Origin of the sequence: Streptomyces venetus (assembly GCF_039540295.1) — a bacterium.
GTDB classification, from domain to species: domain Bacteria; phylum Actinomycetota; class Actinomycetes; order Streptomycetales; family Streptomycetaceae; genus Streptomyces; species Streptomyces venetus.
Genome location: NZ_BAABET010000006.1, coordinates 170,035 through 631,407, shown reverse-complemented (window position 1 = coordinate 631,407; position 461,373 = coordinate 170,035). Strand labels below are relative to the sequence as shown.

Genomic DNA, 461,373 nt, shown 5'->3' with positions numbered 1-461,373 from the left:
GGCCGCGTCCCCTTCCGTCCGTGTACCGCTCCGTCAGCCGAACTGCTGCTCCAGGTCCTTGAGCTTGCGCTCCAGGGAGTCCAGACGCGGCAGCGCCATGGTGTCGTCCTCCGCGGTCAGGTCGACGGTCACGGGGTCAGTCCCTTTGCGGACCGGCTGAAGGGAGGGACGCGAGCGTACGGGCAGCTGTTCCGGCCCGGATATGGCAGGCTCCGCTGAGACCTGCGAGGAGCCGCGCTCCACCTGCACCTCCAGCTGCCGGCCACCGCCGCCACCGCGGCCGAGGTAGCCGCGGTGACCCCGGCTGATCGCCTTCAGCTGGGCCCGCTCCACGCGCTGCTGGTCCCGGCGCCGCTGCCGGGCCTCGTCCTTCTTGCGCTTGTCGTCGCGCACCTCGTCGACCGCCTCGTCCAGGCTGCGCACACCCTCGAGGAGCATCAGCGACCAGGCCCTGTACGTCTCCCGGGGAGCCCGCAGCCAGCGCACGATACGGATCTGCGGCAGCGGGCGCGGCACCAGGCCCTGCTCCCGCAGGGCGGCGCGGCGGGTCTGCTTCAGCGCGCGGTCGAAGAGCACCGCCGCCGACAGCGACATGCCCGCGAAGAAGTGGGGTGCGCCCGCGTGGCCGAGCCCCCTGGGCGCGTGCACCCAGTTGAACCAGGCCGCGGCGAGCGCGAACGTCCAGACCAGTATCCGGGAGCCGAGCGCCGCGTCACCGTGACTGGCCTCGCGCACCGCGAGCACGGAGCAGAACATCGCCGCGCCGTCCAGGCCGAACGGGACGAGGTACTGCCAGCCGTCGGACAGCCCGAGGTTCTGCTCGCCGAAGCCGACCAGGCCGTGGAAGGAGAGCGCGGCGGCGACGGCCGCGCAGCAGAACAGCAGAACATAGGAGACGGTGCCGTAGAGGGCTTCCTTGCGTCTGCGGCGTTCCTCGCTGCGCTCCCAGGAGTCGTCCGCGCTCGTGTCCTTGACCGAGGAGCGCTTGCCGCGCGCGAGCACCGCCACCGCCGCCAGCATGCCCAGGAAAAGCACGGCGCCCGGAAGCAGCCAGTTCAGCGATATGTCGGTCAGTTTCATCTGGGTGGTCCCTTGCATTGGGATAGGGCGTAACGCCCGCCATAGTGGCCCAATCCCATCGGCCCTCAGGGGGTTTCGGGGCAAGAGGCCGCCAAGGAAGTGCAAGGGGATGCCCACGGCGGCGTTCCGCTCGAACTGCCGCGTGAGGGACGGGAGTTGAGTTCGAGAAAGAATACCCGTACGGGTGGTTCCCCGGAAAGTTTCCGTGACCCATGAGGGTGGTGTGAATCGACTGAGGGCGATGTGGATCGACCGCGGGCGAGTGGGCGCCCGGTGCGGTGACGATCCTACGGGGTGTAGAGGGGTCGCTCGGTCCGAGCGGGGCTCAACTGGCCGTCGCCAGCAGCTTGTTGACCCGGTCCGCGTCGCAGGTGCGTGGGCAGGTGGCGCAGGTGTCCTCGGGGCGCAGCGTGTAGAACATGCAGCAGCTTGCCCGGTCCCGCGTGCGCAGGGGCTCGCCGCCGGGGCCGTTCAGCTCGCGGAACGCCGCCGTGCCCACGTACGGCTTCGTCGCGCCCGGCAGGAGCAGCTCCAGTTCGCGCATCGCGCGCCGTTCCTCGATCTCACCGAACAGCTGGGCGACGTACCAGAGGCCCTCGACGATCTCGTCCGTCGCCATGCCCCACAGGGCCCGTCCGCGACGCCGCATCCGGGGGCCGAAGCCGGTCAGTACCGGCTCCATGTGCTCGGCGACCGCCGACCGCACCTCGGCCCGCAGTGCCTCCTCGTCCGGGACGACCCGGGCGCCCGGCAGCGCGGCGGCGTCGTCGTCGGGCAGGCAGGCGAAACCGGTCGGGCGGACGGCCATGCGGCCGATGACGTGCTCCGGGTCCGTGCGGTCGTACGAGACGTGCGTCACGGGGTAGCGGGGGACGCGGCGGTTCAGGAACCAGGGGACGGTGATCAGGAGGCAGGCGGGCCAGGCGTACCGGTGCAGGCCGAAACTGGCGATGACGTCGGGGCGGGCCTGCTGGTCGTAGTCCCGGCGGATCTGGGTGTCGTCCCAGGCCAGGAAGGCGTCGAGGTCGGGGCCGGCGGCCGCGAGAGCGGTGGCGGGGGTCCAGCCGCCGCCGTGCGGGGTGTCGTCCTCGGGGCTCAGTTCGGTGACGGCGAGCCCCGGGAGGACCTCGGCCAGGCGGGCGTAGGCGCCGGAGACGGCCGAACGGGGCACGGGCATGCGATCACCGATCCACGTCGTAGGAGTGGTGGTTGGGAGGTAAGCCTAACCTAACCCAAGATCGCTGGGATTTGAACTGGCGGCCGGTGCGCTTATGGTGCTTGACGGACGAGTAACAACCCGCCGTAATGACCCCAAGTACCGATACGTCCGGAGGAGGACCCGTGGAGCAGGGTGCGCAGGGCGCCATCGGGGCGGGGGGTCCACGGGTTCGGGCGGATGTGGGGGTTTCTGCTGGGGAGGCCGGGCGGGGCGGGCAGGCCGGGCAGGCCGGGCAGGTACGGGTGCCGCAGCAGGGTGGGGCTGTGCGGGGGGAGCACACGCACTGTGAGCCCGCGCCTTTGGGGCACCGGGCCGTCGTGCAGCGGGCCTCGGTGCGGGGGCAGATCGTCGACGCGTTGCGGGCCGCGCTGGTGGCGGGGGACCTCAAGCCCGGGGAGGTGTACTCCGCGCCGGTGCTGGGCGAGCGGTTCGGGGTCTCGGCGACGCCGGTTCGGGAGGCCATGCAGCAGCTGGCGCTCGAGGGCGCGGTCGAGGTCGTGCCGAACCGGGGGTTTCGGGTGGTGCGGCGGGGGGTGCGGGAGCTGGCGGAGCTGGCTGAGGTGCGGGCGCTGATCGAGGTGCCGGTGATGCTGCGGCTGGCCCGGACTGTGCCGGCCGAGCGGTGGGCCGAGCTGCGTCCTCTCGCCGAGGCGACAGTTCGCGCGGCGTCCTCCGGGTGCCGCGCGACGTACGCGGACTCCGACCGGGTGTTCCATCGGGCCGTGCTGTCCCTGTCCGGCAACGAGCAGTTGGTCCAGATCGCGGAGGACCTGCACCGGCGGGCGCAGTGGCCGCTGGTGGGGGGACGGCCGGACGCCCGGGGGCGGGCCGCACTGGTGGCGGACGCCCATGAACACACGGCGCTGCTGGACGCGTTGATCGCCCGGGATCTGGATGTGGTGCGGGCGCTGGTGGGGGAGCACTTCAGCAGCGGGGCGGCTGGGGTCGGCTGAGCGGCGGGGTGGGGGGTGGGTCGGGGCCGCGCCGGGGGGTGTCCGTCCTCGGAACGGCGCGACCAAGTCGCCTACCGGCTAACTGGCGTCACACGCGCCGCCCACTGCGGGCGGACACCCCCCGACACGGCCCCTTGCGCACGTCGGCCGCTGCGGGCGCATCCGCCCCAGCTGCGGGCATGCGTGCCGCTAGGGGCGGCACGGGTGGGCGCAGCGGCACCTCGCGCCGCCGAGTTGCGCAACGCCCCGTCCCGGGCACCAACGCCGGGTACTCGTATCAGGCCGTCGCGGCCGGCGGCACCGGCGCCAACTGTCGCGCCAACCAGGTCGGCACACCCCCGAGCAACCGGAACAGCCGCCGAGCCTCCTCCCGCAGCCGCGACGCCTCCGGCTCGGTCTCGGTATCGGCCAGCGACACCAGCGCCGGGGCGGTGCCCACGAGATAGCCCAGTTCCTCACGGATCCGCAGCGACTCCGCGAATCCGTGCCTCGCCTCCGCCAACTCCCCGTCCCGCAAGGCGAGTCCGGCCAGGTGACGCCACGTGAAGGACAGCAGCAACGGATCGGGACGCGCCGTCGCCCCGGCGTGCGCGCGGCGATACGCGGCCCGCGCCGCCTGCGGGGCCAGGGTCAGGTTCTCCGCGAGCAACCCCCGGCGGAAGTCCAGCAGGGCCCGCTGCGGAGCCCCCGGAGGGATCAGCGCCGCCGCCCTCCCCAGCGCCGCCCGCGCCTCGTCGGCCCGGTCCCGGACCGCGAGCAGCGTCGCCGCGTAGGCCAAGTACCCGCGTTCACAAGCGGCCGCGCCCCGCTCCTCGTCGCTGTGGGCCAGCGCCTCGGCCGTACGCAGGGCGTCCTCGGCCTCCTCCCAGCCCTGCTCGGTGTACAGACACCGCTCCACCAGCAGCGAGGCCCGTTGCAGCGCCGCCGCGGGGGTGGCCGGTACCAGCAGGGCGGCGGCGTCTGCCCAGCACGCGCGCGAGCGCAGCCGCCATACCGCGGTCTGGAGGGGATCGTCACCTGCGGTCGTTCCGTTACCAGACATGGCGGTATGCGCCACGTTGCCCTCCCCGAGCACGCCATCGAGCTGTTGAGTGGTGGCGGCATCTCAGCACGAATCCCGGTGCCGGGCCAAGGGGGTGGGTGAAGGATTTCACAAAGTCGTGGGACACACGGCGTGATCGGTTGCCGGGTCGGGTCAGCTCATCCGCAGTGCCAGGAAGAAGTCCAGCTTGTCCTCCAGCCGTGACAGGTCACGGCCCGTCAGCTGCTCGATGCGGCCGACCCGGTAGCGCAGGGTGTTGACGTGCAGGTGGAGGCGGGAGGCGCAGCGGGTCCAGGAACCGTCGCTGTCCAGGAAGGCCTCCAGGGTGGGGATCAGTTCGGCCCGGTGGCGGCGGTCGTAGTCGCGCAGGGGGTCCAGGAGGCGGGCCGTGAAGGCGCGGCGGACGTCGTCGGGGACGAAGGGCAGAAGCAGGACGTGGGAGGCCAGCTCCTGGTGGCCCGCCGCGCAGACCCGGCCGGGGCGGGCGGCGGCGACGCGCCTCGCGTGGCGGGCCTCCTCCAGCGCGCCGCGCAGGCCCTCGGCGGAGTGCACGGCCGCGCTGACCCCGAGGGTGAGGTGCCCGTCGTCGTCCAGGCCCGCCGTGAGAGCGTCTCGTACGGACTCCAGGAGGGCGTCCGCGAGGACGCCGGCCTCCGAGCCGTCGTGTTCGGTGGAGACGGCGGGCAGCGGGACGAGGGCGATGGCCTCCTCGCCCGTGTGGGCCACGGCGATGCGGTCCGAGTGCTCGGGGCCCGCCGACCGGGGGTCGACGAGGATCTCCTCCAGCAGGGCCTGCGCCACCGGTCCGCCCTCGACGTCCCCGCCGTCCCAGTCGACGCGGGCCACGACCACCTGCCAGTGCGGTGCCGCGCCGAGACCGGGCAGCAGCACCGGGGCGGCCACGCGCAGGCGGGCGGCGATCTCGGCGGGGGCCGCGCCCGTCTGGACCAGTTCCAGGACCTCCTGGGCGAGGCGGCGGCGGACCGTGCGGGCCGCGTCCCTCCGGTCCCGCTCGACCGCGATCAGCTGCGTGACGCCGTGCAGCAGGTCCAGTCGCTCCTCCGCCCAGTCCCCGGCGTCCGCCTCGACGGCCAGCAGCCAGTCGGACAGCACGGTCTCCCGGACGTCGCGGGCGGTCTGCGCGGAGCGGCCCGTCGAGCGGATCGGGAACAGGGAGTAGGTGCTGCCGCCCAGGAGCACGCGGTGCGGGGCGCGGCGGCCGGTGCGGGTGGCGGTCAGGTGTTCCGCCGCCAGCCGTCCGCAGGTCTCGGCGGGCAGGGCGGGGCCCGCGGCCTTCGAGCCCGCGATCAGCCGGCCGGTGGGGGCGAGGACCCAGGCCCGCAGGTCCAGGTCCGAGCCGAGCAGGTCCAGGACCACGTCGGGGCCGCCGCCGGCCGGGCCCGAGGTCATCATCCGCCGGTGCCGGTCGACCACCGCCGCGAGGTCGCCGGCGCGCTCCCCGGAGACCTGCCGTACGACGTGCTCGGTGATGGTCGCGAAGGCCACCGACTCGTGCACCGCGAAGAGCGGGAGGCGGTGGCGTGCGCAGGCGGCGACCAGGTCCTCCGGCACATCGCCCAGCTCGGCCTCGCCGGCCGCCAGCGCGGCCACGCCCTCCTGCACCAGGATCCGGACGAACGGCTCCGAGTCCGCGGCGTCCCGGCGCCAGGCCAGGCCGGTGAGCACCAGTTCGCCGCCCGACAGGTAGCGGCTGGGGTCCCGGAGGTCGGTGGTCATCACGCCGCGCACGGTGCGGTCCAGCTCGTCCTCGCCGCCGAGCAGCTTGAGGCCCAGCGCGTCCGTGTCCAGCAGTGCGCGCAGCCGCATTCTCGTCGCCGCCGTTCTTTGTCTCGAAATCTATGGTGGATCTTGGTGGGGTGCGGAGGGAACGCCTGTTCGTCGGGCCGACCTCCGGGCGGGGCCCGGCTGTGCGAGGTCGCGCGCCTGTGTCGCGCGTTTCCACAGGAGAACACGGAGGTTTCCGAGGGCCTCCGTTCATACGAATCTACAAGATGCCCGCCCTGGCCAGCCAACTCCTTCATGGTTTCCGTGACTGACCCCGTCGGAGTACCGCGCTGTGTACTGAGGCCACTACGCGTCAACAGCACATGAACGAGCCGGGACCGCCGCACACGGATTGGCTCAATCTGAACGCCCCACGAGAAGACGAAGAAGAGAGCCGGTCATGGACTTCCTTCGCCCCGCCAGCTGGGAGGAGGCGCTCGCCGCGAAAGCCGAGCACCCCACCGCTGTGCCGATTGCGGGTGGCACCGACGTGATGGTCGAGATCAACTTCGACCACCGCCGGCCCGAGTACCTCATGGACCTGAACCGCGTCGGTGACCTCTCCGAGTGGGAGGTCGGCGAGGAGAGCGTACGGCTGGGTGCTTCGGTGCCCTACACGCAGATCATGGAGAACCTGCGCGCCGAACTGCCGGGTCTCGCCCTCGCCTCGCACACGGTCGCCTCCCCGCAGATCCGCAACCGCGGCGGCGTCGGCGGCAACCTCGGCACCGCCTCCCCGGCCGGCGACGCCCACCCCGCCCTGCTCGCCGCGGGCGCCGAGGTGGAGGTCGAGTCGGTGCGCGGATCGCGGCGCATCCCGATCGACGCGTTCTACAAGGGAGTGAAGCGCAACGCGCTGGCGGCCGACGAGCTGATCCGCGCCGTGCACGTGAAGAAGGCCGACGGGCCGCAGCAGTTCTCCAAGGTGGGAACCCGCAACGCGATGGTCATCGCCGTGTGCGCGTTCGGGCTCGCGCTGCATCCCGAGACGCGGACCGTGCGGACGGGCATCGGTTCGGCCGCCCCTACGCCCATTCGGGCCAAGGCCGCCGAGGAGTTCCTGAACGCCGCTCTGGAGGAGGGCGGCTTCTGGGACAACGGGAAGATCGTCACTCCCTCGGTCGCCAAGCAGTTCGCCGACCTGTGCTCCGCCGCCTGCAACCCCATCGACGACGTCCGGGGCACGGCGAGCTACCGCCGGCACGCGGTCGGCGTCATGGCCCGCCGCACGCTGACCTGGACCTGGGAGTCCTACCGCGGGGCCCGCCGCACCATCGAGGGAGCTGCCTGATGCGCGTCAACTTCACGGTCAACGGCCGTCCGCAGGAAGCCGACGACGTGTGGGAGGGCGAGTCCCTGCTGTACGTACTGAGGGAGCGGCTGGGCCTTCCGGGGTCGAAGAACGCCTGCGAGCAGGGCGAGTGCGGTTCGTGCACGGTCCGGCTCGACGGGGTGCCGGTGTGCTCGTGCCTGGTGGCAGCCGGGCAGGTTCAGGGCCGCGAGGTCGTCACCGTCGAGGGTCTCGCCGACTACGCCAGGCAGCGGTCCTGCGGGACCGGTGGCTGCGGTACGTCGCTCGAGGACTCGCGGCAGTGGCAGGCCAAGGGCACCGACTCGCAGACCGGCGAGGGCACCGAGCTCGCCCCGATCCAGCAGGCGTTCATCGACGCCGGCGCGGTCCAGTGCGGCTTCTGCACGCCGGGACTGCTGGTCGCCGCCGACGAGATGCTGGAGCGCAACCCCGACCCGACCGACGCGGACATCCGCGAGGCCCTGTCAGGCAATCTGTGCCGCTGCACCGGCTACGAGAAGATCATGGACGCGGTCCGCCTCGCGGCCGCCCGGCAGGGAGGGGCGGTCTGATGCCGGCCAACGGCGCTCCGACGAAGCTCACCCAGGGGTCGCAGACCAAGGGCGGCATCGGCGAGTCGACCCTCCGCCCGGACGGCACCCTCAAGGTCACCGGCGAGTTCGCGTACTCCTCGGACATGTGGCACGAGGACATGCTCTGGGGCCAGATCCTCCGGTCGACGGTCGCGCACGCCGAGATCGTGTCCATCGACACGAGCGAGGCCCTGGCGCTGCCGGGCGTGTACGCCGTGCTGACGTACGACGACCTGCCGACGGCCGTGAAGAACTACGGGCTGGAGATCCAGGACACCCCGGTCCTCGCCCACGGCAAGGTCCGCCACCACGGCGAGCCGGTCGCGGTCGTCGCCGCCGACCACCCGGAGACCGCCCGCCGCGCCGCCGCGAAGATCAGGGTCGACTACCGCGAACTGCCCGTCATCACCGACGAGGCCTCCGCCACCGCGCCGGACGCGATCCTCGTCCACGAGCACCGCGACGACCACCACGCCGGCCACGTCCCGCACCCGAACATCGTGCACCGTCAGCCGATCGTCCGCGGCGACGTCGCGGCCGCCCGGCGGCGGGCCGACGTCATCGTCGAGGGCGAGTACACCTTCGGCATGCAGGACCAGGCCTTCCTCGGACCCGAGTCCGGTCTCGCCGTACCCGAGGAGGACGGCGGCGTCCACCTCTACATCGCCACCCAGTGGCTGCACAGCGACCTGCGGCAGATCGCGCCCGTGCTCGGGCTGCCCGAGGACAAGGTACGCATGACGCTGTCCGGCGTCGGCGGCGCGTTCGGCGGCCGTGAGGACCTGTCGATGCAGATCCACGCCTGCCTGCTGGCGCTGCGCACGGGCAAGCCCGTCAAGATCGTCTACAACCGGTTCGAGTCCTTCTTCGGGCACGTCCACCGCCACCCGGCGAAGCTCCACTACGAGCACGGGGCCACGCGCGACGGCAAGCTCACCCACATGAAGTGCCGGATCGTCCTGGACGGCGGCGCCTACGCCTCCGCCTCCCCGGCGGTCGTCGGCAACGCCTCCTCGCTGTCCGTCGGCCCGTACGTGATCGACGACGTGGACATCGAGGCCATCGCCCTCTACACCAACAACCCGCCCTGCGGCGCCATGCGCGGCTTCGGCGCGGTCCAGGCGTGCTTCGCCTACGAGGCGCAGATGGACAAGCTGGCCGCGAAGCTCGGCATGGACCCGGTGGAGTTCCGCCGGCTCAACGCCATGGAGCAGGGCACCCTCCTGCCGACCGGGCAACGGGTCGACTCCCCGGCCCCGGTCGCCGAACTCCTGCGCCGCGTCAAGGCGATGCCGATGCCGCCGGAGCGTCAGTGGGAGTCCAGCGAGGGCGCCGACGTACGGCAGCTGCCGGGCGGCCTGTCCAACACCACGCACGGCGAGGGCGTCGTACGCGGGGTCGGCTACGCGGTCGGCATCAAGAACGTCGGCTTCTCCGAGGGCTTCGACGACTACTCGACCGCGAAGGTGCGGATGGAGGTCGTGGCCGGTGAGCCCGTCGTCACCGTCCACACGGCCATGGCCGAGGTCGGGCAGGGCGGTGTCACCGTCCACGCGCAGATCGCCCGCACCGAGCTGGGCGTCGCGCAGGTGACCATCAATCCGGCCGACACCCGGGTGGGCAGCGCCGGTTCGACCTCCGCCTCCCGGCAGACGTACGTCACCGGCGGCGCGGTGAAGAACGCCTGCGAGCTGGTGCGCGAGAAGGTGCTGGAGCTCGGGCGCCGCAGGTTCGGCTCCTCCCACCCGGCCTGGGCGACGGCCGAACTGCTGCTGGAGGGCGGCAAGGTCGTCACGGACGGCGGCGAGGTCCTCGCCGACCTGGTCGACGTCCTGGAGGGCGAGACTGTGGAGGTCGAGGAGGAGTGGCGGCACCGGCCGACCGAGCCCTTCGACCTGCGCACCGGGCAGGGCAACGGGCACGTCCAGTACTCCTTCGCCGCGCACCGCGCCGTCGTCGAGGTCGACACCGAGCTCGGCCTGGTGAAGGTCATCGAGCTGGCCTGCGCCCAGGACGTCGGCAAGGCGCTCAACCCGCTGTCCGTGCTCGGCCAGATCCAGGGCGGCACGACGCAGGGCCTGGGCGTGGCGGTCATGGAGGAGATCGTCGTCGACCCGAAGACGGCGAAGGTCAAGAACCCGTCCTTCACCGACTACCTGATCCCGACCATCCTCGACACGCCGACCATCCCGGTCGACGTCCTCGAACTCGCCGACGAGCACGCCCCGTACGGGCTGCGCGGCATCGGCGAGGCCCCCACGCTGTCGTCGACTCCGGCGGTGCTCGCGGCGATCCGCGCGGCGACCGGCCTGGAGCTGAACAGGACGCCGGTCCGCCCCGAGCACCTGACCGGCACCGCGTAAGAGCTCTCCGGGCGGCGCGAAGGAACGTCACACACTCCGCGCCGCCCGGAGTACCGGGATCCGCACCGCTCGCGGCCCCCGGAATCCGACCGAATCGTTCGTCTCGGGCCGTCCCCCGGGTCGTGCGGCCGCAGCACCTTCCCAAATCCCGCGGAGCGCCGAGGCAGGACGCGGGTGCCCCTTTGAACCTTGGGAGCAGGCCCACATGACCCAGCCGTCAGTAGAGCCGAGGACCACAGCCGAAGACGCGGGCGAAGGCACCCGCGTCCCGGCCGGCCGGTCCTGGCTCGACCGGTACTTCCACATATCCCTCAGAGGATCCACGGTCGCGCGAGAGGTGCGCGGCGGCGTCACGACCTTCATGGCGATGGCGTACATCCTCCTGCTCAACCCCCTGATCCTGTCCGGCAGGGACGCGGCCGGGGACACCCTCGCGCAGCAGGCCCTGATCACCGCCACCGCGTTCGCGGCGGCCCTCACCACGTTGCTGATGGGCTTCGTCGGCAAGGTGCCCCTCGCCCTCGCCGCGGGGCTGTCCGTGTCCGGGGTGCTGTCCTCCCAGGTGGCGCCCGAGATGACCTGGCCGCAGGCGATGGGCATGTGCGTGGTCTACGGCGTGGTCATCATGCTGCTGGTCGTCACCGGCCTGCGCGAGATGATCATGAACGCGATCCCGCTCGCGCTCAAGCACGGCATCACCATGGGCATCGGCCTGTTCATCGCCCTCATCGGCTTCTACAAGTCCGGCTTCGTGCACCAGGGCAAGGCCACTCCCGTCACGCTCGGCCCGGCGGGCGAACTGGCCGGCTGGCCCGTGCTGCTCTTCGCCGGCACCCTGCTGCTGATCTTCATGCTCCAGGCCCGGAACCTCCCGGGCGCCATCCTCATCGGCATCGTCAGCGGCACGGTCGTGGCCGCGATGCTGAACGCCGCCGGTGTCGTCGACCCGAAGCAGTGGGCGGCCGGCGCACCCGAGCTGCACGGCAGCGCGGTGTCCATGCCCGACTTCTCGCTCTTCGGGCACGTGGAGTTCGGCGGCTGGGGCGAGGTCGGCGCGATGACCGTCGGCATGATCGTCTTCACCCTGGTGCTGGCCGGGTTCTTCGACGCGATGGCGACCATCATCGGCGTCGGCACCGAGGCGAAGCTCGCCGACGACAAGGGCCGGATGCCGGGCCTGTCCAAGGCGCTGTTCATCGACGGCGCCGGCGGCGCGATCGGAGGCGTGTCCGGCGGCTCCGGCCAGACGGTGTTCATCGAGTCGGCGACCGGTGTCGGCGAAGGCGCCCGCACGGGCCTCGCCTCGGTCGTCACCGGGCTGTTCTTCGCGGCCTGCCTGTTCTTCACGCCGCTCACGGCGATCGTGCCGCAGGAGGTCGCGTCCGCCGCCCTCGTCGTCATCGGCGCGATGATGCTGATGAACGCCCGGCACGTGGACTGGGCCGACCGGGCCACCGCCGTCCCGGTGTTCCTGACGGTCGTGCTGATGCCGTTCACGTACACCATCACCACCGGTGTCGCGGCGGGCGTCGTCTCCTACGTGGCCATCAAGACCGCCCAGGGCAAGGGGCGCGAGATCGGCGCCTTCATGTGGGTACTGACGGCGGTGTTCCTCGTCTACTTCGCCCTCAACCCGATCGAGAGCTGGCTGGGCGTCCACTGACGCCCCTCGCCACGACCTCTCGTCGCGACCTCAAGGAGACCGAGAAAGATGCTGGACATCGCCGAAGAGCTGAACCGGTGGGTCGAGCAGGGCCGTGACTTCGCCGTGGCCACCGTGGTGGCCGTCGGCGGCAGCGCGCCCCGGCAGCCCGGCGCCGCGCTCGCGGTGGACGCCGAGGGCACGGTGATCGGCTCGGTCTCCGGGGGCTGCGTCGAGGGCGCGGTCTACGAACTGTGCGAACAGGCGCTGCGGGACGGCGAGAGCGTCCTGGAGCGCTTCGGCTACAGCGACGACGACGCCTTCGCCGTGGGGCTGACCTGCGGCGGCGTCATCGACATCCTGGTCACCCCGGTACGGGCCGCCGATCCGGTCCGCCCGGTGGTCGCCTCCGCGCTCGCCGCCGCCGCCGAAGGGGAGGCGGCGGCGGTGGCGCGGATCGTGTCGGGCCCGCGCGAACTGACCGGCCGGGCCCTCCTCGTCCGTCCCGACGGGTCCTGCGAGGGCGGCTTCGGCACCCATCCGGAACTGGACCGCACGGTCGCCGCCGAGGCGGGTGCCTTCCTGGACGCCGGCCGCACCGGCACCCTGGAGATCGGCGAGCAGGGCTCGCGTTGCGGCGCACCGCTCACACTCCTGGTCGAGTCCTCGGTCCCGCCGCCCCGCATGATCGTCTTCGGCGCGATCGACTTCGCCTCCGCGCTGGTCCGCATCGGCAAGTTCCTCGGCCACCACGTCACGGTGTGCGACGCACGCCCCGTCTTCGCGACCCGGACGCGCTTCCCCGACGCCGACGAGATCGTCGTCGAGTGGCCCCACCGCTACCTGGAGCGCACCGACGTCGACGCCCGCACGGTCCTGTGCGTCCTGACCCACGACGCCAAGTTCGACGTGCCTCTGCTGCAACTGGCGCTGCGCCTGCCGGTGGCGTACGTCGGCGCCATGGGCTCCCGGCGCACCCACCTGGACCGCAACGCCCGCCTGCGCGAAGTCGGCGTCACCGAGCTGGAGTTGAGCCGACTGCACTCCCCGATCGGCCTGGATCTCGGGGCCCGCACACCGGAGGAGACGGCACTGTCGATCGCGTCGGAGATCGTCGCGGCCCGGCGCGGCGGCAGCGGGGCCTCACTGACCGGCGCCCACACCCCGATCCACCACGAGCCGGAGCCGAGGGCGGTGGGGCGGATCGGGTCGGTGGCCTGACGCGCCCTCATCGACCGGTGCGCAGCACGCAACAGCGCAGACCGTCGTCGCGGGCCCGTTCGACGGTCGTCACGGTGACCTGAGCAGGCGGTTCAGCGCCCGTCCGAACACATACCGCGAGGAGCGCCGCACCACGCCGTCGAAGAGGGACGGCAGCAGCCGGAGGCGGAGCTCCTCCCGCCAGACCACGCGGCTGCGGCCCCCGGGCCCCGGCCGCACTTCCAGCTCCGCCCAGCCCAGCACCACCCGGCCCCGCTTCTCCAGTCGGCACCGTCCCGGCGCCCCGTCCTCCGGGGGCTGCCACACCGTGACTTCCATCGGGTCGTCGAAGGACAGCGGGCCGAGGCCCGAGCGTGCCACGACGAGGGTGCCGCGGCGGGTCGGTTCGGGCGGGATCACTCTGACCGCGGTCAACGGCACCACCTCACCGTGCCGCCGCCACCGGGTGATCCGCCGCCACGCCTCGTCGAGGGGCAGCGGGACCGTACGCTCGAGCAGGAAGTTCACCACGTCACGATCGTAGGAAATCCCCGCTGTTCAAGGCCGGGTCCGTGCATGCCTCACCCAGTTGGCCCAGGCCGGACGGTGCCGGCCCCCCGGCCTACCGGTAGACCTTCCCCGGCTCCGCAGTCCCGGGGGCGAGCAGCTGTGGGACCGTCACGAACACGTACCCGCGTTCCTTGAGCGCGTCGATGATGCCCGGCACGGCCGGAACGGTGCCGTCGTAGATGTCGTGCAGCAGGATGATCCCGTCCCGGGAGGCCTGGGCGAGGACACGGCGGGTGATGAGGTCCGAGTCGGTCGTCGTGTAGTCCTTCGCGGTCACGCTCCACAGCACCTCGGAGAGGCCGAGTTCGCGGCAGATCTCGTGCACGGTGGCGTCGGTGCGGCCCTGCGGCGGACGCATCAGGGTCGGGCGACGGCCGGTGAGGCGTGCTATCTCCCGGTTGGGGCGTTCCAGCTCCTCGCGTATCTCCTCGGGTCTCAGCCGGGTCAGGATTCTGTGGTCCCAGGTGTGGCTGGCCACCTCGTGGCCCTCGTCGGCCATCCGCCGCACCAGCTCCGGGTACTTCTCGATGTGGCGTTTGCCGAGGAGGAAGAAGGTCGCCGGGACCTGTTTCTCCTGGAGGATGTCCAGCAGGCGCGCGGAGTGCTCGCTCGGCCCGGCGTCGAAGGTCAGCGCGATGCACTTGACCTCACGGCAGTCGACGGTGCCGAAACGGGCTGCTGGGAGGTCCGCCGCCGCCCGGGCCCGTACGGCGCTGGGAGCCGTGGCCTCGGGCCCGGCGCAACCGCTCAGGGCCAGGGTCAGGGCGGCGGTCGCCGCGAGCGTTCCGGCCGTTCGGAACGCGGTCCCCGTTTTCTTCATCTTCTTGGTCAGAGAAGGCATGCCGGGACTATACACAGCGTGTATACGTCCAGTGCATAGTGTTTTCGGCTCTTCTGCGGGTTACTCGCGCCGGGGATGCGGGGGGCCCGAGTGGGAGGAGAGTCCCGTGAACGGACAGGTCTGGAGCCGGGCCCTGATCACCGGCGGTGCCGGGTTCGTCGGGTCCCATCTGTGCGCACGGCTGCTGGACGCCGGCACGGCTGTGGTGTGCCTGGACAACCTCGCCACCGGCTCCCGCGCCAACGTGGCCGATCTGGAGCCGCGGCCCGGCTTCCGCTTCGTGCGAGGTGACGCCACCGACCCGGAGGCCCTCGCCGGCCTGCCCGGCCGGTTCGACCTCATCCTGCACTTCGCGTGCCCGGCCTCGCCGGTGGACTACCTGCGGCTGCCGCTGGAGACCCTCGACGTCGGCAGTACCGGCACCCGCCTGGCCCTGGAGCGCGCCCACGCCGACGGTGCCCGGTTCGTCCTCGCCTCCACCTCCGAGGTCTACGGCGACCCACTGGAGCACCCGCAGCGCGAGGGCTATTGGGGCAACGTCAACCCGGTCGGCCCGCGCAGCGTGTACGACGAGTCCAAGCGCTTCGCGGAGGCCCTGGTCACCGCCCACCGCGGCGCGCGCGGCACCGACACCGCCATCGTCCGCATCTTCAACACCTACGGCCCGCGCATGCGCACCGGCGACGGCCGCGCCGTTCCCACCTTCGTCACGCAGGCCCTGGACGGCATGCCCCTGACGGTCGCCGGTGACGGCGGCCAGACCCGCTCGCTGTGCTACGTCGACGACACCGTGGACGGCGTGCTGGCCCTGGCCGCCTCCGCCGAGACCGGGCCCGTGAACATCGGCGGCGACGACGAGATCACCATGCTGGAGCTGGCCCGCAGGATCATCGAGCTCACCGGCTCCGCCTCCCGCGTCCGCCACGTGGGCCGCCCCGTGGACGACCCCGCCCGGCGCCGTCCCGACACCCGGCTGGCCCGGGAACGGCTCGGCTGGAGGCCTCGCGTCGGATGGAGCGAGGGGCTGGAGCGGACCGTTGGCTGGTTCTCGAGGTCCGCGGCTGCCTGAGCCGGTCGCCCTGCGGGCTGGGTGTGCGACAGAAAGTGATAATTCGGTTTATTTCCTGAAGTTGGCTCCAATTGTTTGAGACAGCTGCACCGCGGCACTCGGCGCACCGTAGTCCCCACGACCACCGGGACGGAGCACACCCCCATGCGCATTCTCGGTATCAACGCCCTGTTCCATGACCCCGCCGCCGCCCTCGTGGTCGACGGGCGGACGGTGGCGGCCGCCGAGGAAGAGCGCTTCAGCCGCCGCAAGCACGGCAAGCGCCCGCTGCCGTTCTCCGCGTGGGAGCTGCCCGAGCTGTCCGCCCGCTGGTGCCTGGAACAGGCCGGCATACGACCGGGCGAGCTGGACGCCGTCACCTACTCCTTCGACCCGAAGCTCGCCCGGCCCGCCCGCGAGATGGGCCTGGACGACCCCTGGGACCCACTGCGCCTGGAGTACGCCCGTCGCGCCCCCGGCTTCCTCGCCGAGGCCCTGCCCGGACTCGACCCAGACCGGGTCGTCTTCGTCCCCCACCACGTCGCCCACGCCGCCTCCGCCGGGCCCGCCTCCCCACACCCCGACAGTGCCGTGCTCGTCCTCGACGGCCGCGGCGAGGCAGCCTCGCACCTGGCCGGCCGCTACCGAGAGGGCAAGCTCGACACCCTCGCCACACAGGCGCTGCCCGACTCGCTCGGCCTGGTCTACGAGGAGCTCACCGAGCACCTGGGGTTCCTGCGCAGCAGCGACGAGTACAAGGTGATGGCCCTCGCCTCCTACGGCACCCCGCGCTTCCTCCCCCAGCTGCGGCAGTACGTCCACCCCACCGGCCACGGCGGCTTCCGCGCCCACGGCGTCGACTGGGCCCTCTTCACCCCGCCCCGCACCCCGGGCGAACCCTGGAACCAGGACCACGCCGACCTCGCCGCCAGCACCCAGGCCGTCCTCGAGGAAGTCCTGCTGGAGCTCGTCGACTGGCTGCACCGCGAGGCCGGCGGCGAGGCACTGACGATGGCCGGCGGCGTCGCCCTCAACTGCGTCGCCAACTCGAAGATCGCGGCGAAGGGCCCGTACCGGGACGTGTGGGTGCAGCCCGCCGCCGGTGACGCCGGCACCGCCCTCGGCGGGGCGCTGCACCTCGCCGAACAGCCCGAGCCCCTGTCCGGGGCCGACCTCGGCCGCGGCTGGAGCGACGAGGAACTGCGCGCCCGGCTGGACACGGCCGCCATCCCGTACGAGAAGCCGGACGACATCGCCGAGACCGTCGCCGAGGTCCTCGCGCAGGACGGAGTCGTCGCCTGGTTCCAGGGCCGCGGCGAGTACGGGCCGCGCGCCCTCGGGCACCGCTCCCTGCTCGCCCACCCCGGCCGCGCCGAGAACCTCGAACGCCTCAACCACGTCAAGGGCCGCGAGGAGTTCCGGCCCGTCGCCCCCATGGTGCTCGCCGACCGCGCCGCCGACCTGTTCTCCGGGGGCCCGCTGCCCAGCCCTTACATGCTGTTCGTGCACGACGTCGCCCAGCAGTGGCGGGACCGCATCCCCGCCGTCGTGCACGTCGACGGCACCGCCCGCATCCAGACCGTCGAGGAGCGGCGGGAACCACTGGTGGCACGGATGCTGAAGGCCTTCGAGCGGCGCACCGGACTGCCCGTGGTCGTCAACACCAGCCTCAACACCGCCGGCCGGCCCATGGTCGACGACCCGCGCGACGCCCTGGAGTGCTTCGGCTCCGCGCCCGTCGACCTGCTGGCCATCGGGCCGTACGCGGTCCGCCGGGGGCGGGCGTTCGCCGGAGGGAGGAGCGCCGCATGACCTCGTACGCCGTCGTGATCCCCACCCTCGTCCGGGACACCCTCGCCGACTGTCTCGCGTCGCTGGCCGCCGCGACCGGGCCGCGCCCGGAGCAGATCGTCCTCGTCGACGACCGGCCCGACCCCGAACCGGACAGGCTGGAGCACCCGTTGAGCGTCCTCGGCGACCTGCGGGAGCGCACCACAGTGCTGGGCGGCGGCGGTCGTGGGCCCGCCGCCGCCCGCAACACCGGGCTGCGCGCCGTCACCGCGCCGTGGACCGTCTTCCTCGACGACGACGTCCAGGTAGGGCCCCACTGGTGCGGGCAACTGGCCGAGGACCTCGCCGAGGCGTCCCCCGACATCGCGGGCGTCCAGGGTGTCATCGCCGTACCCCTGCCCGGCGAACGCCGCCCCACCGACTGGGAGCGCGGCACCGCCGGACTCGCCCGGGCCCACTGGATCACCGCCGACATGGCCTACCGCACGGAAGCGCTCAAGCAGGTCGGCGGCTTCGACGAACGGTTCCGGCGCGCCTTCCGCGAGGACGCCGACCTCGCGCTGCGCGTCCTCGACGCGGGCTGGCGCATCCGGCAGGGCCGCCGCACCACCCGCCACCCCGTGCGCCCCGCCTCCCGCTGGGCGTCCGTGGGCCAGCAGCGCGGCAACGCCGACGACGCCCTCATGCGGCAGCTGCACGGACCCGACTGGTGGGACAAGGCGGTCGCGCCGCGCGGCCGGATCCGCAGTCACGCGGTGATCACCACCGCGGGCGTCGCCGCCTGCGCCCTCGCCGCCACCGGGCACGGCCGGGCCGCCACGGCCTGCGCGCTCGGCTGGGCGGCCGGCACGGCCGAGTTCGCCCGCGCCCGCATCACCCCAGGTCCCCGCACCCGCCACGAGGTGACGACCATGCTCGCGACCAGCGTGCTCATCCCACCCGCCGCGACCTGGCACCGGCTGGCCGGCGCACTGCGCCACCGCCATGCCCCCGCCTGGCAGGAGGTGGCGCGATGAGCCCGGTCAAGGCCGTGCTGTTCGACCGCGACGGCACGCTCGTCGAGGACGTCCCCTACAACGCCGACCCCGACCGCGTACACCCCCTCGCAGGCGCCCGGGAAGCGCTCGCCCTGCTCCGCGTCCGCGGCATCCGCACCGGCGTCGTCACCAACCAGTCCGGCGTCGCACGCGGACTGCTCACCGAGGCCGACGTGCGCCGCGTCAACCACCGCGTCGACGAACTCCTCGGCCCCTTCGACGTGTTCGCCATGTGCCCGCACGGCCCCGACGAGGGCTGCCACTGCCGCAAACCCCGGCCCGGCATGGTGCTGTGGGCGGCCGGCCGGATCTGCGCCCGCCCCGCCGACCTCGTCGTCATCGGCGACATCGGCTCCGACGTGGAGGCGGCCCGCCGGGCCGGCGCCCGCGGCATCCTCGTCCCCACCGCGCGGACCCGCCCCGAGGAGACCATGAGCGCGGACCACGTGGCACCGGACCTGCTGACCGCTGTCCGCGCCGTCCTGGACGGACCGCCGAAGGGCCGCGTCCTCGCCGACGAACGCCCCATCCAGGAGGCCTACGCGACCGGCCCGGCCCCGGGCAGGGTCACGTGAAGGCCCTCGTCACCCGGCTCGACAGCTTCGGCGACGTCCTGCTCGCCGGGCCCGCCGTCCGCGCGGTCGCCGCCCGCGCCGACACCGTCACCCTGCTGTGCGGGCCGCGCGGCGCGCCCGCCGCCGGGCTGCTGCCCGGCGTCGACGACGTCCTCGTGTGGGACGCGCCCTGGGTGGGCTTCACACCCCCGCCCGTCGGCCGCGGCGAGGTCGACCAGCTCATCGACATGATCGACGCCGACACCGCGCTGATCCTCACCTCCTACCACCAGTCGCCGCTGCCCGCCGCCCTGCTGCTGCGCCTGGCCGGCGTCGGCTTCATCGCCGCCGACAGCGAGGACTACCCGGGCTCCCTCCTCGACGTACGCCACCACCGCGCCCCGCACGCCCACGAGGCCGAGGCCGCGCTGGCCCTCGCCAAGGCCGCGGGGTTCCCGCCGGCCGACGACGGCCGGCTGCGGGTGCTCCCGCCGCCCGCCACCACCGGTCTCACCGGCCCGGGCCCCTACGTCGTCCTGCACCCCGGCGCCAGCGTCCCCGCCCGCGCCTGGAGCCCCGGGCGCTGTGCCGAGGCGGCGCGTGAACTGGCCGCGGCCGGTCACCGGGTGGTGGTCACCGGCGGCGCGGGGGAGAGCGACCTGACCGCGTACGTGGCGGGCTCGCACGCCCTCGACCTCGGCGGCCGCACCGGGGCCGCGGAACTGGGCGGGGTCCTCGCGGGCGCCGCCGTCGTCGTCACCGGCAACACCGGCCCGGCCCACCTCGCCGCCGCCGTCGGCACCCCGGTCGTGTCCCTGTTCGCACCGGTCGTCCCGGCCGAGCGCTGGCGCCCGTACGGCGTCCCGTACGTGCTGCTCGGCGACCAGGACGCGCCGTGCGCGGACAGCAGGGCGAGGGAGTGCCCCGTGCCCGGCCATCCGTGCCTGGACACCGTCACCGCGCAGGACGTGGTGACGGCCGTCGAGAAACTGCTGGGGGAGACATGAGGATCCTCATCTGGCACGTGCACGGATCGTGGACCACCGCCTTCGTCCAGGGCCCGCACACCTACGTCGTCCCCGTCACCCCCGACCGGGGGCCCGACGGACTCGGCCGCGCCCGCACCTGGGACTGGCCCGACTCCGTCGTCGAGGTACCGCCGGAGCGGCTCCGGGACGAGGAGATCGACGTCGTCGTCCTGCAACGCCCGCACGAACTCGCCCTGGTCGACCGGTGGCTGGGCCGCCGTCCGCCGCTGGTGTACCTGGAGCACAACGCCCCGCACGGCTCCTCGCCCGGGGTGCCCGACACCCGCCACCCCGCCGCGGACCTCCCCGGCGTCACCCTCGTCCACGTCACCCACTTCAACCGCCTGATGTGGGACGCCGGCCCGACTCCGAGCACCGTCATCGAGCACGGCATCATCGACCCGGGGCAGCAGTGGACCGGAGAGCTGGAACGCGCCGCCGTCGCCGTCAACGAGCCGCTGCGGCGCGGCCGTACCACCGGCACCGACCTGCTGCCCGCGTTCGCCGAGGCGGCCCCGCTGGACGTCTTCGGCATGGGCACCCACGGGCTCGCCGAACGGCTCGGCATCCCAGCCGACCGCTGCCGCTCCCACGAACTCACCCAGGCCGCACTCCACACGGCGATGGCCCGGCGACGCGTCTACGTCCACCCCGTCCGCTGGACCTCCCTCGGCCTGTCCCTGCTGGAGGCGATGCACCTGGGCATGCCCGTCGTCGCGCTCGCCACCACCGAGGTCACCGAGGCCGTACCGCCCGGCGCCGGAGTGGTCTCCAACCGGATCGAGGAACTGACCGACGCCGTACGGAACTTCGTCGCCGACCCGCAGCGTGCCCGCGTGGTCGGCGGGGGAGCGAGGGCGGCTGCCCTCGCCCGCTACGGGCTCACCCGCTTCCTGGACGACTGGGAACGGCTGCTGAAGGAGGTGGCCCGATGAGGATCGCCATGGTCTCCGAGCACGCCAGCCCGCTCGCCGCGCTCGGCGGCGTCGACGCGGGCGGCCAGAACGTGTACGTGGCCCGCCTGAGCGAGGAACTGGCGCGGCGCGCCCACGACGTCACGGTCTACACCCGCCGTGACGCGGCCGACTTGCCCGACCGGGTGACGCTGCCCGGCGGCGTCGTCGTGGAACACGTACCCGCCGGGCCCGCCTGCCCCGTCCCCAAGGACGAACTGTTCCCGTACATGCCCGCCTTCGGAGCCTGGCTGGCACGCGCCTGGGCCCGGGAACGGCCCGACGTGGTACACGCCCACTTCTGGATGTCCGGCATGGCCTCCCGGATCGGCGCCCACCCGCACGACGTGCCCGTCGTGCAGACCTTCCACGCCCTCGGCACCGTCAAGCGCCGCCACCAGGGCCGGCTCGACACCAGCCCGCCCGAACGGGTCGGCATCGAGCGGCAGATCGGCCGCGGCTGCGCCCGGGTCCTGGCCACCTGTACGGACGAGGTGCACGAGCTCGCCGAGATGGGTGTGCCGCGCCGGCAGGTGTCCGTGGTGCCGTGCGGAGTGGACGCCGGGCACTTCCGCCCCGGGGCGGCACCCGACGGCGTTCCCGCACGCCGCGAGCGGCACCGGCTGCTCGCCTGCGGCCGACTCGTCCCGCGCAAGGGCTACGACCAGGCCGTCCGGGCACTCGCCCAGATCCCGGACACCGAACTCCTCATCGCCGGCGGGCCCCCCGCCGGTCTGCTCGACGACGACCCCGAGGCACAGCGGCTGCGGCGGCTCGCGCGGAGCATCGGCGTGGCCGACCGGGTCCGGATGCTCGGCGCGGTCGACCCGGCCGGCATGCCCGCCCTGATCGGCAGCGCGGACCTGGTGCTGTGCACCCCGGTCTACGAGCCGTTCGGCATCGTGCCGCTGGAGGCGATGGCCTGCGGCGTGCCCGTCGTCGCCACCGACGTCGGCGGCCACCGCGACAGCGTCGCCGACGGCGTCACGGGCCGGCTCGTCCCATCGCAGGACCTCGGTTCGGTCGCCGCGGCCGTACGCGAACTCCTCGACCACGACGCGCTGCGCCGCCGCCACGGCACGGCCGGGCGGGAACGCGTCCTCACCCACTACACCTGGCGGCGTGTCGGCGACGGCGTGGAGCAGGTCCACCGCCAGGTCCTCGCCGGACACGCACAGCAGAAGGAGGTGGCGTGATGACCGTGCACCCGCCCGTCACCGGGCACTGCGACGAACTCCAGGACGCCCTGACCGCGTTCCGTGCCTCGGCGCACCTCACGCAGCGGTGGGGCGAGCGCCTGGCGACCGTGCTCACCGGCGGCGGCCGGCTGCTGGCCGCGGGCAACGGCGGCAGCGCCGCCCAGGCCCAGCATCTGACCGCCGAACTCGTCGGCCGCTACCGCGACGACCGGCCGCCGTTCTCCGCGCTCGCCCTGCACGCCGACACCTCCAGCACCACCGCCATCGCCAACGACTACGGCGTGGACGAGGTGTTCGCCCGCCAGGTGCGCGCCCATGGCCGCCCCGGCGACATCCTGATCCTGCTGTCCACCAGCGGCGCCAGCGCCAACCTGCTGTCCGCCGCGGACGCCGCCCGGGCGGCCGGGGTACGCGTGTGGGCCCTCACCGGCTGCGCACCCAACCCGCTGATGGCGGGCAGCGACGAGTACCTGTGCGTCGAGGCACCGACGGCGGCGACCGTGCAGGAACTGCACCTGGTGGCGGTGCACATGGTGTGTGCGGCGTTCGACGCGGCGGTGGAACGCGGCACCTGGCGCGACGGCGACGGCCGGAGGTGACATGAACGGCAAGGCACCCCTGGTCGTGGTCGGTGACGCGCTGCTGGACCGGGATCTGCGCGGCCGGGCGGAGCGGCTCGCGCCGGACGCGCCCGTGCCCGTCGTCGACGACTGCGCGGAACGGACCCGGCCCGGCGGCGCCGCGCTGGCGGCCTACCTGGCGGCCCGTGACGGCCGGGACGTCACGCTGGTCGCGGGGGTGGGCGACGACCCGGCCAGCCGCGCCCTGCGCCGCCTTCTGGAACCCTGGCTCACCCTGGTCCCGCTGCCGCTGACCGGCTCCCTGTCCGAGAAGACCCGGATCCTCGCGCAGGACCGCCCCGTGGTCCGCCTGGACCGCGGGGCCGGCCGCACGCGCGAGGCAACCGAGGCCGCCCGCGAGGTCGTCCGCTCCGCGCCCGCCGTCCTGGTCTCCGACTACGGCCGCGGTACGGCCGACGCCCTCCGGGACGTCCTCGCCGCCCGCCCGCCGCTGGTCTGGGACCCGCACCCACGCGGCGGTCCGCCCGTGCCCGGCACCCGGCTGGTGACCCCGGCGGAGAAGGAGGCCCACGGCCTCGCCCCGCGGGACGGCACCCCGCGCCGGGACCTGCGTGCCGCCGCCCACAGCGCCGCCGCCCTCGTCCGGCACTGGCGGGCCGCGGCCGTCGCGGTCACCCTCGGCGCCCGCGGCGCCCTGCTGTCCTACGGCGAGCACCCGCTGCTCGTCCCCGCGCCCGCAGCGCACCACGGCGACAGCTGCGGGGCGGGGGACCGGTTCGCCGCGACGGCGGCCGGGCTGCTCGCCGACGGAGTCCTGGTGGCCGAGGCCGTCGAGGGCGCCGTGGCCGCCGCCAGCGGGTTCGTCGCCGCGGGCGGGGCGGCGGCGCTCCCGCGCGCGGACGCCGAACCGGCACCGCCGCCCGACGAGGACGACCCGTACGCCGTGGCGGCCAGGGTCCGTACCGCGCACGGCACGGTCGTCGCCGCCGGCGGCTGCTTCGACCTCCTCCACGCCGGCCACGTCGGCCTGCTCCAGGCCGCCCGGCGGCTCGGCGACTGCCTGGTCGTCTGCGTCAACTCGGACGCCTCGGTGCGGCGCCGCAAGGGGGCGGGCCGACCGGTCACCCCGCTCGCCGATCGCGTCCGGGTGCTGCACGCCCTGGCCTGCGTCGACGCCGTCGCCGTCTTCGACGAGGACACCCCCGAACGCCTCCTGGCCGACCTGCGCCCCGACGTCTGGGTCAAGGGCGGCGACTACGCGGCGGCCGACCTGCCGGAAGCCGCCCTCCTCCAGAAATGGGGCGGCCAGGCGGTCCTCCTGCCCTACCTCGACGGACGCTCCTCGACGGCCCTCATGGAACGGGCGGCGGAAGGAGCACGATGACCCTGCCACCGCGTCTCCTCGTGCTGCGCGCCCTGGGACTCGGCGACCTCCTCGCCGGCGTCCCCGCCCTGCGCGCCCTGCGGCGGGCCCACCCCGGGCACGAGACCGTGCTGGCCGCGCCCGCCGAGCTCGAACCGGTCGCGGCGGTGACGGGGGCCGTGGACCGGCTGCTGCCCGCCTCCGCGCCGGGGCGCAAGGTGCCGGTGTCGCTCGACTGGAGCGGCCCGCCGCCGGACGTCGCCGTCGACCTGCACGGCAACGGACCACCGAGCCACCGGCTGCTCATGGGGCTGCGGCCACGGAAACTGCTCGCCTTCGCGCACCCGGACCTGCCCGAGATCGACGGCCCGCCCTGGTACGCGGAGGAACACGAACGCGACCGCTGGTGCCGGCTGCTCCGGGCGTACGGCATCGACGCCGACCCCGCCGACCTGCGCCTGCCCCGGCCGTCCACCGCCTCCCCGGCGCCCGGCGCGGTCGTGCTGCATCCCGGCGCCGGGTCACCCGCCCGCTGCTGGCCCGTCGAGCGGTACGCGGCCGTCGCCACCGAACTGCGGGCGCGGGGCCTGCGGGTCGTCGTCACCGGCGGCGCGGACGAGGGCGACCTCGTGGCTCAGCTCGCCAAACAGGCCGGCCTGCCCGACACCGACGTGTTCGGCGGCGGCCTGCCCTTCAACCGGCTGGCCGCCCTCGTCGCCGACGCGCACGTCGTGATCAGCGGCGACACCGGCATCGCCCACCTCGCGGTCGCCCACGCCACACGCTCCGTCACCCTCTTCGGCCCCGTCCCGCCGAGCCGCTGGGGCCCGCCGCCCGGCCCGTGCCACCGCGCGCTGTGGTACGGGCCCGAGGGCGACCCGCACGGCCGCCGGCCCGACCCGGCGCTGCTGCGCATCACGCCGGAGGACGTCCTGCGTGCCGTCACCGAACCGCCCGGCATCCGACACCCGTGAGGGGGCCACCCCGATGACCACAGCGCACCCGAACCCGAGCCCCGTGGGCGTCGTCATCGCCACCCGCAACCGTTCGGCCACCCTCACCGACACCCTGCGCCGGCTTCTCGCCCTCCCCGAACGGCCCGAGATCCTCGTCGCGGACAACGCGTCCACCGACGACACGCGCGCCCTGCTCGCCCGCGACTTCCCCCGGGTCCGGGTGCTGTCCCTGCCGTTCAATCACGGCGCCCTCGCCCGCACCTACGGCGCCCGCGTCCTGAACACCCCGTACGTGGCGTTCAGCGACGACGACTCCTGGTGGGCACCCGGCGCACTGGACAGGGCGGCCCGGCTCTTCGATGCCCATCCGCGGCTCGGCCTCATCGCCGCCCGCACCCTCGTCGGCCCCACCGCCGATCCCGACCCGCTCAACGACGTGCTCGCGGAATCACCTCTCGGCCCGGTCGCCGACCTCCCCGGCACCCAGGTCCTGGGCTTCCTCGCCTGCGCCTCGGTGGTGCGCCGCCGTGCCTACCTCGACGCGGGCGGCTTCCACAGGCTGCTGTTCTTCGGCGGCGAGGAGACCCTCCTCGCCTACGACCTGGCCGCGCGCGGCTGGGGTGTCAGCCACTGCCCGGACGTCGTCGCCCACCACGATCCGGCGCCCGGTCCCCGCACCGGCCGTCCGGTCGTCCAGCGGCGCAACGAACTCCTCACCGCCTGGCTGCGCCGTCCCGTGCCGTACGCACTCGCCCGAACCCGTGCCCTGGCCGCCGAGGCCCGCCACGACGCCCGCGCCCGGCTCGCACTGCGCGGGACGCTGGCCCGGCTGCCCGCCGCCCTGCGGGCGCGCCGGCCCCTGCCGCCGCACGTGGAGCGGGCCGCGCGCCTGGCCGAGGGAGATGCCGCATGACCGACAGCCGGACGACCGTCGTCGTCATCACCCACAACCGGCGCCGGGAACTGCTGCGCACCCTCGACCGTCTCGCCGAACTGCCGGAGAACCCGCCGGTGATCGTCACCGACAACGGCTCCACGGACGGCACCGCCGACGCCGTCTCCCGCCACCACCCGCGGGTCCGGCTGCTGCGGCCCGGCCGCAACCTCGGCGCCGTGGGCCGCAACCTCGCCGTCCGGCAGGCCGGTACGCCCTACATCGCGTTCTGCGACGACGACTCCTGGTGGGCGCCCGGATCGCTGGCGGGCGCCGGAGACCTCCTCGACCGGCATCCGGCGCTGGGCTCCGTCACGGCCCGCATCGTCGTCGAACCGGACGGCACCGACGACCCGATCGTCGAGGAGCTGCGCGACTCTCCCGTGCCCGGGCCCGCCTGGCTGCCCGGACCGGCCCTCGCATCCTTCCTGGCCGCCGCGACCGTACTGCGCGCCGACGCCTTCCGGACCGCGGGCGGCTTCCACCCGCGGCTGTGGCTGGGCGGCGAGGAGGAGCTGCTCGCCGCGGACCTGGCGGCCGACGGATGGTGGCTGACGTACGCCGGTCACCTGACGGTGCACCACCAGCCGTCCCGGGCCCGGGACGCCACCCTGCGCCGCACCCACGGCATCCGCAACACCCTGTGGTTCACGTGGCTGCGCCGCCCGGTCGGCCCCGCCCTGCGCCGGACGGTCGGCCTGGCCCGTACGGTCCCGCGGGACACCGCGTCCCTGCGTGCCTTCGCCGAAGCCGCCGCCGCCCTGCCGTGGGTCCTGCGCGAACGCCGCGTCCTGCCGCACGAGGTCGAGTCGCGGCTTCGCCTGCTGGAACCGTCCCAGCGCGGCTCGAAGGCCCGCCGCTACACGGGCTGACGCCCGACCCCCCGGTCGGGCCCGGAAACGCTCAGCTCCCGCACCACCGGCACATCAGCCGGAACCCGGCGAACAGCGTCAGGGGCCACAGCGCCGCGAACGCCCAGATCACACCCGGTTCGGAGGTGGCGATGCCGGTGACCAGCAGGGCGACCGACACCGCGAGCAGGACCACCACGGTCCAGACGCGGGGGCGGTAGGAGGCCAGTCGGACGAAGGCCCTGGCGGGGTCGGGCAGGCGGCTCAGCCGCAGGGTACGCAGCCGGCGGTCGAGGCGGCGGTCGCGGCGCAGGGCGCGTTCCATCTCGTCGAGGATGCGCTGCTCGTGATCGGGGAGTCGGCCGATGGACACGCGGTTCTCCTTCCGGGCGGCCCGACCGTCTCCTCCCGGGGGGACGTGCGGCGGGACAGGAAGCGGGGACTGACAAAGCGGGTGCCCCGTGAGGTCCCGGAGCTAACCGGGCACGGCCCGTGCCAGGGCCTCGACGAGCCGGTCGGCGCTGTCCGGCACGGTGCCCTCCCGGAAGCCGTCGCGGATCTGCCGGGCGGTCACCCGGCCGCCGGTCAGGCACCAGTCCCACCAGCGGTCCAACTGCCGCACGTCCAGCCGCTCGGCGGGCAGCAGCGCGGGCCAGCCGCAGGCCCGGGCCTGCGCGGTCACCTTCGCCCCGCCGGTGACCGGGTCGACGGCCAGGACGGGAGTGCCGACCCGCAGCGCGATGACCAGCCCGTGCAGCCGGTCGGTCACCACGAGGTCCAGCCGGGCCAGCACCGACTGGAGCTGTGCGGGGGTGGCGCTCAGATGCCAGTCGTGGGTGTCGAGCCGGGTCTCCAGCTCCAGGCGTGCGCAGTCCTTCCCGGCCAGCCAGCGCGTCACCTCCTCGGCGACCTGGCCGTGCCGCCGCTGCTGCCCGTACTCCTGCTGGCCGTGCGTGAGGATCACCCCGACGACCGGCCGGGCGGGCACGTCCGGGGCGCGGGCCGCCAGGTCCTCCACCGGCTCGCTGTCCGGAGCGTCCCGCGGCAGCACCCGGTGGAAGCCGGTCACGGCCGCGCTGCCGGGGTCGATCACCGAGGTGCCGACGGCGATCCGCACCGAGTGCGCGAACCGCCGGTGCAGTTCCTCGACCTGCGACCCGTGCAGCGGGCCGCACACGAACACCAGGTGGGAGTAGTCCTCCGGCCACAGCCGGTCCAGGTGCAGGGCCTCCGGACGGAAGCCGGGGCTCCAGGCGACGTCGTAGGGAATGCCTGTGCCGAGCAGGACGTCCTCCACCCGGCGCAGGGCCAGCACGTCCCCGGCGGTCGCCTCCCCGTCCCGGAAGCTGAACCACCCGGTCAGCAGGACTCGGCGCGGTCGCATGCCGTCTTGTGTGTGCACATGCCCTGAGTGCCCGCCTCACAGGCACGGCAATCAGGGCATTACGCGCATATGTCCTGCGGCCACGGGGAGTGGAAGGCGGTTCGGGAAGGGGATGCGGTCCCGCCGCGCCTCGGACGGGTGCTGCTCACGCAACTCAGTCCGCGCCGCACCACGACGCCTCGCATCACAAGCCGATCAGCGCCCCGCAGGCCCCGGCAGCCACAGAGGACTACACCGCCGAAAGACGTCGCCATACCCGCGAACGAGCTCACCCGCAACCCCTCGCAGCTGTGAGGCAGGACTCTTCAGCCGTGTGAAGACGACCGCCCGCGGATCCGGCGTCGAGAGTGCAAGATTCGGGCACCGATGGATGGACGAGCACTCGGCGGGTGTCAGACGGCGAGCGACAGATGAGGAGAGAGGCAGACGATGGTCCCAGCGGAACCGGAACCCCAGCGGATCGGCATACCCGCCGAGTCCACTGCGGGCGAGACCAGGGTGGCGGCCACGCCGGCCACCGTGGGGAGACTTGTCGCACTCGGATACGACGTGGTGGTCGAACCGGGGGCGGGAGCCTCGTCCCGCTTCTCGGACGCGGCCTACGAGGAGGCGGGCGCCCGGCTCGGCGACCCATGGGCGGCGCAGATCGTACTCAAGGTCAACGGCCCCTCCAGCGAGGAGATCGCCCGGCTGCGGGACGGAGCGACGCTGATCGCGCTGATCAGCCCCGCCCTGAACCCCGAGCTGGTCGAGGAGCTCGCACGGCGGCCGATCACCGTCCTCGCCATGGACGCCGTACCGCGCATCTCGCGCGCCCAGTCCCTGGACGTGCTCAGCTCGATGGCGAACATCGCCGGATACCGGGCCGTGGTCGAGGCGGCGCACGCCTTCGGCCGTTTCTTCACCGGCCAGGTGACCGCCGCGGGCAAGGTGCCGCCCGCCAAGGTGCTGGTCGCCGGTGCGGGTGTCGCCGGACTCGCGGCGATCGGAGCGGCCCGCAGCCTCGGCGCCGTGGTCCGCGCCACCGACCCCCGGCCCGAAGTCGCCGAGCAGGTGCGCTCACTGGGCGGGGAGTTCCTGACGGTCACCGCCGAGCAGGAGGTGAGCACCGACGGCTACGCCAAGGCCACCTCGGAGGACTACAACCGGCTCGCCGCGCAGCTGTACGCCGAGCAGGCCGCCGACGTCGACATCATCGTCACCACCGCGCTCATCCCCGGCCGGCCCGCACCGCGGCTGATCACCGCCGAGGACGTCGCGCGGATGAAGCCCGGCAGCGTGATCGTCGACATGGCCGCCGCCCAGGGCGGCAACGTCGAGGGCACGGTCGCCGGCAAGGCGGTCGTCACCGACAACGACGTGACGATCATCGGCTACACCGACCTGCCCGGCCGGCTCCCCGCCCAGGCCTCGCAGCTGTACGGCACCAACATCGTCAACCTGATGAAGCTGCTCACCCCGGGCAAGGACGGCCGCCTCGTCCTCGACTTCGACGACGTCGTGCAGCGCTCGATGACCGTGGTCCGCGACGGCGAGAAGACCTGGCCCCCGCCCCCGGTCCAGGTGTCCGCCGCGCCCGCGCCCGCCCCCACGGCGACCCCGGAAGCCGCCCCGGCCGCGGCCACCCCGGCGAAGCCGGCCCGCCCCGCGTGGTCCTCCTACGCCCTGGTCGGCGCCGGAGCGCTCGCGCTGTTCCTGGTGACCGCCTTCTCGCCGAGCGAACTCATCGGCCACTTCACGGTCTTCGTCCTGGCGATCGTCATCGGCTTCTACGTCATCGGCAACGTGCACCACGCGCTGCACACCCCGCTGATGTCGGTCACCAACGCCATCTCCGGGATCGTCGTGGTCGGCGCGCTGTTGCAGATCGGGCACGGGAACACCGCCGTCACCGTGCTGTCGTTCGCCGCGATCCTGCTGGCGAGCATCAACATCTTCGGCGGATTCGCCGTCACCCGCCGCATGCTCGGCATGTTCTCGAAGGGCTGATCACGGATGAGCACAGTCACGGCCTCAGAAGCCGCCTACGTCGTCGCCGCGTTGCTGTTCATCCTCAGCCTCGCCGGGCTCTCGCAGCACCGGACGTCCCGCTCGGGAGTCGTCTGGGGCATCGCGGGCATGGTCATCGCCCTGGCCGCCACCGTCGGGCTCGCCTCCCGGAGCCTCACCGCCACCGGTCTCGTACTGATCGTCCTCGCCACCGCCGTCGGCGGCGGCATCGGACTGTGGCGGGCCCGGGTCGTCGAGATGACCGGCATGCCCGAGCTGATCGCCATCATGCACAGCCTCGTCGGCCTCGCCGCCGCGTTCGTCGGCTGGAACGGCTACCTCGACGTCGACGCCGAGCTCAGCGGTTCGCTGCTGGGCATCCACCACGCCGAGGTGTTCATCGGGGTGTTCATCGGCGCCGTCACCTTCACCGGGTCCGTCATCGCGTACCTGAAGCTCTCGGCGCGCATCAACTCCCGCCCGCTCACACTGCCCGGCAAGCACGTCCTCAACGTGGGCGCCCTGGTCGCCTTCGTCGCGCTCACCGTCGCCTTCGTGGCCCGCCCGAACATGGGGCTGCTCATCGCGGTCACCGTGATCGCGCTCGCCCTCGGCGCACACCTGGTCGCCTCCATCGGCGGCGGTGACATGCCGGTGGTCGTCTCCATGCTCAACAGCTACTCCGGCTGGGCCGCGGCGGCCTCGGGCTTCCTGCTCGCCAACAACCTGCTCATCGTCACCGGCGCGCTGGTCGGCTCCTCCGGTGCCTACCTGTCGTACATCATGTGCAAGGCGATGAACCGCTCCTTCATCTCGGTGATCGCGGGCGGCTTCGGCACCCCCGCCGCGGCGGCCGACGAGGGCGAGCAGGGGGAGCACCGCGAGATCAGCGCGGAGGACACCGCGGAGCTGCTCCGCGAGGCCTCCTCGGTGATCATCACGCCGGGCTACGGCATGGCGGTCGCCCAGGCCCAGTACCCGGTCGCCGAACTGGCGCGGAAGCTGCGCGAGCGGGGCGTGGAGGTGCGCTTCGGCATCCACCCCGTCGCCGGCCGGCTGCCCGGGCACATGAACGTGCTGCTCGCCGAGGCGAACGTGCCGTACGACATCGTCCTCGAGATGGACGAGATCAACGACGACTTCGCCGCCACCTCGGTCGTCCTCGTCATCGGCGCCAACGACACCGTCAACCCGGCCGCCACCGACAACCCGGCCAGCCCCATCGCCGGCATGCCCGTGCTGCACGTGTGGGAGGCCGCCAACGTGGTCGTCTTCAAGCGGTCCATGGCCGCCGGCTACGCCGGTGTGCAGAACCCGCTGTTCTTCCGGGACAACAGCCAGATGCTCTTCGGCGACGCCAAGCAGCGTGTCGAGGACATCCTGCGCGCCCTCGACTCCCTGGACGCACCGGTCCCGGAGATGGCGGGCACGTCGCGCTGAACTGCCGGTGGCATACGAGAGAGGCCGGCTCGGCACCCACGGTGCCGAGCCGGCCTCTCGCGTGAGACCAGGGTGCCGGTCAGTCCGTGCCGGACTCCATCGCGGCGCGGTCCAGCCACGCGTCCTCGTCCGAGACCTCGCCGCGGGAGGCGATGACCTCGGCGCCGCCCTGCGGCAGCTCCGGCATGGTGCCGATCAGCCCGGTCGCGGCCGCCTGCGAGGCGCCGACGGTGGGGCTGCCGGTGCCGATCAGGCCGATGCCGGCGTACTGCTCCAGCTTGGCGCGGGAGTCGGCGATGTCGAGGTTGCGCATGGTGAGCTGGCCGATCCGGTCCACCGGGCCGAACGCGGAGTCCTCGGTGCGCTCCATGGACAGCTTGTCCGGGTGGTAGCTGAAGGCCGGGCCGGTGGTGTCGAGGATCGAGTAGTCCTCACCGCGCCGCAGCCGCAGCGTCACCTCGCCGGTGACGGCGGCGCCGACCCAGCGCTGGAGCGACTCGCGGATCATCAGCGCCTGCGGGTCCAGCCAGCGGCCCTCGTACATCAGCCGGCCGAGCCGCCGTCCCTCGCTGTGGTACTGGGCGAGGGTGTCCTCGTTGTGGATCGCGTTGACCAGCCGCTCGTACGCGGCGTGCAGCAGGGCCATGCCCGGCGCCTCGTAGATGCCGCGGCTCTTGGCCTCGATGATCCGGTTCTCGATCTGGTCGGACATGCCGAGGCCGTGCCGCCCGCCGATGGCGTTGGCCTCCATGACCAGGTCGACGGGGGAGGCGAACTCCTTGCCGTTGACGGACACCGGGCGGCCCTCGGCGAAGCCGATCGTCACGTCCTCGGTGGCGATCTCGACCTCGGGGTCCCAGAACCGCACGCCCATGATCGGCTCGACGGTCTCGACGCCGGTGTCCAGGTGCTCCAGCGTCTTGGCCTCGTGTGTGGCGCCCCAGATATTGGCGTCGGTGGAGTACGCCTTCTCCGTGCTGTCGCGGTAGGGCAGCCCGTGCGCGACCAGCCACTCGGACATCTCCTTGCGGCCGCCGAGCTCGGTGACGAAGGCCGCGTCGAGCCAGGGCTTGTAGATCCTGAGGTGCGGGTTGGCGAGCAGGCCGTAGCGGTAGAACCGCTCGATGTCGTTGCCCTTGAAGGTCGAGCCGTCGCCCCAGATCTGGACGTCGTCCTCGAGCATCGCCCGGACCAGCAGCGTGCCCGTGACGGCACGGCCGAGCGGCGTGGTGTTGAAGTACGCCCGCCCGCCCGAGCGGATGTGGAACGCGCCGCAGGTCAGCGCGGCCAGGCCCTCCTCGACCAGCGCGGCACGGCAGTCGACCAGACGCGCGATCTCGGCACCGTAGGTCTTCGCACGGCCGGGCACCGAGGCGATGTCGGGCTCGTCGTACTGGCCGATGTCGGCGGTGTAGGTGCACGGGACGGCACCCTTGTCGCGCATCCACGCGACCGCGACGGACGTGTCGAGACCGCCCGAGAAGGCGATGCCGACGCGCTCGCCGGCGGGCAGGGAGGTGAGGACCTTGGACATAGGAAGAGTATGTATCGCCACGCATAATCATGCAAGTCGCTTGCATGGATCCCGTTCGGTGAGCTCCAGGAGCCCGCGTACGGAGCCGTGGTCAGGCAGTGTCGGGCTCGGAACCTCCGAGCGCCCCCAGGATCCGCTCGGCCGCCAGGGTCGGCGTCAACCCGCCCTCCCTGACCCGCTGTTCGAGCACCGGCGCGAGAGCCCGTACCGCCGGGTCGGCCTGGAGCCGGCCGAGGAGTTCGTCGCGGACCATGGTCCAGGTCCAGTCGACCTGCTGGTCGCGGCGCTTGGCGCTGAGGCGGCCGGTGGAGTCCAGCAGGGTGCGGTGCTGCTCCAGGCGCTCCCACACGGTGTCCAGACCGGCCGACTCCCGGGCGCTGCAACTGAGCACGGGCGGTGTCCAGAACGCGTCCTTGCCGTGCATCAGCCGCAGCGCGCCCGCCAGTTCGCGGGCGGCGGCGCGGGCGTCGCGCTCGTGCGGGCCGTCCGCCTTGTTCACGGCGATCACGTCCGCCAGCTCCAGGACGCCCTTCTTGATGCCCTGCAACTGGTCGCCGGTGCGGGCGAGGGTGAGCAGCAGGAAGGAGTCGACCATGTTCGCCACGGCCGTCTCGGACTGGCCGACACCGACCGTCTCCACCAGGACCACGTCGTAGCCGGCCGCCTCCATCACCACGATCGACTCGCGGGTCGCCTTGGCGACCCCGCCCAGCGTCCCCGCGGTGGGGGAGGGCCGGACGAAGGCCGCCGGATCGACGGCCAGCCGCTCCATCCGCGTCTTGTCGCCGAGGATCGAGCCACCGGTACGGCTGGAGGACGGGTCGACGGCGAGCACCGCCACCCGGTGCCCGAGCCCCGTCAGCATCGAGCCGAACGCGTCGATGAACGTCGACTTGCCCACGCCCGGCACCCCGCTGACGCCGATCCGCCGCGCCCGCCCGCTGTGCGGCAGCAGCTCGGTCAGCAGCCGCTGGGCCAGCTCCCGGTGCTGGGGTCGGGTGGACTCGACGAGTGTGATGGCGCGGGCGACGATCGCCCGCTTCCCGTCGAGGACACCCTTCACATACGCGTCGACATCGATCACAGGTCGTGCCCGAGGCCGTCCGACAGCCGCTTCACCAGGTCGTACGCCGCGTCCGGGATCACCGTCCCGGGCGGGAAGACCGCCGCCGCGCCCATCTGAAGCAGAGTCGGCACGTCCTGCGGCGGGATCACCCCGCCGACCACGATCATGATGTCCTCGCGCCCCTCCTCGGCCAGCTGCTCCTTGAGCGCCGGCACGAGGGTGAGGTGACCGGCCGCCAGCGACGAGACGCCGACGATGTGCACGTCCGCCTCGACGGCCTGCCGGGCCACCTCGGCCGGGGTCTGGAACAGCGGGCCGACGTCCACGTCGAAGCCGAGGTCGGCGAAGGCGGTGGCGATCACCTTCTGGCCGCGGTCGTGGCCGTCCTGGCCCATCTTCGCGACCAGGATGCGCGGGCGGCGGCCCTCGGCCTCCTCGAAGTCGGAGACCAGGGCTCGGGTGCGGTCCACGGACGGGGACTCCCCTGCTTCGTTGCGGTACACGCCGGAGATCGTACGGATCTGGCTCGCGTGCCGGCCGTACGCCTTCTCCAGGGCGTCGGAGATCTCCCCGACGGTGGCCTTCGCACGGGCCGCGTGCACCGCCAGCTCCAGCAGGTTGCCCTCGCCGCCGGCGGCCCGGGTCAGCGCGTCCAGCGCGTCCTGGCAGGCCCGCTCGTCCCGCTCCGCCCGCAGCCGCCGCAGCTTCTCGATCTGCTGCGCCCGCACGGAGGAGTTGTCGACCTTGAGGACCTCGATCTGCTCGTCGCTGTCCACCCGGTACTTGTTCACGCCGATCACCGGCTGCCGGCCCGAGTCGATCCGGGCCTGGGTGCGGGCCGCGGCCTCCTCGATGCGCAGCTTGGGGATGCCCGCGTCGATGGCCTTGGCCATACCGCCCGCGGCCTCGACCTCCTCGATGTGCTGCCAGGCCCGCCGGGCCAGGTCGTACGTCAGCTTCTCCACGTACGCGCTGCCGCCCCACGGGTCGATCACCCGGGTCGTGCCGGACTCCTGCTGGAGCAGCAGCTGCGTGTTGCGGGCGATGCGCGCCGAGAAGTCGGTCGGCAGGGCCAGCGCCTCGTCCAGGGCGTTGGTGTGCAGCGACTGCGTGTGCCCCTGCGTCGCCGCCATGGCCTCGACACAGGTGCGCGTCACGTTGTTGAACACGTCCTGCGCGGTCAGCGACCAGCCGGAGGTCTGCGAATGGGTGCGCAGGGAGAGCGACTTGGCGTTCTTCGGGTCGAACTGCCGCACCAGCTTCGCCCACAGCAGGCGCGCGGCGCGCAGCTTGGCGACCTCCATGAAGAAGTTCATGCCGATCGCCCAGAAGAACGACAGCCGGGGCGCGAACGCGTCCACGTCCAGGCCCGCCTCCCGGCCCGCGCGGATGTACTCGACACCGTCGGCCAGCGTGTACGCCAGCTCCAGATCGGCCGTCGCACCGGCCTCCTGAATGTGGTAGCCGGAGATGGAGATCGAGTTGTAGCGCGGCATCCGCTGCGAGGTGTACGCGAAGATGTCGGAGATGATCCGCATCGAGGGCTTCGGCGGATAGATGTAGGTGTTGCGGACCATGAACTCCTTGAGGATGTCGTTCTGGATGGTCCCCGCCAGCTTCTCCGGCGGTACGCCCTGTTCCTCCGCCGCCACGATGTACAGCGCCAGCACCGGCAGCACGGCACCGTTCATCGTCATCGACACGGTCATCCTGTCCAGCGGGATCCCGTCGAACAGCTGCCGCATGTCGTAGATCGAGTCGATCGCCACGCCCGCCATGCCGACGTCACCCGTCACCCGCGGGTGGTCGCTGTCGTAACCCCGGTGCGTGGGCAGGTCGAAGGCGACCGACAGGCCCTTCTGCCCGGCCGCGAGGTTGCGCCGGTAGAAGGCGTTCGACTCCTCGGCCGTGGAGAAACCGGCGTACTGGCGGATCGTCCAGGGCTGGTTGACGTACATCGTCGGGTACGGGCCGCGCAGATACGGGGCGGCGCCCGGGTACGTCTCCAGGAAGTCCAGGCCCTCCAGGTCCCGGCCGGTGTACAGCGGCTTGACCGTGATGCCCTCCGGGGTCTCCCAGAGCAGGTCGTCCCCGCCGGACGCGTTCTTGACGGCCGTACGCCACTCGTCGGGGCCGCCGCCGGAGGCCGGGGTCCCCAGCTCGATCCCGGAGAAGTCGGGGATTCCCATCAGGACACTCCCATGCGGTCGAGGGTGGCGGACAGCACGGCGACGGCGTCACAGCCCGCGAAGACGTACGAGTCGACACCGGCGTGGTCACCGGGCCGCCCGGCGAGGAACACGTGCGAGGCGCCGGCGGCCTTCAGGGCACCCGCGGTGGCCTCGGCCTGCTCCTCGTACACCGCGTCGCTGGAGCACAGCACGGCCTCCGCCGCGCCGCTCTCCTCGAAGGTGCCCTCCGTGACGGGCTCGATGCCGCCCGCCTGGAAGAGGTTCGACGCGAAGGTGAGGCGTGCGGTGTGGGCGGCGGCCGGGCCGAGCGCGGCCAGGAAGATCCGGGGCCGGGAGCCGGTCGCGGCGAGATGGGCGTCGGAGCGGGCGCGCAGCTCCTCGTACGCCTCGTCGCGGCGCACCCGCGGCAGCCCGCCGGACGGCGGTTCGGGTGCCGGGTCGCGGACGACCGGCTTCTCCGCGAGGTGGGGGAACTCGCTGACACCGGTGACCGGTTCGCGCCTCTTGGCCAGCCTGCCGCTGCGGGCCTGCCAGGTGTCGGCCAGGTCCTGCGCGAGGTCACCCGAGCGCAGGGCGGCGGCCATGCCGCCGAGCCGCTCGATCCGCTGGAAGAACTCCCAGCCCGCGTGGGCGAGTTCGTCGGTGAGCCGCTCCACGTACCAGGAGCCGCCCGCCGGGTCGATGACCCGGGACAGGTGCGACTCCTCGATGAGGATCGTGGAGGTGTTGCGGGCGATCCGCCGCGCGAACGCGTCCGGCAGGCCGAGGGCGTGGTCGAAGGGCAGCACGGTGACCGCGTCGGCCCCGCCCGCCCCGGCGGCCAGCGTGGCGATGGTCGTCCGCAGCATGTTCACCCACGGGTCCCGGCGCGTCATCATCACCGGAGACGTCACGACGTGCTGGAGCTGCGCCCCCGCGCGCGGCGCACCGCACACCTCGGCCACCCGCGCCCACAGCCGGCGCGCGGCCCGCAGCTTGGCGATCGTCAGGAACTGGTCGGCGGTCGCCGCGTACCGGAACTCCAGTTGCGCACAGGCCTGTTCGACGCTCAGCCCGGCCCCGGTCAGCTCCCGCAGATACGCCACCGCCGTGGCCAGCGAGCAGCCCAGCTCCTGGGCGGCCGAACCACCGGCCTCGTGGTACGGCAGCGCGTCCACGGTCAGCGCCCGCAGGCCCGGGTACTCCTCGGCGCACTGCCGCGCGAGACCGGCCGCCGGCGCGAAGTCGCCCCGCTGCCCGCTCCGGGCCTGATGACCCAGCGGGTCCGCGCCCAGGTTGCCGCGTGCCGCGTCCCGGGCGACACCGCGCTCCTGGTACAGCCGCAGCAACTCGCGTGCGGCGGGCTCGGTGTCGGATCCGGCGTCCAGGACGACGGACACGAGGTCGAGATAGACGCCGTCCAGGACCCGGCCGAGCTCCGGCACGGGGATGCCGGAGTCGCCGACGCCCAGCCACAGGGAGGTGACGCCGTTCTCCAGATCCGCCAGCACCGGTTCGCCGTCGGCCACCGTGTGCCGCTGCCGTACGTCCCAGCCGCCGAGGGTGTTCCCCTCGGGGCGGCCGCCGCGCACAAAGGGCGCGAACCCGGGCAGGCCCGGCTCGGGCGCGGAGTCGTGGGCGGTGTAGAGAGGGCGGGTGCGCAGCCCGTCCTCCAACGCGGTGGACAGGGCTTCCTCGGCTTCGGCGCCCTCCACGTCCTTGCCCGACTTGCGCAGCACACCCGCCACAAGGCGCTGCCACTGCTCGTGGGGCACATCAGGGAACTCGCCGGCCAGCTCAAGCCCGTCGTCAGGCAGGACCGTCATGCTCGGATGCTAGGCCAGGACTCGAAGGAGCAGCAGTGGGCAACGCTGTGACCTTGCCCTCGCCGTGGCTGTGGTCTGCCTCATCCGCCGGACGCGCTGGGCGCGAAGTCGGTTTCCTTCGCCGTGACGATCCGGGCGCCCATGTTGCGCTCCATCATCTCCAGGGCGGCGGACGCCAGATGGGGATGGATCGAGGCGACGGCGTCCTTCGGCACCGTGACGCCCAGATGCCGGATGTGCGCGTCGAGAGCGGAGTAGAGGACGCACTGCTCGGTGACCTGGCCGGTCAGCACCACGTGTCCGACGCCCAGGCTCCACAGGAGGTAGGACAGGGGCGTCTCGAAGAAGACCGAATGGCGTGCCTTCAGTACGAAGAGCGACTGGTCGTCGGGCCGTATCGGCTCGATCAGGTCGGCGTGCGGGCGGCTCAGCGCCGCGTCCAGCAACTCTCCGTGGTGCGATCGCCACAGCCCGAAGTTGTCGTTCACGTAGATCACGGGAGCGTCCGCCTCACGGGCGCGGCCGATCAGCTCCGCCAGCACGGGCACGACCTCCTCGACGGACGGCACGAGGAGTTCGGCGTCCTCGTGGTCGTAGGTGTTGATCATGTCGATCACGATCAGAGCCGACCGTGTCGGGTCCGGCTGCCGTTCCATGACCTCCGCCGTCCGTCCGGTGCTGTCACGCATGTGGTGCGGCGGGTTCTCGGGGTGGGGGAAGTCGCAGCATGAGGTCTCCCGAGTGGAGCGCGTGGAGCGTGTGGTGTGGGTTCCGGGACGCACCGCCGAGTACCCGGTGGCGCGGTGGGCCTAACGAGGGGGCGTCCACGGCCGCAGCTTTTCCGGATTGCGGACCACCCAGATCCGGGTGACGCGCCCGTCGGAGACGTCGAACGAGGCCACGGTCATGACGACGCCGGCACGCTGCGCCACGAGGCCCGGCACGCCGTTGACCGACCGTTCCAGGAGTGCGAGCCCCGGGGTCTTGCCGGCGATGGCGGCCATGTACTGGGCGATGCGCGCGCCGCCCTCGACCGGGCGCAGGGCGGCGCCGACCATGCCGCCGCCGTCGGCGGTCATCACGGCGGCCGGGTCGAGGAGACCGACCAGGGCCGCGATGTCCTGGGTCTCCCAAGCCTCCTTGACCTGCCTCACCACGTCGGCCCGGCTGGTCGCGGTCGCGGTCGCGGTCGCGGTCGCGGTTGCCGTGGCCGTCGGTGGTGTCGTCGCCGTCTCGGGAGCGCGCGCGGCGCTCACCCGCCGCCGGGCGGAGGCGGCCAGTTGCTTGGAGGCCGCCGGGGTCCGGCCGAGCACGTCGGCGATCTCGGCGAACGGATACCGGAAGACGTCGTGCAGCACGAACGCCACCCGCTCCGCGGGCGTCATCGACTCCAGGACGACGAGGAAGGCCATGGTCACCGACTCGTCCAGCACGATCTGGTCGGCGGGGTCCGCAGGGCCGGCGGGGCCGGCCCCTCCCGCGTGGTCCCACTCCGTGCGGTCGGGCAGCGGCTCGGGCAGCCACGCGCCGACGTAGCGTTCACGGCGGGCCCGCGCCGAGCCGAGCAGGTCCAGGCAGATGCGGCTGGTCACCGTCGTCAGCCAGGCGCCGGGGGACAGGATCTCCTCCCGCCGGCTGCGTGACAGCCCGTACCAGCGCGCGTAGGCATCCTGCACGGCGTCCTCGGCCTCGGTCACCGAACCGAGCAACCGGTAAGCGACGTTGATCAGTTGGCGTCGCTCGCCGGCTACGCCGTCCGTGCCCGCCCCGACCGTCCCCATGCTTCCGGCAGCCCCCTCGCCTTACCTTTCGCAGACCCGTGTCGTCGGGCTGGTGAGACCTTATCGATCTGCTGCCCGAGGGCGGAAAAGGGGACTGTGACATGGCCACTCAGGTGACGACGACGGCGAACACGCGGCGCGGCTCCTCCTTCCTGCGGATCGCGATCGCCGTGCAGACCCTGACCATCTTCCTCCAGGCGGTCTCCGCCGGACTGCTGCTGACCTCGTCCTACGGGGAGACGCTGCACAGCGCCGGGGCCCGTGTGATGTACGGGGCGTCGATGCTGTACCTGCTCGCGGCGGTGCTGGCGTGGAAGCCGGGCGGCGGCTCGCTCCGGCCCGTCCGGCACGCGTCGGGTTTCCTCGTGCTCGCCTCGGCCCAGGTGGTGCTGGGTATCGCGCACGTCCCGTCGGTCCATCTCCCCCTCGGTGTCCTGATGTTCGGCCTGAGCGTGCTGGCGCTGGCCCGGCGCTGAGGTGTTGCCTTCGCATTCGTCCATTGCAACGAAGCGTTGCGTTTAAATCTCACTCATTGCATCAATTTACCGCGCTTCAGCAGGTGTTATAGCTTCTCCGGGATTGCCTGGATCGTGAATGCAACGTAGCTTTCCGTCGAAGTGAACATGTGGTCGCGAGATGAGGAACGGTCATGAGTGAGTCCCTGCACACCGTCACGACGCTGCCGACGACCCGTCAGGCCGGCTGCCCCTTCGACCCGCCGGCGGAGCTGCTCGAAGCCCGCGGGCACGGCCCCATCAGCCGCTACACCCACCCCGGCGGCAGACCCGGCTGGCTGATCACCGGGTACGACCTGGTCCGGTCGGTCCTCGCCGACTCCCGGTTCAGCTCGCGCAAAGAGCTCCTGAACGTGGGCGACTTCGAGGTCCCTCCGGCGCCGCCCGGCGAGTTCCTCCTCATGGACGACCCGCAGCACCGCCGCTACCGCAAGCCGCTGGCGGGGAAGTTCACCGTGCGGCGGATGCGGCTGCTCTCGATGCGCATCGAACAGATCACCGCCGACTGCCTGGACGCCATGGAGAGGACCGGGCCGCCGGCCGACCTGGTGACCGCGTTCGCCAAGCCCATCCCGACCATGGTCATCTGCGAGCTGCTGGGCGTGCCCTACGAGGACCGGGGCTCCTTCCAGGAGCAGATCGACACGTTCATGGGCGGGGAGGTGAGCGACGAGGAGCTGATCGCGGCCTACACCGCGACCCAGGAGTACCTCGCGGAACTGGTCGCCGCCAAACGCGCGCACCCCACCGACGACGTGCTCAGCGAACTCACCGACAGCGATCTGAACGACGAGGAACTGAAGGGGATCAGCCTCATTCTGCTGGCCGCCGGCTTCGACACCACCGCGAACATGCTGTCCCTCGGCACCTTCGCGCTGCTGCGGAACCCGGCTCAACTGGCCGCGCTGCGCGCCGACCCCGCCCTCACCGACCAGGCCGTCGAAGAGCTGCTGCGTTACCTGAGCGTCGCCAAGACGTTCATGCGGACGGCGCTCGAGGACATCGAGCTGGGCGGCACGACCATCGAGGCCGGCACGACGGTCGTCCTGTCGTACCACACCGCCAACCGCGACCCCGAGCGCTTCACCGACCCCCATGTGCTCGACCTGCGGAGGCAGGACGCGGGCGGGCACCTCGCCTTCAGCCACGGCATCCACCAGTGCCTGGGGCAGCAGCTGGCCCGCGTCGAGATGCGGGTCGCCTTCCGCGCGCTGATCGACCGGTTCCCCACGCTGCGCCTGGCCGTACCGGCCGAGGAAGTCGTCCTGCGCCCGGAGACCGCGGACATCTACGGCGTGAAGAGCCTCCCGGTCACCTGGGACGCCACGTCATAGCGAGTCGAGGCAGTCGTCCGCGCCGGCGAGGGCACGGGCGGCGTACGTGATGCGGATGACGCCGTCGGCATGCCGTTCGGTGCGTGCGCGGACGCCGAAGACGTCCCCGAGTATCCGCGGGGTCAGTACGTCCAGGACCGGTCCTGCCGCCACCACGGTTCCCCCGTGCAGGACGACCAGGTGGTCGCAGAGCCGGGCCGCCAGGTCGAGGTCGTGCAGGACCGCCAGCGTGGTGATGCCGGTGGCGCGGATGAGGTCCAGCAGTTCGAAGCGGGCGCGGATGTCGAGGTGGTTGGTGAGTTCGTCCAGCACCAGGAGCCGGGGGGCCTGGGCCAACGCGCGGGCCAGCAGGACACGTTGGCGTTCTCCACCGGACAGGGAGGCGTAGTCCCGGTCCGCGAACGGGCGTAGGCCGCAGCGGTCGACGGCGTCGGCCACGGCCCGGTGGTCCTCGGCTCCGTCGCGTCCCAGCAGACCGTGGTGGGGGGCGCGGCCGAGAGCGACGATCTCGGTGACGGTCAGTCCGGTGGTGTTGCCGCCGCCGTCCTGGAGGACGGCGGCGGTGCGGCGGGCCGCGGTGCGGGGGGACAGCGCCCACACGTCGTCCTCACCGACCCTGACCACACCGTCCGCCGGTCGCAGCGAGCGGTAGACGGTGCGCAGCAGGGTGGACTTGCCGCTGCCGTTGGGGCCGACGAGACCGACGATGTCGCCCTTGCCGGCCACAAGGCTGACATCGCGGAGGATCGGGTTGCGGTCGAGCGTGACGTGGAGCCGGTCGACGGTCAGTTTCATGGTTCTAGTCCAGGCCCTTGTTGCGGCGCAGCAGCCACAGGAAGAAGGGAGCTCCGAGCAGAGCGGTGAGGATGCCCAGGGGCATTTCGTTGGGGCGGTCGAGGGTGCGGGAGAGCAGGTCGACGAGGACCAGATAGACGGCTCCCAGCAGGGCGGTCAGGGGGAGCAGCCGCCGGTGGTCGGCGCCGGTGGTCAGGCGCACCAGATGCGGGACCATCAGGCCGACGAATCCGATGCCGCCGGCGACGGCGATGACGGTTCCCGTCAGCAGCGCGGTGAGCACCAGGAGTGCGGCGCGCAGCCGGCCCACGTCGACGCCGAGCGCGGTGGCGGACTCGTCACCCGCCAGCAGCGCGTTGAGCCGTCGGCCGAAGAGAGTGAGCAGGGTGGTGATGACGAGCACCACGACGGTGACTGTGGGGAGTTGGTCCCACCGGGCGCCGGAGACGCTGCCCAGCATCCAGAACATGACCGTCCGCAACTCGGTCGGCGTCGCCTGGAGTTGCACGTAGCTCGTGGCCGAGAGGAAGACGTAGCCGACGGCGACGCCGGCCAGTACCAGCCGGGTCGGCGCCAGGCGGCCCCGCCGCTGTCCGAGGGCGAAGACCAGCGCCCCCGCGGCGACTGCGCCGAGGAAGGCGGCCGCCGGCACCCCGAGCCCGGCGAGCACCGCGCCACCGCCGAGGGTGATGACGAGGACCGCGCCGAGCGTGGCACCGTAGGAGAAGCCCAGCACGACGGGGTCGGCCAGCGGGTTGGACACGACGGTCTGCAGCACGGCGCCGGTCACGGCCAGGCCCGCGCCGACCAGAGCGGCCAGCACCACCCGGGGGGTGCGGAAGTTCCAGACGATCTGGTCCAGCGCCGGGTCGGTGGGACCCGCGCCCGCGCCGGTGACATGGTGGAGGACGATCCCCCACACGTCACCGAGCGGGACGTTGACCGCGCCGACGCTGATCGCCACGATCATGGTGACGATCAGTACGACGGGCAGGAGCGTGAACGCCAGCGGAGTCCTGAGCCCGGTCAGAACGCCTCGGGGTGCAGCATCCTCGCGATCTCCTCCACGGCCCGGTCGTTGCTGGGGCCCAGGTACATCGAGTCGGACAGCGTCACGTACGTGTTGTTCTCGGCGGCCGGCCACTGGGGGAACTCCTCGAGCAGTTTCTCGGCGTACGCCGCCGGGTCGGGGTCGTTGTAGCCGATGACGACGAGGGCGTCGACGTCGGTGGCGGCCACCTTCTCCTTGCTCAGGTCCGCGAAGGTGGTCCTGGAGGCGTCCTCGAAGGCGTTGGAGCCGCCGGCCTTGGCGAGGATGTCGTTGACGATGCCCTTGCTGAGGACCGAGCTGAAGTCGTTGCCGCCCATGGCCATGTTGGAGAAGAGCACCATGACCTTCGGCTTCTTCTTGCCCCGGACCTTTTCGGAGACCGCCGCGATGTTCTCCTCCGAGGCGGCGATCAGCTTCTCCGCCTTGTCACCGACCTGGAAGATCTTTCCCATGTCGCGCAGCAACCGGTAGCTGTCGGCGACGGTCATCCTGGAGGGGTCGTCGTCGCAGCCCTGCGGGGAGACGTAGCTGTTGGCTCCCACCTGCTCCAGCTGCTCGCGGGTGGCGAAGCCGTTCTTCTCGTCGAAGCCGTACGTGGTGACGGACAGGACGAGGTCGGGGCGCAGGCCGATCATGGCCTCGCGGGGGATGTCGTAGGCCTCGTTGAGTTCGATGTCGCCGGTGGGCAGGGCCTTGATGGCGGCGGCCCGGCCGGAGACCTCGGACATGCCGTAGCTCTGCTGGTTGGCGACGATCCTGTCCTGAAGGCCGAGAGCGAGGAGGGTGGAGACCTCGGCGACCGAGGCGCCGTTCATGACGACGACCCGGCTGGGGTCCTTCCTGAACGTCTCGCTCCGGCCGCAGTTGTCCAGGGTCACCGGGTATCCGCTCTTCGAGTCCCCGGTCGCCGTCGTGCTCGTCCTGTCGTCGTCGGAGGAACCGCCGCATGCCGCTGTGAGCAGACAGAGGGCCGCGGCCAGAGCGGTGGTGACGGGCCGGGTCATCGGCATCCGGGCCCGGGCTCCCCGACATGCGCCGGCGATCAAGAGCTCCGCCAGACGACGCCGCGCTGCTCGTACTCCATGACGGACTCGACGCCTACGGCGACCGATGCCCCGCATTCGCGGGTGATCATCCAGAGCGCCAGGTCGATTCCACTGGTGACACCGCCCGCGGTCACCAGGTTCCCGTCGTCCACGACCCGTGCGTCGATCACCCTGCCTCCCTGGGCGGCCAGTTCGGCCTTGGCCAGGTGGTGTGTCGTGCACGGACGGCCCTTGGTCAGGCCTGCCGCGGACAGCACCATGACTCCCGTACAGACACCGGCGACGACGACTCCCGCCTCCTGTGCCCGTACGAGGTTGCGCAGGACATCCGGATCGTGGATCAGCCGGTCACCGCCGCCCGGCACGATCAGAAGGTCGGTGTCGGTGGGCTCCCACGCGGTCGGCACCCGGACCTGCGTGCCGAAGAAGCATGTCACCTCGCCAGGGGCCGACGGCCGCACCAGTGTCGTCTCCACCTGGCCGCCCGCCCGCACGGCGTGCCCGAACACGTCACGCGGCCCGATGGCGTCCTGCTCCTCCACCCCGTCGTACATGAGGATCTGCACACGTAAAGGCATCGTCTGTGTCTCCTTGGCCGGTGAAGCGCTCATCGCTCTTCGGGAGCAGAGCTGACTCGCCCCAGGAGTCGGTCGCGCCGGCCACTTGGTTCCCGCGACATACGGGCTGAGTCGCGGCCAGAACCTGTCCGCAAGCCCCGCTAGCGTGCCTGCCATGACGAACACCAAGCGGAGCGTCACCGGCACCGCGCCCCACCTCGGCGCCCGTGCCCTGGGCCGCGCCACCCTCGACCGGCAGCTGCTCCTGCGCCCCGCACGGCTCTCCGCCGCCGCGGCCGTCGAGCACCTGGTCGGCCTCCAGGCGCAGAACGTCAGGCCTCCGTACCTCGCGCTCGCCGCCCGTCTCGACGGTTTCGCCCCTGAGGCGCTGTCCCGGCTGATGGCCGAGCGCGAGGCGGTCCGGATCGTCACGATGCGCTCCACCATCCACACCCACACCGCGCACGACTGCCTCACCCTGCGGCCGCTGATGCAGCCCGTCATGGAGCGGGGACTGGCGAACTTCCGCAAGGGTCTCGCCGGTGTCGACACGGACCGGCTCGCCGTCCTGGCCCGCGAGCTCGTCGAGGCCGAGCCCCGCACCATGAAAGAGCTGCGCGAGGCCCTGCTGCGGGAGTGGCCCGACGCAGATCCGCAGGCGCTGGCCATCGCCGCCCGGTGCCTCCTTCCGCTCGTGCAGGTGACCCCACGCGGGCTGTGGGGGAGGAGCGGTCAGGTCCGTCTGACCACCGCCGAGCACTGGCTCGGCCGTCCCGGCGCACCGGCCGCCACCATCGACGCGGTCGTCCTGCGCTACCTCGCCGCGTTCGGCCCGGCCTCCGTGCGGGACATGCAGACCTGGGCCGGGCTGACCCGCCTGGGCGACGCCTTCGAGCGTCTCCGCCCGCGGCTCGTCACCTTCCGCGACGACAAGGGCGCCGAACTCTTCGACCTCCCCGACGCCCCCCGCCCCGACCCGGACACCCCGGCCCCGCCGCGTTTCCTGCCCGAGTTCGACAACCTCCTGCTCTCCCACGCCGACCGCACCCGCGTCGTCCCGCCCGAGCACCGCGGCCGCTCCTGGCAGGGCAACATCGCCTACTGCACGCTCCTCGTCGACGGCTTCCTCGCCGGCCTGTGGCGACTGGCGGACGACGCACTCGTGATCGAGCCCTTCGACCGGCTGAGCAGGACCCAGCGGGACGAGGTCACCGCCGAGGGGGAGCGGATGCTGCGCGTGCTGTACCCGGGGGCCGCGTACGACATCCGGTTCGGCGTCGTACGGAGATGACCGCGACAGGCGGCATCGAACCCGCCCGCGGACATGGAGAGGGGGCGTTGCGGGCCGCTCGTGGAGGCCCGCAACGCCCCCTGGTATGTCACCTGAGGGTTGCTCAGGAGCTATCGAACGGTCACGAGTTGACCTGCGTGGTGACCAGGTTCGAGAAGGTGGTCAGCCGGGTGTAGACCCCCGGGTAACCGGCCTGGGCGCAGCCTTCGCCCCAGGAGGTGATACCTGCCAGGACGCCCCCGATGAGCAGGGGACCGCCGCTGTCGCCCTGGCAGGTGTCCACACCGCCGGAGGTCTTTCCGGCGCACACCATGTCGCTCTGCACGTAGTCGGAGCCGTAGGAGCTCGCGCAGCTGGAGTCGGACACGGTCGGTACGGTCGCGGTGCGCAGCTGGTTGGAGGAGCTGCCGCCAGCGGAGGTGGTGCCCCAGCCGAGGATGCGGGCGGTGGTGCCGGCCGCGTACACCGAGGTCTGCGAGGAGGAGACGTACGTCGCCGGGGTGTACGGCATCGACGTCGACAGCGTCAGCACGGCCACGTCGTCGCCGTTGGTGGCGTCGGTGTAGCTCGGGTGGACCCAGATCTTGCTGACCCTGCTGACCGTGCCGTTGGTGCCGTTGAGGTAGGTGCGGCCACCGACCACGCGCACGCTGCTGGTCGTCTCGCCGACCATGCAGTGCGCGGCGGTGACGACCTTCGTCGGGGAGACCAGCGTGCCGCCGCAGAACTGGTTCTGCGAGGCGTCCGTGATCTGCATGACGAACGGGTACGCGGACGTGGTGGTCGTCGTACCGCCGACGATCGGCTGGGGCGCGGCGACGGCCGTGGGGGCGGCGAGCAGCGCGGTCGTGGCGGCGGCAGCGGTCGCCGCGGCTACGGCGGCGGCCTTCTTGGCAGCGTTGAGCCCGAACATGGGTCTCCTTGGGGAGTTGCCGGTGGGGGGTCGCGCGGGTGGTGGTGCACGGGGACCCTGACGCCGTTGTTCGGATCTCCGTGTGCCCGGCGAGCGGCACGCCCCCAAGCTAGAACCCGGACGGGAGGTCTCCCAATGAGGGAAGCCCCTAAGGGAGTTGGGCAGGGAAAACCCTCGGTCGGGCCCGATCGAACCAGGTCGGGTCAGGTGCTGCGGCGGCCCGCGGCCAGCCTGACGATGTCCACCCGCGAGCGGATCCCCAGCTTCCGGTAGACCCGGGTGAGGGTCGCCTCGACCGTCTTGACGCTGATGAACAGGCGGGCCGCGATCTCCCGGTTGGTCGCGCCCTCCATCACCAGCGAGGCGACCTGACGCTCCATCGAGGCGAGCCCCTCCAGCGCGTCGAGCGCCACGGGCGGCGCCACGGAGGCGGGCTCCACCGCGGCCGGACCGGCCGCGACCGCCGCGTCGACCTGCCGCAGCCAGGGCAGTGCACGGCAGCGCCGGAACAGCCGGGCGGCCTCGTCGTACGACGCCGACGCCGGCAGGGGAGCGCCCCCGGCGCGAGGGAAGGCGGCGGCCCGGTCCCGCAGCCGGGCCAGGGCGAAGGCGGCACGGGCCTCCTCCAGGCCGTAGCCGAGCCTGCCGAGCCGGTCCCGCACGGACGTCAACCGGGCGACGGCGGCGTCGTGTTCGCCGCGTGCCGCCCGCACCAGCGCCTCGGCCCGGTCGAGCACGGCCAGCACGCTCTGCCGGCCCAGCCGCAGCGCGTGCGCCCGCGCCGTGTCGATGACGTCCTGCGCCTCGGCGGGTTCACCGATCCGGACGAGGGCCTCGGCGAGGTCGCCGTGCCAGCGGCCGCGCGCCGGGTCGTTGATGCCGAGGCCGTGCTCCAGCTCCCGCACCCGGCGCAGCGAACGGACCGCGGCCGCCGGGTCCCCGGCCACCAACTGGGCGTAGCCCAGCGCCGCGAGGGCCCGGGACAGGTACATCTGGTCGCCGTCGACCTCGGCGTGGTCGGCCGCCTCACGGGCGAGGGCCAGTGCCCGGTCGACGTCCCCGGCGGAGGCCTCCGCGAGGGAGGTGAGCATCGCCGAGGCGCCCTCGCCGATCCCGGAGTCCCGGGCGAGCCGCAGGCTCTCGCGGGCCAGGTCCAGGGCCCGCCCGCAGTGCCCGGTGCGCAGTTCCGTCTCGGCGAGGAAGCGCAGGAAGTGCACCTCGCTCTCGACCATGCCGCGCCGCCGCACCTCGCGCAGCAGCGCGGTGATCGTCGTCCGCGCCTCGGGCAGCTGGTCGCTCATGATCAGCCAGCGGAACCGGGCCGAGCCGGCGCCGTTGTGATGGCAGGCCACGTAGGGGTCCTGGGGTTCCTTCAGGGCCCGTTTGACCGTCGCGGGCGCGTCGGGGTGACCCATCAGGGTCTCGGTGGAGGCCTGGAAGGACAGCGCCATCAGTTCGGTGCGCCGGTCCGCGCCCCGGGCGGCCAGCTCCGCCGCGTGCGCGGCCTCCTGCCGGGCCTCGGCGAAGTCGCCCTCGACGACCAGGCCGCGCCAGGCCAGCTGGTAGTGGACCAGGGCGAGCAGCCCCGGGTCGTCGCCCGCGTCGGCGAGGACCTGCGGGAACACGGCGTCGACCTCGCCGAGGGCCTGGCCTGCCGCCTCGATGACCACCATCCAGGCGCGGACCCGCTCGGCGGGCACGGTGGCACGCGTCAGTACGTCGCGTGCGATGTCCCGGGCCAGATCGGCCTCGCCGGCGGTGATCGCGTCCTCGGCCGCCTGGAGACGCCGCTCGTCCGGGCCGGGCGTGCTGTCCGCCGGGGTGTGCCGGGCCGCGAGCAGCCCGAGCGAGGCGGCCACGGACGGTGCCCCGCGGTCCCGGGCCAGCGCCCCGGCCTCGGCGAGCCGGGCCGCCACCTCCGGGTCGGTGCCGGTGGTCGCCAGGGCCAGGTGCCGGGCCCGCTCGATCGGGTCGGAGGCGGCCGTGGACAGCGCGGCGTGCACGGCCCGCCGCTCCTGCGCCGGGGCCTCCGCGTACAGCGCGGCCGAGATCAGCGGATGCGCGAACCGTACGGCGGGGCCCTCCGTCTCGGTCGCCAGCAGCCCCAGGGCCGCCGCCTGGGCCGTCTCGGCCTCGGCGTGCTCCCGGCCGGCGGCGTGCAGCAGCGCCAGCGTGGGGCGGGCACCGGCACTGGCGACGAGGAGGGTGCGGCGCGCCTCGCCGGACAGCATCTCCAGCCGGCTCAGCACCAGGGCCCGCAGCGAGGTCGGCACGGGCAGCGGTTCGCCCGGCCGGGGCCGGGTGGGGCTCTCGGCGAGGGCGCGGCCCAGCTCCAGGGCGAAGAGCGGGTTGCCGCCGCTGGTGCGGTGGATGTCGCGGATCGTGGAGCGGGACAGCGGGGTGTAGCCGCGGTGGTCGAGCAGCGCCGAGACCTGGGTACGGGTGAGCGGGCCCAGCCGGACGGCGAGCGTGTCGGGCGGGGACGCGCGTAGATGACGGTCGTACTCCTGGCCCTCGGTCCGCACCGCGCACAGCATCTGCACGGGCGTGTCGCCCAGCCGGCGGGCCGCGAACCCGAGCAGCTCGGCACTGGCCGCGTCCAGCCACTGGAGGTCGTCGGCCACGACCAGCACCGGCCCTTTGGCGGCCAGCGTGCGCAGCGCCGACAGCACGGCGAGGCGCAGCGCGAGCCCGTCGCTCTGGAGGGTCGACTCGCCGCGGCCGGTCAGCGCCGATTCCAGGGCGGTGCGCTGGGCGGCGGGCAGCCCGCCGGAGACCTCGTCCAGCACGAGGCCGAACAGGTCGGCCAGCGCCAGGAAGGGCAGATGGGATTCGGACTCGGTGGCCGAGCAGCGCAACACGGTCCGGGCCGCCCCGCCGTAATCCGCGGCCAGCGCCCGCAGAACCGTCGACTTTCCAATTCCGGCAGGGCCGTGGAGCAGCACACTCCCGCCCCGGCCGAGCTGCTCACGCGCCGACGTGAACAGATCCTCCCGGCCGATGACCAGGTCGGGGCGGCTCCTGGAAGGCTCCTGGAAGTCCCGTCGCACGGTCACCGCCGCCCTCCCTGTGTCGTGTCCTGGCCAATATTAGGCAACAGCTCTTTGAATTTCGGACGGACGGTGTGGTGAGAGAAACGACAACGGGCCTCGGCGGACGAATTCTCCGGTCTCCCGAATGCGGCGGAACACCACGGTGACGCCCGGTCGGGACCCCGTCGGCATGTCGAACGGGCAGGCACGGCGGAAACCACCACAAACCTACGGCAACCATCCCGCCCGGCGCGCGGCGACCACGGCCTCGCCACGCGTCCTGGCCCGCAGCTTCCGCATGGCCGATCGCAGATACGCCTTGACGGTCTCGGACGTCACCCCCAGCCGCTCCGCCGCCACCGCGTTCGTCGCCCCGGCGGCGACACAGGCCAGCACGTCCACCTCGCGCGGCGTGAGCCGCACCCGGGAGGAAGGCGTGCTCCCGGGGGCCGTCAGCAGCGCACACGCCCCGAGCAGCTCGGCCCGCAATCGCTCGTCCGCGATCTTCGGTGCCAGCGCCCGCAGGGCCGCGTGCGCCTCCCGCACCTGCTCCCACCCGCCGCCCGCCGCTCCCGCCTCGGCGGCGAGCGTACGGGCCTCGTCCCGTACGACCAGGGCCCGCTCCACGTCCCGGGCCGCCTCCACGGCCGCGTCCAGCGTGCGTCCGCCCAGTGGCCGGGCCGTGCGCAGCGCGCCGTACAGCACCCCGCGCACCCGGTGCCGCACCACCACCGGCACGGCCAGCACCGAGCGCAGCCCCTCCAGGGCCACCGGGGCGTCGTACTCGTGGCTGATCCGCCGGGACGCCGAGTAGTCCGTCACGACGCACGGCCGGGAGAGCGCCACCGTCTTCCCGCCCAGTCCGTTACCGGACGTCACCACGAGCGAGCGCAGCGCGTGCGTCGCCGTCCCGCTCAATTCACTGATGCGCATCTGCTGCCCGGCTTCCATCAGGCCGCCGAAGGCGACCGGGAGTCCGGTGGCGCGCCGCAGGCGGAGCAGCGCGTTCCGTATGTCGACCGCGTCGGACGCGTCCGATGTCACCTGTTCGCCCCTTCACTACGGCTGCTGTGCGGGCGCACCCCCCGTTCGGGGGTAGTGAGACCTGCATCACGGATTACACGATGGTCGGGAGCCGCCCGGCAATGGTCCGGCACCCAGGAGGACAGATGACATCGGCGACGGAGCTGTTCCGCGACGCGCGGGACTTCCTGCTGGAACACCGCGAGGACTACACGACGGCCTACGAGGGCTTCCGCTGGCCGCGTCCCGAGTACTTCAACTGGGCGCTCGACTGGTTCGACGAGATCGCCGACGGCAATGCCCGCACCGCCCTGCACATCGTCGAGGAGGACGGCCACGAGACGCGCCTGTCCTTCGAGGAGATGTCCGTGCTGTCCGACCGGTTCGCGAACTGGCTGCGCGCCCGGGGCGTGCGGGCGGAGGACCGGATCCTCGTCATGCTCGGCAACCAGGCCGAACTGTGGATCGTCGCGCTCGCGGCGATGAAGCTGCGCGCGGTGGTCATCCCGGCCACCCCGCTGCTCGGCCCGGCCGACCTGCGCGACCGCGTCGACCGCGGCCGGGTCCGGCACGTCATCGTGCGCCCGGCGGACACCGGCAAGTTCGCCGAGGTCCCCGGCGACTACACGCGCATCGCCGCCGGAGCCGCCGATGCGGTGCCCGGGGGCTGGCTGCCGCTGGAGGACGCCCACGGCGCCCCGGCCGACTTCACGCCCGACGGCCCGACCCGTGCCGACGACCCGCTGATGCTGTACTTCACGTCGGGCACCACCGCCCGGCCCAAGCTCGTCGAGCACACCCACACGTCGTACCCGATCGGGCACCTGTCGACCATGTACTGGATCGGCCTGAAGCCCGGCGACGTCCATCTGAACATCTCCTCGCCGGGCTGGGCCAAGCACGCCTGGTCCAACCTGTTCGCCCCCTGGAACGCCGAGGCGACCGTCTTCCTCCACAACTACACGCGCTTCGACGCCGCCCGTCTGATGGCCGAGATGGACCGCGCCGGGGTGACCACCTTCTGCGCCCCGCCCACCGTCTGGCGCATGCTCATCCAGGCCGACCTGACCCAGCTGCGCACCCCGCCGCGGGAGGTCGTCGCCGCCGGAGAGCCGCTCAACCCGGAGGTCATCGAGCAGGTCCGCCGCTCCTGGGGCGTCGCCGTCCGGGACGGCTTCGGCCAGACCGAGACGGCCGTGCAGGTCGCCAACAGCCCCGGCCAGCCGCTCAAGACCGGCTCGATGGGCCGGCCGAGCCCCGGCTACCGCGTCGAGCTGCTGGACCCCGTCTCCGGGGCGCCGGGCGCGGCCGAGGGCGAGATCGCGCTCGACCTGTCGGCCCGCCCCGTCGGCCTGATGACCGGCTACCACGGCGACGCGGACCGCACGGCGGAGGCGATGGCGGGCGGCTACTACCGCACGGGCGACATCGGAGCGCGCGACGAGGACGGCTACATCACCTACGTCGGCCGCGCGGACGACGTGTTCAAGGCGTCCGACTACAAGATCAGCCCCTTCGAGCTGGAGAGCGCGCTGCTGGAGCACGAGGCGGTGGCCGAGGCGGCGGTCGTGCCCGCCCCGGACGCACTGCGCCTCGCGGTGCCGAAGGCGTACGTCGTGCTGGCGGAGGGCTGGGAGCCGGGGCCCGACACCGCGAAGGTGCTGTTCGAGCACTCCAGGGAGGTCCTGGCCCCCTACAAGCGCGTCCGCCGCCTGGAGTTCGGCGACCTGCCCAAGACCGTCTCCGGCAAGATCCGCCGCATCGAGCTGCGCGAGGCCACGGCGGCCGGGTCGGACGCCGAGTACCGCGAGGAGGACTTCCGGTGACCTCCTACACCCACGGGACCGGCCCCACACCGCTGCTCGGCGACACGATCGGCGCCAACCTCGACCGGGCCGTCGCGGCCTGGCCGGACCGGGAGGCGCTGGTCGACGTGCCGTCCGGACGGCGCTGGACCTACGCCCGGTTCGCGGCGGACGTCGACGAGCTGGCGTACGCGCTGCTGGCGAGCGGCGTCACCAAGGGCGACCGGGTGGGCATCTGGGCGGTCAACTGCCCCGAGTGGGTGCTGGTCCAGTACGCCACCGCCCGCATCGGCGCGATCATGGTGAACATCAACCCGGCCTACCGCACCCACGAGGTCGAGTACGTCCTCAAGCAGGCGGGGGTCTCGCTGCTGTTCGCCTCGTCCAGTCACAGGACCAGCGACTACCGGGCGATGGTCGAGCAGGTGCGGGGCCGGTGCCCGCAGTTGCGGGAGACCGTGTTCATCGGCGACCCGAGCTGGGAGGAGCTGATCGCGCGGGCGACGCCCGCTCCGTTCGAGGAGCTGTCCTGCGACGACCCGATCAACATCCAGTACACCTCGGGCACGACCGGCTTCCCGAAAGGTGCCACGCTCTCCCACCACAACATCCTCAACAACGGCTACTTCGTCGGGGAGTTGATCGCGTACAGCGAGCAGGACCGGATCTGCGTCCCGGTGCCCTTCTACCACTGCTTCGGCATGGTGATGGGCAATCTGGCCGCCACGTCGCACGGCGCCTGCATCGTCATCCCCGCCCCGTCCTTCGACCCGAAGGCCACGCTGGACGCGGTCCAGCGGGAGCGCTGCACCTCCCTCTACGGCGTTCCGACCATGTTCATCGCGGAGCTCAACCTCCCCGGCTTCGCCTCCTACGACCTCTCCTCCCTGCGCACCGGCATCATGGCGGGCTCGCCCTGCCCGGTCGAGGTGATGAAGCGGGTCGTCGCCGAGATGCACATGGCGGAGGTCTCCATCTGCTACGGCATGACCGAGACCTCCCCGGTCTCCCTCCAGACCCGGAGGGACGACGACCTGGAACACCGCACCGGTACGGTCGGCCGCGTGCTGCCGCACATCGAGGTGAAGGTCGTCGACCCGGCGACGGGCGTCACACAACCGCGCGGCACGGCGGGCGAGTTGTGCACCCGGGGCTACAGCGTGATGCTCGGCTACTGGAACGAGCCCGAGAAGACCGCCGAGGCCGTCGACGCGGGCCGCTGGATGCACACCGGCGACCTCGCGACGATGCGCGAGGACGGCTACGTCGAGATCGTCGGCCGCATCAAGGACATGATCATCCGGGGCGGCGAGAACATCTACCCGCGAGAGATCGAGGAGTTCCTGTACGCCCACCCCGGGATCCAGGACGTCCAGGTCGTGGGCGTCCCGCACGAGCACTACGGCGAGGAGGTCCTGGCCTGCGTCATCGCCCGCGACCCGGCCGACCCGCCGACCCTGGAAGGACTCCGGGCCTTCTGCGAGGGACGGCTGGCCCACTACAAGATCCCGAGCCGGCTCCAGCTCCTCGACACCTTCCCGATGACGGTGTCCGGGAAGGTGCGCAAGGTGGAGCTGCGGGAGAGGTTCGCCGGCGGGCAGCGGTAGCCGGATCGGTGCGGGCCGGTCACAGCGGGGCCCGCATGCACACCCGGGGCCAACGGTCCAGGCCGTGCGCGGCCTCCGTCGCGCGGACGGCGCGCAGGCCGGGGGTGAGGTCCGGCTCGGGCAGGACGCGGAAGCCGAGGCGGGCGTAGTAGGGGGCGTTCCACGGCACGTCCGCGAAGGTCGTCAGCGTCAGGGCGGCCAGGCCCTCCTCGCGGGCCCGCTCGGCCGCGTACGACAGCAGGGCCCGGCCCACGCCCCGGCGGCCGGCGCGCGGGTGGACGGAGACCTGCTCGACGTGCAGGGCGCCGTCCACCGGCTCGCCGATCAGATACGCGACCGGATCGTCCCGCCCGTCCACCGCGACCCAGCAGCGCCCCGCCTCTCGGTAACGCTCCAGTACGTCCAGTCCCGGCGGCTCGTCGTCGGCGATCTCCGGCATGCCGAACTCGCGGAACGGCGCGCCGGCGGCACGTTCGACGTCCTGGAGGACGGGGAGTTCGGCGGGCGCCGCGGGGCGGATGCGCATGCGGTGAGTATGCGCGTCGCCGGAGGGTCAGGGCGCCCGGTTTTCGGTGCCGGCCAGCGCCCCGGCCGGCTCGTTCACCGGGCGCGGCGTGCCGGTCAGGTCGAGGACGAACAGGGGGATGCCGAGGGCGTCGGCGCGGGAGCGGGCTTCGGCCGTGTAGCCGGTGAGGGAGAAGTAGAGGCACTCCGACGACTCCGTCATCGCCGTCAGCCACAGGCACTCCACGTCCCGCAGGGTCGCCGGGTGTACGGCCGGGTCCACCTGTGCGACGACGCCGCGGGCGGCGAGACCGATACCGGACGGCGGTCGCTGGTCCGCCCGCCGGACCCCCTGGTAGCCGAGCCAGCGCAGGTACAGAGCGGTGGCGGTGACGGCGTCGAGCGCGGTGCGGATCGTGACCGAGTGGAAGGGGGGCCGGGCGGCAGGGGTGGCAGGGGCGGCGGCGGTGTCGCGTCGGCCGGTCCTGGTTCCGGTTCCGGTCTCGGTGTCCAGGTCCGGTGCGGCGTCCTGACCGGTCGCGTCGTCCTGCTCGGCGACGCTCTGCGCGTCCATCACCGGAACCCGCATCACCACCCCGCACGAGCAGCCCACTTCGGGGCGCGGCCACTCCCCGCCCCGCCCGCAGGACCGGCAGCGCACCGTCACCCACTCGTCCTGCCAGACCCGATGGGAGACAGGCGTCGCCACCCCGTGCCGGTCGAGCCGCGGAGCGACCGGCGCGCCGCACGCGCACGGGTACGCCGGAGCCGTGTAGCGGTGCTCGCGGTGGCAGGCCGGGCAGCGCACGGGGACGGTCTCGGCCATGGCCCCTCCAGAACCGTGTCGCATCGGGACAGCGCGTCCATCGTGCGCCGCCGGGCCCCCGTCTGTCCGCCGCTTGCCGACTCTTGACCGCCTTCGGCCGCCCCACTTACATTCATTCCAGATAGTAGAAAAGAGTTTCCATAATACGGAAGAGCTCACCGCGGGGCGCGACGGGAGTGCGAATCCGACAGCCGAAGCAGGAGTACTCGATGGCTCGAATGACCGCTGCCCGAGCGGCAGTTGAGATCCTCAAGCGTGAGGGCGTCACCGACGCGTTCGGTGTCCCGGGCGCGGCGATCAACCCCTTCTACGCGGCACTCAACGCCTCCGGCGGCATCACCCACACCCTCGCCCGGCACGTCGAGGGCGCCTCGCACATGGCCGAGGGCTACACCCGCACCCACGCCGGCAACATCGGCGTCTGCATCGGCACCTCCGGCCCGGCCGGCACCGACATGATCACGGGCCTGTACTCCGCGACCGGCGACTCCATCCCGATCCTCTGCATCACCGGCCAGGCCCCGACCGCCGTGATCCACAAGGAGGACTTCCAGGCCGTCGACATCGCCTCGATCGCCAAGCCGGTCACCAAGATGGCCGTGACCGTCCTGGAGGCCGCGCAGGTCCCCGGCGTCTTCCAGCAGGCCTTCCACCTGATGCGCTCCGGCCGCCCCGGGCCCGTCCTCATCGACCTGCCGATCGACGTCCAGCTCACGGAGATAGAGTTCGACCCGGACACGTACGAGCCGCTCCAGGCCTACAAGCCCGCCGCGACCCGTGCCCAGATCGAGAAGGCGCTCGGCATGCTGAACGCCGCCGAGCGGCCGCTGATCGTCGCCGGTGGCGGGGTCATCAACGCCGACGCCGCCGAACTGCTCGTCGAGTTCGCCGAGTTGACGGGCACCCCGGTCGTCCCCACCCTCATGGGCTGGGGCGTCCTCCCCGACGACCACGAGCTGAACGCCGGCATGGTCGGCCTCCAGACCTCGCACCGCTACGGCAACGCGACCTTCCTGGAATCCGACTTCGTCCTCGGCATCGGCAACCGCTGGGCCAACCGCCACACCGGCACACTCGACGTCTACACCTCGGGCCGGACCTTCGTCCACGTCGACATCGAGCCCACCCAGCTCGGCAGGATCTTCGCCCCCGACTACGGCATCGCCTCCGACGCCCGGGCCGCGCTGGAACTGTTCGTCGAGGTGGCGAAGGAGCTGAAGCCGGCCGGCAGGCTGCCCGACCGCTCCGGCTGGGCCGCCGCCGCGCAGGAGAAGAAGGCGACCCTCCAGCGCCGTACGCACTTCGACGACATCCCGATCAAGCCGCAGCGCGTCTACGAGGAGATGAACAAAGCATTCGGCCCGGACACCCGGTACGTCTCCACCATCGGTCTCTCACAGATCGCCGGCGCCCAGATGCTGCACGTCTACCGGCCCCGGCACTGGATCAACTGCGGTCAGGCCGGCCCGCTCGGCTGGACCGTTCCGGCGGCGCTCGGCGTCGCCAAGGCCGACCCGGAGGCATCCGTCGTCGCGCTCTCCGGCGACTACGACTTCCAGTTCATGATCGAGGAACTGGCCGTCGGCGCGCAGCACCGCATCCCGTACGTCCACGTCCTCGTGAACAACTCCTACCTGGGCCTGATCCGGCAGGCGCAGCGGGCCTTCGACATCGACTTCCAGGTCAAGCTGGAGTTCGAGAACATCAACGCGCCGGAACTCGGCGTGTACGGCGTCGACCACGTCAAGGTCGCCGAGGGCCTCGGCTGCAAGGCGATCCGCGTGACCGACCCCGCCGAGCTGGGCGCCGCCTTCGAGCAGGCCAAGAAGCTCGCCGCGGAGCACCAGGTGCCGGTGGTCGTCGAGGCGATCCTGGAGCGTGTCACCAACATCTCCATGTCGACGACCAACGACATCGGCAATGTCGTGGAGTTCGAGGAGATCGCCACCGAGCCCGGCCACGCGCCGACCTCGATCAGGACGCTGAAGGTCTGACGCACGGGAAGAACAGGGGCGGCCCGTCCATGAGGACGGGCCGCCCCTCAGCCGTCACGGGACGCGTTCAGTCCCCGCCGCCCCCGCCCCCACCGCAGGAGAAGTACCCCCCACCGCCTCCGTTCGCGCCGCGCGACGAGGGCTTGAGGAGACTCTTGCCGCCCACCTCGGCACGGCGGACCAGCCCCGCCCGCAGGGCGAAGCGCGGTACCAGCAACCGCAACGCCGCCTCGCCGTGCAGCGCGACGGCGAGCAGCCGCTCGTCGTCCGTCAGGCCGCGCCGGTCCGCCGGCAGCGGGTGCTGCCGCCGCAGGTCCCGTACGTGGCGGCGGGCGGCGCGTGTCGCGCCGAGCAGCGGATAGCGCAGCAGGCCCGCCTCCGCGAGGGGTACGCGCATGAGGGCCACCGCGAGCCGGACCTCCGGATCCTTCACCAACGTCCGCAGGCCCGCGGGCTCGTGGAGGCGGGCATGCACCGCCTGAGCCAGTGGAGACGCAGGGCGCCGCGCGCTGACGGCGTCCGCGACGCCCGCCCGGACCGTCCCCGGTCGGTCGGCCTCGGCCAGGCCGCGCAGATACAGGTCCACCACGGCGACGGTGACGGCGGCCCGTGGGCCTTCCCCCAGCAGTGCGATCTCGTGCGGCTCCAGCCGGACCGCCGTACCGTCGACCATGGCTTCACCCCCGTACCGGGACCCGCCGCCCCCGTGCCGGCGGGCCCCGTGTGTAGTCGAGAATGTGCCCGGCCCCGGGGGCGGTTGAAGCCCCCGGGGCCGGGTTCAGAGGTTGATTTGAGGGTTCCGTAGGGCGCGTACGACCGCTGCCGTAGGCCTGCCTACACGGCGTGGTGCTCCGACAGCCCCGGCCAGTCGTCCGGGCCGCCGCCCTGCCACTCGACGAGGTCGCTCTCCGCGACGTCGGTGACGTACAGATCGGCCAGCCGCAGGATCTCGGCGACGTCGTCCGTGTGGGTGGCGACGCCCAGCGGCTCGTCGCCCAGGGTGACCCGGCGGGAGCCGTCCAGGGCGGGGGCGTGGACCACGACGTGCGGGTGCTCGGTTGGATGTGCCATGCCTTCAGGCTGCTGCGGACCGGACGGTTCCGCACGCTGAACGGGCTGGGCCGTCCGACGGCGCGAGGCTGGGCGCGACAGGACGTTCGCGCCGCCGGACGGGGTCTTCAAGGGGGGTGCGATCGGGACCGCGGCGGGTGCGACGGGTCCGGGACGTCTTCCCTCAGGTCGAGAAGCCGGCCCGGCGCCCTTCACCACCGCACTGGCTCGCAGCCGCCGCGGTCCATGCCCTGCCCGCGCCCGCGCCCGGGGCGACCACCCCTCATCCGGGTCGCCCCGGGCGGTCGGACACGGTCAGGGAGTTTCGGGGGGGGGCCTCGCACGGGCGCGACCGCCTCCTCCACGCGCGGCTCGCGACGGGCCGGGCGGAAGAGGTGGGCACGGATGGGCCGGGCGGCGCCGCCCCTTTGGGCGCGACAGGACAGATGTCAGCGGCGGCGCCGCCCGGAGCACGAGGGACCCCGGGGGTGAGCGAGGGTCAGACCTGGGTGCCGGAGAGCCGTTCCACGGCTCGCAGCAGCGCCGAGTGGTCGAGGCCCCCGTCGCCCTGCGCGCGCAGGCTCGCGACCAGCTGGGCGACCACGGCACCGACGGGCAGGGAGGCGCCGACGTTGCGGGCGGCGTCCGTGACGATGCCCATGTCCTTGTGGTGCAGGTCGATCCGGAAGCCCGGCTTGAAGTCGCGGTTCAGGAAGTTGTCCTTCTTGCGCGTCAGCACGGTCGAGCCGGCCAGTCCGCCGCCCAGGACGTCCAGTGCCGCCTTCAGGTCCACGCCGGACTTCTCCAGGAAGACCACGGCCTCGGCGCACGCCTGGATGTTCACGGCGACGATCAGCTGGTTGGCGGCCTTCACGGTCTGGCCGGAGCCGTGCGGACCGCACAGCACGACGGTCCTGCCGAGCGCCTCGAAGAGCGGCTTCGCCTGGTCGAAGTCGGCCTGCTCGCCGCCGACCATGATGGACAGCACAGCCTCGATCGCGCCCGCCTCGCCGCCGGACACGGGGGCGTCCAGCACCCGGATGCCCTTGTCCCCGGCGGCCTCGGACAGGTCGACGGAGGTCTGCGGGGTGATCGACGACATGTCGATCAGCAGCGCGCCGGGCCGCGCGTTCTCCAGGATGCCGTCGGGGCCGTAGGCGATGGCCTCGACCTGCGGGGACGCGGGCACCATCGTGACGATCACGTCGGCGTCCCGCACCGCCTCGGCGACCGAACCCGCCGCGGTGCCGCCGGCGGCGGCGAGGCGGTCCAGCTTGTCCTGCTCCAGCGTGAAGCCGGTGACGTCGTAGCCCGCCTTGATCAGGTTCTCGGACATGGGGGAGCCCATGATGCCGAGGCCTATCCAGGCGATCTTGGGGAGTGCGTCGCTCATGAGGGTGTGCCTTTCGGTGCGGGGGTCAGCGGGGCAGCCAGTCGAAGGCCCGGGCGCTCGGGCGGTCGCCCGGCTTGTACTCGAGGCCGACCCAGCCGTCGTAACCCGCCTTCCTCAGCTGGTCGAGGAGGTCTTCGAGGGGCAGCGAGCCCGTGCCCGGCGCGCCTCGCCCGGGGGTGTCGGCGATCTGCACATGGCCGGTCTTCGCGGCGTACCGCTCGATCACCAGGGGCAGGTCCTCGCCGTTCATGGACAGGTGGTACAGATCCATGAGGAACCGGGCGTTGCCCAGCCCTGTCGCGTCGTTGACCCTGTCGACGACGTCGACGGCGGCCGGGGCCGACACCAGCGGGTACAGCGGGGACTCGGGGGCGTTCAGCGCCTCGATCAGCAGGATCGCGCCGATCCGGTCGGCGGCTTCGGCGGCCAGGACCAGGTTCTCCAGGGCGAGCGCGTCCTGCTCGGCCGGATCCACGCCCTCGACGCGGTTGCCGTACAGGGCGTTGAGGGCCTCGCAGCCCAGCGACTGTGCGAAGCCGGCCACCACATCGACGTTGGCGCGGAACCGCTCCGACTCCTCGCCGGGGATCGACAGGGCGCCGCGATCGGGGCCCGGGAGCTGCCCGGCGTAGAAGTTCAGGCCGGTGAGCCGGACGCCCGCGTCCTCGATCGCCCGCTTCAGGGCGTCGAGTTCGGACCGCTCGGGGACCGGTGAGTCGATCCAGGGCCACCACAGCTCGACCGCGGAGAAGCCGGCCGCTGCGGCGGCCGCAGGGCGCTCCAGGAGGGGGAGTTCCGTGAAGAGGATCGACAGGTTGACGTTGAAGCGCTGGTCTGCGAATCCCATCGAGGCGGCGCTCCCTTCCTTATATTCCGTATCGTGGAATCTTGTTTCTGCTTAACGGAAGACTGCCGTCGGCTGGCGAAGGTTGTCAAGGGGGGTGACGGCTGTCGCCCGACGCTCGCAGGAGGGCGGTGGGACCCGCCGCCGCCGCGTGCCGGGGCGGCGCGTGGCCGAATTCCGTCTTCTCCGGGAAATCGTTTCAGCCATGGAGCGGACCGATTTTGTTGGCTCGAAATCTCCTTATGGTGGCAAGAACTGCTTCAGTTAGCGTGTCGGCTGTTTGCATACGCTGACGGGGGCTGCACATGAAACCGCGGTTGGGTATAACTGCGCGATTCCGTTCCGGGTTGGAGAGCCATTCGATCCATCGGGGCTACGTCGAACACGTCGCCCGATCGGGCGGCATTCCCCTGGTCGTTCCCTGCGTCGACGAGGCGCTCTGCGAGCCCTATCTCGCGAGCCTCGACGGCCTCCTGCTCACCGGCGGCGAGGATATCGACCCGGACCACTGCACGGGCACGACGCGGCAGCCGGGATATACCTACCAGCCCGCGCGTGACGTCTTCGAATTCCGCCTCGCACACGCCGCGCTGGCGGCGGGACTGCCCGTTCTCGGTATCTGCCGCGGCTGTCAGGTCCTCTACGCCGCCACGGGAAATCCGCTCATCTCCCACATCCCCGATGTCAACGGCGGCCGCGTCGCCCACCGCACCTCCCTGACGGAGACGTCTCTGCACGACGTGACGCTCGCGGAGGGCAGCACCGTCGCCCGGGCGTACGGCCGGCCGACCGTCACCGTCACCTCGTACCACCACCAGGGCCTGGGCCCCGCGGCGGCGCACAGCCCGTGGCGGGTGACGGCCCGCTCCGACGACGACCTGCCCGAGGCGATCGAGCACGTCGGCGCGGGCTGGGCGGTGGGCGTCCTGTGGCACCCCGAGCTGCCCACCGGGCCGGACGTCCCCGACCCGCTGATCTCGCTGTTCGTGGCGGTGGCGGCGGAGCACGCGGCGGCCGGGGAACCCTCCTACGCCCTCGGGGGACGCTGATGTTCGACGTCCGCCGCCTCGGTCCACAGGATCTCGGACTGATCCTGGACCTCCAGGAACGCATCCGGGCGTCGCTCGCCGACCCGGACGTCTTCCAGGCCAGCACGGCCGAGTTCGTCGCGTACTGCCTCGCCGACGGCGGGCTCTGCTACGGCGTGTCCCAGGGCACCGGGACGGTCGCCTACCGGATGGTCTACTTTCCGCGCGACCGGGACTTCAACCTGGCGAAGGACCTGCCCCTGCCGCCCGCCGAGTACGGCCGGGTCGCGCACTGGGACACCATCGCCGTCCTGCCCGAATGGCGTGGCCACGGACTCGCCCGGCTCATGAACGGCAGAGCGCTCGACGACGTGGCCGGACTCGGCATCCGGCACCTCTGTGCGACCAGTTCACCGCGGAATCCCGCAGGTGTCGGATCGCTGATGCGCGCGGGATTCCGACCCGTCCGACTGGTCCGGAAGTTCGGCGGAAAGCTTCGCTTTCTGTTCTACCGGCCCACTCCGGAGCCATGGCCCGTGAAAGAAACCACCGCGACGGAGCCGCCGCAGCGCTCTCTCCCCTTTTCCGACACGGCAGGACTGGACCAGGCATTCCGGGAAGGCTGGATCGGTGTCGATATCGACACCACCCGGACCGGGCCCCGCCTTCGTCTGAGACGCCACCCCCTCCCGTTCACCGGCCAGCGGATCTGAGCTATTTCCGGTGGCAATCCCGCCCCTCGTACGGAAAACGGTGCCGTGAAGACGATCATCACCACACCCAGCCCCGACCTGCCCCGATCGGACGTCCTGCGCGACGGCACGATCGACCACGCCCCGGACCTCGACGCGGCCCCCGCCGACCGGCTCCTCACCCATGTGACGGCCCGGGGCGCGCGGGGCCTCATCCTGTCCAGGCGCCCCGCCGACACCTTCCTGAGGCACTGGTCCGCCACCGTGCCCGGCCCCAAGTTCCTCTCCTACGTCACCGGCGTTCCCCGCAGATCCGCCCCGGCGGACGTCACCGAGTTCACGCGGGCCGACTCCACGCTCACCTCGCTCGCCACGGCCCTCGGCTGCTTCGAGCGGCGGTTCGCCCTCCAGCGACCCCTCCCCGCGCACCCCGGCGCCGACGGCCGGGACGTGGTGCTGATCGGCGCCGGCATCGTCAACCTGGTGACGGCCCTGTACCTGTGGCGGGACGGCCACCGGGTCACGGTCGTCGACCGGTCACCCGCCCCCGGCGGCGCCGACTGGCTCCGCTACGGCTGCACCCACGCCGGTGACGACGCCCGCATGGTCACCTTCACCGAGATGGACAGCTACAACAACCAGGACCTCCACGGCACCCCGCCGCAGTACTTCCGGCGCCCCGTCGACCGGCAGGGCTGGCTCGCCACCGGCAGCCGGCCGCTGACCGGGCGGGAGCAGGCCTGGATCGAGGAGTTCGAACGGGTGCCGTCTTGGCTGGCCCGCGCCTACAACCAGGACATCTTCGCCTTCACCGCCGAGGCGTTCGACGAGTGGACCGCGCTGCGCCGCGAGTTACCCGGCCTCTTCGAGCGTGTCGTCCTCACCGACGGCATCCTGCGCCTCTACGCGGACGCAGCCCATCACCGGGCCGCACTCGCCCGGCACCGCGCCGTCGGCGCCCTCGCCCGGGAACTCTCCCCGGTGGAGCTCACCGCACGGTTCCCGGGCCTCGCCCAGGCCTTCGAGTCGGGCGCGCTGGCGGGCGGCTTCCTCGTGCCCGGCTTCACCGTGGGCGTCCACCGCTTCGCGCACGGCCTCGTCTCCTTCCTCCGGGAGCGCGGCGTCACGTTCCACTGGAACGCTCCCGTGCGGCGGGTCCGGCGCGACGCCTCGGGCACGGTGACCGGCTTCGACAGCGCCGTCCCGATCCCCGGCGACGCCCACGTCGTCGCCTCGCCCGGCGCCCACGGCCACGCCCTGCTCGAGGGATCGCCCTGCGAGGGCAGGATCCAGGGCGTGCTGGGCGGCTGGATGCGGCTCAGCAACGAACGCGCCCGGCTGCCCTGTTCGCTGAAGGTCGGCCGCCGCGGGCACGTCACCGAGGACGCCAACGTGACCGTCGCGGTGGACGGCGACGGACGGTCCACGCTGATCGTCGGCTCCGGGTACGGCTACGTCGGGTTGGCCGGCCACGCCGACGAGGCACAGCTCGACGCCGTCCGCCTCGGCATCCTGGACACCGTCGAGCGGCTCTTCCCGGACCAGGCCCACCGCTCGGCCTCGTCCCGCGCCTCGGACAACTACGACTTCAAGTACTGCGTCCGGCCCTGGACCGCGACCTCCCTCGGACTCCACCACACGGAACCCACCGCGCGCGGCGGACTGTTCGTCGTCAACGGCGGTCACAACACGGGCGGCTTCGCCCAGGCCCCCGCCGTCGCCCGGGCCGTTCTGGCCTCCCTCACCGGACGGCCGCACCCGATGCACGCCCTCTACCACCCCGAGCGCCTCACCGCCTTCCTGGCGGACGAGGCCCCGGCCGCCGCCGCGCCGATGGCCCCCGCGGCTTACCCCGTCTGACCACCGCCGATACAGCCGATACCGCCAGGAGGCAGGCACGGTGTCCCCGCACGAAGAGTCCGTCCCGCTCGATCCGTCCGACTGGGAGGAGTTCAAGGCGCTGGGCAGGCGCATGGTCGACGACATGGCCGACCACCTCGCGGGCATCCGCGACCGCCCCGTGTGGCAGCCGGTCCCCGACGAGATCCGCACCCGCCTCGACACCCCCCTGCCCCGGACCCCCACCCCGGCCGAGGACGTCTACGAGGAGTTCCGCACGACCGTCCTGCCGTACCCACGGGGCAACATCCACCCCCGGTTCTGGGGCTGGGCGAACGGCTCCGGCGTGCCGGTCGCCGCCTACGCCGACCTGCTGGCGTCCCTCGTCAACTGCACGCTCGGGTCGGGCGAGAACGCCGCGATGATGGTCGAGCACCAGGTGCTGGAGTGGCTGAAGGAGGCCATGGACTGGCCCTGCACCGGGTCGGGCCTGCTCACCAGCGGTGCCTCGATGGGGCAGATCGTCGCCCTCGCCGCCGCCCGGCAGGCCGCGGCCGGGGCCGAGGACATCCGCGGCGGGGGCGCCGTCGCCGACGGCCGCCAGTTCACCGTCTACGGCTCCACCCAGACCCACCACTCCATCGAGAAGGCCGTCGAACTGCTCGGGATCGGCGGCCGGTACTTCCGGCAGATCCCGGTCGACACCGACTTCCGGATCGACACGGAGGTACTGCGCACCGCGATCCGCCGGGACCGCGAGGCCGGACACGTCCCGCTCTGCCTCGTCGGAAACGCCGGCACGGTCAACACCGGAGCCGTCGACCCCCTCGAAGAACTCCTCGCCGTCGCCCGAGAGGAGGGCCTCTGGTTCCACGTCGACGGCGCCTTCGGGGCCTTCGCCCAGCTGCTGCCGACCCACCGGCCCCTGCTGGCGGGGATGGCCGAGGCCGACTCGCTCGTCTTCGACCTGCACAAATGGCTGTACATGCCGTTCGACGTGAGCTGCGTGCTCGTCCGTGACCCCGGCGCGCTGGAGAGCACCTTCAGCTCCAGCGCGGACTACATCAGCAGCACGGCGCAGGGCCCCGCCGCGTACTCCCTCGCCTTCTCCGACCGGGGCATCGAGCAGTCCCGGCGGTTCCGGGCGCTGAAGGTGTGGTTCGCCCTCAAGGCGCACGGCATCGAGTCCTACGCCGCCTCGATAGCGGCCAACATCGACCAGTGCGCCCACCTCGCCAAGCTGGTCGACGGCTCGGACCGGCTGGAGCTCGTGTCCCGCAGCGACCTCAACGTCGTGTGCTTCCGCTACACCTGGCCCGGTGCCGGGCCAGACGAGCTGAACCGCGTCAACAGGGACGTGCTGTCGCGCCTCCAGACGGCGGGTGAGGCCGTGCCGTCCCATACGGTGATCGACGGCAGGTTCGTGCTCCGGGTCGCCAACAACAACCACCGGACGGTCCACTCCGACTTCGACTTCCTCGTCGCCCGGGTCGTGGAACTCGGCGACGAACTCGTCGCGGCGTCACGATGACCCGGCACGGACCACCGGCGGACCGCGGAGCAGCCCGACGAGAGGAGACCCCCATGGACCCCGCCGGGCGGCGGCACTCCGTCCCCGCACTGGTCGGCCTGGCGGCCGCACTCGTCGCGACAGCGCTGTGGGGCTTCACCTTCCTGGGCCCCGCCGCCGTCGATCCCGTGAACGTCTACTACCTGGTCCTGGGCCGGTACGCGGTGTTCGGGCTGATGTCGGCCGTCGTGCTGGCCGCCCGGTGGGACCGGCTGCGCGCGCTCGGCCGGCGTGACGTGCTGAAGGCGCTGCACCTCGGCGTCGTGGGATACATCGGCTTCTACCTGCTGCTGTCGATGGCCGCGTCCGTCGGCGGCGGTGTGCTGGCCTCGGCCATGACCGGGCTGATCCCCGTCATGGTCTCGCTGATCTCCAACGCCCTCGAGAAGGTCTTCCCCTGGCGCAGCGGCCTGCTGCCCATCGCGGTCATCGCCTGCGGACTGTTCCTCGTCAACGGCGGCACCGCCTCCCTCGGCACGGCCGGCGACGGACGGGACCGGCTCCTCGGCGCCGCGCTCGGGTTCGCCTCGTGCGTCGCGTGGTCCTACTTCGTGATCGCCAACCGGATGATCCTGCGGCGTACGGTCCCGGCCCCCGACAACGCCGTGTGGACCGCCTGCATCGGCATCGGCGCGTTCGGCGGCTCGCTCGTCCTGCTCCCGCCGGCCGCGTCCGCCGACGGCACCTCCCCGTTCGCGGACGCTGGCACGCTGCTGCCGTTCCTGGCCTGGTGCGCGGCGCTGGCCGTACTGGGCTCCTGGTGCGCGACCTGGTTCTGGAACATCGCCTCCAAACGTCTGCCGGCCACGGTCATGGGACCGGTGATCGGAATGGAGGCCGTGTTCGGGGCGTTGTTCTATCTGCTCTGGGAACAGCGCATGCCCACCGCCCAGGAGTTCTGGGGCGGCCTGCTGGTCATCGGCGGGGTGTTCTTCAGCTTCTACGTCTTCGACCGCGGCAGGCTGCCCCGGGAGGCCGAGGAGCGGCGGGGCCGGGGCGCCCGCGTCGGCTAGGGTCGCCTCGTGGCGGACGCGGCACGTCCGTACGGCCGCCCCGACGCGCCCTGTGGCGGGTGATCCGGGCGCAGGTCACGATGGCGTTTGGGGGCAGCATGCGATTGAGAGTGGAATTCACCACGGAGCCCTTCGACCTCGACGAGGCGCCCGCGCACGCGGTGGTGGCGCGCGAGGTCGTGGAGGCCGCCGAGCTCGACGCCGTGGACGTCGGCCCGTTCGGCAACACCGCGGAGGGCGGTGCCGACACGGTGCTCACGGCCGTCGACGCCCTGCTCCGCAAGGCCCTGGAGGCGGGCGCCACGCGGATCTCGCTCCAGGTCAACGTGCTCGAGGAGGACGGGGCATGAGCGGCGCGGGCGACGAGCCGTTCATCGCGGCCGTCAAGCCCCTGGTCGACGCCATGGGCGGCGAGCTGGTCCCGCCGGACGAGGCCGGCCCCGACGACGTCGTCCTGTCCTGGGCGGGAGCCGAGGTCGTCGCCGTACGGCTGCCGCAGCTCGCCGACTCCCTCGACCACATCCTCGCCGCCATGGAGCGCCGCAAGGGCGTGCCGCTGGCCGACCTGGACCGCAAGGCCAAGCAGGAGGTCGTACGGATACTCGAGGCGCGCGGCGCCTTCTCCGTACGGCACGGGGTGGAGACCGTGGCGAGCGCCCTCGGCGTCAGCCGCTTCACCGTCTACAACTATCTCAACCGCGAGAAGGGGTCCTGACCGGCCCGGCGCCCGGCGGTCTCCTGGCAGCGCCCGGTTTTCTCCGCGAATTTTCAACAAACTGTTGACGCGCTGTCGCGGGAAGGCGTTAGCTGTCGGCACGCCCGTTCAGCACGAAGGCCGCATCCGGCCACGGAGGCTCCCGTGACCCCCACTTCCACGCCGGGCCTGACCCGGTTCAACGCCCTCGAGGAGCACGCGGCCCGCACCGCGCTCCACGAGGCGTGCGCCTCCACGGCGTGGGCGGAGCGGCTGCTGGCCGCCCGCCCCTACGCCACGGCCGAGGACCTGTACACCGCGAGCGACGCCGCCATGGCGGAGCTGGCGGCCGAGGACCTCGCGGAGGCGATGGCCGGCCACCCGCCCATCGGCCGTCCGAAGCCCGGCGACCCCACCTCGGCCCGGGAACAGCGCGGCATGGCCGGCGCCTCCGACGCGCTCAAGGCGGAGATGCTGGAGCTGAACCTCGCCTACCAGGAGAGGTTCGGCCATGTCTTCTTGATCTGCGCCACCGGCCTGACCGGCGAGCAGATGCGCGACGCGGTCCGGGAGCGGCTCGGCAACACACCGGAGCGGGAGCGGGAGATCGTCCGCACCGAGCTGGGCAAGATCAACCGCATCCGACTGGCCCGACTCGTCGCGGAGGAAGCCTGACATGAGCACCAGCACCACCGCCTCGGTGTCCACGCACATCCTGGACACCAGCATCGGCCGCCCCGCCGGAGGCGTCGCCGTCCAGCTCTCCGCCCGCTCGGGCCGGAGGGCTGACTGGCAGGCGCTCGGCGGCTCCGCGACCGACGCGGACGGCCGGTGCAAGGACCTGCCGGCCCTGCCGCAGGGGACCACCCACGTACGGCTCGACTTCGCGGTGGAGCCGTACTTCGAGGAATCCGCGAAGAAGCAAGCCGATGCGCAGCAGGACGCCCCCGCGAATCGGGACAGCGGTGCCGGTGCGTTCTTCCCGGAGGTGGCGATCACGTTCGCCGTCGTGCCGGGCGAGCACTACCACGTACCGCTGCTGCTCAACCCGTTCGGCTACTCCGTTTACCGAGGGAGCTAGCTATGCCCACCTTTCTGGGACAGAACCAGTACGGCAAGGCCGAGAACCGAGTCGTCAAGATCACGCGGGACGGCGCCACCCATCACATCAAGGACCTGAACGTCTCCGTGTCGCTGAGCGGTGACATGGACGAGGTCCACTACTCCGGCTCGAACGCCAACGTCCTGCCGACCGACACCACCAAGAACACGGTGTACGCGTTCGCCAAGGAGCACGGCATCGAGTCCGCCGAGCAGTTCGGCATCCACCTCGCCCGCCACTTCGTGACGAGCCAGGAGCCGATCAGGACGGCCCGCATACGCATCGAGGAGTACGCCTGGGAGCGGATCGCGGCGTCCGGCGAGGCCGAGCACTCCTTCGTCCGCAAGGGCCAGGAGGTCCGGCTGACCCAGATCACCTACGACGGCACGTCGTGGGAGGTCGTCTCCGGCCTCAAGGACCTCGTCGTGATGAACTCGACCGACTCCGAGTTCTGGGGATACGTCAAGGACAAGTACACGACGCTGAAGGAGGCCCACGACCGCATCCTGGCCACCGAGGTCTCCGGCCGCTGGCGCTTCAACTGGACCGACGACGAGCAGCCCGCGCCCGACTGGGAGACGTCCTACGACCAGGTCAGGAAGCACATGCTCCAGGCCTTCGCCGAGACGTACTCCCTCTCGCTCCAGCAGACGCTGTACCAGATGGGCGCGCGGATCATCGACAACCGCGGCGAGATCGACGAGGTGCGCTTCTCCCTCCCCAACAAGCACCACTTCCTGGTCGACCTGGAGCCGTTCGGGCTCAAGAACGACAACGAGGTCTACTTCGCCGCCGACCGCCCCTACGGCCTGATCGAGGCGACGATCCTCAGGGACGGCTGCGAGGCGAGGATCCCCGTGGACCTCACCAACCTCTGAGGTTCCCTCTTTCGGCACCCGTGGCCGGGGAACCCTTCTCCCGGCCACGGCACTCAAATCTCCCGGGGTCCTGCCGTGCCCTCGCCAATGCAGCACACTTCGTGAAAAGGGACGAACCATGGCAGCAGACCGGCGCATCGTCATCGAGAACTGCGCGATCGCGACCGTCGACGCGAACGACACCGAGTACGCCTCCGGGCACGTCGTCCTGGCCGGCCACCGCATCGAGTCCCTCGGCGCGGGCAGGGCCCCCGAGGGCCTGGAGAACGTCGTACGCCGGATCGACGCCTCCGGACACCTCGTGACCCCCGGGCTGATCAACACCCACCACCACTTCTACCAGTGGATCACCCGGGGCCTCGCCACGGACCACAACCTCTTCGACTGGCTGGTCGCGCTGTACCCGGTCTGGGCGCGCATCGACGAGCCGATGGTGCGCGCGGCGGCCCAGGGCTCGCTCGCGATGATGGCCCGCGGCGGTGTCACCACCGCCATGGACCACCACTACGTCTTCCCGCACGGCTCCGGCGACCTGTCCGGCGCGATCATCGGCGCCGCCCGTGACATGGGCGTCCGCTTCACCCTGGCCCGCGGCTCCATGGACCGCGGCGAGAAGGACGGCGGTCTGCCCCCGGACTTCGCCGTCGAGACCCTGGACGGTGCGCTGGCGGCCACCGAGGAGACCGTCCGGAAGCACCACGACTCCTCCTTCGACGCCATGACCCAGGTGGCCGTCGCGCCCTGCTCGCCGTTCTCCGTCTCCACCGAACTGCTCCGGGACGGCGCCCAGCTGGCCCGCCGCCTCGGCGTCCGGCTGCACACCCACGGCTCGGAGACCGTGGAGGAGGAGAAGTTCTGCCACGAGTCGTTCGGCATGGGCCCGACCGACTACTTCGAGTCCACCGGCTGGCTCGGCGAGGACGTGTGGATGGCGCACTGCGTCCACATGAACGACTCCGACATCGCCGCCTTCGCCCGCAGCAGGACCGGCGTCGCGCACTGCCCCTCCTCCAACGCCCGCCTCGCGGCCGGTATCGCCCGCGTCCCCGACATGCTCGCGGCCGGCGTCCCGGTCGGCCTCGGCGTCGACGGCACCGCGTCGAACGAGTCCGGCGAACTCCACACCGAACTGCGCAACGCCCTGCTCATCAACCGCCTCGGCGCGCACAAGGAACGAGCGCTGAACGCCCGGCAGGCGCTGCGGCTCGGGACGTACGGCGGCGCCCAGGTCCTCGGCCGGGCGAGCGAGACCGGCTCCCTGGAACCCGGCAAGCTCGCCGACCTCGTCCTGTGGAAGCTGGACACGCTCGCCCACGCCTCCATCGCCGACCCGGTGACCGCCCTGGTCTTCGGCGCGGCGGCCCCGGTCACCGCCTCCTTCGTGAACGGCCGGCAGATCGTCGAGGACGGGCGGCTGCTCACGGCCGACGAGGACGCCATCGCCCGCGCCACGCGGGACGAGGCCCAGCGGCTGGCGCGGATCGCCGCCCAGGGCTGAACACCCGGATGACTCCGGACGGGAGGGACGGCTCCCGGCCGGTGGCCGTGGACCCGAGCGGGGTCCACGGCGGCCGTCTCCGGGGCGCGTGGGACACACGCGCCCCGGAACGGTCACCCCACCGTCCCCCCCCCCCGCACGATCACCCGCACGTCCGGTCCCGCACGACCACCCGCACCACCTCCCTGACACCCACGGCAGCCCTGTGAGCGGCCGTGCAACCGACCGGAGGGAAGCCGCCGTGGCCGACCACCCCGTTGACGAGAAACTCCCCGCGCTCAAGATGGCAACGACCGGCCTCCAGCACGTGGCCGCCATGTACGCGGGAGTCGTCGCCCCACCCCTGATCGTCGGCGCGGCCATCGGCCTGAGCGCCACCGACCTGACCTTCCTCACCGGCGCCTGCCTCTTCACCGCGGGCCTCGCCACCGTCCTCCAGACGCTCGGCATCTGGAAGATCGGCGCCCGGCTGCCGTTCGTCAACGGTGTCACCTTCGCCGGTGTCGCCCCGATGACCGCGATCGTCGCCTCCACCGAGGACAAGTCCGACGCCCTGCCCGTCATTTTCGGCGCGGTCATCGTCGCCGGACTCCTCGGCTTCCTGGCGGCCCCCGTCTTCTGCAAGGCGATCCGCTTCTTCCCGCCGGTCGTCACCGGCTCCGTGATCACCCTCATCGGGATCTCGCTCCTGCCGGTCGCCTTCGGCTGGGCGCAGGGCCCCGACCCCGCGGCACACGACTACGGTTCGGCGACCAACCTGGGCCTGGCGGCCGGCACCCTCGTCCTCGTGCTGCTGCTGCGCCGCTTCACCCGCGGCTTCGTCAAGCAGATCGCGGTACTGCTCGGACTCGTCGCGGGCACGCTGATCGCGATTCCCTTCGGCGCCACGGACTTCGGCCCGGTCGCGGACGCGGCGGTCGTCGGCTTCCCCACCCCCTTCCACTTCGGCGCACCGCAGTTCCAGCTCACGGCGATCCTCTCGCTGTGCGTGGTGATGGTGGTGTCGATGACCGAGTCGACGGCCGACATGCTGGCGTTGGGCGAGATCGTCGACCGCCCCGCGGACGAGAAGACCATCGCGGCCGGCCTGCGCGCCGACACCCTCGGCTCGGCGATCAGCCCGCTCTTCAACGGCTTCATGTGCAGCGCCTTCGCGCAGAACATCGGCCTGGTCGCGATGACGAGGATCCGCAGCCGCTACGTCGTGGCGGCCGGCGGCGGCTTCCTGGTGCTGATGGGCCTGTGCCCGATGGCCGCCTCACTGATCGCCGTCGTACCGCGCCCGGTGCTCGGCGGCGCAGGGGTGGTGCTGTTCGGGTCGGTCGCGGCCAGCGGTATCCAGACCCTGGTCCGGGCCGGTCTGGAGAAGGACAACAACGTCCTGGTCGTGGCCGTCTCCCTGGCCGTCGGCATCATCCCCATCACGGCGCCGGGGTTCTACCACGCCTTCCCCGAGACGGCCCGGATCGTCCTGGACTCCGGCATCTCGACGGGCTGTGTGGCGGCGGTCCTGCTGAACCTGGTCTTCAACCACCTGGGCAGGAGCGGCCGGGACGCCCATGACGTGACCCATCCGATGGAGGCCGGTGAGGAGATCAAGGCCGCGCCCACGGCCCCGGCCGCGCCCTGAGGCCGGGGCCGGTCCGTGGCTACAGCCCGAACAAGCCCGGGTCGGCCGCCAGTTTCCCGAAGTACTCCTGGGGGTTCGCGACCAGCTTGCGGGCCTTCAGGTCCATCAGCCCGCCGACCGCCGTGATCTCGGCCGCCACCGTGCCGTCGGCCTTGCGGACGGTCTGCTCGATACGGAAGGTCTTGCCCTCGCCCCAGTCGAAGGCGCAGGTCACCTCCACCTCGTCGCCCGCGAGCAGCTCCCGTTTGTAGCGGATGGTCGTCTCCAGGGCGACCGGGCCCACCCCGCTGCCGATGAGCGCGGACTGGGTGATCCCCGCGGCCCGCAGTAACGACCAGCGGGCGTGTTCCGCGTAGTTCAGGTACACGCTCTGGTTGAGGTGACCCTGCACATCGGTCTCGTAACCGCGGACGGTCACGGGGACGGAAAACGGCTCGCTCATGGGTTCCCCTTCTCGCACCGGACTCTCGTGGTGTGCACAACGATCGTGTGCGGAACGATCGTGTGGGCAACGATCGTGGCGCGACGATCGTGTGCGCGACGATCCACCGATCTTGGCATGTTCATCACGCTCGGCGCGGAGAAGCCAGGAGATACCGCGCTCCGGTGCGCGGCTCGCGGTGCTCGCTCACCTGCCAGCCTGCCGCCTCCAGGGTGGCCGCGCAGGTCCGCAGCGCCTCGCCGTCCGGCTCGTGCACGGCGACGGCCTCCGGCTGCGGGGTCTCCCGGACCCGGTAGCCCCCGTCGTCCGCTCCGGCCGGGCGGTGTCCGGCCGCCTCCAGCGTGAGCGCGGCGGCCCGCACCAGATGCGTACGCTCCCAGCCGCAGGGACGGTCGACGGCGCCGTCCGGGTTGGTCATCCGGCGGAGCTCCAGCAGCCCTTGCCAGGCGCTGTGCACCTCACGGCGCCGGGCGGGCCCGCTCTCCGGCGCCGTCTCCTCGCCGCCGACGCGCGCGGTGAACACACCGGCGCCGGCGGGGGCCTCGGCGGCGGGCGCGGGCGCCTCCATGACGCCCTGCCGCACCCGATGGCCCTCCGGTGTCAGGAAGTGGTCGTGCGGCGGCCTCGGATGCCGGAAGGCGAGCCCCCGCTTCACCAGCGCCGCCAGTTGCGCCTCCGTACCCCGCAACCGCCCCGTCACCGGGTCGGCGGCGTCGATGACCCGCCGCTGGGCGGCGGTCGGCGGTCGGGTCACGGCACGCTCCCCTCCGGTCTCGGGCGGCCCGGGGCACTCGCCCCACCTGCTGGAAGGCTACGACCCGCCACTGACAACGGCGCCTACTGGCGGTACCCGCCGAGGAACCGCCCGATCCGCCCGATCGCCGCCTCCAGGTCCTCGGCGTGCGGCAGGGTCAGGATGCGGAAGTGGTCCGGGGTCGGCCAGTTGAAGCCGGTGCCCTGGACCACCTGGATCTTCTCCCGCAGCAGCAGGTCCAGCACGAACCGCTCGTCGTCATGGATCCTGTGCACCTTGGGGTCCAGGCGCGGGAAGGCGTACAGCGCGCCCTTCGGCTTCACGCACGTCACGCCGGGGATCTCGTTGAGCTTCTGCCAGGCCACGTCCCGCTGTTCCCGCAGCCGCCCGCCCGGCCTGGTCAGCTCGTCGATGGACTGCCGGCCGCCGAGCGCGGCCTGGATGGCGTACTGGGCGGGCGCGTTGGCGCACAGCCGCATGGAGGCCAGCATCGTGAGGCCCTCCAGGTAGTCCTTGGCGTGCTGCCTGGGGCCCGTGACCACCATCCAGCCGGAGCGGAAGCCCGCCACACGGTACGTCTTCGACAGGCCGCAGAAGGTGAGGACCACCAGGTCGGGGGCGAGGGCCGCGGCCGAGTGGTGCACCGCGTCGTCGTAGAGGATCTGGTCGTAGATCTCGTCGGCGAACACCATCAGGCCGTGCCGCCGGGCGAGGTCGAGGATGCCCTCGACGATCTCCTTCGGGTAGACCGCGCCCGTGGGGTTGTTGGGGTTGATGATCACGACCGCCTTCGTACGGTCGGTGATCTTCGACGCCATGTCGTCCAGGTCCGGGTACCAGTCGGCCTGCTCGTCGCACAGGTAGTGGACCGCCTTGCCGCCCGCGAGGGTCGTGACCGCCGTCCAGAGGGGGAAGTCGGGGGCGGGGATCAGGATCTCGTCGCCGTCCTCGATCAGCGCCTGGACGGCCATCGAGACCAGCTCGGACACGCCGTTGCCGAGGAAGACGTCGTCGACGTCCACCTCCAGGCCGAGCGTCTGGTAGCGCTGGGCGACCGCCCGGCGGGCGGAGAGGACGCCGCGCGAGTCGGTGTAACCGTGCGCCCGGGGCAGCATCCGGATCATGTCCTGGATGATCTCCTCCGGCGCCTCGAACCCGAAGAGCGCCGGATTGCCGGTGTTCAGGCGCAGCACGCTGTGACCCGCCTCCTCCAGCGCGTCGGCGTGTTCGATGACCGGGCCGCGGATCTCGTAACAGACCTCGCTCAGCTTGCTCGACTGCCGGAACTCCATGCGCGCTTCCCCTCCGGAATCTGGTGTTGCTTGGTTTTACCAAGTACGCGCTTGGAAAGTCCAACAACTTGTCTAGACTGCGTCGCATGCCACCTCGCCGAAGCTACGACCAGTACTGTTCCGTCGCCCGCGCCCTCGACCTCGTCGGCGACCGCTGGACCCTGCTGATCGTCCGGGAGCTCCTCGCCGGTCCCCGCCGCTACACCGACCTGCACGCCGATCTGCCCGGCGTCAGCACGGACGTACTCGCCTCGCGGCTGAAGGACATGGAGCGCGACGGCCTCGCGACCCGCCGCAGGCTGCCCCCGCCCGGCGCGGCCTACGTGTACGAAGTCACCCCTCGGGGACGGGAGTTGCTGCCCGTGCTCCAGGCGCTGGGCGCGTGGGGGCAGGCGGAACTCGGGGAACGGCGCCCCACGGACGCGGTACGGGCCCACTGGTTCGCCCTGCCGCTGCTGCGCCTGCTAGACGGCGAGGGGCTCGTCGAAGTCCGTCTGGAGGAGGGGCAGTTCCATCTCCATGCCGGCGCCGAGGACGGGCCCGTCTACGGTGACGGGCCCGCGCCCGGGGAGCCGGACGCCCGGCTGGTCCTGGACACCGGCACCTGCACGGCCCTCGGGCGGGGGGAGCTGAGCCTGGCACAGGCCGTGCGGGACGGGCGGATCGAGGTGACCGGCGAGGGCACTCTCGCCAAGGCGCTGAAGGAGGCCTGAACAGGAAGAAGGCCCGCACAGGGCGGGCCTTCCGAGTCATCGGGTCAGCGCGTCATCGGGCCATCGAGACGCCGCCTCACCGAGCCATCGCCTCACCGTCAGGCCGCGGGCGGCACACGGGACGGCCGTCCCGCGCCGCGCGTCAACCTGTACCCGGCGACGCCCGCCAGCGCCGCCAGCATTCCGCCCACCACGGTCCACACCCACCGGTCCGACCACCAGCCGGACGCCCAGCCGTCCTCGGGTTCAAGGCCGAACAGCACGGCCCGGTCCTCCTTCTCACCCTCGGACTTCACCGCGATGCCCGGCACCAGCGGCTCCGACAGCGAGCCGTCCACCGCCGCCGAGCCGCCGATCTCCTTGGATTCCACGCGCATGTCGGTGTCGACCCGGAGCCCCAGATCGGAGGTGGGCACGCCGGTGACCGTCAGCCGGACGTAGTACGTGCCCGGCAGCGGGTCGTTCGCCCACGGCTCCGACCAGGCGCGGACCGTGCGCAGCACACAGGCCAGCTCCACGGAGGCCGAGTCCGCCGCCGCGGTGCGCGTCTGTGCCCCGTACTGGCAGGCCTGACGCCGGCGCAGACCGTCGTACACGTCGATCTGCCAGGTCTGCGCGGCATGGGTGTCCGGCAGCTTCACCGTCGCCCGGACCGTCGGGCGCTGTCCGGTGTCGGCGGGGAACGACCAGTACAGGTAGTCGCCCGTGGAGCCGCTCGCCGTGGCCCGCTGCCCCTGCTCGATCTCGGTCGCCGTGCGGAAGGAGGTGCCCGCCTGCGTGGGTGCCGACGAGGTGTCCTGCGAGGGACTCGGCGAGGAGTCGGCCGCGGCCGGACCGGCCGCCAGTCCGAGGGCCAGCAACGCGGCGCTCACCACGCGTACCGCCCCGACACGTACCGTCCCAACACGTACCGTTCGCATCAGTTGGTCCTCCAGACCGCGACCCGCCAGCGCGACAGCCAGCCCCAGACGAGACCGGCGAGGAAGCCGGTGAGAATCAGCACGCCCAGCAGCCACCAGCCGCGCCCCAGGCCGAAGGAGGCCACGTCGCTCGCGTGCGACGGACCGTCCACCACGTCCACCGTCAGCTCCAGCGGCAGACCGGGCGTGGTCTTCACCCCGGAGGCGGCCGAGTAGGAGTTGGTGACCGCGAGGCACACCGCCTCCGCCGCCGGCTTGTCGCTGTCGGAGTCCTCGCGCTCGGGCTTCGGATAGCGCAGACCGGTCGAGATCACGTCGGTCCGCCCGCCGCCCGCCGCCTCACCGCGCACGATCTCCCGGCCGTGCACCGTGACGGCCCGCAGCAGCACCCCGTAATCCGGGTTCACCGCCCGGTCCGCCGCCACGCTCACCGAGGCACGCAGCTCCTGGCCCGGCAGGACGTCGACGCGGTACCAGCGCTGCTGCCCGAACTCCTCCCGGTCGGTGTACAGGCCGGACTTCAGCGTCGGCGCCTTCGCGCACTCGGTCGCGCCCTCGGTGGCCACCGGCGTCACCACCGGATCGGCCGCCCGGTCGACCAACTGGTTGACACGGTCGGTCAGTTCGTCCTGGTGCTCGACGGACGTGTACGTGCCGCCGGTCGCCTCGGCGATGCAGCTGAGCTGCCTGCTCAGCTTGGCGGTCGGCACCAGGCCCAGGGTGTCGATGGTCAGGCCGATGCCCTTGGCGGCGATCTCGCGAGCCACCTCGCACGGGTCGAGCGGGGCGCAGGTGTCCTCGCCGTCGCTGATCAGCACGATGCGCTTGGAGCCGTCCCCGCCGTCCCCGCCGTCCAGGTCGCCGGCCGCCTTCAGCAGCGCCGGGCCGATCGGAGTCCAGCCCGTCGGGGTGAGCGTGGCGACGGCCGTCTTGGCCTCGGTGCGGTCCAGGGGGCCGACCGGGTAGAGCTGTGCGGTGTCCTTGCAGCCCGTCTTCCGGTCGTCCCCCGGGTAGTCGGCCCCGAGGGTGCGGATGCCGAGCTCGACCTCCTCCGGCGTCGCGTCGAGCACCTCGTTGAACGCCTTCTTCGCGGCGGCCATCCGCGACTGCCCGTCGATGTCCCGGGCCCGCATCGAACCGCTGACGTCGAGGACGAGGTCGACCTTGGGGGCGTCCTGGCCCGTGGGTTCACCGGCGGCCGCTCCGGCCGGGAAGGCCAACCCGGCCGTCAACACGGCGAGCAGGGCACAGACCACTGCCGCCGGCCGTTTTCTTGTGATCATCGGCGGATCCTATTGATCCCCGGTGGCTTGCTCCAAAACGAGCCTCAGACAAGAGGATTGGGGAGCTCCGCCCACTGGTCCCCGGCCGGCCGCGGGGAGAGCCGCATCAGCGTCAGCGCCTTCGCGGGCAGCGGGTCGACGCGCAGCGCCGCGAGGTCCGGGGTGTCCGGCAGATCCCGCAGGGCCGTCCGGAGCGCCTGAGCGAGCACCGCCCCCGATCCGGCCGTGCCCGCCAGCGCGCCCGCCACGAGCGAGCCGAACAGCTTGCGCCGGAGCGCGCGTTCGTCGTCCGTGACCATGCGGGCGGGCAGGTCCGGCACCGTGATGCCGTGCCGGGCGAGGCGGGCCGGGCTGACCCGGATGTCGGCCAGGTCCCGGTAGACCAGCCGCAGCGGATCGCCCGCCGGCGAGAGGACCACCAGGAGGTTCTGGCCGTGCGCCTCCAGCGCCACGCCCAGCTCCAGCAGCCGCAGGCCGACGCCGAGAGCGAGCCGCGCGAAGCCGGCCAGCCACCCGGGGGAGCGGGGGAGCGCGGTGGTGGCGAGCGCCGCCACCGGCAGGACGCGCTCGCCGCTCGCCGCGTACGCCTGCGGCGACTCCCGCAGCACGGCCGCGAAGTCGGGGGAGCCGGCCGCCGCCGCGCCCAGCGTCCGGGTCATGTGCAGCAGGCCGTCCGTGTGCGCCGCCGGAGTCTCGGCGAAGCCGGACAGCATCGCTGACGCGGCGACCGAGGGCAGCGAGATGTCCCGCACCGACGACGTCAGCCGGGCGCTGAGCGAGGTCTTGACGTGCGGCCCGCCGGCCAGGGCGAGGGTCCGCAGGGACATCAGCGGATGGGCGGGGCGCCGCTCCTCGCACCCCCGCTTCAGCACATGCGCCGCCTGCCAGGGATGCACCGGCAGCACCACACGCTCCCCGTCCCGCAGCTCCCGCGGCCACACGCCGGTCACCAGGCACTCCTCCGCCCGCACCGGCACCAGCCCGAGTTCCACGACCGGCCGGTGCTCGGGCCCGTAGGCGAGCTGCTCGGCCACCGAGAAACCGGGCCGGGACCGGCAGGTGGGGTGGAACGGGTGCCCGTCGACGATCCGCTGCTCCCACGCCCAGTCGCTCTCCGGCCACGCCTCCGTTCCGTGCCCCTCCTGCGCCGCCCTCGACAGCGCCAACGAGGCCACGCTGTGCCCGACTTCGGCGGCGAAGGACGCGGAGCGCGGCACGGCGAGGTCCGCCACCAGCCGGGCCGGATCGTCGTACTCCGCCTCGTCGAGCAGTACGACGGAGACGTACGCGCCGGTCGCGTACGGATCCGGCCGGGGGCCGTGCAGCCGGCGGCCGTCGGACAGCCACAGGGTCAGGCCGTCCCCGCCCCGCTCCCTGCGGACGACCCAGGGCAGCGGATCGTGGGCGAGACCGCGCCACAACCGGGACAGCACGGCCGCCCGGGCGCCGGGCAGTTCTGCCTCGTACCGCGGCACGAGACCGGGCCGCACGACGGCCAGTTCGTCGGCGACCTCGGCCTCGGCGGTGGGGGAACGGTGCACGGGCGGGCTCCTCGGGTACGAATAGGGCGTCACGACGGGGTGACGACGTCACACATACTGATCATCTCCGCCCGGAAGTCCGAAGATCCGGAAGGACCACAGGGAACGAGTGGAACGCGTGGACCTCATGCCCCCGCCCGACGGCGGCGACTCCGCCCCCGGCGACCGCGCCCAGGACGATCCGGTCACCGGCGGCCTCGCCGGGCGCGCCGACGCCCACGCCGCCGTGCCGCTGCTGAACTGCCTGCTGCGGGAGGTGGCCCGGCCGGTGCGCCGGACGACCGAGCACCGGGTCTACCACCTGCCCGGCGGGGACCGCCTGCTGCGGGTGCGCGACACGCGGCGGCCCACCGACCCCGAGGTGCGCAACGCCGACGGCTGGCACCCCCTCGGCCACACCGAGCTGGTCAAACTCGTCGCCGAGGAGCTGCGCCGGCACACCGCGCTGTCCAACGACGAACTGCCCGCCGAGATGATCGACAGCCGGGACGCCGTGGCCGTGCTGCTCGCCGCCCGTGCCGGGACCCCCCAGCCCGACGACCCCTACCGGCGCTCCGAGCAGTCCCTCCTGACCGGCCACACCCACCACCCCGCCCCCAAGGCGCGCGGGGGCGGCCCCGCCGCCGGCTGGCTGCCCTACGCGCCGGAGGCGTACACCCGATTCCCGCTGACCCTGCTCGGGCTGCGCGAGGACACCGTCGTCGAGGAGGGCGACACCTCCGCCCTCGACGCCCTCGGCACGGCCCCGCCCGGCTACCGGCTGCTGCCCGCCCACCCCTGGCAGCTCGATCTGGCCGCTTCAGAGCTCGCCGCCCCCTTCGCGGACGGCAGACTCGTCCGGCTCGGCACCACCGCCCCCGGTACCTGGCCGACGGCCGCCGTCCGCACGCTCTACGCGCCCGAGCGGGACCTCTTCCTCAAGTTCAGCCTGGACGTGCGCATCACCAACGACATCCGCCGCCTGTGGCGCCACGACCTGCTCGCCCTGCGCCGGACCGACGCGGCCGTGTGCGCCGCCTTCGAGACCTTCGAAGGCCCCCCGGCCTGGCTGAGCGACCGCGGCTACCGCACCGCCGACTTCGCCTTCGAGGCCCTGGCCTGCCTCGTCCGCGACGGCTTCCGCGACCACCTGCTGCCGGGTGCCACCCCGCTGCTCGCCGCCGGGCTGGTCGAAGGCTTCGACGGCAGCCCGCTCGACCGTGCCGCCGACCCCGGGGCCTGGTGGGCGGCGTATCTCGCGCAGGTGGTGCCGCCGGCGCTGGCCGCCTTCGCCCGGCACGGCGTCGTCATCGAGGCGCATCTGCAGAACACCCTGGTCGCCGTGGACGCCGCGGGCATGCCCGTGCAGGCGCTGTACCGGGACGCCGAGGGCGTGAAACTGCTGCCGGAGGTGTCGCGCGAAGCCGGCTGGGAGCGGCTCGTGTACTGCCTGGTCGTCAACCACCTCGCCGAGATCGCCGGCGCCCTGGCCGAACGCCACCCCGGTTTCGACCCCTGGCCCGCCGCCCGCCGCGAACTCGCCCGCCACGACCTCCCCGAGATCCCCGCGCTGCTCGCCTCACCCACCCTCCCGGCCAAGACGAACCTCCTCCTGCGCTGGACCAACGCGAACGGCGCGGACGCGCGCTACCTGCCGCTGCCCAACCCGCTGCGCGGTGCCTGAAAGCCGCTCACCCGTCCGGACCCTCCGGCGGGGCACGGACGGCGGCCGGCGGTCAGGGTGGTGGTGGCTGTCCGTGCCGCGCCCCATCCGCGAGGAGAGGTATGACCGAGACCGACAGGGCCAGCGCCCTCGCCGCGCAGCCCGCGGGGCACCGTGACCCGGATCCCGCCAAGGCCGATCTCCGGCGGGTCGGGCTGCACCCCGACCACTGGTATCCGGTCGCCCTGTCCCGGCGCCTGCGCCGCGAGCGGGTGCTGGCCACCGCGTTCGCGGGTGAGCGCATCGCCCTCTTCCGCACCCGGAGCGGTGAGGTCCACGCGCTGGAGGACCGCTGCGCCCATCGGCAGGTGCCGCTGAGCATGGGAGTCGTGGAGGGCGAGACACTCCGCTGCCGCTACCACGCCTGGGCCTACCGCGGCGACGGCCGCGTCTCACAGATCCCGTACCTGGCCAAGGGCGACCGCCGGCCGCCCCGCGGTGTGCGCGGCTACCCCGTCCGCGAGGCGTACGGCCTGGTGTTCGTCTTCCCGGGCGACCCGCAGCGGGCCGCGGCCACGCCGCTGCCCGAGCTGCCGGCCTTCGGCTCACCGCGGTACCGGACCATGACGTACTCCAAGACCGTGCGCTGCCACTACTCGTTCATGCACGAGAACCTCCTCGACATGAACCACCAGTTCCTGCACCGGGGCGTGGTCGGCAGACTCCACCCCGAACTGCTGGGCTACCGGAGCGACGAGCGCTCGGTGGAGGCCGGCTACCTGTTCACCCACACCGGGGGAAGACGCAGCCGCAGCGCCGGCCTGCTGGCCTCCGAGGGGGTCGGGGGCGGCACCGCCGATGTCATGACGATCCGCACCGAGTACCCGTACCAGACCCTCGAACTGGTGCCGGAGAACGCCGACCGCCCGGCCTTCCGCCTCTGGGCGGCCTACGTCCCCGAGGACGCCGAGCAGCGCAGGTGTCACGCCTACGGCCTGCTCATGATCGAGAAACCCCGGATCCCCGGCCTCCTCCACCTGGCCTGGCCGTTCGTCCGGCGCTTCACCGAGCGCGTGTTCGCCGAGGACCGCATGGCGGTGGAAGCGGAGCAACGGGCCTGGGACGAGCAGGGGGAGGACCGCAACCACGAGGTGTTCCCGCTGATCCTCGACGTCCGCGAGGTGCTGCGCGCGAACGGCGTCCCCATCGAGGCCCGGCCCGCGGGGTGCGGCGGCGCCTCGCTGTGCGGGGGCGCGCGGCTCTCCGCCGGTGCCCAGGGTCAGGAGTGACCTGACGCCGTGGCCGTGGCGTCCGGCTCAGCGGCTTCCGGTGTGTCCGGGGTGTCCGGCGCGTTGTCGTCCAGGCCACCGCGGAGAGCGGCGATCGCGAAGGCCGTCATGGACGCCAGGCCGAGCAGCGCGAGCGGCCCCCAGATCGCCGGGATCGACCAGAGCGGCCAGTCGTTGGCGGACTGCGCCCACAGCGTCAGGACGGCCGCGCCGGCCATGCCGACGCCGTGCCCCCGTACCACCGAGGCCGCCTTCGCATGACGTCGGTCGCCCCGCGCGAACAGGGGCCACCCCCCGCCGACGACGGCGGGCAGCCCGAACGAGAAGCAGATCAGGGCGCCGCCGAGACGGTCCTCGGGCCACCCGACCGGTGAATCGGACGTCCGCTGCCGCCGATCGCCGTCGTCCCGCACCTCGACGACATCCCCGTGCCAGATCAGGCCCACGACCTTGTCGCCCGGCTCCAGCTCCGACACCACCGGATCGGCGTGCGGGAACGTCACCTCCCAGGGCTTGCCGGAGGGCAGCACCAACTCCGCCTCGGGTGAGGCGTTCCGCTCCCCGCGGTGCGTGTCGGCCCTGCGGACGGTGAACTCCTGCTCCCACCGGCACCCCGACGCCTTCAGCTGGACCGAGGCGCACGCCGGCGCGGCACGGAACTCCCGCTCCCGGTCCAGCGCTCCGCGCACCTCCAGGGCACTGGCCACCCCGAAGACGAGAGCCAGAACCCCCATCAGCAGCCACGCCACGCTCCCCGCCGTACGCCGCTTCCCCGCCCCCACCGAGCCTCCCCGTTCCTCACACAACCCCCTCGAACCGTACCCGAACCCGCCGGCGGGGCCCTGCCCGTGACCGCCGGGCGAAGCCGTAAAGCCGGTCGGCAACTGCCGTCCTGCCCCGGCCCCATGGCAAGATGACCGGCGAACAAGGCGACGGCGGAACGAGGAAGCCGGTGTGAATCCGGCGCGGTCCCGCCACTGTGATCGGTGAGCCGTTCCCGACAGGCCACTGCCCGCGAGGGTGGGAAGGCCGGGACCGGCGTCGACCCGAGAGCCAGGAGACTCACGCGGTCGCCTCCTCGACGAACCACCGGGGCGGATCTCCCCGGGAGAGAGGGAAGGTGCGGCATGTCCGCAACGCCGGCCGGAGGGCTTCCGTGCCGCATCGTCGTGTGCCGGGACTGCTGCTGCGGCAGCGGCAAGGTGACCGGTGTCGACCACACCGCCCAGACCGAGCGGCTGCGCGCTGCCGCGCCGGTCCGGATCTCCGACTGCCTCGACGTCTGCGACCAGGCCAACGTCATCGTCGTCCAGCCCTCCGCCGCGGGCCGGGCGGCCGGCGGGCGGCCGGTGTGGCTCGGGCTGGTCAACGACCCCGCCGCGACCGAGGACATCGTCTACTGGGTCCGGGAGGGCGGTCCCGGTGTCGCCCCCCGGCCCGAGATCCTCGACCTGTACGCCTTCAGCCCGCTCGCGAAACGGCGCCCGGGCCGCTCATGAGGACCACCGGCAGCTTCAGGACTCCTTTCCGTGCATCAGGGCGGGGTCGACCGTGCTGGGGCGTTCCGACCAGAACGCGGGGGCCGTCAGTCGCCACACGACCATCAGGACCACGCCCGTGAGGGCGATGCCGATGCCGATGACGAGCGGTGGGCCGATCCCGAACCACGAGACGCCGCTGTAGGAGTTGGCGGGGTCGGCCATGTCCGACACGGACTCCACCAGCAGCCATGCCAGCAGCCCGGCACCGACCAGCGGGCCGAGGCCGATCAGCAGGAAGTCGCGGACGCTGCGGGTCAGTTCGCGGCGGTAGTAGACCGCGCACGCCAGACCCGTGAGCGCGTAGTAGAACGCGATCAGCAGGGACAGGGCGGTCAGGGAGTCGAAGAGCGCGTTCTCGCTGATGTGGAAGAGGACGAGGTACCAGACGATGGCGATGCCCGCGACCCACCAGGTGCTCACGTCGGGGGTGCGGTACCGCGGGTGGATGCGGCCGAAGTGCGCGGGCAGGGCGTGCCGGCGTGCCATGGACAGCCCGGTGCGCGAGGCCGGGATGATCGTCGTCTGCGTGGAGGCGAGCGCGGACGTCGACACCGCCAGCAGCACCACCCAGTCCCAGCCGCCCATCGCCTCCTCGGCGAGCAGCGCGAAGATGAACTCCTCCTCCGCCGCGTTCTCGGCGAGGTAGGCCGTCCCGGCGTAGGCCACGACCGCGAAGGCGACCGCGACGTAGGTCACCAGCAGCAGCACCGTCGACCACACGGCCGCCTTGCCGGGCGCGATCGCCGAGTCCTCGACCTCCTCGGTGAGGTTGACCGCCGACTCCCAGCCCCAGTAGATGAACACGCCCAGCAGCAGGGACGAGGTGAGCGGCGCCCCGCCGGCTCCGAACGGGTTCAGCCAGCTGATCTTCGGCTCGACGGAGTCCAGGGTGCCGGTGTCGGCGTAGACGCGGTACAGGGCCACCACGGCGAAGGCGAGCAGGCAGGCGACCTGCGCCAGGATGAGGACGTTCTGCACCTTGGCCGACACGTCGATGCCGATGACGCAGACGGCCGTCATCACCAGGATGAGCAGCACGGTGAGCACCTGGCGCACGACGTCGTTGTCGGCCCAGCTGTCCAGGCCGACGGCGAGCAGGAAGAAGGTCACGGCGACGTCCGCGAGCGACCCGACCACCAGCACACCCGTCATCGTGATGGCCCAGCCGCCGAGCCATCCCGCCCACGGTCCCATGGCCCGGGTGACCCACGAGAAGGTCGTGCCGCAGTCCTGGTCCACCTTGTTGAGGTAGTAGAACGCGGACGCGATCAGCAGCATGGGCACGAACGACGCGACCATCACCCCGGGGGCGTAGATGCCGACCAGCGCCACGACCGGGCCGATGACCGCTGCCACGGAGTAGGCCGGGGAGGTCGCGTTGAGCCCGATGACCAGCGCGTCGAGGAACCCGATCGCGTCGGGCTTCAGACTCGCGGACGGTGGCGGCCCCGCGCCCGTGATCTCGTCGGCCATGCGCTTCACTCCCGTTGTGCGTGGACGGCTCCATACAACAGGCAGGGGTGAGGCATTTTTGCCATTGATGGCGCTTTCGTGGTTTATGTCGGGCTCCGGTCGGCATCAGGAATCGCTTCCGCGTACGAGGTGCCCGGTACGGTTGAGGGATGCTGCCCGAGGTCACCGCCACCCGCTACATCGCGCCCCTGCGTTCCGGCGGCTCCGTCCCCGGCATCGTGGAGGCCGACGACCTGGGTACCTACGTCGTGAAGTTCACCGGCTCCGCACAGGGCCGCAAGGCACTGGTCGCCGAGGTCGTCGTGGGTGAACTGGCCCGGGCTCTCGGGCTGCGGTTCCCCGAGCTGGTCCTGGTGCGCTTCGACCCGGGAATCGCCGACAACGAGCCGCACCAGGAGGTGCGGGAGCTGCACGCGGCCAGCGCGGGTGTGAACCTCGGCATGGACTACCTGCCGGGCGCCCGGGACCTCACGCCCGAGGTCGCGCGGGTCTTCCCCGTCGATCCCCTGGAGGCGGGGCGGATCGTCTGGCTCGACGCGCTGACCGTGAACGTCGACCGCACCGTCCACAGCTCCAACCTGATGGTCTGGCCCACCCTGGGCGTCGCACCCCCGCGCCTGTGGCTCATCGACCACGGCGCCGCCCTCGTCTTCCACCACCGTTGGGACGGCTCCGACCCCGCCAAGGCCTACGACTTCCGGCACCACGCCCTCGGCCACTACGGCCCCGACGTCCGGGCGGCCGACGCCGAGCTCGCGCCCAGGGTGACCGAGGAGCTGCTGCGCCGGATCCTCGGCCAGGTCCCGGACGCCTGGCTGGCGGACGAGCCGGGCTTCGCCACGCCGGACGCGGCGCGCGAGGCGTACGTGGCGTACCTCCACGCGCGCGTGCGGTCCTCGAAGGCCTGGCTGCCCACCGGCTTCCCCTCCCGGGAGGAGCTCGCCGCCGAGGAGGCCCTGCGCGCGGCGAGGAACCAGCAAGGACGCCCCGCGTGGCTGAAGCAGGTGCCCGACCTGCACGGCAAGCCCGCGGCCCGACAGGATTGGTCGGTACATCTCGGATGACGGACGTTGAGCGCGTCGAGATCGAGTACTGCACCCAGTGCCGCTGGCTGCCCCGCGCGGCATGGCTGGCGCAGGAGTTGCTCACGACCTTCGAGGCCGAACTGACGGAGCTGGCGCTGAAGCCCGGCAAGGGCGGGGTGTTCGTCGTCCGCGTCGGCGACGAGGTGGTATGGGACCGCCGCGAGCAGGGCTTCCCCGAGCCGACGGCCGTGAAGAAGGCCGTACGCGACCGAGTGGCCCCGGGCAAGTCCCTGGGCCACTCGGAGCGGTAGCGGCCGTTCAGCCCTTGAGCTGCTCGTACGCCGGCAGGGTCAGGAAGTCGGCGTAGTCCTCGTCGAGGGAGACCTTCAGCAGCAGGTCGTGCGCCTGCTGCCAGTTGCCGGCCGCGAAGGCCTCGTCACCGATCTCGGCGCGGACGTTCGCCAGTTCCTCGGCGGCGACCTTGCGGGCCAGCTCGGCGGTGACCTGCTCGCCGTTGTCGAGGACGACGCCCGCGTTGATCCACTGCCAGATCTGGGAGCGGGAGATCTCGGCGGTGGCCGCGTCCTCCATCAGGTTGAAGATCGCGACCGCGCCGAGGCCGCGCAGCCAGGCCTCGATGTAACGGATGCCGACCTGCACGGCGTTGACCAGTCCCGCGTAGGTGGGCTTGGCGTCGAGGGAGTCGATGGCGATCAGGTCGGCCGCCTTGACGTCGACGTCCTCGCGCAGCCGGTCCTTCTGGTGGGGCTTCTCGCCGAGCACCTTGTCGAAGGACTCCATGGCGATCGGCACCAGGTCGGGGTGGGCGACCCAGGAGCCGTCGAAACCGTCGTTCGCCTCGCGGTCCTTGTCGGCCCGCACCTTCTCGAAGGCGACCTTGTTGACCTCGGCGTCCCGGCGGGACGGGATGAACGCGGCCATGCCGCCGATCGCGTGAGCTCCGCGCTTGTGGCAGGTGCGGACGAGGAGTTCGGTGTAGGCGCGCATGAACGGGGCGGTCATCGTCACCGCGTTGCGGTCCGGCAGGACGAACTTGGCGCCGCCGTCCCGGAAGTTCTTGACGATGGAGAACAGGTAGTCCCAGCGACCCGCGTTCAGCCCGGAGGCGTGGTCGCGCAGCTCGTAGAGGATCTCCTCCATCTCGTACGCGGCCGTGATCGTCTCGATCAGGACGGTCGCCCGGACGGTGCCCTGCGGGATGCCGACGTACTCCTGCGCGAAGACGAAGACCTCGTTCCAGAGGCGGGCCTCCAGGTGCGACTCCGTCTTGGGGAGGTAGAAGTACGGGCCCTTGCCCAGGCCCAGCAGGCGCTTGGCGTTGTGGAAGAAGTACAGCCCGAAGTCGACGAGCGCGCCGGGCACCGGGGTGCCGTCCGCGTCGACGAGGTGACGCTCGTTCAGGTGCCAGCCGCGCGGGCGCATCACGACCGTGGCGAGTTCCTCGTTCGCCTTCAGCGCGTACGACTTGCCGGACTTCGGGTCCGTGAAGTCGATGTTCCGGGTGTAGGCGTCGATCAGGTTGAGCTGGCCGAGGACCACGTTCTCCCAGGTGGGCGCGGAGGCGTCCTCGAAGTCCGCGAGCCACACCCTGGCGCCCGAGTTGAGGGCGTTGATGGTCATCTTGCGGTCGGTGGGGCCGGTGATCTCGACCCGGCGGTCGTTCAGGGCCTCGGGGGCCGGGCCCACCTTCCAGGAGTCGTCGGCGCGGATCGCGGCCGTCTCCGGGAGGAAGTCGAGGGTGGAGGTGCGCGCGATCTCGGCGCGGCGCTCGGCGCGGCGGGCGAGGAGCTCGTCACGCCGGGGCGTGAACCGCCGGTGCAGCTCGGCCACGAAGGCGAGCGCCGCCTCGGTGAGCACTTCCTCCTGCCGGGGCAGGAGCTCGGCGTCGACGATGGCCAGCGGGGACGGCGCTGGTGCGGACATGGACTGTCACTTCCTTCAGCGAGCTACGAAGACGAGCCGGCGGTTCGGCACCGGGTGCCAGTCTTCCCGGATACGGCGTTTCGCACCCTCAGAGCCCTCGGGCGCTTCTGAACAGTGGATACTAGTTTCCTCATAGTGGAAGTTCAATCGTGTGTTGATGTCGAGATTCTCCGAGTCGAGGCAAGATGGCTCTGCGTGCCACGCCGTTCACTCAAGGTGCGCCAGATCGGCCTCGGTGTCGATGTCGAAGGGCCGGGCGACGTCGCCGCACTCGACGAGCGTGATCTGCGGCGCGTGCTCCTTCAGATAGGCGCGTGCCCCCCGGTCCCCGGTCGCGGACGCGGCGATACCCGCCCAGTGGGCGGCGCCGAACAGCACGGGATGGCCGCGCACTCCCCGGTAGGCGGCCGACACCAGTGACTCCTGGCCCGTGTGGGCCTGAAGGACCCGGGCCACCGCCTCGGGCCCGATGCCGGGCTGGTCGACGAGCGAGACCAGGGCGGCGCCGGCCCCCGTGCCGGCGAGCGAGTCCAGCCCGGCCCGCAAGGACGATCCCATGCCCTGCTCCCAGCCGGGGTTGTCGACGAGAACGCAGTCCGGCAGGAAGGCCCGGGCGCGCACCTCGTCCGACCGGGCGCCCAGCACCACGTGGACGCGCGTGCAGCCACCCTCGCGCAGCACCCGCACCGCGTGCTCCACGAGCGGCCGGCCACGGTGGGTCAGCAGGGCCTTCGGGCGCCCGCCGAGTCGCCGCCCGCCGCCGGCGGCCAGCAGCAACCCGGCAACCTCGGACCCCTCGTCCGTCGTCTTCCTTGTCGTCATGCGTCCTGCATACCGCACCGGGAAGTGACTCAGCGGAGCAAGCCGATGACGCAATGGACTGGCGCCTGGTGGGTCGTGTCGTTTACTGTCCCCGCACCGACCGGCCGGGTGTCCTCGGGCCGGAAGGGCAGGCGCACGGCGTGGTGCGAGGGGGAGGACTGTGTTGCGGAGCGTGGAGCAGAAGCGGCAGGGGGCTGTGACCGGCGGCGACGGGGATCCGCGTGTGACGGAGCTGCGCTCCGCCGTGGCGCGGCTGCGCCGCCGGCTCGCCGCCCATCCCGGCGAGTTCGCCGACCGGAGCATCGCCGAGGAGGAGCTGGCCGCGCTGGACGCGATGGCCGCGGGCGGCACCCCCGAGATCCCGCGGCTGCGCCGCTCCCTGCTGCTGATCGCCGGCGCGATCGGCTCGGTGAGCGCGCTGTCCCCGGATCTGAGGGAGGTCCGCCGGGCCGTGGACCTCTTCGGAGGGCCGGTGCGCGGACAGGGCTAGGTGTCCTGGCCGGGGGAGGGGAAACCGGTCGGCCGGTGCGGGGCGGGTGCGTCTCCGGCGGTACCGAGGTCCCCTTTCCTTAGAAGGCCGCTCCGGCTTCGGACCCGCTGGACGGGACGGATCCCGTGGGCGTGCGGTCCCGGTCCCGGGGCTGCCGGAGTCGTGAGTCGCTCGCGTCGTCAGCCCGTCACGCGGGGTTCTGGCTCGCGAGGGCCTCGGAGAGTTCGGCGGCGATCTGCTGCAGTACCGGCACGATCTTCTCCGTCGCCGCCTCCGTGACCCGGCCCGCCGGGCCGGAGATGGAGATGGCCGCGGCGGTGGGGGAGTCGGGTACCTGGACGGCGAGGCAACGGACCCCGATCTCCTGCTCGTTGTCGTCGATCGCGTACCCCTGGCCGCGTACGTCCTCCAGTGCCGCGAGGAACCCCTCGGGAGTCGTGATCGTCTTCTCCGTCGCGGCGGGCATGCCCGTGCGGGCGAGCAGCGCGCGCACCTCCTCCGGCGGGAAACCGGCGAGCAGTGCCTTGCCCACGCCCGTGGAGTGCGGGAGCACCCGCCGGCCGACCTCCGTGAACATGCGCATCGAGTGCTTCGACGGCACCTGCGCCACGTAGACGATCTCGTCCCCGTCCAGCAGCGCCATGTTCGCCGTCTCGCCGGTCTCCTCGACCAGCCGGGCGAGATAGGGCCGTGCCCAGGTGCCCAGCAGCCGGGAAGCGGACTCGCCGAGGCGGATCAGGCGCGGGCCGAGCGCGTACCGCCGGTTGGGCTGCTGCCGTACGTACCCGCAGGCCACCAGCGTGCGCATCAGGCGGTGGATGGTCGGCAGGGGGAGACCGCTGCTCGCGGACAGCTCGCTCAGACCGACCTCGCCCCCCGCGTCCGCCATCCGTTCGAGCAGATCGAAGGCGCGCTCCAGGGACTGGACGCCGCCGTTGGCGGAGGACCGGGCGGAGTCGGTGGTGCTGGCGCTGGACGTCGGCACGGCGCGTTCCTTTCGGGACTGGCGGAAGAGCTGAAGCCTACCCGGCAGTCGGTTGACTCCCTGGTCGTACGTAGCTACGTTCTGCTTGCTGGAAGTTTAATTCCGCTTTGTGGAAACGTCCAGTGTGCTTGCGTGGGAGGAGTCAGTCCAGTGTGCCCTTGACGGGGCCGGAGTGGGAGTGAAGACTCCTTCAACAGAAAGTTGAATTCCGTTACGCGGAAGTAAAGGGGTTCGGGTGTCCGACACTGAACTGGTGCTGCGCTCGACGCGTGTCATCACTCCCGAGGGGACACGCGCCGCTTCGGTCGCCGTCGCCGCCGGCACGATCCAGTCCGTCCTCCCGTACGACGCCCCCGTCCCGGAGGGCGCCCGCCTGGAAGACCTCGGCGACCACGTACTGCTGCCCGGCCTGGTCGACACCCACGTGCACGTGAACGACCCCGGCCGCACCGAGTGGGAGGGCTTCTGGACGGCCACCCGCGCCGCGGCGGCCGGCGGCATCACCACCCTCGTCGACATGCCCCTCAACTCCCTCCCGCCGACCACGACCGTCGCGCACCTGCGCACCAAGCAGCAGGTCGCCGCCGACAAGGCGCACATCGACGTCGGTTTCTGGGGCGGCGCCCTGCCGGACAACGTCAAGGACCTGCGCCCGCTGCACGAGGCCGGTGTCTTCGGCTTCAAGGCGTTCCTCTCGCCGTCCGGCGTGGACGAGTTCCCGCACCTCGAGCGGGACCCGCTGGCCCGCTCCATGGCGGAGATCGCCGCCTTCGACGGGCTGCTCATCGTGCACGCCGAGGACCCGCACCTGCTCTCCTCGGCCCCGCAGCGGGGCGGTCCCCGGTACGCCGACTTCCTCGCCTCCCGCCCCCGGGACGCCGAGGACACCGCCATCGCCCAGCTCATCACCGAGGCGAAGGCCCTCCACGCGCGCGTGCACGTCCTGCACCTCTCCTCCAGCGACGCCCTGCCCCTGATCGCCGAGGCGAAGGCGGAGGGCGTACGGCTCACCGTGGAGACCTGCCCCCACTACCTGACCCTCACCGCCGAGGAAGTCCCCGACGGGGCCAGCGAGTTCAAGTGCTGCCCGCCGATCCGCGAGTCCGCCAACCAGGACCTGCTCTGGCAGGCACTCGCCGACGGCACCATCGACTGCGTCGTCACCGACCACTCCCCGTCCACCGCCGACCTGAAGACGGACGACTTCGCGACGGCCTGGGGCGGTATCTCCGGCCTTCAGCTGAGCCTGGCCGCGGTGTGGACGGAGGCCCGCAAGCGGGGCCACGGGCTGGAGGACGTGGTCCGCTGGATGTCGACGCGCACGGCCGCACTGGTGGGTCTCGACACCCGCAAGGGCGCCATCGCGGCGGGCCACGACGCCGACTTCGCCGTCCTCGCGCCCGACGAGACCTTCACCGTCGACCCGGCGGGCCTCCAGCACCGCAACCACGTCACGGCGTACGCGGGCAGGACCCTCCAGGGGGTCGTGAAGTCCACCTGGCTGCGCGGGCAGCGCATCGTGGCGGACGGCGAGTTCACCGAGCCGAAGGGCCGACTCCTCACCCGGCACCCCTAGCCATCCCCGCATCCGCATCCGCACCGGGTCCACCACCGGCCGACTCCCGAAAGGCACAGCACGTGACGGCGATTCCCAGCTTCACCGGCGACGCGAACCCCTACGGAGGCGGCGACCCGTACGCGGACTACCGCACCGCCGACTTCCCCTTCACCCGGTACGCCAACCTCGCCGACCGGCGCCTCGGCGCCGGAGTCATCGCCGCCAACGACGAGTTCTTCGCCCAGCGCGAGAACCTGCTGGTGCCCGAGCGCGCCGAGTTCGACCCCGAGCACTTCGGGCACAAGGGCAAGATCATGGACGGCTGGGAGACGCGCCGTCGCCGGGGCGCGTCCGCCGAGCACCCGTGGCCGACCGCCGAGGACCACGACTGGGCGCTGGTCCGCCTCGGCGCGCCGGGCGTGATCCGGGGGATCGTCGTCGACACGGCCCACTTCCGCGGCAACTACCCGCAGGCGGTGTCGGTCGAGGGCACCTCGGTGCCGGGCTCGCCGTCCCCGGAGGAACTCCTCGGTGGCGACGTGAAGTGGACGGCCCTCGTCCCGCGCACCCCGGTCGGCGGCCACGCGGCGAACGGCTTCGAGGTCTCCGTGGAGCAGCGTTTCACACACCTGCGCGTCAACCAGCACCCCGACGGCGGCATCGCGCGCCTGCGGGTGTACGGCGAGGTCGTCCCGGACCCCGAGTGGCTGGAGGTCCTCGGCACCTTCGACGTCGTCGCCCTGGAGAACGGCGGCCGGGCCGAGGACGCCTCCAACCTCTTCTACTCCCCGGCGAGCAACACCATCCAGCCCGGCCGCTCGCGCAAGATGGACGACGGCTGGGAGACCCGCCGCCGGCGCGACCAGGGACACGACTGGATCCGCTACCGGCTCGCCGCCCAGGCCCAGATCCGCGCCCTGGAGATCGACACCGCCTACCTCAAGGGCAACAGCGCCGGCTGGGCGTCGGTGTCGGTCAAGGACGGTGAGGACGGCGAGTGGCACGAGATCCTGCCCCGCACCCGCCTCCAGCCCGACACCAACCACCGCTTCGTCCTGCCGGACCCGGCCGTCGGCACACACGCGCGCGTGGACATCTTCCCGGACGGCGGCATCTCCCGGCTGCGCCTGTTCGGCTCCCTGACCCAGGAGGGCACAAGCCACCTCACGGCACGCCACCAGGAACTGGGCGGCTAGACGGCCACTTCACCCTGCGGGGCGGGTGGGCCTGACGACATGGCCCGCCCGCTAGTCGGCTCGGGCGGCTGGGTGGTCGCCCTGGCTTGCGGGGCGGGTGGGCCTGACGGCATTGATCGGGCCGGCTGTTGCCTTGCGGGGCTGGGCGGTTGCCGGGCTTGTGGGGCGGCTCCGCCTGGAAGCGCGGGTGGGGCCCGTTTGCCGCTTCGGGTGGCTGGGCGGTTGCCCCGCCCGTAGGGCACACCGGCCCGACAGCACCGGTGTGCCCCGCGTGTGTGTCACGCCGCGTGTCCGCCGTCCACCGCGAACTCCGCGCCGGTCACATACGTCGCCCCCGCCAGGTACGCCACCGTCGACGCCACCTCGTCCGCCGTCCCGAATCGGCCCAGCGCGGTCATCGCCGCCTGGCCGGACGCGAACGGTCCGTCCGCCGGGTTCATGTCGGTGTCGGTCGGGCCCGGGAGGACGAGATTCGCGGTGATCCCGCGCCCGCCCAGCTCCCGCGCCAGGGCCTTCGTCAGACCGGCGAGCGCCGCCTTGCTCATCGCGTAGAGGGTCCCGCCGGGGCCCGGCACCCGCTGGGCCATGCAGCTGCCGATCGTGATGATCCGTCCGCCCTCCGCCATCCGCGCCGCGGCGGCCTGCGAGGTCAGGAAGACACCCCGCACGTTGATGTCGAGCACCCGGTCCACATCCGCCAGCGACAAGGTCTCCAGCGGCCCGAGCACGCCGACGCCCGCGTTGTTGACCAGGATGTCGAGGCCGCCCAGCGCGTCGGCCGTCGCGGTCACGGCACCGGCCGCGTCGTCGGCGTCCGCCGCGTCCGCGCGCACCGCCACCGCCCGGCGCCCCAGCGCTTCCACGGCCCGTACGACGTCCTCGGCCGCCTCCTTGCCGTTCACATAGCCGACGGCCACGTCCGCGCCCTCCCGGGCCAGCCGCAGTGCCGTCGCCGCGCCGATGCCCCGGCTGCCGCCGGTCACGAGAGCCACCTTGCCGTCAAGAGTTCCTTGGGTTGTCATGCGTCCATCCCAGCGTCGGCGCGTCCGGAACGCTGGCGGGGAACGGACATGGAGGTCCCGGAGGCCGGCGGCGAGCCGCGCGGACGGCGAACGGCCCAGCGATGAGTTGCGGGTGCCGGCCGGGTCTGTACCGATGACAACAGACCCGATGACATCAGACCCAACGACATCAGACCCGGTGACAGCAGACCGACCCACCCGTTCCGGAAGGAAGGCACCCGCCATGGGCAAGCTCGTCTCCACCCTCTTCGTCACCCTCGACGGCGTCTACCAGGCCCCCGGCGGCCCGAACGAGGACACCCGCGGGGGCTTCACCCACGGCGGCTGGAGCTTCCCGTACGCCGACGAGGACTTCGGCCGGTTCATGGGCGAGGTCTTCGTGAAGCCGGGCGCCTTCCTGCTCGGGCGTCGCACGTACGACATCTTCAGCACGTACTGGCCGAAGGTGACCGACCCCGCCGACCCCGTCGCCTCGAAGCTCAACTCACTGCCGAAGTACGTCCCCTCCTCGACCCTGACGGATCCCGGTTGGGCGGGCACCACCGTGCTCTCCGGAGACCTCGCCAAGGAGGTCGCCGCCCTGAAGGAGCGCACCGACGGCGAGGTCCAGGTGCACGGCAGCGGCGCCCTGGTCCGGTCCCTGCTGGCGCTCGACCTCGTCGACACGCTCCACCTGCTGACCTTCCCGGTCGTGCTCGGCGCCGGATTCCGGCTGTTCCCGGAGGGCGCCGTGCCGACCGCGTTCCGCCATGCCGGAGGCAGCGTCACCGGCGCGGGCGTCTCGATCCAGACGTACGACCTGGCGGGCCGTCCGGAGTACGGCGAGTTCGGTCTGCCGGAGAACGCCTAGCCCCTGCGCCGGCGTCCGCGTCGCCCCTGGTGAAGCGGGCGCGAGGACGCCGGTTGTCAGATGAACTGCCCGCGAACGCACGGGACTTCACAGCAAATTCTTCCCGCTTGTCATTGACATGCCACTGTCTACGCGCGTCATCATGAGCGCATGAATTTCCCCCCACGCGCCTCGCGGCTCGGCGCAGCAGCCGCCCTCCTGTCCGCCCTCCTCGTCGGCGGCACCGTCTCCGCGACCACGGCCGACGCGGCCCCCACCGCCGTCGGCGACATCTGCTACAGCAAGCTGCCGTCCCAGGCCCACGACACGCTCGACCTGATCGAGCGGGGCGGCCCCTACCCGTTCGAGCAGGACGGCACCGTCTTCCAGAACCGGGAGCGCATCCTGCCCAGCCAGTCGTCCGGCTACTACCACGAGTACACGGTCATCACCCCCGGCTCCGACACGCGCGGTGCACGGCGCATCGTCACCGGACAGAAGAACCAGGAGGACTACTACACCGCCGACCACTACGCGTCGTTCGACCTGGTCGACTACGGCTGCTGACGACGTCCGTCCGGCGGCTCAGACGGACTTCCGGCTCCCGGCGGCCGCGAACAGCGCGATGCCCAGCACCAGCAGGGCGACGCTCGCGTAGACCTCGTGGCCGTCGAGGAAGCCCACTCGCTGCACGAGGCCCCAGTCCCAGTCGGTGAACTCGTGCACCAGGCCCGCCACGCCCTGCACCAGGGCGAGGAAGCCGAGAATCTCCAGTACCTGCTTCATGGCGGAAAGCCTCGCCCCGCGGACCCCCCACGCACATCGGCCGCGGGGCGAGCACACCGGGACGGAAGTCCCTGTTCCGGGTTCACCGGCCGCACCGAAAGTCTCCGCCGCCGCGACTTCGGTCGACGGTCCGGCCCGGGACGAGGTGAAAGGGGCCCGCCCTGCGTAGATTTGCCGACCGTGAGTGGTGACGACGCGGGGCAGGCCTCCCCGGTGCCGACGGCACAGACGCCCGCGCTCTTCACCGGGCCCAGATGGTTCATCCCGTCGGCGCTGCTCCACGAACTCGACCCGGACGCCGGACGCCCCGGAAGACGGCCCCGGCGCACCGCCCGCGACTGGGTCGTGGACTTCGCCTGCTTCTTCGTCGCCGTGCTGCTGGGAGCGGTCGCCATAGAGGCCCTCAGCAGGAACCCCCAGGTCCCGGACGGGCTGGCCGTCGTCGACCAGGTGATGGGCGCGCTCGCCTGCGCGGCGGTCTGGCTGCGCCGCCGCTGGCCGCTCGGGCTGGCCGTGGCGCTGACTCCCGTCAGCTTCGTCTCGGACACCGCGGGCGGTGCGGGCGTCATCGCCCTCTTCACCCTCGCCGTGCACCGCCCCTTCCGGTACGTGGCCTGGGTGGGCGGCGTCAACGCGGCGCTGGTCCCGCTGTTCTACTGGCTGCGCCCCGACGTCGACATGCCCTACCTCGTGAGCGTGGTCTTCGCCGTGCTGCTGACGGTGGCGATCGTCGGCTGGGGCATGTTCGTGCGGGCCAAGCGGCAGCTGATGCTGAGCCTCAGGGACCGTGCCCGGCGTGCCGAGACCGAGGCGCGGCTGCGGGCCGAGCAGGCGCAGCGGCTCGCCCGCGAGGCCATCGCGCGCGAGATGCACGACGTGCTCGCCCACCGGCTGACCCTGCTGAGCGTGCACGCGGGCGCCCTGGAGTTCCGGCCCGACGCGCCCCCGGCCGAGACGGCACGGGCAGCGGGCGTGATCCGGGAGAGCGCGCACGAGGCCCTCCAGGACCTGCGGGAGATCATCGGCGTCCTGCGGGCGGGAGAGCCCGACGACGCCGGCCGGCCGCAGCCGACCCTCGCGGCGCTGGACACGCTGGTCACCGAGTCCCGGGCAGCCGGCATGAAGGTCCTTCTCCAGCACCACGTCACCGACCCCGCCGCCGTCCCGTCCTCCGTCGGCCGCACCGCCTACCGGATCGCCCAGGAGTGCCTGACCAACGCCCGCAAGCACGCCCCGGGCACGGAGGTCACGGTGTCCGTCACCGGCGCACCGGGTGACGGCCTCACCGTCTGCGTACGCAACCCGCCCCCCGAGGGCGAGGTGCCACCCGTGCCCGGCTCCGGGCAGGGCCTGATCGGCCTCATGGAGCGGGCGACCCTCGCGGGTGGCCGCCTTGAGCACGGCCCCACCCCGGACGGCGGGTTCGAGGTGCGGGCGTGGCTGCCGTGGAGCTGAACGCCCGGGGCCTGGCCGGCATGACCCGGCCGGTGCCGGACCGGCTGGGGTGACGGCTTGGGAGGGTTTCACCCGTCTGGGCTGGTGACGGCCCGTCACACCTGGGTGCGCACCACCACCTGTGCCGTTCCCCACCGGCCCGCCCCGTAGGCAGGCGGGCCGCCCGTGTCCCGCCCGCCTGTGACACCCGCAGCGACCAGCCGCAGCAGGCCGCTGCCGGCCGCCGGTCCCGGGCTGAGTCGTGCGCCGGACGGGGCGGCGGTGGACCAGGCGGGCAGCCGGAACAGGTGCGGGGACGAGGCGTATCCGTCCGTCAGATCGAGCAGGACGGCCCACAGGTCACGTCCGGAGGAGTTGTGGATCCCGACCCGCACCTGCGGTTCGCGTCCGTCGGCCGTGCAGGCGCAGACGTTCTCACCGTCCGCGGCGTGCCGCAGACCGCCCACCGGCGTCTCCTCGACGGTGACCCGCACCAGCGAGGACAGCAGGTACGGGCGCCCGCGCGCAACCCCATGACCTCACGCCGTGAAGCGAGTTGACTCGACTGCGGTGTCGGCTGATGTCCGTGCCGTCCCCGGCGCACATCCTCGCCCGCCGCCCGCCCCGGCCGTGATTACGTAAGGCCATGACTGCGATCAGACTGCTCCTCGTCGACGACGATCCGCTGGTGCGGGCCGGGCTGTCCTTCATGATGGGCGGGGCCGACGACATCGAGATCGTCGGCGAGGCGGCCGACGGCGGTGAGGTGGAGGCGCTCGTCGACCGTACCCGCCCGGACGTGGTGCTGATGGACCTGCGGATGCCGACGGTGGACGGTCTCACGGCGACGGAGCGGCTGCGCGCCCGGAAGGACGCCCCCCAGGTGATCGTCCTCACCACCTTCCACGCCGACGAACAGGTGCTGCGGGCGCTGCGCGCGGGCGCCGCCGGATTCGTCCTCAAGGACACGCCACCGGCCGAGATCCTCGCGGCGGTGCGCCGCGTCGCGGCCGGTGACCCGGTCCTGTCGCCCACGGTGATCCGCCAGTTGATGCGGCACGCGGTCGGCACCACCGCCGACACCCGCCGCACCCGCGCGCGGGAGCGCATGGCGGTCCTCAACGACCGCGAGCGCGAGGTCGCCGTCGCGGTCGGCCGGGGCCTCGCCAACGCCGAGATCGCCGCCGGACTCTTCATGAGCGTCGCCACCGTCAAGACGCACGTCTCCCGGGTCCTGGCCAAGCTCGACCTCAACAACCGCGTGCAGATCGCGCTGCTCGCCTACGACGCGGGCCTCCTGGAGGAGGACCGCCTCGAAGCGGACCAGGAGGGCCACTGACCGCCGCGCGGGCACGCCGTCAGGCGAACGCGGCGGCGGACCCACCGGGGATCTCCGCGAGACGCACGGCCCTGCGCTCCCGGCGGGACAGCTCGCACGCCTCCGCGATCCGCAGCGCCTGAAGGGCCTCGCGCCCGTCGCAGGGATTGGGCCGCTCGCCCCGCACGACCTCGACGAACGCGTTCAGCTCCGACGCGTAGGCGGGGCCGAAGCGCTCCAGGAAGCCGGTCCAGGGCTTGTCCGCGGCCGGCGGCCCGGTCGGCTCGGTGGACGCGATCGGCGTACGGTCGTCCAGGCCGACCACGATCTGGTCGGCCTCCCCGGCCAGCTCCATGCGCACGTCGTAGCCGGCCCCGTTCAGCCGGGCGCCCGTGACCGTCGCCAGTGTGCCGTCGTCGAGGGTGAGCAGCGCCGCGCCGGTGTCGACGTCGCCGGCCGCCCGGAACATCGCCGGCCCGGCGTCGGACCCGGCCGCGTACACGTCCGCCACCTCGCGGCCCGTCACCCAGCGCAGGATGTCGAAGTCGTGGATCAGCGTGTCCCGGTACAGCCCGCCCGACAGCGGCAGCCACGCGGCGGGCGGCGGGGTCTGGTCACTGGTCAGCGCGCGCACGGTGTGCAGCCGCCCCAGCCTCCCGGACCGCACGGCCTCCCGCGCGCCCAGGTAACCCGTGTCGAAGCGCCGCTGGAAGCCCATCTGGAGCACCGTCCCGGCCGTCTCGACCTCGGCGATCGCGCTCATGCTGCCCGGCAGGTCCAGCGCGATGGGTTTCTCGCAGAACACCGGCAGGCCCGAGCGTGCTGCCCGACCGATCAGTTCGGCGTGGGCCGACGTGTTCGTCGTGATCACCACGGCGTCGACCCCCCACCGGAAGATCTCCTCCACCCCGGGCGCCGCCGTCTCGCCCAGCCGGTGTGCCAGTTCCTGGGCCCGTGCGGCGTCCGCGTCCGTGAGGATCAGGGAACCGACGTCCCGGTTCCGGCTGAGCGTCTTCGCGTGGATGGTGCCGATGCGGCCCGTACCGATGACCCCGATGCGCATGGAAACAAAGTGCGTGCCGAGGCCGCCGCTGTCAATCTGTATGTCCGGACAATCTGACTACACGACTTCCCGTCAACAACGCACGGAGCTACGCTCGGCCCGTGCCGAAACCAGAAGTGGACCCGACCGTGCAGCTCGAGCTGAGCGTGGACCGCAGCTCTCCCGTGCCGTTGTACTTCCAGCTGTCCCAGCAGCTGGAGGCCGCGATCGAGCACGGCACGCTGACCCCCGGCAGCCTGCTGGGCAACGAGATCGAACTCGCCGCCCGGCTCGGCCTGTCCCGGCCGACCGTCCGCCAGGCCATCCAGTCGCTCGTCGACAAGGGTCTCCTGGTGCGCCGCCGTGGGGTGGGCACGCAGGTCGTGCACAGCCAGGTCAAGCGCCCGCTGGAGCTCAGCAGCCTCTACGACGACCTGGAGGCGGCGGGCCAGCGCCCGGCCACCAAGGTCCTGGTCAACACGGTCGTCCCCGCGTCCGCCGAGGTCGCCGCCGCGCTCGGCGTCGCCGAGGACAGTGACGTCCACCGCGTGGAACGCCTCCGCCTCGCCCACGGCGAGCCCATGGCCCACCTCTGCAACTTCCTGCCCCCCGGCCTCATCGACCTCGACACGGACCAGCTGGAGACGACCGGCCTCTACCGCCTGATGCGGGCGGCGGGCATCACCCTGCACAGCGCCCGCCAGTCGATCGGCGCCCGAGCGGCGACGCAGGAGGAGGCGGAACGCCTCGCGGAGGAGGCCGGGGCGCCGCTGCTGACCATGCAACGCGTCACGTTCGACGACACGGGCCGCGCGGTCGAGTACGGCACACACACCTACCGCCCGACGCGCTACTCCTTCGAGTTCCAGTTGCTGGTGCGCACTTAAGGGGCGCGGGGAACTGCGCGACAAGCCCCCACCTGCCCGCAGCCGGCAATGATCCGCACCACCCCTCTGCTCCGCACCCTGCCGCCCGGTGAGGCAGAATCGGCGGCGATGAGCACCTACCGCGACTTCACCGCCCCCATCGGCTCCCGCCGAGCCACCGCGCTCCGCACGGTCGGCACCCGGGAGCGCCGCTCACTCCTGACGGCGCCCCGCGTGCCGACGGTCGGCATCGACATCGGCGGTACGAAGGTCATGGCGGGCGTCGTCGACGCCGACGGCAACATCCTGGAGAAGGTCCGCACGGAGACCCCGGACAAGTCCAAGAGCCCGAAGGTCGTCGAGGACACGATCGCGGAGCTGGTCCTGGACCTGTCCGACCGGCACGACGTGCACGCGGTGGGCATCGGCGCGGCCGGCTGGGTCGACGCCGACCGCAACCGTGTGCTGTTCGCCCCCCACCTGTCCTGGCGCAACGAACCGCTCCGCGACCGGCTCTCGGGCCGGCTCTCCGTACCGGTCCTCGTGGACAACGACGCCAACACCGCCGCCTGGGCGGAGTGGCGCTTCGGCGCGGGCCGTGGCGAGGACCACCTCGTCATGATCACCCTGGGCACCGGCATCGGCGGCGCCATCCTGGAGGACGGCCAGGTCAAACGCGGCAAGTACGGCGTCGCCGGCGAGTTCGGCCACATGCAGGTCGTGCCCGGCGGCCACCGCTGCCCGTGCGGCAACCGCGGCTGCTGGGAGCAGTACAGCTCCGGGAACGCCCTGGTCCGCGAGGCGCGCGAGCTGGCCGCGGCCGACTCGCCGGTGGCGTACGGGATCATCGAGCACGTCAAGGGCAACGTCTCCGACATCACCGGCCCGATGATCACCGAGCTGGCCCGCGAGGGCGACGCCATGTGCATCGAGCTGCTCCAGGACATCGGCCAGTGGCTCGGCGTCGGCATCGCCAACCTCGCGGCCGCCCTCGACCCCTCCTGCTTCGTGATCGGCGGCGGTGTCTCGGCCGCCGACGACCTGCTGATCGGCCCCGCCAGGGACGCCTTCCGCAGGCATCTGACGGGCCGCGGCTACCGCCCCGAGGCCCGTATCACCCGGGCCCAGCTCGGCCCCGAGGCCGGCATGGTCGGCGCCGCCGACCTGGCCCGGCTGGTCGCCCGCCGCTTCCGGCGCGCCAAGCGCCGCCGGGTGGAGCGGTACGAGCGCTACGAGCGGTACGCCCAGTCCCGCCGCAGTACCCAGGAGACGCTGTGACCGCCTCCCTGCCGCACCAGGGGTCCTGGCCGGACGGCGAGGAGCGGCCGGCCGAGGACCGCCGCCACATGATCCGCCGCCGGGCGCTGACCCTGCTGATCATCGTGCTGCTCATCGGCGTCCCGGCCGGCTACCTGGTGATCTCCGCGAACCAGAGCCGGGACAGCGGCAAGGACAAGGAGGCCAAGTACTCGGCGACCGGCCTGACCGCGGGCTGGCCGTCCAAGCTCCAGCGCCGGATCTACCAGGTGCCCGTACCGCACCCGGCCTGGCACGTGGCCTACTACGAGACCAACAACTGGAAGACCAGCCGCCTGTACACCCAGTTCGAGACCAACTCGGCAGGTCTCGACGCCTATCTGACGGGCCTGGGGATGACCCGGGACGACCTGGAGAAGGGCCACGTCACCATCGGCGCCCGCGACCGGAGGATCACCGGCTGGAAGTTCGCCGAGAACGGCGAGTGGTCCGGCTTCGTCCACCGGCAGAAGAACCCGGCACCCACGCACGACGTGGTCGTGGACCTCTCGAACCCGGCGTATCCGTGGGTGTACGTGGTGTCCCGGACGGTGCCCTGACCTCGCTCGGAGCCGATTGTCAGACCCCGCCCGTAGAGTCGGAGACAACTGATCCGGAAAGCGGGCGGGAGGTGGCAGGACGTATGGGCGACACGGCTGTGGTGGCCGGGCGGGCGGGGGCCCCGGCGGCGAGCGGGCCGGCGGTCCCGGTCAGGCTCCCGGCCGTCTTCCTGCCCGCCCCCCTGCCGCGCGAGGGGCGCATCGCCTTCTGGGACCCGGACGGCGAGCCCCTGCCCGCCGAGGCCGGCGAACCGGCCGGGGCCACCGAGCTGACGGTGGTACGACGGCACGGCAGCGGAGCCCGGCGGCGGACCACCCCGGCGCTCTCCCTCCCGCTGGACGAGGCCCTGCCGCTCCTGGTGCGCGCCCGGCACGACCCGGCGGCCCACCCCGCCACCGCCTGCTGGGGCGCGGCCGCCCTGCACGCCCTGCGGCTGACCGCGCGCGGCCGCCTCCTGCCCGGCCTGACCGCCACGGGACACGACGCCTGGCGCGCCGGCCCCCTCGACCCGGACGACATCGCCCACCTGCGCGCGGTCGCCGCCGCCCTGCCGTACGAGGGGCACGCCGTCCCGCTGTCCGGACCGGGCCCGATCCGGCTGCCCGAACCGGAAGCCCTGGTGCGCGCCTTCCTGGACGCGGTCGCCGACACCCTGCCCCGCACCCCGGCCGCGCCCCACAGCACCGGCAAGCCCTTCGCGGCCCGCGAGGCCCAGCGACTGCCCGCCGCCCACGACTGGGCCGCCGAGGTGGCCGCCGGCATGGACGCCGGCGTGCGGATCTCGCTCCGCCTGGACCTCTCGGCGTACGACCTGTTCGACGCCGCCTCCGACGGCGGTGTGCGCAGCGCGGGCGCCGCGGTCGTCCAGGTGCACAGCCTCGCCGACCCCACCCTCGTCGCCGACGCCGCGGCGCTGTGGGCGGGCGGGGCCGACCACGCCTTCGGGCCCCGCGCGCGGGTGGACGCCGCCCTCGCCGTCCGCCGCGCGGCCCGGGTCTGGCCCCCGCTCGACCGCCTCTCCGACCAGGACGTGCCCGATGTGCTCGCCCTGACCGAGGAGGAGCTGAGCGACCTGCTCGGCGTCGCGGCCACCCGGCTCGCCGCGGCCGGGGTCGCCGTGCACTGGCCGAGGGACCTCGCCCAGGACCTGTCCGCCACGGCGGTGGTCCGGCCGGCCCCCGGCTCGGCGACCGACGGCACGGGCTTCTTCGAGAGCGAGGACCTGCTCCAGTTCCGCTGGCAGCTGGCGCTCGGCGGCGAGCAGCTCACCGAGAGCGAGATGGACGCCCTCGCCGAGTCCCACCGCCCGGTCGTCCGGCTGCGCGACCGGTGGGTGCTGGTCGACCCGGCCCTCGTCCGCAAGGCCCGCAAACGCGACCTGGGCCTGCTTGACCCGGTCGACGCGCTGTCCGTCGCCCTCACCGGCACCGCCGACGTGGACGGCGACACGGTCGAGGCCGTACCGGCCGGTGCGCTCGCGACCCTGCGCGACCGCCTGACCGCGGGGGTACGCCCGGCCGAGCCGCCGCCCGGCCTGCACGCCACCCTGCGCGACTACCAGCTCCGGGGCCTGGCCTGGCTCGACCTGATGACCTCCCTCGGCCTCGGCGGCTGCCTCGCCGACGACATGGGCCTCGGCAAGACCGTCACCGTCATCGCCCTGCACCTGAAGCGGGCCCGCCGCGAGCCGACCCTGGTGGTGTGCCCGGCCTCGCTGCTGGGCAACTGGCAGCGGGAGATCACCCGGTTCGCGCCCGGCGTGCCCGTCCGCCGCTTCCACGGCCCGGACCGCAGCCTGGACGACCTGGACGGCGGTTTCGTCCTCACCACCTACGGCACGATGCGCTCGGCGGCACCCACCCTGGCCGGGCAGCCGTGGGGCATGGTCGTGGCCGACGAGGCGCAGCACGTCAAGAACCCCTACTCGGCCACGGCGAAGGCCCTGCGCACCATCCCGACCCCCGCGCGCGTCGCCCTGACCGGCACGCCCGTCGAGAACAACCTGTCGGAGCTGTGGGCGCTGCTCGACTGGACCACCCCGGGTCTCCTCGGCCCGCTGAAGTCCTTCCGCGCCCGGCACGCCCGCGCGGTGGAGAACGGCGAGGACGAGGAGGCGGTGGAGCGGCTGGCCCGCCTGGTCCGCCCGTTCCTGCTGCGCCGCAGGAAGTCCGACCCGGGCATCGTGCCCGAGCTGCCGCCCAAGACGGAGACCGACCGTCCCGTGCCGCTCACCCGCGAACAGGCCGCGCTGTACGAGGCGGTGGTCCGCGAGTCGATGCTCGCCATCGAGACCGCCGAGGGCATCGCCCGCCGGGGCATGGTGCTGAAGCTGCTGACCTCGCTGAAGCAGATCTGCGACCACCCGGCGCTGTTCCTGAAGGAGGAGCACGCGCGGTCCGGTGACCGGCTGGCGGCGCGGTCGGGAAAACTCGCCCTGCTGGACGAGCTGCTGGACACACTGCTCGCCGAGGACGGCTCCGCCCTCGTCTTCACCCAGTACGTGGGGATGGCGCGTCTCATCACCTCCCACCTGGCGACCCGGGCGGTCCCGGTCGACCTCCTCCACGGCGGCACGCCGGTGCCGGAGCGCGAGCGCATGGTGGACCGCTTCCAGGCCGGCGCGACCCCCGTGCTGGTCCTCTCCCTCAAGGCGGCCGGCACCGGCCTCAACCTCACCCGCGCGGGCCACGTCGTCCACTTCGACCGCTGGTGGAACCCGGCCGTCGAGGAACAGGCCACCGACCGTGCCTACCGCATCGGCCAGACCCAGCCCGTCCAGGTCCACCGCCTCATCACCGAGGGCACGGTCGAGGACCGCATCGCCGAGATGCTGGAGTCCAAGCGGGCCCTGGCCGACGCGATCCTCGGCTCCGGGGAGTCGGCCCTCACGGAACTGACGGACCGCGAGCTGTCCGACCTGGTGTCCCTGCGGAGGTCGTCATGACGCCCCGGCCCGCCGACGAGGCCCGCCGGGCGCTGCGGGAGGCCCGCGAGCGGGCGGCCCAGGAGCCGGACGCGTCGCCGACGGACCGCCCGGCACCCTCCCCGCCACGGGCAGCCACCGACCAGGAGACCCGCCGGCCGGGCGACGTGGCCCGCGAGGCACTGCGGAGATCGGTGTCCGAGCACCGGGGGACCGGCCGCGGTGACGAGGACCCGGCGGGCGACGCGGTCACGGTTGAGGCAGCGGACGAGGACGAGGCGGGCACGGCGGAGCCCGACGCGTCCGGCGGACAGCGGGTCAGCGAGGCCGCCGCGCCCGCCGACGAGCCGGAGGACGCCCCGGCCGCCGGGCGGGTGGAGCCGGACGGCCCCGGTGATCCGCAGGGGAGCGCCGCGGCCCCTCGTGAGGGCGCCCGGTCCGGGTCACGCGCCGCGGACATCGCGCGTGAGGCCCTTCGCGCGTCCCGGGACGACGCGCGGCGGGCGAGGGAGGAGACCGAGAGCGAAGGCGCCCGGCGACGGCGCAGGGGCGCCCGGCAGCGAGCTGTGGACGAGAGGGCGGCGGCCGCCCGGCGGGCGGGCGAACCCGACACCAGGGGTGGAGCACAGGACGTAGCGCAGCTGACGGCCGACATGTTCCGGATGCCGACGGCGGAGCCCCCGGAGACTCCCGCCCCCACCCGCTCCCGCCCCACCCCGGCCACGCCCGAGATCCCCCGAACCCCCGAGACTCCAGGAGCTCCCAGGTCCCCGCGCTCCATGGCCGCCCCCGACCGCGACAGCGAACTCCGGCGTACCTTCCCGCCCTTCCCGCCCCGGGAGGGCGAGGACTTCGCCGAGAGCTGGTGGGGAAACGCCTGGGTGGCCGCCCTGGAACAGGGCGCGCTGGATTCCGGGCGGCTGGAGCGCGGACGCGGGTACGCGGGGCAGGGGCACGTCGACGCCATCACCGTGACACCCGGACGGGTCCTGGCGTACGTGCGGGGCAGCCGTCCGCGCCCGTACCGCGTGCAGGTACGGCTGCGCACGCTGGACCCGTCCGACTGGGAGCGGTTCCTGGACACCGCCGCCGACCGGCCCGGGCACATCGCGGCCCTGCTCGACAAGGAGCTGCCGCAGTCCCTCGCGGACTGCGGCGTACCCCTGCTGCCGGGGCCGGGGGACCTGGACCCGCGGTGCAGCTGCCCGGACCGGGGCCACCCCTGCAAGCACGCCGCCGCCCTCTGCTACCAGACCGCGCGGCTGCTCGACGCCGACCCCTTCGTGCTGCTCCTGCTGCGTGGCCGGAGCGAGCGGGAGCTGCTCGACGCGCTCTCCCGGCTGAGCGCCACCCGGGCGGCGCGCGCCGCCCAGGACAAGGAGCCGGCGCCCCTCCCCGGCGTGCGGGCCGCCGACGCCCTGGCGGCGCGCGCCCTCCCGCCCCTCCCCGCGCCGTTGCCCCCACCCCCGCACCCGGAACAGCCCCCGGCCTACCCGGCGGCCCCCGGCGGCCCCGACCCCTTCGCGCTGGACCAGCTGGCCACCGACGCCGCCGCCCGCGCTCACGCCCTGCTCACCACCGGCCGCGATCCGGTCGGGCAGCTCACCCTCTGGGAGGACGCGGTCCGCCTCGCCGCGGCCCGCCCCGGTTCGGGGCTCACCGCAGGCACCCGGGCGCTCTACTCCTCCCTCGCCGCCGCGGCCGGCCGTACCACGTCCGACCTGGCCCGCGCGGTCGCCGCCTGGCGGCAGGGCGGGCCGGAGGGCCTCGCCGTACTGGAGGAACCGTGGGACCCGCCGGCCGGCCGGTTCGACCGCGCCCGTCCGCTGCTCCTCGCCGCCGACCTGCCCGCCTTCCGCCCCTGGCGCAACCACCTCACCCACCCCCACGGCCATGTCCAGCTCCGCCTCGGCCGCGACCACCTCTGGTACGCCTACGAGTCCGAGCCGGGCCGCGACGACTGGTGGCCGCGCGGCACCCCGGACCTGGACCCGGTCGGCGCGCTGACGGGCCTCGGCATACCGGGCGACCTCTGAGGTCCCTCACACAGCCGGCTGGGCAATGCCGGCCCGTGCCGCGGCCGTCCGCGCCGGTCGGCTTGTATATCCGGCTATTTCCTGGTTGCGGTCATGCCCGAAATCCGTAGCCGCCTGAAGTGGAATGGCTGAAAAGCTATTGCCCAGCTGGGGAAGGGCATCTTGTGAGCGTTCAACCACGCAGATACTTTTGCTTCCGCGCTGGATGGCCATGAGTCGGGTGGCGGCCGTGTGAACCACCTCGCAGGGCACCATTCATCAGGGACAGGAGATCCGCATGAACGTCAACCACGAGACCGCGCAGGACTTCGACATCGACTCCCTTCTCTCTCTCGCCGAGGCGGACGAGGCGCTCTCCGTCGAGGCCGTCGCCCCGAACCGTCTCAACAGCAAATACGCCCTCCTCCAGGAGTCCGGCAACAACTGAGCCACAGGGGTTTGCTTCGGTCTGACCGGCTGAAGCACGTCCCGTCCGCGCGTTGACGGCCACACCCGACTCCCCACCCAGCATCGAACCTTGGCGAGAGTTCACATGCGGAAGCCCCGGATACTCCTCATCAATCCGCCCACTTGGAACGTCTACGCGCCGCACCTCGCGGTCCCCCTGCTGGCCGCGGTCATGCGCCGGCACGGCTGGCACGTTTCATCCCTCGACCTGAGCATCGAACAGACGGACTGGCTGCTTTCGGCCGAAGGGCTGGAAGCATTACTTCCGCTTGCTGAGGGTCGTATGGGCGATATGGCCTCCGAGGAGCGTCGAGCGCAGGAGGAGATCCTCGCCGTTTTCGGTGACACGGTTTCGCGCATCGACGGTGCCAGAGCCGTACTCAAGTCCCGTGACGTTCTCACGGACCCGCTCTCCTTTGCGGATGCGGCTACGGTCGTCCGTAATGGTCTCGCTTGCGTTTCCGCCTCTTTTCCCGGACTGAACTTCGACCTTCGGGGGAACTTCTCATGTTTCTCCCACCGGCGCTCCGAATCCGTCCTGGAAGCAGCCAGGTCGGCGGACCGCAACGTGTACGGATGGGCACTGGAGCGTCGCCCGATCCCCGATCTCGAAAACAGTGACCTGGCGGTGGTCGGTATCTCGGTGTCCGCCGACACACAGCTGATCGCGGCTCTCACCACGGCCCGCCACGTGAAACGCCGGCGGCCCGACGTGCACGTGGTCATGGGCGGCAACCTCACGACACGCATGGTGAGCCGCTGGAAGGAAGAACATCCCTTCTTCGAGTACGTGGACTCCTTCGTGTCCTACGAAGGCGAGGACGCGCTGCCCGCGCTGTGCGACCGGGTCACCGGTGCCGATGACAGGGCCGTGCCGGGGCTGCTGGAGCGCGACGGCCGCGGCGGGCTGCTGCGTACCCCCGCAGCCATGGTCGACGTCAGCGATCTGCCCACACCGGACTTCGACGGTCTGCCGCTCGACGCGTACTTCGCGCCCGGGCCCGTCCTGCCGCTTCAAGCCTCACGGAGCTGCGCCTGGGACTGCGCCTTCTGCTCGATCCCGTTCGCCAGCAACAAATTCCGCATCCGGCGCGCCGAGCAGGTCGTCCACGACATGACCGCTCTCGCGGCCAAGCACGGCAGCGACACCTTCATGTTCGTCGACGAGATCATGACGCTCACGTCGTTGCGCGGGGTGTCACGGCATCTGATCGACGGAGGGCACAGTCTCTTCTGGTACGGGGAGACCCGGTTCAGCAAGGGTCTCGACGCGGAACTGGCGAAGGCACTGCGAGACTCCGGGTGCCGGCGTCTCGACCTCGGCCTCGAGTCGTACAACCAGCGCGTCCTGGACCTGATGCGCAAGGGCACCAAAGTCGCCGACATCGAGCCGTCGCTCCAGTCCCTCCTGGGGAACAAGGTGCCCGTCCACCTCTTCTGCATGACCGGGTTCCCGGGCGAGACGGAGGAAGAGGCCCTGCGGACCCAGGAGTTCGCCGCGCAGACGCTGCACCGCTCCACGGAGGAGTTCGGCGTGCCGTACTCGACGGCCGCCAACGGGCCCTTCATCCTCGACGTGCTCTCGCCGGTCGGCGAGCGTCCCGATCTGTTCGGCGTCGAGTTGCTGCCACCCGGCGAGGGGGAGGACCTGGCGTTCGACGTCGACTACACGGTCGCCGAGGGACTCACCCAGGAGGAAGTCGTCCGGCTCACCTCCTCCGGGCCGGGTGCGGGCGCGGGAGCAGCGTTCCACCAGGGGACCTGGATCGGGGATGCCGAGGAGTGGTCGTTCCTGTGGGCGATGGCCGAGGCGGAGCTGCCGGCCCGGCGGGTGACCGCGCCCGCCGCCCCGTGCCACGATGTGGACCCCGAGACAATGGTGCGGCTCGCGGACGGTGTGCGGTCCCGGACGTCGGTCACCGGGCGGGGCCGCCTGCTGCACGTACCGTCGAGTGACGCCCTGCTGTCGGTACCGCAGGAGTGGCACCCGTTGCTCGACGGGCGGTTCCACGCCGTGGCCGACCTGTGGGAGAACTCCGCCTCCCCCGGATCGGCCGCGACCACGCTGCTGCGGCTCGTCGCCCATGGTGCCGTCACGCTGGAACCGGCCGGGGCCCCCGGTGTGCGGCGCCACCTCTGGTACGCCGCTCACCTTCACGAGGTGACGGACAGCCGAGCCGACGGCAGCTGCCTGCTCACCTCTCCCGAGACGGGGAACCGAGTCAGGGTCTCCGCGGCGGGCCGACTCCTGTGGTTGCTCGCGGCCGGCGGTACGACGGCTTCGGAACTGGCCACCCGATCACGGCTGCGGGAAGAGCAACTGCACGCCCTGCTACGCGATCTGATCAGGCATCATGTGATCGCCGCGGCTGCTCTCGACCCGGAGCTTCTCGGGCTGCCCCGCCCGACCGCTGTGGCGCAGCGCGTTCCCTGACGGGCCGACCCGAGTCCACCGTCGACCTGCCGCACCTCGCGGCCCGAGTACAGGAGTTCCCCCGTGCCTCACCCGGCCACTCTCGCAGGCGCCGAAACGGACGGCTTCTGGAGGGAGTTCGCCTCCCGTCACTGGGAGAAGCAGCCGCTCTCCCTTCCCGCCGCTCCCGTGCAACTGGACATCGGCGACGACGAACTGCTGCGAGCCCTGGTTCTCGCCGCCGACAAAGCCAACCGTCCCAAGGGGTCCGGACTGCCCCGCGTCGTGGTGACGGTGGACGGCCGGACACAGCCGATCGACACCCGGCCCTTCCTCCCGCTGCCCGAGGACCGTTCGCTGGACGACTACACCGCCCGGGTCGACGAACGCATGCGGGACCACGAATGGAGCGTCGCCGTGTCCGGCCTGCACGCGGTCCACGCGCCGCTGTGGGACCGGGCCAAGCGACTCTCCGACGACGTCTACCGGTACACGGGCACACGGGTCGCCGGCCGGGTGGACATCGACACGTTCATCGGCCGGTACACCTCCACCAACGTCGGCGTGCACGTCGACCACGCGGGGAACTTCGGCTTCACCTTGCGCGGGCGCAAGCTCCTCCTCACCTGGCCGCCGGCGTACGCCGGGCAGGTCCCGCAGCACACCTCCGACTACGCCTCGGCTCGTGATCTTGCCGAGGTGCTGGTCGGTGTGCCCGGCGCGCTGACGTACTTCCCCTCCGAGCAACTGCATGTGGGCGAGTCCCCCGACGCCGTGGCCGTCAACGTCAACATCGCCTTCTTCACCCGGAGCGATCCGGCCGCTCTCGTCATCGACGCGGTCGCAGGCCTGCTCGCCCGGACCCCCGCCGACGAGGCCGCTACCGGCGCGCACGCCCCGGACGGCATTCCGGCCGCGGCGGCGGCCACACTCACGGCACTGGCGGACCTGTCCGGTGGCGAGGTCGAGGACGCCGTGTGGGAGCACCACATGCGTTCGGTGACGTCCGGCGGACTGGGCGTGGGCCGGCCGGCCGGATCGCCCGTCGCCATCGCACGCGACGCCCGAGTCCGGACACACGAGGACACCGTGCTGCGGCAGCGGCAGCTCACCGACGGTCGCCGCGCCGTCGCCACGCAGGGGCACACCCTGAAAGTCGCCGACCATCCGCAGGTCGAGGCAGCGGTGACCGCCCTGATCGCGGGAGACACGATCGACCTCGCGGACTGGGAGCGCCGGGCGGACAGCGCGGCCGTCCCCCTCCTCCACGCCGTGCTGTTGCGGCTGTGGACCTGGCGGGCCATCGACGTCGAAGCGGCCGTGCCCGCTCCCGCACAGCAGATGGAGTCCCTCCGGTGACACATGCGCGTCAGGGCAGGGCGGCGACACTCCTGGTGATCGCCGCCCTGCTGGTCAGTACGGTGGGTGACGAGGTCGCCATGGTGGCGCTGGCCCTGCGAGGCGCCGACCGTACAGGGCTGACCTCGGTGGTGTCGGCCCAGATGCTCGCCGGCCTGGTTCCCGGCATCGCCCTGGGCGGCCCCATCGGACGGATCGTCGACCGTTTCCGCGCGGACGCGGTCCTGGGCGTCACCCTGGCCCTGGAGTGCCTCGTCGCGGCGGCCGCCGCCGCGGTCGCGGACGGCGCGGTGCTGCTGATCGCCACGATGCTGCTGCTGGGTGCCTGGGGAGCGGTTGCCCAGACCTGCGTGATGGCACTGGTGCCGCGGCTGTTCCCCGCCGCGGACGTCCAGCTCCGGGTGAACAGCCTCATGGAGTCGGTGAGGAACGCGGGCTACATCATCGGCCCGCTGCTGGTCGGCCTGCTGACGGCACACGGCGGTACCGGTCTGGCACTGGCGGTGGACGCGGGTACCTTCGCCTTCGCCCTGCTGGCCGTGCCGGTGATCAGCCGCTGGCTGGTCATGGCCGCCCGGGAACGCGCGGGGGCGGCCGGCCGGGCCGAGGCCCCAGCCGCGGAGACGGCCGAAGCGGTCACCGAGGGCACGGAGCCCGCCGGGAAGACCGAGGGAGGCCTGCGGGTCGGGCTGGCCCTCCTCTGGGCGGGGGCACAGCGTCGTGCCACGCTCGCCACGATCGTGGTCACCGTCGCGGCGACCTCGGTCGTCAATGTGCTGCTGCCCTTCTTCGCGGACGACATCCCGGGGGGCACCGCTGCCTACGGCGTGCTGCTGGCCACCTGGAGCGTGGGTCTGGTACTGGGGCCCTTCACTCTGCGGGGCGGGCTCAGCCGTCAGCCCACCGCCGTCGTCGCCGTCGGAGCCGCGGCGATCATCGGTCTCAGCTATCTGGTGACCGGCGCCTACCCGGTGGTACCGCTGATGCTGGCCGCCTTCCTGTGCGGTGGCATGGCCAACGCCGTGCAGAACGTGGCGCTCCGCACCCATGTCATGGCCGACTGCCCGCCGGACGTGCGGGGCCGTGTCGGCGCCGCGTACGGGGCCACGTTGCAGACCTCGGTGGCCGTCGGCTTCGCCCTCGCGGGACTCGCTCCTGCCGACTGGGCTCGTTGGGGCATCCTCACCGGAGGCGGGGTCGCCTTCCTGGCCGGCTCGATCGGATGGTTCCGTATCCGTGCGGTGGCCCCTTCTCCGGCGCCGGCCGAGGGCGCGTCGGTGGCCGCCGGGCAGGTGCCGGAGGGCGGCACGCCGTGAGCAGCCGACGCATCGAGCTCGATCCGGTCATCCCCCGGTTCTGCGCCCAGACAGGGGCCCCGCTGCCCCTCGCCTGGGAACTCGCCTGGTCGGAGCAGCAGGACGACACCGTGGTCAGACTGACCCCACCGCCGGGCCCCCGGACGGTCGACCGTGCCACGTGGCCCCGCCGGCTGCCTCCCGAGACCGGGCTCCGCCTGCCGTCCGGGGTGCGGCTCCAGAAGACGCCCGTCCCGTTCCTGGACGGCGAAGGGCCCGTAGCGGTGCTGTTCCGTAAGGACCCGCCGGCCTTCGCCGAGGTACCCGAGCCGGTCGGCGATCTCCTGCTGCACGGCGCTTCGGTGGCCGACGTCCGCCAGGCGTGGGGGGAGGCGGAGGAAGTCGCCGACCACCACGTGGTGGGCATGATGCGCTGCGGCCTGGTGAGCGGCGACACCGTGCACGCGGCCCGGCAGGAACCGGAGGGTGCGCGGGCGCTGGTCCAGGAAGCGTGGGTGCGGGCGGTGGAGCGGGAATCCGGTGCGCACGTCCTCGCCCACACCGCGACGGGCAACTTCCTCAAGGTCGGCACGGCCGCTCTGCAGTTGTGGCGGTGGGCGGGGCACGGGGACGGAATCCCCGTCGACCGGCTTCCCGCGAAACTGCACGACGTGGCGGACCGGTTGCTGTCCGCCGGCATGCTCCGGTCCGTCCGTACCTGATGCACCGACAGCATGACGGCTGACGAGAACACAGCCGACGAGAGCACAGCCGACGAAGCACAGCCGAAGAGAGAACAGCCGAAATGAGAGGGCGATCCATGCACGATCCGGCCGGCGAGGTGCTCAGCACTCTCGCACGTCCCGGCATGGGAACCGAGAACGCCGGCCCCGCACTGCGCGTGCTGGCCAGGATGCTGCGTCCGCGTACCGTGGTCGAAGTGGGGGCCGGTTCCTCGACACTGCACCTGCTCCTCGGGCTGCGCGACGCGCTGACGGAGGCCGACGAGGACCGGCGGATCGTCCGCGGAGAGATCACGGCGGACGAACGGGCATCGGTCCTGCACCCACGCTCCGCAGTCGACGACTACGCGCCGAGGCTCCTCGTCGTCGACGACTTCTCCGTACCCGGCACATCCGCGCACCAGGTGCGGGAGGCAGCCTGTTCGCTCGGCCTCGACGGCATGCTCACCTTCATCGAGCGGGACTTCTTCGACCTGGCGGACCACGAGCTGGACGCCTGGGGCCCGTTGGACCTGGTCTGGCTCGACGCGGGCACACAGGCCGACGACGCCGGGTTCCTCACCTCGCTGTGGCCTCGCGTGGCGCCTGGTGGCACAGTCGTGCTGCACGAGCCGTACCTGGCCACGACGGTCGAAACGGACTCCGGGCAGGGCCGCGGCCGGGTCGCGTCCCGGGTCGTCCCCACCCCGCTGTTGCAGGAGCTGCGCCGCCAGGCCGCCGTGCCGGCCGCTGACTTCGACGTGCTCGCGCTGAGGGAACCCCACAAGCACCGTCAGACGGGCCTGCTGCTGTTGCGCAAACACGGCAGGGAGGAACGTGACCGGGGCGTTCCGTTCCACGAGGAACTCCGGGCCCTCGGCGAGACCGACTCCGCCACTGCTCCCCGGCTGGCCTCCGCTCCCGCGCGGGCCGCGGACAATACGACAGACGCCGCGGGCGGGATCCTCGCCGCACTGGCTGACGACACCCGGCGTACCGTCTACAGCGCCGTCGTCCTCCAAGCCGACACCACCCAGGGGATCGCGGAGCGTCTGGGGATGGCGCCCGCGCGCTGTGCGAAGTCCCTCGCCGCGCTGGAACAGGCGGGACTCCTCGCGCGCGACGAAAAGCTCTGGTCCGCCGTCGACGACGTCTGGAGGCAGGCGGCCCCCCGCCGCGCGCGACCACGGCCACCGGCCTCCATCCCCTCGAAGCAGAGCAAGCGCAGAGTGTTCCTGGAGGGGCTGGTACCGCTCTTCGAACCACAGCGGCGTTACCCGGAAGCCGAAGTCAACGACGTCCTGCGCGAAATCCATCCGGATGTGGCCGCGCTGCGCCGGTACCTGGTGGAGGAGCATCTGCTCATGCGGGCTGCGGGCCAGTACTGGCGGCCGCCCAGTTGAGCCGAGGATGGTGTCCCCTCCGGGACCCGATGTGCCGGGCGTCCCGCTGATCTTCATCTGACGCCCCCAACCGGGATTCGAGCATGTCGGCGACGTCTCCGAGGCAGGTGACGGCGTGTCTTGGTCGTCGGAGGAGCAGTCATGGGTTTTCCCGTCCTCCACAGCGCGGCCGATGAGTTTGTGGCTCCCGGCCGGTCCAAACTCGTGACACCCAGGAAAGGACACCGTCATGTCGGAGCTTCTTGTCGACTTCATCACCACCCTCGACGGCTACGCATCGGGAGAGGGATGGCCCGGGTTCTGGGGCCTCGAGGGACCGGAGTACCTCGCATGGCTCGGCGAGCAGCCCGAGGCCACCTACCTGATGGGAGCGAACACCTACCGCCTGATGTCGGGCTTCGCCGCAGGTGAGGTCCCGAAGGGCCAAGACGAGTTCAGGCCCGAGGAAGAGGCGGCCGTCGACGAGCTCACGCGAGCGTCCAAGGTGGTGTTCTCCTCCTCACTCGAGGAGCCACTGACGTGGGCCAACTCCACGCTCGTCCGCGACGACGCCATCGAGGCGGTCCGCGCCATGAAGTCGAACGGCTCGGGGCTCCTCAGCACGATCGGCAGCCTCAGCCTGTGCCGGTCCCTGCTACGTGCCGGACTCGTCGACCGCTTCCGGGTCGTGATGTTCCCGGTGATCACCGGGGCCACGGGCGATGAACGCATCTACGACGGCTATCCGGACGTTGCCCTCGAGATGCTCGGGCACCGTACTTTCGACGGCCGCACCCAGCTGGTCGAGTACAAGCCCCGCGTGCTCGAGCACCCGCCGCTCGGCGCCCCTGCATGACATCGCCCCGTCCGCCGGTCCGGACGGCCGCCAGGCCGGCGGCGGGCGCGCAGCAAGACCGAATCCGGGGGCCAACGGCCAACGTCAGGACGCCCGGTCCCTGGAGCCGAGCTGTCGAAGGCGGCTAGTACCCTGCACTCATTCGACGATCGAAAGATCGGACGATCACGGGTACGGGCATACGGGCATACGGGCACGAGGCCTGGGCGTCCAGGGGCGGGAGCACGGGGATTTCGATGAGTGACGCACGTCCGTTACGAAGCCGCAGACCGGGCCTCTCGGCCGGTGCGATCATCATCGCCGGGGTCGTCCTCGCCGCGATCGGGGCCATCGGCGCCTGGCTCCAGCACGACGCTCCCGGCCGGAGTGCGGAACCGCGTACGGAGTTCACCGCGGACAACCCACCCGCCGGTCTGCCCACCGCGCTCACCACCGGCCAGCACCTCCGCTGGTCCCGCTGCACCTCGCCGCCCACCGCGCGCACGGGCTACGACTGCGCCACCATGAAGGCCCCCCTCGACTACCGCAAACCGGACGGCAGGACGATCGACGTCGCCCTGATCCGCCGCAAGGCCACCGGCCCGAACGCCCGGCGCATCGGCTCGCTCGTCCTCAACTTCGGCGGCCCCGGCGTGTCCGGCGTGAGCGGACTGCCCGAACTCCTCAGCCAGTACCAGCCGCTCCTCGACCGCTACGACCTGGTCTCCTTCGACCCGCGCGGCGTCGGCGCGACCGTCCCCGTGCGCTGCGGGAAGACCGCGGACGACACCGGCTACGACGGGGCCGACGCCTGCGCCAAGCACTCCGGGGCGCTCCTCCCGTACATCGGCACCTCGCACACCGCGCGCGACCTCGACCTGATGCGCTACCTCCTCGGCGACGAGCGGCTGCACTACTTCGGCGTCTCGTACGGAACGGCGCTCGGCGCGGTCTACGCCCACCTGTACCCGTCGCACGTCGGACGGCTCGTCCTCGAAGCGTCCGTCGATCCGACCGAGGACCTCGACGAGAAGCAGGTGTCGCAGGTCAAGGCGGTCCAGGCGGCGTTCGACCGGTTCGCTGCGCACTGCGCGGCCCGTATCCGCCACTGCCCGACCGGCGACGGACCCGAGGAGGCCGCGCGACGCATGGCGCGCCTGTCCGAGCGCCTGGAGAAGAAGCCCGCGCCGGCCGGCGGCGGAAGGAACCTCGACGCCGACGACCTCGCGTACGCCGTCAGCGAGCATCTCGACCTCGGCACAGACGGCTGGTCGCCGCTCGCCAAGGCCCTCACCGCGCTGATCGACCACAACGACGGCCGTCTGCTGAGCAAGGGGGACGACATCGGCTCCGCCGACCGCGCGGAGACCCCGCGCGACAGCAGCCGCGCCGCCCTGACCGCGATCACCTGCGCGGACTCCAGCCTGCGCCCCGGCTTCGAACGCCTCGACCGGGACGAGGCCCGCATCAAAGCCGCCTCACCCGTCTTCGGCGCGGCCTGGTCCACCCGCGTCTACCTCTGTTACAACTGGCCGTTCGACGGCGAGCGCGCCACCCCTCAGGTGAACGCCGACGGCGCGGCCCCCGTCCTGGTGGTCGGCGGCACCGGCGACCCGACTACCCCATACTCCGGCGCCCGCCACATGGCCCGCGCCCTGGGCGACGGTGTCGGCGTGCTCCTGACGGCCGAGGAGGAGGGCCACGGCACATACCCGCAGAACCGCTGCGTCACGGAGACGGTCAACCAATACCTCCGCACGGGCCGCACCCCGGCCCCGGGGACGGTGTGCCGGGGCAGCATGTCCTGAGGCCCGTCCGTTGCCGTCCTGGGATCGCAACCGGGCCGGGTGCCGGCGGCCACGCTCCTGTGTTTTCGGATCAGCGTGGGTGGCGAGGAAATGGACGAGGCTGTCGGCGCGCTAGGGCAGTTGGATCGGTCCGTACCGCGCGTGCGGCTCCTGCCGCATCAGCGCGTCGTACCGGTCGGCTACCGAGAAGTGCCAGAACTCCGTCCCGTAGTTGGTAAAACCTGCGTTCTCCATGGCGTTGAGCAGCAGCGTGCGGTGGTGGCGCGCGCGATCGCTGAGGTTCGGGGCGTGAGTGAAGCAGGCCCCGTCGCTCTCCTCGGGGGAGGCATTGACGCGGGTGCCGAGGTCGAGTTCGTGGCCGTCCTGGTCGGCGAGGGTCACGTCCACGGCAGCGCCCGCGGAGTGGGGCGCGATCTCCGGTGGTGACACGTACCGGCTCGCGGCCTGGTGCAGTTGCTCACCTGTCCAGCCGGGGTGAGCGGCGGCCAGCTCGTCCCGGTATTCGGTGAAGTAGCGCTGCTGGAGGGCCAGCGGCCGGTAGCCCTCGATGAACAGGAGGTCGGTGCCGGCGGGCAGGAGCGAGCGGGCGTGCTCCAAGCGGGCGAGGACGCCCTCGCGGACGTGGGCGAAAGCGCCCAGCGGATCTTGCTTGCGGGGATCGACGCGGAAACTGTGGTCACGCACGTCGACGAGCGGCTCCCCGCACTCGCGCACCGGGATCGCGGCGACCCGCGGATCGGACATCAACACCAGAGGGTCCATCGAGTCTCCCTGTGACGGCTTGCACTGCGGTGGCGGGACGGGGGAGGCAGAGGCCAGGTCGGTTTCGCGCAGGATTCGCGCGATGGTGTCCGGCAGCGTGCTGGCGGCCGGGATCACGGTCTCCAGACTGCCGGGCAGCAGATCCCGTTCGCGGTACCAGGAGGCGAGGTGGTCGTCGGTGACTTGCGCCAGGTACGCGGCATCCGCCTTCGACGCGTGTCGGACGAACGTCGTTTCCAGCGGCACGTCCAGGTAGTAGCAGTGGGAGACGCCGCGGTGGTCCCGTACCAGAGACGTGATCATATGGCTGTAGCGGTCGGCGTACAGGATCCCTTCGAGCACCACGTGAAAGCCGGCGTTCAGTGCTTCGCGTGCGATCCTGCCCAGCAGGGCGATGTTGGCACCGCGCGCGGTGTCGTGTTCCCTGAGCACGTTCCGGCGGATCACGTCCTGGCCCACGATCGCGATACCGCGGCCGTAGTGATCTCGCAGGCCCTGGGCCACGCTCGACTTGCCTGACGCCGAGTTGCCGCGGATCACCACCAGACGGGTGTTCTCACGGCCGACCGCAGTCGCAGTGGACAGACGACGGTGTGCGCCGCTCGGCGCGCCGGTCATGCGGGCCAGCCCGTCTCGCTGTACAGCTCCCCGTTCTGAATCTTTTCGATGGCCACCCGGGTGTAGGCAACGATGTCGTCGGGGAGGGCGGCGGGGTCCCAGAATTTCCACTGGGTGCACTTGTCCGGCTCGCGCAGTTCCGGTTCGCCGCTCCAGGTGCGAGCGCGGAAGAACAGGCCCAGGCGGGGCCGGTCCCCGGCCTTGTCGATGTGGTGGATGACGTGGACGAGTTCGACGTCCTGGCGCTCGATGCGCAGGCCGGCTTCCTCCCGTGCCTCCCTGATCAGGCAGGTGATGGCGTTCTCCTGCTCGCAGTGGCCGGCCAGGACGTGCCAGGTGGACGGCGCGAAGGCGGAGTTGGGGTGGCGCAGCCCGAGCAGCACCGTTCCGTCGGGGCGCTCCAGGTAAAGGTGGACGCCGATGACGTTGAGGACCGTGCCGTGTGGCGAAGCTTGGCGGCACGCCCCGTGCGATGCGAGGCCGCTCTGCGGCGCGGTGCCGGCCGGGCGGCTGGCGGCGTGGCGCCGTACGAGGTCGCTGGTGGTGGGCGCGATGCGCAGGCGGTGGAGGTCGTCGGGGGTGAACCAGGCCAGCATCACCCCTTCCGTCAGACGGAGGTCGCGGGGATCACCGTTCCAGCGGCCGGCGTAGATGCCGATGGGCACGGTCGCGCCGGTGTCGTCGGAGGCGTACTCGGTGCCGAACGGGGTCAGGTCGGCGAGGTCGAGGCCGGCTTCCTCGGTCAGTTCGCGCCGCACGGTGTGTTCCAGGGTGGCGTCCCGGGGCTCTCGGCCGCCGCCCAGCAGGGACCACATGCCCGGTTCCCAGATCCGGCCGGGGAAGTAGTCGCGCAGGTGGAGCAGGTACTCGCCGCGGTCGTTGTAGATCAGGGCGGAGGCGTTGGCGGTCTGCGGTTCGGTCTCCGGCGTGAGCCTGAGCAGCTTCGCGCGCAGGGAGGGGCAGGTCACCCTGTCCACGGGCCGCCACTCGATGCCGCCGACCTCTTCTTCCCGCAGCACCACCGGCGCCTCGGCCGCGGTGCGCAGGCTGAAGAGGAACCGGAGGTCGAAGTGCTGGTGGCCGGGTTCCCCTTTGCCCGGGTGGGCCTCGATGTCGTGGATGTCGATGTCGAACGGCACAGTCTCGTAGCCGGGCCACAGTGCCACGGCCTGCGGCGTGATGCCGGTCTCCTCGTGCAGCTCCCGCAGCGCCGCTGCTGCCAGGGACTCGTCGGCGGGCTCGGTGTGTCCGCCGGGGGCGAGGACCTTCCCGCTCGCCAGGTGCAGCACGTGCAGGACGCGGCTGAGTGGGTCGAGGACGATCGCGCCGCAGGTGACGTGTCCGGTGAAGGTGAAGCGGCTGGCGATGTCGGTGGGACGGTCGAGGGCGTCCAGGAGGCCGCCGAGCTGCGTGCGCTCGTGAGGGTGGCGAGCGAGGTAGGTCTCGACGGTGGTGCGGATGTGATCGTGCGACAACGGCATGGGGCTACCTCAGAGGCGCGTGGAGCGGGACGAGTCGAGGCGGGGGTGGTCGTTCGGGTCAGCTCAGCCGCATCCCCTCCGCAGGGACCTCCTCGATGGCGGCGGGGCGAGCCAGGGGCAGGCCCCACCGCTCGCCTGCCGTCTCCGCCGCGAGCTGTGCTTGCCGCGCACCGGGCGGGCCCCATCCCAGCAGGGCGGCTGCCTGGGCGGGGGTGGCGAGCAGGCGGGCGAAGGGGTGGCCGGTGGCAGGGTCGACGGCACCCGGCCCGATGGCGGTGACCCGGGCGGCCAGGCGGAGCCGGGCGTTGGGCCCCACACCGCCGTAGACCTCTCCGGTCTCGTCCAGCACCCAGCCCAGTCGCACCGGATCGGCCAGGGTGAGCTGGGCCTCCTCCGCGGCTTCTCGGCGCAGGGTGTCCTCGGGCGTCGCATCGGTCGTCTCTACGGTGCCGCCGGGCAGCATCGGCAGCGCGCCCCGAGGGCCGGGCTCGGCCACCAGGACGACCCGGCCGTCGGGGACGAAGCACCACGCCCAGGCTTGCTGCACGGCCAACTGCCCGGGGACGGGGCCGCGGTGGAGAGGGCTGTCCCACAGAGGCCGGTAACGGACGTGGACGTCATGGCGGTCCAGCGCCGGGACGTCGAGGATGTGCCGGCCGTCGGCGAGGTGGGCGGTGGCGGTGTTTCCGAGCCGGGCGCGGTAGGCGGCGAGCATGATCTGCCCGTCCACGGGGCGCAGCCGCTGCACCGCGTCCCGGGTCTCCAGGAAGGCGTACTCGGACAGTTCCTCTCGCGGCAGGCGGATCGCCTCCACCTGGTCGGGGGTGAGGGTTCCCCCGTCGAAGACGAACCGGACCTCGCCGGGGCAGTGCGTGCCGGGCTGAAGGTCCGGGTGGCGCGGGGAGAAGGAGTGGACGGCGAGCACGGCCGGCAGGGGCAGATCCAGGCCCAGTTCTTCGGAGATCTCGCGCCGGCAGGTGACGTGCGGGTGCTCGCCGGGTTCGACGACGCCTCCGGGGAGCAGCCACGAGTCGTCCTCGCGGTAGGTGGGGTGCACCAGCAGGACCCGGCCGACCTCGTCGGTGATGATCGCGGCGGCGCCGAGCCACGCCGCATGCCGGGATGCGGCGTACTGCGCAGCGGGCAGAGCAGCACGCGGTGAGACGTGATCCGAAGGGGAGACGGGAGAGGTCACGTATCTCTGCCTTCCGAGACGGTGGACGGGCGAGTGGGCAGCGCGGAACGGCGAGGAGTGATCAGGGGGTGGTGCCGCTCATTCGGCGCTGCAGCTCCCACAGGGTGCGGAAGAGACCTGGTTCCTGGGTGAGTTGGGCGTAGGTGCCCTCCTGGACGATCCGCCCTTCGTCCAGGACCACGATCCGGTCGGCGACGGCCACGTTGGTGAGCCGGTGCGTGATCAGCAGGATGGCGCGGTCTTTGGCCAGTTCGCGCAGGCCGGCGAAGATCCGGTGCTCCGCGCGGGCGTCGAGGGCGGCCGTGGGTTCGTCCATCACCAGCAGTGCCGCCTGCCGGTGGAACGCGCGGGTGAGGACCAGGCGCTGCCACTGCCCGCCGGAGAGCTGCTGTCCGCCGAACCACTCGCTGGTCAGCAGGGTGTTCAGGCCGGAGCGGAGGCCCGGCAGCATCTCCGCGGCGCCGGACGCCTCGCACGCGGCGAGCAGGGCCGCGTCGCTCGTGTCGCCCTGCCCGAACGTGATGTTGTCGCGCATCGTCAGCGGCAGGTACGTGAACTTCTGCGGCACCAGCGCGACGTGCTCCCACGACCCCCACGGGTCCAGGTCCGCGGTGGAGGCGTGGTCCCAGGCCACGTCGCCCTCGGTGGGCAGCAAGAGCCCGCACAGCAGGCGGGAGAGGGTCGTCTTGCCGGAGCCGTTCTCCCCGACCAGCGCCACGATCTCCCCGCGCCGCACGTGCAGGGAGACGTTGCTCAGGCTGTCCTTCGGGGCGCCGTCGTAGCGGTAGGTGACGTCGCGGACCTCGAAACGCTCCGGGGCCGCGGTCACGGGCGCGGTGCCGCGGGAGTCGGTCATGGCCTGGCCGTGGGCGTTGTCGAGGAAGTTCTGCCAGTCCTGCACGTACCAGCCGGTGCGCACCAGACGGGCCCCGCCGTTGATGATGCCGCGCACCGAGCCGGTGGCGGTCTGAAGCGCGAAGACGGCGCCGCCGCCGGCCGCCAGGCTCATCCGGCCGGAGGCCAGCAGCCACAGCAGTGCCGCCCACACGGCGGTCGAGGCGATCCCGCCGGCGATCGCGCCGGCCAGTCCCATCCAGGCGCCGGTGTTCGCGGCCGTGCGTTCGGCCTCGTTGACCGAGGCGGCCAGCTTCCGGTACCGGCCGATGAGGAAGGGGCCGGCCAGGCAGGCCCGCATCTCCTCGCTCGACTCCTGGTAGGCCATGTGCCAGCGCAGTTTGCCCAGCATCCGGCGCCGCCCGGAGGTCTCCAGCGCGGCGAGGTAGAGCACGCGCGCGGAGCGGACGTAGGCGGCGGCCTGCGGCAGGCAGGCGAGGAAGAGGAGAGGAAGGAGCAGAGGGTGCAGGACGGTCAGGACGGTGGCGCCGGCCGCGAGCGTCGCGGTCGCCGCGAGGACGTCCTGTGCTTCTTCGACGAGGTCGGGGGTGACCTGGGCGCCGCGGTCGGCGATGTCGTAGGCGTCGTTGTAGCCGGGCTTGTTGTTGGCGGCCAGTTCCGCGCCGAGCGCGGCCTCGATCATCGTCAGCTCCGCTGCCCGGCCGAGCACCGGTCGCAGACGGCCGGTCAGCCAGACGACGGTGATGCCCAGCAGCGCGCGCAGGCCGGTGGCGGCGGCGATGATGGCCAGCTGCGGGGCGGCGTCCCACAGCCGCTCGGTGATGTCGCCCGAGGAGATCAGCGCGGTGATGGTGCCCGTGACGGCCAGGAGGCCGAGGGCGGCGAGGACGCCGGTCCCGATCTGGCACACCAGCAGGCCGATGGTCGCGCCGCGGTCCACGCGCCAGGCCATCCGCACCGAGCGCCGTACGAGCGAGGGCAGGCGCCGCGCCATGGAGCGGGAGGTCAGCAGGGAGCCGGCCTGGAGCCTCGACTCGTCGCGGTAGAGGTACTCCTCCTCTCGAACACCGGCCTCCTGCGGTTCGTCGTCCGGCGTGGTCCCCTTCGGCGGTTGCGGCGGCTGGTCCTGCGTAATGGCCGAGGTCATTCGTTCCCCCTAGGACGGTCGCTGCGGCAGAGTCGTGAGGTCCAACGACACGGCCGCGATATCGAACACACGTCTTTCGGTCGGGCTGGGGAGCCCGCTGTTTCCTGGGGGAAGGAAGCCTGCCGGCGCGGGATCCCTGGTCCGGCTTGGAGCGGCTGCGGGCAGGAAATGGCCGAAACGGGGTGGTGGGCGGACAGGACGCCGGATCCCGGTCCGGCCCTGGCGATCACCGGATCGAGCGCGTCCGTCGCTCCGTCGTCCAGGGCGGACGGCACCACACGCTTCGCCGCGACCTCGACACAGCCGGCGGCTGTGCTGATGAAGGAAGCAGCGCGTCGATGTGAGGACCGGGTGAGAGGGCGGCCGACAGGACGCGCCGCGTCAGGGGCGCGCGTGCAAACTGAGAGGCTCAGACTCGATCGATGAGGCCGTCGGCAGTGCCCGGCGAGTCGAGCCGCGGACGCATCGGGTCACTGGTTTCCCCCGGCTGTGTGAGATTTTGCGAGACGTGAGAGGGTCTGGGACGTGAGTGAGACGCCGTCGAACACCCTGCAATACCGCTTTGACGGGCCAGAAGAGGCCCCGGTGCTGATCCTCGGTCCCTCACTGGGTACCACCTGGCACATGTGGGACCGGCAGATCCCCGAGCTGACCAAGCAGTGGCGCGTGTTCCGGTTCGATCTGCCGGGGCACGGCGGCGCGCCGGCGTACCCGGCGGGCTCGGTCACCGACCTCACCACCCGGCTGCTGGCCACCCTCGAAGGACTCGGCGTGCAGCGCTTCGGCTACGCGGGCTGCGCGCTCGGCGGTGCCGTCGGCATCCAGTTGGCCCTGCGCCACCCCGAGCGGCTCGCCTCCCTCGCGCTGATCGCCGCCTCGCCCCGCTTCGGCACGGCGGACGAGTTCCGGCAGCGGGGCGTGATCGTCCGGACCAACGGCCTCGACCCCATCGCCCGCACCGCGCCCGAGCGCTGGTTCACCGGCGGGTTCGCCGCCGCGCAGCCCGCGATCACCGAGTGGGCCGTGCAGATGGTGCGTACCACCGACCCCGGCTGCTACATCGCCGCCTGCGAGGCGCTCGCCTCGTTCGACGTCCGGGCCGAACTCGGTCGGGTCGGCGCGCCGACCCTGGTCCTCGTCGGCTCGGACGACCAGGTCACCGGCCCCGCCGAGGCCCGCACCCTGGTCGCCGGCATCCCGGACGCCCGCCTCGCCGTCGTCCCCGGCGCCTCCCACCTGGTGCCGGTGGAGCAGCCCGCGGCGGTCACCGACCTCCTGGTCCGGCACTTCTCGACCGCCTGGCAGCCCGCCTTCGACACCTCCACCGGCCACACGGCCCTGCCGGCGGCCGCCGTCAAGCCGGTCCTGGCGCCCGCTCCGCAGCAGCCCTTGCAGACCGGTCCCGTCGCCGAGATCGCCCCGCTCGCCGTGCCGCCTCAGGCCCAGGGGCGGCCCGACCCCTACGACGCAGGGCTCAAGGTCCGCCGCGAGGTCCTCGGCGACGCGCACGTCGACCGGGCGCTCGCCCAGGCCGACGACTTCTCGGGGGACTTCCAGGAGTTCATCACCCGCTACGCCTGGGGCGAGATCTGGGACCGCCCCGGCCTCGACCGGCGCACCCGCAGCGCCGTGACCCTCACCGCCCTGGTCGCCCGCGGTCACCTGGACGAACTGGTCTTCCACACCAGAGCCGCCCTGCGCAACGGCCTCACCCCGGCGGAGATCAAGGAGGTCCTGCTCCAGGGGGCCGTCTACTGCGGCGTTCCGGCGGCGAACAGCGCGTTCAAGGTCGCCCAGCAGGTCATCCGCGAGGAGACCACCCCCCAGGAGTGAGGCCGCGGGGGAGGGCGGGGGCAGGATGGACGTATGAAGCTCACGAAGATGTCGCACGCCTGCGTCCGCCTGGAGAAGGACGGCCGGACCCTCGTCCTCGACCCCGGCGGGTTCACCGAGGAGGACGCCGCGCTCGGCGCGGACGCGATCCTCGTCACCCATGAGCACCCCGACCACTTCGACGAGTCCCGGCTGCGCGCCGCGATGGAGCACAACCCGGCCGCGGAGATCTGGACCCTCGGGTCCGTCGCGGAGAAGATCTCCCCGGCGTTCCCCGGCCGCGTGCACACCGTCGGCCACGGGGACACCTTCACCGCCGCCGGGTTCGACGTCCAGGTCCACGGCGAACTCCACGCGGTGATCCACCCCGACATCCCGCGCATCACCAACGTCGGCTACCTCGTCGACGGCGGCAAGGTCTTCCACCCCGGTGACGCCCTCACCGTCCCCGACCAGCCGGTGGAGACGCTGATGCTGCCCGTCATGGCCCCCTGGAGCAAGATCTCCGAGGTCATCGACTACGTCCGCGAGCTGAAACCGCAGCGCGCCTACGACATCCACGACGCCCTGCTCACCGACCTGGCCCGCCCGATCTACGACCGCCAGATCGGGCAGCTCGGCGGCGCGGAGCACCTGCGGCTCACCCCCGGGACGTCGGCCGACCTCTGAGGCCGGGACGGCGTTGTCAGACCCGCCGGGTAGGTTGTGGGGCATGCGCATCGCGACCTGGAACGTGAACTCGATCACCGCGCGCCTGCCGAGGCTCCTGGCCTGGCTGGAGAGCAGCGGCACGGACGTGCTGTGCCTCCAGGAGGCCAAGGTCGCCGAGGAGCAGTTCCCCTCGGAGCAACTGCGCGAGCTGGGCTACGAGTCGGCGGTCCACGCGACCGGCCGGTGGAACGGCGTGGCGGTGCTGTCCCGCGTCGGCATCGAGGACGTCGTCAAGGGCCTGCCCGGCGACCCCGGCTTCGACGGCTCGGTCGAGCCCCGCGCCATCTCGGCGACCTGCGGCCCGCTGCGCGTCTGGTCGGTCTACGTGCCGAACGGCCGTGAGGTGGACCACCCGCACTACGCCTACAAGCTCCAGTGGTTCGAGGCCCTGAAGGCGGCCGTCGCCGGTGACGCGGCGGGCAGCCGCCCCTTCGCGGTGATGGGCGACTACAACGTGGCGCCGACGGACGACGACGTCTTCGACCCGGCCGCCTACGTGGGCTCCACGCACGTCACCCCGGCCGAGCGCGCCGCCCTCGCCTCCCTGCGCGAGGCGGGCCTGTCGGACGTGGTCCCGCGGCCCCTGAAGTACGAGCACCCGTTCACGTACTGGGACTACCGCCAGCTCTGCTTCCCGAAGAACCGCGGCATGCGCATCGACCTGGTCTACGCGAACGAACCGTTCACCAAGGCGGTCGAGGACGCGTACGTGGACCGTGAGGAGCGCAAGGGCAAGGGCGCCTCCGACCACGCGCCGGTGGTCGTCGACCTGGACGTATAGGCCGGTTCCCCGGTCACGGCACGAGCAGCGACAGGTCGACCGACTCGGCCATGGCCGCGAGCCCCGCGTCACCCGGGTGCAGATGGTCCCCGCTGTCGTACGCGGCGAGGATGCGCGACGGGTGGTCGGGGTCGCGCACGACGGCGTCGAAATCGAGCACGCCGTCGAAGACCCCGCCACCCCGGATCCACTCGTTGACCGCCGCCCGCTCGGCGTCGACGGCGGCCGTGCACCGCGCCTCGCCCTCGCAGGGCAGGATCGTGGTCGCGAGCATCCTGAGGCCCCGGGCGTGCCCGCGCGCCGCCAGCTCCGACAGCCCCGCGATCACCTGCTCCGCCGAGGTGTCCCACCGCAGGTCGTTGACGCCCTCGAAGACGACCGCCGTACGCGCCGACGTCTGGGCGAGCACGTCCCGGTCGAACCGGTGCAGGGCGCTCACCCCCGCCCCGTCCGTGGACACCCCGTCGCCGGGATACCGGTCGGTGACCACGCGGTTGCCCGAGATGCCCTGGTTCAGCACCCCGTAGGGCGGGACCGCGCCCTGCCGGCGCAGCCGGTCGGCCAGCACGTCCGGCCATCGCCGGTTCGCGTCCACCGTGGACTTGTCGCCGTCGGTGATCGAGTCACCGAGCAGCACCACGGACCCGGGCCCGCCGCTCACGTCGACCCCGGTGAGCAGCGGCCAGCTCGTGATCACCGACGTGTAGGCCGCCGCCGTACCGTCCGCCGCGTGGTCGCCCGGCCCGCTGACGTAGGACCGCTGCTGAGCGAGCCGGTGCACGGGCGCCGCCGGCACCGTGCCGGGCAGATGGAAGCTCACCAGCAGATCGGCGTCCGCCGGCACCGCGAAGCCCAGCGGGTCGCTGAAGGCCTGCGCGCCGGCCGGGACCTCCACCCCGGCCGCGCCACCGAAGGCGAGCGGCACCGGCGCTCCCCGCGCCGCGGCGCCCGATGCCCGCACGGCGACCGTCGCGCTCCCGATCCGCACCGGCGCCGCCGCGAAGGTGTTCTCGAACCGCACCCGCACCCGGGGCCCGCCGGCCGACGTGTGCACGACCAGCCGCAGCGTCCGGTCGGTCCAGGGCCCCACGGCGCCGTAGCCGCCGGTCGACGTCGTCCAGCTGCCCGTCCACCCCTGCGTGGCGGCCCGTACCGTCACCGCGAAGACGTGCAGCCCGGCCGCGCGCGGCAACCGGACCGAGGTGACGGCCCGCCCCGGCACCAGCGGCACCGTCACGACGTACAGGCGCGCCTGTTCGGCGAGTTGCCCACCCGGCGTGTTGATGTGCGGCAGCGCCACCGCCTTCGTGGCGAGCGGCCCGGTACGCCAGTCCGGGGCGGCGAGCCGGTACCCGGAGCGGGTGCCGTTCGCGTAGGCGACCGTGCCCGTGCCGCCCGTCTCCGTGCCCGAGGTGCCCGCCACCAGGAAGGCGAGGGCGTCCCCGCGCCCCGTCACGCGTACCTCCTGCCCTGCCGCGCGGACGTTGTCCGGCTCGCCGGGCTGCCGCCGCGGCCAGGTCAGCCGGGCCCCCTGGACGGTGAGGGCGCGGCCCGGCGTCCAGCCCGCGGCCGTGAGGTCGCGTGCGGACAGCGAGGCGCCGGCCCCGTCGAAGTCGGCCCGGCCGGGGAGGTCGTCGTCGCTGACCGCGATGTTGTCGAACAACTTCTCCAGCGGCACCGGCGCGGCCCGCCGCTCCTCGGCGGCCCGAGCCGCCGGCGCCGTCGGCAGCACGGACCCGCACAGGGCCCCGCACAGGGCCAGGACGGACAGGATCCCCCGGACACATCGGCCCACGGCCGACTCCTCCCGTTCGACCGACACACGACGCACGGTGAAACTGACGCACGGTGAAGCTAGGGAGACATCAGGGACTCGTCAACGAACCGTGCGCGAACTCGGCGAGAACTCGACCGCAAAGGCCGGTCCGCGTGCCCTGTGGTGCGCACGCCGGTACGAATGACACGCTGGGCGTATGAACATCCCTTTCCTGGGCAACCGGCGCCAGAAGCTCGGGTTCCCCGACCCGTCGGGCATCGCGGAGCTCCTCGCCGAGTGCGAACTGCTCCGCTCCCAGGCGTCCCGGGCGGGCGTCCGGCTGGACGACACGGTGGCCTCGCTGGAGGCGCTGGACCAGCTGGTGCCGCGCTGGCGGGACGACGAGGAGATCCTGCACTGGCTCGGCAACGACGCCGGGCTCTACCTGGGCACCGTCCTGGTGCGCACCGTGCCGGGGGCCGGCTGGGAGATCAGATCGGACGGGCAGCCCGTCGTGCGGCTCGCCTCCGGCCGGGAGTTCGACGTCGTGGACTCCGGCCACGAGTGGGCGGCGAACGGGGTGCCCGAGCTGTCCCAGCTGTACGCGGAAGTGGCGGAGGCGTGAGCCCGGCCCCTCAAAAGCTCTGGCCCAAAGTCCGCCGTAAATACGGCTAATGATCGAAAGGTGCGTGTCGCCCCCGCACGTTCGATCTTGCCTGGATACGTTGCGGCAACCACCACACAGCTGAGAGTGAGTAGGGCTGAGTATGGCCGTGGATCCGCTGATCGAGCTGCGTGAAGTCAACAAGCACTTCGGGGAGCTGCATGTCCTTCAGGACATCGACCTCACCGTCGGCAGGGGAGAGGTGGTCGTCGTCATCGGCCCGTCGGGGTCGGGCAAGTCGACCCTGTGCCGTGCGATCAACCGCCTGGAGACGATCGAGTCCGGGGAGATCGTCCTGGACGGCCGGCCGCTGCCGGAGGAAGGCAAGCCCCTGGCCAGGCTGCGCGCCGACGTCGGCATGGTCTTCCAGTCGTTCAACCTCTTCGCTCACAAGACCGTCCTGCAGAACGTCTCCCTGGGACAGACCAAGGTCCGCGGGCGCCGGAAGGAGGACGCCGACCGGCGCTCGCGTGAACTCCTCGACCGGGTCGGTGTCGCCGACCAGGCGGACAAGTACCCGGCGCAGCTCTCCGGCGGACAGCAGCAGCGCGTGGCCATCGCCCGCGCTCTCGCCATGGAGCCCAAGGCGATGCTCTTCGACGAGCCGACCTCCGCCCTCGACCCGGAGATGATCAACGAGGTGCTGGAGGTCATGAAGCAACTGGCCCGCGACGGCATGACCATGATCGTCATCACGCACGAGATGGGCTTCGCCCGCTCGGCCGCCAACCGGGTCGTCTTCATGGCCGACGGCCGTATCGTCGAGGACCGCGTCCCCGACGAGTTCTTCACCAACCCCACCAGCGACCGCGCCAAGGACTTCCTCTCCAAGATCCTCAAGCACTGAACGGGCAGGAGCCGGACAGCTCATCGTGCCGGACCTCGACTACGATGTGTCCTTCATCCCTGTCGGAGAGGGGGACTTCGCCGAAATCCGCCGATCCCGCCGGGGACGAGCAGACCGCCCGTCCGGTCCGCGGGGCATTGCCCGCCGGGCGCGGCCCCCACGGCCCTAGGGCCACGGGGGCGGCGGTTCACATCGGCCAGACCCGTCCGGCGGCAGCCGGAGATCACTGCTCGCGCAGCGGAACCGACACGTACGACGGGTCGTCCGGCGGCGAGGAGAAGGTCAGCTGCCCGCCGGACGGGTTGTGCTCGATGTAGAGCGGGTCGACCGTGTCGACGACCAGGGCGAGGCGATGCCCGGCCGGGACGTCGTAGGCCGTGGAGTACAGCTCCAGGTCGACGCCGAACGGCTTCCCGGGGGTGCGCCCGTGGAAGGTGTACGGCGCGTTGGTGACCAGCTTGCCGAGGCCGAGCGGCCCCACGTCGTAGAGGTAGGCGACGAGGGTGCCGCTCTCCTTGGTCGGGGTGAGGGTCGTGTGCAACTTCGCCGTTCCGCGCACCTGTTGGGCCGTGCCGTACTTCTCCGACTGCCACACGGCGGCCCAGCGGCGGGGGAGCAGGGGGATGGAGGCCATCGGCGGCAGCTGGGCCACCTGGTCGAGGATGCTGGACAGGAAGACGATCCCGCCGTCGGCGCCCGAGTTCACGTTCGTGCGGATCGTGGTGGTGCCCGCGAGGTCGATCTTCCGTTCCGTCGCGGCGACCGACTTCCAGTCCGGGTAGCCCTCGTAGTCGCCGGCGGAGCGGGACTTGAGCTGGACGGGCTGTTCACGGTCGATACCGTTGTCCTCGCCCCTGAGATAGTGGTCGAACCAGCGCTCGGTGTCCTTCCACACGTCGTTGGGCAGCCCGAACAGGCCGGTCAGCTCGGCGGTGGCGTGGTCACCGGGACGCATCTCCAGGCGCTTCGGGCCGGTGAGCTTTTCGTAGAAGTCGGCGTACTGGTTGGGCGGGAAGACGGTGTCGCCCCAGGCGTTGGCGAGCATGACCGCCGCGCCGTTGCTGTTGATCTGGTCGACGTAGGTCACAGCGGAACGTTTCTTTCCCCAGGCGACGAGTTCCGGCTCCTTCGCCAGGTTGGAGGCGTAGAAGTCGTCGAAGACCTGCCGGAGTTCGGCGCTCTGCCGTCCCGTGACCAGGCTCGCGCCGTCCAGCAGGGCGGACGCCTGGACGTGCTGCGTGCGCCCGGAGTAGATCGAGCCGATCAGGTCGGCCCAGCCGCTCAGTGAGGCGACGGCTTTCACCCGTTTGTCCCGGGCGGCCGTGAGCAGGCTGATGCCGGCCCCGTAGGAGACGCCCGCCATGCCGATGTGCCCGGCGTCCGAGGGGGTGTTGGCGAGCGCCCAGTCGATGACCTTCGAGGCGTCGGCGGTGTCGGGTGGGCCCGCTACTTCTATCTCGCCGCCCGACTGCCAGAAGCCGCGCACGTTGTACGTGACCACGACGTACCCGGAGTCGGCGAGTTTCTGTGCCTGCGCCAGGTACTCGACCTGGGGGAGCCCCCAGCTCGTGGGCATGACGAGCAGTGGGTAGCGGCGCGTGCCGTCGGAGCCGGCCGGGGTGACGACGTTGGCCTTGAGGACGGTGCCGCCGTCGCCGGTGATGTCGACGAACCGGACCGGGTTCGGCGCCGCCTGTGCGGTGGGGGCGAGTCCGAGGGCCGTGCCGGCGACCAGGGTCGCCGAGACCGCGCCTACGGTGGTGGTGCGCAGGGCCTTGCGGCGGAGTCCCACGGGTCACTCCTCACTCGTGTAAGTGCAAAGTGACCAGACGGTAACCTCGCCCCCTTACCACTGGTAACCCGTCGGTAAGTTACGTGCCAGTAACGATTGTTGAGGCGTGGAGGATCTCAGGAGGCCCGGTGGCTGCTGCGCGAAGTCTCGGCCGCGGGCAGAGGGGCCTGCGCCGCCCGGGTCACGTCGTCCGCCAGCTCGACGACGTCCGGGCCGTACGCCTGCGAGTTGATCACCTTGAGCAGCAGCACGAAGGAGCCGTTGCCGTACTTGCGGGCCAGCCGTTCGTGGTTGCGGGCGAGGTAGCGGGTGGCGGCCTGGTTGGTGATCGACGTCTGACCGCAGAAGAGGAAGACGGGGCGGATGTTCTGGCTCCGGTCCGCGGTGAGCCGGGCGAGCAGCGCGTACTCCTCCCTGCCGTTCTCCACGCGGTAGCGCTCGGAACCGACCTGGAACGAGCCCCGGTCCGGCCCCGGTTCGGCGTCGACGTTCACCCGCACCCCGGGCAGCAGGGAGGACAGGTGGGCGGCCATACGGCGGTTGGACGCCGGCCCGCCGACGCAGAACTCGGTGCGCTCGCCGAAGCCCTGACGCGCCGTGTCGTGCGGGAGTATCTGGGCGTGGGCGTTGCAGTCCTTGATCAGCGCGGCGAGTTCGAGGAGCGCGAACACGTCGTAGCGCATCACCGCGAACTCGGGTCCCGCGGCACCCCGGTTCACCACCAGCAGCGATTCGGAGTTGTCGGGCAGCCCGAAGAAGACCTGCTTCCGGCGGAGCCTGCGCTTCCACAGGTAGGTGCGGGCCACCCAGCCGATCGCGGCACTGACACCCGCCGCGACCACGCCCAGGACGATGTTGCGCACGTCGTCATTCATGGGCGCGCATGGTAGCGGGCCCGACGCACCGGTGTTCGACGTGTGCCTGACGCGACCATGGACATGAATTAAGCTGCGCGGACGGCCTTTGACTGGAGGTGCGGATGCGTCGCCCTGTCGCACGGAATCTGACGGTCCTGGCGGTTTCGGCCGCCGTGGTGGTGTCGGTGGGAGCGGCGGCGCCGCCGACCGCGCAGCGCACCGCCGAGGAGAAATCCCCCCTGGCCGTCGGCTACGGCGGCGCCGTCTCCAGCGTCGACCCCGACGCCTCGGCCGCCGGCGTCGAGGTCCTGCGCAAGGGGGGCAATGCCGTCGACGCGGCCGTCGCCACCGCCGCCGCGCTCGGCGTCACCGAGCCCTACTCCGCCGGCATCGGCGGAGGCGGCTACTTCGTCTACTACGACGCCAAGTCCCGTACGGTGCGCACCATCGACGGCCGCGAGACCGCGCCGCGGAGCGCCGACAAGAACCTGTTCGTCGAGAACGGCAAGCCCATCCCGTTCGCAGAGGCCGTCAGCAGCGGCCTGAGTGTCGGCACGCCCGGCACGCCCGGCACCTGGCAGACGGCCCTCGACCAGTGGGGCAGCAAGGGGCTCGCGAGCGTCCTGAAGCCGGCCGAGCGGCTCGCCCGCGACGGCTTCACGGTCGACGACACCTTCCGCTCGCAGACCGCGTCCAACGAGACGCGCTTCCGCTACTTCCCGGACACCGCCGAGCTGTTCCTGCCGGGCGGGCAGCTCCCGGTCGTCGGTTCCACCTTCAAGAACCCCGATCTCGCGCGTACCTACGCGGAGTTGGGGCGCAAGGGGGTCGGGGCGCTCTACCGCGGCCCGCTCGGGCGCGAGATCGTCGACACGGTCAACAAGCCGCCGGTGGACCCCGGCTCGGGCTGGAACGCCCGGCCGGGCGACCTCTCCGCGAAGGACCTCGCGGCGTACCGCACCAAGCTCCAGGCGCCGACCAGGACCTCGTACCACGGCCTCGGCGTCTACTCCATGGCACCGTCCTCCTCAGGCGGGACGACGGTCGGCGAGGCGCTCAACATCCTGGAGCGGACCGACCTGTCGAAGGCGAGCCAGGCGAAGTACCTGCACCGCTTCATCGAGGCGAGCCGGATCGCCTTCGCCGACCGGGGGCGCTGGGTGGGCGACCCCGCCTTCGAGGACGTGCCGACGAAGGAACTCCTGTCCCAAAGGTTCGCCGACTCACGGGCCTGCCTCATCAAGGACGACGCCGTGCTCACCAGCCCGGTGGCGCCCGGCGACCCGCGTCACCCCGAGCGGTGTGGCTCCGGCGGCACGGCCGCTCCCACGACGTACGAGGGCGACAGCACCACGCATCTGACCGTGGCCGACAAGTGGGGGAACGTCGTCGCCTACACGCTCACCATCGAGCAGACGGGCGGCAGCGGCATCACCGTCCCGGGGCGCGGGTTCATCCTCAACAACGAGCTGACGGACTTCTCCTTCACCCCGGCGAACCCCGCCGTGCACGACCCGAACCTGCCGGGGCCGGGGAAGCGGCCCCGTTCCTCGATCTCGCCGACGATCGTGCTCGACCGGCACGACAAGCCCGTGGTGGCGCTGGGGTCGCCGGGCGGGGCGACCATCATCACGACCGTTCTCCAGACGCTCGTCGGGTTCCTCGACCGGGGGCTGCCTCTCGTGGACGCCATCGCGGCGCCTCGGGCCAGCCAGCGCAATGCCGCGCAGACCGAGCTGGAACCGGGGCTGTACGGCGACGCCGGGCTGAGGAAGCAGCTCGAGGCGATCGGGCACTCCTTCAAGGCCAACCCGGAGATCGGCGCGGCGACCGGTGTTCAGCGGCTGCCCGGGGGGAAGTGGCTGGCAGCCGCTGAGACGGTACGGCGAGGTGGGGGATCGGCGATGGTCGTGCAACCTGTGCGTTGAGTGCCGGGTGCGGGTGTGGGGGGCTGGTCGCGCCCACGCGGCGGAGCAGCCGCGCATCGATACAGCCCCGCGCCCCTAAGAGGACGATGCCGAGCTCTGCGTCCGGAAGGCCAAGTGGCCGTCCTCCACGTCGACCGTGACCCTGCCGCCTTCCTCGACCCTGCCGTCCAGCATCAGCCGGGAGAGTTCGTTCTCCACCTCGCGCTGGATCGTGCGGCGCAGCGGGCGGGCGCCGTACTCCGGCTGGTAGCCGTGGTCGGCCAGCCATTCCACCGCCTGGTCCGTGAAGGTCACCGTGATGCCCTGGGCCCGGACGAGGGAACGGGTGCGGTCCAGCAGCAGATCGGTGATCTGACGCAGCTGGTCCGTGGTGAGCTGGCGGAAGACGACGATCTCGTCGATGCGGTTGAGGAACTCCGGGCGGAAGTGCTCGCGCAGGGGGCGCAGGATCTGCTCCCGCCGGGCCTCCTCGTCCGCGTCGGCGCCGCCGGCCGCGAACCCCGTGGTGGCGCCGCGGCGGGTGATCGCCTCGGAGCCGAGGTTGCTGGTCATCACGATGACGGTGTTGGTGAAGTCGACCGTACGGCCCTGGGAGTCGGTGAGGCGTCCGTCGTCGAGGACCTGGAGCAGGATGTTGAAGACGTCCGGGTGGGCCTTCTCGACCTCGTCCAGCAGCAGGAGTGAGTACGGGTGGCGGCGGACCACCTCGGTCAGCTGTCCCGCCTCCTCGTGGCCGACGTAGCCGGGCGGGGCGCCGATCAGACGGCTCACCGTGTGCCGCTCCTGGTACTCGCTCATGTCGAGGCGGACCATGCGGTCCTCGCTGCCGAACAGCGCCTCGGCGAGCGCCCGGGCCAGTTCGGTCTTGCCGACGCCGGTCGGGCCGAGGAACAGGAAGCTGCCGATCGGCCGGTCGGGGCTGGCCAGACCGGCGCGGGAGCGCAGCACCGCGTCCGAGACGACCCGCACGGCCTCGTCCTGGCCGACGACCCGCTGGTGCAGGTGCTCCTCCAGGCCCAGCAGCCGGTCCTTCTCCTCCTGGGTGAGGCTGCTGACCGGGATGCCGGTCTGCCGGGACACCACCTCGGCGATCGCCTCGGCCCCGACCACCAGGTCCTGGCCCTCGTCGATCTCACCCTCGCCGCCGGCCTGGGTGATCCGCTGCTTCAGATCCACGATCCGGTCGCGCAACTGGGTGGCCTGCTCGTACCGCTCGTCCGCGACCGCCTGGTCCTTGTCCCGGGTCAGCTCCTCCAGCTCGCGCTCCATGGCGCGGACGTCCGTGCCCTTGGTCCGGGCCCGCAGCCGCACCCGGGCGCCGGCCTGGTCGATCAGGTCGATGGCCTTGTCGGGCAGCCGGCGGTCGGTGAGGTAGCGGTCCGAGAGCTCCACGGCCGCCAGCAGGGCCTCGTCGGTGTAGCGGACCTGGTGGTGGGCCTCGTAGCGGTCGCGGAGACCGCGCAGGATCTCGATCGCGTCCGCGGCGGTGGGCTCCGGCACCATGATCGGCTGGAAGCGGCGGGCCAGCGCCGCGTCCTTCTCGATCCGGCGGTACTCCTCCAGCGTGGTGGCGCCCACGATGTGCAGCTCGCCACGGGCGAGGGCCGGCTTGAGGATGTTGCCGGCGTCCATGGAACTGCCGTCACCGCCACCCGAACCGGCGCCGACGACCGTGTGCAGCTCGTCGATGAAGATGATCAACTCTTCGGAGTGGGCGCGGATCTCGCCCACGATGTTGTTCATCCGCTCCTCGAAGTCGCCCCGGTAGCGGGTGCCCGCGACCACGCCGGTCAGGTCCAGCGCGACGACACGGCGTCCGATCAGCACGTCGGGCACATCCCCCTCGGAGATGCGCTGCGCCAGCCCCTCGACGATGGCGGTCTTGCCGACGCCCGCGTCACCGATCAGCACCGGGTTGTTCTTGCCGCGCCGGGAGAGGACCTCGACGGTCTGCTCGATCTCCTGGTCCCGGCCGATCACCGGGTCGATACGGCCCTGCCGGGCCAGTTCGGTGAGGTCGCGGCCGTACTTGTCGAGGGTCGGCGTGTTCGTCACGCGCGGCCGTTCGGCCTGGGGTGCCTCCGGTGCCTCGGGCGGGCCGGAGGGGGCGAAGCGGGCCGCGTTCAGTATGTGCCCGGCGGCCGAGTCGGGGTTCGAGGCCAGGGCACTGAGCACGTGCTCGGGGCCGATGTAGCCGTAGCCGCGGGCCCGGGCCATCTCGTGCGCGTCCAGCAGGGCCCGCTTGGCCGCGGGGGTGAGGGAGAGCGCGGTCGGCGGCGGGGTGTCGTCCGGGCCGTGCTGGGCCGGACCCGACCGCTCGTCGATCTGGGAGGCCATCGAGTCCGGATTCGCACCGGCCTTGCTGAGCAGGGTCCGGGTGGGCTCGGTGGCGAGCGCCGCCCGCAGCAGATGCTGAGTGTCCAGGTCCCGGCTGCCGTGCTCGGCGGCGTACTGGGCGGCGCCGCGGACGAGCTCCCGGGCCGGCTGGCTGAGCAGCCGGCCGAGGTCGATCTGCCGGGGACTAGGGCGCGGTCCGCCGAAGAAGCGTGCGAGGAATTCTCCGAAGGGGTCCGAGCCGTAGCCCTCCGGGCTGCTGAAGCCGCTGCTCATGGGCCTTCCGTTCCCGGCGTCCCCGGCGCCCGGGCGGGGGACGCCCTCGCTGGTCGACGTGCCGGGGTCGGGTAACCCGGGTGGCAGCCCGTTACACCTGGGACGCGCTCGTAGAACACCTTCGCACGATCGCCGGTGACGGGCACCTTCGGGGCATTTCGGGAGGATACGGGCCGCCGGGCGTGGTCAGTGCGTGGTCAGCGCGCGGTCAGGATCCTCGGTCCGGAGTCCGTGATCGCCACCGTGTGCTCAGCGTGGGCCGCGCGGGAGCCGTCGTCGGTCTTCAGCGTCCAGCCGTCGGGGGCCGCGTGGAAGCCGTCCGTGCCGCCGGCGATGACCATGGGCTCGATCGCCAGCGCCATGCCGTGCCGCAGCCGCATCCCGCGCCCCGGACGGCCCTCGTTCGGCACGGACGGGTCCTCGTGCATACGGCGGCCGATGCCGTGGCCGCCGAAACCGTCCGGGATGCCGTAGCCCGCGGCGCGGCACACGGTGCCGATCGCGTGGGCGATGTCGCCGATGCGGTTGCCCACCACGGCCGCCTCGATGCCCGCGGCGAGGGCCCGCTCGACGGTCTCGATCAGGCGCAGGTCGGCCTCCCGCGGCGTGCCCACGACGAAGCTGAGCGCGGAGTCGCCCACCCAGCCGCCCAGTTCGGCACCGAAGTCGAGCGACACGAGGTCGCCGTCGCGCAGCCGGTAGCGGCCCGGGACGCCGTGCACGATCGCGTCGTTGACCGAGGCGCAGAGGACGGCGGGGAAAGGGGTCGGGGCGAAGGAGGGCCGGTATCCCAGGAACGGCGATTTCGCGCCCGCCTCGCGCAGCACGTCGTGCGCCACCTCGTCCAGTTCCAGCAAGGAGACGCCCACGCGCGCGGCCTGCCGTGCGGCCGTCAGGGCGCGGGCGACGACCTGGCCCGCTTCGTACATGGCATCGATCGATGTGTCGGTCTTCAGCTCCACCATGCCAATTACTATACCGGTATTAGAATGGGGGCATGGTGCGCACCCCTCTCACCCCCGAAGAGCGCGAACGCGGCGAGCGGCTGGGCAGGCTGCTGCGAGCGGCGCGCGGCGACCGGAGCATGACGGAGGTCGCCGCGCGCGCGGGCATCTCCGCCGAGACCCTCCGGAAGATCGAGACCGGGCGGGCCCCGACCCCGGCCTTCTTCACCGTGGCCGCGCTGGCCGGTGTGCTCGGGCTGTCCATGGACGAGCTGGCGGTGCGGTGCGTGATGGTGCCGGTCTGACACGCGCGGCGCTGAGGCTCCCGCGCCGCGCGCGAAAACTCCCCGTAGCACGCCTGTAACACGACTGGTGTTGCCTACTGGGCGGAGCCCTCCGGTCCTGACGCGGGAGTCGAGCGATGGCAGCGGAACAACTCCCGTCCGCAGTACGGGAGTTCGCGCACTACCTGGACGGTCTGCTGGCACGCCTCGACCCTTCCGGCGGCTGGTGCGCGGTGTTCTGGCAGCGCGACCCCGAGGGCATGCGGGCCTGCCTCGACGGGCGCGAGCTGCCGCCCTGGGACGTGGTGGAGGCGCTGCTGCACGACCTCGCCGGGCAGTACGGCCCCGGCGGCGCCGGTCCGGAGGCGGAACGCGCCCGGGCCCTGCACGCGTCCGCGCTCACCGCGCACGACGCCCGGCCGGGCGCCCGCGACGCCCTCGGGGACCGGCTCGACGTCATGCTCCGCGAGCAGAGGTACGCCGCCGACCGCCAGGCGGAACTGACCCGCCTCCTCGCCTCGGCCACCACCCGCGACGAGGCCGACGCCCTCCGCCTCGACCTGGCCTGGGCCCACGACGACCACGAGCGCGCGACGGCGCGGTGCGCGGAACTCCGCGCCCGGATGGCCGGCCTGGACCGCCGTGAGCGCGAGGCCGTGACCGTCCGTCGCATCCCCGGTGAACCCGTTCCCGCGGCGCGGGGCGACGGGAGCGGACCGGGCGGCGCCGGCCCGGGGCCCGCACCGGGCCCCCACGGCGCCGGGGAGGGGACGGCCGACGGGTACGGAGCGCGGCGCCACCCTTCAAACGGCCTCTCCGCCACGCCGGACGAGCACACCCACCCGTCCCCCCGCGACCCGTCGGCCACGACAACACCCGCCCCACCACGACACCGCACCGAGCAGACCGCGGACGGGTCGGGCCACGGCGGCCCGGAGGGCACCCGGCGCGCGGGCTCGGAACCTGGGCAGGGCGGTCGTTCGTTCGGGCAGGCGCCGGAGGGGGCGGGCTCCGGCTCGGAGGGCGCCCGGAGTGCGGGCTCGGGGCCTGGGCATGGGGGTCGTCCGTACAGGCAGGCGCCGGATGGGTCGGAGTACGGCGGCCCGGAGGGCACGCGGTATGCGGGCTCGGGCTCTGGGCCGGGGGATCGTTCGTTCGGGCAGGCGTCGGAGGGGGCGGGCTATGTCGGCCCGGAGGACAGTCGGCGGGCGGGCTCGGGCCCCGGGTACGAGGGTCGTCCGTACAGGCAGACGCCGGGCGGGTCGGGTTATGGCGGACCCGGCGACACCCGGGGCGCGGGGTCGCGTCCCGGGTCGGAGGGTCAGTTGGGCGAGCAGGCGGGCGGTTGGGCCGTCTCCGGGGAAGCCGCCGATGACGCCAGGTCACAGCCGGACGCGGCCTCGCTGTCCGACACCCCCGGGGCTTCGGCCTCCCGGCCGTTCGACACACCGGAACCTCCAGCCCCCAGCCCGGCCGTCCCCAAGCAGCGCAAACGCCGGCGCGGCGGCGCACGGTTCGCGGGGATGGTCGAGGAGGAGGCCGCGCCCGAGGTCGTACCGCCCGCTGTCGTGCCGACGCTTCCCGAAGCCGCCCCCGTCACCGGCCGCAGCCCGCGCGGCGCGCGGTTCGCCTGGGCCGACGTGGACAGGGGAGCGGAGCCCGCGGAGCCGCCGGGCGAAGCCATGGGCGTGGGGGACCGCAGCGATGTCGCACGCACCGTCGAGGCACTCGCGCGGCTGCGGGGCGAGGGGCGCAGCGGAGAGGCCCACGCGCTGCTGGTCGAGGCCGCGGACCGCGCCCCGGCCACGTTCCCGCTGCTCGCGGACGAGCTGGAGCGGGCCGGGCTGGGCGCCGACTGGCAGACCCTGTTGTGGGAGGCCGCCTCGCTGCCCGCCGGCCGGCTGGTCGCCGCGGCGGACGCGCTGCGCGCGGCCGGGCGCCCGGGCGACGGCCGGCAGATCCTGCGGCAGGGTGTCGCCCGGCCTCCGGGCGAGGTCGGGCACGCCGTGCTCGGGCTCGTCGCCGAGGGGCGCCGCCGTGAGGTGCGCGCGCTGCTCGACGCCTACGTCAGGGCCCGTACCCCGGAGGAGGCGGCCCGCAGCGCCGAACCCGACCCCCGGCGCCTGGTACCACTCCTGCTGGAGGCCGCCCAGGGGGTGTCGGAGGAGCGCCGGTGGGATCTCCTGCACGCCCTGCGGGTGGCAGGGTTCCCCGCCTGACCGGCACCGCGGCGGCCCGGCCGACTCACCCACAGGAGTGCGAATCCCGCCCGGCCCAGCGGGTTGGGGACGATGGTCTTGGCAAGCCCTCGCCGGAGGCTTACGTTCGTGGCTCTATGGCCCGTTTCTACGGGCGTAGAGGCGCTGACGTCGCGTCGAAGGAGCAGCTCATGGCCAACGTCGTACGTGCCGCTCTGGTCCAGGCCACCTGGACCGGCGACACCGAGTCCATGGTGGCGAAACACGAGGAGCACGCCCGCGAGGCGGCCCGCCGGGGCGCGAGGATCATCGGTTTCCAGGAAGTCTTCAACAGCCCCTACTTCTGCCAGGTCCAGGAGGCCGAGCACTACCGCTGGGCCGAGCCCGTCCCCGACGGCCCCACCGTGCGCCGGATGCGGGACCTCGCCCGCGAGACCGGCATGGTGATCGTCGCGCCGGTCTTCGAGATCGAGCAGTCCGGCTTCTACTACAACACCGCGGCCGTGATCGACTCCGACGGCGGCTACCTCGGCAAGTACCGCAAGCACCACATCCCGCAGGTCAAGGGCTTCTGGGAGAAGTACTACTTCAAACCCGGCAACCTCGGCTGGCCCGTCTTCGCGACATCCGTCGGCCGGGTCGGCGTCTGCATCTGCTACGACCGCCACTTCCCGGAGGGCTGGCGGCAGCTCGGCCTGGCCGGGGCCCAGCTGGTCTACAACCCCTCCGCCACGCACCGCGGCCTCTCCTCCCACCTGTGGCAGCTGGAGCAGCCCGCCGCGGCCGTCGCCAACGAGTACTTCGTCGCCGCGATCAACCGTGTCGGCCAGGAGGAGTACGGCGACAACGACTTCTACGGCACGAGCTACTTCGTCGACCCGCGCGGGCAGTTCGTGGGGGACGTCGCCAGCGACAGCAAGGAGGAGCTCGTGGTCCGCGACCTCGATCTCGACCTCATCGAAGAAGTGCGGCAGCAGTGGGCCTTCTACCGCGACCGCCGCCCCGACGCCTACGAAGGGCTGGTGAAGCCGTGACCGACGACCTGCTGGGCCGCCACCGGGCCGTGCTCCCCGACTGGCTCGCCCTCTACTACGAGGAGCCCATCGAGATCACCCACGGCGAGGGCCGCCACGTCTGGGACGCCCAGGGCAACCGGTACCTCGACTTCTTCGGCGGCATCCTCACCACCATGACCGCGCACGCGCTGCCCGAGGTGACGAAGGCGGTGAGTGAGCAGGCCGGGCGGATCATCCACTCCTCGACCCTGTACCTCAACCGCCCCATGGTCGAACTCGCCGAGCGCATCGCCCAGCTGAGCGGCATCCCGAACGCCCGGGTCTTCTTCACCACGTCCGGCACCGAGGCCAACGACACGGCCCTGCTGCTGGCCACGGCGTACCGGCGCAGCAACACCGTCCTCGCGATGCGCAACAGCTACCACGGCCGTTCCTTCAGCTCCGTCGGCATCACCGGCAACCGCGGCTGGTCCCCGACCTCCCTGTCGCCGCTCCAGGCCCTGTACGTCCACGGCGGTGTGCGCACCCGCGGCCCCTACGCCCATCTCGGCGACGCCGACTTCATCGCGGCCTGCGTCGAGGACCTGGTCGACCTGCTCGGGCACACCCGCGCCCCGGCCGCGCTGATCGCCGAACCCATCCAGGGCGTCGGCGGCTTCACCTCACCGCCGGACGGGCTGTACGCCGCGTTCCGCGAGGTGCTGCGCGAGCGCGGCATCCTGTGGATCGCCGACGAGGTGCAGACCGGCTGGGGCCGCACCGGCGAGCACTTCTGGGGCTGGCAGGCCCACGGCCGGAACGGGCCGCCGGACATCATGACCTTCGCCAAGGGCATCGGCAACGGCATGTCCATCGGCGGTGTCGTCGCCCGCTCCGAGATCATGAACTGCCTGGACTCCAACAGCATCTCCACGTTCGGCGGCACCCAGATCACCATGGCGGCGGGCCTCGCCAACCTCAACTACCTGCTGGAACACGACCTGCAAGGCAACGCACGACGCGTCGGCGGCCTGCTCATCGAGCGGCTGCGGGCCGCCGCCGCACAGGTGCCGGCCGTGCGGGAGGTACGCGGACGCGGCCTGATGATCGGCATCGAGATCACCGAACCGGGGACCGACACGGCCGACCCGAAGGCCGCCGCGGCCGTCCTGGAGGCGGCCCGTGAGGGCGGCCTGCTGATCGGCAAGGGCGGCGGCCACAACACCAGTTCGCTGCGCGTCGCCCCGCCGCTGTCCCTCAACGTCGCGGAGGCCGAGGAAGGCGCCGCGATCCTCGAGAACGCTCTGAGGAGCATCCAGTAGCAGTGGACTGAACGACCAGAGCAAGGGGTACGGCGCCATGACCATCACCTTGGATTCCCTGGAACCCGCGCTGTCGGTCCGGCAGGTCCTCACCCTGGAGCGGGTGCTCGCCGGGGAGCCCGAGGTGGTGGCCGGTGCGAGCCAGCTCGACCGGCCGGTGCGCTGGGTGCACGTCGCCGAGGCCGCCGACGTCGGTGTGATGCTGAGCGGCGGCGAGATGGTCCTCACCACCGGCGTGCTGCTGGCCGGCGACGAGGACAAGCAGGCCGAGTACGTCCGCTCGCTGTACCGCGCGGAGGCCGCCGCCGTCGTCCTCGGACTCGGCCGCGCCTTCCCGGCCCCGCCGGACGTGATGCGCCGGGCCGCCGAACGGTGCGGACTGCCGATGGTCGTCCTGCACCGGCCCTTCCCCTTCGCCGAGCTCACCGAGGAGGTCCAGTCACGGCTCGTACGGCGCAAGTTCGCCGCCGTCAGCCTCTCCGAGGCCGTCCGCACCGAACTCACCGCCCTCATCACCGCGGGCGCCCCGCTGCAACGCCTGCTCGACGAGGTCGCCCGGCACAGCGCCTGCCCCGTCGTCGTCACCAACCTCGCCCACCGCGTCCTCGGCACGGCGGGGGAGCGGTCGGCCGTGGACGACGTGCTGCGCGACTGGGAACGCATCGCCCGCCAGGCATGGGGGTACCACCCAGGCCTTTCAGGCACTGGGGGAGGCACCGAGGGCGACGGCTGGATCCGGGCCGAACTGGGCGGCCGCGGGGAGCGGTGGGGCCGGATCGTGCTCTGCGGCTACCGCGGCGACACCGCCACCGGACGGCTGCTCGCCGACCGCGCCGCCGAGGCCCTCGTCCTGCACCGCATGCTCGGCGGTGGCGCCGCCTGCTCGTGGGAGGAGCAGTCCGCGCAGAGCCTGCTCACCGACCTGGTCAGCGGAGTCGTACCGGCGCGTCAGCTGCTGCCCCGGGCCCGCGCGGCCGGACTGCCGGTCAACCTGCGGACGTTCGTGCCGCTGGTCGTCCGCGACGGCGACACCGGCCGGCTGGAACGGCTGCTGCGGCTGCTGGGCCTGCCCGGCCTGGTCGCCGAACTGGCCGACGGGGCCACCGCCGTGCTGCTCAGCCTCGCCCGCGACCAGGACGCGGACGCTCTCGCCGAGCACTTCGCGACCCGGCTGCGCACCGAGTCCGGCACCGCCGGCACGGTCGTCGCCGCGGCCGACCCCCGGACCGTCTGGGACGACGTACCCGCCGGACTGCGCGAGGCCCAGCACGTCGCGGACGCCGTCGCCGACTCCGCCACGGCCCTCGAACTGCCACCGGTCGTCCGCCTCAGGGACGTCCACCTGCGGGGCCTGATCCGCTTGCTGCGCGACGACCCGCACGTGCAGTCCTTCGCGGAACGGGAGCTGGACGGGCTGCTGCGCGAGGGCGACGAGGGCCTGCTGTCCGTCCTGCGCACCTACCTCGCCACCGGCCGCAACAAGTCCCGCACGGCCCTGCTCCACCACGTCTCCCGGCCCGCCCTCTACCGCCGGCTGGAGTCCATACAGGTCCGCCTCGGCGTGGACCTCGACGACTTCGAGCAGGCCGCCTCGGTGCACATCGCGCTTCTCGCGCACGACGCGCAACAGCAGTGAAACACCCGACCACCTGGGAAAACGGCGGTGAAACATGGGCCCACGGCAGAGTGACACGGTGGCACGCCGCAGGCCCCCGGACGTGACACGGTGCACCTCAAAGACTCCTTCGCGACTTCCTAGGCTCACGGCACACCGAGCGACCGGAGGTCCCGATGAGCCGAGTGATCCGTGCCGCCGTCTTCCAGACCGCCTGGACCGGCGACAAGGAGTCGATGATCCAGGTCCACGAGCAGGCGGCCCGCGACGCGGCCGCGCAGGGCGCCCAGGTCCTGTGCTTCCAGGAGCTGTTCTACGGGCCGTACTTCTGCCAGGTACAGGACCCGGCCTTCTACGAGTACGCCGAGCAGATCCCCGAGGGCCCGATCGTCCGCCGCTTCCAGGCACTCGCGAAGGAACTGGGCATCGTCCTGGTGCTGCCGATGTACGAGGAGGAGCAGCCCGGGGTCCTCTACAACACCGCCGCCGTGATCGACGCGGACGGCTCCTACCTCGGCAAGTACCGCAAGACCCACATCCCCCAGGTCAGGGGCTTCTGGGAGAAGTTCTACTTCCGCCCCGGCAACTCCGGCTGGCCCGTCTTCGACACCAAGGTCGGCCGTGTCGGCGTCTACATCTGCTACGACCGCCACTTCCCCGAGGGCTGGCGGGCGCTCGGCCTCGCGGGCGCGGAGATCGTCTTCAACCCCTCGGCCACCTCCCGCGGCCTCTCCGGCTACCTCTGGCAGCTGGAACAGCCGGCGGCGGCCGTGGCCAACGAGTACTTCGTCGGCGCGATCAACCGGGTGGGCGTCGAGGAGTACGGCGACAACGACTTCTACGGCACCTCGTACTTCGTCGACCCGGAGGCCCAGTTCGTCGGCGAGGTGGCGAGCGACAAGGAGAGCGAACTCGTCGTCCGGGACCTGGACATGGCCAAACTCCGCGAGGTCCGCGACCGGTGGCAGTTCTACCGGGACCGGGCGCCTGGAGCCTACGGTCCGCTGACGGCCCCCTAGGGGCGCGGGGAACTGCGCGACCAGCCACATGCAACCGTCACGTTCACACGGCGAGGAGCGACACAGCATGAGCACCCGAACCGTCATCCGCGGCGGCCTCGTCATCACCGCATCCGACGAGATCCACGCCGACGTCCTGATCGAGGACGGCCGAATCGCCGCCCTCGCGGCCTCCAGCACCCCCGCCGCACAGACCTTCACCGCCGACCGGGTCATCGACGCCACCGGAAAGTACGTCATCCCCGGCGGCGTCGACGCCCACACCCACATGGAACTCCCCTTCGGCGGCACCTTCGCCTCCGACACCTTCGAGACCGGCACCCGCGCCGCCGCCTGGGGCGGCACGACCACGATCGTCGACTTCGCCGTGCAGAGCGTCGGCCACACCCTGCGCGAGGGCCTCGACACCTGGCACGCCAAAGCCGAGGGCAACTGCGCGATCGACTACGGCTTCCACATGATCGTCTCCGACGTGAACCACGAGACGCTCAAGGAGATGGACATGCTGATCGAGGAGGGCGTGTCCTCGTTCAAGCAGTTCATGGCCTACCCGGGCGTCTTCTATAGCGACGACGGACAGATCCTGCGCGCCATGCAGCGCTCCGCCGAGAACGGCGGCCTGATCATGATGCACGCCGAGAACGGCATCGCCATCGACGTCCTGGTGGAGCAGGCGCTGGCCCGCGGCGAGACCGACCCGCGCTACCACGGCGAGGTCCGCAAGGCCCTGCTGGAGGCCGAAGCCACCCACCGCGCCATCAAGCTCGCCCAGGTCGCCGGCGCCCCCCTGTACGTCGTGCACGTCTCGGCGACGGAGGCGGTCGCCGAGCTGGCCCGGGCCCGCGACGAGGGGCTCAACGTCTTCGGCGAGACGTGCCCGCAGTACCTGTTCCTCTCCACGGACAACCTCGCCGAACCGGAGTTCGAGGGCGCCAAGTACGTGTGCAGCACCCCGCTGAGGCCGAAGGAACACCAGGCCGCCCTGTGGCGGGGGCTCCGGACGAACGACCTCCAGGTCGTCTCCACCGACCACTGCCCCTTCTGCTTCGTCGGCCAGAAGGAGCTCGGCCGCGGCGACTTCTCCAAGATCCCCAACGGACTCCCGGGTGTCGAGAACCGGATGGACCTGCTCCACCAGGCGGTCCTAGACGGGCACATCTCGCGCCGCCGCTGGATCGAGATCGCCTGCGCCACCCCGGCCCGGATGTTCGGCCTGTACCCGAAGAAGGGCACCATCGCGCCGGGCGCGGACGCCGACGTCGTCATCTACGACCCGCACGCCGAGCAGATCATCTCGGCCGACACGCACCACATGAACGTCGACTACTCGGCGTACGAGGGCAGGCACGTCACCGGCCGGGTCGAGACGGTCCTCTCGCGGGGCGTGCCCGTCATCACCGAGCGGGAGTACACCGGTCACGCCGGACACGGCGTCTTCACCCCGCGATCCACCTGTCAGTACCTCAACTAGGAGTGGCGCAGATGGACTTCGGACTCGTCCTGCAGACCGACCCGCCGGCCTCGCGGGTGATCAGCCTGATGAAGCGCGCGGAACGGAACGGTTTCTCGTACGGCTGGACCTTCGACTCCGCCGTGCTGTGGCAGGAGCCGTTCGTGATCTACAGCCAGATCCTGGCCAACACCACGAAGCTGAAGGTCGGGCCGATGGTGACCAACCCGGGCACCCGCACCTGGGAGGTCACCGCCTCCACCTTCGCCACCCTCAACGACATGTTCGGCAACCGCACGGTCTGCGGCATCGGCCGCGGTGACTCCGCCATGCGCGTGGCCGGCCGCAAGCCCAACACACTGGCCCGGATCAGCGACGCCATGCACGTCATCCGGGCGCTCGCCGGTGGCCGGGAGGCCGACCTCGGGGGCGGCACCGTCGTCCGCTTCCCCTGGATCAGGCCCGGCGCCGAACTGCCCGTGTGGATGGCCGCGTACGGCCCCAAGGCCCTGAGGATGGCCGGGGAGGAGGCGGACGGGTTCATCCTCCAGCTGGCCGACCTCTATCTGACCGAGTACATGGTCAAGGCAGTGAAGGACGCGGCCGTCGCCGCGGGCCGGGACCCCGCCGAGGTGACCGTCTGCGTGGCGGCCCCGGCCTACGTCACCGAGGACGACTCGCCCGAGGCGCTCGCCCACGCGCGCGAGCAGTGCCGGTGGTTCGGCGGGATGGTCGGCAACCACGTCGCCGACCTGGTGGCCAAGTACGGGGAGCACTCCGCCGCCGTCCCCGACGAACTCACCGACTACATCAAGGCGCGCGAGGGGTACGACTACTCCCACCACGGGCGCAGCGGGAACCCCGACGCCCAGTTCGTGCCCGACGAGATCGTCGACCGGTTCTGCCTGATCGGCCCGGTCGAGCGGCACATCGAGAAGCTGAACGCGCTGCGCGCCCTCGGCGTGGACCAGTTCGCCGTGTACGACATGCACGACGCGCAGGAAGCCGTGATCGACGCGTACGGATCACGCGTGATCCCGGCCGTCAACGGCTGACCCTTCCCTCGCGGAACCCCTATTGAGCTCCCCCTCCCCGGCGGCCCGGGGAGGGGGCCCAGGACGCTCCCGAGCGCACCCCCCCATCGGCGTCACCCGCATGGCCTTTCCCGTCCCACCTCCCCTGATTGGCCTGGCCCATGACCGACACCGCTCCCACGGCCACCCCGCCGACCTCACAAGTCACCCTCGCCGACGGCCGGGTGGAGATCGCCCCGGGCGTTCCCGCACCGACCGGCCGCTACGCCAACGAGGACCTGCTGCCGGTCCCCGTCGAGGGGCGCACCTGGACCACGTACAACTTCTCCGCGCTGTGGGTCGGCATGGCCCACAACACCGCATCCTGGACCCTGGCCTCCGGTCTGATCGCCGTCGGCATGGACTGGAAGCAGGCGGTGTTCACCATCGCCCTGGCCAACGTGATCGTGCTCATACCGATGCTGCTCACCGGGCACGCCGGACCCAAGTACGGCATCCCCTTCCCCGTCTTCGCCCGGGCCTCCTTCGGTGTTCGCGGCGCCAACCTGCCCGCCGTCGTACGGGCGCTGGTCGCGTGCGGCTGGTTCGGCATCCAGACCTGGATCGGCGGCGAGGCCATCTACTTCCTGGCCGGCAAGCTCATCGGCAGCGGCTGGACGGACGCCGCGAAGGTCGGGGGCTACGCCTGGACCATGTGGCTGTCGTTCGCGATCTTCTGGGCGCTCCAGGTCGTCATCATCTACCGGGGCATGGAGACGATCCGCCGCTTCGAGAACTGGGCGGCGCCGTTCGTGCTCGTCGGGGCGTTCGTGATGCTGTGGTGGATGAGCGGCAAGGCGGGCGGGTTCGGCCCGCTGTTCGACCAGCCCTCCAAGCTCGGCTGGGGCGCCGACTTCTGGAAGCTGTTCGCCCCCGCGCTCATGGGCATGATCGGCTTCTGGTCCACGCTGTCACTGAACATCCCGGACTTCACGCGCTACGGAAAGAGCCAGAAGGCCCAGACGTGGGGTCAGGCCCTCGGTCTGCCGACGACGATGACGCTCTTCGCGTTCCTGTCGGTGATGGTCACCTCGGGCTCGCAGGCCGTCTACGGCGAAGCCGTCTGGGACCCGGTACAGCTCGCGGCCAGGACCGACAACACGGTGGGTCTGCTCTTCGCCCTCGTCACCGTCCTGGTGGCGACACTGTCCGTCAACGTCGCGGCCAACCTGGTCTCGCCGGCGTTCGACTTCTCCAACATCGCCCCACGGAAGATCAGTTTCCGGGCGGGTGCCCTCGCCACCTGCGTGCTCGGCGTGCTCATCTTCCCCTGGAAGCTGTACTCCGACCCGCAGGGCTACATCTTCACCTGGCTCGGCCTGGTCGGCGGTCTGCTCGGCACCGTCGCCGGCATCCTCATCGCCGACTACTGGATCCTGCGCCGCTCCCGGCTGGACCTGGCCGACCTGTACCGCACGGGCGGTCGCTACTGGTACGAGGGCGGCTGGAACTGGCGGGCCGTCGTCGCCTTCGTGGCCGGCGGCGTACTGGCCGTCGGCGGCGCGAGCTTCAGGCCGCTGATCGACGGCCGCCCCGTCCCGGCCCTGGCCGGCCTGGCCGACTACGGCTGGGCGGTGGGCCTCGGCACCTCGATGCTGCTGTACCTGGTGCTCATGACGGCCACGGGCCGGAGGCGGACCACCGTCTGACGCGAAACGCGGGCGCCGGAGGGCGGTCAGCCCTTGCCGCCACCGTCCTCCAGCGCGGCGACCGCTTCCTTGGCGGCCTTGATGGCGCCCTTGTTGATGGTGTCCGTGTCGGGTGCCTTCTTCGACTCGAAGTCACTGCCGTTGTACGTGATGACGACCAGCGCGTTCGCGGCGCGGGCGACGACCGTTCCCTCGCGGGTCTGCTGCTTGTCCTCGGTGGTGAGGTTCACGACGGAGTACGCGCTGTCGCCCAGACCCGGGACGGCCCCTCCGCCGCTCTTCTCCTCGGTGCGGGCCGTGTACGACTTCCGCGCCGCCTCGTCCGACCCCATGATCTCGAAGGAGACGTCGAGCCAGCGGTAGTCGTACCCCTCGAGCGCGTTCCAGGAGCAGGTGCGGCGCAACGCGGAGTCCGTGGACGGGATCTCCTTGCCGGCCTTCTTGGCCCCGGGGACCAGCGAGGTGACGGTCTTCTCGGCGACGCTCCCGCACGGGGCGGGCGCGGCCGTGTACGTCTTCGACTCGGTCGACGTCGACGGCGCGGACGCGGACTGCGTCCCGGTCTTCTCTTCGGCCGGCGTGTGCTCGGCGGCCTGCGGTGCGGCGAGCGGACCGGACGACAGCGCCCAGCCCGCCGCGGCGAGCACGGCCACCGGCGACAGACGTGCGGTCAGGGTGAGGGGCAGAGGTAGGGAACGCACGGCGCCCTTCTCGTGGGGGACGGACGGTGCGGATCAGGTCCGCACGGCGGACGGGACGACAGTGTCACATGAGTCCCTGTGCGGCGGAAGTGCGGTCTCCCACACGGGCCGCCGGAATACTGTTCGCGTCGGCGCGGTCGCGCTGAGCAGCCCGAATCGGGCCCGCGCCCCCTGGGCAAGGCAGGACATGCGTCGACTTCACGGCACAGGAGGGACATTCACGTCACGAGCGTCTCCCGGTCGGCCGACGCCCGCAGCGCGTGGTCGAGGAAGCGCCGCGCGATCGGCGGCACGGCGCGCGAGGCCAGCCAGGCGATGCCGATGTCCCGGGCGCCCCGGACGTCGGTGATCTCCAGATAGCGGATCGGGGACTCGGAGGCCGCCGTGACGTCCGGCGACGACGGGATCAGGGACACCCCCAGACCCGCGGCGACCAGGCCGCGCAGGGTCTCCACCTCCTCGCCCTCGAAGGCGATCACCGGGGTGAAGCCGGCCTCGCGGCACAGCGCCGCGGTGATGTCGCGCAGCCCGTATCCCTGCTTGAGCAGGATGAACCGCTCCTCGGCCACCTCGGCCAGGCGGATCCGGCGCCGCCGGGCGAGCCGGTGCCGCGCCGGGACGGCCAGCCGCAGCGGCTCCACCAGCAGCCGCCGCCAGGTGATCAAGGGGTGGCCGGGGTCGCTGCTGGTGATGACCAGATCGGCGGTCGTGTCGAGGAGGTGCCGGGTCAGTCCGATCTCGCCGTCCTGGTGCAGTTCGAACTGCGCCTGGGGGAAGGTCCGCCGGAAGTCCGTGACGAGCCGCGGCACCAGCCAGGTTCCCAGGGTGTGCAGGAAGGCCAGCGAGACCACTCCGGAGTCGGGGTGGACCATCTCGGCCACGGCGCGCCGCCCCCGGTCGTAGTTGTCGAGCACCCCGTCGACGTACTCCTTGAACACCCGCCCCGCCGGGGTGAGGCGCAGCACCCGTCCGACCCGCTGGAGGAGCTCCGCGCCGACCTCGTCCTCCAGCCGGGCCAGGGCCCGTGACAGGGCGGGCTGGGTGATGCCGGCGTCCGTCGCGGCGTCGGTCACCGTCGTTCCCTCGGCGACGGCCTGGAAGGAACGCAGTACCTGGAGGTCCATGGCCCCATTCTTCCCCCGCCGCGGAACGGGAGCCGTCACCGGGCCGGGCTCGCCGCGCCCGCGACCGCCTGCCCGGTCACCTGGTCACAGAGCCGTTCGGCCGCCGTGATGGCGCTCTCCCAGTCGGGCAGCGGCCGTCCGCGGCGGGCCGGTTCGCGCCGGGCGTGAGCGACCGTGCGACGCGCCTCGGCCAGCTGGTGGTAGGCGGCACGGCGCAGCGACTGCCGCTGCACCGGGCCCGCTTGCGGCGCGGCGTCGCGATAGCGGCGAGCGGCGGCGACGGCGGCCTCCGTCTGTGCCTCGGCCCGGTGGTCGGAGGAGTCCGGCCACACCACGAAGTGCGCCACGAGCACGAGCGCGGACGCCAGCGCCGTGTCCACCACCCGCGTGCCGTACAGCGCCCGGTGGTCGCCCAGCAGATCGAGGAGCACGAACACGACGGCGGTCAGCCCCAGCGTGGCGAGCGCGTAGTGGTGCCGCACGCCGACGGCCATCAGCGCGCCGAACACGGCCACGACGCCCACGACGGCGTAGGTGCCGGTGGCCGCCGCGGACACCGCTCCGATCGCGGCCACTCCGACGATCGTGCCGACGCACCGGTGCAGTGCCCGGGGCAGCAGCGGGCCGAAGTCGGGCTTGTAGACGAAGGCCACCGTCATGGGCAGCCAGTAGCCGCGGGGGCGGTGCAGTACCTCGGCGAGCAGATGGGCGGCGAGCACACATCCCGCCAGCAGCAGGGCGTAGCGCACCCGCGCCGCGCGTCCGGGCCGTTCGTGCACCGGCAGGCGCAACTCCAGGTCGGCGCCGTCCGGTTCGCCGTCGACGGCGCGGACCAGATCGGCCAGGGCACGCGTCCCCGGCGAGCCGGTCTCCGATACCGGCTCCGCCACGTGGTCCTCCGGGGCCGTGCGGTCCCCCGGCAGCAGGCGTCCGGCCAGGTGCCGCGGTACGCCGGTCAGGGCGGGCGGAAGCGCATGGCCCTCCCACACCACCGCCGTCACGGCCTCGCCCAGCCGTACGGCGCAGTGGAACGCCCGGACCAGCTCCCCGGTCCCGTCCTGCCGCCTTTGACCGCGCGGGGCGAGATGGGGGGCCATCACCTCGTGGGCGTGGTTCAGGGCCAGCGTCATCCGCAGGCGGGCCTGTTCGGCGGCGTCGGTACCCGCCACGGCCAGCGCCTCGCCGGCGCTCCGGTACACGGCGAGCACGGCGGCCCGTTCGACGTGGTGCCGGCGCCACAGCCACGGGGCCGCGGACAGCACCAGGACCAGGGCGACACCGGCGAGCAGCGCCAGCGGCGCCTGCCACCACGGCCCCGGCACGGGGATGCCACTGCCGATCGTGACACCGAGCAGAAGGTGCATGCCCGACACGGACGCGATCCGCCCCCGCAGGCTGACAGCGCCGGCCACCAGCGCGGCCGTCCCCAGAGTCACCGCGACCGCCGGCGGCTGCCCGCTGCGCAGGGCGAGTTCACCGGCGAGCAGGCCGAGCGCGCTGGACACCCCGGTCCAGCTCAGCCGCCGCACCCGTACCCGGTACGGATCGGAGCCGTCCTGGCTCACCCCCCACAGGGCGCCGATCGCGGCGATCACCGAGGGCACGACCCACCCGGTGGCGAGTCCGATGAGCAGGGGCAGCGCGAGCGCGACGGCGCCCCGCGCCGCCGCCGCGAGCGGCAGGGAGCCGGGCACGCGGCCGAGGACGGAGCGCGGCCACGGCGGGCACGACGTGCGGCGCGGACGGTCCGGTCGCGTGTGCGCTGCTGGTGTCATGAGGCCGTGTCCTTTCGGGGTGGTCGGCCGGACGGCGGGCGCGGGGCCGCGCGGGGCGGTGCCCCGGCGGCTCCCGCGACCGCGGTCAGCCGACCAGCTCGATGATCAGGGGCAGGGTCACGAAGGAGAGGAGCAGGCTCAGCACCACGGCGGAGCCGATGGTCCGCACGTCCTCGGCCGAGCCGTGCCGGGCGGCGAACATCAGGGGGACGGGCGAGACGGGGAACGCGAGGATCAGCGCGGCCTGGGCCGCCACGGCCTCGGAGGTCAGGATCAGCCCCGTCCCGTAGACGAGCAGGGGCAGGACCACGACGCTGGTGAGCGAGACCGCCCACACCGCGGGGGAGAGCGCGGGCCGGCCGATGCGGGCGACGGAGACGCCGACGTACACCAGGGCTGTCGCCGAGGCGGCGCCCGCGAGCAGCCCCAGTGCGGAGTCGGCGATCTCCGGCACACCGACCCCGGCGACCGACAGCACCAGGCCGAGGACCGGGCCCCAGCAGAACGGCTCGCGCAGCGCGTGCCCGACGGTGCGCAGCACGGAGGGACGGGGGCCGGACGCCCCGGCCCCGGCGGGGGCCGGCTCGGCGGCGGACGCCTCGGGCGCGCCCCCGCCGACGGTGGCCAGGGCCGGCTGCCGAGCGGGGGCCGCCGCACCCGCGGTGGCCGTCCGAGGGGCCGGATGTTCCGGCATGCCGAGCAGGATCAGGACGACCGGGTCGAGGACGACGTTGACGATGATCCCCGCGACGGCGATCGGCACGGCGGCCTGCGCGGTTCCGAACAGTCCCCCCAGGACGGAGGTGCCCATGAAGGCGTACTGCGGCTGGACGCACGCCAGGGCGAACAGGGCCGCCCGCCGCAGCGAACGGCGGGCCGCGAGGCGCAGGACGCCGAGCAGCACGGCGTACACGGCGAGGAACCCGAACGCCAGCAGGCCCACCAGGGGCAGTTGCTCGACCAGCACGTGCCGCGGTGTCCGCCAGATGCTCAGCAGCAGGGCGGCGGGCAGCGCGAGTTGCATGGTGAGCTCGCGCAGTGCCTGGGCGCCGCCCGCGTCGAAGAGCGCCCGGCGGCCGGTGCCGTAGCCGACCGCGATCAGGAGGAAGACCGGCACCACGACGGTGAAGATCTCGGCGAAAGACATGACTGCGTCAATCCTTTGGACAAGGGCGGAGGCGCGACCGTGCGGGCCGGTGACAGCACGTCAGAGAGCCGAGGGACTACGGTCGGCGACCCCTGGGGGGTGGGGCGAGACCTGGGCGCGGGCCCGTCAGACGGCCTCGATCGGCGGATACTCCGGCAGCCACATGGCCGCGAGCACGCGCTCCTCGATCGTGTCGTCGACGGGCTCCCGGGCGACGCCGTCGGCCACCGCCGCGCGCGCGACCGCCACGGCCACCGCCACGGAGGTGTCGCGCAGCCGGTCGATCGGAGGCAGGATCGGCGCGCCCGGTGCCGTGGCGTCGGTCTGGTCCGCGATGGCGCGGGCCGCGGCCACCAGCATGCCGTCGGTGATCCGCTCGGCCCGGGCGACGGCGGTGCCCAGTCCCAGGCCGGGGAAGACCAGCGCGTTGTTGGCCTGCCCGATGTGATGGGTGACGCCGTCGGTCTCCACCGGCGCGAAGGGGCTGCCGGTGGCGATCAGGGCCCGGCCGCCGGTCCAGGCGAGCAGGTCGGCGGGGACGGCCTCGGCGAGCCGCGTGGGGTTGGACAGCGGCAGGATGACCGGCCGGTCGGTGTGCGCGGCCATGGAGCGGACGATGTCCTCGGTGAAGGCGCCGCCCTGCCCCGAGGCGCCGATCAGGACGCTCGGGCGAACCCGGTCGACGACCTCGGCCAGCGGCACACCACCGAGGTTCTCGTCGTGCCGCCAGTCGGCCACTTCGGCGCGAGGACGGGCGAAGGGCAGCTGGAAGTCCCGCAGCCCCTGCTGGCCGTCGGTCAGCAGGCCGTGGCGGTCGACGGCCCAGATGCGGCCCGCGGCCTCCCGCGGGGTCAGCCCCTCGGCGATCATCGCGTCGCGGAGCTGCTCGGCGATCCCGACACCGGCGGTACCGGCGCCGAGGAGCACCACCCGGTGGTCGCGCAGCGCGGCGCCGCCGGCGCGCACGCCGGAGAGCACGGCGGCCAGGTTGACCGCGCCGGTGCCCTGGATGTCGTCGTTGAAGGTGAGCGTCTTCTCGCGGTACCGGTCGAGGATGCGGCGGGCGTTGGACGAGCCGAAGTCCTCCCAGTGCAGCAGGGCGTCGGGGAACAGCTTCGTGGCCGCGGTGACGTAGGCGTCGATGAAGGCGTCGTAGCGGTCCCGGTCCACGCGCGGGTGCCGGTTGCCCAGGTACAGCGGATCGTCCAGCAGCTCCTGCCGGTCGGTGCCGACGTCCAGCATCACCGCCAGGGTGCGGGCCGGGTCCACGCCGGCGGCGGCCGTGTAGACGGCGAGCTTGCCCACCGCGATGTCGATGCCGCCCACCCCCCAGTCACCGATGCCGAGGATCGCCTCGCCGTCCGTCGCCACGATCAGGTCCACGTCGTCGGCGCCCAGTCCGGAAGCCCGCAGGGAGCTCTCGATGGCGTCGGGGTCGTCGACCGAGAGGTACACGCCGCGCGGGCGGCGGTACTCGTAGCTGTAGCGCTCGATCGCCGTACCGACGGTCGGGGTGTACACGATCGGCAGCATCTCGGCGAGGTGGTCGCCGAGGAGCCGGTGGAAGAGGACCTCGTTGCGGTCGCGCAGCGCCGTCAAGTAGACGTTCTTGGCGAGGTCGTCGGGCTGGGAACGGAACTGCGTGTAGGCGCGGGCCGCCTGCTGGTCCTGTGTCAGCACCTGCGGCGGCACCAGGCCGACCAGCCCGAGCTCCTGCCGTTCCCGCCGGGTGAAGGCCGTACCCCGGTTCAGCCGCGGACTGTTCAGTACGGCGTGTCCGCGCGCGCTCGTCCGGATGACACCGTCGACGGTGCTCCTCTCTGTGCCCATGATGACTCCTCGAAGGTCGGGACCGGTGCTTGTTCCAGACGGTCCAGACTGTGACCCCGCGTCGCATGCGTCCAATGCCTGACATTGCGAAGATCCATGCACTGACTGCATTCGAGCCCTGACCTGCGGGTTTTCCGGGGGATGCGGAGTCGGTCGAGCCGCGCGGTGTGATGGACGTCGCCCTGCCCGGGGGCCGGGGTTCACCCATTCCGGATCAGTGCCCGGGCAGTCGGCGACCGGCTCGCGGGCGACGACGCGCCGCGCGGAGATGGCGGAGTGAGGGCAACTCCTCGGCGTCCGGCGCCGGGGCGCACTAACTCGGCTATGGCTGAGTACAGTTGCATATCTCATGCCAGGGCCCCGGCGGGAGTTGGCGGCTACAATTGTAGGGTTGCCTCTGCCGGGGTAGAGAAGGTGCAGTCAGGTCTGGCGTCTACCGCGGCGGAGTCGCGCCGCGTCGATGTGGGGGGCGACTCATGGAGCGGTCGGAGGAAGTTCTCCAGTCCAATCTTCCCGAACTGGCTGATTTGCGGCTGTCGCAGATCGACGAACTGCCATCCGCGGGACTCCGGGCATCGGTGCGAAAGTTACTGGAGAGACTCGAGGACGAGCAAGAGCCGCTCTACTCCTTCAATGCAAACATATGAGCGAGCCCCTGGGTGTTTGTACACATGGGTTGCGGCGAGCGGACTTGGACCAGCTCGCCCGAGGCGGCAACGACGTTGCGACGATGGAGCGCCTGTGTGAAGCGGAACGCAGCAAACACCTGCTCCTCTTTCACGGCGTCATCGACGAGGCCGCCCGGCGCTTTCCTGCGGTTCACGCCGAACTGGAGTTGACCGGCGTCTGGGAGTCACTGGGACGCGTTCAGTGGAAGGCCCCCGACGTTTTCGGCAGGATATCTCAGATGCCGCAGTTGGGGGCGTGGGCTGTCGACTGTCTGAGAAGCGTGACTCAGGCGGATCAGGCGACTCCTGCCTTGCGGGAAGATCTGGCCCGGGCGGGGACTTTCGCAGCCGCTGGCTGCATCTGGGCCGGCATTGATTTTGATCTGCCGTTGGTGGTGCCGGACGCTCGGCTTGTCATTCCAGGTTTTGCCGCGATACCAGTTCCGGTACAGGGGGATGTCCGGCTTCGGCGTCGTAGTGCCCGCCTGGAGATGGTGGCAGGTGGGGCACTCTCGGTGTTATCTGAACCTGTGCCGTTGAGAGTATGCGTCCGGGACAGGGAGTTGTCGCTGTCTGTCGATCTCGACGACACCACTCCGTATCTGGATCGCTATCGGCATCGCCGGATGAATAGACTGAGTCCGCTGGAAATTCGGAGGTGGTCCAAAAGAATCGAGGGTGCCTGGCGCATTCTGACCGAGCACCATCCCGACACGGCGGAAGCCATGTCTGTTTCCGTGCAGACCATCGTTCCCCTCCGGCCCGACCTGGCGGGGTCGACTGTGGCTGCCACCTCGCCCGCGGTATTCGGGGCAATCGCTACATCGCTGGCGGCCGATGACTTGACATTGGCCGAGACCCTGGTTCACGAGTTCCAGCACCTGAAGCTGTGCGGAATTCTCGATCTCTTTCCGTTGGTGGTGCCCGGGGACGGAGCACTGTTCTATGCGCCTTGGCGGGACGATCCGCGCCCTGCGCGGGGACTCCTGCATGGTGCCTACGCCTATCTCGGCGTCACCCGGTTCTGGCAGGTGCAACGTTGGCGCATGCCGCAAGACCAGGCGTTGCGGGGGCATGCGGAGTTCTTCCGTCGCTGCGGGGAGACCCGGGAGGTCGTCAAGGGCTTGCTCGTCTCGGATCGGCTCACGGCGGAGGGAAGAGGCTTCGCCGAGACGGCGGAGCAGCAGTTGCGTCGGTGGCAGCGCGACCGTGTGCCTGACACAGCACGCCGCCTTGCCTCGGCTGCCTCCTACGAGCACCGGACGACGTGGGAGGCGCGCCATGTCTCGCTCGATCCCGAGCCGGTCGCTCGGCTGGCCGCCGCGTGGAACGCCGGGAGGACTCCGGATCCGGCCGAGTGCGCTTCTGTTCGGCGTCGTGTCCAGCCCGCACACCAGCGACCCGCTCATGCCAGGGGATCCCTGCTGACCATGCGTTATGCAGATCCCGAGCGCTTCCGGGAGCTGCTGGAGGAGGAAGGACCGGACGGGTGGGGGGCGTTGCGGCTCAGCGCGGCGGATGTGGCGTTGCTTCGAGACGACATGCCTGGTGCGATCAACGCCTACCGGGCCGAGATCTGTCGGCGCCCAGCGGAGCCGGAGGTGTGGTCGGGTCTGGCCATGGCTCTGGCGGACAGCATGACTGACCCCGCTGCCGCATTCCTGCGTCGCCGGATTCCGCTCGTCTTCGCCGTGCATTCGGCCATTCACGACATCACGGGGAGCCGCATCGACCCGCTCGAACTCGCGGGTTGGCTGGCCGGCGCCGAGGCCACGGAGAGCTCATCATGACGATGGTTCCGTTTCGACAGTTCGTCCTGAAAGTGCACAGCCGCTGCAACCTGGCTTGTGACTACTGCTACGTCTACGAGATGAATGACCAGTCGTGGCGGCACCAGCCGCGCCGGATGAGCGTGACCACCATGCATCAGGTGGTCGAGCGGATCGCCGAGCACGTGGACGCTCACCGTCTGCCGTCACTTTCCTTGATTCTGCACGGCGGCGAACCACTGCTGGCTGGAACCGGGTTCCTTGCCGCGCTGGTACGGCGGCTCCGCGAGAGAGTCCCGGCCCAGGTGGACGTGAGCATGCAGACCAACGGAACCTTACTCACACGGGAGCGTCTCGAGGTTCTCGCCGGTCTCGAGGTGAGGATCGGCGTCAGCCTCGACGGTGACGCGGGGGCCACCGACCGGCACCGGCGCTTCGCCAACGGCGAAGGCAGCCATCACCATGTCGACCGGGCTCTGCGACTGCTGAGCGGAGAGCGCTTCCGAGGCATGTTCGCCGGCCTGCTCTGCACCATCGACCTCAGGAGCCCGCCACTCGCGACATATGAGGCGCTGCTGGCGTACGCGCCGCCCGCAGTCGACTTCCTTCTCCCGCACGGCACGTGGACGCTGCCGCCCCCGGGACGCGGTGCGGGCACGACCGGCACACCGTATGCCGAGTGGCTGCTCGCGATCTTCGAGCGGTGGTACGACCAGGCGGAGACCTGGGTACGGCTGTTCGGGGAGATCACTCAGGCGGTTCTGGGCGGAACTCCCGCGGTCGAGGGGCTGGGGTTGCGGCCGTCGACCGTCGTGGTGGTGGATACGGACGGGTCGATCAAGCAACTCGATTCGCTCGCGGCCGCTCACGCGGGGGCCGCGGACCTCGACCTGCATGTGGCGACCGACGCGTTCGACGCTGCTCTGTCGCATCCGCTCACCGGACTTCGGCAGGGCGGCGCCGACTCGCTGGCCGCCGTCTGCCGGAGCTGCCCGGTCATGCGGACGTGTGGCGGCGGACTGTTCACGCACCGGTACCACCAGAAGGGCGGGTTCATGAATCCGTCTGTCTACTGCCCGGATCTGCTGCACCTGATCACGTCCATACGGAGTCGGGTGTCGGCGGATCTGGGCTGGGCTGTTCAGTAGGGCTCGATGTCGATGCTGATGCGCCCGCGCTGCTGCGCGATCCGGGTGACCGGATGTTCCACGGAAAGGACCTCCTCGTAGCGGCGGAGGACATCGGCCCGCAGGTCCTCCGCTCGCCGTGTGTCGCCCGTGGCTCGCCGGTCGAGGCTGAGGTTGGCTCCCATCGCGAGGGTGTCCGGGTGGTTCTCGCCCAGGACGCGGCCACCGGCCTCGTAGCAGCGCTCGCCCAGCTCGAGGGCGCCGGCCGTGTCTCCGACGGCCGCGAGGTCACTGGCCAGGTTGGCGGTCGCCTGCAAGGTGAAGGGATGCTCGGGGCCGAAGACCTCGCTCAGTCCCTGCACCGCGCCCTCGTCCAAGATCCGTGCCTCCTCGGGGTTGTTGCGCCTGAGGACCAGGGCGAGGTTCACCATGGTGGCCCATGTGATGTCACCCTTCGGGCTGTCGAGTTCGGGGCACAGCGCCAGTGTCGAGCGTCCGAGTTCTTCGGCTTCGCGGAGACGGTCGGTGACCCTCAGGTCGTTGATCAGGTTGATCTGGGCCCGCAGGGTGTAGCGGTGCTTCTCGCCCAGGAAGTCCAGGTATCGCTGGACCGCCCTCTGGCTCTCCTGGAGGGCGTCCTCGTAGTGGCCGGCCTTGCGCAGCGCGACCGCGAAGCTCTTCTGCGCGTTGAGCGAGTCCAGCGTTTCCGGGCCGGTGCGCAGCGCGAGGGCGGTGATGACGTCGCGAGCCACGTCGAGGGCGAGATCATATTGGCCGCAGCCCCGTAGGTCGTGCGAGATCGAGTCCTTGGAGGTGAGGGTGCGCAGGTTGGTGGGTCCGAGGACCCGTTCTCGCTCGGCGTAGGCCCGCTCGTCGTGCTCCAGTGCTTCGCGGAACCGGCCCAGCCGCCTGTAGTCGGCGCCCAGGTTGTTGCGGACGTTGAGCGTGCGGGGATGGTGCGGGAGGAAGACACGTTCGAACAACGGCAGCAGCTTGAGGTCAAGTTCGAGTGCGTCGTCGAATTTCCCGAGCGCGCGCAGGTCGCCGCCGTAGCTGTTGGCGCAGATGAGGGTGACTTCGTGGTCCTCGCCGAAATTCCTGGTGAGCAGCTCCAGCGCCTCCTGGTTGAGCTCTCGCGCCTCTTTGGAGCGCCCTGCCAGGCGCAGGGCGATGCCGACCTCGACGGCGAGCTGGAGGACGCGTTCGTCGTCGCGTCCCCATGTCTCGCGCCAGACCTTGAGCGCCGCCTCCCCCAGGCGCAGGGACTCTTCGTGTCCGCCCCGCAGGTGGAGGCGGCGGACCTGGTCGACGATGAGCTGGCGCAGATCGGGGTTGTCGGTGTGCAGGGCGCCTGCGGGCACGAGGTGCTGCAAGGACCGTTCGTACTGGGCGTCGTTGCTCTCTCGATCCGGGTTCCGCGGGTTGGTGGACGCGAGGAGGGTGTGGACCGCTGTGCGGTACGCCTCACAGTCCTCCGGACGTTCGATGGCGATCTGTCCGCGGGTGACGCGCTGCACGACCCGGTGCACGATCAGCACATTGCGCTTGCCGTCCGCCTTCGCCAGTGAATAGCGGTGCAGCCGTCGTGCGGCTTGCCGGAAGCGCCGGGTGTCCGCGAGGACTTCGGCAAGGGCTTCCGGCGCCCGCACATTCCTGCCGCCGGTGAGGAAGAGTTCCTCTGCCATGGGCTCCGGGGAGAAGAACGCGCACAGGTTGAAGAGTTCGGTGGCGTCCGGGCCGAGTTGACGGCTGGAGATACTCCATGTGGTGGCGACGACACGGGGATAGTCCATGTCGACGTGTTCGCTGAACAAATCGTGTGCGTTCTCTTCGAACATCTCCAGATAGGAGCTCGCCGACCTTTTGGTCTCGGCCAGATAAGCAGCGGCATGTTCCGCCGCGATGGGCAGATTGTCCAGCGCACGTGCCAGGCGTACGGCATCGTTGTGGCGGATCCGCTCGGACGCCCGGTCGATCGGCCTGCCGTGCTCATCGCGTGCTGCCAGGTCGGGAACCCTTTTGCGGAGGAATTCGACGGTTTCCTCTTCGGAGAATTGTGCGACTTCGATGCCCTCGGCCTTGGTGTGGCGACGCCACTGCTGCTCGCGCGAGGTGATGATGACGTGACCGTGCGGCCGGCCCATGGGCAGGTAGCGTTTGACGACCTCGGGCTGCGTCGCGTTGTCGAAAATGAGCAGCCACCGGTCGTAGGGACCGCTGCGCAGTGCGTCCATCACCGTCCAGATCGACTTGTCGCGCTGCCCGTCGGTAGAGGCGAGTCCCAGCCGCTTTCCCAGCTTCACGAACGCGTCTCGCATGCGATCTTCATGTTCCGAACGCACCCACCACACCAGTTCGTAATCCTTGGCGAACCGGTGCGCGTACTCGGCGGCAATCTCCGTCTTGCCGATGCCTCCGAGGCCGAACACGGCCTGAGGGGGCTGGCTCAGCACTTCGACGGCGGACGCTGTCAGCCGCTGGCGCAGTATCCGCAGCTCCTCCTCCCGCCCTGTGAAGTGTGGATTCCGGGCAGGAATCTCGTCGCCAAAGATCAGACTGCGTGCGAAGGCTTCCACGAAGCCGCTCCTTGGTCGTTTATCGATCGAGTGTTTTCGGACGGTGTGGCTCCGATGGGAGGAGGCCACATGCCACTGGGCGGGCTGTCCATGCTACGTCGTTTCCGGTCTGCGGGGGACGCGTGAGTCTGGCTTCGCGTCAATGATTTCTGCTGGCTCACTCGTTGGGGTGTTACCGGTGAAACGGGATGTGTTCCTGCGAACTCCGGTCCCTGTGGGGTTCCGGCCGGTATGTTGTGCGTCGCCACAGTGATCTGTCGGCCTGGCAGTTACGGCCGCGACGAGGTTTTGACCGAGGGCTTGAATGCGGCGTTCGCATAGCGGATGGCGGCGTGCGGAGGAGGTCATTTTGATTGACAAGGTGAGTTGTCGAGGTGGACACTTGTTGATCCATGCCTCGTTGGGCAGTCGACGAGATTCAGGCGGCCACCTGCTTGGAGGCGGCCATGAGTGAGGCGCCGATGGACTCCATGGCGGAGAGCTCCGGCACCAGAGGACCGACGCATACTGAATTCGCGCCGTGGTACGACTTGTCGATGCCGTACAGGGAAGTGATGCCGTCACCGGCGCAGCGCGACGAAGACGCGCCACGTACTTCCGACCAGCTGCGGGTGGCTGCGGAAAGGGCCTACTGTGCGGGGGATCTGACGTCGGCGATGCAGCTCGCCGCAGCTGCCGGTGCCGGCTACCGCGAAGTGAACGACGAATGGGGAACCGCCGACGCTCTCGCTCTCTGCGGGGCTATCGCCCGTTGCGCGAGAGACTGGCCCACGGCTGTCGAGTACTACCGCGAAGCGCTGTCGGCATTCACCATTGTGGATGACCTGTCGTCCGCGGCACGGGTCTACCGATCTCTCGCCGAGGCTTTCTTCACGGCCGGCGATTTCGACGAAGCGGCCGCCGTGCTGCATGAGGGTTTGACCGTTCTCCCCGACGACCCGGTGCTCTTGAGCGGTCTCGGATACTCCTTGTGGTACGCGGGGCACGAGGCAGACGCCCTGGCCCACCTCAACCGCGCGCTGGCCGTCGACCCGGACAACCGGGCCGCGTTGTTCGCGAGAGGGCAGATCCACGCCGATCTCGGCCGGCCGCGTCTCGCCCTCGCAGACCTCGACCGCCTGCGTGGCTGCGCCATTGACGAGGCGCACCGGCGTGCCGATCTGAAGTCCGCCCGAGGGATCAGTCTGATCGCCCTCGGCCGGACAGCGGACGGCGAGGCGGAACTGGAGGATGCCCTCCTCCTTGTCCCGCACCGGGCCAGAACCCAACGGCGGGTAGCCGAAGCCCGGCTGCGTGAAGGAGACACAGAACGGGCTCGGATCGCCCTGCACGCTGCTGTCACCTCCCCCCAGCCGCTGCCGTCCGCGCACGCCGACCGGGCCCGACGGCTGCTCCGCCGGATGCCGTCGGCAACCGTGTGACCATGAAGACCCAGCACCGACGCGCGCTGCTCGTCGGCATATCCGGCTTCATGACTCAGGGACAGGGAGCCCTGAGCGACCTGGATTTCGCTCCCGCCGCGATCACGGGTCTCGCGACGGTCCTCCGCGAAGGATTCGGCTTCTCCGTCACAGAGGTCACCGAGCAGAGCATGACCGCCGTCCGCCTGGGCCGGCTGGTGAAGGAAGCCCTGGAGTCCGCCGAAGCCGACACCGTCCTCCTGGTGCACCTGCTCACCCATGGCGAGGCCAGGGACCAGGCCCTCTACGCGCTGGGGTCCGACGCCGTACCGCACGAAAGCACGGAGATCGGCGGATGGCTGACCGGGCTGCAGCATGTCGACGACCGGCCGACCGTACTGTTCACGCTCGACCTCTGCAGCTCCGGTACGGTCACACGACTACCGTGGCAGTCCGCCTACGACCGCACCGGCCGCAAAGGCTGGGTGATCGCGGCCTGCGAACCCGACCGGGACGCTTTCAACGGCCACTTCACCAGGGCCCTCACCGACGTTCTGCGTGACATAACGGAACAGCGCCTGGACGTGGCGCCGCACCTGCCGTACGTCCCGCTCGGCACCGTGACGGACGCGGTCCGCCGTGCCGTCGTGAAACTGGCGGACGCCCACAGCGTCTACCGTCAGTACGTCACGGCCAGCAGGGTGGAGGTCAGCGCGGAACAGGTGATGCTGCCCCTGTTCCCCAATCCCGCCCACACAGCCGCGGACATCGGCCCTGACGAGCCCACCACTCCTACAGCCGGCCGGGCGGTCGTCGCACCGCCTGCCCTTGACGCCGTCATCGAAGAGCTGGAACACGGGCCGGACCTGAGGCACTTCGTCGACTCCGCGACCGGACTGGAAGGGTGGCAAGGGGCGGTCCAGCACGCCGGAGGCTTCACCGGCAGGGCATATGAGCTGCGCCGCCTCTCGCGCTGGCTGGGCGGAGACGACCCGTCACCGATCTCCGTCGTCACCGGCAGCCCCGGCGCCGGGAAGTCCGCGCTCCTGGGCGTGCTGGTGTGCGCCGCACACCCCCGCCTGCACCAGCCCACGCACGTCATCTGGGCCACCGCGGCAGCCACCCCCACGCCCGTGCCGAATCTCGCGGTCATCCACGCCCGCGACCGCACGCTCACCACCATCGCCTCGTCACTCGGTGTCCAGCTCGAGTTGGGTCCGCTCACCCCCGACCAGCTCCTGGCGACCCTTCAGACGCTGCGGCTTTCCCAGCCGCCGACCGTGGTCCTCGACGCGCTCGACGAGGCCGCGGACGTACAGGCCACCCTCACCTGGCTCACCCGCCTCATGGCCCTGACACGCTCCGACGGGACCGCTGCCGTCAGGCTTCTCGTCGCCACCAGGGACTACGAGGAGACCACGGAGCTGCGCGCCCGAGCCTCCGCGGCGGGGTGCTGCTTCGATCTCGACGACGTCGCACCGGCCGTGCTCCTCGCAGACCTGCACGCCTACGTGAGCGGGCTCCTGCGCGCCGTCCCCGCGCTGCGGGGCCGCCATCAGATGAGCGGAGCGTTCGCGGGCGCCCTGGCCGACACCCTCGTCGCGCACCGGGGCAGCGGATGGGGCGAATTCCTCGTGGCCGGCCTCTACACGCGCCACTTCACCGCCCTGTTCGACCCGAGCCTCGGAAACGACGCGGCCGAAGACTGGGGCAGAGCCGCACCCCGCACCCTGCCCGAGGTTCTCGAACTCCACCTCGCCGGCCCGACCACGCATCCGTGGCTTCAGCCCGTCCTGACGGTCCTCGCCCACGCTCACGGCGATGGCATGCCGGCCTCCGTGATCCAGCGTGCCGTGGCTGCCCTGCACCCCTCGACCGCCCCGTCCCTCGCGGACGTCCAGGAGGCACTCTCCGCCGGGCACACCTTCCTGCGCCGCTCCATCGACACGGACAGCATTCCGGTCCACCGCCTCTTTCACCGCGAACTCACCCGGTACCTCCACCGGGAGGAGCAGTCCAAACCGGTCCTCCACGCCCTCCTGGACGGACTCGGGCCAACCGGCCGCCGCCAGTGGTCCGCCGCCGAGCCCTACGTCCTGCGGCACGCCCTCACCCACGCGGACGACTGCGGCGCGGCGGCGGACGTCGTCGGCGATCCGGGCTACCTGCTGCATGCCGACGCCGAGAACTACGGGCCGTTCCTCGAAGAACCGGTACGGCGAGTGGTGACACGATGGCTCAAGGTGCGGAACACCCTTGAGCGGCGTCCCGCTCTGGCCCTGTCAGCCGTCGAGGAGAACGAGCCCGCCTTCGCCCGCCAGGTCGCGACCCTCCCCGGTGAACCCCCCTTGTCCTGGCTCCCCCTGTGGACAGCGGGTCGGGAAACGAGCGCATCCGCGACCGGTGCTCCCGCCGTCGCGGCGCTCACCGCAAGCGGCGACCTGCGAACCTGGAACTGGCAGAAACCGCAGGCCGAAGCCCTGACCACGGCGACACCACGCGCACTCGCCTTCGGCCGCGGCAACGGGTGCAGCGTGCTGATCATCGGGACGTCACAGGGAGAGATAGCGGTTGTCGACCGCGAGGGGCGGACGGTTACGTGGGCCGCGCAAGGGGATGCCGTCACCGCCCTCGCCGCCGCCGACTACGTGGGAGGGTCACTCGTCGTCAGCGCGACCAGCGCCGGTGAGGTGACGGCGTACAACCTGCGGTCGGGCGGGCGGGTCGGCCCGGTGGTGACGGTCCCCGACGCGCCGCCCACCACCCTCGCCGCCGTCGGTCACGGCACCTTCATGGCAGTGGGCTGTACGTCCAGCGCCGGGAGGCTGTGGAGCTGGCACAGTGGCGGTCCCGACGCACCGTCGCCCCGGGAATGGGCGACGGAGTCCCCCGTCCGCTGCGTCGCCGTCGGACATTCCGCCGGGCGTCTGGTGCTTCTGGCGGGCTGCGCCGACGGGACGACGATCGTGTGGGACATGCAGAGCTACACGCGAAAGCGCGTACTGCCCACGAGCCGCGCGGCGGTGAACGCCATCGCCCTGGGACGGACGGGGGAGCACCGCGTCGCCGTCATCGGTGGTCAGGACGGCACCCTCGCCGTGTGGGATCTCGCCACGTTCCGGCCCGTGGGCGAGCCGATCCGGGTGGACGGCGACCCGATCCGGGCTGTCGCGCTGCATCACACCACCGACGGTGATCTGTGCTGCCTGGTCTGTGCGGGGTCCACCGCACTGTGGAACCTCGACCGGCGTACACGGCTCCAGGACTTCGGGCAGCACGGTGTGCATCATGCCGTCCTCACCGGCCCGGACGCCCCACCCGCCCCTGCGGCTTCCGCGGCAGCTCCCAAGGTGACCGGCGTAGGGATCCTCACCGTGAAGCACACCCCGGCCGGCTCGGCGGACATAGCGGTCTACGCCGACGACGAGGGCACCTGCTTCGCGGTGGACCCGCTGACCGGACGGCACATCCGTGAGCCTCTTCCCGGTGACGGCGCCCCTGTCACAGGCATCGAGCACATCGCCCTGGGCGGCGTCCCCGTCGTCCTGCTCCGGTCACCTCGACGCTGCCGTCTCTGGGATCCGTCCTCCGGCGCGCACGCCATCCGCGTCCCCTGGGAGGAGCCGAGTCGGGGGCCCACCGACCCACGCCTGACCACCTGCTTCGTGGACGACGCACTGCTCACCGTCCACGCCGGTCCCGACGGGCACCTCAGAATCGGTGACCGGACCACTGCCGACGGCCACCAGGGCGCGGTCACCGTCATCGTGGCCACCCGTCTGTCCGGCCGGCCTGTCGCCCTGTCCGGTGGCACCGACGGCGTCCTGCGTGTCTGGGACCTCAAGGAACGCCGGTGCGTGGACGAGATCGCACTCGGCCAACCGATCTTCGCCCTCGCGCCGAACGGCGAAGGAATCGTGCTCGTCGGAGCGGGAGAGCGCGTGTACGCGCTCCAGCACCTCTCTACGCCCCCCGGTCCCCGACGAACTTCTTGATCTCCCCGATCAGTTCCGCACAGCGCAGATAGTTCTTCGCCTTGTGCGGATCCACCCGATGAATGCTCGCGACATGGTCCCTGGCCACCCCGGAGAAGCGCTGCGCGACGCCGCCTCTCGGCACCGCCACCGGATCGCCGAGGTCGGCGATGTTCACCCACTCGACCACGCCGGGCGGCCTGGCCCCACGCCCCCGCACAGGCGGTATCAGTCTGTCGAACACGACCGTCCGCATGGCCAACGGGCTGCCCAGCGTCACCAGCAACTCGACGCGCAGACCGGAGTCCCGGCTGAGCGCCTCATAAGCCACCACACTGCCGAGGGAATGAGCCAGCAGCACTCTCGGCCGGCGCTCGCGCAGCACGGCGGCCACCCGGCCCTGCGCCTGCTCACGTCTCTCGGGAAACGCCGGATCGAAATACGCCGCCAGTTCGCTGACCGTCGCGGTGACGACCGACAGCGCCCGCTGCCCGTACCGCTCCGTGAACCACTCCGTCATCGAGCGCACCCCGGACGTGAGGCGCCCCTGACTCGCCAGCGGCGCGGATGCCGACCCTGGCTCCCCTGTCCGGACCTCCTCGATCCACTGGGCGAGCAACTGCTCGGCGAACGGCGTCAGCCGGGCCGGTCCCTGCGCGCCCATGCGGTCACCCCGGAAGACGCAGTCGGCGTAATAGGCGACCGGACACGGCTCCTGGACGAAGACGCCGCCCGCCTTCCTCAGCCCCTGTCCGATCCAGCTCGACCAATCCGCCTCGATGGCCCTGAGAGCGGTCGGCAGGTCACCGGCCGCGTCCCTCAGATACCCGTAGTTGCGGATCCCGTGAACCCCCGCCAAAGCGCCGGCATCCATGACACACGCCCCCCGTGGCCGCGTCTCGAAGACCGTCTCGAGAGCGGTTCCGTCAACGCTAACAGCGCGGCGCACGCCCGGCCATGGCGCCTTGACAGCGGGAGACACTCTTGCTGGACACCGAATGATCTCGCGCTCGTTCTCCCCGGAGCCCCCCACACGGAGGTCGGATATGCAATTCACGACTCGTCCCACGCTGAGCGGCACCTTCGGCATGGTCTCCTCCACCCACTGGCTCGCCTCGCAGTCGGCGATGGCCGTCCTGGAGGACGGCGGCAACGCCTACGACGCGGCGGTGGCCGGTGCGTTCGTGCTGCACGTCGTCGAGCCGCACCTCAACGGCCCGGCCGGCGAGGTGCCGATCCTGCTCGCCCCGGTCGGCGGCGAGGTACGGGTGCTCTGCGGGCAGGGCGTCGCACCCGCCGGGGCGACGGTCGCCCACTACCGGGACCTCGGCCTGGACCTCGTCCCCGGCACCGGGCCGCTCGCCGCCGCCGTACCGGGCGCGTTCGACGCCTGGATGCTGCTGCTGCGCGACCACGGCACCAAGTCCCTCGACGACGTGCTGAAGTACGCCGTCGGATACGCCGAGCACGGGCACGCGCCCGTGGAGCGCGTCGGCGAGACCGTCGAGACCGTGCGCGAACTGTTCGAGACGGAATGGGCCTCCTCGGCGGACGTCTATCTGCCCGGTGGCAAGGCACCGCGCCCGGGCGAGCTCTTCAGCAACCCCGTGCTCGCCGCCACCTGGAAGCGCCTGCTCGCCGAGACCGCCGGGGCGGGGGACCGGGAGGCACGGATCGAGGCAGCGCGCCATGTGTGGCGCACCGGGTTCATCGCCGAGGCCCTCGTCCGCCAGGCCGGGCGCCCCACCATGGACACCAGCGGCGAACGCCACACCGGCACCCTCACGGCCGCCGACCTCGCCGCCTGGTCCGCGACCTACGAGACGCCGGTGACGTACGACTGGAACGGCTGGACGGTGTGCAAGCCGGGCCCCTGGAGCCAGGGCCCGGTCCTCCTTCAGCAACTCGCCCTCCTGCCGCCCGAACTGCCCCGCTACGGCTCGGCCGACCACGTCCACCTCCTGGTCGAGAACTGCAAGCTCGCCATGGCCGACCGGGAGGCCTGGTACGGGGACGCCGCCGACGTGCCGCTCGACGACCTGCTGTCCGACGCGTACAACACCGTCCGCCGCGCCCTCGTCGGCGAGCGGGCCTCCTACGACCTGAGGCCGGGCAGCCCCGGCGGACGCACCCCGCGTCTGGGGGCGCACGCGCGCGTGGCGGGAGCCGCCCAGGAGGGCTTCGACGCCCTGGGCATCGGTGAACCGACGGTCGCCGGCAGTCCCGCGGAGCCCGTGCCGGGCGAACCGGAGATCGCCGCCGACGGGACCACCCGGGGCGACACCTGTCACCTCGACATCGTCGACCGGTGGGGCAACATGATCTCGGCCACACCCAGCGGCGGCTGGCTCCAGTCCAACCCCGTCGTGCCCGAGCTCGGCTTCCCGCTCGGCACCCGGCTGCAGATGGCCTGGCTGGAGGAGGGCCTGCCCAGCTCGCTCACCCCGGGCCGCCGCCCCCGCAGCACCCTGTCCCCGTCGATCGCGCTGCGCGCGGGCGTCCCCGTCCTGGCGTTCGGCACACCCGGCGGGGATCAGCAGGACCAGTGGCAGCTGCACTTCCTGCTGGCGGTCACGCAGCGCGGCCGGGTCCGCGGCGGCCTCGACCTCCAGGGCGCGATCGACGCCCCGAACTGGCACAACGACAGCTTCCCCGGCTCCTTCTACCCGCGCGGCATGCGCCCGGGCAGCGTGACCGTGGAGTCCCGCACGGACCCGGCCGTCGTCGAGGAACTGCGACGGCGCGGTCACCAGGTGACGGTGGGCGGCCCCTGGTCGGAGGGCCGCCTCTGCGCGGTCGCCCGCGACTCGGAGACCGGTGTGCTGTCGGCGGCGGCGAACCCGCGCGGCATGCAGGGGTACGCCGTCGGCCGCTGACCGGGAGCCCCGGCCGGGCCGCGTCCCCCTTTCACCGTTCATCGGGATTGCACCCGGAGTGCACCGGGTGGCCGGGGAATGTCAGTGGCGCGTGTTGTCATGGAGGGGTGATCGAAAGCACCGAAACCATCGAAGAGTTTCTCGTACAGCACGCCTCCGACGTCGAGGAGGCGATCCGCCAGGCGGCGGCCACCGAGATCATGCCGCGCTGGCGCCGCCTGGCCGCACACGAGGTCGACCAGAAGGCCGGCCCGCACGACCTGGTGACCGACGCCGACCGCAAGGCCGAGCTGTTCCTGACCGAGGCGCTGGCCGCCCTGCTGCCCGGCTCGGTCGTCGTCGGCGAGGAGGCGGTCCACGCCAACCCGGCGACGTACGAGGCGATACGCGGCGACGCCCCGGTCTGGATCGTCGACCCGGTCGACGGGACACGCCAGTTCGTGCGGGGCGAGGCCGGGTTCTGCACCCTCGTCGCGCTGGCCCAGGGCGGCACCCTGCTCGCGTCCTGGACCTACGCCCCCGCCCGCGACCTGCTCGCCACCGCCCAGCGGGGCAAGGGCGCCCACCTCGACGGAGAGCGGCTGTTCGCCGGTGTGCCCGAGCCCGGCCGGGACCTGCGCGTGGCCACCTCCCACCCGGACTACACGACGGACGAGCAGAAGCACGCCCTGCTCTGCCTGCGCACCGAGGGCGTGGCACCGCGCCCCTGCGGCTCGGCCGGGCTGGAGTACCTGGCCATCGCCCGGGGCGAGTCCGACGCGATCGCCTTCTCCTGGGAGGCGGCCTGGGATCACGCGGCCGGGCTGCTCCTGGTCGAGGAGGCGGGCGGCGCCCACCTGACCCGCGCGGGCGAGCCGTTCCGGATCACCGGGGGCAACGCCCTCCCGTTCACCGCGGCCCGCGACGCCGCCACGGCCCGCCGGATCGCGGCGCTTCTGGCGGGCGGAGCATGACGGTCACGGAACGTACACGACTCGTCGCTCGAACCGCGCTCCAGGCCCGCTGTCGGGGAGATTTCCCCCTCGGCCGGTGACTGTCAGTCCCCGGGCATATCCTGATCCCCAGTGGCCGTCGGCTGACGAAGGGGTCCGAAGGTGCCGTCGATGCTCGATGCCGTCGTGGTGGGTGCGGGACCGAACGGACTGACCGCCGCCGTGGAACTGGCCCGCCGCGGCTTCTCCGTCGCCGTCTTCGAAGCCCGGGGCACCGTGGGCGGCGGAGCCCGCACCGAGGAACTCACGCTCCCCGGCTTCCGGCACGACCCGTGTTCCGCCGCCCATCCGCTCGCCATCAACTCGCCCGCTTTCCGCGCCCTCCCGCTCGAGCGTCACGGGCTGGAGTGGCTGCACGCCGAACTGCCCATGGCCCACCCCTTCCCGGACGGCACGGCGGCCGTGCTGGCCCGGTCGGTCGGCGAGACGGCCGCCTCCTTCGGGCCGCGCGACGCCGGGGTGTACCGCAGGCTCGTCGAGCCCTTCCTGCCCAAGTGGGACGTCCTGGCCCGCGACTTCATGTCGCTGCCGCTCACCGCGCTGCCCCGCGACCCGGTCACCCTCGCCCGCTTCGGCCTCGTCGGCCTGCCGCCGTCGACCCTGCTGATGCGCCGCTTCCGCGACGAACGGGCCAGGGCGCTGTTCGCCGGGCTCGTCGCCCATGTCATGGCGCCGCTCGGCGGCTTCGCCACCGGCGCCATCGGCCTGGTCTTCGCCCTCGCGGCGCACGCCCGCGGCTGGCCCGTCGCCCGTGGCGGCTCACAGGCCATCTCCGACGCCCTCGCCGCCCACCTGCGCGACCTCGGCGGCAGCGTCCACACCGACTACGAGGTCAAGCGCCTCGACGACCTGCCGCCGGCCCGCGCCTACGTCTTCGACACCTCGCCCACCGCCCTGGCCCGCATCGCGGGCTTCGGCGACCACTACCGCAACTACCGCTACGGACCGGGCGTCTTCAAGATCGACTACGCGCTGGACGGCCCCGTGCCGTGGACCGCGAAGGAGGCCCGCGTCGCCGGCACGGTGCAGGTCGGCGCGGACCGCGCGGAGATCGGCGCGGCCCTGCGCGCGGCGTCCCGGCAGGGCCGCGCCCCCGACAAGCCGTTCCTGATCACGGTCCAGCCGAGCGTCGTCGACCCCACCCGGGCCCCGGCGGGCAAGCACGTCTTCTGGGCCTACGGCCACGTCCCGCACGGCTGGACCGGCGACCTCACCGACGCCGTCGAGCGTCAACTGGAGCGCTTCGCCCCGGGGTTCCGCGACCGCGTCCTGGCCCGGGCCACCGCGGGCCCGCCCGAACTCGCCGCCCGCAACGCCAACTACGTCGGCGGCGACATCGCCTCCGGAGCGGTCTCCGGCCTCCAGCTCCTGCTGCGCCCGAAGCTCACCCTCTCCCCGTACACGACCCCCCACCCGGCCGTCTTCATCTGCTCGTCGGCGACCCCGCCGGGCCCCGGCGTGCACGGCATGTCGGGGCACAACGCGGCGAAGGCCGTCTGGAAGCGTCTGAGGCAGACATGACCGTCATCGAACTGGTCCAGGGCGACATCACCCGCGAGAGCGCCGACGCGATCGTCAACGCGGCCAACTCCTCGCTGCTGGGCGGGGGAGGCGTCGACGGGGCGATCCACCGGCGCGGTGGTCCCGCGATCCTGGAGGAGTGCCGGCGGCTCCGCGCCTCGCGGTACGGCAAGGGCCTGGCCACCGGCAAGGCCGTCGCCACCACCGCGGGCGACCTGGACGCCCGCTGGGTGATCCACACCGTCGGCCCCGTCTTCAGCGCGACCGAGGACCGCTCCGGCCTCCTCGCCTCCTGCTACCGCGAGTCCCTGCGGATCGCCGACGAACTCGGCGCCCGTACCGTCGCCTTCCCGGCGATCTCCACCGGCGTCTACCGCTACCCGATCAAGGACGCGGCGCGGATCGCCGTGGACGCGGTGCGGGCGGCGAAGACCGACGTCGAGGAGGTCCGGTTCGTGCTCTTCGACGAGCGCGCCTACGAGGCGTTCGCGGCGCGACTGCGCTGAGACGGCACGGCCGGGAGCCGGGCGGGGTTCAGACGGGCTCGGGCTCGAAGTGCCGCAACACGTCCTGGCCGCGCCGGACGACGCCGTACGTGCTCTCCGGTACGGCGTTCCAGACGCCGGGGAGGTCGCCAAGCGGCTCCGAGACGACCAGGCGGGTCTCCTTGGAGATCTGCCGCAGGAACGTGAGGTCGGGGTGCAGGGCGCGTACGTCCTCCACCCGGCTGCTGTAGTACAGCGACCGCGAGGCCCCGCCACTGGAGTAGCGGAAGAACCACATCCGTTCGCCGTCGGTCACGGCGATCGTCATCTGGAGCGGCTCCGGCACCCCGTGCTCGTGCCCCAGCCGTTCGACGAGCCCCGCCATCCGCGCCACCGCGCCCGGCGGGTCGCCGTCGAGCCCGAGGGTGAGGGCCACGTGGAACATCACCTCGGAGTCGGTCGTGCCCTCGAGCGACGGGAACAGCTCCGGGTCGACGGCCAGCATGAGGTCCCGGCGCAGCTCGGAGAATCCGCTGATCGCCCCGTTGTGCATCCACATCCACCGCCCGTGCCGGAAGGGGTGGCAGTTGGTCTGCTGCACGGCGGAACCGGTGGAGGCGCGCACATGGGCGAAGAACAGCGGCGAGCGGACGTGGTCGGCGATCTCCCGGAGGTTGCGGTTGCTCCAGGCGGGACCGGTGTCGCGGATGACGGCGGGCGTGCGCAGATGCGACGCGTACCAGCCGACCCCGAAGCCGTCCCCGTTGGTGGTCTCGACGCCCATCCGCGCGTGCAGGCTCTGGTCGATCAGTGAGTGCTCCGGGCGGTACAGCACATCGTCGAGCAGCACGGGAGTGCCCGAGTAGGCGAGCCAGCGGCACATGGTCGGTACCCCCGTTCCGGGCCGCGTCCGGCATACCGTGCGGCTGCGTGGGTGAGGGGAGCGGATCCGTCTCCCGCCCGTGTGGTCCAGCGAACCCCGGCCCGTGGGGTCTGCGCATCGCCCGTGGCGGGTGGTTGCCGCGCACCCCGCACGTGCGTCGCGCCGTCCGGCGCGACCCGGCCGGGCATGCGTGGGGGAGGGAAGACTGAGATCCTGAGCGAAGGGAGTGCTGCTCGTGTCCTGACGGACGACAGGCGGTGGTGAGCACCATGGCCACGACCGACGCGACTGGTACGGAGCCGGCGATCACGGGCATCGATCCGACCGGCGACCCGCTGCTGCGCACCCGGTTCGCGCTGCCGGAGCGCCCCGCCACGTTCCTGCGCCGGCCCCGTCTGGTCCGGCACCTCGACCAGGCCCTCGCGACGCCCCTGACGATGGTCAACGGTTCGGCCGGCGCGGGCAAGACCCTCCTGGTCGCCGACTGGGCCGTCGGTCTGCGCAAACCGGTCGCCTGGCTCACGACGGACACCACCGACCAGGCACCCGGGGTCTTCTGGGCCTATCTGCTCGAGGCACTGCGCGCCGCGGGCGTCCCCGTGGCGGGCGACGTCGGCTGCCCTGCGGAGGCCGGACGGGTCGACCAGCGGACGCTGACCTGTCTCGCCGCCGACCTCGAGAACCGCGACCACACGACCGTCGTCGTGCTCGACGAGTTCGACCGGGTGACCTCGCCGGAGATCGCGGAGCAGCTGGAGTTCGTCCTGCGCCACGCCGGACGGGGACTGCGCCTGGTCCTCGTCACCCGCACGGAGCCCCTGCTGCCGCTCCACCGGTACCGGGCCTCGGGCGAGCTCACCGAGATCCGGGACGCGGAGCTGGCCTTCACCTCGGAGGAGGCCCACGAGCTGCTGTCACGGCACGGACTGCACCTGCCCGCCAGCGCCGTCCGCGCCCTGGTCGGGCGGACCCAGGGCTGGGCCGCGGGCCTCAGTCTGTGCGCGCTGGCCGCCCGGCAGAGCCCGGACGCCCAGGCCTATGTGAAGCAGTTCGAGGCCGACCACAGCACGGTGGCCGACTACCTGCTGGCCGAGGTGCTCGACCGGCAGCCACCCGGCACCCAGGACCTGCTGCTGCGCATCAGCGTCCTGGACCGCTTCTGCCCCGACCTGGTGAACGCGCTGACGCGGCGCGGTGACGCGGAACCGATCCTGGCCTCGCTGCACCGCGAGAACGCGTTCGTCCACTACCTCGGCCACTCCTGGTACAGCCTGCATCCCCTCTTCGCGGAGATACTCCGCGCCCACCTTCGGGAGCGGTTCCCCGGCCTGGAGCCGGAACTGCGCGGCCGGGCCGCCCGGTGGCTGCGCCGCTCCGGAGCCCTCCCCGACGCGCTCGTCCAGGGGGCGGCGGCGGACGACTGGGAGTTCACCACCCGGGCGGTCGTCGACGACCTCGCGATCGGGCAGCTCTTCACCGGCCTGCGCTCAGAGGACCTGTCCGCCCTGTTCGCCGGGATGGGCAGCGAGGTCAGGGGCCCGGCGCCCGACCTCGTCCGCGCGGCACGCGAACTGGCGCGGCACGATCTCGACCACGGCCTGACCCATCTGCGCCGGGCCGAGGAGCAACTGGCCGGGGACGGGAACGAACCGGCGCGGGGCAAGCTCAGCTGCGCCCTGCTGGAAGCCCTGGCGGGACGGCTGACCGGCTCCCCGGGCAGAGCGGAACGCGCCGCCGAGCAGGCATGGGCCCTCCGGAAGGACGTCCCCGCGCAGCTCCTGGAGGAGCATCCGGAACTCACCGCCCTCCTGCTCGCCCACCTCGGCTCCGCCCGGCTGTGGGCGGGGCGTTTCGACGACGCCCGGTCCGCCCTGTCGGCGGTCGCGGGGCACCAGGGCGGGGCGGCGATGGCGCTGCCCCGGTGTGAGGCCCTCGGGCAGCTGGCCCTGATCGACTACCTGAACGGCTGGCCCGGCCGGGCGGAACACAAGGCCCGGGCGGCGGCCGGCCAGGCGGAGCACTACAGCCTGCCGCACCGCTCCGGCTCGGGCGCCGGCCCCGTCGTCCTGGCCGCCGTGCACATCGACCGCGACGAACTCGCCGAGGCCCAGGCGCTCCTCGACGCGGCGGACGGCTCCCCGTCGCTCGTCGAGGACCCGGTGCTGGAAGCGGGCCGGACCCTCACCCGGGGGCACCTGCTGCTGGCGAGGGGGGATGCCAGGGGCGCGCTGACAGCGGCCGAGGCGATCGTCCCGGCCGCAGCGAGCTCGCCCTGGGCTCGGGACCACAGCGCCCTGCTCGCGTCCGCCGCCCACCTGGCCGAAGGGCGTACCGAGCTCGCCGAGAAGGTCGTGGAGCCGGTGGCACGGCACCGGACGGCCTGTGCGGTCGGGGCGGCGCGGGCCCGGCTCGCGGCGGGGCACCCCGAGGAGGCGCTCGACCTCCTGGACGGCCTGCCCGAGGACGACCGGCCCGGCCCGGCGGTCACCGTCCGCGCCACGCTGGTACGCGCCCAGGCCGCACACGAGACCGGGGACCAGGAGAGCGCCCGCCGCCTCGTCGCCCGCGCGCTGCTCGACGGCCGGCGCGAGCGGCTGCGCCGGCCGTTCCGGGAAGCCGGACCCTGGCTCCGCCCGCTGCTGAGCACCGGCAGGCCACGGGAACTGGCCGAGGGCTGGCTCGTCTCCGGCCACGGCCGCCACCGCGCTCTCGGACACACCCCGCCGCACACCCCGGGGGAATCCGGCCCCGACCTGGCGGTCGAGGAACTGAGCGCCCGGGAGCGGGACGTGCTGCGCAGACTGTCCCAGATGATGTCGACGCAGGAGATCGCCGCCGACCTCCACCTCTCCGCGAACACCGTGAAGACCCACCTGAAGAGCATCTACCGCAAGCTCGCGGTCAGCCGCCGCGGTGACGCCGTGCGCCGCGCCCGCGACCTGCGCCTGCTGTGAACCTCCGACGGACCCTTCGACGAGGTCGGCGAGGTTCACCTGCGCCGGGTGAGGGCGGCCGGCCCACCCGGGCGGAGCATCAGGGGGACAGGGCGCGTACCACCGCCCAGGCCGCCCGCGAGAGAGCAGCTCATGCGCTACGAGATCCGTGTCGACGGGCAGATGTCGGAGACGCTCGTCAAGGTCTTCCCGGAGCTGGAGCACGTGACGATGCCCGGTCAGACCGTCCTGTACGGCCCCGTCGTCGACATGGCGCACCTGTACGGGCTGCTGACCCGTTTCCAGTCACTGGGACTCAGGGTCGTGGAGATGCGCCGGCTGCCGGAGTGACCCTGGGGGACGAGACGGGTCCCGCCCGGTCACAGGGTCGCCGTGGGAATCCGGCCGGAGCGGGCCGCGCTGCCCAGCGCCGCGAAGTCCCGCTCGTTCTGATCGGCGTAGGCCTGGGCGAACGAGGTGAGCGCGCGGTCGAAGCGGTCGCTGCCGCCCAGGTAGGCCGCGATGGCGACGGGGTCGCCCGAGCGGGCGTGGGCCCGGGCCAGGCTCGCCCCGCACAGCCGCGCGAACAGCCGCAGCAGGCCGGGGCTCATGGTGTCCGGACGGGCGATGCCCTTCCAGTCCCGCAACTGCCGTACGTAGAGGTCCCGCTCGTGCCCGTCGAGGCCCAGGGCGTGCGTCCAGCCCAGCAGGATGTCGCTGGTGGTCTGGATCAGCCGCTGTCCCGCGACCACGCGGTGGCCCTGGTTGTCGTAGCGGTCGCCGCCGGTGTGGGCCGCGAGCACGGACTCCTGCGCCTCCTTGGCCTGGAGCAGCAGGGGATCGTCGTCGTCCCGGCCCAGCAGGAGCACGATCCAGCAGCGGGTGCCGACGCTGCCGACCCCGACCACCTTGCGGGCGATGTCCACCATGCGGTAGCGGCGCAGCAGGTGCCTGCGCTCGGAGGACAGGGACTGGGCGTACCCCTCCAGGACGGTGCGCAGCTCCTTCTCCTGCCTGTGCGGCGAGGAGTCGCTCACCAGGTCCCGCAGCGGAGTGATCAGCGGCGGGTCGGGCGCGATCCGCCGCCCTTCGGCCGTCGCCCGGGTGAGTTTCGCGAAGGCCTGGAGGCCGGTGCGGGTGCGGGCCTTCGCCGTCGCCTCGGCGGTACGGCGCCTCGCGTCCTTGGTCATCGACGCGGCCATCAGCTCCCGCAGCTGGTCGGCGTCGTCCTGCGCGTACCAGATGTCCAGGGTGCGCATGCCGGCGAACTCCCGCATCCGCTGCCGGTAGGCCCGTACACACGCCTCCACCGTGCTGTTCTGCACCGTGGTCTCGAACCCGTCGGCCCGCCCCGCGATGGCGAAGCTGGCCGCCAGCCGCTTCACGTCCCACTCGAACGGCCCGGCCAGGGTCTCGTCGAAGTCGTTGATGTCGAACACCAGATGGCGCTCCGGCGAGGCCAGCAGCCGGAAGTTCAGCAGATGGGCGTCCCCGCAGAGCTGCACCCGCAGACCGGTGTCCGCGGCGGCCCCCAGGTCGGCGGCCATGATGGCCGCCGCGCCCCGGTAGAAGCGGAACGGGGACTCGAGCATCCGGGCGTAGCGGATCGGCACCAGGTCCGCCACCCGGGTCGCCGACTGGCGCTCCACCACGTCGACCGGGTCGAACCGCTCCGGACCCGCCTCGAAGGAGCCGTGGGACGAGCGCGGGACGCGCCGCCGCGCGCTCCGGCCCTCGGCCGCCCGCTCGGCCGGCGACAGGAAGGTCTTCTCGGGGCTCGTCACGGTCATGGCTCAGCCCTCCGGCCGGTGGGGGAAGTCGTCCGACGGCTCACGCCCCTGCCTGCGCAGTCCGGCCTGCACCGCGCCGGCGAGAATCCGCGCGGCCACGCCCACCAGCAGCACCCCGCCCAGCATCTGAAACATCGTCAGCACGCGTGCCGTCTGGGAACGGGCCACGATGTCGCCGTAGCCGACGGTGGAGAACGTCGTGAGCGTGAAGTACAGGGAGTCCGTCTTGGTCAGCGGCTCGCTGAACGAGCCCGGGGTGGAGTGCTCCAGCAGGAAGTAGGCGCCCGCGAAGAGCAACACGAACAGCGCCAGCGTGGCGGCCAGGGTCTCGACGGCCTTCAGCCGGGGATAGGGCGAGGACACGATGGCCCGCACCTCCCACCAGAAGACCCCGACGACCAGCAGCAGGCCACAGGCGAGCAGCGCCGAAGTACCGGCCGTGCCGCGTCCGTCCAGGGGCAGCACGTAGTAGACGGTGACCAGCCCGACCGCGATGAGGGCGGCGCGCACGAGAGCCGTGACCGCCGCGCGCCGCCGCGGGCGCCGCCCCTGGTGCTGCTGCTCCCGCGCCCGCCGGAGCCGGGCGGGCCCGGTCCGGGCAGCCGCTGGATGGTCCATCTCGTGTCTCTCGGCCGTGGGTTCTCTCTCGGTCGGGTGCGTCGCACGGTCCACTTCACCGCCGCGGCGCCGGGTACGGATCACCCACCGCGGGTGACCCGGCGGCGGACGGCCCGCGGACCCGCCCCGGCGCGGCCGGCCCCGGCGCCGACCCCGGCGGACGACGCCGCCGGACGCTCACCCGCCCCGGGTGAGGCGGCCGGGACCGGGCCGTGAGCACGCTGGGAGCGGCACGGCACGGCTGCCGGGCGCGGGTCCGGGACGGAGGAGTGACATGAGTGGGCAGACGTATCTCGCGTATGACTTTCCGCTGCTGAGCAGCTTCTGGGCGATCCTGTTCTTCTTCCTGTGGATCATGTGGATCGTGCTGCTGTTCCGGGTGGTCCTCGACATCTTCCGGGACGACTCCCTCAGCGGCTGGGGCAAGGCCGGCTGGCTGGTCTTCTGCGTCGTCCTGCCCTTCATCGGCGTCTTCGTCTACGTCGTCGCCCGCGGCAAGGACATGGGCCGCCGGGAGACGGCACAGGCCCGTGAGCAGCAGGAGGCCTTCGACAGCTACATCCGGGAGACCGCCAGGGGCGGCGGCAGCAGCGCCGACGAACTCGCCAGGCTGTCGGAGATCCGCGCCCGCGGTGACATCACGGACGAGGAGTTCCGCAGGGCGAAGGAGATGGTCCTGAGCGGCTCCCACCGGTCGGGAGTCTGACCCCCCGGCCACCACCCCCGGTCGCCGAAGGCACCGGACGCAGGCGAAACGAGGCAGCAGATGACCGCCACTCACCCGACGGGCGCGCACACCGCGAGGCGCGAATGGGCCGTCGGCACCATGGTCCTCGGAGCCGTCATGCTCATGATCGCCGGGATCCTGGGCATCATGCGCGGAATCGCCGGGATCGCCGAGGACGACGTGTTCGTCACCACCCCCAACTATGTCTTCCGATACGACCTCACGGGCTGGGGCTGGATCCACCTGATCCTGGGCGCGGTCGCCGTGGCCGTCAGCATCGGGCTGTTCCAGGCGTCGACGTGGGCGCGGGTGGCCGGCGTGGGCATCGCCGGACTCGTCATCATCGCCAACTTCCTCTCCCTGCCGTCCTATCCGGTCTGGTCGTTGGTGATGATCGCGATCTCCGGGCTCATCATCTGGGCGCTGTGCACCGTCCGCAAGGACGACGCCTGGCAGCCCTTCGAACAGCCGCCCGGCAATCCATGAGACACAGCCGTGGCCGGCCGGGGCGAGACGTTGCTGCCGGCCCATCGGCCGAGGTGGAGGACATGACTCACCCGGACAGGCGGACAGTTGCGGGTGTCAGCGCGCTCAGGCGCGGGTGCGGACCAGCAGCAGCGCGACGTCGTCGTCGGGCTCCGGGCTGAGCGCGCTGAGCAGGCTGTCGCTGGTGCGTTGCAGGCTGGGTCCCGCGTTCTGCAGGTGGCGGGTCAGCGTGGTGAGGCCGGCGTCGATCGGCTCCCCGCGGTTCTCGACCAGCCCGTCGGTGTAGAGGGCGAGCAGCGAGCCCGGGGCGAACTCCACCTCCACGGTGCCGAACTCCACCCCGCCCACCCCGAGCGGGACGCCGCCGGGCACGTCGACGAGCTCGGCGCTGCCGTCCGGCCCGGCGAGCACGGGCGGCAGGTGACCCGCGCTGGACAGCGCGCAGGTGCCGGCCCGCAGGTCGCACACGGCGTACACGCAGGTGGCGATCGCGTCCCCGAGCGAACCGGCGATGTCGTCGAGGTGGCGCAGCAGTTCGGCGGGCGGCAGGTCCAGCCGGGCCAGGGCCCGCGTCGCCGTGCTCAGCTGACCCATGATCGCCGCGGCCTGGACGCCCTTGCCCATGACGTCGCCGACGACGAGCCCGGTGCGGCCCGGCCCCAGCGGCAGCACGTCGTACCAGTCGCCGCCGACCTCGCTGAGGGCCGGGCGGTAGCGGGCGGCGATGTCGAGCCCCTCCCGCTCGGCGGGCGTGGCCGGGAGCAGGCTGCGCTGGAGCGTCAGGGCCGTGCCGCGCTCCCGGCCGTAGAGGCGTGCGTTGTCGATGGAGATCGCGGCGCGCGCGGCGAGTTCCGAGGCGAGCACCTGGTCCCGGTCGTCGAAGGGACGCTCGGTGACCGTGCGGTACAGCGTGAGCGTGCCGAGCACCTTGCCCCGGGCCATCAGCGGCAGCGCCAGGTAGGTGTGCGCACCGGCCTCGCGCAGGGTCTGGGCGGCGCGCGCGTCCCGGGCGATGCGCCGCATCATCTTCGTGTCCACGCTTTCGACCAGGACGGGGCGGCCGCTGCGGACGCACTGCGTGATGATCCGTGACGAGCCGTAGGTGGCGAGCTCGCCGACCGGGTCGGCGGCGTGGATCGCGTCGGTGGGGTAGCCGGCCGCGACGGCCAGTGCCCTGAACTCGGCGGACGCGCTGTCCGACACCGGCGCGATGGTGCCGTGCGCCACGACGGACTCCAGGACGTCCACGGCGGCCAGGTCCGCGAGGTGCGACACCACCACGTCGGCCAGTTCCTGGGCGGTCTGCCGGAGGTCCAGCGTGGTGCCGATCCGCACCCCGGCGTCGGCGATCACCGACAGGTGCTGGCGGGCCCGCGCCACCTCGGCGGCGGCCTGCTGGCGCTCGGTGACGTCCAGCACGGCCATCGCGAGGCCCAGCACCCGGCCGTCGGTGTCCTCGATGCGGTGGTACGACTCCGAGTAGGCGCGGTCCTCCTCGTCCGCCGCCGTCCGGCCGATGGTCTGCTGGTCGAGCAGGGGCCTGCCGGTCTTGAGGACGTGCCGCATCCGGTTCTCGATGGCCGCCACGTCCAGGTCCGGCAGCACCTCCGCGAGCCGGCGTCCCCGCACGGCCTCCTCGGGCACGCCGTTGATCCGCTCCAGCGCGGGGTTGACGCCGACCCAGCGCAGGTCGTTGTCGAAGACGGCGATGCCGAGCGGTGTCTGGTTGACGAGGCTGTGCGAGAGGGCGAGGTCCCGCTCGACGTTCCGTACGGTCGTCGCGTCCGCGGCGAGGCCGAGCAGGTGGGGCTGGCCCTCGGGGTCCAGCAGCCGCATGGTGCGGAACTCCACGGCGCGCTCCGTGCCGTCCTTGTGCCGCAGCGGGAAGACCCCGGCCCAGCGGTCCCCCGACCTGACCTGCGCGAACAGTTCCCTGCCGCGAGGCCGGTTCTCCGGCGCGAGCAGGAGCGTGTCGGCACGCTGCCGCAGGGCCTCGGCCGCGGTGTAGCCGAGCAGCTGCTCGATCTCGGGGCTCCAGAGCGCGATGTGCCCGCTCGCGTCCAGGACCACGGCGGCGACCTTCAGCAGGTCCAGGAGCCCGCCGGGCGCGGCCGTGACGGCATCGCGGTCCGACGTCGCATACCCGTTCATGCGAGCCGCTCCTTCCGGCGCGGCAAAAGGTACCGCCAAGATCCGTCATGCGGGCTGTCCGATGAGGTCACAGTAAGTCGGAAGGGCGGCACTGTCGCGCCGAAGCGGCAAAAAACCGAGGTGCGCGTACCCGGGGCCCTCCGGGGCGTCGGGACCATCTGGATTCCCTTCACCGGGGGCGACGGCGCTAACCATCAGGACCGCACAAAGTCCGACGCGGTCATTGCTTCGATTGTGTTCGAGTTCTAGGGTGTGCCTGCTCAGCAGTTGCTCCGTCACCGTCAGTTGCGTCGTGTCCCAACAGAAACTCCCACGCCGGGAGGGCAGTTGAGGACCGTAACTGATGCGCCCTCAGTCCGTGCAGCACCCTGTCGAACCGAGGAAGGCCACGGTCATGCCGCACCCGCACCCGTCTCCCACCGACCGGCCCGTCGTCAGCCGTCGTCGTCTGCTGGAGGGAGGAGCCGCCGTGCTCGGCGCGCTCGCCCTGTCCGCCTCGCCCGTCGCGGCGCACGCGGCCGGCCGGCGCCCGGCGGCGGACGGACCTCCGGAGTGGAACGACGGCCTGACCGTGTACCGGCTGGGCACCGAGCCGCCGCACACCACGCTCATGCCGTATGCCGACCTCCCGCAGGCCCTGGCCGCCGACCGTACGCGCTCGCCGTACCGGATGAGCCTCGACGGCACGTGGAAGTTCGCCTACGCCGACCGGCCCGACGACCGGGACAAGGACTTCCACCGCACCGACGTCGACGACTCCGGCTGGGACACCATCCCCGTGCCCTCGGCCTGGCAGCTGCACGGCTACGACTTCCCGATCTACGTCAACATCACCTATCCCTGGTGGGGTCCCAACGGCGGCGGCGAGGACGCGCAGCCGCCGGCCGCCCCGACCCGCTACAACCCGGTCGGCCAGTACCGCCGGACGTTCACCGTCCCCCGCACCTGGTCCGGCCGCCGCACCTTCCTGCACTTCGAGGGCGTCAAGTCCGCCCACTACGTGTGGATCAACGGCGAGCTGGCGGGCTACCACGAGGACTCCTACACCTCCGCCGAGTACGACATCACCCGCCACCTCAAGCCGGGCACCAACCAGATCGCCGTCGAGGTGTACCGCTACTCCGACGCGGAGTGGCTGGAGGACCAGGACATGATCCGGCTGAGCGGCATCTTCCGCTCGGTCCACCTGTACTCCACACCGGCCGTGCACCTGCGCGACTTCAAACTGGACACCCCGCTCGGCGACGACTACACCTCCGCCGAACTCGAGGTCACCGCGCACGTCCGCGACTACGGGGGAGAGGGCGGTGGCCGGTACACCGTCGAGACCCAGCTGTACGACGCGCGCGGCCACGCCGTCTGGTCGCGCCCGCTGAACGGGTCCGTCGACGTCCCCGACGGCGACGAGGCCACCGTCGAGACGTCGAGAGCCGTCCCCGCGCCGAAGCTCTGGTCGGCCGAGCACCCCCACCTCTACACCGCCGTGCTGCGGCTGCGCGACCCGGGCGGCAAGGTGGTCGAGACCCTCTCGCACCGGGTCGGCTTCCGCGAGTTCGCGCTCAAGGACGGCCTGATGCGCATCAACGGCCGGCCGGTCTCCTTCCGCGGCACCAACCGGCACGAGATGCACCCGGTCACCGGCTCGGCGCTCACCCGCGCTCAGCTGATCGAGGACATCCAGATCATCAAGCGGCTCAACATCAACAGCGTCCGCACCTCGCACTACCCCAACAACCCGCTGTGGCTGGAACTCGCCGACGAGTACGGCCTGTACCTCGTGGGCGAGACCAACCTGGAGACCCACGGCATCCGCGACAGGTACCCCGGCAGCGGCCACCCCGAGTGGACCGAGGCGTGCGTGGTCCGCGCCCAGAACATGGTCCACCGGGACAAGAACCACGCCTCGGTGGTCATCTGGTCGCTGGGCAACGAGGCGGGCGGCGGCACCACCTTCAACGCCATGCACGACTGGATCCGCTCCTACGACCCCACGCGCGTCATCCAGTACGAGGGCGACGACCGCCCGGGCATCAGCGACATCCGCTCCGAGATGTACGACAGCCCGCAGCGGGTCGAGCAACGCGCCAAGGACACGAGCGACACCCGGCCGTACGTGATGATCGAGTACTCCCACGGCATGGGCAACTCCAACGGCAACTTCAAGAAGTACTGGGACATCGTCCGCCGCTACGACGTCCTCCAGGGCGGCTGGATCTGGGACTTCGTCGACCAGGCCCTGGCCTGGCCCACCCCGTCCCGCAAGCTGCTGACCGAGTCCGGCCCGGGCGCCCTGCGCGGCGAGATCATCGCCCCGAGCGGCACCTTCGACCGCGCCAAGGGCGTCTCCGGCGGCACCGTCTTCCCCCGCGACACCCGCCTCGACCTCACGGGCTCCCTCACGCTGGAGGCCTGGGTCACCCCGCATGTGACCGGCGGCCACCAGCCCCTCATCGCCAAGGGCGACACCCAGTACGCCCTCAAGCAGACCGACAGGACCCTGGAGTTCTTCATTCACGGCGGCGGCCAGTGGGTCACCGCGAGCTGGGTGCTGCCCGGGGACTGGACAGGCAAGGAGCATCACGTCGCCGGTGTCTTCGACGCGGACGCCGGCACGCTCACCCTGTACGTCGACGGGCAGGTGCGTGCCACCAAGGCCACGACCCGGCGCCCCGGCGACAACACGGCGTCCCTGTCGCTCGCCACCGATGTCGACAACCCGACCCGGGAGTTCAGCGGCACCGTCCGGCGGGCCCGCGTCTACGCCCGCGCGCTGAGCACGGCGGAACTCGCCTCGGACGACCGGGGCCCGAAGGACGAGGGCGTGCGGTTCTGGTTCGACGCCGCCACCGTCCACCTGACCGAGAAGCGCCCGCGCGAGAAGACCTTCTACGCCTACGGCGGCGACTGGGGCGACAACCCCAACGACGGGGCCTTCTCCGGCGACGGCATCATCACCGCCGACCGCGGTCACACGGGCAAGGCCGCCGAGGTCAAGCAGATCTACCAGGCGATCAACGCGACCCGGGCCTCGGGCGGCCCCGGCGCCGTCAGGCTGACCAACGAGTACCTCTTCACCAACCTCCGCGAGTTCGACGGCCGGTGGTCCCTCGTCGCCGACGGCGAGGTCGTCCAGCGCGGCCGGCTGACCCGCGACCAGCTCGACGTCGCCCCGCTGACCGCCAAGGACGTCCAGGTGCCGGTGCGGCTGCCGGCGAAGCCCGCACCGGGCACCGAGTACTTCCTGGAACTCTCCTTCACCACCAAGGAGCCCACCAAGTGGGCGAAGGCGGGCTTCGAGGTGGCCAAGCAGCAACTCGCCCTCGACGCGGGCAGTCCCGCGGTGAAGGCGGTACCGCTGCGCGGCGTGCCCGCCCTGCGGTACACCGACCGGGACGACGAGGTCACCGTCAAGGGCAAGGGCTTCTCGGTCACCGTCGACAAGAGCACCGGAACCATCACGTCGTACGAGGCGGCCGGCACGCGACTGATCACCTCCGGCCCGGTCCCGAACTTCTGGCGGGCACCCACCGACAACGACCGGGGCAACGGCCACCACACCCGCAACCAGGTGTGGCGGGACGCCGGAGCGCGGCGGAAGGTGGCGGACGTACGGGTGCGGCCCCTGGACGAGCGAGCCGTGGAGATCACCTTCACCGGCACCCTGCCCACGACCCCGGAGTCCACCTACAGCACCACGTACACGGTCTTCGGCAACGGCGAGATCAAGGTCGACAACACCCTGCACCCGGGCGCGTCGAACCTGCCGTACCTCCCCGAGGTCGGAAACCTGCTGTTCCTGCCGCGCCGCCTGGACCGGCTGCACTACTACGGCCGGGGCCCCGAGGAGAACATGTGGGACCGCAACAACGCCACCGACGTCGGCGTGTACTCCGGCACCGTCTCCGGGCAGTGGAGCTCCTACCTGCGCCCCCAGGAGAACGGCAACAAGACCGACGTCCGCTGGGCCGCGCTGACGGACGGCGGCGGGCGCGGACTGCTCGTCTCCGGTGAGCCGCTGCTGGAGGTCAACGCCTCGCACTTCACCCCCGAGGACCTGTCGGTCGGCGCCCGGCACGACTACCAGCTCACGCCCCGGGACGCGGTGGTCCTGCGGGTCAACCACCGCCAGATGGGCGTGGGCGGCGACAACAGCTGGGGCGCCCACACCCACGACGAGTTCAAGCTGCTCGCCGACCGCGACTACGCGTACACCTACCGTCTGCGTCCGCTGACGCGCGTGAGCGAGGCGATGGCGGCCTCGCGGCGGCCCACGGCCACCGAGTAGCGCAGTGGGAGTGACAGCGGCGCCGCCTCAGTCGGCGGCGTCGCTGATGCCCAGACGCAGGTGCTCCACGTGGTACACGGCCTGGTCGAGCAGCTCGGCGACATGGTGGTCGTGCAGCGCGTACACCACCGAACGGCCCCGTCGCTCGCCCACCACCAGGCCCAGGTTGCGCAGCAGCCGCAGCTGGTGCGAGCAGGCCGACTGCTCCATGCCCACCTCGGCGGCCAACTCGGTGGCCGGCAGCGGACCTTCGCGCAACCGCGCCAGGATCAGCAGGCGGGACGGCGTGGACAGGGCCTGGAGCGTGGTGGCGACCTTCGCGACGTTGTCCGCGTCCAGGCGTACCCGCTCGGCGGCGGCGTCCTGCGCGGGGATGACGGCTCCATGACCCATGACGTCATCGTACCGGTCACCAACGAACACATGAATGAATATTCATCTGTCCCTGTGCGGCGGTGGGCGCCCGCACCTCGATGTCGGATTCTCGCCAGCCCCGTGCCGCCCGGTGCCCGATGCTGGACGCATGCAGATGGGGATGCACACCGACACAGAACGCTGCGTACGCGCCGTCCGGTCCAAGGACGCCCGGTTCGACGGCTGGTTCTTCACGGCCGTCCTGACGACCGGCATCTACTGCCGTCCCAGCTGCCCGGTCGTGCCGCCCAAGCCGGAGAACATGGTCTTCCACCCGAGCGCGGCCTCCTGCCAGCAGGCCGGATTCCGGGCCTGCAAGCGCTGCCGGCCCGACACCAGCCCCGGCTCCCCGGAGTGGAACCAGCGCGCCGACCTCGTGGCCCGCGCCATGCGGCTGATCGCCGACGGCGTCGTGGACCGCGAGGGCGTGCCCGGCCTCGCCGGCCGCCTCGGCTACAGCACCCGGCAGGTCGAGCGCCAGCTGCTCGCCGAACTCGGCGCGGGGCCGCTCGCGCTCGCCCGCGCCCAGCGCGCCCAGACGGCCCGGCTGCTCATCGAGACCACGGCCCTGCCGATGGCCCGGGTCGCCTTCGCCGCCGGCTTCGCCTCCATCCGCACCTTCAACGACACGGTCCGCGAGGTCTTCGCCCTGTCCCCGAGCGAGCTGCGCTCCCGCGCGCCCAGGCGGCAGGGCGCGAGCACCCCCGGAGCGTTGTCACTGCGGCTGCCGTTCCGCGCCCCGCTCAACCCCGACAACCTCTTCGGCCACCTCGCCGCGACGGCCGTACCCGGCGTGGAGGAGTGGCGGGACGGCTCCTACCGCCGCACGCTGCGCCTCCCGTACGGCCACGGCATCGTGGCCCTCACCCCCACCCCCGACCACATCGCCTGCCGCCTGACCCTCAGCGACCTGCGCGATCTGACCGTCGCCATCAGCCGCTGCCGCCGCCTGCTCGACCTGGACGCCGACCCGGTCGCCGTCGACGAGCAGCTGCGCACCGACCCGGTCCTGGCGCCCCTGGTCGACAAGGCGCCCGGGCGGCGCGTGCCGCGCGCGGTGGACGAGGCGGAGTTCGCCGTCCGGGCCGTGCTGGGCCAGCAGGTCTCCACCGCCGCCGCCCGCACCCACGCGGCCCGTCTGGTCACCGCGCACGGCGACCCGGTCCATGACCCCGAGGGCGGCCTCACCCACCTCTTCCCGACGCCGGAGACGCTCGCGGAGCTGGACCCGGAGACCCTGGCGATGCCCCGCACCCGCCGCACGACCTTCACCACCCTGATCCGCCGGCTCGCCGACGGCGACCTCCACCTGGGCGTGGAGAGCGACTGGCCGCGGACCCGCTCCCAGCTCCTCGCCCTGCCCGGCTTCGGCCCCTGGACGGCCGACGTCATCGCCATGCGCGCCCTCGGCGACCCCGACGCCTTCCTCCCCACCGACCTCGGCATCCGCCGCGCCGCCCGGGACCTGGGCCTGCCCTCGACCCCGGCCGCGCTCACGGCCCGCGCGGCGGCCTGGCGTCCCTGGCGGGCCTACGCCGTCCAGTACCTCTGGGCGACCGACAGCCACCCGATCAACTTCCTTCCGGTATAGGGACGTTCCATGAAGCAGCACACCGTGACCGACAGCCCGTACGGCCCGCTCACCCTCGTCGCCGACGACGGCGTCCTGTGCGGCCTCTACATGACGGACCAGCGCCACCGCCCGCCCGAGGAGACCTTCGGCACCCGCGACGACACCCTGTTCGCTCAGGCCGAGGAGCAGCTGAAGGCCTACTTCGCGGGCGAGCTCCGGGAGTTCACCGTCGAACTGCGCCTGACGGGCACCCCGTTCCAGCGCACCGTCTGGGACCGGCTGCGCCGCATCCCGTACGGCGAGACCCGCACCTACGGCGAACTCGCCGACGCCCTGGGCGCCCCCACGGCCTCGCGCGCGGTCGGCCTCGCCAACGGCCGCAACCCCGTCGGCATCATCGTGCCGTGCCACCGCGTCGTCGGCGCGAACGGCAGCCTCACCGGCTACGGCGGCGGCCTGGACCGCAAGCGCCGGCTGCTGGCGTTCGAGAGCGGGGCCGCGCTGTTCTAGGCGACGTCGCCGAGGCGGCGCAACAGCTCGGGCAGGGCCGTTCCGATGGGTTCACGGACGAGCTCGTCGGCACGGTCGTCGTACGGCGTCGGCTCGGCGTTGACGATGACCAGCCGGGCGCCGTGGTCGGCGGCGACACCGGCGAGGCCGGCGGCGGGCTGGACCTTCAGGCTCGTCCCGACGGCGACGAACACCTGGCAGGCCTTGCTGATGGCGACCGCCTCGCCGAGCACGACGGGGTCGAGCCGCTCGCCGAACATCACCGTCGCCGACTTCAGGATCCCGCCGCACTCCAGACACGGCGGGTCGTCCTCACCGGCCTCGACCCGGGCGAGCGCGTCCGTCATCGGGCCGCGGGCGTGGCAGCCCGTGCACACGAAGCTCCGCGCGGTCCCGTGCAGTTCGAGGACCTTGCGGTCCGGCATCCCGGCGAGCTGGTGCAGCCCGTCCACGTTCTGGGTGATGACCCGCACGGGCACCCCCGACCGCTCCAGGTCGGCGACGGCCAGGTGAGCGGTGTTGGGCTCCGCCTGGAGCGTCCGGTTCTTGCGCCGCATCCGCCAGGAGCGGCGGCGGATCTCCGGGTAGCCCATGTAGTACTCGTACGTCACGAGCTTCTCGGCCTCGGGATCGCGCCGCCACAGCCCGTTCGGTCCGCGGTAGTCCGGGATCCCGGAGTCCGTGCTGATGCCGGCACCGGTGAGGAGCGCGACGAGTGGCTTGCCCATGGCACCGAGGGTAGGCCGGGCGGCGCGGGGGCGGCGAGCGGATATCGAACGGGAGGTCGAGGGGCGAGCGGCCGGAGCCGGTCAGGGCACCCGGTTCCCGTTCTCCAGCTCCGCCGTACCGGAGCCGTCCGCCAGGACGTCCAGGCCGGCCAGGACACGGCGGCCGAGGGCGCCCGGCAGGTACTCGGTCAGCTCCTCGCGCGGCACCAGCCGCCAGGACAGCAGCTCCGCCTCCTGGAGGCGGATCGCCTTGAACTCGTCCTCGCCGAGCACCCCGCCGTCGTACAGGTACGCCACCAGCGGCGGACGCCCCGGACCGTGCACCCAGTCCACCGCCAGCAGCCGGCCCAGCTCACGGTCCAGGCCGATCTCCTCGGCCGTCTCGCGCCGCGCGCCCTGCCGCGGGGTCTCGCCGTCGTCGGACTCGATCGTGCCGCCGGGCAGCGTCCAGCCCTCCCGGTAGTTGGGCTCGACGAGCAGCACCCGGCCCTCGCCGTCCCGGAAGAGCGCGGCGGCACCGGCCAGGACGCGGGGCAGGGACGCGATGTAGGCGGCGAAGTCAGGAGAGGTGGTCATCGGTGCAGGGTAACCACCGGGCGCCGGATCAGCCGCAGGGGAAGACGTAGTCCGACTTGTAGTTGATGTAGAGGCTGCTGGAGGAGGAGCCCATCTTGGCGGTCACCGGGGCGCAGGCGAAGCTGGAGACGTACACCGGGCCGGCGTACTCGCTGAAGTTGCCCGCGTCCTTGGCGCAGGAGGTACCGCCGACCTTGCAGACCTGCACCAGCATGTACTGCGACCTGCCGACGTTGTTGTCGAGGATGACGCAGCCCTTGCCGCCGTTCTCGTAGGCGAAGAGGGTGCCCAGACGCTCGCTGGGGTCGGTGCCGACGGGCAGCGGGATCGCCTTGCTCAGGGTGTAGCCGGTGCCGCACACGGTGGCCGCGGCGGCCGCGGGCGCGGGCCGCTCGGCGGCGACGGCCTGCGGGGCGGTGAGGACGGCGGCGGTCAGGACGGACACGGAGGCGGCGGCACGGACAGCGGTTCTGAGACGAGACATGACAAGCAGATGCTTTCTGTCAGGCGTGAGGACGCGGGCCGAGTGACTGGAAACGATCGGACGATCCGATGGCCAGATCACTTTACGATCGGGTTTGATCGGTATCGGCGGCTCGCGGCCAAGTGGCCGGAAGCAGCCGGATGGAAGCGCTTCCAAGCGGAACGCGTGGCTGAGTTCGGGTGCACTGGCTGATACTGAACCGTCATGAGGCCCGGGCCTCGAAGCGGAAGACCGGGTCGGCCGCCGCACGCGGCCGGAAATGGCCGGTTCGATCCGCTCAGGCCGCCCGCTCCGCCAGCCGCAGCGTCCGCTCCGCGAGCTCGCTGATCCGCACCCCGTCGAAACCGAACACCGCACTGCGGACCGTGTCCTCCAGCGGCACCTTCCACTGGTCGGGGATGGCCGCGGCCCCGCCGAGGACCCCCGCCACCGACCCCGCCGTCGCGCCGTTGGAGTCGGTGTCCAGGCCGCCGCGGACGGTCAGCGTGATGGTGCGGGTGAAGTCGCCGTCGCCGTAGAGCAGGCCGGCGGTGAGGACGGCGGCGTTCGGGACGGTGTGGATCCAGCCCATCCCGGCGGTCTCCTCGGCGACCGTGGTGAGCGTGTCCTCCCAGGTCATCCGGGTGTCGTGCAGGGACACCACCCGGCGCACCGTACGGGCCAGGCGGCTGCTCGCCGGGATCACGGTCAGGGCCTGGTCGAGGGCGTGCCGCACCGTCGGCGCCGTGAACGCCGCCGCGATCAGGGCCGCCGCCCACATCGCCCCGTAGACCCCGTTGCCGGTGTGCGACAGCACCGCGTCCCGCCGGGCCAGCGAAGCGGCCCGGCGCGGCGCGCCGGGGCAGGTCCAGCCGTAGATGTCGGCGCGGATGAGGGCGCCGATCCACTCCTGGTACGGGTTGTCGTACGTGGCGGTCAGCGGCGGTTTGAGCCCGCCCGCCAGGTTGCGGTACGCGGCCCGCTCGGCGGTGAACGTCTGGAGGTACGGCAGCCGCAGCAGCCACAGGTCGCCGACCTGCTCGGTGCTGAAGCCGAAGCCGTGGGTCTCCAGCAGGTCGAGGCCGAGGATCGCGTAGTCGACGTCGTCGTCCCGGCAGCTGCCGTGGATCCGGCCGCGCACGCACTGGCGCCATTCGGGGCGCAGTACGGGTGCGTCGGCGCCGGTCGGCTCGGGCAGGTAGTCGGTCAGGGGGAGGGCGGCGGCCTGCCGGAGGTAGCGGTCGATGCGGTCGCGGGTCCAGACCTCGCCCTGCTCGACCGGTTTGCCGAGCATGTTGCCCGCGATGCGGCCTGTCCAGCCGCCGAGGATGCGGTCGGCGAGCGCCGTTTCGGTGTCGACGAGGGTCATGGTTCTGGTCTACCCGTTTTGGGAGGGTGCCCGAGGGGGTGGGGCCGCGGGTGTGCCGGCGGCTGCGGGTTCGTCGTGGTCTGTCGCGCAGTTCCCCGCGCCCCTGAGGCGTGGGTGCCTGAGGGGGTGGGTCGGGGGTGTGTGGGCGGCTGTGGGGTCGTTGTGGTGTGGTGCGTAGTTCCCCGCGCCCCTGAGGCGTGGCTGCCCAGGTCCATGGGATGGGCACGGGCTGACGGCGGACGCGTCCTCCGGTTAAGGTCGCTGCGGCGCGACTGGCCCTGACGTGCGTGAGGGCCCGGAGAGCAAGGGGAGTGCAAGTGGCGGACGCTGCAGTGAGCGGCACCCGGAGGGCACGGCGGGTGCTCGTCGCCGCGGACAAGTTCAAGGGGTCGCTGACGGCCGTGGAGGTCGCCGAGCGGGTGACGGCCGGGCTGCGCCGGGTCGTACCGGACCTCGAGGTCGAGGCGCTGCCCGTGGCCGACGGCGGCGACGGAACGGTGGCCGCGGCGGTCGCGGCCGGGTTCGAGCGCCGTGAGGTACGGGTCGCGGGCCCCCTGGGCGACGAGGTGACGGCGGCGTTCGCGCTGCGCGAGGACACCGCCGTCGTGGAGATGGCCGAGGCGAGCGGACTCCAGCGGCTGCCCGCCGGTGTCTTCGCCCCGCTCACGGCGTCCACGTACGGCTCCGGTGAGCTGCTGCGGGCCGCGCTGGACGCGGGCGCCCGCACGATCGTCTTCGGGGTCGGCGGCAGTGCGACCACGGACGGCGGCGCGGGCATGCTGTCCGCGCTCGGCGCCCGGTTCCTGGACGCGGACGGCGAGCCGGTACCGCCGGGCGGCGGCGGCCTCGCCGCGCTGGCCGGCGCCGACCTGTCGCACCTCGACCCCCGGCTCGCCGAGATCGAATTCGTCCTCGCGAGCGACGTGGACAACCCGCTGACCGGACCCAAGGGCGCGCCCGCGGTCTACGGCCCGCAGAAGGGCGCCTCACCGGACGACGTGGAAGCGCTGGACGCCGCCCTCGCGCACTTCGCGAAGGTCCTGGAGGGGGCGGTGGGCCCGAAGGCCGCCGAGTACGCCGCCTCGCCGGGCGCGGGTGCCGCCGGCGGCATCGGCTACGGCGCCCTGCTGCTGGGCGCCCGGTTCCGCCCCGGCATCGAGGTGATGCTCGAGGTCCTGGGCTTCGCACCCGCCCTGGACCGTGCCGGTCTGGTGATCACCGGTGAGGGCTCCCTCGACGAGCAGACCCTGCACGGCAAGGCCCCGGCGGGCGTCGCCGCGGCGGCCCGTGCGGCCGGCAAGGACGTCGTCGCGGTCTGCGGGCGCCTGGCCCTGCCCCCGGAGACACTGGGCCGCGCCGGCTTCCGCCGCGCGTACCCCCTGACGGAGGCGGAGCCGGACGTCGCGAAGTGCATCGCCGAGGCGGGCCCGATCCTGGAGAGGGTGGCGGAGCGCATCGCGAGGGACTTCCTGACCTGAGCCGGGCTTCGTCCGACCTGAGCCGAGCTCCGTCGGGGGCAGAGCCCCCAGGAGCAGCGACCACCCACGGATCCGCACAGAGCAAGGCAAGCGAAGGGCCCCGAACCGATACCCGGTCCGGGGCCCTGGCCATGCATACGCTACGGGGTCACGGGAGCTGCGCCGCCCGCGCCTCTCGCCGATTGTCACGGAACGTGTTCACCCGGCGCGCCGTGGCGAACAGCGGGATCGTCGCCGCCATCACGATCTGCAACGCGCAGCCCGTCTGGAGCAGCGCCTGACCGCCCGGCGCGTCGAACGCCCAGGCCGCCAGCATGCCCATGGCCGAGACGATCCAGCAGAGCACCGCCACCGCGAGGACGCCCCGCGGCTTCGGGTACTCGACCCGGCTCACCATCAGCCACGCCGTACCGACGACCGCCAGCAGCGTCGCCTCGAACGGCAGCTCGAGCAGCACGATCGAGACGACCGTGAGCGCACCGAACGGCGAGGGCATGCCCTGGAACGTGCCGTCCTTCACGGTGACGCACGAGAAGCGGGCAAGCCGCAGCACCACCGCCAACAGCACCACGATCGCACCCACCGCCGCGACCCGCTCGTGCGCGTCCCGCGCGACCATGCCGTACACGAGCACGAAGTACGCGGGCGCCAGACCGAAGCTGATCAGGTCGGAGAGGTTGTCCAGCTCCGCACCCATCGGCGACGACCGCAGCTTGCGGGCGACGAGGCCGTCGAACAGGTCGAAGACAGCCGCGCACAGCATCAGGATCACGGCCGTGGCCGCGCTGTTGCGGGCCATGCCCGAGGCGTCACCCGAGAGGTGCGGGATGAGGATGCCGGTGGTGGTGAAGTACACCGCCATGAAGCCGCACGTGGCGTTGCCGAGCGTCAGGGTGTCCGCTATCGACAGGCGCAGAGAGAGGGGCATCTCCTCTTCTTCGTCGACCTCGTCGGCCTCCGGCACCCAGCCGGCCTTGGTATCCGGATCAATCACGGTCAATGCGAGTCACCCCAGCCACGGTCTTCTGACCGACCTCGACCGCGACCTCCACGCCCTCGGGCAGGTAGAGGTCGACCCGCGAGCCGAAGCGGATCAGGCCGATCCGCTCGCCCTGCTCGACCTTGGTGCCCTGCGGCACGTAGGGAACGATGCGGCGGGCGACCGCGCCGGCGATCTGGATCATCTCGATGTCGCCGAGCTCGGTGTCGAAGTGCCACACGACACGCTCGTTGTTCTCGCTCTCCTTGTTGAAGGCGGGAACGAAGCCACCCGGGATGTGCTCGACCGACGTCACCGTGCCGGCCAGCGGCGCGCGGTTGACGTGGACATTGAGCGGGCTCATGAAGATCGCGACGCGGGTGCGGCCGTCCTTCCACGGCATGATGCTCTGCACCACACCGTCGGCGGGCGAGATGACCCGGCCCTGGGTGATCTCGCGCTCGGGGTCGCGGAAGAACCACAGCATCCCCGCCGCGAGCGCGGTGGCGGGAACAGCGACGGCCTTGGCGGCGCCGGAGCGGCGGGCACGGGCCAGGCTGAGAGCTGCGGTGGCGACGGTCGGAAGGAGCCACGGCGATGCTCCGCGCGCGAGGCGTACGCCGGCCCGGCTGTCGCGTGGTGCAGAGGTTTGGCTGTGGGGCATGGATGACCTTCGTAGCGGATGAGGCCGCACTCTGACGGGGGACGGCGGCTTTCCGGCGATCGTAGCGGCTCGGGGCCCTAACTGGGTAAGCCAGGAAGCCGAGTCGGCGACCGAAGAGTGCTGACGGGGTGTGATCTTCTTCTCCAAGAAAACACCCCGTATCCGGACATCTAGCCCTGGAATCGATACTCTTCGAGCAGTCGCCGACCGATGATCATTTTCTGGATTTCGGCGGTACCTTCACCGATCAGCAGCATCGGAGCCTCACGGTAGAGGCGCTCGATCTCGTACTCCTTGGAGAAGCCGTAGCCGCCGTGGATCCGGAAGGCGTCCTCGACGACCTCTTTGCAGTACTCGGAGGCGAGGTACTTCGCCATCCCAGCCTCGAGGTCGTTTCGCTCACCGGAGTCCTTTTTGCGAGCTGCGTTCACCATCATCGCATGGGCGGCCTCGACCTTGGTAGCCATCTCCGCCAGCTTGAACTGGATCGCCTGGTGCTGGGCGATCGGCTTGCCGAAGGTGTGACGCTGCTGCGCGTACTGGACACCCAGTTCGAACGCACGCTGAGCGACGCCGCAGCCACGCGCCGCGACGTTGACGCGGCCGACCTCCACGCCGTCCATCATCTGGTAGAAACCACGGCCGGTGACGCCTCCGAGCACACGATCCGCAGGAATCCGCAGGCCATCCATGATGAGTTCGGTGGTGTCGACCCCCTTGTAACCCATCTTGTCGATCTTGCCGGGGATGGTGAGACCCGGGCGGACCTCACCAAAACCGGGCTCCTTCTCGACCAGGAAGGTGGTCATCGACTTGTGGGGCGCGGTGCCCTCGGGGTGACCTTCGTCACTTCGGACCAGAACGGCCACCAGAGACGACGTTCCGCCGTTCGTCAGCCACATCTTCTGGCCGTTGAGGACGTACTCCTCACCGTCCCGCACGGCCTTGGAGGTGATCGCCGACACGTCCGAGCCGAGGCCCGGCTCCGACATCGAGAAGGCGCCCCGGATGTCGCCGGCAGCCATCCTCGGCAGGAAGTGGTCCTTCTGCTCCTGCGTGCCGTGCTGCTTGAGCATGTACGCCACGATGAAGTGCGTGTTGATGATGCCGGACACCGACATCCAGCCGCGCGCGATCTCCTCGACGCACAGGGCGTACGTCAGGAGCGACTCGCCCAGACCGCCGTACTCCTCCGGGATCATCAGGCCGAACAGGCCCAACTCCTTCAGCCCGTCGACGATCTGCTGCGGGTACTCGTCGCGGTGCTCCAGCTCGGTCGCGACCGGGATGATCTCCTTGTCCACGAAGTCCCGGACGGTGGACAGGATCTCCTGCTGGATGTCCGTCAGACCGGCGGTCTGGGCGAGTCGCGCCATGGCTACTTCTCCTGCTCCTTGAGCTCGGGGCGGCCGGGCTGCTCGCCGCCGCGCTCCTTGATGTAGGTCTCGGTCGGCACCATCACCTTGCGGCGGAACACGCAGACCAGCGTGCCGTCCTGCTTGTAGCCCTTGGTCTCGACGTAGACGATGCCGCGGTCGTTCTTCGACTTCGACGGCCACTTGTCGAGCACGGTCGTCTGGCCGTAGACGGTGTCGCCGTGGAAGGTCGGCGCCACGTGCTTCAGCGACTCGATCTCCAGGTTGGCGATGGCCTTTCCGGAGATGTCCGGCACGGACATGCCGAGCAGCAGCGAGTAGATGTAGTTCCCGACGACGACGTTCTTGCCGAAGTCCGTCGTCTTCTCCGCATAGTTCGTGTCCATGTGGAGCGGGTGGTGGTTCATGGTGAGGAGACAGAACAGGTGGTCGTCGTACTCCGTGACCGTCTTGCCCGGCCAGTGCTTGTACGTCGCCCCGACCTCGAACTCCTCGTAGGTGCGTCCGAACTGCATGGCGCTCAGCCCTCCGGGATCTCGAACTTGCTGGTGCGCTGCATGCCGGCCGCGCGGCCCTTGCCGGAGATGACCAGCGCCATCTTGCGGCTGGCCTCGTCGATCATCTCGTCGCCGAGCATCGCGGAGCCCTTCTTGCCGCCCGCCTCGGACGTGTAGTAGTCGTACGCGTCCAGGATCAGCTCGGCGTGGTCGTAGTCCTCCTGCGAGGGCGAGAAGATCTCGTTGGACGCCTCGACCTGGCCCGGGTGCAGCACCCACTTGCCGTCGAAACCGAGCGCGGCGGCGCGCTGGGCGACCTCGCGGTAGCCGTCGATGTTGCGGATCTGCAGGTAGGGGCCGTCGATCGCCTGGAGGTTGTTGGCGCGGGCGGCCATCAGGATCTTCATCAGGATGTAGTGGTAGGCGTCCGCCGGGTAGCCGGGCGGCTGCTCGCCCACGACCAGCGACTTCATGTTGATGGAGGCCATGAAGTCGGCCGGGCCGAAGATAATCGTCTCGACGCGCTGGGAGGCCGTCGCGATCTCGTTGACGTTGTTCAGGCCCTGCGCGTTCTCGATCTGCGCCTCGATGCCGATCTTGCCGACCTCGAAGCCCATGGTCTTCTCGATCTGCGTCAGCAGCAGGTCCAGGGCGACGATCTGCTCGGCCGTCTGCACCTTCGGCAGCATGATGCAGTCGAGGTTCTGCCCGGCCCCCTCGACGACCGTGACGACGTCGCGGTACGTCCACTCGGTCGTCCAGTCGTTGACGCGCACGACCCGCGTCTTGCCCGTCCAGTCGCCCTCGTTGAGGAACTTCACGATGGTGTGCCGCGCCTCGGGCTTGGCGAGCGGGGCGCACGCGTCCTCCAGGTCGAGGAAGACCTGGTCCGCCGGGAGGCCCTGCGCCTTCTCCAGGAAGCGCGGGTTGCTTCCCGGTACCGCGAGACACGAGCGGCGGGGACGCAGACGGTTGACGGTCATGCGGGGACCTCCAGGGGGTCGAGCTGGTTCGCTTTCCGGATCTCGTCGACGATGCGGCCGATGATTCCGGTGATGTCGAAGTCCTTCGGGGTGAAGACGGCGGCCACTCCGGCTTGCCTGAGCTGCTCCGCGTCACCATTCGGGATGATGCCACCGGCGATCACGGGTATATCTGTGGCACCGGCCACACGCAGCCGTTCGAGGACGTCCGGCACCAGCTGGGCGTGCGAGCCGGACAGGATGGACAGGCCGACCGCGTGCACGTCCTCGGCGAGGGCCGCGTCCACGATCTGCTCGGGCGTCAGCCGGATGCCCTGGTAGACCACCTCGAAGCCGGCGTCCCGCGCGCGCACCGCGATCTGCTCGGCACCGTTGGAGTGCCCGTCCAGGCCCGGCTTGCCGACCAGGAAGCGCAGCTTGCCGACGCCCAGCTCCTTCGCCGTGACGTCCACCTTGTGGCGGACCAGGGCCAGCGTGCTGCCCTCCTCGACGGGGACGGCCACCGGCGCCGACGACACGCCCGTCGGGGCGCGGAACTCGCCGAACACCTCGCGCAGGGCCCCGGCCCACTCGCCGGTCGTCGCCCCGGCCCGGGCGCACTCCAGGGTGGCCTCCATGAGGTTCCCGGTGCCGCGTGCGGCCTCCTTCAGCCGCTCCAGCGCCTTGCAGGGACGCGGGTGGTTGAAGGGCGGCTGGTAGCGGCTGTCGCGCCACTGCTGGAGCGAGGCGATGACCCGGGCCTCGACCTCCGGGTCGACCGTCTGGATCGCGGTGTCCAGGTCGGCGGTCAGCGGGTTCGGCTCGGTGCCCTCGAAGGCGTTGACACCGATGATCTTCTCCTGGCCGGACTCGATCCGGCCCCGGCGCTCGGCGTGCGAGGCGACCAGCTGGGACTTGAGGTAGCCGGACTCGACGGCCGCCATCGCGCCGCCCATCTCCTGGATGCGGTCGATCTCCGCGAGCGCGGACTCGACCAGCTCCGCCACCTTCGCCTCGATCACCTTCGAGCCCTCGAAGATGTCCTCGTACTCCAGCAGATCGCTCTCGTAGGCCAGCACCTGCTGGATGCGCAGCGACCACTGCTGGTCCCAGGGGCGGGGCAGGCCCAGCGCCTCGTTCCAGGCGGGCAGCTGCACGGCACGCGCGCGTGCGTCCTTGGAGAGGGTCACGGCCAGCATCTCCAGCACGATCCGCTGGACGTTGTTCTCCGGCTGCGCCTCCGTCAGACCCAGGGAGTTGACCTGGACGCCGTAGCGGAAGCGGCGGTGCTTGGGGTTCTCGATGCCGTACCGCTCACGCGTGACCTTGTCCCAGATGCGGCCGAAGGCGCGCATCTTGCACATCTCCTCGATGAAGCGGACGCCCGCGTTCACGAAGAACGAGATCCGGCCGACGACATCGCCCATGCGCTCCTGCGGCACCTGGCCGGAGTCGCGCACGGCGTCGAGGACGGCGATCGCGGTGGACATCGCGTACGCGATCTCCTGGACCGGAGTGGCGCCCGCCTCCTGCAGGTGGTAGCTGCAGATGTTGATCGGGTTCCACTTCGGCATGTGGGAGACCGTGTACGCGATCATGTCCGTCGTCAGCCGGAGCGACGGGCCCGGCGGGAACACGTGCGTCCCGCGGGACAGGTACTCCTTGACGATGTCGTTCTGGGTCGTGCCCTGGAGCTTGGTGATGTCCGCACCCTGCTCCTCGGCGACGACCTGGTAGAGCGCCAGCAGCCACATGGCCGTGGCGTTGATGGTCATCGAGGTGTTCATCTGCTCCAGGGGGATGTCCTGGAACAGCCGGCGCATGTCACCGAGGTGCGCGATCGGCACGCCGACCCGGCCGACCTCGCCGCGGGCGAGGATGTGGTCGGAGTCGTAGCCGGTCTGCGTCGGCAGGTCGAACGCGACCGACAGACCCGTCTGCCCCTTGGCGAGGTTGCGCCGGTACAGCTCGTTCGACGCCTCGGCCGTGGAGTGACCGGCGTACGTGCGCATGAGCCACGGCCGGTCCTTCTCCCGCCTGTTTTCGGCGGGCTGACGCTCAGTCATCTGTGCCCCCGGGTGTCTCAGATGTTGCGGAAGCGGTTGATGGCGTCGATGTGCTGGGCGCGCTTCTCCTGGTCGCGGACGCCGAGGCCCTCCTCCGGGGACATGCACAGCACGCCGACCTTGCCCTGGTGGAGGTTGCGGTGCACGTCGTAGGCGGCCTGGCCGGTGTCCTGGAGGGAGTACACCTTCGACAGGGTCGGGTGGATCTTGCCCTTCGCGATGAGCCGGTTGGCCTCCCAGGCCTCGCGGTAGTTCGCGAAGTGCGAGCCGATGATGCGCTTCAGCGACATCCACAGGTAGCGGTTGTCGTACTCGTGCATGTAGCCCGAGGTCGAGGCACAGGTGGTGATGGTGCCGCCCTTGCGGGTGACGAAGACGCTCGCGCCGAAGGTCTCGCGGCCGGGGTGCTCGAAGACGATGTCGATGTCCTCGCCGCCGGTGAGCTCACGGATGCGCTTGCCGAAGCGCTTCCACTCCTTGGGGTCCTGGGTGTTCTCGTCCTTCCAGAACTTGTAGCCCTCGGCGTTGCGGTCGATGATCGCCTCGGCGCCCATCGAGCGGCAGATGTCCGCCTTCTGGTCGCTGGAGACGACACAGATCGGGTTGGCGCCGCCGGCCAGCGCGAACTGGGTGGCGTACGAGCCGAGTCCGCCGCTCGCGCCCCAGATCAGGACGTTGTCGCCCTGCTTCATGCCGGCGCCGTTGCGGGAGACGAGCTGCCGGTAGGCGGTGGAGTTGACCAGGCCCGGGGCGGCGGCCTCCTCCCAGCTCAGGTGGTCCGGCTTCGGCATCAGCTGGTTGGACTTGACCAGGGCGATCTCGGCGAGGCCGCCGAAGTTGGTCTCGAAGCCCCAGATGCGCTGCTCGGGGTCGAGCATCGTGTCGTTGTGGCCGTCGCTGGACTCCAGCTCGACGGAGAGGCAGTGCGCGACGACCTCGTCACCGGGTCGCCAGGCGTTGACGCCCGGGCCGGTGCGCAGGACGACGCCCGCGAGGTCGGAGCCGATGATGTGGTACGGCAGGTCGTGCCGCTTGGCCAGCTCGTTGGTGCGGCCGTAGCGCTCCAGGAAGCCGAAGGTGGAGAGCGGCTCGAAGATCGACGTCCACACCGAGTTGTAGTTGACCGAGGAGGCCATGACGGCCACCAGCGCTTCGCCCGGGCCGAGCTCGGGCAGCGGCACCTCGTCCAGGTGGATCGACTTGCGGGGGTCCTTGTCGCGCGTGGCGAGCCCGGCGAACATCTCCGTCTCGTCCTTGTGCACGGTGATCGCGCGGTACGACTCGGGGAGCGGGAGGGCGGCGAAGTCCTCCGACGTGGAGTCGGGCGACTGGATCGCGGCCAGGATGTCCTTCACGGTCACGGTGTTGCCTCCGGCGGTGAGCGCCCTGAGGGAGGGGCGCCGATGGTTACGTCGGTGCTGCTGAGGGTCGAGGGTGTGCCGTCGGTTCGGCGGTGGTGCTGTTCGGCAGCGCTGGGTGGCGCGGGAGGTTGCCTGTGACGCAGGCGCCCGGGCGTGCAGGCGGGTGAGCTTGCTGGGACGGTCACCCGGACCTCTTCAACGTATGACACCGCGTGTCACCCCGCAAGGCACTGAGTGCCAGAACTTGCGCCCGGATGAAATCTTTACGTAACAAATGAGCGATGATCGATCGAACGTGCTCGGCGAGAGCCAGCAAAACGGCCTCTGACATGCCAAAACGGCCACCCCGAAGGGTGGCCGTCATCACAGTGCCGAGTGCGCTCAGCGCTCCTTGAGTGCCTGCTCGATCGTCCTCATGACCTCGTCCAGCGGGGCGTCCGTCCGGGCGACGGTCACCAGCACCTCGCCGTGCGCCGAGGCCGTCGCCGCGGCCGGCTGCGGGCTCGTGGACCGCCCGGCCCCGATCCCCGTGCCGAACGTCTTCCGCACGATCGCGAAGGCATGGTCCAGCTGCGCCTCCACGTCCCCCTGCCCGCCGGCCCGCAGCCAGCGCCGCAGGACGTGGTTGTGGGCGGTGACCACGGCGGACGCGGCGACCTCCGCCAGCAGCGGGTCGTCGTTGGCGTCGTCGGCGTGCGCCCGCTCGTCGAAGTGGCCCAGGAGGTAGCGGGTGAAGAGGCGCTCGTAGCGGGCCACCGACGCGATCTCCGCCTCGCGCAGCGTGGGCACCTCGCGCGTCAGCTTGTAGCGGGCGACCGAGATCTCCGGCCGGGCCGCGTACATCCGCATGACCTCCTTGATGCCACGGCACACCGTGTCGAGCGGATGCTCGTGCGCGGGCGCGGCGTTGAGCACCGCCTCGGCCCGGATCAGGGTGTCGTCGTGGTCGGGGAAGATCGCCTCTTCCTTGGAGCGGAAGTGGCGGAAGAAGGTGCGGCGGGCGACCCCGGCCTGGGCCGCGATCTCGTCGACGGTGGTCGCCTCGTACCCCTTGGTCGCGAACAGCTCCATCGCGGCGGCCGCCAGTTCCCGGCGCATCTTGAGCCGCTGGGCGGCGGCGCGCGAGCCTGCGGCACTCTCCGGCGCGTCGGTCGTAGCGGATGTACGTGAGGACTTGGCGGGCTGGGACATGCCCTGAACGTACTGCATGTGCGCAGCTCGCTGCGCATGGCCTGGTTCGTGGAACCGGTCCGGCCCGAGCAGGCCGCCCCACTCGGAGCCGGACCGGAACCAGTCGCCGGGACGTTCAGCGCTTGGCATATTCGCGGAAGCCACGGCCGGTCTTGCGGCCGAGGCAGCCCGCGGCCACCAGGTGCTCCAGCAGCGGCGCCGGGGCGAGCCCCGGGTCGCGGAACTCGCGGTGCAGGACCTTCTCGATGGCGAGCGAGACGTCCAGCCCGACCACGTCCAGCAGTTCGAACGGGCCCATCGGGTAGCCGCCGCCCAGCTTCATCGCCGCGTCGATGTCGTCGAGCGAGGCGTAGTGCTCCTGCACCATCTTGATCGCGTTGTTCAGGTACGGGAACAGCAGGGCGTTCACGATGAAGCCCGCACGGTCACCGCAGTCGACCGCGTGCTTCTTGATCCGTCCGCAGACCTCGCGGACCGTCGAGTGGACGTCGTCGGCCGTCAGCACGGTACGCACGACCTCGACCAGCTTCATGGCCGGCGCCGGGTTGAAGAAGTGCATGCCGATCACGTCCTGCGGGCGCGAGGTGGCACGGGCGCAGGCGATCACCGGCAGGGACGAGGTGGTGGTGGCCAGGACCGCGCCCGGCTTGCAGACCTTGTCCAGCGTGGCGAACAGCTGCCGCTTGACCTCCAGGTCCTCGGCGACCGCCTCCACGGCCAGGTCGACGCCGGCGAAGTCGTCGTAGGTGCCCGTCGGCGTGATCAGGTCCAGGATCCCGGCGGCGGCTTCGGCGGTCAGCCGGCCCCGGTCGACCGAGCGGGACAGGGACTTGCCGATCCGGGCCTTCGCGGCCTGGGCCTTCTCCGCGCTGCGGGCGGCGAGGACCACCTCGTACCCGGCCTTGGCGAAGACCTCGGCGATACCGGAGGCCATGGTGCCCGAGCCGGCGACACCGACCGACTGGACCGCCCGGCCGGCGGCCTGGCTGCCGCCCTCCAGCGGGGTCAGGGCGTCCCGCACGACCGTGCCGCTGCCCGGCGCCTCGTACGTGTAGAAACCACGCCCCGCCTTGCGGCCGGTCAGGCCCGCCTCGCTCAGCTGCTTGAGGATCGGCGCCGGGGCGTGCAGCCGGTCGCGGGACGCGGCGTACATCGCCTCCAGGACCGTGCGCGCGGTGTCGACGCCGATCAGGTCCAGCAGCGCCAGCGGGCCCATGGGCAGCCCGCAGCCGAGCCGCATCGCGGCGTCGATGTCCTCACGGGAGGCGTACTTCGCCTCGTACATCGCGGCGGCCTGGTTGAGGTAGCCGAACAGCAGCCCGTCGGCGACGAAGCCGGGCCGGTCGCCGACCGCGACGGGCTCCTTGCCGAGGTCCAGCGCGAGGTTCGTGACCGCCGTGACGGCGGCCGGCGCGGTGAGCACCGAGGAGACGACCTCGACCAGCCGCATCGCCGGGGCCGGGGCGAAGAAGTGCAGGCCCAGCACTCGCTCGGGACGCGCCGAGTCGGCGGCCAGCCGTGTGACGGACAGGGCGTTGGTGCCCGTCGCCAGGATCGTCTCCGGGCGCACGATCCCGTCCAGCTCCCGGAAGATCTGGTGCTTGACCTCGTACGACTCGGGGGCCACCTCGATGACCAGGTCGGCGTCGGCCGCGGTCCGCAGGTCGGTGGAGGTGCGGACCCGGGCGAGGATCTCCGCGCGGTCCTGCTCGGTCAGCCGCCCGCGCTCGACGCCACGGGCGGTGGAGGACTCCAGGGCCGCGACGCACTTCGCGGCCTGGGCCTCGCTGATGTCGATGCCGACGACCTCGCGGCCGGCCTTGGCGAGGACCTCGGCGATGCCGGTGCCCATGGTGCCGAGGCCGACGACGGCGACGGTCCGCAGCGAGGACGGGGACGGGTCGGAAAGGGGAGTGGCCATCGAGGGACTCCAGGAATGAGGGTGACGACGGGGAACACGCCCGGGTACGCCGAGGACGGTCCGGCGGGAGCCGGGCCACGGGCGCACCGGGTGCGTGAGAAGTGCGGGTGTTGCCGGGCTGCAAGCGCACACGCCCGGTGAAGGGAGGACCGGCCCTGTCCCGGGGCCGAGTCACACCGCGGTACTCGAGGTACCGAACCGACTGCTCTCGCGATGGCCGCGTCACCAGACCGCCGCGAGGAGAACACGAGTGGGTAACTCGCTCGTCTGAGCTTAACTGGCGGGTAACGAGCGCGCCAGCCCTCGTCTTTGTGATGTACGTCCCGCGCAGCTCACCCCGCACCTACTCTCTCAGTCATGGACGAAGAGTTGCGATCACTCACGGAGCGCTTACGGCAGGAGTCGGGGGCGTCGCCCGCCTTCGAGCGGCTCGTGGCGACCGACGATCTCGACGCGCTGGCGGGGCTGCTGACCGAACCCGGGCAGCCGCTCTGGACGAGGGAGCTGGCGGCGTTCCGGCTGGGGCTCGCCCGGGACCGGCGGGCCTTCGAGGCTCTGGTCCTGCTGCTCAACCACCGCGATCCGCCGCGCTGTGCCTCCGCCGCCCACGCCCTCGCCCGCCTCGGAGACCCGCGCACCGCCCGCGCGGCCGCCGCTCTCGCCACCAACGAACTGCGCGTCGCCTACGCGCTGCACCCGGTGCGGCTCCTGGTCGAGCTGCGCGCCCCCGAGGCCGTGCCCGCGCTGATCACCACGCTCCAGCGGCGGCTGCGTCCGCACGATCCCTACCGCCGCGTGGCCCTCGCCTGCGTGGACGGGCTCGGCACCCTCGGCGACGCGCGGGCCAGACCCGTGCTGAACGAGGCCCTCGCGCATCCGGCGCTGGCCGAGGCGGCGGTGCGGGCGCTGGGACGGATCCCGAAGCAGCGGTGAGGTCAGTGGGGGAGCGTGCGTGCGTAGCGCACCTCGGGGACCGTCACACCCTGGACCTCGAAGGGTTCCGCGGCGCCGTCCGCGTGGAAGCCGGCCCGCTCGTAGAACCGGCGCGCCCGGCTGTTCTCCTGGAGGACCCACAGGAGCATGCGGTCGTGGCCGGCGGCGGAGCAGCGTGTGACCGACTCCGTGAGCAGTGCCCGCCCTACGCCCTGCCCCACCCGGTCCGGATGGACGTAGAGGGCGTACAGCTCGGCGTCCGGGGTCAGGGCCTCACCGTCCCGGTACGGGCCGTGGCAGGCCCAGCCGGTGATCTCGCCGCCGGTGCCCTCGGCGACCAGGTTCACCACACTGCCGTCGGACCGCGTGAGGTGGGTGCGACGCCGCTCGGCGTCCTCGCGGACGCTGAGCCCGTCCAGGTACGACTGCGGGATCAGGCCCCGGTACGCGCTCTGCCAGCCACCGACCCGGATCTCGGCGACCCGGTCGCAGTCGGCGAGCGTCATCTCGCGTATCCGAAGGCCCGTCACCCCGTGCATTCCGGTCGGCTCGTGCATGGGCCCATCTTGGACCACGGCACCGACAGGCCTGACCCCGACGGTCCGTCAGCCGTCTAGCGCTCAGCCCCGGAAGCCGAGCAGGCTGTGGAGCACCGAGCCGCCCGCGGAGGTCGACGCCGCCTTGGTGGCGGCCGGTTTCGGGTCCGGCAGGGCCTCGCACACCGCGTCGGCCACACCCTGCCCGCGGGGCACGGTGCCGTCGGACAGGTAGCGCGCCAGGTGCCTGTCCAGGCAGGCGTTCCCGCTCAGCGTGATGCCGTGGTTGCCGCCGCCGTCCTCGACGACCAGGCTGGAGCGCGCCAGCAGATGGTGGACGGAGACACCGCCCACGTAGGGGGTGGCCGCGTCTCCGGTCGCCTGGAACAGCAGGGTGGGCGGCAGCTCGCCGTTGGCGATGCTCACCGGGCGCGGCGCGGCCCTCGGCCAGAACGCGCACGGCGCGTTGTACCAGGCGTTGTTCCAGGTCATGAACGGCGCCTTCTCGTACATCGCCCAGTTGTCGCTACGCCACTGGCCCCAGTCCCGAGGCCAGGAGGTGTCCCCGCACTCCACCGCGGTGTAGATGCTGTAGCTGTTGTCGGCGACGGGGTCGATCGCGCCGAAGTTCTGGTACGCCTCGACGAGAGGAGCGGCGTTCCTGTCGTTCACGTACGCCGCGAACGCCTCCGCCAGGATCGGCCAGTAGCCGTTGTAGTAGCCGCCCGGGATGTAGGTGTCCTCCAGTTCCGAGGCGCCCACCATGCCGCCGGCCGGCTTCTTCGCCAGGGCCGCACGCATGGCGTACCACTTGACCTCGACGTACTCCGGGTCGGTGCCCAGCCTGTACGTCGAGTCGTGCTTGGCGACCCACGCCATGAAGGCGCGGTGGCGGTCGTTGAAGGCGAGGTTCTGGTACAGGTTGGCGTCGTACCAGACGTCGGTCGGGGAGACGACCGAGTCCAGGACCAGGCGCCGGACCCGCTCGGGGAACATCCTCGCGTAGACCGCGCCCAGGTAGGTGCCGTACGAGTAACCGAAGTAGTTGAGCCGGTCCGCGTCCAGGGCCTCCCGGATCGCGTCCATGTCGCGCACGGCGCTGATCGTGTCGATGTAGGGCAGGAGGTGGGCGTACTTCTTGGTGCAGGAGGCGGTGAAGGACCTGGCGCGGGCGAGGTTGGCCCGCTCGACGGCGGGTGTGGTCGGCACGGTGTCCGGGCGCACCGGGTCGAAGTGGCCGGGCCTGCAGTCCAGCGCCGGCTTGCTCGCCCCCACGCCGCGCGGGTCGAAGCCGATGATGTCGTACTGGGCCGCGACCTCCTGGGGCAGCGAGGACGCGACGAACCCGGCGAGCCCCAGTCCGCTGCCGCCGGGGCCGCCCGGGTTGACCAGCAGCGGGCCCTGATACGTCCGGGCGGTGTGGGGCACGCGGGACAGGGCGAGGGTGATCTGCTGCCCCTGCGGCTTGCGGTGGTCGAGCGGCACCTCGAGGGACGCGCACTGGAGCGCCGGGTAGTCCTTGGTGGCGCACTTCTTCCAGACGGGCTTCGCGGCGTGCACGGTGTCCGCGATGCGCGGTGCCTTCGCCTCGGCGGGAACGGCCGTGCAGGTCCCGGCCATGACGACGGCGGCGCCGCACAGCGCCGCTGCGCGTTTTCTCATGGAGTCCTCCCAGGACGGCGGGATGTAGGACCGCGAGAAACACCGTCCTCGCCGCATCGTCCCGGCAACCCGTCCTGAAAGAACACGATCTGCCGATTAATGACCCAATCGGATCTTCGGATGCGCCCGAACGCTCCTGCCCGCACGCTCCTAGAGGAGCGAGAGTTGAGTCGGCCCGGACGCCGGGGGCTCCACCGGCTCCTCCGGGGGCCGGATCCGCCGCGGCATCCCGGCGCGCGTGGGCCCGATGCCGTACTCCTCGGCCAGTTCGTGCACCTGACGGGTGATCCGGCGCTGGTACCACTTCGGGGCGTAGGAGCCCTCCGCGTACAGCCGCCGGTAGCGGGGCACCAGGTGCGGGTGGTGCTGCTCCAGCCAGCTCATGAACCACTCGCGGGCGCCGGGCCGCAGATGCAGCACCAGCGGCGTGACGGACGTGGCGCCGGACGCCGCGATCGCCCGCACGGTCGCTCGCAGTTGGTCCGGACGGTCGCTCAGGAACGGGATCACCGGCGCCATGAGCACGCCGCAGCCTATGCCGTGCTCCCCGAAGGTCCGTACGATCTCCAGGCGCCGCTCCGGCGGGGGCGTGCCCGGCTCGACGGTCCGCCACAGCTCCTGGTCGGTGAAGCCGACCGACACGGATATGCCGACGTCGGTCACCTCCGCCGCCTGCCTGATCAGCTCCAGGTCGCGCAGGACCAGGGTGCCCTTGGTCAGGATCGAGAAGGGGTTCGCGTGGTCGCGCAGGGCCGAGATGATGCCCGGCATCAGGCGGTAGCGGCCCTCGGCGCGCTGGTAGCAGTCGACGTTGGTGCCCATCGCGATGTGCTCGCCCTGCCAGCGGCGCGAGCCGAGCTGCCGGCGCAGCAGCTCGGGAGCGTTGGTCTTGACCACGATCTGGGAGTCGAAGCCGAGGCCCGTGTCCAGGTCGAGATAGCTGTGCGTCTTGCGCGCGAAGCAGTACACGCACGCGTGCGAGCAGCCCCGATAGGGATTGACCGTCCACTGGAACGACATCCGTGACACCGCGGGCACCCGGTTGATGATCGACCGGGCTCGTATCTCGTGGAAGGTGATCCCGCGGAACTCCGGGGTGTCGAAGGTACGGGTCGTCACCGCGTCCGCGCCGAACAGCGCGGCGTCGGCCCGGCCGTGTTCGGAGTCCGCTGTGAGGTTCTCCCAGCGCATGGCGCCTCCTCGGTAGCACTGCCCACAGAATAGAACACATGTTCCCTTGATTGTGCGAGGGTGTTTTCCGAGCGCGTTCGACCGGGTTCGGCCACCCCGATTTGGGGGGCCGGGCAGCGGGGTGGTTGGCTTGCCCCGACCCCCGAGCAACCATGTCCTGGAGGAACCTGATGGCGCAGGTCGAGGCCACTACGGAGCGGATCGTCGCGGCGGACGCGGAGACGGTGTTCGACGCCCTCGCCGACTACAGCGGCACGCGCGCGAGGCTGATGCCCGAGCAGTTCAGCGAGTACGAGGTCCGGGAGGGCGGGGACGGCGAGGGCACCCTCGTCCACTGGAAGCTCCAGGCCACCAGCAAGCGGGTGCGCGACTGCCTCCTGGAGGTCAGCGAGCCCACCGACGGCGAGCTGGTCGAGAAGGACCGCAACTCCTCCATGGTCACCACCTGGCGGGTCACCCCGGCCGGCGAGGGCAGGTCCCGGGTCGTCGTGACCACCACCTGGACCGGCGCCGGCGGCATCGGCGGCTTCTTCGAGAAGACCTTCGCCCCCAAGGGGCTCGGCCGGATCTACGACGCCCTGCTCGCCAAGCTCGCCGCCGAGGTCGAGAAGTAGTTCCCAAGGCCCGCGTCCGCAGGGGCCGTTGAGCCCCTCACCGGTTCGGGTGATCTCCGTACCGCTCGGCTTTGTGCCGTAACTCGTCGCGCTTGCTCGTAGTTGTCGCTTTTACGCGGGAATTGTGCGGCAGCGCGACGAGGGGAGCGGTAGGTGGGCGGGATCACTCTGGCGCAGGACGAACCGGCGGTGGCGCCTCCCGACAGCCCCGCCCCGCCCGCGGCCCCCGGCTCCGGCCTCAGCCCCCGCCGGGTGCGGCTGGTCTTCCTCGCGCTCATGCTGGCCCTGCTCCTGGCCGCCCTGGAGCAGATGATCGTCGCCACCGCGCTGCCCAAGATCGTCGGCGAGCTGCACGGCCTGGACCGGATGTCCTGGGCGATCACCGCCTACCTGCTCACCGCCACGGTCGGGCTGCCGGTCTACGGCAAGCTCGGTGATCTGCTCGGCCGCAAGGGCGTCTTCCAGTTCGCGATCGTCGTGTTCGTCGCCGGCTCCGCGCTCGCGGGCCGGGCGCGGACCATGGACCAGCTGATCGCCTTCCGCGCTCTCCAGGGCGCCGGCGCGGGCGGCCTCATGATCGGCGTGCAGGCGATCATCGCGGACATCGTGCCGCCCCGGCGGCGCGGCCGCTACATGGGCCTGATCGGCGCCTCCTTCGGTCTCGCCTCGGTGGCCGGCCCCCTGCTCGGCGGCTACTTCACGGACCACCTCTCCTGGCGCTGGTGCTTCTACGTCAACGTGCCCTTCGGGCTGGTCACCCTGGCCGTCGTCGCCGCCGCGCTGAAGCTCCCGAAACCGGCCGTCAGGGCCCGGCTGGACCTCCTCGGCACACTGCTGCTGGCCGCCGCCTCCACCTGCCTGGTCCTGCTCACCAGCTGGGGCGGCACCGAGTACGCCTGGGACTCGCGCATCATCCTCGGCCTCGGGGCCGGGGCGGCGTTGGCCGCCGTCCTCTTCCTCGTCGCCGAGCGCTTCGCCGCCGAACCCCTCATCCCGCTGCGGCTGTTCAAGGACTCCGTCTTCAACGTCACCGGGCTGGCCGGCCTGGTGACCGGCGTCGGGCTGTTCGGCGCCGCCGGCTACCTGCCGACGTACCTCCAGATGGTCGACGGCGCATCCGCCACCGAGTCGGGCCTGCTGATGCTGCCGATGATGGCGGGCATCGTCGGCGCCTCGATCATCGTCGGACAGCTCATCAGCCACACCGGCCGCTACAAGGCCTACCCGATCCTCGGCGGCGTCCTCTCCGTCGCCGGCATGTGGCTGCTGTCCCGCCTCGAGGTCGGCACACCGCGGCTGCACTACAGCATCTGGATGGCCGTCCTCGGCGCCGGCTTCGGCATGGTGATGCCGGTCCTGATCCTCGCCGTGCAGAACTCGGTGCGCCCCACCGACCTCGGCGCCGCCACCAGCGCCAACAACTACTTCCGGCAGATCGGCGGCAGCGTCGGAGCCGCCGTCTTCGGCACCCTCTTCGCCGACCGGCTCGGCGACGCCCTGACCCGCCGGCTCCCCCCGCGCGCGGGCACCCGGTTCCCCGACCCGGAGTCCATCACCCCGCAGCTCGTGCACACCCTGCCCCCGGCCCTGCGCGACGGCTACGTCCGGGCGTACGCCGACGCCATGCCGCGGATCTTCCTCTACCTGGTGCCGGTGCTGGTCCTCGGACTGGTCATCGCCCTCTTCCTCAAGGAGAAACCCCTGGTGCCCCACAACGCCTCCGTCACCGACCCGGACACGGCGCCCGGGAACGCCCCGATCCCGCAGGCCCGCGCGCCCCACGCCGCCGGCGTCCCCGTCTGCGGCTCGGTGCAGCACCACGACGGCACCGTCGTGCCCCGCGCGGCGCTCACCCTCATCGACATCACCGGACAGCAGACCGGGCGCGTCGCGAGCGGCGAGGACGGGCGCTACGCCCTGGCCACCCCGGGCCCGGGTGCCTACGTGCTGATCGCCGCCGCGGGCGGCCACCAGCCGCAGGCGGTCTCGGTGACCGTCGGCGAACGCCCCGTCGAACTGGACATCGTCCTGGGCGGCGCCGGAAACCTCGTCGGCAGCGTCGTCACCGCCGACGGCACACCCGTGCGGGACGCCACCGTCACGCTCACCAACGTGCACGGCGAGGTCGTGGCCACCACCCGCAGCGGCCGGGAGGGCGGCTACGTCATCACCGAGCTGGTGGCCGGCGAGTACACCCTCGCCGCCAGCGCGCCCGCCTTCCGCCCGGCCGCGCTGCCCGTCACCGTCCAGGCCGCCCGCGAGACCCGCCGGGACATCGAGCTGGCCGGCGGCGCCGTGCTGCGCGGCACCGTCCGGGCCGGCGGAGGCCGGCCGGTGGAGGACGCGCGCGTGACCCTGCTGGACGTGGCGGGCAACGTCGTCGACACCCTCACCACCGGCCCCGACGGCACCTTCCGGTTCGTCGACCTGTCCTCCGGCGAGTACACCGTCATCGCCGCCGGTTACCCGCCCGTCGCGACCGTCCTCCAGGTGGCCGGAGGCGGCCGCACCGAGCGGGACCTCCAGCTGGGACACGCGGACTGAACCGCACCGGCGCGCGGGGTCGCACGCCGGTGCGCACCCCGCGCGAGCGATTTCCCGCATTGCCGCACATGGCGACCGGCGGTCGCCGTACGGTGGTGACGGCGGCACAGATCTCGCGGATCCGTGGGGAGAGAGGGCCTGGACCATGGACCGTGGCACCGAGAGGGACACATCCCCCGGCTCCGGGGCCGGACACGGCACGGCGGGGGAAGCGAGCGAGCCCGGCCGTGTCCCCCTGGCCGTGGTCGTCGTCGACCGCGAAGGCCTCGTGTCCCACTGGAGCCGGGGCGCCCGGCGTCTGTTCGGCCTCCCCAGGGAAGAGGCGATCGGCCGCGCGGCCCTCGACCTGCTCCCCGTCTCCGGCGCGCTCCCCAAGGAACAGGACACCACCCCGTACGCGGACGACGGGCTCGGCCCCGACCTCGAATCCTCCCTCGACGGAGGGCTGTCCTACCCCGCGGCGGGCCGCGCCCGGCTCACCGCGCCCGGACGCGACCGGGCCGACGTCCTGTGGTGGGCCTACCCCCTGGTCGGCCCCGGCCCCGAACGGCTGCTCGTGCTGGCCGCCGACGCGGACGGGCTGCGCGCCGTCGGCACCGGCGGCGGGCCGGTCGAGCGGATCGCTCCCGGCTTCGCCCTGCACACCGACTTCCCCGGGGCCAAGGACCTCGCCCGCCGGCTGCCCGAGATCCTGCCCAGCATGAGCGTCGGCGAGAGCGCCCGCATCGTCGCGCAGGTACTCGAACTCGGCTACCCGGTCCTGGAGTTCAGCCAGAACGACCGGGTGCCCGTCACCCCCGACTGGGGGGTGGCCCGGCGCGCCGAGCGCAAGGCGCGCCGCGAGCGGGCCGCACAGGCCCTGGCGGCCGGCGAGCCCCTGCCGGAGGAACTGCGCGACGAGGGCGAGGACCTGGAGTACGCCGCCGTCCGCGAGCGCCTGGAGTTCCTCAACGAGGTCAGCGGCCGCATCGGTACCTCCCTCGACCTGTCGCGCACGATCATCGAGGTCAGCAAGGCCGTCGTGCCCCGCTTCACCGACGTCGCCGGCACCTACCTGCGCGAACAGGTCGTCGCCGGTGAGGGGTTCCCGGAAGGCGTGCCCGACACCACGACCATGTGGCACCGGGTCGCCGTCGAGCACACCGACGAGCCCGGCCGCTGGGACGACGTCGTACCCGTCGGTGAGGCCATGCCGTTCCCGGCCCACACGCCGTTCTTCCAGTGCATGACCACCGGCGAACCCGTCCTGGTGCCGCGCATCAGCGAGGAGATGGGCCACGCCATCGCCGCGCAGTTCGAGAAGCGCGACATCCGGCCGCTGATCACCGGCCGCTCGATGCTCGTCGTGCCGCTGAAGGCGCGCAACGTCGTCCTGGGGTTCATGATCCTGCTGCGGCACCCGGAGCGGCCCGTCTTCAACGACATGGACCGGGTCACCGGCGCCGAACTCGCCGCCCGCGCGGGCCTCGTGCTCGACAACGCGCGCATGTACACGTTCCAGGAGAACGTCGCCGAGACGCTCCAGGACAGCATGCTGCCGCACATCCCGTCGCGCATGGCGGGCTGCGACATCGCCACCCGCTATCTGCCGGGCACGCTGCTCGGGCGGGTCGGCGGCGACTGGTTCGACGCGGTGAAGCTGCCCGGCGGCCGCACCGCGTTCGTCGTCGGCGACGTCATGGGCCACGGCCTGAACTCGGCCGCCAAGATGGGCCAGTTGCGGACGGCCGTGCACACCATGGCCGGACTCGACCTGCCGCCCGCCCAGCTGCTGCGCAACCTCGACGACCTCGCCCAGCGCCTCGGCGACACCTACCTCGCGACCTGTCTGTACGCCGTCTACGACCCGATCGCGGGTGATCTGAGCCTGGCCAACGCCGGTCACATACCGCCCGTCCTGGTCCGTGCCGAGGACGGCCGCAGCGAACTGCTGGACCTGCCCACGGGTGCGCCCATCGGCGTCGGCGGGGTGCCCTTCGAGGCGGTGCGGGTGCGGGTGGAGCCCGGTGACCGGCTGGTGATGTGCACCGACGGGCTGGTCGAGATGCGCGGCGAGGACATCGGCGTGGGCCTCGCGACGCTCTGCGAGTCGGCCGCCCATCCGGCCGCGTCCATGGACGACGCGTGCGACACCATCATCCGTGCCCTCAACACGAGCGGCGGCCGCAAGGACGACGTGGCCCTGCTGATGGCCCGCCTGAACGGCATCGAGCCGGACGACGTCGCCACGTGGCGGCTCGCCCTCGACCCGGCCGAGGCCGCCCGGGCCCGCGCGGCGGTGCGCGAACAACTCCACGACTGGGGCCTGGCGAGGCTGGTCCCGCCCGCCGAGCTGATGGTCAGCGAACTGGTCACCAACGCCCTGCGGCACTCCCACGCCCGCCCCGTCGAACTGCGCCTGGTCCGCGGCGACACCCTGCTGTGCGAGGTGGACGACGACGACCACGAGCTGCCGACACTGCTCGACACGGGCCCGCTCGACGACATCGGACGCGGACTGAGGGTCGTCAGCACGCTGTCCCGGGAGTGGGGCACCAGCCGGACCAGAGCGGGCAAGACGGTCTGGTTCGAGCTGACGCTGCCACGCCGCTGAAGAACACCCGGGGATCGAACGGCAAGTGAAGGAACACGCCACGTCCTTGTGACCGTGGCCAGGGCGCGGTACACCGTACTCGCCCGTCACATGGCGGGATTCGTTCGCACCCTGGGGAGTTGGGCATGAGCGTGACGAATCGGTACCGGGAGGCCTGGGAGGGGTTCTGGCGTGCGGCGCCCGCCGAACCCGGGGCGGTGTTCTGGGACGCGGAACCGGCGCTGACGGCCGGACCGCACCTCGCCCTGTTCGAACCACAGCTGGCCGATCCCGCGCTGCCGCTGGTGGACCTCGGCTGCGGCAACGGCACCCAGACCCGCTTCCTCGCCGGCCGCTTCCCGCGCGTCGTGGGCGCCGACCTGTCGGCCGCGGCCCTGGACCACGCGCGGCGGGCCGACCCGGCGGGCCAGGCCGTCTACCGGCAGCTGGACGCCGCCGAGAAGAGCGAGGCGCAGGCCCTGCACGCGGAGCTCGGTGACAGCAACGTCTACATGCGGGGCGTCCTGCACCAGTGCGAGTCCGAGGACCGGCAGTCGCTCGTGGACGGGATCGCCACGCTGGTGGGCGAACGGGGCCGGGCCTTCCTCGTGGAGCTCTCGGGCGCCGCCAAGCCGGTGCTGACGGGCCTGGCGAGCGGGCCCGACGGTCCGCCGCCCAAGCTCGCGCCCGTCTTCCGGCACGGCATCGCTCCCGCCGACGTCTCCGACGACGCCGTGCCCGAGTTCCTGCGCTCGGCCGGACTCGCCGTCCTGGCGAGCGGCGAACTGCCCCTCGCGACCACGGAGTACCGCCCCGACGGGGTGCGTGTCGAGCTGCCTTCCAGGTGGCTGCTGGCGGGGCGCGAGGTCTGAGCCAGCGGTCTGGTGGGCGCCGTTTTGTCGGTGTACGGTCACTCTTCACCCGCCCGTGCACCTGCCTCGTCCCCCGGAGGACAGCCATGCCGTTGCCCTGGTTACGGATGCTGGTCGCGTCTGCGGCGGCGATGGTGCTGACCGGCACGTCCGCGGTCGCCACCGCCGCCACGCCGCACACGGACGGGCCGGCGGCGAGCGTGCACACCGCCGGACGGGTCAAGGCCGCCGGAGACATGCTCCGGTACAGCTGGCCCGGCGTGTACTTCGAGGGCCGGATCCGGGGCACCGGCGTGGGCGTCGTGCTCGACGACCCGGCCGCCGACTACGACGTCCAGGTCGACGGGGCCACCGTCGCCACCCTGGTCACCCCGGGCAGGACCACCCACTGGGTCAACGGTCTGCGGGACGGCGTGCACACCGTCCGGCTCGTCAAACGCAACGACACCCCCTGGAGCACCAGCGCGTTCGGCGGCTTCGTCGCCGCGCCCGGCGGCGCGGTGCTCGCCAGGCCGGCCGCGCGCGGCCGCCAGATCGAGTTCGTCGGAGACTCCCTCACCGCCGGCTACGGCAACCTCTCGACCTCCCGCGACTGCGACGGCGAGCAGCTCAAGCGCACCACCGACGCCGACGTCAGCTACGGCGCCCTCACCGCACGCAGGCTGCGCGCGGACTACCAGCTCAACGCCTACTCGGGCCTCGGCATGGTGCGCAACTACAACGGCGGCTCACCGGACGTCACCTACCGCACCTTCTACGACCGCGCGCTGCTGAACGTCCCGGGCGACGTCTGGCAGAACCCGGGCACCTGGCGGCCGGGGCTCGTGGTGGTCCACCTCGGCACCAACGACTTCTCGACCCCCGTCGGCCCGGGCGAACCGTGGACGGACGAGAGTCTCGCCGCCGCCTACCGGAGCGCCTACAGCGGCTTCCTCCACAAGCTCCGCACGCGCTACGGGCCCGGAACCACCCTCGTGGCCGTCGGCGCCGGTCCGTTCGCGGGACATGTCAAGCAGGTGGTCGAAGAACGCGCGGGCGCGGGCGACCGCCGGGTCCGCTACTGGCCCCTCGACGACACGGGCCTCGACCACACGGGCTGCCACTGGCACTACTCGGCCTCCGATCACCGTCTCCTCGCCGACCGGCTGACCGCGTTCCTGCACGACCTGCCGATCCGTTGGTGAGCAGCTCGTAGCCGGTTCCGCCCGCAGCGCGTAACGTGACGAACCATGAACATCTCCATCCGGGACCGCTCGTCATGAGAATCCTCGTCAGCGCCGACATGGAGGGCGCCACCGGTGTCACCTGGCCGGACGACGTGGTGCCCGGCGCCTCGCAGTGGGAGCGCTGCCGGTCGCTGTTCACCTCGGACGTCAACGCCGCCGTGCTCGGCTTCTTCGACGGCGGCGCCGACGAGGTGATCATCAACGAGGCCCACTGGTCGATGCGCAACCTCCTGCTGGAGCGGCTCGACGACCGGGCCCGGCTGCTCACCGGGCGGCACAAGGAGCTGTCCATGGTGGAGGGCGTGCAACACGGCGACGTCGACGGCGTCGCGTTCGTCGGCTACCACGCGGGCGCCGGCATGGAGGGCGTCCTCGCCCACACCTACCTCGCGAACTCCATCACGGGCGTGTGGCTGAACGACGTACGGGCGAGCGAGGGGCTGCTCAACGCCCATGTCGTCGCCGAGTACGGGGTGCCGGTCGTCCTGGTCACCGGGGACGACGTGGCCTGCGAGGACGCGCTCGGGTACGCGCCCGGGGCGCTGAAGGTCGCGGTGAAGGACCACGTCTCGCGGTACGCGGCCGTGTGCCGTACGCCCGCCCGTACCGCCGCGGACATCCGGGCCGCGGCCAAGGAGGCCGCCTCGCTCGCGGTGCGGCACGAGCCGGTGCGCGGTGGCCCGTTCACGGTCGCCGTGGAGTTCGACGCCGAGCACCTGGCGATGGCCGCCACGGTCGTGCCGGGTGTGGACCGGATCGGGGAGCGGAAGGTGGCGTACACGACCGGGACCATGTACGAGGGCATCCGCGCCTTCAAGGCGGTCACCACGATCGTCTCGGCCGCGGTGGAGGAGCAGTATGGCTGAGCAGATCGACGGGCCGGCGCTGGACGAGGTCGTGACGTTCACGTCCGACCTGATCCGGATCGACACCACGAACAGGGGCGGGGGCGACTGCCATGAGCGGCCCGCCGCCGAGTACGCCGCCGCCCGGCTGGCCGAGGCCGGGATCGAGCCGACGCTCCTGGAGCGCGCCAAGGGCCGCACCAACGTCGTCGCCCGCGTCGAGGGCACCGACCCCTCGGCCGACGCACTGCTGCTGCACGGCCATCTGGACGTCGTGCCCGCGGCGGCCGTCGACTGGAGCGTGCATCCGTTCTCGGGGGAGATCCGCGACGGCGTCGTCTGGGGGCGCGGCGCCGTGGACATGAAGAACATGGACGCGATGATCCTCGCCGTCGTGCGCGCCTGGGCGCGTCAGGGCGTGCGGCCCCGCCGGGACGTCGTCATCGCGTTCACCGCGGACGAGGAGGCCAGCGCCGAGGACGGCTCCGGGTTCCTCGCCGACGAGCACGCCGGACTGTTCGAGGGCTGCACCGAGGGCATCAGCGAGTCGGGCGCCTTCACCTTCCACGACGGCAACGGGCGGCACATCTACCCGATCGCCGCCGGGGAACGCGGCACCGCCTGGCTGAAGCTCACCGCGCGCGGACGCGCCGGGCACGGCTCCAAGGTGAACCGGGACAACGCCGTGACCCGCCTCGCCGGTGCCGTCGCGCGGATCGGCGCCCACGCGTGGCCGTTGCGGCTGACCCCGACCGTGCGGGCCGCGCTCACCGAACTCGCCGCGCTGTACGGCATCGAGACCGACCTCACCGACGTGGACGCACTGCTGGAGAAGCTGGGTCCGGCCGCCAGGCTCGTCGAGCCGACCGTCCGCAACAGCGCCAACCCGACCATGCTGGAGGCCGGTTACAAGATCAATGTCATTCCCGGGGAGGCCGTGGCCCACGTGGACGGCCGGTACCTGCCCGGCGGCGAGGAGGAGTTCCGCGACACCCTCGACCGGCTCACCGGGCCGGACGTGGCGTGGGAGTTCCACCACCGCGAGGTCGCCCTGGAGTCGCCGGTGGACTCGGCGACGTTCGCCCGGATGCGGGCCGCCGTCGAGGAGTTCGCCCCGGAGGGGCACGTGGTGCCGTACTGCATGTCCGGCGGCACGGACGCCAAGCAGTTCTCCCGCCTCGGCATCACCGGCTACGGCTTCACACCGCTGAAGCTGCCGGAGGGCTACGACTACGGGGCCATGTTCCACGGCGTCGACGAGCGGGTCCCCGTCGAGGCGCTGCACTTCGGTGTGCGGGTGCTCGACCGGTTCCTGCGGACGGCCTAGGCGAGCGGGGGAGAAGGTGCGGAAGCTGGCGTACGGGTCGTGGCCCTCGCCCATCGACGCGGCCCTGGCCGCCGCGCACGACGGGCACCCGGAGTGGGTGGACTTCGTGGGCGACGAGGTGTGGTGGACCGAGCCGCGCCCCGCCGAGGGCGGCCGGCGCGCCCTGGTGCGGCGGCACGCCGACGGCACGGAGGAGTCGCTGCTGCCCGCCCCATGGAACGTGCGCAGCCGGGTCATCGAGTACGGCGGACACCCCTGGGCCGCCCTCACGGGCGACGACGGCCCGCTGGTGGTGTTCGTGAACTTCGCCGACCAGCGGCTGTACCGCTGGGAACCGGGCGGGCGACCGCGCCCGCTCACGCCCGTGTCCCCGGTGGGCGCCGGGCTGCGCTGGGCGGAGCCCCAGGTGCGGCCCGAGCGGGGCGAGGTCTGGTGTGTGCTGGAGGAGTTCACCGGCGAAGGCCCCACCGACGTCCGCCGTGTCCTCGCCGCCGTCCCGCTCGACGGCTCCGCCGCCCGGGACCGCGCCGCCGTACGCGAACTCACCGACGGCCGGCACCGGTTCGTCACCGGGCCGAAGCTCTCGCCCGACGGGCGGCGCGCCGCCTGGCTCGCCTGGGACCATCCGCGCATGCCCTGGGACGGCACCGAACTGGTCCTCGCCGAAACCGGCCCCGACGGCACTCTGCACAGCGCCCGGACCGTGGCCGGCGGTCCCGGGGAGTCCATCGCCCAGGTGGACTGGACCCACGACGGCCGGCTGCTGCACGCGAGCGACCGCAGCGGCTGGTGGAACCTCTACCTCGACGACGAGCCTGTGTGCCCGCGCGAGGAGGAGTTCGGCGGGGCGCTGTGGAAGCTGGGCTCACGATGGTTCACCCCGCTCGCGAGCGGAATGATCGCCGTCGTGCACGGCCGGGGCGCCACCGCCCTCGGGCTGCTCGACCCCGAGACGGGCGAGGTCGTCGACGCGGCCGGACCCTGGACCGAGTTCGCGCCCACCCTCGCCGCCCACGGCGAGCGCGGCGAGCCGGGGGTCCCCCCGCCCGGCGGGTGGGGGAGGGTCGTCGCCGTGGGGGCCAGCCCGCGCAGCGCCTACGAGGTCGTGGAGCTGGACGCCCGCACCGGACGGGCCCGCGTGATCGGCGCCGGGCACGACGACGCCGTGGACCCCGCCTACTATCCCGAGCCGCAGATCCGTACCTTCACCGGTCCGGACGGACGCGACATCCACGCCCACATCTACCCGCCCCACCACCCCGGCTGTGTCGCGCCCGGTGACGAGCTGCCGCCGTACGTCGTCTGGGCGCACGGCGGGCCCACCGGCCGCGCGCCCCTCGTGCTCGACCTGGAGATCGCCTACTTCACCTCGCGCGGCATCGGCGTCGCCGAGGTGAACTACGGCGGCTCCACGGGCTACGGCCGCCCGTACCGCGAGCGGCTGCGCGAGCAGTGGGGCGTGGTGGACGTCGAGGACTGCGCCGCCGTCGCCCTGGCCCTCGCAGAGGAGGGCACCGCCGACCGCGGCCGCCTCGCAGTCCGGGGCGGCAGCGCCGGCGGCTGGACCGCGGCCGCCTCGCTCACCACGACCGGCGTCTACGCCTGCGGCACGATCAAGTACCCCATCCTGGACCTCACCGGCTGGGGCACGGGGGAGACCCACGACTTCGAGTCGCGGTACCTGGAGAGCCTCATCGGACCGCTCGCCGAGGTGCCCGCGCGGTACGCGGAGCGCTCGCCCGCCACCCACGCCGACCGCCTCGCCGTGCCCTTCCTGCTGCTCCAGGGCCTGGACGACGTGATCTGCCCGCCCGTGCAGTGCGAACGGTTCCTGGCCCGGCTGGGGGACCGGCCGGTGCCGCACGCCTACCTCGCCTTCGAGGGGGAGGGGCACGGGTTCCGGCGGGCGGAGACCATGGTGCGCGCCCTGGAGACCGAACTGTCCCTCTACGCCCAGGTGTTCGACCTGAAACCGCCCGGCATCCCGCCCCTTGAGCTGGGGCCCTCCCCATGGAACTCCGCATGAGACAGCTGCTGCGACCGCCCCGACTCGCCCCCGGTGCCCGCGTGGCCGTCGTCGCGCCCAGCGGGCCCGTGCCCGAGGAGCGGCTCCAGGCCGGGCTCGACGTCCTGCGCGGCTGGGACCTCGACCCGCTGGTGATGCCCCATGTGCTCGGCCGGCACGACGCGTTGGGCTACCTGGCCGGCACCGACGCCGAGCGGGCCGGCGACCTCCAGGACGCCTGGTGCGATCCGGCCGTCGCCGCGGTGCTGTGCGCCCGGGGCGGGTACGGCGCGCAGCGCATGGTCGACCTGCTGGACTGGGACGCGATGCGGGCGGCGGGGCCGAAGGTGTTCGCCGGGTTCAGCGACATCACCGTGCTGCACCAGGCGTTCGCCACCCGCCTCGGACTGGTCACCCTGTACGGCCCGGCGGCGGCCGGCGTCGACTTCCTGAAGAACGCCCGGGCCCAGGACCATCTGCGGGCCACCCTCTTCGACCCCGAGTCCGTACGGACCGTCACCGCCGTGCCCCCGGGCGGCGGAGTGCTGGTGCCGGGCCGGGCCCGGGGCGTCACGCTGGGCGGCTGTCTGAGCCTGCTCGCGAGCGACCTCGGCACCCCGCACACGCGCGCCGGGGCCGGGGGCGGGCTGCTGCTGATCGAGGACGTCGGCGAGAGCCCGTACCGCCTCGACCGGTACCTGACGCAACTCCTGCGCTCCGGCTGGCTGGACGGGGTCGCCGGAATCGTGCTCGGCTCGTGGGCGTCGTGCGGACCCTCCGAGGAGCTGCGGGCGGTCCTCGCCGACCGGCTCGGCGGCCTCGGGGTCCCGGTCGTGGAGGAGTTCGGGTTCGGGCACTGCGACGGCGCGCTGACCATGCCGCTCGGCGCCTCGGCCGAACTGGACGTCATAGCGGGCACGTTGACGCTCGACGAACCGGCTCTGAGCTGAGGACGCCGCCACTGAAATCCTGTCAAGAACCCTCGTTTCGGTGATTGACGCCTCCTGACACGTGTCACACCATGACTACCGGCCAGTACCTACTGGTCGGTATCCAGCTTTGCCCGGATGCCGTCGTCCCCACCGTGGAGGTCCGAGTGTCCCGACGCGTGCCCAGATCCCGCGCACCGCTCGCTCTCGTGCTGGGCGCCGCCCTGGCCGCCCCCCTCGCACTCACCCCACCGGCGGCGGCGGACTCCGCTTTCACCGTCACCCCACTGAAGCTCACCGTCCGCTCCGGCGGCCGAACCTGCACGGTCGACGCCGACCTGTACCGCCCCGCGGGCGTGGACCGCGCCCACCCGGCCCCCGCCGTGCTCGGGACCAACGGCTTCGGCGGCAGCAAGTCGGACGGCTCGACGGACACCATCGGCAAGGCCTTCGCCCAGCGCGGCTACGTCTCCCTCGTCTACTCCGGCCTCGGTTTCGGCAAGAGTGGCTGCCTCATCTCCCTCGACGACCCTGACATCGACGGCGCCGCCGCCTCGCAGCTGGTCGACTTCCTGGGCGGCAGACGCACCGCCGACGACGGCACCACCGTCGACTTCGTCACCCTCGACGCCCCGGGCGACCCGCGCGTCGGCATGATCGGCGGTTCCTACGGCGGCGCCGTCCAGCTGGCGACGGCCGCCGTCGACCACCGCCTCGACGCGCTCGTCCCCATGATCACCTGGAACGACCTGGCGTACGCCCTGGCCCCCAACAACACCGTCGGCGCCGGGAGTGTCCCGGGCGTCTTCAAATGGCAGTGGACCAATGGCTTCTACCTCATCGGCGAGGGCCAGCCACTGCTCCAGCCCAACATCGACCCCTCCCGCGTCAACTCCCTCAGCTGCCTGCACTTCGTCACCCGGGCATGCCGGACGATCCACACACTGAACTCGGGCAGCTACCCCGCCGACCGGACCGCCGAGCTGCTCGCCTTCGCCCGGAGCGTCTCCCCGGCGTCGTACCTCCACCGCGTCCGGACGCCCACCCTGCTGGTCCAGGGGCAGGCCGACACCCTCTTCAACCTCAACGAGGCCACGGCGACGTACCGGACCCTCTCGGCCCAGGGCACACCCGTGAAGATGATCTGGCAGTCCTGGGGCCACAGCGCCGGACTCACCGGACCGGCCGCCGGTGAACTCGACCTCGCGAAGGGCAACCTGGAGACCAGCTACGTCGGCCGGCGCGTCCTCGCCTGGTTCGACCGCCATCTGCGGGGACGGCAGGACGCCGACACCGGACCGGCCTTCGCCTACCACCGGGACTGGATCACCGACCCGGACCACACCTACGCCACCGCCGACCGGCTTCCCGCGCAGGGCCGCACCTTCTACCTCTCCGGCGACGGCAAACTCGTCGACAACCGGAACAAGGTGGCCCGCGGCCGCCGGAGCTACACCAACTGGACCCTCCCCACGAGCCATTCGGAGGCCTCACTCGCCGGCCTCCTCGGACTGCCCGCCGCCCCTCCGCGCGACACCGAGGGCACCTACCTCGACTGGACCAGCGCTCCCCTGGCACGCCCCCTCGACGTCGTGGGCGCGCCCCGGGCCACCCTGAGGGTGCGCTCCCCGAAGGCCGAGCGCACACAGAACTCCAGCGACGCGGCCGACAAGCTCGTCCTGTTCGCCAAGCTCTACGACGTCGCCCCCGACGGCACCCGCACCCTGGTGCGCCGCCTGGTCGCGCCGGTCCGAGTACCGGACGTGACCAGGAGCTTCACCGTCACACTGCCCGGGATCGTGCACCGGTACGACACGGGGCACCGGCTGCGGTTCGTGATCGCGGCCAGCGACGACGCGTACTTCGGCAACAGGGGCGTCAAGCCGGTGACCGTGGTCAGCGGGCCCCGGGACACCGGTGTGCTCCGGCTGCCGGTGACCGGCTCCTGACCGGGCCGTTCTCCCACGGGCGGCGAGGTCACGGGCGGCGAGGTTACTGTGGCGGGGTGCCGCACACCGCATCCCGCTACCTCGCCGAAGGCCCCCGGGTGGGGATACGCCACTTCGCCTACGAGGACGGTGCCGAGTTCACCGCCCGCGCCCGGGAGAGCAGGGACCTGCACCGCCCCTGGCTCTTCCCGCCCGAGGGGGCGTCGGCGTACACCGCGTACGCGGGCCGGCTGATCGAGGACCCGTCCAAGGCCGGCTTCCTGGTCTGCGAGAAGGACGACGGCGCCCTCGCCGGATTCATCAACATCAACAACATCGTCCAGGGCGGCTTCCAGTCCGGGGCACTGGGCTACGGCGCCTTCGCGCACGCCGCCGGGCGCGGGCTGATGCGCGAAGGTCTTGACCTCGTCGTGCGGTACGCGTTCGGCCCGATGCGGCTGCACCGTTTGGAGATCAACGTCCAGCCCGCGAACGCCGCGTCGATCGCCCTGGCCCGCGGCGGCGGGTTCCGTCTGGAGGGCTTCTCGCCGAAGATGCTCTTCGTCGACGGGGCCTGGCGCGACCATCAACGCTGGGCGATCACCGCCGAGATGGTCGGGGGCCGGGGCGGCACTGAGACCGGCCCCGGCGGGCATCACGGGTTGCGGTCCACGTACTCGTAGATCGACCCGTCCGGATGCAGGGCGATCAGGTTGCGGCCCGCCGGTGATGCGATGGGCCCCGCGACGATGTGGGCGCCCAGCTCGGTGAGCACCCGGTGGGTGTCGTCGACGTCCTTCACGGCGATCGTCGCGGCGACCTTGCGCAGCACCTCCAGCTCGGCCGGGGGGCCGCTCATCAGCAGGAAGCAGCCGATCGCCGCCACCTGGACGCCGCCCCGCTCGAAGCGCTGGGCTCTGCCGCCCGCCAGCCGCTCGTAGAAGGGGATCGCGGTCTCGAGGTCGTCGACGCAGACGCGCAGCGTGGTACCCAGAATCTCCATGCCGACGAGCCTAGTTACGCGCCAGGGGGCGAGGGTACCCGGCCGGGTATGAAGCCGTTGGATCACCTGGAGCATCTGGACAAGCACCTGGTCGACGAGCTGGCACAGGTGGCGCGCGAGACCGTACGGGACGAACTGCGCGAGCAGACACGCAGGCAGCGCCGCAAGGCGGCCCTGTATGCCGCGTCCGGCGCCCTCGCCCTGTACGCGGGCGCGGCCCTCGCGCTCGCCGTGGGACTGGCCCTCGCCCTCGGGCTGCCGGACTGGGCCGCCGCGCTGATCACCGCCGTGATCCTGGGGGTCCTCGCGTACGTACTGCGCGGCGCGGCCCGGCCGTCCGCCTCCCGGACCGGCTCGGGCGCCGGTGTCCCCGGCGGTGTGCCGCCCGTACCGCCGGCCCCGCCCGCCGCCGGGCCGGTCGGCGGAGCCACCGCAGGGCCGCCCGCCCCGGGCACCGTGCCCCCGCTGCCCTCGGACGCCCCCGAAGTGCCCCGCCGCAAGGCGTGATACGGGGTGGGCAAGACACGAACACGGCACCAGCACGGCCGCGTCGTCGTGGTGACCGGAGCCAGCGGCGGCGTGGGACGGGCCACGGCCCGGGCCTTCGCCGCCCGGGGTGACAAGGTCGCCCTGCTGGCCCGGGGGCGCAAGGGACTGGCGGCCGCGGCGGACGACGTACGGCAGGCCGGAGGCGAGGCGCTCGTCATCGGCGTGGACGTCTCCGACGCCACGGCCGTCGACGCGGCGGCCCAGCAGGTCGTCGACACGTTCGGCCACATCGACGTCTGGGTCAACAACGCCTTCACCGGTGTCTTCGCGCCGGTCACGGAGGTCGCCCCGGACGAGTTCCGCCGGGTCACCGAGGTGACGTACCTGGGCTTCGTGTTCGGCACCCGGGCCGCCCTGCGCCACATGCTGCCGCGCGACCGCGGCACGATCGTGCAGGTCGGCTCCGCGCTCGCCTATCGGGGTATCCCGTTGCAGTCGGCGTACTGCGGGGCCAAGCACGCGATCCAGGGGTTCAACGAGTCCCTGCGCTGCGAGCTGCTGCACGCGCGCAGCCGGGTGCGGACGACGATGGTGCAGATGCCGGGCCTCAACACCCCGCAGTTCGACTGGGTGCTGAACCGGATGCCGGGTCGGGCCCGGCCCGTCGCGCCCGTGTACCAGCCGGAGGTCGCGGCGCGGGCGATCGTGCACGCGGCGTCGCACGCGCGGCGCCGGGAGTACTGGGTGGGCGGCTCCACGGCCGCCACGCTCGTCGCCAACGCGGTCGCCCCCGGAGTGCTGGACCGCTATCTGGCGCGCACGAACTTCGACGCCCAGCAGGAGAAGGGCTCGCACGACGGGCCGGCGAACCTGTGGGCGCCCGCGGACGGGCCGCACGGCGACGACTTCGGCGCGCACGGGCGCTTCGACGACGAGGTCGTGGGGGGCGGTCCGCAGCAGTGGGTGTCCCGGAACCGGGGGTGGGTGGGGGCGGTCCTGACCGTGGGGGCGGGGGTGCTGGCCGCACGGAAACTGGTGGGGCGCCGCTGAGCGCTTGCGCTTGGCTTGGCTGGAGGCCGGAGGTGCCCGCGGGAAGTGCCGTGATGTGTCGTTGTGCGGCTGCGGCGGGGTTGTGGCTGGGCGCGCAGTCTCCCGCGCCCCTGGGGGGCGTTGCTGAGCGCTCGGTCGGGAGTGCTGGGATGTGTTGTTGTGCGGCTGCGGCGGGGTTGTGGCTGGGCGCGCAGTCTCCCGCGCCCCTGGGGGGCGTTGCTGACCGCTCGGCTGGTTCGTGCCTTGTGGGGGCGCCCCTGGGGGCGCTTCTAGGCGACTCGGTATTCCGCGATTTCCTCGGTGCGCAGGGTCAGTCCGTGGCCCGTGCCTCGGGTCGGGCGGATCGTGCCGCCTGTGGGGTCGAGGGCGCCGTCGAAGAACATGTCCTCGATGCGGACGTGGTCGTGGAACCACTCGATGTGCCGGAGGTTGGGGATCGTGGCGGCCGCCGCCGCGTGGGCGTGCGGGGCGCAGTGCGCGGAGACCTCCAGACCGTGGGCGTGGGCCAGGGCCGCCGCGCGCAGGAACTCCGTCAGGCCGCCGCAGCGCGTCGCGTCCACCTGGAGGCAGTCGACCGCGCCGGCCGAGATCATCCGGGCGAAGTAGGGCAGGTCGAAGCCGTACTCCCCGGCCGTCACGTCGCTCACCACCGCGTCCCGGACCAGTCTGAGGCCCGTCAGGTCGTCGGAGGACACCGGCTCCTCGAACCAGCCCACCCCGTGCTCGGCCAGCGCACGCCCGACGCGCACCGCCTGTTTGCGGGTGTAGGCGCCGTTGGCGTCGACGTACAACTCGGCGTCCTCACCGATGACATGGCGAGCGGACCGGACCCGGTGCAGGTCGCGGGTGACCCCGCGGCCCCAGCTCTCACCGATCTTGATCTTCACGCGTGGGATGTGCTGGCCGTGCACCCAGCCGTTCAGCTGCGCGGCCAGATGCGTGTCGTGGTACGTCGTGAAGCCCCCGCTGCCGTACACCGGTACCTCCTCGGTCACCACCCCCAGCAGCCGGGCCAGGGGCAGTTCGAGGAGCCGTGCCTTGAGGTCCCACAGGGCGATGTCCAAGGCGGAGATCGCGCAGGCCGCGACGCCCGGGCGGCCCGCGTTGCGCACCGAGCGGCACATCGCGTCGTGCACGGCGGGGATGTCCAGGGCGCTCATGCCCTCGACCAGCGGGGCGAGGCCGGCGCCGAGGAAGTCACCGACCGCCGCCGGGCCGTACGTCCAGCCCGTGCCGGTCGCGTCGCCCGCCGACACCTCGCAGATCACCACGGTCGTGCTGTCCCAGGCCAGTGTGCCGTCCGCCTCGGGAGCGTCGGTCGGCACGGTGTACACGGAGACCGCGGGCCGGTGCAGTTCCATGGCGCCCTGCTCTCGTCAGACGGTCTGCTGGAGCTGCGGCAGCACCTTCGTGCGGTAGAAGTCGAAGAAACCGCGCAGGTCCGGGCCGATCTGGTTGACGTAGACCCGGTCGAAGCCCGCGTCGGCGAACTGCTTCAGCTCCGCCACGTGCTCGTCCACGTCGTCGCCGCACACCCGGTTCTCGCGCACCATGTCCTCGGTGACCAGCTGCTGCGCCTGCTCGAAGTGCTTCGGGGAGGGCAGCACCTGGCCCAGCTCGCCGGGCAGCTGCTCGTTCGCCCAGAGCCGGTGGACGGTGCGTACGGCCTCGTCCCTGTCGGTGTCGTAGCAGACCTTGGTGCCTCCGCTGACGAGCTTGCCGCCGCCTCCGCCCTTGCGGTACTGCTCCACCATCGCCTCGTCCGGCATGACCGAGATGTAGCCGTCGCCGACGCGGGAGGCGAGCTGCGTCGCGGCCGGGCCGAAGCCGGAGATGTCGATGGGGATCGGCTCGTCCGGCACCGTGTACAGACGGGCGTTCTCCACCGTGTAGTGCGGACCGTGGTGGTTGACCTCCTCACCGGTGAACAGCCGGCGCATCACCTGGATGGCCTCCTCCAGCATGTCCAGCCGGACGTGGGCCGGCGGCCAGTGGTCGCCCAGGATGTGCTCGTTGAGCGCCTCGCCCGAGCCGACGCCGAGCCGGAAGCGGCCGTTCGTCATCACCGCGCTGGTCGCAGCGGCCTGCGCCACCACCGCGGGGTGCATGCGCACCGTCGGGCAGGTCACCGCCGTCTCGATCGGCAGGGACACCGCCTCGGACAGCGCGCCGATCACCGACCACACGAACGGGCTCTGGCCCTGCTCGTCGTTCCACGGGTGGTAGTGATCCGAGATCCACAGCGCATGGAAGCCGGCCTGCTCGGCCATCCGCGCCTGCTCGATGAGCTCGGCCGGTCCGTACTGCTCGCACGAGAGGAAGTAACCGTACTCGGGCATGGGGGAGTGCCTCCTCCGTGGGGCGGTCCGTATCCCGCACCGGGTACCCGGGCGCCGGGACGGAAACCGGCCGCGTTCGGGCGAGCGGGCCCCGGCGGACGTTTGGGTGCCCTGGCCAGGGGGACGCGGAAGGCTCCCGAGGTACGCGACGGCGCCGGAGGCGAGCCAACCGTGAGTCGACCCCGCATCGTGATCGTCGGTGCCGGTTTCGCCGGATACCGCACGGCCCGCACCCTGTCCCGGATCACCCGGGGGCGGGCCCACATCACCCTGCTCAACCCGACCGACTACTTCCTGTATCTGCCCCTTCTTCCCCAGGTCGCCGCCGGCGTCCTGGAGCCGCGCCGGGTCACGGTCTCCCTCTCGGACACGCTGCACGGCGTACGCCTGGTACTCGGCGAGGCCGACGGCATCGACCTCGACGGGCGCACCCTGCACTACACCGGCCCCGAGGGCGAGGGCGGCACACTCGCCTACGACCGGCTGGTGCTCGCCGCCGGCAGCGTCAACAAGCTGCTTCCCATCCCCGGCGTCGCCGAGCACGCGCACGGCTTCCGGGGGCTGCCCGAGGCGCTCTACCTGCGCGACCACGTGACCCGGCAGGTGGAGCTCGCGGCCGCGGCGGACGACCCCAAGACGCGTGCCGCGCGGTGCACCTTCGTCGTGGTCGGCGCCGGGTACACCGGCACCGAGGTCGCCGCGCACGGGCAGATGTTCACCGACGCGCAGGTCCGCAAGCACCCGCTGCGGCAGGGCATGCGGCCGCGCTGGCTGCTGCTGGACGTGGCGCCGCGGGTGCTGCCCGAGATGGACGAGAAGCTGTCCGCCACCGCCGACCAGGTGCTGCGGGAACGGGGCGTGGACGTGCGGATGGGCACCTCCGTGAAGGAGGCCACGCACGACGGGGTCATGCTGACGGACGGCGAGTTCGTCGACACCCGGACACTGGTGTGGTGCGTGGGCGTACGGCCCGACCCGCTGGTCGAGTCCCTCGGGCTGCCGCTGGAGAAGGGGCGGCTGCTCGTCGACCCGCACCTGCGGGTGCCGGGCCGGGACGAGCTGTTCGCCTGCGGGGACGTGGCGGCGGTGCCCGATCTGGAGAAGCCGGGCGGTTACACGCCGATGACCGCGCAGCACGCCTGGCGGCAGGGCAAGGTCGCGGCGGAGAACGTCGCCGCCTCGCTGGGCCTCGGCGGCGCGCGCAAGCCCTACCGGCACCGGGACCTCGGTTTCGTCGTCGACCTGGGTGGTGCGAAGGCTGCCGCCAACCCGCTGGGCGTGTCCTTGTCCGGGGTGCCTGCCGGGGTGGTGGCGCGGGGCTACCACCTCGCGGCGATGCCCGGCAACCGTGTGCGGGTCGCCGCCGACTGGCTGCTGGACGCGGTACTGCCGCGGCAGGCCGTGCAGTTGGGGCTCGTCCGGTCCTGGTCCGTACCGCTGGACACGTCGTCGCCGGAGCTGGCCCGGGTGCCGGGCGGGCCCGGACAGCGGGACGAGGTCCGTGCCCGGTCCGGGCCGGGCGCGGCGCTCGCCTCCGACACCCATGACGAACCCGGCAGGGGCGGGGCCGGGGAAGAGCCCGCGAAGGGGCAGCCCGGATCCGGATCGACGCAGGTACGACCCGGACCCGGGCCCGCGCAGCCCCGCACCGAGGCCGAGACGGCGAAGGGCCGCCCGACCGCGACGCCGCCCGGGGAGGGACCCGGTTCCCGCTTCGCGGAGCAGCGCTCCGAGGCGGAGACGGCGAAGGGGCAACGGGGCCGCGAGCCGGCGACAAGCCAGCCGGGTGGTGAGCCTGCCAGGGGCTCCGGCGGCGAGTCGACCAGGAACCGGCCCGGTGGCGAACCGGCGAAGCACCAGCCCGACGGTGAGCCCGCGAAGACCCAGCCGGGCGGTGAGCCTGCCAGGGGCTCCGGTGGCGAGTCCGCCAGGAACCAACCCGGCGGCGAGCCCGCGAAGAACCAGCCCGGCAGGGAGGCTGCCAAGAATCAGCCCGGTGGTGAGCCCGCCAAGAACCAGCCCGGCGGTGAGCCCGCGAAGAGCCAGCCCCGGCCCAGCACCCTCGAACCGCCGCCCGGTCAGCCGCCGCCGGGTGCCGGCACCGCACCCGGCCCCGTCAAGCGATCCGATGCGCCGGACGACTCCGCGAAAGGAGACTCATGAACACCGGTGAACTCACCGACCTCGGCCAGCAGCTGCGCGTGGACAGTGTCCGCGCCGCCGCCGCGGCGGGCTCCGGACACCCCACGTCCTCGATGTCCGCGGCGGACCTGATGGCCGTCCTGCTCGCGCACCACTTCCACTACGACTTCGACCGCCCCGCCCACCCCGGCAACGACCGCTTCGTCCTCTCCAAGGGACACGCCTCCCCGCTGCTGTACTCCGCGTACAAGGCGGCCGGCGCCATCGACGACGAGGAACTGCTCACCTTCCGCAAGCTGGGCAGCCGACTCGAAGGGCACCCCACACCGCAGCGTCTGCCCTGGGTCGAGACGGCCACCGGCTCGCTCGGCCAGGGCCTGCCGGTCGGCGTCGGCATCGCGCTCGCCGGCAAGCGGCTCGACCGCACCGGCTACCGCGTGTGGGTGCTGTGCGGCGACAGCGAGCTGGCCGAGGGATCCGTGTGGGAGGCCGCCGAGCACGCCGGGTACGAGCACCTGGACAACCTCACCGTGATCGTCGACGTCAACCGGCTCGGCCAGCGCGGCCCGACCCGGCACGGGCACGACCTGGACGCCTACGCCCGCCGTTTCAAGGCGTTCGACTGGCACACCATCGAGGTCGACGGCCATGACGTGGACGCCATCGACCGCGCCTACGGCGAGGCCGCGTCCACCAAGGGCCAGCCCACCGCGATCCTGGCCCGCACCCTCAAGGGCAAGGGCGTCGAGGGCGTCCAGGACCGTGAGGGCCTGCACGGCAAGCCGCTGCCCGAGGCGGACGAGGCGATCGCCGAACTCGGGGGCCCGCGCGACATCCGCGTCCAGGTGCAGGAACCGCCCGCCGCGCGCATGCTGCACTCCGTCCACACCGGGAACTTCGAACTCCCGAAGTGGGACAAGGGCGAGGAGGTCGCCACCCGCAACGCGTTCGGCGAGGCGCTGGCCGCACTCGGCACCGGCCGCGGCGACATCGTCGCCCTGGACGGCGAGGTCGGAGACTCCACCCGCGCCGAGTTCTTCGCCAAGGAGCACCCCGACCGCTACTTCGAGTGCTACATCGCCGAGCAGCAACTGGTCGCCTCCGCGGTCGGGCTCGCGACTCGCGGCTGGGTGCCGTACGCCGCCACCTTCGCGGCCTTCCTGACCCGGGCCCACGACTTCATCCGGATGGCCTCCGTCAGCGGCGCCGGCATCAACCTCGTCGGCTCGCACGCGGGTGTGGCCATCGGCGAGGACGGGCCCAGCCAGATGGGCCTGGAGGACCTGGCGATGATGCGGGCGGTGCACGGCTCGACCGTGCTGTACCCCTGCGACGCCAACCAGACCGCACGGCTCGTCGGCGCGATGGCCGGCCTGGAGGGCGTCCGCTATCTGCGCACCTCGCGCGGCGAGAGCCCGGTGATCTACGGCCCGGACGAGGAGTTCCCGGTCGGCGGGAGCAAGGTGCTGCGCTCCTCCGGCGAGGACCGGCTGACCCTCGTCGCGGCGGGCGTCACCGTGCACGAGGCCCTGGCCGCCGCCGACGCCCTGGCCGGTGAGGGCATTCAGGCACGGGTGATCGACCTGTACTCCGTGAAGCCCGTCGACCGCGCCACCCTGCGCCGGGCCGCCGAGGAGACCGGCTGCCTGGTGACCGTGGAGGACCACCACCCGGAGGGCGGCATCGGGGACGCGGTCCTCGACGCCTTCACCGACGGGCGCCCCGTACCGCGCCTGGTGCGGCTCGGCGTACGGAGCATGCCCGGCTCGGCCTCCCCGGACGAGCAACTGCACGCCGCGGGCATCGACGCGGAGTCGATCGCCGCGGCCGGGCGGCTGCTGGTCGAGGAGGCGGTCGTGCCGTGAGCGGCGGCGACGGCACGCGCAGGGTGCGGGCCGGCCGCCGCACCGTGGAGGTGCACCGGCCGGACAAGGTGCTCTTCCCCGGCGGCGGGGACGCCAAGGAGTACACCAAGGGCGACCTGGTGGACTACCACCGGGCCGTCGCGCCCTTCATGCTGCCGCACCTGCGCGGCCGTCCGCTGATGCTGGAGCGGCACCCGGACGGCCTCGACGGCCCCCGCTTCATGCAGAAGAACACCCCGGACCACTACCCGGAGTGGATCGACCGCGTCGAGCTGTCCAAGGAAGGCGGCACCGTCTGCCACACCGTGTGCGACGACACCGCGACTCTCCTCTACCTGGCCGACCAGGCGAGCATCACCCTGCACCGCTGGCTGTCCCGCGCCGACAACGCCGACCACCCCGACCGGCTGGTCTTCGACCTCGACCCGGCGGGGGACGACTTCGAGGCGGTCCGGGAGGCCGCCCGGCTGGTGGGGGAGTTGCTCGACGAGCTGGAGCTGCCCTCGGCGCTGATGACCACCGGCTCGCGCGGGCTGCACGTGATCGTGCCGTTGAACGGCCGGCACGACTTCGACGAGGTGCGCGCCTTCGCCCGGGACGTCGCGGACACGCTCGCCGGCGCCCACCCCGACCGGCTCACCACCGCCGCCCGCAAGAAGGACCGCGGTGAGCGGCTCTACCTCGATGTGCAACGCAACGCCTACGCGCAGACGGCCGTCGCGCCGTTCACCGTCCGGCCCCGGCCGGGCGCGCCCGTGGCGACCCCCGTCAGCTGGGAGCAACTGGACGACCCCGAACTGCACGCCCGCCGCTGGACCATCGCCGACGCGGTCGAGCAGGCCCGCACGAACCCCTGGTCGGGCCTGCTGAACCGTGGTCGGTCACTGGGCCCGGCCCGGCGGCGGCTGGACGCCCTGCGCGGCTGAGGCACCCTCCGGCGGCGGGCGGTGGGTGGCAGATGCATGCGCCCGTAGAGGTTTGGCGAACACTCTTGCGGCCACACGGAGGGAGAGGTGGCCATGTCGAACACAAAGAACACGCAAGACTCACAAGGTTCACAGGAAGAACAGGGGTCACAGAAGTCGCGCACATCGAGCGATCGGCACCGGGCCGCCGAGCGGCCGAGCCCGATGGAGGTGCTGCGCCAGGCGCGCGGTCAGCTCGCGGAGCTCACCGGTATGGAAGCCGAGTCCGTGTCGTCCTTCGAGCAGACGGAGGAGGGCTGGCAGCTGGAGGTCGAGGTCCTCGAACTCGAGCGCGTGCCCGACACGATGAGCCTGATGGCGAGCTACCAGGTGGAGCTCGACTCCCAGGGGCAGCTCACCGGCTACCGGCGCGTTCGTCGCTACGAGCGTGGTCGGTCCGACGCGCGCAGGTCCGGCGGCCGCTAGGCCGCCCGATCGGACCCACACCCTCAGAGAAGGAGGAGTATCCGGCATGACTGTCGTACCGGCACAGCAGACCGGCGGCGGAGGCGGCAGCAGCGGTCTCTACGACGTGCTCGAACTGGTTCTCGACAGGGGGCTCGTGATCGACGCGTTCGTGCGGGTGTCCCTGGTCGGCATCGAGATCCTCAAGATCGACGTCCGAGTTGTCGTCGCCAGCGTCGACACCTATCTGCGCTTCGCCGAGGCGTGCAACCGGCTCGACCTGGAGGCCGGGCCGCGCAAGGACCCCGGCCTGCCCGACCTGGTCGGCGAGATGACCGAGTCCGGCGCGCGCGGCAAGTCCAAGGGGGCGCTGTCGGGCGCCGCCGAGACCATCTCCGACGCCTTCAAGCAGGCGCGCGACGAAGGCTCCGAGCGCCAGGGCGAGTCCCGTCCGCGCGCCCGTAAGAGCACGTCGTCCCGCCGGAAGGAGGAGCAGGAGTGAGCACCTACGTCTATGGCATCGCGGCGAGCACGCACCCCTCCCTCCCCGAGGGCATGGGCGGCGTCGGCGACCCTCCCCGCCCGGTGCGCGTCCTGCGGGAGGGCGATCTGGCGGCCGTCGTCAGCGACGCTCCCGAGGGGCTGCGGCCCAAGCGCAGGGACCTGCTCGCCCACCAGAACGTGCTCAGCGAGGCGGGCGCGGCCGCCTGCGTGCTGCCCATGCGGTTCGGCAGCGTCGCCCCGGACGACAACTCGATCACCGGCGTGCTCGCCGAGCGGGCCGAGCACTACAAGGAGCGCCTGCGGGCCCTGGACGGCCGCGTCGAGTACAACGTGAAGGCCAACCACGTGGAAGAGGCCGTCCTGCACCAGGTGATGGCCGAGAGCCCGGACATCCGCGGTCTCGCGGAGGCCAACCGGCAGGCCGGCGGCGGCAGTTACGACGACAAGATCCGGCTCGGCGAGCTGGTGGCGGCCGCGGTGAAGGCCAAGGAGGCCGACGACGCCGCCGCACTCCAGAGCGCGCTGGAGCCCGCCGCCGAGGACGTGAGTGTGGGCCCCGAGTCCACCGGCTGGCTGGCCAACGTGTCGTTCCTGGTGGACCGCGAGTCGGCCGAGAACTTCCTGGCCGCGGTGGAGCAGGCCCGCAAGGACATGCCGCACCTGGAGGTCCGGATCAACGGCCCGCTGCCGCCGTACAGCTTCGTCGAGTCCGGGCCGGCCGAGCCGGCAAGCACCGCGGCGAGTGGCACCGACACCGGAGCGGGGTGACGACATGGGCCTGATCTCCGAGGTGCTGCTGCTGCCGCTCGCACCGGTGCGCGGCAGCGCCTGGGCCGTCAAACAGGTACTCCAGGAGGCCGAGCGGATCTACTACGACCCCGCCACGGTCCGGGCCGAACTGTCCCGTCTGGAGGAGCAGTTGGAGGCCGGGGAGATCACGGAGGAGGAGTTCGACCGCATCGAGGACGAACTCCTCGACCGGTTGGAGACCGCTACGCGCGGGAGCGCGGGAACAGGCCAACAAGGGACGGCACAATGAACCGAACGGGACTGGGCCTCGCGGTGGGGGCCGGCTACCTCCTGGGGCGCACCAAGAAGCTGAAGATGGCGATCGCCGTCGGCGGCTTGGTCGCCGGGAAGAAGCTGAACCTGAGTCCGCGCATGGTCGCGGAGCTGGTCCAGCAGCAGCTGCGGGACAACCCGCAGTTCAAGGAGATCGGGGAGCAACTGCGCGGGGATCTGCGCGGGGTGGGCAAGGCGGCCTCCGGCGCCATGGTCGAGCGGCAGCTCGACTCCCTCGCCGACCGGCTCCACGGCCGTACGGCCCGGATGCGCGACGAGCTGACGGGCGCGGTGTCCGGCGGACGCGACGAGGACGCCGAGGAGGCCGAGTACGACGAGGACGAGGAGCCCGAGGAGCCTGAGGACTCCGGTCCCGAGGCGGACGAGGAGCCGGAACCGGCGGCGAAGAAGTCCGCCGAGAAGGCACCGGCGAAGAAGGCTCCCGCCAAGAAGGCCGCCAAGAAGGCACCGGCGAAGAAGGCTCCCGCCAAGAAGGCCCCGGCCAAGAAGACGGCGGCGAAGAAGACCACGGCCGCGAAGAAGGCGACCGCCGGCCGGGGCGGCAGCGCCCGGTCCCGGCTGCCGAAGGGAGGCGGTGAGGGATGAGCGACACTCTCGGCTCGGCGAAGTCCGCCGCTGACGGAGCGACGAAGAACCCGCTCACGGACCTGGCCCACAGCGAGGCCGCCGACCGGCTCAAGGCCGAGTTGCAGGAGTACCTCGCCGCCCAGGCCACTCGTATGCTGACCGGCGTCGGCCGCAAGCTCGGCGAGACCACCGGCAAGCTGAACGACATCGCCGAGGGCAACAGCCCCGGCTTCGCCAAACTCGCCCTCGACGGCGGTCGCAAGCTCGCCGAGGGCAAGGGACCGCTGCGCGCCGCGGTGGAGACCGGCGGCTCGCAGCTCAAGGAGAAGGTCACAGGCGCCTTCAAGAACCTCGGCGGCGGCAAGGGCAAGAAGGGCAAGGGCCGGTCCGGCAACAAGCCCACCGTCATCATCGAGCACATCGACGTCGGTGTGCCGCTGCGCACCGCCTACGACCAGTGGACGCAGTACCAGGACTTCAGCACCTTCGCGAAGGGCGTCAAGAGCGCGAGCCGCGACGACGACACCCACTCGGACTGGCAGGCGAAGATCTGGTGGTCCAACCGCAGCTGGAAGGCGAAGACGACCGAGCAGATCCCCGACGACCGCATCGCGTGGACCTCCGAGGGGGCCAAGGGCACCACCAAGGGCGTCGTCTCCTTCCACCGGCTCACCGAGAACCTGACCCGCGTCCTGCTGGTCATCGAGTACTACCCGTCCGGCTTCTTCGAGAAGACCGGCAACATCTGGCGCGCCCAGGGCCGGCGCGCCCGGCTCGACCTGAAGAACTTCGTCCGCTTCATCACGATCAAGGGCGAGGCGGAGGACGGCTGGCGCGGTGAGATCCGCGACGGCGAGGTCGTCCGCAGCCACGAGGACGCGCTCGCCGACGAGGAATCCGAGGAGGAGGGCACCGAGGAGGAGGGCACCGAGGAAGAGCCCGAGGCCGAGTACGACGAGGAGGAAGAAGAGGAGGGCGAAGAGGAGCCCGAGGGCGAGTACGAGGACGACGCCGAGGCCGAGTACGACGAGGAGGCCGAAGGCGAGGAGGAGCCCGAGGGTGAGCCGGAGGAGGAGTACGAGGAGGACGAGTACGAAGACGAGGACGCGGAGGCAGGGAGCCGGCGATGACGACGCCCAGCAGGATGCCCGAGCCCTACGGCCAGGGGAGCAGCGCCAACCTGGCGGACATTCTGGAACGGGTCCTGGACAAGGGCATCGTCATCGCGGGCGACATCAAGATCAACCTGCTCGACATCGAACTCCTCACCATCAAGCTGCGTCTGGTCGTCGCCTCCGTGGACAAGGCGAAGGAGATGGGCATCGACTGGTGGGAAAGCGACCCGATGCTGTCCTCGCGGGCCCGGCGTGATGAACTGACCCGTGAGAACGCCGAGTTGCGCGAGAGGCTGGCCCGGCTGGAGGAACTGGAGACCGGCCGCGCGGAGAAGAAGGAGGCACCGTGACCGGCCTGCGGTACGTCTACGCCGTCTGCCGCCCCTTCGGCACACCGCTCCAGTCCCAGCTGAAGGGGGTGGCGGGTGATCCGCCCAGAGCGCTGACCCATCACGGCCTCGTCGCCGTGGTCAGCCATGTGCCGGAGCGGGACTTCGCGGAGGAACCGCTCCACCGGCATCTGGAGGACCTGGACTGGCTCACCGAGACCGCCCGCGCCCACCAGGGCGTGATCGACGCGCTGACGACCGTCACGACGCCGCTGCCGCTCCGGCTGGGTACCGTCTTCCGGGACGACAGCGGCGTACGGACGATGCTGGAAGCCCGCGAAGAGGACTTCCAGCGCACCCTCGACCGGCTGGAGGGCCGGGTCGAGTGGGGCGTCAAGGTGTACGCCGAGTCCGAGCCGAAGGAGGCCGCCCAGCCGGCGCAGAAGGCCGCGTCGGGCCGGGACTACCTGCGCCAGCGGCGTGCTCAGACCCGGTCGCACGAGGAAATGTGGCAGAAGGCCGAGAGTTTCTCGACCCATCTGCACGAGCAGCTCTCCGCATTCGCGGAGGATTCCCGGCTGCACCCGCCGCAGAATCCCGCCCTTTCCAAGGCCACCGGGCGGAACGTATTGAACGCGGCATATCTCGTGCCGCGTGCGCATTCCGAGGAATTCGTGGAACTGGTGGACCGCACCAAGGGAGAACTGCCCGGAATGCGTATAGAACTCACCGGCCCCTGGGCGGCCTATTCGTTCGCCGGGGAGGCCGCGACATGACGGGCGGGGAGAAGCAGTGACCGTAGTGGAACGCCGTGAGGTCGCCCTCGTGGACCTGCTCGACCGGCTGCTCGCCGGCGGTGTCGTGATCACGGGGGACATCACCTTGCGCATCGCCGACGTCGACCTCGTCCGTATCGACCTCAACGCGCTCATCAGTTCGGTGAACGCCCAGGTGCCCTCCCCGTTCGAGGAGTTGCTGTGACGTCGTCCGACAGTCCCGAAGAGCGTCCGGGGCCGCAGCGCAACAGGCTGAACCTGGAGCCCGACACCGTCGAGCGTGACCTGCTCAAACTCGTGCTGACGGTGGTGGAGCTGCTGCGTCAGCTCATGGAGCGCCAGGCGCTGCGCCGGTTCGACGTGGGGGACCTGAGCGAGGAGCAGGAGGAGCGGATCGGGCTCACGCTGATGCTGCTCGAGGAGCGTATGACGGAACTGCGCGAGCGCTACGACCTGCGGCCCGAGGACCTCAATCTGGACCTCGGGCCGCTCGGACCGCTGCTGCCCAGGGACGGGGGCTGACCCCGTCCCCGGGGCTCACTCACCACCTGTACCAGCGGCCCCTGCCTCCGGACGCCGACGTGCCCCGCACGACGAATCCCAGCAGCCACAGCACGACAACCGCCAACGCGATCCACCAGAGCACCTTTACTGCAAATCCGGCGCCGAACAGGATCAAAGCCAGAAGCAGCACCAGCAGAATGGGAACCATAATTCGAACCTCCTGCTCTACTGGTTTCCCGTAAAACGGGGATCAGGCTTCCTTTCTGCAGAGAATTTCTCCGTGCAGCACGCTGAACCAGCCGTCCTCCCGCCGCCCCCATTCCCGCCAGGCGCCGGCCACGGCCCGGAGCCGCTCCTCGGTCGCGTGCCCGCCCTGGCGGGCACGCTCCGCGTAGGCCGACGCCGTCGTCCGGTCGGCCCAGAGTCCGCTCCACCACGCGCGCTCGTCCGGCGTGGCGAAGGTCCATGTCGCGGAGCTCGCCGTGACGTCCGTGAATCCCGCGCGCAGCGCCCACGCCTTCAGCCGCCGCCCGGCGTCCGGCTCACCTCCGTTGGCGCGGGCGACCCGGCGGTAGAGGTCCAGCCAGTCGTCGAGCCCGTCGGACGCCGGGAACCAGGTCATGGCCGCGTAGTCGGCGTCCCGTACGGCGACGAGACCCCCCGGCCTGACCACCCGCTTCATCTCGCGCAGCGCCTGTACGGGGTCGCCCACGTGCTGGAGCACCTGATGGGCGTGCACGACACAGAACGTGTCGTCCGGGTAGTCCAGGGCGTGCACGTCGGCGACCGCGAAGTCGACATTGCCCAGCCCTTGCCCGGCCACCGTGGCACGCGCCCGCTCCAGGATCTCCGGTGCCCGGTCGACGCCGGTGACGTGCCCGTCGGGCACGAGCCGAGCCAGGTCGGCGGTGATGGTGGCGGGCCCGCACCCGACGTCCAGGATCCTCATGTGCGGCTTGAGCGAAGGCAGGAGGTACGCGGCCGAGTTGGCGGCGGTCCGCCAGGTGTGCGAGCGCAGCACCGACTCGTGGTGCCCGTGCGTGTAGACGGCGGTCTCCCGTGGTTCCGGCATGGCGGATCCCACCCCTTCCGTTCGGGTCGGCATGGGATCACGGTACGCAGTCGGGCCGAATAATGAGACCCGCGTCCTGATATATGGACTGACGGACCGTCAGTCAGCGGCGGGGCATCGGCCGGTAGACGGTCAGCGCCTCCGGCAGCTTCTCCAGCGTCACGCGGCCCGCCACCTCGGTGACCTCACCGTCGTAGGCGAGGAGCGTGCCGGGCGCCACGTGGTCCAGGTGCAGCCGTCCCACCTGGACGGCCGCATGGACGGGGGAGCGGGTCAGAGGCCCGGCGAGGGCGGCGGCGAGGAGCCGCACGGCCGGCCGGCGTCCGCCGTGCGCGACCCGCACGTCGAGCTGCCCGTCCGCCAGGTCCCTCCGGCGGCCGGGTGCCAGCCCCATGCGGTGGTAGGTGCCGTTCCCGGCGAACAGCAGCCACAGGGGACGGGTACGACCCTGGAACTCGGCCTCCAGCGGGTGCCGGTCGGCCCGTAGCACACGCACGGCCGCGAGCACCCCGGCGGGCCAGCCGCCGATCCGGGGCGACCAGCGTTCCCGTTGCCGCACCAGCTCCGGGTAGACGCCGACGCTGCACGTGTTGAGGAAGACGCCGTGTGCGTCGCCGCACGCGTACCGCCCCACGTCCACGCGCACGGCGTCGCCCTCCCGCAGCGCGCGGGCGAGATCGCGTGCGTTCTCCACCCCGAGGTCGTGGGCGAAGTGGTTGAGGGTGCCGCCGGGCAGGACGGCGAGGGGCAGTCCGGAGCGCAGGGCGATCCGGGCGGCGGTGTTCACGGTGCCGTCACCGCCGCACACACCGAGGACGCGGGCGCGGCCGGCGGCCTTCTCCAACTCCGCGCGCACGTCCTGCGGCGCGCACTCGACGACCTCGGCGAGCGGAAGGGCGTCCCGCAGGGCGCGGGCGCGCTCGGCGGTTCCCGCGGCGGTGTTCGCGACGAGGACGAGTCCCTCACCGTCCGGCAGCGCCGGGACCTCGGCGCGGGAGCGGGCCTGCGGGGCGCCCCCGCCGCGCGTCGGTACCAGGCCGCGTACGGCGAGCGCGGCACCCACGCCCAGGGCCGCGCCCGCCAGCACGTCGCTCGGGAAGTGGGTGCCGGCGCGGACGCGGGAGAGGGCCACCGAGGCGGCCACCGGTCCCACGGCAGCGCCCCAGGCGGGGGACTCCAGGGCTACCCCGGCGGCGAAGGCGGCGGCCGACGCGGCGTGGCCGGGGGGGAACGAGGTGGTGACCGGCCTCCGCCTCAGCTGCCGGAGCAGGCGGAGCGCGGCGGCCGGCGCCGGGCGGGAGTGCCGTACCGAGCGCCTGCCCAGGGCGCGGACGGTGAGGGAGGCGAGACCGAGGGAGGCCAGTCCTCGGGTCGCCGCGCGACGGGCGCGGGGAGTGCGGCTCGCCGCGAGCGCGGCGGCGGCCACGAACCACAGCGCGCCGTGGTCCGCGCTCCGGCTCAGGCGGGACGCGACGGAACGCGCCCCTGGCCGGTACCGGCCGTCGACCGCCTCGAAGAGACGTCCGTCCAGCGCCGTCAGACGCTCGCGCAGGGGATGGTGCCCGGGCTTCGGTGCGGTGAGGTCCAGGTCGGGGGTCGTCATGCGGGTGCGGGTACCCGGCGGGGAGAGCGCACACCGAACCCGAGTCCGGGGGCTGTTGGAGTGCCGGTGGGCGGGATGCCGAGTCCCGGGCGGGGTCGGTGCGCCGGGGGTGGGCGCACCGACCCCGCCCGGGACAGGGCTGGGCGGCCGGTTCCGGGCCAGGACCTCTGTGGCTTACTGGGCGCGCGTCACCGCGCGGTCTCCTTCTGCCGCGGTGCGTCCTGCCGCGGTCCGTCCGCACCATCCTGTCCGGGAACATCGTGTCCGGGCACGTCGGCTGACGGGCCGTCCTGATCGTCCCGGCCGTCCTGATCGTCCCAGCCGTCCTGTACGGCGTTCCGCTTGGCCTCCGACCGGTCCACGACGGCCGCGGCCAGCGCGTTCCCGACGACGTTCACCGCGGTGCGCGCCATGTCGACGATGAAGTCGACGCCGACCAGGAGAGCCACGCCCTCGGGCGGGATGCCCATCGTCTTGCCCGCGGCCAGCAGCACCACGATGGAGGCCGAGGTGACGCCCGCCATGCCCTTGGACAGCACCACCAGGACACCGACCATCAGCAGCAGCGAGGCGATCGAGGTGTCCGTGTCGTAGGCGTGGGCGAGATACACGAGGGCGGTGGCCTGGTAGAGCACGGAGCCGTCGGTGTTGAACGAGTAGCCGAGGGGGACGACGAACGAGGTGGTCGAGCGGCTCACCCCGAAGGCCTCCAGCCTGCCCATCAGCGGCGCCAGCACCGCTTCGGAGCTGCGGGTGACGAACGCGATGCCGACGAGCCCGCCGATCCGCCGGAGCAGGTCCACGTACCGGATCCGGTAGATCAGGGCGATGCACGGGAAGACGACGCCGATGACGACGGCCAGCCCCGCGTAGACCACGGCGATGAAGCCGAGCAGGCTCCTGAGGTTCCCGAAGCCGTAGTGCGCCACGTCGTAGCTGATGAAGCCGAGGACGCCCACGGGAGCGATCCGGATGACATGGCCGACCACCTTGAACATGGCCGACGAGACGGAGTCGAGGACGGAGGCGAAGGGGGCCGCCTTCTCTCCGACGGCGGCCATGCCGACCCCGAGGAAGAGCGCGAAGACGATGGCGGCGAGCAGATTGCCCTCGGCGAACGCGGCGAAGACGTTCTTCGGGATCGAGTGCAGGACGAGCTCGTGGAAGTCGACGCCCTGATCGAGCTTCTCCACGCTCCCGGAGTCGGCCCCGGCGACCGGGGCGCCCTTGCCGATGCCGGTGACCTTGGCCAGCGCCACCGCGATCAGCAGGATCACCGTGGTGACGATCTCGAAGTAGAGGATCGCCTTGCCCGCGATCCGGCCCACTTTCTTCACCGACTCCATGCGGGCGATGCCCAGCACGATCAGCGGGAAGACCAGGGGCAGCACGACCATCTGCACCAGGTTCAGGAAGACGTCGCCCAGGAGCTTCAACTGCTCACCGACAGACGGCGCGAGCGTTCCGATCAGTGCGCCGAGTCCCACCGCGAGCGCCGACTGCACCCCGAGTGGCAGGTGCCACCAGCGTTTGGCGCGGGGGGCCGGTTCGGGCGCGCCGGCGTCGTCGTCGTGGCGGCTGCCGGTGCTGCGTTCTGTCGCCATGTACCGAGCTCCAATGGGTGAGCTGATGGGGGGACGTACGTGGGGGGTGAAGGTGGGGGAGGGGTGGGCGGATCAGATCCCTGTCCCGGCGATCTCCTCCGGCCGCAGCAGGGCCGCGAGCCGGTCGGCCGGCAACAACCCCTTCTCCAGCACGAGTTCGGCGACGCCCCGGCCGGTGGCGAGGGCCTCCTGGGCGATGCCGGTGGCGGCCGTGTAGCCGATGTGCGGGTTCAGGGCGGTGACGAGCCCGATCGAGTTCTCCACGTCGGCGCGCAGCTTCGCGGTGTTGGCGGTGATGCCGTCGACGCAGCGACGGGCGAGCGTGAGGCACGCTGCACGCAGGTGGGTGAGGGACTCGGACAGGGAGTGCAGGATGATCGGCTCGAAGGCGTTGAGCTGGAGCTGTCCGGCCTCGGCGGCCATGGTGATGGTGACGTCGTTGCCGATGACCTCGAAGGCGACCTGGTTGACCACCTCCGGGATCACCGGGTTGACCTTGCCCGGCATGATCGACGAACCGGCCTGCACGGGCGGCAGGTTGATCTCGCCGAGCCCGGCCCTCGGGCCCGAGGACAGCAGCCGCAGGTCGTTGCAGCTCTTGGACAGCTTGACCGCGATCCGCTTGAGCACGCCCGACATCTGCACGAACGCCCCGCAGTCCTGGGTCGCCTCGACCAGGTTCGCCGCGGTCGTCAACGGCAGTCCGGTGATGGCGGCCAGGTGGCGGCGGGCCGCCTCGGCGTACCCGGCGGGGGCGTTGAGGCCGGTGCCGATCGCCGTGGCGCCCAGGTTGATCTCATGGACGAGCAGCGCGGCCTCGGCCAGCCGGCTCCGGTCCTCCTCCAGCATCACCGCGTACGCCGAGAACTCCTGGCCGAGCGTCATGGGGACCGCGTCCTGGAGCTGGGTCCGGCCCATCTTCAGGACGTCACGGAACTCCTCGGCCTTGGTTGCGAAGGCGTCGCCCAGCACGGTCATCGCGTCGAGCAGCTCCCGCACGGCGACGATCGTGGCGACCTTGACCGCCGTCGGATAGACGTCGTTGGTGGACTGGCCCAGATTGACGTCCTCGTTGGGATGCAGGTGGTGGTAGTCGCCCTTGGCGTGGCCGAGGAGCTCCAGCGCCCGGTTGGCGATCACCTCGTTGGCGTTCATGTTCGTGGAGGTCCCCGCGCCGCCCTGGACGACGTCGACCACGAACTGGTCGTGCAGCGCGCCGTCGCGGATCTCCCGGCAGGCCGCCGCGATCGCGTCGGACTTGCGCGCCGGGAGCAGACCGAGGTCCTGGTTGGCGCGGGCGGCGGCCTCCTTCACGGCGGCGAGCGCGTCGATCAGGTGCGGATAGGCGGAGATCGCCGTGCCGGTGATCGGGAAGTTCTCCACGGCACGGGCCGTGTGGACGCCCCAGTACGCGTCGGCCGGCACGTCCCGGTCACCCAGAAGGTCGTGTTCACGGCGCTGCCGCTCGGTCATGGGCACAGCAAAATCCTTCGGCGAGGGAGTGTGGGGGGGAGCCGGGAGACAACTCTGCGGTGCCGCTCTTGTTAAATCCATCGGCAATTTCGCGGGATGCCTGTGAAGCTCCGCTTCACGAAAGCGGGGTTCGCCTGGTCTACTGCTCCCGTGATCGACCCACGCAGGCTCCGGGTGCTCAGGGCGCTGGCCGAGCACGGCACCGTGACCGCCGCAGCTCAGGCTCTCTACCTGTCGCCGTCGGCGGCCTCCCAGCAACTGGCCGCGCTGGAGGCGGAGGTCGGGCACCTGTTGCTGGAGCGGCGTGGCCGGACCGTCCGGCTCACTCCGACCGGGGTGGTCCTGGCCGCCCACGCGGCCAAGGTCGCCGCACAGCTGGAACAGGCGGAGGCCGACATGGCCGCCTGCTCGGAGGGTCTGGCCGGCGAGGTGACCATCGCGGCGTTCGCCAGCGCCATCACCGAGGTGGTGGCTCCCGCGGTGGCCGAGCTGCGGATCCGCGCCCCACGGGTGCGGATCAGGGTGAAGGACGCCGAAGGGCATGCGAGCCGCCGGCTCCTCGTCGACGGCGCGGTCGACATCGCCCTGGGGGTGGAGGACCGTGACACCCCGGGCCAGGACGGCGATCAGCTGCTGCGGCGGCCGCTGTACGCCGAGCCGTTCGACGTCGTGCTGCCTTCCGGGCATCCGCTGGCCGACGCCCCCGACGTGGCCCTGGACGCACTGCGCGAGGACCCGTGGGTCACGCCGTGGCCGGGCAACCCGGTGCACGACGTCGTCCTGCGGGCCTGCGAGGACGCCCGCTTCGCCCCCCGCGCGGAGTGTCTGGCCGACGACTCACGGCGGTGTGCGCACTGGTCGCCGCCGGGGCCGGTGTGGCCCTCGTCCCCCGTTCCGCCTTGCACGGCATCGCCTTCAAGGGCGCCGAGATCCGCCCGGTGCGCGGCGGCCGGCCGACGCGACGGGTGTACACGGCCGTACGGAGCGGCAGCGAGGGCCACCCGCTGCTGAAGCTGGCGCTGCGCGGCCTGCGTGACCAGGCCGCAGCGCTCGGCTCCTGAGCCGCGGCCCCACGAGGGCGTCCCACGGCCCCACGGGGACATAATGCGTTTGCCGCCGCTCCCTCGCTCCCCACAGAATCGGGCCCCATGGGTCACCTCGAAGCCGCACATCTTGAGTACTACCTGCCCGACGGAAGGGCCTTGCTGGGCGATGTGTCCTTCCGGGTGGGGGAGGGGGCCGTGGTGGCCCTCGTGGGACCCAACGGAGCGGGGAAGACCACCCTCCTGCGCATGATCGCCGGTGAGCTCAAGCCGCACGGCGGGTCCGTGACCGTCGGCGGCGGCCTCGGCGTGATGCGCCAGTTCGTCGGGTCCGTACGCGACGAGACGACCGTGCGGGACCTGCTCGTGTCCGTCGCCACGCCCCGCATCCGCGAGGCGGCCCGCGCCGTCGACGCCGCCGAGCACGCCATCATGACCGTCGACGACGAGGCCGCCCAGCTGAAGTACGCCCAGGCCCTCGCCGACTGGGCGGAGGCCCGCGGCTACGAGGCGGAGACCCTGTGGGACATGTGCACCACGGCGGCCCTGGGCGTCCCGTACGACAAGGCGCAGTGGCGGCTCGTGCGCACTCTCTCCGGCGGTGAGCAGAAGCGCCTCGTCCTGGAGGCCCTGCTGCGAGGCACCGACGAGGTGCTGCTGCTCGACGAGCCCGACAACTATCTGGACGTGCCCGGCAAGCGCTGGCTGGAGGAGCGGCTGAAGGAGACCCGCAAGACGGTCCTCTTCGTGTCCCACGACCGCGAGCTCCTCGCGCGCGCCGCCGAGAAGATCGTCTCCGTCGAGCCCTCACCGGCCGGCGCGGACGCCTGGGTGCACGGTGGTGGTTTCGCGACGTATCACGAGGCGCGCGGGCAGCGGTTCGCCCGCTTCGAGGAGTTGCGCAAGCGCTGGGACGAGAAGCACGCGCAGTTGAAGAAGCTCGTGCTGACGCTCCGTCAAGCAGCCGAGAACAGCCACGACATGGCCTCCCGCTACCGCGCCGCCCAGACGAGGCTCCGCAAGTTCGAGGAGGCCGGCCCGCCCCCGGAGCCGCCCCGGGAGCAGGACATCAGGATGCGGCTCAAGGGCGGCCGCACCGGTGTCCGGGCCGTCACCTGCGAGGGCCTGGAGCTGACCGGCCTGATGAAGCCCTTCGACCTGGAGGTCTTCTACGGCGAACGCGTCGCCGTCCTCGGCTCCAACGGCTCCGGCAAGTCCCACTTCCTGCGCCTGCTCGCCGGCGAGGACGTGGCGCACACGGGCAGTTGGAAGCTGGGCGCCCGGGTCGTCCCCGGCCACTTCGCGCAGACCCACGCCCACCCGGAGCTACAGGGCCGCACCCTCCTCGACATCCTGTGGAAGGAGCACGCTCAGGACCGGGGCGCCGCCATGTCCCGGCTGCGCCGCTACGAGCTGACGAACCAGGCCGAGCAGACGTTCGAACGCCTGTCCGGTGGTCAGCAGGCCCGGTTCCAGATCCTCCTCCTGGAACTGGAGGGCGCGACGGCCCTGCTGCTCGACGAGCCGACCGACAACCTGGACCTGGAGTCGGCCGAGGCGCTCCAGGAAGGTCTGGAGGCCTTCGACGGCACGGTCCTCGCGGTCACCCACGACCGCTGGTTCGCCCGCTCCTTCGACCGCTACCTGGTCTTCGGCAGCGACGGCCGGGTCCGCGAAACCCCGACCCCGGTCTGGGACGAACGCAGAGTGGAACGAGCCCGCTAGGGGCCGCGCCCCGGGTGGGGCGCAGGTCCCCGCCAGGGGCGCGGGGAACTGCGCGACCAGCCCGAACGCACCCGCACACGCGATGAGTGAAGCGCCCCTACGGCGGCTGGGCGCGCAACACTCCCCGCTCACTTCCAGCGCAACAGCGCTCCAAGACCCCCCACCGGCACCTCCTCCTGGGAAACCGCCAGCGCATGCGCGTCCGTGGCCACCGCCGACCGGATCAACGCGTCGTCCGCCCGGGCCGGCCACGAGTTCTGCTCGCCCAGCACCTTCAGATCCGTACGCCGCACCGCGACCTGGTCCGGATCCTCACCGATCCACACCTCGCGGTGCGCGTCCGGCCCGTCCAGCCGGATCAGCAGTTCGTCGATGCGGTGCTCACGCGCCGCGTCGATCAGCGCGGGCACGCCCTCCACGGCACCGGCCCGGCCCTCGTCGTCGGAGTGCCGTGCGGCCCGGAACCGGTCCAGCTCCGCCTCGGCCCGGCGCCCCACATGCTCGGCACGGGCCCGTTCCACGTCCTCGTCGAGGAGCCGGCTGCCGCTGCCGTGCGGCGCCTCGACGACGAGGTCGTGCAGCCGCTTGGGCAGCCGCTCGTGCACGGACCGCCGCTCACGGTCGTCACCGACGAGAATCAGCAGGTCGGCCTGGGTCTCCTCCTGGCATACGGCGAGCGCGTCGGCGATCTCCGCGGCGTTGTGCTCCCAGGTGTTCTCCACCCGCAGCTGGAAGTGCCGCTCGGACCAGTCGACGGTGCTCGTGCGGTGCACCGGCCACGTGCGCCCGGTGACGCTCCCGGCGTCCTCGCTGCCCAGCGCGCTGCGCAGCTCGAAGTCCGCGCCCTTGCGGTCGATGTACGCCACCACGCACACCGGGTCCTCACCGGCCAGCTCCAGCAGCGGCGTGACCCGCGGCAGCGGCGCCCACTCGGCCCAGTCGCCGCCCTGCGGGGGACGGGTCAGCGGCGGGTCGAGAACCACCTCGCCGGCGCGGGCGAACAGGGCCCGGCCGTGTGGTTCGGATGAGTGGGCCAGGTCTTCGATCGCGCTCTGCACGGCCCGGCAGGTCGCCTCGTCCGCGCCCTGCGCGGCCAGCTCCCTGGCCATCGCCTGAGCCGTCAGGCGCCGCTCGTGGGGGGTGTCCTCCGTATGCCGGGAGGTGTCGACGTACACGGAGGCCCAGGGGCCGGAGTGTTCGTAGAGTGGGTGCAGAAAAGCGAGATCCATGGCTCCCTCCCGGATGCCGCTCGGGGGTAGTGCTCAGTTGCTTGCCGGGCGGGTACCCGGACCGCGGACACGAACACGAGGAGCGGGGAGACACCATGACCGGAGTGGACCCTGACCGACTGGACGACCAGCAGCTCATGAAAGAGCTCGAGACCATCCACCGCACGCGCCACGACACGCTGCTCTACGGTTCGAACGACGCGCTGCGCGCCCACAACGAACGGATGGCGCAGCTCGAGGGCGAGTACCTGCGCCGCAACCCGAGCCGCCCGGTGGCCGCGGGCCGCACACGCGAAGGGGCCCGGGAGCGGGGGAGCGGGGAGTCGGCGACTCCCACCACCCCCGGCACCTGAGCCCCTCGGAGGACGGAAACCGGAACACGGCGAACCGGACCGAACCGGCCGGACTGGACCGGAAGGAGCCCGGCCCGCCCGGCCCGCCGTTCAGTGCCGCACCGGCCCCCGCCCCCAGTGCCGATGCGCCGCGATGGCGCCCACGAACGCGTCCAGGAACTCCTCGCTCGCCGGACCCGGCGACGTGTCCGTGACCACGCCCTGGTCGGTGACCACGCGGTGGAACTCCGTCGACAGCCTGAGGCCCTCCGGCTCCAGGGCCGACAGGACTCCCACGCCCGAGCCCAGCGCGCCGACCGGCTTGCCGTGCCGGTAGGCGTCCCGTACGAACCGCACCGCGTCCGGGTCGGCCACGGTCGGCGGCGTGCCGACGGGCCCGCCGGGCAGCAGCACGGCGTCGTACAGCACGGACGCCACGGTCGGCAGCGCACGGTCGACCGCGTACGTCTCACCGTCCGCCCCGGTGATCGTCCCGTCGGTGGCGGCCAGCGCCTCGACGATCGCCCCCTCGGCGGCCAGCCGCTCCCGCACGGACGTGATCTGCTCCGCGTCCACCCCGTCCGTGACGAGCACCGCGATCTGGCGGGTCCGGATCGAACCGTCGCCGCGCAGTGACTCCAGACTCAGGGCGGGGGAGGACTGCTTGGACGCGGCCTCGGCGGCCTGCGGCTCCGGCACCCCGACGCCCCGGGCCACCTGCGCGGCCAGATCCCCGTCGACCTTGGCCAGGTGCTCGACCGTACGGGCCCGCACGGTCATCGCGCCGACCTTGCCGAGCTCGAACCGGAACGCCTCCACGATGTGCTGCTTCTCCCAGTCCGCCATGCTGTTCCAGAACAGCGCCGTCTGGCTGTAGTGGTCCTGGAAGCTGGGGCTGCGGCGCCGGATCTTGTGGCCGTCCACCCGTTCGGCGTAGTGCGTGTAGGCGCCCGAGCCGGCGCCCGCGTGGGCCGGGCAGCCACCGCCGAGCGAGTTCGGGAAGTAGTTCGTGCCGGAGTGGATGGCGCTCTGGTGATAGCCGTCGCGCTGGTTGTTGCGCACCGGCGCGACCGGCCGGTTCACCGGCAGCTGCGAGAAGTTGGGCCCGCCGAGCCGGATCAGCTGGGTGTCCAGGTAGGAGAAGTTCCGCGCCTGGAGCAGCGGGTCGTTGGTGAAGTCGATGCCGGGGACGACGTTCGCCGTGTGGAAGGCGACCTGCTCGGTCTCGGCGAAGAAATTCTCCGGGTTGCGGTCCAGCACCATCCGGCCGATCGGCCGTACCGGCACCTGCTCCTCCGGGATGATCTTCGTCGCGTCGAGCAGATCGAAGTCGAACGCGAACTCGTCCTCCTCCGGTACGAGTTGCACGCCCAGCTCCCACTCGGGATACTCGCCCGCCGCGATCGCGTCCCACAGGTCACGCCGGTTGAAGTCCGGGTCCCGGCCCTGGCACTCCTGGGCCTCGTCCCACACCAGCGAGTGCACGCCCAGCTTCGGCTTCCAGTGGAACTTCACGAACGTGCCGCGCCCCTCGGCGTTCACGAACCGGAAGGTGTGCACGCCGAAGCCCTGCATCATGCGGTAGCTGCGCGGGATCGCCCGGTCCGACATCAGCCATGTGATCGCGTGCAGCGTCTCGGGCTGGAGCGAGACGAAGTCCCACAGGGTGTCGTGCGCGGACGCGCCCGTCGGGATGTCGTTGTGCGGCTCGGGCTTCACCGCGTGCACGAAGTCCGGGAACTTGATGCCGTCCTGGATGAAGAAGACCGGGAAGTTGTTCCCGACGAGGTCGTAATTGCCCTCCGACGTGTAGAACTTGGTCGCGAAGCCGCGCACGTCCCGCACGGTGTCCGCCGAGCCCTTCGGGCCCTGCACGGTCGAGAACCGCACGAACACGGGCGTCCGCACCGACGGGTCCTGGAGGAACGCCGCACGGGTGAACTCCGCGCAGGACTCGTACGGTTCGAACCAGCCGTAGGCTCCCGCGCCCCGCGCGTGCACCACCCGCTCCGGGATCCGCTCGTGGTCGAAGCGGGTGAGTTTCTCCCGGAAGTGGAAGTCCTCCATCAGCGTCGGACCGCGCTCCCCAGCGGCCAGGGAGTCGTCGGTGTGATCGACCTCGACCCCCTGGTCGGTGGTGAGTGGCCCGCCGGCCGGATCGTCCGCCCGGGACGCCTCGCGCTGCTCCTGCTTGCGGTCGGCGGGCGATGCCATCAGGCGGCCTCCTCGGCGAAGACGTCGAGGAAGGTCTCGCAGAACGCCTTCAGGTCGTCGGGCTTGCGGCTGGTGACCAGCTTGCCGGCCCCGTGGTCACAGACCTTCACCTGCTTGTCCACCCAGGTGCCGCCCGCGTTGCGGATGTCGGTCTGCAGGCTCGGCCAGGAGGTCAGCTCGCGGCCGCGTACGACGTCGGCCTCGACCAGCGTCCACGGCGCGTGGCAGATCGCGGCCACCGGGCGGCCCTGCTCGAAGAAGTCCCGGACGAACGCGACGGCCTTGTCGTCCATCCGCAGGAAGTCCGGGTTGGCCACACCGCCGGGCAGCACCAGAGCCCCGAAAGACCCGGGCGCACTCTCGCCCACGACCTCGTCGACGGGGAAGGTGTCCGCCTTGTCGAGGTGGTTGAAGGCCTGGATCTCGCCCTGCTGCGTCGACACCAGCACGGGCTCGTGGCCGGCGTCCTTCACCGCCTGCCACGGATCGGTCAGCTCAACCTGCTCGACGCCCTCGGGCGCCACCAGAAACGCGATACGCATGATGCTCAACGTCCTTTCCTCTTGCTCTTGCTGTTCTTGCGTCCGGCCCGCACGCACCGCAGCAGCTCCTCGCCGTACGGCAGCAGCACGCACGTGCCGATGGCGGCGGCGATACCCGCCAGGTAGCCGCGCGACAGCGGCCGCCGGCGCGGCACCAGACGCCACGCGTCCGGATCGCCCGCGCCGCCGCGCAGCAGCGACTTCACCTGGTCGGCGTGCAGGCACATCAGGGCGGCCAGCGCCCCGAACGGCAGCGACTCCAGAAAGCTGTGGATGTGCTGCTCGATCGGCTTGACCTCCCGCTCGCTCCGCACGGCCGTGCGCACGTCCCACAGCGCCGTCGCCTCGTGCACCGCGGCCCCGCCCAACTGCACGGTCAGCAGCAGCGGGTTCACCTCGTAGCGCAGTGTCAGGGCGATCGGGATGCCGACCTCGGCCATCATCAGCGAGTGGATCAACGACTCCTTGGTGCCCGCCGTCTCCTCGATGCGGGTCCGCCGGTGCATCACCCAGTCGGCGACACCGGGGACGAACCAGCTGGGCAGCAGCCCGTACAGCAGATAGCGGGTCGTGGCGTCACCCACGTCGACCTCCCCCACGCTCGGCTTCGCTCGCGCGGGGGCACCCCCACCCCCGGTGGCACTGATCTGCCTCGCCTGGTCCGTGCTCATGCACCACCCCGGGCGTCCGGATCCGCGCGGCTGATGTCGGCGAGCGCCGACGCGGGATCCTCGGCCTCGGCCACATCGCCGAGGCTCACGATCCCGACGGGCAGCCCGTTCTCCACCACCGGCAGCCGGCGCACGGCGTGCTCACGCATCAGCGTGACCGCCGCCGCCACCCGGTCCTCCGGCGTCACCGTCACCGGATCCGGCGTGCACACGGTCTGCACGCTCACCGTCATCGGATCGGCTCCGTCGGCCACGGCCCGCACCACGATGTCACGGTCGGTGAGCACACCGATCACGTCCTGGCCCTCGGCGACCACCACGTCGCCGATGTTCTGCGTGCGCATCAACAACGCCGCCTCGACGACCGAGGCCTCCGGGCGCACGGCGACCACACCCGGTGTCATCACGTCCTTCACCAATTCGGCCTTCACTGGGGCCCTCCCTCCGTTCCCCGGCGGGCGGGGGCACCGGCGCCGGCACGACGCCGGCCCCGATGCGCCCCGGCGCCGTCCCTACGCGTACTCCTCCGGTCCGGTCTCCCTGGCCCGGATCAGGGCCTCGGCCAGCTCCTGGACATTGCCGTAGCGCTCCTGGTGCGGCAGCCGCTCCAGGGCCTCGACGAGGGCGTCGGGTGCCTGGTGCCCGCGCAGCTCGCGGGTCAGCTCACGGGCGCTCGCGGGGAACGCCCTGCGGCCCAGGATCCGGGCCAGCTCCAGCCGCACGGACTCCAGGGACGTCGACGTACGGCCCGGCGTGACCGGCCCGTACGCGACCTCGGGGTCGTCCTCGGCGGCCGGCTCGGGGTCGTGCCACTCCTCACTGCGTGTGGGGTGCCCGGACCTGAGCAGACCCTGCAGTTCGTGTTTCATCTCGTCGTCACGGTGGACGCTCAGCCGGTCGCTGCCTCGCTGCATGTCTCCCTCCAGACGTTCGGGGGCCCGCACCGCGTACCCGAACACCACGGGCCGACACCGGAGCGGCCCACACGATCACCGTCGTCGCACTGGTTTGCGCCACGGCCTCCGGGAGACCCGGATCACACCCCCCCCACACATCCCTGGGGAAGGACACGCCATGGCGATGCTCGCTGTGCTCATCCCGCTGCTCATGCTCGCGGTGGTGCTGGTGCTGGGCCGCTACGAGGAACTGCTGCTGCCGCAGGACGACGCCGACCGGCGCGAACCGGTCGACGTGGCTCCTGCCTCCGCGGCTACTTCTTCTCCCGCCCCGGCAGGAACTCCTGCACCTTCGCCTTGAAGCCCTGCTTGACCATCGATCCCCGGTCCGCGTCGCCCTTCAGGACCGACGCGGCGGTCGCCTCCATCTGGTCCCAGGTGGCGTGCGGCGGGATCGGTGGGACAGCCGGATCGGTCAGGAACTCGACCACCGCGGGACCGTCCGCCTCCAGCGCGGCACGCCAGGCCGCCTCGACGTCCTCCGGCTTCTCCACCCGGATGCCGGTCAGCCCCAGAGAGCGCGCGAACGCCGCGTACTGCACGTCCGGAAGCTCCTGCGAGGGCAGGAACGAGGGCGCACCCTCCATGGCCCGCATCTCCCACGTGACCTGATTCAGATCGTGGTTGTTCCACACCGCGATCACCAGCCGCGGGTCGTCCCACAGGTGGCGGTACTTCGCCGCCGTGATCAGCTCCGCCATCCCGTTCATCTGCATCGCCCCGTCCCCGACCAGGGCGATCGCGGGCCGGTTCGGGTGCGCGAACTTCGCGCCGATCACGTACGGCACGCCGCAGCCCATCGTCGCCAGCGTGCCGGAGAGCGAGCCGCGCATGCCCGGCCGCATCGTCAGGTGCCGTGCGTACCAGTTCGCCGTCGAACCCGAGTCGGACGTGACGATCGCGTTGTCCGGCAGCAGCGGATCCAGGGCGCGGGCCACGTACTCCGGGTTGATCGGATCGGCTTCCAGTCCCGCCCGGCGCTCCATGACGTCACGCCAGCGCGTCACGTTGGCGCACACCGTGTCGTACCACTCGCGCCCGCGTCCCCCCTCGATCAGCGGGATCAGCCGCTCCAGCGTGGCCTTCGCGTCACCGACGAGGTTCACCTCGTACGGATAGCGCATCCCGATCATGTGCGGATCGATGTCGATCTGCACGCCCCGCGCCTTGCCGAACTCCGGCAGGAACTGGGTGTACGGGAACGACGAACCGATGGTCAGCAGCGTGTCGCAGTCCCGCATCAGCTCGTACGACGGACGGGTGCCCAGCAGACCGATCGAGCCGGTGACGTACGGCAGTTCGTCGCTCAGGACGTCCTTGCCGAGCAGTGCCTTGGCGACGCCCGCGCCGAGCAGTTCGGCGATCCGCTCCACCTCGGCCCGCGCACCGGCCGCGCCCTGGCCGACCAGAATCCCCACCTTGTCACCGGAGTTGAGGATCTCCGCCGCCCGCCGCACCGAGTCGTCGGACGGAACCGCCGTCCACGAACCGCGGTCCAGGCTGGAGGGCACCATCTTGAACTCGTGCGTCGGCGGCGAGTAGTCGAGCTCCTGCACGTCGCCGGGGATGATGACCGCGGTCGGGCAGCGGCGCGCGTACGCCGTGCGGATCGCGCGGTCCAGCACGTTCGGCAGCTGCTCCGGCACCGTCACCGTCTCCACGAACTCCGAGGCGACGTCCTTGTACAGCGTGTGCAGATCCACCTCCTGCTGGTACGAGCCGCCCATCGCGGTGCGGTGCGTCTGGCCGACGATCGCCAGCACCGGCACATGGTCCAGCTTGGCGTCGTACAGGCCGTTGAGCAGATGGATCGCGCCCGGTCCCGACGTCGCGGCGCAGACCCCGAGGCGACCGCTGAACTTGGCGTAGCCGACCGCCTGGAACGCCGACATCTCCTCGTGGCGCGACTGCACGAAACGCGGTTCGTTCTCGGCTCGGCCCCAAGCGGCGAGCAGACCGTTGATGCCGTCCCCCGGATAGCCGAAGACCTGCTCAACCCCCCACTCGCGCAGTCGCTGCAGGACGTGGTCGGAGACCTTGGTGCTCATGTACGACCTCCCGGACGTATGGGGACAGAGCCAGCAGTACGAGTCACCCTGCGCGACGGCGGAAAACCTCTCCGGGTTTGCGGGTGGGGGCCGGGGGCAGGCGCACCACAGTGCTTCGGACAGGAGGCACGTCCGTGGGAGTGGCGTCGCACAGCCACCACCGGCGCCTCCGTCCCACAGCTCGCGCTCCCACGGTGACCGTCGAACCCAAAGCACTCTGCAAGGGAATTGCGACGCATCATGGCGACCCACACCAGGACGAAGCAGCACCCCCACGACGACGCCCCCGACACGGCCGACGCCTTCCGCAGGCTGGCCACCCTGCCCGCCGGACCCGAGCGCGACGCGCTCCGCGACGAGATCGTCGAGGCCTGGCTGCCGATGGCCGACCGTCTCGCCGGACGCTTCCGCAGCCGCGGCGAGAGCTTCGAGGACCTGCGCCAGGTCGCGGCCCTCGGCCTGGTCAAGGCCGTCGACCGGTACGACCCCGAGCTCGGCAACGCCTTCGAGAGCTACGCGGTGCCGACCGTCACCGGCGAGATCAAGCGGCACTTCCGCGACCACATGTGGACGCTGCACGTGCCCCGCCGGGTTCAGGACCTGCGCAACCGTGTGCGTTGCGCCTCGCAGGACCTGTCCCAGACCATCTCCGGACGCCGGCCCACGATCGCCGAGATCGCCGAGCACGCGAGGATGAGCGAGGAGGACGTCAAGGCCGGTCTGGAGGCGCTGGAGAGCTTCACCGCCCTGTCGCTGGACGCGGAACTCCCCGGCAGTGAGGACGGGTACTCCCTGAGCGACGCGCTGGGGTCCGTGGACCCGGCGCTGGACACGGTCGTCGACCGCGAGTCGGTGAAGGCCCGGCTGGCGGCGTTGCCGGAGCGCGAGCGGGCGATCCTGTACATGCGGTTCTTCGGGGACATGACACAGAGCCGGATCGCCGAGGAGCTGGGGATCTCGCAGATGCATGTGTCCCGGTTGATCAGCCGGTCCTGCGGCCGGGTGCGGGAGCAGGTCATGCGGGATGTCGCGTAGCGCCGTGCCCGATGCCGTGGTCCGGCGGGTGCGGACCGTGGCCGGCTGGTCGCGCCCACGCGGCGGGCCGCCTGTCGATACAGCCCCGCGCCCTTCGGGTCGGGCCGGTTCACCCGGTCGGAGGGTGCTGTCCCGCTAATGGGGGTCGGCCGCGCGCGGTCGCGTACCGGGCTGGCTGTGATGGCAGCATGCGCCACACCCTCCACGCACTCTCCGTCGCCGTACTGGCCGGCTCGGCCCTGATCGGGTTCGCGCCCCTCGTGGCCGCCGACCCCACTGCCGAGGTCGGTCCCGCCACCGTCGCACCCGGAGGCACCCTCACCGTCTCGGTCAGCTGTGATCCGGACGGCGGGCCACCCCCCGACACCATCGACGCGACCTCGCAGGCCTTCGACGAGGGCACGGTCGCGTTGCGCAAGGTGACCGGCAACGACGACGAGGTGTCCGGGCCCGCCTACCGGGGCACGGCGCGTATCGCCTCGGCGGAGAGCTTCGAGGACGATCCGGACGCCCTCGGCGACGACTCGGCATGGACCGTCGACGGCACCTGCCCGGCCGCTCCCGGCGGGGAGGGCACGGAGTGGAGCGCGACGTTCACGGTGGCCCACGGCGACCAGGGCGGTGGCGGTCATGCCGGCGGTGCCGGCGGTGCCGGCGGTGCCGGCGGCGACAGCCTTGACGGCGGCGACAGCCATGACGGCGGTGGCGGCTACGAGCAGCCGCACGAGCCCACCCACGAGCCCACCCACGAGCCCACCCACGAACCCACCCACGAACCCACCCGAGAACCTTGCACCGACGTGCCCCTCGGCGACGTATCCCTCGGCGCCGACCAGGACGCACACCGCGGCGGCACCGAGTGCGGCGGAGCCGCCGTCCAGCGCGGGGTGCGCGCCGGCGACGGCGGCGCCTTCAACGACTCCGTACCCGCCCTGGTCGCGGGCGGCGTGCTGATCGCGGGCGCGTTCGGCGCCGCGGTGCACCGCCTGCGCAACCGGGACGGCGACCCGTATCGCTGACCGGCGCCCGCCCCGGCCCCGGGCGGCACCTCTTCCCCGCCCGGGCCCGCTCATGCTGTGACCGTCACGACCCGGCCGCGCGCCCATGGGGCGAGGGCACCCTGGGTACTCAGTGGCCGAGGACACCGGCCGGGCGCGCGCGCCGGAGGCGACACCAGGCGGCACCAGGCACTGCGGAGGTACGGATGCGGCGGACCGACCCGGAAGGCCACGGCCCCGTCCGCTTCGGGCCGCCCCTCCCCGACGACGGACTGCCCGTGCTCCCCGAACTGTCCGCGGTGCTCGCTGCGGCGGCCTCCCGCGGCGGCCACGAGCCGGTCGGCGGCGGCCCGGCCCTGCGCGAGGCCGCCTGCGGCTATTGGGACCGGCGCGGACTGCGCTGCGACCCCGACCGCGTGGCCGCCGGCCCGGGCGCCCCCGCCCTGCTGCTCGCGCTGACCGCCGCCCTCGGCGGTGACGTCCTGGTGCCGAGGCCCTGCGCCGCCTGGTGGGCGCCGTACGCCCGCCTGCTGGGGCGCCCCGCCTTCCATGTGCCGACCCCACCCGAGAGCGGCGGTGTTCCCGACCCGTACGCCCTGCTGGAGACCGTGCGCCGGGTCCGCGCGGAGGGCGGCGACCCGCGCCTTCTCGTGCTGTCCGTCGCCGACGACCCCACGGCCACCGTCGCCCCTCCCGAGCTGCTGCACGAGACCGTCGAGGCCGCCCAGGGGGAGGGCCTGCACCTGGTCAGCGACGAGACCTGGCGCGACACCCTGCACGACCCGCACGACACCGTGCTGCTCAGCCCCGCCGAGATGCAGCCCGACCGGGTCACCGTCGTCAGCGACCTGGCCGGTGCCCTGCTCCCGCCCGGCTGGCCGGCCGCCGTGGCCCGCTTCCCGGCCGGCGACGACGCCGGCGGCCTCCACGCGCGTGTGCTCGACGTCCTCACCGCGCTCGACGCCCAGGTCGCCGCCCCCGTCGCCGCCGCGGCCGCCTACGCCCTGGGGGAACCGCAACCCGTCACGGAGCGCGTCGCCCTGGCGGTGCGCCTGCACGCGCGCCTGGCCGCCGAGGCGCACTCCGCCGTGGTCGCCGCGGGCGCCCTCGCCCGCCCTCCGCGGGCCGGCCGCCACCTGTACGCCGACCTCACGCCGCTGCGCCCCGCGCTGAACGCGCACGGCGTCGGCGACGCGCAGGAACTGGAAGACTTCCTTTCCGCGCGCCTCGACATGCCGGCCCCGGGCGGCCACCGCTTCGGAGACGAACTCGAAGCCCCGCGCGTGCGGCTCTCCACCGGCGCACTGCTGGCCGGCTCCGACCCGGAACGCGCGGAATGCCTCACCTCGCCCACGCCGTTGGAACTGCCGCACGTGCAACGCGCGTTGATCCGGCTGAAGTCGGTCTTCGACGATCTCCGCGACGACGCTCAGCGATGGGAGTCTCCTCGATGACGCAGCAGTCCGAGTCGGCCACGAGCACGACCCCCCAGGGAACCGACGACCCCGCCCTCCCGTCCCCCTCGGCGTCCCCGTACCCGCCGCCGGCCGAACCGAGACCACTGGCCGAACACCGGATGTGGCCGCGCACCTTCCACGACCGGCTGACCGCCCCGCTCCCCGGCTTGAAGGCCATGGCCCGCTTCGCCCGCGAGGGCGCCGTGAGACCGGGCCCGGAAGGCCTCGCCGACATCCCCCGGCTGCCCTACGAGCCGGGCCCGCTGCCCCGCGTCGACGCCCGCACCGTCGCCGTCACCTGGGCGGGACACGCCAGTTGGGTGATCCGCATCGGCGGTCTGACCGTCCTCACCGACCCGGTCTGGTCCCGCCGGATCCTCGGCACCCCGGCCCGCATCACACCCGTGGGCGTCCCCTGGGAGGCGCTGCCGCGCGTCGACGCCGTCGTCATCAGCCACAACCACTACGACCACCTGGACGCCCCCACACTGCGCCGACTCCCGCGTGACACCCCGGTGTTCGTCCCGGCCGGTCTCGCCCGCTGGTTCCACCGCCGCCGCTTCACCCGCGTGACCGAGCTCGACTGGTGGGAGGGGGCCCGACTGGGCGGCGTCCGCTTCGACTTCGTCCCGTCCCACCACTGGTCCAAGCGCACCCTCACCGACACCTGCCGCAGCCTGTGGGGCGGCTGGGTGCTCACCGACCAGGACGGACAGCGCGTCCATTTCGCCGGCGACACCGGCTACGGCCACTGGTTCTCCCGCATCGGCCGCCGCTACCCCGGCATCGACCTGGCCCTGCTGCCCATCGGCGCCTACGACCCGCGCTGGTGGCTCAGCGACGTCCACTGCGACCCGGAGGAAGCCGTCCAAGCGGCCCAGGACCTCGGCGCGACCAGAATGGCCCCCATGCACTGGGCGACCTTCGTCCTCTCGGCGGAACCGGTCCTGGAGCCCCTCACACGGGTGCGGGCAGCATGGGAAAAGGCGGGCCTGCCCCGGGAAAACCTCTGGGACATGCCGATCGGCTCTTCAAAGGTGCTCGAGGGAAGCTGACCCCTCAGCGGGGGCGTGGGGAACCGCGCGACCAGCCACACACAACCCGCACCCAGGAGACAACCGCGAAGAACAACGGCGCTACCGAACCCGCCGCCACACCGCCGGCACCGCGCTGATCAGCAAGGTCAGCCCGATCGCCGCGAGCACACCCTCCCACGGCTCGGCGAACAACGACCCCCCGAGAATCCCGATCAACTGATACGTCACAGCCCAGGCCAGACAGGCCGGCAGATTCCCCCGGGAGAACCTCCGCAGCGGCCACTTCGCCATCAGACACGCCAGCATCACCGGGATACGCCCCGCCGGCACCAGCCGGGACAACACCAACACGGCGACCCCGTGCGCCGCGAGCTTCTCCTGCGCCTGCGCCAGCCGGTCCTCCGGCGCCCGCGACCGTAGCGCCTCCAGCCAGCGCGAGCCGTTCTTCGACCCCATGCCGCGCCGCCCCAGCCAGTACAGGGCCGCGTCCCCGAGGAACGCCGCCAGCGACGCCGTCAGGAACACCATCAGCAGCGAGAAAGGCGCCGTCTGATGGAAGGCGACCACGGCGGCCGAACTCACCAGCGCCCCCGTCGGGATCACCGGCACCAGCGCCCCGGCCAGCACCAGCAGGAAGAGCGTGGGATATCCGACCGCCTGCTGAGTGGACTCCGGCACGATGGACGCCGGGGTGACGGCCGACGCCGCGAGCAGGGGCCCGCCGGCCTGCGCGAAGGGCGCGGTCCAGGTCACCGCGCGACCCCCAGGCGCACACTCTCCCCGTGCCCGAGCCGGTGCACCGCCACGCCGGGCGCGCGCCGGGCCGCGAGCCGCACGAACTCCTCACCCGGCGCGTGGAACTCGTGGGGGCGCACGGCGTCCATCCCGATCGGCCAGTACGTGCCGTAGTGCACCGGCACCGCACTGCGCGGCGCCAGCCGCTCCAGCGCCTGGGCCGCCCGGCCCGCGTCCAGGTGTCCCTCCCCGAGGTACGGCCCCCAGCCGCCCACCGGCAGCAGTGCCACGTCGACCGGCCCGACCTCCTCGGCCATCGACTCGAACAGCCCGGTGTCCCCGGCGAAGTACGTCCGGGCCTCGCCGGATATGACGTAGCCGAGCGCGGGGGAGCGGTGCGGTCCGAGCGGCAGCCGCCGCCCGTCGTGCCGCGCGGACACGGCCCGTACGACGACGTCCCCGACCGGCGTCTCGTCCCCGGGCGCCATCTCGGTCACCTCGAGGTGCGCGAGCCGGCGCAGCCCTGGCACCGCACGGCGCGCGCCCCGGGGCACGAGCAGGCGCGTGCCCGCGGCGAGCCGCATCAGCGACGGCAGGTGCAGGTGGTCGGCGTGCAGATGCGAGACGAGGGCCACGTCCGCGCGATGGGCACCGGGCGGCGGCAGGGCCCCGCGCCGGCGGCGCAGATGTGCGAGCCGGCGCGCGAACAGAGGATCGGTGAGTACGCGTACGTTCGAATCCACGACCGTGCACGTCGCGTGACCCCACCAGGTGATCTCCACCGGCACCTCTTTGCCTCCTTCGCGCGACTCCCCGAAGCCTACGTGCAGGAGTAGGGTCGGCGGCTGAACCGGAGGTGAGGGGGGACGCCATGGTGCCGGTCCGGGTCACGGCGATCGCGAGTCTGACGCCGCTGGAGGAGCTGGACGACGATCCGTTCCTGGTCGACTCCCGCAGCCAGCACGCGATGTGCGCCCACTGGGCGGCCGAGCGCGGCTACGTGGTGAGCCGGGAGTTACTCGTCCGCGGGCTGCGTCCCGACCACTGCGCGCTGTGGGACGGCGTCCGGCCCGGCCTCGACGTGTTCGTGGCGCCCAGCCGACGGGTCCTGGAGAGCGCGCTCGCGTCCGTCGAGGAGTTCACCGCGGAGTGCGCGCGGCGCGGAGTGCGCATCGAGACGGTGGGGCGCGCGGAGCCGGCGTACGACGCGGCCATGAAGGCGTGTGTGCACCGCCGGCTCTCCATGCCGACGGCCGGCTACGACGGGCGCTGACGGCCCCCACCAGGGCGAAGTCCACCCGCCACAGCAGTCCTGCTTGTGCACCGTCGTGGCGGGAAGGAGAGCCGTCTCGACCGGAAGTGACATGCGGGGACGGAAGGCGCCCCACCGGCGTTGAGACACTGTGAGCAGGAAGCCCGTGGTGACGGGCCGGGACGTGAGGTGGCTGGGCGTGCGGGGCGTGCGGTGGCGGCGGGCCGCCAGTCAGGTCGGGCGGAGCGTCGCCGTGTGGGCGGTCTCCACCGTCACCATGCTCGTGCTCGCCGGAATCCTCCCGGACTTCCGGCTCCGCTCGGAGAACGGTGACAGCGCCACCGACATCGCCGTCACGGCGGCCTTCGGCGCGGGCGCCTTCGGTCTGCTGTCGGCCTTGGTGTGGCCGCTGCTCGTCCGGCTCCTGCTCCTCGTGCCGGCGCTCGTGCTCGGCCTGCTGGTGTTCTTCCTCAACGGCGCGCTGCTGCTGCTCGCCCTGCACCTCAACCCCGCCGAGCGCGGGGCCGCCGCCCCGGAGACCGCCGTCGTGGTCGCCGCCGTGATGTCCGCGGTGGCCTCCGCCACCGGCGCCGCCCTGGCCGTGCGCGACGACGACGCCTACCGCCGTCGGCTGTACCGGCTCTCCGACCGCCGCCGCAGATCCGGACCACCGAGCCCCGCCGCCCACGGCACGGTCTTCCTGCAACTCGACGGCGTCGGCCACGACGTCCTGCTGGACGCCGTCGGCAGGGGCGCGATGCCCACCGTCGCGCGCTGGCTCGACCTGGGCGACGGCGGCCGACCCACCCACCGGCTCACCCCCTGGCGCACCGACTGGTCCAGCCAGACCGGCGCGAGCCAGCTCGGCATCCTGCACGGCAGCAACCACGACGTCCCCGCGTTCCGCTGGTACGAGAAGGACTCCCGCGAGGTCGTCGTCTGCAACCGCCCGACCAGCGCCGCGGAACTCCAGCGCCGCGCCGTCGAGAACGCGGGGCACGGCGGGCTGCTCACCGTCGACGGCGCCAGCCGCGGCAACCTGTTCAGCGGCGGCGCCGACGAACAGGCCCTCGTGCTGTCCATCGCCACCCGCCGCCGCAGCCGGGAGAACCGCTCCCGCGCCGGATACTTCGCCTACTTCTCGGACCCGGCGAACGCCGTGCGCACGGCCCTGTCCTTCGTCGCCGAGGTCGGCCGCGAGATCGGCCAGTCCACCCGGGCCCGCCTGCGCAAGCAGCGCCCGCGCGTCTCCCGCGCCGGCCTCTACCCCTTCGTCCGGGCCTTCGCGACGGTCGTCGAGCGGGACGTCGTCGTCGCCTCCGTCATGGGCGACATGCTCGCCGGCCGCACCGCCGTCTACGCCGACCTCGTGGCCTACGACGAGGTCGCCCACCACTCCGGCCCGGCGAGCCGCGACGCGCGGAAGGTCCTCGAACGCCTCGACCGTTCGCTGGCCCTGATCGAGAACGTCGCCGAGCACGCCCCGCGCCCGTACCGCATCGTCGTGCTCTCCGACCACGGCCAGAGCCCCGGCGAGACGTTCCGCTCCCGCTACGGCCTCACCCTCGGCGACCTGGTGCGGGCCGGCTGCGGACTGCCTGTGCCACGCCGGGCGGAGCGCACCCGCAGCGGGGCGGAGGCCCGCGCCGCCGTGCGGGCCGCACTGCGCATACCGGTCGAGGAGGGCGGCGAGCGGCACCGCCCCCAGCGCCGCCCGGAGCCGATCGTGCTGGCCTCCGGCAACCTCGGTCTGGTCTCCTTCCCGGACGTCACGCACCGGATGAGCAAGGAGGAGATCGACGCCCGCCACCCCGCCCTGCTGCCGACCCTCGCCAACCACCCCGGCGTGGGCTTCCTGCTGGTGCGCAGCGAGCAGCACGGCGGAGTCGTCCTCGGCGCGTACGGCGCCGAGATCCCGCTGGCCGACCTCGACGACGACCCGGGCCCGCTCGCCCCGTTCGGGCCGGGCGCCGCCGACGCGGTACGCCGCACGCACCTCTTCCCGCACACCGCCGACATCATGGTCAACTCCTTCCACGACCCGGCCGACGGCGAAGTCCTCGCCTTCGAGGAGCAGATCGGCTCCCACGGCGGCCTGGGCGGCGCACAGGGCAGACCGTTCCTGCTGTCGCCGCTCGTCCTCTCCGCGCCGGTCGACGAGGGGACGGCACTCGCCGGCGCCGAACACGTCCACCGCGTGCTGCGCCGCTGGCTGCGCGAGTCCAACGGCCCCCAGGTGCCGCTGGAGAGCAGCGAGGAACGGGCCGCCTGAGCCCCGGCCGCACCGGCGAAGGCCCGGTCCTCCTCGTGCGCCGAACCGGAGTGTGATCGGATGGGGGCACGGGGCCCGGAGACGGGCCCACACGCGAGTCCGCATCCGAAAGGAAGATCCGTGGCTACCACGCGCTCCGCACACACCGTCTGGGAAGGCAACCTGCTCGAGGGCAACGGCGTCGTCACCTTCGACTCCTCCGGTGCCATCGGCGAGCAGCCGGTCACGTGGGCCTCGCGCGCCCAGGAGGCGAACGGGAAGACCAGCCCCGAGGAGCTGATCGCCGCCGCCCACTCCAGCTGCTTCTCCATGGCCTTCTCCAACATCCTCAACAAGGCCGGGACGCCGCCCACCAAGCTCGTCACCTCGGCCGACGTGTCCTTCCAGCCCGGCGAGGGCATCACCGGCATCCACCTCACCGTCGAGGGCACCGTCCCCGGTATCGACGAGGCGGCCTTCCTCGCCGCCGCCGACGAGGCCAAGGTCGGCTGCCCGGTCAGCCAGGCGCTCAAGGCCACGCCCATCACGCTGACCGCCAAGCTCGCCTGACCGGACCCACCCACGTCGCGCGGGCCGCCCACCAGGGCCGCCCGCGCGATGTCGTCGGTCCGCCCACCCGGGGGGCCCGCGCCGTCGTCGGTTCGCCACCCGCGCCCGGGGTATGAACCAGACGCTTTCGAACCGACGGGCCGGAAGGAACGCGATGCTGCCGGGAACGTCCACGAACGCCACGGTGCTCGACTCCGCCACCCGCGACCGGACCCGCGTCCTACTGCTGTTCAGCCTCTCCGGCCGGCTGCGTCCCCGGGACACCGCCCTCGGCGCCCTCGTCGGCCGCTACGACTACGGCCGTTTCGCCTCCCACCTGATGACCAGCCAGGACGTGCTCCCCGTACCGATGCTGGACGAACTGGTCGCGCCCCGGCGGCTGCGGCTGCCGCACGGCGACCACGGCCTCGGCCTCGCGTCCCTGCGGATCCTCGTCGTCACCACCCCGCGTGGCGACGCGACGCTGGTCGTGGACTGCGTCTTCGCGGGCGAGACCACGGCCGGCGACCTCGCCGCGTGGCTGGCCACGACCTGCTTCGACCGTGAGCGCATCGAACTCGACGACCGACCGTTGCTGACGGCGCTGACCGAGCAGCTCGGCGGAAGGCCGCTGGCCCTCGGGCAGAACGTGCACCAGCTCGTCTTCCCCGGCGGCCGGTTACAGCGGGAGCTGCTGAGCGCCGACGAGGCCCGCAAGGCGGTCCTGCTCAACGAGATCGTCTACCGCGGCAGGATGCCCTGGAACCCCGCCACGCCCCACGACGCGAGCCTCGCGCCCCACCTCCGGAACCACGGCCTCACCCTGTCCGCGCTCGGCCGGGGCGTCTCCGTCCAGGCCGGCTGGGCCCCGCACGTCGAGAACGGCCTGATGCTCGTGGCCGTCGGCATGATCTCCGCCCTGTCCGCGCTCCAGCGCACCCGGCTCGCCGCCTTCGCGACGATGAAGGCCAACGAACAGGCCCTCACCGACTCGCCCACCGAGATCCGCTCCCTGATCTCCCGCCTCTCCGCGGGCGTCAACGAACTCCAGCTGGACCTCGCCTTCGGCGTCGAGGCCTACGTCGACAGCCTGCTGATCCCCGAGATGGTCATGGAGGCCTTCCAGTCCTCGCTGCGCGACACCCTGGGCATCCGCGACAGCCTCGAGAACTCGGCCCGCATGGTCGAACGCCTGACCTCGGTGATCAGCGCCCGCTCCGCCGCCCTGGACGCCGAACTCGCCGAACGCGACGACCGCCGCGACCGCACCGTCTCCGGTCTCGTCGCCGCCGCCACCCTGATCGCCCTGCCGCCCACCCTGCTGCTGGCCTTCTTCGGGGTGAACGGCACGAACGTCGACGACCACCGCTCCATCCTCGACCTGCGGGCCTACGGCACGGCCTACGCGCTGGCCTGGCTGCCCTTCCTCGTCCTCGTGGTGATCGGCTACGTCCTGCTCAGACGGATCAGCACCCGCTCCGGCTCGCTGCTGCCGGCGCCCGACGACGACGCCCTGCCCGTACCGCCCCCGCGCGCCCCCTCCGGGAGCCCCCGACCATGACGCCACGCCCCGCCGTCTCCGCCCACCGGGGCGGCTCCGAGCGCGCCGAGGCCGCCACCTGGGAGGCGTACAAGGACGCGCTGGAGTCCGGCGCCGAGTACGTCGAGTTCGACATCCGCCGCACCGCGGACGGCGTCCTCGTCGTCTACCACGACCCTCGGGCCGGGCACACCGGGCCGCCGCTGTCCACGCTCACGCACGCGGAGCTGAGCGAGCGGGCCGGATACGACGTGCCGGTCGTGGACGACGTCATGGCGCTGATCGCCGGGAGGCTGGTGGCCCACCTGGACCTGAAGGAGGTCGGCTACGAGCGCGAGGTGATCGACCGGGCGGTCGCCCTGCTCGGCACGGACGGTCTGGTCGTGACCACGCTGGAGGACCGTTCCGTCGCCGCCGTGACCCAGGCCTTCCCCGGGGTGCGCACCGCCCTCTCCCTGGGGCGCGACCGCAGGGAACTGGCGCCGGCCCGGCTGCCCGGGACCCGGCTGAGCGAACTGTTCCCGGTCCGCCGCATCCGCGCCTGCGGGGCCCACGGCGTCGCCGTGCACCAGCGGCTGGCCAGGACCAACGTGCTGCGGGAGGCCACCCGGCACGGCCTGTTCACCATGGTGTGGACGGTCAACGACGACACCCTGATGCGTGCCTTCCTCGCCCACCCGCGCGTGGACGTGCTCGTCACCGACCGCCCCCGGCGCGCGGTGGCGCTGCGCGGGCCGATCACCCCTTCGCGGCATTGACAACAGCCCACTCAAGTTTTGTGCTGGAGAGTGTGGAGAGCCGCCCTGGCGGAAGGGGACAGCGATGGGACGAGCGGTCGGGATCGACCTCGGAACCACGAACTCGGTGGTCGCCGTGCTGGAAGGCGGCGAGCCCACCGTCATCGCCAACGCGGAGGGGGCCAGGACCACACCCTCGGTCGTGGCGTTCGCCAAGAACGGCGAGGTGCTGGTCGGGGAGGTCGCCAAACGGCAGGCCGTGACGAACGTGGAGCGCACCGCCCGCTCGGTCAAGCGCCACATGGGTGACGCGCACTGGCGCTTCCCCGAGCACGGCGACATCGACGGCACCCGCTACCGGGCGCAGGAGCTGTCCGCGCGGGTGCTGCAAAAACTGAAGCGGGACGCGGAGTCCTACCTCGGCGAGGACGTCACCGACGCGGTGATCACCGTCCCCGCGTACTTCGACGACAGCCAGCGGCAGGCGACCAAGGAGGCCGGGGAGATCGCCGGCCTGAAGGTGCTGCGGATCATCAACGAGCCGACGGCCGCCGCCCTCGCCTACGGGCTGGACAAGGAGAACGACCAGACGGTCCTCGTCTTCGACCTCGGTGGCGGCACCTTCGACGTGTCGCTGCTGGAGATGGGCGAGGGCGTCATCGAGGTGAAGGCCACCAACGGCGACACCCACCTCGGCGGCGACGACTGGGACCAGCGGATCGTCGAGTACCTCGTCAAGCGATTCAAGGGGCAGTACGGCGTCGACCTCGGCAACGACAAGATGGCGGTGCAGCGGCTGCGCGAGGGCGCCGAGAAGGCCAAGATCGAGCTGTCCAGCTCCTCCGAGACGACGATCAACCTGCCCTACATCACAGCCTCCGCCGAAGGCCCGCTGCACCTCGACGAGAAACTGACCCGGGCCCAGTTCCAGGAGCTGACGCAGGACCTGCTCGACCGCTGCAAGAAGCCCTTCCACCAAGCGGTCGAGGACGCCGGTGTGAAGCTGTCCGCGATCGACCACGTGATCCTCGTCGGCGGCTCGACGCGGATGCCCGCGGTGACCGACCTGGTCAAGGAACTCACCGGCAAGGAACCGCACAAGGGCGTCAACCCCGACGAGGTCGTGGCCGTCGGCGCCGCCCTCCAGGCGGGCGTCATCCGCGGCGACGTCAAGGACGTGCTGCTGCTCGACGTCACCCCGCTGTCCCTGGGCATCGAGACCAAGGGCGGCATCATGACCAAGCTCATCGAACGCAACACCACCATCCCGACCCGGCGTTCGGAGATCTTCACGACGGCGGCCGACAACCAGCCCTCGGTCGGCATCCAGGTCTACCAGGGCGAACGGGAGATCGCCGCCTACAACAAGAAGCTCGGCGTCTTCGACCTCACGGGCCTGCCGCCGGCCCCGCGCGGGGTGCCGCAGATCGAGGTGGCCTTCGACATCGACGCCAACGGCATCATGCATGTCTCCGCCAAGGACATGGCGACCGGCCGCGAACAGAAGATGACCGTCACCGGCGGCTCGGCCCTGCCCAAGGACGACATCGACCGCATGATGCTCGAGGCCGAACAGTACGCGGAGGAGGACCGGCAACGCCGCGAGGCCGCTGAAACCCGCAACCAGGCCGAGCAACTCGTCTACCAGACCGAGAACTTCCTCCGGGAGAACGGCGACCGGATCCCGGCCGACACGAAGTCCCAGGTCGAGTCGGCCGTCACGGAACTGAAACAGCAGCTCGAACAGCAGGCGGACACCTCGACGTTGCGGGCCGGCGTCGAGAAACTCGCCTCGGTCAGCCAGCAGATGGGCCAGGCGATGTACGCCCAGTCCCAGCCCCAGCAGCCCCCCACCGAGGAGACCCCCGGCACCCCGCAGGACGAGGAGGGCGTGGTCGACGCGGAGATCGTGGACGAGGAGAAGGACCAGCGGGACGAGAAGGGCGGCGCCGCCTAGCCCGTCGCCGGGCCGGGCGGCAGCGTCGCGTGCACGGCCTCGACGACGGACGCGTACGGAGTACCGCGGCCGGCCAGCCGGGAGCCGAGCCGCTCCAGGTCCGCGCGGTGCTCCGTCAGCACGTCGGTGTTGCCGGTGCGGGCCGCCAGCTCCAGCACCGCGGGCAGGAAGTCGGGCAGCTCCCCGCCGGTGAGCTCCAGGCCGTGGGAGCTGTACAGCTCCTGGAAGTGCTCCTGCGAGATCCCGCGCCAGTGGCTCAGGTACAGGCTGTTGCCCTCGGTGCTCTCGAAGACCTGAAGATAGTGGGCGGCCAGCTCACCCGGCGGGGTGACGGCCGCGTGGTCGGCGAACTCCCGCAGCTGCGGGGCGGCTTCGCGCAGCAGCGGCAGCCGGGCGCGGAAGTCGTCATCGGGGTACGTCAGGCACAGCGCGGCCGCCTGGTACAGCAGCTCGAAGCCGGGCATCAGGCCTCCTCGCGTGCGCTCCCTTCCTGACGACGCTAGAGGCCCCTCGTGCTGCGCACCCGCCGGCTACGCCCGTACGGGTCACTCAGAAGCTCTCGCGGTACTCCCGCAGCAGCCCCTGAGTGCGCTGCGTCGACGCGGCGCCCGCCGTCATGTGGTCGAGGACCTCCAGATGCGCGGAGACCTCCTTGCGGGAGTCGAGGTAGAGCGCGCCGGTCAGGTACTCGGTGAACACCATGTCGGGCAGTTCGGGCTCGGCGAAGCGGAACAGCGAGAACGGCGCGTACGTCCCGGGGTGCGGACCGTCCTTGAACTCGGCGACCTGGAGGGTGACGCGGTCCCGCGCGGAGTACTCCAGCAGCTTGTCCAGCTGGTCGCGCATCACCTGGCCGTCGACGCTCACCGGGCGGCGCAGCACCGTCTCGTCCATGATCACCCAGAGGTGCGGCGGATCCGGGCGCTCCAGCAGCCGCTGCCGCTCCAGCCGCAACGACACATGCCGCTCCACGGCCTCCGGGCCGGAGTTCCCGATGGTGCCCGCCTCCAGGACGGCACGCGCGTACCCCTCGGTCTGGAGCAGCCCCGGCACGAAGTGCGGTTCGTACGAACGGATGATCCGCGCGGCGCCCTCCAGACTGACGTACAGGCTGAACCACTCCGGCAGCACGTCGTGGAACCGCTGCCACCAGCCCGGCCGGTTCGCCTCCTCGGCGAGGTCGACGAACGCGGTCACCTCGTCGTCGGCCACGCCGTACGCCGTCAGCAGGATCTGCACGTACGGGATCTTCAGCGCGACATCGGCCGTCTCCATCCGCCGGACGGTCGCCGGGGCGACCCGCAGCACCCGGGCGGCCTCGTCACGGCTGAGGCCCGCCGCCTCGCGCAGCTCCTGGAGCCGCTTGCCCAGCACCACTTGGCCCACGGTGGGTGCGGCCCGCCGTTCACTCACGCCACACCTCCCCAACGCCCCCCAGCCTGCGCCCAGTCTGTCACGTATCGCTGACAGTCTCCCAGGGCCGACGGTGAGGAGATGGCGGGAACCGACCGGCGACGGGTCATTACCCCGCGGGTAATCGACCGGGCGCGGCCGGGACGGGATCGTGGAGCCACCGGGGGCCGGGCCGGCGCACTCCGGTCCGGCCCCCGGCCCGCTCCGCACCACCCCGGCCGCGTCGCACCCCGTGCCCGCGACCGCCCCCGGCCGCCGCACCACGACCCGACGGAGGGTGATCCACCATGTCCGCGACCCAGCTCGCCGCGCTCGCCCGCTCCACCACGCCGCAGTCGACGCTGCGCCGCTTCCTCGCCCTGGACGCCGTGGTGACCGGCGTCAACGCCCTCGCCTACCTCGCCCTGCCCGGGCCGCTCGGCCGCTTCCTCGGCGTCGACTCCGCGCTGCTGCTCGCACTGGGCGCGTTCCTCGCCGCCTACGCGGCGGGCGTGGGCCTGCTGGCCGCCCGGCCGGCGCCGCCGGCGCCCGGTGTGCGGGCCGTCGTGGAGGTCAATCTCGCCTGGGCGGTGGCGAGCCTCCTGGCCCTGGCGCTGTGGCTCACGCCGAGCACGGCGGGCGCCGTGTGGACGGTGCTCCAGGCCCTCACCGTGGCCGGGTTCGCCGTCCTCCAGCACACAGCCCTGAAGGCCCGTCAGGGCAGCAGCGTCTGAAGGTGCTTGACCGTCGCCGGATCGGCCGGGAGCAGCGTCTCGATGGCCAGCTCGGCGACGGTCACGTCCATCGGCGTGTTGAACGTGGAGATCGAGGAGATGAACGACAGCGTCCGCCCCTCGTGCTCGATCCGCAGCGGCAGCGCGACGTACGGCACCGCGTCCGAGGGCTCCTCAGGACCGGCTTCCGGCTCCTCCTCCGGCACCGGATACGCCGAGACCTCCTCGTACAGGGCCCGCAGCGGCGCGGAGCGGTGCAGCGCGATCTGCCGCTCCATCTGCTCCAGCAGGTGACCGCGCCAGGCGCGCAGGTTGCGGATGCGGGGCGCGAGGCCCCGTGGGTGCAGGGCGAGCCGCATCGCGTTCAGCGGCGGCTCCAGCAGCGACTCGCAGACACCGTCGACCAGCGTCATGATCCCCCGGTTGGCCGCCACGACGTCGTACACCGCGTCCACCACCAGCGCCGGATACGGTTCGTAGCCGCTGATCAGCCGCTCGATGCCGGCGCGCAGCGCGCCCAGCGCCGGGTCGTCCAACGGCGTCTCCGGATACCGCGGGGCGTAACCGGCCGCGAGCAGCAGCGCGTTGCGCTCCCGCACGGGGACGTCCAGATGCTCCGCCAGCCGCAGCACCATCTCCTCGCTGGGCCGGGAGCGGCCGGTCTCGACGAAGCTGATGTGCCGGGCCGAGGAGTCCGCGCGCAGAGCCAGCTCCAGCTGGCTGACCCGCCGCTGCTCGCGCCAGGCCCGCAGCAGCGGCCCCACGCCCTTCTCGGCGGTGGACGGGTGAGTGGTCATGCCGGGACCGTAGTCGAGAACCGGTCGTCCCGGACAGGCACACCCTTCTGACCAGGGCCCCGGGGCGCCCGCTGTGGCAGGCTGAGGGCAGGAACGAGGACACCGGCGCAAGGGAAGGAGCGCAGCCCATGCCCGTCGAACCGCTGTCGCAGAAGGAGATCGAGGACCGGCTGGCCGAGCTGCCGGGCTGGTCGCTCGACGAGGGCCGCCTCGCCCGCTCCTACCGGCTCGGCTCGCACTTCGCGGCGACCGCGATGGTCGTGCACATCGCCCAGGTCCAGGAGGAGCTGAACCACCACTCCGACCTCACGCTCGGCTACAACACCGTCGCCCTGTCCGTCCACACGCACAGCGCGGGCGGCGCCGTCACGGAGAAGGACTTCGAGCTCGCCCGCAGGGTGGAGGACCTGGCCCCCGGGCACGGGGCACACTGACCGGGTGCTCGACTACGACAAGGAAGCGGAGCGGTACGACGCCTCGCGCGGCGGCGAGCCCAGGGCGGCCGCCGCCGCGGAAGCGGTGCTGAGCCTCGTGCCGCCGGACACCCGCAGCCTGCTCGACGTGGCCTGCGGCACCGGCATCGTGACCCGCAGGCTCGCCGCCGCGCGCGACGGCATGCGGGTGACCGGCGTGGACCTCGCCCGGGCGATGGCCCGGCAGGCCGCCGCCCGGCTGCCCGGTGCCGTGCTGCTCGCCGACAGCCGGCGGCTGCCCTTCCGGGACGACGAGTTCGACGTCGTCAGCAGCGTGTGGCTGCTGCATCTGGCCGCCGGCCCCGCCGACGCACGGGCCATCGTCGGCGAGTGCGCCCGGGTGCTGCGGCCCGGCGGGGTCTACATCACCACCGTCGACAAGGCGGCCTCCCACAACGTCGGCAGTGACATCGATGTCGTCCTGGCGTCCCGCCCGCCGAGCCCGGTCCGGGACGCGGCGGCGGACGTCGAGTGCTACGCCGCCGGACACGGCCTGGTCCCGGCCGGGCAGGCCCGCTTCCGGGGCCACGGCCAGGGCCGCAGCCCGCGCCGCACGGTCGCGGACCTCAGACGGGGCTGGTTCGTCACGCTGCCGCCCGGCGACCCGCTCGCCGACGTCTTCGCCACCCGGCTGGCCGAACTGCCCGACCAGGACCGTCCCCGCCCGGACCCGGTGTTCAGCCTGCGGTCGTTCCGCAAGCCCGGCTGAACCGCACCGGCCCAGCCGGTCGGCCGGGGGCGGTGAACCGGCGGAAAGACCCGGCAACTCCCGCGCCACCGGCGGCGACCACAGACGGAACCCCCCATTCTCCTCAGGAGGTCCGTCCGTGATGCACCCGTACAGGCACCGCAGACGCCGAGTGCTCCTCCCGGTGGCCGTGACCGCGGCGGCGCTCGTCGGCGCAGGTCTGACGTTCGCCGGCGGCGACACCGCCCAGGCCGCCACCGCCCGGCAGGTCGAGAAACTCGACCGAGGGGTGGTCAGCGTCTACACCGGCAGCGGCAACCTGGTCAGCTGGCGCTGGCTCGGCACCGACCCGAACGACGTGTCGTTCAACGTCTACCGGGCCGGTACGAAGGTCAACCCGACACCCATCACCGGCGCCACGAACTTCTTCCACTCCGGCGCCCCCTCCCACGCCGACTACACCGTCCGCGCGATCGTGAACGGCACGGAGCAGGGCGACTCGGTGCACGCGATCCAGTTCCGCACCGGCTACAAGGACGTCCCGATCTCCCCGCCCGCCGGCGGCACGACCCCCGACGGGGTGGCGTACACCTACGAGGCCAACGACGCCTCCGTCGGCGACCTGGACGGCGACGGCGCCCTGGACCTCGTCCTGAAGTGGCAGCCCACCAACGCCAAGGACAACTCCCAGTCCGGCTACACCGGCAACACGATCGTCGATGGCGTCAAGCTCGACGGCACCCGGCTGTGGCGTGTCGACCTGGGCCGCAACATCCGCTCCGGCGCGCACTACACGCAGTTCCAGGTGTACGACTACGACGGCGACGGCAAGGCCGAGGTCGCCATGAAGACCGCCGACGGCACCAAGGACGGCACCGGCGCCGTCATCGGCAGCTCCTCGGCCGACCACCGCAACTCCAGTGGCTACGTCCTCGCCGGCCCCGAGTTCCTGACCATGTTCAACGGCCAGACGGGCAAGGCGATGCAGAGCGTCGACTACGTCCCGGCCCGCGGCACCGTCTCCTCCTGGGGCGACTCCTACGGCAACCGCGTCGACCGCTTCCTCGCGGGCACGGCCTACCTGGACGGCTCCCGCCCCTCCCTGATCATGGCCCGCGGCTACTACACCCGCACGGTGATCGCCGCCTGGGACTGGCGGAACGGCTCCTTCACCCGCCGCTGGACCTTCGACACCAACTCCTCCACCAACAGCGGCAAGGGCTACGACGGCCAGGGCAACCACGGCCTGTCCGTCGCGGACGTCGACGCGGACGGCAGGGACGAGATCGTCTACGGCGCGATGACCGTCGACGACAACGGCAGCGGCCTGTGGACCACCAAGCTGGGCCACGGCGACGCCGCCCACGTCGGCGACCTCAACCCGTCCCGCGCGGGCCTGGAGTACTTCAAGGTCTCGGAGAACAGCGGCTCACCGGGCTCCTGGATGGCCGACGCGCGCACCGGCCAGATCCTGTGGCAGACGGACTCCGGCGGTGACAACGGCCGCGGCGTCGCCGCCGACATCTACGCCGGCAGCCCCGGAGCCGAGGCCTGGTCCGCCCGCGACACCACGCTGCGCTCCGCGACCGGCGCCTCCCTCGGCCGGGAGCCGTCCAGCGTCAACTTCCTGTCCTGGTGGGACGGCGACCCCGTCCGTGAACTCCTCGACGGCACCCGCGTCGACAAGTACGGCACGTCGGGCGACACCCGCCTGCTGACCGGATCCGGGGTCTCCTCCAACAACGGCACCAAGGCCACGCCGGTCCTGTCCGGTGACATCCTCGGCGACTGGCGCGAGGAGGTCGTCTGGCGCACCAGCGACAACACGGCCCTGCGCATCTACTCGACCCCGCACGAGACCGGTACGAAGATCACGACCCTGCTCCACGACACCCAGTACCGCACGGCCCTGGCCTGGCAGAACACGGCTTACAACCAGCCCCCGCACCCCAGCTTCTTCATCGGCGACGCCATGCCGACGGCTCCCCGCCCGACGGTCTACACCCCGTGAGACACCGGTGGGTGCGCACCCCGGGGGAGCGCGCACCCACCGGCCCAGGACGAAGGCCCGGTCAGGCGACCGTGCAGCTCTGGTCACCCAGCCTGAACGCGGCCGGTTCGGTGTTCGTGCCCGTCCGGTTCGCCGTGAAGCCGAAGCCCACCGACGAGCCCGCCGCCACGCCCGCGTTCCAGCCGACGTTCTTCGCCGTCACCGTGGAACCCGACTGCGCGGCCTCGGCGTTCCACGCCTGGGTGAGCTTCTGGCCGTCGGCGAACGTCCAGGTGAGCGACCAGCCGTTCCAGGCGACGGTGCCCGTGTTGGTGAGCTGTACGTCCGCCTGGAAGCCGCCCGACCACTGGCTGGTGACCTTGTACGTCACCTTGCAGGCGCCGGCCGGAGTCGGATCGGGGCCCGGACCCGGGTCCGTCGTCCCGCCGCCGGAGCTGTCGCCGTAGATGACGCCACGGCCGTTCGTCGACACATAGACACGGCCGTACACCCTCGGGTCGCCGGTGATGGCCGCGCCCGTCCAGCCCCACTGGTGGGCGTCGTCGTTGACGCGGGTCCAGCTCGCGCCCTTGTCCGTCGAGCGGAAGACGCCCCGGACGCCGCCGATCTTCGCGCTGGTGTAGAGCGTCTGGTAGGAGGCGCCGGGCGCCGCCTTGCCGAAGCCGACGGTGTCGGCCTGCTCGACGTTCGACAGCTTCGTGAAGCTCGTGCCGCCGTCCGTCGAGTGCCACAGGCCGTACGCCCCGTCGCTCGCGCCGCCCGCCAGCCACACATCGCCCTTCCCACCCGGCAGTGCCTTGAAGCGGACACTGTCACCGCCGGGCAGCCCGCTCGCCGGTGACTCCTTGAACGTCGCCCCGCCGTCCGTGCTGATGTAGAACTTCCCCGACTTGAAGCCGTAGAAGGTCTTCGGGTCGACACGGTCCGACTCGACGATCGCCCCGGCGGGAATCCCCCCGGACGCCTGCCACGACGTGCCGAAGCCGGTGGCGTGGTGCACGCCGGCGCCCTGCGGGCTCCACACGAACCGGCCGCCGTCGGAGCCCGCGGCGACCGTGCCGCCGCCGCTCACGCCCGAGGGGTCGGTCCCGGCGAACCAGTTGGCGCCGTTGTCCGTGGAGAACGCGATGTGCGGACCCGAGTCGAGATCGCCGACCCGCACGAACGTGTTCGGGTCGGACTCGGCGAAGTCCAGGCTCGTGGTCGTCGTGAAGTTCGGCTGTGTGAACATCATCGACGGAACCTTGGCCAGATCCGTGTGCCGGAAGCCGCCGACGTCGCCGAGCGCGCTCAGCAGCGGGGCGCCCGACGGGGGAGAGGCCAGGTCGTTGACCGCCGTCTCCTCCAGCCCCTGCACCATCGGCCTGACGGTGAACCTGCCTCCGCTGTCCCAGTTCGTGAGGTTCTCGGTGCCGTAGATCGTCGCGCCCGTCCCGTACATCATGCGCGCGGAGTCGAACGGGTCGATCTCCAGGGACTCCGTCATCCATCCGAGCTTCGGGGTCTGCTCGGGCGGCTGCGGGTTCGCGCCCCAGGTGAGCCACGGCGACGACGAGACATCCATCGTGTAGCGGTTCTCCCGGTTCGGGTACGACGTGTAGTCCCACGCCTTGGTCCAGGTCGCGCCGCTGTCCGTGGAGCGGAAGATCTGCGTGTCCGGCCACCAGGCGCTGTACGCGGTCGCCATCACCGTGCCCGGCCTCTGCCGGTCCACCGTCAGCCCGCTGAAGCCGTAGAACGTGTCGGCCTCCGCCACCGGGCTGATGTTCGTCCACGTGCCGCTCCCGGTCGCGTACCGCCACAGCCGGCCCTTGCCGCCGTCGTACGGGCCGCCCTTGTCGCTGTAGGCGAGGTACAGATAGCCGTTCTTCGCGTCCAGGACGCCCTTGTGGGCGAGATGGCCGGTGGGCTGGCCGGCCAGCCGCTGCCAGGTCGCACCCGCGTCCGTCGAGCGGTACACCGCGTTGTCCTGGTCGGCGACCCCCACGTAGATCGTCTTCGTGGCGCTGCCCGACGTGCCCGTGGACTCGTCGAACGTCACCCAGACGATGCCCTGGTTGTCGGACGCGTAGCCGGACGTGTCGCCCGGATCCTGCACGTAGGTGCCCACGTTGGGGAAGTTCGTCACCCGCGACCAGGTCACGCCCGAGTCCGTCGACCGCCACAGCCCCTTGCCGCTGGGCGCGCCGAGATACAGCACGCTGTTCCGGTTCGGATCGACCGCGAGCCGCTCACCCATGCCCCGCCCCGGCATGTTGCCGCCCAGCTTGAACGGCAGGTTCGCCTTCTGCCAGCTCGCGCCCCGGTCGGCGGACCGCATGACCGCGCCGTTCTTCGGGTCCCAGCTGTTGGTGTACGTGCCGACGGCCGCGTACACCCTGTTCGGATCGACGGAGTCGGACGCGATGCTGACGACCCCCGTGTGCCCCCAGTCGTCCCACCCGACCGAGTCGAGCAACGGCGTCCAGGTCTTGGACGACTGCTGCCAGCGATAGGCGCCGCCGATGTCGGTGCGGGCGTAGACGAGGTTCTTCTCACTGCGGTTGAAGACGATGCCCGGGACGAAACCGCCCCCGTCGATCCGGGCGTTCTTCCAGGTGTAGGTGTCGGCGGTGATCTTCACCGACGGCGGATCGGCGGCCAGGGCGGTGGGGGCGCCCGACAACAGCCCGGCCGCCAGCGCGAGTACGGCGGTGAGGATGCGGGTTCTTCGCACGGTGGGGGTCCTTCCGTGAGGGGGAACGTGCGAGGGCCGGGCGGCCCCAGTGCAAGGAAGCCGCCCGGCCGGGTTGACCCTGTGTCAGGTGCAGGGCCACGTACGCAGAGCTTCGGACGCACTCTTGGGGGCGCGGGGAACTGCGCGACCAGCCACATACGGCCCGCAGACGACAGCCGCCCACCCGCGGAGCGCCCGGCGGGGACTATTCGAGAAGCTCCGCGTACGAACCCATGGCCAAGGCGATGTCCGCCTGAGCCCAGAACCGGTGGTACGTGAACGACGGAACGGCTCCACCGGCCAGATAGCTCTCGATCTTCGACCAGGCGGGATCGTCCTCGTAGAAGGACCGGATCGAGTCGAACGTCGACGACGAGTTGATCGCGTCACCGTTCGGCATCGTCCCCGTCCAGCCACTCGGGACGTACACCTTGTCGTCGAACCGGTTGTAGTCCGCCCGGCTCTCCGCAACAGCGATCCCGAGGGCGTCCTGGTGGTTGTCCCACATCCCGTCGAGCAGCTTCTTCGCGGCCGCCGCGGCCTCCGTGTCACCGGAGCGGTCGGCGTAGTACGTCAGGGTCTTGGCGTACGCGGCCGCCACACCGACGTCGTTCGTGTAGTCGGCGACGGTGACGTGCAGTCCGCTGTTGGAGCCCGGGCTGGAGGCGTTCCAGGTGTCGGGCTGGCCCGACCACTGCAGCGTCGACGGGATCCGGAACGTGCCGTCCGGGTTGAACGTGGTCTTGGACAGCGCCCAGTCGACCCACTTGTCGAGGACCGTCTTGGCCTGCGCGTTCCCCGTCTGCTGGTACAGCTCGGCGACCCGCTCCATGGACCACGCCTGGAAGCCGAACCACTGGTTGGACGGCGGGTCGTGGTAGACGGGCTTCTCGTCGTAGTACATGCCGTAGAACGTCGACTTCCCGGCGGGCGGGGTCGCGTACCGGCCCTGCCAGCTGTTGGTCGCGCCGCCCGCGATGGCGCCCTCGTTCGACTGCAGCCAGCGGTAGAACTCCAGCTGCCGGTCCATGGACTTGGCCCAGTCGGCCGCGCCCGTCGCCGACTTGGGCTTCAGCGGGGCGTAGCTGCTGAGCGCGTAGGCCGCCAGGGGGTTCTGGTAGCCGCCGTGGGCGTGGCTGGAGCCGATACGCCAGGCCCAGCCGGCCGAGGTGTCGGTGGCGCCGCCCCAGGCGTAGTACCAGGACATCAGGTAGAACGAGGCGTCCTTGCCGGTGCCCGCCGGGCAGGCCGAGGGCCCGACACAGTTGCCGACCTTCTTGAAGTACTTGTCGTACATCGAGTAGCGCAGGTAGTCGCCCATCTTGGCCGCCTTGGCGACCGTCGCGGAGACGTCCCCGCCCTTGCCCTGCTCCTTCGCCCACAGGTCCGCCCAGTAGGCGGCCTGCACGGCCCGGGCATCGGCGTCCGGGGCGTTGGTGAACTTCCACTGCTTGGCGTAGGAGGCGTCACCGGTGAACAGGTCCAGATAGCCGTTCTTGCCGCCGTACTTGAAGGCGTCGCAGGTCGGCTGCGGCACCGTCTCCCACACCGACTCCTGCGCGCCGCGCTGGAAGGTGTTGATGTACGACGGGCCGGTGTCCGACGGGCCCGCCTCGCATTTGCCGGGCGCGTTGCCGTAGCCGTAGACGTTGTCGACGTCCTGGAGCCAGTGCATGCCGTAGACGTCGTCCGTGCCGTACGCGCTCTTCAGCTCGGCGGCGATCGGGTCGCGGCCGACCGGGACACCGGTGTCGAGCTTGGCCGGGTACTCGTCGGGGGTGTCCAGCTCGGGCGCGTAGGTCGCCGGCTTGGAGGCGTTGTAGAAGGAGTTCGTCGGCTGGTCGGCGTGGGTGGGGATCATGTACTTCTCCATGAGGCCCCACGCGCCGTTGAACTTGGACCAGTCGCCGGTCACCTTGCCGTACATGGCCTGGAGCCACAGGAGGTAGCTGTACGCCTCCGACGTGGTCTCGTGACCATGGTCCGGCGCCTCGACGATCAGCGTCTCGACCGAGTGGTAGGGGATGCCCTCGGGGGAGAAGTAGCCGTTGGCCGGGTTGGTGATCTTCCCGTACAGCTCCAGGAAGCGGGCGTCGTAGGTCTTCGCCGCCGCCAGCTGGGTGACGGTGACCGAGGCCTTGGCGTGGCCCGCGGCCGTCGACTCGAAGACGGCGGAGCCCGTACCGGAGTTCGCGGCCGAGACGGTCACCTTCTGCGCGGTGTTCCAGTTCTGCGGGGTGAAGGTGAGCGAGCCGCCGGCCGAGACCGACAGGCCCGAGTTTCCGCTCGCGCGGGCCGACGTCACCGTCACGTTGGACGCCGGCTGCTTGGACAGCTTCACCTCGTAGGTGCCCGACTTGCCCGACTGGACGCCCAGTTGGAGCGGGGAGGCGACGACGGTGGGACCGGAGGCGACCGTGATGCCGACCGGGGTGGAGTCGGCCGAGGCGCCCGTGCTGTCGTAGGCCTTCGCCACCAGGGAGTGACTGCCGACGGCCAGGTCGGAGACGGACAGCGCGTAGGGCGCGCTGGTGTCGGTGCCCAGCAGCCTGGTGTCGTCGTAGAACTCCACCTTGCTGATCGTGGCGTTGTCCGCGGCGGCGGCGGTGGCCGCCAGCGGGACGGCCGCGCCCTGGGTGTAGACGGCGCCCGCGGCCGGGCTGGTCAGCACGGTGATCGGCGGCTGGTGCGCGCCCGCGCAGACCGTGCCGTTGACCGAGAACGACGCCGGTGCGGTGTTGGTGCCGCTGTAGGTGAACTGGGCGCCGGTCGAGACGGCGGCGCCCGCGGCGATCCGTGCGTTGTGGGGGGCGTTCTTCACGGTGACGGTCTGGCCGGACTGCGACCAGCTGCCGTTCCAGCCGTTCCCCAGCTTCTGGTTGCCGGAGTAGGCGTACGTCAGCGTCCAGCCGTCGATGGCGTCCGTGCCGCGGTTGGTGAGGGTCAGGTCCGCGGTGAAGCCGGAGCCCCAGTCGTTGGTCTTGTAATCGACACTGCACTGAAGTGCGGCCGCCTGCGCGGGAGTCGACCCTGAGGAGAGCATCGTCAACGGAAGCGCGAGAGCGGCGACGGCGGCGATCCACACGCGCCGCACCACTCCCCGTCTCCGGGGTGGGGGATGCATGGTGCTGGTTCCTCCTTGCGGCTCGGAGAAGTCAAGGCTTGAACCAGTGGGAGCGCTCCCATCGTGAGGACGGGTGCGGAATCGGTCAAGGGCCTTGAAGAGTCGAAAAGATTCGACGCCCCGTGTTGAGCGAAAGTCAGCGACTCCCCTGTTCTTTGCCGACACTTGCCGCTACCTTCCTTGACACCAGTGGGAGCGATTCCATCAGTCGACGCGTCCGTCACGGCATGCCCGACCTGCACGGAGTCGCCCGTGCGACACCCCTCGCGTTCAGTACTTGGAGCCGCCCCCAGCGCGGTCGTCCCCGGCTGCGCGAGCGTAGGTGCCGAGTTCCTCATGTCCTTGTCGGAGCACGTCCCGAACGGCTGACACCCCCACCACCGAAAGGGATCCCCGCACTCATGAGCCGCACGAGAACAGCGTTACTGGCCGCCATGGCCCTGGTCGCCGGAGCCACCGGCACCGCGTTCGCCGTCGACCCGGGAGGGGTCGGCACCGCCGCCGTCCCCTGCACCGTCGACTACAAGATCCAGAATCAGTGGAGCACCGGCTTCACCGCCGCCGTGACCGTCACCAACAACAGTGCCGCCAAGTCCTCCTGGTCGCTGAAGTGGTCCTACGCCGGCGACCAGAAGGTCACCAGCGGCTGGAACGCCAAGCTGAGCCAGAGCGGTGCCGCGGTCACCGCGGCCAACGAGAGCTACAACGCCCAGCTCGCGACCGGCGGTTCGGTCAGCTTCGGCTTCCAGGGCAGCTACAGCGGCAGCAACGCCGTCCCGGCCACCTTCACCCTCGACGGCGTGACCTGCAATGTCGACGACGGAGGCAACCCGGGACCGACCGACCCGCCGGACCCCGGCGGCCCGTCCAACCGGGTCGACAACCCCTACGCCGGCGCCAAGGTGTACGTGAACCCGGAGTGGTCCGCCCATGCCGCCGCCGAGCCGGGCGGCAGCCGCGTCTCCAACCAGCCGACCGGCGTCTGGCTGGACCGGATCGCCGCGATCAACGGTGCGGGCGGCAAGATGGGCCTGCGCGCCCACCTCGACGAGGCGCTGCGCCAGAAGGGCTCCGGCGAGCTGGTCGTTCAGCTCGTCATCTACAACCTGCCCGGCCGTGACTGCTCCGCCCTCGCCTCCAACGGCGAGCTGAAGCCCGACGAGATCGGCCGCTACAAGACGGAGTACATCGACCCGATCAAGGCGATCCTCGCCGACTCGAAGTACTCCTCGCTGCGGATCGTCACCACGGTCGAGATCGACTCGCTGCCGAACCTCGTCACCAATACCGGCAGTCGCCCCACGGCCGTCCCGCAGTGCGACGTGATGAAGGCCAACGGTAACTACGTCAAGGGTGTCGGTTACGCGCTGAACAAGCTCGGCGACGTGCCGAACGTCTACAACTACGTCGACGCCGGCCACCACGGCTGGATCGGCTGGGACGACAACTTCGGTCCCTCCGCGACCCTGTTCAAGGAGGCGGCCACCGCCGAGGGCGCGACCGTCAACGACGTCCACGGCTTCATCACCAACACCGCGAACTACAGCGCCCTGAAGGAGAACAACTTCACCATCAACGACAACGTGGCCGGCAAGTCCGTCCGCGAGTCGAAGTGGGTCGACTGGAACCGCTACGTCGACGAGCTGTCCTTCGCCCAGGGCTTCCGCAACCAGCTGATCTCGGCCGGCTTCAACTCCGGCATCGGCATGCTGATCGACACCTCCCGCAACGGCTGGGGCGGCGCCGCCCGGCCCACCGGCCCCGGTGCGCAGACCTCCGTCGACACTTATGTCGACGGCGGCCGTTACGACCGCCGCATCCACCCCGGCAACTGGTGCAACCAGTCCGGAGCCGGCCTCGGCGAGCGCCCGAAGGCTGCTCCGGCCGCCGGGATCGACGCGTACGTGTGGATGAAGCCCCCGGGCGAGTCCGACGGGTCGAGCAAGGCGATCCCGAACGACGAGGGCAAGGGCTTCGACCGCATGTGCGACCCGACCTATGAAGGCAACCCGCGCAACAACAACCACATGTCCGGGGCCCTGCCGGACGCGCCGCTGTCCGGGCAGTGGTTCTCCGCCCAGTTCCGGCAGCTGATGCAGAACGCGTACCCGCCGCTGTCCTGAGCGGCTGACACCCCGTCCCCACGGGATCCGCCGGGGCTCCGGCCCCGGCGGATTTTGCGGGAGCGGCAACAGTGGTGGCTCTTCCCGGTGCGTCGGCGCAGGCTGACGGCATCCGAGCGAGAGGCTGACCACCATGGCGCACGACCACGACCACGACCAGGGCCACAAGCACGACCACGGTCACGACCAGGGCCACAAGCACGACCAACGTCACCAACACGATCACGGACACGGGCACGGCCACACGGACATCGACTGGGCCGAGGTGGGCCCGATGCTGGAGTCCCAGGCGGAGCTGTTCGCGCCCTTGTACGAGCGGGCTCTGGGCTGGCTGGCGCAGGAGGTGACCGCACCCGGGCTGATCGTCGACGCGGGCAGCGGGCCCGGGGTGGTGTCGTGTCTGTTCGCCGAGACGTTCCCGGCCGCGCGGATCGTGGCCGTGGACGGCTCGGAGCCGCTGCTGGAGCGGGCCCGGGAGCGGGCCGAGCGGCAGGGCGTCGCCGACCGCTTCAGCACGATCGCCGGTGAACTGCCCGACATTCTCGAAGAGTTGGACTACCCGGCCGACCTGCTCTGGGCGAGCCGCAGCCTGCATCACCTCGGTGACCAGCGGGCCGCGCTCGCCGCCTTTGCGGCCCGGCTGGCGCCCGGCGGGACCCTGGCCCTGTTGGAGGGCGGACTACCGCGGCGGTTCCTGCCCCGTGACATCGGCATCGGGCGGCCCGGCCTCCAGGCGCGGTTCGACGCGCTGGAGGAGGAGTGGTTCACGCGGATGCGGCACGAACTGCCGGGGCATGTGGCCGAGACGGAGAACTGGCCGGGTCTGCTGGCCGCGGTGGGGCTGAAGCCGGCCAGGACGCACAGCTTCCTCCTGGACCTCCCCGCACCGGTCTCGGACCGGGCCCGCGCCTATGTCGCCGCGTCCCTGACGCACATGCGCGACAGGATCCCCGACGGGTTCGACGCCGAGGACCTGGCCACCCTCGACCGGCTCCTCGACCCCGACGACGAGGCGAGCGTGCACCGCCGCCCGGACCTGTTCGTCCTGGAGGCCCACACCGTGCACACGGCCGTGCGGGCGGTCTAGTGCCGTCCGGCGCGGGCCTTGACTTCGAGAGCGCTTCAAGTGATGGACTCCCCGGCATCGCACATCCGACCGCATCACCACAGGGGGAATCCACGTCCGAGTCTCGGGTCGCGCTGATCACCGGCGGCGGCAGCGGAATCGGGGCCGCCGTCGCGCGGCAGTTGCTGGACGCCGGGCACCGGGTGGCCGTGACGGGGCGTGGGGAGGAGCGGCTGCGGGGCTTCGCCGAGGAACTCGGCCGTCCCGGGGAGTTGCTGACGTTCGCCGGGGACACCGCCGTGTACGACGACGTCCGGTCGGCGGTCGACGCCACCGTCAAGGCGTTCGGCCGGCTGGACACGGTCGTCGCCAACGCCGGTTTCGCCACGCACGACACGGTGGCGGAGGGGGATCCGGCCGGCTGGACCGACATGGTGCTGACGAACGTCCTCGGTCCGGCGCTGCTGATACGGGCGTCCATCGACGCGCTGAAGGAGACGCGTGGGCGGATCGTGCTCGTCGGCAGTGTCGCCGGGTTCGTGCACAGGCCGGGGAACGTCTACGGGGCCACGATGGGGGCACCGCCCGCTCGAGCGCAGCCGAGAGTGGGGGAGGGCGGTGACCGGACTGGCCGAGAACACGCGCCGTCAGGTGACCGAGTGAGGTGTGGGGGTGACGTTGGTCGCGCCCGGGCGGGTGGAGACGCCGTTCTGGGACTCCTACGGGAGCCTTCCCCCGGGGCACCTGCTGACCGCGGAGCAGATCGCCGACTCGGTTGTCTGGGCGTTGCGGCAACCGGAGGGGGTCGACGTCAACACGGTGGTCGTGCGGCCGGTGGGGCAGCCGGTGTGAGAGAGGGCTGAGGCCACCGGCACGACTGCCCGCAGCTCGGTTGCGAGCTGCGGGCAGTCGTGGAAGCTCACGCTCCGTCGAACGACGCGGGGTCCGGGCCCAGGCGGCGGTCCTCGTTGAGGGCGCTGATGGCCGCGAGGTCCTCCGTGTCCAGGCTGAAGTCGAAGACCTCGATGTTCTCCTTGATCCGGGACGGCGTCACGGACTTCGGGATCACCACGTTGCCCAGCTGGATGTGCCAGCGCAGCACGACCTGGGCGGGGGTGCGGTTGTGCTTCCGGGCGATGGCGACGATCGCCGGGACCTCCAGCAGGCCCTTGCCCTGGCCGAGCGGGGACCAGGCCTCCGTGGCGATGCCCTGCTCCGCGTGGTACTCGCGGGCGGCGCTCTGCTGGAGGTGCGGGTGCAGCTCGATCTGGTTCACGGCCGGGATGACCGACGTCTCGCCGATCAGCCGCTCCAGGTGCTCGGGAAGGAAGTTGGAGACGCCGATGGCCCGGATCCGGCCGTCGGCGTGCAGCTTCTCGAACGCCTTGTAGGTGTCGACGTAGGTACCCCGGGCCGGCATCGGCCAGTGGATGAGGTACAGGTCGACGAAGTCCAGGCCGAGCTTCTCCAGCGACGTGTCGAAGGCGCGCAGCGTGGAGTCGTACCCCTGGTCGGCGTTCCAGAGCTTGGTGGTGACGAAGAGCTCCTCGCGGGGGAGACCGGACGCGGCGATCGCCTTGCCGGTGCCCTCCTCGTTGCCGTAGATCGCCGCTGTGTCGATGCTGCGGTACCCGGCCTCCAGCGCCGTCGTCACGGCGGACTCGGCCTCGTCGTCCGGCACCTGCCAGACACCGAAGCCCAGCTGGGGCATCTCGACGCCGTTGTTCAGGGTGATCGGGGGGACCTTGCTCACGAGCTCTCGATCCTTCGGTTTGTGGTCAGATGTGCTCCCATCGTCAACGATCACGAGCCGTGATGCATTCCTGACGGGAGAATTCAGACGTACAAATCCCCTGTTACCTGGCATTCACGCCCGGTACAGCGCCTCGACCTCGTTCTCGTACGCCTTTTCGATCGCCTTGCGCTTCAGTTTCAGGGACGGGGTCAGCAACCCGTGCTCCTCGGTGAACGGCTGGGCCAGGATGCGGAAGGTGCGGATCGACTCGGCCTGCGAGACAAGGGTGTTGGCAGCGACCACCGCGCGCCGCACCTCCGTCTCCAGATCCGCGTCGCGCACCAGCTCGACCGGTGACAGCTGCGGCTTGCCCCGCATCGCCAGCCAGTGCTCCACGGCTTCCTGGTCCAGGGTCACCAGCGCGGCGATGTACGGGCGGTCGTTGCCGACGACGATGCACTGATTGACCAGGGGATGGTCACGGACACGTTCCTCCAGCACACCGGGTGAAACGCTCTTGCCGCCGGATGTGACCAGGATCTCCTTCTTACGGCCGGTGATGGTGAGGTAGCCGTCCTCGTCGAGCGAGCCGAGGTCACCGGTGGCCAGCCAGCCGTCGTGCAGGGCCTGATCGGTGGCCTTGGGGTTGTTGAGGTAGCCCTGGAAGACGTTCGCGCCGTGCAGCCAGATCTCGCCGTCGTCCGCGAGGTGCACGGTCATGCCCGGGATGGGCTGGCCGACCGTGCCGAAACGGGTGCGTCCGGGCGGATTGGCGGTCGCGGCGGCCGTGGACTCCGTCAGGCCGTAGCCCTCGTAGATGTGGACGCCCGCCCCGGCGAAGAACAGCCCGAGCCGCCGGTCCATCGCCGAGCCGCCCGACATGGCGTGCCGGATGCGGCCGCCCATCGCGGCGCGGATCTTGGTGTAGACGAGCTTGTCGAACAGCTGGTGCTGCATGCGCAGGCCGGCGGAGGGGCCGGGACCGATGCCCCAGGTCTTCGCCTCGATCGCGTCCGCGTACTTGATGGCGATGTCCACGGCCTTCTCGAAGGGGCCGGAGCGCCCTTCCTTCTCGGCCTTGCGGCGGGCCGCGTTGAACACCTTCTCGAAGATGTACGGCACGGCCAGGAAGAAGGTCGGCTTGAACGCGGCGAGGTCGGGCAGCAGGGCCGCCGCGTTCAGCTGCGGCTGATGGCCGAACTTCACCCCGCCGCGGATCGCCGCGACCTGGACCATCCGCCCGAAGACGTGGGCGAGCGGCAGGAACAGCAGCGTCGCGGCCTCGTCGCCCCGCTTGGAGTGGAACACCGGCTCCCAGCGCTCGATGACGGTGTCCGCCTCGTGCATGAAATTGCCGTGCGAGATGACACAGCCCTTGGGGCGGCCGGTGGTGCCCGAGGTGTAGATGATCGTGGCGACCGAGTCGGGGGTGACGGCCTGCCGGTGGCGGTGCACCACCTCGTCGTCGAGGTGGGCGCCGGCGTCGTACAGCTCGTGCAGGGCGCCCGAGTCGAGTTGCCACAGGCGCCGCAGCTGCGGCAGCCGGTCGATGACCGTGGCGATCGTCATCGCGTGGTCCTCGTGCTCCACGATCGCGGCCGTCACCTCGGCGTCGTACAGCATCCAGAAACACTGCTCGGCCGAGGAGGTCGGGTAGACCGGCACGACCTGGGCGCCGATCGTCCACAGCGCGTAGTCGAACAGCGTCCACTCGTACCGCGTCCGGGAGATGATCGCGACCCGGTCGCCGAACCGGATGCCGCTCGCCAGCAGGCCCTTGGCCAGGGCGAGGACCTCGTCACGGAACTCGGCGGCGGTGACGTCCCGCCAGTGCCCCGTCTCGTCCTTGCGGCCCAGCGCGATGTGCAACGGCTCTTGCCGGGCATGCTCGAAGACCACGTCGGCCAGACCGCCCACCGGAGGTGCCAACGCCAACGGAGGGTTGGTGAACTCGCGCAAACCCCGCTCCCCGCTCCTCAGCGCTTTTGTTGAGTGACGCTCCGCACAGCGCCGTGAAAGCTACCCCAAGGGACCTGGGTGCGGGAGGGGGGTCGCAGGTGAGCAGGACTCTCGTCGGCGCTGGTCAGTGAGGGAAAAAGCGCTCACACGGGGAAGGGTCGGACAGAATCCTGACGGTTGCGTAAGTTTCGGTGCCGTAATCTCCACCGAATCTGTACGACTCCGGGCGCGGTGCGGGGCGGCGCGAAAGTGGTCTCTTCTGTCAGCGCGGCGGCGGCGGATTCCGTCACTCCGGTTGTCACAGACCCTTGCGTGAGCTGCGGTGCAGCCGGTCGCCGCCGGCCAGGATCGCGGCGGCCAGGGCGTCCGCGGCGCCCGGCGCGGAGGGGCGCCGCCGACCGTGCACCACGACGAAGTCGACCTGCCCCAGCTCCGGCAGCCCGGCGCGGTCCGGGACCCGGACCAGGCCCGGCGGGATGAGGCCGCGCGAGTGGGCCATCACGCCGAGGCCCGCCCGGGCGGCGGCGACCAGACCGTTGAGGCTTCCGCTGGTGCACACCACCCGCCACTCACGGCCCTGCCGCTCCAGAGCCTCCAGGGCGAGCGCGCGGGTGATGCCCGGCGGCGGATAGACGATGAGCGGCACCGGGCGGTCCGGGTCGAGCCGGAGGCGTTCCGCGCCGATCCACACCAGCCTGTCGTGCCGGACCAGCTCGCCGCGCGGGTCCTCGGGCCGCCGCTTGGCGAGGACGAGGTCCAGCTTTCCGGCGGTGAGCTGCTCGTGCAGCGTGCCCGAGAGCTCGACCGTCAGCTCCAGGTCGACCTCGGGATGCTCGTGCCGGAAGCCCTCGAGGATCTCGGGCAGCCGGGTCAGCACGAAGTCCTCCGAGGCGCCGAACCGCAGCCGGCCGCGCAGCCGGGTGCCCGTGAAGAACGCCGTCGCCTGCTCGTGCACCTCCAGGATCCGGCGGGCGAAGCCGAGCATGGCCTCCCCGTCCTCCGTCAGCTCCACGGAGTGCGTGTCCCGGCTGAACAGCGTCCGGCCGGTGGCGTCCTCCAGCCGTCGTACGTGCTGGCTGACCGTGGACTGCCGCAGCCCGAGCCGCCGCGCGGCCTGCGTGAAGCTCAGCGTCTGCGCCACCGACAGGAAGGTGCGCAGATGGGACGGGTCGTACATGGCGCCAGGTTAGCGCCTGTCATCGCGAGACGCGATAGCAGTGAGAGCGGTGTACGGGATTCCCGATGGCCGGGTCGAGGAGCAGGATGGGAGGGGGCCACCCCGGCCCTGTACCGCACGTACGTACCTACCGAGCAAGTGGAGCACCGTGAAACGCCTGCGCCGGCCGCGCCGGATGCCGATCGACCCGTTCGTCCTTCTCCTGCTGGCGACCGTGGGTGTCGCCGCACTGTTCCCGGCGCGCGGGTCGGCCGCCGACGTCGCGTCCGGGGCCTCCACGGCGGCGATCGCGTTCCTGTTCTTCCTCTACGGAGCCCGGCTCTCCACCCGTGAGGCGCTGGACGGCCTGCGGCACTGGCGGCTCCACGTCACGGTCCTGGCCGCCACCTTCGTCGTCTTCCCGCTGCTCGGTCTCGCGGCCCGCGGGCTGGTGCCGGTGATCCTCACCGACCCGCTCTACCAGGGCCTGCTCTTCCTCACGCTCGTCCCGTCGACCGTCCAGTCGTCGATCGCCTTCACCTCGATGGCACGCGGCAACGTGCCCGCCGCGATCTGCGCGGGCTCCTTCTCCTCGCTCGTCGGCATTCTCGCCACCCCGCTGCTCGCGGCCTCGCTGCTCGGCGGCAGCGGAGGCGGGTTCTCCGCCGACTCGCTGCTGAAGATCGTGCTGCAACTGCTCGTGCCGTTCCTCGCCGGGCAGCTGCTGCGCCGCTGGATCGGCGGCTTCGTCACCCGGCACAAGAAGGTCCTCGGGCTGGTGGACCGCGGCTCGATCCTGCTCGTCGTCTACACCGCGTTCAGCCAGGGCATGGTCCAGGGCATCTGGCACCAGGTCAGCCCGGTCCGGCTGGCCGGACTGCTCGCCGTCGAGGCCGTCGTCCTCGCCGTGATGCTGCTGCTGACCTGGTACGGCGGCAAGGCGCTGGGCTTCGGCCGGGAGGACCGGATCGTCCTGCAGTTCGCCGGTTCGAAGAAGTCCCTGGCCGCCGGACTGCCCATGGCGAGCGTCCTGTTCGGCGCGCACGCCTCGCTGGCGGTGCTGCCGCTGATGCTCTTCCACCAGATGCAGCTGATGGTCTGCGCCGTGATCGCCAAGCGCCGCTCGCACGACCCGGCTCCGGAGGTCACCGCTCCGGAGCCAGCCGCAGCGTCACGAACCGCGGTCGGTACAGGGACACGTTCCGGCTGAGCTGGGCCGCGGCACCTGTCGTCTCCAGCCAGTTGACGTCGTAGCTCAGCACGAGACGCCCGTCGCCGCTCAGCACCGGGTGGGCCTGCGGGTTGTACGCGGCCACCTGACCCCGCGGCAGCGACGGGCTGAACTCCCTCACGGGACCGTGCCAGGGCCCCGCCGGGGAGCACGCCCAGTACGACGCCACGGTGGTCAGCCCCTTCGTGCCCGTGGCCATCGTGAACAGCATGTACGTCCCGTCGTCCCGGACGACCGAGAACGCGCTGCCCACGCCCTTGCGCCGCCCGTCCCCGAGCACCGGCCGGGGACGGGCACCGGGCACCCACGCCGAGCCGCTCCAGTACTGCCAGGCGGCCGGGTCGGCGAGTCCGCCCTCCGGTACGCGGGCCGCGTACGCGTGCGAGGCGGGGCGGGAGGCGGCCCGGCCGTCGTCGCCGCCGAAGACGTACGTCCAGCCGTCCTCCTCGACCAGTGTCGTGCCGAACAGCACCCGCCGGGACGGGTCGGGGACCAGTTGCTGGTCGAGCACCCTGACGATCGACTCCAGACGCAGGCCGGGCAGGGTCAGGGTGGCGACCTCGGTGGCGGTGGGCACGCCGTAGATCCACGGGGCCTGGCCGGCCGTGCGCACCCACAGCAGGACCCGGACGACCTGCTCGGAGGAGCCGGGGGTGCGGGGTTCGACCCGGGCGCCGACCGGCCAGCGCCACTGGTTCGGAGCCGGGTCGGCGAAGAGCGGGGCGGGCAGGGTGCTCTCCAGCCGGCCGTCGCGCATCAGCACGGCCGAGTTGCGCACCAGCGGGGCGGTGGTGTCCCGCCAGGCGTGGGACTCGCCGGCCGGGTTGGGCGGGCCGTACACCCGGCCCAGATAGGTGTCCGAGAACAGCCACAGCACCCGGCCGTCCGGTAACCGCACCGAGTGGGTGCCGTCGCCGCCGGTCCAGTCGTCGCTGCGGCTCGCGTCGTCGCCGTAGCGGGCGAACTCGGCGGTGAGGCCGTCGTCCGCCTGCCAGGAGCGGACCGTGCGCGCCCGGCAGGTGCCGCCGTCGTCCGGACTCTCGTCCTCCGGCAGGGCGATGAGCAGCGCGGCCCCGAGAACCAGGACCAGCAGCAGGCCGATCCCGGTCCCCGTGCGCTGTCGTGCTCGTGCTGTTCCCGCGTCGTCGGGCACGTGCCGTGACGTTAGTTGCTGCCGCTCACCTGGTCCATGGGCAGCCACAGCACCGTGCCCCTCGCCGCGGCGCCCGCGGCGCCGGAAGCCAGCTCCTCGTCGGAGAGGGCCCGGTCCCACACACGGACGTCGTCGACCGCCCCCGTCAGGAACGCCCGGCTGTCCATGCGCTGGCCGATGTGCACGCCGAACGGGGAGTTACGGCTGACCGAGCCCGCCACGTCCGGGGTGCTCAGCGGCGAACCGTCGAGGAACAGGGTCAGGTTCCCGCCGCCGCGCCGCAGGACCAGGTGGTGCCAGCGGCCGTCGTTGTGGGCGCCGGCGGTCGACACCGAGGCGGTCCGCACGGTCGTCGCGCCCGAGCGGGTGGTGATCAGAGCGCGGACCCGGTCGCTCGCCGGCTCCCCGCGCAGCCAGATCTGCGGCTGGGTGGTGCCGATGCCGCCCATCCACAGGAAGGGCTGCTCGCCGGTCGTGGCCGTGTAGCGGAAGAACAGCGAGGCCGTGAAGTCGCCCTCGCCGAGCGGGAGCCGGGAGCGGTACGGCAGGCGTACGGCGTCGTCGCCGCCGTCGAAGGACAGCGCACCGCCGCGCACGCCGGTCGTCGGCCGGGCACCGCCCAGCACGGCCGCCGGCCGGGCGCCCGGCGCGGCGTCGCGGGTGGTCGGGTCGCGGCCGCGGCGCGGCTTCAGCCAGTCCTCGGTGAAACGGGCGAAGCGGATCTCGTCACGGGCGTCGACCGCCCCGCCCTCGTACAGCAGGCCCACCGTCGAGGAGTCGACCGCCGCCATGTCGGAGTAGCCGGACCAGTCCGTGGTGACGACCGTGCCCCGGTCCACGCTGTCCCAGGTGCGCCCGCCGTCGTAGGAGGAGCGGACCATCATCGTCCGGCGGCGGTCGGGGTCGGCCGGTGCGGACAGCAGGATCCGCCCGCCCAGGCGCAGGGTCGCGCCCTGGACCTGCGGGGTGTAGAGGTCCGGGAGGTCGCGGAAGGGCGTGGCGAAGCCGGCGCCGCCGTCCAGGCTGAGGGTCTGGGAGCGGTGGCCCAGGTCGGTGCCGTCCTGTTCCCGGCCGCTGACCAGGATGGCGCCGTCGGCGCGTTCGGTGAGCGTCACCTCGGATGGCTTCTGCCGGAACGTGCCGTCCTGAGCTATGGGCCAGGAGTCGGTGGCGCCGACCCGCCAGTGGTCGCCGCCGTCGTCGCTGACGATGAGCGCGGCGTGGTTCGCGGTGACCCGGCTGCCGTCCCACGTCTCGGTGTTGACGCCGAACACCAGCCGCCCGGCGTGCTTGCCGCGGGTGAGCTGGATGCCGTGCACGGGCCCGGTGGCGTACCAGGAGTTCCAGTTCTCGGGCAGGATCTGGTCGCTCAGATCGCGCGGCTCGGACCAGGTCCGGCCGTCGTCGTCGCTGTACTGGAGATGCGGGGTGCGGTCGCAGGGGATCGTGCAGCTGCCGGCGTCCGTACGGCCGGTGTTGTACGTCTCGGCCAGCAGGATCCGGCCGGTCCTGCGGTCCACGAGGGGCGCCGGGTTGCCGTGGGTGTCGCCGGCGCCCTCGTTGACGACCTGGAGCGGTCCCCAGGTGCGGCCGCCGTCGGTGGAGCGTTTGACGACGAGGTCGATGTCGGCCGCGTCTGCGCAGTTGAGGACACGGCCCTCGGCGAAGGCCAGCAGCGTGCCGGCCGTGGTCCGCACGATCGCCGGGATGCGGAAGCAGGCGTAGCCGGGGTCCTGGGAGGCCTTGAAGAGGATCTGTTGATCGAACTCCGATAAGGCCGCGGCGGGTTGCGCACCGGCCGGAGCGGTGGGCGCGAGCAGCGCCGCGGCGGTGAGGACGGCTGTGAGGGTGGATCTCAGACGTGCGCGAAGACCTGACGGCATGGTGCGACCTGCCCTTCATGCGTCTGTCGGCTGGACCACCGGGGCACGGGAGGGGACATCCGGACGGCAGAGGTGCGGACAACCGGACATCCCACGTCCCATGTGTGGGGCCACAGACGGTACTTGGACTCCCAGACCCCCCACAAGAAGCGTGCGTCAGGGGATCAGGACGACCTTGCCGAGGTTGGCGCGCGCCTCGATCTCCCCGTGTGCCTTGGCCGCGTCTTCAAGGGCGAACGTGCCGTGCACGAAGGGCTCGATCTCTCCCGCCGCGAACAGCCGCCACAGTTCCCCGCGCCACCGCTCGTACAGCTCCGGGTTCCCGCGGGCGATCCGGGCCATCTGGAACCCGATCACCGACTTGGCGCCCACGAGCAGGTCGTACGCCTCGACGGTGCCGCCGCCCGAGCTGTACGCCACCAGCCGTCCGCCCGGGGCGAGTGCGGCGAGGGCGGGGGTGAGCAGCTCACCGCCGACCGCGTCCAGGGCGTAGTCGACCGGGGTGCCCCAGCCGTCGTCGCCGTAGGTGACGACGTGGTCGGCGCCCAGGTCGCGCACGAAGTCGGCCTTGGCCGGGTCGGAGACGGCCCCCACGACCCGGCCGGCGCCCCGGGTCCGGGCCAGCTGCACCGCGAGGTGGCCGACACCGCTCGCCGCCGCCGTGACCAGGGCCGCCTCGCCCGGCTCGGGCCGTGCCGCCTCCAGGGCGCCGAGGGCGACCAGACCGCTGCGGACCAGGGCGACCGCGTCGACGGCACCGGCGTCCACCGGCACCGGGGAGGCCATGGCCTCGTGCAGGAGCGCGAAGTCGGCGTACCCGTGGCCGAAGCAGAGCCCCGTCACCCGGTCGCCGGTGCCGAAGCGGGTGACGCCCTCGCCGACGGCCATGACCTCCCCGGCGATCTCGCCGCCGAGCGGGACCGGTTCGGCCGCCTCGGCGACCTTGCGGACGACCGGGAGGGTGACGCCGATCGCCTCCGTGCGCACGAGCAGCTCGCCGGGGCCGGGCTCGGGGGCCGGTGCCTCCTCCAGGAACAGGGGGCCGCCTCGGGATTCGTAGCGGACGCGGCGCATCGCACCTCCGGAAGTCGTTGGTATCCCCCATGACACCGTTGGGATGCCCAACGGTATAGGAGGATCATGGGAAGAACCAACGGTTTCTTGGTTAGGCTGCGGCCATGCCGGAAGCCCCCCTCCCCGCGATCCGCTCCCTGCCCAGCTGGCTGCTCGGCCGCGCCGCCGCCCGCGGCCGGGCCCTGGTGGCCGAGGCGCTGGCCGAGCAGGACATGCGGATGTGGCACCACGTGGTGCTGTCCGCCGTCCGCGATCTCGGCCCCGTCGCCCAGGCCGACCTCGGCCGCGGGGTCCGGCTGGACCCCAAGGACTTGGTCGGCGTCCTCAACGACCTCCAGTCGGCGGGCCTGGTGGTGCGCGAGCCGGACCCGAGGGACCGCCGCAAGAACGCCGTGTCCCTCACCGAGGAGGGCGCCCGGCTGCTGAAACGCTGTGAGAAGGCGGCCCGCGCCGCCAACGACGAACTGCTCGCCCCGCTGTCGGCCGCGGAGCGGGAACAGTTCACGGGGATGCTGCGCCGGATATCCGGCACGGGTGAATGACACCCGCGGACCGCGAACGCTGAGACGGGGCCCCTGCGGCGCAGGGGGCGCTCCCCGCCGGTCGGGGCCCCGCCGCCGTGTCGCGCGGAGAACCCGCTCAGCCCTGGACGGCCGCCGCCCGCAGGGCGATGCGGTCCTCACCCGCGTACACGTTCATGGAACTGCCCCGCAGGAAGCCCACCAGGGTCAGGCCCGCCTCGGCGGCCAGGTCCACCGCCAGCGAGGACGGCGCGGACACCGCCGCCAGTACGGGGATCCCGGCCATCACGGCCTTCTGCGCCAGCTCGAAGGAGGCCCGGCCCGAGACGAGCAGGACCGCCCGGGACAGCGGCAGCTCCCCGTTCTGCAACGCGCGGCCGACCAGTTTGTCGACCGCGTTGTGCCGGCCCACGTCCTCCCGGACGTCCAGCAGTTCACCGTCCTCCGAGAACAGCGCCGCCGCGTGCAGGCCCCCGGTCCGGTCGAACACCCGCTGGGCGGCGCGCAGCCGGTCGGGCAGGCTCGCGAGCAGTTCCGGGGAGACGCGGACCGGGGGAGTGTCGGCGATGGGCCAGCGGGCCGTGGTGCGTACCGCGTCCAGGGACGCCTTGCCGCATAGGCCGCAGGAGGACGTCGTGTAGACGTTCCGCTCCAGGGTGATGTCGGGGATCACCACGTCCGGAGCCGTCTGCACGTCGACCACGTTGTACGTGTTCGAGCCGTCGACCGTCGCGCCGGCGCAGTACACGATGTTCCGCAGGTCCCGCTGCCCGCCCAGCACCCCCTCGCTCACGAGGAACCCCGCAGCCAGCGCGAAGTCGTCGCCCGGGGTGCGCATGGTGATGGCCAGTGGCTTGCCGTTCAGCCGGATCTCCAGGGGTTCCTCCGCCACGAGGGTGTCCGGGCGGCTGGAGACCGCCCCGTCCCGTATCCGGATCACCTTGCGTCGTTCGGTGACTCGTCCCATGTTCTGATCAGCCCCGGTTCTGTACGTGCTGGTAGCCGAAGCGGCCCTTGATGCAGAGGTTGCCGTGGGTCACCGGGTTGTCGTGCGGCGAGGTGACCTTCACGATCTCATTGTCCTGTACGTGCAGCGTCAGGTTGCAGCCCACTCCGCAGTACGCGCACACCGTGGTGGTCTCCGTCTGCCGCGACTCGTCCCAGGTACCCGCCGCCCGCATGTCGAACTCGGACTTGAAGGACAGTGCGCCCGTGGGGCACACCTCGATGCAGTTCCCGCAGTACACGCAGGCCGATTCGGTCAGCGGCCCGTCGTGTTCCACGGAGATCCGGGCGTCGAAACCGCGCCCGGCGACCGAGATCGCGAAGCTGTTCTGCCACTGGTCGCCGCAGGCGTCCACGCACTTGTAGCACAGGATGCATTTGTCGTAATCACGGACATACAGGTCATTGTCGACTTTTGGCTCCTCGTTGAGCCGGGCCGCGTCCGGACCGAACCGGTCCGGCTTCGCCTCGTACTCCTTGAGCCACTCGGCGACCCGCGGTGTCGTCGACAGGTCCACCGAGGACGCGAGCAGTTCGAGGACGACCTTCCGGCTGTGCCGGGCCCGTTCGGTGTCGGTCCGTACCTCCATGCCGGGCTCGGCCTTGCGGGAGCAGGCCGGGACGAGGGTCCTGGCCCCCTCGACCTCGACGACGCAGACACGGCAGGCGTTCTTCGGCCGGAGCGTGTCGCCCTCGCACAGGGTCGGGACGTCCTTCCCGGCGGCCCGGCAGGCGTCGAGGATCGTGGAGCCCTCGGGCGCCCGCACCGGCTCCCCGTCGAGGGTGAACTCCAGCAGCCGGCGCGGGATCCCCAGCGGTGTGACGGTCATTCGTACGCCCCCAGACGGTCGATGGCGGACTCCACGGCGTTCCACGCGGTCTGCCCCAGACCGCAGATCGAGGCGTCCCGCATGGCGCGGCCGACCTCCCTCAGCAGGGCGATGTCCCCGGCCGCGTCGGCGCCGGTGCGCTCCACGATCCGGTGCAGCGCCTCCTCCTGCCGCACGGTGCCGACCCGGCACGGCACGCACTGCCCGCACGACTCGTCGCGGAAGAACTCCGCGATGCGCAGCAGGAGCCGGGGCAGGGGCACACTGTCGTCGAAGGCCATGACCACCCCCGAGCCGAGTGTCGTGCCCGCCTCCCGCGTCCCTTCGAAGGTGAGGGGCACGTCGAGCTCGTCGGCCCGCACGAAACCGCCGGCCGCCCCGCCGAGCAGCACCGCCCTCAGCCCCTCACGCACCCCGGCGAGCCCGAGCAACTCGCCCAGCGTCGCCCCGAACGGCACCTCGTAGACACCGGGCCGCTCCACACTCCCCGACACGCAGAACAGCTTCGGGCCGGTGGAGCGCTCCGTGCCGATCGCCGCGTACGCCGGGGCGCCCATCGTGAGGATCGGCAGGACGTTGACCAGCGTCTCCACGTTGTTCTCGACCGTCGGCTTGCCGAACAGGCCCTTCTCCACGGGGAACGGCGGCTTCGAGCGGGGCTCGCCCCGGTAGCCCTCGATGGAGTTGAACAGGGCGGTCTCCTCACCGCAGATGTAGGCGCCCGCGCCGCGCCGGATCTCGATGTCGAAGGCGTAGCCCTGGCCGAGGACGTCGTCGCCGAGCAGCCCGCGCGCACGTGCCTGCGCGAGGGCGTGCTCCAGCCGGCGCAGGGCGCGCGGGTACTCGCCGCGCAGGTAGAGGTAGCCCTGGTGGGCGCCGGTCGCGTACCCGGCGATCGTCATCGCCTCGACGAGCGCGTACGGGTCGCCCTCCATGAGCACGCGGTCCTTGAACGTGCCCGGCTCCGATTCGTCGGCGTTGCAGACGAGGTGGTGCGGACGGTCCGGCTGGGACGCCGTGGCCTGCCACTTGCGGCCGGTGGGGAAGGCGGCGCCGCCCCGCCCGACCAGGCCGGAGTCGGTGACCTCGCGGATGACCCCGGCGGGCCCCAGCTCGAAGGCCCGGCGCAGGGCGGTGTACCCGCCGTGGGCCCGGTAGTCGTCGAGGGACGACGGGTCGACCACACCGACGCGGCGCAGCAGCATCAGGCCGTCCTGCCCGGCCTGCGGCACCGCCGTGGCCGCGGGCGGTTCCTCGGGGGCCGAGTCGGGCGAACTCGCGGCGAGGACGGCGTCGTGCACGGTCGCCGGCGCCGAGACCGCCGTACGCACCGGATCCCCGGCCTTGATCGCGAGCGCGGCCGGAGCGCGTTCGCACAGACCCAGACAGGGACTGCGCTCCACACTCACCCCGCTGCCCGGGCCGAGCCGTGCCTCGATCCCCGCGCACAGCTCCGGCGCCCCGGCCGCCGCGCACGCCAGGTCCGTGCACACGTGGAGCACGGTCGCCGGACGCGGCTTGACGGAGAACATCGCGTAGAAGGTGGCGACCCCGTACGCCTCCGCCGGCGGCACCGTCAGCCGGCGGCACAGGTAGCCGAGGGCGCCGTCGCTGATCCAGCCGACCCGGTCGTTGATGGCGTGCAACCCCGGCAACAGCAGGTCGCGGCGGTCCCGGGCCTCGCGCCCGCCACGGGCCCAGCGCAGGTCGGCATCTGAGCGGTCGGCGCCCTCCCAGGAGGACTCGGGCGGCCCGAGCAGGGCGTCGACGGCCGCCCGCTCCTCGTCCGTCGGTTTGCTGTCACCGAAGTGCAGGTCCACTGTGCGTCACCCCACGATGGTCGCGATGGGCAGCTTCTCGATCCGGATCGCCGACGCCTTGAACTCCGCGGTCCCCGCGATCGGGCAGTTCGCCTCGATCGTCAGCGCGTTGGTGTCCACCTCGTCCGGGAAGTGCATGGTCATGAAGGCGAGCCCCGGCCGCAGCGCGGTGTCCACCCACACGGGAGCTGTCACCGACCCGCGCCGCGAGGTCACCTGGACCCGCTCGCCGACCACCACGCCGTAGCGCTCGGCGTCCTCCGGGCACAGCTCGATGTACTCGCCGCGCCGCAGCGGCGACGCGTAACCGCCGCTCTGCACCCCGGTGTTGTACGAGTCGAGCCGCCGCCCGGTGGTGAGCCGGATCGGGTACTGCTCGTCGGTGAGGTCCACGGGCGGATCGTGCTGCACGATCCCGAAGGGGGCGAGCCGGCCGCGCCCGGCGGGGTCGGGGTCCCACAACCGGCCGTGCAGATAGGTGGGTTCCAGCCGCTCGGTGCTGGGGCACGGCCACTGGATGCCCTGGTGCTCCTCCAGGCGGTCGTACGTCATGCCGTAGTGGTCGGGCGAGACCGACCTGAGCTCGTTCCACACGGTCTCGGCGTCGGCGTACTTCCAGTCGTGCCCCAGGCGGGCCGCGAGGTCGCAGATGATGTCGATGTCCTCGCGGGCCTCGCCGGGCGGGGTGACGGCCTTGCGGACGCGCTGCACCCGCCGCTCGCTGTTGGTGGTCGTGCCGTCGGTCTCCGCCCAGCCGGCGGTGGCCGGCAGCACGACGTCCGCGAGCTCGGCCGTCTTCGTCAGGAAGATGTCCTGGACGACCAGGAAGTCCAGGGACCTCAGCCGCCGCACGGCCTGCTCGCTGTCGGCCTCCGACTGGGCCGGGTTCTCACCGACGCAGTAGACGGCCTTGAGCGAGCCGTCCTCCATCGCCTCGAACATCTCGGTGAGGTTCAGGCCGTAGTGCGGCTGGATGACCGTGTCCCAGGCGGACTCGAACTTCAGCCGCACGTCCGCGTCGAGGATGTCCTGGAAGCCGGGCAGGCGGTTGGGGATCGCACCCATGTCGCCGCCGCCCTGCACGTTGTTCTGCCCGCGCAGCGGCTGCAGGCCCGAACCGTAGCGGCCGACGTGCCCCGTGAGCAGGGACAGGTTGATCAGGGCGCGGACGTTGTCGGTGCCGTTGTGGTGCTCGGTGATGCCGAGGGTCCAGCACAGCTGGGCGCGCTCGGCGCGGGCGTAGGCGTGCGCCAACTGCCGGACGGCGGCGGCCGGTACGCCCGTCACCTTCTCGGCGAGCGAGAGCGTCCACGGCTCGACCAGCGCCCGGTACTCCTCGAAGCCGGTGGTGGCCCGCTCGATGAACGCCTCGTTCGCGAGCCCCGCGTGGATGATCTCGCGGCCGATCGCGTGCGCCATCGGGATGTCGGTGCCGACGTTGAGGCCCAGCCAGCTCTCCGCCCACTCGGCCGTCGACGTCCGGCGCGGATCGACCGCGTACATGCGGGCCCCGTTCCGGATGCCCTTCAGCGCGTGCTGGAAGAAGATCGGGTGCGCGAAGCGGGCGTTGGAGCCCCACATCACGATGACGTCGGTGTGCTCGATCTCCTCGTACGACGAGGTCCCGCCGCCCGAGCCGAACGCCGCCGACAGACCGGCCACGCTCGGCGCGTGGCAGGTGCGGTTGCAGGAGTCGACGTTGTTGGTGCCCATGACGACGCGGGCGAACTTCTGCGCCACGTAGTTCATCTCGTTGGTGGCGCGGGCGCAGGAGAACATCCCGAACGCGCCACGACTGCGGGCCAGGCCCCGGGCGGCCCGGTCCAGGGCCTCCTCCCAGCTCGCCTGCCGGAACGGCTCGTCCCGGGAGTCCCGCACCAGGGGGTGGGTGAGTCGGGTGTAGGTCTTCGGTTCACGCTTCCTCATGCGGCGCTCCTCAGCGCGAGCAGGTCCGAGATGGCGTGCACGGTGCGCAGGGTGGGCACCTCCACGCCGGTGATCTCCGCCAGCTCGACGACGGCCGCGAGAAGCACGTCGAGTTCGAGCGGCTTGCCGCGCTCCAGGTCCTGGAGCGTGGAGGTGCGGTGGTCGCCGACCCGCTCGGCGCCCGCGAGCCGGCGCTCGACGGAGACGCCGACCTCGCAGCCGAGGGCCTGCGCCACACCGAGCGTCTCGGTCATCATGATCTCGATGACCCTGCGGGTGCCGCCGTGCAGGCACATCTGCCGCATGGTCGCGCGGGCCAGCGCGCTGATCGGGTTGAAGGAGATGTTGCCGAGCAGCTTGACCCAGATGTCGCTGCGCAGGTCCGGCTCGACCGGGCACCTCAGGCCGCCCGCCCGCATCGCCTCGCCGAACGCCACGCACCGTGGGGACACGCTGCGGTCGGGCTCGCCGATCGAGAACCGTGTCCCTTCCAAGTGCCGTACGACTCCCGGACCTTCGAGCTCGGTCGCCGCGTAGACGACACAGCCGACGGCCCGTTCGGGCGCGAGCACCGCACTGACCGCGCCGTCCGGGTCCACGCTCTCGACGCGGTGGCCGTCGTACGGGCCGCCGTGCCGGTGGAAGTACCACCAGGGGATGCCGTTCTGGGCCGCCACGACCGCCGTCGCGGGGCCCAGCAGCGGCGCGATCAGCGGCCCGCACGCCGCGTACGCGTTGGCCTTCAGGCCCAGGAAGACGTAGTCGGCCGGGCCGACCTCGGTGGGGTCGTCGGTCGCGTGGGGGTGCGCGGTGAAGTCGCCGCGTGGGCTGCGCACCCGGACTCCGTACTGCCTCATGGCCGCCAGATGGGGTCCACGGGCGATGAGATGCACGTCGGCGCCCGCGCGATGGAGCGCGGCGCCGACGTAGGCGCCGATGGCACCGGCGCCGAGAACTGCGACTTTCACGGGAACACTCCGTTCGGTTTGAGGGATACCGCGGAGGTGGGTGCCGTGCGGCCGGCTTGCGACGGGCGCACGGTTAGTGTCGACGAAATATTGTCTACAGTATGGAGGTTGGAGCGGCAAGAGTCCGCGCGCCGACCGTTCGGCGCATGCCAAATACCGTTCACCGCATACGGTCGACGCGCCGCCTTCTCAACTGCCGTGCGGATCAATACCGTCCGGGGTTCATGAGTCCCCCCGTCGCACCGCCGGGCTGGAGCCGCTGGCTCGTTCCGCCCGCCGCGCTCTCCGTACACCTCTCCATCGGCCAGGCCTACGCCTGGAGCGTGTTCAAGCCACCCCTGGAGTCCGCGCTCGGCCTCAGCGGCACGCAGAGCGCGCTGCCCTTCCAGCTGGGCATCGTCATGCTGGGCCTGTCGGCCGCGTTCGGCGGCACGCTCGTGGAGCGCAACGGCCCGCGCTGGGCGATGACGGTGGCACTGGTCTGCTTCTCGTCCGGGTTCCTGCTCTCCGCGCTGGGCGCGGCCACGGAGCAGTACTGGCTGATCGTCCTCGGCTACGGCTTCGTCGGCGGCATCGGTCTCGGCATCGGCTACATCTCGCCCGTCTCCACCCTGATCAAGTGGTTCCCGGACCGGCCCGGTATGGCCACCGGCATCGCCATCATGGGCTTCGGCGGCGGCGCGCTCATCGCCTCGCCGTGGTCGGCGCAGATGCTGGAGTCGTTCGGCAGCGACAGCTCCGGGATCGCGCTGGCCTTCCTCGTGCACGGGCTCTCGTACGCCGTGTTCATGCTGCTGGGCGTGCTGCTGGTCCGGGTTCCGCCTCGTGCCTCAGGGGCGCGGGGAACCGCGCGACAAGCCACCACTGGCCCGCAGGTGTCCGCGAAGCAGGCGCTGCGCACTCCCCAGTTCTGGCTCCTGTGGACCGTGCTCTGCATGAACGTCACCGCAGGCATCGGCATCCTGGAGAAGGCCGCGCCGATGATCACGGACTTCTTCGCGGACAGCTCCACGCCGGTGTCGGCGACGGCCGCCGCCGGCTTCGTGGCGCTGCTGTCGGCGGCGAACATGGCGGGCCGCATCGGCTGGTCGTCGACGTCCGACCTGATCGGCCGCAAGAACATCTACCGCGTCTACCTGGGCGCCGGCGCGCTGATGTACGCGCTCATCGCCCTGTTCGGCGACTCCTCCAAGCCGCTGTTCGTCCTGTGCGCCCTGGTCATCCTCTCCTTCTACGGCGGCGGCTTCGCGACCGTCCCCGCCTATCTGAAGGACCTCTTCGGCACCTACCAGGTCGGTGCCATCCACGGGCGGCTGCTCACCGCCTGGTCCACCGCGGGAGTGCTCGGGCCGCTGATCGTGAACTGGATCGCCGACCGGCAGGAGGAGGCGGGCCGGCACGGCGCGTCCCTGTACGGACTGTCCTTCATCATCATGATCGGGCTGCTGGTCGTCGGCTTCGTCGCCAACGAACTCGTCCGGCCCGTCGACCCCCGTCACCACGTCCCCGAGCCGAAGGAGGCCGAGCGTGTCCAGCGAGAGCAGTCAGAGTCCGCCTAGCCCGGACCGGCGATGGCTGATCGCCCTCGCCTGGGTATGGGTGGGGGTGCCGCTCGCCTACGGGCTGTACGAGCTCGTCCGCAAGGCGACGCAGCTGTTCACCGGCTAGGCGCTCGACAGGTGCGTGAGCGTCCGGGGACCTGACCGAAGGTGACAACCCTGACGCCGGTTTCCTGTCACCTTGCCTGCCCGCCTACCCGTGAGTCACTGATCAGACTGGTGGGTCCCGCTACCCAAGGCAACGAGGGGGACCCACCCAGATGAACGGCTCGCGCATCGCCGCCGTCGGCCACTATCAGCCCGCCAAGGTACTCACCAACGAGGACCTGGCCGGCATGGTGGACACCAGTGACGAGTGGATCAGGAGCCGGGTGGGCATCCGCACCCGCCACCTCGCCGGGCCCGACGAGCCGGTCGACGAACTGGCCGCGCACGCCGCCGCCAAGGCCCTCGCGGCGGCCGGACTGGCCCCGGCCGACATCGACCTGGTGCTGGTGGCCACCTCCACCGCCGTCGACCGCTCACCCAACACGGCCGCCCGCGTCGCCTCCCGGCTCGGCATCCCGCAGCCCGCCACGATGGACCTCAACGTCGTGTGCGCCGGCTTCACCCACGCCCTGGCCACCGCCGACCACGCCGTCCGCGCGGGCGGCGCGAGTCGAGCCCTGGTCATCGGGGCCGACAAGATGTCCGACGTGACCGACTGGAGCGACCGCACCACCTGCGTGCTCGTCGGCGACGGGGCGGGCGCCGCGGTGGTCGAGGCCGCCCAGGACGCCTGCATCGGGCCGGTGCTGTGGGGATCGGTGCCGGAGATGGGGCACGCGGTGCGCATCGAGGGCACCCCGCCGCGCTTCGCCCAGGAGGGCCAGAGCGTCTACCGCTGGGCGACGACACAGCTGCCGCCCATCGCGCGCCGGGCGTGCGAACGGGCCGGGCTGGAGCCGGCGGACCTCGCCGGGGTCGTGCTGCATCAGGCCAATCTGCGCATCATCGAACCCCTCGCCGAGAAGATCGGCGCCGTGAACGCGGTCGTCGCCCGCGATGTCACCGAGTCCGGCAACACCTCGGCCGCGAGCATCCCGCTCGCCTTCTCCAAGCTGGTGGAACAGGGTGCGGTCGGCACCGGCGACCCGGTCCTGCTGTTCGGCTTCGGCGGGAACCTCTCGTACGCCGGGCAGGTCGTCCGCTGTCCCTGAGGCCCTGGTGTCCCGGGGCTTTGGTGTCCCGGGGCTTTGGTGTGACGCGGCCCTGGTGTGACGCGGCCAACTCCCCGCGGCCCTGGCAATCGTGCGCCGTAGACTGTAGACGAAAGACAATCGATACTGACTCTGCGGCGACACCGGCTTCCGCCGCGCTGTGCACGGCCCTGCCGAGGAGGGGGACCGCGATGCTGTCGACAGGCCTGCCCCAAGGGGCGGTACCCAAGCTGGAACGCCCCGGTCCGCTGCGCGACCGCGTCTACGAGGCACTGCTCGAACTCATCACCACCCGAGCCCTCCAGCCCGGCCAGCACCTCGTCGAGAGCGAACTCGCCGGCCATCTGGGGGTTTCCCGGCAGCCGGTGCGCGAGGCGTTGCAGCGGCTCAACACCGAGGGCTGGGTCGATCTGCGGCCCGCCCAGGGCGCGTTCGTGCACGAGCCGACGGAGGAGGAGGCCGACCAGCTCCTCACGGTCCGCACACTCCTGGAGGCCGAGGCGGCCCGGCTCGCGGCGGCCAACGCTGGCAGCGCCGGGATCTCCGCCCTGGAGGCGCTCTGCGCGGAGGGCGAGCAGGCCGTCGAGGCGGACGACGTGGACGCCGCCGTCGCCCTGAACGCCCGCTTCCACACGAAGATCATGGATCTGGCCGGCAACGCCGTCCTCGCGGAACTCGCCGCCCAGGTCGACCGCCGGGTCCGCTGGTACTACACCCCGGTCGCCCGCCGGCGCGGCCACCAGTCCTGGATCGAGCACCGCGAACTCATCGCCGCGATCGCCGACCGCGACGAACAGCGGGCCACCCAGCTGATGCGCGAGCACACGGAGCACACGCGCCGCTCGTACCACGCGCGTCCGCGCTCGTAGCGTCACCACGTCTACCTGCGAGACGGGGCATCCGTCACCTCTTCTTTGTCCTGTGAGTGGAAGAAGTAGAGGGCAATTCCTGCGCGACTTCTTCCCACTCCCGGCAGCCGCTGCTACGTTCCCTCCGAAAGCAAGCCACCGATGTGGCGGAAAACCGGCGCGCACAGGCCGATCGAGGCGGGGAGGGGCTCGTGAGACGCATGACCGCACGACCCGGAAATGCCCACCAGGCCCGACTGCTCAAGCTGTTGCGCGACGGTGGCCCCAACTCCCGTGCCCAGCTGGGCGACCAGGTCGACCTCTCACGGTCCAAGCTCGCCGTGGAGGTGGACCGGCTGCTGGAGACGGGGCTGGTCGTGGCCGACGGACTCGCCGCCTCGCGCGGCGGCCGCCGCTCCCACAACATCCGGCTCAACCCGGGGCTCCGCTTCCTCGGCGTCGACATCGGCGCGACCTCCATCGACGTCGCCGTCACCAACGCCGAACTGGAGACCCTCGGACACATCAACCAGCCCATGGACGTGCGCGAGGGCCCGGTCGCGGTCTTCGAGCAAGTGCTGGCCATGGCGGCGAAACTGAGGGCCTCGGGACTCGCGGAGGGGTTCGACGGCGCCGGCATCGGCGTTCCGGGCCCGGTCCGCTTTCCCGAGGGTGTGCCGGTGGCTCCGCCGATCATGCCGGGCTGGGACGGCTTCCCGGTGCGGGAGGCGCTCAGCCAGGAACTCGGCTGCCCGGTCATGGTCGACAACGACGTGAACCTCATGGCGATGGGGGAGCAGCACGCGGGCGTCGCCCGCACCGTCGGCGACTTCCTCTGCGTCAAGATCGGCACCGGCATCGGCTGCGGCATCGTCGTCGGCGGTGAGGTCTACCGCGGCACGACGGGCAGTGCCGGCGACATCGGGCACATCCAGGCCGTGCCCGACGGCCGCCCCTGCGCCTGCGGCAACCGGGGCTGCCTGGAGGCCCACTTCAGCGGGGCGGCCCTGGCCCGCGACGCCATGGAGGCCGCCCAGCAGGGGCTTTCGGCGGAGCTGGCCGCACGGCTGGAGGCGAACGGCGGCCTCACCGCCGCCGATGTCGCCGCCGCGGCCGCCGCCGGTGACGCCACCGCGCTCGAGCTGATCCGCGAGGGCGGCAACCGCACCGGCCAGGTCATCGCAGGCCTGGTCAGCTTCTTCAACCCCGGCCTGGTGGTGATCGGCGGCGGGGTGACCGGCCTCGGCCACACCCTGCTCGCCGCGATCCGCACCCAGGTCTACCGCCAGTCGCTGCCCCTCGCGACCGGCAACCTGCCCATCGTGCTGGGCGAGTTGGGTCCCGCCGCCGGCGTCACCGGCGCTGCCCGGCTCATCAGCGACCACCTGTTCTCACCCGCGTAGTCCTTTCCGACCGCACGGCTCACCCAGCACAGCGCCCTGCTCCGCCCTGCCCTGCCCCGCTCCGCCCTGCCCTGAACACGCCTGCTCGACAAGCGCCCTGACACCGGCCCGCCCGCCAAGGGGAATCCGCATGGCACCAGAACCACCGCTGCTCAGCATGTCCGGCATCACCAAGTCCTTCCCCGGAGTCCGGGCCCTCGACGGCGTCGACCTCGACGTCCAGGCCGGTGAGGTGCACTGCCTGCTCGGCCAGAACGGCGCCGGGAAGTCGACCCTCATCAAGGTCCTGGCCGGCGCCCACCAGCCCGACACCGGCCGCCTGCGCTGGCGCGGCGAGGACGTCACCCTCCGCTCACCGATCGCCGCCATGCGCCTCGGCATCGCCACCATCTACCAGGAACTCGACCTGGTGGAACACCTGTCGGTCGCCGAGAACGTCCACCTGGGCCACGAGCCGACCACCGCCGCCTTCGTCGTCCGCGGAAAGGCGGCCAAGGAGTCGACCGCCGCTCTCCTCAAGCGACTCGGCCATCCGGAGGTCGACCCGGCGCGGCTGGTCGGGGACCTGTCCGCGGCCCAGCAGCAGATCGTGTCCATGGCGCGGGCACTCTCCCACGACGTGCGGCTCATCGTGATGGACGAGCCGTCCGCCGCCCTCGACCCGGACGAGGTCGACAACCTCTTCCGCATCGTCGGCGACCTCACCGCGGCCGGTGTCGCCGTCGTCTACATCTCGCACCGCCTGGAGGAGATCCGCCGCATCGGCGACCGGGTGACCGTGCTGAAGGACGGGCGGGCCGTCGCGAACGGGCTCCCGGCGAAGAGCACGCCCACCCGCGAGGTCGTCGCGCTGATGACGGGCCGCAACGTCGAGTACGTCTTCCCGGACCGGCCCGCCTCACCGCCGCCCGGCGAACCGGTCCTGCAAGTCCGGGGACTGGCCCGTCACGGGGAGTTCGAGCCGCTCGACCTCGACGTGCGGCCGGGCGAGATCGTCGGCCTCGCCGGACTCGTCGGCTCGGGCCGCTCCGAGATCCTGGAGACCGTCTACGGGGCCCGGAAACCGGCGTCCGGTCAGGTGCTGGTCGAGGGCAGGCCGCTGAAGCCGGGCAGCGTCCGCGCCGCCGTCCGCGCCGGACTCGGGCTCGCCCCCGAGGAACGCAAGGCGCAGGCCCTGCTGATGCTGGAGTCCGTCACCCGCAACGTGTCGGTCTCCTCCATGTCCCGTTTCTCGCGCGGCGGCTGGATCGACCGGGGCGCCGAACTCGGCGCCGCCCGGGCCGCGACGCGCGAGCTGTCGCTCCGGCCGGACAACCCGTCCGTGCCCGTGCGCACCCTGTCCGGCGGCAATCAGCAGAAGGCGGTCCTCGCCCGCTGGCTGCTGCGCGGCTGCAAGGTGCTGCTGCTCGACGAACCCACCCGCGGCGTCGACGTCGGAGCCCGCGCCGAGCTCTACGCCGTCATCCGAAGGCTGGCGGACGAGGGCCTCGCCGTGCTGCTGGTCTCCAGCGAGGTGCCCGAGGTGCTCGGCCTCGCCGACCGCGTCCTGGTGCTGCGCGAGGGCCGTGTCGTCCACACGGCGCCCGCCCGCGAACTCGACGAACACCGCGTACTCGACCTGGTCATGGAAGGAAGCCCGGCGTCATGACGCAGCCCGTCTCCCCGCCGCGGGACAGCACCGCCAAGGTGCCCGAGGCGCAGCCCCCCGCCTGGCGCGGCCTGCTGGCCCGCGCCGATGTCCGCACCCTCTCGCTGCTCGGCGTGCTCGCCGCGCTGATCGTCGTCGGCGGCATCACCAAGCCCGACGAGTTCCTCGACACCCGCAACCTCCAACTGGTCCTCACCCAGGCCTCCGTGGTCGGCGTCGTCACCGTCGGCATGACCTTCGTGATCGTCTCCGGCGGCATCGACCTGTCGGTCGGCGCGATCGTCGCCCTCGCCTCGGTGTGGGCGACCACGGTCGCCACCCAGGAGTACGGCTTCGCCGGCATCCTCTTCACGGCGATCGCGGTCGGAGTCGGCTGCGGCCTGGTCAACGGGGTGCTCATCGCCTACGGCTCGATGGTGCCGTTCATCGCCACCCTCGCCATGCTGGCCTCCGCCCGCGGCCTCGCCCTTCAGATCACCGACGGCAAGACACAGATCGTCACCGTGCCCTCCGTCCTCGACCTGGGCGAACGCGACGCCTACGTCCTCGGCATCCCGCCCCTGGTCCTGGTCTTCGCCGTCGTGACGGTCATCGGCTGGCTGGTGCTCAACCGCACCACCTTCGGCCGCCGCACCGTCGCCGTCGGCGGCAACCCGGAGGCGGCCCGGCTCGCCGGCATCGACGTCCGCCGCCAGCGGCTCTACCTCTACCTGCTGTCCGGACTGTGCTGCGGCATCGCGGCCTTCCTGCTGATCGTCCTGTCCGGTTCCGGCCAGAACACCAACGGCAACCTCTACGAACTCGACGCCATCGCCGCCGCCATCATCGGCGGCACCCTGCTCACCGGCGGCCGGGGCACCATCACCGGCTCCGTGCTCGGCGTCCTGATCTTCTTCACGATCACCAACATCTTCGCCCTGAACAACCTTCAGAGCGACGTCCAGCAGATCGCCAAGGGCGCGATCATCGTCGCCGCCGTGCTGGTCCAGCGCCGTACCGCGAGCACGACCTGAGGAAAGGGTTCACCGCCATGACAGAGATCACGAGCCGCAGAGGGCTGCTCTTCGGGGCCGCCGCCGTCTCCGCCGGTGCCCTCCTCACGGGGTGCACGAGCAACGAGCCCTCCGAGTCCAAGGACGAACCGGCCGGCAACGACCAGCCGGTCGCCGACGACAAGCCGGGCAAGCCTGTCACCATCGGCTTCGCCGGACCGCAGGCCGACCACGGCTGGCTCAACGCCATCAACGACAACGCCAAGGACCGCGCCAAGAAGTACTCGGACGTCACCCTGGAGATCACCGAGGGCTCCAACGACACCGCCCAGCAGATCGGCCAGATCGAGACCCTCATCAACAAGAAGGTCGACGTCCTGGTGGTGCTGCCCGCCGACGGCAAGGCCCTCACCCAGGTCGGCCTGAAGGCGATGCGCGCGGGCATCCCGGTCGTCAACCTCGACCGCATCTTCAACACCCCGCAGGCCTACCGCTGCTGGATCGGCGGCGACAACTACGGCATGGGCCTCAACGCCGGCCACTACATCGGCGAGAAACTCAAGGGCAAGTCGGGCGCCCGTGTCATCGAACTGGCCGGCCTGGACAACCTCGAGCTGACCAAGCAGCGCACCAAGGGCTTCGACGACGCCCTGAAGAACTACCCCAACATCAAGAAGGTCGCCCGGCAGGCCGCCGAGTTCACCGTCGAGTCCGGACAGGCCAAGATGGCCCAGCTGCTCCAGGCCCAGTCGAAGTTCGACGCGCTGTGGAACCACGACGACGACCAGGGCGTGGGCGCGCTGCGCGCCATCGAACAGGCCGGCCGTGACGACTTCCTGATGGTCGGCGGCGCCGGCGCGCTCTCCGCCTTCCAGGCCATCAAGCAGGACGACGGCGTGCTGAAGGCGACCGTGCTGTACCCGCCGACCATGGCCGCCTCGGCTATCGACCTGGCCCGCGCCCTCGGCCAGGGCAAGGGCATCGGCGGCATGGCCGAGTTCGAGATCCCGTCGTCGATCACGCTCTACTCGGCCGTCGTCGACAAGACCAACGTCGACCAGTACATGTCCACCGGCTTCAAGTGATCCCACCCCGCACCCCCCACGTGCACCCCGACCAGGACGAGGAGGACACCCGTATGGGACAGCCGCAGGAGCAGTCAGAGGGGACCGAGGCAGGCAAGCCACCCCTGCGTGTGGGAATGGTCGGCTACGCCTTCATGGGCGCCGCCCACTCCCAGGGCTGGCGCACCGCGGGCCGTGTCTTCGACCTGCCGCTGAACCCCGTGCAGGCCGTGATCTGCGGCCGGGACGCCGACGCCGTGCAGGCGGCGGCCGACCGGCATGGCTGGGCGTCCACCGAGACCGACTGGCGTGCCCTCGTCGAACGGGACGACGTCGACCTCGTCGACATCTGCACCCCCGGCGACAGCCACGCCGAGATCGCTCTCGCCGCCCTCGCGGCCGGCAAGCACGTCCTCTGCGAGAAACCCCTCGCCAACACCGTCGAGGAGGCCACGTCGATGACGCGGGCCGCCGAGGAGGCCTACAGCCGCGGCCAGCTGGCGATGGTCGGCTTCAACTACCGCCGGGTGCCCGCCACCGCCCAGGCCCGCCGGATGGTCGCCGAGGGCCGCCTGGGCCGACTGCGGCACGTGCGCGTGACGTACCTCCAGGACTGGCTGGTGGACCCGCAGTTCCCGCTGACCTGGCGCCTGCGCAAGGACCAGGCCGGGTCCGGCTCGCTCGGCGACCTGGGCGCGCACATCGTCGACCTCGCGCAGTACCTCGTGGGGGAGCGGCTGGCCGGCGTCTCCGCCTTGACCGAGACCTTCGTACGGGAGAGGCCCCTGCCCACCGGTGCCACGAGCGGCCTGTCCACCGTCTCCTCCGCCGGCACCGGCCAGGTCACCGTCGACGACGCCGCCCTGTTCACCGCCCGGTTCCCCTCCGGTGCCCTCGCCTCCTTCGAGGCCACCCGCTACGCCACCGGCCGGAAGAACGCCCTGCGCATCGAACTCAACGGGGAGCGCGGATCGCTCGCCTTCGACCTGGAGCGGCTCAACGAGTTGTCCTTCCACGACGGCACCGAGCCCGGCGCGGAGGCGGGCTTCCGCCGGATCCTCGTCACCGAACCCGACCACCCCTACCTGGACGCCTGGTGGCCGCCGGGCCACGGCCTCGGCTACGAACACACCTTCGTCCACCAGGCCCGCGACCTCGTCCACGCCATCGCCGAGGGCCGCCGCCCCGAACCCTCCTTCGCCGACGGGCTGCAAGTGCAGCGCGTGCTCGCGGCGGTCGAGGAGAGCGCCGAGAAGAACTCCGTCTACACACCGATCGCGCTCTGAGGAGGGCCTGCTTCCGATGCCACGCACCTTCACGCTCTTCACCGGCCAGTGGGCGGACCTCCCCCTGGAGGAAGTCTGCCGCCTGGCCCGCGACTTCGGTTACGACGGCCTGGAACTCGCCTGCTGGGGAGACCACTTCGAGGTCGACAAGGCACTCGCCGACCCGTCGTACCTGGACGGCCGCCGGGCCCTGCTCGACAAGTACGGCCTCAAGTGCTGGGCCGTCTCCAACCACCTGGTCGGCCAGGCCGTCTGCGACGCCATCATCGACGAGCGGCACCAGGCGATCGTGCCGGGGGAGGTGTGGGGCGACGGAGACCCGGAGGGGGTCCGGCAGCGGGCCGCGGAGCGCATGAAGGACACCGCCCGGGCAGCGGCCGCCTTCGGGGTGAACACCGTCATCGGGTTCACCGGATCCGCCATCTGGCACCTCGTCGCCATGTTCCCGCCCGCCCCCGAGGCGATGATCGAACGCGGCTACCAGGACTTCGCCGACCGCTGGAACCCGATCCTGGACGTCTTCGACGCCGAGGGCGTGCGGTTCGCGCACGAGGTCCACCCCAGCGAGATCGCCTACGACTACTGGACGACGGTGCGCGCGCTGGAGGGCGGTGGGCCGGCGCCCCGCCTTCGGGCTCAACTTCGACCCCTCGCACTTCGTCTGGCAGGACCTCGACCCGGTCGGCTTCCTCTGGGACTTCCGCGACCGCATCTACCACGTCGACTGCAAGGAGGCCCGCAAGCGCCTCGACGGACGCAACGGCCGGCTCGGCTCCCACCTGCCCTGGGGCGACCCCAGGCGCGGCTGGGACTTCGTCTCCGCAGGCCACGGCGACGTCCCCTGGGAGGACGTCTTCCGGATGCTGCGCTCCATCGACTACCAGGGCCCGGTCTCCGTCGAGTGGGAGGACGCCGGCATGGACCGGCTCCAGGGCGCGCCCGAGGCGCTGACCCGTCTCAAGGCCTTCGACTTCGAGCCGCCCAGCGCGTCCTTCGACGCGGCGTTCAACAGCTGAACCACGCACCTTCCTCGTGTTCAGGTCACACACACCTCCGGGGTGACGGCGCACCCCGGCGCCCGCACCGCACGTCCACGCACCCATCCCGTACGGCCCACCCCGTTCCCGGAGGGACTTCGTGCACAGAACCAGACCGAGAAGCGCCCGCGCCACGAGGGGCCCCGAACTGCGCACCGCTCTCGCCCTGTTCACCGGCCTGCTCCTCGCCGTGGGCACCCCGGCCACGGTCGCCGGTGCCCACCCCGGCCACCCGGAACACGACGCACCGGCCGCCGCCGAGGGGCAGTTCCAGCAGGTGCCGCTCGCCAAGGGCGAACCAGAGATGGGCGAGCCCATGTCGCTCGCCGTACTCCCGGACCGCAGCGTGCTGCACACCTCGCGCGACGGCACGCTGCGCCTCACCGACCAGGGCGGCGTCACCAAGGTCGCCGGCAAGATCCCCGTCTACAGCCATGACGAGGAAGGCCTCCAGGGTGTCGGCGTCGACCCGGACTTCAAGAACAACCGGGCGATCTACCTCTACTACGCCCCGCCGCTCGACACCCCCGCGGGCGACGCCCCGGAGACCGGCACCGCCGAGGACTTCAAGAAGTTCGACGGCGTCAACCGCCTCTCCCGCTTCGTACTGAACACCAACGGCACACTGAACACGGCCAGCGAGAAGAAGGTCATCGACGTCGCGGCCTCCCGCGGCACCTGCTGCCACGTCGGCGGCGACATCGACTTCGACGCGGACGGCAACCTCTACCTGTCGACCGGCGACGACACCAACCCCTTCGCCTCCGACGGCTACACGCCGATCGACGACCGGCCGAACCGCAACCCGGCCTTCGACGCGCGCCGCAGCTCCGCCAACACCAACGACCTGCGCGGCAAGATCCTGCGCATCAAGGTCGCCGAGGACGGCTCGTACACCGTCCCGGAGGGCAACCTCTTCGCCCCGGGCACCGAGAAGACCCGCCCCGAGATCTACGCGATGGGCTTCCGCAACCCGTTCCGGATGAGCGTCGACGACAAGACCGGCATCGTCCACGTCGGCGACTACGGCCCTGACGCGGGCGCCGCCGACCCCAAGCGCGGCCCGGCGGGGCAGGTCGAGTTCGCCAAGGTCACCAAGGCCGCGAACTTCGGCTGGCCGTTCTGCACCGGCAACAACGACGCCTACGTCGACTACGACTTCGCCACCAAGGAGTCCGGCGAGAAGTTCGACTGCGCCGCTCCGAAGAACACCTCGCCCTACAACACGGGCCTCACCGACCTGCCGCCCGCGCAGGCCGCCTGGATCCCGTACGACGACGCCTCCGTGCCCGAGTTCGGCAGCGGCTCCGAGTCCCCGATGGCCGGCCCCGTCTACCGCTACGACCCCGGGCTCGACTCCAAGGTGAAGTTCCCCGAGGCCTACGACGGTGACTTCTTCGCCGGTGAGTTCGGGCGCCGCTGGATCAAGCGGATCGAGCAGAACGACGACGGCTCCGTCGCGAAGATCAACGACTTCCCGTGGACCGGCACCCAGATCATGGACATGGAGTTCGGCCCCGACGGCGCGCTCTACGTCCTCGACTACGGCGTCTCCTGGTTCCAGGGCGACGAGAACTCCGCGCTGTACCGCATCGAGAACGCCGAGGACGGCTTCTCCCCGATCGCCGAGGTCAGCGCCGACAAGACGTCCGGAGCGGCCGGCCTGAAGGTCACCTTCACCGGCTCCGCCAAGGACGCCGACTCCCCGAACCTCACCTACAGCTGGGACTTCGGCGACGGTACCAAGGGCGAGGGCCTCAACCCCACCCACACGTACAGGAAGGTCGGGACCTACACCGCCACCTTCACGGCCAAGGACCCCGAGGGGAACACCGGCAACGCCAGCACCCGGATCGTGGTCGGCAACACCGAGCCCAAGGTGAAGATGGACATCCCGGGCAACGGCACCATGGCCGAGTTCGGCAAGCCCGTCCCCTTCAAGGTGACCGTCACCGACCCCGAGGAGACGATCGACTGCTCCAAGGTCAAGGTCACCTACAGCCTCGGCCACGACTCCCACGCCCACGAACTGACCAGCGAGATGGGCTGCGAGGGCACCCTGACACCGCCCCCCGGTGACGGCGGCCACGACCCCAACGCCAACATCTACGGCGTCGTCGGCGCCAGTTACACCGACGGCGGGGCGAACGGCCAGGAGGCCCTGACCGGCACCGCCCGCGCCGTGCTCCAGCCGCTGCACCGCCAGGGCGAGCACTTCACCACCCAGTCGGGCATCTCGCTGATCGACAAGACCGGCGCCAACGGCGGCAAGACCGTCGGCAACATCGACGACGGCGACTGGATCTCCTTCTCCCCCTACCGGTTCGACGGGCAGAAGAAGATGACCGTGCGGGCCTCCTCCGGCGGCGCGGGCGGCTTCATCGAACTGCGCACCGGCTCGCCCGACGGTCCGCTGCACGGCTCGGCGTACATCCCGCCGACCGGCGGCTGGGAGACCTTCCAGAACATCGACGTGCCCCTGCGGTCGCTGCCGAAGAAGACCACGGACATCTACCTGGTCTTCAAGGGCGGCGAGGGCGCGCTGTACGACGTGGACGACTTCGAGTTCTCCAACGAGCCGTTCACGGGCGGCAAGAAGGTCCTGGTCTTCTCCAAGACCGGAGGCTTCCGGCACGACTCCATCCCGGCCGGCATCACCGCCCTCAAGGAGCTCGGCGGCCCGGCCGGCATCACGGTCGACGCGACCGAGGAGGCCCGGCAGTTCACCACGACCAACCTCGCCAAGTACGACGCGGTGGCCTTCCTGTCCACCACCGGTGACGTCCTCGACGCCGAGCAGCAGAAGGCGTTCGAGAACTACGTGGCCGGCGGCGGCGGGTACATGGGCATCCACGCGGCTGCCGACACCGAGTACGACTGGCCGTTCTACGGCGGCCTGGTCGGCGCCTACTTCGACTCGCACCCCGCCATCCAGAAGGCCACCGTGCGTGTCGAGGACCACGACCACCCGTCCACCGCGCACCTCGGCGACGCCTGGGAGCGCACCGACGAGTGGTACAACTACCGCACCAACCCGCGTGAGCAGGCCAAGGTGCTCGCCACCCTGGACGAGACCACCTACCAGGGCGGCACCATGAAGGGCGACCACCCGATCGCCTGGTGCCAGAGCTACGGCGGCGGCCGCTCCTTCTACACCGGCGGCGGCCACACCAAGGAGTCCTACGCCGAGGAGGCCTTCCGCGCTCATCTGCTCGGCGGTCTCCAGTACGCCACCGGCCAGGTGAAGGCGGACTGCAAGCCGGGCAAGGACTACCGGAAGATCTTCAACGGCCAGACGCTGGACGGCTGGAAGCAGGCCGGCCCCGGCACGTTCAACGTCAAGGACGGCACCCTGGAGACCGAGGGCGGCATGGGCCTGCTCTGGTACCAGGCCAAGGAGCTGAAGTCGTACTCGCTCAAGCTCGACTGGAAGATGCGGGGCGACGACAACTCCGGGATCTTCGTGGGCTTCCCGGCCTCCGACGACCCCTGGTCCGCGGTGAACAAGGGCTACGAGATCCAGATCGACGCCACGGACGCGGCCGACCGCACCACGGGCTCCGTCTACTCGTTCAAGTCGGCGAACATCAAGGCCCGTGACCAGGTTCTGCGGCCGCCCGGCCAGTGGAACTCCTACGAGATCAAGGTCCAGGGCGAACGCCTCCAGGTGTTCCTCAACGGAGTCAAGATCAACGACTTCACCAACAAGGACCCCGAGCGGAGCCTGACCGACGGCTACATCGGCCTGCAGAACCATGGCGCCGACGACCAGGTCTCCTTCCGCACCATCCAGTTGAAGGAACTGCCCGTCAAGGGTGACTGAACGGCGGCGGGCGGGGGACGCCGGACCCCCGCCCGCCGTCTCCTGCCACCCCGGGTTCACGCACGATCAGGAGGCTGCCCATGTCCGCGTCCCTCTCCCGACCGCGTGTGGGGGTGTGGCTGATCGGAGCACGAGGCTCCGTCGCCACCACCGTCGTCACGGGGTGCGCCGCCGTCAGCGCGGGACTGCATCCGCCCACCGGCATGGTGACCGAGACACCGGCGTTCACCGGCAGCGGCCTGCCCGCGCTGTCCGACCTCGTCTTCGGGGGCCACGACACCCTCGACTGCCCCCTGCCCAAACGCGCCGAGGCCCTGACCGCCGGCGGCGTCCTCCCGCCGGGCGTCGCCACCGCCGTCGCCGCGGAACTCGCGGTCGCCGACCGGGAGATCAGGCCCGGTGGCCCGACGCCGGGGGACACCAGGAGCGAAGCCGAACTGATCACGGCCTTCGCCGGCGACATACGCGACTTCGTGCACCGCCACGAGCTGGAGCGGGCCGTGGTGGTGAACGTCGCCTCCACCGAACCCGCGTCCCACGGGCCCCACGCCCCGCTGCCGGCCAGCACCCTGTACGCGCTGGCGGCCCTGCGCGCGGGCTGCTCCTACGTCAACTTCACCCCCTCCGAGGGCATGCACCACCCCGTTGCCGCCCGCGAGGCCGAGCGGAGCGGCCTGCCCCACGCCGGCCGGGACGGCAAGACCGGGCAGACACTGCTGCGAGCCGTACTGGGCCCGATGTTCGCCCAGCGTGCCCTCACGGTCCGCGCCTGGTCCGGGACCAACCTCCTCGGCGGCGGCGACGGCGCGGCCCTCGCCGACCCCGCCGCCGCGGCGGCGAAGAACGCCGGCAAGGAACGCGTCCTCGCCGACACCCTCGGCAGCGTCCCCGAGGGCGAGGTCCACATCGACGACGTCCCCGCCCTCGGCGACTGGAAGACCGCCTGGGACCACATCGCCTTCGACGGTTTCCTCGGCACCCGCATGATCCTCCAGACCATCTGGCAGGGCTGCGACTCCGCCCTGGCGGCTCCGCTCGTCCTCGACCTCGCCCGCCTGACGGCACGTGCCCACGAGACGGGGCTGTCCGGACCGCTCGGCGCACTCGGCTTCTACTTCAAGGACCCGGTGGGGGAGGGGCCGTCGGGGCTGGGTGAGCAGTACGAGGCACTGGTCCGGTTCGCACTGAGCCTCGGCGAGGGGAAGGAGGGCCGCCGGTGACACGGCGCGAGAACGCTCCCGGCCGCCAGGGCGGCACAGGGGAGGCGGCCACCCAGACGCGCCCCGAGCCCCACGGCCGCTCAGGGCGCGCTCGCGCCTGGGCCGAACTCCTGCGGCTGCCCGCCCTGTTCAGCGTGCCGGGCGACGCCCTCGCCGGCACCGCCGCCGCCGGGGCACCGCCCAACTCCCGCACCCTGCTCGCCATCGGCTCCTCCCTCTGCCTGTACGAGGCCGGCATGGCCCTCAACGACTGGGCGGACCGCGAGGTGGACGCCGTCGAACGCCCGCACCGCCCCCTGCCCTCCGGCCGCGTCCGGCCGTCCGCCGCGCTCACCGCGGCCTGCGTCCTCACCGCGGGCGGACTGGCGCTCGCGGCCCGAGCAGGCCGCCCGGCCCTGGCCGTCGCCGCGCCCCTGGCGGCGACCGTCTGGGCCTACGACCTCACCCTGAAGCACACCCCCGCGGGCCCCGTGGCCATGGCAGCGGCCCGCGGACTCGACCTGCTCCTGGGAGCCGCCGCCACGACCGGCCGGGCCCGAGAGGCACTGCCCTCCGCGGCCCTCCTCGGCACCCACACCCTCGCCGTCACGACCGTCTCCCGGCAGGAAGCCCAGGGCGGCTCGCCCCTGGCCCCCTTGGCGGCGCTCGCCACGACCGCCCTGCTGACCCGTGCGGTCACCAACCGCCGCCCGGACCACCGAGAAGCAGCCGCTCATGACCTCCCCGGGCCCCGGGCCACTCGGCCTCCCGAGCCTGCGCCCGGCCGGAAAGCCGCGGCACATGTCACCACCCTCCTCGCAGCCGCCTACGCCGCCACCACCGCCCGGCCCTACGTCCACGCCGCCCTCAACCCCTCACCTCCTCTCACCCAACGAGCCGTCGGCGCCGGCATCCGCGCCACGATCCCCCTCCAGGCCACCCTGGCCGCCCGCTCCGAGGGACCGGCCAGGGCCCTCCTCATAGCGGCCCTGGCACCGCTCGGAGCCAGGTTCGCGAAGAAGGTGAGCGTGACGTGACCCCAGGGACCGCTCCTCTCGCCGCCCCCCGGCGTCTGCGCTTCGGCTACGGCACCAACGGCCTCGCCGACCTCCGGCTCGACGACGCGCTCTCCCTGCTCGCCGACCTCGGCTACGACGGCGTCGGGCTGACCCTCGACCACATGCACCTCGACCCGCTCGCCCCCGGCCTCGCCACCCGCACCCGCGAGGTCGCGCACCGACTGGGCGAGCTCGGTCTCGGCGTCACCGTGGAGACGGGCGCCCGCTATGTGCTAGACCCGCGCCGCAAACACGGCCCCTCCCTGCTGGACCCTGACCCCGGTGACCGGGCCAGCCGCGTCGACCTGCTCCTGCGAGCCGTCCGGGTCGCGGCCGACCTCGGCGCGCACGCGGTGCACTGCTTCAGCGGGGTCGTCCCGGCGGGCACCGACACCGACACCGCGTGGAAGCGCCTCGCCGAGAGCCTCACGCCCGTCCTGGAGGCCGCCGCGTCCGCCGGCACACCGCTCGCCGTCGAACCCGAACCGGGCCACCTCCTCGCCACCCTGGCCGACTTCCACCACCTCCGACGCATCCTCGGCGACCCCGAGCCCCTCGGTCTCACCCTCGACCTCGGCCACTGCCACTGCCTCGAACCCCTCTCTCCCGCCGACTGCGTGCGCGACGCCGCCCCCTGGCTGCGGCACGTCCAGATCGAGGACATGCGGCGCGGCGTCCACGAGCACCTCCCCTTCGGGGACGGCGAGATCGACTTCCCGCCGGTCCTGGCGGCCCTCGCCACCTCGGGCTACCAGGGCCTGACCGTCGTCGAGCTGCCCCGCCACTCCCACGCCGGTCCCCACTACGCCGAACACTCCCTCCCGTTCCTCCAGCACGCCGAGCGGACCGCGGCCACCCTGACGCGGTCCCCCGCTCCGGCCCTCCAGCAGGCCGCGCCACCCCACGGCGCTCCCTCCACCACCCCTGAAGGGAGCAGCACCAGATGACCCACCCCCGCGCCACACCCCCGGCGAGAACGGAGAGCACCACCCACACCGGCCGACCAGGTCCCGACACCGCCCGCACCCCCTCCCTCACCGATCTCCGTGACCACCTCACCACCCAGCTCGACCCGGCCGCCCGCGCCTGGCTGGAGCACGCCCTGGACGAGGCCACCGCCCACCCCGGCCTCCACGGACCCATCTCCGTGTGGGAACTGCGTCTCGCCGAGGCCGGCCGCCGTTGCGGAGCCGCGCACGCCGACGCCGCACGCGTCCTCATCCTCGACGCGGCCCACGCCGACACGGACGCCCTCACCCGGGTGTACTTCCAGGGCACCGCCGACGAGCGCCGCGCCGTCCTGCACGCCCTGCCCCACCTCGTGTCCGGCCCGGGCGCCCTCCCGCTCGTCGAGGACGCCCTGCGCACCAACGACACCCGGCTCCTCGGCGTCGCCGTCGGCCCGTACGCGGCTCGGCACCTGCCGCCCCACGACTGGCGTCACGCCGTGCTGAAGTGCCTGTTCACCGGTGTGCCCGTCGACCGCGTGGCAGGTCTGGAGGAGCGCTCCCGCGGCGACGGCGAACTCGCCCGCATGCTGGCCGACCACGCCGCCGAACGCACCGCCGCCGGCCGCCCCGTCCCCGAGGACCTGCACCGCGTCCTGGACCTGACCGAGTCCGTTCCCCCGGCCCCCGGCGCGGACCACCCCCACGGCAAGGAGTCCTGATGCGCATCTTCGACCCGCACATCCACATGACGTCCCGGACCACCGACGACTACGAGGCCATGCACGCCGCCGGCGTCCGCGCCGTCGTCGAACCCTCCTTCTGGCTCGGCCAGCCCCGCACCTCCCCCGCCTCCTTCCGTGACTACTTCGACTCCCTCCTCGGCTGGGAGCCCTTCCGCGCCGCCCAGTACGGCATCGCCCACCACTGCACCATCGCCCTCAACCCCAAGGAGGCGAACGACCCGCGCTGCGCGCCCGTCCTCGACGAGCTGCCCCGGTATCTCGTCAAGGACAACGTCGTGGCCGTCGGCGAGATCGGCTACGACTCGATGACCCCCGCCGAGGACACCGCCCTCGCCGCGCAGCTCCAGCTCGCCGCCGACCACGGCCTGCCCGCCCTCGTGCACACCCCGCACCGCGACAAGCTCGCCGGTCTGCGCCGCACCCTCGACGCCGTCCGCGAGTCCGCACTCCCCGCGGAACGCGTCCTGGTCGACCACCTCAACGAGACCACCGTCAAGGAGGCCAAGGACAGCGGCTGCTGGCTGGGTTTCTCCGTCTACCCGGACACCAAGATGGACGAGGAGCGGATGGTGGCCATCCTGCGCGCCTACGGGCCCGAGCAGGTCCTGGTCAACTCCGCCGCGGACTGGGGGAAGAGCGACCCGCTCAAGACCCGCAAGGTCGCCGACCTGATGCTGGCCGAGGGCTTCGGCGAGGACGACGTCGACCGGGTGCTGTGGCGCAACCCCGTCGCCTTCTACGGGCTCAGCGGCCGGCTGAACCTGGACGTCACCGGCACGGAGGCCACCCACGAGGGCAACTCCATCCTCCGCGGCGCCCCGAAGGACCCGCACGAGCCGGACCCCGGCCCGCAGGCGCCGGTCCGCGTCCCCGCCACGGAGGCGTGAACCATGCGCTTCCGCCACCCCGACGGCTCCACCGTCCACCTCGCCTACTGCACCAACGTCCACCCCGCCGAGACCCTCGACGGCGTCCTCGCCCAGCTCCGGGACCACTGCGAACCCGTGCGCCGCCGCCTGGGCCGCGACCGGCTCGGCATCGGGCTCTGGCTCGCCAAGGACGCCGCCCGCACCCTGCACACCGACCCGTCCGCACTGCGCGGGCTGCGCGGTGAGCTCGACCGGCGCGGCCTCGAGGTCGTCACTCTCAACGGCTTTCCCTACGAGGGCTTCGGTGCCGAGGAGGTCAAGTACCGCGTCTACAAACCGGACTGGGCCGATCCCGAACGCCTCGACCACACCACCGCCCTGGCCCGGGTCCTCGCCGGGCTCCTCCCCGACGACGTCACCGACGGCACCATCTCCACCCTCCCCTTGGCCTGGCGCACCGCGTACGACGAGGAGCGCGCGGAGACCGCCCGCGCCGCCCTGCGCACCCTCGCCGAACGCCTCGACGCCATCGAGGAGCTGACCGGCCGCTCCATCCGCGTCGGGCTGGAACCGGAACCTGGCTGTGTCGTCGAGACCACCCACGACGCCATCGCCCCGCTCACCGCGATCGCCCACGACCGCATCGGCATCTGTGTCGACACCTGCCACCTCGCCACCTCCTTCGAAGACCCGCACACCGCCCTGGACGCCCTCACCGCGGCCCGCGTCCCCGTCGTCAAATCCCAGCTCTCCGCCGCACTGCACGCCGAACACCCCCATCTCCCCGAGGTCCGTGAAGCTCTCGCCGCCTTCGCCGAACCCCGCTTCCTGCACCAGACCCGTACCTCCACCGCCGCCGGCCTGCGCGCCACCGACGACCTCGACGAGGCCCTCGCGGGCCACGCCCTGCCGGACGCCGCCCCCTGGCGGGCCCACTTCCACGTCCCCCTGCACGCGGACCCCGCCGCACCTCTCACCTCCACACTCCCGGTCCTGCAATCCGCACTGACCCGGCTCGTCGGCGGCCCTGCCCCGCTCACCCGCCACCTGGAGGTCGAGACCTACACCTGGCAGGCCCTCCCGCCCGAGCTGCGCCCCAAGGGCCGCGCCCAGCTCGCCGAGGGCATAGCCGCCGAACTCGCCCTCGCCCGCGACCTGTTGACGGACCTCGGCCTGAAGGAGCTGCCATGAGCACCCCTGAGCACCCGGCCCCCGACACTCATGGCCGCCCCACCCCGCTCCTCGTCCTCGACGTCGTCGGCCTCACCCCCCGTCTCCTCGACCACATGCCCCATCTCAAGGCGCTCGGCCGATCCGGCTCCCACGCCCCGCTGAGCACCGTCCTGCCCGCCGTCACCTGCGCCGCCCAGTCCACGTTCCTCACCGGCACCATGCCCTCGGAGCACGGCATCGTCGGCAACGGCTGGTACTTCCGCGAACTCGGCGACGTCCTCCTGTGGCGCCAGCACAACGGACTCGTGGCCGGCGACAAACTCTGGGACGCCGCCCGCCGCGCCCACCCCGGCTACACCGTCGCCAACATCTGCTGGTGGTACGCCATGGGCGCCGACACCGACATCACGGTCACCCCCCGTCCCGTCTACTACGCCGACGGCCGCAAGGAACCCGACTGCTACACCAGACCGGCCGCGCTCCACGACGAACTCACCGAGAAACTCGGTACGTTCCCCCTGTTCCACTTCTGGGGCCCCGGAGCGGACCTCGTCTCGAGCCGGTGGATCATCGACGCCACCCGTCACATCATCCGCACCCGGCACCCCGACCTGACGCTCTGCTACCTCCCTCACCTCGACTACGACCTACAGCGCTATGGCCCCGACGACCCGCGCTCCCTGAAGGCCGCCGCCGACCTCGACGCCGCCATGGCCCCGCTCCTGGACGACGCCCGCGCCGAGGGCCGCACGGTCGTCGCCCTGTCCGAGTACGGCATCACCCGGGTGAACCGGCCCGTCGACATCAACCGCGCCCTGCGCCGCGCCGGCCTGCTGGAGGTGCACACGCAGGACGGCATGGAGTACCTCGACCCGATGGCGTCCCGGGCCTTCGCCGTCGCCGACCACCAGATCGCCCACGTCTATGTGCGCCGCCCCGAAGACCTCGACGCCACCCGGGCCGCACTCGACGGCCTGCCGGGAATCGGCCAACTCCTCGACGACGAGGGCAAGAAGACCCACCATCTCGACCATCCCCGCGCGGGCGAACTCGTCGCCGTGGCGGAACCGGACGCCTGGTTCACGTACTACTACTGGCTCGACGACGCCCACGCGCCCGACTTCGCGCAGCTCGTCGAGATCCACCGCAAACCCGGCTACGACCCGGTCGAGCTCTTCATGGATCCCCTCGACCCCTACGTCAAGGTCAAGGCGGCCACCGCACTGGCGCGCAAGAAGCTCGGCATGCGCTACCGCATGGCGGTCGTGCCCCTGGATCCCTCACCTATTCGCGGCAGCCACGGCCGCCTTCCGGAGAGCGACGACGACGGTCCGCTCCTCATCTGCTCCACCCCCCGTGCCGTCGGTGACCGCGTCGCGGCCACCGATGTGAAGTCACTGCTGCTCCGACTCGCCGGTCTCGCCTGAGGCCGTAGCGCTCAGTTCCGACTGGTCACAAGTGAAGCACTCACCACTGACAACGCCACGCGATCACGAGGAGTTCCCCGCATGAGCCGCTTCTCCCAGCCCGACCCCGAGCTCACCCACCGCCTCAGCAGACGCGGCATGCTCGGCGTTGCCGCCGGAGCCACCGCCGCCGCCCTGCTCGGCGCCGCCGCCCCCGCGACCGCCGCCCCCGCGTCGGCCGCCACTGCCTCCGGGGCCAAGGGCCGTGGCCGCCCCGTCCTGCCGCCCGGCCGCCTCGGCATCCAGCTCTACAGCCTGCGCGACAAGGTCTCCACCCTCGGCTTCGGCCCCGTCTTCGCGGAACTGGAGAAGTACGGCTACGACGAGGTCGAGTTCGCCGGTTACACCCAGGGCTCGGCGGGCCCGATCACGCTCGCCCAGCTGAAGCGGCTGGCACGCAACCACGGCCTGAACCCGATCGGCAGCCATGTCGGCTACTACTCCGACGACCCGAACGCCTACACCTTCGCCCAGAACCTCACCAAGGTCCTCGACGACGCCCAGGCCCTCGGCCTCAAGCACATCGGCACGGCCTCCGGCCCGTTCCGCTACGGCTCGACCGTCGACGCCTGGAAGCGCGCCGCCGACGACTTCAACACCTACGGCGCGGCCGCCAGGGCCCGGGGCATGAAGTTCTACCAGCACAACCACTCCGAGGAGTTCTCCTTCGCCACCGACAACCCCAAGGTCCGCCTCTACGACGTCCTCCTCAAGGAGACCGACCCGGATCTCGTCCACCTGGAGATGGACATCTACTGGGCGTACGTCGGCCAGTTCCGCTTCTCCAAGCGCCCCGACGGCACGCCCGCGCCCTTCGAGCCGCTGGACTACGTCCTCGAGCGGCCCGACCGCTACCCGCTGTTCCACGTGAAGGACGGGGTGAGCGACCCGTCGAACCCGTACGGCTACCGCATGACCGACGTCGGCGACGGTGACATCGACTACCAGCGGTTCATCTCCGCCGTGACCCGGCTGCGCGGCCACCGCCTGGCCCACCACTGGCAGGCCGAGCACGACAACCCGGCCGAGTCGCTCACCTTCGCGCGCCGCTCCAGCGCGCACCTGCACTCACTGCGGGAGAAGTGCTGACAGCCGTCGCGACATGAGCAGGCCCCTCCCGGACGGGGAGGGGCCTCCTCACATGGGGGACGGTCTGCGGCGTCGGATGGTGTCGTGCGGACGGGCTGCTCACCGTTCAAGGGGCAGCCGTCACGTCAGGTCACGTCCTCACCGAGCGGTCGAGGGTTGGGAGCGACGCGCTTCTCCCTGTCGCGCCCCGGCGGGGTGAGGAACACCGCCACACAGCCGGCGAAGAGCGAGATGGAGCCGGCCAGGATGAAGGCACCGGAGTGTCCCCAGGCGCTGACGACCACGGCGCCCATACCCGCGCCCAGACCGGAGACGAGCTTGGCGCTGTAGACCATGCCGTAGTTGGAGGCGTTGTTGTTCTCACCGAAGTAGTCGGCGGTGAGCGCCGCGAACATCGGGAAGATGGCACCGCCGCCGAAGCCGGAGATCGCCGAGAAGATCAGGAACAGCGTCAGGTTCTTGCTGTCGGCCGCCCAGAGGATGCCGTACTGGGCGAGGCCCAGGATGAGGCAGACGACGAGCAGGCACCGCTTGCGGCCGTAGAGGTCGGAGAGCCAGCCTATGACGCCGCGGCCGGTACCGTTGACGACCGCCTTCAGGGACATCGCCGTCGCCACGATGCCGCCCGCGAACCCGGCCTCCTCGCCGATGTCCACCTGGAAGGCGATACCGAAGATGTTCACGCCGGACGTGCACGCCAGACAGAACCACATCAGGGCCACCCGACCGGTCTTCCACGCCTCCTTGGGGGAGTACTGGCGGACCGCCGGCGGGTTCATCCGCAGCGAGCGGGCCGCACGGGGGTCGTTCGGCGGGTTGAGCGGGTCGATCGAGGCGGGCCACCAGTTCTTCGGCGGGTCCTTGAAGAAGTAGCCGGAGCAGGCGACGAGCCCGGCCAGGAACACACCCACCGAGACCAGCACCCAGCGGAAGTTGGTGAGGTCCATGTAGCCGTTGAAGAGGAACACGAAGGGCACCGAACCGTAGGCGAAACCGCCGTTGACGAAGCCCGTCTTGCCGCCCTTGCGCTCCGGATACCACTTGCCCACCATGTTGACGCAGGTGGCGTACACCATGCCCGCGCCCATCCCGCTGAACATGCTGAAGCCGATGTAGGCGAAGACGACGTGCGGCGCGAAGGCCAGCGACAGATAGCCCATCAGCGTGCCCGTCGCGCCGAGCATCATCGCCCAGCGGGCCGGCAGTTTCCCGCTCTCACGCAGCTTGCCCGCGGGGAAGGCCACCGCGGCCTGGAAGAAGACCCAGACGGTCATCATCCAGAAGATGTGCATGCTGTTCCACTGGTGTGCCGTGTGCAGGGTGTCCTCGGCGGACGCGAAGGCGTACTCGGCGGAGGAGATGCCCATCATGCCGACCCAGGGCAGGATCACCATCCACTTGCGCTTGCGCCCCATGATGTCGATGTCGGACTCGCCGACGCGGTAGACGCGTCCGTTCTTGTCGGTCACCTCGCGATAGGCGGCGACCTGTGGAACGTCGGTGGTTGTCACGGTTGTTTGCACCCCTTGCGTCGAAAGATCTGGCCAGCGCCCCCTGTCCCATGCCTTTCGTGCGCGTACGGGTCCCGGGGCCGGCCGACGCGCACCGTCGGCCGGCCCCCGCTCCCTCACCTCATGTACCGCCCCCCAGCACACCCGCCTCCCGCGCCCAGCGGTACTTGGCGCCGAGCACGGCCACCGGCTTCTCGGTCGTGTAGGGATACGCCACGACCCCTCGTTCGAAGAGGTACTGGCAGGCCTCCTCGACCTCCACGTCGCCCGCGAGGGACGCCACCACCGGCTTCTCGATCCCGCGCTCCCGGAACTCGGCCACCACGCGCGCGGTGAGCTCCGCGAAGACCATCGGAGGAGTGACGATGGTGTGCCAGTAGCCGAGGACCAGGGCGTGGATGCGCGGATCCTCCAGGCCCAGCCGGATCGTCGCCTCGTACGTCGACGGCGGCTCGCCGCCGGTGATGTCCACGGGGTTGCCCGCAGCCCCGAACGGCGGGATGAACGCGCGGAACGCCTCGTCGAGGTCGGGCGGGATCTCCATCAGGGACAGGCCGTTGTCCGTGACCGCGTCCGACAGCAGCACCCCGCTGCCACCGGCCCCGGTGATGATCACGACGTTGTCGCCCTTGGGGGCGGGAAGCACCGGCAACGCGCGCGCGTACTCCAGCATGTCGTTCAGTCCCGGTGCCCGGATGACCCCCGCCTGCCGCAGGATGTCGTCGTACACGGCGTCGTCTCCCGCGAGGGCCCCGGTGTGCGAACCGGCCGCCTTCGCGCCCGCCGCCGTACGGCCCGCCTTCAGCACGACCACCGGCTTCTTCGGCACGGTCGCCCGGGCGGCCTCCACGAAGGCACGCCCGTCCTTCAGGTCCTCCAGGTGCATCGCGATGCACTGGGTGTTGGGGTCCTCCCCGAACCAGGTCAGCAGGTCGTCCTCGTCCAGGTCCGACTTGTTGCCGAGCCCGACGATCGCCGACACGCCCGTTTTGGTGGTGCGCGCGAAACCCAGGATGGCCATCCCGATGCCGCCCGACTGTGAGGTCAGCGCCACCCCGCCCTTGACGTCGTACGGCGTGCAGAACGTGGCGCACAGGTCCTGCCAGGTCGAGTAGTAGCCGTAGATGTTCGGTCCCAGCAGCCGCACGCCGTACCGCTCGGCGATCGTCACGATCTCCGCCTGGAGTTCGTGCTCGCCGGTCTCCGCGAAACCGGAGGGGATCAGCACGGCGTTCGGGATCTTCTTGCGTCCCACCTCCTCCAGGGCGGAGGCCACGAACTTGGCCGGGATCGCGAAGACCGCCACATCCACCTCACCGGGAACGTCCGTGACACTCTTGTACGCCTTGCGGCCCAGAATGTCATCGGCCTTGGGGTTCACCGGGTGGATGTCGCCCGCGAAGCCCCCGTCGACCAGGTTGCGCATCACGGAGTTGCCGATCTTGCCCTGCTCGTTGGACGCGCCGATGACGGCGACCGAGCGCGGTTGCATCAGCCGGCGCATCGACGCGAGGATCTCGTCCCGCGAGTACTTCCTGCGCGGCGGGGGCTGTGAGTCGGCGAGGATCACCCGGATGTCGGCCGCGACGGCCCCCTCCGCCGTCGCGATCACCGGGTTGAGGTCCACCTCGGCGATCTCCGGGAAGTCCGCGACGAGTTCCGACACCCGGCGGATCTGCTCGGCCACGGCCCAGCGGTCCACGCCGGCCTGGCCGCGCACCCCGCGCAGGATCTCCGCCGACCGGATCGAGTCCAGCATGGACAGCGCCTCGTCGGGCTTGACCGGGGCGAGCCGGAACGTGACGTCCTTGAGGACCTCGACGAGCACTCCACCGAGCCCGAAGGCGACCACCTTCCCGAACGTCGGGTCCGTGACCGCCCCGACGATGACCTCCTGCCCCTTCGGCAGCAGCTCCTGCACCTGCACGCCCGAGATGCGGGCGGCGGGGTCGTAGGCGCGGGCGTTGTCGACGATGGTGTGGAACGCGGCCCGTACGTCCGCGGACCCCTCGACGCCGACGATCACCCCGCCGGCGTCGGTCTTGTGCAGGATGTCCGGCGAGACGATCTTCATCACGACGGGCCCGCCGAAGCGCGCCGCGAACGCCACGGCCTCGTCGACGTCGGTCGCCAGTTCCTCGCCGGGTACGGCGATCCCGTACGCGTCGGCGATCACCTTGCCCTCGGGCGCGGTCAGCGCGGTCCGGCCCTCGGCGCGCACGGAGTCGAGGAGGGAGCGCACGCGCAGAATCCGGTCTTCGGCCATCACGTCAGATCACCCCGTTCGACTTGAGCAGGCGCACTTCCTCGTCGCCGAGGCCGAGTTCGCCGACGTAGACCTCTTCGTTGTGCTCACCGAGCAGCGGGGAACTGGTCACGGCCACGGGGGAGTCCGACAGCTTGAGCGGACTGCCGACGGTCACGAACTCGCCGCGCTGCGGATGCGGCACGGTGACCACCATCTCGTTGGCGACCAGCGACCGGTCCTCGATGATCTCCCGCGTGGACAGGATCGGCCCGCACGGGATGTTGTGGGCGTTGAGCCGCTCCAGCACCTCCCACTTGGGCAGCGTCGAGGACCACTCCTCGATCAGCTGGAACATCTTGTTCAGCTTGGGCAGCCGCGCCTCGGGCGTCGCCCACTCGGGGTCCTCGGCCAGCTCGGGCCGGCCGATGAGTTCACTGATCGGCCGCCAGCCGACGGGCTGCACGATGACGTACACGTAGTCGTTCGGGCCGCCCGGCGCGCACTTGACCGCCCAGCCGGGCTGGCCGCCGCCGGACGCGTTCCCGGACCTGGGAACCTCGTCGCCGAAGTCCTCGTTGGGATATTCAGCGAGCGGCCCGTGTGCCAGGCGCTGCTGGTCCCGCAGCTTCACCCGGCACAGATTCAGTACAGCGTGCTGCATGGCCACGTTGACCCGCTGCCCGCGCCCGGTGCGCTCCCGTTGATAGAGCGCGGCGAGGATGCCCGCCACCGCGTGCACGCCCGTCCCCGAGTCCCCGATCTGGGCCCCCGTCGCCAGCGGCGGCCCGTCCTCGAAACCAGTGGTCGACATCGACCCGCCCATGGCCTGCGCGACGACCTCGTACGCCTTGAAGTCGGTGTACGGGCCCTCGCCGAACCCCTTGATGGAGGCATAGACGATCCGTGGATTGATCTCCTGGATGCGGTCCCAGGTGAAGCCCATCCGGTCGACCGCGCCCGGTCCGAAGTTCTCGACCATGACGTCGGAGCGCCGGATCAGCTCGGTGAGGATCTCCTTGCCGCGCTCGGTCTTGGTGTTGAGGGTGATGCTCCGCTTGTTGCAGTTGAGCATCGTGAAGTAGAGGGAGTCGACGTCCGGCAGGTCACGCAGCTGCTTGCGCGTGATGTCGCCGGTCGGCGCCTCCAGCTTGACGACGTCCGCGCCGAGCCAGGCGAGCAGCTGGGTCGCGGACGGCCCTGACTGGACGTGGGTCATGTCCAGGACGCGGATGCCTTCGAGGGCCTTGGTGGAGGTAGCAGTCATCGGGGGCACCTCACTTGTACATGGTCTGGTTCATGGTTCCGGGGGCGTACGCGTCGGGGTCGACCCAGACGTTGATCAGGGACGGCTTGCCGGACTCGCGGGCGCGCCGGAGGGCCGGGCCGATGTCGGCGGGGTCGCGGACCTCCTCGCCGTGACCGCCCAGCATGCGGGCGAACTCGTCGTAGCGGACGTCGCCGAGGGTGTTGCCGACCCGTTCGCGCTCCTTGCCGTACTTGGCGGCCTGGCCGTAGCGGATCTGGTTCATGGAGGAGTTGTTGCCGACGATGCCGACGAAGGGGAGGTCGTAGCGGACCAGGGTCTCGAAGTCCCAGCCGGTGAGGGAGAAGGCGCCGTCGCCGAAGAGCGCGACGACCTCCTTGTCGGGCCGTGCCTGCTTGGCCGCGAGCACGAAGGGGACGCCGACGCCGAGCGTGCCCAGGGGGCCCGGGTCCATCCAGTGCCCGGGTGACTTGGGCTGTACGACCTGACCGGAGAAGGTGACGATGTCGCCGCCGTCGCCGATGTAGATCGAGTCCTCGGTGAGGAAGTCGTTGATCTCGCTCACCAGGCGGTAGGGGTGGATGGGCGAGGCGTCGGACCTGAGCTGCGGCAGCCGCTTCTCCAGGGCGGTCTGTTCGGCCGCGCGCAGTTCGTCCAGCCACTCCTTGCGCCTGGACGCGCCCCCGTTGACGCGTCCCGAGGCGGCCTCGGTCACGGCCTTCAGCACCAGCCCGGCGTCTCCCACGATGCCGAGGTCGATGTCGCGGTTCTTGCCGACCGTGCGGTAGTCGAGGTCGATCTGCACGACGGTCGCGTCCGGCGACAGCCGCTTGCCGTAGCCCATGCGGAAGTCGAAGGGCGTGCCGACGATGACGATGACGTCGGCGTTGGAGAACGCGTACCGGCGTGAGAGCTGGAAGTGGTGCGGATCGCCCGGGGGGAGGGTGCCGCGCCCCGCGCCGTTCATGTAGGCGGGGATGTTGAGGGTCCTGACCAGCTCGACGGCCGCCTCGGTGCCCCGGGTCGTCCAGACCTGGCTGCCGAGCAGGATGGCCGGTTTCTCGGCGTGGACCAGCAGGTCCGCGAGCCTCTCGATCGCCTCGGGGTCTCCGGCCGAGCGGGTCGAGGCGCGGTAGGCCCCTGCCTGCGGCACGCGTGCCTTGGCCGCGGGCACCTTGGCGTCCAGCACGTCGCGCGGGATCTCCAGGAAGGAAGGGCCGGGCGCGCCGTGGTAGCACTCGCGGAACGCCATGGACACCATGTCCGCCGCGCGCGCCGTGTCGGGCACGGTCGCCGCGAACTTGGTGATGGGGTTCATCATGTCGACGTGCGGCAGGTCCTGGAGTGACCCCATCTTGTGCTGGGTGAGGGCCCCCTGGCCGCCGATCAGCAGCATCGGGGACTCGGCGCGGAAGGCGTTGGCGACACCGGTGACGGCGTCGGTCGTCCCCGGGCCCGCGGTGACCACCGCGCAGCCGGGCTTGCCGGTGATGCGGGCGTAGCCGTCGGCGGCGTGGGCGGCTACCTGTTCGTGGCGTACGTCGACGACCTCGATGCCCTCGTCGACGCAGCCGTCGTAGATGTCGATGATGTGGCCGCCGCACAGCGTGTAGATGCGGTCGACCCCCTCGGCCTTCAGCGCCTGGGCTACGAGATGACCACCGGAAATGACGTCCTGGGTGTCGTCGGGCATGGCGAAGTCCTGTCCCTTCGTAGGGGGTTGGAACGGCTCGCGGTACATTGCATACAGTCGACGGATACTGTATGAAGCTTGTTATCCCGCATCCGGTGGGTGGTGTCCAGGGGGCGTGCGGCACTTTCAGTCAGGAGCCGAAATGGACCTGTACGAACACCAGGCAAGGGAACTCTTCGAGGAACACGGCATCGTGGTGCCGCGGGCCGAGGTGACGGACTCACCCAAGGAGGCCCGTGAGATCGCACGCCGGCTCGGTGGCCGTGTGGTGGTGAAGGCGCAGGTGAAGACCGGTGGCCGGGGCAAGGCGGGCGGGGTGAGGCTCGCCCCCGACTCGGCAGCAGCCGAAGTCACCGCCCGTCAGATCCTCGGCATGGACATCAAGGGCCACACCGTCGGCAAGGTGATGCTGGCCCAACCGGTCGACATCGAGGCGGAGTTCTACGTGTCCTACGTACTCGACCGGGCGGCCGGCCGTTTCCTCGCGATCGCGTCGGCCGAAGGCGGCATGGAGATCGAGGAGGTCGCCGCGAACCGCCCCGAGGCCGTGGCCCGCGTCCCCGTCGACCCGGCCCAGGGCGTCACCTCCGCGAAGGCGGGCGAGATCGCCGAGGCGGCCGGACTGCCGCCCCAGACCGTCGACGTCCTCGTACGGCTCTGGGAGGTCCTGGTCCGCGAGGACGCCCTCCTCGTCGAGGTCAATCCACTCGTCCGCACCGGGCAGGGACAGATCCTCGCCCTCGACGGCAAGGTGACACTCGACGACAACGCCCGTTTCCGCCAGGCACGCTGGGGCGCGGACGACACCGGGCACGACGACCCGCTGGAGGCCGCGGCCGCCGCCAAGGGCCTCAACTACGTCAAGCTCGACGGCGAGGTCGGCATCATCGGCAACGGCGCCGGCCTCGTCATGTCGACCCTCGACGTGGTCGCGGGCTGCGGTGCGCGCCCCGCCAACTTCCTGGACATCGGCGGCGGAGCGAGCGCCCGGATCATGGCGGACGGACTGTCGGTCATCCTCTCCGACCCGGCCGTGAAGTCCGTCTTCGTCAACGTCTTCGGCGGCATCACCGCCTGCGACGCGGTCGCCGACGGCATCGTCCAGGCCCTGGACACCGTCCGCCTCACCAAGCCGCTCGTGGTGCGCCTCGACGGCAACAACGCGCCCCGGGGGCGCGCCATCCTCGACGAGCACGCGCATCCGCTGGTCGAGCAGGTCACCACGATGGATGGCGCCGCCCGCCGTGCCGCCGAACTCGCCACCACAGCCTGAGGAGGAGGAACACCATGGCCATCTACCTCACCAAGGAGAGCAAGGTCCTCGTCCAGGGCATGACCGGTGGCGAGGGCATGAAGCACACACGGCGCATGCTCGCGGCCGGCACGAACGTCGTCGGCGGCGTCAACCCGCGCAAGGCCGGGAGTACGGTCGACTTCGACGACCGTGCCGTCCCCGTCTACGGCACGGTCGCAGAGGGGATGCGCGCGACCGGAGCGGACGTCACCGTCGTCTTCGTGCCGCCCGCCTTCGCCAAAGCCGCCGTCACCGAGGCCGCCGACGCCGGCATCGGCCTCGCCGTCGTCATCACCGAGGGCATCCCCGTCCACGACTCCGTCGCCTTCACCGCGTACGCCGAGCAGCAGGGCACGCGCGTCGTGGGCCCCAACTGCCCGGGCCTCATCACGCCCGGCCAGTCCAACGCGGGCATCATCCCGGCCGACATCGCCAAACCGGGCCGGATCGGCCTGGTCTCCAAGTCGGGCACGCTGACGTACCAGCTCATGTACGAGCTGCGCGACATCGGCTTCTCGACCTGCGTCGGCATCGGCGGCGACCCCGTCGTCGGCACCAGCCACATCGACTGCCTCGCCGCGTTCCAGGACGACCCCGAAACCGAACTGATCGTCCTCATCGGCGAGATCGGCGGCGACGCGGAGGAACGCGCTGCGGCCTACGTCCGCGAGCACGTCACCAAGCCCGTCGTCGGCTACGTCGCCGGGTTCACCGCACCCGAGGGCAAGACCATGGGGCACGCGGGCGCGATCGTGTCCGGCTCCTCCGGCACGGCCCAGGCGAAGAAGGAGGCGCTGGAGGCGGCCGGGGTGAGCGTGGGCAGCACACCGACCGAGACGGCGCAGCTCGTGCTCGCGCGACTCGAAGGCCGATAGCGGGCCACCACGGCCGATCCCCCGCCCCCGACCGTGCACCGAGAGCGGAGCAACCCCATGGCACCCACCCTCACCCTCAAATCCGGCACGTCCTGGCCCGACACCTGGCAGCGCTGCCTCGCCGCCGCCCCGGAGGCCTTCCGCGACGACCGGGTCCTCAACCTCTGGAACGCCGCCTGGCAGACGGACGGCCGGGTCCTGCCCGCCGTCAGCCCCGTCGACGGCAGCCCGATCGTCGGCCCGCCGCGCCTGGACGGCATCACCGCCCACCAGGCCGTGCGCGCCGCCCTCGACCAGCACCGCGCCTGGCGGCACGTCCCGCTGGCGGAGCGCCGGGCCCGCGTCGCGGCCACCCTCGACGCCCTCACCCGACACCGCCGGCTGCTCGCGCTCCTGCTCGTCTGGGAGATCGGCAAGCCCTGGCGGCTCGCCCAGGCGGACGTCGACCGGGCCGTCGACGGGGTCCGCTGGTACGTCGACGGCATCGAGCCGATGCTCGCCGACCGGGCTCCGCTGGACGGCCCGGTGTCCAACATCGCCAGCTGGAACTACCCGATGAGCGTGCTCGTTCACGCAGTGCTGGTGCAGGCACTGGCCGGCAACGCGGTCATCGCCAAGACCCCGACCGACGGCGGTGTCGCCTGCCTGACCCTGGCCTGTGCGCTCGCCGCCCGCGAGGGGATTCCCGTGACCCTCGTCAGCGGCAGCGGGGGCGAGCTGTCCGAGGCGCTGGTGCGGGCGCCCGAGATCGGCTGCGTCTCCTTCGTCGGCGGCCGCGACACCGGCGCCGCGGTGGCCACGGCCGTCGCCGACCTCGGCAAGCGGCATGTACTCGAACAGGAGGGACTCAACACCTGGGGCATCTGGAACTATTCGGACTGGGACGCGCTCACCGCGGTGATCCCGAAGCTCTTCGACTACGGCAAGCAGCGCTGCACGGCGTACCCGCGCTTCGTCGTCCAACGGCAGCTGTTCGACGCGTTCCTGGCGGCGTACCTCCCGGCGGTACGCACGCTGAGGGTCGGTCACCCGCTCGCCGTGGCGAAACCCGACGAGCCGTACCCCGAGCTGGACTTCGGGCCGGTGATCAACGCCGCCAAGGCGAAGGAACTCCAGGACCAGGTCGCCGAGGCGGTCGAGCGCGGCGCCGTACCGCTCCACCGCGGCGATCCGTCCGACGCGCGCTTCCTGCCCGGCCAGGACACCTCCGCCTACGTCCAGCCGGTCACGCTCCTGAATCCGCCCTCGTCCTCCCCGCTGCACCACGCGGAGCCGTTCGGCCCGGTCGACACGATCGTCCTGGTGGACACGGAGGCGGCGCTGCTGGCCGCGATGAACGCCTCGAACGGCGCGTTGGTGGCCACGCTGTCCACGGACGACCGGGCGACCTACGCGCGGCTCGCCCCGCAGATCCGCGCGTTCAAGGTCGGCAACGGCCGACCGCGTTCCCGCGGCGGCCGCGACGAGCTGTTCGGTGGACTCGGGGCGTCCTGGCGCGGCGCGTTCGTCGGCGGTGAGCTGCTGGTGCGCGCGGTGACGCGGGGACCGGCGGGGGAGCGGCTGCCGGGGAACTTCCCGGAGTACCAGCTCCTGCCGTGAGCGGGGCGGGCTCGCGCCGTGAAGGGTGCCGGGCTCGTCCCCTGAGCGGGGAAGGCAAGTGCCGGGAGGGGTGGCGGGCTCGCGCCGTGAAGGGTGGCGGGCCCGCGTCCTGCGCGAACCGCAGCAGCTCGTCGAGCGTCTCGTAGTCCCCGTCCTCCTTGAGCGAGTCGACGATGACCGTGTCGAGCGCCTGCGCCCCGACCCAGACCACGAAGACGCTCAGCATCGCCGCGGTCGGGGCGAACCAGAACGTGTCCCGCAGATGCTCCCTGAGCGGTGACAGCGCACGCGGGCGACGACCCGGTGAGGAGCTTCGCGTAACCATCCAGTCACTCATGGTGTGACCCCAGGTGGATCGGCACGCATGGTCCCGGATCGCCGCCAGGTGGAAGGAAACGCAGGTGAAAGGCACTCCGAAACCTTGGTATGGTTGTCCATGTCGCCGCGGGGAGCAGCCCTGGCAAGGCGGCAGACACCTGGTCCGGGTGGCGGAATGGCAGACGCGCTAGCTTGAGGTGCTAGTGCCCTTTATCGGGCGTGGGGGTTCAAGTCCCCCCTCGGACACAGACCAGCTCGGGCGGGTCGGGAAGCATCCCGGCCCGCCCGAGCTGTTTTGCGTACCTGCTCGCCGAGGCGGGTTCTCACTCCCGGTATCCCCGCAGCTTGCGGTACAGCGTCGCCCGGCCGATCCCGAGTGCCGCCGCCGCGCGCGCCTTGTTGCCGCCGTGGCGGCGCAGGGCCTCCAGGATCGCGGTGCGTTCGGCGCGCTCCATCGGGCTGAGGGGCCGTGCGGCCGGGCCGTCCCGCAGAGCGTCCGGCAGCTCCGCCCGGCGGACCGGCCCCGATGCCCGCCGGTGCTCCGCCAGGGCCCGGACGACATGTGCCAGCTCGGTGACGTTGCCGGGCCAGGAGTAGCGCTCGAGCGCGCGCAGGGCGTCCAGGGTCCAGGTCAGCGGCGGCAGCCCGGGCTCCGGGCGAGGCGCCAGGGCCGGGAGCAGCTCCCGTATGTCCCCGGTGCGTTCCCGCAGTGGGGGCAGGGTCACCGAGCGGGCGGACAGCATGTCCAGCAGCCGCTGGAGACAGGGGCCGACCGGGGCGCCGGGCGTGTAGGTGACCAGCAGCCGGGCGTCCGGGCGGCTGTCGAGCAGGGAGTTGAGCGCGGCCACGCCGGGCTGCGCGAGACGCTCGGCGTGCCGGAGCAGGAGCGGGCGATCGGCCGGCCACGCGGCCAGGGCTCGGTCGAGCCCGGCGTCCTGCGCGGCGTCGACGGTCCTGACCGCCGCCGCGCCGAGCAGTTCCCGGGCCAGCGCGGACTTGCCCGTGCCCCGCTCACCTGTCAGCAGAACCGGCTCCGGGGACCGCACCAGCTCGACCGCACGCGCGACGGCGTGCCGCCACGGGACCGAGGAGCCGGTGAGGGCGGTCGCCGGGCGCGGCGCCACCGGCAGCGGCGGCACGGGCTCACCGACCGGCTCCAGGGCGGCGACGACCCCGGTGACCGTGCCGTCCTCCAGGCGTACGGGAGTGATCCGCGCGACGCACCCCGCGCCGTCGGGCAGCTCGGTCTCGCCCCGTACATCCGCGTGCCGCGCGCTCACCGCCGTGCGTTCCAGCTCCTCCAGCACCTCGGGCGTCAGCATCCGCCGCGCCCCTTCGCTGATCAGGCGGTTGCGGCCGTCCAGGGCGATCACCGCCCGGTCGGGACCACCCGCGGCGCCGTCCCCCTCCCGCCCGGTAGGCCCGGACGCGCGCAGATACGCGTCCAGCAGGACCCGTTCCGCCCGCCCCGCCCGCGCCCGCAACTCCGTCTCGACCGCCGCGGCGGCGGCCTCCGCGAGGGCCGCCTGCGGGTGCGGCTCAGGCTCCGCGCACAACCGCGACGCGACGGTCACCGTGCCGAGCACCTGTCCGCTCTCCGGCCCGAGCACCGGGACACTCACGGCGGACACCTCCTGCCACAGGTCGAGAAAGTGCTCGGGCCCGTGCACCTCGGCCCGCCGCCGGGTGCGCAGGGCGAGGGCCGCGCTGTTGTGGCCGACCTCCTGCTCCGACAGGACGGAGCACGCGTCGAGCCCGGGCATGCTCCCCGCCGTCCACAGCACGCGCAGCCGCTCGTCGGTCAGGAGGAGCAGCGACCGCCCCGCGCCCAGGGCGGGGACGATCCTGTCGAGCACCGGCCGGGCGGCACCGAGCAGCGCCGACTCCGGCGGCCGGACAGGAGCGGCGGCCGGTTCCTTCAAGTCGTGCGGCACGCCGAAGAACCGCGCCCGCCGCCACGCCGCGACGACCTCCTCCGGGACGCCGCCGGGCAGCGGACACCCGGCCAGGAACCGCTCGCGCGCGAGACGCAGCGAGGGCCGGGCGGTGGCAGCGGGGGAGGGCTCTGTCGTGGTCACGGCATGCACACCGTAGCGGGTCCGGTTGAACGGCCAACGACTACTGTCCCCGGATGCGGAACGCCGGCTTCCGTGGAAGGTGTCTCGTAATGAGACACCCGCGGTGTGCCCTACCGTCACATGATCATGAACGCTCGATGTCCGCCCCGACTTCCCCCCCCGCAGGAGCGCCCCGTGTCCACCGTCGTCGAGACCGACGTCCTGATCGTCGGCAGCGGCCCCGCCGGTGCCTCGGCCGCGCTCGCCCTGAGCACCTACGGCGTGCCCAACATCGTGGTGACCCGCTACGCGAGCCTCGCCGACACGCCCCGCGCGCACATCACCAACCAGCGCACCATGGAGGTGCTGCGAGACCTCGGCGTGGAACAGGACGTCGTCGCGCAGGCCACCCCGCAGCACCTGATGGGCAACACGACGTTCTGCACCAGCCTGGCGGGCGAGGAGCTGGGCCGGGTGCGCTCCTGGGGCAACGACCCGCTGGTGCAGGCCGCGCACGAACTCGCCAGCCCCACCCGCATGTGCGACATGCCGCAGCACCTCATGGAGCCGGTCCTCGTGAACGCGGCCGTGGCCCGCGGCACCCGGCTGCGCTTCGAGACCGAGTACCTGTCGCACAGCCAGGACGCCGACGGCGTCACGGCCACCGTCCGGGACCGGCTGCGCGGGGACACGTACGAGATCCGCGCCAAGTACCTGATCGGCGCCGACGGCGGGCGTTCCAAGGTCGCCGCGGACGCCGGGCTGCCGATGGGCGGCCAGATGGGCGTGGCCGGCAGCATCAACATCGTCTTCGAGGCGGACCTCACCCGGTACACCGCCCATCGCCCCTCCACCCTGTACTGGGTCCTCGCCCCCGGCGCGACCGTCGGCGGCATCGGCGCGGGCCTGGTGCGCTGTGTCCGCCCCTGGACCGAGTGGCTGATCGTGTGGGGCTACGACGTCACCGCGGGCGCCCCCGACCTCACCACCGAGTACGCCGAGGGAATCGTCCGGGGGCTCATCGGGGACGACCGGATCCCGGTGACCGTGAAGTCGTCCTCGGCGTGGACCGTCAACGAGATGTACGCCGAGAGGTACTCCGACGGCCGTGTCTTCTGCGCCGGCGACGCCGTGCACCGCCACCCGCCGTCCAACGGCCTCGGCTCCAACACCTCGATCCAGGACGCCTACAACCTGGCCTGGAAGCTCCGGCTCGTCCTCGACGGCACGGCACACCCCCGGCTGCTCGACAGCTACTCCGCCGAACGCGCGCCCATCGGCCGGCAGATCGTCACCCGCGCCAACCAGTCCATCCGCGAGACCGCCCCCGTCTTCGAGGCGCTCGACGGGCTCTCCCCGCAGACTCCCGAGCAGCTGTGGGCCAACATCGCCGCCCGGAAGGACACCGGCGAGGCCGCGGAGAAGCAGCGCGCCGCGCTGCGCGAGGCGATCGCCTTCAAGGTGTACGAGTTCAACGCCCACGGCGTCGACCTCAACCAGCGCTATCCCGCCGAGAGCTCTGCCGCGATCGTCCCGGACGGCACGCCCGACCCCGGCTTCGCCCGCGACCCCGAGCTGCACCACCAGCCGTCCTCCCGCCCCGGCGCCCGCCTCCCGCACGCCTGGATCACCTCCGGCACCCGCACGCTCTCCACCCTCGACACCGTCGGCCGGGGCCGTTTCACCCTGCTGACCGGCATCGGGGGAGAGGGCTGGGTGCGGGCCGCGGAGTCCCAGGAGCTGGAGATCGCCACCGTCGTGATCGGTCCGGGACAGGAGTACGAGGACCCGTACGGGGACTGGGCGCGGCTGAGCGAGATCTCCGAGGCGGGCGCCCTGCTCGTACGCCCCGACGGCTTCGTCGCCTTCCGGCACGCCTCCACCGCCCCGGATGCCGGAGAACTGCTCGCCGACGCGCTCCGGCGCATCCTCGGACACGTCTGAGCGCGCCATCATGGAAGAGGACAAGCACGGCGCGGACATCGACGACGAGGAGCCCGGATGACCACCGACGCGACCGGAACCGGCGTCACCGAGCAGGCCGTCGCCGGCCTCGCCACGACATCCGACCCGCGGCTGCGCGAACTGCTCACCGGCCTCGTCCGCCATCTGCACGACTTCGCGCGCGAGACCCGGCTCACCCAGGAGGAGTGGGAGCGCGCGATCGCCTTCCTCACGGCCACCGGGCAGGCATGCACCGACACCCGGCAGGAGTTCATCCTGCTGTCGGACGTACTCGGCCTGTCCATGCTGCTGGAGACCCTCAACGGCCACCACGCGCCCGGAGCGACCGAGTCGACCGTGCTGGGCCCCTTCCACATGACCGAGTCCCCGGCCCGCGCCCTCGGCGACGACATCGACCTGGTCGGCGGCGGCGAGCCGTGCGTCGTCAGCGGCCGGGTCCTGTCCGAGGACGGCACACCGCTGCCGGGCGCCACCGTCGACGTCTGGCAGGCGGACGGCAAGGGCTACTACGACGTCCAGCAGCCGGGCATCCAGCCCGCCGGCAACGGACGCGGACTGTTCACCGCGGACACCGAGGGCCGCTTCTGGTTCCGCACCTGCGTCCCGGCCCCGTACCCGATCCCCACCGACGGCCCGGTCGGCGACCTGCTGCGCGCGACCGGGCGGCACCCCTACCGTCCCGCGCACATCCACTTCATCGCCGCGGCCGAGGGCCACACGCCCGTCACCACGCACATCTTCGTGGCCGGGGGCGACTACCTCGACTCCGACGCGGTGTTCGCCGTGCGGCGGAGCCTCGTCCAGGACTTCGCGACGACCGACGACGCCTTGCTGGCACGGGGGTTCGGCGTACGGAACCCCTTCCGGCAGGCCCGGTTCGACCTCGTCCTGGAGCGGGCGTCATGACCTCCCAGGGTGACATCTCCCAGGGCGACTTCTTCCAGGGCGATTTCTCCTACGAGACGCGGCCCGTACGCGTCGTGTTCCGGCCCGGCGCGGCCGTCACCGCGACGCCCGGCGAGGCCGCACGCCTCGGTCGGCGGCGGCTGCTCGTGGTGTGCGGACGCCGAGGCGAGCGCGTCGCCCGGGCGGTCGCGGACGCCCTCGGCGAATCCTGCGCCGGACTGCACGCCGAGGCGCGCATGCACGTACCCGTCGAGGACGCCGGCCGGGCCGTCGCCGTGGTACGGGCCGCCGGGGCGGACGGGTGCGTCGCGGTCGGCGGCGGCTCCGCGATCGGGCTCGGCAAGGCGATCGCCCTGCGCACCGGGCTGCCGCTGATCGCCGTGCCGTCCACCTACTCGGGTTCCGAGATGACCCCGGTCTGGGGCCTGACCGAGCACGGTGCCAAACGCACCGGCCGCGACCCGGTCGTGCAGCCCCGCAGTGTCGTCTACGACCCCCGGCTCACCCTCTCCCTGCCCGTACCGCTGACCGTGACCAGCGGTGTCAACGCCCTCGCGCACGCCGTCGAGGCGCTGTACGCCCCGGACGCCTCGCCGCTGGTCTCGGTCATGGCCGAGCAGGGCGTACGGGCGATGGCCGAGGCGCTGCCGCGACTGGCCGCCGACCCGAAGGACCTGGACGCGCGCAGCCGGGCGCTGTACGCGGCCTGGCTGTGCGGCACCTGTCTCGGCGCGACCACGATGGGACTGCACCACAAGCTGTGCCACGTGCTGGGCGGCACCTTCGGACTGCCGCACGCCGAGACGCACACCGTGGTACTGCCGTACGCGCTCGCCCACAACGCTCCCGCCGTCCCCCACGCGCTGGCCGTGCTGCGCCGGGCGCTCGACACGGACGACGTGCCGGGCGCCCTGTGGGAACTGTCCGGACGCCTCGGCGCGCCCCGCTCGCTCGCCGAACTCGGCCTGAAGGAGAGCGACGTGACACCGGCGGCGGACCGCGTCGCGGGCGAGCCGTACGCCAACCCACGCCCGGTGACGGCGGAAGGAGCCCGGGCCGTACTGCTCGCGGCGTACGGGGGAGGCCCGCCGGAGAGCACCGGGCCCCGGTTCGCGGACACCGGCTGACCGCAAGCCTTCCTACGGTCGAGGCATGACACGGAAACAGAAGATCCTCGTCACCGGTGCCACCGGAACCGTCGGCCGCCACGTCGTCGCCGAACTGCTCGCCCGGGGCCACGAGGTCCGCGCCCTCACACGGGATGCCGCGAAGGCCGTACTCCCGGCCGGAGTCGAGGTCGCCGAGGGCGATCTGACCGCACCCGGCACCCTGGCACCGGCCCTGGAGGGCGTCACCGGCCTCCATCTGATCACCTTCGGCGGGGCCGCCTACACCCCGCTGGAGACCGGCCCGCGGATCCTGGAGACGGCCCGCTCGGCCGGTGTCCGCCGGATCACCGTGCTGCACGGCGGCGGGCCCACCCCGCTGGAGGACGCGGTGCGTGCCGACGGCGGCATCGACTGGACCGTGCTCATGCCGGTCGAGTTCATGGCCAACGCCCTGGAGTGGGTGGACGGCATCGTCGCCTCGGGCGAGGTGCGGGAGCCGTTCGTCACGAGGCTGAGCGCGATGGTCCACGAGGGCGACATCGGCGCCGTCGCCGCGGTCGCGCTCACGGAGGCGGGGCACGGACAGCAGGAGTACGTGATCACCGGCCCCGAAGTGCTCACCGTGGGCGACAAGGTGACGACCCTCGCCGCCGCCGTCGGCCGGGAGATCACCCTGGTCGAGCTGACCGAGGAGCAGGCCCTCGCGCGGTGGCGGGCGGCGTACCTGCCGGAGGACGTGATCGGCTTCCTGCTGGAGGCGTACGGGAACACCCCCGAGGTGGGCCGCACGGTCTCGGGCACCGTCGAGAAGGTCACCGGCCGCCCGGCCCGGACCTTCGCCCAGTGGGCCGCCGAACACGCCGACGCCTTCAGGCCGTAAACCCTCTTGACTGTCTCGTATTGAGACACCCGTGCCCGCGTCCCGTGCAGCAAGATCAACAAGGGGGGTGTGACCGCAACAGGGTGCGGCCGTCGGCGGACCGCCGCGCGGCCGTGCCACCCGAAGAAAGGTGAACCACATGGCCCTCGCACTCCTCCGGCGCCGGTGGCTCAAGGGCCCCTCCGCCGCGGCGGCGGGCCTCGCCCTCCCCCTCCCGTCCGGCGCCGGCGCCGTGACCCGCGAGGTCGTCGACCCCATGGGCACGCCCCTTCCCGCCGCGGACGTCACCGTCACCGCGCTCGACACCCACCGGGTGGCCGCCCGCGGGACGACCGACCCGTACGGCTACTTCCTCGCGGCGCTGCCGCCCGGCCGGTACAGCCTGATGATCGCGGCGGAGGGCCTCCATCCGCACCGCGAGACCATCGAGATCCCGATGGGCGCGCCGACGCCCACCGAACGGGTCTGGCTGCGACCGGCGGAGGCCCTCCAGCTGCCGACGCCCGGAACCTGGCTCTTCGACCCGCCGCACACCGCGATCCGGTTCATCGCCAAGCACGTCGGCATGGCCCATGTCCACGGCCGTTTCGAACGCTTCGAGGGCGGGATCCAGATCGCCCAGGACATGTCCGAGTCCCGGGTGCGCGTCCGCATCGACGCCTCCAGCATCACCACCGGCAACACCACCCGCGACAACCATCTGCGCTCCGGTGACTTCCTGGACGTCGAACGCTTCCCCTGCATCGACTTCACCAGCACCCGCTTCGCCTACCGGGGCGGCAGCAAGTGGTCGCTCCAGGGCTCGCTCACCATGCACGGTGTCAGCCGCTCGGTCGCACTGGACACGACGTACCTCGGCTCCGTGAACGGCGGCTACGGGCAGGAACTGCGCTGCGCGGCCCTCGCGACGGCGGAACTGCACCGCGAGGACTTCACCCTCAACTGGCGTTCCATGCTGGCCCGGGGCATCGCCGTGGTCGGCCCGACGGTCCAACTGGAGCTGGACGTCCAGGCGATGTACCGCACCCACGACACCCCGACCCCGCCGGAATAATCCCTGGCCCGGTTCCGCCTCGTCTCCCTAAACTCATCGAGTATCCAGCGCCGCCCACGACGTGAGCGGGCGCGCACCCATATGACGAACGAAGGGAGACGGCCATGCGTGACCACACCGCTGCCGCGGTCTCCCTGCCGCGCTACGAGGTGATCCTCGTGTCCTCGTCGCTCCGGTGCCCGCTGCGCGGCCGGCGCCGGATGACCGGGACGAACGTCTGACACCACAGGACCACCACAGGACCCTGACCTGACGTCAGGGTCCTGTGCTGCCCTGCCCTTTCTCGCCCGGAATCGCGCTGCCCCTTTCCCGATCGCCTCGAAAGGCCATGGGCCGTGCGCATCAACCACAACCCGCTCGCCGCCGTCCGCAACCTCGGCATCCTCGCCCACGTCGACGCCGGCAAGACCACCGTCACCGAACGGATCCTGTTCGCCACCGGGACCACGCACAAACGCGGCGAGGTCCATGACGGCACGACCGTCACCGACTTCGACCCGCAGGAACGGGACCGGGGCATCACCATCTTCGCCGCGGCGGTGAGCTGCGCCTGGGAGGGGCACCGGATCAACCTGATCGACACCCCGGGGCACGTCGACTTCGCCGACGAGGTCGAACGTGCGCTGCGGGTCCTCGACGGGGCCGTGGCCGTGTTCGACGCGGTGGCCGGGGTCGAACCGCAGAGCGAGTCGGTGTGGCGGCAGGCCGACCGGCACGGCGTTCCGAGGATCGCGTTCGTCAACAAGATGGACCGCGCCGGTGCCGACCTCGACGCGGCCGTCGCGTCGATCCGGGAGCGACTGCATCCGGCCCCCCTGGTCGTGCAGCTGCCGATCGGCTCGGAGGACACCTTCGCCGGTGTCGTCGACCTCGTCCGCATGCGCGCCCTGGTGTGGTCCGACGGCGACGCCTTCGAGGACACGCCGGTGCCGGACGGCCTGCGGGACGAAGCCCTCGCCCGCCGCCGGGCGTTGGAGGAGGCCGTGGCGGAACTCCATCCCGGCGCCCTGGAGGAGTTCTGCGACACCGGCACGCTCTCCGGGCGGAGCCTCTCCTCGGCACTGCGGGACCTGACCCGGGACGGTGCCGGCGTGGTCGTGCTGTGCGGCTCCGCCTACCGCAACCGCGGTGTCGAGCCGCTGCTCGACGCGGTCGTCGCCTATCTGCCGTCGCCACTGGACGTGCCGCCGGTCCGGGGTGCCCACGACGGTGAAGAGCAGGAGCGGCCCGCGGACCCGGCGGCTCCACCGGCCGCCCTCGCGTTCAAGGTGCACGCCACCCCGACCGGACGGCTGACCTACTTGCGGATCTACTCCGGGACCATCGAGAAGGGAGACACCCTGTGGGACGCGAGCGCGGGACGCACCGAGCGGATCGGACGGATCCTGCGCGTCCAGGCCGACCGGCACGCACCGCTGGACCGGGCCGTCGCCGGGGACATCGTCGCCGTCGTGGGGCTCAAGTCGGCCCGCGCCGGTTCGACCCTGTGCGCGCCGGACGCCCCGCTCGTGCTGGAGCCTCCGGGTGTGCCCGAGCCGGTGGTGTCGGTCGCGGTCGAGTCCCGCGGGGCCGGGGACACCGACCGTCTGGCGTCGGGGCTGGCGCGGCTCACCGAGGAGGATCCCTCGCTGGTCGTGCGGACCGATCCGGAGACCGGGCAGACCGTGCTGTCGGGCATGGGGGAGCTGCATCTGGAGGTGGCGGTGGAGAAACTCCGGCGCGAGCTGGGGCTGGAGGTCAACGTCGGCCGCCCCCGGGTCAGTTACCGCGAGACCGTCGGCAGGGGCGTGTCCGGACTGGTGTACCGGCACGTCAAACAGGACGGCGGGGCGGGGCAGTTCGCCCATGTCGTGCTCGACGTGGAGCCGCTCGCGGAGGGCGGATTCGAGTTCCGCTCGGCCGTCGTCGGCGGACGTGTGCCGCAGGAGTACGTCCGGGCGGTCGAGGCCGGCTGCCGTGACGCCCTCACCGAGGGGCCGCTCGGCGGGCACCCGGTGACCGGCCTGCGGGTCACGCTCACCGACGGTTCGACGCATGTGAAGGACTCCTCGGACACGGCGTTCCGCACGGCGGGCCGGTTCGGTCTCCGGGAGGCCCTGCGCGCCTGCGCGATGGTCCTGCTGGAGCCGGTCGTCGAGGTCACGGTCACCGTGCCCGAGGACGCGGTGGGCGGAGTGCTCGGCGACCTCGCCGCCCGGCGCGGCCGGGTCACCGGCTCGGACACCCGGGCGGGTGCCGTGGTCGTCACCGCCACCGTGCCGCTGGCCGAACTGTTCGGCTACGCGACCCGGTTGCGCAGCCGCACCCAGGGCCGCGGCACCTTCACGGCCCGGCCCACCGGCTATGCGCCGGCGCCGGTCGTGACACCGGTGCGGTAGTGCGGGCCGGTCGTGACACCGGTGCGGTAGTAAGGCGCCGGCCCCTCCGGAAGAGGAGGGGCCGGCGCCTCAGGGGTCTGGTCATGTACCGGCCGCCCGCGGGATGCTGCCGCCGGACGGTACCGGCCGGGTGAGATCGGGGTCGCCGAACTCCGCGCGGAGGGCTTGGAAGGCGGTCACCTTGTCCTCACCGAAGCGGCGGACGTGGGCGGCGTATTGGTCGGGGGAGAGGTACGCCGACGGCCGGGACTTGGTGTGGAACTTGTCCGCGTACATCACCAGCCTCTCCTCCGGCGTCACCGCCACGTAGTCGGCGGGAGGGATGGGCAGTCCCTGGTTCAAGATGTCCTGCCGCGTGAGTCCCACCCCGGTGTGATGGGAGCAGAAGCGGCGGAGGGCTTCGGGGAAGCCCTCCGCTTCGAGGATCTCGTGGCCGAGCAGTCCGTGCCGGATGTAGTTCTCGTGGTCCAGCCGTCCGTCGTCTCCGTAGAGGCGGTAGACGCCGATGTCGTGCAGGAGGCAGCCGGCGCGGACGAGTTCGGCGTCGAGGTGGGCGAGGTGGGGTGCGGAGAGGAGCTGCTCGGCGACTCCCCAGACGATCTCGCAGTGCGTGTGGACGAGCGTGAACGCCTCGGTGGTGGGCGCGTGCTTCTCGTGCAGTGCTCGGATCTCTGCGGGGCCCGGAATGCTCACCGGGGGAGCGTAACAAGCACCGATCCCGCTCGGTCGGCCAGTTCCCACGCCACCTGTTTTCACGCGATCGGGTGAGGCTGCGGAGAAGCGGGCACGGGCTGGGATCGCGGGCCGTTCGAGCTGGTGACGGGGGCTTCTCGTCCATCACCATCTCGACAACAGCGGGAGCACACCATGGGCCTGCACTTCCACCGCAACCCCGACGGCACCACGACCGGGCGCAACGAGGCCAACGGCTTCACCGTGACGCATGCCGAAGAAGAAGAGGTGAAGCGGCAGTTGTACGAGGACGCCGGGTGGGAGTACACGCCTCCACCGCCTCCGGTTCCGCCCGGGTTCCATCGGTTCTCGTTGGTACACGACGAGTTCAGGGCCTCCGGGTTCGGGGACGAGAGGTATGCGGGGCTGAGGGCGCGTCCGCCGGAGGGGTGCGTTGCGGTCGACTGGGGGTGCTTCGCCCTGGAGTGCGAACGGCCGGGGAAGACACTCATGGACGCGGTCGCGGGTACCGTCGCGGAGGTCCGTCGAGAACACGGGCTGGTGATGAACAGCCTGGGCGTCGAGAAGCCCCAGGAGTGGTTCGACGCGGACAACAAGAACGGATACGCGGCGGAGATCGTCGCGCACCTGGTGCTGATGGCCGCTGACCGCGCCCGGCTGCTCGGGTATCGGCGCAAGGACGTGGTCCGGCTACTCGATGCCACCGGGATCGAGTAGCCGGTGGGGTGGATCAGCAGTCCCTGACTCCGTCGGCGGTGTGGTGCGCCTCAGGGCAGGAGGGCGGCCGGCCCCGGGACGAAGTCCGGATCCACCTGCGCCGCCAGATCCTCCCCTGTGCGCGCGTCCGCCCACGCCCGGGCGTTGCGCAGGTGGAACTCGACCGCGTGGCGGTGGAGGCGGGCCCAGTCGCGGGGGCGGGAGTCCACGGCCTCGTGGATGACGGTGAGGGCGTGCCGGTTGTGCGGTTCCAATGACGCCAAGGTGTCAGGGCCGGACTCGGTGCGGCCCTGCTCCGCCGCGCGGACCCAGGGGGAGTGCACCAGGTGGGTCAGCAGGTCGTCGCCGACCTGTTCCTTGAGGAAGAGCAGGTCGTCCTCGCAGGTCACCTTGTTGCCGATGACCGCGATGCGGATTCCGAACCGCTCCGCGTGGTCGCGGTACTGGCGGTAGACCGAGACGCCCTTGCGGGTGGGTTCCGCCACCAGGAAGGTGAGGTCGAAGCGGGTGAACAGGCCCGAGGCGAAGGCGTCCGCGCCCGCCGTCATGTCGACCACGACGTACTCGCCAGGGCCGTCCACCAGGTGCCCGAGGTACAGCTCGACCGCGCCGAGCTTGGAGTGGTAGCAGGCCACGCCCAGGTCGGACTCGTCGAACTCACCCGTGACCATGAGCGGCACACCACCCGCGCGGCCGACGTGCCGGGCGTGCAGCTCGTCGTCGCCGAGCGGGCGGAGCAGGCGTGAGCCCCGTCCCGGCGGGGTCGTCTTGATCATCGCCTCGGGGGAGGGGATACGCGGGTTCGCGCCGCGCAGGTAGTCCTTGATCGAGGCCGTGTGCTCGCCCAAGGGAGGAGCGGACACCTCGGTGGAGCCCAGCGCCTCCGCCAGGTGCTGGTTGATGTCGCCGTCGATGGCGAGGACCGGGGCGCCGGAGCGCGCCAGGTGACGGGAGAAGAGCGCCGACAACGTGGTCTTGCCGCTGCCGCCCTTGCCGACGAACGCGACCCTCACGACCGCCCCACCTTTTTGAAAATGGATGTCATGTGGTTAGGTTTAAGGAGTGATCGTCGCCGCTGTCAAATCCCTTGGGCCGTTCGGGAATCCAGGGGCCTGCCGGAAGCCGTCGCGTTGATGCATATGCTGTGCAAGTGCGTGCTATGAGCATCAAGCATCCCTACCGGTTCCTCGCCGCCCTCGCCCTCGTCCCGGGCCTGACCGGCTGCTTCGCCTCCCCGGGTGGGGGGTCGTCGGCGGACGGCGGGCCGTCCGGCTCCCGGCTGCGCGTCGCCCTCGCCTTCCCGCCCGCCGAGAGCTTCTCGCCGTACGGGGCCGACGCCACCCTGCTGAGCCGGCTCGGCGTCACCGAGGGGCTGACCGCCCTGGACGCCAACGGAAGCGCGACCCCCGCCCTCGCGGAGTCCTGGCGCCGGGACGGCGACCGCGCCTGGCGGTTCACCCTGCGCGAGGCCACCTTCCACGACGGCACGGACGTCACCCCCTCGGCAGTGGCCGACGCGCTCACCCGTGCCACGAAGGCGAAGCCCGCGCCCGCCGCCCTCGCCGGTGTCCGCCTCACCGCGAAGGCCGACGGCGGCCGTGGCATACGCATCACCACCACCGCCGCCGACCCCGTCCTGCCCATGCGCCTGTCCAGCCCGAGCCTGGCGATCCTCTCCCCGAAGGCCTATGGCAAGGGCAATCCCGACCCGGTCGGCACCGCCACCGGCCCCTTCGAGATCACCAAGGTGAACGGGGGCGGCTCCGCCACTCTCGACCGCTTCGACGACTACTGGGGCGGCCGCGCCCACGCCTCCGGCATCGACGCGCGCTTCGTCAAGGACGGCACCGCGCGAGCCAACGCGGTGCGCACCGGCGACGTCGACATCGCCGAGGCGATCCCCGTCGCCCAGGCCGCCACGCTCGACAAGGCCACCCTCGAGGAAGCCGGCACCACCCGCACCACCAGCCTGCAACTCAACACCCGTTCCGGGCCCTTCAAGGACCCGAAGCTGAGGGCCGCCGCCCGCGAGGCGGTCGACACCTCCACCCTCGTCAAGGGCGTCTTCGAGGGCTACGCCGACCCGGGCGCGGGCATCTACGGCCCTGCCGTCACCTGGGCCGAGAGCAAGCGCGTGAAGCCGGCCGGACGCGTGGACGCGGCCCGGCCCGACGGCACGCGGATCACCCTCGCCACCTACGACAACCGGCCCGAACTCCCCGAGGTCGCCCAGGTGGTGCAACAGCAGCTCGCGAAGGCCGGCTTCGAGGTGAAGCTCGAAGTGCGCGAGTACTCACGGCTGGAGAGCGACGCGCTGGCCGGGAAGTTCGACGCGTTCATCGGCGCCCGCAACAGCCTCCTGGACACCGGCGACCCCGTCGGCATCCTCGTCGGCGACTACACCTGCGACGGCGGCTACAACCTGGCGCTGCTGTGCGACAAGAACGTCGACCGGGCCGTCGAGAAGGCCGACGGCACCGACGGCACCGGCGAGCGGCAGGACGCCGCCATGGCCGCCGAGGCGGACATCCTCGGCACGGACGCGGTCGTGCCGCTCGCCCACCAGCAGATCATCGCGGGTGTCTCCACCGAGGTCCGGGGCGTCGTCCTCGACCCCTACGAGCGGACCCTCGTGAATGCCGGGACGCGTCGCTGACCTGCGGGTCAGGCGGGCAGCTTCGTGTCGACCACGCAGCTGATCTCCATGAGCTGTCCGGGGAAGGTCAGTTCGGTGACACCCAGGGCCGTGCTGACCGGGCGGTGGCCGCCGAAGTACGCCCGGTTGGCCTCCGCCACCGCGCCGGCGTTCTTCACCAGGTCCACCGCGTACAGCGTCTGGGAGACGATCTGGTTGCGTGTGACGCCGTAGTGGGCCAGCACCTTGTCGAGGTTGACGTGGGTCCGCTTGAGCTGGGCGGCGAAGTCGTCCTCGGGGTGGAAGGCGCCCGAGTCGTCGAACGAGAGCTGCCCCGAGACATGGATCAGGTCGCCGGACCTGATCGCCTGTGCGTAGCCGAAGTGGCTCTCGGCCGGGATGCCGTGGTCGTAGACGTCGATGGCGGTCATGGTTCCCGTCCTTTCGCAGAGCGCGGAACCGCGCTCTCTTGTGGTTACTCGGAAACCGTAGGAGAGTGAGCGCCGACCTGGAAGAACGCACTTTTCGGTGACTGGGGAACCAGATGGTGACCAAGCAGCAACTGAGCGGCCTGCCCGAGGACGCCGACCTGAGACGGGCGGATTCCCTGGCGCGGGAGATCTTCTCGGACGTGGCCAACAAGTGGGCGCTGCTCATCATCGAGGCCCTCGGCGAAGGCACGCTGCGCTTCAGCGAGTTGCGCGACCAGGTCGAGGGCGTCAGCCACAAGATGCTCACCCAGAACCTGCGGATGCTGGAGCGCAACGGCCTGGTCGACCGGAAGGTGCACCCGACCGTGCCGCCGAAGGTCGAGTACACGCTGACCGAGCCGGGCCGGGCGCTGCGCGCCACGGTGGACCTGCTCTGCGGCTGGACCCACCAGTACCTGGGTCACATCGAGGCGGCGCGCGGGCGGTTCGGCACCTGACCGGGCGGGCGTCAGCCCGCGACCAGCTCCCGCACCTGCCGCGGCGACGGCGCTTCCTCGACCCGCGAGGTCCGGTACAGCCACAGCACATCCCGTCCGAACGACCACACCAGCAGGCCCAGAGCCAGGGCCGCCACGCCGAAGTTGACCGCGTACGGCAGCAGATCGGCGCCCGCCAGCAGCAGGAGCACGCCCTGGAGCGCCGCGACCGTCTTGCGGGCGGTGCTCGGCGGGAGCGCCGCGGTCAGCCAGGGCCACACCCGGGCGGCGCCGACGAAGACGTACCGCATACCACCGATCAGCAGCACCCACGGACCCAGCTGCATCGACACGTAGACGCTGAGCACCAGGATCAGGAACGCGTCGACCTCCATGTCGAAGCGCGCGCCCAGCGGGGTCGAGGTGCCGGTGCGGCGGGCCACCTTGCCGTCGACACCGTCGAGGATCAGGGCCACCGCCGTCAGGCCGACGAACAGCGACACCGGCGGTGAACTCTGGAAGGAGTCCGCGACCAGCGCGGTGACCCCGCCGACGAGCGTGGCCCGGCCGAGAGTGACCCGGTTCGCCGCGCCGAAGCTGCGCAGCCGGGAGCGGTGCAGGGCCCGGGAGAGCACCGCCCAGGTGGCGAACGCGAACGCGAGACCGCTCAGCCAGCCCGCCGGGCCCATCCCGATCGCCGTGCCGATCAGGGCCAGCAGCAGGACCTGCACGCCCGCCCCCAGGGCGGTCTCCTGCTGTACGAGCCTCGCGTCGTAAGTGTTGTTCAGGGCCACCGAACACCCTCCGGCCGTGTGACAGAGTCGATCAACGCCGCTACCTTGTGCGCGGCCTGTGCACCCCTCGGTACGCAAGCAGCTTCCCGATCGTTCAGGAGGACTTCGATGAAGCACACCGCCCGGTCGTTCTGGGTCGACTCGCCCGGTCGAGGCGGGATCCGGGACGTCGTCCTGCCGGAACCCGGCGAGGGCGAGGTGCTGGTCCGGTCGCTCTACTCCGGAGTGAGCCGCGGCACGGAGACGCTCGTCTTCCGCGGGGGCGTACCCGTCAGTCAGCACACGGCCATGCGGGCGCCGTTCCAGGAGGGCGACTTCCCGGGCCCGGTGAAGTACGGCTACCTCAACGTCGGTGTGGTGGAGGAGGGGCCCGAGGCGCTCGCCGGCCGTACCGTCTTCTGCCTCTACCCGCACCAGACCCGCTACGTCGTCCCGGCGAGCGCCGTCACGCCCGTCCCCGACGCCGTGCCCGCCGAACGGGCCGTGCTCGCCGGGACCGTGGAGACCGCCGTCAACGCCCTGTGGGACGCCGCGCCCCTGGTCGGCGACCGGATCGCCGTGGTCGGCGGCGGCATGGTCGGCTGCTCGGTGGCCGCGCTGCTCGCCCGGTTCCCCGGTGTCCGCGTCCAGCTGGTCGATGCCGACCCCTCCCGTGCCTTGGTCGCCGAGGCCCTGGGCGTCGGCTTCGCCACCCCCGACGACGCCCGGGGCGACTGCGACCTGGTCGTCCACGCCAGTGCCACCGAGCAGGGACTCGCCAGGTCCCTGGAACTGCTCACCGCCGAAGGGACCGTGCTCGAACTGAGCTGGTACGGCGACCGGCAGGTCAGTGTGCCCCTCGGCGAGGCCTTCCACTCACGGCGGCTCGTCATCCGCTCCAGCCAGGTCGGCACCGTCTCCCCGGCCCGACCGCACCGCACCTACGCCGACCGGCTCGCCGTCGCTCTCGACCTGCTCGCCGACCCGGCGCTCGACACCCTCGTCACCGGCGAGTCCGCCTTCGAGGACCTGCCCGACGTGCTGCCGAAGCTGGCCTCCGGCGAGATCCCCGCGCTGTGCCACCGCGTCCGCTACGACGAGCACGATTGACAGGAATGTCGACATCGTCCCGACAAGAGCGCCTGACCTGAGAAAAGACGTACCCGAGGCTGAACAGGGGAAGGAAAGGAGCCGTATTACCCGGCATCCCCCGCAGCAAACAGCGGGGGAGCAGACGCGCCGCACCTGGAGGGTCGTCCGTTGTTCAGCATCACCGTCCGCGATCACATCATGATCGCCCACAGCTTCCGCGGCGAGGTCTTCGGGCCGGCACAGCGCCTGCACGGGGCCACGTTCCTCGTGGACGCCACGTTCCGGCGCGAGCAGCTGGACGAGGACAACATCGTCGTCGACATCGGGCTGGCCACTCAGGAACTCGGGGCGGTCGTCAGCGAGCTGAACTACCGCAACCTCGACAACGAGCCCGATTTCGCGGGGGTGAACACCTCCACGGAGTTCCTGGCCAAGGTCATCGCCGACCGGCTCGCCGAGCGGATCCACAAGGGTGCGCTGGGCGAGGGCGCCAAGGGCCTCGCGGGCCTGACCGTCAGCCTGCACGAGTCGCACATCGCCTGGGCGAGTTACGAGCGTGCGCTGTGACCGACACGACGATCGAGCGGCCCGGACAGACCGGACCGGCGCGCCTGAACTACGTTCCGGTGCAGCACGCCGCCCTGAAGAACGCCGAGATCATCCCCATGTCCCTGCGCACCGTGCACTTCGTGCTGCCGGGCGGCGTCGACGACCCGGCGGCACCCAGCGGCGGCAACGCCTACGACCGGCGTGTGTGCCTGGACCTGCCCGGTTTTGGATGGCAGGTGACCAAGCACGCGGTGGCCGGTGACTGGCCCAGGCCGGGAGCGGCGGCCCGTACGGAACTCGCCCGCGCGCTGAGCGGCTTGCCCGACGATGCCGTCGTCCTGCTCGACGGCCTGGTGGCCTGCGGAGTGCCGGAGATCGTCGTGCCCGAGGCGGAACGATTGCGCATGGCCGTCCTCGTCCATCTCCCGCTCGGTGACGAGACGGGGCTCGACCCGGTGGTGGCCGCCGAACTGGACGCGAGGGAGCGGGCGGTGCTGCGGGCGGTGCCTGCGGTGATCGCCACCAGCGACTGGGCGGTCCGCCGGCTGGTCTCCCACCACGGCCTGCCCCCGGAGCGGGTCCACGTCGCGGCCCCCGGGGCGGACATCGCGCCCCTGGCCCCCGGCACCGACGGCGTCTCGCGGCTGCTGTGCGTGGCCGCCGTGACCCCGCGCAAGGGGCAGCACCGGCTGGTGGAGGCGCTGGCCACGGTGACCGACCTGCCCTGGAGCTGCGTGTGCGTCGGCGGCCTCACCCAGGACCCGGAGTACGTCGCCCATCTGCGGTCCCTCATCAGCAAGCACGGACTGGAGGACCGGCTGGAACTGGCGGGCCCGCAGTCCGGTGCCGCGCTCGACGCCAGTTACGCCAAGGCCGATCTCATGGTCCTCACCTCGTACGCCGAGACGTACGGCATGGCCGTCACCGAGGCACTGGCCCGGGGCATCCCGGTCATGGCCACCGACGTCGGCGGACTCCCCGAGGCGGTCGGCCGTGCCCCCGACGGTGGTATGCCCGGCATCCTCGTGCCGCCGGAGAACTCCGCCGCCATCGCCGCGGAACTGCGCGGCTGGTTCGGTGAGGCGGACGTGCGCCGCCGCCTCAAGGCCGCCGCCCGCAGCCGCCGCGCCGCCCTCGACGGCTGGGCGACGACCGCACAGAGCCTGGCGGGAGTACTGCGCCGGCTCCCGACCGACCCCCGGAGGGCCGCATGACGAATCCGGTGACGACCCAGCAGAACGGGGCGATCCCGCCCCAGCCCGGGCCGCGGGGGGACGCCGTCATACCGGGGGCGGGTGACGCCGCCTCGGGCGCCGCCGTCATACCGGGCGCCGGCCCCAGCGGCAAGCCCGCCTCGCGCCCCACCGTGAAGCTGCGCGAGGCCGGGCCGGAGGACCCGCCCCGTTACGCCCCCGAGTGGCTGGAGCTGCGGGAGCCCGCCGACGCCGCCGCACGGGCGCACGACCTGCTCGACCCGCTGCGCATCCGGCTGGCCAACCTGCCGGGCAAGTCGGGCGGCGTCGTCATCCACGACCTGGGCTGCGGCACCGGCTCAATGGGCCGCTGGCTCGCGCCCTGCCTGGACGGTGCCCAGCACTGGATCCTGCACGACCGGGACCCCTACCTGCTGCACTTCGCCGCGGTCGCCTCCCCGCGCTCCGCCGCCGACGGCAGCCGGGTCACGGTGGAGACCCGGCGCGGCGACATCGCCCGCCTCACGCCGGACGCCCTGCACGGCGCGTCCCTGGTGACGGCGTCCGCACTGCTGGACGTGCTCACCCGCGAGGAGATCCACACCCTCGCCGCCGCCTGCGCCGGAGCCGGCTGCCCCGCGCTGCTGACGCTGTCCGTCGCCGGGCGCGTGGAGCTGACCCCCTCCCACCCCCTGGACGCGGCGATAGGCCAGGCGTTCAACGACCACCAGCGCCGCGACGGCCTGCTCGGCCCCGACGCGGTCACGGCGGCGGCCGAGGCGTTCTCAGAGAACGGCGCGACGGTACGGCTGCATCCGAGCCCCTGGCGGCTCGGCCCCGGCCAGGCGGCGCTCACGGAACAGTGGCTGCGCGGCTGGGTCGGCGCCGCCGTCGAACAACGCCCCGATCTGCGCGCCGCGGCCGACGCCTACCTGGCCGACCGCCTGGCGGCCTGCGCCGCGGGCGAGTTGCGCGTCACCGTCCACCACACGGACCTCCTCGCTCTGGTCCGCCCGGCGGGCGGAGCGTCATGAGCCCCCAGGCGACGGGAACACGTCCACGACCGGCCTTCGCCGAGAGCACCCGGCTGCCGGAGACCGGCGGCGACCGGGGTCCGATCGAGGAGCCCGGTGCCTCGGCAACGGCAGTCGCCGAGCCGTCGGGCAGCACCGCCGACGACTTCGAGGCCTCGCCGTCCGTGACCGACGCGGAGGGCCCCGGCCCCCGCGCCGCTTCCCCGTCGCCCGGCCCGGTCCGCGCCGTCCTGGCCCGGATCGGCTCCCGCAAGGCCCGTACGCACCTCGGGACCCTCGCCGGAGTCGCCATCCTCGGCGTGCTGTTCTGGCGCCTCGGTACCGGAGTCTTCCTGGACGGGCTGCGGCGGATCGACGCAGGGGCGCTGCTTCTCGCGCTCGGGATCGGGCTCGTCACCACCGTGTGCAGTGCCTGGCGGTGGGCGCTCGTGGCCCGGGGGCTCCGGATCCGGCTGCCGCTCGGGCCCGCCGTCGCCGACTACTACCGTGCGCTGTTCCTCAACGCGGCCCTGCCCGGCGGCATCCTCGGTGACGTGCACCGGGCGGTGCGGCACGGGCAGAGCGAGGGGGACGTGCGGCGGGGCGTGAAGGCCGTCGTGCTCGAACGGGCGGCCGGGCAGCTCGCGCTGTTCGCCGCCGGGGCCGTGATCCTGCTGACGATGCCGTCCCCGGTGCTCGCCGAGGCCCGGCACGTCGCCCCGCTCGCGGTCCTGGCCGCCCTCGGCGCCCTCGCCGTCGTCCTCGCCCTGCGCATGAACCGGGCGTCACCCTCCCGGCGGGGCCGGGCCCTGCGCGGCACGCTCGCCGAGGCACGGGAAGGGCTGGTGTCCCGCCGCAACGGGCCCGGGGTCATTGTCAGCTCCGTGGTCGTTCTGGCAGGTTACGTCGCCATGTTCGTACTCGCTGCCCGCGTGGCCGGAGTCGCCGCCTCCGTGGCTGTCCTGATGCCGCTCGCGGTCCTCGCGCTGCTCGCGATGGGCCTGCCGCTGAACGTCGGCGGCTGGGGGCCGAGGGAGGGCGTCACCGCCTGGGCGTTCGGCGCCGCCGGCCTCGGCGCGGGCCGGGGACTGGCCGTCGCGGTCGTCTACGGCGTACTCAGCCTCGTGGCGAGCCTGCCCGGCCTCGTCGTGCTCGTCGCCCGCTGGTACGCGGGGCTGCGCGCGGAGTCCGGGTCCGCCGCTCCGGACCCGGGACCCGGCCACGCGCCGGGGCGTGACTACGCGTCGGAGGTCAGCAACGAGAAATACGCCCCGAAGGAATCCGCCAGACTCGCCAGGAGTTCCTTCCCCTTTTCCGCCGAACCCAGCGAAGGACGGCCGATGACACCGGAATCGGTATAGCCGGACATGCCGAGGGTGAGCAGATGACGCCGGTCGTCAGCGACGAAATCGGAGGTCTCATAACCGGGTCGGAGCATTTCGGGATGAGCGTGCAGAAGGATGGAGGTTTCAATTTCCCCCGCGTGCATGTCGGTGAGCAGCGAGGTGACCACACCCGCCCGCTCACGCGCCGCCTCCCAGTCCTCCGCGGCCGGGAAGAGCGCCATCCGCTCGCCGCGGGCGGACGACTCCTGAACGACGTTGCCCAGCACGTAGTTTCCGCCGTGCCCGTTGACCACCACCAGGGCGTCGACGCCCGACCGGCGGAGCGAAGCCGCTATGTCCCGTACCACCGCATGAAGGGTCACCGAGGAGATGCTGACGGTCCCCGGCCAGCCCGCGTGCTCGTGCGAGCACGAGATCGTCACCGGAGGAAGGAGGTGTACCGGGTACGCGCCGGTAATCTCCCGCGCGACGGCACAGGCCACCAGCGTGTCGGTCGCCAGCGGAAGATACGGGCCGTGCTGCTCGAAACTCCCCACGGGAAGCACCGCGACCTGCCGTGAGACGCCGGCACCTCGCGTCCGTACGTCTTCCGTGGTGTCTGCCGGCACCAGATCACTCATAACGTCACGGCCTTTCGTCTCTGCTTAGGAACTCGAGAATCATGACAGACAACATTGGCGTACTCGGCAAGAAGGCACCGCAGCGGACCGGCGTGGAACGCGTCGTGAATGCCCCCCTGCCCACCGTGTACGGGAAATTCCAGGCGATCGGCTACATGGACCACGACCGCGGTGACGAACAGGTCGCGCTGGTCTACGGCGAGATCGGCCCGGACGACGTCCTCATCCGGCTGCACTCGGAGTGCCTGACCGGCGACGCCTTCGGCTCCCAGCACTGCGAGTGCGGCGACCAGTTGGACGCCGCCCTGCGCGCGGTCGTCTCCGAGGGCGCCGGCGTCGTCGTCTACCTCAGAGGGCATGAGGGCCGCGGCATCGGCCTGCTCGCCAAGCTGCGCGCGATGGCCCTGCAGGCGGAGGGTCTGGACACGGTCGAGGCCAACCTCGCGCTCGGCCTGCCGGTCGACGCCCGCGACTACGGGGTGGCCGCCCGGATCCTGGACGACCTGGGTGTGAAGTCCGTCCGCCTGATGTCCAACAACCCCCGCAAGCGCGAGGCACTGGTGAGCCACGGCATCAGCGTCGCCGAGCAGGTGCCGCTGCTGATCCCGCCGTGCGAGAACAACATCACGTATCTGAGGACCAAGCGGGAGCGCCTCGACCACCACCTGCCCCATCTGGACGCGGTGGTCAGCTCCTCCTGAGACGCTCCTCCTCCGGTGCGGGACCGATTCCGGTTCCCGCGACGTGACCTGGGCGAATTCGTGCGCCACCCGTGGGTGGGCCGCGTACGCTTCGTGGACGTCCGCCCCTTGAGCGCCGGCCCGTCAGTGGCCGGCGCCTCACGTCCGGAGGCCCACCCGGGATGACCGAGCTCCATCTGTGGCTGCGCCACGAGGCCCGAACGACCGAGCGACGCACACCGATCGTGCCCGACGACGCCCGGCGGCTCGTCGACGACGGCGTGACACTGACCGTCGAGGAGTCCCCGCAGCGCGTCTTCCCGATCGGGGAGTACGAGGCGGCCGGCTGCCCTGTCGCCCCCGCGGGCTCCTGGGTGTCGGCGCCGCGGGACGCCGTGGTGCTGGGCCTCAAGGAACTGCCCGAGGATCCGGCCGAGCTGACCCACCGGCACATCTTCTTCGGCCACGCCTACAAGGGCCAGCCGGGAGCGGGCGACCTGCTGCGCCGGTTCGCCGCCGGGGGCGGGACGCTGTTCGACCTCGAATACCTGGTGGACGACACCGGGCGGCGCCTCGCCGCCTTCGGGTACTGGGCCGGCTACCTGGGCGCGGCCCTGGCGGTGCTCCAGCACCGGGGCCGGCTGCGGGCACCGCTCGTGCCCACGACGAAGGAGGACCTGGACGAGACGCTGCGGCCCGCCCCGGGCGACGCCGCGTTCACCGGCCTCGTCATCGGCGCCCTGGGCCGCAGCGGCCGCGGCGCCCGCACGGCCTTCGCCGCCGCCGGCGCCGACCCGACCTGCTGGGACCTCGCCGAGACCCGCGACCTGGACCGCGGCGCCCTGCTGCGGCACGACGTGATGGTCAACGCGGTGCTCGCCACCAGCCCCGTCCCGCCCTTCCTGCGGGAACAGGACCTCGACAGCCCGGACCGCCGCCTGCGCACCCTGTGCGACGTGACGTGCGACGTCGGCTCCCCGCTCAACGTCCTCCCGGTCTACGACGACACCACCGACTGGGACGAGCCCGTCCGCCGGCTGCGCAAGGAACCCCCGCTCGACCTGATCGCCATCGACAACCTGCCCTCCCTGCTGCCACTGGAGTCCAGCACCGACTTCTCGGCCGCCCTGCTGCCCCACCTGCTCGACTTCGGTGTCACCGGTCCCTGGGGGCACTGCCTGGACCGGTTCCGCCAGGCCACCCGTGAACACGGGCTCGACAAGGGGGAGTTCCATGACCATTGACCCGGTACCCGCGAGCGGCACCGTCCACTGGATCGGCGCCGGCCTGTCCACGGGCAGCGGCCTGGCCGCGCTGTGCGACACCGCCCCCCGCGTACGACTCTGGCACCGCACCGAGAGCCGCGCCGCCGACGCCCTCGACCGGCTCGGCCTCGCCGGACGCGCCGAGCCCCGCGCCTACACCCTCGCCGCGCTGACCGCCGAACTGGCGCCCGGCGACGTCGTCGTGTCCATGCTGCCCGCGCCGGAGCACGCGCCCCTGCTCGCAGAATGCGTACGGCTGGGGGCGCACTTCGCCTGCTCCAGCTATGTGTCCGAGGCGGTGCTGGAGCAGGTGCCGGCCGCCGAGAAGGCCGGGGTCGTCGTCCTCACCGAGGCCGGGCTCGACCCGGGCATCGACCACCTCTTCGCCCACGCCCTGGTGGCCCGGGCCCGGGAGGCGATCGGCGACGGGACGCCCGCCTCGTACACCCTGACGTCGTACTGCGGCGGTGTCCCGGCCGTCCCCAACGACTTCACGTACCGCTTCAGCTGGGCCCCCGCAGGGGTCCTCAACGCCCTTCGTTCCCCGGCCCGTTACATCGAGGACGGGGCCCAGACGGTCGCCGGCCGTCCCTGGGAGGCGACCCGGCGGCACCTGGTCGGAGGGGAGACGTTCGAGGTCTACCCGAACCGCGACAGCGTCCCGTTCGTCGCGCAGTACGGGCTGCCGGACGCCTGGACGCCGCGGACGTTCGTGCGGGGCACCCTGCGCCTGGAGGGCTGGCTGCGTGCCTGGGACGGCGTCTTCGAGGAGCTGAAGGCCGGCGACGACGCCCGGATCGCCGCCCTGGCCCGGGAGCTGGCCGCCGCCTACCCCACCACGGAGGACGACCGCGACCGGGTCGTGCTCGCCGTGTCGCTGGACGTGCGGGCCGGAACGGGCCGGACGTGGTCGGGCGGTTACCTCCTGGACCTGGTGGGCGACGCGCGGGAGAGCGCGATGGCCCGCTGCGTCTCGCGCACCCTGGCCCTCGGTGTCCGCCACGTCCTGGACGGCTCCCTGCCGCCGGGCCTGAACAGGGCCGCGGAGACGGCGGCACGATCCGAGCAGTGGCTGCGTGAACTCGCCGAGGAAGGGGTCGAGTTCACGCTCCAGGCCGAGCGGTGACGGGCCTCAGTCCGTCACCGCCTCGTGCACCAGCCGCTTGAGGTCGCGGAACACCGTGTGCGACGACCTGGGCCGTACCTGCGTCAGGAACTGCACCGTCAGGTCGCGGCCCGGGTCGACCCAGAAGGTCGTCGTGGCGACCCCGCTCCAGCCGTAGGCGCCGAGTGCGGACGGTGCCTGCGTGCGGGACGGGTCGATCACCACGGAGACGTTGAGGCCGAAGCCGACACCCGCGTTGCCGGGCTCGTCGTGGGCGGGACGGCTCCCGAAGGCGCGCAGGTCGGCACCGCCGGGCAGCTGGTTGCGGGTCATCAGGTCCACGGTGCCCGGGGCGAGGAGACGGACGCCGTCGAGCTCGCCCCGGCGGCGCAGCAGCTCCATGAAGCGGTGGTAGTCGTGGGCGGAGGCCACCATGCCGCCACTGCCGGACAGGAACCGCGGCCGCCCGCCGCGCAGCGGCAGCCCGGGGGCCGGCGCTATGCCGCCGCCCTCCTTCTCCCCGTACATCTCGGACAGCCGGGGCGCCTGCTGCTCATTGACGTGGAACCCCGCGTCCGTCATCCCCAGCGGCCCGAAGATCCGCTCGGCGCAGAACACGTCGAGCGGCTGCCCGGACACCACCTCGATGATCCGGCCCAGGACATTGCTCGCCACCGAGTAGTTCCACTGCGTCCCCGGCTCGAACTGCAGCGGCAGACTCGCGTACACCTCGATGGTCTCCGCCAGGTCCGCGCCCGGCGGCACCGACGACTCCAGACCGGCCTCGCGGTACAGGGCGTCGACGGGATGGGTGTGGTAGAAGCCGAAGGTCAGGCCCGAGGTGTGGGTCATCAGATGCCGGACGAGTATCGGGCCGTCGGCCGGACGGGTCCGGACGTCGGCACCGGACCCGCCCTCGTACACCCGCGGGTCGGCGAAGGCGGGCAGATGGTCGGCGACCGGATCGTCCAGCGACAGCCGGCCCTCCTCCACCAGCAGCAGGGCGGCCACCGCGGTGACCGGCTTCGTCATGGAGTACATCCGCCACAGCGTGCCGGGCTCGACGGGCAGCCCGGCCGCGATGTCGCGCAGGCCGTGCGTGGTGAGGTGGGCGACGCGTCCGCCCCGGGCCACGGAGACGAGGAAGCCCGGCAGACGCCCCTCGTCCACCAGAGCGGCGAAGTGCCGGTCCAGGCGGCCCAGCGCCCGCGGATCCAGCCCGGCCTCACCCGGATCGGCCTCTTGTCGCAGCTGTGCCATCGATCTTCCTCCGTCGCGCTCGTCGAGGTGAGGTCCGGCATACCCCACGCGGGCCGCCTCAGACCTCATCCCGGTGCGGGACTTGATAGGCAAGTCGCCACTTGCCTATCGTGAGGTCATGTCGGAGGATGTCTTCAAGGCGCTGGCCGATCCCACCCGCCGGCGCATCCTCGATGAGCTGGCCGAACGGGACGGTCAGAGCCTGTTCGAGATCTGCACGCGGCTGGTGACCAAGCACGGTCTGGGGTTGTCACGCCAGGCGATCAGCCAGCATCTGGCCGTGCTGGAATCGGCGGGTCTGGTCGTTTCACGGCGCCAGGGCCGCTACAAGTTCCACGACCTGAACACCGAACCCCTTGAGCGCGTCATGAACCGATGGCTCAGGACCGACCCACCGGAGGCCGGCGTATGAGGATCCACATCACCAGCGTCTTCGTCGACGACCAGGAGAAGGCGCGGCGCTTCTACACCGACGTGCTGGGCTTCGTGAAGAAGCACGACGTCCCGGTGGGGACGGACCGGTGGCTCACCGTGGTCTCACCGGAGGACCTCGACGGGACCGAGCTGCTCCTCGAACCCTCGGGGCACCCCGCGGTGCAGCCGTACAAGACGGCGCTGGTGGAGGACGGCATCCCGGCCGCCTCGTTCGCCGTGGACGACGTGCACGCGGAGTTCGAGCGGCTGCGCGGTCTCGGCGTGCGGTTCGTCCAGGAGCCACTGGAGATGGGCCCCATCACCAGCGCGGTCCTGGACGACACCTGCGGCAATCTGATCCAGATCGTGCACACCAAGTCCTGAGGCGGGTGCCGGGCACCGGCCCGGCACCGCCTGCGGCCCTCAGGCGGTCAGGCCGTCACCTTCTCCGGCTGACCGGCCTCCCGGGTGGTGCGCTCCCCGAGCTGCTCCGTCGGAACCCGGTGCGTCTCACGAGCCGACAGCGCGGCGATGACCGGCGGCACGCACAGCGCCGCCGTGAACAGGGCCACCGCCGACCAGTCGTCGCCGTCCGGGCCGGCGATCCGCGCGGCGAACGTCACCGCGAAGCCGGCCGCCGCGAAACCGATCTGCGTGCCGATGGCCACCCCGGACAGCCGCACCCGGGTTGTGAACATCTCGCCGTAGAAGGCCGGCCACACGCCGTTCGCGGCGCTGTACACCACGCCGAAGCAGAGGATGCCCGTCAGGAAGGTCAGCGGGTAGGAGCCGGTGGAGACCGCCCACAGGTACAGGAACATCGTCACCGCGCTGCCGGCCGCGCCGATCAGGAACACCGGGCGGCGGCCGATCCGGTCGGCCAGGGTGGCCCACAGCGGGATCGCGGCGAGCGCCACGACGTTGGCCAGGGCCCCCACCCACAGCATGGCGGTGCGCGACATGCCGACCGCGTCGCTCGTGGCGTACGCCAGCGCCCACACCGTGAAGATCGTGCTGACCGAGGCGATGAGCGCGCCCGCGATCACCCGCAGCACGTCCGCCCAGTGCTCGCGCAGCAGCACCGCGAGCGGCAGTTTGACGACACCCTCCTCGGCGGCCTGCTGGGCGAAGGCGGGGGTCTCGTCCAGCTTGCGGCGGATGACGTAGCCGACGACGGCGACCGCGACGCTCAGCCAGAAGGGCACCCGCCAGCCCCAGGACAGCAACTGCTCCTCGGGCAGCGCGGCGATCGGGATGAAGACCAGCGTGGCCAGCAGCTGGCCGCCCTGGGTGCCGCTGAGGGTGAAGCTGGTGAAGAAGCCGCGCCGGCCCGGCGGCGCGTGCTCCAGCGTCATGGAGTTGGCGCTGGCCTGCTCGCCCGCCGCCGAGATGCCCTGGAGCACCCGGCACAGCACCAGCAGGACCGGCGCGAGGGTGCCGACCTGGGCCCGGGTCGGCAGACAGCCGATGAGGAACGTCGACAGGCCCATCAGCATCAGCGTGAAGACCATGATCTTCTTGCGGCCGAGCTTGTCCCCGAAGTGCCCGAGCACCAGCGCGCCGACCGGGCGGGCGGCGTACGCGACGCCGAAGGTGGCCAGCGACAGCAGCGTCGCCGTGGCCGGGTCGGACTCGTCGAAGAAAACCTCGGGGAAGATCAGCGCGGCGGCGCTGCCGTAGATGAAGAAGTCGTAGTACTCCAGCGCGCTGCCGACCCAGGCGGCGGTCGCGGCTTTCCTGGGCTGACCGGGCGGGGCGGCGGCCCCTCGGGGCGTGGCGGGGACGGACACGGCGGCTCCTTAAGGGGCTCCACCCCAGGTGGAGTGAGCGAAAGGACGGTGCGGAGGGGGACGGCCGGATCGCGGCTAATTAACCCACTGGGTAGTTAGTAGGGGATGGCCAGTGATGCTGCGCCCGGGTGCCGCCGGTGTCAAGGGGTCGCGCGTCGGCCATCTCAGTCCGAGGCGCGCTCCGCCGTGAGGTACGCGATCACCATGTCGCCCAGCATGGTGCGGTAGTGCGTGCGCTGCGCCGGGTCGACCAGGTCGCGGCCGAACAGCGCGCCGAAGGTGTGCCGGTTGGAGACCCGGAAGAAGCAGAACGAGGAGATCATCGCGTGCAGGTCGACTGCGTCGACCTCGGCCGTGAACAGCCCCGACCTGCGGCCCTCCGCCAGGATGCGGCGGATCACGTCCAGGGCGGGGGAGCCGATCCGCCCGAGCTTCTCGGAAGCCGCGATGTGGTGCGCCTCGTGGATGTTCTCGATGCTGACCAGGCGGATGAAGTCCGGGTGCTGCTCGTGGTGGTCGAAGGTCACCTCGGCCAGGCGCCGGATGGCCGCCACCGGGTCCAGATGCTCGACGTCGAGCTCCTGCTCGGCCTCGCGGATGACGGTGTAGGCCCGCTCCAGCACGGTGGTGAACAGCTGTTCCTTGCCGCCGAAGTAGTAGTAGATCATCCGCTTCGTGGTGCGGGTGCGGGCGGCGATCTCGTCCACCCGGGCCCCGTCGTAGCCGGCCCGGGCGAACTCCTGCGTGGCCACGTCGAGGATCTCGGCCTGGGTGCGGGCGGCGTCACGGACGCGCTCGCGCTCGCCAGGACGGGCCGGTTCTTCGACGCTGGTCATCAGGTTCCTTCGGGCGGAGGGGCCGGTGCCGGTGATTGTAGAAGCCGGGGCCCGTCCGCCCACGGGGTCTTCCCGAGCCCGCACCCGGCTGATATAGCTAACGTACTAGTTCGTACATTAGTGAGCCGCTCGGGAGGCCCGCGTGCCCAAGGACTCGTATCTCGTCGGACTGATCGGTTCCGGCATCGGTCCGTCACTCAGCCCGGCGCTGCACGAGGGGGAGGCCGACCGGCAGGGACTGCGCCTGCTGTACCGGCTGATCGACATCGAGACACTCGGTGTGCCGCCGGAGGCGGTGGGCGAGCTGGTGAGCGCCGCCCGCGACCTCGGCTTCGACGGGCTCAACATCACGCACCCCTGCAAACAGCTCGTCATCGAGCACCTGGACGCCCTCGCCCCGCAGGCCGAGGCACTGGGCGCGGTCAACACCGTCGTCTTCGAGGACGGCCGCGCCGTCGGCCACAACACCGACGTCACCGGCTTCGCCGCGTCCTTCGCGCGGGGGCTGCCCGACGCGCCCCTGGAACGGGTCGTCCAGCTGGGCGCCGGCGGGGCGGGCGCGGCCGTCGCACACGCCACGCTGACCCTCGGCGCCGAGCGGATCACCCTCGTCGACGCCCTGCCCGAGCGGGCCGCCGCCCTGGCCGAGTCCCTGAACCGCGCCTTCGGGCCGGGGCGCGCGGCCGCCGCCTCCCCGGACCGGCAGGCCGAGCTGCTCGCCCACGCCGACGGCATCGTGCACGCCACACCGACCGGCATGGCCGCCCACCCCGGCCTGCCCCTGCCCGCCGAGCTGCTCCGCCCCGGGCTCTGGGTCGCCGAGGTGGTCTACCGCCCGCTGGAGACCGAACTGCTGCGCACCGCCCGCGCGCTGGGCTGCGCCACCCTCGACGGCGGCGGCATGGCCGCCTTCCAGGCCGCCGACGCGTTCCGTCTGTTCACCGGCCGGGAACCCGACGCCGCACGCATGCTGGCCGACCTGACCGAACTGGCCGGGGCCATAGGGGCACGGAACTAGACAGAAGCCGCCCAGCGAGAGGTACCGACGTGCGTACGTCCATCGCCACCGTTTCCCTCAGCGGATCCCTCACCGAGAAGCTCACAGCCGCCGCCGGGGCCGGCTTCGACGGGGTGGAGATCTTCGAGAACGACCTGCTGGCCAGTCCCCTCACCCCCGAGGAGGTCCGCGCCCGCTGCGCCGACCTCGGCCTCACCGTCGAGCTCTTCCAGCCGATGCGGGACATCGAGGCCGTCCCCGAGGACGAGTTCGCCCGGAACCTGCGGCGGGCCCGGCACAAGTTCGAGCTGATGCGCAGGCTCGGCGCCGACACGGTCCTCGTCTGCTCCAGCGTCTCCCCGCTCGCGGTGGACGACGACGCCCTGGCCGCCGAGCAGCTGAGCCGCCTCGCCGACCTCGCCCGGGACTCCGGCGTCCGGGTGGCCTACGAGGCGCTCGCCTGGGGCCGCCACGTCAGCACGTACGACCACGCCTGGCGCATCGTCGAGTCGGCCGATCACCCCGCCCTCGGTACCTGCCTCGACAGCTTCCACATCCTGTCCCGCGGCTCGGACCCCAAGGGCATCGAGGACATCCCCGGCGAGAAGATCTTCTTCCTCCAGCTCGCGGACGCCCCGCTGCTCGCCATGGACGTCCTCCAGTGGAGCCGCCACTACCGCTGCTTCCCCGGCCAGGGCGGCTTCGACGTCGCCGGGCTGCTGCGGCACGTCCTGGCCACCGGCTACGACGGCCCGCTCTCGCTGGAGGTCTTCAACGACGTCTTCCGGCAGGCCGAGGCCGGCCCGACCGCCGTCGACGCCCGGCGCTCCCTGCTGGTCCTCCAGGAAGCCGTGGGCCGGGCGCCGCTGCCCGAGCCGGTCGTCCCCACCGGCGTCGCCTTCGCCGAGCTGGTCACGCCCGACGCCGAACCCCTCACCGCGCTGCTCGGCGCCCTGGGATTCACCCGCACCGCCCGCCATCGCGGCAAGCCCGTCGCCCTGTGGGAGCAGGGGGACGCCCGGATCCTCGTCAACACCGGGCCCGCCGTCCGCCGCGACGGCACCCAGCTCGCCGCCATCGGCCTCGAGTCACCGGACCCCGCCGCGGCGGCCCGGCGAGCCGAGGCGCTGCTGGCTCCCGTCCTGCCCCGCCGCCGGGCACCCGGGGACGCCCCGCTCGACGCGGTCGCCGCCCCCGACGGCACGGAGCTGTTCTTCTGCGCCACCGGCCGCCCGGACCTGCCCGACTGGCGGGCCGACTTCGAGGACACGGGCGAGGAGAGCGCGCCGGCGGGCATCCGCCGCATCGACCACCTCGCCCTCACCCAGCCCTGGCACCACTTCGACGAGGCGGCCCTCTTCCACCGCGGTGTGCTCGGCCTGCACGGCCAGGAGAGCGTGGACGTCGCCGACCCCTACGGCCTGCTGCGCAGCCGCGCCGTCACCAACGCCGACGGCAGCGTCCGGATCGCCCTCACCGTCGGAGCCGCGCCCACGGACGACACCGTGCACGCCCAGCACATCGCCCTGGCCACCGACGACGTGGTCGCCGCGGCCCGCCGCTTCCGCGACACCGGCGGCAGCCTCCTGCCGGTCCCGGCGAACTACTACGACGACCTCGCCGCCCGCTTCGAGCTCCCCGACGGGGCGCTGGAGACCTATCGCGACCTCGGCATCCTCTACGACCGCGACCCCCACGGCGGCTTCCTGCACTGCTACACCCGCACCGTCGGCCGCGTCTTCTTCGAACTGGTCCAGCGTGACGACGGCTACCGGGGCTACGGCGCCGCCAACGCCCCGGTACGGCTGGCGGCCCAGCACACGGTGCGGGCGCTCACTGGCGGCTGACGGTCCGGGTGATGCCGGTGACGACGGTGGTGGCGAGGAGCCAGCCCGTGAGCACGAGGGCGTAGGCGAGCCACTGGTACCCGCCGGTGGGGGCGAACGCTCCCTCCTGCCCGAAGGAGATCACCGGCAGCAGCAGGTCGAACGTGTAGAACACCGGGTTGAACTCCGGGGCCTCGTCCGCCTTCAGCGGCCGCGGGTGGTGCAGTGCGTAGGTGACGGAGCCGATCACGAGCAGCGACACCAGCCAGGCCGCGGCCCGCAGCGGGCGGAAGCCGTAGCCGACGGTGGCGTCCTGCACGTAGCCCCACAGCCGGCCGTACCAGGGCAGGGTGCCGCGGTGGCGGCGTTGCTTGGCGAGCTGGACGAGGCGGGCGGCCCGGTCGTCGCCGATCCGGCGGTAGGCGGCTGTCAACTGCTCGTAGGCGTGCGGGACGTAGCCCTCGCCGTCCCGCTCCAGCATCTCCAGGCGGCGCTCCGCGGGTTCGTGCGGGGAGAGGGAGGTGTAGACGAGGCTGTCGAGCAGGACCTCCTCCGGCACCGCCTCCGGTTCCAGGAACAGCACGTCCAGGTGGGTGCGGCGCAGGTTGAGGGTGCCCTCCATGGGCGGGCTCCTGCGCACCCAGAGCTCCCCGACGGTGCAGCTGCTCGCGCGCAGCGCCGCGTCCCCGGGATTGGACAGGCGCGCGTGCGACAGGTCGAGACGCCCCGCGACACGGGCACCGCGCAGGCCTATCCAGCCGCGCACGTCCACGCCGCGCAGGAGGACGTCGCCCTCCACCGCGAGCGTCTCCGCGTCCAGGGCGACCTCACCCGCCTCGGTTTCCAGCCGGGCCTCGTTGAGGGTGATCGACCCGGCGACCGACGCGCCCGTCAGACGCACCTCGCCCCGGGCCCGCAGACCCGGCGCCGACAGGCCGTCCCCCACGGTCACGTGGTTGAGCTGGAGCGCCGGCTGACCGGCGGGCAGCGCGTCGATGCCGGCCCCGTCCATGAACAGCGCCCCGGCGATCTGCGCCCCGCCGAGCCGTACGGGCCCGTCGAACAGACAGTCCGTCATGCGCAGCACGCCGTCCACCCGTACGGTGGCGGCGTCCAGGCCGGGCAGGACGGAACCACGCAGGTTGAGCTGGCGCAGCCGCGCCGCGTACAGCACGGGGACGTCCTCGAAGTAGCAGTCGCTCAGGCGGACGGCGTGGTCGATCTCGCCGTACTGGAGGCTGAGCACCCCGGTGATCCGCGCGCCCGCCAGCCTCAGGGCGGCTGTCTCACCGTCCTCCTGGGGCGCGCTCAGCAGCAGGGCCCGTAACACGGACGCGCGTACGGTCCGCTCGGGTCCCCAGTCCGCGCCTCGCTCCGGATACTCGTCCGCCGGCCCCCGGAAGTCCACGTCCTGGCCGCGCGGAAAGGCGCGCCACACCCGCTCCTCGGCGGGTGTCATGTTGTCGATCTCCATCAGCGGGGACTCTGACGTCCCGGCCGGGGGCTGTCAACCCGCCCCCGGCCGGGGCGGGTTACGCCCGCGCGTTCCACTCCTCGATCACCGGTCGCCCGTGCTCGGTGGAGAGCCGGCTGACCGTGCCCGTCTCCAGGCGGAACAGCCGTCCCTCGGCCGCTGTCAGACCCAGCCGGCGGGCCGTCAGGACGCGCAGGAAGTGGCCGTGGGCCACCAGCATCACATCGCCCTCGGGCAGCGCCGCCGTCACCCGGGCCAGCACCCGGTCGGCGCGCTTGCCGACCTCGTCCGGGGACTCGCCCGGACTGCCGTCGGCGCCGGGCGGCGCGCCGTCGGTCCACAGGTTCCAGTCGGGGCGGGTGAGGTGTATCTCCTCGGTGGTGACGCCCTCGTAGGCGCCGTAGTGCCACTCGTGCAGGTCCGCCTCCCGGCCGGCGCCCGTCAGACCCGCCAGTTCGGCGGTGCGCCGGGCGCGGCCGAGGGGGCTGGTGAGGACCAGTGCGAAATCGCGCCCGGCCAGGAGCGGGGCCAGCGACCTGGCCTGCTCCTCACCGCGTGGGGTGAGGGGCAGGTCGGTGAAGCTGGTGTGCTGTCCGCTCCGGCTCCACTCCGTCTCGCCGTGGCGGACCAGCAGCAGATCTCCCACAGTGCTACGCCTTCTTCGCGGCTTCGACGGCGTGCCCGCCGAACTGGTTGCGCAGCGCCGCGATCATCTTCATCTGCGGCGAGTCGTCCTGCCGGGAGGCGAACCGGGAGAAGAGGGAGGCGGTGATCGCGGGCAGCGGCACGGAGTTGTCGATCGCGGCCTCCACGGTCCAGCGGCCCTCGCCGGAGTCCTGGGCGAATCCCCGGAGGTTCTCCAGGTGCTCGTCCTGGTCGAGCGCGTTGACCGCGAGGTCGAGCAGCCAGGACCGGATGACGGTGCCGTCCTGCCAGGAGCGGAACACCTCGCGGACGTTGTCCACCGAGTCCACGGCCTCCAGCAGCTCCCAGCCCTCGGCGTAGGCCTGCATCATGGCGTACTCGATGCCGTTGTGGACCATCTTCGCGAAGTGCCCGGCGCCCACCTTGCCCGCGTGGACGTAGCCGTACGGGCCCTCCGGCTTGAGCGCCTCGAAGATCGGCTGCAACCGGTCGACGTGCTCCTTCTCGCCGCCGACCATCAGGGCGTAGCCGTTCTTCAGCCCCCACACACCGCCGGAGACGCCCGCGTCGACGAAGCCGATGCCGTGCTTGCTCAGCTCCTCGGCGTGCTTCTCGTCGTCCGTCCAACGGGAGTTGCCGCCGTCGACGACCGTGTCCCACGGCTTGAGGAGGTACCCCAGCTGGTCGATGACGTGCTGGGTGGGGGCGCCGGCCGGGACCATGACCCAGACCGTGCGCGGCGCGTCCAGCGCGTTCACGAGGTCGGCCAGGCTGGCGACGTCGGACTTCTCGGGGTCGGTGTCGTAGCCGACGACGGTGTGGCCGGCGTTGCGCAGGCGCTCGCGCATGTTGGCGCCCATCTTGCCGAGACCCACAAGACCGATCTGCATGTCAGTTCACTTCCCGAAGATTGCGGTAGGCGGCCACCAGCGCGGCCGTGGACGGGTCGAGACCGGGGACGTCGGCGCCCTCGGTCAGGGCGGGCTCGACGCGCTTGGCGAGGACCTTGCCGAGTTCGACGCCCCACTGGTCGAAGGAGTCGATGTTCCAGACCGCGCCCTGCACGAACACCTTGTGCTCGTAGAGGGCGACCAGCTGGCCCAGGACCGACGGGGTCAGTTCGGTGGCCAGGATCGTCGTGGTGGGGTGGTTCCCCTTGAAGGTGCGGTGCGGGACCTGCTCCTCGGGCACGCCCTCGGCCCGCACCTCCTCGGCGGTCTTGCCGAAGGCGAGCGCCTGCCCCTGCGCGAACAGGTTGGCCATCAGCAGGTCGTGCTGCGCCTTGAGCTCGTCGCTCAGCTCGGCGACCGGCCGGGCGAAGCCGATCAGGTCGGCCGGGATCAGCTTCGTGCCCTGGTGGATGAGCTGGTAGTAGGCGTGCTGCCCGTTGGTGCCCGGCGTGCCCCACACCACCGGCCCCGTCTGCCACCGGACAGGACGCCCGGCGCGGTCCACCGACTTGCCGTTGGACTCCATGTCGAGCTGCTGGAGGTAGGCGGTGAACTTCGACAGGTAGTGGCTGTACGGCAGCACCGCGTGCGACTGGGCGTCGTGGAAGTTGCCGTACCAGATGCCCAGCAGACCCATGATGAGCGGGGCGTTGGCCTCCGCGGGGGCGTTGCGGAAGTGCTCGTCGACGATGCGGAATCCGTCCAGCATCTCCCGGAACCGGTCCGGTCCGATGGCGATCATCAGGGACAGGCCGATCGCGGAGTCGTACGAGTAGCGGCCGCCGACCCAGTCCCAGAACTCGAACATGTTGTCGGTGTCGATGCCGAACGCGGCGACCTTCTCGGCGTTCGTCGACAGGGCGACGAAGTGCTTGGCCACGGCCTTCTCGTCGCCCCCGAGACCGCTCAGCAGCCAGGAGCGCGCCGAGGTCGCGTTGGTGATGGTCTCGATCGTGGTGAAGGTCTTGGAGGCGACGATGAACAGCGTCTCCGCCGGATCCAGGTCGCGGACCGCCTCGTGCAGATCGGAGCCGTCCACGTTCGACACGAAGCGGAACGTCATCGAGCGGTCCGTGAACGGCCGCAGCGCCTCGTACGCCATCGCCGGGCCCAGGTCCGAGCCGCCGATGCCGATGTTGACGACGTTGCGGATGCGCTTGCCGGTGTGGCCGGTCCACGCGCCGGAGCGGACCCGGTCGGCGAATTCGGTCATCTTGTCGAGCACGGCGTGCACCCTCGGGACGACGTTCTCGCCGTCGACCTCGACCACCGCGTCGCGCGGCGCCCGCAGGGCGGTGTGCAGCACGGCCCGGTTCTCGGTGGTGTTGATCCTCTCGCCGCGGAACATCGCGTCGCGCAGCCCGAACACGTCGGTGGCGGTGGCCAGCTCCTGGAGCAGGGCCAGCGTCTCGTCCGTGACCAGGTGCTTGGAGTAGTCGATCCGCAGATCGCCCACGCGCACGACGTAGCGCTCGGCGCGCCCCGGGTCCGCCGCGAACAGGTCGCGCAGGTCCGGCTGCGGCAGGGCTTCCTTGCGGTGGTCCTCCAGGGCGGTCCACTCGGGCCGCCGCGTGAGCTCGGGGGAGTCGGACAGCGGGTCAGACATGAGCGGGGGTCTCCTCGGTTGCCTCGCCGTTCAGGGCGATGGCGTACATCTCGTCCGCGTCGAGGCGCCGGAGCTCCTCGGCGATGAGTTCGGAGGTGGCACGGACCTTCAGTGCGAGGGTCCGGGGGGGCTGGCCCGGCAGGGTCAGCGTCGCCAGCGGCCCCTCGGGGCGGTCGATGACGATCTCGCCCCGCTCCGTGCCCAGGCGGACGGCCGTCACGACCGGCCCGGCGGTGACCACGCGGTCGACCCGGACGTGCAGCCGGGCCTCCAGCCAGCGGGCCAGCAGCTCGGCGGCCGGGTTGTCGGCCTCGGCCTCCACGGCCGCCGAGATGACCCGCGCCCGGGCCTGGTCCAGCGCCGCCGCCAGCATCGAACGCCAGGGCGTCAGCCGGGTCCAGGCGAGGTCGGTGTCGCCGGGCGCGTAGGAGCGGACCCGGGTCTGGAGCGCCTCCAGGGGGTTGTCGACCGCGTACAGGTCGGTGATTCGCCGCTGGGCCAGTGCCCCGAGCGGGTCCTTCGAGGGCACCTCCGGCGCCTCCACCGGCCACCAGACCACCACGGGCGCGTCCGGCAGCAGCAGCGGCAGCACCACCGAGTCGGCGTGGTCGGACACCTCGCCGTAGGTGCGCAGCACCACCGTCTCGCCGGTGCCCGCGTCGGCGCCCACCCGGACCTCGGCGTCCAGCCGGGACTGGGTGCGGTCCCGCGGGGTGCGGGCCTGGCGCTTGATGACGACCAGGGTGCGCGAGGGGTGCTCGTGCGAGGCCTCCTCGGCCGCCTTGATCGAGTCGTAGGCGTTCTCCTCGTCCGTGACGATCACCATCGTCAGGACCATGCCCACGGCCGGTGTGCCGATGGCGCGGCGGCCCTGCACCAGCGCCTTGTTGATCTTGCTTGCCGTGGTGTCGGTCAGGTCGATCTTCATGGCCTGCGCCAGCTCCGTCCGTCTCGTGCGAGCATCTCGTCGGCTTCCGCGGGTCCCCAACTGCCCGAGGCGTACTGCGCGGGCCGGCCGTGCGTGGCCCAGTACTGCTCGATCGGGTCGAGGATCTTCCAGGACTCTTCCACTTCCTGGTGACGGGGGAACAGGTTGGCGTCGCCCAGGAGCACGTCAAGGATCAGCCGTTCGTACGCCTCGGGGCTCGATTCGGTGAACGACTCGCCGTAGGCGAAGTCCATCGTCACGTCCCGGATCTCCATCGACGTGCCCGGCACCTTCGAGCCGAACCGGACCGTCATGCCCTCGTCCGGCTGGACGCGGATGACGATCGCGTTGGAGCCCAGCTCCTCGGTCGCGGTGGAGTCGAAGGGGGAGTGCGGGGCCCGCTGGAAGACCACGGCGATCTCCGTCACCCGGCGGCCGAGCCGCTTGCCGGTGCGCAGGTAGAACGGGACGCCCGCCCAGCGGCGGTTGTCGACCTGGAGCTTGACCGCGGCGTACGTGTCGGTCGTGGAGGCCTGGTCGATGCCCTCCTCCTCCAGGTACCCGCTGACCTTCGTGCCGCCCTGCCAGGCCGCCGCGTACTGCCCGCGCACGGTGTGCCGGCCCAGGTCCTCCGGCAGCCGCACCGCCCGGAGCACCTTCAGCTTCTCGGTGAGCAGCGACGCCGCGTCGAAGGCGGCCGGCTCCTCCATGGCGGTGAGCGCCATCAGCTGGAGCAGGTGGTTCTGGATGACGTCGCGGGCGGCGCCGATGCCGTCGTAGTACCCGGCCCGGCCGCCGATGCCGATGTCCTCGGCCATCGTGATCTGCACGTGGTCGACGTACGACCGGTTCCAGATCGGCTCGAACATCTGGTTGGCGAAACGCAGCGCCAGGATGTTCTGGACGGTCTCCTTGCCGAGGTAGTGGTCGATGCGGAAGACCTGCTCGGGATCGAACACGTCGTGCACGATCGAGTTGAGCTCCTCGGCCGACTTCAGATCGTGCCCGAACGGCTTCTCGATGACCGCGCGGCGCCAGGAGTCCCCGGGGGCGCCCGCCAGCCCGTGCTTCTTCAGCTGCTGGACGACCTTGGGGAAGAACTTGGGCGGCACCGAGAGGTAGAAGGCGTAGTTGCCGCCGGTGCCCCGGGAGGCGTCCAGCTCGTCGACGGCCGAGCGCAGCTGCTTGAACGCCGTGTCGTCGTCGAAGTCGCCCGGGATGAACCGCATGCCCTCGGAGAGCTGCTGCCAGACCTCCTCGCGGAACGGGGTCCGGGCGTGCTCACGGACCGCGTCGTGCACCACCTGCGCGAAGTCCTGGTCCTCCCAGTCCCGGCGGGCGAAGCCCACCAGCGAGAAGCCCGGCGGCAGCAGACCGCGGTTGGCCAGGTCGTACACGGCCGGCATCAGCTTCTTGCGGGACAGGTCGCCGGTCACGCCGAAGATGACGAGCCCGGAGGGGCCGGCGATCCTGGGCAGACGGCGGTCCTGGGCATCACGCAGCGGGTTGGTGAAGTCGGGGTCGCCGTGCTGCGCGGGCGGGGCGGCGTGGCCGCTCACCCCGGTCTGCTCCACCCCGGCCGCCTCCTGGGCGGCCCGGGCCTCCTTGTCCTCCTTGGTCCCCTTGGTCTCCTGTTCGGCCGTCTGAGGGATCCCCTCGCTCATTCCGCGTCAACTCCCTTGCTGTTCAGGGACTTGGTGACCGCGTCCAGCAGGTCCTGCCAGGCCACCTCGAACTTGGCCACGCCCTCGTACTCCAGTTGCCGCACCACCTCGTCGTATGCAATGCCGAGCCGCGCCACGGCCGCCAGGTCGGCGCGCGCCTGGGCGTAACCGCCGGTGACGGTGTCGCCCTGGACGCCGCCGTGGTCGGCGACGGCGTTCAGCGTGGCCTCCGGCATCGTGTTGACCGTGCCGGGGGCGACCAGCTCGTCCACGTACAGGGTGTCCTTGTAGGCGGGGTCCTTCACACCGGTGGAGGCCCAAAGGGGGCGCTGCCGGTTCGCCCGGGCGCCTCCCAGGGCCTGCCAGCGTGCCCCGGCGAAGACCTCCTCGTACGCCTCGTAGGCCAGCCGCGCGTTGGCCAGCGCCGCCCTGCCCCTGAGGGCGAGGGCCTCGTCCGTGCCCAGCAGCGTGAGGCGCTTGTCGATCTCGGAGTCGACGCGGGAGACGAAGAAGGAGGCGACCGAGTGGATGGCGGACAGCTCCCGACCCGCCGCCTGGGCCTTCTCCAGCCCGGCGAGGTAGGCGTCCATCACCTCGCGGTAGCGCTCCAGCGAGAAGATCAGCGTCACGTTCACACTGATGCCCGCGCCGATCACCTCGGTGATCGCCGGCAGGCCGGCCTTCGTCGCCGGGATCTTGATCATCACGTTGGGGCGGTCCACCAGCCAGGCCAGCTGCCGGGCCTCGGCGACGGTCGCCGTCGTGTCGTGGGCCAGGCGCGGGTCGACCTCGATGGACACCCGGCCGTCCCGGCCGCCGGTGGCGTCGTACACCGGCCGCAGGACGTCGGCGGCGGCCCGGACGTCGGCGGTCGTCATCATGCGGACGGCCTCGTCGACGGTGACGCCCCGCACCGCCAGGTCCGCGAGCTGCTCCTCATAGCCTTCGCCGGAGCCGATGGCGGCCTGGAAGATGGACGGGTTGGTGGTGACACCGACGACGTTCCTCGTGGCGACGAGCTCGGCCAGGTCGCCGGACTCGATCCGCCGGCGGGACAGGTCGTCCAGCCAGATCGACACGCCCTCGTCGGACAGGCGCTTGAGTGCTCCCGCGCTCGCGGTCGCTTCGGTCACAGTGATCAACTTCTTTCGGGGGCTTTCGGATCAGCCGCGCACGGCGGCGAGGGACTCGCGGGCCGCGGCGACGACGTTCTCGGGGGTGAAGCCGTACTCGGCGAACAGGGTCTTCGCGTCGGCGGAGGCGCCGAAGTGCTCCAGGGAGACGATGCGTCCCGCGTCCCCCACGAACCGGTACCAGGTCAGGCCGATGCCGGCCTCGACCGCGACCCGGGCCTTCACGGACGGCGGCAGGACGCGGTCGCGGTACGCGCGCGGCTGCTCCTCGAACCACTCCACGGACGGCATCGACACGACGCGGGTGGGTACGCCCGCCGCCTGGAGGCGCTCGCGGGCTTCGGCGGCGACGTGCACCTCGGAACCGGTGGCGATCAGGATCACCTGGGGCTCGCCGCCTTCCGCCTCGAACCGCACGTAACCGCCACGCGCCGCCTCCGGGTCCGGCTCGTACGTCGGCACGCCCTGGCGGGTGAGCGCGAAGCCGTGCGGGGCCGGGTCGGTGGAGTGCCGTCGCAGGATCTCGGCCCAGGCGACGGCGGTCTCGTTGGCGTCGGCCGGACGGACGACGTTCAGGCCCGGGATCGCCCGCAGCGCGGCCAGGTGCTCCACCGGCTGGTGGGTCGGGCCGTCCTCGCCCAGGCCGATGGAGTCGTGCGTCCAGACGTACGTCACCGGCAGCTGCATCAGGGCCGACATACGGACGGCGTTGCGCATGTAGTCGGAGAACACCAGGAAGGTGCCGCCGTAGACGCGCGTGTTGCCGTGCAGCGCGATGCCGTTCATCTCCGCGGCCATGGAGAACTCGCGGATGCCGAAGTGGACCGTCCGGCCGTAGGGGTCGGCCTCCGGCAGCGGGTTGCCCGTGGGCAGGAAGGAGCTGGTCTTGTCGATCGTGGTGTTGTTGGAGCCCGCCAGGTCGGCCGAGCCGCCCCACAGCTCGGGGATGATCCCGCCGAGGGCCTGGAGCACCTTGCCGGACGCGGCGCGGGTGGCGACCGCCTTGCCGGGCTCGAACACCGGCAGGGCGTCCTCCCAGCCCGCGGGCAGCTCGCCCTTGCTGACCCGGTCGAAGGTGACGGCGCGCTCCGGGTTCTCGCCGCGCCAGGCGACGATCCGCTTGTCCCAGGCGGCGTGCGCCTCGGCGCCCCGGTCCAGGGCCCCGCGGGTGTGGGCCAGCACCTCGTCGGCGACCGCGAAGCTCTGCTCCGGGTCGAAGCCGAGGACGCGCTTGGTGGCGGCGACCTCGTCCACGCCGAGCGCCGAGCCGTGCGAGGCCTCGGTGTTCCGCGCGTTCGGTGCGGGCCAGGCGATGATCGTGCGCATCGCGATGATCGAGGGCCGTTCGGTCTCGGCCTGAGCCGCCTTCAGCGCCGCGTACAGCGCGCGCACGTCGACGTCACCGTCGTCCCGCGGCTCGATGCGCTGCACGTGCCAGCCGTACGCCTCGTAGCGCTTCAGCACGTCCTCGGAGAATGCGGTCGCGGTGTCGCCCTCGATGGAGATGTGGTTGTCGTCGTAGAGGAAGACCAGGTTGCCGAGCTTCTGGTGGCCGGCCAGCGAGGAGGCCTCGGCGGAGACGCCCTCCTGGAGGTCGCCGTCGGAGACGATCGCCCAGATCGTGTGGTCGAAGGGCGACTCGCCCCGCGGGGCCTCCGGGTCGAACAGGCCGCGCTCGTAACGGGCGGCCATCGCCATGCCGACCGCGTTCGCTGCGCCCTGGCCGAGCGGGCCCGTGGTGGTCTCCACACCCGCGGTGTGCCCGTACTCGGGGTGCCCGGGGGTCCGGGAGCCGTGCGTGCGGAAGGCCTTCAGGTCGTCCAGCTCCAGCTCGTAGCCCGCGAGGTACAGCTGCGTGTAGAGGGTCAGCGAGGTGTGACCGGGGGAGAGGACGAAGCGGTCACGGCCGGCCCACTCCGGGTCGGCGGGGTCGTGGCGCATCACCTTCTGAAAGATCGTGTAGGCGGCCGGCGCCAGGCTCATCGCGGTGCCGGGATGGCCGTTGCCGACCCGCTGGACGGCATCCGCGGCCAGCAGCCGGGCGGTGTCGACGGCACGCCGGTCGAGTTCGGTCCATTCGAAGCTGTCCGCTGTCTGCGTGCTCATCTTCAAGAAGTCCTCGATGGGAGCGAAGTGGCTGGTCTGACGCGTACAAAACTAAAAGTCTGACTTAATGGAAGGAAGGTCGCCGTGTGCCAGCCTGTGGTGAAAGTGGGACACCAGGCGGCGGCGCGGCGCGCGAACGCGGCGGCACGAGGCGGACATGGCGGATATGGCGGACAGAGACCTCCAGGGCGGCGACGGGATCGATACGTTCCCCTTCCCGGTCGAGCTGAGCGTCGGCGGTGTCGGCATGCAGGTCGGCCCGATGGGCACCGGCCGCACCTGGCACGCCGACGCGCCGCTGGAGCGCGTGCACCGCATCGACTTCCATGTCGTGATGCTCTTCGGCGAGGGCCCGGTCCGGCACATGGTCGACTTCACCGAGTACGAGGCCACGGCCGGGGACCTGCTGTGGATCCGCCCGGGGCAGGTCCACCGGTTCTCACCGACCAGCGAGTACCGCGGAACCGTGCTCACCATGCAGCCGGGCTTCCTGCCCCGCGCGACCGTGGAGGCCACCGGCCTGTACCGCTACGACCTGCCGCCGCTGCTGAGACCCGACCCGGCGGAACTCGCCGGTCTGCGGGACTCGCTCGGCCAACTGCGGCGCGAGTACGAGGACACGGCCACCCTGCCGCTCAGCCTGCACACCGCCGTGCTGCGCCACTCGCTGACGGCGTTCCTGCTGCGGCTCGCCCACCTGGCCGCGAGCGCGGAGTCCGTACGACAGCGGTCCGACTCCACCTTCACCCTCTTCCGGGACGCGGTGGAGCGGGACTTCGCCACCAACCACAGCGTCAGCGCCTACGCCGACGCCCTCGGTTACTCCCGGCGCACCCTGGTCCGCGCGGTCCGCGCGGCCACCGGCGACACCCCCAAGGCCTTCATCGACAAGCGCGTCGTCCTGGAGGCCAAGCGGCTCCTCGCCCACACCGAGCTGCCGATCGGCCGGGTCGGCGCGGCGGTCGGCTTCCCCGACGCCGCGAACTTCTCCAAGTTCTTCCACCAGCACACGGACCAGACCCCGGCGGTGTTCCGGGCGGAGTTGCGCTGAGGGCAGCGGGAAGGGGCCCCACGCGCGCGTGGAGCCCCTGGTCGAGGACGGGCAGGGCCGGGATCAGTGCCCGAAGGTGAACCAGTTGACGTTGACGAAGTCCTGCGGCTGACCACTGGTGAAGGTCAGATAGACGTCGTGCGTGCCCGTCACGGAACTGATGTTCGCCGGAATCGTCCGCCACGACTGCCAGCCGCCGGTGTTGCCCACCGCGAAGCTCCCGACAGGCGCGTTGCTCCGGCTGTCCAGCCGTACCTCGACCAGCCCACTGACACCGCTCGCCGCACCGCTCGCGACCCGTGCGTTGAACTGCCGGGCCGCCGATGAACCGAAGTTCACGCCCTTGAAGTGCAGCCAGTCGCCGCCCGCCAGGGAGCCCACGTTCTGGCCGCCGCCGGAGTCGGACGTCGACTCGGTGCTCACCCCGGACTGGCCGTCGTAGGACTCGGCCTGGATGGTGGAGTAGGCGTCGCGGCCGCCGGTCGGCGGGGGCGTGGTGCCGCCCCCGGACGACAGGACCTGGACGTAGTCGACGACCATGGGGCTGCCGGGCTGCGTCCCGGCGTCCGGGCCGCCGCCGAACGCGTCGGGGAAGCCGCCGCCCATCGCCACGTTGAGAATGATGAAGAAACCGTGGTCCGTGGCGTTCCGCCAGGTCGTCGCGTCGACCTGGTCGGCGCGCACGGTGTGGAAGTTGACGCCGTCGAGGAAGAAGCGGATCTCCTCCACGCTCGTCGAGCGGTCCCACTCCATCCGGTAGGTGTGGAAGCCGGCCTGACAGGTGGTGCCCTGGCAGCTGGTCGAACTCCCGATGCCGCTGGTCTCGTTGCAGGGGCCGCCCGGCGAGGTGCCGCAGTGCATCGTCGCGAACACCGTGTTCATGCCCTGGGTGTTCTCCATGATGTCCAGCTCGCCGACGGCCGGCCAGTTCCAGTAGTTGCCGCGGTAGGGGGCGCCCAGCATCCAGAAGGCGGGCCAGTAGCCCTTGGCCGCCGCCCCCGTGACGCTCGGCACCTGGATGCGTGACTCGACCCGGAGCTTGCCGCCCGCCGGGGGCTGGAAGTCGGTGCGGTTGGTCTCGACGCGGCCGGAGGTCCAGTTGCCGGCGGCGTCCCGTCGCGGGGTGATGCGCAGATTGCCGTTGCCGTCGAGCGAGACGTTGTCCGTGCTGCTCGTCATCGTCTCGATCTCGCCGGTGCCCCAGTTGGCGGGGCCGCCCGGGTAGCCCTTGCCGGTGGCGTACTGCCAGTCGGAGGTGTTGACGCCGCTGCCCGCGGGTCCGGTGAAGTCGTCCAGGAAGAGCTGGTTCCAGCCCGACGGGGGCGGCGGAGCGGAGGCGCTCGCGGTCGGGGTCGCCGCGGTGGTGGCGGCCGCCGCGAGGCCGAGCGTGCCGACCACGGCGACGAACGCCCGCCGGAAGGGGTGGCGAGCGCGGAGTCTGCCGGAGGTGTCACTCATGTGGGGATGCCTCTCGGTTGCGGGTGGGGAGGTTGAGAGCGCTCTCAGGGTGCCGTCAATGTGCTCCACGGCACCCGGGCCGTCAAGAGGTAAAGCCGGGAAAAGTGCGGGGCGGCCGCTGGATGCAGAGCTTGAACGGTCGCGCCCTCCCAGCCCGGGTCGAGAGCGCTCTCAGACGAGGCTGGCGCGCACTCACCACACGTCAAAGGGGTGACGTCACCGCACCCGCTGTTGAACAGGCGCTGCGGGGGGCACTCGGGCGGGACGACGGACCAGCCGGTCCGGACCACCACTGGAGGTTTCCGTGGCCGTTCGCCATCGCCTGATCCGAGTCAGCCCGCGCGAGGTGTGGGCCGTCCTCGCCGACGGGAACCGCTACGCGGAGTGGGTGGTGGGAACCTCGGAGTCCCACCCGCTGCGCGGCCGATGGCCGCGTACCGGCGCGGCGATCCGCTACCAGGTCCGGCTCGGACCGGTGCGGCTCGACAACGAGACGGTCGTCCGCCACCACGAGGAAGGCGCCCGGCTGGAGCTGGAGGCCCACGCCGGCGTCCTCGGCACGGCACGCATCGCGATCGAGCTGCGGCCGTGGGGCGAGCACTGCCTGGTGATCGTGGACGAGCACCCTCTGCTGGGGGCCGGCGGCCGGTTGCACAACGTCGGCTTCGAGGCGTTGATCCAGCTGCGCCACCGCGCCATGCTGGCCCGGCTGGCCAGACTGTGCGAGAACGAGGCCGCGGACACCGGAGGAGCCCGCCGCGCCCTCGGCCAGGTGACGGTGGGGCGCGGCACCGACGGAGCCCGCGATGCCTGACGCCGTGGTGATCGGCGCGGGGCCCAACGGCCTGGTGGCCGCCAACCTGCTGGCGGACGCCGGGTGGAGCGTCGAGGTGCTGGAGGAGCAGCCCGAGCCGGGCGGCGCCGTGCGCCACGACCGCGGCGTGGACCCTGACTTCGTCAACGACCTCTTCAGCTCCTTCTACCCCCTCGCCGCCGCCTCGCCCGTCCTGGCCGCACTGCGCCCGGAGGACCACGGACTGCGGTGGAGCCACGCGCCGAGCGTGCTGGCACACCCCCTCACCGACGGCAGTTGTGCCCTTCTGGACCGGAACATCGGGACGACCGCGGCGTCCGTCGAGACCTTCGCACCGGGCGACGGGGCAGCCTGGCACGCGCTGCACGACGTGTGGCAGAGTCTGCGCCCCGATCTCCTGGACGCGTTGTTCACCCCCTTCCCGCCGGTCCGCGCCGGGGCCCGGCTGGCGTGGCGGCTGCGAGCGGCGGGCGGCCTGCGCATGGCACGCTCGCTGGTGCTGCCGGTGCGCCGCCTGGGCGAGGAGGAGTTCCGCGGCCAGGGCGGCCGGCTGCTGCTGGCCGGCAACGCCCTGCACGCCGACCTCGCCCCCGAATCGGCCGGCAGCGGCGGCTTCGGCTGGCTGATGACCATGCTGGGACAGACCTACGGCTTCCCCGTCCCGGAGGGCGGCTCCGGCGCTCTGACCAGGGCCCTGGTCAGACGCCTGGAGACCCGGGGCGGACGGGTGCACTGCGGTCGGCGCGCCGAGCGGATCGTCGTCCGCGGCGGCCGGGCCGTCGGTGTGCGCACGGCCGGTGGTGACGCCCTCGCGGCACGCCGGGCGGTGCTGGCCGACGTGTCGGTGCCCGCCCTGTACGGCGAGCTCGTCGAGCCCGCGCACCTGCCCGCCCAGGTGCTGGACGACCTGCGGCGCTTCCAGTGGGACTTCGCCACGTTCAAGGTGGACTGGGCGCTGGACGGCCCGGTGCCCTGGCAGGCCGAACAGGCCTCCCGGGCCGGGACCGTGCACCTCGCCGACGGCCTGGACGAGCTCACCCGCTTCGCCGCGCAGATCGCGATGCGGCAGGTCCCGGACCGTCCCTTCGCGATCTTCGGCCAGATGACCACCGCCGACGCCACCCGCTCCCCACGGGGCACCGAGTCCGCCTGGGCCTACACCCATATCCCCCACGAGATCGCCGCCGACGCCGCCGACGAGGGCATCACCGGCCGCTGGGACACCAAGGACCAGGAGCTCATGGCCGACCGGGTCGAACGCCAGGTGGAGCGGTTCGCGCCCGGCTTCCGCGCCCTGATCCGAGCCCGCCGCATCCTGGCGCCTCCCACGCTGGAGGCGCTCGACGGCAATCTGGCCGGCGGCGCCATCAACGGAGGCACCACCGCGCTGCACCAGCAGCTCGTCTTCCGTCCCGTGCCCGGCACCGGGCGCCCGGAGACCCCGGTGCCGGGCCTCTTCCTCGCTTCCTCCGGAGCCCACCCGGGCGGCGGCGTGCACGGCGCGCCCGGAGCCAACGCCGCGCGGGCCGCACTGCGCCGCCACCGTCCGCCCGGCCTGGCCGGAGTCCAGCGGCTCCTGACGCACCGCGACCGCACGGGGACCAGGCACTGACGCCCGGCCCGGCCGGGACCCGGCCCCGCCCGACCGTTCGCGGGAGCCGAGGAGGAGACGAAATGCAACGGTCCGAGAGGAGCAACGAACGAGACGCCCGCTCAGAGACCGAAGGAAGGGCAGCCCATGCGCAGCAGCCCGCTCGCCGAGCGTACGGTCGTCATCACCGGAGCCGCCCGCGGCCTGGGCGCGGCCATGGCACGCGAAGCCGCCCGGCGCCGCGCCCGGGTGGCGCTCCTCGGCCACGAGAAGGCGGCCATGGACGAGGTCGCCGCGTCCCTGCCGGGCCCGGCGCTGGCCGTCGAGGCCGACATCACCGATCTCGCGGCCCTTGAGGACGCGGCCGACACGGTCCGGGCCGCCCTCGGACGGCCCTCGGCCGTGGTGGCGAACGCGGGCATCGCCGAAGGAGGCATGTTCCTCGCCACGGACCCGGCCGCCTGGCGCCGGGTGGTCGACGTCAACCTCACGGGCAGCGCCCAGACGGCCCGGACGTTCCTGCCGGACCTGATCGGCACGGCCGGCTACTTCCTCCAGGTCGCCTCCCTGGCGTCGATCGGCGCCGCCCCGCTGATGAGCGCCTACTGCGCCTCGAAAGCCGGGGTCGAGGCCTTCGCGCACGCCCTGCGCGCGGAGGTGGCGCACCGGGGGGTCGGCGTGGGCGTCGCTTATCCCGGCTGGACGGACACCGACATGATCCGCGCCGCCGACCGGTACGCCGTCCTGCGCGAACTGCGCGGTCACATGCCTCCGCCGGCCCGCCGCGTGTACGGCGTCGACACCGTCGCCGCCCGCCTGGTCCGGGGCGTGGAGCGCCGCAGCACCGCCGTGTACGCCCCGCCGTGGCTACGGCTGGCCCAGCCGGTGCGCGCGGCCCTGCCGGCCGTGGTGATGCGGGTGGCACGCCACGAGCTGCCCCGCCTGGAGGCCGCCGATCCCGTCCCCTGCACCGGCCCGCTCGGCGCCGGCGGCTCGGCGGACCACGCGGCGTACGGGCCCGGGCCCTGACGCCGCGCGGGGGACGCCGAACAGCGGCATGAGCCAGCACCGTCAAGAAAAACACGGCGACGCCGGCGATCACCCGCGGGCCCTCAACGGGCCCTGGTCGCGGAAACGCCGCGACCAGGGCCCCAGGGTCAGCTACCGCGGGAGATGCGGGTGCTGCGGGAGGTGCGGCCCGTCGCTAGTTCCGGTACCGGAAAACGATCCGGCCCCGTGTCAGGTCGTACGGCGGGAGTTCCACCAGCACCCGGTCCTCCAGCATGATCTTGATGTAGTTCTTGCGGATCTTCCCGCTGATGTGCGCGAGCACCTGGTGGCCGTTCTCGAGCTCCACGGTGAACATGGCGCTGCGCAGGCACTCGACGACCTTGCCCTCGACCTCGATGACGTTCTTGTTCCTCGTCATCGCACCAGCTCCAGGTTGCTGCCCGTCGGCCGGGCGCCGAGCCCCCGGAACAGCGCCGAGGCCGCCCGGTTGGACTCGTGGACCTCGGTCCAGGCCGTGGCGGACCCGGAGCGGTGCAGGGCCCCCAGCGCGTGGGCCAGCAGTGCCCGCGCGATGCCGCGGCGCTGTTCCCCGGCCAGGACCGCGACCAGCCCGATGCGCGGCCGTTTCACCCGCGCCACCCGGATCAGACCCAGGTAGCGGTCCTGCGCCGCGGCCACCGCGTACGCCGACGGGTCGACGATGGTGTCGCCCTCGGGGCGGGGAACCACCTCCGCGGGCATCGACCGCCACCCGACGGTCGCCTCGACTTCGTCACGGATCGAACGGTCCAGCGCCCGCAGCAGACGTTCGTCCGCCTGACCGGCCGGCACGATCGTCACGCCCGAAGGCGGCAGGACCGCTTGGAGTCCTGTGACCCGTGGGTCGGTCGGCACGGCGTACTCCCACTCGCGGCGCCGGACCGTGAATCCGGCCCGCCGCCAGCCGGCCGTCAGCTCGACGTCGGCTTCGTCGACCACCGTGTACAGCGGCGCCGGCAGTGCCGCCGACATCGCCTCGGCGAGCCGGTCGAAGGCTGCGTCGTGCCACGCGTCGATGCTGACGAACAAGCGTCCGTCGGGCCGGTGCTCCGCATGCCCGCGGCCGACCACCAGGTCGTCGTCCAGTGCGTGCCATTGCCGGTCCGCGACGCGTGTGATGATCACCGCGTTCTCGCCCGGGACGGCTGGGAAAGGCTTCGTGTCCATCGGAGTCTCCCTCCAGGAGTGCCTCGATCTCAGGCGCTCCCGGCGACACCGAACGTCAGCCGCCGGACCGTGACGAGTTGGGGGAGCACCCACCGGTAACTGTGTTCACGGGGCTCACCTCCAAGGTCGAATTCACGGTCCACCGCGAAAGTAGCAGCGGTGCGCCGCCGCGCTCAAAGCCTTTTCCTCCGGCACCGGCGAGACGTTGTCATCGGCGCGCACTTCGCACCGCCCCGGTTCGTATTTTCTTAACTATCACTGCTCACCTACTCGTTCGTACCGTCGTCACGCCTCCGCTTCACCCCACGGAAGGGAAGCTCTGACGTGATGTCACACAGATCGGCCGAGCCGGCGGTGCGCAGAGTCGCGCTGCTCGGTGTCGGTGCCTTGTTCGCGACCGCCCTCGCCGTGCCCGTGGCGACGGCCGACGCGCGTCCGGCGGACGGCTGCGCCGCCGTGGACGCCGAGATCTACCGGCCTCCCGCGAGTGTCACGGCGGCCCCGGGCACCCTCCTCGCCTGCCGCCCGGTCGACGCCCTGCCGATGGTCGGCGACGACGTCCCGTTCACCGCCTGGAAGGTGCAGTACGCGTCCACCGACGGACGGGGCCGGGCCGTCGCGGTGGCCGGGACGGTCGTCGTGCCCCGGGCGGCGTGGACCGGCTCCGGGGAGCGTCCGCTGGTCGCGTTCGCGCCCGGCACGCTCGGCATCGGCCCGCAGTGCGCCTTCTCCAAGCAGCTCGCCGGCGAGTACCAGGACGCCTACGAGGGCGGCAACATCGCCGCGCTGCTGCGCGCCGGGTACGCCGTCGCCGCCACGGACGGCGCCGGCTACCTGGACGGCCAGGTCCATCCGTACGTCTCCGGAGCCGACGCCGGACACGCGCTGCTGGACATCGCGAGGGCGGCGCCGAAGGTGCCCGGCAGTGGGCTGAGCCCGCGCGCCCGGGTCGGCCTGTGGGGCTACTCCGAGGGCGGCGCCGGCAGCCTGTGGGCCGCGCAGCTGGCGCGGTCGTACGCCCCGGGGCTGAACGTCGCGGGCGTGGCGTCCGGCGGGGTGCCCGGAGATCTGAAGGTCGTCGCGAAGAGCCTCGACGGCGGTGCGTTCGCCGGGTTCCTGCTCGACGCCGTCATCGGCATGGCCACGACCAACCCGGAGATGCCCTTCGAGGAACTCCTCGACGACGAGGGCCGGACGGCGGTCCGGGACGCGAAGAAGCTCTGTCTCGTCGGCACCCTCGCGCGCTTCGCCGGCGGCCGGACGGAGAACTACACCGAGGATCGGCTGACACTCGATCAGATCTTCGCGCTCCGCGGCCCCGACGGCAGGACCTGGGGCCAGGTCGTCGACGGCAACAAGCTCGGTGCAGGGGTGGGCCCCGCGGGATCCGGCGCCCGCTACGAGATCCCGTTCCCCGTGCTCCAGTACCGAGGTCTCCTCGACGAGGTGATCCCGGCCGAGACCGAGGAGGCCACCCGGCAGGCCTACTGCGCCGCCCGGATCCCCACCCAGTGGAACGTCTACCCCGGCGACCACCTCCTCGGGGACTTCCAGGCGGTCGACGACGTGGTGAAGTGGCTCGGCGACCGCTTCGCCGGCAAGCCGATGCCGGGCAACTGCTGAGCGGGGCACGAGCTTCGGACCGCGCGGTCCCGGCACGGCGCCGCGCGGTTCAGCCCCGCTCGGGCTGCCACCCCAGCGCCCTCGATATCCCCCGGGCCGCCACCCGGACCGCCGGGACCAGTACCGGCACCTGGGCGTCCGCCTGCGGCACCACGACGGACACGGCGGCGGTCACCGACCCGTCGGCCCCGCGCACCGGCGCGGCCACCGACAGCGCGTCCCGGGTGACCTGGCGGTCGCTCACCGCGACCCCGGTGCGGCGCACTTCGGCCAGCTCGCGCCGCAGCCGCACCGGGTCGGTGATCGTGTAGGGGGTGAACGACGCGAGTTCGCCCGCGCAGTACTTCTCCTGGAGCTCCGGACCGCCGTGGGCGAGCAGGGCGAGCCCGACCCCGGTGGCGTGCAGCGGCCAGCGGGCGCCGACCCGGATGTGCACGCCCACCGCCGACCGGCCCGACAGCCACTCGATGTAGACGACGTCCGAGGCGTCCCGCACGGCGAGCTGTACGTTCTCGTGCGTCGCCTCGTACAGGTCCTCCAGGTACGGCAGCGCGATCTGCCGCAGGGCGAGGCCGCGCGGAGCCAGCGCGGCGAGCTCCCACAGCCGGAGCCCGACGTGGTAGACGCCGGACCCGTCGCGTTCCAGGGCGCCCCACTCGGTGAGCGCGCCCACCAGACGATGGGTGGTGGTCAGGCTCAGGCCGGCCCGCCGGCTGATGTCCGTCAGGCACAGGGCCGGGTGCTCGTGGTCGAAGGCCGCGAGCACGGACAGCAGCCGTTCGGGCGCGGTGGGGGCGCCCCGTGTGCCGGTCATGGCCGGGTGTCTCCCGGGTGGGCGAGGTCGTAGGGGCGGGGGTAGGCGGCCGGGCGGTAGGAGACGTAGCGGGGTGTGGCCGCCGGATCCTCCGTGGCCGCCGTCGAGTTGAGGGTGTCGGGCCGTACGTCCCAGCGGCCGGTGTCGAGGCGCTTTTCCAGGGTGTGCAGCGCGGCCAGCGTCTCGCCCGTGGTGAAGGTGCAGTGGCCCGGGCCCTCGACGTACGCCTGGCGCAGGAGCCCCGCGGAGCCAGCCCCCGTGGCCGCCCGGTGGTAGGCGTTCTCCGCCTGCACCGGGATCAGCGCGTCACCGGTCGTGTGGATGTTCAGCTGCGGGTCGGCGAGCCGGCCCGAGAGCACGCTGGTGTTCCGCATCCACCGCACGGCCTGCGGATCGGCGGAGACCCTGGGTGCCCGGCCCAGGGCCGAGAGGTCGGTGCGCAAGGACAGCCCCGCCTCCTTGTAGAGCTCGGTCACCTCTTTGTACAGCGGGGACCGGGCGAACATCGCGGTGTAGTCGACGCCCGTGTTCCAGGACGGGTTGCCGCCCGCCCGGCTCTCGGCCTCCTGCCGCCAGCTGAACGCGGGCAGTTGGAGAAGTCCCCGGACCGCCGCGTACTGGTTGGACTGCTGGGCCGCCCAGTCGGTCGGGCCCGGTTCGGTCTGCGCGGAGTCGTTGTAGCCGGGGATGTTGTGCAGAGCGGCGGCCAGGGCGGTCCGGGCCCGGCCGTCCGGCGTTCGCTGGGCGGCCTCGACCTTCGAGGAGAGCGTCTTCGCGGCGGTGACCGCCTCCGCCTGGTCCGCGAACCCCGTGAGCCGCACCCCGGAGTCCGGCGCGAGCAGCGTGCGCAGCGCGAACACCGGGTCCAGCGTGCTGTTCCAGTTGGCGACGCCGCCCTGCACCAGCCCGCACATCGACAGCGAACCGTCGAACCGGTCGGCGTGCCGCTCGGCGAGCATGCTGGTGACGAAGCCGCCGTACGAGGTGCCCCAGGCGAGCGTCCGCCGGGCCGGACCGAACTTCTCCGTGAACAGATCCAGCGTGGCGAGCTGGTCGGGCACCGCCTCCGTGACAGCCCAGCCGTTCGTCGCGTACGAGGAGCCGATCAGGGCGTAGCCCCGCGCCAGCAGCTTGTCGCGGGCGGCCGTACCCGGCGTGTTCTGGGCCGGGTTGGGGGCTCCGGCCGGGGTGTAGCCGTGGCTGTACAGCAGCACGGTGCCGTTCCAGGACGCGGGTACGTCCATCACGTACGCGGCGCCGGAGGGGAGCTTGCCCTCCAGGTGGCTGTCGGTGGCGTCGGCGGCCTGCGCGGGCAGGGCCGTTGCCAGGGACAGGCAGGTGGTCAGTAAAGCGAGGCGGATCCTCAACGCGGGGTTCCTTCCAGGGTGGGGGTGGCGGCGGGGGAGTCCAGGGCGTCCGTGTGGGTCTCGCGCAGGCGCCACACGGTGACGGCGGTGATCGCCGCGCCCGCGCACAGCAGCAGCGACACCGGCGTGCTCCCGCCTCCGTACGAGGCGAGGAGGCTGCCGGCGATCAGCGGGGAGAACCCGGCGCCGACCAGGGTGGCCGCCTGGTAGCCGAGGGAGGCACCGGTGTAGCGGACGCGGGTGCCGAACATCTCGGTGAGCAGGGCGCCCAGCGGCCCGTACATCGTGGACTGGGCGACGCCGTGGCCGAGGGCGAGGGCGAGGATCAGCAGTCCGGGCGAGCCGGAGTCGACCAGCGCCAGCACCGGGAACGCGAGCGCGGCCGAGGCGAGGGCGCCGGTGAGGACGACGGGCCGGCGGCCGACCCGGTCCGACAGCGCGGACGCGGCGGGCAGGACGGCGAGGGCCACGCAGGAGGCGACGGTCACCGCGGTCAGCACCTGCGGGCGGGTGTACCCCTCGTCGACGGCGTAGGAGATCATGAAGCTCGTCAGCAGGGACTGCGTGGTGAACGCGCCGATGCCGACACAGGCGGCGAGCAGCACGGGCCTCGGGCGGCGCAGCAGTTCCACGATCGGCGGCCTGTCCACCGGCTCCCGCTTGACCTGCGCGAACAGCGGGCTCTCGGCGACCTTCAGACGCACGAACAGCCCGACGGCCAGGAGCACGATGCTCAGCAGGAACGGCACCCGCCAGCCCCAGGAGCGGAACTCGTCGTCGGGCAGGCCGGCCACGAGGGTGACCACGCCGGCCGACAGCACGGAGCCGAGCGGGGCGCCGAGCTGGGTGAAGCTGGACCACAGGCCTCGCCGGGAGCCCTGCGCGTGCTCGGCGTGCTCGACGACCATCAGCATCGCGCCGCCCCACTCGCCGCCGATCGCGATGCCCTGCACCACGCGCAGGGCGACGAGCAGCACCGGGGCCCAGACCCCGATCGCGTCGTAGGTGGGCAGCAGGCCGATGAGGAAGCTGCCCAGGCCCATCAGGACCATGGTCAGCAGCATCATCGACTTGCGCCCGATCCGGTCGCCGAAGTGGCCGAAGACGATGCCGCCCAGGGGGCGGGCCAGATAGCCCGCGGCGAAGGTCCCGAACGCCGCGATGGTGCCGACCGCCGGGTCGGCCTGCGGGAAGAACAGGTCACCGAAGACGAGCGCGGCGACGGTGCCGTAGACGAGGAAGTCGTAGAACTCGACGGTGGTGCCGAGCAGGCCGGAGACGGCGACACGGCGCAACTGCCGCGAATCGGCGGAGGGTTGAGCGGCTGACGGGGATGGCTGCACGGGGAGCTCCCTGGGGACGGGTCGCGGTTGGTCCGTGAAGTTATGCATCCATCGTGCAGCCGTCAATCATTTGCACAACATCAGTTCAGGCCGTCCTCCGCGATCCGCAGCAGCAGCGTGTGCAGCGTCTCCCGCTCGGCCTCGTCCAGTGGGCCGAGGAGTTCGTTGGTCACCCGCAGTCCGGCCTCGTCGGTGTCGCGCAGGAACGCGCGGCCGCTCTCGGTTAGGACGACGATCCGGCTGCGACGGTCGTCGGGGGCGGGGCGGCGCTCGGCGAACCCCTGCTTCTCCAGGTCGTCGACCAGGCCGACGATCGCGCTCGGGTCGTAGCCGAGCCGGGTGCTCAGCTCGCGCTGGAGGGCGCCCTCGGTGGTGGCGAGGAAGCGCAGCACGGCGTAGTGGCGCAGGCGCAGCCCCGACTCCTGGAGGCAGGAGTTGAAGAGCTGCCCCGAGCGCAGGCCCAGGCGGTAGAGCAGGTAGCCCGTGTCGGCGTGCAGCCCGCGCATCCACGGCTCGTGGGCGTCGATGGGCTTCGGGGTGACGTTCTGGCGTGTGATGGCGGGCTCCCTGTGCTCGGTGCTTCCTGGAGATTCCAGCATCTCGCACCCGTAGGTCACCAACAACTATTGACGTCAACAATTATTGCTCTTAGCTTCGATCTCGAAGCCCCACCCGCCTCACCGTGTGAAGGGACCCACCCGTGCCCAGCATCGATCTCTCCGGCAAGGCCGCCGTCGTCACCGGCAGCGGCCGGGGCCTCGGCCTCGCCTACGCCCACGCCCTGGCCGCCCACGGCGCGTCCGTGGTCGTCAACGACGTCGACGAGGCCGTCGCCGAAGCGGCCGTGAAGTCCATCGAGGAAGCGGGCGGCAGGGCCGTCGCCGAGGTCGTCCCGGTCGGCACCGCCGAGGCCGCCGAGCGGCTGGTGAACCGCGCGGTCGAGGAGTTCGGGCGACTGGACGTCCTGGTCACCAACGCGGGCATCCTGCGCGACAAGGTCCTGTGGAAGATGACCGACGACGACTTCGACGCGGTGATCACCACCCACCTCAAGGGCACCTTCACCTGCGCCCGCGCCGCCGCCGTCCGGATGCGCGAGCAGGGCGAGGGCGGCACGCTGATCCTGGTCGGCTCCCCGGCCGGACAGCGCGGCAACTTCGGCCAGACGAACTACGCCGCCGCCAAGGCCGGCATCGCCGCCATGGCCCGCACCTGGTCCATGGAACTGGGCCGCGCGAACATCACCGTCAACGCGATCGTGCCGGTCGCCGCGACCGCGATGACCGAGACGATCCCGGCCTTCGCCCCGTACGTCGAGGCCATGCGCGGCGGTGCGCCGCTGCCGGACTTCCTGCGCAAGGGCGAGGGCTTCGGCACCCCGGAGGACTGCGCGGCCCTGGTCCCCTTCCTCGCCTCCGAGGCCGCCCGGGGCGTCACCGGCCAGGCCATCGGCATCGGCGGCGACAAGGTGGCACTCTGGTCGCATCCGCAGGAGATCAGGGCGGCGTACGCCGACGGCGGCTGGACCCCCGCCGCCCTGGCCGACGCCTGGCCCACGTCGGTCGGTGCCGAGCTCCAGTCGGTCGGCATCCCGGCGCCGAAGCTCCCGGAGGCGTGATGGACCCCGTGATGGACTTGGAGTCGCTGGTCGCGATCGACGTCCACACCCACGCGGAGGTGTCCTCCAAGGGCCACTCCTCCCTGGACGACGATCTGCACGACGCCTCCTCCGCCTACTTCAAGGTCGAGGGCAAGCGGAAGCCGACCCTGGAGGAGACCGCCGCGTACTACCGCGAGCGGAAGATGGCCGCCGTGATCTTCACGGTCGACGCCGAGTCCGCCACCGGCACCCCGCCCGTCCCCAACGAGGAGGTCGCCGAGGCCGCCGCCGCCAACGCCGACGTCCTCGTCCCCTTCGCCTCCATCGACCCCTTCCGGGGGAAGGCGGGCGTGAAGCAGGCCCGTCGCCTGGTCGAGGAGTACGGGGTGAGGGGCTTCAAGTTCCACCCCAGCATCCAGGGGTTCTTCCCCAACGACCGGTCGGTGGCGTACGACCTGTACGAGGTGATCGAGGAGACGGGCGCCATCGCCCTCTTCCACACCGGCCAGACGGGCATCGGCGCCGGAGTCCCCGGCGGGGGCGGCATCCGCCTCAAGTACTCCAACCCCCTCCACGTGGACGACGTCGCCGCCGACTTCCCGCACCTGAAGATCATCCTGGCCCACCCGTCGTTCCCCTGGCAGGACGAGGCCCTCGCCGTCGCCACGCACAAGCCGGGCGTGCACATCGACCTGTCCGGCTGGTCGCCGAAGTACTTCCCGCCGCAGCTCGTGCAGTACGCGAACACCCTGCTGAAGGACAAGGTCCTCTTCGGCTCCGACTTCCCCGTCCTCACCCCCGACCGCTGGCTCGCCGACTTCGGCAAGCTGACGATCAAGGAGGAGGTCCGGCCGAAGATCCTCAAGGAGAACGCCGCCCGCCTGCTCGGGCTGACGCGACCGTAAGGGGCGTGACATGCGCAACGAGGGACTGGGGTCGTGGCCCGCACGCCGGGCCCGCAAGACCCCGCACCGCACCGCCCTGATCCACGGCGACACCACCCGTACCTACGCCGACCTGTACGCGCGCACCACCCGCCTGGCCCACGCGCTGCGCGAGAGGGGCGTCCGCCGCGGCGACCGCATCGCCTACCTCGGCCCGAACCACCCCTCCTACCTGGAGACCCTGTTCGCGGCCGGGACCCTCGGCGCGGTGTTCGTGCCCCTCAACACCCGCCTGGCCGGGCCCGAGATCGCCTACCAGCTCGCCGACTCCGGGGCCAAGGCCCTCGTCTACGGCCCCTCGCACGCCGGCCTGGTCGCGGGCCTGCCGGGCAGCACGGACGTCCGGACCTATCTCGAAGTGGGCGCCGAGTACGAGGAGTCGCTGGCCTCGGCCTCCCCCGAGCCCATCGACGCGCCGGTCGCCCCGGACGACACCTGCATCATCATGTACACCTCGGGCACGACCGGCCGCCCCAAAGGGGCCATGCTCACCCACGGCAACCTCACCTGGAACGCGATCAACGTCCTCGTCGACACCGACCTGATCGCCGACGAACGCGCCCTGGTCTCCGCCCCGCTGTTCCACACCGCCGGCCTGAACATGCTGACGCTCCCCGTCCTGCTGAAGGGCGGCGCCTGCGTCCTGGTCGAGGCCTTCGACCCGGACTCCACCTTCGACCTCGTCGAACGGCACCACATCACCTTCATGTTCGGCGTGCCGACCATGTTCGACCAGGTGGCGAGGCACCCGCGCTGGCCGGATGCGGACCTCTCCTCGCTGCGCATCCTGACCTGCGGAGGCTCCCCGGTCCCGACCCCGCTGATCGCCGCGTACCAGGAGCGCGGCCTGACCTTCCTCCAGGGCTACGGCATGACCGAGGCCGCCCCCGGCACGCTCTTCCTGGACGCCGAACACGCCATCGGCAAGGCGGGTTCCGCCGGAGTGCCGCACTTCTTCAGCGACGTACGGGTCGTCCGGCCGGACCTCGCACCGGTCGACGTCGGCGAGGTCGGAGAGGTCGTGGTCCGCGGGCCGCACGTCATGCCCGGCTACTGGGGGCTGCCCGAGGAGACGGCCGCGTCCTTCGCGGACGGCTGGTTCCGCAGCGGCGACGCGGCCCAGATCGACGAGGACGGCTACGTCCACATCGTCGACCGCATCAAGGACATGATCATCTCCGGGGGCGAGAACATCTACCCCGCCGAGATCGAGGACCAGCTCCTCGCCCACCCGGACATCGTCGAGTGCGCGGTGATCGGGGTCCCGGACGACAAGTGGGGCGAGGTGCCGCGCGCGGTCGTCGTGCCCCGCGAGGGCGCCGCACTCGACCCCGACGAGGTGCTCGCGTCGCTCGCGGGCCGCCTCGCCAAGTACAAGATCCCGAAGTCGGTGGTGCTGGCGGACGAACTGCCCCGCACCGCCTCCGGAAAGCTCCTCAAGTCCCGTGTGCGCAAGCGCTACGGCTCCGACTCCCAGTGAAGGACAGCTGTATGAGCATCACCGTCAACGGTCTCGACGAACTCAGGAAGCTCGCCGGCGGCGACCTCGGCACCAGCGAGTGGATCGAGGTCACGCAGGAGCGCATCGACACCTTCGCCGACGCGACCGGGGACCACCAGTGGATCCACGTGGACCCCGAGCGGGCCGAGGAGGGCCCCTTCGGCGCGCCCATCGCGCACGGCTATCTCACGCTCTCCCTCTTCATCCCGCTGTTCACCGAGCTGCTGGACGTCCAGGGCGTGACGACCAAGGTCAACTACGGCCTCAACAAGGTGCGTTTCCCCTCCCCCGTGAAGGTGGGCTCCCGCATCCGGCTGACGGCGAAGCTCGCCGAGGTCGAGGACGTGCCGGGCGGCGTTCAGATCACGGTCGACGGAGCCATCGAGATCGAGGGCGGCGCCAAGCCGGCCGCGGTGCTCCAGAGCCTGTCGCGGTTCTACGTCTGAGACCGCGCGGGCACCAGGTCGAGCAGGCGTTCCGCCGAGGCGTGCGCGAGCGGCGACAGCCGGTCGTGCACGGTCCGGAACGTCTTCTCGGCCTGCTCCGCCGGCCAGTCGTCCGGCAGGTGCTTGACCGGCAGACGGGGATCGCGCCGGACGATCCGCAGCCACTCGGTCTGCAGCCGCAGCCGCAGCACGAGGGCGTCGTCGGCGTCCGGCAGGGCGTCCTCCCAGTGCTGCCAGCGCTGTACGAACCCCTCGTAGCGGGCCGCCAGGTCGGACAGTTCCCAGGTCTCCTCGATCATCTGGCCGATGTCCATGCCGGCGTCCGCGTGCGCCCGGAAGATCTTCACATGGGCGGACAGCCCGAGCTCGGCCACCAGCGCCGACACGTCGACCTCGCCCGGGGCGATCCACAGTCCGTTGAACAGCGGGCCGAAGCCGCTCCAGGTCAGCTGGGAGCGCAGGTCGTGGCGCTGGCGCTGCCAGGACTCCGGCAGGGAGAAGCCGAGCAGGGTCCAGGTGCCGTCCCAGTGCCGGTTGACGGCACCCGCCTGCCAGATGCGCCGCTCGCCGTCGCGCAGCACCGCCTCCGAGCGCCCGGTCAGCCCGAAGTACATGCGGCGGCCCTCCCGCTGGCGCCGCAGCAGATCGCGCTTGACCATGCGGGCCAGCGTCGAGCGGGTCGCCTGCTCGCCGACACCGGCGCGAGCGAACACGTCGATGACGCTGCCCGAGTACACGCACACGTCACGCCCGAGCACCTGGTCGCCCAGGAACGTCAGCATGAGGGACTGGGGCCGCAGCGACTCTTCACCGGTCACGCGGCCCACCGTACCTCCGCCCGATCAGGCCCCTTCCACGTCGACGAAGACCGGGTTCGTGTAGAACCACGTGTCCGCCCACGGGTCACCGTCCCCGGGCGCGTGCGGGATCGGCCCGTGCGGGTCGACCGAGGCGCCCAGGTAACCGGTGCCGTTGCGGTTGCCGTCGCTGCCGCGCAGCCGGACGTAGAAGGACTCGTCGCCCGCGGTCAGCGGGACGCGCAGGGTGTAGGTGCCCGTGCGGCCGGAGACGTCCTGCGACCGCACCACCCGGGTGTCCGGGGCCTTCCAGGTGTCGCGGTCGGTGACCGGGCCGCGCACCGCCCCGCGGATGACGTCCACGTGCGCCGGCTCGGGCAGGACGCCCTGCGGGTTGGGGCGCGAGGCCGTCGTCACGGTGATGTCCAGCGTCAGCTTCTCGCCCTTGCGGACCCGCAGCCGGCCGCCGAGCGTCACGCCCCGGCCCCGGTCGTGTTCCCGCTTCAGCCGCACCTCGATCCCGTCCAGCAGATGCCCGTGGTCGAGCCAGACCCGGCCCGCGCGCAGGCCCGCCATGACCGCGCGGTAGCCGTAGCCGGTCACGCCCACGTGGGTGCGGCTGAACTGGCCGGGCCAGAAGTCGCTGCCGGGCTGCGGGGTGTCGGTGTTCACCGGGTCGGGCAGCTTGCCGGTGTTGTCGAAGTTCTGCCCGGCCGGCCAGTCGCCGTTCTTCCAGGTGTCGAAGACGATCCGGTGGGCGTCGGAGTTGGTGGTGATCGAGAACAGCCGGCCCTCGGCGAGCATCGAGTCCCACAGACCTCCGACGGTGGCGGTCGCCCAGTCGAAGCCGCCGTAGGTGAGGTAGGCGTCCGCCGGGTAGCCGGGCCAGGACTGCGCGGACGGCTTGTTCTCGTACTCGCCGCGGATCGAGGTGGCGCCGCGCCGGCCGGGGATGGCGGCGCCCTGGGCGCCCGGCGCGCCCTCCATGCCGATCATGATCTCGGGCGCCGCGTCCCGCCAGGCGCGCAGCTCGTGCGGGGAGTCGATGCCGAGGCGCAGGGGATGGTTGGCGAGCACCAGGACGTCGTCGACGTAGCCCGAACGGCGCTGCTCGGCCAGCCACTTGATCGCCTTGACGGCGTGCGCCTCGTTGCGGGCGGTGTCGGCGTCGCCCGGGCCGCCCTTGTCGTAGGCGAGGAGCTTGCCGTCGTAGGCGCGCTCGAAGCGGGTGAGCAGGTCGACCTCGTGCCGGCCGGGCGGGGTGAACACCGTGCAGTGCTCGGCCGCCGGGATGTACCACTCCAGGCCCTGGAAGATCAGCTGCCGCGGGTTCTCCGCGCGGGCCTTCAGGATCTCCCGGTGCTCCAGGGCGGCCCCGAAATCGGCGTGCCCGAAGTTGGAGTGCTCGGTGAACACCAACCAGTCCAGACCGTACTTCGCGCCCGCGGCGGCCAGCTGGGAGAACGTGTACTTGGCGTCGTGGCTGTAGACGGAGTGGATGTGGTGGTCGCCGACGAGGTAGGCGAGGCGGGGGTCCTCGTCGGTAGGCCGCCCGCTGTCACCGGCGGCCAGGGCGGGGGTGGCCGCCGAGCCCAGGGCGAACGCGGCGCCGAACAGGCCGGCGCGGCGCAGGAGCCCGCGGCGGGAGACACCCTGCGGGTCGAGGGCGGCGGGAGAGACGGACGGGTCGGCCCAGGCGGGCAACTGCTGCTCGGTCATGATCGACAAGCCCTTCGGGATCTCAGTGGTTCATGAAGGAGGTGACGGGCAGCGCCCGTGCGACGATCCGGACGTCGCCGAGCCGGCCGTGGAAGATCTGGTCGATCTTGCCGCCGTACTCGTAGCCGCCCAGCAGCCACGGCAGCCCCACGGACGTGATGCCGACGGAGGGCGCCTTGGGGTTGCGGAGCACCGGGCAGCCCTCGACGTACAGCGTGCTGTGCCTGCCGTCGTTGACGACCGCGAGGTGCCACCAGGTCTCCAGCGGGGTCTCCTGGCCCCAGTTGGTGGCGATGCCCTGCTGGTTGAGCGGGCGCATCGCCCACTGCGGTTCACGGTCGTTGGACAGCGACAGCGTGGCCAGCGGCTCGTCCGGGTCGTCGGCGGTCTTGCCGGCCGCGCCGCCCGTGCCCGTGCGCGAGACCAGGCCCGACCAGGCGTGGTGGTCCGGGTCCCAGTCGGCGGGCAGACGGTAGAACGCCTCGATGGTGTAGCCGTCCTCGAAGGTGGCCTTGCTGAGCGGGGCGCCGTCGACCGTGCGCAGGTACGCGCCCTTCAGCGGCGACCTGAAGCCCTGGAACTCCAGGCTGCCGTGCCCCGGCTGGTCGGGGTGATGGTCCGCCGACCAGCCCAGCGCGCCTTCGCCGACCGTGACCAGGGACAGGTCGTTGCCCCGCCCGGACAGGTCGCGGACCGTTCCCTTCGTGCCGTCGACGGGCTTCTCGAAACGCCAGTAGGCCACCGTGCCCGGCAGCAGCATCCCCGAGACGGGCCGGGCCGGCCGGGCGGGCACGGGAGCGAAGCCGGAGAAGCGTTTCTGGAAGTCGATCTCGACGGAGAAGCGGTCGGCGTCGCCGCTCAGCTCCATCTCCTGCCGCTCCAGCTCGTTGAGTCCCTTCGACGCCCGGCCCAGGATCCACGGCGAGAGCGTCTCCACGTCGATGACGCCGCGGTCCAGGTCGAACCGGTACAGGCGGATCATCGCCGCGCCGCCGAAGTAGCGGTTCTGGTAGTTCGTCAGATGCAGATGGACGTCGTGCCCCGCCGCGTTCTTCCGCGTCGCGCGGCCGGCGGGCCAGTAGTGCCCGCCCAGGGCCAGGAAGATCTGGTCGTGGTCCTCGATCAGCCGGTCCCACAGCTGCTGCCCGTAGTCCGACAGCGTGTCGTCCTCGACGACCAGTTCGTGCGTCGTGAGGATCACCGGGGTCTTCGGGTGCTCGGCCAGGACCTCCTTCGCCCACGCGTACCCTTGCGGCGACAGCCGCCAGTCCAGCGCGAGCACCAGCCACTCCCGGCCGCCCGCCGCGAACCGGTGGAAGGTGTTGTAGCCGTCCGGGGAGGCATCGCCGAACGTCGGCTTCCCCTCGAACCGCTTCGGCCCGAAGGCGTCCAGGTACGGTGTCGCGCCGCGCTGGTCGGTCGTCGACGACTTCACGTCGTGGTTGCCGGCCAGGACGCTGTAGCCGACTCCCCGCCGGTCCAGCAGCCCGAACGCCTCGCCGATCGCCGCGAACTCGTCCTTCGCGCCGTTCTGCGTGAGGTCCCCGAGATGCGACAGGAAGACGATGTTCTCCTCCCGGCCGTGCTCCAGCAGATAGCGCAGCGACGCCTCGACCGGAGCCCTGTCGATGCTCGGCCCGTCGAACAGGTACTGCGTGTCCGGCATCACGGCGAGCGTGAAGCGGCGGCTGCGCGGGTCCGGACGCCAACTCGCGGTCGAGGCCGCCTCGGCGGTGAGGGCCGGCAGCGCGCTCACCGCGGCGGCGGTGGCGCCGAGCAGCGCGGTGGCACGGAGGAAACCGCGTCTTCCGGCACCGGCCTGGGGCGCCTCGCCCAGGTCGTGGTCATGCGAAACGCACACGGGTGCTCCATGGGGTGACTGAGAACGGGGTGACTGAGAGGGGAGGAAACTCAGAGAACGCGCAGCGTCCAGCTCCAGCGATGGACGCCGGCCGCGACGAGGTAGGAAGCGAAGGTGTCGGGCCCGCACGACGCCGTGCCCAGCCCGCGGTGCGCCGCGTCGATGTGCACCACGCACCCGGCCCGCGGCACCAGTTCGTCGTGATGGGCGACAGCGGCGAGATCGGCCGCGCGATGGCGGGTCACGGAGACCTGGCGGGGCCGGTCCAGCCGCACCGCGAGCCCGGTGGCGTCCGGAGCGGACAGCGTGAACCGCCGCACACCGTGCCGCCCGCCGCTCTCCTGAGGCCGCAGATACGGGGTGAACAGCTCGTCCACCGGCAGGGAGTGGTGCCCCACCGGGGCACCCGCCTCCCGGTCCGGATACGACTCCCAGGGACCCTGCCCGAACCACTCCAGCAGGTTCAGCCCCGGGGCCGTCTCGAAGACCGACCCGACCCGGGCCACGTCGTGCAGCGTCTCGGGCAGTTCGGCGCACTCCTCGACGAGCAGTCCGCCCTCGACCGCCGTGAACACCTGCTCGTGACGGACGGTCCCGCCCGTGCAGAGGTAGTCGCACACCACGGCCACCCGTCCCGGGTCACGCCGTACGGCGACGACCTTCCGGTCGGGTGCCTGAAGCCCCCAGTCCCGCCAGCGGGCCGCCATGCCGCCCAGTTCGTCGTTGTCGGTGGGCGCCCGCCACAGGGACAGCGTGGGCGCGGCCGTCAGCAGCGGATGGACCAGCAGCCCGTCCTCGCCGACCTCCACCGGACGGCCTGGCACGGGGGTGTGCTCGACCGGGCGCGCAGCCCGCAGACGGACCTGCGGCAGGCACACCACCGTGCCGCGCGGCGCCCACGGCTCGTCCCCGGCTGTCGTGACCCGCAGGGTCAGCCATGCCTCACCGCCGTCCTCCGGCAGTTCGAACGGCGGCGGCACCGCGGCCGTCTCACCGGGGCGCAGATCGGGCAGCTCGGCGGGAGCCGTCCGGGTCGCGCCGTCGGCGAGGGACAGCTCCCACTCGCCGGCCAGCCAGTCCAGGCCCCGGAAGTGCTGGTGGTTGCTCAGGACGACGCCCTCGTGCCGGAAGCAGTCGATCCGCACCGGCGCGGCGATCTCCCGGTGCTCGAACATCACCGGCTTGGGCGTGCGGTCGGGGAAGACGACACCGTCGGCGATGAAGGCGCCGTCGTGGTCGGTCTCGCCGAAGTCGCCGCCGTACGCCCAGCGATGACCGGGCGCGGCGACACCGTTGTCATACAGCCCGGCGCCCCCACGCCCGGCCGGTCTGCCGTCGTTCACACGCTGCAGGATGCCGTGGTCCCAGAACTCCCAGATGAACCCGCCCTGAAGACCCGGGGTGGACTCGATGGCCTCCCAATGGTCCGCCAGCGTGCCGTTGCTGTTGCCCATGGCGTGCGAGTACTCGCACTGGATGAGCGGCTTGGTCTGGGTGCCCGACATGGCGTGCGCCAGGCACTCCTCCAGCTGTGCGTACATCGGGCAGGCGATGTCGGAGGCCAGGTCGGGATCGGCCCAGCCGCGCTTGGCGGCGCCCTCGTACTGCACCGGCCGGGTCGGGTCGTGCCGGCGCACCCAGCCCGCCGCCGCGTCGTGGTTCGCGCCGTAGTCGGACTCGTTGCCCAGCGACCAGATGATGACGGACGGGTGGTTCTTGTCCCGCAGCACCATCCGTGCGACCCGGTCGACGAAGGCGTTCAGGTAGCGCGGGTCGTCGGCGATCTCGTGGGCGTGGTCGTGGGACTCGATGTCGGCCTCGTCGACGACGTAGAGGCCGAGCTCGTCGGCGAGGTCGTACAGGGCCGGGTCGTTCGGGTAGTGCGCGGTGCGGATCGCGTTGAAGCCGAACCGCTTCAGCAGGACGAGGTCGGCGCGCATGTCGCCGTACGACACCGTGCGTCCCGTCAGCGGATGGAAGTCGTGCCGGTTGACGCCCCGGATGAACACGCGCTCACCGTTGACCAGCAGGTCCCGGCCGTCGATCTCGACGTCACGGAAGCCGATCCGGTGCCGGGAGGTGTCGGCGACGGTGCCGTCGGCGCGGTGCAGCCGGACGGTCAGGCCGTACAGCTCGGGCGTCTCGGCCGTCCAGGTGCGGACATCCGGTACGGCGGCCCGCAACCGGGCCTCACCGAGGAAGTCGGAGACGCGCTCGTCCTCGGCGTTCAGACGGTCGAACTCCGCGTCCTGCGTGAGGAGGTGCCCGTCCAGCTCCCCGCTGACGTACCAGCCCTCCGGCAGCGCCCCGCCCGTGTCCCGTACCCGGCAGTCCACCCGCAGGTCGCCGTCGCGCCGGGCGCGCACGGTCACGTCCGCGAGATGCAGCGGGTCCCTCGCGTAGAGCAGTACCGAGCGGGTGATCCCGCCGTGCCACCAGTGGTCCTGGTCCTCGATGTGCGAGGCGTCCGACCACTTCACGACGGTCAGCCGCAGGGTGGCCCGCTCCCCGGGGCGCAGCAGTGGCGTCAGGTCGAACTCGGCGGCCAGGTGGGAGTCCTTGGAGATGCCGGCCGGACGCCCGTTCACGTGCACCAGCAGCACGCTCTCGGCGGCCCCGACCTGGAGCACGATCCGCCGCCCGGCCCACTCGGCCGGCACGTCCACCGCCCGTTCGTAGACCCCCGTCGGGTTGGCGGCGGGCACCTCCGGCGGGAACTCGGCGAACGGCATCCGGATGTTCAGGTACCGCGGGAGGTCGTCCGTGCCCTGCACGGTCCACACGCCGGGCACGTACGACGACGACCAGACCTCCCCGAGCGGGGCGTCCGGCGCGGGCAGCAGTTGGAAGCGCCAGTCGCCGTCCAGGGATACGGCCCCGGCCCGCCGGTCGACGGCGTGCATCGGCAGCCGCCCCCAGGAGGTCACCTCGGGTGCCTCCCAGGGGCGCAGGGCGGTCAGCGGGTCGAAGGGTGCGTCGGTCATGGCCGTTCCGAAGTCGGTGGGGTGGGGCGGGGCAGGACACGGCCCGGCAGGCCCCAGTCGGGGTCGACGGGGATGCCGAGGCGGTTCAGGACCGTGGGGGCGATGTCGATGAGGCGGGGCGTGTCGAGCGGGAGGCCCCCGGGCATGCCGGGCTCGGCGAGGACGACGAAGACCTCCCGCTCGGCACGCGAGTCGCCGCCGTGGCCGCCGGTGTCGAGGTGACCGTGGTCCGTGGTGACCAGCACGGTCCAGCGCTCCTCGGCGCGCCGCGGATCCGAGCGCCGGGCGTCGATAGCCTCCAGCAGCCGTCCGAGGTGGGCGTCCTGGGCGAGGAGGGCCTGGTCGTAGGCGGGGGAGAGGGGGCCCGTGGCGTGGCCGGCCTCGTCGGTGGCGCCGAAGTACACGAACAGGACGTCCGGGTCGAACGTGGTGAGCCAGCGCAGGGCGGTGCGGGCGACGCGGCGGTCCGCGGTTTCGTAGCCCCTGGATTCGCCGTTGTGGCGCACCCGTCGGCCGATGGCCCGGCCGAGGGTACCGCGGCGAACCAGTGCCGGCCAGGACACCACGGCCGCCGTGCGCAGCCCGGGCCGGGCGGTGGCGGCACGGGTCAGGAAGTCGGGGTAGCGGGTGTAGTCGGCGCCTTTGAAGTCGTTGCCGGTGACCCCGTGGCGGTCGGGCCACACCCCGGTGAGGATGCTCGACCAGCCGGGCCCGGAGTCGGTGTAGGCCATGCTGGTCGACGGACCGTTCGCGGCCTGGCCGTCCGCCTCGCCGTAGGGCAGCAGGCTGGTGCCGACGGCGCCCGCGGCCATCAGGCTGTGCAGCACGGGGGCCGCGGACGCGGAGAGGACCAGCCGGTCGAAGCGCAGTCCGTCCATGCCGACGACGAGCACCTTGGCGCGTGGGGCCTCGGAGTTGACGTCCGTCACTGGGTGCCTCTCTTGTGTGGCTGCTACGAGCTCGGGCCGGGACCGGCCGCTCTCGGCTGCGTGTCCCCTGTGGCTGGTCGCGCCCACGCGACGGAGCCGCATGTCGACACAGCCCCGCGCCCCTTTCGGGGCGCGGTCGTCCCGGTCAGGTCCCCTGTACCGCTCCCTCCGTGGCACCCGCGATGAACCCGCGGGCGAAGAGGGTGAAGACCACGACCAGCGGCACGGAGGCCATGAGCACGCCGGCCATCACCATGCTGTAGTCGGTGGTGTGCCCGACGTGGAGCTGGGCGAGCGCCACCTGGAGGGTGAGGTGGCCGGGGTCGGTGAGCACGACCAGCGGCCAGATGTAGTCGTTCCAGGCCCCGACGAAGGCGTAGATGGCGAGGAAGGACAGCGCGGGCCTGATCATCGGCAGCGCGATGTTCCAGTACTGCCGGAAGAAGCCCGCGCCGTCGATGCGCGCGGCGTCGAGGAGTTCGTCCGGCACGCCGTTCTCGATGTACTGCCGCAGCCAGAAGATGCCGAAGGCGTTGGCGAGGGCGGGCAGGGTCAGTGCCTTGAGCGTGCCGACCCAGCCGATGTCGGACATCAGGATGAACTGCGGGAGGACGGCCAGCTGGAGCGGCAGCATCATGAACCCCACCAGCATGGCGAACAGCACCTTGCGTCCGGGGAAGTCGAACTTGGCGAAGGTGAAAGCCGCCAGGGAGTCGATGAACAGCACCAGGACGGTGGTGACGGTCGCGACGACGAGCGTGTTGAGCATCGACCCGAAGAAGTCGATGGTGTCGAGCACGTGCCGTACGTTCTCCAGCAAGTGGGATCCGAAGGTCAGCTTCGGCGGGCTCTTGTAGATGTCCTCGGTGGTGTTCGTCGCCATGACGACGGTCCACACGAACGGGAAGACCGAGATCAGGACGGCCAGCACGAGGACGATGTGCGCGGTCAGGCCCTTGGGACGCCGTGACCGCCTCTTGACCGCTGCGGTCATGACTTCCTCCCGCGCTGCACGACGCGCCAGTTGACGACGACCAGCACCATGATCAGTACGAAGAAGGCCCACACGATGGCCGCGCCGTAGCCGTAGTCGTTGTTGACGAAGGCCGACTGGTAGAAGTACAGCAGCGTGGTCAGGCCCGCCTGGCCGGGGCCGCCGAGGTTCGGGTTGGCGGCGTTGCTGCCGAACAGGACCTGGGGTTCGCTGAAGCTCTGCAGGCCGTTGATGGTCGAGATGACGACGGTGAACAGGATGATGGGCCGCATGATCGGCACGGTGATCTGGAAGAACGTGCGGATGGGCCCGGCCCCGTCCAGCCTGGCCGCCTCGTAGATCTGCGTGGGGATCGCCTGGAGGCCGGCCAGGTAGATGATCATGTTGTAGCCGGTCCACATCCAGGTCATCAGCAGCGCGATGACCAGTTTGATCAGCCACGGATTGCTCAGCCACGGCACGGGTGAGATGCCGACCGTGCCCAGGATCGCGTTGACCAGGCCGAAGTTGTTGCTGAACACCGCGCCGAAGAAGATCGACACGGCGACGATCGAGGTGACGTTCGGTATGTAGAGGGCGATGCGGTACAAGCCCTTGAAGCGCCGCACCGAGTGCAGCAGCGTCGCCAGCACCAGGGCGCCGAACAGCGTGGGGACGGTGGACAGGACCCAGATCACCAGGGTGTTGCGGATCGACAACCAGAAGACCGGGTCGTCCCACAGGAAGCGGAACTGCTGGAAACCGACGAACTGGACGGTGCCCATGCCGTCCCAGCGCTGGAAGGCGAGATACAGCGAGTAGAAGACCGGGAAGAACGAGAAGGCGCCGAAGATCAGGAAGAAGGGCGAGATCGCCAGGTACTGCCGCCAGTGGGCCGGCACCCCACGACGCCTCGGCCGCACGGCGCCCGCCGGCGGGGTGCGCCGGGGGCGGAGGCGGGCCGGGCCGGGCCCGCCGTGGCGCCGGGGCACCGCGGCGGGCCCGGTGACCGGAGGTGAGGACATGTCTCAGCTCACCCCCTGTCGCCGGGCGATCTGCTTGGCCTGGCTGACCGCGTCGTGCCAGGCGGCGTCGGGCTTCTTGCCCTTGGCCTCGATGTTGGTCAGCTCGGTCATGAAAGGAGCCATGACGGCGGCGTCCGCGGGTGCCTCGTAAGCGGCCGGTATGGCCTTGGCGGCCGGGCCGAACACGTCGATGATCTTCTGCCCGCCGAAGAAGGGGTCGCCGCCCGTCATGGCCGGCATGGCGTACGCCGCGGGTGCGGCCGGGAAGATCGCGGCGTCCGCGAAGCCACGGGCGTCGTTCTCCGGGCTGAGGATCCAGCTGATGATCTTGAACGCCTCTTCGGGGTTCCGGCACTGCTTGGGCAGGGCCAGGTAGGAGCCGCCTTGATTGGCCGGTCCGCCGGGCATCGCGCAGACCCGCCACTTGCCCTTGGTCTTCGGGGCCGCCTGCTCGATGTCCAGTGCGTGCCAGGCGGCGCCGAGTTCGGTGCTCAGGCTCTTGCCGACGGCGGCGTTCCAGGTGTTGTCGTTGATCCTGGCGTCGAGGCCGAGGGTGTAGGGGCGAACCGCGGTGGTCCACGCCTTGCGGATGTGGTCCTGGTCGCCGATGAAGTGGTTGTCCCTGTCGATGAACCGCTCGGTGCCCTGCCCGACCGCCATGTTGAACACCGAGCCGATGTTGTTGACCAGGTAGGTGCCGGACACCTTCTTCTTCAGCTCGGTGCCGAGGGCGAAGTAGTCCTCCCAGGTCCCGGCCCGCTCGGCGACCTTGTCGGGGTCGGTGGGCAGCCCGGCCCTGTCGAACAGGTCCGCGCGGTAGAAGAGCGCGGTGGGGCCGATGTCGATCGGGAAGCCGATCTGCTTGCCGTCCTCGGTCCGGGCGAGCTTGGTCTTCCAGTCCAGGTACTGCGACGAGATGTCCTTGAAGCCCAGGTCGTTCAGGTCGAGGAAGCGGCCCGCGTTGGGCAGGAAGGACGCCATGTCCTCGCCCTTGATGCCGGTGATGTCGGGGACGGAGGAGCCCGCCGCGAGGGTGGTGGTGAGCTTCGACTTGAAGTCGCCGCCGATGGAGGCGACGGTCAGCTTCACGTCCTTGCCGAAGTGCGTCTTCGCCTCGGCGACCACCTTGTCGCTGAGCGCGCCTCCCCAGTACCACAAGGTGAGGTTCTTGCCGTTCTTGCTGCCTGCCGATCCGGAGCCGCTGCCGCATGCCACGGTCAGACCGGAGGCGGCCGCGGTGAGCGCGGCGGCCTGGAGGAAGCCTCTACGGGAAAGGTCCACGGGTCACTCCTGCTGTTGCTGTTCGACGTGCCGAGGGGTTCGAGGATCAATGCCGCCGTTCGCAGGCGCGTGGGCCGACGGACGTGTGAGGGGCCGGCGGGGTGACGGGGGCGTACGCGCGAGCCGGACCGGGGTGCTCCGGGAGCCGGTGGGCCAGGAAGCCGTACGCCCGCTTCAGTTCGGGGTCGGTCAGGGTGCGCCACCAGCGGTCGACGCCGTACCAGCCGGGGGCCGCGAGGGCCCCGCCGTGGTGGGTGACGGACAGCCCGGCCGCGAGCACCGCGAACCGCAGCCGTTCCACCAGCGGCCAGCCGCCGAGCGAGGCGGTGACGAACGCGGCGCCGAAGACGTCCCCGGCACCCGTCGCGTCGAGCACGTCGACGTCGAGGGCGGGCACGTCCGCGTACTCGCCGGTGATCTGGTCGACGGCGAGGGCACCCTCCCCGCCCCGCGTCACCACCGCGACCGGCACCAGCTCGGACAGCGTGCCGAGCGCGGCCAGCGCGCTGTCCGTGCGGGTGTAGGCCATGGCCTCCGCCTCGTTCGGGAGGAAGGCGTGGCACAGGGCGAGCTGCTCCAGGAGGGTCGTCGACCACTCCTGCGTGGGGTCCCAGCCGACGTCGGCGTAGACCCGGGTGCCGTTCGCGGCGGCCTTCGCGAGCCACTCGCGCGGTTCCGCCTCCAGGTGCACCAGGGCGGTACGTGCCCCGGGCGGGTCACCCATCAGCACGTCCTGCGAGTACGGCGGCTCCTGGCCGTGGGTGAGCAGGGCCCGGTCCTGGCCGTAGGCGACGGAGACGGTGACCGGGGTCGGCCAGTCGTCCGCCGTACGGGAGAGCGAGAGGTCGACGCCCTCCTGGTCGCGCAGGACGTCCCGGCAGTGCTCGCCGTAGAAGTCGTCGCCGAATACCGTGGCCAGTGAGGTCCTGAGGCCGAAGCGGGAGGCGGCCACCGCGAGGTTCGCGATGCCGCCGGGGCCGCAGCCCATGCCCCGGGTCCAGATCTCCTCGCCGGGTGTCGGCGGCTTCCCGAGCCCGGTGAGGACGAGGTCGTAGAAGAGCAGCCCGGTCAGCAGCACATCGGGCCGGTCGTCGTCCACGGAGGTGTCCTCTCGCTCGAGTTTGACGGAGATCGTCAAAACTCTTCATTTCTGTGACCGGAATCGTGCGCTGCTCCGAGAGATTGGTCAATACCCGAGCAGAACTGAGCATGGAAATGATTGAAGATGACGAGTAGTGTTCCGGCCGTGCTGGCAGAACGACGACACCAACTCATCCTCCGGGCCCTGCGCTCCGGCGGCCCCGCGGCCGTGACCGACCTCTCCGAGCAGCTGGGCGTGAGCCCGGCCACCATCAGGCGTGACCTGGTGAAACTCGAGGAGGACGGCCTTCTGACGCGTGTCCACGGCGGCGCCGTGGTGGAGGAGGGCGACCAGCCCTTCGCCGAGGTCGCAGAGGTGCGCGTCTCCGAGAAGGACGCCATAGCCGAACGCGCCGCCGAGATGATCAGGGACGGCCAGTCGGTGCTGCTGGACATCGGGACGACGGCCTACCGCCTGGCCCGGCAACTGCACGGCCGCCGCCTCACGGTGATCACCAGCAATCTGGTGGTCTACGAGGAGCTCGCCGACGACGAGGGCATCGAGCTGGTCCTGCTCGGCGGCATGGTCCGCCGCGAGTACCGCTCCCTCGTCGGTTTCCTCACCGAGGACAACCTGCGCCAGCTGCACGCCGACTGGCTCTTCCTCGGCACCAGCGGCGTGCGCCCCGGCGGCCAGGTCATGGACACCACGGTGGTGGAGGTGCCGGTCAAACGCGCCATGATCAATGCGAGCGAGAAGGTGGTGCTGCTCGCGGACGCGGCGAAGTTCCCCGGACACGGGATGGCGAAGGTCTGCGGTCCCGAGGACCTGGACGCGGTCGTGACGAACGAGCCGGTCGACCCGGCGACGCGGGCCTCCTTCACGGAGGCGGGCGTCGAGGTCGTCGTGACGGGAAGGGTGCCGACATGACCCCTTCTTCGGCCGGGGCGCCGGGATTCCCGAAGCGGGCCGTCCCGCCGCCCGGCGCACAGCAAGATCCCACACCCTCGACACCAGCCGGGCCGGAACCAGCCCGGGTCTCGAAGCACGTTCAAGGAGGTGGCGCGTGCCTGGTTCTCGCAATGCGCTGAGCGCGACCTTCCGATTCGGAGGAACCCGGTGAAGCTGACGATTCTGGGCGGCGGAGGATTCCGCGTGCCGCTGGTGTACGGGGCGCTCCTCCAGGACCACGCCGAGGGCCGGGTGACGCGTGTCGTCCTGCACGATCTGGACGCCGGGCGGCTGTCGGCGGTGACGCGCGTGCTCGCCGAGCAGGCGGACGGTGTCCCCGACGCGCCCGAGGTGACCGCCACCACGGATCTCGACGAGGCCCTGCGGGGCGCCGACTTCGTGTTCTCCGCGATCCGCGTGGGCGGCCTCCAGGGCCGTGCGGACGACGAGCGGGTGGCCCTGGCCGAGGGCGTGCTGGGCCAGGAGACGGTCGGCGCCGGCGGTATCGCCTACGGCCTGCGCACCGTCCCGGTCGCCGTCGACATCGCCCGGCGGGTGGCCCGCCTCGCGCCCGACGCCTGGGTCATCAACTTCACCAACCCGGCCGGCCTGGTCACCGAGGCCATGTCCCGCCACCTCGGCGACCGCGTCATCGGCATCTGCGACTCCCCGGTCGGCCTCGGCCGCCGCATCGCCCGGGTGCTCGGCGCGAACCCGAAGGAGGCGTGGATCGACTACGTCGGCCTCAACCACCTCGGCTGGGTACGCGGGCTGCGGGTCGCCGGCCGGGACGAACTCCCGCGCCTGCTCGCCGACCCCGACCTGCTCGGCTCCTTCGAGGAGGGCAAGCTCTTCGGCGTCGACTGGCTGCGGTCCCTGGGCGCGATCCCCAACGAGTACCTGCACTACTACTACTTCAACCGGGAGGCCGTCCGCGCCTACCAGCAGGCCGAGAAGACCCGCGGCGCCTTCCTGCACGACCAGCAGGCCCGCTTCTACGCCGAGATGAGCAACCCGGACGCCCCCGCCCTCAAGGTCTGGGACCAGACCCGGGCCGAGCGCGAGGCCACCTACATGGCCGAGAACCGCGAGACCGCCGGCGCCGGCGAACGCGACGAGGACGACCTGTCCGGGGGCTACGAGAAGGTCGCCCTCGCGCTGATGCGGGCCATCGCCCGGGACGAACGCACCACCCTGATCCTCAACGTCCGCAACCAGCGCACCCTGTCGGTCCTGGACACGGACGCCGTGATCGAGGTCCCCTGCCTCGTCGACGCCAACGGCGCCCACCCCGTCACCGTCGACCCGCTGCCCGGCCACGCCACCGGCCTGGTCTGCGCGGTCAAGGCCGTCGAGCGCGAGGTGCTGGCGGCCGCCGACTCCGGCTCCCGCACGACCGCCGTGAAGGCCTTCGCGCTGCACCCGCTCGTGGACTCGGTCAACGTGGCCCGGAGGCTGGTCGAGGGCTACACCGACGTCCATCCTGGGCTGGCGTACCTTAGGTGAGCCCCGATCGGTAAGCGCTTTCCCCCGCTCTTCCCGCTTCCTGGAGACTCTTCATGCACGACGAACGCCGCCGGATCGAAGAGCGCGTACAGCGCCTCCACGACCAGCGCATCAAGACCGCGATCTACGCGGCCACCGTCCCCTTCGAGGTAGAGGCGTGGCAGGCTCCCGGAGAGCCGGTGCCCTTCGAGGAAGCGGCGGCGGCCTCCTACGAGCCCTTCGCGATGGGCACCCCGTGGGGCCCGCCCTGGGGCACCACCTGGTTCCGCATGCGCGGCCGGGTCCCCGAGGAGTGGGCGGGCCGGCGCGTCGAGGCCGTCATCGACCTCGGCTTCGTGGGCGACTGGCCCGGCAACCAGGCCGAGGCGCTGGTCCACCTCCTGGACGGCACCCCGCTGAAGGCCGTCAACCCGCTCAACCAGTACGTGGCGATCGCCAACCCGGCGACGGGCGGTGAGACGGTCGACTTCCTGGTCGAGGCCGCATCCAACCCGGACATCCTCGCGGACAACTTCTCGAAGGTCACCCCGCTCGGCGACAAGCTGACCGCGGGCGACAAGCCGCTCTACACCTTCCGCGCCGCCGACATCGCCATCCTCGACGAGGAGGTCTGGCACCTCGACCTCGACGTGCAGGTGCTGCGCGAGCTGATGCTGGAACTCGGCGAGCACGACCCGCGCCGGCACGAGATCGCGCACGCCCTCGACCGGGCGATGGACCTGCTCGACCTGGACGACGTCTCCGGCTCCGCCCCCGCGGTCCGCGAGGCGCTGAAGCCCGTCCTCGCCCGCCCCGCGCACGCCAGCGCGCACACCGTCTCCGGTGTGGGCCACGCCCACATCGACTCCGCCTGGCTCTGGCCGATCCGCGAGACCAAGCGCAAGACGTCCCGCACCTTCTCCAACGTCACGTCCCTGGCGGACGAGTACGACGACTTCATCTTCGCCTGCTCCCAGGCCCAGCAGTACGAGTGGGTGCGCGACAACTACCCCAAGGTCTGGTCCCGCATCCAGGAGTCGGTCAAGAAGGGCCAGTGGGCGCCGGTCGGCGGCATGTGGGTCGAGTCCGACGGCAACCTGCCCGGCGGCGAGGCCGTCGCCCGCCAGTTCGTCCACGGCAAGCGGTTCTTCATCGAGCACTTCGGCATCGAGACCAAGGGCGTGTGGCTGCCGGACTCCTTCGGCTACAACGCGGCCTACCCGCAGATCGCCAAGCTCGCCGGCAACGAGTGGTTCCTCACCCAGAAGATCTCCTGGAACCAGACCAACAGGTTCCCCCACCACACCTTCTGGTGGGAGGGCATCGACGGCACCCGCATCTTCACCCACTTCCCGCCGGTCGACACCTACAACGCCCGCTTCAGCGGCGAGGAGATGTCCCGCGCGGTCCGCAACTACCAGGAGAAGGGCGGCGCCACCCGCTCCCTGGCCCCCTTCGGCTGGGGCGACGGCGGAGGCGGCCCCACCCGCGAGATCATGGAACGCGCCCGCCGGCTGGCCGACCTGGAGGGCTCCGCGAAGGTCGTCGTCGAACACCCCGACGAGTTCTTCGCCAAGGCCCGCGACGAGTACCCCGACGCCCCCGTCTGGGTCGGCGAGCTCTACCTGGAGCTGCACCGCGCCACCTACACCTCCCAGGCCCGCACCAAGCAGGGCAATCGCCGCTCCGAGCACCTGCTGCGCGAGGCGGAGCTGTGGGCGACCACGGCCGCGCTGCACGCGCCGGGCTACGCGTACCCGTACGAGAAACTGGACCGGCTCTGGAAGACGGTGCTGCTGCACCAGTTCCACGACATCCTGCCCGGCTCCTCCATCGCCTGGGTGCACCGCGAGGCCGAGGCGGAGTACGCCCGCGTGGCCGGCGAGCTGAAGGCGCTGACGGACGAGGCGGTGGCGGCACTGGGCGAGGGCGGAACCCGCGTCTTCAACACCAGCCCCTACGACCGCGCCGAAGTGGTCCGCACCGCCGACGGCGCACCGGTGTTCGTGGAAGTGCCCGCGAGCGGCTCCGCGCCCCTCACCGACGCCCGGCCCCCGCAGCCGGTGACGGTCGACGGCCGGGTCCTCGACAACGGGCTGGTCCGCGTCGAGGTCGCCGAGGACGGCACCCTGTCCTCCGTCCGCGACCTGCGCGCCGGCCGCGAGGTCCTGGCCGAGCCGGGCAACCTGCTCCGCCTGCACACCGACCTGCCCAACTACTGGGACGCCTGGGACATCGACAAGCACTACAAGAACCGCTACACGGACCTCCTCGACGCCACGTCCGTCACGGTCGTCGAGCAGGACCCGCTGATCGGCGCGATCCGCGTCGAGCGGGGCTTCGGCAAGGGCTCGAAGATCACCCAGACGATCACGGTCCGCGCCGGCAGCCCCCGGATCGACATCGAGACGGACATCGACTGGCACGAGACCGAGAAGATCCTCAAGGCCGCCTTCCCGGTCGACATCCGCGCCCCGCACTCCTCCGCCGAGATCCAGTTCGGCCACATCCAGCGGCCCACCCACACCAACACCAGCTGGGAAGCGGCCCGCTTCGAGGTCTCCGGCCACCGCTGGGTGCACATCGGCGAACCCGGCTACGGCGTCGCCGTCATCAACGACTCCACGTACGGCCACGACGTCTCCCGCACGGTCCGCGACGACGGCGGCACCACGACCACCGTCCGCCTCAGCCTGGTCCGCGCCCCGCGCATCCCCGACCCCGAGGCCGACCAGGGCCGCCACCGCTTCACCTACGCGCTGCTGCCCGGCGCGACGATCGAGGACGCGGTCGCCGAGGGCTACGCCCTCAACCTCCCGCTCCGAACGGCCGAAGCGGCGGGCGCACCCGCTCCCGTCGTCTCCGTCGAGGGCGAGGGCGTGACCGTGGAGGCGGTCAAGCTCGCCGACGACACCTCCGGCGATGTGGTCGTACGGCTCTACGAGTCGCGCGGCGGCCGGGCCCGTGGCGTCCTGCGCACCGGCTTCCCGCTCGCCGGCGCGCAGATCACCGACCTGCTGGAGCGGCCGGCCGAGAACGCGGACCTCGCCGACGGCGGCGTCTGCGTCACCCTGCGGCCCTTCCAGATCCTGACGCTGCGTCTGCGCAGGGGCTGACCCATGGCCATGCAACCCTGGTTCGAGGACGCCAAGCTGGGGATCTTCATCCACTGGGGCGTCTACGCCGTCGACGGCGTGCAGGAATCCTGGTCGTTCTACGACGACATCGTCCCCTACGACCGGTACATGTCCCAGCTCGACCGCTTCACGGCATCCCGCTACGACCCGCGCGACTGGGCGAAGCTCTTCGCGCGGGCCGGTGCCCGGTACGCCGTGCTGACCAGCCGCCACCACGACGGCGTCGCCCTGTGGGACACCGCCCACGGCGACCTGAACGTGGGCCGCGACCTGATCGCCGGCTACGCCGAGGCCCTGCGCGAGCAGGGCCTGAAGGTCGGCCTCTACTACTCGCACTCGGACTGGAGCCACCCCGACTACGCCTCCACCCGCAAGCCCGGGCGTCCGCCGGAGCTGGAGGACAACCGCTACTCGGAGGTCGCCGCCGAGGACGAGGACCTGGAGGCCTGGGAGAGGTTCCTCGCCTACCGGGACGGCCAGATCCGCGAACTCACCTCCCGCTACAAGCCGGACCTGATGTGGTTCGACGGCGAGTGGGACCGCAGCGAGGAGCAGTGGCGGATCCCCGAGCTGGCCGCGATGATCCGCTCCGAGGTCCCCGACGTCGTCTTCAACGCCCGGATGCTCAGCGAGGGCGACTACGCGACGCCGGAACAGGGAGCGCCCGTCCTGCCGCCCGAGGGCCCCTGGGAGCTGTGCCTGACCATCAACGACTCCTGGGGCCACCAGCGTCACGACCACAACCACAAGTCGGTCGACCAGCTGATCCGCTACTTCACCGAGACCATCGGCGGGGGAGGCAACCTGCTCCTGAGCGTCGGCCCGCGCGAGGACGGCACGATCCCGGCCGAACAGGCGGAGCGGCTGCACGGGCTCGGCGACTGGATCGCCCGGCACGCGGAGGCGGTGTACGGCACGGTACGGGGACTCCCGCCGGGCCACCACTACGGCCCGAGCACCCTGTCGAAGGACCGCCGCACCCTCTACCTCGTGCTCTTCGACGCCCCGCGCGCCGAGATCAACGTCCGTGGTCTGCTGAGCAAGGTCCGCGGGGTCTCGGTCCTCGGCAGCGGAACGGAACTGGACCACCGGGTCACCGGCGGCCTCCACGAGACCCCCGGCATCCTCTGGATCGACCCCCCGGCGGCACCGGACCTCGACCCGCACGCCACGGTCCTGGCCGTCGAACTGGAAGGGGAGCTGGAGCTGTACCGCGGAGCCGGACGGTTCTGACGAAAGTTTAAGAAAGTGGTGAGCGGCCTGCTCACGGCGGTATGTGGACGTCCGTGAGCAGGCCGGTTCGTCTTCCCGACACCTTGAGTTCGCCCGGTCCCCTTGGGATGCGGAACGCACAACGCGAAAGAAAGGTGTCACCGTGCGAGACCCGCGTATGGCTGCGATCGGCAAGGGACTGAAGCGTCGCGGAAGGCTGGTGATGCAGGCGGTCAGTCCACCGCGCCGGGACCTCGACGCCATCCCGGGCCCCCGCCCGGCCCCCGACACCTACACCGCCCCGCTCGCCCCCCGGCTGGTGGACTCGCCGGTCTTCGTCCTGTCGTCGGTGCGCTCCGGCTCCACCCTGCTGCGCGTCCTGCTCAACAGCCACAGCCGCATCCGCGCCCCGCACGAGATGCACCTGCGCACCGTGCACGTCAACCTGTCCCGCGACTTCACCGCGGAGGCCATGCGGGCCCTCCACCTCGACAAGGACGAGCTGGAACACGTGCTGTGGGACCGCGTGCTGCACCTCGAACTCACCCGCAGCGGCAAGGACGTCATCGTCGACAAGACCCCGCCCAACACCCTCATCTGGCCCCGGCTGCGCCGATGTTGGCCGGACGCCCGCTACATCCTGCTGCTCCGCCACCCCGGCGCGGTCGTCACGTCCCTCACCGCCCGCCGCACCGACCCGGATCACGAGGCCGTGCGCGCCGAGGTCCTCGACTACAGCGAGAAGCTGGAGGAGGCCCGCCGCAACCTCGACCCCCATGTGATGACGTACGAGGAGCTCACCGCCGCGCCGGAGCGGGCCACCAGGGGCGTCTGCGAGTACCTCGGCGTCCCCTGGGAGCCCGGGATGCTCGACTACGGAAGCAAGGACCACGGCACGTTCCGCCCCCAGCTCGGCGACTGGTCCAGCACCATCAAGTCCGGCCGCATCCAGTCGGCCCGCACCGCAGGCCCGGACGTCGAACTGCCCCCACGCCTCGCGGAACTGGCCCGGGCGTGGGGCTACCGCGCTTAGCGGGGTGTTCGCCTAGAGGCGCACGGCCTCGACCGCGCCGCGCACAGCGGCCCCGACGGAGTCGACCGGCATCGCCGGCAGCGGCTCCGTCGGCTCCGACCGCTGCTGCGGCAGCGACACCGGCCGTACCGGACGCGGCCCGGACACCACCGTGTAGTCCTGGCCGAGGAACGGCGGCGCCATCTCGCCGGGATCCTCGCCGAGTGCCAGCTGCACGGCGGCCCACGGGGCGTTGACACCGCACAGCGCCAGCTGGTGCAGGCCGCCGGCCGGGCGGGTGTTGACGTCCATGAGGACCGGCCGGTCGCCGAACATCCGGAACTGGATGTTGGACAGGTAGTGCAGACCGAAGCCCTCGGCGATCCGCCGGGCCGGCTCCAGCCACTGCTCGTGCAGCGTGAAGCCCCGGCGGCGGCCGTTCTTGGTGCGGCCCACGGCCAGCCGGACCCGGCCGTCCGGACCGGTCAGGCAGTCCACCGACACCTCGGGCTGCTCCAGGCGCGGCATCACCAGCCAGTCGACCGGCTCCTCGGCCTGCCGCAGCGCCTGGAGCACCAGGTCGAGCGGCACGTACGGGCTGGGGAACCCGCTCAGCTGGGTCAGCGAGAAGGGCGTCCGCGTGATCACACGGAAGCCCACCCCGCCCGCCCCGGACGCCGGCTTGAAGCACGCCCGGTGCCCGTCGGCCTCCAGCTGCTCCACAGCGGCGACGAGTTCGTCGGCCGACCGGACCCGGTACCACGGCGGTACCGGCACGCCGATCGCCTGAACCGCCTCGTAGGCGATCACCTTGTCGTGGAAGACGGCCACCGCCTCGGGCGGCGGCGCCAGCACCGCCGTACCGGCCGCCTCGAACTCGGCGCGGTGGGCCACGACCGCCGACTGGTGCAGCCGGGGCACGAACACGTCGATACCGCGCCGCGCGCACTGGTCCAGGGCGTACTCGACGTATCCGGCCGGGGACAGGCCCTCGGGCTCCAGCTCGGCGGTGTCGGCGGCGGCCAGCACGGGGGAGTCGGGGTCGCCGTGGGTGGCGTGGATCTCCACGGCCCGGTCGCTGGGATTTCTCCGCAGCTGGTCCATGAAGAACACGTTCTCCGCGTACGTGCGGTTGAGCCAGACGCGTACGCGAGAGACCATGCAGGCCGCCTTTCACGGTTCGCGGGCAGGGCTGAGCAGCCCGTGCCCGGGCAGGAAAATGGAGGGTCACCAAACCGCCCCTGAAAAAGGGAAGTTCCTAGCGGTGGTGGTGGGGCAGATCATACGGCTTCGGCGGGCCGTGTCGTGCAACGCGGGTGTTACGGATTTCGGGGGCGCCCCCGTGGGGCCGCCTTGTCCACGGCGCGGGGATGTGATCTCGTGGGGGCGTTCGCGCAGGCGCGCGGGGGCGGAGGGGGCGAGAGGTGACGTCGACGGCCGGGGGAGCCGGACAACTGCTGGCCATCAGCGATCTGCACATCGGCTACCCGGAGAACCGCGCCCTCGTCGAGGGGATGCGGCCCGGGACGGACGACGACTGGCTCCTCGTGGCCGGTGACGTCGCGGAGACCGTGGCCGACATCCGCTGGACGCTCAAGACCCTGGCGGGCCGCTTCTCCAAGGTCGTGTGGGTGCCCGGCAACCACGAGCTGTGGACCCATCCGAGCGACTCGGTCACCCTGCGCGGCGTCGCCCGATACGAGTACCTGGTCGAGCTGTGCCGGGAACTCGGTGTGACGACACCCGAGGACCCCTACCCGGTCTGGGAGGGCCCCGGCGGCCCCGTGGCCGTCGCCCCGCTGTTCACGCTGTACGACTACTCGTTCCTGCCGGCCGGGTGCGCCACCAAGGAACAGGGCCTGAAGTACGCCCACGGCACGGGCATCGTGTGCACCGACGAGTACCTGCTGCACCCCGACCCGTACCCGAGCCGGGAGGCCTGGTGCCGGGCCCGGATCGCCGAGACCGAACGCCGACTCGCCGAACTGCCCGGGGACCTGCCCGTGATCCCGGTCAACCACTACCCGCTGGACCGGCACCCCATGGACGTCCTGTGGCACCCCGAGTTCGCCATGTGGTGCGGCACGGACCTGACCGCCGACTGGCACCGCAGGTTCCGTGTCCACACGATGGTCTACGGCCATCTGCACATCCCCCGCACCACGTGGCACGACGGCGTGCGCTTCGAGGAGGTGTCGGTGGGCTACCCCCGAGAGTGGCGCAAGCGGCCCGGGGAGCCGGGACGGCTGCGGCGCATCCTGCCGAGGGAGGACGAGGAGCAGTGATCGAGGAGCTGCTGCCGCAGACCGTGGTCGCCGTCGAGGCGTTCGGCCACGACGGCGCGGACACACCGCTGTTCCCCGAGGAGGCGGCGCTCGTGGCGCGGGCGGTCGAGAAGCGACGCCGGGAGTTCGCCGTCGTCCGCTCCTGCGCCCGCAGTGCCATGGAGAAGCTCGGCGTGCCGCCGCAGCCGATCCTGCCCGGGGAGCGCGGCGCCCCGGGCTGGCCGCCCGGGCTGGCCGGCAGCATGACGCACTGCGACGGCTACTGCGCCGCCGCGCTGGTCCGCGCCGCCGACCTGGCCTCCCTGGGCATCGACGCCGAGGCCCACGGTCCGCTGCCCGAGGGCGTCCTGCCGTCGGTGTCCCTGCCGTCGGAGGCGGAACGCCTGCGCCGGCTCGCGGCCCGGCGCCCCGACATCCACTGGGACCGGCTGCTGTTCAGCGCGAAGGAGTCCGTCTACAAGGCGTGGTTCCCCCTCACCGGGAAGTGGCTGGACTTCATGGAGGCCGACATCGAGCTCACCGAGGACGGCGCCTTCCGCGCCGCGCTCCTCGTCCCCGGGCCGCTGGTCGGCGGCCGCCGCCTCGACCACTTCGCCGGCCGCTGGACCGCGCAGCGGGGCCTGGTGGCGACGGCGATCGCCGTACCGCACGCCTGAGGCGGCCCCCACGCCCGAAGGGGCGCGGGGAACTGCGCGAACGGCCACGGACCAGTCGCGGACGGACGACCACCCGCAGCACCCGAGTCCTCTACCGGCTCAGGGCCCCGGCTCCGGACACCAGCTCTGCAACAGCCGGAAGAACGCTTCCTCGTTGCCGGTCAGGCCCGCCCGGTCGAGGGCCGCTTCCGCCTCGGCGAGGACGGCGGGCGGGACGACCGGGGGCCGCCCGGAGCCGGACGGGCCGCTCTCCAGGTCGAGGGTGGCCCGGACCGTGTGCAGCAGGCGCAGATAGGCCTGGACGGCGGTGCGTTCACGGTCGGTCAGTACGGCGGTGGGCATCGGTCGGCTCTCCCCGTGTCGGCGTCATCGGTCCCGCGCCTCGCGGCGCGCACGCCCCCGCACAGAAAGGGCGCACCCCCAGCTTGCCGCCCACCACTGACAATCCGGCCCCGGCGCCCTGCGGTTCGCCCGCTCGGCGCACACGGAAGGGCACGCCAGCCCCTGCGGGCGGCCCCTCAGCTCTGCGGCCCCGGATACCCCAGCGACGCCTCGATCCGCCCGGCCAGATGGTCCCGCTGCACCGGACCCCGCGCCGTCGAACCCGCCAGCCACGCCCGGCACTTGCTGGCGAGCAGCAGGCCGAAGGTCTCGGCCTCCTTCTCGTCGTCCAGGTCGAAGCGGGTGCGGGCGGCGACCTTCAGCACGGTGGCCTGGAGGTCGGCGGAGTCGTCGAGCAGCCGGGCCGCGACGGCGGCGCCCTCGACGTGGTGGGAGCAGTGCCCGGCCTTCATGTGCCACAGCTCGTGTCCCAGGATCACCAACTGGTGATCGGGAGCCGTGCGTTCCTCGATCACGACGAGGTCCTGCTCGGCCATGTCGAGCCACAGCCCGCTCGCGGTCCCGGGCGGGAAGGCGGCCGTACGGAAGCGGACGGGGCGGCCACGGCGTCTGCTCATGGCGTCGCACAGCGCGGCGTACAGCTCGTCGGGCCGCGCCGGCACGGGAAGGGTCAGCTCCGCGACCAGCTCGCCGCACAGGCGGCGCATTTCCTTACCGATGCCCACAGTTCTCCCCACGGTCACGACTCGGGCCGCTTGACGCTCTCCAGGAGCATGTCCAGCCACTCCGCGACCTTGTCGCGGTGCTGGTCGGTGGGCAGCTGCGCGGCCCGCCAGGCGATGCCGCGCACGCCGTGGTCCTGCAGCAGCCGCTCCAGCGGGTCGTCGGCCGCCGCGGCCGCCTCCCGCTCGCGGTCGGCGAGCTGCTGCAGCAGCTCCTGCTCGATGTGCTGGAGGGCGCTCACGAGTGCCTCGGGGTCCTCGGCCGTGAGGAAACCGGCGTGGACCCGGAAGAACCGCTGGAGCGCGTCGCAGTGTTCCATGGTCGGCCGCCGGTCACCGTTGATGAGGGCGCCGGCCTGCTGCCGGGACATGCCCGCGCCGTCGGCGATCTCCTGCTGGGTGTATCTGCGGCCGTTGGGCTTGAGCCGGGTCCTGCGCAGCAGGTCCAGGCGCTGCAGGAACCGGGCCTGGACGTCGGGTTCGCCCGCCGGCCGGCCGCCGAGCAGGGCCTTGACCACGGGTTCCGGGACCCCGGACGCGACGGACAGACGCCCGGTGTCGAAGACCTCGGCGTGCGGCACGCCGAGCCGGTCGGTGAGTGCGGTGACACGGGCGACGACGGCCAGTAGCACGGCCGTCGGCGTGGCGCCAGGACCCTCGACGAAGCCACCCGTCACCGACAGATCTCCTACGTCTCTCACAGGCTTCTCACAAGTGGATGCCGTGACCTACCCCGGCGTGAACTTCCCGGAGCGTAGCCGGTGCTTCGAACTCACATCCAGGTCTCGCCACAACTGTGGCCAATTTCAGCCGTCAACAGCCACGGAATGCCACGATAGTTGACATGCCTCAGCTCCGGGCAGCAGGATCGGGGCGCCGCGTCAAGGCCGCACAGGCAAGAGGGGTGACCTCCCGATGGCATTTCAGGCAGGAGGGCAGCGGCCGGCACCGCGGCCCGTCCTCGAGACTCCCGAAGTCCAGGCCTACCTGGAGGACTACGCCGCGTTCATGGAGGCCGTGCCCTCCCCTTCGCTCGTCGTCGACCACTGCTGGGACGTGGTGCTGACCAACAGCGCCTTCCGGTCACTCTTCGGTGCCGTCGGCCCGCACCCGAGCGCCATGCCGGGCGACAACTTCCTCAGGTTCGTGCTGTTCCACCCCGACGCGCCCGCCGTGCTCGGTGAGCACGAGTCGAGCTGGTGCCTGCCGATGCTCGCGCACTTCGCGCGGTCGGTGGAGAGCCACGGTCCCGACCACGGGCTCCAGGCCATCCGCCGCGAGATCGCTCAGGACCCGATCATGGAGGCCGCCTACCGGCACGGCCTGCCGCACTGGATCCGCTCGGTCGGCGAGGCCGCCGTCGAGCAGGACGGCGCCGTACGGCCACTGCTGCACCCGGACCCGCGCTGGGGTGCCACCGACTGCCGGATCGTGGCCGAGACGTCCACGACACTCGGCGAACTGGGCTGTACCCGGCTCACGTTCGTCCTGCGCGAGGCCCGCCGCGCCCTCTCCAGGGACCGCCGCCCACGCCGAACCGCCTCTCATCTGAGGGTCGTCCCGGCGGTCGACTGAGCGCTCCCGCGCGCCCGTCCCGCCCTTGTCCGCCCCATTCCCACCGGGTGTGGTGTGTGACATAGTACTGCCGTGAGCGAGTCGCTGACCTGCGATGTCGTGGTGATCGGAGCCGGAGTGGTGGGCGCCGCCTGCGCCCTGTACGCGGCCCGCGCGGGCCTGGACGCCGTCGTGGTGGACCGGGGCCCGGTGGCCGGCGGCACCACCGGCGCGGGGGAGGGGAACCTCCTCGTCTCCGACAAGGAACCCGGGCCGGAGCTCGAACTGGCCCTGCTCTCCGCCCGGCTGTGGGCCGAACTGGCCCGTGAGGGGCTGGGGGAGGCGATCGAGTACGAGGCCAAGGGCGGTGTCGTCGTCGCCGGCACCGACGGGGCACTGGCGGGGCTGGAGAGGCTCGCCGCCGGACAGCGCACGGCGGGCGTCGAGGCGGTCCCGGTGTCGCCCGACCGGCTCCCCGACCTCGAGCCGTACCTGACGCCCGGCCTCGCGGGCGGCATGCACTACCCGCAGGACGCCCAGGTGATGCCCGCCCTCGCGGCGGCGCACCTGCTGCGCGCCTCGAAGGCACGGCTGCTCACCGGCCGGGAGGTGACCGGGGTGCTGACCGGCCCGGGCGGCGTGGTGCGCGGGGTGCGTACCGGCCGCGGCGACATCCACGCGCCGGCGGTCGTCAACGCGGCCGGGACGTGGGGCGGCGAGGTGGCGGCCCGCGCCGGGGTGTCCCTTCCGGTGCTGCCCCGGCGCGGCTTCGTCCTGGTCACCGAGCCGCTGCCGCCGCGCGTCCGGCACAAGGTGTACGCCGCGGACTACGTGGCCGACGTCGCGAGCGACTCGGCGGGCCTGCAGACCTCCCCGGTCGTGGAGGGCACGCCCGCCGGGCCGGTCCTCATCGGCGCCAGCCGCGAACGGGTCGGGTTCGACCGGACGGTGTCGCTCCCGGCGCTGCGGGCGCTCGCGGCCGGCGCGACGCGGCTCTTCCCGTTCCTCGCCGGGGTCCGGGCCATGAGGGCGTACACCGGCTTCCGGCCGTACCTGCCGGACCACCTGCCGGCGATCGGCCCCGACCCCCGGGTGCCCGGCCTCCTGCACGCCTGCGGGCACGAGGGCGCGGGCATCGGGCTGGCCACCGGCACCGGGCACCTGATCGCCCAGGCGCTGACCGGCCGGGCACCCGACCTGGACCTCACCCCGTTCCGGCCCGACCGCTTCCCCGAGGAGGCCGAGTGAACCCGCTGGAACTCGCACGCGCCAGGCCCGGCCCCGCCTTCACGGTCATGTTCGACGGGCGCCCGGTCGAGGCCCTGCCCGGCCAGACGATCGCCGCCGTGCTGTGGGCCGCGGGCGTCACGTCCTGGCGCACCACCCGCGGCGAGGGCCGCCCACGCGGGGTGTTCTGCGGGATCGGCGTCTGCTTCGACTGCCTGGTGACCGTCAACGGCCGTACCGGGCAACGCGCTTGTCTGGTGCGGGCGCGTCCCGGGGACCTCATCGGCACGCAGGAGGGAACGGGACACGGGGGAGAGGGGCGTCAGGGTTCGGGGCGCGCGGACAGGGCCGATGACGGCACAGGCCGCACGGGACCCGGCGACGAGGGGACCGGCCGTGCGCACTGACCTCGTCGTGATCGGGGCCGGACCCGCCGGCCTGGCCGCGTCCCTGGCGGCGTCCGCACGCGGCGCCGGGGTGGTGCTCGTGGACGGGGCGACGGAGACCGGCGGGCAGTTCTACCGCCAGCCCGCCGCCAGGCTCGGCGCCGGGCGGCCCGAGGCGCTGCACCACCGGTGGCGCACCTGGGAGCGGCTGCGCGACGGACTCGCCGCCAGTGCCGTACGCGTGCTGACGGATCACCACGTCTGGTGCGTGGAACGGACACCCGGCGGCTTCACCGTGCACGCCCTGCTCGGCCCGGAGCAGGAGGAACCGGCCGAGGTGCACGCGGACGCCGTGCTCCTGGCCACCGGCGGCTACGAGCACGTCCTGCCCTTCCCCGGCTGGACCCTCCCCGGCGTCGTCACCGCCGGAGGAGCCCAGGCCATGCTCAAGGGCGCGCTCGTGGTGCCGGGGCGCCGGGCGGTCGTGGCCGGGACCGGGCCCCTGCTGCTGCCCGTGGCGACCGGGCTCGCGGCAGCCGGTGTCGAGGTCGCCGCACTCGTCGAGTCCGCCGCCCCGGGGCGCCTCGCCCGCCACGGCCCGGCCCTGGCCGGCAAACTCCCCGAGGGCGCCGTGTACGCCGTCCGCCTGCTGCGCCACGGTGTGCCGTTCCTCGCCCGGCACACCGTCGTCCGCGCCCACGGCGACGACCGGCTGACCGGCGTCACGGTCGCCGCCCTCGACGCCACCGGACGCGTCCGGCCCGGAAGCGAGCGGCACCTGCCCTGCGACACCCTGGCCGTCAGCCACGGCATGCTCGCGCACACCGACCTGGCGGAGGGCCTCGGCTGCCGCCTCGACGGGCACACGGTCGCCGTCGACAGCGAGCAGCGCACCGACGTACCCGGCGTCTGGGCGGCCGGCGAGGCCACCGGCATCGGTGGCGCCGCCCTCGCCCTCGCCGAGGGACACATCGCCGGGTGCTCCGCCGCCGCCCGCCTGCACGGCACCGAACCCACCCCGGCCCCCGCCGCCCTCAAGGCCCGCACCGGGCTCCGCAAGACCGCCGCCGCCCTCGCATCCGCCTACGCGCCGCCCGCGCACTGGCCTGAGCAGGTCACCGACGACACCGTGGTCTGCCGCTGCGAGGAAGTCACCGCCGGTGCCGTGCGCGACGCCCTGGACCTCGGCGCGGGCGACGCGCGCACCGTGAAGCTGCTCACCCGCGCGGGGATGGGCTGGTGCCAGGGCCGGATGTGCGGCACCGCGGTCGCGGGTCTCGCCGGATGCCCGCCCACCCCGTCCAGAAGGCCGTTCGCCCGTCCCGTGCCGCTCGGCGTCCTCGCCCGGCCACACCCCCAGGAGGGACTGTCATGACCGAACACCGCCCCTGGCGCGGCGTCCTCGTCGCCACCGCGCTCCCGCTGAACGACGACCTCTCCGTGAACCACGACAGGTACGCCGAACACTGCGCCTGGCTGGTCGAGAACGGCTGCGACGGCGTCGTGCCGAACGGCTCCCTCGGCGAGTACCAGGTGCTCACCCCGAAAGAGCGCGCCCGGGTCGTCGAGACCGCCGTCGCCGCGATCGGCGGGCAGCGCGTCATGCCCGGCGTCGCCGCGTACGGGTCCGCCGAGTCCCGGCGCTGGGCCGAGCAGGCGGGCGAGGCGGGCTGCCGGGCGGTGATGCTGCTGCCGCCGAACGCCTACCGCGCCGACGAACGCTCCGTCGTCGCCCACTACGCAGCGGTCGCCGAGGCGGGCCTGCCGGTCGTCGCGTACAACAACCCGATCGACACCAAGGTCGACCTCGTGCCGGAACTGCTCGCCCGGCTGCACGGCGAGGGACACATCCAGGCGGTGAAGGAGTTCTCCGGGGACGTGCGCCGTGCCTACCGCATCGCCGAACTCGCCCCGGAACTCGACCTGTTGATCGGCGCCGACGACGTCCTGCTGGAGCTGGCCGTCGCGGGCGCGAAGGGCTGGGTGGCGGGCTACCCGAACGCCCTGCCGCAGGCGTCGGTCGAGCTGTACCACGCGGCCGTCGACGGCGACCTCGACACCGCACGGGCCCTGTACCGGCAGTTGCATCCGCTGCTGCGGTGGGACTCGCGGGTGGAGTTCGTCCAGGCCATCAAGCTGTCGATGGACATCGTCGGCCGCCACGGCGGCCCGTGCCGCCCCCCGCGCGTGCCGCTGCTGCCCGAGCAGGAGGCGGCGGTCCGCGCCGCCACGGAGAAGGCCGTCGCGGCCGGATTGGCCTAGGGACCATGCGCAGCAGACTCGTCCTGCACGCCGTCGACTCGCACACCGAGGGCATGCCGACCCGTGTGATCACCGGCGGCATCGGCACCATTCCGGGCGCCACCATGAACGAGCGGCGGCTGTACTTCCGCGAACACCGCGACGACATCAAGCAGTTGCTGATGAACGAGCCGCGCGGGCACTCCGCCATGAGCGGCGCGATCCTCCAGCCGCCGACCCGGCCCGACTGCGACTGGGGCGTCGTCTACATCGAGGTCTCCGGCTGTCTGCCGATGTGCGGGCACGGCACGATCGGCGTCGCGACCGTCCTCGTCGAGACCGGCATGGTCGAGGCCGTCGAGCCGGTCACCACCATCCGGCTCGACACCCCCGCGGGGCCGGTCGTCGCCGAGGTGGCGGTGCAGGACGGAGCCGCGAAGGCGGTCACCCTGCGCAACGTCCCCTCCTTCGCCGTCGGCCTCGACCGCAAGGCCACCCTCGCCGACGGGCGGACGGTGACCTATGACCTCGCCTTCGGCGGCAACTTCTACGCCATCCTGCCGCTGGAGCAGTTCGGCCTGCCCTTCGACCGGTCCCGCAAGGACGACATCCTCCACGCCGGCCTGTCCCTCATGGCCGCCGTCAACGCCGAGGAGCCGCCCGTCCACCCGGAGGACCCGTCCATCCACGGTCTGCACCACGTCTACCTGGCCGCGCCCGGCTCCACCGCCCGCCACTCCCGGCACGCCATGGCCATCCACCCCGGCTGGTTCGACCGCTCGCCCTGCGGCACGGGCACCAGCGCCCGCATGGCACAGTTGCACGCGCGCGGCGAACTCCCGCTGCACACCGAGTTCGTGAACGAGTCCTTCATCGGCACCCGGTTCACCGGCAGACTGCTCGGCACCACCGAGGTGGCCGGCCGCCCGGCCGTGCTGCCCAGCTTCACCGGACGCGCCTGGATCACCGGCACCGCCCAGTACCTGCTGGACCCCGAGGACCCCTTCCCCGCGGGGTTCGTCCTGTGAGCCGGCCCCTGCGCACCAGAGAGGAACCCCGACCGCCATGACCCCGCAGCACACCCCGGCCCTGCCCCGGCTGGGCAGCAGGAAGCCCAGCCACCGGGAGCGGGTCGCGGACGCGCTGCGGGCCGCCCTGATCGCCGGTGAACTGCGCCCGGGCGAGGTCTACTCGGCCCCCGGCCTCGCCGCCCGGTTCGGCGTCTCCGCCACCCCGGTGCGCGAGGCCATGCTCGACCTCGCCAAGGAGGGCCTGGTCGACACCGTGCCCAACAAGGGCTTCCGGGTCACCGCCGTCTCCGAGAAGCAACTCGACGAGTACACCCACGTCCGGGCGCTGATAGAGATCCCCACGACAGCGGACCTCGCCCGCACGGCCGACCCGGTGGCGCTGGAGGCGCTCCGCCCGGTCGCCCAGGAGATCGTCACCTCCGCGGCGGCCGGTGACCTCATCGCCTACGTCGAGGCCGACCTGCGCTTCCACCTGGGCCTGCTGACCCTCGCCGGCAACGACCACCTCGTCGATGTCGTCCGCGATCTCAGGCGCCGCTCCCGGCTGTACGGGCTGACCGCGCTGGTGGAACAGGGCCGGCTGGAGGCGTCGGCCGAGGAACACCTGGAGATCCTGGACGCGTTGCTCGCCCGCGACGAGGAGGCCGTACGGGCCGTGATGACCCGGCACCTCGGGCATGTCCGGGGCCTGTGGGCGGCACCCTGACCCACCGTCACAGGTCCAGCACCAGCCGCTTCCCACGGCAGCGGGAGACACAGATCAGCATGGTCTCGCCCGCCGCGCGTTCGTCGTCGGTGAGCACCGAGTCGCGGTGGTCCGGCTCGCCGTCCAGCACGTCCGTCTCGCAGGTGCCGCAGGTGCCCTCGGTGCAGGAGTAGAGCACCTCGACCCCGGCGGCGCGCACGGCGTCGAGCACCGACACGTCCGGCGCGACCGTCACCGTCCTGCCGCTGCGCGCCAGCTCCACCTCGAACTCCGTGGTGCCGCCGGCCTCCTGCTCCTTGGGCCGGAACCGCTCGACGCGCAGCACACCCGACGGGCAGCGCTCCTCGACCGCGTCCAGCAGCGGCCCCGGGCCGCAGCAGTAGACGAGCGTGCCGTCGGGGAGGTCGTCCAGTACCGACGACAGGTCCAGCAGCCCGGACTCGTCCTCGGGCGTGATCGTCACCCGGTCCCCGTACCGGACCAGTTCGTCGCCGAACGCCATCGACCGGCGTGTGCGCCCGCCGTACAGCAGCGTCCAGTCGGCGCCCGCCGCCTCGGCCGCCGCCAGCATCGGCAGGATCGGGGTGATGCCGATGCCGCCCGCGACGAAGCGGTAGCGGGCGGCCGGCTCCAGGCCGAAGTTGTTCCGGGGCCCGCGCACCCGGACCTTGTCACCCCGTCCCACCCGCTCGTGCACATGGGCCGAGCCGCCCCGCCCGTCCGGCTCGCGCAGCACCGCGATCCGCCAGGCCGACCGGTCCGCCGGGTCGCCGCACAGGGAGTACTGCCGCTCCAGCCCGGGGCCGAGCACGACGTCGATGTGGGCGCCCGGCTCCCAGCCCGGCAGCTCCTCGCCCAGCGGATGGCGCAGGGTGAGGGCCAGCACGCCCTCGGCGGCGGACTCCCGCCGCTCGACCACCAGTTCCTCTTCGTACACGCTCACGAGCTGTTCCCTCCCGGCTCCTCGACCTGGTGCCCCCGCGGGTGCGCGAGCATCCACTCCCACATCTCGACCGGGTCCTGCGCGGTGTGCTCACGGCCGCAGTGGCAGGTGCCGTGCAGGAGGTCGGTGCCGGGCAGCCAGTCGATGCGGTAGATCTCGCGCGGCCCCGCCGCTGCGGGGAGCCTCGTCACTGGACCTTCTCCACCGGCTTCTCGCCCTGCTCCACCAGCCGGGCGAGGATACGGCGGGCGGCCAGACCGCCGGTGTCGATGTTGATGCTCAGCTCCTGGTAACCGGTGCGCTCGGTACCGAGCGTCTTCTGGAGCAGGTCGAGGGCGGTGACGTCCTGCATCACGACCGTGTGGTTGTTGCCCCGCAGGAACTCGGTGACCTCGGCGTCGTCCGTCGCCCAGTCCCGCGAGACCGCCCAGAAGTCGTACACCTTGCCGTCGCCCGAGGGCGTGATCGCGTACGTGATCTCGGTGTGGAAGCCGTTCGGGTCGCTGCCGTCCGCCTCCGGCAGCACACCGGCCGGGGCGATCCGGCTGTGCAGCAGGTACAGGCAGGGGGCGTGGTACTCGATGTCCTGCCAGCGGGTGATCCGCCCCTTGATGCCGGTGGACCTGGCGTAGAACGGCGGGCACTCGGCGTCGTCCATGTGCCGGCTCACCCGGACGATCCCGGCGCCCTCGTCGACCTCGGTCGTGATCGGCGTCTCGGCGACCTCCGGCGTGCCGATGTAACCGCCGTGCAGATACGTCTCGTGGGACAGGTCCAGGAGGTTGTCGACGAGCAGTCCGTAGTCGCAGTCGATCGGCTCCATGCCGCGCACGGTGACCCAGCCGGGGGAGTCGAGGTGCCTGGCCCGCGGGATGCCCTGCGGGTCGGCGAGGGCCGGGTCGCCGATCCACACCCAGATCAACGAGTCCTGCTCGACGACGGGGTAGGAGGCGACCCGGGCCGTGCGCGGCACCCGTTTCTGCCCGGGGACGTACACGCAGGTACCGGTCGTGTCGTACGTGAACCCGTGGTATCCGCACACGATCCGGTCGCCGTCGAGGCGCGTCGGGGCTTCGGACAGCGGGTACCGGCGGTGCACGCACCGGTCGTGCAGCACGACCGGCGTGCCCTCCTGTGCCGTCCGGTAGAGCACGAGCGTCTCACCGAGGATCGTCCGTCCGAGCAACTCCCGCCCGACCTCGTGACTGTAGGCGGCGACGTACCACTGGTTCCTGGCGAAGGCGGTCATGTGAGGCATGGGGTCGGCTCCCGTCTCTCGTGGTGCCGTCATCGTCGGGGCGGCCCTCCGGGCGCCGCAACGGGCCTTCCGCCGGACGGAAGCCGTTTCCGAATCAAATGGTGAAATCGAAACGGAATTCTCGACTTTATCGCGGCGGGGATTTGTTTTAGCCTGGATGCATGGCAAAGACAAGGACGCAGTTCTATACAGTGAAACGCGGTGACAACCTCACCAAGATCGCGCGTATGTTCCACGTGACGCTGGATCAGATCCTCGAGTGGAACCCGCAGATCGAGAATCCGGATCTCATTTATCCCGGTCAGCGGATACGCGTGGCCCCACCCCCGGAAGAGGAAGGTGAATACGACGCCCCTTTCCGGGAGTAGACTTCTTCCGACCGTCGACGAGGAGTCCGCTCATCGAAGCCATGGGCTACCGTCTCGTCGAGGAGGATTGCTCGGAGTACCCGAGCGACCCCGACCAGAGGTGGAGCCCGGCGGACCAGAAGTCGTACGCCAAGTGGCAGTACAAGCTCGGATACCGGGGCGCCGACGCTGACGGCATTCCGGGGCCGAAGTCCTGGAAGAAGCTGCATGTGCCCGCAGTTTACGAGTGACCAGAGCCAAAAGCCGGTCGGCCCGTACCGCAGCCGCATCACAGGCCTGCGCAACGGGCCGCCGCGCTCTGCGTGGCGTGCGCGTGCGAAAACCAGGATCGCCTATCTCGAGGCGCAGCTGGAACACGAAAGTGCCGGCCCCTGCCCCGGCGAGCGAATGACTCTCATCGAGGGAGTCCGGGGTCATCTCGAAAAGGCCCGAACTGCTGCCGACGAGGAATTCGGCTGGCGCCGTCCGTGGTCGGGCTCGGCTGCCCGCGAGGGCGTCTGGTCGAATGTGCGCAGCGCTGAGGTGATGCTGCTTCAGCTGGCGTCCGACGAAGAGGCCGCAGGCCGTGCCAGCGAGGTCATGGCGCTCGTCAAGAAGCATCTGGACATCGACGACCCGCGACGGGTCAGACTGGGCCGGCGGATCCGGTACATCATCTCCGGCGGCATGACGCCCGGCGACCGGGATCTCATGACCCGGGCGCTCGACGCCTCGTACAACGCGCTGGACGACGAACTGGCCCGGGTACGCAGCTTGCGCAACATCCTGTGGACCGCGACGTTCCTCGTGCTGCTCGGTGTCGCGGGCCTCGCGCTGTACGGCTGGTTCTCGCCCAGCTCGCTCAGCCTGTGCTTCACGCCCCAGAACGGTCCCGAGGCCGCGGACCGGATCACGGTCGTCTGCCCCACCGCGGAGTACCACAACGTCCGGGCGGGCACCGACGCCAGCAGTCTGGCCAAGCCGAGGGACATCCTCACCGTCGAGATCGCCGGGCTCGCCGGCGCCGCGCTCACCGTCATCGCCTCACTGCGCCGCATCCGGGGCACCAACGCCCCCTACATGCTGCCCCTCGCGTCCGCGGTGCTGAAGTTCCCCACGGGTGCGCTGACGGCGTTCCTCGGGCTGCTGCTGATCAGGGGCGCCTTCGTCCCCGGGCTGAGCGATCTCGACAGCAGGGCGCAGGTCCTCGGCTGGGCCGCGGCCTTCGGCGCCGCACAGTACCTGGTGACCCGTCTCGTCGACGACCGTGCCCAGGAGACGTTGTCGGATGTGGGCAGGCCCACCGAGGCCATGACCGACCCCGAACGGGCCGCCGTCAAGGAGAGCCCGGCGGTGGGAGAGGCCGGGTCGCCCGGGTCACCTGACGGGTTCCAGGACGGGGCGGGACCGCACGAGCCGGCGCACCCGGCCGACGGGGACGGCGAATCGGGCACCGACGGGGCGCCCGCTCACCGCCGCAGCGGAGCGTGAGCAGTCTCCGGCAGCCGCAGATACACCAGCGACGACAGCAGGCAGAGCACCGCGACGTACCACGGGAACAGCCCCGAGTGCCCCAGCTCCTTGAACAGGGTGCCGACGTACGGGGCCGTCCCGCCGAACAGGGCCACCGTCAGCGAGTACGGGAAGCCGATGCCGGCCGCGCGCACCCGGGGCGGGAAGATCTCCGCGTTCACGGCCGCGCTGATCGAGGTGAACCCGGTGAGCAGCACCATGCCCGCGCACTGCACCAGCAGCAGCACCGCGAACGAATCGTTCAGGGCGTGCAGCAGCGGCACCGAGAGCAGTGCGAAGCCCAGGCCGAAGAAGAGCAGCAGGGGGCGGCGGCCGAAGCGGTCCGAGAGCAGACCGCCGAGCGGTTGCAGCACGGCGAAGAAGGCCAGTGAGATCGTGCCCGCGAGCAGCGCGTCCGACTTCTCGATGCCCGCGTTGAGCTCCGCGTACGTCGGCAGGTACGACGTCCAGGTGTAGTAGGCGATGGTGCCGCCCGCCGTGATGCCGCAGATGAGGAGCGACTCGCGCGGGTGCCGGCGCAGCGCCTCGAACAGGCCGGGGCGCGGGGCCTGCTGCTGTTCCTCGCTGCGGGTCTCCTGCGCGCCCTGCCGGATCCAGAAGCCGACCAGGCTCAGGACGGCCCCGAGCACGAACGGCACCCGCCAGCCCCAGCCGTTCATCTGCCCGTCGCTCAGCGTGTCCACCAGCAGCGTGGCGATGCCGGAGGCGACGAGCTGGCCGATGGTCGTCGACACGTACTGGAAGCTGGAGAACAGCCCGCGCCGCCCCGGAGCCGCCGACTCGACCAGGAAGGTCGTCGAGGCCGCGAACTCGCCGCCCACGGACAGGCCCTGGAGCAGCCGGGCGAGCACCAGGATCACGGGTGCCAGTACGCCCACCGCCGCGTAGGTCGGGGTGAGCCCCACCAGCAGGCTGCTGCCGCCCATCAGCAGGATGGTGACCGTCAGCGCGGCCCGCCGCCCGTGGCGGTCCGCCACGGTGCCCATCAGCAGTCCGCCGACCGGCCGCATGAAGAAGCCCACCGCGAACACCGCGAACGTGGACAGCAGCGGCACCAGCGAGTTGTCCGCGCTCTTGGGGAAGACCTGGGCGGCTATGTAGGTGGCCAGAAACGTGTAGGCGTACCAGTCGTACCACTCGACCGCGTTGCCCACCGAGGCGGCGAGGAGCTGGCGAACGGGCCGTTTCGTCGGCGGGGAAACCGTCTTCGTCTCTGTCACGCCCCTCACCCTCCCCCGCCGGCGCCTCGGCACACCTTCCGTACCGGCGACTTTCACACGAGTGTCACGCGCCCCTTCCTTGACGTTTGGTGTCCCTGAAACACTCCTTCCGCGCAGATTCCGTCACGTTCCGGCCATCCCGTACCTCAGGATGAGAGGTCTGTCCTTCATGTCCGAAGTCAACCGGCGCCGCTTTCTCCAACTCGCGGGTGCCACCACGGCCTTCAGTGCGCTGTCCGCCAGCATCCAGCGTGCCGCCGCCCTCCCGGCGAACCACCGCACCGGGTCGATCGAGGACGTCGAGCACATCGTCGTCCTGATGCAGGAGAACCGTTCCTTCGACCACTACTTCGGCACCCTGAGAGGCGTCCGCGGCTTCGGCGATCCCCGCCCCGTCACCCTCGACAACGGCAAGCCCGTCTGGCACCAGGAGAAGGACGGCAAGGAGATCCTGCCGTTCCACCCGGACGCCGACGACCTCGGCATGCAGTTCCTGGAGGGCCTGCCGCACTCCTGGCCCGACGGCCACCAGGCGTACAACGGCGGCAAGTACGACCGGTGGGTGCCCGCCAAGGGCACCACGACCATGGCGTACCTGACCCGCGAGGACATCCCCTTCCACTACGCCCTCGCCGACTCCTTCACCGTCTGCGACGCCTACCACTGCTCGTTCATCGGCTCCACCGACCCGAACCGCTACTACATGTGGTCCGGCTACACGGGCAACGACGGCGCCGGCGGCGGCCCGGTGGTCGGCAACGACGAGCTCGGCTACGGCTGGACGACCTACCCGGAGCGCCTGGAGCGGGCCGGCATCTCCTGGAAGGTCTACCAGGACATCGGTGACGGCCTCGACGCCAAGGGCTCCTGGGGCTGGATCGAGGACGCCTACCGCGGCAACTACGGCGACAACTCGCTGCTCTACTTCAACAGGTACCGCGACGCGAAGCCCGGCGACCCCTGGTACGACAAGGCCCGCACCGGCACGAACGCCAAGGCCGGCGAGGGCTACTTCGACCGGCTGCGCGCCGACGTCAAGGCGGGCAAGCTGCCGCAGATCTCCTGGATCGCCGCCCCCGAGGCCTTCTCCGAGCACTCCAACTGGCCCTCGAACTACGGTGCCTGGTACATCGCCCAGGTCCTGGACGCCCTCACCTCCAACCCGGAGGTCTGGTCGAAGACCGCCCTGTTCATCACCTACGACGAGAACGACGGCTTCTTCGACCACGTGGTGCCGCCGCTGCCCCCGAAGGACGCCTCCCGCGGCCCGTCCACCGTCGACGTCTCCCTCGACCTCTTCCCGGGCGACGGCAAGAACACGGCCGGCCCCTACGGCCTCGGCCCCCGGGTGCCGATGCTGGTCGTCTCACCGTGGAGCAAGGGCGGCTACGTCTGCTCGGAGACCCTCGACCACACCTCGATCCTGCGGTTCATGGAGCGCCGCTTCGGCGTGCGCGAGACGAACATCTCGCCGTGGCGCCGGACCGTCTGCGGAGACCTGACGGCCGCGTTCGACTTCTCCCGCAAGGACACGCGTCCGGCCCCGCTGCCCGGCACCGACGCGTACGAGCCGCAGGACCGCGAACGCCACCCCGACTACAAGCCCGCCCCGCCCGCCGACCCGCGCATGCCCCGGCAGGAGCGCGGACTGCGCCGCTCCCGGCCGCTGAGGTACGCCCCGCACGTGGACGCCTCGGTCGACACGGCGGCCGGGAAGCTCACCCTCACCTTCGCCTCGGGGGCGAAGGCGGGCGGCGCCTTCCACGTCACCTCCGGCAACCGCGCCGACGGACCCTGGATGTACACCACGGAGGCGGGCAAGTCGCTGTCCGACACCTGGAACTCGGCCTACTCGGCGGGCGCCTACGACCTGACCGTGCATGGCCCGAACGGCTTCGTGCGGGTCTTCAAGGGCTCGAACAAGACGGCCGGCTGCGAGGTCACCGCCCGCCACACCGGCGACGACATCGAGCTGACCTTCACCAACAAGGGCTCCGGCACCGCCCGGCTGAAGCTCTCCGACGGCTACGGCGGCCGGCCCTCGACCGTCACCGTCCGCCCCGGCGCGAAGGTACGGCGGACCGTCGACCTCGCCGGCAGCCGCCGCTGGTACGACCTGACCGTCACCGCCGAGGGCGACAAGGCGTTCCTGCGGCGGTTCGCGGGACACGTCGAGAACGGGCAGCCGGGTGTGAGCGACCCGGCGATCGTCACCGCATAGCCGCGGTGAGGTGCCCCGGATCCTGCGGCCGGGGCACCCACGCCGGTTCGGCCGCCGCCGAGCCGGGTTCCAGGGCCAGGACGGCGGCCACCGGATGGTCGTCGTCCGCCGGGCGGTCCACGGGCGTCGCCCTGCTGAGCAGCACCACGCCCCAGGACGCGAGGCCCGCCCCGGCGAGCGCGAGCGGCACGCCCGCCGGGCCGCCCTGGAGACGCTCGCCCAGCAGGGAGAGACCGATCACGGCGGCGGCCAGCGGGTTGGCCAGCGTCACCATCGCGAGCGGGGCGCCCAGACCGCCTTGGTACGCCGTCTGCGAGAGCATCAGACCGCCGGCCGCGAAGGCCGCCACGAGCAGCGCCACCCCGACCACCTGGACACTCAGCAGCGGACCGGACCGGTCCGTCGCGGCCACCGTCACCGTCTGGGTGAGCGCCGACGCGACCCCGGAGGCGAGCCCCGACGCGCTCGCGTGCCGCAGCCCGGGGCGGGCGCCCGGCCGCGACAGCACCCCGATGAGGGCCGCGGTGGCGCCCGCGACCGCCAGCGCCTCGGGCACGCTCAGCACGTCGTCCGGGGCCGGACCGGACGCGCTGACCAGGATCGCGCCCAGGCCCAGCAGCGTCAGCGCGGTGCCCTGCCACTCGACCGCGCACACCCGCCGGCCCGCGATCCGGGCCCCCATGGGCACCGCCGCGACCAGGGTGAGCGCGCCGAGCGGCTGGACCACGGTCAGCGGACCGTACCGGAGCGCCACGACATGCAGCAGCGCGGCCGACGCGTTCAGCCCGACCGACCACCACCAGGCGCCGCTCGCCAGCAACCGGAGCGTGCCCGAGCCGGGGGAGCGGGCGGCGAGCCGCTCCTGGGCGACCGCAGCGGCCGCGTAGGCGACGGCGGAGACGAGGGACAGGGCGACGGCGACGAGCACGGCGTTCATCGGGCGGCCCCCACGAGCGTCTGCTCCCCGGCCGGAGCCGGTACGAGGCTGTCCTGAGGTCGGTCCGCCGTGCTCGCCGTGCGGTGGGGCAGGGGGACCGCCGTGAGCGCGAGACCGAGCAGGGCCGTCGCCACCATCGCGTCCAGCCAGTAGTGGTTCGCCGTACCGACGATCACCAGCAGCGTCAGCAGCGGATGCAGCAGCCACAGCCACCGCCACCGCGAACGGGTCGCGACGATCAGGCCGATCGCCACCATCAGCGCCCAGCCGAAGTGCAGCGACGGCATCGCCGCGAACTGGTTCGACAGGGAGTCGGTCGCGGGATCGCCGTACACCGACGGCCCGTAGAGACGCGCGGTGTCCACCAGACCGGTCGCGGCCAGCATGCGGGGCGGGGCGAGCGGGAACAGCAGATGCAGGACCAGCGCGGCGGCCGTGACCGCGGCCAGGACCCGGCGGGCCCACACGTAGTGGGCGGGCCTGCGCAGGTAGAGCCAGACCAGGAAGGCGACGGTGGCGGGGAAGTGGACGGCCGCGTAGTAGGTGTTCGCGAGGTGCACGAGGCCGTCGCCGTGCAGCAGCAGGGACTGCACCGCACCCTCGCCGGGCAGGTGGACCGCTCGTTCGAAGTCCCACACGCGGTGCGCGTGGTGGAGGGCCCCGCCGGTGTGGCCCGTGGCCAGCTGCCGGCCGAACTTGTAGACGAGGAAGAGCCCTGCGACGAGCAGGAGCTCCCGGACGAGCGGTGGTCGCGCTATCGCGTCGGACCCCGCCGGCGCAGGCTCGGTGCGGGCATTCATCCCCCGGCCCCTTCGATGACGGTGCAGTTATCGGTACGAGTGCGTACCGATACGCCAGTGTACCGATACGCCTCCGTACCGGTACACTGGCGTATCGATAGACGTAGGACACACCGCGGACCGGGAATTTTCCGGGCCGCCGACGAAAACCGGGAGCATCGCCCATGACGTCGCAGGCTGCGGACCGGCCCGAGCCGACCGGTTCCTCGCGCCGCTCCAAGATCACGCCCGAGCGTGAGCGGGAGTTCTTCGACGCCGTACTGGAGCAGCTCCGCGAGTGCGGGTACGACTCCGTCACCATGGAGGGGATCGCCGCCAGCACCCGGTGCAGCAAGTCCACGCTCTACCGCCAGTGGAAGACCAAGCCCCAGTTCGTGGCGGCGGCGCTGCGCTCGAACCGGCGGACGCGCCGCGTCGACACCGGTTCGCTGGCGGACGACCTGCGTGAGGCCGCCCGGGCGGCGGGCGAGCTGTCCGGCCGGGACACCAGGCTCCTCCAGGCGCTCGCCCATGCCGCGCCCCAGGACCCCGAGCTCCAGCGCGCGTTGCGCGAGGCGCTGATCGAGCCGGAGATCGCCGCGCTGAAGGAGATCATCCGGCGCGGGGTCGAACGCGGGGAGGTGCCCGCCGATCATCCGGCGCTGGAGTACATCCCGGCCCAGATGTTCGGCGTCCTGCGCATCCGGCCCCTCCTGGAGGGCGAGTACGCCGACCCGGACTACCTGGTCCGGTTCGTGGAGGCCGCCGTGCTGCCGGCACTCGGCCTGACCTGAGACCCGGGCCGCCGTCCACCGGATGACCGGACGGCGACCCGACCGCGCCGACCCGTGGGGACGGGGGCGGCGCGCACCCCCCGGCCGGGTGGGGTGCCCCTGTGAGCGGCGGGGGCGCCCCACCCGGCCGACCGCTGTCCGGCCGGCCGCTCCTCCTCAGACGTCCTGGCCGTTGCCGCTGCCCGTCGACACCTTGATGCCCTTGGCGATGTCGTCCAGGACGGCCTCCTTCTGGTCGGCGTCGACGCCGAAGCGGACGACCACCAACTGCTTCGCGTTCGCGGGGGAGGGGAAGACGAGCGACTCCACGATGCCGTCGGCGCCCTTGCTCGTGACGGCCTTCCAGCGGACCAGGTAGCCCTTCTGCCCGGCCACCGTCACGGCTTTGGAGTCCAGCACGTCGTGCGAGGTGATCCCGCCGTAGGACTTGCCGCCGTACGACTCCTCGGCGTTCGCCGCGATGTCCGCCTTCGCGACCTCCTCGGCGGTGCTGCCCTTGGAGCCGAGCAGCAGGGCCGGTGCCGAGTAGGCGCCGCCCTTCGTGCAGGTCGCGGAGGTGTCGCCGGGGCACTTGTAGGAGTCCTCGGACGTCACCTGCGCACCGGCCCTGGCCTCCTGGCCGTACCAGCCCTCGGGGATCGGCAGGCTGATCCCGGAGACCGCGTCGGTCACCGAGCCGCTCCTGATCTTCGGTGGCTCGGACTGCTCGGGCGACGGGCTCTGTCCGCCGGAGCCGCCGGAGCCGCCCGACCCCCCGGAGCCTCCGGAGCCCCCCGAGCCGCCGGGCCCGCCGAAGGGGCCGCCCTGGCCCCCGGTTCCGCCCGGGCCGCCGGGACCGCCCGGCCCCTGTGAAGTGGCCGAACCGCCGCCACCGCCGTTGTCCGTCAGCGCGTACACGCCCACGCCGATGCTGGCGAGGACCACGACAGCCGCGCCCACGGCCGCCCCGATCCGCAGCCGCCGGCCCCGCCCGGGCGGAGGCGCGGCAGGGTACGCGGGGTACCCGGCCGCACCGGCGTACCCGGCGACGCCCTGGAACCCGCCCGGACCTGGCTGCCCGGGGGCGCCCGGGTACGCGGCGGGACCGGGGTGCCCGGGGGTGCCCGCGTGTCCGGCGAGGCCAGGCTGCCCCGGGGCACCCGGATACCCCGCTGGACCTGCCTGCCCTGCAATACCCGGATGTCCGGCGGAGCCTGACTGCCCGCCATTACCTGCATATCCGGCTATGCCTGGTTGATCGGCATTGTTCGGTTGTTCAGCGGTATTCGACTGTTCGGCAGTACTTGAATGCCCGACAGGCTCGGGATGTCCGGTAGGAGTTGATTGCCCGGTAGCGCCTGGTTGTCCGGCAGTGTCCGGTCGCTCGGCAGTGTCCGGCCGCTCGCCGGTGTCCGACGGGCCGGTGGGGTTCGGATGCCCCGTGCCCGCCGGGGCCTCAGGGGGCGGCGGGCTCCCCTCGGCACCTGGTTGTCCCGAGGCGGCCGGGTCCCCGGAGGGTGTCGGGCGGTCGCCGGAGGGCGGCTCCGCCGGTGAGTTCCCGGAGGTCGGGGCTTGCGTAGGGGGACCCCAAGCGGTGGCCGGCTCCGCCGGACGGATGCGGTCCGTCCAGGCCTTGCCGTCCCACCAGCGCTCGGTGGCGGGCCCGTCACTTGTCTGTCCGGGGTCGGGGTACCACCCGGAGGGAGTCTCCTGCGTCATGCCCCCACCGTATGAGGCGTGCGTGAAAGAGGCATGAGAGGCGTCGAAGACAACGCCTCAGCCCACCAGCGGACGCCTCGGCCGCCGGCCCGTCGGCGAGGAAGTCGCCATCCCTCCCGGCCCGGTGTCACCGACCCGAGCACGCTCGGATGCCGGACACCGGTGTACGCGGGCTCGGTGCCCGGCAGTCCGCGCACGGTCCGGAAACCCGGCGTGCCCACGGACCGCACGGCGTCCGCCACCGTCCGGGCCGTGAGCATCGTCAGCGTGGCGACGACGTCCTCGGCGGGCAGCGTCCGAACCCGGTCAGCGCGTCCCGCAGATGACCGAGAGGGAACAGCCGCGTCGATCAGCGCCCGGCCGCCGCGCCGTGGATCCCGTTCCTGGTGACGAGACGTCACCTTCAGTACTCCCGTGGGACGTTGACCCGCAGACGGCTGGTGGCGGTCCGGCGGCGTCGCCCGGCCGCACCCCGGTTTCACCCGTCACGGCAACTGGTGCCCGGTCCACCCTCCACTCAGGCAATCGGAGGGATACGCTCGACGTCTGTACGTCGTTCGGGCGACTTGGGGAGGTAGCGGGATGACGGAGGTACGGCCCACGGCCGCCGCCTCGGCTTCCCTGTGGGAGCGCGACGAGGAAGTCGCCGCCGTCACGCGGGCGCTCGACAGCCTGTGCGCGGACCGCTCCTCGTCCGGCGGGCTGCTGGTCTTCCGCGGCGAGGCCGGACTCGGCAAGACCGCGCTGCTGGCCGAAACCCGCCGTCTCGCCGAGGCACGCGGCTGCACGGTCTGGTCGGCGCGCGGCGGCGAGACCCTCAGGTCGGTCCCCTTCAACGTCGTACGGCAGTTACTGCAACCCGCGCTGGTGTCGATGCTGCCCGAGGAGGCACGCGAATACCTCGGCGACTGGTACGACATCGCCGGCCCCGCCCTCGGCATAGCCGACCCCGGCGACCGGCAGGCCGACCCCCAGGGCGTGTGCGACGGCCTGGTCGCGGCCGTGCGCCGGCTCTCCCGCCGGGACTGGCCGCTGGTCCTGCTGATCGACGACGCCCACTGGGCCGACCAGGAGACCCTGCACTGGCTCGCGGCGTTCGCCGAGCGCCTCGCCGAGATGTCCGTCCTGGTCGTCGTCACCCGCCGCCCGGACGACGTGTCCGGCACGAGCGCCCGCCACCTCGACACCGTCGCCGCCGCGGCGGCCGGCCCCGCCACGACGCTGAGCGCCCTCACCCCGGACGCCACGGCCGGACTCACCCGCGCCACCCTCGGCGCGCACGCCGACGCCGCGTTCTGCCGCGAGGTCTGGGCCGTCACCGCCGGCAACCCCTACGAGACCGTCGAACTCCTCGCCAAGGTGCAGGACAGCGAACTCGAACCGGTCGAGGCCCGGGCCGGGGAACTGCGCGAACTCAACCGCTCCGCCCGCGGCGGCGGCCTCGTCGCCCGCCTGGAGGAACTCGGCATAGACGCGACCAGGTTCGCCTGGGCCGCCGCCATCCTCGGCACCGGCATCTCCATCGACCTGGTCGCCAAGCTCGCCACCCTCAAGCCCGGCGAAGCCCGCCGCTGCGCCGAACTGCTGCGCACCGCCCGTATCCTCACCGCACCCGACCCCGCGACCGGCCGCAGCGGCGACGGCGACCTGGAGTTCGTCCACCCCCTGATCGCCACCGCCGTCTACAACTCCATCCCCGACGCCCTGCGCACCGCCATGCACGGCATCGCCGCCCGGATCGTCACGGACGAGGGGCATGGCGCCGCGGCCGCGGCCCGCCACCTCATCGAGGTCCACCCGGACGACGACGAGGAACTCGTCGGGCAACTCCGCGAGGCCGCCCGCGAGCACCTCGCCGTCGGCGCCCCCGACGCGGCCCGCCGCTGCCTGGAACGCGCCCTGAAGGAACCGCCCCGGCCCGACTCGCACCCGCACGTGCTCTACGAACTGGCCGAGGCCACCTTCCTGACCGCGCCCGCCCGCACCATCGGCCACCTGCGGACCGCGCTCGGTATGCCCGGTCTCGACGGGGACCAGCGGGTGGACGCCGTCTTCCGGCTCTCCCAGGCGCTGCTCCACAACGACCAGCTGGAGGAGGCCGTCCGTACGGTCGAGGCGGAGGCCGCCCGGCTCCAGCCGGGACCCGCCCGGATGCGGCTCCAGGCCGTGCACTTCATGTGGGAGGGCATCCACGCCGGCGAGGCCACCTCACCGGGCCGCTCCCAGCGGCTCGCCGACCTCGCGAGCACCTGCACCGGCCGGGACAACTCCGAACGCGCGCTCCTCATCCTGCGCGGCTTCGACGCCCTGATGCACGGCGAGAACGCCGAGGAGGTCGTCGAGCTGTGCGACCGCGCGCTCGTCAACGGCCGTCTGGCCCCCGGGCTCGGCTGGACCGACACCGAGTGGGGCATCGAGCTGCTGCTGATGCTGGCCAACGCGTACGCCTTCACCGACCGCCTGGACCGCGCCGAGTCCCTCTACAACGAGGCCCTGCGCGCCTACGAGACGGCCGGCTGGAGCGGCGGCCACCTCGCCCTGGCCCACGCCTACGTGGGGCTCGGCCACCGCAGGCGGGGCCGGCTGACGGACGCGGAGGCGTCCCTGCGCGAGTCGCTGCGCCTCGCCGAGCGCGTCGGCCGCGGCCTGCCCCTGTACTGGTCCGCGACCTGCAACCTCGTCGACACGCTGCTCGCCCGCGGCCGCGTCGAGGAGGCCTGGGAGGTCGCCGAACGGCACGGCTTCGCCCCGCCCTACCCGTCCACCATCGTCCTGCCGGACCCGCGCTCGGTACGCGGCAGGCTGCTGCTGGCCGTCGGCCGCACCAAGGACGGCATCAACGAACTGGAGGCCGCCGAGAAGGCCGCGGCGGCGCGCGGTCACCACAACCCGGTACTCGTCCCCTGGGCGGCCGATCTCGCCCGGGCCCTGCGCACCGAGGACCCGGACCGTGCCGCCCGGCTCGCCGTCGACGTCCGCCGCCGGGCCGAGCGTTTCGGCACGGACACCGCGATAGGTGAGGCCCTGCGCTGCGCCGCCGCCCTGGAGACCGGCCAGCGCGCGGTCCGCCTCGCCGCCCAGGCCGTCACCTACCTGGAGGCCTCGCCCTGCCAGTACGAACACGCGGCGGCCCGCATCGAGTACGGCATCGCCGCCCGCTCGATGACCGACCTCGACCGCGGCCTGGACTTGGCGCTCTCGTGCGGAGCGGACGGTCTGGCGGCCCGGGCGCGGGCAGAACTGGAGACGGGCGCCGGCCTCCGCTGAGCCCGCCGACCGGCCGGCTCGGCCCCGGCACACCGGTGAGGGCCGCCGGTGGTGTGCGGTGCTGGGTCGCAGGGCCGGGTTGAGCAGTGTTCGGTCGGTTGGTGAGGGCGACCGTGGTTGTGCGGTGCTGGGCCGGAGGGCCGGTTCGGGCACGGTCGGCCGGCCGGTGAGGGCGGCCGGTGCTGTGTGGCGCCGGCGTCGCAGGCCGGGGTCGGGCAGTGTTCGGTCGGTCGGTGAGGGCGACCGGTGTCGTGCGGTGCTCGGATCGCAGGGCCGGGGCCCTGTTCGGTCGGCCGGTGCGGGCAAGCGGTGGTGTGCTCCGGGGCGACGAGCCGGTCAGGTCCGCACCAGTTGATCGGTCACCGCTGCCAGACGCGTATGTACCTGCGGGTCGTAGGCCGCAGCGTGGGCCCGCCCCGGCCGTGTCCCGTCGTAGAAGCCGCCGCTTCCCATGTCCCGCGTGGCCAGGGCGAGCACTCCGGCCGCCCCGTCGGCGACCGTGCTCCACGGCGTCACGTCCGCATCACGGACCATGGCCGTGTCCATGTAGGTCGCCGGGTGCAGCACGTTCACCGAGACGCCGGTGCCGTCGAGCTCCTCGGCGAGCGCGAAGGTGTGCGCCGCGAGGGCGAACTTGCTGCGGCTGTACGCCGAGACGCCGTCGTAGCCCCGGGTGAACTCGGGGTCCTCGAAGACGAGGGGCTCCTGGCCCGCCGAGCCGACGTTGATGATCCGCGCGGGCGCGTTCGCCCGCAGCACCGGCAGCAGGGCCCGGGTCAGCACGACCGGCGCCAGGTAGTTGACCGCGAGCCGAAGCTCATGCCCGTCGACGCTCACCTCACGTCCCGCACCGGGCGCCCCGAAGCCCACACCGGCGTTGTTGACCAGCACGTCGAGCTCGGGATGCGCGTCGGCGACGTGCCCGGCCAGCTCGCGCACCTGCGCCAGCGAGGCCAGGTCGGCGACGAACGCCTCGGCGCGCAACTCCTCGGCCAGCCGCTCGGTACGGCCCGCGTCCCGGCCGTGGACGAGGACCACATGGCCGGAACGGACCAGCTCGAAGGCGACGTACCGGCCGAGCCCCGAGGTGGCGCCCGTGATCAGGATGGTGGACATGTCCCCACCGTAGGCACGCCGTGCGCGCCCGAGCGAGCTGCCGTCGAGCGTACGACCGGCAGGGTCACCCTCCGGCGCCTACGAGGCGTCGTCCTCCTCGGCGAGCACCCGCTGAGCCGTGGCGAACGCCGAGTTCGCCGCCGGGACGCCGCAGTACACCGCCGTCTGGAGCAGCACCGCGCCGATCTCCTCCCGCGTGAGCCCGTTGCGGCGCGCCGCCCGCACATGCATGGCCAGCTCCTCGTAATGGCCGTGCGCGACCAGCGCGGTGAGGGTGATCATGCTGCGTTCGCGGCGGGACAGCGTCGGATCGGTCCAGATCTCGCCCCAGGCGTAGCGCGAGATGAAATCCTGGAAGCGCGCCGTGAAGGGGGTCTGCCGGCCCTGCGCCCGGTCGACGTGCGTGTCGCCGAGCACCTCGCGCCGCACCTGCATCCCGCGTCCGGCGGGCGCGCCGAAGTGGGCCCGCAGCGCGGTCAGCACCGCCTCCGGGCACTGCGCGGGCGCCAGGTGCGAGGCGCCCGGGATCTCCACGAGCGCCGCGCCCGGCACCGCGTCGGCGATCTCCCGCAGGTGGGCGGGCGGCGTCGCCGGATCGTCCCGGCCGGCGACCAGCAGACACGGCACGCGGATTTCGGGCAGCCGGTCCCTCAGGTCGAACGCGGCGAGCGCGTCACAGCAGGCGGCGTAGGCGTCCGGGTCGGCGTCCCGGTGGTCCTGGACCAGCTCCGGCACGGTGAACCCGGACGTGAACCAGCGCGCGTCCGCGTTCTCCGCCAGCCCGGCCAGCCCCTCCCGCCGCACCAGCGCCGCCCGCTCCTCCCAGGGTTTCGCCCCGTTGAAGTGCGCCGACGAGCAGATCACGGCCAGCGACGACAGCCGCCGGGGATGATGCACCGCGAGATGCAGCCCCACGGCCCCGCCCAGCGACACACCCGCGTACGCGAACCGCTCGATGCCGAGCGAGTCGGCGAGCGCCAGCACCAGGCCGGCGAGGTCGCCGACCGTCGCGCCGGCCCGGACGAGACCGGCCGCCGAACCCCCGTGTCCCGGCAGGTCCCAGCGGACCACCCGGTGGGTGACCGACAGTTCGGGCGCCACCTTGTCCCACAGCGCGTACGACGTGCCCAGCGAGGGGCCGAGCAGCAGCGGGGGAGCGGAGGGGGACCCTTCGGCACGGTGGTTGAGGAGTGTCAACGTCGCTCCAGAGCACGGTCGGTGAGGGCTCCGGCGGAGCCGGTGTAGTGGGTGGGATCGAGGTCGGCGTCGGCCAGCTCAGGCGCCTGGTCGAGCGGGCGCCCCGTGGCGGCCAGCCGGGTGAGGAGTTCCTTGGCACGGGCCCGGCCCAGCACCGGGGCCAGCTCGGCGGACAGCCGCTCGGAGACGATCAACCCGTCCGTCAGATCCAGGTGTGCGCGCATGGCCTCGGGCCTGACCCGCAGCCCCTCCGCCAGCTCGACGGCGTCCCGGGCGGCCCCGCCGGCCAGCCGCAGCAGGTCCCTGAGCGGTTCCCACTCCGCGTGCCAGGCTCCGGCGGGCCGCTCGTCCTCCGCCGCCAGCGCCCCGTACAGCGTGGCCGCGAGCTGCGGTGCGCGCCGCGCGGCGGAGGCGATGAGGGTGGACCGTACGGGATTGGACTTGTGCGGCATGGCGGACGAACCCCCGCCGCTGCCTTCCACGACCTCGGAGATCTCGGTGCGCGAGAGGGTGAGGACGTCCACGGCGACTTTGCCGAGCGCGCCCGCCGTGAAGGCGAGACACCCCGCGAGATCGGCGACGGGCGTCCGCAGGGTGTGCCAGGGCAGATCGGGCGCCCGGAGGCCGAGTTCACGGGCGTACGCCGCCGGCAGCGCGGTCGGATCGCTCGCGCCGTACGCTCCGAAGGCCGCCAACGTCCCCGCCGCGCCTCCGAGTTGAGCGGGCAGCGTGTCCCGTACGGTCCGCACCCGGTCCCGCGCGTCGAGCACCAGCGACCGCCACCCGGCCGCCTTCAGCCCGAACGTCGTCGGCACGGCGTGCTGGGTGAGCGTCCGTCCCGGCATCGCGGTGTCCCGGTGCTCGGTGGCCAGTGCGGCCAGCGCCCGCTCGGTGCGGCCCAGATCGTCGAGGACCAGGTCGAGCGTGCGTGCGGCGACCAGCATCGACGCGGTGTCCATGATGTCCTGGCTGGTCGCGCCCCGGTGGACGTAGGGGCCGTACTCCTCGCCCACGGCCTCGGTCAGATCCGCGACCAGGGGGATGACGGGGTTGCCGCCCGCGCGGGCCCGTTCGGCGACGGACCGCACGTCGAAGGTGCCGGCGTCGGCCGCCTCGGTCACCGCCGCCGCCGCCTCGGCGGGGGCGAGCCCGAGCCCGGCCTGGGCCCGGGTCAGCGCCGCTTCCGCGTCGAGCAGCGCCCGCAGATACGCGTGGTCGCTCGTGGCGGAGGAGGCCGCCGAGCCGGACCATCCGGGGGCGAGCAGGCCGGTGTCGCCGTGCGCAGCTGTCACTGGAACTCCAGGAAGACCGTCTCGCCTTCGCCCTGAAGGCGGATGTCGAAACGGTACGTCCCGCTGTCCTCCGCCACGGCGACCAGCGTGTCGCGGCGCCCGTCCTCCAGCCGGGCCAGCAACGGGTCGGCGGCGAGCGCCTCCGCGTCGCCCGGCAGGTAGATCCGGGTGTACAGGTGCACGAGGAGCCCGCGCGCGAAGACGCACACGCTGAGGTACGGGGCGCTCCGCCCGCGTGCGCCGGGCCGCAGGGTCCGCGCGTACCAGTGGCCGTTCGCATCGGTCTGGATCCGTCCCCAGCCCGTGAACTCCACGCCGTTGCGCCCCAGGAAACCGCCGGAAGCCGGGTCGCGGCGCATCGAACCGTCGGCCGTCGGCACGTTGCCGTCCGGGTCCGGGCCCCACAGCTCGATCAGGGCGTCGGGCAGCGGCCTGCCCTCGCCGTCGAGGACGTACCCGTGCACGGTGACCGTGTCCGGGTGCCCGAGGGGCGCGATGTCCTCGCCGCCGCGGAACGGCAGGGCGTGGCCGTAGAAGGGGCCCACGGTGTGCGAGGGGGTGGGCAGCACGCTCTCCGGCCTGCTGCTGTCGATCTTCGTCATGGCAGGTCAGCGCCCTTCTTCGATCCAGGTGGCCTGCGGGCCGTCCAGCACGATGTCCCAGTGGTAGCCCATCGAGAACTCCGGCACCGACAGGCTGTGGTCGTACGTCGCGACCAGTCGCTGCCGGGCCGCGTCGTCCGTCACCGACTGGATGATCGGGTCGTAGGGGAACAGCGGGTCGCTCGGGAAGTACATCTGGGTCACGAGCCGCTGGGTGAAGGCCGTGCCGAAGAGCGAGAAGTGGATGTGCGCGGGCCGCCAGGCGTTGACGTGCTGGCGCCACGGGTACGGGCCCGGCTGGACGGTGGTGAAGTGGTAGCGGCCCTCGCCGTCGGTGAGCGTGCGGCCCACGCCGGTGAAGTTCGGGTCCAGCGGGGCGTCGTGCTGCTCGCGCTGATGGGCGTAGCGGCCCGCCGAGTTGGCCTGCCAGATCTCCACGAGCTGGCCGCGCACGGGGCGGCCGTCCCGGTCCAGGAGGCGACCGGAGACGGTGATGCGCTCGCCGATCGGCTCCCCGTCGTGCTGCCGGGTGAGATCGTTGTCGATCTCGGTGATGTCCCGCTCCCCGAAGGCCGGGGAGGACAGCTCCACCAGCTCCGGGTCCTGGCTGACGTCGATGGTGACCGGCGGCTGCTTCGGGTGCCGGAGCACCGAGGAGCGGTACGGCGCGTAGTCGCGGCGCGGTTGGTGCTCCACGGGCCCGCCCTCGGCGAGGCGCCTGTCGTAGGCGGCGCGCTCGGCCGCGATCTCCTGGTCGATGTCGTGCTGTGTGAGAGTCATGGGGGTCCCTGAGGTTCTTGAGGGTCGTGCCCCGTCAGGGGCGAGGGGCTGAACCGATATGCGGCGCCGCCGCGCGGGCGCGACCAGCCACGCGCGGCCCGCAGCCTCGAACGGCGCTAGGGCCTGTTGCGAAAGCCCGTCGTCCGGCCGGAGGGCGGGCTCCGCGGCGTCCGGTGCGTGCTCTCGGCGTGCCGGGCGTCGCGGGGCAGGCGGGACTTTCGCAACAGGCCCTAGCGCTCCAGGACGAGAGCAAGGCCTTGGCCCACCCCGATGCAGAGCGTGGCGACACCGACGCCACTCCCACGCCGGGCAAGCTGATGCGCAACCGTCCCGGCGAGCCGCGCGCCGGACGCACCCAGCGGATGCCCGAGGGCGATCGCACCACCCTGCGGATTGAGGATCGCGGGATCGAACTCGGGCCACTCGGCGACGCAGCCCAGCACCTGGGCGGCGAAGGCCTCGTTCAGCTCCAGCACCGACAGGTCACCGAAGCCCTTGCCCGCCTTCGCCAGCGCCCGGTTGACGGCCTCGACGGGAGCGAGCCCGAAGTAGTCCGGATCGACGGCGTTGACGCCGGTCGCGGAGATCCGCGCGAGCGGCTCACGGCCGGTGGCCCTCAGACCGTCCTCGTCGACGAGCAGCAGCGCCGCCGCACCGTCGTTCAACGGGGAAGCGTTACCCGCCGTCACCGTACCGCCCTCCGCGCGGAACGACGGCTTCAACTTGGCCATCGCCGCCAGGGAGGCATCCGGACGGACAGACTCGTCGGCGGCGAAGACCACCGGATCGCCCTTGCGCCGCGGGATCGTCACGGGCGCCAGTTCACCGTCGAACAGGCCCTCCGACTGCGCCCGCGCCGCCTTCTGGTGGCTGCGCAGCGCGAACTCGTCCTGCTGTTCCCGGCCGATCTTGTGCTTGTCCGCGATGAGTTCGGCCGACTCGCCCAGCGGGATCGTCCACTGCGGCTCCATGCGCGGGTTGACCATCCGCCAGCCGAGGGTGGTGGAGTACAGCTCGGTGTGCCCGGCCGGGAAGGGCTTGTCGGACTTGGGCAGCACATAGGGCGCCCGGGTCATCGACTCGACGCCACCGGCCACGGCGATCGAGGCGTCCCCGACCGCGATCGCGCGAGCCGCCTGGATGACCGCCTCCAGGCCGGACGCGCACAGCCGGTTGACGGTCACGCCCGGCACCGAGGTGGGCAGGCCCGCCAGCAGGGCCGCCATGCGGCCGACGTTGCGGTTCTCCTCACCGGCGCCGTTGGCGTTGCCGAAGTACACGTCCTCGATCCTCGCCGGATCCAAGTCGGGAATACGGACGAGGAGTTCGCGGATCGCGTGCGCGCCCAGGTCGTCCGGACGGACCGAGGCCAGGCCCCCGTTGTAGCGGCCGACCGGCGTGCGGACCGCGTCGACGATGTAGACGTCCTTCACTGCACACCCTCCGGCACGGTCAGTTCGGCGTCCGTCTTCGCGGCGATCTCGGCGGCGCTCACGCCCGGCGCGGTCTCCACCAGGACGAGCCCGTCGTCGGTGACGTCGAGGACGCCGAGGTCGGTGATGATCCGGTTCACGCAGCCCTTGCCGGTCAGCGGCAGGGCGCACTCGGCGAGGATCTTCGGGGAGCCGTCCTTGGCGGTGTGGGTCATCACCACGATCACCGTGCGGGCCCCGTGCACCAGGTCCATCGCCCCGCCGATCCCGGTGATCATCCTCCCGGGGATCGCCCAGTTGGCCAGGTCGCCCCGCTCGGACACCTGCATGGCGCCCAGCACGGCCACGTCGATGTGCCCGCCCCGGATCATCGAGAAGGACAGCGCCGAGTCGAAGAAGGACGCGCCCGGCAGGACCGTCACCGTCTCCTTCCCGGCGTTGATCAGGTCCGGGTCGACGGTGTCCTCGGTGGGGTAGGGGCCGGTGCCGAGGATGCCGTTCTCCGACTCGAGCACCACTTCGACGCCGGGCGGAAGGTAGTTGGGGATGAGGGTGGGCAGGCCGATGCCGAGGTTGACGTACTGGCCGTCCCTCAGCTCCCGGGCCGCGCGCGCGGCCATCTCCTCGCGACTCCAGGCCATCAGGACCTCACCGTCCGCTGCTCGATCTGCTTGTCCGCCGCCTGCTGAGGGGTGAGTGCGAGGACCCGCTGCACGAAGATGCCGGGCAGATGCACCGCGTCGGGGTCGATCGCGCCGGGTTCCACCAGTTCCTCCACCTCGGCGACGGTGACCCGCCCGGCCATCGCCGCGAGCGGGTTGAAGTTGCGGGAGGACTTGTTGAAGACCAGGTTGCCGTGGCGGTCGCCCTTCGCGGCCCGGACCAGGGCGAAGTCGGTGCGGATGCCCCGCTCCAGCACGTACGGGGTGCCGTCGAACTCCCGGACCTCCTTCGGCGGGGAGGCGAGGGCGACCCCGCCCTGTCCGTCGTAGCGCCACGGCAGTCCGCCCTCGGCGACCTGGGTGCCCACCCCGGCCGGGGTGTAGAAGGCGGGGATCCCGGCGCCGCCGGCCCGCAGCCGCTCGGCCAGCGTGCCCTGCGGGATCAGCTCCACCTCCAGCTCGCCCGCCAGGTACTGCCGGGCGAACTCCTTGTTGGCGCCGATGTAGGAGCCCGTCACCCGGGCGATCCGGCCGGCGGCGAGCAGGACCGCCAGGCCCGACTCCATCGCCCCGCAGTTGTTGGAGACCACCGACACCCCGGTCACCCCGCGTTCGTGGAGCGCCTGGATCAGCACGTTCGGCACACCGCTCAGCCCGAATCCGCCCACCGCGAGCGACGCGCCGTCCGGCACGTCGGCCACCGCCTCCAGGGCTGTGGCGACCACCTTGTCCATCCGAGAAGCCCCATCTCTTCCGAGCGTCCCGACCGTCAATTAGTCAGGGCACTGAGTATTTCCGTGAAGCTCCCCTCACGCTGCCATCGGGACAGCGACGCGTCAATACCTCGGTATTTCCGCCTCTGCTTCCACATGTGGACGGCGGACAGCCCTGGCGTGGCCGGGTATTGTTCAGTGCACCGACGAAGACGACCGAGGGGTGCACATGGCGGCCGCGGACCTCACCACCCACCCCGGGCACCTGGCCCGGAGGCTCCAGCAGGCGCACTATCTGCTGTGGAACACGATGGTCTCCGAGGAGATCACCTCGCCCCAGTTCGCGGTCCTCAACACGCTCGTCGCCGAGCCCGGCCTGGACCAGCGCACGGTGGGGGAGCGGGTGGGACTCGACCGGTCCACGATCGCCGAGGTGATCAGCCGGCTCAGCCGGCGCGGACTGCTCGACAAGGTCCGCGACCCGGAGGACGGCCGCCGCTTCCTGCTGCGTCTCACGGACGAGGGTGCGCGCACCCATCGCAAGCTGACCGTGCGCACCGCCCGGATGAACCAGGTCTTCCTCGCCCCGCTGACCGCCGAGGAGCGGACGGTGTTCTTCGACCTCATCCGGCGGGTGGCGGACGCGGCCGAGGGGCTGCGCAACCCGGGGGAGTCCCTGGTGGCGCCGGGCTGAAGCGGGCGGGCCCGTCAGCGGGCCTCGGTGTACACCACCCACACCTGACCCTTCGCGAAGTTCACGGGTGTGCCGTCCCCGGTGGTGAACGCCGTCCCGTCCGTGGCCTTCTCACGCTTCCAGTCCACGTCGTAGGCGCGGCCGTCGCGCAGCACCTTCGCCTTGCCCGAGCCCACCGTCTCGGTGTACGGCGTGTTGTTGCCGAGGAAGTCGCGGAAGGCGGACTCGCGCACTTTCACGGACTGCACGACGACCGTCGCCGCCGCCATCCGCTTCCCGTCGGACGTCGTCGCGGGGCTGCCGTCCATGCCGACCAGCCAGCGGTCGCGGGCCTTTGACCAGGTGAAGGTGAAACTCGCCGCCGGATAGCGCACCGTCTGCGAGGCGGTCGCCGTGCCACCGGCGGGGGCGGAGCCGTAGCGGAAGCCGGTGGTGAGGGCGGCCTCGCCGGGCGTTTCGGGCATGACCTTCGAGGGCCGCAGATAGAGGTTGTGCGGGGCCTGCCTGTCGGGGGCGCGGAAGTACGCGTCCGGCGCGTTGCCCGGCGTCTCGGCCCGCAGCGGTGCCTTGTCGATCAGCGGCAGCAGGTTCTTCTGCGCTCCGGAGAAGGCGAGTGTGGGCCGGTCGAACTGGCGCAGCAGCTCCAGATCCGACTCGCGTGCGCTGCGCACCGGGCCGACGGTCTTTGGCAGACGGGTCGCGTACACCGCCATCAGCCGGCTCAACCCGCCCTCGACCTGCTCCGCGTACACCACGTCCGCGGCGTCGACACCCGTGGACGGCCGGGCCGCGGAGGCGTTGTCGATCTTGACCGCGAGGACCGAGAGGCCGCTCGCCGACGGTGACGTCCCCGGCTTCGACTCCTCGGGCGTTCCCCGTCCGTCGTCGCCCGCGCCGCCCCCGCCGGTGCAGCCCGCCGCCAGGGCGGCCGTCATCGTGGCGGCCAGCAGCGCCGCTGTCGCAGCAGCACGCCGTCCGCGCACCCCTCGTCCCATGACCACCGTCGCCACCGCGCCTCGTCCGGTTGATTTGTCTTGATTGTGCTCTTATATGTCCGGCGATGGCCACAGGCGATCGTTTCTGACGGAGGGTTTCCGCAGGGTCCGCCGATCGGCTCAAGGTTCAGCGCGGGGCGCCCGGGTACTCGGGGACGGCCGTACCACCGACGCGCACGCTACGGAGGGAGCGCGAGGCGATGAGGGCATTGACCTGGCAGGGCAAGCGGGACGTGCGGGTGGAGACCGTGCCCGATCCGAAGATCCAGGAGCCGACGGACGCGATCATCCGCATCACCTCCACCGGGCTGTGCGGGTCCGATCTGCACCTGTACGAAGTGCTCACGCCGTTCATGACCCCGGGCGACATCCTCGGTCATGAGCCCATCGGCATCGTCGAGGAGGTCGGCGCGGGCGTCCCGGACCTCCAGGTCGGGGACCGGATCGTGGTCCCGTTCCAGATCGCCTGCGGCAACTGCTGGATGTGCCTGACCGGCCTGCCCACCCAGTGCGAGACCACCCAGGTCGACACCCAGGGCATGGGCGCCCCCCTGTTCGGCTACACCCGTCTGTACGGCTCGGTGCCGGGCGCCCAGGCCGAGTACCTGCGCGTCCCGCAGGCGCAGTACGGCCCGATCAAGGTCCCCGAAGGGCCGTCCGACGACCGGTTCGTCTACCTCTCCGACGTCCTGCCCACGGCCTGGCAGGCGGTCGTCTACGCCGATGTGCCGCAGGGCGGCAGCATCGCCGTCCTCGGTCTCGGCCCCATCGGCGACATGGCCTGCCGCGTCGCCCAGGTGCGCGGCGCCGGACGGGTGTTCGGCGTGGACCTGGTCCCGGAGCGGCTGCGCCGGGCCCGTGCCCGGGGCGTGGAGACCTTCGACCTCCGGTCCTTCGACGACGAGAAGGAACTCGTCGCCGCGATCCGCGACGAGACCGACGGCCGCGGCCCCGACGCCGTGATCGACGCCGTCGGCACCGAGGCGCACGGCAGCGCGGCGGCGCGCATGGTGCAGAACGCCGCGACGGTCCTGCCCCGCAAGCTGAGCGGCCCGCTCGCCGAACGCTTCAGCGTCGACCGCCTCGCCGCCCTCTACACGGCCATCGACCTGGTCCGCCGCGGCGGCACCATCTCGCTGTCCGGCATCTACGGCGGCACGGCGGACCCGCTGCCGCTGCTCACCCTGTTCGACAAGCAGATCCAGCTGCGGATGGGCCAGGCCAACGTCCGCCGCTACAGCGACGACATCATCCCGTACCTGACCGACGAGGACCCGCTCGGCGTCGAGGACTTCGCCACCCACCGGGTGGCGCTGTCGGACGCCCCGCACGCGTACGAGATGTTCCAGCAGAAGCAGGACGGCGCGGTCAAGGTGCTGATGCAGCCCTGAGCCGCTCTCAGCCGCCTCAACCGCCTCAACCGCCGAAGATCTCCGCCAGGTCGTAGCGGACCGGCTCCTCGAGCTGCGCGTAGGTGCAGCTCTCGGGGGCCCGGTCCGGGCGCCAGCGGCGGAAACGGGCAGTGTGCCGGAAGCGCTGCCCGTTCTCCATGTGGTCGTACGCCACCTCGACCACCCGCTCCGGCCTGAGCGGCACCCACGACAGGTCCTTGCGGCCCGACCACCGGCTCGGCGCCCCCGGCAGCCGCGCCGTCTCGTGCGCGGCCTCGTCGGACCAGGCCGCCCACGGATGGCCCTGGACGTCGTCCATCCGCAGCGGCTCCAGCTCCTCCACCAGCTCGGCGCGCCGCTTCATCGTGAAGGCGGCGCAGACGCCCACGTGCTGGAGGGCGCCGCGGTCGTCGTACAGGCCGAGCAGCAGCGAGCCGACCACGGGGCCGCTCTTGTGCAGGCGGTACCCGGCGACGACGACGTCCGCCGTACGCTCGTGCTTGACCTTGAACATGGCGCGCTGGTCCGGGCGGTAGCGCACCGTCAGAGGCTTGGCGACGACACCGTCCAGCCCCGCCCCCTCGTACTCCTCGAACCACTGCCGCGCCACCTCGATGTCCGTGGTCGCGGGCGCCAGGTGCACGGGGGCCGTCACCCCGGAGAACTCCCTCGTGAGCGCCTCGCGGCGCTCGGTCAGTGGCACGTCCATCAGCGACTCGTCCCCCAGCGCCAGCAGATCGAAGACGACCAGTGAGGCCGGCGTCCGCTCGGCCAGCATCCGCACCCGCGAGTCCGCCGGGTGGATCCGCTCGGTCAGCGCGTCGAAGTCCAGATGCCCCTCCCGCGCGATCACGATCTCCCCGTCCACCACGCACCGCTCGGGCAGCCGCTCCCGCACAGCCGTCACCAGCTCGGGAAAGTACCTGGTCAGCGGCTTTCCTGTCCGGCTGCCGAGCTCGACCTCGTCGCCGTCCCGGAACACGATCGCCCGGAACCCGTCCCACTTCGCCTCGTACTGCATACCCGCGGGGATCGCCGCCACGGACTTGGCGAGCATCGGCAGCACAGGGGGCATCACCGGCAGGTCCATGGTCCGACTCTAAGAGCGGCCTGCGCGGACCGCCTGTTGAACACTCCGGTGAAAGCCCAGGTCAGGGCGGGATGGCCCGAGGATGCGGATGCCGGGCCCCGCCCACACACTGGAACGTGGCGTGCTCTGATCAGGGGGCGGATGAGGAGGATCCGCGTGAGCTACGACCAGTCTCCGCTGAAGACGCTTTTCGCCGGCGCCGAGGACGCGCTGCTGTCGATGCTGGCCGACGCGCCTGCCGAGGCCGTCGCACAGGCCCGCGAGTACAAGATCCTCCGCGACGTCCTGGACGGCACCGCCGCCGCCGTGGCCATCATGGACGAACGGCTGCGCTTCCGGTACGTCAACGACGCCATGGCCCGCATGAGCGGCGTGGCGCCCGACGCGTTCCTCGGCCGGACCATGGGCGAGGTCCTGCCGGACATCCAGCGCTCGGAGGACATCCTGCGCATGATCCTCGGCGACGGCACCCCCCGGGCGCTGTCCGTCACCGGCACCACACGCGCCCCGTCACCCTTCCGGCAGCGGCAGTGGAGCGCGGTCTACCACCGGCTGGAGTACGGCGACCGGGTGCTCGGCCTGTGCGGCATCGCGGTGGAGGTCAGCGGACTGCGCCAGTACATGGACGACCTGGAGCGGGCCCACCAGCGCCTGGCCCTCCTGGACACCGCCGCCACCCGGGTCGGCACCTCGCTCCGCGTCGAGCAGACCTGTGCGGAACTGGCCGACTTCGTGGTGCCGAGCCTGGCGGACCGGGCGTCCGTCTGGACCGTGGACCCGGAGGAGGTCGACGACCTGCCGCCACCGGCCCCCGGCGTCCTCCGGCTGCGGGGCGTCGCCTCGGCGGGCGGTCCGGACGTCGTCGGCCGTATCGGCCTCATCACGGACGCCGGCTACTACTTCGACGCCCCCCGTGACTCCCCGACCCGGAGCTGCCTGGACACGGGGCGCCCATGGGTCGGGAACCTCGCTTCGGACGACGTCATGCTGAAGATGGTGCGCACACAGCTCAACGTGGAGGTGTTCCGCGACGTAGGGATCCACTCCGTCGTCGTGGTGCCCCTGCCGACGAGGGACCACCCGGTCGGCGTGCTGTACCTGTGCCGGGCAGGCGACTCGGCGCCCTTCACCGACGAGGACGTGGTCGTGGCCCAGGAACTCGCCGCCCGGGCCGCCGTCTCCATCGACAACGCCCGCCGCTACACACTCGAACACACCATGGCGCTGGAACTGCAACGCGCCCTGATGTCCGAGCCCGGCACCCCGCACCCGGACGTCGAGACGGCCTCCCGCTACCTGCCCGCGGGGCAGCGTGCCCTGGTCGGCGGGGACTGGTTCGACTCGATGGCCCTGTCCTGCGGCCGCACCCTCCAGGTGATGGGCGACGTCATGGGCCACGGCTTCACCGCAGCCGTCGCCATGAGCCAGTACCGCTCCCTCATGCGCACCCTCGCCGCCTCCGGCGCCCCCGTCGAACGGATCCTCCAGGAGGCCGACCGCCGCCTGGCGAGCATCGGCATCGACCGGGTGGCCACCTGCCTGCTCGCCCTCGTCGATCCCCTCGCGGGCACCTGCACGTTCGCCGGAGCCGGGCACCCGCCGCCCGTGCTGCTGCACCCCGACGCCCCGGCCGAACTCGTGCACGTCCCCACCGGGCCGCCCCTGGGCACCGACCTCGGCGGATACGAGGCCGCGACCCTGCCCCTGGAGCCCGGAACCGTGCTGCTCATGTACACCGACGGCCTGATCGAGGACCGCCGCAGGGACATCGACTCCTCGCTGCGCCGCCTCACACATCTGCGCCTCGACATCGACGGCCCGCTGGAGAGCATCGTCGACGCCCTCGTCGCCCGCCTCGTGCACGGCACCACCGAGGACGACGTCACCCTGCTCGCGGCCCGCCTGCGCTCGCCATGACGCCGGAACGCTCCGCATGCGAGGCCCGCGTGCTGCGCTTACCGTGGCTCGCATGGGTGACGCGGTGGAACTGGAGGCCGGCGGGCGGACCGTGCGGCTGTCCAGCCCGGACAAGCTGTTCTTCCCCGAGCGCGGCTTCACCAAGCTGGACCTGGCCCGCTACTACATCGCGGTCGGCCCCGGCATCCTGCGCGCCCTGCGCGACCGGCCGACCACCCTGGAGCGCTACCCCGAGGGCGTGAACGGCGAGAACTTCTTCCAGAAGCGGGCGCCGAAGAACATGCCCGACTGGATCCCGACCGCGCACATCACCTTCCCCAGTGGCCGCAGCGCCGACGAGATGTGCCCGACCGAGGTCGGAGCGGTGGTGTGGGCCGCCCAGTTCGGCACCCTCACCTTCCACCCGTGGCCGGTGCGCCGCGGGGACGTCGACCGCCCGGACGAACTCCGTATCGACCTCGACCCGCAGCCCGGCACCGACTACGAGGACGCCGTGCGCGCCGCTCACGAACTGCGGGCGGTACTCGACGAGTTCGGCGGACTGCGCGGATTCCCCAAGACCTCGGGCGGCCGGGGCCTGCACGTCTTCGTGCCCATCGAACCGCGCTGGACCTTCACCCAGGTCCGGCGCGCCGCCATCGCCGTCGGCCGGGAGATGGAGCGGCGGATGCCGGAGCAGGTCACCATCAAGTGGTGGAAGGAGGAGCGCGGCAAGCGGATCTTCGTGGACTACAACCAGACGGCACGCGACCGCACGATCGCCTCCGCCTACTCGGTGCGGCCCCGCCCGCACGCCCCGGTCTCCGCGCCCCTGCGCTGGGACGAGGTCGGAGTGGCGCACCCCCAGGACTTCGACCTCGCGACCATGCCCGCGCGCTTCGCCGAACTCGGCGACGTACACGCGGACATGGACGACCACCGCTACTCCCTGGAGTCCCTGCTCGACCTCGCCCGCCGCGACGAACACGACCACGGACTCGGAGACCTGCCGTACCCGCCCGAGTATCCGAAGATGCCGGGAGAACCGAGGCGGGTACAGCCGAGCAGGGCCAGGAAGGCGCCCGAGGGGCCTACAACTCCTTGACGCGGATGTCCCGGTAGGACACCACGTCCGTCGTGCCGTGCACCTGGAGCCCGATGTAGCCGGAGGCGAACCGCCGCCCGTCCGTGCCCGGGTCGTCCGAGCGGGGCGGGTTGAACTCCTGGCCCCCGGTGTTGTCGAACTCGTTGATCAGCACGCCGTTGCGGTACACCGAGTAGTGCTGGCCGACCACGCGGATCTCGTAGTCGTTCCAGGTGCCCTTCTGCGTCACGCCGGCACCGGCGAGACCCACCCGGTCGAACCCGTAGACCGACCCGGTCTTGTACATGTCGCCGTCGGGCCGGTCGAGCACCTGCACCTCGTGCCCGTACTTGATGGCGACCCACTCCGGCCGTGACTCCTCGGGGTGGTCGTGGACCCAGGGGAAGCGCACGAACACACCGGAGTTGGCGTTGCCCGTGCCCGGGGCGTCGTCGCGCCACTGGAGCTTCAGCGAGAAGTCGCCGTACTTGCGCTGCGGGAACCACAGCATGCCCATGCCGGGCGTCGTGGTGCTGGAGGTGATCGTCCCGTCGGGGTTCAGACCGAACGAACCGCCGCCCACCTGCTGCCACTTGGCCAGGGAGTCGGCCGTGCCGTCGAAGATCGCCCGGTAGCCCTCGGTCTGCCCCGGCTTGCCGATGCCGGACTGCCGGGCCGCCTTGCGGATGGCGTTGTACTCCCGCTGGTCGATCGCCCCGTCCTTCAGCAGCCCGTCCAGCACGGACGTCACGTGCTTGAGGAACAGCGCGTGGGACGTCCACTCCTTCTCGTCCTCGATCAGCTCGCCGATCCGGCAGCGGTTGTCGGTGACCCGGTTGCGCACTCCCGAGTCGACCGTGCCGACGATCACCGTCAGCCGCTCGTCGTACTCGGGGCAGTCCGGCGCCGGCACCTGCCCGGAGACGACCGTGAAGGTCACGGTGCGTGCCGCCGAGGTGTTGCCCGCCTTGTCGGTCGCCCGGTACGCCACGGTGTGCGCGCCCGCCCGGTCGACCACCACCGGGGCCGTGTACGCGAGGTACGGCCCGCCGTCCAGCGAGTACTCGGTCCTCTCCACGCCCGAGCCGTGCTCGTCGGTCGCCGTGACGGTCACCCGGGCGCTGTTGACGTACGCGCCGGCGGAGTTCCTGGTCCCGTCCACGCTCACGCCCGTCACCGGCGGGGTGGTGTCCTGCGGGGGCGCCGCGACGACCTTGAACTGCACGCTCTTCTCGGCCGCCACGTTGCCCGCCTTGTCGGTGGCGCGGTAGCGGACCGTGTGCGTCCCCGCCTCGTGCACCATCACGGGCGCGGTGTACGGCTGCCAGGAGCCGGAGCCGATCGCGTACTCGACGGTGTTGACGCCGGAGCCCGTGTCGGAGGCGGAGACGGTGACCGTCGCCATGGCGATGTACGCCCCGTCGGGGTCGCGCTCACCGGACACGGTCGCCGAGGTCTCCGGCGCGGTGGTGTCGTCCGACTGCGGTGCCACGACCGTGAAAGCGGCGCTCTTCTCGGCGGAGACGTTCCCCGCCTTGTCGAACGCGCGGTAGCGGACCTTGTGGTCGCCGACCTGGTCGACGACGACCGGAGCGGTGTACGGCTGCCAGGCACCCGTGTCGCCGATCGCGTACTCGATCCTGTCGACGCCCGAGCCGCCCTCGTCGGTGGCGTGCAGCGCCACGCTCGCCGAACCGACGTACTGGCCCTGCGTGTTCTGCGTACCGCTGACGTGCGCCGACGCCTCGGGCGCCGTGGTGTCCTCGCCCGTGCCCTCGGTCACCACGAGGATGCCATGCATCTGGCCGTGGCCGGGGATCGTGCAGTGGTAGAAGTACCGGCCGGGGGTGAGCGTGACCTGGGCGGTGTACTTGCCGCCCTGGGCGTCGTTCGGGTTGGCCATGATGTTGAGCTGCACGTCGTCGTTGAACTCGGGATCGCTGGTCACGAACGTCAGCGTGTGCGGCATGCCCGTGGTGTTGCCGGTGGCCACACTGTTCTCGAAGACGATCGTGGCCTTGCCGGCGACCGCCGTCTTCGGCGCCGAGAGGTACTTGTCGATGTCGTTGCCGGCCGTCCAGGTGAGCACCTGCTCGGCGGCCGCCGCCTTCGGCTGTCCGGCCGCGGGCATCGCCTGCACGCCGAGCATCACGAGCAGGGCGGCCAGTACGGCGGCCCAGATCCTTGCGTGCCGGGTCACTCGGTCCCCCTCGCCAGCTGACCGGCGGCCGGGGTCGGCCCGCCGCCCTTGTAGGTGACCCGCCACAGCGCCGACTTGGAGTCCGAGGTGAAGAAGCCGCG

Annotated in this window: 388 protein-coding genes, 1 tRNA gene, 6 pseudogenes and 1 riboswitch (1 of these 396 only partly in view); of the genes and pseudogenes, 222 read left to right on the top strand and 173 right to left on the bottom strand. The window is 72.0% G+C overall.

Annotated features, from left to right (window positions below; genetic code table 11):
* Positions 1-33 precede the first annotated feature (33 nt).
* Together ABEA82_RS22845 and ABEA82_RS22840 are read right to left on the bottom strand one after the other, a co-directional pair.
* Complete coding sequence (locus ABEA82_RS22845) at positions 34-1,080, bottom strand: DUF2637 domain-containing protein (protein WP_345663451.1); 1,047 nt, start codon at positions 1,078-1,080, stop codon at positions 34-36.
* A gap of 325 nt (positions 1,081-1,405) precedes the next feature.
* Positions 1,406-2,257, bottom strand: coding sequence for a (2Fe-2S)-binding protein (locus tag ABEA82_RS22840; protein ID WP_345663450.1), 852 nt, complete (start codon positions 2,255-2,257; stop codon positions 1,406-1,408).
* A 128-nt stretch (positions 2,258-2,385) separates the two neighbouring features.
* Between ABEA82_RS22840 and ABEA82_RS22835 the strand changes: the two genes are divergently transcribed.
* A complete protein-coding gene (locus tag ABEA82_RS22835) occupies positions 2,386-3,252 on the top strand; it encodes a GntR family transcriptional regulator (protein WP_345663449.1) in 867 nt (288 codons plus the stop codon).
* A 277-nt stretch (positions 3,253-3,529) separates the two neighbouring features.
* Here ABEA82_RS22835 and ABEA82_RS22830 read toward each other — a convergent pair whose 3' ends face one another.
* The gene (locus ABEA82_RS22830; protein ID WP_345663448.1) at positions 3,530-4,309 is read right to left on the bottom strand and encodes a hypothetical protein; all 780 of its coding nucleotides are present in this window, start codon (positions 4,307-4,309) and stop codon (positions 3,530-3,532) included.
* Between the two features lie 138 nt (positions 4,310-4,447).
* Entirely contained in the window at positions 4,448-6,121 is a 1,674-nt protein-coding gene (locus ABEA82_RS22825; RefSeq protein ID WP_345663447.1) for a PucR family transcriptional regulator, read from the bottom strand.
* A 358-nt stretch (positions 6,122-6,479) separates the two neighbouring features.
* On the opposite strand from ABEA82_RS22825, the gene ABEA82_RS22820 reads away from it, so the two are divergent.
* The 5 genes from ABEA82_RS22820 to ABEA82_RS22800 all read left to right on the top strand — a co-directional run bounded on the left by ABEA82_RS22820 (position 6,480) and on the right by ABEA82_RS22800 (position 13,189).
* Positions 6,480-7,370, top strand: a complete 891-nt coding sequence (locus tag ABEA82_RS22820) for an FAD binding domain-containing protein (protein WP_345663446.1) — start codon at positions 6,480-6,482, stop codon at positions 7,368-7,370.
* Positions 7,370-7,942 (top strand): (2Fe-2S)-binding protein, encoded by a 573-nt coding sequence (locus ABEA82_RS22815; RefSeq protein ID WP_345663445.1) that lies wholly within the window; start codon positions 7,370-7,372, stop codon positions 7,940-7,942. The genes ABEA82_RS22820 and ABEA82_RS22815 overlap by 1 nt, the downstream gene beginning before the upstream one ends.
* Complete coding sequence (gene pucD, locus ABEA82_RS22810) at positions 7,942-10,326, top strand: xanthine dehydrogenase subunit D (protein WP_345663444.1); 2,385 nt, start codon at positions 7,942-7,944, stop codon at positions 10,324-10,326. The genes ABEA82_RS22815 and pucD overlap by 1 nt, the downstream gene beginning before the upstream one ends.
* A 205-nt stretch (positions 10,327-10,531) precedes the next feature.
* Entirely contained in the window at positions 10,532-11,989 is a 1,458-nt protein-coding gene (locus ABEA82_RS22805) for an NCS2 family permease (RefSeq protein WP_345663443.1), read from the top strand.
* A gap of 48 nt (positions 11,990-12,037) precedes the next feature.
* Entirely contained in the window at positions 12,038-13,189 is a 1,152-nt protein-coding gene (locus ABEA82_RS22800; protein ID WP_345663442.1) for an XdhC family protein, read from the top strand.
* Positions 13,190-13,258: 69 nt separating this feature from the next.
* Here the strand turns inward: ABEA82_RS22800 and ABEA82_RS22795 are convergent, their stop codons facing one another.
* Together ABEA82_RS22795 and ABEA82_RS22790 are read right to left on the bottom strand one after the other, a co-directional pair.
* Positions 13,259-13,699: an SRPBCC family protein gene (locus tag ABEA82_RS22795; protein WP_345663441.1), complete on the bottom strand. Its 441-nt coding sequence runs from the start codon at positions 13,697-13,699 to the stop codon at positions 13,259-13,261.
* Positions 13,700-13,790: 91 nt separating this feature from the next.
* Positions 13,791-14,579: a polysaccharide deacetylase family protein gene (locus tag ABEA82_RS22790; RefSeq protein WP_423658017.1), complete on the bottom strand. Its 789-nt coding sequence runs from the start codon at positions 14,577-14,579 to the stop codon at positions 13,791-13,793.
* A 106-nt stretch (positions 14,580-14,685) separates the two neighbouring features.
* On the opposite strand from ABEA82_RS22790, the gene ABEA82_RS22785 reads away from it, so the two are divergent.
* The 12 genes from ABEA82_RS22785 to ABEA82_RS22730 all read left to right on the top strand — a co-directional run bounded on the left by ABEA82_RS22785 (position 14,686) and on the right by ABEA82_RS22730 (position 26,895).
* Positions 14,686-15,648, top strand: a complete 963-nt coding sequence (locus tag ABEA82_RS22785; RefSeq protein WP_345663440.1) for an NAD-dependent epimerase/dehydratase family protein — start codon at positions 14,686-14,688, stop codon at positions 15,646-15,648.
* 144 nt (positions 15,649-15,792) lie between these two features.
* Positions 15,793-17,439, top strand: a complete 1,647-nt coding sequence (locus ABEA82_RS22780; RefSeq protein WP_345663439.1) for a carbamoyltransferase family protein — start codon at positions 15,793-15,795, stop codon at positions 17,437-17,439.
* Positions 17,436-18,434, top strand: a complete 999-nt coding sequence (locus ABEA82_RS22775; RefSeq protein ID WP_345663438.1) for a glycosyltransferase family 2 protein — start codon at positions 17,436-17,438, stop codon at positions 18,432-18,434. The genes ABEA82_RS22780 and ABEA82_RS22775 overlap by 4 nt, the downstream gene beginning before the upstream one ends.
* Positions 18,431-19,030 carry a D-glycero-alpha-D-manno-heptose-1,7-bisphosphate 7-phosphatase gene (locus tag ABEA82_RS22770; RefSeq protein ID WP_345663437.1) on the top strand — a complete coding sequence of 200 codons (600 nt, stop codon included), beginning with the start codon at positions 18,431-18,433 and terminating at the stop codon, positions 19,028-19,030. Before ABEA82_RS22775 ends, ABEA82_RS22770 begins: the two co-directional genes overlap by 4 nt.
* The gene (locus ABEA82_RS22765) at positions 19,027-20,016 is read left to right on the top strand and encodes a glycosyltransferase family 9 protein (RefSeq protein ID WP_345663436.1); all 990 of its coding nucleotides are present in this window, start codon (positions 19,027-19,029) and stop codon (positions 20,014-20,016) included. Before ABEA82_RS22770 ends, ABEA82_RS22765 begins: the two co-directional genes overlap by 4 nt.
* Positions 20,013-20,972 (top strand): glycosyltransferase, encoded by a 960-nt coding sequence (locus tag ABEA82_RS22760; RefSeq protein ID WP_345663435.1) that lies wholly within the window; start codon positions 20,013-20,015, stop codon positions 20,970-20,972. Before ABEA82_RS22765 ends, ABEA82_RS22760 begins: the two co-directional genes overlap by 4 nt.
* Positions 20,969-22,186 carry a glycosyltransferase gene (locus ABEA82_RS22755; RefSeq protein ID WP_345663434.1) on the top strand — a complete coding sequence of 406 codons (1,218 nt, stop codon included), beginning with the start codon at positions 20,969-20,971 and terminating at the stop codon, positions 22,184-22,186. The genes ABEA82_RS22760 and ABEA82_RS22755 overlap by 4 nt, the downstream gene beginning before the upstream one ends.
* Positions 22,186-22,788 carry a D-sedoheptulose-7-phosphate isomerase gene (locus ABEA82_RS22750; protein ID WP_345663433.1) on the top strand — a complete coding sequence of 201 codons (603 nt, stop codon included), beginning with the start codon at positions 22,186-22,188 and terminating at the stop codon, positions 22,786-22,788. Before ABEA82_RS22755 ends, ABEA82_RS22750 begins: the two co-directional genes overlap by 1 nt.
* Position 22,789: 1 nt before the next feature.
* A complete protein-coding gene (rfaE2, locus tag ABEA82_RS22745; RefSeq protein ID WP_345663432.1) occupies positions 22,790-24,154 on the top strand; it encodes a D-glycero-beta-D-manno-heptose 1-phosphate adenylyltransferase in 1,365 nt (454 codons plus the stop codon).
* Positions 24,151-25,107 (top strand): glycosyltransferase family 9 protein, encoded by a 957-nt coding sequence (locus tag ABEA82_RS22740; RefSeq protein ID WP_345663431.1) that lies wholly within the window; start codon positions 24,151-24,153, stop codon positions 25,105-25,107. The genes rfaE2 and ABEA82_RS22740 overlap by 4 nt, the downstream gene beginning before the upstream one ends.
* Before the next feature lie 13 nt (positions 25,108-25,120).
* Positions 25,121-26,002 (top strand): glycosyltransferase family 2 protein, encoded by an 882-nt coding sequence (locus ABEA82_RS22735; protein WP_345663430.1) that lies wholly within the window; start codon positions 25,121-25,123, stop codon positions 26,000-26,002.
* A complete protein-coding gene (locus ABEA82_RS22730; protein ID WP_345663429.1) occupies positions 25,999-26,895 on the top strand; it encodes a glycosyltransferase family 2 protein in 897 nt (298 codons plus the stop codon). The genes ABEA82_RS22735 and ABEA82_RS22730 overlap by 4 nt, the downstream gene beginning before the upstream one ends.
* 31 nt (positions 26,896-26,926) lie before the next feature.
* Here the strand turns inward: ABEA82_RS22730 and ABEA82_RS22725 are convergent, their stop codons facing one another.
* Together ABEA82_RS22725 and ABEA82_RS22720 are read right to left on the bottom strand one after the other, a co-directional pair.
* The gene (locus tag ABEA82_RS22725; protein WP_345663427.1) at positions 26,927-27,247 is read right to left on the bottom strand and encodes a DUF3040 domain-containing protein; all 321 of its coding nucleotides are present in this window, start codon (positions 27,245-27,247) and stop codon (positions 26,927-26,929) included.
* A gap of 102 nt (positions 27,248-27,349) precedes the next feature.
* Complete coding sequence (locus ABEA82_RS22720) at positions 27,350-28,258, bottom strand: polysaccharide pyruvyl transferase family protein (RefSeq protein WP_345663426.1); 909 nt, start codon at positions 28,256-28,258, stop codon at positions 27,350-27,352.
* 429 nt (positions 28,259-28,687) lie between these two features.
* On the opposite strand from ABEA82_RS22720, the gene ABEA82_RS22715 reads away from it, so the two are divergent.
* Together ABEA82_RS22715 and pntB are read left to right on the top strand one after the other, a co-directional pair.
* Complete coding sequence (locus tag ABEA82_RS22715; RefSeq protein ID WP_345663425.1) at positions 28,688-30,247, top strand: Re/Si-specific NAD(P)(+) transhydrogenase subunit alpha; 1,560 nt, start codon at positions 28,688-28,690, stop codon at positions 30,245-30,247.
* A gap of 6 nt (positions 30,248-30,253) precedes the next feature.
* Positions 30,254-31,687: a Re/Si-specific NAD(P)(+) transhydrogenase subunit beta gene (gene pntB / locus ABEA82_RS22710; protein ID WP_345663424.1), complete on the top strand. Its 1,434-nt coding sequence runs from the start codon at positions 30,254-30,256 to the stop codon at positions 31,685-31,687.
* Positions 31,688-31,766: 79 nt separating this feature from the next.
* Here pntB and argG read toward each other — a convergent pair whose 3' ends face one another.
* The 6 genes from argG to sigJ all read right to left on the bottom strand — a co-directional run bounded on the left by argG (position 31,767) and on the right by sigJ (position 40,065).
* Positions 31,767-33,221 carry an argininosuccinate synthase gene (argG, locus tag ABEA82_RS22705; protein WP_345663423.1) on the bottom strand — a complete coding sequence of 485 codons (1,455 nt, stop codon included), beginning with the start codon at positions 33,219-33,221 and terminating at the stop codon, positions 31,767-31,769.
* A 91-nt stretch (positions 33,222-33,312) separates the two neighbouring features.
* Complete coding sequence (meaB, locus tag ABEA82_RS22700; RefSeq protein ID WP_345663422.1) at positions 33,313-34,305, bottom strand: methylmalonyl Co-A mutase-associated GTPase MeaB; 993 nt, start codon at positions 34,303-34,305, stop codon at positions 33,313-33,315.
* Complete coding sequence (scpA, locus tag ABEA82_RS22695) at positions 34,302-36,476, bottom strand: methylmalonyl-CoA mutase (RefSeq protein WP_345663421.1); 2,175 nt, start codon at positions 36,474-36,476, stop codon at positions 34,302-34,304. Before scpA ends, meaB begins: the two co-directional genes overlap by 4 nt.
* A complete protein-coding gene (locus tag ABEA82_RS22690) occupies positions 36,476-38,284 on the bottom strand; it encodes a methylmalonyl-CoA mutase family protein (RefSeq protein WP_345663420.1) in 1,809 nt (602 codons plus the stop codon). The genes scpA and ABEA82_RS22690 overlap by 1 nt, the downstream gene beginning before the upstream one ends.
* A gap of 80 nt (positions 38,285-38,364) precedes the next feature.
* Complete coding sequence (locus tag ABEA82_RS22685) at positions 38,365-38,940, bottom strand: cysteine hydrolase family protein (protein WP_345663486.1); 576 nt, start codon at positions 38,938-38,940, stop codon at positions 38,365-38,367.
* A gap of 153 nt (positions 38,941-39,093) precedes the next feature.
* The gene (sigJ, locus tag ABEA82_RS22680) at positions 39,094-40,065 is read right to left on the bottom strand and encodes an RNA polymerase sigma factor SigJ (protein WP_345663419.1); all 972 of its coding nucleotides are present in this window, start codon (positions 40,063-40,065) and stop codon (positions 39,094-39,096) included.
* A 101-nt stretch (positions 40,066-40,166) separates the two neighbouring features.
* Between sigJ and ABEA82_RS22675 the strand changes: the two genes are divergently transcribed.
* A complete protein-coding gene (locus ABEA82_RS22675) occupies positions 40,167-40,541 on the top strand; it encodes a hypothetical protein (RefSeq protein WP_345663418.1) in 375 nt (124 codons plus the stop codon).
* A gap of 173 nt (positions 40,542-40,714) precedes the next feature.
* Entirely contained in the window at positions 40,715-41,914 is a 1,200-nt protein-coding gene (locus ABEA82_RS22670) for a cytochrome P450 (protein ID WP_345663417.1), read from the top strand.
* On the opposite strand, the gene ABEA82_RS22665 is transcribed toward ABEA82_RS22670, so the two are convergent.
* The 4 genes from ABEA82_RS22665 to ABEA82_RS22650 are packed head-to-tail and all read right to left on the bottom strand — an operon-like array spanning position 41,909 to position 45,384.
* Positions 41,909-42,709: an ABC transporter ATP-binding protein gene (locus tag ABEA82_RS22665; RefSeq protein WP_345663416.1), complete on the bottom strand. Its 801-nt coding sequence runs from the start codon at positions 42,707-42,709 to the stop codon at positions 41,909-41,911. The genes ABEA82_RS22670 and ABEA82_RS22665 overlap by 6 nt on opposite strands.
* A gap of 4 nt (positions 42,710-42,713) precedes the next feature.
* On the bottom strand, positions 42,714-43,679 hold the full coding sequence (locus ABEA82_RS22660) for a FecCD family ABC transporter permease (protein WP_345663415.1): 966 nt from the start codon (positions 43,677-43,679) through the stop codon (positions 42,714-42,716).
* 56 nt (positions 43,680-43,735) lie between these two features.
* Positions 43,736-44,770, bottom strand: a complete 1,035-nt coding sequence (locus ABEA82_RS22655) for an ABC transporter substrate-binding protein (RefSeq protein WP_345663414.1) — start codon at positions 44,768-44,770, stop codon at positions 43,736-43,738.
* Positions 44,771-44,802: 32 nt separating this feature from the next.
* Positions 44,803-45,384 (bottom strand): DJ-1/PfpI family protein, encoded by a 582-nt coding sequence (locus ABEA82_RS22650; protein ID WP_345663413.1) that lies wholly within the window; start codon positions 45,382-45,384, stop codon positions 44,803-44,805.
* 154 nt (positions 45,385-45,538) lie between these two features.
* On the opposite strand from ABEA82_RS22650, the gene ABEA82_RS22645 reads away from it, so the two are divergent.
* Positions 45,539-46,654, top strand: a complete 1,116-nt coding sequence (locus ABEA82_RS22645) for a winged helix DNA-binding domain-containing protein (RefSeq protein WP_345663412.1) — start codon at positions 45,539-45,541, stop codon at positions 46,652-46,654.
* A 121-nt stretch (positions 46,655-46,775) separates the two neighbouring features.
* Here ABEA82_RS22645 and ABEA82_RS22640 read toward each other — a convergent pair whose 3' ends face one another.
* From ABEA82_RS22640 to ABEA82_RS22630, 3 genes are all read right to left on the bottom strand, one after another.
* Positions 46,776-47,567: a S1 family peptidase gene (locus tag ABEA82_RS22640; protein WP_345663411.1), complete on the bottom strand. Its 792-nt coding sequence runs from the start codon at positions 47,565-47,567 to the stop codon at positions 46,776-46,778.
* A gap of 203 nt (positions 47,568-47,770) precedes the next feature.
* Positions 47,771-50,623, bottom strand: a complete 2,853-nt coding sequence (locus ABEA82_RS22635) for an AAA family ATPase (RefSeq protein WP_345663410.1) — start codon at positions 50,621-50,623, stop codon at positions 47,771-47,773.
* A gap of 204 nt (positions 50,624-50,827) precedes the next feature.
* Positions 50,828-51,643, bottom strand: coding sequence for a helix-turn-helix transcriptional regulator (locus ABEA82_RS22630; protein WP_345663409.1), 816 nt, complete (start codon positions 51,641-51,643; stop codon positions 50,828-50,830).
* 125 nt (positions 51,644-51,768) lie between these two features.
* Here ABEA82_RS22630 and ABEA82_RS22625 point away from each other — a divergent pair, with 125 nt between their 5' ends.
* Together ABEA82_RS22625 and ABEA82_RS22620 are read left to right on the top strand one after the other, a co-directional pair.
* Positions 51,769-53,448, top strand: a complete 1,680-nt coding sequence (locus tag ABEA82_RS22625; protein ID WP_345663408.1) for an AMP-binding protein — start codon at positions 51,769-51,771, stop codon at positions 53,446-53,448.
* Positions 53,445-55,034 (top strand): AMP-binding protein, encoded by a 1,590-nt coding sequence (locus tag ABEA82_RS22620; RefSeq protein WP_345663407.1) that lies wholly within the window; start codon positions 53,445-53,447, stop codon positions 55,032-55,034. The genes ABEA82_RS22625 and ABEA82_RS22620 overlap by 4 nt, the downstream gene beginning before the upstream one ends.
* 19 nt (positions 55,035-55,053) lie before the next feature.
* Here the strand turns inward: ABEA82_RS22620 and ABEA82_RS22615 are convergent, their stop codons facing one another.
* Positions 55,054-55,560: a GNAT family N-acetyltransferase gene (locus ABEA82_RS22615; RefSeq protein ID WP_345663406.1), complete on the bottom strand. Its 507-nt coding sequence runs from the start codon at positions 55,558-55,560 to the stop codon at positions 55,054-55,056.
* A gap of 27 nt (positions 55,561-55,587) precedes the next feature.
* Positions 55,588-56,364, bottom strand: coding sequence for a hypothetical protein (locus ABEA82_RS22610; protein WP_345663405.1), 777 nt, complete (start codon positions 56,362-56,364; stop codon positions 55,588-55,590).
* A gap of 209 nt (positions 56,365-56,573) precedes the next feature.
* Here ABEA82_RS22610 and gcl point away from each other — a divergent pair, with 209 nt between their 5' ends.
* Positions 56,574-58,358, top strand: a complete 1,785-nt coding sequence (gcl, locus tag ABEA82_RS22605; protein WP_345663404.1) for a glyoxylate carboligase — start codon at positions 56,574-56,576, stop codon at positions 58,356-58,358.
* Positions 58,359-58,425: 67 nt separating this feature from the next.
* On the opposite strand, the gene ABEA82_RS22600 is transcribed toward gcl, so the two are convergent.
* From ABEA82_RS22600 to ABEA82_RS22585, 4 genes are all read right to left on the bottom strand, one after another.
* The gene (locus tag ABEA82_RS22600) at positions 58,426-59,031 is read right to left on the bottom strand and encodes a TIGR04222 domain-containing membrane protein (RefSeq protein WP_345663403.1); all 606 of its coding nucleotides are present in this window, start codon (positions 59,029-59,031) and stop codon (positions 58,426-58,428) included.
* A gap of 161 nt (positions 59,032-59,192) precedes the next feature.
* On the bottom strand, positions 59,193-59,429 hold the full coding sequence (locus ABEA82_RS22595; protein ID WP_345663402.1) for a hypothetical protein: 237 nt from the start codon (positions 59,427-59,429) through the stop codon (positions 59,193-59,195).
* Positions 59,430-59,907: 478 nt separating this feature from the next.
* Complete coding sequence (locus tag ABEA82_RS22590; RefSeq protein ID WP_345663401.1) at positions 59,908-60,801, bottom strand: 2-hydroxy-3-oxopropionate reductase; 894 nt, start codon at positions 60,799-60,801, stop codon at positions 59,908-59,910.
* 25 nt (positions 60,802-60,826) lie between these two features.
* Positions 60,827-61,648, bottom strand: coding sequence for a TIM barrel protein (locus ABEA82_RS22585; protein ID WP_345663400.1), 822 nt, complete (start codon positions 61,646-61,648; stop codon positions 60,827-60,829).
* 344 nt (positions 61,649-61,992) lie between these two features.
* Here ABEA82_RS22585 and ABEA82_RS22580 point away from each other — a divergent pair, with 344 nt between their 5' ends.
* From ABEA82_RS22580 to ABEA82_RS22525, 12 genes are all read left to right on the top strand, one after another.
* Entirely contained in the window at positions 61,993-62,694 is a 702-nt protein-coding gene (locus ABEA82_RS22580; protein ID WP_345663399.1) for a gamma-glutamyl-gamma-aminobutyrate hydrolase family protein, read from the top strand.
* Positions 62,694-63,386 (top strand): GNAT family N-acetyltransferase, encoded by a 693-nt coding sequence (locus ABEA82_RS22575; RefSeq protein WP_345663398.1) that lies wholly within the window; start codon positions 62,694-62,696, stop codon positions 63,384-63,386. Before ABEA82_RS22580 ends, ABEA82_RS22575 begins: the two co-directional genes overlap by 1 nt.
* Positions 63,387-63,431: 45 nt before the next feature.
* Entirely contained in the window at positions 63,432-65,225 is a 1,794-nt protein-coding gene (locus ABEA82_RS22570; protein ID WP_345663397.1) for an NAD(P)/FAD-dependent oxidoreductase, read from the top strand.
* 40 nt (positions 65,226-65,265) lie between these two features.
* Positions 65,266-66,735 carry a pyridoxal phosphate-dependent decarboxylase family protein gene (locus ABEA82_RS22565; RefSeq protein ID WP_345663396.1) on the top strand — a complete coding sequence of 490 codons (1,470 nt, stop codon included), beginning with the start codon at positions 65,266-65,268 and terminating at the stop codon, positions 66,733-66,735.
* Between the two features lie 53 nt (positions 66,736-66,788).
* On the top strand, positions 66,789-67,787 hold the full coding sequence (locus ABEA82_RS22560) for a DMT family transporter (protein ID WP_345663395.1): 999 nt from the start codon (positions 66,789-66,791) through the stop codon (positions 67,785-67,787).
* 98 nt (positions 67,788-67,885) lie between these two features.
* Positions 67,886-68,137, top strand: coding sequence for a YkoF family thiamine-binding protein (locus tag ABEA82_RS22555; RefSeq protein ID WP_345663394.1), 252 nt, complete (start codon positions 67,886-67,888; stop codon positions 68,135-68,137).
* Entirely contained in the window at positions 68,134-68,502 is a 369-nt protein-coding gene (locus ABEA82_RS22550; RefSeq protein WP_345663393.1) for a helix-turn-helix domain-containing protein, read from the top strand. The genes ABEA82_RS22555 and ABEA82_RS22550 overlap by 4 nt, the downstream gene beginning before the upstream one ends.
* 144 nt (positions 68,503-68,646) lie before the next feature.
* The gene (gene uraD / locus ABEA82_RS22545; protein ID WP_345663392.1) at positions 68,647-69,156 is read left to right on the top strand and encodes a 2-oxo-4-hydroxy-4-carboxy-5-ureidoimidazoline decarboxylase; all 510 of its coding nucleotides are present in this window, start codon (positions 68,647-68,649) and stop codon (positions 69,154-69,156) included.
* Position 69,157: 1 nt separating this feature from the next.
* Complete coding sequence (uraH, locus tag ABEA82_RS22540) at positions 69,158-69,562, top strand: hydroxyisourate hydrolase (protein ID WP_345663391.1); 405 nt, start codon at positions 69,158-69,160, stop codon at positions 69,560-69,562.
* Positions 69,563-69,564: 2 nt separating this feature from the next.
* Positions 69,565-70,461 (top strand): factor-independent urate hydroxylase, encoded by an 897-nt coding sequence (pucL, locus tag ABEA82_RS22535; RefSeq protein ID WP_345663390.1) that lies wholly within the window; start codon positions 69,565-69,567, stop codon positions 70,459-70,461.
* A gap of 118 nt (positions 70,462-70,579) precedes the next feature.
* A complete protein-coding gene (locus ABEA82_RS22530) occupies positions 70,580-71,959 on the top strand; it encodes an 8-oxoguanine deaminase (protein ID WP_345663389.1) in 1,380 nt (459 codons plus the stop codon).
* Between the two features lie 241 nt (positions 71,960-72,200).
* The gene (locus tag ABEA82_RS22525; RefSeq protein ID WP_345663388.1) at positions 72,201-73,589 is read left to right on the top strand and encodes a nucleobase:cation symporter-2 family protein; all 1,389 of its coding nucleotides are present in this window, start codon (positions 72,201-72,203) and stop codon (positions 73,587-73,589) included.
* A 19-nt stretch (positions 73,590-73,608) separates the two neighbouring features.
* On the opposite strand, the gene ABEA82_RS22520 is transcribed toward ABEA82_RS22525, so the two are convergent.
* From ABEA82_RS22520 to ABEA82_RS22510, 3 genes are all read right to left on the bottom strand, one after another.
* Positions 73,609-74,031: an acyl-CoA thioesterase gene (locus tag ABEA82_RS22520; protein WP_345663387.1), complete on the bottom strand. Its 423-nt coding sequence runs from the start codon at positions 74,029-74,031 to the stop codon at positions 73,609-73,611.
* A gap of 124 nt (positions 74,032-74,155) precedes the next feature.
* Positions 74,156-74,785, bottom strand: coding sequence for a hypothetical protein (locus tag ABEA82_RS22515; protein WP_345663386.1), 630 nt, complete (start codon positions 74,783-74,785; stop codon positions 74,156-74,158).
* An 83-nt stretch (positions 74,786-74,868) separates the two neighbouring features.
* Positions 74,869-76,077, bottom strand: a complete 1,209-nt coding sequence (locus ABEA82_RS22510) for a pyridoxal phosphate-dependent aminotransferase (RefSeq protein ID WP_345663385.1) — start codon at positions 76,075-76,077, stop codon at positions 74,869-74,871.
* A gap of 86 nt (positions 76,078-76,163) precedes the next feature.
* On the opposite strand from ABEA82_RS22510, the gene ABEA82_RS22505 reads away from it, so the two are divergent.
* Complete coding sequence (locus tag ABEA82_RS22505) at positions 76,164-76,790, top strand: winged helix-turn-helix transcriptional regulator (protein WP_345663384.1); 627 nt, start codon at positions 76,164-76,166, stop codon at positions 76,788-76,790.
* A 98-nt stretch (positions 76,791-76,888) separates the two neighbouring features.
* On the opposite strand, the gene ABEA82_RS22500 is transcribed toward ABEA82_RS22505, so the two are convergent.
* Genes ABEA82_RS22500 through ABEA82_RS22490 form a run of 3 tightly spaced genes read right to left on the bottom strand, consistent with a single transcriptional unit; the run spans position 76,889 to position 80,534 of the window.
* Complete coding sequence (locus ABEA82_RS22500) at positions 76,889-77,710, bottom strand: hypothetical protein (protein WP_345663383.1); 822 nt, start codon at positions 77,708-77,710, stop codon at positions 76,889-76,891.
* Positions 77,710-78,993 (bottom strand): VWA domain-containing protein, encoded by a 1,284-nt coding sequence (locus ABEA82_RS22495; protein WP_345663382.1) that lies wholly within the window; start codon positions 78,991-78,993, stop codon positions 77,710-77,712. Before ABEA82_RS22495 ends, ABEA82_RS22500 begins: the two co-directional genes overlap by 1 nt.
* 44 nt (positions 78,994-79,037) lie before the next feature.
* Complete coding sequence (locus tag ABEA82_RS22490; RefSeq protein WP_345663381.1) at positions 79,038-80,534, bottom strand: IucA/IucC family protein; 1,497 nt, start codon at positions 80,532-80,534, stop codon at positions 79,038-79,040.
* A gap of 109 nt (positions 80,535-80,643) precedes the next feature.
* Between ABEA82_RS22490 and ABEA82_RS22485 the strand changes: the two genes are divergently transcribed.
* Both ABEA82_RS22485 and ABEA82_RS22480 read left to right on the top strand, forming a co-directional pair.
* A complete protein-coding gene (locus tag ABEA82_RS22485) occupies positions 80,644-82,197 on the top strand; it encodes an IucA/IucC family protein (protein ID WP_345663380.1) in 1,554 nt (517 codons plus the stop codon).
* Positions 82,198-82,298: 101 nt separating this feature from the next.
* Positions 82,299-83,465 (top strand): Rieske 2Fe-2S domain-containing protein, encoded by a 1,167-nt coding sequence (locus tag ABEA82_RS22480; RefSeq protein ID WP_345663379.1) that lies wholly within the window; start codon positions 82,299-82,301, stop codon positions 83,463-83,465.
* Here the strand turns inward: ABEA82_RS22480 and ABEA82_RS22475 are convergent.
* Positions 83,456-84,247, bottom strand: coding sequence for a hypothetical protein (locus tag ABEA82_RS22475; protein ID WP_345663378.1), 792 nt, complete (start codon positions 84,245-84,247; stop codon positions 83,456-83,458). The genes ABEA82_RS22480 and ABEA82_RS22475 overlap by 10 nt on opposite strands.
* 160 nt (positions 84,248-84,407) lie before the next feature.
* Positions 84,408-84,529: riboswitch (cobalamin riboswitch) on the top strand.
* Positions 84,530-84,592: 63 nt separating this feature from the next.
* Between ABEA82_RS22475 and ABEA82_RS22470 the strand changes: the two genes are divergently transcribed.
* Positions 84,593-84,964, top strand: a complete 372-nt coding sequence (locus ABEA82_RS22470) for a (2Fe-2S) ferredoxin domain-containing protein (RefSeq protein ID WP_345663377.1) — start codon at positions 84,593-84,595, stop codon at positions 84,962-84,964.
* A 15-nt stretch (positions 84,965-84,979) separates the two neighbouring features.
* Here ABEA82_RS22470 and ABEA82_RS22465 read toward each other — a convergent pair whose 3' ends face one another.
* Positions 84,980-86,479 (bottom strand): APC family permease, encoded by a 1,500-nt coding sequence (locus ABEA82_RS22465; protein WP_345663376.1) that lies wholly within the window; start codon positions 86,477-86,479, stop codon positions 84,980-84,982.
* A gap of 149 nt (positions 86,480-86,628) precedes the next feature.
* On the opposite strand from ABEA82_RS22465, the gene ABEA82_RS22460 reads away from it, so the two are divergent.
* Complete coding sequence (locus tag ABEA82_RS22460; RefSeq protein WP_345663375.1) at positions 86,629-87,543, top strand: HipA family kinase; 915 nt, start codon at positions 86,629-86,631, stop codon at positions 87,541-87,543.
* Positions 87,540-87,815: an Rdx family protein gene (locus tag ABEA82_RS22455; RefSeq protein WP_345663374.1), complete on the top strand. Its 276-nt coding sequence runs from the start codon at positions 87,540-87,542 to the stop codon at positions 87,813-87,815. Before ABEA82_RS22460 ends, ABEA82_RS22455 begins: the two co-directional genes overlap by 4 nt.
* 7 nt (positions 87,816-87,822) lie before the next feature.
* Here the strand turns inward: ABEA82_RS22455 and aceB are convergent, their stop codons facing one another.
* Together aceB and ABEA82_RS22445 are read right to left on the bottom strand one after the other, a co-directional pair.
* The gene (gene aceB, locus ABEA82_RS22450; protein WP_345663373.1) at positions 87,823-89,448 is read right to left on the bottom strand and encodes a malate synthase A; all 1,626 of its coding nucleotides are present in this window, start codon (positions 89,446-89,448) and stop codon (positions 87,823-87,825) included.
* 207 nt (positions 89,449-89,655) lie between these two features.
* Positions 89,656-90,270, bottom strand: coding sequence for a nucleotidyltransferase family protein (locus ABEA82_RS22445; RefSeq protein WP_345663372.1), 615 nt, complete (start codon positions 90,268-90,270; stop codon positions 89,656-89,658).
* A 223-nt stretch (positions 90,271-90,493) separates the two neighbouring features.
* Between ABEA82_RS22445 and ABEA82_RS22440 the strand changes: the two genes are divergently transcribed.
* Positions 90,494-90,760 (top strand): DUF5955 family protein, encoded by a 267-nt coding sequence (locus tag ABEA82_RS22440; RefSeq protein WP_345663371.1) that lies wholly within the window; start codon positions 90,494-90,496, stop codon positions 90,758-90,760.
* A gap of 187 nt (positions 90,761-90,947) precedes the next feature.
* On the opposite strand, the gene ABEA82_RS22435 is transcribed toward ABEA82_RS22440, so the two are convergent.
* Positions 90,948-91,745, bottom strand: coding sequence for an IclR family transcriptional regulator (locus tag ABEA82_RS22435; protein WP_345663370.1), 798 nt, complete (start codon positions 91,743-91,745; stop codon positions 90,948-90,950).
* Positions 91,746-91,980: 235 nt separating this feature from the next.
* Between ABEA82_RS22435 and allB the strand changes: the two genes are divergently transcribed.
* Positions 91,981-93,321, top strand: coding sequence for an allantoinase AllB (gene allB, locus ABEA82_RS22430; protein WP_345663369.1), 1,341 nt, complete (start codon positions 91,981-91,983; stop codon positions 93,319-93,321).
* Positions 93,322-93,383: 62 nt separating this feature from the next.
* Positions 93,384-94,499 carry an allantoicase gene (alc, locus tag ABEA82_RS22425; RefSeq protein WP_345663368.1) on the top strand — a complete coding sequence of 372 codons (1,116 nt, stop codon included), beginning with the start codon at positions 93,384-93,386 and terminating at the stop codon, positions 94,497-94,499.
* Between the two features lie 278 nt (positions 94,500-94,777).
* On the opposite strand, the gene ABEA82_RS22420 is transcribed toward alc, so the two are convergent.
* Positions 94,778-95,521 carry an SDR family oxidoreductase gene (locus ABEA82_RS22420; RefSeq protein ID WP_003994011.1) on the bottom strand — a complete coding sequence of 248 codons (744 nt, stop codon included), beginning with the start codon at positions 95,519-95,521 and terminating at the stop codon, positions 94,778-94,780.
* A 223-nt stretch (positions 95,522-95,744) separates the two neighbouring features.
* On the opposite strand from ABEA82_RS22420, the gene ABEA82_RS22415 reads away from it, so the two are divergent.
* On the top strand, positions 95,745-96,371 hold the full coding sequence (locus ABEA82_RS22415; protein WP_345663367.1) for a dihydrofolate reductase family protein: 627 nt from the start codon (positions 95,745-95,747) through the stop codon (positions 96,369-96,371).
* A gap of 150 nt (positions 96,372-96,521) precedes the next feature.
* Positions 96,522-96,917 carry a guanyl-specific ribonuclease gene (locus ABEA82_RS22410; protein ID WP_345663366.1) on the top strand — a complete coding sequence of 132 codons (396 nt, stop codon included), beginning with the start codon at positions 96,522-96,524 and terminating at the stop codon, positions 96,915-96,917.
* An 18-nt stretch (positions 96,918-96,935) separates the two neighbouring features.
* Here the strand turns inward: ABEA82_RS22410 and ABEA82_RS22405 are convergent, their stop codons facing one another.
* The gene (locus ABEA82_RS22405; RefSeq protein ID WP_345663365.1) at positions 96,936-97,136 is read right to left on the bottom strand and encodes a hypothetical protein; all 201 of its coding nucleotides are present in this window, start codon (positions 97,134-97,136) and stop codon (positions 96,936-96,938) included.
* Positions 97,137-97,316: 180 nt separating this feature from the next.
* Here ABEA82_RS22405 and ABEA82_RS22400 point away from each other — a divergent pair, with 180 nt between their 5' ends.
* Entirely contained in the window at positions 97,317-98,591 is a 1,275-nt protein-coding gene (locus tag ABEA82_RS22400; protein WP_345663364.1) for a histidine kinase, read from the top strand.
* A 95-nt stretch (positions 98,592-98,686) separates the two neighbouring features.
* Here ABEA82_RS22400 and ABEA82_RS22395 read toward each other — a convergent pair whose 3' ends face one another.
* Entirely contained in the window at positions 98,687-99,064 is a 378-nt protein-coding gene (locus tag ABEA82_RS22395; RefSeq protein ID WP_345663363.1) for a hypothetical protein, read from the bottom strand.
* Between the two features lie 152 nt (positions 99,065-99,216).
* On the opposite strand from ABEA82_RS22395, the gene ABEA82_RS22390 reads away from it, so the two are divergent.
* The gene (locus tag ABEA82_RS22390; protein WP_345663362.1) at positions 99,217-99,909 is read left to right on the top strand and encodes a response regulator transcription factor; all 693 of its coding nucleotides are present in this window, start codon (positions 99,217-99,219) and stop codon (positions 99,907-99,909) included.
* A gap of 19 nt (positions 99,910-99,928) precedes the next feature.
* On the opposite strand, the gene ABEA82_RS22385 is transcribed toward ABEA82_RS22390, so the two are convergent.
* Positions 99,929-100,951, bottom strand: a complete 1,023-nt coding sequence (locus ABEA82_RS22385) for a Gfo/Idh/MocA family protein (protein WP_345663361.1) — start codon at positions 100,949-100,951, stop codon at positions 99,929-99,931.
* A gap of 128 nt (positions 100,952-101,079) precedes the next feature.
* On the opposite strand from ABEA82_RS22385, the gene ABEA82_RS22380 reads away from it, so the two are divergent.
* The 13 genes from ABEA82_RS22380 (at position 101,080) to ABEA82_RS22320 (ending at position 118,873) form a co-directional block, all read left to right on the top strand.
* Positions 101,080-101,817 (top strand): GntR family transcriptional regulator, encoded by a 738-nt coding sequence (locus tag ABEA82_RS22380; RefSeq protein WP_345663485.1) that lies wholly within the window; start codon positions 101,080-101,082, stop codon positions 101,815-101,817.
* A gap of 108 nt (positions 101,818-101,925) precedes the next feature.
* On the top strand, positions 101,926-103,074 hold the full coding sequence (locus ABEA82_RS22375; RefSeq protein WP_345663360.1) for an ROK family glucokinase: 1,149 nt from the start codon (positions 101,926-101,928) through the stop codon (positions 103,072-103,074).
* The gene (locus tag ABEA82_RS22370) at positions 103,071-103,652 is read left to right on the top strand and encodes a sugar kinase (protein ID WP_345663359.1); all 582 of its coding nucleotides are present in this window, start codon (positions 103,071-103,073) and stop codon (positions 103,650-103,652) included. Before ABEA82_RS22375 ends, ABEA82_RS22370 begins: the two co-directional genes overlap by 4 nt.
* 83 nt (positions 103,653-103,735) lie before the next feature.
* Entirely contained in the window at positions 103,736-106,597 is a 2,862-nt protein-coding gene (locus ABEA82_RS22365; protein WP_345663358.1) for an SNF2-related protein, read from the top strand.
* Positions 106,594-108,612: an SWIM zinc finger family protein gene (locus ABEA82_RS22360; RefSeq protein WP_345663357.1), complete on the top strand. Its 2,019-nt coding sequence runs from the start codon at positions 106,594-106,596 to the stop codon at positions 108,610-108,612. Before ABEA82_RS22365 ends, ABEA82_RS22360 begins: the two co-directional genes overlap by 4 nt.
* Positions 108,613-108,889: 277 nt before the next feature.
* Positions 108,890-109,039 (top strand): hypothetical protein, encoded by a 150-nt coding sequence (locus ABEA82_RS22355; protein WP_345663356.1) that lies wholly within the window; start codon positions 108,890-108,892, stop codon positions 109,037-109,039.
* A gap of 588 nt (positions 109,040-109,627) precedes the next feature.
* Positions 109,628-111,493: a B12-binding domain-containing radical SAM protein gene (locus ABEA82_RS22350; RefSeq protein WP_345663355.1), complete on the top strand. Its 1,866-nt coding sequence runs from the start codon at positions 109,628-109,630 to the stop codon at positions 111,491-111,493.
* Between the two features lie 63 nt (positions 111,494-111,556).
* On the top strand, positions 111,557-112,831 hold the full coding sequence (locus ABEA82_RS22345; protein ID WP_345663354.1) for a hypothetical protein: 1,275 nt from the start codon (positions 111,557-111,559) through the stop codon (positions 112,829-112,831).
* Entirely contained in the window at positions 112,828-114,147 is a 1,320-nt protein-coding gene (locus ABEA82_RS22340) for an MFS transporter (RefSeq protein ID WP_345663353.1), read from the top strand. The genes ABEA82_RS22345 and ABEA82_RS22340 overlap by 4 nt, the downstream gene beginning before the upstream one ends.
* Positions 114,144-114,848, top strand: coding sequence for a hypothetical protein (locus ABEA82_RS22335; protein WP_345663352.1), 705 nt, complete (start codon positions 114,144-114,146; stop codon positions 114,846-114,848). Before ABEA82_RS22340 ends, ABEA82_RS22335 begins: the two co-directional genes overlap by 4 nt.
* A 98-nt stretch (positions 114,849-114,946) precedes the next feature.
* On the top strand, positions 114,947-116,251 hold the full coding sequence (locus ABEA82_RS22330) for a DUF2087 domain-containing protein (RefSeq protein ID WP_345663351.1): 1,305 nt from the start codon (positions 114,947-114,949) through the stop codon (positions 116,249-116,251).
* Between the two features lie 229 nt (positions 116,252-116,480).
* Positions 116,481-117,086: a dihydrofolate reductase family protein gene (locus ABEA82_RS22325; RefSeq protein WP_345663350.1), complete on the top strand. Its 606-nt coding sequence runs from the start codon at positions 116,481-116,483 to the stop codon at positions 117,084-117,086.
* Between the two features lie 236 nt (positions 117,087-117,322).
* Entirely contained in the window at positions 117,323-118,873 is a 1,551-nt protein-coding gene (locus ABEA82_RS22320) for an alpha/beta hydrolase (RefSeq protein WP_345663349.1), read from the top strand.
* A 111-nt stretch (positions 118,874-118,984) separates the two neighbouring features.
* Here the strand turns inward: ABEA82_RS22320 and ABEA82_RS22315 are convergent, their stop codons facing one another.
* From ABEA82_RS22315 to ABEA82_RS22300, 4 genes are all read right to left on the bottom strand, one after another.
* Complete coding sequence (locus tag ABEA82_RS22315) at positions 118,985-120,253, bottom strand: M15 family metallopeptidase (protein WP_345663348.1); 1,269 nt, start codon at positions 120,251-120,253, stop codon at positions 118,985-118,987.
* Entirely contained in the window at positions 120,250-121,734 is a 1,485-nt protein-coding gene (locus ABEA82_RS22310) for an NUDIX domain-containing protein (RefSeq protein WP_345663347.1), read from the bottom strand. The genes ABEA82_RS22315 and ABEA82_RS22310 overlap by 4 nt, the downstream gene beginning before the upstream one ends.
* 58 nt (positions 121,735-121,792) lie before the next feature.
* Positions 121,793-122,929, bottom strand: coding sequence for an NUDIX hydrolase (locus tag ABEA82_RS22305; protein WP_345663346.1), 1,137 nt, complete (start codon positions 122,927-122,929; stop codon positions 121,793-121,795).
* 61 nt (positions 122,930-122,990) lie between these two features.
* Positions 122,991-124,931, bottom strand: coding sequence for an ATP-binding cassette domain-containing protein (locus ABEA82_RS22300; protein ID WP_345663345.1), 1,941 nt, complete (start codon positions 124,929-124,931; stop codon positions 122,991-122,993).
* 525 nt (positions 124,932-125,456) lie between these two features.
* Between ABEA82_RS22300 and pcaDC (ABEA82_RS22295) the strand changes: the two genes are divergently transcribed.
* The 3 genes from pcaDC (ABEA82_RS22295) to ABEA82_RS22285 are packed head-to-tail and all read left to right on the top strand — an operon-like array spanning position 125,457 to position 128,256.
* Entirely contained in the window at positions 125,457-126,764 is a 1,308-nt protein-coding gene (pcaDC, locus tag ABEA82_RS22295; protein WP_345663344.1) for a bifunctional 3-oxoadipate enol-lactonase/4-carboxymuconolactone decarboxylase PcaDC, read from the top strand.
* A gap of 33 nt (positions 126,765-126,797) precedes the next feature.
* A complete protein-coding gene (locus ABEA82_RS22290) occupies positions 126,798-127,433 on the top strand; it encodes an MBL fold metallo-hydrolase (RefSeq protein WP_345663343.1) in 636 nt (211 codons plus the stop codon).
* A 43-nt stretch (positions 127,434-127,476) separates the two neighbouring features.
* Positions 127,477-128,256 carry an exodeoxyribonuclease III gene (locus ABEA82_RS22285; RefSeq protein ID WP_345663342.1) on the top strand — a complete coding sequence of 260 codons (780 nt, stop codon included), beginning with the start codon at positions 127,477-127,479 and terminating at the stop codon, positions 128,254-128,256.
* A gap of 13 nt (positions 128,257-128,269) precedes the next feature.
* Here ABEA82_RS22285 and ABEA82_RS22280 read toward each other — a convergent pair whose 3' ends face one another.
* Complete coding sequence (locus ABEA82_RS22280; RefSeq protein ID WP_425588545.1) at positions 128,270-130,078, bottom strand: SGNH/GDSL hydrolase family protein; 1,809 nt, start codon at positions 130,076-130,078, stop codon at positions 128,270-128,272.
* Positions 130,079-130,229: 151 nt separating this feature from the next.
* Here ABEA82_RS22280 and ABEA82_RS22275 point away from each other — a divergent pair, with 151 nt between their 5' ends.
* Entirely contained in the window at positions 130,230-130,637 is a 408-nt protein-coding gene (locus tag ABEA82_RS22275) for a DUF6278 family protein (RefSeq protein WP_345663341.1), read from the top strand.
* A gap of 142 nt (positions 130,638-130,779) precedes the next feature.
* Complete coding sequence (locus ABEA82_RS22270; RefSeq protein WP_345663340.1) at positions 130,780-131,523, top strand: amino acid ABC transporter ATP-binding protein; 744 nt, start codon at positions 130,780-130,782, stop codon at positions 131,521-131,523.
* A 223-nt stretch (positions 131,524-131,746) separates the two neighbouring features.
* Here ABEA82_RS22270 and ABEA82_RS22265 read toward each other — a convergent pair whose 3' ends face one another.
* The gene (locus tag ABEA82_RS22265) at positions 131,747-133,315 is read right to left on the bottom strand and encodes an alpha/beta fold hydrolase (protein WP_345663339.1); all 1,569 of its coding nucleotides are present in this window, start codon (positions 133,313-133,315) and stop codon (positions 131,747-131,749) included.
* A gap of 116 nt (positions 133,316-133,431) precedes the next feature.
* The gene (locus ABEA82_RS22260) at positions 133,432-134,190 is read right to left on the bottom strand and encodes a hypothetical protein (protein WP_345663338.1); all 759 of its coding nucleotides are present in this window, start codon (positions 134,188-134,190) and stop codon (positions 133,432-133,434) included.
* A gap of 104 nt (positions 134,191-134,294) precedes the next feature.
* Between ABEA82_RS22260 and ggt the strand changes: the two genes are divergently transcribed.
* Entirely contained in the window at positions 134,295-136,100 is a 1,806-nt protein-coding gene (gene ggt / locus ABEA82_RS22255) for a gamma-glutamyltransferase (protein ID WP_345663337.1), read from the top strand.
* 75 nt (positions 136,101-136,175) lie between these two features.
* Here the strand turns inward: ggt and ABEA82_RS22250 are convergent, their stop codons facing one another.
* A complete protein-coding gene (locus tag ABEA82_RS22250; RefSeq protein ID WP_345663336.1) occupies positions 136,176-138,710 on the bottom strand; it encodes an ATP-dependent Clp protease ATP-binding subunit in 2,535 nt (844 codons plus the stop codon).
* 197 nt (positions 138,711-138,907) lie between these two features.
* Complete coding sequence (gene map, locus ABEA82_RS22245) at positions 138,908-139,675, bottom strand: type I methionyl aminopeptidase (protein ID WP_345663334.1); 768 nt, start codon at positions 139,673-139,675, stop codon at positions 138,908-138,910.
* 32 nt (positions 139,676-139,707) lie between these two features.
* Between map and ABEA82_RS22240 the strand changes: the two genes are divergently transcribed.
* The 9 genes from ABEA82_RS22240 (at position 139,708) to ABEA82_RS22200 (ending at position 151,259) form a co-directional block, all read left to right on the top strand.
* Positions 139,708-139,959 (top strand): helix-turn-helix domain-containing protein, encoded by a 252-nt coding sequence (locus ABEA82_RS22240; protein ID WP_345663332.1) that lies wholly within the window; start codon positions 139,708-139,710, stop codon positions 139,957-139,959.
* Positions 139,960-140,075: 116 nt separating this feature from the next.
* Positions 140,076-142,157 carry a hypothetical protein gene (locus tag ABEA82_RS22235; protein WP_345663331.1) on the top strand — a complete coding sequence of 694 codons (2,082 nt, stop codon included), beginning with the start codon at positions 140,076-140,078 and terminating at the stop codon, positions 142,155-142,157.
* 170 nt (positions 142,158-142,327) lie between these two features.
* Complete coding sequence (locus tag ABEA82_RS22230; RefSeq protein WP_345663330.1) at positions 142,328-143,170, top strand: nitrilase-related carbon-nitrogen hydrolase; 843 nt, start codon at positions 142,328-142,330, stop codon at positions 143,168-143,170.
* Complete coding sequence (locus ABEA82_RS22225; protein ID WP_345663329.1) at positions 143,167-144,453, top strand: aspartate aminotransferase family protein; 1,287 nt, start codon at positions 143,167-143,169, stop codon at positions 144,451-144,453. Before ABEA82_RS22230 ends, ABEA82_RS22225 begins: the two co-directional genes overlap by 4 nt.
* A 37-nt stretch (positions 144,454-144,490) precedes the next feature.
* A complete protein-coding gene (locus ABEA82_RS22220) occupies positions 144,491-146,089 on the top strand; it encodes a PucR family transcriptional regulator (RefSeq protein ID WP_345663328.1) in 1,599 nt (532 codons plus the stop codon).
* A gap of 155 nt (positions 146,090-146,244) precedes the next feature.
* A complete protein-coding gene (locus ABEA82_RS22215) occupies positions 146,245-147,087 on the top strand; it encodes a nitrilase-related carbon-nitrogen hydrolase (protein ID WP_345663327.1) in 843 nt (280 codons plus the stop codon).
* 67 nt (positions 147,088-147,154) lie between these two features.
* A complete protein-coding gene (gene hydA, locus ABEA82_RS22210) occupies positions 147,155-148,558 on the top strand; it encodes a dihydropyrimidinase (protein ID WP_345663326.1) in 1,404 nt (467 codons plus the stop codon).
* A gap of 11 nt (positions 148,559-148,569) precedes the next feature.
* Positions 148,570-149,592, top strand: coding sequence for a TIGR03842 family LLM class F420-dependent oxidoreductase (locus tag ABEA82_RS22205; RefSeq protein WP_345663325.1), 1,023 nt, complete (start codon positions 148,570-148,572; stop codon positions 149,590-149,592).
* Between the two features lie 140 nt (positions 149,593-149,732).
* Complete coding sequence (locus tag ABEA82_RS22200; RefSeq protein WP_345663324.1) at positions 149,733-151,259, top strand: NCS1 family nucleobase:cation symporter-1; 1,527 nt, start codon at positions 149,733-149,735, stop codon at positions 151,257-151,259.
* Positions 151,260-151,285: 26 nt separating this feature from the next.
* Here the strand turns inward: ABEA82_RS22200 and ABEA82_RS22195 are convergent, their stop codons facing one another.
* The 5 genes from ABEA82_RS22195 to ABEA82_RS22175 form a co-directional block, all read right to left on the bottom strand.
* On the bottom strand, positions 151,286-151,960 hold the full coding sequence (locus tag ABEA82_RS22195; protein WP_345663323.1) for a hypothetical protein: 675 nt from the start codon (positions 151,958-151,960) through the stop codon (positions 151,286-151,288).
* A gap of 218 nt (positions 151,961-152,178) precedes the next feature.
* Complete coding sequence (locus ABEA82_RS22190) at positions 152,179-153,084, bottom strand: LysR substrate-binding domain-containing protein (RefSeq protein ID WP_345663322.1); 906 nt, start codon at positions 153,082-153,084, stop codon at positions 152,179-152,181.
* A 35-nt stretch (positions 153,085-153,119) separates the two neighbouring features.
* Positions 153,120-154,859, bottom strand: a complete 1,740-nt coding sequence (locus tag ABEA82_RS22185; RefSeq protein ID WP_345663321.1) for an FUSC family protein — start codon at positions 154,857-154,859, stop codon at positions 153,120-153,122.
* A gap of 85 nt (positions 154,860-154,944) precedes the next feature.
* On the bottom strand, positions 154,945-156,006 hold the full coding sequence (locus tag ABEA82_RS22180; protein ID WP_345663320.1) for an AEC family transporter: 1,062 nt from the start codon (positions 156,004-156,006) through the stop codon (positions 154,945-154,947).
* A gap of 126 nt (positions 156,007-156,132) precedes the next feature.
* Positions 156,133-157,836: an NAD-dependent malic enzyme gene (locus tag ABEA82_RS22175; protein WP_345663318.1), complete on the bottom strand. Its 1,704-nt coding sequence runs from the start codon at positions 157,834-157,836 to the stop codon at positions 156,133-156,135.
* Positions 157,837-158,527: 691 nt separating this feature from the next.
* On the opposite strand from ABEA82_RS22175, the gene ABEA82_RS22170 reads away from it, so the two are divergent.
* Both ABEA82_RS22170 and ABEA82_RS22165 read left to right on the top strand, forming a co-directional pair.
* Positions 158,528-160,294 carry an HEXXH motif domain-containing protein gene (locus ABEA82_RS22170; RefSeq protein WP_345663317.1) on the top strand — a complete coding sequence of 589 codons (1,767 nt, stop codon included), beginning with the start codon at positions 158,528-158,530 and terminating at the stop codon, positions 160,292-160,294.
* The gene (locus ABEA82_RS22165; protein WP_345663316.1) at positions 160,291-161,421 is read left to right on the top strand and encodes an FxsB family cyclophane-forming radical SAM/SPASM peptide maturase; all 1,131 of its coding nucleotides are present in this window, start codon (positions 160,291-160,293) and stop codon (positions 161,419-161,421) included. The genes ABEA82_RS22170 and ABEA82_RS22165 overlap by 4 nt, the downstream gene beginning before the upstream one ends.
* On the opposite strand, the gene fxsT is transcribed toward ABEA82_RS22165, so the two are convergent.
* Positions 161,415-164,045 (bottom strand): FxSxx-COOH system tetratricopeptide repeat protein, encoded by a 2,631-nt coding sequence (gene fxsT / locus ABEA82_RS22160; protein WP_345663315.1) that lies wholly within the window; start codon positions 164,043-164,045, stop codon positions 161,415-161,417. The two genes, ABEA82_RS22165 and fxsT, sit on opposite strands and share 7 nt — an antisense overlap.
* Before the next feature lie 377 nt (positions 164,046-164,422).
* On the opposite strand from fxsT, the gene ABEA82_RS22155 reads away from it, so the two are divergent.
* Both ABEA82_RS22155 and ABEA82_RS22150 read left to right on the top strand, forming a co-directional pair.
* Positions 164,423-165,397, top strand: a complete 975-nt coding sequence (locus ABEA82_RS22155; RefSeq protein ID WP_345663314.1) for a tetratricopeptide repeat protein — start codon at positions 164,423-164,425, stop codon at positions 165,395-165,397.
* Positions 165,398-165,399: 2 nt separating this feature from the next.
* Positions 165,400-169,371, top strand: a complete 3,972-nt coding sequence (locus ABEA82_RS22150) for an AAA family ATPase (RefSeq protein WP_345663312.1) — start codon at positions 165,400-165,402, stop codon at positions 169,369-169,371.
* On the opposite strand, the gene ABEA82_RS22145 is transcribed toward ABEA82_RS22150, so the two are convergent.
* On the bottom strand, positions 169,340-170,209 hold the full coding sequence (locus ABEA82_RS22145) for an alpha/beta hydrolase family protein (RefSeq protein WP_345663311.1): 870 nt from the start codon (positions 170,207-170,209) through the stop codon (positions 169,340-169,342). The genes ABEA82_RS22150 and ABEA82_RS22145 overlap by 32 nt on opposite strands.
* Positions 170,210-170,396: 187 nt before the next feature.
* On the opposite strand from ABEA82_RS22145, the gene ABEA82_RS22140 reads away from it, so the two are divergent.
* From ABEA82_RS22140 to ABEA82_RS22125, 4 genes are all read left to right on the top strand, one after another.
* Positions 170,397-172,226: a gamma-glutamyltransferase family protein gene (locus tag ABEA82_RS22140; protein ID WP_345663310.1), complete on the top strand. Its 1,830-nt coding sequence runs from the start codon at positions 170,397-170,399 to the stop codon at positions 172,224-172,226.
* A gap of 107 nt (positions 172,227-172,333) precedes the next feature.
* Positions 172,334-173,179: an inositol monophosphatase family protein gene (locus ABEA82_RS22135; protein WP_345663309.1), complete on the top strand. Its 846-nt coding sequence runs from the start codon at positions 172,334-172,336 to the stop codon at positions 173,177-173,179.
* Between the two features lie 150 nt (positions 173,180-173,329).
* The gene (locus tag ABEA82_RS22130) at positions 173,330-174,739 is read left to right on the top strand and encodes a phytoene desaturase family protein (RefSeq protein WP_345663308.1); all 1,410 of its coding nucleotides are present in this window, start codon (positions 173,330-173,332) and stop codon (positions 174,737-174,739) included.
* Positions 174,736-175,245 carry an O-acetyl-ADP-ribose deacetylase gene (locus tag ABEA82_RS22125; protein WP_345663307.1) on the top strand — a complete coding sequence of 170 codons (510 nt, stop codon included), beginning with the start codon at positions 174,736-174,738 and terminating at the stop codon, positions 175,243-175,245. The genes ABEA82_RS22130 and ABEA82_RS22125 overlap by 4 nt, the downstream gene beginning before the upstream one ends.
* A gap of 28 nt (positions 175,246-175,273) precedes the next feature.
* On the opposite strand, the gene ABEA82_RS22120 is transcribed toward ABEA82_RS22125, so the two are convergent.
* A complete protein-coding gene (locus ABEA82_RS22120; protein WP_345663306.1) occupies positions 175,274-176,107 on the bottom strand; it encodes a class II glutamine amidotransferase in 834 nt (277 codons plus the stop codon).
* Between the two features lie 269 nt (positions 176,108-176,376).
* On the opposite strand from ABEA82_RS22120, the gene ABEA82_RS22115 reads away from it, so the two are divergent.
* On the top strand, positions 176,377-179,061 hold the full coding sequence (locus tag ABEA82_RS22115; RefSeq protein ID WP_345663305.1) for a winged helix-turn-helix domain-containing protein: 2,685 nt from the start codon (positions 176,377-176,379) through the stop codon (positions 179,059-179,061).
* Between the two features lie 132 nt (positions 179,062-179,193).
* Positions 179,194-179,391, top strand: coding sequence for a hypothetical protein (locus ABEA82_RS22110; protein ID WP_345663304.1), 198 nt, complete (start codon positions 179,194-179,196; stop codon positions 179,389-179,391).
* 29 nt (positions 179,392-179,420) lie between these two features.
* Here ABEA82_RS22110 and ABEA82_RS22105 read toward each other — a convergent pair whose 3' ends face one another.
* Positions 179,421-180,830 carry a DUF2252 domain-containing protein gene (locus tag ABEA82_RS22105; protein ID WP_345663303.1) on the bottom strand — a complete coding sequence of 470 codons (1,410 nt, stop codon included), beginning with the start codon at positions 180,828-180,830 and terminating at the stop codon, positions 179,421-179,423.
* Positions 180,831-180,833: 3 nt separating this feature from the next.
* A complete protein-coding gene (locus ABEA82_RS22100; RefSeq protein WP_345663302.1) occupies positions 180,834-181,448 on the bottom strand; it encodes a potassium channel family protein in 615 nt (204 codons plus the stop codon).
* Positions 181,449-181,722: 274 nt separating this feature from the next.
* Between ABEA82_RS22100 and ABEA82_RS22095 the strand changes: the two genes are divergently transcribed.
* Together ABEA82_RS22095 and ABEA82_RS22090 are read left to right on the top strand one after the other, a co-directional pair.
* A complete protein-coding gene (locus ABEA82_RS22095) occupies positions 181,723-182,154 on the top strand; it encodes an SHOCT domain-containing protein (RefSeq protein WP_345663301.1) in 432 nt (143 codons plus the stop codon).
* Positions 182,155-182,214: 60 nt separating this feature from the next.
* Positions 182,215-182,661, top strand: a complete 447-nt coding sequence (locus tag ABEA82_RS22090) for a DUF7144 family membrane protein (RefSeq protein ID WP_345663300.1) — start codon at positions 182,215-182,217, stop codon at positions 182,659-182,661.
* Positions 182,662-182,766: 105 nt separating this feature from the next.
* Here the strand turns inward: ABEA82_RS22090 and ABEA82_RS22085 are convergent, their stop codons facing one another.
* Positions 182,767-184,812, bottom strand: coding sequence for a SpoIIE family protein phosphatase (locus ABEA82_RS22085; protein ID WP_345663299.1), 2,046 nt, complete (start codon positions 184,810-184,812; stop codon positions 182,767-182,769).
* 394 nt (positions 184,813-185,206) lie between these two features.
* On the opposite strand from ABEA82_RS22085, the gene ABEA82_RS22080 reads away from it, so the two are divergent.
* Complete coding sequence (locus tag ABEA82_RS22080) at positions 185,207-189,097, top strand: glycoside hydrolase family 2 TIM barrel-domain containing protein (RefSeq protein ID WP_345663298.1); 3,891 nt, start codon at positions 185,207-185,209, stop codon at positions 189,095-189,097.
* A gap of 27 nt (positions 189,098-189,124) precedes the next feature.
* Here ABEA82_RS22080 and ABEA82_RS22075 read toward each other — a convergent pair whose 3' ends face one another.
* Positions 189,125-189,490, bottom strand: coding sequence for an ArsR/SmtB family transcription factor (locus ABEA82_RS22075; RefSeq protein WP_345663297.1), 366 nt, complete (start codon positions 189,488-189,490; stop codon positions 189,125-189,127).
* A 142-nt stretch (positions 189,491-189,632) separates the two neighbouring features.
* Here ABEA82_RS22075 and ABEA82_RS22070 point away from each other — a divergent pair, with 142 nt between their 5' ends.
* On the top strand, positions 189,633-191,102 hold the full coding sequence (locus ABEA82_RS22070) for an AlkA N-terminal domain-containing protein (RefSeq protein ID WP_345663296.1): 1,470 nt from the start codon (positions 189,633-189,635) through the stop codon (positions 191,100-191,102).
* Between the two features lie 9 nt (positions 191,103-191,111).
* Positions 191,112-191,594 (top strand): methylated-DNA--[protein]-cysteine S-methyltransferase, encoded by a 483-nt coding sequence (locus ABEA82_RS22065; protein WP_345663295.1) that lies wholly within the window; start codon positions 191,112-191,114, stop codon positions 191,592-191,594.
* On the opposite strand, the gene ABEA82_RS22060 is transcribed toward ABEA82_RS22065, so the two are convergent.
* From ABEA82_RS22060 to ABEA82_RS22045, 4 genes are all read right to left on the bottom strand, one after another.
* On the bottom strand, positions 191,591-192,322 hold the full coding sequence (locus ABEA82_RS22060) for an SIR2 family NAD-dependent protein deacylase (protein WP_345663294.1): 732 nt from the start codon (positions 192,320-192,322) through the stop codon (positions 191,591-191,593). The genes ABEA82_RS22065 and ABEA82_RS22060 overlap by 4 nt on opposite strands.
* 81 nt (positions 192,323-192,403) lie before the next feature.
* A complete protein-coding gene (locus tag ABEA82_RS22055; RefSeq protein ID WP_345663293.1) occupies positions 192,404-192,898 on the bottom strand; it encodes an NUDIX domain-containing protein in 495 nt (164 codons plus the stop codon).
* A 28-nt stretch (positions 192,899-192,926) separates the two neighbouring features.
* Complete coding sequence (locus ABEA82_RS22050; protein ID WP_345663292.1) at positions 192,927-193,382, bottom strand: hypothetical protein; 456 nt, start codon at positions 193,380-193,382, stop codon at positions 192,927-192,929.
* A 277-nt stretch (positions 193,383-193,659) separates the two neighbouring features.
* Positions 193,660-194,730 carry an ADP-ribosylglycohydrolase family protein gene (locus ABEA82_RS22045; protein ID WP_345663291.1) on the bottom strand — a complete coding sequence of 357 codons (1,071 nt, stop codon included), beginning with the start codon at positions 194,728-194,730 and terminating at the stop codon, positions 193,660-193,662.
* A gap of 359 nt (positions 194,731-195,089) precedes the next feature.
* Here ABEA82_RS22045 and ABEA82_RS22040 point away from each other — a divergent pair, with 359 nt between their 5' ends.
* Positions 195,090-196,208, top strand: a complete 1,119-nt coding sequence (locus ABEA82_RS22040; RefSeq protein ID WP_345663483.1) for a glycerate kinase — start codon at positions 195,090-195,092, stop codon at positions 196,206-196,208.
* 148 nt (positions 196,209-196,356) lie between these two features.
* Here the strand turns inward: ABEA82_RS22040 and pssA are convergent, their stop codons facing one another.
* The 9 genes from pssA to ABEA82_RS21995 form a co-directional block, all read right to left on the bottom strand.
* A complete protein-coding gene (gene pssA, locus ABEA82_RS22035; protein WP_345663289.1) occupies positions 196,357-197,208 on the bottom strand; it encodes a CDP-diacylglycerol--serine O-phosphatidyltransferase in 852 nt (283 codons plus the stop codon).
* Positions 197,195-197,851: a phosphatidylserine decarboxylase gene (locus ABEA82_RS22030; RefSeq protein WP_003994082.1), complete on the bottom strand. Its 657-nt coding sequence runs from the start codon at positions 197,849-197,851 to the stop codon at positions 197,195-197,197. Before ABEA82_RS22030 ends, pssA begins: the two co-directional genes overlap by 14 nt.
* Positions 197,852-198,021: 170 nt before the next feature.
* On the bottom strand, positions 198,022-199,227 hold the full coding sequence (locus tag ABEA82_RS22025) for an acyl-CoA dehydrogenase family protein (RefSeq protein ID WP_345663288.1): 1,206 nt from the start codon (positions 199,225-199,227) through the stop codon (positions 198,022-198,024).
* 2 nt (positions 199,228-199,229) lie between these two features.
* Positions 199,230-199,742, bottom strand: coding sequence for a MaoC family dehydratase (locus ABEA82_RS22020; RefSeq protein ID WP_031136470.1), 513 nt, complete (start codon positions 199,740-199,742; stop codon positions 199,230-199,232).
* A gap of 5 nt (positions 199,743-199,747) precedes the next feature.
* Positions 199,748-200,707 (bottom strand): HpcH/HpaI aldolase/citrate lyase family protein, encoded by a 960-nt coding sequence (locus tag ABEA82_RS22015; RefSeq protein ID WP_020119114.1) that lies wholly within the window; start codon positions 200,705-200,707, stop codon positions 199,748-199,750.
* The gene (locus ABEA82_RS22010; protein WP_486389420.1) at positions 200,704-202,773 is read right to left on the bottom strand and encodes a protein meaA; all 2,070 of its coding nucleotides are present in this window, start codon (positions 202,771-202,773) and stop codon (positions 200,704-200,706) included. Before ABEA82_RS22010 ends, ABEA82_RS22015 begins: the two co-directional genes overlap by 4 nt.
* On the bottom strand, positions 202,770-204,113 hold the full coding sequence (gene ccrA / locus ABEA82_RS22005; RefSeq protein WP_345663286.1) for a crotonyl-CoA carboxylase/reductase: 1,344 nt from the start codon (positions 204,111-204,113) through the stop codon (positions 202,770-202,772). The genes ABEA82_RS22010 and ccrA overlap by 4 nt, the downstream gene beginning before the upstream one ends.
* Before the next feature lie 381 nt (positions 204,114-204,494).
* Complete coding sequence (locus ABEA82_RS22000) at positions 204,495-205,304, bottom strand: TetR family transcriptional regulator (protein WP_345663285.1); 810 nt, start codon at positions 205,302-205,304, stop codon at positions 204,495-204,497.
* A 115-nt stretch (positions 205,305-205,419) separates the two neighbouring features.
* Entirely contained in the window at positions 205,420-207,225 is a 1,806-nt protein-coding gene (locus ABEA82_RS21995; protein WP_345663284.1) for a 3-hydroxyacyl-CoA dehydrogenase family protein, read from the bottom strand.
* Positions 207,226-207,582: 357 nt separating this feature from the next.
* On the opposite strand from ABEA82_RS21995, the gene ABEA82_RS21990 reads away from it, so the two are divergent.
* The gene (locus ABEA82_RS21990; RefSeq protein WP_345663283.1) at positions 207,583-208,158 is read left to right on the top strand and encodes an adenylosuccinate lyase; all 576 of its coding nucleotides are present in this window, start codon (positions 207,583-207,585) and stop codon (positions 208,156-208,158) included.
* Between the two features lie 2 nt (positions 208,159-208,160).
* On the opposite strand, the gene ABEA82_RS21985 is transcribed toward ABEA82_RS21990, so the two are convergent.
* From ABEA82_RS21985 to ABEA82_RS21975, 3 genes are all read right to left on the bottom strand, one after another.
* Positions 208,161-208,715 carry a GNAT family N-acetyltransferase gene (locus tag ABEA82_RS21985; protein WP_345663282.1) on the bottom strand — a complete coding sequence of 185 codons (555 nt, stop codon included), beginning with the start codon at positions 208,713-208,715 and terminating at the stop codon, positions 208,161-208,163.
* A 63-nt stretch (positions 208,716-208,778) separates the two neighbouring features.
* Positions 208,779-210,356 carry an alpha/beta hydrolase gene (locus ABEA82_RS21980; RefSeq protein WP_345663281.1) on the bottom strand — a complete coding sequence of 526 codons (1,578 nt, stop codon included), beginning with the start codon at positions 210,354-210,356 and terminating at the stop codon, positions 208,779-208,781.
* Between the two features lie 150 nt (positions 210,357-210,506).
* Entirely contained in the window at positions 210,507-211,547 is a 1,041-nt protein-coding gene (locus ABEA82_RS21975; RefSeq protein ID WP_345663280.1) for an Rv2578c family radical SAM protein, read from the bottom strand.
* 170 nt (positions 211,548-211,717) lie between these two features.
* Between ABEA82_RS21975 and ABEA82_RS21970 the strand changes: the two genes are divergently transcribed.
* From ABEA82_RS21970 to ABEA82_RS21920, 11 genes are all read left to right on the top strand, one after another.
* Positions 211,718-212,161, top strand: coding sequence for an SRPBCC family protein (locus ABEA82_RS21970; RefSeq protein WP_345663279.1), 444 nt, complete (start codon positions 211,718-211,720; stop codon positions 212,159-212,161).
* Positions 212,162-212,314: 153 nt separating this feature from the next.
* A complete protein-coding gene (locus ABEA82_RS21965) occupies positions 212,315-214,705 on the top strand; it encodes an MFS transporter (protein WP_345663278.1) in 2,391 nt (796 codons plus the stop codon).
* A gap of 145 nt (positions 214,706-214,850) precedes the next feature.
* Entirely contained in the window at positions 214,851-217,298 is a 2,448-nt protein-coding gene (locus ABEA82_RS21960; protein ID WP_345663277.1) for a SpoIIE family protein phosphatase, read from the top strand.
* Between the two features lie 125 nt (positions 217,299-217,423).
* The gene (locus ABEA82_RS21955) at positions 217,424-218,149 is read left to right on the top strand and encodes a class I SAM-dependent methyltransferase (protein WP_345663276.1); all 726 of its coding nucleotides are present in this window, start codon (positions 217,424-217,426) and stop codon (positions 218,147-218,149) included.
* Positions 218,150-218,256: 107 nt separating this feature from the next.
* Complete coding sequence (locus tag ABEA82_RS21950; protein ID WP_345663275.1) at positions 218,257-219,333, top strand: SGNH/GDSL hydrolase family protein; 1,077 nt, start codon at positions 218,257-218,259, stop codon at positions 219,331-219,333.
* Between the two features lie 74 nt (positions 219,334-219,407).
* Positions 219,408-220,241: a M55 family metallopeptidase gene (locus tag ABEA82_RS21945; protein WP_345663274.1), complete on the top strand. Its 834-nt coding sequence runs from the start codon at positions 219,408-219,410 to the stop codon at positions 220,239-220,241.
* Positions 220,234-221,547: a M20/M25/M40 family metallo-hydrolase gene (locus ABEA82_RS21940; protein ID WP_345663273.1), complete on the top strand. Its 1,314-nt coding sequence runs from the start codon at positions 220,234-220,236 to the stop codon at positions 221,545-221,547. The genes ABEA82_RS21945 and ABEA82_RS21940 overlap by 8 nt, the downstream gene beginning before the upstream one ends.
* A gap of 16 nt (positions 221,548-221,563) precedes the next feature.
* A complete protein-coding gene (locus ABEA82_RS21935; protein ID WP_345663272.1) occupies positions 221,564-223,573 on the top strand; it encodes a prolyl oligopeptidase family serine peptidase in 2,010 nt (669 codons plus the stop codon).
* Complete coding sequence (locus ABEA82_RS21930; protein WP_345663271.1) at positions 223,570-224,502, top strand: S66 peptidase family protein; 933 nt, start codon at positions 223,570-223,572, stop codon at positions 224,500-224,502. Before ABEA82_RS21935 ends, ABEA82_RS21930 begins: the two co-directional genes overlap by 4 nt.
* 134 nt (positions 224,503-224,636) lie before the next feature.
* Complete coding sequence (locus tag ABEA82_RS21925) at positions 224,637-226,430, top strand: CocE/NonD family hydrolase (RefSeq protein WP_345663482.1); 1,794 nt, start codon at positions 224,637-224,639, stop codon at positions 226,428-226,430.
* A gap of 56 nt (positions 226,431-226,486) precedes the next feature.
* Positions 226,487-227,092, top strand: coding sequence for a GNAT family N-acetyltransferase (locus tag ABEA82_RS21920; protein WP_345663270.1), 606 nt, complete (start codon positions 226,487-226,489; stop codon positions 227,090-227,092).
* On the opposite strand, the gene ABEA82_RS21915 is transcribed toward ABEA82_RS21920, so the two are convergent.
* Positions 227,065-227,412 carry a VOC family protein gene (locus ABEA82_RS21915; protein ID WP_003994108.1) on the bottom strand — a complete coding sequence of 116 codons (348 nt, stop codon included), beginning with the start codon at positions 227,410-227,412 and terminating at the stop codon, positions 227,065-227,067. The two genes, ABEA82_RS21920 and ABEA82_RS21915, sit on opposite strands and share 28 nt — an antisense overlap.
* Before the next feature lie 48 nt (positions 227,413-227,460).
* Here ABEA82_RS21915 and ABEA82_RS21910 point away from each other — a divergent pair, with 48 nt between their 5' ends.
* A complete protein-coding gene (locus ABEA82_RS21910; protein WP_345663269.1) occupies positions 227,461-227,919 on the top strand; it encodes a phage holin family protein in 459 nt (152 codons plus the stop codon).
* A 6-nt stretch (positions 227,920-227,925) separates the two neighbouring features.
* Positions 227,926-228,951: an SDR family oxidoreductase gene (locus ABEA82_RS21905; protein ID WP_345663268.1), complete on the top strand. Its 1,026-nt coding sequence runs from the start codon at positions 227,926-227,928 to the stop codon at positions 228,949-228,951.
* 269 nt (positions 228,952-229,220) lie between these two features.
* Here ABEA82_RS21905 and ABEA82_RS21900 read toward each other — a convergent pair whose 3' ends face one another.
* Positions 229,221-230,312, bottom strand: a complete 1,092-nt coding sequence (locus ABEA82_RS21900; protein ID WP_345663267.1) for an enolase C-terminal domain-like protein — start codon at positions 230,310-230,312, stop codon at positions 229,221-229,223.
* Positions 230,313-230,327: 15 nt separating this feature from the next.
* Positions 230,328-231,290, bottom strand: a complete 963-nt coding sequence (locus ABEA82_RS21895; protein ID WP_345663266.1) for an LLM class F420-dependent oxidoreductase — start codon at positions 231,288-231,290, stop codon at positions 230,328-230,330.
* A 171-nt stretch (positions 231,291-231,461) separates the two neighbouring features.
* On the opposite strand from ABEA82_RS21895, the gene ABEA82_RS21890 reads away from it, so the two are divergent.
* The 13 genes from ABEA82_RS21890 (at position 231,462) to ABEA82_RS21830 (ending at position 241,563) form a co-directional block, all read left to right on the top strand.
* A complete protein-coding gene (locus ABEA82_RS21890; protein ID WP_345663265.1) occupies positions 231,462-233,453 on the top strand; it encodes an FAD-dependent oxidoreductase in 1,992 nt (663 codons plus the stop codon).
* A complete protein-coding gene (locus ABEA82_RS21885) occupies positions 233,450-235,297 on the top strand; it encodes a transketolase (RefSeq protein ID WP_345663264.1) in 1,848 nt (615 codons plus the stop codon). The genes ABEA82_RS21890 and ABEA82_RS21885 overlap by 4 nt, the downstream gene beginning before the upstream one ends.
* Complete coding sequence (gene ligD / locus ABEA82_RS21880) at positions 235,294-236,223, top strand: non-homologous end-joining DNA ligase (protein ID WP_345663263.1); 930 nt, start codon at positions 235,294-235,296, stop codon at positions 236,221-236,223. Before ABEA82_RS21885 ends, ligD (ABEA82_RS21880) begins: the two co-directional genes overlap by 4 nt.
* Before the next feature lie 93 nt (positions 236,224-236,316).
* Positions 236,317-236,688 (top strand): gas vesicle protein GvpO, encoded by a 372-nt coding sequence (locus ABEA82_RS21875; protein WP_345663262.1) that lies wholly within the window; start codon positions 236,317-236,319, stop codon positions 236,686-236,688.
* Between the two features lie 46 nt (positions 236,689-236,734).
* On the top strand, positions 236,735-237,169 hold the full coding sequence (locus tag ABEA82_RS21870) for a gas vesicle structural protein GvpA (protein WP_030242502.1): 435 nt from the start codon (positions 236,735-236,737) through the stop codon (positions 237,167-237,169).
* Positions 237,166-237,939 carry a GvpL/GvpF family gas vesicle protein gene (locus ABEA82_RS21865; protein ID WP_345663261.1) on the top strand — a complete coding sequence of 258 codons (774 nt, stop codon included), beginning with the start codon at positions 237,166-237,168 and terminating at the stop codon, positions 237,937-237,939. The genes ABEA82_RS21870 and ABEA82_RS21865 overlap by 4 nt, the downstream gene beginning before the upstream one ends.
* Before the next feature lie 4 nt (positions 237,940-237,943).
* Positions 237,944-238,210, top strand: coding sequence for a gas vesicle protein GvpG (locus tag ABEA82_RS21860; protein WP_345663260.1), 267 nt, complete (start codon positions 237,944-237,946; stop codon positions 238,208-238,210).
* Complete coding sequence (locus tag ABEA82_RS21855; RefSeq protein ID WP_345663259.1) at positions 238,207-238,839, top strand: DNA primase; 633 nt, start codon at positions 238,207-238,209, stop codon at positions 238,837-238,839. Before ABEA82_RS21860 ends, ABEA82_RS21855 begins: the two co-directional genes overlap by 4 nt.
* Positions 238,836-239,951 carry an SRPBCC family protein gene (locus tag ABEA82_RS21850; protein WP_345663258.1) on the top strand — a complete coding sequence of 372 codons (1,116 nt, stop codon included), beginning with the start codon at positions 238,836-238,838 and terminating at the stop codon, positions 239,949-239,951. The genes ABEA82_RS21855 and ABEA82_RS21850 overlap by 4 nt, the downstream gene beginning before the upstream one ends.
* Positions 239,948-240,286, top strand: a complete 339-nt coding sequence (locus ABEA82_RS21845; protein ID WP_345663257.1) for a gas vesicle protein — start codon at positions 239,948-239,950, stop codon at positions 240,284-240,286. Before ABEA82_RS21850 ends, ABEA82_RS21845 begins: the two co-directional genes overlap by 4 nt.
* Positions 240,283-241,041: a GvpL/GvpF family gas vesicle protein gene (locus ABEA82_RS21840; RefSeq protein ID WP_345663256.1), complete on the top strand. Its 759-nt coding sequence runs from the start codon at positions 240,283-240,285 to the stop codon at positions 241,039-241,041. Before ABEA82_RS21845 ends, ABEA82_RS21840 begins: the two co-directional genes overlap by 4 nt.
* A gap of 16 nt (positions 241,042-241,057) precedes the next feature.
* On the top strand, positions 241,058-241,246 hold the full coding sequence (locus ABEA82_RS21835; RefSeq protein ID WP_003994122.1) for a gas vesicle protein: 189 nt from the start codon (positions 241,058-241,060) through the stop codon (positions 241,244-241,246).
* Positions 241,243-241,563, top strand: coding sequence for a gas vesicle protein K (locus ABEA82_RS21830; RefSeq protein WP_345663255.1), 321 nt, complete (start codon positions 241,243-241,245; stop codon positions 241,561-241,563). The genes ABEA82_RS21835 and ABEA82_RS21830 overlap by 4 nt, the downstream gene beginning before the upstream one ends.
* Before the next feature lie 19 nt (positions 241,564-241,582).
* Here the strand turns inward: ABEA82_RS21830 and ABEA82_RS21825 are convergent, their stop codons facing one another.
* From ABEA82_RS21825 to aspA, 5 genes are all read right to left on the bottom strand, one after another.
* Positions 241,583-241,753 (bottom strand): hydrophobic protein, encoded by a 171-nt coding sequence (locus ABEA82_RS21825; protein ID WP_345663254.1) that lies wholly within the window; start codon positions 241,751-241,753, stop codon positions 241,583-241,585.
* A gap of 42 nt (positions 241,754-241,795) precedes the next feature.
* Positions 241,796-242,617 (bottom strand): class I SAM-dependent methyltransferase, encoded by an 822-nt coding sequence (locus ABEA82_RS21820; RefSeq protein WP_345663481.1) that lies wholly within the window; start codon positions 242,615-242,617, stop codon positions 241,796-241,798.
* A 103-nt stretch (positions 242,618-242,720) separates the two neighbouring features.
* The gene (locus ABEA82_RS21815) at positions 242,721-244,220 is read right to left on the bottom strand and encodes a diacylglycerol kinase family protein (RefSeq protein ID WP_345663253.1); all 1,500 of its coding nucleotides are present in this window, start codon (positions 244,218-244,220) and stop codon (positions 242,721-242,723) included.
* Positions 244,221-244,408: 188 nt separating this feature from the next.
* On the bottom strand, positions 244,409-245,824 hold the full coding sequence (locus ABEA82_RS21810; protein WP_345663252.1) for a dicarboxylate/amino acid:cation symporter: 1,416 nt from the start codon (positions 245,822-245,824) through the stop codon (positions 244,409-244,411).
* Positions 245,825-245,896: 72 nt separating this feature from the next.
* The gene (gene aspA, locus ABEA82_RS21805) at positions 245,897-247,297 is read right to left on the bottom strand and encodes an aspartate ammonia-lyase (protein ID WP_345663251.1); all 1,401 of its coding nucleotides are present in this window, start codon (positions 247,295-247,297) and stop codon (positions 245,897-245,899) included.
* Positions 247,298-247,447: 150 nt separating this feature from the next.
* Between aspA and ABEA82_RS21800 the strand changes: the two are divergent.
* Together ABEA82_RS21800 and ABEA82_RS21795 are read left to right on the top strand one after the other, a co-directional pair.
* A pseudogene (locus ABEA82_RS21800) lies at positions 247,448-248,358 on the top strand (LysR family transcriptional regulator).
* 87 nt (positions 248,359-248,445) lie between these two features.
* Positions 248,446-250,065: an ABC-F family ATP-binding cassette domain-containing protein gene (locus tag ABEA82_RS21795; RefSeq protein ID WP_345663250.1), complete on the top strand. Its 1,620-nt coding sequence runs from the start codon at positions 248,446-248,448 to the stop codon at positions 250,063-250,065.
* A gap of 128 nt (positions 250,066-250,193) precedes the next feature.
* Here the strand turns inward: ABEA82_RS21795 and ABEA82_RS21790 are convergent, their stop codons facing one another.
* Positions 250,194-251,294: a baeRF2 domain-containing protein gene (locus ABEA82_RS21790; protein WP_345663249.1), complete on the bottom strand. Its 1,101-nt coding sequence runs from the start codon at positions 251,292-251,294 to the stop codon at positions 250,194-250,196.
* 95 nt (positions 251,295-251,389) lie between these two features.
* Here ABEA82_RS21790 and ABEA82_RS21785 point away from each other — a divergent pair, with 95 nt between their 5' ends.
* On the top strand, positions 251,390-251,647 hold the full coding sequence (locus ABEA82_RS21785; protein WP_345663248.1) for a DUF6158 family protein: 258 nt from the start codon (positions 251,390-251,392) through the stop codon (positions 251,645-251,647).
* A 90-nt stretch (positions 251,648-251,737) separates the two neighbouring features.
* Here ABEA82_RS21785 and ABEA82_RS21780 read toward each other — a convergent pair whose 3' ends face one another.
* The 5 genes from ABEA82_RS21780 to ABEA82_RS21760 all read right to left on the bottom strand — a co-directional run bounded on the left by ABEA82_RS21780 (position 251,738) and on the right by ABEA82_RS21760 (position 255,967).
* Positions 251,738-253,840, bottom strand: a complete 2,103-nt coding sequence (locus tag ABEA82_RS21780) for a catalase (protein ID WP_345663247.1) — start codon at positions 253,838-253,840, stop codon at positions 251,738-251,740.
* Positions 253,840-254,382: a type 1 glutamine amidotransferase domain-containing protein gene (locus tag ABEA82_RS21775; protein WP_345663246.1), complete on the bottom strand. Its 543-nt coding sequence runs from the start codon at positions 254,380-254,382 to the stop codon at positions 253,840-253,842. The genes ABEA82_RS21780 and ABEA82_RS21775 overlap by 1 nt, the downstream gene beginning before the upstream one ends.
* 5 nt (positions 254,383-254,387) lie before the next feature.
* Positions 254,388-255,053 (bottom strand): diguanylate cyclase, encoded by a 666-nt coding sequence (locus ABEA82_RS21770; protein WP_345663245.1) that lies wholly within the window; start codon positions 255,051-255,053, stop codon positions 254,388-254,390.
* Positions 255,050-255,484 (bottom strand): CBS domain-containing protein, encoded by a 435-nt coding sequence (locus ABEA82_RS21765; RefSeq protein WP_345663244.1) that lies wholly within the window; start codon positions 255,482-255,484, stop codon positions 255,050-255,052. Before ABEA82_RS21765 ends, ABEA82_RS21770 begins: the two co-directional genes overlap by 4 nt.
* Positions 255,485-255,565: 81 nt before the next feature.
* A complete protein-coding gene (locus ABEA82_RS21760; RefSeq protein WP_345663243.1) occupies positions 255,566-255,967 on the bottom strand; it encodes a DUF2795 domain-containing protein in 402 nt (133 codons plus the stop codon).
* A 160-nt stretch (positions 255,968-256,127) separates the two neighbouring features.
* Between ABEA82_RS21760 and ABEA82_RS21755 the strand changes: the two genes are divergently transcribed.
* The gene (locus ABEA82_RS21755; RefSeq protein ID WP_345663242.1) at positions 256,128-256,310 is read left to right on the top strand and encodes a hypothetical protein; all 183 of its coding nucleotides are present in this window, start codon (positions 256,128-256,130) and stop codon (positions 256,308-256,310) included.
* On the opposite strand, the gene ABEA82_RS21750 is transcribed toward ABEA82_RS21755, so the two are convergent.
* The gene (locus ABEA82_RS21750; RefSeq protein ID WP_345663241.1) at positions 256,264-258,057 is read right to left on the bottom strand and encodes a thiamine pyrophosphate-requiring protein; all 1,794 of its coding nucleotides are present in this window, start codon (positions 258,055-258,057) and stop codon (positions 256,264-256,266) included. The genes ABEA82_RS21755 and ABEA82_RS21750 overlap by 47 nt on opposite strands.
* A 240-nt stretch (positions 258,058-258,297) precedes the next feature.
* Here ABEA82_RS21750 and ABEA82_RS21745 point away from each other — a divergent pair, with 240 nt between their 5' ends.
* The 4 genes from ABEA82_RS21745 (at position 258,298) to ABEA82_RS21730 (ending at position 262,602) form a co-directional block, all read left to right on the top strand.
* The gene (locus ABEA82_RS21745) at positions 258,298-259,092 is read left to right on the top strand and encodes an RNA polymerase sigma factor SigF (RefSeq protein WP_345663240.1); all 795 of its coding nucleotides are present in this window, start codon (positions 258,298-258,300) and stop codon (positions 259,090-259,092) included.
* 188 nt (positions 259,093-259,280) lie between these two features.
* On the top strand, positions 259,281-260,111 hold the full coding sequence (locus ABEA82_RS21740) for a hypothetical protein (RefSeq protein WP_345663239.1): 831 nt from the start codon (positions 259,281-259,283) through the stop codon (positions 260,109-260,111).
* 185 nt (positions 260,112-260,296) lie between these two features.
* On the top strand, positions 260,297-261,544 hold the full coding sequence (locus tag ABEA82_RS21735) for an aminotransferase class I/II-fold pyridoxal phosphate-dependent enzyme (protein WP_345663238.1): 1,248 nt from the start codon (positions 260,297-260,299) through the stop codon (positions 261,542-261,544).
* Positions 261,541-262,602, top strand: coding sequence for an MBL fold metallo-hydrolase (locus tag ABEA82_RS21730; RefSeq protein ID WP_345663237.1), 1,062 nt, complete (start codon positions 261,541-261,543; stop codon positions 262,600-262,602). The genes ABEA82_RS21735 and ABEA82_RS21730 overlap by 4 nt, the downstream gene beginning before the upstream one ends.
* An 81-nt stretch (positions 262,603-262,683) precedes the next feature.
* Here the strand turns inward: ABEA82_RS21730 and ABEA82_RS21725 are convergent, their stop codons facing one another.
* Together ABEA82_RS21725 and ABEA82_RS21720 are read right to left on the bottom strand one after the other, a co-directional pair.
* A complete protein-coding gene (locus tag ABEA82_RS21725) occupies positions 262,684-263,298 on the bottom strand; it encodes a DedA family protein (RefSeq protein WP_345663480.1) in 615 nt (204 codons plus the stop codon).
* A gap of 35 nt (positions 263,299-263,333) precedes the next feature.
* A complete protein-coding gene (locus ABEA82_RS21720; protein WP_345663236.1) occupies positions 263,334-264,107 on the bottom strand; it encodes an MBL fold metallo-hydrolase in 774 nt (257 codons plus the stop codon).
* Between the two features lie 83 nt (positions 264,108-264,190).
* On the opposite strand from ABEA82_RS21720, the gene ABEA82_RS21715 reads away from it, so the two are divergent.
* The 6 genes from ABEA82_RS21715 (at position 264,191) to dnaK (ending at position 271,605) form a co-directional block, all read left to right on the top strand.
* A complete protein-coding gene (locus ABEA82_RS21715) occupies positions 264,191-264,592 on the top strand; it encodes a hypothetical protein (RefSeq protein ID WP_345663235.1) in 402 nt (133 codons plus the stop codon).
* Positions 264,593-264,770: 178 nt separating this feature from the next.
* Positions 264,771-266,843: a phage holin family protein gene (locus ABEA82_RS21710; protein ID WP_345663479.1), complete on the top strand. Its 2,073-nt coding sequence runs from the start codon at positions 264,771-264,773 to the stop codon at positions 266,841-266,843.
* Between the two features lie 120 nt (positions 266,844-266,963).
* Complete coding sequence (locus ABEA82_RS21705; RefSeq protein WP_003994146.1) at positions 266,964-267,392, top strand: OsmC family peroxiredoxin; 429 nt, start codon at positions 266,964-266,966, stop codon at positions 267,390-267,392.
* 154 nt (positions 267,393-267,546) lie between these two features.
* Positions 267,547-268,932: a hypothetical protein gene (locus tag ABEA82_RS21700; RefSeq protein WP_345663234.1), complete on the top strand. Its 1,386-nt coding sequence runs from the start codon at positions 267,547-267,549 to the stop codon at positions 268,930-268,932.
* Positions 268,929-269,669 carry a glycerophosphodiester phosphodiesterase family protein gene (locus ABEA82_RS21695; RefSeq protein WP_345663233.1) on the top strand — a complete coding sequence of 247 codons (741 nt, stop codon included), beginning with the start codon at positions 268,929-268,931 and terminating at the stop codon, positions 269,667-269,669. Before ABEA82_RS21700 ends, ABEA82_RS21695 begins: the two co-directional genes overlap by 4 nt.
* A 64-nt stretch (positions 269,670-269,733) precedes the next feature.
* Positions 269,734-271,605: a molecular chaperone DnaK gene (gene dnaK / locus ABEA82_RS21690; protein WP_345663232.1), complete on the top strand. Its 1,872-nt coding sequence runs from the start codon at positions 269,734-269,736 to the stop codon at positions 271,603-271,605.
* On the opposite strand, the gene ABEA82_RS21685 is transcribed toward dnaK, so the two are convergent.
* Both ABEA82_RS21685 and ABEA82_RS21680 read right to left on the bottom strand, forming a co-directional pair.
* A complete protein-coding gene (locus ABEA82_RS21685) occupies positions 271,602-272,069 on the bottom strand; it encodes a nitrate reductase molybdenum cofactor assembly chaperone (RefSeq protein WP_345663231.1) in 468 nt (155 codons plus the stop codon). The genes dnaK and ABEA82_RS21685 overlap by 4 nt on opposite strands.
* An 85-nt stretch (positions 272,070-272,154) precedes the next feature.
* Entirely contained in the window at positions 272,155-273,018 is an 864-nt protein-coding gene (locus ABEA82_RS21680; RefSeq protein ID WP_345663230.1) for a helix-turn-helix domain-containing protein, read from the bottom strand.
* 287 nt (positions 273,019-273,305) lie between these two features.
* Between ABEA82_RS21680 and ABEA82_RS21675 the strand changes: the two genes are divergently transcribed.
* Entirely contained in the window at positions 273,306-273,731 is a 426-nt protein-coding gene (locus ABEA82_RS21675; protein WP_345663229.1) for a hypothetical protein, read from the top strand.
* Here ABEA82_RS21675 and ABEA82_RS21670 read toward each other — a convergent pair.
* The gene (locus ABEA82_RS21670; RefSeq protein ID WP_345663228.1) at positions 273,713-274,528 is read right to left on the bottom strand and encodes a helix-turn-helix domain-containing protein; all 816 of its coding nucleotides are present in this window, start codon (positions 274,526-274,528) and stop codon (positions 273,713-273,715) included. The two genes, ABEA82_RS21675 and ABEA82_RS21670, sit on opposite strands and share 19 nt — an antisense overlap.
* Before the next feature lie 128 nt (positions 274,529-274,656).
* On the opposite strand from ABEA82_RS21670, the gene ABEA82_RS21665 reads away from it, so the two are divergent.
* From ABEA82_RS21665 to ABEA82_RS21655, 3 genes are all read left to right on the top strand, one after another.
* Entirely contained in the window at positions 274,657-274,962 is a 306-nt protein-coding gene (locus tag ABEA82_RS21665; RefSeq protein ID WP_345663227.1) for a 4a-hydroxytetrahydrobiopterin dehydratase, read from the top strand.
* Between the two features lie 4 nt (positions 274,963-274,966).
* Positions 274,967-275,710: a class I SAM-dependent methyltransferase gene (locus tag ABEA82_RS21660; RefSeq protein WP_345663226.1), complete on the top strand. Its 744-nt coding sequence runs from the start codon at positions 274,967-274,969 to the stop codon at positions 275,708-275,710.
* 121 nt (positions 275,711-275,831) lie between these two features.
* Complete coding sequence (locus ABEA82_RS21655) at positions 275,832-277,700, top strand: rhamnogalacturonan lyase (protein WP_345663225.1); 1,869 nt, start codon at positions 275,832-275,834, stop codon at positions 277,698-277,700.
* 61 nt (positions 277,701-277,761) lie between these two features.
* On the opposite strand, the gene ABEA82_RS21650 is transcribed toward ABEA82_RS21655, so the two are convergent.
* Positions 277,762-280,416, bottom strand: a complete 2,655-nt coding sequence (locus tag ABEA82_RS21650; protein ID WP_345663224.1) for a cellulose binding domain-containing protein — start codon at positions 280,414-280,416, stop codon at positions 277,762-277,764.
* 205 nt (positions 280,417-280,621) lie between these two features.
* Entirely contained in the window at positions 280,622-283,540 is a 2,919-nt protein-coding gene (locus tag ABEA82_RS21645) for a glycoside hydrolase family 48 protein (RefSeq protein WP_345663223.1), read from the bottom strand.
* 401 nt (positions 283,541-283,941) lie between these two features.
* On the opposite strand from ABEA82_RS21645, the gene ABEA82_RS21640 reads away from it, so the two are divergent.
* The 3 genes and pseudogenes from ABEA82_RS21640 to ABEA82_RS21630 all read left to right on the top strand — a co-directional run bounded on the left by ABEA82_RS21640 (position 283,942) and on the right by ABEA82_RS21630 (position 287,581).
* Positions 283,942-285,663 (top strand): glycoside hydrolase family 6 protein, encoded by a 1,722-nt coding sequence (locus ABEA82_RS21640; RefSeq protein ID WP_345663222.1) that lies wholly within the window; start codon positions 283,942-283,944, stop codon positions 285,661-285,663.
* A 133-nt stretch (positions 285,664-285,796) separates the two neighbouring features.
* On the top strand, positions 285,797-286,750 hold the full coding sequence (locus ABEA82_RS21635; RefSeq protein WP_345663221.1) for a class I SAM-dependent methyltransferase: 954 nt from the start codon (positions 285,797-285,799) through the stop codon (positions 286,748-286,750).
* Positions 286,751-286,806: 56 nt separating this feature from the next.
* Positions 286,807-287,581: pseudogene (locus tag ABEA82_RS21630) on the top strand (SDR family oxidoreductase).
* A gap of 67 nt (positions 287,582-287,648) precedes the next feature.
* Here ABEA82_RS21630 and ABEA82_RS21625 read toward each other — a convergent pair.
* The 3 genes from ABEA82_RS21625 to ABEA82_RS21615 form a co-directional block, all read right to left on the bottom strand.
* Positions 287,649-288,440, bottom strand: a complete 792-nt coding sequence (locus tag ABEA82_RS21625) for an aldo/keto reductase (RefSeq protein WP_345663478.1) — start codon at positions 288,438-288,440, stop codon at positions 287,649-287,651.
* A 156-nt stretch (positions 288,441-288,596) separates the two neighbouring features.
* Positions 288,597-290,423 carry an AMP-dependent synthetase/ligase gene (locus ABEA82_RS21620; RefSeq protein ID WP_345663220.1) on the bottom strand — a complete coding sequence of 609 codons (1,827 nt, stop codon included), beginning with the start codon at positions 290,421-290,423 and terminating at the stop codon, positions 288,597-288,599.
* 298 nt (positions 290,424-290,721) lie between these two features.
* Positions 290,722-291,600 carry a LysR substrate-binding domain-containing protein gene (locus ABEA82_RS21615; protein ID WP_003994165.1) on the bottom strand — a complete coding sequence of 293 codons (879 nt, stop codon included), beginning with the start codon at positions 291,598-291,600 and terminating at the stop codon, positions 290,722-290,724.
* A 175-nt stretch (positions 291,601-291,775) separates the two neighbouring features.
* On the opposite strand from ABEA82_RS21615, the gene ABEA82_RS21610 reads away from it, so the two are divergent.
* Positions 291,776-292,789 carry a bile acid:sodium symporter family protein gene (locus ABEA82_RS21610; RefSeq protein ID WP_345663477.1) on the top strand — a complete coding sequence of 338 codons (1,014 nt, stop codon included), beginning with the start codon at positions 291,776-291,778 and terminating at the stop codon, positions 292,787-292,789.
* On the opposite strand, the gene ABEA82_RS21605 is transcribed toward ABEA82_RS21610, so the two are convergent.
* The 3 genes from ABEA82_RS21605 to ABEA82_RS21595 form a co-directional block, all read right to left on the bottom strand.
* A complete protein-coding gene (locus ABEA82_RS21605; protein ID WP_345663219.1) occupies positions 292,725-293,963 on the bottom strand; it encodes a DUF4185 domain-containing protein in 1,239 nt (412 codons plus the stop codon). The two genes, ABEA82_RS21610 and ABEA82_RS21605, sit on opposite strands and share 65 nt — an antisense overlap.
* Before the next feature lie 11 nt (positions 293,964-293,974).
* Positions 293,975-295,846 (bottom strand): exo-alpha-sialidase, encoded by a 1,872-nt coding sequence (locus ABEA82_RS21600; protein WP_345663218.1) that lies wholly within the window; start codon positions 295,844-295,846, stop codon positions 293,975-293,977.
* Between the two features lie 156 nt (positions 295,847-296,002).
* Positions 296,003-296,920, bottom strand: a complete 918-nt coding sequence (locus tag ABEA82_RS21595; protein WP_345663217.1) for a quinone oxidoreductase family protein — start codon at positions 296,918-296,920, stop codon at positions 296,003-296,005.
* A gap of 104 nt (positions 296,921-297,024) precedes the next feature.
* Here ABEA82_RS21595 and ABEA82_RS21590 point away from each other — a divergent pair, with 104 nt between their 5' ends.
* Complete coding sequence (locus ABEA82_RS21590) at positions 297,025-297,462, top strand: MarR family winged helix-turn-helix transcriptional regulator (RefSeq protein ID WP_345663216.1); 438 nt, start codon at positions 297,025-297,027, stop codon at positions 297,460-297,462.
* 97 nt (positions 297,463-297,559) lie between these two features.
* On the opposite strand, the gene fdhD is transcribed toward ABEA82_RS21590, so the two are convergent.
* From fdhD to ABEA82_RS21565, 5 genes are read right to left on the bottom strand one after another with little or no spacing between them, the layout of a single operon-like run.
* Positions 297,560-298,408 carry a formate dehydrogenase accessory sulfurtransferase FdhD gene (gene fdhD / locus ABEA82_RS21585; protein WP_345663215.1) on the bottom strand — a complete coding sequence of 283 codons (849 nt, stop codon included), beginning with the start codon at positions 298,406-298,408 and terminating at the stop codon, positions 297,560-297,562.
* A 7-nt stretch (positions 298,409-298,415) separates the two neighbouring features.
* Positions 298,416-299,276: a 2Fe-2S iron-sulfur cluster-binding protein gene (locus ABEA82_RS21580; protein WP_345663214.1), complete on the bottom strand. Its 861-nt coding sequence runs from the start codon at positions 299,274-299,276 to the stop codon at positions 298,416-298,418.
* Complete coding sequence (locus ABEA82_RS21575) at positions 299,273-301,096, bottom strand: NAD(P)H-dependent oxidoreductase subunit E (protein ID WP_345663213.1); 1,824 nt, start codon at positions 301,094-301,096, stop codon at positions 299,273-299,275. Before ABEA82_RS21575 ends, ABEA82_RS21580 begins: the two co-directional genes overlap by 4 nt.
* A gap of 6 nt (positions 301,097-301,102) precedes the next feature.
* Positions 301,103-303,022 carry a molybdopterin oxidoreductase family protein gene (locus tag ABEA82_RS21570; RefSeq protein WP_345663212.1) on the bottom strand — a complete coding sequence of 640 codons (1,920 nt, stop codon included), beginning with the start codon at positions 303,020-303,022 and terminating at the stop codon, positions 301,103-301,105.
* Positions 303,019-303,990 (bottom strand): 2-dehydropantoate 2-reductase, encoded by a 972-nt coding sequence (locus ABEA82_RS21565; protein ID WP_345663211.1) that lies wholly within the window; start codon positions 303,988-303,990, stop codon positions 303,019-303,021. The genes ABEA82_RS21570 and ABEA82_RS21565 overlap by 4 nt, the downstream gene beginning before the upstream one ends.
* A 224-nt stretch (positions 303,991-304,214) precedes the next feature.
* Here ABEA82_RS21565 and ABEA82_RS21560 point away from each other — a divergent pair, with 224 nt between their 5' ends.
* The 19 genes and pseudogenes from ABEA82_RS21560 (at position 304,215) to ABEA82_RS21470 (ending at position 327,396) form a co-directional block, all read left to right on the top strand.
* Positions 304,215-305,549, top strand: a complete 1,335-nt coding sequence (locus ABEA82_RS21560; RefSeq protein WP_345663210.1) for an OFA family MFS transporter — start codon at positions 304,215-304,217, stop codon at positions 305,547-305,549.
* Positions 305,518-305,658 (top strand): MFS transporter small subunit, encoded by a 141-nt coding sequence (locus ABEA82_RS21555; RefSeq protein WP_167545800.1) that lies wholly within the window; start codon positions 305,518-305,520, stop codon positions 305,656-305,658. The genes ABEA82_RS21560 and ABEA82_RS21555 overlap by 32 nt, the downstream gene beginning before the upstream one ends.
* Before the next feature lie 151 nt (positions 305,659-305,809).
* A complete protein-coding gene (locus ABEA82_RS21550; protein WP_345663209.1) occupies positions 305,810-306,748 on the top strand; it encodes a beta-ketoacyl-ACP synthase III in 939 nt (312 codons plus the stop codon).
* Positions 306,749-306,939: 191 nt separating this feature from the next.
* Complete coding sequence (locus ABEA82_RS21545) at positions 306,940-307,617, top strand: GntR family transcriptional regulator (RefSeq protein WP_345663208.1); 678 nt, start codon at positions 306,940-306,942, stop codon at positions 307,615-307,617.
* A gap of 200 nt (positions 307,618-307,817) precedes the next feature.
* Complete coding sequence (locus tag ABEA82_RS21540) at positions 307,818-308,999, top strand: ROK family transcriptional regulator (RefSeq protein WP_345663207.1); 1,182 nt, start codon at positions 307,818-307,820, stop codon at positions 308,997-308,999.
* 130 nt (positions 309,000-309,129) lie between these two features.
* Entirely contained in the window at positions 309,130-310,647 is a 1,518-nt protein-coding gene (locus ABEA82_RS21535) for a sugar ABC transporter ATP-binding protein (RefSeq protein ID WP_345663206.1), read from the top strand.
* A complete protein-coding gene (locus ABEA82_RS21530; RefSeq protein ID WP_345663205.1) occupies positions 310,644-311,660 on the top strand; it encodes an ABC transporter permease in 1,017 nt (338 codons plus the stop codon). Before ABEA82_RS21535 ends, ABEA82_RS21530 begins: the two co-directional genes overlap by 4 nt.
* A gap of 17 nt (positions 311,661-311,677) precedes the next feature.
* Positions 311,678-312,724 carry a substrate-binding domain-containing protein gene (locus ABEA82_RS21525; RefSeq protein ID WP_345663204.1) on the top strand — a complete coding sequence of 349 codons (1,047 nt, stop codon included), beginning with the start codon at positions 311,678-311,680 and terminating at the stop codon, positions 312,722-312,724.
* Positions 312,725-312,777: 53 nt separating this feature from the next.
* The gene (locus tag ABEA82_RS21520) at positions 312,778-313,989 is read left to right on the top strand and encodes a Gfo/Idh/MocA family protein (protein WP_345663203.1); all 1,212 of its coding nucleotides are present in this window, start codon (positions 312,778-312,780) and stop codon (positions 313,987-313,989) included.
* 82 nt (positions 313,990-314,071) lie between these two features.
* A pseudogene (locus ABEA82_RS21515) lies at positions 314,072-315,005 on the top strand (sugar phosphate isomerase/epimerase family protein).
* 121 nt (positions 315,006-315,126) lie between these two features.
* Positions 315,127-318,849 (top strand): ThuA domain-containing protein, encoded by a 3,723-nt coding sequence (locus tag ABEA82_RS21510; RefSeq protein ID WP_345663202.1) that lies wholly within the window; start codon positions 315,127-315,129, stop codon positions 318,847-318,849.
* Between the two features lie 80 nt (positions 318,850-318,929).
* Positions 318,930-320,069: an inositol-3-phosphate synthase gene (locus tag ABEA82_RS21505; protein WP_345663201.1), complete on the top strand. Its 1,140-nt coding sequence runs from the start codon at positions 318,930-318,932 to the stop codon at positions 320,067-320,069.
* Positions 320,066-321,085, top strand: coding sequence for an SCO3242 family prenyltransferase (locus tag ABEA82_RS21500; RefSeq protein ID WP_345663200.1), 1,020 nt, complete (start codon positions 320,066-320,068; stop codon positions 321,083-321,085). The genes ABEA82_RS21505 and ABEA82_RS21500 overlap by 4 nt, the downstream gene beginning before the upstream one ends.
* Complete coding sequence (locus ABEA82_RS21495) at positions 321,082-322,053, top strand: sugar phosphate isomerase/epimerase family protein (protein ID WP_345663199.1); 972 nt, start codon at positions 321,082-321,084, stop codon at positions 322,051-322,053. The genes ABEA82_RS21500 and ABEA82_RS21495 overlap by 4 nt, the downstream gene beginning before the upstream one ends.
* Positions 322,050-322,775: an EboA domain-containing protein gene (locus ABEA82_RS21490; protein ID WP_345663198.1), complete on the top strand. Its 726-nt coding sequence runs from the start codon at positions 322,050-322,052 to the stop codon at positions 322,773-322,775. The genes ABEA82_RS21495 and ABEA82_RS21490 overlap by 4 nt, the downstream gene beginning before the upstream one ends.
* Positions 322,775-323,686, top strand: a complete 912-nt coding sequence (locus ABEA82_RS21485) for a TatD family hydrolase (RefSeq protein WP_345663197.1) — start codon at positions 322,775-322,777, stop codon at positions 323,684-323,686. The genes ABEA82_RS21490 and ABEA82_RS21485 overlap by 1 nt, the downstream gene beginning before the upstream one ends.
* A gap of 3 nt (positions 323,687-323,689) precedes the next feature.
* Positions 323,690-324,859: a metabolite traffic protein EboE gene (gene eboE, locus ABEA82_RS21480; protein ID WP_345663196.1), complete on the top strand. Its 1,170-nt coding sequence runs from the start codon at positions 323,690-323,692 to the stop codon at positions 324,857-324,859.
* Positions 324,856-326,268 carry an alkaline phosphatase family protein gene (locus ABEA82_RS21475; RefSeq protein ID WP_345663195.1) on the top strand — a complete coding sequence of 471 codons (1,413 nt, stop codon included), beginning with the start codon at positions 324,856-324,858 and terminating at the stop codon, positions 326,266-326,268. Before eboE ends, ABEA82_RS21475 begins: the two co-directional genes overlap by 4 nt.
* Positions 326,269-326,349: 81 nt before the next feature.
* Positions 326,350-327,396, top strand: coding sequence for a sugar phosphate isomerase/epimerase family protein (locus ABEA82_RS21470; RefSeq protein WP_345663194.1), 1,047 nt, complete (start codon positions 326,350-326,352; stop codon positions 327,394-327,396).
* 125 nt (positions 327,397-327,521) lie between these two features.
* Here ABEA82_RS21470 and ABEA82_RS21465 read toward each other — a convergent pair whose 3' ends face one another.
* From ABEA82_RS21465 to ABEA82_RS21450, 4 genes are all read right to left on the bottom strand, one after another.
* Positions 327,522-328,907: an OFA family MFS transporter gene (locus ABEA82_RS21465; protein WP_345663193.1), complete on the bottom strand. Its 1,386-nt coding sequence runs from the start codon at positions 328,905-328,907 to the stop codon at positions 327,522-327,524.
* 121 nt (positions 328,908-329,028) lie between these two features.
* Positions 329,029-331,173: an acetate--CoA ligase family protein gene (locus ABEA82_RS21460; RefSeq protein WP_345663476.1), complete on the bottom strand. Its 2,145-nt coding sequence runs from the start codon at positions 331,171-331,173 to the stop codon at positions 329,029-329,031.
* A 4-nt stretch (positions 331,174-331,177) separates the two neighbouring features.
* Positions 331,178-332,419 carry a formyl-CoA transferase gene (gene frc / locus ABEA82_RS21455; protein ID WP_345663192.1) on the bottom strand — a complete coding sequence of 414 codons (1,242 nt, stop codon included), beginning with the start codon at positions 332,417-332,419 and terminating at the stop codon, positions 331,178-331,180.
* Between the two features lie 10 nt (positions 332,420-332,429).
* Positions 332,430-334,112: a thiamine pyrophosphate-binding protein gene (locus ABEA82_RS21450; protein ID WP_345663191.1), complete on the bottom strand. Its 1,683-nt coding sequence runs from the start codon at positions 334,110-334,112 to the stop codon at positions 332,430-332,432.
* Positions 334,113-334,254: 142 nt separating this feature from the next.
* Between ABEA82_RS21450 and sucC the strand changes: the two genes are divergently transcribed.
* From sucC to ABEA82_RS21430, 4 genes are all read left to right on the top strand, one after another.
* Positions 334,255-335,385: an ADP-forming succinate--CoA ligase subunit beta gene (gene sucC, locus ABEA82_RS21445; protein WP_345663190.1), complete on the top strand. Its 1,131-nt coding sequence runs from the start codon at positions 334,255-334,257 to the stop codon at positions 335,383-335,385.
* A 14-nt stretch (positions 335,386-335,399) separates the two neighbouring features.
* Positions 335,400-336,281, top strand: a complete 882-nt coding sequence (gene sucD / locus ABEA82_RS21440) for a succinate--CoA ligase subunit alpha (RefSeq protein WP_345663189.1) — start codon at positions 335,400-335,402, stop codon at positions 336,279-336,281.
* Between the two features lie 57 nt (positions 336,282-336,338).
* Positions 336,339-337,880 (top strand): aldehyde dehydrogenase family protein, encoded by a 1,542-nt coding sequence (locus ABEA82_RS21435; RefSeq protein ID WP_345663188.1) that lies wholly within the window; start codon positions 336,339-336,341, stop codon positions 337,878-337,880.
* A 479-nt stretch (positions 337,881-338,359) separates the two neighbouring features.
* A tRNA-Leu gene (locus ABEA82_RS21430) sits at positions 338,360-338,444 on the top strand.
* Positions 338,445-338,521: 77 nt separating this feature from the next.
* On the opposite strand, the gene ABEA82_RS21425 is transcribed toward ABEA82_RS21430, so the two are convergent.
* A complete protein-coding gene (locus ABEA82_RS21425; RefSeq protein ID WP_345663187.1) occupies positions 338,522-340,276 on the bottom strand; it encodes a sigma-54-dependent Fis family transcriptional regulator in 1,755 nt (584 codons plus the stop codon).
* Positions 340,277-340,450: 174 nt separating this feature from the next.
* Here ABEA82_RS21425 and ABEA82_RS21420 point away from each other — a divergent pair, with 174 nt between their 5' ends.
* The 6 genes from ABEA82_RS21420 to fusA all read left to right on the top strand — a co-directional run bounded on the left by ABEA82_RS21420 (position 340,451) and on the right by fusA (position 348,547).
* Entirely contained in the window at positions 340,451-342,199 is a 1,749-nt protein-coding gene (locus ABEA82_RS21420; RefSeq protein ID WP_345663186.1) for an FAD-dependent oxidoreductase, read from the top strand.
* 57 nt (positions 342,200-342,256) lie between these two features.
* Positions 342,257-343,126, top strand: a complete 870-nt coding sequence (locus tag ABEA82_RS21415; RefSeq protein ID WP_345663185.1) for an intradiol ring-cleavage dioxygenase — start codon at positions 342,257-342,259, stop codon at positions 343,124-343,126.
* The gene (locus tag ABEA82_RS21410; protein WP_345663184.1) at positions 343,123-344,253 is read left to right on the top strand and encodes a maleylacetate reductase; all 1,131 of its coding nucleotides are present in this window, start codon (positions 343,123-343,125) and stop codon (positions 344,251-344,253) included. Before ABEA82_RS21415 ends, ABEA82_RS21410 begins: the two co-directional genes overlap by 4 nt.
* Positions 344,254-344,278: 25 nt before the next feature.
* Complete coding sequence (locus ABEA82_RS21405; protein WP_345663183.1) at positions 344,279-345,115, top strand: NmrA family NAD(P)-binding protein; 837 nt, start codon at positions 344,279-344,281, stop codon at positions 345,113-345,115.
* Positions 345,116-345,254: 139 nt separating this feature from the next.
* Complete coding sequence (locus ABEA82_RS21400; RefSeq protein WP_345663182.1) at positions 345,255-346,169, top strand: YceI family protein; 915 nt, start codon at positions 345,255-345,257, stop codon at positions 346,167-346,169.
* Between the two features lie 335 nt (positions 346,170-346,504).
* Positions 346,505-348,547 (top strand): elongation factor G, encoded by a 2,043-nt coding sequence (gene fusA / locus ABEA82_RS21395; RefSeq protein ID WP_345663181.1) that lies wholly within the window; start codon positions 346,505-346,507, stop codon positions 348,545-348,547.
* An 81-nt stretch (positions 348,548-348,628) separates the two neighbouring features.
* Here fusA and ABEA82_RS21390 read toward each other — a convergent pair whose 3' ends face one another.
* A complete protein-coding gene (locus ABEA82_RS21390; RefSeq protein WP_345663180.1) occupies positions 348,629-349,240 on the bottom strand; it encodes an HD domain-containing protein in 612 nt (203 codons plus the stop codon).
* 174 nt (positions 349,241-349,414) lie between these two features.
* On the opposite strand from ABEA82_RS21390, the gene ABEA82_RS21385 reads away from it, so the two are divergent.
* Positions 349,415-349,957: a hypothetical protein gene (locus tag ABEA82_RS21385; protein ID WP_345663179.1), complete on the top strand. Its 543-nt coding sequence runs from the start codon at positions 349,415-349,417 to the stop codon at positions 349,955-349,957.
* 50 nt (positions 349,958-350,007) lie between these two features.
* Here ABEA82_RS21385 and ABEA82_RS21380 read toward each other — a convergent pair whose 3' ends face one another.
* Entirely contained in the window at positions 350,008-350,970 is a 963-nt protein-coding gene (locus ABEA82_RS21380) for an ATP-binding protein (protein WP_345663178.1), read from the bottom strand.
* A 146-nt stretch (positions 350,971-351,116) separates the two neighbouring features.
* Between ABEA82_RS21380 and ABEA82_RS21375 the strand changes: the two genes are divergently transcribed.
* Positions 351,117-352,613, top strand: coding sequence for an ABC transporter substrate-binding protein (locus tag ABEA82_RS21375; RefSeq protein WP_345663177.1), 1,497 nt, complete (start codon positions 351,117-351,119; stop codon positions 352,611-352,613).
* A gap of 8 nt (positions 352,614-352,621) precedes the next feature.
* Here ABEA82_RS21375 and ABEA82_RS21370 read toward each other — a convergent pair whose 3' ends face one another.
* Entirely contained in the window at positions 352,622-353,023 is a 402-nt protein-coding gene (locus ABEA82_RS21370; protein WP_345663176.1) for a RidA family protein, read from the bottom strand.
* A 113-nt stretch (positions 353,024-353,136) separates the two neighbouring features.
* Here ABEA82_RS21370 and ABEA82_RS21365 point away from each other — a divergent pair, with 113 nt between their 5' ends.
* Positions 353,137-353,520 (top strand): winged helix-turn-helix transcriptional regulator, encoded by a 384-nt coding sequence (locus ABEA82_RS21365; RefSeq protein ID WP_345663175.1) that lies wholly within the window; start codon positions 353,137-353,139, stop codon positions 353,518-353,520.
* A gap of 11 nt (positions 353,521-353,531) precedes the next feature.
* Here ABEA82_RS21365 and ABEA82_RS21360 read toward each other — a convergent pair whose 3' ends face one another.
* Positions 353,532-354,293: a CDP-alcohol phosphatidyltransferase family protein gene (locus tag ABEA82_RS21360; RefSeq protein WP_345663174.1), complete on the bottom strand. Its 762-nt coding sequence runs from the start codon at positions 354,291-354,293 to the stop codon at positions 353,532-353,534.
* A 108-nt stretch (positions 354,294-354,401) separates the two neighbouring features.
* Here ABEA82_RS21360 and ABEA82_RS21355 point away from each other — a divergent pair, with 108 nt between their 5' ends.
* The 5 genes and pseudogenes from ABEA82_RS21355 to ABEA82_RS21335 form a co-directional block, all read left to right on the top strand.
* The gene (locus tag ABEA82_RS21355) at positions 354,402-355,382 is read left to right on the top strand and encodes a zinc-dependent alcohol dehydrogenase (RefSeq protein ID WP_345663173.1); all 981 of its coding nucleotides are present in this window, start codon (positions 354,402-354,404) and stop codon (positions 355,380-355,382) included.
* Between the two features lie 150 nt (positions 355,383-355,532).
* Positions 355,533-355,931, top strand: a complete 399-nt coding sequence (locus ABEA82_RS21350; RefSeq protein ID WP_039934123.1) for a 6-pyruvoyl trahydropterin synthase family protein — start codon at positions 355,533-355,535, stop codon at positions 355,929-355,931.
* Complete coding sequence (locus ABEA82_RS21345) at positions 355,928-357,127, top strand: glycosyltransferase family 4 protein (RefSeq protein ID WP_345663172.1); 1,200 nt, start codon at positions 355,928-355,930, stop codon at positions 357,125-357,127. Before ABEA82_RS21350 ends, ABEA82_RS21345 begins: the two co-directional genes overlap by 4 nt.
* On the top strand, positions 357,124-358,140 hold the full coding sequence (locus ABEA82_RS21340) for a class I SAM-dependent methyltransferase (protein ID WP_345663171.1): 1,017 nt from the start codon (positions 357,124-357,126) through the stop codon (positions 358,138-358,140). Before ABEA82_RS21345 ends, ABEA82_RS21340 begins: the two co-directional genes overlap by 4 nt.
* Positions 358,137-359,198 (top strand): annotated as a pseudogene (locus tag ABEA82_RS21335) (lysylphosphatidylglycerol synthase transmembrane domain-containing protein); the annotation flags it as partial. The gene ABEA82_RS21340 and the pseudogene ABEA82_RS21335, both read left to right, overlap by 4 nt.
* A gap of 158 nt (positions 359,199-359,356) precedes the next feature.
* On the opposite strand, the gene ABEA82_RS21330 reads toward ABEA82_RS21335, so the two are convergent.
* Entirely contained in the window at positions 359,357-360,085 is a 729-nt protein-coding gene (locus ABEA82_RS21330; RefSeq protein ID WP_345663170.1) for a creatininase family protein, read from the bottom strand.
* Positions 360,086-360,126: 41 nt separating this feature from the next.
* Here ABEA82_RS21330 and ribA point away from each other — a divergent pair, with 41 nt between their 5' ends.
* The 3 genes from ribA to ABEA82_RS21315 all read left to right on the top strand — a co-directional run bounded on the left by ribA (position 360,127) and on the right by ABEA82_RS21315 (position 363,156).
* Entirely contained in the window at positions 360,127-360,786 is a 660-nt protein-coding gene (ribA, locus tag ABEA82_RS21325; RefSeq protein ID WP_345663169.1) for a GTP cyclohydrolase II, read from the top strand.
* Between the two features lie 161 nt (positions 360,787-360,947).
* Complete coding sequence (locus tag ABEA82_RS21320; RefSeq protein ID WP_345663168.1) at positions 360,948-362,009, top strand: saccharopine dehydrogenase; 1,062 nt, start codon at positions 360,948-360,950, stop codon at positions 362,007-362,009.
* Positions 361,999-363,156, top strand: a complete 1,158-nt coding sequence (locus ABEA82_RS21315; protein WP_345663167.1) for a saccharopine dehydrogenase family protein — start codon at positions 361,999-362,001, stop codon at positions 363,154-363,156. The genes ABEA82_RS21320 and ABEA82_RS21315 overlap by 11 nt, the downstream gene beginning before the upstream one ends.
* 6 nt (positions 363,157-363,162) lie before the next feature.
* Here the strand turns inward: ABEA82_RS21315 and ABEA82_RS21310 are convergent, their stop codons facing one another.
* Positions 363,163-364,395 (bottom strand): serine hydrolase domain-containing protein, encoded by a 1,233-nt coding sequence (locus ABEA82_RS21310; protein ID WP_345663166.1) that lies wholly within the window; start codon positions 364,393-364,395, stop codon positions 363,163-363,165.
* A gap of 118 nt (positions 364,396-364,513) precedes the next feature.
* Between ABEA82_RS21310 and ABEA82_RS21305 the strand changes: the two genes are divergently transcribed.
* Both ABEA82_RS21305 and ABEA82_RS21300 read left to right on the top strand, forming a co-directional pair.
* Positions 364,514-364,807, top strand: a complete 294-nt coding sequence (locus ABEA82_RS21305; RefSeq protein WP_345663165.1) for an ArsR/SmtB family transcription factor — start codon at positions 364,514-364,516, stop codon at positions 364,805-364,807.
* Positions 364,804-365,193, top strand: coding sequence for a VOC family protein (locus ABEA82_RS21300; protein WP_345663164.1), 390 nt, complete (start codon positions 364,804-364,806; stop codon positions 365,191-365,193). The genes ABEA82_RS21305 and ABEA82_RS21300 overlap by 4 nt, the downstream gene beginning before the upstream one ends.
* A gap of 47 nt (positions 365,194-365,240) precedes the next feature.
* On the opposite strand, the gene ABEA82_RS21295 is transcribed toward ABEA82_RS21300, so the two are convergent.
* Together ABEA82_RS21295 and ABEA82_RS21290 are read right to left on the bottom strand one after the other, a co-directional pair.
* Positions 365,241-366,599 (bottom strand): MFS transporter, encoded by a 1,359-nt coding sequence (locus tag ABEA82_RS21295; RefSeq protein WP_345663163.1) that lies wholly within the window; start codon positions 366,597-366,599, stop codon positions 365,241-365,243.
* 164 nt (positions 366,600-366,763) lie between these two features.
* Positions 366,764-367,435 (bottom strand): TetR/AcrR family transcriptional regulator, encoded by a 672-nt coding sequence (locus ABEA82_RS21290; RefSeq protein ID WP_345663162.1) that lies wholly within the window; start codon positions 367,433-367,435, stop codon positions 366,764-366,766.
* 142 nt (positions 367,436-367,577) lie between these two features.
* On the opposite strand from ABEA82_RS21290, the gene ABEA82_RS21285 reads away from it, so the two are divergent.
* Positions 367,578-368,453, top strand: a complete 876-nt coding sequence (locus tag ABEA82_RS21285) for a shikimate dehydrogenase (protein ID WP_345663161.1) — start codon at positions 367,578-367,580, stop codon at positions 368,451-368,453.
* A 29-nt stretch (positions 368,454-368,482) separates the two neighbouring features.
* On the top strand, positions 368,483-370,279 hold the full coding sequence (locus ABEA82_RS21280) for a bifunctional sugar phosphate isomerase/epimerase/4-hydroxyphenylpyruvate dioxygenase family protein (protein WP_345663160.1): 1,797 nt from the start codon (positions 368,483-368,485) through the stop codon (positions 370,277-370,279).
* Here ABEA82_RS21280 and ABEA82_RS21275 read toward each other — a convergent pair.
* Genes ABEA82_RS21275 through tkt form a run of 8 tightly spaced genes read right to left on the bottom strand, consistent with a single transcriptional unit; the run spans position 370,266 to position 380,764 of the window.
* Complete coding sequence (locus ABEA82_RS21275; RefSeq protein ID WP_345663159.1) at positions 370,266-371,732, bottom strand: membrane-associated oxidoreductase; 1,467 nt, start codon at positions 371,730-371,732, stop codon at positions 370,266-370,268. The two genes, ABEA82_RS21280 and ABEA82_RS21275, sit on opposite strands and share 14 nt — an antisense overlap.
* A 58-nt stretch (positions 371,733-371,790) precedes the next feature.
* Entirely contained in the window at positions 371,791-372,378 is a 588-nt protein-coding gene (locus ABEA82_RS21270) for a histidine phosphatase family protein (RefSeq protein WP_345663158.1), read from the bottom strand.
* A gap of 4 nt (positions 372,379-372,382) precedes the next feature.
* Positions 372,383-373,267 carry a phosphogluconate dehydrogenase (NAD(+)-dependent, decarboxylating) gene (gnd, locus tag ABEA82_RS21265; RefSeq protein ID WP_345663157.1) on the bottom strand — a complete coding sequence of 295 codons (885 nt, stop codon included), beginning with the start codon at positions 373,265-373,267 and terminating at the stop codon, positions 372,383-372,385.
* Between the two features lies 1 nt (position 373,268).
* Positions 373,269-374,921 (bottom strand): glucose-6-phosphate isomerase, encoded by a 1,653-nt coding sequence (gene pgi, locus ABEA82_RS21260; protein WP_345663475.1) that lies wholly within the window; start codon positions 374,919-374,921, stop codon positions 373,269-373,271.
* A 4-nt stretch (positions 374,922-374,925) separates the two neighbouring features.
* Positions 374,926-375,861 (bottom strand): glucose-6-phosphate dehydrogenase assembly protein OpcA, encoded by a 936-nt coding sequence (gene opcA / locus ABEA82_RS21255; protein WP_345663156.1) that lies wholly within the window; start codon positions 375,859-375,861, stop codon positions 374,926-374,928.
* A complete protein-coding gene (zwf, locus tag ABEA82_RS21250; protein WP_345663155.1) occupies positions 375,858-377,525 on the bottom strand; it encodes a glucose-6-phosphate dehydrogenase in 1,668 nt (555 codons plus the stop codon). The genes opcA and zwf overlap by 4 nt, the downstream gene beginning before the upstream one ends.
* Positions 377,522-378,667 (bottom strand): transaldolase, encoded by a 1,146-nt coding sequence (gene tal, locus ABEA82_RS21245; RefSeq protein ID WP_345663154.1) that lies wholly within the window; start codon positions 378,665-378,667, stop codon positions 377,522-377,524. The genes zwf and tal overlap by 4 nt, the downstream gene beginning before the upstream one ends.
* Before the next feature lie 21 nt (positions 378,668-378,688).
* Entirely contained in the window at positions 378,689-380,764 is a 2,076-nt protein-coding gene (gene tkt / locus ABEA82_RS21240; RefSeq protein WP_345663153.1) for a transketolase, read from the bottom strand.
* A 166-nt stretch (positions 380,765-380,930) separates the two neighbouring features.
* On the opposite strand from tkt, the gene ABEA82_RS21235 reads away from it, so the two are divergent.
* The gene (locus ABEA82_RS21235) at positions 380,931-381,815 is read left to right on the top strand and encodes a helix-turn-helix domain-containing protein (protein WP_425588543.1); all 885 of its coding nucleotides are present in this window, start codon (positions 380,931-380,933) and stop codon (positions 381,813-381,815) included.
* Between the two features lie 63 nt (positions 381,816-381,878).
* Here the strand turns inward: ABEA82_RS21235 and ABEA82_RS21230 are convergent, their stop codons facing one another.
* On the bottom strand, positions 381,879-383,273 hold the full coding sequence (locus tag ABEA82_RS21230; RefSeq protein WP_345663151.1) for a glycoside hydrolase family 16 protein: 1,395 nt from the start codon (positions 383,271-383,273) through the stop codon (positions 381,879-381,881).
* 304 nt (positions 383,274-383,577) lie between these two features.
* Between ABEA82_RS21230 and ABEA82_RS21225 the strand changes: the two genes are divergently transcribed.
* From ABEA82_RS21225 to ABEA82_RS21215, 3 genes are all read left to right on the top strand, one after another.
* Positions 383,578-384,087, top strand: coding sequence for an SRPBCC family protein (locus tag ABEA82_RS21225; protein WP_345663150.1), 510 nt, complete (start codon positions 383,578-383,580; stop codon positions 384,085-384,087).
* Positions 384,080-385,699, top strand: a complete 1,620-nt coding sequence (locus ABEA82_RS21220) for a phytoene desaturase family protein (RefSeq protein ID WP_345663149.1) — start codon at positions 384,080-384,082, stop codon at positions 385,697-385,699. The genes ABEA82_RS21225 and ABEA82_RS21220 overlap by 8 nt, the downstream gene beginning before the upstream one ends.
* A gap of 126 nt (positions 385,700-385,825) precedes the next feature.
* Positions 385,826-386,707, top strand: a complete 882-nt coding sequence (locus ABEA82_RS21215) for an SDR family oxidoreductase (RefSeq protein WP_345663148.1) — start codon at positions 385,826-385,828, stop codon at positions 386,705-386,707.
* Positions 386,708-386,882: 175 nt separating this feature from the next.
* Here ABEA82_RS21215 and infA read toward each other — a convergent pair whose 3' ends face one another.
* Together infA and ABEA82_RS21205 are read right to left on the bottom strand one after the other, a co-directional pair.
* Positions 386,883-387,107, bottom strand: a complete 225-nt coding sequence (gene infA, locus ABEA82_RS21210; protein WP_007386266.1) for a translation initiation factor IF-1 — start codon at positions 387,105-387,107, stop codon at positions 386,883-386,885.
* Positions 387,104-387,895 carry a GNAT family N-acetyltransferase gene (locus ABEA82_RS21205; RefSeq protein ID WP_345663147.1) on the bottom strand — a complete coding sequence of 264 codons (792 nt, stop codon included), beginning with the start codon at positions 387,893-387,895 and terminating at the stop codon, positions 387,104-387,106. Before ABEA82_RS21205 ends, infA begins: the two co-directional genes overlap by 4 nt.
* A gap of 327 nt (positions 387,896-388,222) precedes the next feature.
* On the opposite strand from ABEA82_RS21205, the gene ABEA82_RS21200 reads away from it, so the two are divergent.
* Positions 388,223-389,518, top strand: coding sequence for a lipase family protein (locus ABEA82_RS21200; RefSeq protein WP_345663146.1), 1,296 nt, complete (start codon positions 388,223-388,225; stop codon positions 389,516-389,518).
* A gap of 49 nt (positions 389,519-389,567) precedes the next feature.
* Here the strand turns inward: ABEA82_RS21200 and ABEA82_RS21195 are convergent, their stop codons facing one another.
* The 4 genes from ABEA82_RS21195 to ABEA82_RS21180 all read right to left on the bottom strand — a co-directional run bounded on the left by ABEA82_RS21195 (position 389,568) and on the right by ABEA82_RS21180 (position 393,548).
* Positions 389,568-390,332 (bottom strand): IclR family transcriptional regulator, encoded by a 765-nt coding sequence (locus tag ABEA82_RS21195; protein ID WP_345663145.1) that lies wholly within the window; start codon positions 390,330-390,332, stop codon positions 389,568-389,570.
* Entirely contained in the window at positions 390,329-391,699 is a 1,371-nt protein-coding gene (locus ABEA82_RS21190) for an alpha/beta hydrolase family protein (RefSeq protein WP_345663144.1), read from the bottom strand. Before ABEA82_RS21190 ends, ABEA82_RS21195 begins: the two co-directional genes overlap by 4 nt.
* Positions 391,696-393,042, bottom strand: a complete 1,347-nt coding sequence (locus ABEA82_RS21185) for an MFS transporter (protein ID WP_345663143.1) — start codon at positions 393,040-393,042, stop codon at positions 391,696-391,698. Before ABEA82_RS21185 ends, ABEA82_RS21190 begins: the two co-directional genes overlap by 4 nt.
* Before the next feature lie 80 nt (positions 393,043-393,122).
* Positions 393,123-393,548 carry a MarR family winged helix-turn-helix transcriptional regulator gene (locus tag ABEA82_RS21180; protein ID WP_345663474.1) on the bottom strand — a complete coding sequence of 142 codons (426 nt, stop codon included), beginning with the start codon at positions 393,546-393,548 and terminating at the stop codon, positions 393,123-393,125.
* A gap of 194 nt (positions 393,549-393,742) precedes the next feature.
* Here ABEA82_RS21180 and ABEA82_RS21175 point away from each other — a divergent pair, with 194 nt between their 5' ends.
* Genes ABEA82_RS21175 through ABEA82_RS21160 form a run of 4 tightly spaced genes read left to right on the top strand, consistent with a single transcriptional unit; the run spans position 393,743 to position 397,533 of the window.
* A complete protein-coding gene (locus ABEA82_RS21175; RefSeq protein WP_345663142.1) occupies positions 393,743-394,660 on the top strand; it encodes an SDR family NAD(P)-dependent oxidoreductase in 918 nt (305 codons plus the stop codon).
* A gap of 11 nt (positions 394,661-394,671) precedes the next feature.
* Positions 394,672-395,547 (top strand): amidohydrolase family protein, encoded by an 876-nt coding sequence (locus ABEA82_RS21170; protein ID WP_345663473.1) that lies wholly within the window; start codon positions 394,672-394,674, stop codon positions 395,545-395,547.
* Between the two features lie 10 nt (positions 395,548-395,557).
* Positions 395,558-397,066, top strand: a complete 1,509-nt coding sequence (locus tag ABEA82_RS21165) for an acyl-CoA synthetase (protein WP_345663141.1) — start codon at positions 395,558-395,560, stop codon at positions 397,064-397,066.
* Positions 397,067-397,077: 11 nt separating this feature from the next.
* Positions 397,078-397,533 carry a MaoC family dehydratase gene (locus tag ABEA82_RS21160; protein WP_345663140.1) on the top strand — a complete coding sequence of 152 codons (456 nt, stop codon included), beginning with the start codon at positions 397,078-397,080 and terminating at the stop codon, positions 397,531-397,533.
* Here ABEA82_RS21160 and ABEA82_RS21155 read toward each other — a convergent pair.
* From ABEA82_RS21155 to ABEA82_RS21115, 9 genes are all read right to left on the bottom strand, one after another.
* A complete protein-coding gene (locus ABEA82_RS21155; protein WP_345663139.1) occupies positions 397,524-398,351 on the bottom strand; it encodes a PaaX family transcriptional regulator in 828 nt (275 codons plus the stop codon). The genes ABEA82_RS21160 and ABEA82_RS21155 overlap by 10 nt on opposite strands.
* A 24-nt stretch (positions 398,352-398,375) precedes the next feature.
* Positions 398,376-400,049, bottom strand: a complete 1,674-nt coding sequence (locus tag ABEA82_RS21150) for a PHP domain-containing protein (protein WP_345663138.1) — start codon at positions 400,047-400,049, stop codon at positions 398,376-398,378.
* 22 nt (positions 400,050-400,071) lie between these two features.
* Positions 400,072-401,910, bottom strand: a complete 1,839-nt coding sequence (locus tag ABEA82_RS21145) for a LamG-like jellyroll fold domain-containing protein (protein WP_345663137.1) — start codon at positions 401,908-401,910, stop codon at positions 400,072-400,074.
* A 50-nt stretch (positions 401,911-401,960) separates the two neighbouring features.
* Positions 401,961-404,894 (bottom strand): glycoside hydrolase family 2 TIM barrel-domain containing protein, encoded by a 2,934-nt coding sequence (locus tag ABEA82_RS21140; RefSeq protein WP_345663136.1) that lies wholly within the window; start codon positions 404,892-404,894, stop codon positions 401,961-401,963.
* Positions 404,891-405,925, bottom strand: a complete 1,035-nt coding sequence (locus ABEA82_RS21135; RefSeq protein WP_345663135.1) for an alkaline phosphatase family protein — start codon at positions 405,923-405,925, stop codon at positions 404,891-404,893. The genes ABEA82_RS21140 and ABEA82_RS21135 overlap by 4 nt, the downstream gene beginning before the upstream one ends.
* 43 nt (positions 405,926-405,968) lie before the next feature.
* A complete protein-coding gene (locus tag ABEA82_RS21130) occupies positions 405,969-406,817 on the bottom strand; it encodes a carbohydrate ABC transporter permease (protein ID WP_345663134.1) in 849 nt (282 codons plus the stop codon).
* Entirely contained in the window at positions 406,814-407,698 is an 885-nt protein-coding gene (locus tag ABEA82_RS21125; RefSeq protein ID WP_345663472.1) for a carbohydrate ABC transporter permease, read from the bottom strand. The genes ABEA82_RS21130 and ABEA82_RS21125 overlap by 4 nt, the downstream gene beginning before the upstream one ends.
* 126 nt (positions 407,699-407,824) lie before the next feature.
* Entirely contained in the window at positions 407,825-409,102 is a 1,278-nt protein-coding gene (locus tag ABEA82_RS21120) for an ABC transporter substrate-binding protein (protein ID WP_345663133.1), read from the bottom strand.
* 46 nt (positions 409,103-409,148) lie between these two features.
* The gene (locus tag ABEA82_RS21115; RefSeq protein ID WP_345663132.1) at positions 409,149-410,201 is read right to left on the bottom strand and encodes a carbohydrate kinase family protein; all 1,053 of its coding nucleotides are present in this window, start codon (positions 410,199-410,201) and stop codon (positions 409,149-409,151) included.
* A 147-nt stretch (positions 410,202-410,348) separates the two neighbouring features.
* Between ABEA82_RS21115 and ABEA82_RS21110 the strand changes: the two genes are divergently transcribed.
* The 5 genes from ABEA82_RS21110 to ABEA82_RS21090 all read left to right on the top strand — a co-directional run bounded on the left by ABEA82_RS21110 (position 410,349) and on the right by ABEA82_RS21090 (position 418,001).
* Complete coding sequence (locus tag ABEA82_RS21110; RefSeq protein ID WP_345663471.1) at positions 410,349-411,113, top strand: DeoR/GlpR family DNA-binding transcription regulator; 765 nt, start codon at positions 410,349-410,351, stop codon at positions 411,111-411,113.
* Positions 411,114-411,302: 189 nt separating this feature from the next.
* The gene (locus tag ABEA82_RS21105) at positions 411,303-412,640 is read left to right on the top strand and encodes a 6-phospho-beta-glucosidase (protein WP_345663131.1); all 1,338 of its coding nucleotides are present in this window, start codon (positions 411,303-411,305) and stop codon (positions 412,638-412,640) included.
* Positions 412,641-412,693: 53 nt separating this feature from the next.
* The gene (locus ABEA82_RS21100) at positions 412,694-415,735 is read left to right on the top strand and encodes an alpha-mannosidase (protein ID WP_345663130.1); all 3,042 of its coding nucleotides are present in this window, start codon (positions 412,694-412,696) and stop codon (positions 415,733-415,735) included.
* 3 nt (positions 415,736-415,738) lie between these two features.
* Positions 415,739-416,989, top strand: a complete 1,251-nt coding sequence (locus tag ABEA82_RS21095) for an alpha-L-fucosidase (protein WP_345663129.1) — start codon at positions 415,739-415,741, stop codon at positions 416,987-416,989.
* Positions 416,990-417,146: 157 nt separating this feature from the next.
* Positions 417,147-418,001 carry a sulfotransferase family protein gene (locus ABEA82_RS21090; protein ID WP_425588546.1) on the top strand — a complete coding sequence of 285 codons (855 nt, stop codon included), beginning with the start codon at positions 417,147-417,149 and terminating at the stop codon, positions 417,999-418,001.
* Positions 418,002-418,013: 12 nt separating this feature from the next.
* Here the strand turns inward: ABEA82_RS21090 and ABEA82_RS21085 are convergent, their stop codons facing one another.
* Complete coding sequence (locus ABEA82_RS21085) at positions 418,014-419,141, bottom strand: ATP-grasp domain-containing protein (protein WP_345663127.1); 1,128 nt, start codon at positions 419,139-419,141, stop codon at positions 418,014-418,016.
* A 263-nt stretch (positions 419,142-419,404) separates the two neighbouring features.
* On the opposite strand from ABEA82_RS21085, the gene ABEA82_RS21080 reads away from it, so the two are divergent.
* The gene (locus tag ABEA82_RS21080) at positions 419,405-420,265 is read left to right on the top strand and encodes a metallophosphoesterase family protein (protein WP_345663126.1); all 861 of its coding nucleotides are present in this window, start codon (positions 419,405-419,407) and stop codon (positions 420,263-420,265) included.
* Positions 420,262-420,921: a 4'-phosphopantetheinyl transferase family protein gene (locus ABEA82_RS21075; protein WP_345663125.1), complete on the top strand. Its 660-nt coding sequence runs from the start codon at positions 420,262-420,264 to the stop codon at positions 420,919-420,921. The genes ABEA82_RS21080 and ABEA82_RS21075 overlap by 4 nt, the downstream gene beginning before the upstream one ends.
* A 99-nt stretch (positions 420,922-421,020) precedes the next feature.
* Here the strand turns inward: ABEA82_RS21075 and ABEA82_RS21070 are convergent, their stop codons facing one another.
* From ABEA82_RS21070 to ABEA82_RS21060, 3 genes are all read right to left on the bottom strand, one after another.
* Complete coding sequence (locus ABEA82_RS21070) at positions 421,021-421,263, bottom strand: hypothetical protein (protein ID WP_345663124.1); 243 nt, start codon at positions 421,261-421,263, stop codon at positions 421,021-421,023.
* Between the two features lie 176 nt (positions 421,264-421,439).
* Positions 421,440-421,970 (bottom strand): toxin-antitoxin system, toxin component, encoded by a 531-nt coding sequence (locus ABEA82_RS21065; RefSeq protein WP_345663470.1) that lies wholly within the window; start codon positions 421,968-421,970, stop codon positions 421,440-421,442.
* Positions 421,971-422,002: 32 nt separating this feature from the next.
* Positions 422,003-422,662, bottom strand: a complete 660-nt coding sequence (locus ABEA82_RS21060) for a helix-turn-helix domain-containing protein (protein WP_003994279.1) — start codon at positions 422,660-422,662, stop codon at positions 422,003-422,005.
* A gap of 238 nt (positions 422,663-422,900) precedes the next feature.
* Here ABEA82_RS21060 and ABEA82_RS21055 point away from each other — a divergent pair, with 238 nt between their 5' ends.
* From ABEA82_RS21055 to ABEA82_RS21025, 7 genes and pseudogenes are all read left to right on the top strand, one after another.
* A complete protein-coding gene (locus tag ABEA82_RS21055; protein ID WP_345663123.1) occupies positions 422,901-423,560 on the top strand; it encodes an MmyB family transcriptional regulator in 660 nt (219 codons plus the stop codon).
* A 72-nt stretch (positions 423,561-423,632) separates the two neighbouring features.
* Positions 423,633-424,787, top strand: coding sequence for an NAD(P)/FAD-dependent oxidoreductase (locus ABEA82_RS21050; protein WP_345663122.1), 1,155 nt, complete (start codon positions 423,633-423,635; stop codon positions 424,785-424,787).
* A pseudogene (locus tag ABEA82_RS21045) lies at positions 424,784-425,074 on the top strand ((2Fe-2S)-binding protein); the annotation flags it as partial. The gene ABEA82_RS21050 and the pseudogene ABEA82_RS21045, both read left to right, overlap by 4 nt.
* Before the next feature lie 43 nt (positions 425,075-425,117).
* Positions 425,118-426,527 carry an FAD-dependent oxidoreductase gene (locus ABEA82_RS21040; protein WP_345663120.1) on the top strand — a complete coding sequence of 470 codons (1,410 nt, stop codon included), beginning with the start codon at positions 425,118-425,120 and terminating at the stop codon, positions 426,525-426,527.
* A complete protein-coding gene (locus ABEA82_RS21035; protein ID WP_345663119.1) occupies positions 426,524-427,414 on the top strand; it encodes a dihydrodipicolinate synthase family protein in 891 nt (296 codons plus the stop codon). Before ABEA82_RS21040 ends, ABEA82_RS21035 begins: the two co-directional genes overlap by 4 nt.
* Before the next feature lie 5 nt (positions 427,415-427,419).
* Positions 427,420-428,421, top strand: a complete 1,002-nt coding sequence (locus ABEA82_RS21030; RefSeq protein ID WP_345663118.1) for a proline racemase family protein — start codon at positions 427,420-427,422, stop codon at positions 428,419-428,421.
* Positions 428,422-428,458: 37 nt separating this feature from the next.
* Positions 428,459-429,130, top strand: a complete 672-nt coding sequence (locus tag ABEA82_RS21025) for a GntR family transcriptional regulator (protein ID WP_345663117.1) — start codon at positions 428,459-428,461, stop codon at positions 429,128-429,130.
* 7 nt (positions 429,131-429,137) lie between these two features.
* On the opposite strand, the gene ABEA82_RS21020 is transcribed toward ABEA82_RS21025, so the two are convergent.
* The 3 genes from ABEA82_RS21020 to ABEA82_RS21010 are packed head-to-tail and all read right to left on the bottom strand — an operon-like array spanning position 429,138 to position 431,331.
* Complete coding sequence (locus ABEA82_RS21020; protein WP_345663116.1) at positions 429,138-430,073, bottom strand: PDR/VanB family oxidoreductase; 936 nt, start codon at positions 430,071-430,073, stop codon at positions 429,138-429,140.
* Positions 430,070-430,264: a hypothetical protein gene (locus tag ABEA82_RS21015; protein ID WP_345663115.1), complete on the bottom strand. Its 195-nt coding sequence runs from the start codon at positions 430,262-430,264 to the stop codon at positions 430,070-430,072. The genes ABEA82_RS21020 and ABEA82_RS21015 overlap by 4 nt, the downstream gene beginning before the upstream one ends.
* Positions 430,261-431,331, bottom strand: coding sequence for a Rieske 2Fe-2S domain-containing protein (locus ABEA82_RS21010; RefSeq protein ID WP_345663114.1), 1,071 nt, complete (start codon positions 431,329-431,331; stop codon positions 430,261-430,263). Before ABEA82_RS21010 ends, ABEA82_RS21015 begins: the two co-directional genes overlap by 4 nt.
* A gap of 161 nt (positions 431,332-431,492) precedes the next feature.
* Here ABEA82_RS21010 and ABEA82_RS21005 point away from each other — a divergent pair, with 161 nt between their 5' ends.
* From ABEA82_RS21005 to ABEA82_RS20995, 3 genes are all read left to right on the top strand, one after another.
* Positions 431,493-431,699 carry a LysM peptidoglycan-binding domain-containing protein gene (locus ABEA82_RS21005; RefSeq protein ID WP_345663113.1) on the top strand — a complete coding sequence of 69 codons (207 nt, stop codon included), beginning with the start codon at positions 431,493-431,495 and terminating at the stop codon, positions 431,697-431,699.
* 41 nt (positions 431,700-431,740) lie between these two features.
* On the top strand, positions 431,741-431,929 hold the full coding sequence (locus ABEA82_RS21000; protein WP_345663112.1) for a peptidoglycan-binding protein: 189 nt from the start codon (positions 431,741-431,743) through the stop codon (positions 431,927-431,929).
* A gap of 157 nt (positions 431,930-432,086) precedes the next feature.
* The gene (locus tag ABEA82_RS20995; RefSeq protein WP_345663111.1) at positions 432,087-433,169 is read left to right on the top strand and encodes a hypothetical protein; all 1,083 of its coding nucleotides are present in this window, start codon (positions 432,087-432,089) and stop codon (positions 433,167-433,169) included.
* Here the strand turns inward: ABEA82_RS20995 and ABEA82_RS20990 are convergent.
* A complete protein-coding gene (locus tag ABEA82_RS20990; protein ID WP_345663110.1) occupies positions 433,148-434,431 on the bottom strand; it encodes an MFS transporter in 1,284 nt (427 codons plus the stop codon). The genes ABEA82_RS20995 and ABEA82_RS20990 overlap by 22 nt on opposite strands.
* Before the next feature lie 169 nt (positions 434,432-434,600).
* Between ABEA82_RS20990 and ABEA82_RS20985 the strand changes: the two genes are divergently transcribed.
* Positions 434,601-436,652: a phosphocholine-specific phospholipase C gene (locus ABEA82_RS20985; RefSeq protein WP_345663109.1), complete on the top strand. Its 2,052-nt coding sequence runs from the start codon at positions 434,601-434,603 to the stop codon at positions 436,650-436,652.
* Here ABEA82_RS20985 and ABEA82_RS20980 read toward each other — a convergent pair.
* Together ABEA82_RS20980 and ABEA82_RS20975 are read right to left on the bottom strand one after the other, a co-directional pair.
* Complete coding sequence (locus tag ABEA82_RS20980) at positions 436,642-437,589, bottom strand: DMT family protein (protein WP_345663108.1); 948 nt, start codon at positions 437,587-437,589, stop codon at positions 436,642-436,644. The two genes, ABEA82_RS20985 and ABEA82_RS20980, sit on opposite strands and share 11 nt — an antisense overlap.
* Positions 437,586-438,389, bottom strand: coding sequence for a phosphatase PAP2 family protein (locus tag ABEA82_RS20975; RefSeq protein WP_345663107.1), 804 nt, complete (start codon positions 438,387-438,389; stop codon positions 437,586-437,588). The genes ABEA82_RS20980 and ABEA82_RS20975 overlap by 4 nt, the downstream gene beginning before the upstream one ends.
* Before the next feature lie 164 nt (positions 438,390-438,553).
* On the opposite strand from ABEA82_RS20975, the gene ABEA82_RS20970 reads away from it, so the two are divergent.
* Positions 438,554-439,162 carry a TetR/AcrR family transcriptional regulator gene (locus ABEA82_RS20970; protein WP_345663106.1) on the top strand — a complete coding sequence of 203 codons (609 nt, stop codon included), beginning with the start codon at positions 438,554-438,556 and terminating at the stop codon, positions 439,160-439,162.
* Between the two features lie 156 nt (positions 439,163-439,318).
* Here the strand turns inward: ABEA82_RS20970 and ABEA82_RS20965 are convergent, their stop codons facing one another.
* Positions 439,319-440,335, bottom strand: a complete 1,017-nt coding sequence (locus ABEA82_RS20965; protein WP_345663469.1) for a collagen-like triple helix repeat-containing protein — start codon at positions 440,333-440,335, stop codon at positions 439,319-439,321.
* A 441-nt stretch (positions 440,336-440,776) separates the two neighbouring features.
* Positions 440,777-440,860, bottom strand: a pseudogene (locus tag ABEA82_RS38705) (DUF2510 domain-containing protein); the annotation flags it as partial.
* A 582-nt stretch (positions 440,861-441,442) separates the two neighbouring features.
* Here ABEA82_RS38705 and ABEA82_RS20950 point away from each other — a divergent pair.
* Positions 441,443-444,127: an ATP-binding protein gene (locus ABEA82_RS20950; protein WP_345663105.1), complete on the top strand. Its 2,685-nt coding sequence runs from the start codon at positions 441,443-441,445 to the stop codon at positions 444,125-444,127.
* Between the two features lie 336 nt (positions 444,128-444,463).
* Here the strand turns inward: ABEA82_RS20950 and ABEA82_RS20945 are convergent, their stop codons facing one another.
* The 8 genes from ABEA82_RS20945 to ABEA82_RS20910 form a co-directional block, all read right to left on the bottom strand.
* Complete coding sequence (locus ABEA82_RS20945; RefSeq protein WP_345663104.1) at positions 444,464-445,243, bottom strand: SDR family NAD(P)-dependent oxidoreductase; 780 nt, start codon at positions 445,241-445,243, stop codon at positions 444,464-444,466.
* 78 nt (positions 445,244-445,321) lie between these two features.
* On the bottom strand, positions 445,322-446,440 hold the full coding sequence (gene pcaDC / locus ABEA82_RS20940) for a bifunctional 3-oxoadipate enol-lactonase/4-carboxymuconolactone decarboxylase PcaDC (protein ID WP_345663103.1): 1,119 nt from the start codon (positions 446,438-446,440) through the stop codon (positions 445,322-445,324).
* A complete protein-coding gene (gene pcaB / locus ABEA82_RS20935; RefSeq protein WP_345663102.1) occupies positions 446,437-447,732 on the bottom strand; it encodes a 3-carboxy-cis,cis-muconate cycloisomerase in 1,296 nt (431 codons plus the stop codon). Before pcaB ends, pcaDC (ABEA82_RS20940) begins: the two co-directional genes overlap by 4 nt.
* Positions 447,729-448,334 (bottom strand): protocatechuate 3,4-dioxygenase subunit alpha, encoded by a 606-nt coding sequence (gene pcaG / locus ABEA82_RS20930; RefSeq protein ID WP_345663101.1) that lies wholly within the window; start codon positions 448,332-448,334, stop codon positions 447,729-447,731. Before pcaG ends, pcaB begins: the two co-directional genes overlap by 4 nt.
* A 6-nt stretch (positions 448,335-448,340) precedes the next feature.
* Positions 448,341-449,114: a protocatechuate 3,4-dioxygenase subunit beta gene (gene pcaH / locus ABEA82_RS20925; RefSeq protein ID WP_345663100.1), complete on the bottom strand. Its 774-nt coding sequence runs from the start codon at positions 449,112-449,114 to the stop codon at positions 448,341-448,343.
* Positions 449,115-449,344: 230 nt separating this feature from the next.
* Positions 449,345-450,547: a thiolase family protein gene (locus tag ABEA82_RS20920; RefSeq protein ID WP_345663099.1), complete on the bottom strand. Its 1,203-nt coding sequence runs from the start codon at positions 450,545-450,547 to the stop codon at positions 449,345-449,347.
* Entirely contained in the window at positions 450,544-451,188 is a 645-nt protein-coding gene (locus tag ABEA82_RS20915; RefSeq protein ID WP_345663098.1) for a CoA transferase subunit B, read from the bottom strand. The genes ABEA82_RS20920 and ABEA82_RS20915 overlap by 4 nt, the downstream gene beginning before the upstream one ends.
* Positions 451,188-451,943, bottom strand: a complete 756-nt coding sequence (locus ABEA82_RS20910; RefSeq protein ID WP_345663097.1) for a CoA transferase subunit A — start codon at positions 451,941-451,943, stop codon at positions 451,188-451,190. The genes ABEA82_RS20915 and ABEA82_RS20910 overlap by 1 nt, the downstream gene beginning before the upstream one ends.
* Before the next feature lie 208 nt (positions 451,944-452,151).
* On the opposite strand from ABEA82_RS20910, the gene ABEA82_RS20905 reads away from it, so the two are divergent.
* Positions 452,152-452,616, top strand: a complete 465-nt coding sequence (locus ABEA82_RS20905) for a MarR family winged helix-turn-helix transcriptional regulator (RefSeq protein WP_345663096.1) — start codon at positions 452,152-452,154, stop codon at positions 452,614-452,616.
* Between the two features lie 14 nt (positions 452,617-452,630).
* Here ABEA82_RS20905 and ABEA82_RS20900 read toward each other — a convergent pair whose 3' ends face one another.
* Complete coding sequence (locus ABEA82_RS20900) at positions 452,631-453,611, bottom strand: DUF3048 domain-containing protein (protein ID WP_345663468.1); 981 nt, start codon at positions 453,609-453,611, stop codon at positions 452,631-452,633.
* Between the two features lie 200 nt (positions 453,612-453,811).
* Here ABEA82_RS20900 and ABEA82_RS20895 point away from each other — a divergent pair, with 200 nt between their 5' ends.
* Positions 453,812-455,002: a zinc-dependent alcohol dehydrogenase gene (locus tag ABEA82_RS20895; RefSeq protein WP_345663095.1), complete on the top strand. Its 1,191-nt coding sequence runs from the start codon at positions 453,812-453,814 to the stop codon at positions 455,000-455,002.
* Positions 455,003-455,027: 25 nt separating this feature from the next.
* Here ABEA82_RS20895 and ABEA82_RS20890 read toward each other — a convergent pair whose 3' ends face one another.
* A complete protein-coding gene (locus ABEA82_RS20890) occupies positions 455,028-456,092 on the bottom strand; it encodes an ATP-dependent DNA ligase (protein WP_345663094.1) in 1,065 nt (354 codons plus the stop codon).
* 156 nt (positions 456,093-456,248) lie between these two features.
* Between ABEA82_RS20890 and ABEA82_RS20885 the strand changes: the two genes are divergently transcribed.
* Both ABEA82_RS20885 and ligD (ABEA82_RS20880) read left to right on the top strand, forming a co-directional pair.
* Positions 456,249-458,009, top strand: a complete 1,761-nt coding sequence (locus tag ABEA82_RS20885; protein WP_345663093.1) for a SpoIIE family protein phosphatase — start codon at positions 456,249-456,251, stop codon at positions 458,007-458,009.
* Positions 458,010-458,061: 52 nt separating this feature from the next.
* A complete protein-coding gene (gene ligD, locus ABEA82_RS20880) occupies positions 458,062-459,093 on the top strand; it encodes a non-homologous end-joining DNA ligase (RefSeq protein ID WP_003994331.1) in 1,032 nt (343 codons plus the stop codon).
* Here the strand turns inward: ligD (ABEA82_RS20880) and ABEA82_RS20875 are convergent.
* Entirely contained in the window at positions 459,080-461,221 is a 2,142-nt protein-coding gene (locus ABEA82_RS20875) for an OmpL47-type beta-barrel domain-containing protein (protein WP_345663467.1), read from the bottom strand. The two genes, ligD (ABEA82_RS20880) and ABEA82_RS20875, sit on opposite strands and share 14 nt — an antisense overlap.
* Before the next feature lie 47 nt (positions 461,222-461,268).
* Positions 461,269-461,373, bottom strand: the 3' portion of a protein-coding gene (locus tag ABEA82_RS20870) for a ThuA domain-containing protein (RefSeq protein ID WP_345663092.1). The gene runs 2,376 nt beyond the window's last position; the window shows 105 of its 2,481 coding nt (coding positions 2,377-2,481); its start codon lies beyond the right edge, outside the window; its stop codon occupies positions 461,269-461,271.

Excerpts from the sequence above, each read along its gene's own strand:
- ABEA82_RS21700 (WP_345663234.1), top strand. The coding sequence starts at position 267,547 with ATGCTGCCGGGAACGTCCACGAACGCCACGGTGCTCGACTCCGCCACC.
- ABEA82_RS21600 (WP_345663218.1), bottom strand. The coding sequence starts at position 295,846 with ATGCCGTCAGGTCTTCGCGCACGTCTGAGATCCACCCTCACAGCCGTC.
- ABEA82_RS22015 (WP_020119114.1), bottom strand. The coding sequence starts at position 200,707 with ATGACCGTCAACCGTCTGCGTCCCCGCCGCTCGTGTCTCGCGGTACCG.
- ABEA82_RS21005 (WP_345663113.1), top strand. The coding sequence starts at position 431,493 with ATGGCAAAGACAAGGACGCAGTTCTATACAGTGAAACGCGGTGACAAC.
- ABEA82_RS22455 (WP_345663374.1), top strand. The coding sequence starts at position 87,540 with ATGACGGACGTTGAGCGCGTCGAGATCGAGTACTGCACCCAGTGCCGC.
- ABEA82_RS21875 (WP_345663262.1), top strand. The coding sequence starts at position 236,317 with ATGTCGAACACAAAGAACACGCAAGACTCACAAGGTTCACAGGAAGAA.
- ABEA82_RS20875 (WP_345663467.1), bottom strand. The coding sequence starts at position 461,221 with ATGCTCGGCGTGCAGGCGATGCCCGCGGCCGGACAGCCGAAGGCGGCG.
- ABEA82_RS22385 (WP_345663361.1), bottom strand. The coding sequence starts at position 100,951 with ATGCGCATCGGGGTCATCGGTACGGGCCGCATCGGCACCATCCACGCG.
- ABEA82_RS21540 (WP_345663207.1), top strand. The coding sequence starts at position 307,818 with ATGACCGCACGACCCGGAAATGCCCACCAGGCCCGACTGCTCAAGCTG.
- ABEA82_RS21970 (WP_345663279.1), top strand. The coding sequence starts at position 211,718 with ATGGCGCAGGTCGAGGCCACTACGGAGCGGATCGTCGCGGCGGACGCG.
- ABEA82_RS22220 (WP_345663328.1), top strand. The coding sequence starts at position 144,491 with ATGACCATCACCTTGGATTCCCTGGAACCCGCGCTGTCGGTCCGGCAG.
- ABEA82_RS22595 (WP_345663402.1), bottom strand. The coding sequence starts at position 59,429 with ATGGCACATCCAACCGAGCACCCGCACGTCGTGGTCCACGCCCCCGCC.
- ABEA82_RS22285 (WP_345663342.1), top strand. The coding sequence starts at position 127,477 with ATGCGCATCGCGACCTGGAACGTGAACTCGATCACCGCGCGCCTGCCG.
- ABEA82_RS22470 (WP_345663377.1), top strand. The coding sequence starts at position 84,593 with ATGTCCGCAACGCCGGCCGGAGGGCTTCCGTGCCGCATCGTCGTGTGC.
- ABEA82_RS21825 (WP_345663254.1), bottom strand. The coding sequence starts at position 241,753 with ATGGTTCCCATTCTGCTGGTGCTGCTTCTGGCTTTGATCCTGTTCGGC.
- ABEA82_RS21755 (WP_345663242.1), top strand. The coding sequence starts at position 256,128 with ATGGCGATGCTCGCTGTGCTCATCCCGCTGCTCATGCTCGCGGTGGTG.
- ABEA82_RS22840 (WP_345663450.1), bottom strand. The coding sequence starts at position 2,257 with ATGCCCGTGCCCCGTTCGGCCGTCTCCGGCGCCTACGCCCGCCTGGCC.
- ABEA82_RS21975 (WP_345663280.1), bottom strand. The coding sequence starts at position 211,547 with ATGCGCTGGGAGAACCTCACAGCGGACTCCGAACACGGCCGGGCCGAC.
- ABEA82_RS22125 (WP_345663307.1), top strand. The coding sequence starts at position 174,736 with ATGACCGTCATCGAACTGGTCCAGGGCGACATCACCCGCGAGAGCGCC.
- ABEA82_RS21385 (WP_345663179.1), top strand. The coding sequence starts at position 349,415 with ATGGGCCTGCACTTCCACCGCAACCCCGACGGCACCACGACCGGGCGC.
- ABEA82_RS21560 (WP_345663210.1), top strand. The coding sequence starts at position 304,215 with ATGAGTCCCCCCGTCGCACCGCCGGGCTGGAGCCGCTGGCTCGTTCCG.
- ABEA82_RS21085 (WP_345663127.1), bottom strand. The coding sequence starts at position 419,141 with ATGGTCTCTCGCGTACGCGTCTGGCTCAACCGCACGTACGCGGAGAAC.
- ABEA82_RS22045 (WP_345663291.1), bottom strand. The coding sequence starts at position 194,730 with ATGACCCTCGTCGACACCGAAACGGCGCTCGCCGACCGCATCCTCGGC.
- pucD (WP_345663444.1), top strand. The coding sequence starts at position 7,942 with ATGCCGGCCAACGGCGCTCCGACGAAGCTCACCCAGGGGTCGCAGACC.
- ABEA82_RS21470 (WP_345663194.1), top strand. The coding sequence starts at position 326,350 with ATGAGCCGCTTCTCCCAGCCCGACCCCGAGCTCACCCACCGCCTCAGC.
- ABEA82_RS20980 (WP_345663108.1), bottom strand. The coding sequence starts at position 437,589 with ATGAACGCCGTGCTCGTCGCCGTCGCCCTGTCCCTCGTCTCCGCCGTC.
- ABEA82_RS22200 (WP_345663324.1), top strand. The coding sequence starts at position 149,733 with ATGACCGACACCGCTCCCACGGCCACCCCGCCGACCTCACAAGTCACC.
- ABEA82_RS21055 (WP_345663123.1), top strand. The coding sequence starts at position 422,901 with ATGGCATTTCAGGCAGGAGGGCAGCGGCCGGCACCGCGGCCCGTCCTC.
- sucD (WP_345663189.1), top strand. The coding sequence starts at position 335,400 with ATGGCCATCTACCTCACCAAGGAGAGCAAGGTCCTCGTCCAGGGCATG.
- ABEA82_RS22825 (WP_345663447.1), bottom strand. The coding sequence starts at position 6,121 with ATGCGGCTGCGCGCACTGCTGGACACGGACGCGCTGGGCCTCAAGCTG.
- ABEA82_RS21645 (WP_345663223.1), bottom strand. The coding sequence starts at position 283,540 with ATGCATCCCCCACCCCGGAGACGGGGAGTGGTGCGGCGCGTGTGGATC.
- ABEA82_RS22250 (WP_345663336.1), bottom strand. The coding sequence starts at position 138,710 with ATGAGCAGCGGCTTCAGCAGCCCGGAGGGCTACGGCTCGGACCCCTTC.
- ABEA82_RS22290 (WP_345663343.1), top strand. The coding sequence starts at position 126,798 with ATGAAGCTCACGAAGATGTCGCACGCCTGCGTCCGCCTGGAGAAGGAC.
- ABEA82_RS22750 (WP_345663433.1), top strand. The coding sequence starts at position 22,186 with ATGACCGTGCACCCGCCCGTCACCGGGCACTGCGACGAACTCCAGGAC.
- ABEA82_RS21355 (WP_345663173.1), top strand. The coding sequence starts at position 354,402 with ATGAAGCACACCGCCCGGTCGTTCTGGGTCGACTCGCCCGGTCGAGGC.
- ABEA82_RS22325 (WP_345663350.1), top strand. The coding sequence starts at position 116,481 with ATGTCGGAGCTTCTTGTCGACTTCATCACCACCCTCGACGGCTACGCA.
- ABEA82_RS21170 (WP_345663473.1), top strand. The coding sequence starts at position 394,672 with ATGGACTTGGAGTCGCTGGTCGCGATCGACGTCCACACCCACGCGGAG.
- ABEA82_RS21100 (WP_345663130.1), top strand. The coding sequence starts at position 412,694 with ATGCACGACGAACGCCGCCGGATCGAAGAGCGCGTACAGCGCCTCCAC.
- ABEA82_RS20985 (WP_345663109.1), top strand. The coding sequence starts at position 434,601 with ATGTCCGAAGTCAACCGGCGCCGCTTTCTCCAACTCGCGGGTGCCACC.
- ABEA82_RS22460 (WP_345663375.1), top strand. The coding sequence starts at position 86,629 with ATGCTGCCCGAGGTCACCGCCACCCGCTACATCGCGCCCCTGCGTTCC.
- ABEA82_RS22100 (WP_345663302.1), bottom strand. The coding sequence starts at position 181,448 with ATGGACCATCCAGCGGCTGCCCGGACCGGGCCCGCCCGGCTCCGGCGG.
- pucL (WP_345663390.1), top strand. The coding sequence starts at position 69,565 with ATGCCCACCTTTCTGGGACAGAACCAGTACGGCAAGGCCGAGAACCGA.
- ABEA82_RS22190 (WP_345663322.1), bottom strand. The coding sequence starts at position 153,084 with ATGGACCTCCAGGTACTGCGTTCCTTCCAGGCCGTCGCCGAGGGAACG.
- ABEA82_RS22090 (WP_345663300.1), top strand. The coding sequence starts at position 182,215 with ATGACCGCCACTCACCCGACGGGCGCGCACACCGCGAGGCGCGAATGG.
- ABEA82_RS21895 (WP_345663266.1), bottom strand. The coding sequence starts at position 231,290 with ATGCCCGAGTACGGTTACTTCCTCTCGTGCGAGCAGTACGGACCGGCC.
- ABEA82_RS21490 (WP_345663198.1), top strand. The coding sequence starts at position 322,050 with ATGACCCACCCCCGCGCCACACCCCCGGCGAGAACGGAGAGCACCACC.
- ABEA82_RS21685 (WP_345663231.1), bottom strand. The coding sequence starts at position 272,069 with ATGCCCGGCTTCGAGCTGCTGTACCAGGCGGCCGCGCTGTGCCTGACG.
- ABEA82_RS21945 (WP_345663274.1), top strand. The coding sequence starts at position 219,408 with ATGAGAATCCTCGTCAGCGCCGACATGGAGGGCGCCACCGGTGTCACC.
- ABEA82_RS22735 (WP_345663430.1), top strand. The coding sequence starts at position 25,121 with ATGACCACAGCGCACCCGAACCCGAGCCCCGTGGGCGTCGTCATCGCC.
- ABEA82_RS22805 (WP_345663443.1), top strand. The coding sequence starts at position 10,532 with ATGACCCAGCCGTCAGTAGAGCCGAGGACCACAGCCGAAGACGCGGGC.
- ABEA82_RS21795 (WP_345663250.1), top strand. The coding sequence starts at position 248,446 with ATGGGTCACCTCGAAGCCGCACATCTTGAGTACTACCTGCCCGACGGA.
- ABEA82_RS21675 (WP_345663229.1), top strand. The coding sequence starts at position 273,306 with ATGTCCGCGACCCAGCTCGCCGCGCTCGCCCGCTCCACCACGCCGCAG.
- ABEA82_RS21095 (WP_345663129.1), top strand. The coding sequence starts at position 415,739 with ATGGCCATGCAACCCTGGTTCGAGGACGCCAAGCTGGGGATCTTCATC.
- ABEA82_RS21310 (WP_345663166.1), bottom strand. The coding sequence starts at position 364,395 with ATGGCACAGCTGCGACAAGAGGCCGATCCGGGTGAGGCCGGGCTGGAT.
- ABEA82_RS21195 (WP_345663145.1), bottom strand. The coding sequence starts at position 390,332 with ATGACCGGCACACGGGGCGCCCCCACCGCGCCCGAACGGCTGCTGTCC.
- ABEA82_RS22820 (WP_345663446.1), top strand. The coding sequence starts at position 6,480 with ATGGACTTCCTTCGCCCCGCCAGCTGGGAGGAGGCGCTCGCCGCGAAA.
- uraH (WP_345663391.1), top strand. The coding sequence starts at position 69,158 with ATGAGCACCAGCACCACCGCCTCGGTGTCCACGCACATCCTGGACACC.
- ABEA82_RS21910 (WP_345663269.1), top strand. The coding sequence starts at position 227,461 with ATGAAGCCGTTGGATCACCTGGAGCATCTGGACAAGCACCTGGTCGAC.
- ABEA82_RS22815 (WP_345663445.1), top strand. The coding sequence starts at position 7,370 with ATGCGCGTCAACTTCACGGTCAACGGCCGTCCGCAGGAAGCCGACGAC.
- ABEA82_RS22730 (WP_345663429.1), top strand. The coding sequence starts at position 25,999 with ATGACCGACAGCCGGACGACCGTCGTCGTCATCACCCACAACCGGCGC.
- ABEA82_RS20915 (WP_345663098.1), bottom strand. The coding sequence starts at position 451,188 with ATGGCCTGGAGTCGCGAGGAGATGGCCGCGCGCGCGGCCCGGGAGCTG.
- ABEA82_RS22775 (WP_345663438.1), top strand. The coding sequence starts at position 17,436 with ATGACCTCGTACGCCGTCGTGATCCCCACCCTCGTCCGGGACACCCTC.
- ABEA82_RS22175 (WP_345663318.1), bottom strand. The coding sequence starts at position 157,836 with ATGGGCACAGAGAGGAGCACCGTCGACGGTGTCATCCGGACGAGCGCG.
- map (WP_345663334.1), bottom strand. The coding sequence starts at position 139,675 with ATGGTGGAGCTGAAGACCGACACATCGATCGATGCCATGTACGAAGCG.
- ABEA82_RS21410 (WP_345663184.1), top strand. The coding sequence starts at position 343,123 with ATGACCTCCCAGGGTGACATCTCCCAGGGCGACTTCTTCCAGGGCGAT.
- ABEA82_RS22420 (WP_003994011.1), bottom strand. The coding sequence starts at position 95,521 with ATGACAACCCAAGGAACTCTTGACGGCAAGGTGGCTCTCGTGACCGGC.
- infA (WP_007386266.1), bottom strand. The coding sequence starts at position 387,107 with ATGACGAGGAACAAGAACGTCATCGAGGTCGAGGGCAAGGTCGTCGAG.
- ABEA82_RS21370 (WP_345663176.1), bottom strand. The coding sequence starts at position 353,023 with ATGACCGCCATCGACGTCTACGACCACGGCATCCCGGCCGAGAGCCAC.
- ABEA82_RS22610 (WP_345663405.1), bottom strand. The coding sequence starts at position 56,364 with ATGGCCGAGACCGTCCCCGTGCGCTGCCCGGCCTGCCACCGCGAGCAC.
- ABEA82_RS22375 (WP_345663360.1), top strand. The coding sequence starts at position 101,926 with ATGAGCACCTACCGCGACTTCACCGCCCCCATCGGCTCCCGCCGAGCC.
- ABEA82_RS22495 (WP_345663382.1), bottom strand. The coding sequence starts at position 78,993 with ATGATCACAAGAAAACGGCCGGCGGCAGTGGTCTGTGCCCTGCTCGCC.
- ABEA82_RS21230 (WP_345663151.1), bottom strand. The coding sequence starts at position 383,273 with ATGAGTGACACCTCCGGCAGACTCCGCGCTCGCCACCCCTTCCGGCGG.
- ABEA82_RS22780 (WP_345663439.1), top strand. The coding sequence starts at position 15,793 with ATGCGCATTCTCGGTATCAACGCCCTGTTCCATGACCCCGCCGCCGCC.
- ABEA82_RS21205 (WP_345663147.1), bottom strand. The coding sequence starts at position 387,895 with ATGGACACGAAGCCTTTCCCAGCCGTCCCGGGCGAGAACGCGGTGATC.
- ABEA82_RS21810 (WP_345663252.1), bottom strand. The coding sequence starts at position 245,824 with ATGGCGACAGAACGCAGCACCGGCAGCCGCCACGACGACGACGCCGGC.
- ABEA82_RS21855 (WP_345663259.1), top strand. The coding sequence starts at position 238,207 with ATGAACCGAACGGGACTGGGCCTCGCGGTGGGGGCCGGCTACCTCCTG.
- ABEA82_RS22500 (WP_345663383.1), bottom strand. The coding sequence starts at position 77,710 with ATGCGAACGGTACGTGTTGGGACGGTACGTGTCGGGGCGGTACGCGTG.
- ABEA82_RS21980 (WP_345663281.1), bottom strand. The coding sequence starts at position 210,356 with ATGAGAAAACGCGCAGCGGCGCTGTGCGGCGCCGCCGTCGTCATGGCC.
- ABEA82_RS21790 (WP_345663249.1), bottom strand. The coding sequence starts at position 251,294 with ATGGATCTCGCTTTTCTGCACCCACTCTACGAACACTCCGGCCCCTGG.
- ABEA82_RS21730 (WP_345663237.1), top strand. The coding sequence starts at position 261,541 with ATGACGCAGCAGTCCGAGTCGGCCACGAGCACGACCCCCCAGGGAACC.
- ABEA82_RS22690 (WP_345663420.1), bottom strand. The coding sequence starts at position 38,284 with ATGACGGTCCTGCCTGACGACGGGCTTGAGCTGGCCGGCGAGTTCCCT.
- ABEA82_RS22070 (WP_345663296.1), top strand. The coding sequence starts at position 189,633 with ATGCACACCGACACAGAACGCTGCGTACGCGCCGTCCGGTCCAAGGAC.
- sucC (WP_345663190.1), top strand. The coding sequence starts at position 334,255 with ATGGACCTGTACGAACACCAGGCAAGGGAACTCTTCGAGGAACACGGC.
- ABEA82_RS21215 (WP_345663148.1), top strand. The coding sequence starts at position 385,826 with ATGCGCAGCAGCCCGCTCGCCGAGCGTACGGTCGTCATCACCGGAGCC.
- ABEA82_RS21550 (WP_345663209.1), top strand. The coding sequence starts at position 305,810 with ATGAACGGCTCGCGCATCGCCGCCGTCGGCCACTATCAGCCCGCCAAG.
- ABEA82_RS21640 (WP_345663222.1), top strand. The coding sequence starts at position 283,942 with ATGAGCCGCACGAGAACAGCGTTACTGGCCGCCATGGCCCTGGTCGCC.
- ABEA82_RS21180 (WP_345663474.1), bottom strand. The coding sequence starts at position 393,548 with ATGCGCGGGCTGCACGCCGACACGGGCTACCTGCTCTACCGCCTGGGC.
- ABEA82_RS22650 (WP_345663413.1), bottom strand. The coding sequence starts at position 45,384 with ATGCCTTTACGTGTGCAGATCCTCATGTACGACGGGGTGGAGGAGCAG.
- ABEA82_RS22560 (WP_345663395.1), top strand. The coding sequence starts at position 66,789 with ATGGACCCCGCCGGGCGGCGGCACTCCGTCCCCGCACTGGTCGGCCTG.
- ABEA82_RS21090 (WP_425588546.1), top strand. The coding sequence starts at position 417,147 with ATGGCTGCGATCGGCAAGGGACTGAAGCGTCGCGGAAGGCTGGTGATG.
- ABEA82_RS22330 (WP_345663351.1), top strand. The coding sequence starts at position 114,947 with ATGCACGATCCGGCCGGCGAGGTGCTCAGCACTCTCGCACGTCCCGGC.
- rfaE2 (WP_345663432.1), top strand. The coding sequence starts at position 22,790 with ATGAACGGCAAGGCACCCCTGGTCGTGGTCGGTGACGCGCTGCTGGAC.
- ABEA82_RS21870 (WP_030242502.1), top strand. The coding sequence starts at position 236,735 with ATGACTGTCGTACCGGCACAGCAGACCGGCGGCGGAGGCGGCAGCAGC.
- ABEA82_RS21150 (WP_345663138.1), bottom strand. The coding sequence starts at position 400,049 with ATGACCGAGCAGCAGTTGCCCGCCTGGGCCGACCCGTCCGTCTCTCCC.
- ABEA82_RS21435 (WP_345663188.1), top strand. The coding sequence starts at position 336,339 with ATGGCACCCACCCTCACCCTCAAATCCGGCACGTCCTGGCCCGACACC.
- ABEA82_RS21950 (WP_345663275.1), top strand. The coding sequence starts at position 218,257 with ATGCTGGTCGCGTCTGCGGCGGCGATGGTGCTGACCGGCACGTCCGCG.
- ABEA82_RS21655 (WP_345663225.1), top strand. The coding sequence starts at position 275,832 with ATGCACCCGTACAGGCACCGCAGACGCCGAGTGCTCCTCCCGGTGGCC.
- ABEA82_RS22625 (WP_345663408.1), top strand. The coding sequence starts at position 51,769 with ATGACATCGGCGACGGAGCTGTTCCGCGACGCGCGGGACTTCCTGCTG.
- ABEA82_RS22095 (WP_345663301.1), top strand. The coding sequence starts at position 181,723 with ATGAGTGGGCAGACGTATCTCGCGTATGACTTTCCGCTGCTGAGCAGC.
- ABEA82_RS21750 (WP_345663241.1), bottom strand. The coding sequence starts at position 258,057 with ATGAGCACCAAGGTCTCCGACCACGTCCTGCAGCGACTGCGCGAGTGG.
- ABEA82_RS21505 (WP_345663201.1), top strand. The coding sequence starts at position 318,930 with ATGTCCGCGTCCCTCTCCCGACCGCGTGTGGGGGTGTGGCTGATCGGA.
- ABEA82_RS21025 (WP_345663117.1), top strand. The coding sequence starts at position 428,459 with ATGACCCCGCAGCACACCCCGGCCCTGCCCCGGCTGGGCAGCAGGAAG.
- ABEA82_RS21520 (WP_345663203.1), top strand. The coding sequence starts at position 312,778 with ATGGGACAGCCGCAGGAGCAGTCAGAGGGGACCGAGGCAGGCAAGCCA.
- ABEA82_RS22685 (WP_345663486.1), bottom strand. The coding sequence starts at position 38,940 with ATGGAACGGCAGCCGGACCCGACACGGTCGGCTCTGATCGTGATCGAC.
- ABEA82_RS22550 (WP_345663393.1), top strand. The coding sequence starts at position 68,134 with ATGAGCGGCGCGGGCGACGAGCCGTTCATCGCGGCCGTCAAGCCCCTG.
- ABEA82_RS21065 (WP_345663470.1), bottom strand. The coding sequence starts at position 421,970 with ATGCGCCGCCTGTGCGGCGAGCTGGTCGCGGAGCTGACCCTTCCCGTG.
- ABEA82_RS21485 (WP_345663197.1), top strand. The coding sequence starts at position 322,775 with ATGCGCATCTTCGACCCGCACATCCACATGACGTCCCGGACCACCGAC.
- ABEA82_RS22660 (WP_345663415.1), bottom strand. The coding sequence starts at position 43,679 with ATGATCGTGGCGATCAGCGTCGGCGCGGTCAACGTCCCGCTCGGTGAC.
- ABEA82_RS22080 (WP_345663298.1), top strand. The coding sequence starts at position 185,207 with ATGCCGCACCCGCACCCGTCTCCCACCGACCGGCCCGTCGTCAGCCGT.
- ABEA82_RS21930 (WP_345663271.1), top strand. The coding sequence starts at position 223,570 with ATGAGACAGCTGCTGCGACCGCCCCGACTCGCCCCCGGTGCCCGCGTG.
- ABEA82_RS21275 (WP_345663159.1), bottom strand. The coding sequence starts at position 371,732 with ATGGAGATCGACAACATGACACCCGCCGAGGAGCGGGTGTGGCGCGCC.
- ABEA82_RS20975 (WP_345663107.1), bottom strand. The coding sequence starts at position 438,389 with ATGAATGCCCGCACCGAGCCTGCGCCGGCGGGGTCCGACGCGATAGCG.
- ABEA82_RS22360 (WP_345663357.1), top strand. The coding sequence starts at position 106,594 with ATGACGCCCCGGCCCGCCGACGAGGCCCGCCGGGCGCTGCGGGAGGCC.
- ABEA82_RS22835 (WP_345663449.1), top strand. The coding sequence starts at position 2,386 with ATGACCCCAAGTACCGATACGTCCGGAGGAGGACCCGTGGAGCAGGGT.
- ABEA82_RS22060 (WP_345663294.1), bottom strand. The coding sequence starts at position 192,322 with ATGGGCAAGCCACTCGTCGCGCTCCTCACCGGTGCCGGCATCAGCACG.
- ABEA82_RS21610 (WP_345663477.1), top strand. The coding sequence starts at position 291,776 with ATGCCGATCGACCCGTTCGTCCTTCTCCTGCTGGCGACCGTGGGTGTC.
- ABEA82_RS21365 (WP_345663175.1), top strand. The coding sequence starts at position 353,137 with ATGGTGACCAAGCAGCAACTGAGCGGCCTGCCCGAGGACGCCGACCTG.
- ABEA82_RS22030 (WP_003994082.1), bottom strand. The coding sequence starts at position 197,851 with ATGCCCCACAGCCAAACCTCTGCACCACGCGACAGCCGGGCCGGCGTA.
- ABEA82_RS22405 (WP_345663365.1), bottom strand. The coding sequence starts at position 97,136 with ATGAAGCAGGTACTGGAGATTCTCGGCTTCCTCGCCCTGGTGCAGGGC.
- ABEA82_RS22530 (WP_345663389.1), top strand. The coding sequence starts at position 70,580 with ATGGCAGCAGACCGGCGCATCGTCATCGAGAACTGCGCGATCGCGACC.
- ABEA82_RS22140 (WP_345663310.1), top strand. The coding sequence starts at position 170,397 with ATGCAATTCACGACTCGTCCCACGCTGAGCGGCACCTTCGGCATGGTC.
- ABEA82_RS22465 (WP_345663376.1), bottom strand. The coding sequence starts at position 86,479 with ATGGCCGACGAGATCACGGGCGCGGGGCCGCCACCGTCCGCGAGTCTG.
- ABEA82_RS22760 (WP_345663435.1), top strand. The coding sequence starts at position 20,013 with ATGAGGATCCTCATCTGGCACGTGCACGGATCGTGGACCACCGCCTTC.
- ABEA82_RS22770 (WP_345663437.1), top strand. The coding sequence starts at position 18,431 with ATGAGCCCGGTCAAGGCCGTGCTGTTCGACCGCGACGGCACGCTCGTC.
- ABEA82_RS21400 (WP_345663182.1), top strand. The coding sequence starts at position 345,255 with ATGGCCCTCGCACTCCTCCGGCGCCGGTGGCTCAAGGGCCCCTCCGCC.
- ABEA82_RS21545 (WP_345663208.1), top strand. The coding sequence starts at position 306,940 with ATGCTGTCGACAGGCCTGCCCCAAGGGGCGGTACCCAAGCTGGAACGC.
- ABEA82_RS21955 (WP_345663276.1), top strand. The coding sequence starts at position 217,424 with ATGAGCGTGACGAATCGGTACCGGGAGGCCTGGGAGGGGTTCTGGCGT.
- ABEA82_RS22275 (WP_345663341.1), top strand. The coding sequence starts at position 130,230 with ATGAACATCCCTTTCCTGGGCAACCGGCGCCAGAAGCTCGGGTTCCCC.
- ABEA82_RS20945 (WP_345663104.1), bottom strand. The coding sequence starts at position 445,243 with ATGTCCACCATCCTGATCACGGGCGCCACCTCGGGGCTCGGCCGGTAC.
- ABEA82_RS21985 (WP_345663282.1), bottom strand. The coding sequence starts at position 208,715 with ATGCACGAGCCGACCGGAATGCACGGGGTGACGGGCCTTCGGATACGC.
- ABEA82_RS22520 (WP_345663387.1), bottom strand. The coding sequence starts at position 74,031 with ATGAGCGAGCCGTTTTCCGTCCCCGTGACCGTCCGCGGTTACGAGACC.
- ABEA82_RS21415 (WP_345663185.1), top strand. The coding sequence starts at position 342,257 with ATGACCACCGACGCGACCGGAACCGGCGTCACCGAGCAGGCCGTCGCC.
- ABEA82_RS21375 (WP_345663177.1), top strand. The coding sequence starts at position 351,117 with ATGAGCATCAAGCATCCCTACCGGTTCCTCGCCGCCCTCGCCCTCGTC.
- gnd (WP_345663157.1), bottom strand. The coding sequence starts at position 373,267 with ATGCAGATCGGTCTTGTGGGTCTCGGCAAGATGGGCGCCAACATGCGC.
- ligD (WP_003994331.1), top strand. The coding sequence starts at position 458,062 with ATGGGTGACGCGGTGGAACTGGAGGCCGGCGGGCGGACCGTGCGGCTG.
- ABEA82_RS22165 (WP_345663316.1), top strand. The coding sequence starts at position 160,291 with ATGACGATGGTTCCGTTTCGACAGTTCGTCCTGAAAGTGCACAGCCGC.
- ABEA82_RS21885 (WP_345663264.1), top strand. The coding sequence starts at position 233,450 with ATGAACACCGGTGAACTCACCGACCTCGGCCAGCAGCTGCGCGTGGAC.
- ABEA82_RS22065 (WP_345663295.1), top strand. The coding sequence starts at position 191,112 with ATGAAGCAGCACACCGTGACCGACAGCCCGTACGGCCCGCTCACCCTC.
- ABEA82_RS21220 (WP_345663149.1), top strand. The coding sequence starts at position 384,080 with ATGCCTGACGCCGTGGTGATCGGCGCGGGGCCCAACGGCCTGGTGGCC.
- ABEA82_RS21030 (WP_345663118.1), top strand. The coding sequence starts at position 427,420 with ATGCGCAGCAGACTCGTCCTGCACGCCGTCGACTCGCACACCGAGGGC.
- ABEA82_RS21165 (WP_345663141.1), top strand. The coding sequence starts at position 395,558 with ATGCGCAACGAGGGACTGGGGTCGTGGCCCGCACGCCGGGCCCGCAAG.
- ABEA82_RS21475 (WP_345663195.1), top strand. The coding sequence starts at position 324,856 with ATGAGCACCCCTGAGCACCCGGCCCCCGACACTCATGGCCGCCCCACC.
- ABEA82_RS21160 (WP_345663140.1), top strand. The coding sequence starts at position 397,078 with ATGAGCATCACCGTCAACGGTCTCGACGAACTCAGGAAGCTCGCCGGC.
- ABEA82_RS22115 (WP_345663305.1), top strand. The coding sequence starts at position 176,377 with ATGGCCACGACCGACGCGACTGGTACGGAGCCGGCGATCACGGGCATC.
- ABEA82_RS22260 (WP_345663338.1), bottom strand. The coding sequence starts at position 134,190 with ATGAATGACGACGTGCGCAACATCGTCCTGGGCGTGGTCGCGGCGGGT.
- ABEA82_RS22720 (WP_345663426.1), bottom strand. The coding sequence starts at position 28,258 with ATGCGACCGCGCCGAGTCCTGCTGACCGGGTGGTTCAGCTTCCGGGAC.
- ABEA82_RS22320 (WP_345663349.1), top strand. The coding sequence starts at position 117,323 with ATGAGTGACGCACGTCCGTTACGAAGCCGCAGACCGGGCCTCTCGGCC.
- ABEA82_RS21785 (WP_345663248.1), top strand. The coding sequence starts at position 251,390 with ATGACCGGAGTGGACCCTGACCGACTGGACGACCAGCAGCTCATGAAA.
- ABEA82_RS20910 (WP_345663097.1), bottom strand. The coding sequence starts at position 451,943 with ATGGACAAGGTGGTCGCCACAGCCCTGGAGGCGGTGGCCGACGTGCCG.
- ABEA82_RS22590 (WP_345663401.1), bottom strand. The coding sequence starts at position 60,801 with ATGAGCGACGCACTCCCCAAGATCGCCTGGATAGGCCTCGGCATCATG.
- ABEA82_RS22740 (WP_345663431.1), top strand. The coding sequence starts at position 24,151 with ATGACCCTGCCACCGCGTCTCCTCGTGCTGCGCGCCCTGGGACTCGGC.
- ABEA82_RS22665 (WP_345663416.1), bottom strand. The coding sequence starts at position 42,709 with ATGAAACTGACCGTCGACCGGCTCCACGTCACGCTCGACCGCAACCCG.
- ABEA82_RS21815 (WP_345663253.1), bottom strand. The coding sequence starts at position 244,220 with ATGACGACCCCCGACCTGGACCTCACCGCACCGAAGCCCGGGCACCAT.
- ABEA82_RS21135 (WP_345663135.1), bottom strand. The coding sequence starts at position 405,925 with ATGCGGCTCCGTCGCGTGGGCGCGACCAGCCACAGGGGACACGCAGCC.
- ABEA82_RS22000 (WP_345663285.1), bottom strand. The coding sequence starts at position 205,304 with ATGTCCCAGCCCGCCAAGTCCTCACGTACATCCGCTACGACCGACGCG.
- ABEA82_RS22505 (WP_345663384.1), top strand. The coding sequence starts at position 76,164 with ATGCCACCTCGCCGAAGCTACGACCAGTACTGTTCCGTCGCCCGCGCC.
- ABEA82_RS22185 (WP_345663321.1), bottom strand. The coding sequence starts at position 154,859 with ATGACACCAGCAGCGCACACGCGACCGGACCGTCCGCGCCGCACGTCG.
- ABEA82_RS21615 (WP_003994165.1), bottom strand. The coding sequence starts at position 291,600 with ATGTACGACCCGTCCCATCTGCGCACCTTCCTGTCGGTGGCGCAGACG.
- ABEA82_RS21735 (WP_345663238.1), top strand. The coding sequence starts at position 260,297 with ATGCGGCGGACCGACCCGGAAGGCCACGGCCCCGTCCGCTTCGGGCCG.
- ABEA82_RS22025 (WP_345663288.1), bottom strand. The coding sequence starts at position 199,227 with ATGGCGCGACTCGCCCAGACCGCCGGTCTGACGGACATCCAGCAGGAG.
- ABEA82_RS21235 (WP_425588543.1), top strand. The coding sequence starts at position 380,931 with ATGGCGGACAGAGACCTCCAGGGCGGCGACGGGATCGATACGTTCCCC.
- ABEA82_RS21760 (WP_345663243.1), bottom strand. The coding sequence starts at position 255,967 with ATGCAGCGAGGCAGCGACCGGCTGAGCGTCCACCGTGACGACGAGATG.
- ABEA82_RS22410 (WP_345663366.1), top strand. The coding sequence starts at position 96,522 with ATGAATTTCCCCCCACGCGCCTCGCGGCTCGGCGCAGCAGCCGCCCTC.
- ABEA82_RS22085 (WP_345663299.1), bottom strand. The coding sequence starts at position 184,812 with ATGAACGGGTATGCGACGTCGGACCGCGATGCCGTCACGGCCGCGCCC.
- ABEA82_RS22105 (WP_345663303.1), bottom strand. The coding sequence starts at position 180,830 with ATGACCGTGACGAGCCCCGAGAAGACCTTCCTGTCGCCGGCCGAGCGG.
- ABEA82_RS22800 (WP_345663442.1), top strand. The coding sequence starts at position 12,038 with ATGCTGGACATCGCCGAAGAGCTGAACCGGTGGGTCGAGCAGGGCCGT.
- fdhD (WP_345663215.1), bottom strand. The coding sequence starts at position 298,408 with ATGGGACGAGTCACCGAACGACGCAAGGTGATCCGGATACGGGACGGG.
- ABEA82_RS22155 (WP_345663314.1), top strand. The coding sequence starts at position 164,423 with ATGAGTGAGGCGCCGATGGACTCCATGGCGGAGAGCTCCGGCACCAGA.
- ABEA82_RS22355 (WP_345663356.1), top strand. The coding sequence starts at position 108,890 with ATGAACGTCAACCACGAGACCGCGCAGGACTTCGACATCGACTCCCTT.
- aspA (WP_345663251.1), bottom strand. The coding sequence starts at position 247,297 with ATGACCGAGCGGCAGCGCCGTGAACACGACCTTCTGGGTGACCGGGAC.
- ABEA82_RS22445 (WP_345663372.1), bottom strand. The coding sequence starts at position 90,270 with ATGACGACAAGGAAGACGACGGACGAGGGGTCCGAGGTTGCCGGGTTG.
- ribA (WP_345663169.1), top strand. The coding sequence starts at position 360,127 with ATGACAGACAACATTGGCGTACTCGGCAAGAAGGCACCGCAGCGGACC.
- ABEA82_RS22655 (WP_345663414.1), bottom strand. The coding sequence starts at position 44,770 with ATGCCGATGACCCGGCCCGTCACCACCGCTCTGGCCGCGGCCCTCTGT.
- ABEA82_RS22640 (WP_345663411.1), bottom strand. The coding sequence starts at position 47,567 with ATGTTCGGGCTCAACGCTGCCAAGAAGGCCGCCGCCGTAGCCGCGGCG.
- ABEA82_RS22600 (WP_345663403.1), bottom strand. The coding sequence starts at position 59,031 with ATGGTCGACGGTACGGCGGTCCGGCTGGAGCCGCACGAGATCGCACTG.
- ABEA82_RS21010 (WP_345663114.1), bottom strand. The coding sequence starts at position 431,331 with ATGCCTCACATGACCGCCTTCGCCAGGAACCAGTGGTACGTCGCCGCC.
- ABEA82_RS21740 (WP_345663239.1), top strand. The coding sequence starts at position 259,281 with ATGCGCCACACCCTCCACGCACTCTCCGTCGCCGTACTGGCCGGCTCG.
- ABEA82_RS21070 (WP_345663124.1), bottom strand. The coding sequence starts at position 421,263 with ATGCCCACCGCCGTACTGACCGACCGTGAACGCACCGCCGTCCAGGCC.
- ABEA82_RS21820 (WP_345663481.1), bottom strand. The coding sequence starts at position 242,617 with ATGCCGGAACCACGGGAGACCGCCGTCTACACGCACGGGCACCACGAG.
- eboE (WP_345663196.1), top strand. The coding sequence starts at position 323,690 with ATGCGCTTCCGCCACCCCGACGGCTCCACCGTCCACCTCGCCTACTGC.
- scpA (WP_345663421.1), bottom strand. The coding sequence starts at position 36,476 with ATGGGAATCCCCGACTTCTCCGGGATCGAGCTGGGGACCCCGGCCTCC.
- ABEA82_RS22310 (WP_345663347.1), bottom strand. The coding sequence starts at position 121,734 with ATGCCGTTGTCGCACGATCACATCCGCACCACCGTCGAGACCTACCTC.
- ABEA82_RS20970 (WP_345663106.1), top strand. The coding sequence starts at position 438,554 with ATGACGTCGCAGGCTGCGGACCGGCCCGAGCCGACCGGTTCCTCGCGC.
- ABEA82_RS22300 (WP_345663345.1), bottom strand. The coding sequence starts at position 124,931 with ATGACCTCGGCCATTACGCAGGACCAGCCGCCGCAACCGCCGAAGGGG.
- ABEA82_RS22615 (WP_345663406.1), bottom strand. The coding sequence starts at position 55,560 with ATGCGCATCCGCCCCGCGGCGCCCGCCGAACTCCCCGTCCTCCAGGAC.
- ABEA82_RS22270 (WP_345663340.1), top strand. The coding sequence starts at position 130,780 with ATGGCCGTGGATCCGCTGATCGAGCTGCGTGAAGTCAACAAGCACTTC.
- ABEA82_RS22120 (WP_345663306.1), bottom strand. The coding sequence starts at position 176,107 with ATGTGCCGCTGGCTCGCCTACTCGGGCACTCCCGTGCTGCTCGACGAT.
- ABEA82_RS21200 (WP_345663146.1), top strand. The coding sequence starts at position 388,223 with ATGTCACACAGATCGGCCGAGCCGGCGGTGCGCAGAGTCGCGCTGCTC.
- ABEA82_RS21580 (WP_345663214.1), bottom strand. The coding sequence starts at position 299,276 with ATGACCGTCACACCGCTGGGGATCCCGCGCCGGCTGCTGGAGTTCACC.
- ABEA82_RS21590 (WP_345663216.1), top strand. The coding sequence starts at position 297,025 with ATGCCGGAAGCCCCCCTCCCCGCGATCCGCTCCCTGCCCAGCTGGCTG.
- ABEA82_RS21340 (WP_345663171.1), top strand. The coding sequence starts at position 357,124 with ATGACGAATCCGGTGACGACCCAGCAGAACGGGGCGATCCCGCCCCAG.
- ABEA82_RS22575 (WP_345663398.1), top strand. The coding sequence starts at position 62,694 with ATGTTCGACGTCCGCCGCCTCGGTCCACAGGATCTCGGACTGATCCTG.
- ABEA82_RS21990 (WP_345663283.1), top strand. The coding sequence starts at position 207,583 with ATGGACGAAGAGTTGCGATCACTCACGGAGCGCTTACGGCAGGAGTCG.
- ABEA82_RS21530 (WP_345663205.1), top strand. The coding sequence starts at position 310,644 with ATGACGCAGCCCGTCTCCCCGCCGCGGGACAGCACCGCCAAGGTGCCC.
- ABEA82_RS22390 (WP_345663362.1), top strand. The coding sequence starts at position 99,217 with ATGACTGCGATCAGACTGCTCCTCGTCGACGACGATCCGCTGGTGCGG.
- ABEA82_RS22645 (WP_345663412.1), top strand. The coding sequence starts at position 45,539 with ATGACGAACACCAAGCGGAGCGTCACCGGCACCGCGCCCCACCTCGGC.
- aceB (WP_345663373.1), bottom strand. The coding sequence starts at position 89,448 with ATGTCCGCACCAGCGCCGTCCCCGCTGGCCATCGTCGACGCCGAGCTC.
- dnaK (WP_345663232.1), top strand. The coding sequence starts at position 269,734 with ATGGGACGAGCGGTCGGGATCGACCTCGGAACCACGAACTCGGTGGTC.
- ABEA82_RS22315 (WP_345663348.1), bottom strand. The coding sequence starts at position 120,253 with ATGACCGGCGCGCCGAGCGGCGCACACCGTCGTCTGTCCACTGCGACT.
- ABEA82_RS21780 (WP_345663247.1), bottom strand. The coding sequence starts at position 253,840 with ATGGCATCGCCCGCCGACCGCAAGCAGGAGCAGCGCGAGGCGTCCCGG.
- ABEA82_RS20895 (WP_345663095.1), top strand. The coding sequence starts at position 453,812 with ATGAGGGCATTGACCTGGCAGGGCAAGCGGGACGTGCGGGTGGAGACC.
- ABEA82_RS21305 (WP_345663165.1), top strand. The coding sequence starts at position 364,514 with ATGTCGGAGGATGTCTTCAAGGCGCTGGCCGATCCCACCCGCCGGCGC.
- ABEA82_RS21775 (WP_345663246.1), bottom strand. The coding sequence starts at position 254,382 with ATGCGTATCGCGTTTCTGGTGGCGCCCGAGGGCGTCGAGCAGGTTGAG.
- frc (WP_345663192.1), bottom strand. The coding sequence starts at position 332,419 with ATGACTGCTACCTCCACCAAGGCCCTCGAAGGCATCCGCGTCCTGGAC.
- ABEA82_RS21665 (WP_345663227.1), top strand. The coding sequence starts at position 274,657 with ATGCCCGTCGAACCGCTGTCGCAGAAGGAGATCGAGGACCGGCTGGCC.
- ABEA82_RS21330 (WP_345663170.1), bottom strand. The coding sequence starts at position 360,085 with ATGAGTGATCTGGTGCCGGCAGACACCACGGAAGACGTACGGACGCGA.
- ABEA82_RS22230 (WP_345663330.1), top strand. The coding sequence starts at position 142,328 with ATGGCCAACGTCGTACGTGCCGCTCTGGTCCAGGCCACCTGGACCGGC.
- ggt (WP_345663337.1), top strand. The coding sequence starts at position 134,295 with ATGCGTCGCCCTGTCGCACGGAATCTGACGGTCCTGGCGGTTTCGGCC.
- ABEA82_RS21040 (WP_345663120.1), top strand. The coding sequence starts at position 425,118 with ATGACGGCACAGGCCGCACGGGACCCGGCGACGAGGGGACCGGCCGTG.
- ABEA82_RS22555 (WP_345663394.1), top strand. The coding sequence starts at position 67,886 with ATGCGATTGAGAGTGGAATTCACCACGGAGCCCTTCGACCTCGACGAG.
- ABEA82_RS22510 (WP_345663385.1), bottom strand. The coding sequence starts at position 76,077 with ATGGAGTTCCGGCAGTCGAGCAAGCTGAGCGAGGTCTGTTACGAGATC.
- ABEA82_RS22205 (WP_345663325.1), top strand. The coding sequence starts at position 148,570 with ATGGACTTCGGACTCGTCCTGCAGACCGACCCGCCGGCCTCGCGGGTG.
- ABEA82_RS21715 (WP_345663235.1), top strand. The coding sequence starts at position 264,191 with ATGGTGCCGGTCCGGGTCACGGCGATCGCGAGTCTGACGCCGCTGGAG.
- pntB (WP_345663424.1), top strand. The coding sequence starts at position 30,254 with ATGAGCACAGTCACGGCCTCAGAAGCCGCCTACGTCGTCGCCGCGTTG.
- ABEA82_RS21850 (WP_345663258.1), top strand. The coding sequence starts at position 238,836 with ATGAGCGACACTCTCGGCTCGGCGAAGTCCGCCGCTGACGGAGCGACG.
- zwf (WP_345663155.1), bottom strand. The coding sequence starts at position 377,525 with ATGAGCGAGGGGATCCCTCAGACGGCCGAACAGGAGACCAAGGGGACC.
- ABEA82_RS21960 (WP_345663277.1), top strand. The coding sequence starts at position 214,851 with ATGGACCGTGGCACCGAGAGGGACACATCCCCCGGCTCCGGGGCCGGA.
- ABEA82_RS22585 (WP_345663400.1), bottom strand. The coding sequence starts at position 61,648 with ATGGGATTCGCAGACCAGCGCTTCAACGTCAACCTGTCGATCCTCTTC.
- ABEA82_RS21000 (WP_345663112.1), top strand. The coding sequence starts at position 431,741 with ATGGGCTACCGTCTCGTCGAGGAGGATTGCTCGGAGTACCCGAGCGAC.
- ABEA82_RS22675 (WP_345663418.1), top strand. The coding sequence starts at position 40,167 with ATGGCCACTCAGGTGACGACGACGGCGAACACGCGGCGCGGCTCCTCC.
- pcaH (WP_345663100.1), bottom strand. The coding sequence starts at position 449,114 with ATGACTCTCACACAGCACGACATCGACCAGGAGATCGCGGCCGAGCGC.
- gcl (WP_345663404.1), top strand. The coding sequence starts at position 56,574 with ATGGCTCGAATGACCGCTGCCCGAGCGGCAGTTGAGATCCTCAAGCGT.
- ABEA82_RS22130 (WP_345663308.1), top strand. The coding sequence starts at position 173,330 with ATGCTCGATGCCGTCGTGGTGGGTGCGGGACCGAACGGACTGACCGCC.
- ABEA82_RS21450 (WP_345663191.1), bottom strand. The coding sequence starts at position 334,112 with ATGCCCGACGACACCCAGGACGTCATTTCCGGTGGTCATCTCGTAGCC.
- ABEA82_RS22715 (WP_345663425.1), top strand. The coding sequence starts at position 28,688 with ATGGTCCCAGCGGAACCGGAACCCCAGCGGATCGGCATACCCGCCGAG.
- ABEA82_RS22480 (WP_345663379.1), top strand. The coding sequence starts at position 82,299 with ATGACCGAGACCGACAGGGCCAGCGCCCTCGCCGCGCAGCCCGCGGGG.
- ABEA82_RS21845 (WP_345663257.1), top strand. The coding sequence starts at position 239,948 with ATGACGACGCCCAGCAGGATGCCCGAGCCCTACGGCCAGGGGAGCAGC.
- ABEA82_RS22020 (WP_031136470.1), bottom strand. The coding sequence starts at position 199,742 with ATGCAGTTCGGACGCACCTACGAGGAGTTCGAGGTCGGGGCGACGTAC.
- ABEA82_RS21900 (WP_345663267.1), bottom strand. The coding sequence starts at position 230,312 with ATGGAACTGCACCGGCCCGCGGTCTCCGTGTACACCGTGCCGACCGAC.
- ABEA82_RS21915 (WP_003994108.1), bottom strand. The coding sequence starts at position 227,412 with ATGGAGATTCTGGGTACCACGCTGCGCGTCTGCGTCGACGACCTCGAG.
- ABEA82_RS21745 (WP_345663240.1), top strand. The coding sequence starts at position 258,298 with ATGGCGACCCACACCAGGACGAAGCAGCACCCCCACGACGACGCCCCC.
- ABEA82_RS22215 (WP_345663327.1), top strand. The coding sequence starts at position 146,245 with ATGAGCCGAGTGATCCGTGCCGCCGTCTTCCAGACCGCCTGGACCGGC.
- ABEA82_RS21635 (WP_345663221.1), top strand. The coding sequence starts at position 285,797 with ATGGCGCACGACCACGACCACGACCAGGGCCACAAGCACGACCACGGT.
- ABEA82_RS22050 (WP_345663292.1), bottom strand. The coding sequence starts at position 193,382 with ATGTCTCGTCTCAGAACCGCTGTCCGTGCCGCCGCCTCCGTGTCCGTC.
- ABEA82_RS21460 (WP_345663476.1), bottom strand. The coding sequence starts at position 331,173 with ATGGCCGAAGACCGGATTCTGCGCGTGCGCTCCCTCCTCGACTCCGTG.
- ABEA82_RS22235 (WP_345663331.1), top strand. The coding sequence starts at position 140,076 with ATGGCAGCGGAACAACTCCCGTCCGCAGTACGGGAGTTCGCGCACTAC.
- ABEA82_RS20905 (WP_345663096.1), top strand. The coding sequence starts at position 452,152 with ATGGCGGCCGCGGACCTCACCACCCACCCCGGGCACCTGGCCCGGAGG.
- ABEA82_RS22180 (WP_345663320.1), bottom strand. The coding sequence starts at position 156,006 with ATGTCTTTCGCCGAGATCTTCACCGTCGTGGTGCCGGTCTTCCTCCTG.
- ABEA82_RS21300 (WP_345663164.1), top strand. The coding sequence starts at position 364,804 with ATGAGGATCCACATCACCAGCGTCTTCGTCGACGACCAGGAGAAGGCG.
- ABEA82_RS22365 (WP_345663358.1), top strand. The coding sequence starts at position 103,736 with ATGGGCGACACGGCTGTGGTGGCCGGGCGGGCGGGGGCCCCGGCGGCG.
- ABEA82_RS21535 (WP_345663206.1), top strand. The coding sequence starts at position 309,130 with ATGGCACCAGAACCACCGCTGCTCAGCATGTCCGGCATCACCAAGTCC.
- ABEA82_RS21315 (WP_345663167.1), top strand. The coding sequence starts at position 361,999 with ATGACCATTGACCCGGTACCCGCGAGCGGCACCGTCCACTGGATCGGC.
- ABEA82_RS22055 (WP_345663293.1), bottom strand. The coding sequence starts at position 192,898 with ATGACCACCTCTCCTGACTTCGCCGCCTACATCGCGTCCCTGCCCCGC.
- argG (WP_345663423.1), bottom strand. The coding sequence starts at position 33,221 with ATGTCCAAGGTCCTCACCTCCCTGCCCGCCGGCGAGCGCGTCGGCATC.
- ABEA82_RS21290 (WP_345663162.1), bottom strand. The coding sequence starts at position 367,435 with ATGACCAGCGTCGAAGAACCGGCCCGTCCTGGCGAGCGCGAGCGCGTC.
- ABEA82_RS21035 (WP_345663119.1), top strand. The coding sequence starts at position 426,524 with ATGACCGAACACCGCCCCTGGCGCGGCGTCCTCGTCGCCACCGCGCTC.
- ABEA82_RS20900 (WP_345663468.1), bottom strand. The coding sequence starts at position 453,611 with ATGGGACGAGGGGTGCGCGGACGGCGTGCTGCTGCGACAGCGGCGCTG.
- ABEA82_RS22790 (WP_423658017.1), bottom strand. The coding sequence starts at position 14,579 with ATGCCTTCTCTGACCAAGAAGATGAAGAAAACGGGGACCGCGTTCCGA.
- ABEA82_RS20950 (WP_345663105.1), top strand. The coding sequence starts at position 441,443 with ATGACGGAGGTACGGCCCACGGCCGCCGCCTCGGCTTCCCTGTGGGAG.
- ABEA82_RS21625 (WP_345663478.1), bottom strand. The coding sequence starts at position 288,440 with ATGCCCCAGCTGGGCTTCGGTGTCTGGCAGGTGCCGGACGACGAGGCC.
- tkt (WP_345663153.1), bottom strand. The coding sequence starts at position 380,764 with ATGAGCACGCAGACAGCGGACAGCTTCGAATGGACCGAACTCGACCGG.
- ABEA82_RS21320 (WP_345663168.1), top strand. The coding sequence starts at position 360,948 with ATGACCGAGCTCCATCTGTGGCTGCGCCACGAGGCCCGAACGACCGAG.
- ABEA82_RS21405 (WP_345663183.1), top strand. The coding sequence starts at position 344,279 with ATGACACGGAAACAGAAGATCCTCGTCACCGGTGCCACCGGAACCGTC.
- opcA (WP_345663156.1), bottom strand. The coding sequence starts at position 375,861 with ATGAAGATCGACCTGACCGACACCACGGCAAGCAAGATCAACAAGGCG.
- ABEA82_RS22110 (WP_345663304.1), top strand. The coding sequence starts at position 179,194 with ATGCGCTACGAGATCCGTGTCGACGGGCAGATGTCGGAGACGCTCGTC.
- hydA (WP_345663326.1), top strand. The coding sequence starts at position 147,155 with ATGAGCACCCGAACCGTCATCCGCGGCGGCCTCGTCATCACCGCATCC.
- ABEA82_RS21130 (WP_345663134.1), bottom strand. The coding sequence starts at position 406,817 with ATGACCGCAGCGGTCAAGAGGCGGTCACGGCGTCCCAAGGGCCTGACC.
- ABEA82_RS20890 (WP_345663094.1), bottom strand. The coding sequence starts at position 456,092 with ATGGACCTGCCGGTGATGCCCCCTGTGCTGCCGATGCTCGCCAAGTCC.
- ABEA82_RS21770 (WP_345663245.1), bottom strand. The coding sequence starts at position 255,053 with ATGAGCACGGACCAGGCGAGGCAGATCAGTGCCACCGGGGGTGGGGGT.
- ABEA82_RS21570 (WP_345663212.1), bottom strand. The coding sequence starts at position 303,022 with ATGAGGAAGCGTGAACCGAAGACCTACACCCGACTCACCCACCCCCTG.
- ABEA82_RS22240 (WP_345663332.1), top strand. The coding sequence starts at position 139,708 with ATGGTGCGCACCCCTCTCACCCCCGAAGAGCGCGAACGCGGCGAGCGG.
- ABEA82_RS21140 (WP_345663136.1), bottom strand. The coding sequence starts at position 404,894 with ATGACCGACGCACCCTTCGACCCGCTGACCGCCCTGCGCCCCTGGGAG.
- ABEA82_RS22415 (WP_345663367.1), top strand. The coding sequence starts at position 95,745 with ATGGGCAAGCTCGTCTCCACCCTCTTCGTCACCCTCGACGGCGTCTAC.
- ABEA82_RS22670 (WP_345663417.1), top strand. The coding sequence starts at position 40,715 with ATGAGTGAGTCCCTGCACACCGTCACGACGCTGCCGACGACCCGTCAG.
- sigJ (WP_345663419.1), bottom strand. The coding sequence starts at position 40,065 with ATGGGGACGGTCGGGGCGGGCACGGACGGCGTAGCCGGCGAGCGACGC.
- ABEA82_RS20995 (WP_345663111.1), top strand. The coding sequence starts at position 432,087 with ATGACTCTCATCGAGGGAGTCCGGGGTCATCTCGAAAAGGCCCGAACT.
- ABEA82_RS22755 (WP_345663434.1), top strand. The coding sequence starts at position 20,969 with ATGAGGATCGCCATGGTCTCCGAGCACGCCAGCCCGCTCGCCGCGCTC.
- ABEA82_RS21940 (WP_345663273.1), top strand. The coding sequence starts at position 220,234 with ATGGCTGAGCAGATCGACGGGCCGGCGCTGGACGAGGTCGTGACGTTC.
- ABEA82_RS22075 (WP_345663297.1), bottom strand. The coding sequence starts at position 189,490 with ATGGGTCATGGAGCCGTCATCCCCGCGCAGGACGCCGCCGCCGAGCGG.
- ABEA82_RS21595 (WP_345663217.1), bottom strand. The coding sequence starts at position 296,920 with ATGCGCCGCGTCCGCTACGAATCCCGAGGCGGCCCCCTGTTCCTGGAG.
- pcaG (WP_345663101.1), bottom strand. The coding sequence starts at position 448,334 with ATGACGAAGATCGACAGCAGCAGGCCGGAGAGCGTGCTGCCCACCCCC.
- ABEA82_RS21695 (WP_345663233.1), top strand. The coding sequence starts at position 268,929 with ATGACGCCACGCCCCGCCGTCTCCGCCCACCGGGGCGGCTCCGAGCGC.
- ABEA82_RS21670 (WP_345663228.1), bottom strand. The coding sequence starts at position 274,528 with ATGACCACTCACCCGTCCACCGCCGAGAAGGGCGTGGGGCCGCTGCTG.
- ABEA82_RS21860 (WP_345663260.1), top strand. The coding sequence starts at position 237,944 with ATGGGCCTGATCTCCGAGGTGCTGCTGCTGCCGCTCGCACCGGTGCGC.
- ABEA82_RS22150 (WP_345663312.1), top strand. The coding sequence starts at position 165,400 with ATGAAGACCCAGCACCGACGCGCGCTGCTCGTCGGCATATCCGGCTTC.
- ABEA82_RS21995 (WP_345663284.1), bottom strand. The coding sequence starts at position 207,225 with ATGGCCACTCCCCTTTCCGACCCGTCCCCGTCCTCGCTGCGGACCGTC.
- ABEA82_RS22845 (WP_345663451.1), bottom strand. The coding sequence starts at position 1,080 with ATGAAACTGACCGACATATCGCTGAACTGGCTGCTTCCGGGCGCCGTG.
- ABEA82_RS21525 (WP_345663204.1), top strand. The coding sequence starts at position 311,678 with ATGACAGAGATCACGAGCCGCAGAGGGCTGCTCTTCGGGGCCGCCGCC.